388 protein-coding genes, 8 tRNA genes, 1 other RNA gene and 8 pseudogenes (1 of these 405 cut by a window edge) are annotated in these 461,373 nt (G+C 71.4%); 173 read left to right on the forward strand and 232 right to left on the reverse strand.

The features are described from left to right. Positions 1 to 206: the beginning of a GntR family transcriptional regulator gene (locus tag HNR16_RS11940; protein ID WP_158040014.1), read on the reverse strand. 499 nt of this gene lie to the left of the window's left edge; 206 of the gene's 705 nt are visible here — the first part of the coding sequence; it begins with the start codon at positions 204 to 206; its stop codon lies beyond the left edge, outside the window. 248 nt (positions 207 to 454) lie between these two features. Between HNR16_RS11940 and HNR16_RS11945 the strand changes: the two genes are divergently transcribed. Genes HNR16_RS11945 through HNR16_RS11965 form a run of 5 tightly spaced genes read left to right on the forward strand, consistent with a single transcriptional unit; the run spans position 455 to position 6,828 of the window. Then, positions 455 to 1,741 (forward strand): NRAMP family divalent metal transporter, encoded by a 1,287-nt coding sequence (locus HNR16_RS11945; protein ID WP_158040013.1) that lies wholly within the window; start codon positions 455 to 457, stop codon positions 1,739 to 1,741. 38 nt (positions 1,742 to 1,779) lie between these two features. Further along, complete coding sequence (locus HNR16_RS11950) at positions 1,780 to 2,553, forward strand: LamB/YcsF family protein (protein ID WP_158040012.1); 774 nt, start codon at positions 1,780 to 1,782, stop codon at positions 2,551 to 2,553. Next, complete coding sequence (locus HNR16_RS18860; RefSeq protein ID WP_225737807.1) at positions 2,550 to 4,235, forward strand: 5-oxoprolinase subunit B/C family protein; 1,686 nt, start codon at positions 2,550 to 2,552, stop codon at positions 4,233 to 4,235. Before HNR16_RS11950 ends, HNR16_RS18860 begins: the two co-directional genes overlap by 4 nt. After that, positions 4,232 to 5,983: an acetyl/propionyl/methylcrotonyl-CoA carboxylase subunit alpha gene (locus HNR16_RS11960; protein ID WP_218868441.1), complete on the forward strand. Its 1,752-nt coding sequence runs from the start codon at positions 4,232 to 4,234 to the stop codon at positions 5,981 to 5,983. Before HNR16_RS18860 ends, HNR16_RS11960 begins: the two co-directional genes overlap by 4 nt. After that, positions 5,980 to 6,828, forward strand: coding sequence for a putative hydro-lyase (locus tag HNR16_RS11965; protein WP_158040011.1), 849 nt, complete (start codon positions 5,980 to 5,982; stop codon positions 6,826 to 6,828). The genes HNR16_RS11960 and HNR16_RS11965 overlap by 4 nt, the downstream gene beginning before the upstream one ends. A gap of 102 nt (positions 6,829 to 6,930) precedes the next feature. On the opposite strand, the gene HNR16_RS11970 is transcribed toward HNR16_RS11965, so the two are convergent. Continuing rightward, a tRNA-Lys gene (locus tag HNR16_RS11970) sits at positions 6,931 to 7,006 on the reverse strand. 125 nt (positions 7,007 to 7,131) lie between these two features. On the opposite strand from HNR16_RS11970, the gene HNR16_RS11975 reads away from it, so the two are divergent. Continuing rightward, a complete protein-coding gene (locus HNR16_RS11975; protein WP_158040010.1) occupies positions 7,132 to 7,620 on the forward strand; it encodes a peroxiredoxin in 489 nt (162 codons plus the stop codon). Between the two features lie 102 nt (positions 7,621 to 7,722). On the opposite strand, the gene HNR16_RS11980 is transcribed toward HNR16_RS11975, so the two are convergent. Next, entirely contained in the window at positions 7,723 to 8,145 is a 423-nt protein-coding gene (locus HNR16_RS11980; RefSeq protein ID WP_158040009.1) for a hypothetical protein, read from the reverse strand. 203 nt (positions 8,146 to 8,348) lie between these two features. Between HNR16_RS11980 and HNR16_RS11985 the strand changes: the two genes are divergently transcribed. Beyond that, positions 8,349 to 8,597, forward strand: coding sequence for a WhiB family transcriptional regulator (locus HNR16_RS11985; protein WP_158040008.1), 249 nt, complete (start codon positions 8,349 to 8,351; stop codon positions 8,595 to 8,597). A gap of 182 nt (positions 8,598 to 8,779) precedes the next feature. Here HNR16_RS11985 and HNR16_RS11990 read toward each other — a convergent pair whose 3' ends face one another. Continuing rightward, positions 8,780 to 10,321, reverse strand: coding sequence for a sensor histidine kinase (locus HNR16_RS11990; RefSeq protein ID WP_158040007.1), 1,542 nt, complete (start codon positions 10,319 to 10,321; stop codon positions 8,780 to 8,782). Between the two features lie 105 nt (positions 10,322 to 10,426). Here HNR16_RS11990 and HNR16_RS11995 point away from each other — a divergent pair, with 105 nt between their 5' ends. Together HNR16_RS11995 and HNR16_RS12000 are read left to right on the forward strand one after the other, a co-directional pair. Then, positions 10,427 to 10,717 (forward strand): helix-turn-helix domain-containing protein, encoded by a 291-nt coding sequence (locus HNR16_RS11995; protein ID WP_158040006.1) that lies wholly within the window; start codon positions 10,427 to 10,429, stop codon positions 10,715 to 10,717. 118 nt (positions 10,718 to 10,835) lie between these two features. After that, on the forward strand, positions 10,836 to 11,378 hold the full coding sequence (locus HNR16_RS12000) for an Rv3235 family protein (RefSeq protein ID WP_225737806.1): 543 nt from the start codon (positions 10,836 to 10,838) through the stop codon (positions 11,376 to 11,378). A gap of 141 nt (positions 11,379 to 11,519) precedes the next feature. Here the strand turns inward: HNR16_RS12000 and HNR16_RS12005 are convergent, their stop codons facing one another. The 7 genes and pseudogenes from HNR16_RS12005 to mtrA form a co-directional block, all read right to left on the reverse strand. Then, a complete protein-coding gene (locus tag HNR16_RS12005; RefSeq protein ID WP_158040005.1) occupies positions 11,520 to 12,158 on the reverse strand; it encodes a hypothetical protein in 639 nt (212 codons plus the stop codon). 875 nt (positions 12,159 to 13,033) lie between these two features. Continuing rightward, a pseudogene (gene secA / locus HNR16_RS12010) lies at positions 13,034 to 15,547 on the reverse strand (preprotein translocase subunit SecA); the annotation flags it as partial. Between the two features lie 189 nt (positions 15,548 to 15,736). Continuing rightward, positions 15,737 to 16,426 (reverse strand): ribosome hibernation-promoting factor, HPF/YfiA family, encoded by a 690-nt coding sequence (gene hpf / locus HNR16_RS12015; RefSeq protein WP_158040004.1) that lies wholly within the window; start codon positions 16,424 to 16,426, stop codon positions 15,737 to 15,739. Between the two features lie 137 nt (positions 16,427 to 16,563). Then, the gene (locus HNR16_RS18645) at positions 16,564 to 17,271 is read right to left on the reverse strand and encodes a ComF family protein (RefSeq protein ID WP_158040003.1); all 708 of its coding nucleotides are present in this window, start codon (positions 17,269 to 17,271) and stop codon (positions 16,564 to 16,566) included. Positions 17,272 to 17,402: 131 nt separating this feature from the next. Continuing rightward, positions 17,403 to 19,112: an LpqB family beta-propeller domain-containing protein gene (locus tag HNR16_RS12025; protein WP_158040002.1), complete on the reverse strand. Its 1,710-nt coding sequence runs from the start codon at positions 19,110 to 19,112 to the stop codon at positions 17,403 to 17,405. Further along, positions 19,109 to 21,043 (reverse strand): MtrAB system histidine kinase MtrB, encoded by a 1,935-nt coding sequence (mtrB, locus tag HNR16_RS12030; protein WP_158040001.1) that lies wholly within the window; start codon positions 21,041 to 21,043, stop codon positions 19,109 to 19,111. The genes HNR16_RS12025 and mtrB overlap by 4 nt, the downstream gene beginning before the upstream one ends. Beyond that, positions 21,044 to 21,733, reverse strand: a complete 690-nt coding sequence (mtrA, locus tag HNR16_RS12035) for an MtrAB system response regulator MtrA (protein WP_158040000.1) — start codon at positions 21,731 to 21,733, stop codon at positions 21,044 to 21,046. It abuts the gene before it with no gap. 143 nt (positions 21,734 to 21,876) lie between these two features. On the opposite strand from mtrA, the gene HNR16_RS12040 reads away from it, so the two are divergent. The 5 genes from HNR16_RS12040 to HNR16_RS12060 are packed head-to-tail and all read left to right on the forward strand — an operon-like array spanning position 21,877 to position 27,983. After that, the gene (locus tag HNR16_RS12040) at positions 21,877 to 23,739 is read left to right on the forward strand and encodes a DUF7847 domain-containing protein (RefSeq protein WP_158039999.1); all 1,863 of its coding nucleotides are present in this window, start codon (positions 21,877 to 21,879) and stop codon (positions 23,737 to 23,739) included. Continuing rightward, positions 23,736 to 24,416, forward strand: a complete 681-nt coding sequence (locus tag HNR16_RS12045; protein ID WP_158039998.1) for a DUF4129 domain-containing protein — start codon at positions 23,736 to 23,738, stop codon at positions 24,414 to 24,416. The genes HNR16_RS12040 and HNR16_RS12045 overlap by 4 nt, the downstream gene beginning before the upstream one ends. Then, on the forward strand, positions 24,413 to 25,678 hold the full coding sequence (locus tag HNR16_RS12050) for a DUF4350 domain-containing protein (RefSeq protein WP_158039997.1): 1,266 nt from the start codon (positions 24,413 to 24,415) through the stop codon (positions 25,676 to 25,678). Before HNR16_RS12045 ends, HNR16_RS12050 begins: the two co-directional genes overlap by 4 nt. Further along, the gene (locus HNR16_RS12055; protein WP_158039996.1) at positions 25,675 to 26,628 is read left to right on the forward strand and encodes an AAA family ATPase; all 954 of its coding nucleotides are present in this window, start codon (positions 25,675 to 25,677) and stop codon (positions 26,626 to 26,628) included. The genes HNR16_RS12050 and HNR16_RS12055 overlap by 4 nt, the downstream gene beginning before the upstream one ends. A gap of 47 nt (positions 26,629 to 26,675) precedes the next feature. Continuing rightward, a complete protein-coding gene (locus HNR16_RS12060) occupies positions 26,676 to 27,983 on the forward strand; it encodes a DUF58 domain-containing protein (RefSeq protein WP_158039995.1) in 1,308 nt (435 codons plus the stop codon). A gap of 155 nt (positions 27,984 to 28,138) precedes the next feature. On the opposite strand, the gene HNR16_RS12065 is transcribed toward HNR16_RS12060, so the two are convergent. Next, positions 28,139 to 29,134, reverse strand: a complete 996-nt coding sequence (locus HNR16_RS12065) for a stage II sporulation protein M (protein ID WP_158040052.1) — start codon at positions 29,132 to 29,134, stop codon at positions 28,139 to 28,141. A gap of 16 nt (positions 29,135 to 29,150) precedes the next feature. On the opposite strand from HNR16_RS12065, the gene HNR16_RS12070 reads away from it, so the two are divergent. After that, positions 29,151 to 30,020 carry an RDD family protein gene (locus tag HNR16_RS12070; protein WP_158039994.1) on the forward strand — a complete coding sequence of 290 codons (870 nt, stop codon included), beginning with the start codon at positions 29,151 to 29,153 and terminating at the stop codon, positions 30,018 to 30,020. A 114-nt stretch (positions 30,021 to 30,134) separates the two neighbouring features. Here HNR16_RS12070 and ahcY read toward each other — a convergent pair whose 3' ends face one another. The 3 genes from ahcY to HNR16_RS12085 are packed head-to-tail and all read right to left on the reverse strand — an operon-like array spanning position 30,135 to position 33,260. After that, positions 30,135 to 31,601 carry an adenosylhomocysteinase gene (gene ahcY, locus HNR16_RS12075; protein ID WP_158039993.1) on the reverse strand — a complete coding sequence of 489 codons (1,467 nt, stop codon included), beginning with the start codon at positions 31,599 to 31,601 and terminating at the stop codon, positions 30,135 to 30,137. After that, the gene (locus HNR16_RS12080) at positions 31,598 to 33,058 is read right to left on the reverse strand and encodes a phosphomannomutase/phosphoglucomutase (RefSeq protein ID WP_158039992.1); all 1,461 of its coding nucleotides are present in this window, start codon (positions 33,056 to 33,058) and stop codon (positions 31,598 to 31,600) included. The genes ahcY and HNR16_RS12080 overlap by 4 nt, the downstream gene beginning before the upstream one ends. Further along, positions 33,048 to 33,260 (reverse strand): DUF3499 family protein, encoded by a 213-nt coding sequence (locus tag HNR16_RS12085; RefSeq protein WP_158039991.1) that lies wholly within the window; start codon positions 33,258 to 33,260, stop codon positions 33,048 to 33,050. Before HNR16_RS12085 ends, HNR16_RS12080 begins: the two co-directional genes overlap by 11 nt. A 79-nt stretch (positions 33,261 to 33,339) precedes the next feature. Here HNR16_RS12085 and HNR16_RS12090 point away from each other — a divergent pair, with 79 nt between their 5' ends. Then, on the forward strand, positions 33,340 to 33,792 hold the full coding sequence (locus HNR16_RS12090; protein ID WP_158039990.1) for a hypothetical protein: 453 nt from the start codon (positions 33,340 to 33,342) through the stop codon (positions 33,790 to 33,792). 25 nt (positions 33,793 to 33,817) lie between these two features. Here HNR16_RS12090 and HNR16_RS18865 read toward each other — a convergent pair whose 3' ends face one another. The 4 genes from HNR16_RS18865 to manA all read right to left on the reverse strand — a co-directional run bounded on the left by HNR16_RS18865 (position 33,818) and on the right by manA (position 40,546). Beyond that, entirely contained in the window at positions 33,818 to 35,671 is a 1,854-nt protein-coding gene (locus HNR16_RS18865; RefSeq protein ID WP_158039989.1) for a DUF5719 family protein, read from the reverse strand. Next, entirely contained in the window at positions 35,664 to 38,597 is a 2,934-nt protein-coding gene (locus HNR16_RS12100) for a glycosyltransferase family 2 protein (RefSeq protein WP_158039988.1), read from the reverse strand. The genes HNR16_RS18865 and HNR16_RS12100 overlap by 8 nt, the downstream gene beginning before the upstream one ends. A gap of 107 nt (positions 38,598 to 38,704) precedes the next feature. After that, positions 38,705 to 39,022 (reverse strand): WhiB family transcriptional regulator, encoded by a 318-nt coding sequence (locus tag HNR16_RS12105; protein ID WP_158039987.1) that lies wholly within the window; start codon positions 39,020 to 39,022, stop codon positions 38,705 to 38,707. Between the two features lie 216 nt (positions 39,023 to 39,238). After that, entirely contained in the window at positions 39,239 to 40,546 is a 1,308-nt protein-coding gene (gene manA, locus HNR16_RS12110; RefSeq protein ID WP_158039986.1) for a mannose-6-phosphate isomerase, class I, read from the reverse strand. Between the two features lie 205 nt (positions 40,547 to 40,751). Between manA and HNR16_RS12115 the strand changes: the two genes are divergently transcribed. The 4 genes from HNR16_RS12115 (at position 40,752) to galE (ending at position 46,265) form a co-directional block, all read left to right on the forward strand. Further along, positions 40,752 to 41,936, forward strand: coding sequence for an acyl-CoA dehydrogenase family protein (locus HNR16_RS12115; protein WP_158039985.1), 1,185 nt, complete (start codon positions 40,752 to 40,754; stop codon positions 41,934 to 41,936). 85 nt (positions 41,937 to 42,021) lie between these two features. Beyond that, positions 42,022 to 43,584 (forward strand): O-antigen ligase family protein, encoded by a 1,563-nt coding sequence (locus HNR16_RS12120; RefSeq protein ID WP_179558231.1) that lies wholly within the window; start codon positions 42,022 to 42,024, stop codon positions 43,582 to 43,584. A 69-nt stretch (positions 43,585 to 43,653) separates the two neighbouring features. Continuing rightward, entirely contained in the window at positions 43,654 to 45,297 is a 1,644-nt protein-coding gene (locus tag HNR16_RS12125; protein WP_158039983.1) for a DUF2142 domain-containing protein, read from the forward strand. After that, entirely contained in the window at positions 45,294 to 46,265 is a 972-nt protein-coding gene (gene galE / locus HNR16_RS12130; protein WP_158039982.1) for a UDP-glucose 4-epimerase GalE, read from the forward strand. Before HNR16_RS12125 ends, galE begins: the two co-directional genes overlap by 4 nt. A 6-nt stretch (positions 46,266 to 46,271) precedes the next feature. Here the strand turns inward: galE and HNR16_RS12135 are convergent, their stop codons facing one another. The 9 genes from HNR16_RS12135 to HNR16_RS12175 form a co-directional block, all read right to left on the reverse strand. Continuing rightward, a complete protein-coding gene (locus HNR16_RS12135) occupies positions 46,272 to 46,637 on the reverse strand; it encodes a DUF2304 domain-containing protein (protein WP_158039981.1) in 366 nt (121 codons plus the stop codon). A 16-nt stretch (positions 46,638 to 46,653) separates the two neighbouring features. Continuing rightward, the gene (locus HNR16_RS12140) at positions 46,654 to 47,358 is read right to left on the reverse strand and encodes a glycosyltransferase family 2 protein (protein ID WP_377700682.1); all 705 of its coding nucleotides are present in this window, start codon (positions 47,356 to 47,358) and stop codon (positions 46,654 to 46,656) included. After that, the gene (locus tag HNR16_RS12145; RefSeq protein WP_179558232.1) at positions 47,355 to 48,233 is read right to left on the reverse strand and encodes a glycosyltransferase; all 879 of its coding nucleotides are present in this window, start codon (positions 48,231 to 48,233) and stop codon (positions 47,355 to 47,357) included. The genes HNR16_RS12140 and HNR16_RS12145 overlap by 4 nt, the downstream gene beginning before the upstream one ends. A gap of 262 nt (positions 48,234 to 48,495) precedes the next feature. Beyond that, the gene (locus tag HNR16_RS12150) at positions 48,496 to 51,564 is read right to left on the reverse strand and encodes a hypothetical protein (RefSeq protein ID WP_158039979.1); all 3,069 of its coding nucleotides are present in this window, start codon (positions 51,562 to 51,564) and stop codon (positions 48,496 to 48,498) included. Between the two features lie 296 nt (positions 51,565 to 51,860). Beyond that, a complete protein-coding gene (locus HNR16_RS12155; protein WP_158039978.1) occupies positions 51,861 to 53,192 on the reverse strand; it encodes an ABC transporter ATP-binding protein in 1,332 nt (443 codons plus the stop codon). After that, on the reverse strand, positions 53,192 to 54,109 hold the full coding sequence (locus HNR16_RS12160) for an ABC transporter permease (RefSeq protein WP_179558010.1): 918 nt from the start codon (positions 54,107 to 54,109) through the stop codon (positions 53,192 to 53,194). The genes HNR16_RS12155 and HNR16_RS12160 overlap by 1 nt, the downstream gene beginning before the upstream one ends. A 59-nt stretch (positions 54,110 to 54,168) precedes the next feature. Next, positions 54,169 to 57,237, reverse strand: a complete 3,069-nt coding sequence (locus HNR16_RS12165) for a rhamnan synthesis F family protein (RefSeq protein WP_158039976.1) — start codon at positions 57,235 to 57,237, stop codon at positions 54,169 to 54,171. 107 nt (positions 57,238 to 57,344) lie between these two features. Further along, entirely contained in the window at positions 57,345 to 57,941 is a 597-nt protein-coding gene (locus tag HNR16_RS12170; protein WP_158039975.1) for a hypothetical protein, read from the reverse strand. Between the two features lie 51 nt (positions 57,942 to 57,992). Continuing rightward, positions 57,993 to 59,729, reverse strand: a complete 1,737-nt coding sequence (locus HNR16_RS12175) for a rhamnan synthesis F family protein (RefSeq protein WP_179558233.1) — start codon at positions 59,727 to 59,729, stop codon at positions 57,993 to 57,995. 143 nt (positions 59,730 to 59,872) lie between these two features. On the opposite strand from HNR16_RS12175, the gene HNR16_RS12180 reads away from it, so the two are divergent. After that, a complete protein-coding gene (locus HNR16_RS12180; protein ID WP_158039973.1) occupies positions 59,873 to 60,925 on the forward strand; it encodes a glycosyltransferase in 1,053 nt (350 codons plus the stop codon). A gap of 79 nt (positions 60,926 to 61,004) precedes the next feature. On the opposite strand, the gene rfbA is transcribed toward HNR16_RS12180, so the two are convergent. Further along, entirely contained in the window at positions 61,005 to 61,886 is an 882-nt protein-coding gene (gene rfbA / locus HNR16_RS12185; protein WP_158039972.1) for a glucose-1-phosphate thymidylyltransferase RfbA, read from the reverse strand. Next, complete coding sequence (locus tag HNR16_RS12190) at positions 61,883 to 62,503, reverse strand: dTDP-4-dehydrorhamnose 3,5-epimerase family protein (RefSeq protein WP_158039971.1); 621 nt, start codon at positions 62,501 to 62,503, stop codon at positions 61,883 to 61,885. The genes rfbA and HNR16_RS12190 overlap by 4 nt, the downstream gene beginning before the upstream one ends. A 146-nt stretch (positions 62,504 to 62,649) precedes the next feature. Here HNR16_RS12190 and HNR16_RS12195 point away from each other — a divergent pair, with 146 nt between their 5' ends. The 5 genes from HNR16_RS12195 (at position 62,650) to HNR16_RS12215 (ending at position 68,967) form a co-directional block, all read left to right on the forward strand. Then, the gene (locus HNR16_RS12195) at positions 62,650 to 64,779 is read left to right on the forward strand and encodes an acyltransferase family protein (RefSeq protein ID WP_158039970.1); all 2,130 of its coding nucleotides are present in this window, start codon (positions 62,650 to 62,652) and stop codon (positions 64,777 to 64,779) included. 58 nt (positions 64,780 to 64,837) lie between these two features. Continuing rightward, complete coding sequence (locus HNR16_RS12200; RefSeq protein WP_158039969.1) at positions 64,838 to 65,773, forward strand: glycosyltransferase; 936 nt, start codon at positions 64,838 to 64,840, stop codon at positions 65,771 to 65,773. A 205-nt stretch (positions 65,774 to 65,978) separates the two neighbouring features. After that, the gene (rfbB, locus tag HNR16_RS12205) at positions 65,979 to 66,962 is read left to right on the forward strand and encodes a dTDP-glucose 4,6-dehydratase (RefSeq protein WP_158039968.1); all 984 of its coding nucleotides are present in this window, start codon (positions 65,979 to 65,981) and stop codon (positions 66,960 to 66,962) included. Then, positions 66,959 to 67,819, forward strand: coding sequence for a dTDP-4-dehydrorhamnose reductase (gene rfbD, locus HNR16_RS12210; RefSeq protein WP_225737805.1), 861 nt, complete (start codon positions 66,959 to 66,961; stop codon positions 67,817 to 67,819). Before rfbB ends, rfbD begins: the two co-directional genes overlap by 4 nt. Further along, entirely contained in the window at positions 67,819 to 68,967 is a 1,149-nt protein-coding gene (locus HNR16_RS12215; RefSeq protein ID WP_158039967.1) for a glycosyltransferase family 4 protein, read from the forward strand. Before rfbD ends, HNR16_RS12215 begins: the two co-directional genes overlap by 1 nt. A gap of 166 nt (positions 68,968 to 69,133) precedes the next feature. Here HNR16_RS12215 and HNR16_RS12220 read toward each other — a convergent pair whose 3' ends face one another. The 4 genes from HNR16_RS12220 to HNR16_RS12235 form a co-directional block, all read right to left on the reverse strand. After that, complete coding sequence (locus HNR16_RS12220) at positions 69,134 to 69,577, reverse strand: MarR family transcriptional regulator (RefSeq protein WP_158039966.1); 444 nt, start codon at positions 69,575 to 69,577, stop codon at positions 69,134 to 69,136. A gap of 144 nt (positions 69,578 to 69,721) precedes the next feature. Beyond that, a complete protein-coding gene (locus HNR16_RS12225; protein ID WP_179558234.1) occupies positions 69,722 to 71,116 on the reverse strand; it encodes an LCP family protein in 1,395 nt (464 codons plus the stop codon). A gap of 58 nt (positions 71,117 to 71,174) precedes the next feature. Next, entirely contained in the window at positions 71,175 to 71,678 is a 504-nt protein-coding gene (purE, locus tag HNR16_RS12230; RefSeq protein WP_158039964.1) for a 5-(carboxyamino)imidazole ribonucleotide mutase, read from the reverse strand. Between the two features lie 104 nt (positions 71,679 to 71,782). Then, complete coding sequence (locus tag HNR16_RS12235; RefSeq protein WP_158039963.1) at positions 71,783 to 72,907, reverse strand: 5-(carboxyamino)imidazole ribonucleotide synthase; 1,125 nt, start codon at positions 72,905 to 72,907, stop codon at positions 71,783 to 71,785. Positions 72,908 to 73,044: 137 nt separating this feature from the next. Between HNR16_RS12235 and HNR16_RS12240 the strand changes: the two genes are divergently transcribed. Further along, entirely contained in the window at positions 73,045 to 73,635 is a 591-nt protein-coding gene (locus HNR16_RS12240) for a GtrA family protein (RefSeq protein ID WP_179558235.1), read from the forward strand. 10 nt (positions 73,636 to 73,645) lie between these two features. Here HNR16_RS12240 and HNR16_RS18870 read toward each other — a convergent pair whose 3' ends face one another. From HNR16_RS18870 to HNR16_RS12255, 3 genes are read right to left on the reverse strand one after another with little or no spacing between them, the layout of a single operon-like run. Further along, positions 73,646 to 74,107, reverse strand: a complete 462-nt coding sequence (locus HNR16_RS18870) for a PH domain-containing protein (protein ID WP_158039961.1) — start codon at positions 74,105 to 74,107, stop codon at positions 73,646 to 73,648. Further along, positions 74,104 to 74,889 (reverse strand): biotin--[acetyl-CoA-carboxylase] ligase, encoded by a 786-nt coding sequence (locus HNR16_RS12250; protein ID WP_179558236.1) that lies wholly within the window; start codon positions 74,887 to 74,889, stop codon positions 74,104 to 74,106. Before HNR16_RS12250 ends, HNR16_RS18870 begins: the two co-directional genes overlap by 4 nt. A 38-nt stretch (positions 74,890 to 74,927) precedes the next feature. Continuing rightward, on the reverse strand, positions 74,928 to 75,392 hold the full coding sequence (locus tag HNR16_RS12255; protein ID WP_179558237.1) for a hypothetical protein: 465 nt from the start codon (positions 75,390 to 75,392) through the stop codon (positions 74,928 to 74,930). Positions 75,393 to 75,621: 229 nt separating this feature from the next. Here HNR16_RS12255 and HNR16_RS12260 point away from each other — a divergent pair, with 229 nt between their 5' ends. Continuing rightward, positions 75,622 to 77,244 (forward strand): acyl-CoA carboxylase subunit beta, encoded by a 1,623-nt coding sequence (locus tag HNR16_RS12260; protein ID WP_225737804.1) that lies wholly within the window; start codon positions 75,622 to 75,624, stop codon positions 77,242 to 77,244. Further along, complete coding sequence (locus HNR16_RS12265) at positions 77,241 to 77,474, forward strand: acyl-CoA carboxylase epsilon subunit (protein ID WP_218868442.1); 234 nt, start codon at positions 77,241 to 77,243, stop codon at positions 77,472 to 77,474. The genes HNR16_RS12260 and HNR16_RS12265 overlap by 4 nt, the downstream gene beginning before the upstream one ends. A gap of 37 nt (positions 77,475 to 77,511) precedes the next feature. Here HNR16_RS12265 and HNR16_RS12270 read toward each other — a convergent pair whose 3' ends face one another. Then, positions 77,512 to 78,780, reverse strand: a complete 1,269-nt coding sequence (locus HNR16_RS12270) for a class I SAM-dependent RNA methyltransferase (protein ID WP_158039959.1) — start codon at positions 78,778 to 78,780, stop codon at positions 77,512 to 77,514. Between the two features lie 78 nt (positions 78,781 to 78,858). Between HNR16_RS12270 and HNR16_RS12275 the strand changes: the two genes are divergently transcribed. Then, on the forward strand, positions 78,859 to 79,539 hold the full coding sequence (locus HNR16_RS12275) for a Maf family protein (RefSeq protein ID WP_158039958.1): 681 nt from the start codon (positions 78,859 to 78,861) through the stop codon (positions 79,537 to 79,539). A 99-nt stretch (positions 79,540 to 79,638) separates the two neighbouring features. On the opposite strand, the gene HNR16_RS12280 is transcribed toward HNR16_RS12275, so the two are convergent. From HNR16_RS12280 to HNR16_RS12310, 7 genes are all read right to left on the reverse strand, one after another. After that, on the reverse strand, positions 79,639 to 80,472 hold the full coding sequence (locus HNR16_RS12280) for a CAP domain-containing protein (protein ID WP_179558238.1): 834 nt from the start codon (positions 80,470 to 80,472) through the stop codon (positions 79,639 to 79,641). A 473-nt stretch (positions 80,473 to 80,945) separates the two neighbouring features. Continuing rightward, positions 80,946 to 83,003: an ABC transporter ATP-binding protein gene (locus HNR16_RS12285; RefSeq protein ID WP_158039956.1), complete on the reverse strand. Its 2,058-nt coding sequence runs from the start codon at positions 83,001 to 83,003 to the stop codon at positions 80,946 to 80,948. After that, positions 83,003 to 84,733, reverse strand: coding sequence for an ABC transporter ATP-binding protein (locus HNR16_RS12290; RefSeq protein WP_158039955.1), 1,731 nt, complete (start codon positions 84,731 to 84,733; stop codon positions 83,003 to 83,005). The genes HNR16_RS12285 and HNR16_RS12290 overlap by 1 nt, the downstream gene beginning before the upstream one ends. Before the next feature lie 216 nt (positions 84,734 to 84,949). Next, entirely contained in the window at positions 84,950 to 85,567 is a 618-nt protein-coding gene (locus HNR16_RS12295; protein WP_158039954.1) for a TetR/AcrR family transcriptional regulator, read from the reverse strand. Positions 85,568 to 85,735: 168 nt separating this feature from the next. Beyond that, complete coding sequence (locus tag HNR16_RS12300) at positions 85,736 to 86,758, reverse strand: ribonuclease H family protein (protein WP_158039953.1); 1,023 nt, start codon at positions 86,756 to 86,758, stop codon at positions 85,736 to 85,738. Between the two features lie 223 nt (positions 86,759 to 86,981). After that, a complete protein-coding gene (hrpB, locus tag HNR16_RS12305) occupies positions 86,982 to 89,639 on the reverse strand; it encodes an ATP-dependent helicase HrpB (RefSeq protein ID WP_158039952.1) in 2,658 nt (885 codons plus the stop codon). 229 nt (positions 89,640 to 89,868) lie between these two features. Then, positions 89,869 to 91,098, reverse strand: a complete 1,230-nt coding sequence (locus tag HNR16_RS12310; protein ID WP_179558239.1) for a multidrug effflux MFS transporter — start codon at positions 91,096 to 91,098, stop codon at positions 89,869 to 89,871. A gap of 128 nt (positions 91,099 to 91,226) precedes the next feature. On the opposite strand from HNR16_RS12310, the gene HNR16_RS12315 reads away from it, so the two are divergent. Then, positions 91,227 to 93,008 (forward strand): acetyl/propionyl/methylcrotonyl-CoA carboxylase subunit alpha, encoded by a 1,782-nt coding sequence (locus tag HNR16_RS12315; protein WP_158039950.1) that lies wholly within the window; start codon positions 91,227 to 91,229, stop codon positions 93,006 to 93,008. 460 nt (positions 93,009 to 93,468) lie between these two features. Here the strand turns inward: HNR16_RS12315 and HNR16_RS12320 are convergent, their stop codons facing one another. Together HNR16_RS12320 and HNR16_RS12325 are read right to left on the reverse strand one after the other, a co-directional pair. Next, a complete protein-coding gene (locus HNR16_RS12320) occupies positions 93,469 to 93,732 on the reverse strand; it encodes a hypothetical protein (protein WP_158039949.1) in 264 nt (87 codons plus the stop codon). A gap of 200 nt (positions 93,733 to 93,932) precedes the next feature. Beyond that, positions 93,933 to 95,375, reverse strand: coding sequence for an NAD(P)H-quinone dehydrogenase (locus HNR16_RS12325; protein WP_158039948.1), 1,443 nt, complete (start codon positions 95,373 to 95,375; stop codon positions 93,933 to 93,935). A gap of 107 nt (positions 95,376 to 95,482) precedes the next feature. Here HNR16_RS12325 and HNR16_RS12330 point away from each other — a divergent pair, with 107 nt between their 5' ends. Both HNR16_RS12330 and HNR16_RS12335 read left to right on the forward strand, forming a co-directional pair. After that, positions 95,483 to 96,316: a purine-nucleoside phosphorylase gene (locus HNR16_RS12330; RefSeq protein WP_158039947.1), complete on the forward strand. Its 834-nt coding sequence runs from the start codon at positions 95,483 to 95,485 to the stop codon at positions 96,314 to 96,316. After that, entirely contained in the window at positions 96,313 to 98,052 is a 1,740-nt protein-coding gene (locus HNR16_RS12335) for a phospho-sugar mutase (protein ID WP_158039946.1), read from the forward strand. Before HNR16_RS12330 ends, HNR16_RS12335 begins: the two co-directional genes overlap by 4 nt. A gap of 310 nt (positions 98,053 to 98,362) precedes the next feature. Here the strand turns inward: HNR16_RS12335 and HNR16_RS12340 are convergent, their stop codons facing one another. Both HNR16_RS12340 and HNR16_RS12345 read right to left on the reverse strand, forming a co-directional pair. Beyond that, the gene (locus tag HNR16_RS12340; protein WP_158039945.1) at positions 98,363 to 98,869 is read right to left on the reverse strand and encodes a PTS sugar transporter subunit IIA; all 507 of its coding nucleotides are present in this window, start codon (positions 98,867 to 98,869) and stop codon (positions 98,363 to 98,365) included. Further along, complete coding sequence (locus tag HNR16_RS12345) at positions 98,866 to 99,999, reverse strand: adenosine deaminase (protein ID WP_158039944.1); 1,134 nt, start codon at positions 99,997 to 99,999, stop codon at positions 98,866 to 98,868. The genes HNR16_RS12340 and HNR16_RS12345 overlap by 4 nt, the downstream gene beginning before the upstream one ends. A 318-nt stretch (positions 100,000 to 100,317) precedes the next feature. Between HNR16_RS12345 and HNR16_RS12350 the strand changes: the two genes are divergently transcribed. Further along, positions 100,318 to 101,589, forward strand: coding sequence for an MFS transporter (locus HNR16_RS12350; protein WP_158039943.1), 1,272 nt, complete (start codon positions 100,318 to 100,320; stop codon positions 101,587 to 101,589). Between the two features lie 225 nt (positions 101,590 to 101,814). On the opposite strand, the gene HNR16_RS17895 is transcribed toward HNR16_RS12350, so the two are convergent. From HNR16_RS17895 to HNR16_RS12395, 9 genes are all read right to left on the reverse strand, one after another. Further along, positions 101,815 to 102,684 carry a helix-turn-helix transcriptional regulator gene (locus HNR16_RS17895; protein ID WP_218868443.1) on the reverse strand — a complete coding sequence of 290 codons (870 nt, stop codon included), beginning with the start codon at positions 102,682 to 102,684 and terminating at the stop codon, positions 101,815 to 101,817. Between the two features lie 191 nt (positions 102,685 to 102,875). Continuing rightward, complete coding sequence (locus tag HNR16_RS12360) at positions 102,876 to 104,183, reverse strand: thymidine phosphorylase (RefSeq protein ID WP_158039942.1); 1,308 nt, start codon at positions 104,181 to 104,183, stop codon at positions 102,876 to 102,878. A gap of 146 nt (positions 104,184 to 104,329) precedes the next feature. Then, a complete protein-coding gene (locus tag HNR16_RS12365) occupies positions 104,330 to 104,788 on the reverse strand; it encodes a cytidine deaminase (RefSeq protein ID WP_158039941.1) in 459 nt (152 codons plus the stop codon). After that, positions 104,785 to 106,086, reverse strand: coding sequence for an ABC transporter permease (locus HNR16_RS12370; protein ID WP_158039940.1), 1,302 nt, complete (start codon positions 106,084 to 106,086; stop codon positions 104,785 to 104,787). The genes HNR16_RS12365 and HNR16_RS12370 overlap by 4 nt, the downstream gene beginning before the upstream one ends. Then, the gene (locus HNR16_RS12375) at positions 106,083 to 107,420 is read right to left on the reverse strand and encodes an ABC transporter permease (protein ID WP_158039939.1); all 1,338 of its coding nucleotides are present in this window, start codon (positions 107,418 to 107,420) and stop codon (positions 106,083 to 106,085) included. Before HNR16_RS12375 ends, HNR16_RS12370 begins: the two co-directional genes overlap by 4 nt. Continuing rightward, positions 107,417 to 108,916 carry an ABC transporter ATP-binding protein gene (locus HNR16_RS12380; protein WP_158039938.1) on the reverse strand — a complete coding sequence of 500 codons (1,500 nt, stop codon included), beginning with the start codon at positions 108,914 to 108,916 and terminating at the stop codon, positions 107,417 to 107,419. The genes HNR16_RS12375 and HNR16_RS12380 overlap by 4 nt, the downstream gene beginning before the upstream one ends. 111 nt (positions 108,917 to 109,027) lie before the next feature. Next, entirely contained in the window at positions 109,028 to 110,119 is a 1,092-nt protein-coding gene (locus HNR16_RS12385; protein ID WP_225737803.1) for a BMP family lipoprotein, read from the reverse strand. Between the two features lie 346 nt (positions 110,120 to 110,465). Continuing rightward, positions 110,466 to 111,536: a BMP family lipoprotein gene (locus HNR16_RS12390; RefSeq protein WP_158039937.1), complete on the reverse strand. Its 1,071-nt coding sequence runs from the start codon at positions 111,534 to 111,536 to the stop codon at positions 110,466 to 110,468. 137 nt (positions 111,537 to 111,673) lie between these two features. Further along, a complete protein-coding gene (locus HNR16_RS12395; protein ID WP_158039936.1) occupies positions 111,674 to 112,792 on the reverse strand; it encodes a mannose-1-phosphate guanylyltransferase in 1,119 nt (372 codons plus the stop codon). A 185-nt stretch (positions 112,793 to 112,977) separates the two neighbouring features. Between HNR16_RS12395 and HNR16_RS12400 the strand changes: the two genes are divergently transcribed. The 6 genes from HNR16_RS12400 to HNR16_RS12425 all read left to right on the forward strand — a co-directional run bounded on the left by HNR16_RS12400 (position 112,978) and on the right by HNR16_RS12425 (position 118,641). Continuing rightward, positions 112,978 to 114,120: a glycosyltransferase family 4 protein gene (locus HNR16_RS12400; RefSeq protein WP_158039935.1), complete on the forward strand. Its 1,143-nt coding sequence runs from the start codon at positions 112,978 to 112,980 to the stop codon at positions 114,118 to 114,120. A gap of 250 nt (positions 114,121 to 114,370) precedes the next feature. After that, positions 114,371 to 114,802, forward strand: coding sequence for a succinate dehydrogenase, cytochrome b556 subunit (gene sdhC, locus HNR16_RS12405; protein WP_225737802.1), 432 nt, complete (start codon positions 114,371 to 114,373; stop codon positions 114,800 to 114,802). A gap of 15 nt (positions 114,803 to 114,817) precedes the next feature. After that, on the forward strand, positions 114,818 to 115,264 hold the full coding sequence (gene sdhD / locus HNR16_RS12410; protein WP_179558240.1) for a succinate dehydrogenase, hydrophobic membrane anchor protein: 447 nt from the start codon (positions 114,818 to 114,820) through the stop codon (positions 115,262 to 115,264). A 40-nt stretch (positions 115,265 to 115,304) separates the two neighbouring features. Further along, complete coding sequence (gene sdhA, locus HNR16_RS12415) at positions 115,305 to 117,107, forward strand: succinate dehydrogenase flavoprotein subunit (RefSeq protein WP_158039934.1); 1,803 nt, start codon at positions 115,305 to 115,307, stop codon at positions 117,105 to 117,107. A 5-nt stretch (positions 117,108 to 117,112) separates the two neighbouring features. Continuing rightward, positions 117,113 to 117,862, forward strand: a complete 750-nt coding sequence (locus HNR16_RS12420) for a succinate dehydrogenase iron-sulfur subunit (RefSeq protein WP_158040043.1) — start codon at positions 117,113 to 117,115, stop codon at positions 117,860 to 117,862. 125 nt (positions 117,863 to 117,987) lie between these two features. Further along, complete coding sequence (locus HNR16_RS12425; RefSeq protein WP_158039933.1) at positions 117,988 to 118,641, forward strand: alpha/beta fold hydrolase; 654 nt, start codon at positions 117,988 to 117,990, stop codon at positions 118,639 to 118,641. A gap of 137 nt (positions 118,642 to 118,778) precedes the next feature. On the opposite strand, the gene HNR16_RS12430 is transcribed toward HNR16_RS12425, so the two are convergent. Continuing rightward, entirely contained in the window at positions 118,779 to 120,191 is a 1,413-nt protein-coding gene (locus tag HNR16_RS12430) for a sugar porter family MFS transporter (protein WP_158039932.1), read from the reverse strand. A gap of 299 nt (positions 120,192 to 120,490) precedes the next feature. On the opposite strand from HNR16_RS12430, the gene HNR16_RS12435 reads away from it, so the two are divergent. Together HNR16_RS12435 and HNR16_RS12440 are read left to right on the forward strand one after the other, a co-directional pair. Next, positions 120,491 to 121,102: a TetR/AcrR family transcriptional regulator gene (locus HNR16_RS12435; RefSeq protein ID WP_179558241.1), complete on the forward strand. Its 612-nt coding sequence runs from the start codon at positions 120,491 to 120,493 to the stop codon at positions 121,100 to 121,102. Next, on the forward strand, positions 121,099 to 122,295 hold the full coding sequence (locus tag HNR16_RS12440) for an acyltransferase family protein (RefSeq protein ID WP_158039930.1): 1,197 nt from the start codon (positions 121,099 to 121,101) through the stop codon (positions 122,293 to 122,295). Before HNR16_RS12435 ends, HNR16_RS12440 begins: the two co-directional genes overlap by 4 nt. Before the next feature lie 89 nt (positions 122,296 to 122,384). On the opposite strand, the gene HNR16_RS12445 is transcribed toward HNR16_RS12440, so the two are convergent. From HNR16_RS12445 to HNR16_RS12515, 16 genes are all read right to left on the reverse strand, one after another. Next, a complete protein-coding gene (locus HNR16_RS12445) occupies positions 122,385 to 123,995 on the reverse strand; it encodes an ABC transporter substrate-binding protein (protein WP_158039929.1) in 1,611 nt (536 codons plus the stop codon). 97 nt (positions 123,996 to 124,092) lie between these two features. Next, positions 124,093 to 125,745, reverse strand: coding sequence for a dipeptide ABC transporter ATP-binding protein (locus HNR16_RS12450; protein ID WP_158039928.1), 1,653 nt, complete (start codon positions 125,743 to 125,745; stop codon positions 124,093 to 124,095). Beyond that, the gene (locus HNR16_RS12455; RefSeq protein WP_158039927.1) at positions 125,742 to 126,668 is read right to left on the reverse strand and encodes an ABC transporter permease; all 927 of its coding nucleotides are present in this window, start codon (positions 126,666 to 126,668) and stop codon (positions 125,742 to 125,744) included. Before HNR16_RS12455 ends, HNR16_RS12450 begins: the two co-directional genes overlap by 4 nt. Beyond that, positions 126,665 to 127,777, reverse strand: a complete 1,113-nt coding sequence (locus HNR16_RS12460) for an ABC transporter permease (RefSeq protein ID WP_158039926.1) — start codon at positions 127,775 to 127,777, stop codon at positions 126,665 to 126,667. The genes HNR16_RS12455 and HNR16_RS12460 overlap by 4 nt, the downstream gene beginning before the upstream one ends. Then, positions 127,774 to 128,793 (reverse strand): LLM class flavin-dependent oxidoreductase, encoded by a 1,020-nt coding sequence (locus tag HNR16_RS12465; RefSeq protein WP_218868444.1) that lies wholly within the window; start codon positions 128,791 to 128,793, stop codon positions 127,774 to 127,776. Before HNR16_RS12465 ends, HNR16_RS12460 begins: the two co-directional genes overlap by 4 nt. 168 nt (positions 128,794 to 128,961) lie before the next feature. Continuing rightward, entirely contained in the window at positions 128,962 to 129,090 is a 129-nt protein-coding gene (locus HNR16_RS18650; protein ID WP_276509190.1) for a hypothetical protein, read from the reverse strand. Between the two features lie 74 nt (positions 129,091 to 129,164). Beyond that, positions 129,165 to 129,323: a hypothetical protein gene (locus HNR16_RS18350; protein WP_225737801.1), complete on the reverse strand. Its 159-nt coding sequence runs from the start codon at positions 129,321 to 129,323 to the stop codon at positions 129,165 to 129,167. After that, complete coding sequence (locus HNR16_RS12470; RefSeq protein WP_225737800.1) at positions 129,293 to 130,492, reverse strand: LLM class flavin-dependent oxidoreductase; 1,200 nt, start codon at positions 130,490 to 130,492, stop codon at positions 129,293 to 129,295. The genes HNR16_RS18350 and HNR16_RS12470 overlap by 31 nt, the downstream gene beginning before the upstream one ends. 2 nt (positions 130,493 to 130,494) lie before the next feature. Continuing rightward, on the reverse strand, positions 130,495 to 131,577 hold the full coding sequence (locus HNR16_RS12475; RefSeq protein ID WP_158039925.1) for an LLM class flavin-dependent oxidoreductase: 1,083 nt from the start codon (positions 131,575 to 131,577) through the stop codon (positions 130,495 to 130,497). 282 nt (positions 131,578 to 131,859) lie between these two features. Then, positions 131,860 to 133,170, reverse strand: coding sequence for a GNAT family N-acetyltransferase (locus HNR16_RS18355; RefSeq protein WP_225737799.1), 1,311 nt, complete (start codon positions 133,168 to 133,170; stop codon positions 131,860 to 131,862). Further along, a complete protein-coding gene (locus HNR16_RS12490) occupies positions 133,167 to 134,372 on the reverse strand; it encodes an LLM class flavin-dependent oxidoreductase (RefSeq protein WP_158039924.1) in 1,206 nt (401 codons plus the stop codon). Before HNR16_RS12490 ends, HNR16_RS18355 begins: the two co-directional genes overlap by 4 nt. A 182-nt stretch (positions 134,373 to 134,554) precedes the next feature. Then, positions 134,555 to 136,240, reverse strand: a complete 1,686-nt coding sequence (locus tag HNR16_RS12495; RefSeq protein ID WP_158039923.1) for an ABC transporter substrate-binding protein — start codon at positions 136,238 to 136,240, stop codon at positions 134,555 to 134,557. A gap of 71 nt (positions 136,241 to 136,311) precedes the next feature. After that, complete coding sequence (locus tag HNR16_RS12500) at positions 136,312 to 137,994, reverse strand: dipeptide ABC transporter ATP-binding protein (protein ID WP_225737798.1); 1,683 nt, start codon at positions 137,992 to 137,994, stop codon at positions 136,312 to 136,314. After that, positions 137,991 to 138,953, reverse strand: coding sequence for an ABC transporter permease (locus tag HNR16_RS12505; RefSeq protein ID WP_158039922.1), 963 nt, complete (start codon positions 138,951 to 138,953; stop codon positions 137,991 to 137,993). The genes HNR16_RS12500 and HNR16_RS12505 overlap by 4 nt, the downstream gene beginning before the upstream one ends. A 4-nt stretch (positions 138,954 to 138,957) precedes the next feature. Then, the gene (locus HNR16_RS12510; RefSeq protein WP_158039921.1) at positions 138,958 to 139,881 is read right to left on the reverse strand and encodes an ABC transporter permease; all 924 of its coding nucleotides are present in this window, start codon (positions 139,879 to 139,881) and stop codon (positions 138,958 to 138,960) included. 404 nt (positions 139,882 to 140,285) lie between these two features. Next, complete coding sequence (locus tag HNR16_RS12515; RefSeq protein WP_158039920.1) at positions 140,286 to 141,104, reverse strand: HpcH/HpaI aldolase/citrate lyase family protein; 819 nt, start codon at positions 141,102 to 141,104, stop codon at positions 140,286 to 140,288. 66 nt (positions 141,105 to 141,170) lie between these two features. Here HNR16_RS12515 and HNR16_RS12520 point away from each other — a divergent pair, with 66 nt between their 5' ends. The 4 genes from HNR16_RS12520 to HNR16_RS12535 all read left to right on the forward strand — a co-directional run bounded on the left by HNR16_RS12520 (position 141,171) and on the right by HNR16_RS12535 (position 146,383). Beyond that, entirely contained in the window at positions 141,171 to 142,490 is a 1,320-nt protein-coding gene (locus HNR16_RS12520; RefSeq protein WP_158039919.1) for an LLM class flavin-dependent oxidoreductase, read from the forward strand. Between the two features lie 236 nt (positions 142,491 to 142,726). After that, positions 142,727 to 143,623, forward strand: coding sequence for a tetratricopeptide repeat protein (locus tag HNR16_RS12525; RefSeq protein ID WP_158039918.1), 897 nt, complete (start codon positions 142,727 to 142,729; stop codon positions 143,621 to 143,623). A gap of 485 nt (positions 143,624 to 144,108) precedes the next feature. After that, the gene (locus tag HNR16_RS12530; RefSeq protein ID WP_158039917.1) at positions 144,109 to 145,641 is read left to right on the forward strand and encodes an MFS transporter; all 1,533 of its coding nucleotides are present in this window, start codon (positions 144,109 to 144,111) and stop codon (positions 145,639 to 145,641) included. Between the two features lie 40 nt (positions 145,642 to 145,681). Continuing rightward, on the forward strand, positions 145,682 to 146,383 hold the full coding sequence (locus HNR16_RS12535; protein WP_158039916.1) for a TetR/AcrR family transcriptional regulator: 702 nt from the start codon (positions 145,682 to 145,684) through the stop codon (positions 146,381 to 146,383). A gap of 96 nt (positions 146,384 to 146,479) precedes the next feature. On the opposite strand, the gene ptsP is transcribed toward HNR16_RS12535, so the two are convergent. Beyond that, complete coding sequence (ptsP, locus tag HNR16_RS12540) at positions 146,480 to 148,123, reverse strand: phosphoenolpyruvate--protein phosphotransferase (protein WP_158039915.1); 1,644 nt, start codon at positions 148,121 to 148,123, stop codon at positions 146,480 to 146,482. Between the two features lie 91 nt (positions 148,124 to 148,214). On the opposite strand from ptsP, the gene HNR16_RS12545 reads away from it, so the two are divergent. The 7 genes and pseudogenes from HNR16_RS12545 (at position 148,215) to HNR16_RS12575 (ending at position 155,045) form a co-directional block, all read left to right on the forward strand. Continuing rightward, entirely contained in the window at positions 148,215 to 149,450 is a 1,236-nt protein-coding gene (locus HNR16_RS12545) for a YihY/virulence factor BrkB family protein (RefSeq protein WP_158039914.1), read from the forward strand. Positions 149,451 to 149,460: 10 nt separating this feature from the next. Continuing rightward, on the forward strand, positions 149,461 to 150,306 hold the full coding sequence (locus HNR16_RS12550) for an exodeoxyribonuclease III (RefSeq protein ID WP_158039913.1): 846 nt from the start codon (positions 149,461 to 149,463) through the stop codon (positions 150,304 to 150,306). 92 nt (positions 150,307 to 150,398) lie between these two features. After that, positions 150,399 to 151,406, forward strand: coding sequence for a tryptophan--tRNA ligase (gene trpS, locus HNR16_RS12555; RefSeq protein ID WP_158039912.1), 1,008 nt, complete (start codon positions 150,399 to 150,401; stop codon positions 151,404 to 151,406). Beyond that, entirely contained in the window at positions 151,403 to 151,990 is a 588-nt protein-coding gene (locus HNR16_RS12560) for a GNAT family N-acetyltransferase (protein WP_158039911.1), read from the forward strand. The genes trpS and HNR16_RS12560 overlap by 4 nt, the downstream gene beginning before the upstream one ends. Positions 151,991 to 151,994: 4 nt before the next feature. After that, on the forward strand, positions 151,995 to 152,738 hold the full coding sequence (locus HNR16_RS12565) for a polyprenol monophosphomannose synthase (protein WP_158039910.1): 744 nt from the start codon (positions 151,995 to 151,997) through the stop codon (positions 152,736 to 152,738). A 42-nt stretch (positions 152,739 to 152,780) separates the two neighbouring features. Next, positions 152,781 to 153,410 (forward strand): annotated as a pseudogene (gene ribA / locus HNR16_RS12570) (GTP cyclohydrolase II); the annotation flags it as partial. 231 nt (positions 153,411 to 153,641) lie between these two features. Next, positions 153,642 to 155,045: an MFS transporter gene (locus HNR16_RS12575; protein WP_158039908.1), complete on the forward strand. Its 1,404-nt coding sequence runs from the start codon at positions 153,642 to 153,644 to the stop codon at positions 155,043 to 155,045. 89 nt (positions 155,046 to 155,134) lie between these two features. On the opposite strand, the gene HNR16_RS12580 is transcribed toward HNR16_RS12575, so the two are convergent. Then, the gene (locus HNR16_RS12580; protein WP_158039907.1) at positions 155,135 to 155,809 is read right to left on the reverse strand and encodes a TetR/AcrR family transcriptional regulator; all 675 of its coding nucleotides are present in this window, start codon (positions 155,807 to 155,809) and stop codon (positions 155,135 to 155,137) included. 149 nt (positions 155,810 to 155,958) lie between these two features. On the opposite strand from HNR16_RS12580, the gene HNR16_RS12585 reads away from it, so the two are divergent. After that, the gene (locus HNR16_RS12585) at positions 155,959 to 157,905 is read left to right on the forward strand and encodes an ABC transporter ATP-binding protein (protein ID WP_158039906.1); all 1,947 of its coding nucleotides are present in this window, start codon (positions 155,959 to 155,961) and stop codon (positions 157,903 to 157,905) included. 56 nt (positions 157,906 to 157,961) lie between these two features. Here HNR16_RS12585 and HNR16_RS12590 read toward each other — a convergent pair whose 3' ends face one another. Continuing rightward, positions 157,962 to 158,549, reverse strand: a complete 588-nt coding sequence (locus tag HNR16_RS12590; RefSeq protein WP_158039905.1) for an isochorismatase family protein — start codon at positions 158,547 to 158,549, stop codon at positions 157,962 to 157,964. A 69-nt stretch (positions 158,550 to 158,618) separates the two neighbouring features. Then, complete coding sequence (dacB, locus tag HNR16_RS12595) at positions 158,619 to 160,004, reverse strand: D-alanyl-D-alanine carboxypeptidase/D-alanyl-D-alanine endopeptidase (RefSeq protein ID WP_179558242.1); 1,386 nt, start codon at positions 160,002 to 160,004, stop codon at positions 158,619 to 158,621. A 177-nt stretch (positions 160,005 to 160,181) separates the two neighbouring features. Between dacB and HNR16_RS19045 the strand changes: the two are divergent. Both HNR16_RS19045 and HNR16_RS12605 read left to right on the forward strand, forming a co-directional pair. Then, a pseudogene (locus HNR16_RS19045) lies at positions 160,182 to 160,661 on the forward strand (tyrosine-protein phosphatase); the annotation flags it as partial. A 65-nt stretch (positions 160,662 to 160,726) separates the two neighbouring features. Then, on the forward strand, positions 160,727 to 160,951 hold the full coding sequence (locus HNR16_RS12605; RefSeq protein WP_179558012.1) for a hypothetical protein: 225 nt from the start codon (positions 160,727 to 160,729) through the stop codon (positions 160,949 to 160,951). 48 nt (positions 160,952 to 160,999) lie between these two features. Here HNR16_RS12605 and HNR16_RS12610 read toward each other — a convergent pair whose 3' ends face one another. Together HNR16_RS12610 and HNR16_RS12615 are read right to left on the reverse strand one after the other, a co-directional pair. Beyond that, the gene (locus HNR16_RS12610) at positions 161,000 to 161,854 is read right to left on the reverse strand and encodes a Cof-type HAD-IIB family hydrolase (protein WP_158039902.1); all 855 of its coding nucleotides are present in this window, start codon (positions 161,852 to 161,854) and stop codon (positions 161,000 to 161,002) included. A 184-nt stretch (positions 161,855 to 162,038) separates the two neighbouring features. Further along, positions 162,039 to 163,091 carry a helix-turn-helix transcriptional regulator gene (locus HNR16_RS12615; protein WP_158039901.1) on the reverse strand — a complete coding sequence of 351 codons (1,053 nt, stop codon included), beginning with the start codon at positions 163,089 to 163,091 and terminating at the stop codon, positions 162,039 to 162,041. A gap of 88 nt (positions 163,092 to 163,179) precedes the next feature. Between HNR16_RS12615 and HNR16_RS12620 the strand changes: the two genes are divergently transcribed. Then, complete coding sequence (locus tag HNR16_RS12620; protein ID WP_158039900.1) at positions 163,180 to 163,545, forward strand: VOC family protein; 366 nt, start codon at positions 163,180 to 163,182, stop codon at positions 163,543 to 163,545. Positions 163,546 to 163,648: 103 nt separating this feature from the next. Here the strand turns inward: HNR16_RS12620 and HNR16_RS12625 are convergent. From HNR16_RS12625 to HNR16_RS12670, 10 genes and pseudogenes are all read right to left on the reverse strand, one after another. Continuing rightward, positions 163,649 to 163,724: transfer RNA gene (locus HNR16_RS12625), tRNA-Thr, on the reverse strand. A 110-nt stretch (positions 163,725 to 163,834) separates the two neighbouring features. Beyond that, positions 163,835 to 165,418, reverse strand: coding sequence for an alpha/beta hydrolase (locus tag HNR16_RS12630; RefSeq protein ID WP_158039899.1), 1,584 nt, complete (start codon positions 165,416 to 165,418; stop codon positions 163,835 to 163,837). Further along, entirely contained in the window at positions 165,415 to 166,590 is a 1,176-nt protein-coding gene (locus HNR16_RS12635; RefSeq protein ID WP_158039898.1) for a DNA polymerase III subunit delta', read from the reverse strand. Before HNR16_RS12635 ends, HNR16_RS12630 begins: the two co-directional genes overlap by 4 nt. Next, entirely contained in the window at positions 166,587 to 167,267 is a 681-nt protein-coding gene (tmk, locus tag HNR16_RS12640) for a dTMP kinase (protein ID WP_158039897.1), read from the reverse strand. Before tmk ends, HNR16_RS12635 begins: the two co-directional genes overlap by 4 nt. Then, positions 167,264 to 170,221: a type I DNA topoisomerase gene (gene topA / locus HNR16_RS12645; RefSeq protein WP_158039896.1), complete on the reverse strand. Its 2,958-nt coding sequence runs from the start codon at positions 170,219 to 170,221 to the stop codon at positions 167,264 to 167,266. The genes tmk and topA overlap by 4 nt, the downstream gene beginning before the upstream one ends. 278 nt (positions 170,222 to 170,499) lie before the next feature. Beyond that, positions 170,500 to 170,934, reverse strand: a pseudogene (locus HNR16_RS19050) (Rv3654c family TadE-like protein); the annotation flags it as partial. Continuing rightward, the gene (locus HNR16_RS12655) at positions 170,931 to 171,245 is read right to left on the reverse strand and encodes a TadE family type IV pilus minor pilin (protein WP_225737796.1); all 315 of its coding nucleotides are present in this window, start codon (positions 171,243 to 171,245) and stop codon (positions 170,931 to 170,933) included. The pseudogene HNR16_RS19050 and the gene HNR16_RS12655, both read right to left, overlap by 4 nt. A 124-nt stretch (positions 171,246 to 171,369) precedes the next feature. After that, entirely contained in the window at positions 171,370 to 171,558 is a 189-nt protein-coding gene (locus HNR16_RS18880) for a DUF4244 domain-containing protein (protein ID WP_225737809.1), read from the reverse strand. 424 nt (positions 171,559 to 171,982) lie between these two features. Beyond that, a complete protein-coding gene (locus HNR16_RS12665; RefSeq protein ID WP_158039895.1) occupies positions 171,983 to 173,023 on the reverse strand; it encodes a type II secretion system F family protein in 1,041 nt (346 codons plus the stop codon). After that, entirely contained in the window at positions 173,020 to 174,339 is a 1,320-nt protein-coding gene (locus HNR16_RS12670; RefSeq protein WP_158039894.1) for a TadA family conjugal transfer-associated ATPase, read from the reverse strand. Before HNR16_RS12670 ends, HNR16_RS12665 begins: the two co-directional genes overlap by 4 nt. Positions 174,340 to 174,546: 207 nt before the next feature. On the opposite strand from HNR16_RS12670, the gene HNR16_RS12675 reads away from it, so the two are divergent. From HNR16_RS12675 to acs, 4 genes are all read left to right on the forward strand, one after another. Continuing rightward, positions 174,547 to 175,587, forward strand: a complete 1,041-nt coding sequence (locus tag HNR16_RS12675) for a CbrC family protein (protein WP_158039893.1) — start codon at positions 174,547 to 174,549, stop codon at positions 175,585 to 175,587. A gap of 242 nt (positions 175,588 to 175,829) precedes the next feature. Then, a complete protein-coding gene (locus tag HNR16_RS12680) occupies positions 175,830 to 176,147 on the forward strand; it encodes a transposase (protein WP_179558243.1) in 318 nt (105 codons plus the stop codon). Further along, positions 176,144 to 177,094 (forward strand): integrase core domain-containing protein, encoded by a 951-nt coding sequence (locus HNR16_RS12685; protein ID WP_179558244.1) that lies wholly within the window; start codon positions 176,144 to 176,146, stop codon positions 177,092 to 177,094. Before HNR16_RS12680 ends, HNR16_RS12685 begins: the two co-directional genes overlap by 4 nt. 619 nt (positions 177,095 to 177,713) lie before the next feature. Continuing rightward, a complete protein-coding gene (gene acs / locus HNR16_RS12690; RefSeq protein ID WP_158040778.1) occupies positions 177,714 to 179,678 on the forward strand; it encodes an acetate--CoA ligase in 1,965 nt (654 codons plus the stop codon). 69 nt (positions 179,679 to 179,747) lie between these two features. On the opposite strand, the gene HNR16_RS12695 is transcribed toward acs, so the two are convergent. Genes HNR16_RS12695 through HNR16_RS12705 form a run of 3 tightly spaced genes read right to left on the reverse strand, consistent with a single transcriptional unit; the run spans position 179,748 to position 180,802 of the window. Continuing rightward, on the reverse strand, positions 179,748 to 180,149 hold the full coding sequence (locus HNR16_RS12695; RefSeq protein WP_158040777.1) for a DUF3592 domain-containing protein: 402 nt from the start codon (positions 180,147 to 180,149) through the stop codon (positions 179,748 to 179,750). 9 nt (positions 180,150 to 180,158) lie between these two features. Next, entirely contained in the window at positions 180,159 to 180,635 is a 477-nt protein-coding gene (locus HNR16_RS12700; protein ID WP_158040776.1) for a RidA family protein, read from the reverse strand. Then, complete coding sequence (locus HNR16_RS12705; RefSeq protein ID WP_179558245.1) at positions 180,632 to 180,802, reverse strand: hypothetical protein; 171 nt, start codon at positions 180,800 to 180,802, stop codon at positions 180,632 to 180,634. Before HNR16_RS12705 ends, HNR16_RS12700 begins: the two co-directional genes overlap by 4 nt. A gap of 98 nt (positions 180,803 to 180,900) precedes the next feature. On the opposite strand from HNR16_RS12705, the gene HNR16_RS12710 reads away from it, so the two are divergent. From HNR16_RS12710 to HNR16_RS12735, 6 genes are all read left to right on the forward strand, one after another. Continuing rightward, positions 180,901 to 183,432, forward strand: coding sequence for a transglycosylase domain-containing protein (locus tag HNR16_RS12710; RefSeq protein WP_158040775.1), 2,532 nt, complete (start codon positions 180,901 to 180,903; stop codon positions 183,430 to 183,432). Positions 183,433 to 183,515: 83 nt separating this feature from the next. Next, positions 183,516 to 186,026: a transglycosylase domain-containing protein gene (locus HNR16_RS12715; protein WP_158040774.1), complete on the forward strand. Its 2,511-nt coding sequence runs from the start codon at positions 183,516 to 183,518 to the stop codon at positions 186,024 to 186,026. A 49-nt stretch (positions 186,027 to 186,075) separates the two neighbouring features. Further along, positions 186,076 to 186,990: a metallophosphoesterase gene (locus HNR16_RS12720; RefSeq protein ID WP_338109167.1), complete on the forward strand. Its 915-nt coding sequence runs from the start codon at positions 186,076 to 186,078 to the stop codon at positions 186,988 to 186,990. Between the two features lie 56 nt (positions 186,991 to 187,046). Continuing rightward, a tRNA-Pro gene (locus HNR16_RS12725) sits at positions 187,047 to 187,120 on the forward strand. A 206-nt stretch (positions 187,121 to 187,326) separates the two neighbouring features. Beyond that, positions 187,327 to 187,623, forward strand: coding sequence for a hypothetical protein (locus HNR16_RS12730; RefSeq protein WP_158040772.1), 297 nt, complete (start codon positions 187,327 to 187,329; stop codon positions 187,621 to 187,623). A 191-nt stretch (positions 187,624 to 187,814) separates the two neighbouring features. After that, a complete protein-coding gene (locus HNR16_RS12735) occupies positions 187,815 to 188,492 on the forward strand; it encodes a DsbA family oxidoreductase (protein ID WP_158040771.1) in 678 nt (225 codons plus the stop codon). 58 nt (positions 188,493 to 188,550) lie between these two features. Here HNR16_RS12735 and HNR16_RS12740 read toward each other — a convergent pair whose 3' ends face one another. The 6 genes and pseudogenes from HNR16_RS12740 to HNR16_RS12765 form a co-directional block, all read right to left on the reverse strand. Further along, positions 188,551 to 189,171, reverse strand: a complete 621-nt coding sequence (locus HNR16_RS12740; protein WP_158040770.1) for a thymidine kinase — start codon at positions 189,169 to 189,171, stop codon at positions 188,551 to 188,553. 159 nt (positions 189,172 to 189,330) lie between these two features. Continuing rightward, positions 189,331 to 190,689: an allantoinase AllB gene (allB, locus tag HNR16_RS12745; RefSeq protein ID WP_158040792.1), complete on the reverse strand. Its 1,359-nt coding sequence runs from the start codon at positions 190,687 to 190,689 to the stop codon at positions 189,331 to 189,333. 145 nt (positions 190,690 to 190,834) lie between these two features. Beyond that, positions 190,835 to 192,019, reverse strand: a complete 1,185-nt coding sequence (locus tag HNR16_RS12750) for a glycerate kinase (RefSeq protein ID WP_158040769.1) — start codon at positions 192,017 to 192,019, stop codon at positions 190,835 to 190,837. Between the two features lie 28 nt (positions 192,020 to 192,047). Then, positions 192,048 to 193,856 carry a glyoxylate carboligase gene (gene gcl / locus HNR16_RS12755; protein ID WP_225737872.1) on the reverse strand — a complete coding sequence of 603 codons (1,809 nt, stop codon included), beginning with the start codon at positions 193,854 to 193,856 and terminating at the stop codon, positions 192,048 to 192,050. Positions 193,857 to 193,927: 71 nt separating this feature from the next. After that, positions 193,928 to 194,836: pseudogene (locus tag HNR16_RS12760) on the reverse strand (2-hydroxy-3-oxopropionate reductase); the annotation flags it as partial. Between the two features lie 16 nt (positions 194,837 to 194,852). Continuing rightward, positions 194,853 to 195,653, reverse strand: a complete 801-nt coding sequence (locus HNR16_RS12765; RefSeq protein WP_158040767.1) for a hydroxypyruvate isomerase family protein — start codon at positions 195,651 to 195,653, stop codon at positions 194,853 to 194,855. A 349-nt stretch (positions 195,654 to 196,002) separates the two neighbouring features. On the opposite strand from HNR16_RS12765, the gene HNR16_RS12770 reads away from it, so the two are divergent. Further along, the gene (locus tag HNR16_RS12770) at positions 196,003 to 197,577 is read left to right on the forward strand and encodes an NCS1 family nucleobase:cation symporter-1 (RefSeq protein WP_225737871.1); all 1,575 of its coding nucleotides are present in this window, start codon (positions 196,003 to 196,005) and stop codon (positions 197,575 to 197,577) included. A gap of 69 nt (positions 197,578 to 197,646) precedes the next feature. Further along, entirely contained in the window at positions 197,647 to 198,369 is a 723-nt protein-coding gene (locus tag HNR16_RS12775; RefSeq protein ID WP_158040765.1) for an aspartate/glutamate racemase family protein, read from the forward strand. Between the two features lie 78 nt (positions 198,370 to 198,447). On the opposite strand, the gene HNR16_RS12780 is transcribed toward HNR16_RS12775, so the two are convergent. The 4 genes from HNR16_RS12780 to HNR16_RS12795 all read right to left on the reverse strand — a co-directional run bounded on the left by HNR16_RS12780 (position 198,448) and on the right by HNR16_RS12795 (position 203,821). Continuing rightward, positions 198,448 to 199,269 (reverse strand): bifunctional allantoicase/(S)-ureidoglycine aminohydrolase, encoded by an 822-nt coding sequence (locus tag HNR16_RS12780; protein WP_158040764.1) that lies wholly within the window; start codon positions 199,267 to 199,269, stop codon positions 198,448 to 198,450. A gap of 226 nt (positions 199,270 to 199,495) precedes the next feature. Continuing rightward, a complete protein-coding gene (locus HNR16_RS12785; RefSeq protein WP_158040763.1) occupies positions 199,496 to 200,782 on the reverse strand; it encodes a DUF6986 family protein in 1,287 nt (428 codons plus the stop codon). Further along, positions 200,779 to 202,383 carry a malate synthase A gene (gene aceB, locus HNR16_RS12790; RefSeq protein ID WP_158040762.1) on the reverse strand — a complete coding sequence of 535 codons (1,605 nt, stop codon included), beginning with the start codon at positions 202,381 to 202,383 and terminating at the stop codon, positions 200,779 to 200,781. The genes HNR16_RS12785 and aceB overlap by 4 nt, the downstream gene beginning before the upstream one ends. Before the next feature lie 16 nt (positions 202,384 to 202,399). Further along, entirely contained in the window at positions 202,400 to 203,821 is a 1,422-nt protein-coding gene (locus HNR16_RS12795; protein WP_158040761.1) for an NAD-dependent malic enzyme, read from the reverse strand. A gap of 284 nt (positions 203,822 to 204,105) precedes the next feature. Between HNR16_RS12795 and HNR16_RS12800 the strand changes: the two genes are divergently transcribed. Both HNR16_RS12800 and HNR16_RS12805 read left to right on the forward strand, forming a co-directional pair. Further along, positions 204,106 to 204,864, forward strand: coding sequence for an IclR family transcriptional regulator (locus tag HNR16_RS12800; protein WP_158040760.1), 759 nt, complete (start codon positions 204,106 to 204,108; stop codon positions 204,862 to 204,864). A gap of 446 nt (positions 204,865 to 205,310) precedes the next feature. After that, the gene (locus HNR16_RS12805; protein WP_225737870.1) at positions 205,311 to 205,895 is read left to right on the forward strand and encodes a YdcF family protein; all 585 of its coding nucleotides are present in this window, start codon (positions 205,311 to 205,313) and stop codon (positions 205,893 to 205,895) included. Positions 205,896 to 206,231: 336 nt separating this feature from the next. Here the strand turns inward: HNR16_RS12805 and HNR16_RS12810 are convergent, their stop codons facing one another. From HNR16_RS12810 to uraD, 4 genes are all read right to left on the reverse strand, one after another. Then, positions 206,232 to 207,935, reverse strand: coding sequence for a nucleobase:cation symporter-2 family protein (locus HNR16_RS12810; RefSeq protein WP_218868445.1), 1,704 nt, complete (start codon positions 207,933 to 207,935; stop codon positions 206,232 to 206,234). A gap of 205 nt (positions 207,936 to 208,140) precedes the next feature. Beyond that, positions 208,141 to 209,079, reverse strand: a complete 939-nt coding sequence (pucL, locus tag HNR16_RS12815) for a factor-independent urate hydroxylase (protein WP_158040758.1) — start codon at positions 209,077 to 209,079, stop codon at positions 208,141 to 208,143. A 2-nt stretch (positions 209,080 to 209,081) separates the two neighbouring features. Next, positions 209,082 to 209,408 carry a hydroxyisourate hydrolase gene (gene uraH, locus HNR16_RS12820; RefSeq protein WP_158040757.1) on the reverse strand — a complete coding sequence of 109 codons (327 nt, stop codon included), beginning with the start codon at positions 209,406 to 209,408 and terminating at the stop codon, positions 209,082 to 209,084. After that, on the reverse strand, positions 209,405 to 209,902 hold the full coding sequence (gene uraD, locus HNR16_RS12825; protein WP_158040756.1) for a 2-oxo-4-hydroxy-4-carboxy-5-ureidoimidazoline decarboxylase: 498 nt from the start codon (positions 209,900 to 209,902) through the stop codon (positions 209,405 to 209,407). Before uraD ends, uraH begins: the two co-directional genes overlap by 4 nt. 334 nt (positions 209,903 to 210,236) lie before the next feature. Between uraD and HNR16_RS12830 the strand changes: the two genes are divergently transcribed. Then, positions 210,237 to 211,106: an SDR family oxidoreductase gene (locus HNR16_RS12830; protein ID WP_158040755.1), complete on the forward strand. Its 870-nt coding sequence runs from the start codon at positions 210,237 to 210,239 to the stop codon at positions 211,104 to 211,106. A gap of 109 nt (positions 211,107 to 211,215) precedes the next feature. Here the strand turns inward: HNR16_RS12830 and bcp are convergent, their stop codons facing one another. Both bcp and mqo read right to left on the reverse strand, forming a co-directional pair. Beyond that, positions 211,216 to 211,695 carry a thioredoxin-dependent thiol peroxidase gene (gene bcp / locus HNR16_RS12835; RefSeq protein ID WP_158040754.1) on the reverse strand — a complete coding sequence of 160 codons (480 nt, stop codon included), beginning with the start codon at positions 211,693 to 211,695 and terminating at the stop codon, positions 211,216 to 211,218. A gap of 193 nt (positions 211,696 to 211,888) precedes the next feature. Further along, the gene (gene mqo, locus HNR16_RS12840; RefSeq protein ID WP_225737869.1) at positions 211,889 to 213,382 is read right to left on the reverse strand and encodes a malate dehydrogenase (quinone); all 1,494 of its coding nucleotides are present in this window, start codon (positions 213,380 to 213,382) and stop codon (positions 211,889 to 211,891) included. Positions 213,383 to 213,562: 180 nt separating this feature from the next. On the opposite strand from mqo, the gene HNR16_RS12845 reads away from it, so the two are divergent. Beyond that, positions 213,563 to 213,814 (forward strand): VOC family protein, encoded by a 252-nt coding sequence (locus HNR16_RS12845; RefSeq protein WP_158040753.1) that lies wholly within the window; start codon positions 213,563 to 213,565, stop codon positions 213,812 to 213,814. Positions 213,815 to 213,846: 32 nt separating this feature from the next. On the opposite strand, the gene HNR16_RS12850 is transcribed toward HNR16_RS12845, so the two are convergent. From HNR16_RS12850 to HNR16_RS12865, 4 genes and pseudogenes are all read right to left on the reverse strand, one after another. Further along, positions 213,847 to 214,908, reverse strand: coding sequence for an aspartate-semialdehyde dehydrogenase (locus HNR16_RS12850; protein WP_158040752.1), 1,062 nt, complete (start codon positions 214,906 to 214,908; stop codon positions 213,847 to 213,849). 32 nt (positions 214,909 to 214,940) lie between these two features. Beyond that, positions 214,941 to 216,212, reverse strand: coding sequence for an aspartate kinase (locus HNR16_RS12855; RefSeq protein ID WP_158040751.1), 1,272 nt, complete (start codon positions 216,210 to 216,212; stop codon positions 214,941 to 214,943). 396 nt (positions 216,213 to 216,608) lie between these two features. Then, positions 216,609 to 217,199 (reverse strand): annotated as a pseudogene (gene recR / locus HNR16_RS12860) (recombination mediator RecR); the annotation flags it as partial. Positions 217,200 to 217,300: 101 nt separating this feature from the next. Further along, entirely contained in the window at positions 217,301 to 220,378 is a 3,078-nt protein-coding gene (locus HNR16_RS12865) for a DNA polymerase III subunit gamma and tau (RefSeq protein ID WP_158040750.1), read from the reverse strand. 673 nt (positions 220,379 to 221,051) lie between these two features. Here HNR16_RS12865 and HNR16_RS12870 point away from each other — a divergent pair. The 4 genes from HNR16_RS12870 to HNR16_RS12885 are packed head-to-tail and all read left to right on the forward strand — an operon-like array spanning position 221,052 to position 225,284. Further along, positions 221,052 to 221,948 carry a PIG-L deacetylase family protein gene (locus HNR16_RS12870; RefSeq protein WP_218868446.1) on the forward strand — a complete coding sequence of 299 codons (897 nt, stop codon included), beginning with the start codon at positions 221,052 to 221,054 and terminating at the stop codon, positions 221,946 to 221,948. Then, positions 221,948 to 222,838: an ATP-grasp domain-containing protein gene (locus HNR16_RS12875; RefSeq protein ID WP_158040749.1), complete on the forward strand. Its 891-nt coding sequence runs from the start codon at positions 221,948 to 221,950 to the stop codon at positions 222,836 to 222,838. The genes HNR16_RS12870 and HNR16_RS12875 overlap by 1 nt, the downstream gene beginning before the upstream one ends. After that, positions 222,835 to 224,118 carry a glycosyltransferase family 2 protein gene (locus HNR16_RS12880; RefSeq protein ID WP_158040748.1) on the forward strand — a complete coding sequence of 428 codons (1,284 nt, stop codon included), beginning with the start codon at positions 222,835 to 222,837 and terminating at the stop codon, positions 224,116 to 224,118. Before HNR16_RS12875 ends, HNR16_RS12880 begins: the two co-directional genes overlap by 4 nt. Then, a complete protein-coding gene (locus HNR16_RS12885; RefSeq protein WP_158040747.1) occupies positions 224,115 to 225,284 on the forward strand; it encodes a hypothetical protein in 1,170 nt (389 codons plus the stop codon). The genes HNR16_RS12880 and HNR16_RS12885 overlap by 4 nt, the downstream gene beginning before the upstream one ends. 57 nt (positions 225,285 to 225,341) lie before the next feature. Here HNR16_RS12885 and HNR16_RS12890 read toward each other — a convergent pair whose 3' ends face one another. Genes HNR16_RS12890 through pta form a run of 3 tightly spaced genes read right to left on the reverse strand, consistent with a single transcriptional unit; the run spans position 225,342 to position 229,467 of the window. After that, complete coding sequence (locus HNR16_RS12890; RefSeq protein WP_338109168.1) at positions 225,342 to 226,103, reverse strand: dienelactone hydrolase family protein; 762 nt, start codon at positions 226,101 to 226,103, stop codon at positions 225,342 to 225,344. 59 nt (positions 226,104 to 226,162) lie between these two features. Beyond that, positions 226,163 to 227,359, reverse strand: a complete 1,197-nt coding sequence (locus HNR16_RS12895) for an acetate/propionate family kinase (RefSeq protein ID WP_158040746.1) — start codon at positions 227,357 to 227,359, stop codon at positions 226,163 to 226,165. Next, the gene (gene pta, locus HNR16_RS12900; protein WP_158040745.1) at positions 227,356 to 229,467 is read right to left on the reverse strand and encodes a phosphate acetyltransferase; all 2,112 of its coding nucleotides are present in this window, start codon (positions 229,465 to 229,467) and stop codon (positions 227,356 to 227,358) included. Before pta ends, HNR16_RS12895 begins: the two co-directional genes overlap by 4 nt. 323 nt (positions 229,468 to 229,790) lie before the next feature. Between pta and ffs the strand changes: the two genes are divergently transcribed. Together ffs and HNR16_RS12910 are read left to right on the forward strand one after the other, a co-directional pair. After that, positions 229,791 to 229,887: signal recognition particle sRNA small type (gene ffs / locus HNR16_RS12905), an RNA gene on the forward strand. 77 nt (positions 229,888 to 229,964) lie between these two features. Further along, a tRNA-Ser gene (locus HNR16_RS12910) sits at positions 229,965 to 230,052 on the forward strand. Positions 230,053 to 230,619: 567 nt separating this feature from the next. Here the strand turns inward: HNR16_RS12910 and HNR16_RS12915 are convergent. Together HNR16_RS12915 and HNR16_RS12920 are read right to left on the reverse strand one after the other, a co-directional pair. Continuing rightward, positions 230,620 to 232,455, reverse strand: a complete 1,836-nt coding sequence (locus tag HNR16_RS12915; RefSeq protein ID WP_158040744.1) for an HNH endonuclease signature motif containing protein — start codon at positions 232,453 to 232,455, stop codon at positions 230,620 to 230,622. 193 nt (positions 232,456 to 232,648) lie between these two features. Then, complete coding sequence (locus HNR16_RS12920; RefSeq protein WP_179558246.1) at positions 232,649 to 232,849, reverse strand: hypothetical protein; 201 nt, start codon at positions 232,847 to 232,849, stop codon at positions 232,649 to 232,651. A gap of 293 nt (positions 232,850 to 233,142) precedes the next feature. Here HNR16_RS12920 and HNR16_RS12925 point away from each other — a divergent pair. The 3 genes from HNR16_RS12925 (at position 233,143) to HNR16_RS12935 (ending at position 236,059) form a co-directional block, all read left to right on the forward strand. Next, positions 233,143 to 234,260 (forward strand): IS3 family transposase gene (locus HNR16_RS12925; RefSeq protein ID WP_158040742.1). Its coding sequence is split into 2 segments (ribosomal slippage): positions 233,143 to 233,419 and positions 233,419 to 234,260, totalling 1,119 coding nucleotides; the frame shifts between segments, so codons are not numbered across the junction. 1,083 nt (positions 234,261 to 235,343) lie between these two features. Beyond that, complete coding sequence (locus HNR16_RS12930) at positions 235,344 to 235,658, forward strand: hypothetical protein (protein ID WP_158040741.1); 315 nt, start codon at positions 235,344 to 235,346, stop codon at positions 235,656 to 235,658. Positions 235,659 to 235,663: 5 nt separating this feature from the next. Beyond that, positions 235,664 to 236,059 (forward strand): hypothetical protein, encoded by a 396-nt coding sequence (locus tag HNR16_RS12935; RefSeq protein ID WP_158040740.1) that lies wholly within the window; start codon positions 235,664 to 235,666, stop codon positions 236,057 to 236,059. A gap of 447 nt (positions 236,060 to 236,506) precedes the next feature. Here the strand turns inward: HNR16_RS12935 and HNR16_RS12940 are convergent, their stop codons facing one another. From HNR16_RS12940 to rplJ, 8 genes are all read right to left on the reverse strand, one after another. After that, positions 236,507 to 237,262: a hypothetical protein gene (locus HNR16_RS12940; RefSeq protein WP_158040739.1), complete on the reverse strand. Its 756-nt coding sequence runs from the start codon at positions 237,260 to 237,262 to the stop codon at positions 236,507 to 236,509. Positions 237,263 to 237,544: 282 nt separating this feature from the next. Beyond that, on the reverse strand, positions 237,545 to 238,345 hold the full coding sequence (locus HNR16_RS12945; RefSeq protein ID WP_158040738.1) for a family 1 encapsulin nanocompartment shell protein: 801 nt from the start codon (positions 238,343 to 238,345) through the stop codon (positions 237,545 to 237,547). Further along, on the reverse strand, positions 238,345 to 239,451 hold the full coding sequence (locus HNR16_RS12950; protein WP_158040737.1) for a Dyp-type peroxidase: 1,107 nt from the start codon (positions 239,449 to 239,451) through the stop codon (positions 238,345 to 238,347). The genes HNR16_RS12945 and HNR16_RS12950 overlap by 1 nt, the downstream gene beginning before the upstream one ends. A 212-nt stretch (positions 239,452 to 239,663) precedes the next feature. Next, positions 239,664 to 240,392 carry a hypothetical protein gene (locus HNR16_RS12955; RefSeq protein ID WP_158040736.1) on the reverse strand — a complete coding sequence of 243 codons (729 nt, stop codon included), beginning with the start codon at positions 240,390 to 240,392 and terminating at the stop codon, positions 239,664 to 239,666. 151 nt (positions 240,393 to 240,543) lie between these two features. Continuing rightward, positions 240,544 to 241,308, reverse strand: coding sequence for a hypothetical protein (locus tag HNR16_RS12960; protein WP_158040735.1), 765 nt, complete (start codon positions 241,306 to 241,308; stop codon positions 240,544 to 240,546). 263 nt (positions 241,309 to 241,571) lie between these two features. After that, complete coding sequence (locus HNR16_RS12965; protein ID WP_179558247.1) at positions 241,572 to 242,876, reverse strand: hypothetical protein; 1,305 nt, start codon at positions 242,874 to 242,876, stop codon at positions 241,572 to 241,574. Positions 242,877 to 243,089: 213 nt separating this feature from the next. After that, entirely contained in the window at positions 243,090 to 243,479 is a 390-nt protein-coding gene (gene rplL, locus HNR16_RS12970; protein WP_158040731.1) for a 50S ribosomal protein L7/L12, read from the reverse strand. Positions 243,480 to 243,518: 39 nt separating this feature from the next. Further along, positions 243,519 to 244,034, reverse strand: a complete 516-nt coding sequence (rplJ, locus tag HNR16_RS12975) for a 50S ribosomal protein L10 (RefSeq protein ID WP_158040730.1) — start codon at positions 244,032 to 244,034, stop codon at positions 243,519 to 243,521. A 422-nt stretch (positions 244,035 to 244,456) separates the two neighbouring features. Between rplJ and HNR16_RS12980 the strand changes: the two genes are divergently transcribed. From HNR16_RS12980 to HNR16_RS12995, 4 genes are all read left to right on the forward strand, one after another. Continuing rightward, positions 244,457 to 245,488 (forward strand): 1-phosphofructokinase family hexose kinase, encoded by a 1,032-nt coding sequence (locus HNR16_RS12980; RefSeq protein WP_179558248.1) that lies wholly within the window; start codon positions 244,457 to 244,459, stop codon positions 245,486 to 245,488. A gap of 95 nt (positions 245,489 to 245,583) precedes the next feature. Further along, positions 245,584 to 246,357, forward strand: a complete 774-nt coding sequence (locus HNR16_RS12985) for a YqaJ viral recombinase family protein (protein WP_377700710.1) — start codon at positions 245,584 to 245,586, stop codon at positions 246,355 to 246,357. Between the two features lie 351 nt (positions 246,358 to 246,708). Next, complete coding sequence (locus HNR16_RS12990) at positions 246,709 to 246,915, forward strand: cold-shock protein (RefSeq protein ID WP_158040728.1); 207 nt, start codon at positions 246,709 to 246,711, stop codon at positions 246,913 to 246,915. A gap of 119 nt (positions 246,916 to 247,034) precedes the next feature. Then, the gene (locus HNR16_RS12995; protein WP_225737868.1) at positions 247,035 to 248,036 is read left to right on the forward strand and encodes an NADP-dependent oxidoreductase; all 1,002 of its coding nucleotides are present in this window, start codon (positions 247,035 to 247,037) and stop codon (positions 248,034 to 248,036) included. Between the two features lie 51 nt (positions 248,037 to 248,087). Here HNR16_RS12995 and HNR16_RS13000 read toward each other — a convergent pair whose 3' ends face one another. From HNR16_RS13000 to HNR16_RS13040, 9 genes are all read right to left on the reverse strand, one after another. Beyond that, a complete protein-coding gene (locus tag HNR16_RS13000; protein WP_158040727.1) occupies positions 248,088 to 248,810 on the reverse strand; it encodes a hypothetical protein in 723 nt (240 codons plus the stop codon). Further along, positions 248,807 to 249,718: an ABC transporter ATP-binding protein gene (locus HNR16_RS13005; RefSeq protein ID WP_158040726.1), complete on the reverse strand. Its 912-nt coding sequence runs from the start codon at positions 249,716 to 249,718 to the stop codon at positions 248,807 to 248,809. The genes HNR16_RS13000 and HNR16_RS13005 overlap by 4 nt, the downstream gene beginning before the upstream one ends. Further along, entirely contained in the window at positions 249,715 to 250,071 is a 357-nt protein-coding gene (locus HNR16_RS13010; protein WP_158040785.1) for a GntR family transcriptional regulator, read from the reverse strand. The genes HNR16_RS13005 and HNR16_RS13010 overlap by 4 nt, the downstream gene beginning before the upstream one ends. 200 nt (positions 250,072 to 250,271) lie before the next feature. After that, positions 250,272 to 251,459, reverse strand: a complete 1,188-nt coding sequence (locus tag HNR16_RS13015) for a hypothetical protein (protein ID WP_158040725.1) — start codon at positions 251,457 to 251,459, stop codon at positions 250,272 to 250,274. A 111-nt stretch (positions 251,460 to 251,570) separates the two neighbouring features. Next, positions 251,571 to 252,257 carry a 50S ribosomal protein L1 gene (gene rplA, locus HNR16_RS13020; RefSeq protein ID WP_158040724.1) on the reverse strand — a complete coding sequence of 229 codons (687 nt, stop codon included), beginning with the start codon at positions 252,255 to 252,257 and terminating at the stop codon, positions 251,571 to 251,573. Positions 252,258 to 252,339: 82 nt separating this feature from the next. After that, positions 252,340 to 252,771 carry a 50S ribosomal protein L11 gene (rplK, locus tag HNR16_RS13025; protein WP_158040723.1) on the reverse strand — a complete coding sequence of 144 codons (432 nt, stop codon included), beginning with the start codon at positions 252,769 to 252,771 and terminating at the stop codon, positions 252,340 to 252,342. A 111-nt stretch (positions 252,772 to 252,882) separates the two neighbouring features. After that, on the reverse strand, positions 252,883 to 253,842 hold the full coding sequence (nusG, locus tag HNR16_RS13030; protein ID WP_158040722.1) for a transcription termination/antitermination protein NusG: 960 nt from the start codon (positions 253,840 to 253,842) through the stop codon (positions 252,883 to 252,885). Positions 253,843 to 253,894: 52 nt separating this feature from the next. After that, entirely contained in the window at positions 253,895 to 254,257 is a 363-nt protein-coding gene (gene secE / locus HNR16_RS13035) for a preprotein translocase subunit SecE (protein WP_158040721.1), read from the reverse strand. Between the two features lie 99 nt (positions 254,258 to 254,356). Then, positions 254,357 to 254,429 (reverse strand) — tRNA-Trp (locus HNR16_RS13040). 229 nt (positions 254,430 to 254,658) lie between these two features. Here HNR16_RS13040 and HNR16_RS13045 point away from each other — a divergent pair. Continuing rightward, positions 254,659 to 255,861: a pyridoxal phosphate-dependent aminotransferase gene (locus tag HNR16_RS13045; RefSeq protein ID WP_158040720.1), complete on the forward strand. Its 1,203-nt coding sequence runs from the start codon at positions 254,659 to 254,661 to the stop codon at positions 255,859 to 255,861. Between the two features lie 84 nt (positions 255,862 to 255,945). Here the strand turns inward: HNR16_RS13045 and HNR16_RS13050 are convergent, their stop codons facing one another. Next, on the reverse strand, positions 255,946 to 256,836 hold the full coding sequence (locus tag HNR16_RS13050; RefSeq protein WP_158040719.1) for a hypothetical protein: 891 nt from the start codon (positions 256,834 to 256,836) through the stop codon (positions 255,946 to 255,948). A gap of 137 nt (positions 256,837 to 256,973) precedes the next feature. Between HNR16_RS13050 and HNR16_RS13055 the strand changes: the two genes are divergently transcribed. The 4 genes from HNR16_RS13055 to HNR16_RS13070 are packed head-to-tail and all read left to right on the forward strand — an operon-like array spanning position 256,974 to position 260,724. Then, positions 256,974 to 257,906 carry an ABC transporter ATP-binding protein gene (locus HNR16_RS13055; protein ID WP_158040718.1) on the forward strand — a complete coding sequence of 311 codons (933 nt, stop codon included), beginning with the start codon at positions 256,974 to 256,976 and terminating at the stop codon, positions 257,904 to 257,906. Beyond that, a complete protein-coding gene (locus HNR16_RS13060; RefSeq protein WP_158040717.1) occupies positions 257,903 to 258,709 on the forward strand; it encodes an ABC transporter permease in 807 nt (268 codons plus the stop codon). The genes HNR16_RS13055 and HNR16_RS13060 overlap by 4 nt, the downstream gene beginning before the upstream one ends. A 43-nt stretch (positions 258,710 to 258,752) precedes the next feature. Then, on the forward strand, positions 258,753 to 260,069 hold the full coding sequence (locus HNR16_RS13065; protein WP_158040716.1) for a sensor histidine kinase: 1,317 nt from the start codon (positions 258,753 to 258,755) through the stop codon (positions 260,067 to 260,069). A gap of 1 nt (position 260,070) precedes the next feature. After that, positions 260,071 to 260,724 (forward strand): response regulator, encoded by a 654-nt coding sequence (locus HNR16_RS13070; protein WP_158040715.1) that lies wholly within the window; start codon positions 260,071 to 260,073, stop codon positions 260,722 to 260,724. Between the two features lie 51 nt (positions 260,725 to 260,775). On the opposite strand, the gene HNR16_RS13075 is transcribed toward HNR16_RS13070, so the two are convergent. The 3 genes from HNR16_RS13075 to HNR16_RS13085 are packed head-to-tail and all read right to left on the reverse strand — an operon-like array spanning position 260,776 to position 262,777. Continuing rightward, positions 260,776 to 261,849 (reverse strand): UDP-N-acetylmuramate dehydrogenase, encoded by a 1,074-nt coding sequence (locus HNR16_RS13075; protein ID WP_158040714.1) that lies wholly within the window; start codon positions 261,847 to 261,849, stop codon positions 260,776 to 260,778. Further along, a complete protein-coding gene (locus tag HNR16_RS13080; RefSeq protein WP_158040713.1) occupies positions 261,846 to 262,310 on the reverse strand; it encodes a MaoC/PaaZ C-terminal domain-containing protein in 465 nt (154 codons plus the stop codon). The genes HNR16_RS13075 and HNR16_RS13080 overlap by 4 nt, the downstream gene beginning before the upstream one ends. A gap of 17 nt (positions 262,311 to 262,327) precedes the next feature. Next, the gene (locus tag HNR16_RS13085; protein WP_158040712.1) at positions 262,328 to 262,777 is read right to left on the reverse strand and encodes an FAS1-like dehydratase domain-containing protein; all 450 of its coding nucleotides are present in this window, start codon (positions 262,775 to 262,777) and stop codon (positions 262,328 to 262,330) included. Between the two features lie 221 nt (positions 262,778 to 262,998). On the opposite strand from HNR16_RS13085, the gene HNR16_RS13090 reads away from it, so the two are divergent. Then, positions 262,999 to 264,480, forward strand: coding sequence for an amino acid permease (locus HNR16_RS13090; RefSeq protein ID WP_158040711.1), 1,482 nt, complete (start codon positions 262,999 to 263,001; stop codon positions 264,478 to 264,480). A 27-nt stretch (positions 264,481 to 264,507) separates the two neighbouring features. Here the strand turns inward: HNR16_RS13090 and HNR16_RS13095 are convergent, their stop codons facing one another. The 3 genes from HNR16_RS13095 to HNR16_RS13105 form a co-directional block, all read right to left on the reverse strand. Continuing rightward, complete coding sequence (locus HNR16_RS13095) at positions 264,508 to 265,437, reverse strand: class II glutamine amidotransferase (protein ID WP_179558249.1); 930 nt, start codon at positions 265,435 to 265,437, stop codon at positions 264,508 to 264,510. 104 nt (positions 265,438 to 265,541) lie between these two features. Beyond that, positions 265,542 to 267,905 (reverse strand): chorismate-binding protein, encoded by a 2,364-nt coding sequence (locus tag HNR16_RS13100; protein ID WP_158040709.1) that lies wholly within the window; start codon positions 267,903 to 267,905, stop codon positions 265,542 to 265,544. Then, positions 267,902 to 268,672, reverse strand: a complete 771-nt coding sequence (locus HNR16_RS13105; protein WP_158040708.1) for an aminotransferase class IV — start codon at positions 268,670 to 268,672, stop codon at positions 267,902 to 267,904. The genes HNR16_RS13100 and HNR16_RS13105 overlap by 4 nt, the downstream gene beginning before the upstream one ends. Before the next feature lie 78 nt (positions 268,673 to 268,750). Between HNR16_RS13105 and HNR16_RS13110 the strand changes: the two genes are divergently transcribed. After that, on the forward strand, positions 268,751 to 269,557 hold the full coding sequence (locus tag HNR16_RS13110; protein ID WP_158040707.1) for an aspartate dehydrogenase domain-containing protein: 807 nt from the start codon (positions 268,751 to 268,753) through the stop codon (positions 269,555 to 269,557). 72 nt (positions 269,558 to 269,629) lie between these two features. On the opposite strand, the gene HNR16_RS13115 is transcribed toward HNR16_RS13110, so the two are convergent. Beyond that, positions 269,630 to 271,414 carry a DEAD/DEAH box helicase gene (locus HNR16_RS13115; protein ID WP_225737867.1) on the reverse strand — a complete coding sequence of 595 codons (1,785 nt, stop codon included), beginning with the start codon at positions 271,412 to 271,414 and terminating at the stop codon, positions 269,630 to 269,632. 198 nt (positions 271,415 to 271,612) lie between these two features. Here HNR16_RS13115 and HNR16_RS13120 point away from each other — a divergent pair, with 198 nt between their 5' ends. The 4 genes from HNR16_RS13120 to HNR16_RS13135 all read left to right on the forward strand — a co-directional run bounded on the left by HNR16_RS13120 (position 271,613) and on the right by HNR16_RS13135 (position 277,141). Then, a complete protein-coding gene (locus HNR16_RS13120; RefSeq protein ID WP_158040705.1) occupies positions 271,613 to 272,323 on the forward strand; it encodes a GOLPH3/VPS74 family protein in 711 nt (236 codons plus the stop codon). 264 nt (positions 272,324 to 272,587) lie between these two features. Continuing rightward, positions 272,588 to 275,320, forward strand: a complete 2,733-nt coding sequence (locus HNR16_RS13125; RefSeq protein ID WP_158040704.1) for a DUF5979 domain-containing protein — start codon at positions 272,588 to 272,590, stop codon at positions 275,318 to 275,320. A 333-nt stretch (positions 275,321 to 275,653) separates the two neighbouring features. Beyond that, a complete protein-coding gene (locus HNR16_RS13130) occupies positions 275,654 to 276,022 on the forward strand; it encodes a hypothetical protein (RefSeq protein ID WP_158040702.1) in 369 nt (122 codons plus the stop codon). Between the two features lie 129 nt (positions 276,023 to 276,151). Next, positions 276,152 to 277,141 carry a DUF1731 domain-containing protein gene (locus HNR16_RS13135; protein WP_158040701.1) on the forward strand — a complete coding sequence of 330 codons (990 nt, stop codon included), beginning with the start codon at positions 276,152 to 276,154 and terminating at the stop codon, positions 277,139 to 277,141. A 166-nt stretch (positions 277,142 to 277,307) separates the two neighbouring features. Here HNR16_RS13135 and HNR16_RS13140 read toward each other — a convergent pair whose 3' ends face one another. The 6 genes from HNR16_RS13140 to HNR16_RS13165 all read right to left on the reverse strand — a co-directional run bounded on the left by HNR16_RS13140 (position 277,308) and on the right by HNR16_RS13165 (position 281,659). Beyond that, on the reverse strand, positions 277,308 to 277,733 hold the full coding sequence (locus tag HNR16_RS13140; protein ID WP_158040700.1) for a hypothetical protein: 426 nt from the start codon (positions 277,731 to 277,733) through the stop codon (positions 277,308 to 277,310). A gap of 175 nt (positions 277,734 to 277,908) precedes the next feature. After that, positions 277,909 to 278,823, reverse strand: coding sequence for an ABC transporter substrate-binding protein (locus tag HNR16_RS13145; protein ID WP_158040699.1), 915 nt, complete (start codon positions 278,821 to 278,823; stop codon positions 277,909 to 277,911). Then, complete coding sequence (locus tag HNR16_RS13150; protein WP_158040698.1) at positions 278,820 to 279,617, reverse strand: ABC transporter permease; 798 nt, start codon at positions 279,615 to 279,617, stop codon at positions 278,820 to 278,822. The genes HNR16_RS13145 and HNR16_RS13150 overlap by 4 nt, the downstream gene beginning before the upstream one ends. Then, positions 279,614 to 280,276, reverse strand: coding sequence for an ABC transporter permease (locus tag HNR16_RS13155; protein ID WP_158040697.1), 663 nt, complete (start codon positions 280,274 to 280,276; stop codon positions 279,614 to 279,616). The genes HNR16_RS13150 and HNR16_RS13155 overlap by 4 nt, the downstream gene beginning before the upstream one ends. Further along, positions 280,273 to 281,100: an ABC transporter ATP-binding protein gene (locus HNR16_RS13160; RefSeq protein ID WP_158040784.1), complete on the reverse strand. Its 828-nt coding sequence runs from the start codon at positions 281,098 to 281,100 to the stop codon at positions 280,273 to 280,275. Before HNR16_RS13160 ends, HNR16_RS13155 begins: the two co-directional genes overlap by 4 nt. Positions 281,101 to 281,173: 73 nt before the next feature. Beyond that, on the reverse strand, positions 281,174 to 281,659 hold the full coding sequence (locus HNR16_RS13165) for a hypothetical protein (RefSeq protein ID WP_158040696.1): 486 nt from the start codon (positions 281,657 to 281,659) through the stop codon (positions 281,174 to 281,176). Between the two features lie 133 nt (positions 281,660 to 281,792). On the opposite strand from HNR16_RS13165, the gene HNR16_RS13170 reads away from it, so the two are divergent. Next, positions 281,793 to 282,269 (forward strand): hypothetical protein, encoded by a 477-nt coding sequence (locus HNR16_RS13170; RefSeq protein WP_158040695.1) that lies wholly within the window; start codon positions 281,793 to 281,795, stop codon positions 282,267 to 282,269. A 30-nt stretch (positions 282,270 to 282,299) separates the two neighbouring features. Here HNR16_RS13170 and HNR16_RS13175 read toward each other — a convergent pair whose 3' ends face one another. From HNR16_RS13175 to HNR16_RS19055, 3 genes are all read right to left on the reverse strand, one after another. Further along, positions 282,300 to 282,638 carry a tryptophan synthase subunit alpha gene (locus HNR16_RS13175; protein WP_179558250.1) on the reverse strand — a complete coding sequence of 113 codons (339 nt, stop codon included), beginning with the start codon at positions 282,636 to 282,638 and terminating at the stop codon, positions 282,300 to 282,302. Positions 282,639 to 282,833: 195 nt separating this feature from the next. Next, the gene (locus HNR16_RS13180) at positions 282,834 to 284,318 is read right to left on the reverse strand and encodes a sugar porter family MFS transporter (RefSeq protein WP_158040694.1); all 1,485 of its coding nucleotides are present in this window, start codon (positions 284,316 to 284,318) and stop codon (positions 282,834 to 282,836) included. 556 nt (positions 284,319 to 284,874) lie between these two features. Further along, positions 284,875 to 286,158: a sugar phosphate isomerase/epimerase family protein gene (locus tag HNR16_RS19055; protein ID WP_158040693.1), complete on the reverse strand. Its 1,284-nt coding sequence runs from the start codon at positions 286,156 to 286,158 to the stop codon at positions 284,875 to 284,877. On the opposite strand from HNR16_RS19055, the pseudogene HNR16_RS19060 reads away from it, so the two are divergent. Both HNR16_RS19060 and HNR16_RS13195 read left to right on the forward strand, forming a co-directional pair. Continuing rightward, positions 286,148 to 286,501: pseudogene (locus HNR16_RS19060) on the forward strand (Gfo/Idh/MocA family oxidoreductase); the annotation flags it as partial. The gene HNR16_RS19055 and the pseudogene HNR16_RS19060 sit on opposite strands and share 11 nt — an antisense overlap. Continuing rightward, entirely contained in the window at positions 286,496 to 287,206 is a 711-nt protein-coding gene (locus tag HNR16_RS13195; protein ID WP_377700715.1) for a Gfo/Idh/MocA family protein, read from the forward strand. The pseudogene HNR16_RS19060 and the gene HNR16_RS13195, both read left to right, overlap by 6 nt. A gap of 39 nt (positions 287,207 to 287,245) precedes the next feature. Here HNR16_RS13195 and HNR16_RS13200 read toward each other — a convergent pair. The 4 genes from HNR16_RS13200 to HNR16_RS13215 form a co-directional block, all read right to left on the reverse strand. Further along, positions 287,246 to 287,319: transfer RNA gene (locus HNR16_RS13200), tRNA-Met, on the reverse strand. A 28-nt stretch (positions 287,320 to 287,347) separates the two neighbouring features. Continuing rightward, positions 287,348 to 287,422: transfer RNA gene (locus tag HNR16_RS13205), tRNA-Thr, on the reverse strand. 74 nt (positions 287,423 to 287,496) lie between these two features. Then, the gene (locus HNR16_RS18885; protein ID WP_158040691.1) at positions 287,497 to 289,332 is read right to left on the reverse strand and encodes a M23 family metallopeptidase; all 1,836 of its coding nucleotides are present in this window, start codon (positions 289,330 to 289,332) and stop codon (positions 287,497 to 287,499) included. Positions 289,333 to 289,599: 267 nt separating this feature from the next. Continuing rightward, entirely contained in the window at positions 289,600 to 290,481 is an 882-nt protein-coding gene (locus HNR16_RS13215; protein ID WP_158040690.1) for an inositol monophosphatase family protein, read from the reverse strand. 145 nt (positions 290,482 to 290,626) lie between these two features. Between HNR16_RS13215 and HNR16_RS13220 the strand changes: the two genes are divergently transcribed. From HNR16_RS13220 to HNR16_RS13235, 4 genes are all read left to right on the forward strand, one after another. After that, entirely contained in the window at positions 290,627 to 291,412 is a 786-nt protein-coding gene (locus HNR16_RS13220; protein WP_158040689.1) for a DeoR/GlpR family DNA-binding transcription regulator, read from the forward strand. Next, positions 291,409 to 292,371, forward strand: a complete 963-nt coding sequence (locus HNR16_RS13225; protein ID WP_158040688.1) for a 1-phosphofructokinase family hexose kinase — start codon at positions 291,409 to 291,411, stop codon at positions 292,369 to 292,371. The genes HNR16_RS13220 and HNR16_RS13225 overlap by 4 nt, the downstream gene beginning before the upstream one ends. Positions 292,372 to 292,397: 26 nt before the next feature. After that, a complete protein-coding gene (locus HNR16_RS13230; protein ID WP_158040687.1) occupies positions 292,398 to 294,431 on the forward strand; it encodes a PTS fructose transporter subunit IIABC in 2,034 nt (677 codons plus the stop codon). A gap of 77 nt (positions 294,432 to 294,508) precedes the next feature. After that, complete coding sequence (locus tag HNR16_RS13235; protein ID WP_158040686.1) at positions 294,509 to 294,778, forward strand: HPr family phosphocarrier protein; 270 nt, start codon at positions 294,509 to 294,511, stop codon at positions 294,776 to 294,778. An 82-nt stretch (positions 294,779 to 294,860) separates the two neighbouring features. Here the strand turns inward: HNR16_RS13235 and HNR16_RS13240 are convergent, their stop codons facing one another. The 3 genes from HNR16_RS13240 to HNR16_RS13250 all read right to left on the reverse strand — a co-directional run bounded on the left by HNR16_RS13240 (position 294,861) and on the right by HNR16_RS13250 (position 296,805). Beyond that, on the reverse strand, positions 294,861 to 295,937 hold the full coding sequence (locus HNR16_RS13240) for a 2,3-butanediol dehydrogenase (RefSeq protein WP_158040685.1): 1,077 nt from the start codon (positions 295,935 to 295,937) through the stop codon (positions 294,861 to 294,863). 274 nt (positions 295,938 to 296,211) lie between these two features. Beyond that, the gene (locus HNR16_RS13245; protein WP_158040684.1) at positions 296,212 to 296,478 is read right to left on the reverse strand and encodes a GlsB/YeaQ/YmgE family stress response membrane protein; all 267 of its coding nucleotides are present in this window, start codon (positions 296,476 to 296,478) and stop codon (positions 296,212 to 296,214) included. 245 nt (positions 296,479 to 296,723) lie between these two features. Then, a tRNA-Tyr gene (locus HNR16_RS13250) sits at positions 296,724 to 296,805 on the reverse strand. Between the two features lie 163 nt (positions 296,806 to 296,968). On the opposite strand from HNR16_RS13250, the gene HNR16_RS13255 reads away from it, so the two are divergent. Both HNR16_RS13255 and cls read left to right on the forward strand, forming a co-directional pair. Continuing rightward, positions 296,969 to 297,457, forward strand: a complete 489-nt coding sequence (locus tag HNR16_RS13255) for a YajQ family cyclic di-GMP-binding protein (RefSeq protein WP_158040683.1) — start codon at positions 296,969 to 296,971, stop codon at positions 297,455 to 297,457. A 25-nt stretch (positions 297,458 to 297,482) separates the two neighbouring features. Next, positions 297,483 to 298,955 carry a cardiolipin synthase gene (cls, locus tag HNR16_RS13260; protein ID WP_420850450.1) on the forward strand — a complete coding sequence of 491 codons (1,473 nt, stop codon included), beginning with the start codon at positions 297,483 to 297,485 and terminating at the stop codon, positions 298,953 to 298,955. Positions 298,956 to 298,970: 15 nt separating this feature from the next. On the opposite strand, the gene HNR16_RS13265 is transcribed toward cls, so the two are convergent. From HNR16_RS13265 to HNR16_RS13280, 4 genes are all read right to left on the reverse strand, one after another. Next, positions 298,971 to 299,537: a hypothetical protein gene (locus HNR16_RS13265; protein ID WP_158040682.1), complete on the reverse strand. Its 567-nt coding sequence runs from the start codon at positions 299,535 to 299,537 to the stop codon at positions 298,971 to 298,973. A gap of 403 nt (positions 299,538 to 299,940) precedes the next feature. Next, positions 299,941 to 301,326: an FAD-dependent oxidoreductase gene (locus tag HNR16_RS13270; protein WP_158040681.1), complete on the reverse strand. Its 1,386-nt coding sequence runs from the start codon at positions 301,324 to 301,326 to the stop codon at positions 299,941 to 299,943. 42 nt (positions 301,327 to 301,368) lie between these two features. Then, positions 301,369 to 302,445: a polyprenyl synthetase family protein gene (locus tag HNR16_RS13275; RefSeq protein WP_158040680.1), complete on the reverse strand. Its 1,077-nt coding sequence runs from the start codon at positions 302,443 to 302,445 to the stop codon at positions 301,369 to 301,371. A 62-nt stretch (positions 302,446 to 302,507) separates the two neighbouring features. Continuing rightward, positions 302,508 to 303,227: a class I SAM-dependent methyltransferase gene (locus HNR16_RS13280; protein WP_218868695.1), complete on the reverse strand. Its 720-nt coding sequence runs from the start codon at positions 303,225 to 303,227 to the stop codon at positions 302,508 to 302,510. Positions 303,228 to 303,416: 189 nt separating this feature from the next. On the opposite strand from HNR16_RS13280, the gene HNR16_RS13285 reads away from it, so the two are divergent. Continuing rightward, positions 303,417 to 304,682 carry an isochorismate synthase gene (locus tag HNR16_RS13285; RefSeq protein ID WP_158040678.1) on the forward strand — a complete coding sequence of 422 codons (1,266 nt, stop codon included), beginning with the start codon at positions 303,417 to 303,419 and terminating at the stop codon, positions 304,680 to 304,682. 378 nt (positions 304,683 to 305,060) lie between these two features. Here the strand turns inward: HNR16_RS13285 and HNR16_RS13290 are convergent, their stop codons facing one another. From HNR16_RS13290 to HNR16_RS13300, 3 genes are all read right to left on the reverse strand, one after another. Then, the gene (locus HNR16_RS13290; protein ID WP_225737865.1) at positions 305,061 to 305,912 is read right to left on the reverse strand and encodes a polyphosphate kinase 2 family protein; all 852 of its coding nucleotides are present in this window, start codon (positions 305,910 to 305,912) and stop codon (positions 305,061 to 305,063) included. Positions 305,913 to 305,987: 75 nt separating this feature from the next. Continuing rightward, positions 305,988 to 307,760 carry a 2-succinyl-5-enolpyruvyl-6-hydroxy-3-cyclohexene-1-carboxylate synthase gene (locus tag HNR16_RS13295; RefSeq protein ID WP_158040677.1) on the reverse strand — a complete coding sequence of 591 codons (1,773 nt, stop codon included), beginning with the start codon at positions 307,758 to 307,760 and terminating at the stop codon, positions 305,988 to 305,990. Next, a complete protein-coding gene (locus HNR16_RS13300; RefSeq protein WP_158040676.1) occupies positions 307,753 to 308,268 on the reverse strand; it encodes a PLD nuclease N-terminal domain-containing protein in 516 nt (171 codons plus the stop codon). The genes HNR16_RS13295 and HNR16_RS13300 overlap by 8 nt, the downstream gene beginning before the upstream one ends. Positions 308,269 to 308,412: 144 nt before the next feature. On the opposite strand from HNR16_RS13300, the gene HNR16_RS13305 reads away from it, so the two are divergent. After that, a complete protein-coding gene (locus tag HNR16_RS13305; protein WP_158040675.1) occupies positions 308,413 to 308,925 on the forward strand; it encodes a DUF4229 domain-containing protein in 513 nt (170 codons plus the stop codon). 85 nt (positions 308,926 to 309,010) lie between these two features. On the opposite strand, the gene HNR16_RS13310 is transcribed toward HNR16_RS13305, so the two are convergent. The 4 genes from HNR16_RS13310 to HNR16_RS13325 are packed head-to-tail and all read right to left on the reverse strand — an operon-like array spanning position 309,011 to position 312,929. Beyond that, positions 309,011 to 310,087, reverse strand: a complete 1,077-nt coding sequence (locus tag HNR16_RS13310) for a 1,4-dihydroxy-2-naphthoate polyprenyltransferase (protein WP_158040674.1) — start codon at positions 310,085 to 310,087, stop codon at positions 309,011 to 309,013. Between the two features lie 51 nt (positions 310,088 to 310,138). Then, the gene (locus HNR16_RS13315; protein ID WP_225737864.1) at positions 310,139 to 311,461 is read right to left on the reverse strand and encodes an AMP-binding protein; all 1,323 of its coding nucleotides are present in this window, start codon (positions 311,459 to 311,461) and stop codon (positions 310,139 to 310,141) included. A 40-nt stretch (positions 311,462 to 311,501) separates the two neighbouring features. Continuing rightward, the gene (locus HNR16_RS13320; protein WP_158040673.1) at positions 311,502 to 312,416 is read right to left on the reverse strand and encodes a 1,4-dihydroxy-2-naphthoyl-CoA synthase; all 915 of its coding nucleotides are present in this window, start codon (positions 312,414 to 312,416) and stop codon (positions 311,502 to 311,504) included. Positions 312,417 to 312,458: 42 nt separating this feature from the next. Continuing rightward, positions 312,459 to 312,929 carry a hypothetical protein gene (locus tag HNR16_RS13325; RefSeq protein WP_158040672.1) on the reverse strand — a complete coding sequence of 157 codons (471 nt, stop codon included), beginning with the start codon at positions 312,927 to 312,929 and terminating at the stop codon, positions 312,459 to 312,461. Between the two features lie 120 nt (positions 312,930 to 313,049). Here HNR16_RS13325 and HNR16_RS13330 point away from each other — a divergent pair, with 120 nt between their 5' ends. The 14 genes from HNR16_RS13330 (at position 313,050) to HNR16_RS13395 (ending at position 331,351) form a co-directional block, all read left to right on the forward strand. Beyond that, positions 313,050 to 314,114 carry an o-succinylbenzoate synthase gene (locus HNR16_RS13330; protein WP_225737863.1) on the forward strand — a complete coding sequence of 355 codons (1,065 nt, stop codon included), beginning with the start codon at positions 313,050 to 313,052 and terminating at the stop codon, positions 314,112 to 314,114. A gap of 77 nt (positions 314,115 to 314,191) precedes the next feature. Next, entirely contained in the window at positions 314,192 to 314,965 is a 774-nt protein-coding gene (locus HNR16_RS13335) for an IclR family transcriptional regulator (RefSeq protein WP_158040671.1), read from the forward strand. Positions 314,966 to 315,216: 251 nt separating this feature from the next. Then, on the forward strand, positions 315,217 to 315,558 hold the full coding sequence (locus tag HNR16_RS13340; RefSeq protein ID WP_158040670.1) for a bifunctional 3-phenylpropionate/cinnamic acid dioxygenase ferredoxin subunit: 342 nt from the start codon (positions 315,217 to 315,219) through the stop codon (positions 315,556 to 315,558). Next, positions 315,558 to 316,745, forward strand: coding sequence for an NAD(P)/FAD-dependent oxidoreductase (locus HNR16_RS13345; RefSeq protein ID WP_158040669.1), 1,188 nt, complete (start codon positions 315,558 to 315,560; stop codon positions 316,743 to 316,745). Before HNR16_RS13340 ends, HNR16_RS13345 begins: the two co-directional genes overlap by 1 nt. A gap of 423 nt (positions 316,746 to 317,168) precedes the next feature. After that, positions 317,169 to 318,299, forward strand: coding sequence for an aromatic ring-hydroxylating oxygenase subunit alpha (locus HNR16_RS13350; protein ID WP_158040668.1), 1,131 nt, complete (start codon positions 317,169 to 317,171; stop codon positions 318,297 to 318,299). A gap of 136 nt (positions 318,300 to 318,435) precedes the next feature. Further along, on the forward strand, positions 318,436 to 320,331 hold the full coding sequence (locus HNR16_RS13355) for a BCCT family transporter (protein ID WP_158040667.1): 1,896 nt from the start codon (positions 318,436 to 318,438) through the stop codon (positions 320,329 to 320,331). Between the two features lie 212 nt (positions 320,332 to 320,543). Next, positions 320,544 to 321,179 carry a cytosine permease gene (locus tag HNR16_RS13360; RefSeq protein WP_158040666.1) on the forward strand — a complete coding sequence of 212 codons (636 nt, stop codon included), beginning with the start codon at positions 320,544 to 320,546 and terminating at the stop codon, positions 321,177 to 321,179. Positions 321,180 to 321,243: 64 nt separating this feature from the next. Further along, on the forward strand, positions 321,244 to 322,596 hold the full coding sequence (locus HNR16_RS13365; RefSeq protein ID WP_179558092.1) for an ISL3 family transposase: 1,353 nt from the start codon (positions 321,244 to 321,246) through the stop codon (positions 322,594 to 322,596). A gap of 66 nt (positions 322,597 to 322,662) precedes the next feature. After that, entirely contained in the window at positions 322,663 to 323,460 is a 798-nt protein-coding gene (locus HNR16_RS13370; RefSeq protein WP_179558252.1) for a purine-cytosine permease family protein, read from the forward strand. Next, positions 323,457 to 324,938 (forward strand): aldehyde dehydrogenase family protein, encoded by a 1,482-nt coding sequence (locus tag HNR16_RS13375; protein WP_158041071.1) that lies wholly within the window; start codon positions 323,457 to 323,459, stop codon positions 324,936 to 324,938. The genes HNR16_RS13370 and HNR16_RS13375 overlap by 4 nt, the downstream gene beginning before the upstream one ends. Before the next feature lie 24 nt (positions 324,939 to 324,962). Continuing rightward, positions 324,963 to 326,960 carry a primary-amine oxidase gene (locus HNR16_RS13380; protein ID WP_158041070.1) on the forward strand — a complete coding sequence of 666 codons (1,998 nt, stop codon included), beginning with the start codon at positions 324,963 to 324,965 and terminating at the stop codon, positions 326,958 to 326,960. A gap of 228 nt (positions 326,961 to 327,188) precedes the next feature. Then, positions 327,189 to 328,160 (forward strand): LysR family transcriptional regulator, encoded by a 972-nt coding sequence (locus tag HNR16_RS13385; RefSeq protein WP_179558253.1) that lies wholly within the window; start codon positions 327,189 to 327,191, stop codon positions 328,158 to 328,160. A gap of 327 nt (positions 328,161 to 328,487) precedes the next feature. Further along, positions 328,488 to 329,774 carry a flavin-containing monooxygenase gene (locus tag HNR16_RS13390; protein ID WP_158041068.1) on the forward strand — a complete coding sequence of 429 codons (1,287 nt, stop codon included), beginning with the start codon at positions 328,488 to 328,490 and terminating at the stop codon, positions 329,772 to 329,774. Positions 329,775 to 329,932: 158 nt separating this feature from the next. Further along, complete coding sequence (locus tag HNR16_RS13395; RefSeq protein WP_158041067.1) at positions 329,933 to 331,351, forward strand: HNH endonuclease signature motif containing protein; 1,419 nt, start codon at positions 329,933 to 329,935, stop codon at positions 331,349 to 331,351. Positions 331,352 to 331,406: 55 nt separating this feature from the next. Here HNR16_RS13395 and HNR16_RS13400 read toward each other — a convergent pair whose 3' ends face one another. From HNR16_RS13400 to HNR16_RS13410, 3 genes are all read right to left on the reverse strand, one after another. Next, entirely contained in the window at positions 331,407 to 332,501 is a 1,095-nt protein-coding gene (locus HNR16_RS13400) for a M20 family metallopeptidase (protein WP_218868448.1), read from the reverse strand. Between the two features lie 67 nt (positions 332,502 to 332,568). Continuing rightward, positions 332,569 to 333,243 (reverse strand): DUF1028 domain-containing protein, encoded by a 675-nt coding sequence (locus HNR16_RS13405; protein WP_158041065.1) that lies wholly within the window; start codon positions 333,241 to 333,243, stop codon positions 332,569 to 332,571. Next, entirely contained in the window at positions 333,240 to 333,689 is a 450-nt protein-coding gene (locus HNR16_RS13410) for a RidA family protein (RefSeq protein WP_158041064.1), read from the reverse strand. The genes HNR16_RS13405 and HNR16_RS13410 overlap by 4 nt, the downstream gene beginning before the upstream one ends. 181 nt (positions 333,690 to 333,870) lie before the next feature. Here HNR16_RS13410 and HNR16_RS13415 point away from each other — a divergent pair, with 181 nt between their 5' ends. Next, entirely contained in the window at positions 333,871 to 334,905 is a 1,035-nt protein-coding gene (locus tag HNR16_RS13415; RefSeq protein WP_158041063.1) for a LysR family transcriptional regulator, read from the forward strand. Positions 334,906 to 334,975: 70 nt separating this feature from the next. Here the strand turns inward: HNR16_RS13415 and HNR16_RS13420 are convergent, their stop codons facing one another. The 8 genes from HNR16_RS13420 to HNR16_RS13455 form a co-directional block, all read right to left on the reverse strand. Beyond that, positions 334,976 to 336,331, reverse strand: a complete 1,356-nt coding sequence (locus HNR16_RS13420) for an MFS transporter (RefSeq protein ID WP_225737909.1) — start codon at positions 336,329 to 336,331, stop codon at positions 334,976 to 334,978. Between the two features lie 180 nt (positions 336,332 to 336,511). After that, positions 336,512 to 337,942, reverse strand: coding sequence for a purine-cytosine permease family protein (locus HNR16_RS13425; protein WP_158041062.1), 1,431 nt, complete (start codon positions 337,940 to 337,942; stop codon positions 336,512 to 336,514). 204 nt (positions 337,943 to 338,146) lie between these two features. Then, entirely contained in the window at positions 338,147 to 339,700 is a 1,554-nt protein-coding gene (locus tag HNR16_RS13430; protein ID WP_158041061.1) for a GMC family oxidoreductase, read from the reverse strand. A 155-nt stretch (positions 339,701 to 339,855) separates the two neighbouring features. Next, entirely contained in the window at positions 339,856 to 340,887 is a 1,032-nt protein-coding gene (ccsB, locus tag HNR16_RS13435; protein WP_158041081.1) for a c-type cytochrome biogenesis protein CcsB, read from the reverse strand. A 62-nt stretch (positions 340,888 to 340,949) separates the two neighbouring features. Continuing rightward, positions 340,950 to 342,632, reverse strand: coding sequence for a cytochrome c biogenesis protein ResB (gene resB, locus HNR16_RS13440; protein ID WP_158041060.1), 1,683 nt, complete (start codon positions 342,630 to 342,632; stop codon positions 340,950 to 340,952). Then, entirely contained in the window at positions 342,616 to 343,416 is an 801-nt protein-coding gene (locus tag HNR16_RS13445; protein ID WP_158041059.1) for a cytochrome c biogenesis CcdA family protein, read from the reverse strand. Before HNR16_RS13445 ends, resB begins: the two co-directional genes overlap by 17 nt. Beyond that, on the reverse strand, positions 343,413 to 344,033 hold the full coding sequence (locus HNR16_RS13450; protein ID WP_218868763.1) for a TlpA family protein disulfide reductase: 621 nt from the start codon (positions 344,031 to 344,033) through the stop codon (positions 343,413 to 343,415). The genes HNR16_RS13445 and HNR16_RS13450 overlap by 4 nt, the downstream gene beginning before the upstream one ends. Beyond that, on the reverse strand, positions 344,030 to 344,677 hold the full coding sequence (locus HNR16_RS13455; RefSeq protein ID WP_158041058.1) for a histidine phosphatase family protein: 648 nt from the start codon (positions 344,675 to 344,677) through the stop codon (positions 344,030 to 344,032). Before HNR16_RS13455 ends, HNR16_RS13450 begins: the two co-directional genes overlap by 4 nt. A 130-nt stretch (positions 344,678 to 344,807) precedes the next feature. On the opposite strand from HNR16_RS13455, the gene aspS reads away from it, so the two are divergent. Then, on the forward strand, positions 344,808 to 346,118 hold the full coding sequence (aspS, locus tag HNR16_RS13460; protein WP_158041057.1) for an aspartate--tRNA(Asn) ligase: 1,311 nt from the start codon (positions 344,808 to 344,810) through the stop codon (positions 346,116 to 346,118). Positions 346,119 to 346,172: 54 nt separating this feature from the next. On the opposite strand, the gene HNR16_RS13465 is transcribed toward aspS, so the two are convergent. From HNR16_RS13465 to HNR16_RS13480, 4 genes are all read right to left on the reverse strand, one after another. After that, complete coding sequence (locus HNR16_RS13465; protein WP_158041056.1) at positions 346,173 to 346,544, reverse strand: glutaredoxin family protein; 372 nt, start codon at positions 346,542 to 346,544, stop codon at positions 346,173 to 346,175. Positions 346,545 to 346,546: 2 nt separating this feature from the next. Continuing rightward, entirely contained in the window at positions 346,547 to 347,809 is a 1,263-nt protein-coding gene (gene nhaA / locus HNR16_RS13470) for a Na+/H+ antiporter NhaA (RefSeq protein WP_158041055.1), read from the reverse strand. A gap of 160 nt (positions 347,810 to 347,969) precedes the next feature. After that, entirely contained in the window at positions 347,970 to 348,068 is a 99-nt protein-coding gene (locus HNR16_RS13475) for a 30S ribosomal protein bS22 (protein WP_082775156.1), read from the reverse strand. Between the two features lie 161 nt (positions 348,069 to 348,229). After that, positions 348,230 to 348,442, reverse strand: a complete 213-nt coding sequence (locus tag HNR16_RS13480) for a helix-turn-helix domain-containing protein (protein WP_158041079.1) — start codon at positions 348,440 to 348,442, stop codon at positions 348,230 to 348,232. 200 nt (positions 348,443 to 348,642) lie between these two features. Between HNR16_RS13480 and HNR16_RS13485 the strand changes: the two genes are divergently transcribed. The 3 genes from HNR16_RS13485 (at position 348,643) to HNR16_RS13495 (ending at position 351,382) form a co-directional block, all read left to right on the forward strand. Next, complete coding sequence (locus tag HNR16_RS13485) at positions 348,643 to 350,103, forward strand: TrkH family potassium uptake protein (protein WP_158041054.1); 1,461 nt, start codon at positions 348,643 to 348,645, stop codon at positions 350,101 to 350,103. Further along, positions 350,096 to 350,764 (forward strand): potassium channel family protein, encoded by a 669-nt coding sequence (locus HNR16_RS13490; RefSeq protein WP_158041053.1) that lies wholly within the window; start codon positions 350,096 to 350,098, stop codon positions 350,762 to 350,764. Before HNR16_RS13485 ends, HNR16_RS13490 begins: the two co-directional genes overlap by 8 nt. Before the next feature lie 249 nt (positions 350,765 to 351,013). Beyond that, positions 351,014 to 351,382: a hypothetical protein gene (locus HNR16_RS13495; RefSeq protein WP_158041052.1), complete on the forward strand. Its 369-nt coding sequence runs from the start codon at positions 351,014 to 351,016 to the stop codon at positions 351,380 to 351,382. A gap of 87 nt (positions 351,383 to 351,469) precedes the next feature. Here the strand turns inward: HNR16_RS13495 and HNR16_RS13500 are convergent, their stop codons facing one another. The 3 genes from HNR16_RS13500 to proC form a co-directional block, all read right to left on the reverse strand. Next, positions 351,470 to 352,987, reverse strand: a complete 1,518-nt coding sequence (locus HNR16_RS13500) for a sugar ABC transporter ATP-binding protein (RefSeq protein ID WP_158041051.1) — start codon at positions 352,985 to 352,987, stop codon at positions 351,470 to 351,472. 159 nt (positions 352,988 to 353,146) lie between these two features. Continuing rightward, positions 353,147 to 354,628 (reverse strand): J domain-containing protein, encoded by a 1,482-nt coding sequence (locus HNR16_RS13505; RefSeq protein WP_158041050.1) that lies wholly within the window; start codon positions 354,626 to 354,628, stop codon positions 353,147 to 353,149. Then, a complete protein-coding gene (proC, locus tag HNR16_RS13510; RefSeq protein WP_158041078.1) occupies positions 354,625 to 355,443 on the reverse strand; it encodes a pyrroline-5-carboxylate reductase in 819 nt (272 codons plus the stop codon). The genes HNR16_RS13505 and proC overlap by 4 nt, the downstream gene beginning before the upstream one ends. Before the next feature lie 176 nt (positions 355,444 to 355,619). On the opposite strand from proC, the gene HNR16_RS13515 reads away from it, so the two are divergent. After that, on the forward strand, positions 355,620 to 355,916 hold the full coding sequence (locus HNR16_RS13515; protein ID WP_158041049.1) for a hypothetical protein: 297 nt from the start codon (positions 355,620 to 355,622) through the stop codon (positions 355,914 to 355,916). A 212-nt stretch (positions 355,917 to 356,128) separates the two neighbouring features. Continuing rightward, positions 356,129 to 357,097, forward strand: a complete 969-nt coding sequence (locus HNR16_RS13520) for an AraC family transcriptional regulator (RefSeq protein ID WP_179558255.1) — start codon at positions 356,129 to 356,131, stop codon at positions 357,095 to 357,097. Here the strand turns inward: HNR16_RS13520 and HNR16_RS13525 are convergent. The 5 genes from HNR16_RS13525 to HNR16_RS13545 all read right to left on the reverse strand — a co-directional run bounded on the left by HNR16_RS13525 (position 357,037) and on the right by HNR16_RS13545 (position 361,535). Next, positions 357,037 to 357,477 (reverse strand): nuclear transport factor 2 family protein, encoded by a 441-nt coding sequence (locus tag HNR16_RS13525; protein WP_179558256.1) that lies wholly within the window; start codon positions 357,475 to 357,477, stop codon positions 357,037 to 357,039. The genes HNR16_RS13520 and HNR16_RS13525 overlap by 61 nt on opposite strands. Before the next feature lie 103 nt (positions 357,478 to 357,580). After that, entirely contained in the window at positions 357,581 to 358,327 is a 747-nt protein-coding gene (locus HNR16_RS13530) for a MoaF C-terminal domain-containing protein (protein ID WP_225737908.1), read from the reverse strand. 55 nt (positions 358,328 to 358,382) lie between these two features. After that, positions 358,383 to 359,489 (reverse strand): zinc-dependent alcohol dehydrogenase, encoded by a 1,107-nt coding sequence (locus tag HNR16_RS13535; RefSeq protein ID WP_158041046.1) that lies wholly within the window; start codon positions 359,487 to 359,489, stop codon positions 358,383 to 358,385. Further along, positions 359,486 to 360,811 (reverse strand): MFS transporter, encoded by a 1,326-nt coding sequence (locus HNR16_RS13540; RefSeq protein ID WP_158041045.1) that lies wholly within the window; start codon positions 360,809 to 360,811, stop codon positions 359,486 to 359,488. The genes HNR16_RS13535 and HNR16_RS13540 overlap by 4 nt, the downstream gene beginning before the upstream one ends. A 226-nt stretch (positions 360,812 to 361,037) precedes the next feature. Continuing rightward, positions 361,038 to 361,535, reverse strand: a complete 498-nt coding sequence (locus HNR16_RS13545; RefSeq protein WP_225737907.1) for a nucleoside deaminase — start codon at positions 361,533 to 361,535, stop codon at positions 361,038 to 361,040. Positions 361,536 to 361,656: 121 nt separating this feature from the next. On the opposite strand from HNR16_RS13545, the gene upp reads away from it, so the two are divergent. From upp to moaA, 7 genes are all read left to right on the forward strand, one after another. After that, a complete protein-coding gene (gene upp, locus HNR16_RS13550; protein WP_158041044.1) occupies positions 361,657 to 362,292 on the forward strand; it encodes a uracil phosphoribosyltransferase in 636 nt (211 codons plus the stop codon). 360 nt (positions 362,293 to 362,652) lie between these two features. After that, complete coding sequence (locus HNR16_RS13555) at positions 362,653 to 363,387, forward strand: winged helix-turn-helix domain-containing protein (RefSeq protein ID WP_158041043.1); 735 nt, start codon at positions 362,653 to 362,655, stop codon at positions 363,385 to 363,387. A gap of 115 nt (positions 363,388 to 363,502) precedes the next feature. Then, positions 363,503 to 364,000 (forward strand): MarR family winged helix-turn-helix transcriptional regulator, encoded by a 498-nt coding sequence (locus tag HNR16_RS13560; protein WP_158041042.1) that lies wholly within the window; start codon positions 363,503 to 363,505, stop codon positions 363,998 to 364,000. 2 nt (positions 364,001 to 364,002) lie between these two features. Next, the gene (locus HNR16_RS13565; RefSeq protein ID WP_218868449.1) at positions 364,003 to 364,374 is read left to right on the forward strand and encodes an ArsR/SmtB family transcription factor; all 372 of its coding nucleotides are present in this window, start codon (positions 364,003 to 364,005) and stop codon (positions 364,372 to 364,374) included. Between the two features lie 66 nt (positions 364,375 to 364,440). Further along, positions 364,441 to 364,968, forward strand: a complete 528-nt coding sequence (locus HNR16_RS13570) for a MogA/MoaB family molybdenum cofactor biosynthesis protein (protein ID WP_158041041.1) — start codon at positions 364,441 to 364,443, stop codon at positions 364,966 to 364,968. Next, positions 364,965 to 365,381, forward strand: a complete 417-nt coding sequence (locus HNR16_RS13575) for a molybdenum cofactor biosynthesis protein MoaE (RefSeq protein ID WP_158041040.1) — start codon at positions 364,965 to 364,967, stop codon at positions 365,379 to 365,381. Before HNR16_RS13570 ends, HNR16_RS13575 begins: the two co-directional genes overlap by 4 nt. A gap of 44 nt (positions 365,382 to 365,425) precedes the next feature. Further along, the gene (moaA, locus tag HNR16_RS13580; RefSeq protein ID WP_158041039.1) at positions 365,426 to 366,520 is read left to right on the forward strand and encodes a GTP 3',8-cyclase MoaA; all 1,095 of its coding nucleotides are present in this window, start codon (positions 365,426 to 365,428) and stop codon (positions 366,518 to 366,520) included. Between the two features lie 43 nt (positions 366,521 to 366,563). Here the strand turns inward: moaA and HNR16_RS13585 are convergent, their stop codons facing one another. Genes HNR16_RS13585 through HNR16_RS13605 form a run of 5 tightly spaced genes read right to left on the reverse strand, consistent with a single transcriptional unit; the run spans position 366,564 to position 371,127 of the window. After that, positions 366,564 to 366,806, reverse strand: a complete 243-nt coding sequence (locus HNR16_RS13585; RefSeq protein ID WP_158041038.1) for a MoaD/ThiS family protein — start codon at positions 366,804 to 366,806, stop codon at positions 366,564 to 366,566. Then, positions 366,803 to 367,816 carry a DUF6457 domain-containing protein gene (locus HNR16_RS18890; RefSeq protein WP_158041037.1) on the reverse strand — a complete coding sequence of 338 codons (1,014 nt, stop codon included), beginning with the start codon at positions 367,814 to 367,816 and terminating at the stop codon, positions 366,803 to 366,805. The genes HNR16_RS13585 and HNR16_RS18890 overlap by 4 nt, the downstream gene beginning before the upstream one ends. Further along, entirely contained in the window at positions 367,813 to 368,289 is a 477-nt protein-coding gene (gene moaC, locus HNR16_RS13595; protein WP_158041036.1) for a cyclic pyranopterin monophosphate synthase MoaC, read from the reverse strand. The genes HNR16_RS18890 and moaC overlap by 4 nt, the downstream gene beginning before the upstream one ends. Next, entirely contained in the window at positions 368,286 to 369,623 is a 1,338-nt protein-coding gene (locus HNR16_RS13600; protein ID WP_158041035.1) for a molybdopterin molybdotransferase MoeA, read from the reverse strand. The genes moaC and HNR16_RS13600 overlap by 4 nt, the downstream gene beginning before the upstream one ends. Further along, positions 369,616 to 371,127, reverse strand: coding sequence for a HesA/MoeB/ThiF family protein (locus tag HNR16_RS13605; RefSeq protein WP_158041034.1), 1,512 nt, complete (start codon positions 371,125 to 371,127; stop codon positions 369,616 to 369,618). The genes HNR16_RS13600 and HNR16_RS13605 overlap by 8 nt, the downstream gene beginning before the upstream one ends. A 339-nt stretch (positions 371,128 to 371,466) precedes the next feature. Between HNR16_RS13605 and HNR16_RS13610 the strand changes: the two genes are divergently transcribed. The 4 genes and pseudogenes from HNR16_RS13610 (at position 371,467) to HNR16_RS13625 (ending at position 377,232) form a co-directional block, all read left to right on the forward strand. Continuing rightward, entirely contained in the window at positions 371,467 to 373,098 is a 1,632-nt protein-coding gene (locus HNR16_RS13610) for an ABC transporter substrate-binding protein (protein WP_158041033.1), read from the forward strand. A 117-nt stretch (positions 373,099 to 373,215) separates the two neighbouring features. Next, a complete protein-coding gene (locus HNR16_RS13615; protein ID WP_158041032.1) occupies positions 373,216 to 374,301 on the forward strand; it encodes an ABC transporter permease in 1,086 nt (361 codons plus the stop codon). 1 nt (position 374,302) lies between these two features. Continuing rightward, positions 374,303 to 375,301 (forward strand): annotated as a pseudogene (locus tag HNR16_RS13620) (ABC transporter permease); the annotation flags it as partial. Between the two features lie 215 nt (positions 375,302 to 375,516). Next, positions 375,517 to 377,232 (forward strand): dipeptide ABC transporter ATP-binding protein, encoded by a 1,716-nt coding sequence (locus HNR16_RS13625; RefSeq protein WP_158041030.1) that lies wholly within the window; start codon positions 375,517 to 375,519, stop codon positions 377,230 to 377,232. A 111-nt stretch (positions 377,233 to 377,343) separates the two neighbouring features. Here HNR16_RS13625 and HNR16_RS13630 read toward each other — a convergent pair whose 3' ends face one another. The 3 genes from HNR16_RS13630 to HNR16_RS13640 form a co-directional block, all read right to left on the reverse strand. Continuing rightward, entirely contained in the window at positions 377,344 to 377,964 is a 621-nt protein-coding gene (locus HNR16_RS13630; RefSeq protein ID WP_158041029.1) for a mycothiol transferase, read from the reverse strand. Positions 377,965 to 378,309: 345 nt separating this feature from the next. Continuing rightward, positions 378,310 to 378,852, reverse strand: coding sequence for an SRPBCC family protein (locus HNR16_RS13635; protein ID WP_158041028.1), 543 nt, complete (start codon positions 378,850 to 378,852; stop codon positions 378,310 to 378,312). After that, positions 378,849 to 381,218: an FdhF/YdeP family oxidoreductase gene (locus HNR16_RS13640; RefSeq protein ID WP_158041027.1), complete on the reverse strand. Its 2,370-nt coding sequence runs from the start codon at positions 381,216 to 381,218 to the stop codon at positions 378,849 to 378,851. The genes HNR16_RS13635 and HNR16_RS13640 overlap by 4 nt, the downstream gene beginning before the upstream one ends. A 243-nt stretch (positions 381,219 to 381,461) precedes the next feature. On the opposite strand from HNR16_RS13640, the gene HNR16_RS13645 reads away from it, so the two are divergent. Next, on the forward strand, positions 381,462 to 384,938 hold the full coding sequence (locus HNR16_RS13645) for a hypothetical protein (protein WP_179558257.1): 3,477 nt from the start codon (positions 381,462 to 381,464) through the stop codon (positions 384,936 to 384,938). A gap of 53 nt (positions 384,939 to 384,991) precedes the next feature. Continuing rightward, entirely contained in the window at positions 384,992 to 386,110 is a 1,119-nt protein-coding gene (locus HNR16_RS13650; RefSeq protein WP_179558258.1) for a DNA glycosylase AlkZ-like family protein, read from the forward strand. 61 nt (positions 386,111 to 386,171) lie between these two features. Here HNR16_RS13650 and fdhD read toward each other — a convergent pair whose 3' ends face one another. After that, positions 386,172 to 387,035 (reverse strand): formate dehydrogenase accessory sulfurtransferase FdhD, encoded by an 864-nt coding sequence (gene fdhD, locus HNR16_RS13655; protein WP_158041025.1) that lies wholly within the window; start codon positions 387,033 to 387,035, stop codon positions 386,172 to 386,174. A 733-nt stretch (positions 387,036 to 387,768) separates the two neighbouring features. Here fdhD and HNR16_RS13660 point away from each other — a divergent pair. The 3 genes from HNR16_RS13660 to HNR16_RS13670 all read left to right on the forward strand — a co-directional run bounded on the left by HNR16_RS13660 (position 387,769) and on the right by HNR16_RS13670 (position 389,825). Next, positions 387,769 to 388,845, forward strand: coding sequence for a phosphatase PAP2 family protein (locus tag HNR16_RS13660; RefSeq protein WP_158041024.1), 1,077 nt, complete (start codon positions 387,769 to 387,771; stop codon positions 388,843 to 388,845). Between the two features lie 286 nt (positions 388,846 to 389,131). After that, positions 389,132 to 389,641 carry a hypothetical protein gene (locus tag HNR16_RS13665; protein WP_158041023.1) on the forward strand — a complete coding sequence of 170 codons (510 nt, stop codon included), beginning with the start codon at positions 389,132 to 389,134 and terminating at the stop codon, positions 389,639 to 389,641. A 4-nt stretch (positions 389,642 to 389,645) separates the two neighbouring features. Beyond that, positions 389,646 to 389,825, forward strand: coding sequence for a hypothetical protein (locus HNR16_RS13670; RefSeq protein WP_158041022.1), 180 nt, complete (start codon positions 389,646 to 389,648; stop codon positions 389,823 to 389,825). A 136-nt stretch (positions 389,826 to 389,961) separates the two neighbouring features. Here the strand turns inward: HNR16_RS13670 and HNR16_RS13675 are convergent, their stop codons facing one another. From HNR16_RS13675 to HNR16_RS13690, 4 genes are read right to left on the reverse strand one after another with little or no spacing between them, the layout of a single operon-like run. Then, positions 389,962 to 391,083, reverse strand: coding sequence for a bifunctional 2-methylcitrate synthase/citrate synthase (locus HNR16_RS13675; protein ID WP_158041021.1), 1,122 nt, complete (start codon positions 391,081 to 391,083; stop codon positions 389,962 to 389,964). A 36-nt stretch (positions 391,084 to 391,119) separates the two neighbouring features. Continuing rightward, entirely contained in the window at positions 391,120 to 392,019 is a 900-nt protein-coding gene (prpB, locus tag HNR16_RS13680) for a methylisocitrate lyase (protein WP_158041020.1), read from the reverse strand. A gap of 20 nt (positions 392,020 to 392,039) precedes the next feature. Then, positions 392,040 to 393,575 (reverse strand): MmgE/PrpD family protein, encoded by a 1,536-nt coding sequence (locus HNR16_RS13685; RefSeq protein ID WP_158041019.1) that lies wholly within the window; start codon positions 393,573 to 393,575, stop codon positions 392,040 to 392,042. A 38-nt stretch (positions 393,576 to 393,613) separates the two neighbouring features. Then, positions 393,614 to 394,273, reverse strand: coding sequence for a GntR family transcriptional regulator (locus tag HNR16_RS13690; RefSeq protein WP_158041018.1), 660 nt, complete (start codon positions 394,271 to 394,273; stop codon positions 393,614 to 393,616). Between the two features lie 299 nt (positions 394,274 to 394,572). On the opposite strand from HNR16_RS13690, the gene HNR16_RS13695 reads away from it, so the two are divergent. The 3 genes from HNR16_RS13695 to HNR16_RS13705 all read left to right on the forward strand — a co-directional run bounded on the left by HNR16_RS13695 (position 394,573) and on the right by HNR16_RS13705 (position 397,294). Beyond that, entirely contained in the window at positions 394,573 to 395,649 is a 1,077-nt protein-coding gene (locus HNR16_RS13695; protein WP_158041017.1) for a hypothetical protein, read from the forward strand. A 134-nt stretch (positions 395,650 to 395,783) separates the two neighbouring features. Next, positions 395,784 to 396,800 (forward strand): alpha/beta hydrolase, encoded by a 1,017-nt coding sequence (locus HNR16_RS13700; protein ID WP_158041016.1) that lies wholly within the window; start codon positions 395,784 to 395,786, stop codon positions 396,798 to 396,800. Positions 396,801 to 396,826: 26 nt separating this feature from the next. Then, complete coding sequence (locus HNR16_RS13705) at positions 396,827 to 397,294, forward strand: Lrp/AsnC family transcriptional regulator (protein ID WP_158041015.1); 468 nt, start codon at positions 396,827 to 396,829, stop codon at positions 397,292 to 397,294. Between the two features lie 16 nt (positions 397,295 to 397,310). Here HNR16_RS13705 and HNR16_RS13710 read toward each other — a convergent pair whose 3' ends face one another. Then, positions 397,311 to 397,907 carry a TIGR03086 family metal-binding protein gene (locus HNR16_RS13710; RefSeq protein WP_158041014.1) on the reverse strand — a complete coding sequence of 199 codons (597 nt, stop codon included), beginning with the start codon at positions 397,905 to 397,907 and terminating at the stop codon, positions 397,311 to 397,313. 178 nt (positions 397,908 to 398,085) lie between these two features. Between HNR16_RS13710 and secA2 the strand changes: the two genes are divergently transcribed. The 4 genes from secA2 (at position 398,086) to HNR16_RS13730 (ending at position 404,279) form a co-directional block, all read left to right on the forward strand. Further along, positions 398,086 to 400,419: an accessory Sec system translocase SecA2 gene (secA2, locus tag HNR16_RS13715; protein WP_158041013.1), complete on the forward strand. Its 2,334-nt coding sequence runs from the start codon at positions 398,086 to 398,088 to the stop codon at positions 400,417 to 400,419. 187 nt (positions 400,420 to 400,606) lie between these two features. Then, the gene (pdhA, locus tag HNR16_RS13720) at positions 400,607 to 401,719 is read left to right on the forward strand and encodes a pyruvate dehydrogenase (acetyl-transferring) E1 component subunit alpha (protein ID WP_158041012.1); all 1,113 of its coding nucleotides are present in this window, start codon (positions 400,607 to 400,609) and stop codon (positions 401,717 to 401,719) included. Then, positions 401,716 to 402,708, forward strand: a complete 993-nt coding sequence (locus HNR16_RS13725; RefSeq protein WP_218868450.1) for an alpha-ketoacid dehydrogenase subunit beta — start codon at positions 401,716 to 401,718, stop codon at positions 402,706 to 402,708. The genes pdhA and HNR16_RS13725 overlap by 4 nt, the downstream gene beginning before the upstream one ends. Positions 402,709 to 402,713: 5 nt before the next feature. Beyond that, positions 402,714 to 404,279, forward strand: coding sequence for a dihydrolipoamide acetyltransferase family protein (locus HNR16_RS13730; protein ID WP_158041011.1), 1,566 nt, complete (start codon positions 402,714 to 402,716; stop codon positions 404,277 to 404,279). 36 nt (positions 404,280 to 404,315) lie between these two features. Here the strand turns inward: HNR16_RS13730 and HNR16_RS13735 are convergent, their stop codons facing one another. Genes HNR16_RS13735 through HNR16_RS13765 form a run of 7 tightly spaced genes read right to left on the reverse strand, consistent with a single transcriptional unit; the run spans position 404,316 to position 412,960 of the window. Continuing rightward, on the reverse strand, positions 404,316 to 405,521 hold the full coding sequence (locus HNR16_RS13735) for a M23 family metallopeptidase (RefSeq protein WP_158041010.1): 1,206 nt from the start codon (positions 405,519 to 405,521) through the stop codon (positions 404,316 to 404,318). Continuing rightward, entirely contained in the window at positions 405,518 to 407,542 is a 2,025-nt protein-coding gene (locus tag HNR16_RS13740; RefSeq protein ID WP_158041009.1) for a hypothetical protein, read from the reverse strand. Before HNR16_RS13740 ends, HNR16_RS13735 begins: the two co-directional genes overlap by 4 nt. Next, positions 407,539 to 410,106: an ATP-binding protein gene (locus tag HNR16_RS18895; RefSeq protein WP_158041008.1), complete on the reverse strand. Its 2,568-nt coding sequence runs from the start codon at positions 410,104 to 410,106 to the stop codon at positions 407,539 to 407,541. Before HNR16_RS18895 ends, HNR16_RS13740 begins: the two co-directional genes overlap by 4 nt. 6 nt (positions 410,107 to 410,112) lie before the next feature. Beyond that, positions 410,113 to 410,796, reverse strand: coding sequence for a hypothetical protein (locus tag HNR16_RS13750; RefSeq protein ID WP_158041007.1), 684 nt, complete (start codon positions 410,794 to 410,796; stop codon positions 410,113 to 410,115). Beyond that, on the reverse strand, positions 410,793 to 411,104 hold the full coding sequence (locus tag HNR16_RS13755) for a hypothetical protein (RefSeq protein WP_158041006.1): 312 nt from the start codon (positions 411,102 to 411,104) through the stop codon (positions 410,793 to 410,795). Before HNR16_RS13755 ends, HNR16_RS13750 begins: the two co-directional genes overlap by 4 nt. A gap of 12 nt (positions 411,105 to 411,116) precedes the next feature. Further along, complete coding sequence (locus HNR16_RS13760; protein ID WP_179558259.1) at positions 411,117 to 412,733, reverse strand: conjugal transfer protein; 1,617 nt, start codon at positions 412,731 to 412,733, stop codon at positions 411,117 to 411,119. Continuing rightward, entirely contained in the window at positions 412,724 to 412,960 is a 237-nt protein-coding gene (locus HNR16_RS13765) for a hypothetical protein (RefSeq protein WP_179558260.1), read from the reverse strand. The genes HNR16_RS13760 and HNR16_RS13765 overlap by 10 nt, the downstream gene beginning before the upstream one ends. Positions 412,961 to 413,154: 194 nt before the next feature. Here HNR16_RS13765 and HNR16_RS13770 point away from each other — a divergent pair, with 194 nt between their 5' ends. From HNR16_RS13770 to HNR16_RS13800, 7 genes are all read left to right on the forward strand, one after another. Then, complete coding sequence (locus HNR16_RS13770; RefSeq protein ID WP_179558261.1) at positions 413,155 to 413,898, forward strand: hypothetical protein; 744 nt, start codon at positions 413,155 to 413,157, stop codon at positions 413,896 to 413,898. A 620-nt stretch (positions 413,899 to 414,518) separates the two neighbouring features. Then, on the forward strand, positions 414,519 to 415,367 hold the full coding sequence (locus tag HNR16_RS13775) for a MoeA family protein (RefSeq protein WP_158041004.1): 849 nt from the start codon (positions 414,519 to 414,521) through the stop codon (positions 415,365 to 415,367). After that, on the forward strand, positions 415,364 to 418,315 hold the full coding sequence (locus HNR16_RS13780) for a TadA family conjugal transfer-associated ATPase (protein ID WP_158041003.1): 2,952 nt from the start codon (positions 415,364 to 415,366) through the stop codon (positions 418,313 to 418,315). Before HNR16_RS13775 ends, HNR16_RS13780 begins: the two co-directional genes overlap by 4 nt. A 247-nt stretch (positions 418,316 to 418,562) precedes the next feature. Further along, the gene (locus HNR16_RS13785) at positions 418,563 to 422,318 is read left to right on the forward strand and encodes a LysM peptidoglycan-binding domain-containing protein (RefSeq protein ID WP_158041002.1); all 3,756 of its coding nucleotides are present in this window, start codon (positions 418,563 to 418,565) and stop codon (positions 422,316 to 422,318) included. Beyond that, positions 422,311 to 422,958, forward strand: coding sequence for a prepilin peptidase (locus tag HNR16_RS13790; protein ID WP_158041001.1), 648 nt, complete (start codon positions 422,311 to 422,313; stop codon positions 422,956 to 422,958). The genes HNR16_RS13785 and HNR16_RS13790 overlap by 8 nt, the downstream gene beginning before the upstream one ends. A gap of 227 nt (positions 422,959 to 423,185) precedes the next feature. Then, positions 423,186 to 423,875, forward strand: coding sequence for a hypothetical protein (locus HNR16_RS13795; RefSeq protein WP_158041000.1), 690 nt, complete (start codon positions 423,186 to 423,188; stop codon positions 423,873 to 423,875). Positions 423,876 to 423,999: 124 nt separating this feature from the next. Continuing rightward, positions 424,000 to 424,341 (forward strand): hypothetical protein, encoded by a 342-nt coding sequence (locus HNR16_RS13800; protein ID WP_158040999.1) that lies wholly within the window; start codon positions 424,000 to 424,002, stop codon positions 424,339 to 424,341. A 605-nt stretch (positions 424,342 to 424,946) separates the two neighbouring features. Here the strand turns inward: HNR16_RS13800 and HNR16_RS13805 are convergent. After that, positions 424,947 to 425,609 carry a hypothetical protein gene (locus HNR16_RS13805; RefSeq protein WP_158040998.1) on the reverse strand — a complete coding sequence of 221 codons (663 nt, stop codon included), beginning with the start codon at positions 425,607 to 425,609 and terminating at the stop codon, positions 424,947 to 424,949. Between the two features lie 387 nt (positions 425,610 to 425,996). Here HNR16_RS13805 and HNR16_RS13810 point away from each other — a divergent pair, with 387 nt between their 5' ends. From HNR16_RS13810 to HNR16_RS13825, 4 genes are all read left to right on the forward strand, one after another. Next, a complete protein-coding gene (locus HNR16_RS13810) occupies positions 425,997 to 426,971 on the forward strand; it encodes a helix-turn-helix domain-containing protein (RefSeq protein WP_218868451.1) in 975 nt (324 codons plus the stop codon). A gap of 418 nt (positions 426,972 to 427,389) precedes the next feature. Continuing rightward, complete coding sequence (locus HNR16_RS13815) at positions 427,390 to 428,244, forward strand: ABC transporter ATP-binding protein (RefSeq protein WP_158040997.1); 855 nt, start codon at positions 427,390 to 427,392, stop codon at positions 428,242 to 428,244. Further along, complete coding sequence (locus tag HNR16_RS13820; RefSeq protein ID WP_158040996.1) at positions 428,241 to 429,296, forward strand: iron-siderophore ABC transporter substrate-binding protein; 1,056 nt, start codon at positions 428,241 to 428,243, stop codon at positions 429,294 to 429,296. The genes HNR16_RS13815 and HNR16_RS13820 overlap by 4 nt, the downstream gene beginning before the upstream one ends. Beyond that, positions 429,293 to 431,398 carry an iron ABC transporter permease gene (locus HNR16_RS13825; protein WP_179558262.1) on the forward strand — a complete coding sequence of 702 codons (2,106 nt, stop codon included), beginning with the start codon at positions 429,293 to 429,295 and terminating at the stop codon, positions 431,396 to 431,398. The genes HNR16_RS13820 and HNR16_RS13825 overlap by 4 nt, the downstream gene beginning before the upstream one ends. Before the next feature lie 326 nt (positions 431,399 to 431,724). Here the strand turns inward: HNR16_RS13825 and HNR16_RS13830 are convergent, their stop codons facing one another. Then, the gene (locus HNR16_RS13830; protein ID WP_338109171.1) at positions 431,725 to 432,735 is read right to left on the reverse strand and encodes an alpha/beta fold hydrolase; all 1,011 of its coding nucleotides are present in this window, start codon (positions 432,733 to 432,735) and stop codon (positions 431,725 to 431,727) included. Positions 432,736 to 432,928: 193 nt separating this feature from the next. On the opposite strand from HNR16_RS13830, the gene HNR16_RS13835 reads away from it, so the two are divergent. Further along, entirely contained in the window at positions 432,929 to 435,103 is a 2,175-nt protein-coding gene (locus HNR16_RS13835; RefSeq protein WP_158041951.1) for a DUF6630 family protein, read from the forward strand. A gap of 155 nt (positions 435,104 to 435,258) precedes the next feature. On the opposite strand, the gene HNR16_RS13840 is transcribed toward HNR16_RS13835, so the two are convergent. After that, positions 435,259 to 436,239 (reverse strand): DMT family transporter, encoded by a 981-nt coding sequence (locus tag HNR16_RS13840; RefSeq protein WP_225737981.1) that lies wholly within the window; start codon positions 436,237 to 436,239, stop codon positions 435,259 to 435,261. Positions 436,240 to 436,384: 145 nt separating this feature from the next. Here HNR16_RS13840 and HNR16_RS18665 point away from each other — a divergent pair, with 145 nt between their 5' ends. Beyond that, a complete protein-coding gene (locus tag HNR16_RS18665; protein WP_158041953.1) occupies positions 436,385 to 436,831 on the forward strand; it encodes a (deoxy)nucleoside triphosphate pyrophosphohydrolase in 447 nt (148 codons plus the stop codon). Between the two features lie 313 nt (positions 436,832 to 437,144). On the opposite strand, the gene HNR16_RS13855 is transcribed toward HNR16_RS18665, so the two are convergent. Further along, complete coding sequence (locus tag HNR16_RS13855; protein ID WP_158041954.1) at positions 437,145 to 437,741, reverse strand: LppP/LprE family lipoprotein; 597 nt, start codon at positions 437,739 to 437,741, stop codon at positions 437,145 to 437,147. A gap of 176 nt (positions 437,742 to 437,917) precedes the next feature. On the opposite strand from HNR16_RS13855, the gene HNR16_RS13860 reads away from it, so the two are divergent. The 4 genes from HNR16_RS13860 (at position 437,918) to HNR16_RS13875 (ending at position 440,898) form a co-directional block, all read left to right on the forward strand. Beyond that, positions 437,918 to 438,535 carry a class I SAM-dependent methyltransferase gene (locus tag HNR16_RS13860; protein WP_225737982.1) on the forward strand — a complete coding sequence of 206 codons (618 nt, stop codon included), beginning with the start codon at positions 437,918 to 437,920 and terminating at the stop codon, positions 438,533 to 438,535. Positions 438,536 to 438,734: 199 nt separating this feature from the next. Next, complete coding sequence (locus HNR16_RS13865; protein WP_158041956.1) at positions 438,735 to 439,250, forward strand: DUF6630 family protein; 516 nt, start codon at positions 438,735 to 438,737, stop codon at positions 439,248 to 439,250. Positions 439,251 to 439,342: 92 nt separating this feature from the next. Beyond that, on the forward strand, positions 439,343 to 440,164 hold the full coding sequence (locus tag HNR16_RS13870) for a hypothetical protein (protein ID WP_158041957.1): 822 nt from the start codon (positions 439,343 to 439,345) through the stop codon (positions 440,162 to 440,164). 110 nt (positions 440,165 to 440,274) lie between these two features. Then, entirely contained in the window at positions 440,275 to 440,898 is a 624-nt protein-coding gene (locus tag HNR16_RS13875; protein WP_158041958.1) for a DUF6891 domain-containing protein, read from the forward strand. A 205-nt stretch (positions 440,899 to 441,103) separates the two neighbouring features. Here HNR16_RS13875 and HNR16_RS13880 read toward each other — a convergent pair whose 3' ends face one another. After that, positions 441,104 to 441,796 carry a cyclase family protein gene (locus HNR16_RS13880; RefSeq protein ID WP_158041959.1) on the reverse strand — a complete coding sequence of 231 codons (693 nt, stop codon included), beginning with the start codon at positions 441,794 to 441,796 and terminating at the stop codon, positions 441,104 to 441,106. Positions 441,797 to 442,051: 255 nt separating this feature from the next. Between HNR16_RS13880 and HNR16_RS13885 the strand changes: the two genes are divergently transcribed. Continuing rightward, the gene (locus HNR16_RS13885) at positions 442,052 to 443,029 is read left to right on the forward strand and encodes a CPBP family intramembrane glutamic endopeptidase (RefSeq protein ID WP_158041960.1); all 978 of its coding nucleotides are present in this window, start codon (positions 442,052 to 442,054) and stop codon (positions 443,027 to 443,029) included. 133 nt (positions 443,030 to 443,162) lie between these two features. Here HNR16_RS13885 and HNR16_RS13890 read toward each other — a convergent pair whose 3' ends face one another. Together HNR16_RS13890 and HNR16_RS13895 are read right to left on the reverse strand one after the other, a co-directional pair. Continuing rightward, positions 443,163 to 443,873 (reverse strand): response regulator, encoded by a 711-nt coding sequence (locus HNR16_RS13890; RefSeq protein WP_158041961.1) that lies wholly within the window; start codon positions 443,871 to 443,873, stop codon positions 443,163 to 443,165. Then, positions 443,870 to 445,174, reverse strand: a complete 1,305-nt coding sequence (locus tag HNR16_RS13895) for a sensor histidine kinase (RefSeq protein ID WP_179558263.1) — start codon at positions 445,172 to 445,174, stop codon at positions 443,870 to 443,872. Before HNR16_RS13895 ends, HNR16_RS13890 begins: the two co-directional genes overlap by 4 nt. Positions 445,175 to 445,304: 130 nt before the next feature. Between HNR16_RS13895 and HNR16_RS13900 the strand changes: the two genes are divergently transcribed. Then, on the forward strand, positions 445,305 to 446,297 hold the full coding sequence (locus tag HNR16_RS13900) for a GAP family protein (RefSeq protein ID WP_179558264.1): 993 nt from the start codon (positions 445,305 to 445,307) through the stop codon (positions 446,295 to 446,297). Positions 446,298 to 446,402: 105 nt separating this feature from the next. Here HNR16_RS13900 and HNR16_RS13905 read toward each other — a convergent pair whose 3' ends face one another. From HNR16_RS13905 to HNR16_RS18900, 8 genes are all read right to left on the reverse strand, one after another. Then, entirely contained in the window at positions 446,403 to 447,830 is a 1,428-nt protein-coding gene (locus HNR16_RS13905; RefSeq protein WP_158041963.1) for an MFS transporter, read from the reverse strand. Positions 447,831 to 447,889: 59 nt separating this feature from the next. Then, complete coding sequence (locus HNR16_RS13910) at positions 447,890 to 449,140, reverse strand: M20 family metallopeptidase (RefSeq protein WP_158041964.1); 1,251 nt, start codon at positions 449,138 to 449,140, stop codon at positions 447,890 to 447,892. Beyond that, the gene (locus HNR16_RS13915) at positions 449,137 to 450,357 is read right to left on the reverse strand and encodes a M24 family metallopeptidase (RefSeq protein ID WP_158041965.1); all 1,221 of its coding nucleotides are present in this window, start codon (positions 450,355 to 450,357) and stop codon (positions 449,137 to 449,139) included. The genes HNR16_RS13910 and HNR16_RS13915 overlap by 4 nt, the downstream gene beginning before the upstream one ends. A gap of 116 nt (positions 450,358 to 450,473) precedes the next feature. Further along, positions 450,474 to 450,800, reverse strand: coding sequence for an AzlD domain-containing protein (locus tag HNR16_RS13920; RefSeq protein WP_158041966.1), 327 nt, complete (start codon positions 450,798 to 450,800; stop codon positions 450,474 to 450,476). Beyond that, a complete protein-coding gene (locus HNR16_RS13925; protein ID WP_179558265.1) occupies positions 450,793 to 451,587 on the reverse strand; it encodes an AzlC family ABC transporter permease in 795 nt (264 codons plus the stop codon). Before HNR16_RS13925 ends, HNR16_RS13920 begins: the two co-directional genes overlap by 8 nt. A 58-nt stretch (positions 451,588 to 451,645) precedes the next feature. Next, on the reverse strand, positions 451,646 to 453,649 hold the full coding sequence (locus tag HNR16_RS13930; RefSeq protein ID WP_158041967.1) for an amino acid ABC transporter ATP-binding/permease protein: 2,004 nt from the start codon (positions 453,647 to 453,649) through the stop codon (positions 451,646 to 451,648). Further along, the gene (locus HNR16_RS13935) at positions 453,646 to 455,664 is read right to left on the reverse strand and encodes an ATP-binding cassette domain-containing protein (protein WP_179558266.1); all 2,019 of its coding nucleotides are present in this window, start codon (positions 455,662 to 455,664) and stop codon (positions 453,646 to 453,648) included. Before HNR16_RS13935 ends, HNR16_RS13930 begins: the two co-directional genes overlap by 4 nt. Before the next feature lie 422 nt (positions 455,665 to 456,086). Continuing rightward, complete coding sequence (locus HNR16_RS18900; protein WP_225737983.1) at positions 456,087 to 457,061, reverse strand: helix-turn-helix transcriptional regulator; 975 nt, start codon at positions 457,059 to 457,061, stop codon at positions 456,087 to 456,089. A gap of 393 nt (positions 457,062 to 457,454) precedes the next feature. On the opposite strand from HNR16_RS18900, the gene hxlB reads away from it, so the two are divergent. Together hxlB and hxlA are read left to right on the forward strand one after the other, a co-directional pair. After that, positions 457,455 to 458,078 (forward strand): 6-phospho-3-hexuloisomerase, encoded by a 624-nt coding sequence (hxlB, locus tag HNR16_RS13945; RefSeq protein ID WP_158041969.1) that lies wholly within the window; start codon positions 457,455 to 457,457, stop codon positions 458,076 to 458,078. 43 nt (positions 458,079 to 458,121) lie between these two features. Next, complete coding sequence (hxlA, locus tag HNR16_RS13950; RefSeq protein WP_158041970.1) at positions 458,122 to 458,754, forward strand: 3-hexulose-6-phosphate synthase; 633 nt, start codon at positions 458,122 to 458,124, stop codon at positions 458,752 to 458,754. 249 nt (positions 458,755 to 459,003) lie between these two features. Here the strand turns inward: hxlA and HNR16_RS13955 are convergent, their stop codons facing one another. Both HNR16_RS13955 and HNR16_RS13960 read right to left on the reverse strand, forming a co-directional pair. Beyond that, positions 459,004 to 459,588: a hypothetical protein gene (locus tag HNR16_RS13955; RefSeq protein ID WP_158041971.1), complete on the reverse strand. Its 585-nt coding sequence runs from the start codon at positions 459,586 to 459,588 to the stop codon at positions 459,004 to 459,006. Further along, the gene (locus tag HNR16_RS13960) at positions 459,588 to 460,883 is read right to left on the reverse strand and encodes an MFS transporter (RefSeq protein ID WP_225737984.1); all 1,296 of its coding nucleotides are present in this window, start codon (positions 460,881 to 460,883) and stop codon (positions 459,588 to 459,590) included. Before HNR16_RS13960 ends, HNR16_RS13955 begins: the two co-directional genes overlap by 1 nt. Positions 460,884 to 461,373: the final 490 nt, after the last annotated feature.

The raw sequence follows: 461,373 nt of genomic DNA on the forward strand, positions 1-461,373 counted from the left end.
CCCTCGCGACTGAGCGCCGTGAGGGCCTCACGGAGCGTGTTCCGCGAGATGCCGAGGGATTCGGCGAGCTTCGTCTCGGGCGCCCGCTCCCCCGGTTTCAGCTCACCGACGAGGATCCGGCGACGGATCTCGTCGGCCGCCTCCTCGGCGCGCGACACGCCCCCGCCGCCCGAGCGGCCGGGGGCGATGTTCGACCTGCCCGACATGCCGCGATCGTACCGGAGCACGCGTTCCGGGCATCGGAGGTGTTCGGCAGAGGGCGCGGGAACGTCCGACCCGGCCCCGTTACCCCGCCGGAACATGCTCGAAATAGTTGAACAGTAGCTTTTTGGTTGTAGAACAATTCTGTTGCTTTGTTCTATCCGGCGACGTACCCTGGGCGAATCGCGCGGAGCACGTCGCTCACGCCGCGAACGGCTCCCGGTACGCAATGAAGCGAGAGGACGACCACGGTATGAGCGATCGAACGTCACCCGGAAACGACAAGGGGGACGGCGTCTCCGTCCCCGGGCCCGCGACGACGACGAGCGGCGCGGTCGGCTTCGCCCGATCGAGGCGCGCCTCGCTCATCGGCGCGATCTTCATGATGGCGACGTCCGCGATCGGCCCGGGCTTCATCACGCAGACCGCGACGTTCACCGCGAGCCTCGGCGCCGCGTTCGCGTTCGGCATCCTCGCGTCGATCGTGATCGACTTCATCGTGCAGGCGAACATCTGGCAGATCATCACGGCATCGGGCAAGCGTGCCGCGGAGCTCGCGAACGAGGCCATCCCGTTCAGCGGGTACGTGCTCTCGGTGCTCGTGATCATCGGCGGGCTCGTGTTCAACATCGGGAACATCGCCGGCGCCGGCCTCGGGCTCAACGCGATGCTCGGCCTCGATCCGAAGATCGGCGGCGCGCTCAGCGCGCTCCTCGCGATCGGCATCTTCCTGTCCCGCAAGGCCGGGCTCCTGCTCGATCGCGCGATGATCGTGTTCGGTCTCATCATGATCGGCCTCACGGTCGCCGTCGCGATCATCGCGAACCCGCCCGTGGGCGACGCGCTGCGGCAGACCGTCCTCCCCGACACGATCGACTTCGCGGCCATCACGACCATCGTGGGCGGCACCGTCGGCGGCTACATCACCTACGCGGGCGCCCACAAGCTGCTCGACTCGGGGACCGCGGGCCCGGAGCACATCAAGCAGGTCACGAACTCGGCGTTCACCGGCATCGCGATCACCGGGATCATGCGCTACGTCCTCTTCCTCGGCTTCCTCGGCGTGACCGCGAGCGGCGTCGTCCTCGATCTGTCCGGCAATCCCGCGGGCCAGGCCTTCGAGGCAGCGGCAGGCGAGTGGGGCATGCGCGCGTTCGGTCTCGTGCTCTGGGCCGCGGGCATCTCGAGCGTCATCGGCGCGGCGTTCACCTCGGTCTCCTTCATGACCGTGTTCAGCGCGAAGCTCGACCAGCGGCGGCGTGGCTGGGTGACCGTCCTGTTCATCGTCATCGGACTCGTCGCATACCTCATCATGGGCACGACGCCGGTCGCCCTGCTCGTGTTCGCGGGCGGGTTCAACGGCCTCATCCTGCCGCTCGGGTTCACGGTCTTCATGTACATCGCCTGGTTCCGGCGCGACCTGCTCGGCGGCTACCGCGTGCAATGGTGGTTGCTCGCGCTCGGCACCGCGACGACCGTGCTGACGTGGTACATGGGCGTGGTCTCGTTCACCAAGATCTTCGAGTTCCTGGCCGCATAGACAGACGATTCCGTGACCGGACGAAGGAGTGCACAGCAATGACCTCGAACGTGGATCTCAACAGCGATCTCGGCGAACACTTCGGTTCGTGGCGCATGGGCGACGACGCGGCGATGCTCGAGATCGTGACGAGCGCGAACGTCGCCTGCGGATTCCACGCGGGCGACCCGAGATCGATCCTCGAGACCCTCCGCGGTGCGGCGGCGCACGGGGTCTCGGTCGGCGCGCACGTCGCCTACCCCGACCTCGTCGGCTTCGGGCGCCGCCCGATGTCGCTCTCGCGCGACGAGCTCTTCGCCGATGTCGTCTACCAGATCGGCGCCCTCCAGGGCCTCGCGCGGGTCGCGGGCACCGGGGTCGGCTACGTGAAGCCCCACGGCGCGCTCTACAACCGCATCGCGTTCGACGAGGCCGAGGCCGCCGTCGTGATCGACGCGATCCGGGCGGTCGACGCCGAGCTCGCGCTCGTGTGCCTCGCCGGTTCGCCGCTCGTCGAGCAGGCCGAGGCGGCGGGCCTGCGGGCCGTCCCGGAGGCGTTCGCGGATCGCGCCTACGAGCCCGACGGCGCGCTCGTCTCCCGTCGCGAGGAGGGGGCGGTGCTCCACGATCCCGAGGAGGTCGCGCGGCGCATGCTCGAGCTCGTGCGCACCGGCACGCTCACGGCACGCGACGGCAGCGTCGTGGCCGTCCGCGCCGAGTCGGTGTGCGTCCACGGCGACAGCCCCGCGGCGGTCGAGATGGCGCGGGCGGTGCGCTCGGCCCTCACCGTTGGCGGCATCGACGTGTCGAGCGTTGTCCCGGCGGGCCGGTGAGCGACGTGCAGGCGAGCTTCCGCCCCGCCGGCACGGCGGGCGTCCTCATCGATTGCGGCGATCTCGACGCCGCCCTCCGCGTGTTCACCGTGCTCCGGGCCGCGCGCGACGAGGGTGCGCTCGCGGTGGGTGAGATCGTGCCCGCCGCTCGCACGGTGCTCGTCGTGGGCGGCGAGGCGCGTGACCCCCGGCGGCTCGTGCCGAAGCTGCGGCGACTCATCGAGGCGGGGGCCGCGGCGGCCGAGATCGGCACCTCGGCCACCGAGACCGTGATCCCCGTGGCCTACGAGGGCCCCGACCTCGGCGAGGTCGCCGCACTCACCGGGATGAGCGCGCAGCAGGTCATCGAGCGGCACGCCGCGAGCGAGTACACCGTCGCCTTCACGGGCTTCGCACCGGGCTTCGCGTACCTCTCGGGCGGCGACCCCGCGCTCGAGGTGCCGCGCCGCTCGACGCCGCGCTCGCGGATCGAGGCGGGCGCTGTCGGCCTCGCGGGCCCCTTCTCGGGCGTCTACCCGCGCGCGAGTCCGGGTGGCTGGCAGATCATCGGCCGCACCGACCACGCCATGTGGGACACGCGGCGCGAGCAGCCCGCCGCGCTGCTCGCGGGCGGCACCGTGCGCTTCCGACCCGAGCGCGAGCACGTGTCGGCCCGCGCCGACCGGACGCCCGAGCGGACGACTCCCCCACCGCCCGGCGCCGGCCCGGATGCCGCCACCGGGACCCCGAGCCTGCGCGTCATCGATCCGGGGCTGCAATCGCTCGTCGAGGACGCGGGCCGCCGGGGCGTGTCGGGCATGGGCGTCGGCGCCTCGGGCACGGCCGTGCCGCGAGCCCTCGGGCGCGCGAACCGTCTCGTCGGCAACCGGCCCGGCGCGGCGGCCGTCGAGCTCGCACACGGTGGGTTCGCGGTCGAGGCCGTCGCGACGACCGTGCTCGCCCTCACGGGGGCCGAACGCCGCGGCCGCGTGACCGGCCCGTCCGGCACGCGCGCGGCGCCGCACGAGACGCCCTTCCGGCTCAGCACGGGCGAGCGCCTCGAGCTCGATGCGCCGCGGCGCGGGCTGCGGACGGTCCTCGCGGTGCGGGGCGGCGTCCTCGCCCCCGCGACCCTCGGCAGCCGCTCGCGGGACACGCTCGCGGGCCTCGGCCCCGAGCCGCTCGCGGCGGGGGACGTGATCGCCGCGGGCGACGACGCGGTCGCCGCGGTCGGTGCACCCGAGCCGCCGGTCCCGACCGAGCTCCCCGCCGCGGGTGAGGAGACGACGCTGCGCGTCGTCCTCGGCCCGCGCGACGACTGGTTCGACGCGCGCGCGCTCGCGACGTTCACGGGCGAGTCGTGGGAGGTGACCCCGCGCAGCGACCGCGTCGGCGTCCGCCTCGCCGGCACCCCGCTCACGCGCGCCGAGGGATACCGCGACCGCGAGCTCCCGAGCGAGGGGATGGTGCTCGGCGCCCTCCAGGTGCCCCCGGACGGGCAGCCCGTGCTCTTCCTCGCCGATCGGCCGCTGACCGGCGGCTACCCCGTGATCGCGGTCGTCCACGACGACGACCTCGAGACGGCCGCCCAGCTCGTGCCGGGCAGCCGCATCCGTTTCACCCCGAGCGACGAGGCCGGTCGGCCCTCGACGACCGAACACCCGGGCACCGACACCGACACCGAGCAGGAGATGCCGTCATGACCATCAGCAGGATCCTCATCGCCAATCGTGGCGAGATCGCCGTCCGCGTGATCCGCGCGGCGAAGGAGGCGGAGATCGCGACCGTCGCGATCTACGCCGACGAGGACGCCGACGCCGTGCACGTGCGCCTCGCCGACGAGGCCTACGCGCTCGGTGGGCGGCTCCCCGCCGACACCTACCTCGACGCCCGGAAGATCCTCGACATCGCCGCCCGCTCGGGTGCCGACGCGGTCCACCCCGGCTACGGCTTCCTCTCGGAGCGCGCCGATTTCGCACAGGCCGTGATCGACGCGGGGCTCATCTGGATCGGTCCCGACCCCGGCACGATCGAGCTCCTCGGCGACAAGGCGCGTGCGCGCTCCCTCGCGGCCGAGGTCGGCGCCCCGCTCGTGCCGGGCACGACGGGTGCCGTGTCGGACGTCGACGAGGTGCTCGCCTTCGCCGAGGAGTTCGGGCTGCCGATCGCGATCAAGGCGGTCTTCGGCGGTGGCGGGCGCGGCATGCGCGTCGTCCGCGAGGCCGGCGACATCCGCGAGGCGTACGACGCCGCGGTGCGCGAGGCCGTCGCGGCGTTCGGCCGCGGCGACTGCCTCGTCGAGCGGTTCCTCGACCGCCCCCGGCACATCGAGGCGCAGGTACTCGGCGATCGCACCGGCCGGGTCGCCGTGATCGGCACACGGGACTGCTCGCTGCAGCGGCGCAACCAGAAGCTCGTGGAGGAGGCGCCCGCGCCCTTCCTCGACGGCGAGCTGCGCGAACGCATCCACCGCTCTGCCGCCGACGTGTGTGCGGCGGCGGGCTACGTGGGTGCGGGCACCGTCGAGTTCCTGCTCGGCGAGGACGGCACGCTCTCGTTCCTCGAGGTCAACACGCGCCTGCAGGTCGAGCACCCCGTGACCGAGGAGGTGACGGGCGTCGACCTCGTGCAGGAGCAGTTCCGCATCGCGAACGGCCAGCCGATGTCGGTGCCCGAGACGATCCCCGCGTTCGGTCACGCGATCGAGTTCCGCATCAACGCCGAGGACCCGGCGCTCGGGTACCTCCCGACCCCGGGCCTCATCACGCGCTTCGACGCCCCCGGCGGACAGGGCGTGCGGCTCGACTCCGGCGTGCGCGAGGGGTACGTCGTGCCCGGCAGCTTCGACTCGATGCTCGCGAAGCTCATCGTGCACGGCGCCGATCGCGAGCAGGCGCTCGCGCGGGCGCGGCGCGCGCTCCGCGAGTTCGTGATCGAGGGCGTCGCGACCGTGCTGCCCTTTGATCGGCACGTCGTCACCGATCCCGCGTTCACGGCACCCGACGGACGGTTCGGGGTGCACACGAGGTGGATCGAGGAGGAGTGCGACGCGACGTTCGAACCGGCAGAGGCAGTTCCGACGCCCGGTGCGCCGCGACTCGTCCGCATGCCGATCGAGATCGACGGTCGACTCGCCGAGATCGGCCTCCCCGAGTCGCTGCTGTCGCGCCTCTCGACGGCCGAGGGAACCGGCTTCGCCGGGGCCGCGGACGACGGCGCCGACGCGGAACAGGCCGATCCCGGCGCACTTCTCGCGCCCTTCGACGGCACCCTGAGCGCGTGGAAGGTCGAGGACGGCGCCGAGGTCGAGGAGAACGAGACGGTTGCCGTCGTCGAGGCGATGAAGATGGAGGTGCCCATCAGGGCGCCCCGCGCGGGAACGCTCACGCAGCTCGTCGCCGCGGGCGACGCCGTCGCGGCCGGCGCCGAGCTCGGATCGGTCGACGCATGAGCGCGCACGAGGGTCGCGACCCGGACGGGCAGGCCACGACGGCGTCCCACACCACGGCGACGCCCGAACAACTCGCGGCGGCGCGAACCGCGCGCCTCGCGTACCGGGCGGGCACCGTCGAGCCGACGAGCGGCGTCGCCCACGGTCTCGTGCAGGCGAACCTCATCGCCGTGCCCGCCGACTGGGCGGACGACGTCCTGCTGTTCGCGCAGCGGAACCCGCGCCCGTGCCCCGTGCTCGACGTGCTCGACGCGGGGAGCATGAGGTCACGCCTCGCCCCCGACGCCGATCTCCGGACGGACATCCCGGCCTACCGCGTGTGGCGCGACGGGGTCCTGACCGACGAGCTCGACGACGCCTCGGCCGCGTGGGAGGAGCACCCCGACCTGGTGTCGTTCCTGATCGGCTGCAGCTTCACGTTCGAGGCCGGTCTCGTGGACGCCGGGATCGAGATCCGGCACCGCACGCTCGGCCGCAACGTGCCCATGTACCGGACGAGCCGGGCGTGCTCCCCCGCCGGGCGTCTGCGCGGCGACCTCGTCGTGTCGATGCGGCCGATCCCGGCCGAGCGGGTGGCGGACGCCGTCCGCATCTCGGGCCGCTACCCGGCCGTCCACGGCGCCCCGGTGCACGTCGGCGATCCCGCGAGCCTCGGGGTCCGGGACCTCGCGGCGCCCGAGTTCGGTGATGCGCCCGAGATCGAGCCCGGCGAGGTGCCCGTGTTCTGGGCGTGCGGGGTGACCCCGCAATCGGCGATCATGGCCTCGAAGCCACCGTTCGCCCTGACGCACGCGCCGGGCCACATGTTCATCACCGACGTGCCGAACGCCGCCTATCTCGCGTGAGTGACTCGGCTCGTCCCGAGCGGGGGGGGCTGGACGACACGCTCACGGAACGACGCGCTCACGAAACGACGAGGCCCCGCCGTCCGAAGACGGCGGGGCCGGTGGTACGCCCCCCGGGACTTGAACCCGGAACCCGCTGATTAAGAGTCAGCTGCTCTGCCAATTGAGCTAGAGGCGCAGGCGCTCACCTCGGTGAGCGACCGGACTACCGTAGCACCGCCCCGGACGAAACGCCAATTCGTCGACGCGTGCCACGATGGACGGTGCGCTCGACCGCACGACACGACGCCACGAAGGAGCACGATGACGACCGACACCCCGATCCGGCTCGAACCGGGCACGACCGCCCCCGACTTCGATCTGCCCGCCGCCGACGGGACGCGCGTCTCGCTCGCCGGCCTCCGCGGGAAGCGCGTCGTCCTCTACACCTATCCCGAGGCGGCGACGCCCGGCTGCACGACCGAGGCGTGCGACTTCCGCGACAGCTACCGCCCGCTCATCGACGCCGGCTACACGCTCATCGGCATCTCGTCCGACAGCCCCGAGAAGAACACCGCGTTCGCCGAGGCCGAGCATCTGCCGTTCCCACTCCTGAGCGACACCGATCACGCCGTACAGACCGCGTACGGGGCATACGGCGAACGCAACAAGTACGGTCGCATCGCCGTCGGCCCGATCCGCTCGACGTTCGTCATCGACGCGGACGGCCGCATCGAGCACGCGCTCTACAACGTCCGCGCGACGGGTCACGTCGCGCGTGTCCGCAAGGTCCTCGGGCTCGACGCGGCCTGACGGTCCGCGTCGCTCCGGCTGCGCCCGCCGGCGCGCGGCCGGAGCACCCCGACACCAGGCTCGTGGGACGGCGCGAGCGCCCGACCGACGAACGCGTGCGACTCAGCGCGCGTCGAGCTCGCGGCCGTCGCGATCACGCAGCGCGCCGCGCGTCGCCGGATGGAGGACGCACACGATCGCGATCACGGCCAGCACGACGAGCACCCAGCCGATCCACGCCGCCATGTCGCCCTGCAGGATCACCCATGCGGCGCCGATCTGCAGCACCTGCCATGTGATCGTCGCGCCGCGCACCCACGCGCGCCGCTGCCAGACGCCGATCACGAGGACGACGCCGAGAGCGAACGCGAGCACCGTGAGCGCGATGAGTGCGATCGACGCGACGAGCGAGTTCGGGACGTCGACGAGCACCTCGACGACGAGCAGCACGGCCGCGCCCAGCACGGCCAGTGCCTCGAGCGCGAGGACGCCCGCGAGAAGACGGAGAGGGGCGGGTCGGGTCGGCGTCGTCGCGGGCCCGTTCATGGCACTCCCAGCTCGATCAGGCAATTCTCTCTTGTCACGCGCCCACCCCTGTGGCAGGATTTTCCTTCAGGTAGAGAGAGCTTCCCCTGGGCGCAGTTCACGTTCAGTGTAGCGCCCCCAGAGCGCGGCGAAGCTCAACGCGATGCTCCCTCACGGGGGCATTTTCTCTGCGTCTGCCTCGCACATTAAGGAGCACCCATTCAATGGACTGGCGCGATAATGCCGCTTGCCTCACGGCCGACCCCGAGCTCTTCTTCCCCGTGGGGAACACGGGCCCGGCCGTCGATCAGATCGAAGAGGCCAAGTCGGTGTGCGCATCCTGCCGGGTGACGGAAACCTGCCTGCAGTACGCCCTCGAGACCGGTCAGGACTCGGGCGTCTGGGGTGGCCTCAGTGAGGACGAGCGTCGCGCGCTCAAGCGTCGCGCCGCCCGGGCCCGTCGCGCGTCCTAGATCGCACGCCGCGAACGGCGCCCCGGTCGAGCCCAGCTCGACCGGGGCGCCGTCGTTTCGGCACACGTTGCGCGCACGACCGTTGTTCGCCGGACCGCGTTCGCCGGACCGCGGTTCACCCGACCGCGGTTCACCCGATCACGGGACGAGCCGCCGCTCGACGGTGCGGCACGGCGCACCCGTCAGTAGACGACGGTGGACTCGTCGCCGTCGAAGCCGCCCTCGGCCGGTTCGGCGCGGTTCCAGCGATTCGGGATGTCGATGCTCACGACCGTCCCGCCCTCGTCGCCCCTCCCCCACGCGATCGTCCCACCGAGCTCGCCCTCGACGAGCGTGCGCACGATCTGCGTGCCAAGGCCGGCGCCGATGCGCTCGGGCTCGACGCCCACGCCCGTGTCGCTCACGTTCACGTGCAGCCCCTCGTCGTCGCGCTCCGCGGTGACGAGCACCTCGCCCTCGCGACCGTCGAGCCCGTGCTCGACGGCGTTCGTGACGATCTCGGTGAGCGCGAGCGCGAGCGGCGTCGCATACTCGCTCGGCAGTTGCCCGAAGCTGCCGCGGAACTCGGGCCGCACGTGCGCGTCCGACGACGACACCTCGGTGATGAGCCGCATGACGCGCGTGAATACGTCGTCGAAGTCGACCTGCTGGTTGAAGCCGCCCGCGAGCGTGTCGTGCACGACCGCGATCGACGAGACGCGCCGCATCGCCTGCGTGAGCGAATCGCGTGCCTCGTCCGTGCGCGAACGGCGCGCCTGGATGCGCAGGAGCGCCGCGACCGTCTGCAGGTTGTTCTTGACGCGGTGGTGGATCTCGCGGATCGTCGCGTCCTTCGTGATGAGCTCTTGCTGCTGATGGCGCACATCCGTCGTGTCGCGGCAGAGCACGATCGCCCCGACCCGCTCACCGTCGGCACGCAGCGGGATCGCCCGCAGCGTCACCGTCACCTCGCGCGCCTCGACGTCCGTCATCCACGGCGCGCGACCCGCGACGACGAGCGGTAGCGCCTCGTCGACCGTCACGCGACCGCGCCCCTCGACGAGCGACGCGGCGACCTCGGTGAGTGACTCGCCCTCGAGCTCGCCCCCGAACCCGAGCTTGTTCATGGCGCTCAGGGCGTTCGCACTCGCGAACGTCACGATGCCCTCCGTGTCGAGACGGATGAGCCCGTCGCTCGCGCGCGGCGCGCCCCGTCGGGAGATCTGCGGAGCCTCCGGATCGGGGAAGTCACCGACCTCGATCATGCCGAACAGATCGTCGCTGCACTCGCGGAACGTCATCTCCTGGCGCGTCACCGATCGGCCGCTCGCGAGGTTCGTGTGCCGGGTGATCATGGCGATCGGCCGCTCGTCGCGCTCCTGGTGCCGCCCCCGATCCCGCATCGTGACGGGGGTCACGGTGAGCTGTGTCGGGATCTCGTCGAACCAGTCCGGCTCCGTCGAGCGCACCGCGACACCCTCCTGGTAGCCGCGCTCGAGTTCCTCGGCCCACTGCTCCCGAACGCGCTGCCCGAGCAGGTTCCGATAGAAGAGGGTGGGCGCGGACGACGGACGTCCCTGCGCGACGGCGACGAAGTCGTCGTCGGTCGTGCGCACCCAGAGCACGAGATCGGCGCACGCGAGGTCGGTGAGGAGCTGCCAATCCTTCGCGAGTTCCACGATCCATGCACGCTCGTCGTCACCGAGGGTGCTGTGGCGCTGGATCAGGGAGCTCAGACTTGACACCGTCACAGCCTACGTCGCGGTGAGAACACCACGTGCACGCGACGATCCGGCGACGTTCTCCACAGGGCCATGACACGCCGAGGGGAACGCGCGACAATGGACGCCATGCCCGACGAATCCGATGCACCGTTCGATCGCTTCCTCACGCTCGACGAGGTCGCGACGGTGCTGCGCGTCGAGGTCGAGGACGCGCTCGCGCTCGTCGAGCGCGGCGAGCTCGCGGCCATCCGGGTGGGCCGTTCGGGCCCGTGGCGCGTGGAAACGCGGGTCCTCGAGGCGTTCATCGACGATCAGTACGAATTGCAGCGACGCCTGTCCAGATTCGACGAGGACGGCATCGACGATCTGCCGGAATTGTGGGGCGGAAGCATCGTCCGGGGCGACGATCGCACCTGACCGTTCGATCATGTTCGATTTTTTCCACATGATGCTGTTTCAACGCCACGCCCAGGCGAGTTTGCCCCTAGTGTGGTAACAGGCGAGCGAAGTCGCGCGCTGGAACCGGGGGGTTTCAATGAGTTTTTCGGCGAGCAATGACGCCGCGACCGCGAAGGAGACCGTTCGCGGTTTCGCGGCGCCGGCGAGTGAGAGCGTTCCTCGAGAACGCGAGACGGCGAAGCCCGTCGGACGGCCCGTCCTGCGGATCGTTCCGCCGCACGCGCCCGAGCCGCAGGACTCCGTCGACTGGTTCGATCCGCAGCCCGCCTCGACGGCGAGCCTTCCCGACCCCGAGCCGCTCGTGTCGAACCTCGCGCTGTGCGTCATCGAGGCGATGGCGGGGGTGCGGGACATCGAGCAGCTCGCTCGCTGGGTCTCGGCCGACGTCTACCGGGCGCTGCTCGTCCGCGTGCAGCACGCGGCCCGGGCCCGCACGGCACGCCGGCAGAGCGCGAAGCGCCCGAACGTGCACGTGCAGTTGACGACGTTGCAGTCACCGACGGACGGCGTCATCGAGGCGGTCGTCGTCATGGACGTCGGGCCGCGCGTCCGGGCCATCGCGATGCGGCTCGACGGCATGGACCGTCGCTGGCGAGCGACGAGCCTCAACGTCCTCTGACCCGACGGGTCACCCGACGCGGCCCGACGGGCCGGGTCGATCCCGGGGGACGCCGCACGAGCCCGGAGTCCCGTGGCGCCGACCGGCACCGGCGCCGGTCCGCTCGGCCGTGCCGCCGAGCATCTGACGCGACGACGCGTCTCAGGCGGCCTCGGTGATCTCGCCGACCGTGACGATCCCGTCGACGACCGCGAGCGACACGCGATATGCCGTCGCTCCCGCCTTCGGCTGCCCCGACTGATCGGCCGCCACGAACGTCACGAGTGCGGCGTCCCCGTCGAGCTCGATCGACGTCGCGTACACGGCACCGGGGCCGCGGAGCCCCGCGATGTTGATCGCACCGAGCGGATTCAGGGCACCGTCCCACAGCACGACCCGATCGCGCTGCACCGCGTCCTCGACGACACAGTCGACGATCGCCGCCGCACCGAGCGTCGCGTCCGGCGACGTGGCGAGGGCCACGTGCGGCTTGCCCGTCCCGGGATCGCGCGCCACGACCGCCTCCGACGCCACGGGCCCACCGGCCGAGTCGATCGGGAGCGACGTCGACGACGCGACGAGCGTCCCGCCGGCCAGTTTCCCCTTCGCGATGCCGCACAGGGACGGCACGTCGGCCTCGAGCACATCGGCCATGATCGGCCCGCCGGGTGCGACGCTCGCCTCGCTCTGCGCATTGCCCCAGCCCGGGGCGTCCACGATCGTCACGAGCTGTGCCTGACACCCCGTCAGGACGAGCGCGGCGGACAGCGCGACGACGACGGCACGGGCGAGCGATCTCATGCCCCCATTCTCGCCGATCGAGGGGCCGTCGTGCGTGCTCGACCCGCGCACCGCAGCGGCATCCGTCATCGCTGGCACCGGTTCCGGCGGGCCCGCCCCGCTCGGCCGCGCGGGACCGACCGACGCAGCGAGCGGGGCCGGTGTCGTCGACACCGGCCCCGCTCGTCAGCGCTCGCGCGCGCTCAGGACTTCTTCTCGGCCGCGCGGCGCTGGCGTCGGTTCTGCGCCGGCTTCTGCGCCGACGCGGCGTCCTCGCCGCCGGCGGCCGCACCGAACGCACTGCCGCGCGACTCGCCGCGGGGCGCGTCCGCGGGCGTCGGGGCCGCGCGGCGTCCCGTCGGCTTCGCGCCCGTCCGCGACGAACCACCGGCCGCGGGGCGCTGGCCGCCCGACTGCTGCTTCGGTGCACCCTGCTGACGCGTCGAGCTCGATCCCGCCGCCGGACGTCCCGCCGCGGCGGGCTTCTGCGCCGAACCGCCCTGCCCGCCCGCAGGGGTGCGGGCGGCCGGATTGCCGGACCGCTTCGCAGGATTCCCCGACTTCGACCCGGCCGTCTGCCGATTCGCGGGGTTGCCCGAACGGCCACCCTTCGCGCTCGGCTTCGTGCCGCCCTGGGCCGCGCGCGCGGCCGCCGGGCGGGCGGGCGCCGAGGCGTTCTGGTCCTCCTGCGCCTCCTCCCGGGCCTGCTGCAGCGCCGAGGAGGTGCCGAGCTTCATCTCGCGCCGCTGCGCCTCGCGGGTCGCACGCGAATTGACCTGCCCGGCCTCGTTACGCACTTCGACCTCGCCCTGGTCGCTCGCGGCGGAGTAGCTGAGGCCCTTCGCCTTCTCGCCGTCCAGGCCCTTCGCCTGTACCTGCACGGCGTTGCCGTCGACCTTCGCGTCACCCGAGTTGACCGTGACCTCGAGGTTGAAGAGGAATCCGATCGACTCCTCGCGGATCGCGCCCAGCATCTGCTGGAACATCGCGAACCCCTCGCGCGTGTACTCGACGAGCGGGTCGCGCTGCGCCATGCGGCGCAGGCCGATACCGTCCTTGAGGTTGTCCATCTCGTAGAGGTGCTCGCGCCACTTCCGGTCGATGACGCTCATCACGACGCGTCGCTCGAGCTCGCGCATCGCCTCCGGCCCGATCTTGTCCTCACGCTGCTCGTAGGCGATCTTCGCGTCCGAGAGGATCTCCCGTTCCAGGAACGAGCGCGTGATCCCACTGGGGTCGCCGGCCTCCTCGGCGAGCTCGTCGATCGTGATGCCCACCGGGTACAGCTGTCCGAGATCCACCCACAGCGCGTCGAAGTCCCAGTCGTCGGTCGTGCCGCCGGAGAGGTGCTCGACGAGGATGTCGGTCACGGCGTCGGTGAGGAAGTTCTGCACCTTGTCGGCGATGTCGTCGCCCTCGAGGATGTGCTTGCGGTCGCCGTAGATGGCCGTGCGCTGCTCGTTCAGGACGTTGTCGTACTTGAGCACGTCCTTGCGGATCTCCGCGTTGCGCGACTCCACCTGTGCCTGCGCCTGCGCGATCGCGCGCGAGACGATGCGCGACTCGAGCGCGAGGTCGTCCGGCGTGTTGTCGTTCGCCATGAGCGCGCGCGTCGCGCCCGTGTTGAACAGGCGCATGAGGTCGTCGGTCATCGACAGGTAGAACCGGCTCTCGCCGGGGTCGCCCTGACGACCCGAGCGGCCGCGCAACTGGTTGTCGATTCGGCGCGACTCGTGCCGCTCCGTGCCGAGCACGTAGAGGCCACCGAGCTTGGCGACCTCCTCCGCCTCACCGCGCACCGTCTTCTTGACCGACTTCAGCACATCGGCCCACGCGGCCTCGTACTCGTCGGGCGTCTCCTGCGGGTCGAGCCCGCGGGCCGCCATCTCGGCGACGGCGAGGAACTCGGCGTTGCCGCCGAGCATGATGTCGGTGCCTCGACCGGCCATGTTCGTCGCGACAGTGACGGCGCCCCGGCGACCGGCCTGCGCGACGATCGCGGCCTCACGCGCGTGGTTCTTCGCGTTCAGCACCTCGTGCTTCACCCCGCGCTTGGCGAGGAGCTTCGAGAGGTACTCGCTCTTCTCGACCGAGGTGGTGCCGACGAGCACGGGTTGCCCCTCGTCGTGACGCTCGACGATGTCCTCGACGACCTGGTCGAACTTCACCTTCTCGTTCTTGTAGACGAGGTCGGGCTGGTCGATGCGCTGCATCGGCTTGTTCGTCCGGATCGGGATGACCCCGAGCTTGTAGGTGCTGAGGAACTCGGACGCCTCGGTGACGGCCGTACCCGTCATGCCCGAGAGCTTGTCGTACATGAGGAAGTAGTTCTGCAGCGTGACGGTGGCCATCGTCTGGTTCTCGGCCTTGATCGTCACGCCCTCCTTCGCCTCGATGGCCTGGTGGAGGCCCTCGTTGTAGCGGCGGCCCTTGAGGATGCGGCCCGTGTGCTCGTCGACGATGTTGACCTCGCCGTTCTGCACCACGTACTCCTTGTCGCGCTTGAACAGCGCCTTCGCCTTGATGGCGTTGTTGAGGAAGGAGATGAGCGGCGTGTTCGCGGACTCGTAGAGGTTGTCGATGCCGAGCGCGTCCTCGACCCGGTCGATGCCCGGCTCGAGCACACCGATCGTGCGCTTCTTCTCGTCGACCTCGTAGTCGCGGCCCTCCTTGAGCTTGCGCGCGATCGTCGCGAACTCGGTGTACCAGCGATTCACGTCGCCCTGCGCGGGGCCGGAGATGATGAGCGGCGTGCGCGCCTCGTCGATGAGGATCGAGTCGACCTCGTCGACGATCGCGAAGAAGTGGCCGCGCTGGACGAGGTCCTCCTTGCGCCAGGCCATGTTGTCGCGCAGGTAGTCGAAGCCGAACTCGTTGTTCGTGCCGTACGTGATGTCGGCGGCGTACTGCTCGCGACGCTCGGCGGGCGTGAGGCCCGAGAGGATGCAGCCCGTCGTCATGCCGAGCGCGCGGAACACGCGGCCCATGAGGTCCGACTGGTAGCTCGCGAGGAAGTCGTTGACGGTGACGACGTGGACGCCCTTGCCGGCGATCGCATTGAGGTACGCCGGCAGGGTCGCGACGAGCGTCTTGCCCTCACCGGTCTTCATCTCGGCGATGTTGCCGTAGTGGAGGGCAACGCCACCCATGATCTGCACGTCGTAGTGCCGCTGGCCGAGAATACGGTCGGCGGCCTCGCGCACGGCACCGAACGCCTCGGGCAACAGATCGTCGAGCGTCTCGCCGTCCTCGTACCGCTCGCGCAGCGTCGCGGTCATCTCGCGCAGCTCGTCGTCACTGAACTCGCGGAAGTCGTCTTCGAGACGGTTCACCTGCTTCGAGAGGCGTTCGAGGCGACGCGCGGCGCGCCCCTCGCCCATACGAAGGATCTTCTCGAGAACAGAGGCCAAGGGGTTCCTCCCGGAATCGGATGCGTGACGCAGGGCACGGTGACTCGACCGCGCGACGCGATCCTCCCATCGTAACCGCCTCGTTATGTGCTTCGGTGCGTGCGTCGTGGGCGACGCGCCCGGTCCCGGGCCGAACGGGGTCCGCCCCCACCGAGGCGACGGTGGGGGCGGACGATCGGGGCGCGGGACTCAGTCGACGAGCGCGGCGGCGACCGCGGCCTCCTCGAGCGAGATGACGCCGTAGTCCCAGCCGGTGCGGCGGTAGACGACGCTCGGTCGTCCCGTCTCCGAGTCGAGGAAGAGGAAGAAGTCGTGGCCGAGCAGCTCCATGTGGTCGACGGCCTCGTCCTGCGTGAGGGACTTCGCCTCGAACACCTTCGAACGGATCACGACGGGCGAGTACTCCTCCGCGCTGTACTGCTCGTCGTCGCTCACCTCGGCCTCGGGGGCGGGGTGCACGACGCCGTCGCGCACGAGCTTGATCGTCTCGGTCGTCACGGGCACGACATCGTGCCCGCTGAAACCGTCCGCGGCGGCCTCGCGCAGGGCCGTGGGACGGTGGTTCCCCCGGTGGACCTTGCGCTTGTCCTTCACCCGACGCAGTCGCTCGACGAGCTTGTCGAGGGCCAGATCGAACGCAGCGTACTTGTCGCCCGCCTCCGCTTCGGCGCGGATCACGGGCCCCGGTCCGAAGAGCGTGATCTCGACCTTGCCGCGGTCGAGGATGTTGCCCTGTCGGTCGGTCCGTCGGGTGAGCTTGAGTTCGGCGAGCTGTGCACGTTCCGTGTACTGCGTCACCTTCGCGAGCGTCTTCTCCTCCGCGTAGCTGCGGAAGCGGTCCGGAATCTCGGTGTTGCGTCCGGTGATGGTGATGTCCATGAAACACCCTCCTCATGCTCGACGCGAACCACGCGTGGGCGGGGTCCGCGGTGTGGTTCACCAAATGATAGGGGTCCGTTCACACACCGATCCGGGCGACCATGACAACTGACTGGGAGTCGCCTGAACGCCCGGTGTCAGGGGGTCGCGTCATGCCGTCGCGGTGTAAGCGCGAGCGCGACGACGCCGATCGGACGCCCCTCCGCCGCCGCGACCGCGCGCGCCGCCTCCCGGGCCGTCGCGCCCGTCGTGACGACGTCGTCGACGAGGAGCACCGCCCGTCCCGCGACCTCGGCGGACGCGCGCATCGCACCGGCGACGTTGCGGGCGCGCGCCGCCCGCCCGAGCCCGGCCTGGTCGTCGACCCTGCGGCCGAACCGGAGCGCCCCCGAGACCCGCACGCCCGGGACCGCACGTCCGCAGAGCAGTTCGAGCGGCACGTACCCGCGACGACGTCCCGCACTCCGTCGGGACGGAGCCGCGACGAGGAGCGGCGGCTCCGGCGTCCTCGTGAGTGCGGCACGGAGCGCGCATCGCAGGGGTCCGGCCAGGACGCCGGTCAGCTCGGTCCGCCCGTCGTCCTTGAACGCGCCGAGCACGGGACGAACGACGCCCGCGTACGGCAGCGCCGCGACGAGCGGCAGCGCACCGAGCCGCGTCCGGTGCACCCGCACGGCACGGCGGATCGCCGCCCGGCAGGGCACGCACAGGGCCCGGTCGGGGCGTCCGCACCCCGCGCACGCCACGGGAACGAGCACCGCGAGGGCCTCCGCGAGCGCGCCCCGCACCGCGCGACCGAGCACCCTCCCGGCCGCCGACGCGGCATCGCCTCCGGTCGTCGACACGTCGCCATGGTCCCGCGGCCGGCGCACGCCGACGCGTCCGCGCCCCGTTCCCGTGGACGAACGCGATTCCACAGGCCCGTGGACGCGATCGCACGGGCCCTCAGACGCGGTCAACGGACCGCGCGTGCCCGTCAGGCCTGCGTCACGAGGAACGAGACCTTGGCGCCCGTCGACTGCCAGCGATTGCTCTTCGGGACGAACAGATTGCCCTGGTTGTCGACCGTCCGCAGACCGACGAGCGTGTTGCTCCCCACGATCTGCACACCGTTCTCGATCGCTCCGAAGTCGTCGGTCCCGCCACCGATCTGGTGCACGCGCACGGTCGAGGCTCCCCGTCCGTCCTCCACGAGGATCGCGACGTCGGTCCGGTCGACCCACGTCAGGTCGATCGCCGTCCCCACACCGACGGCGACGACCTCGGGGGTCCCGAGACCGATCGGCGCACCGACGTCGTCGCGCTCGATCGCCATGATCGCGAGGCTCACGACACCCGCATCCCGGACGAGCATCGCGACGCGAGCACCGTCGCGGCTCACCTCGATCGCGACGGTACCGCCCCCCGCGAGCCCCGGCACCTGCAGCTCCTGCTCGGTGCGTTCGGTCACGTTCTGGGCCATGACCGCGGGCCCGGTCGTCGCGGCCGTCCAGACGTACCCGTGCCGGTCGATGCTCGGCACGACCGAATCGAATCGTCCGTGCAGCGGAACGGGTTGCCCCGTGTCGAACGGGATCGCGACGACCCCGTCGGCCGTCAGGAACGCGCCGAGCCCCTCGTCGGTGGCCAGCACGCCCCGGCTCGGTTCGAGGTTCGGGAGCACGGACGCGAGCTTCTCGGCGCCCTCGACCTGGGTCACGGAGTTGCCGCCCGAGAGGTACCCGAGGACGCCGTCCTGGTACACGAGCGGCGTCGAGCTCACGGGGTAGTCGGTGTTGACCTGATCGGACGTGAGCGCCTCGATGTCGAGCTTCTTGCCGTTGACGGCGATCTCGACCTCCTCGATCTTGCCCACGCCGACGAGGCTCTGCTGGAGCTGCAACAGCATGTACGGGAACCGCTCGTACGGGGCCGCGGAGAAGCTCGTCGTGAAGTTCACCGTCGCGATGCCCTGGTCCGTCACGACGGGACCGTTGCGGATCGCGTCGGCCGGGAACGCGCTCACGACGGACCCCTCGCGCAGCCACCCCGCCGGCCCGCCGAGCAGGGCGTCCACGATGCGCGTCGGCGCGTTCGTGTAGTCGGGGAACCAGCGCACGTCGGGCACGAGGTCCCGCATGCCGCGGTCGAAGAAGTTGAGGGTGTACGGCTCGAACACATCGCTGAACTGCTGCTCGAGCAGCACGAGACCGTCCTCGGCGTCGCCGATGCGCCACTCCCCGTCGACGGACTGCACGTCGAGGTCGATCGTGCGGGTCTCGGGGGACGGCAGGTCCCGGTACACGGCATCCGGCCCGACGACCGCGACGACGTCGAGGGTCGCCGTCACGCGACTCACGCCGTCGAACTCGAACACGGGTTCGCTGCGCACGACGAGCACGCGCAGCGTCGGATTCCAGGAGGCCGCGTAGTCGCTCGTGAGGAAGCTGCGGGCGGTCTGGTAATCGCTCGACGTCCCCGTGCCCGCCTCGAGGAATCCGCTCGCGATCTGCTCGGGCGTCGCACCGGCGATCGGGCCGGCCGGGAGGAAGCGGACGCCGGGCTCCTCGACACCCTCGATCGGATCCCCCTCCATGACGGGGCCCGAGAGCGGCAGTCGCGCGCAGCCGACGAGGACGAGCACGCACAGCGCGAGGGCCGTGAGCGCCCGGACGCCGCGCCCGACGCGAGTCGTTCCGCCGTTCATGACCGCCCGTCCCCGTCCTGATCCGTCGTGCCCGGTTCGTCGCCGAGCGGCCCCGCATCATCGACCACGGGATCCCGCGGCGTGCGGGCGCTCCGCGACTCGGTGTCCGCCGGGACGGTCGCCATCGAGTCGACGTCGCCGACGATCTCGATCGACTCGGTGCGCGCCGCCTGCAGACCGTCGAGGGTGGGGAGGATGATCGGCTGCGTGTCGACGTCCTCCGCCGCGAACGCCTCGCTATCCGAGGGCACCTCGAACGTCGTCGCCCCCGCGTCAGGTGGTTCGAGCGGCAGCGGCGAGGTCACGACGGGCTCGCCCACGTGCCGGGGCAGCGTGAGCAGGAAGTTGGATCCGCGCCCCAGCCGGCTCCACACCTCCAGCCTGCCGTCGTGCAGCGCGACGTCCTCGGCCGAGATCGCGAGCCCGAGACCCGAGCCGCCCATCGTCCGTTTGCGCGACGGGTCGGCGCGCCAGAACCGATCGAAGGCGCGTTCGACCTGCTGCTCGCTCATGCCGACGCCGTAGTCGCGCACCGACACCGCGACGGCCGTCTCGTTCGAATCCACGCGGATCACGATCGGTCGCCCCTCGCCGTGCTCGATCGCGTTGCCGAGCAGGTTTCGGACGACCCGCGCGACACGTCGCCGGTCGAACTCGGAATCGCCGTAGCCGCCCGGCGCGAGGAGCACGAGCTCGGAACCGTGGTCGAGCGCGACGGGCGTCATCGAGCCGATTACCTCGTCGCACAGTTCGACGAGGTTGTTCTCCTCCCGGAGGAGCTCGACGGCACCCGCGTCGAAGCGGGAGATCTCGAGCAGATCGGACAGCAGCAGCTCGAAGCGCTCGATCTGGTCGTGCAGCAGTTCGACGGAGCGGGCCGTGATCGGATCGAAGTCGTCGCGGCTGTCGAACAGCATCGTGCCCGCGAGGCGAATCGTGGTGAGCGGCGTGCGCAGCTCGTGCGACACGTCGGACACGAAGCGCTGCTGCACCTTCGAGAGGTGCGCGAGCTGTTCGATCTGCTCCTGCAGGCTGTCGGCCATGTCGTTGAACGATCTGCCGAGCGTCGCGATGTCGTCCTCGCCCTGTTCGGGGATGCGCTCCTCGAGATGCCCCGCGGCGAGCTTGCGGCTCGTCTGCGCGGCGAGACGGATCGGCTGGATCACGGCGCGCATGACGAACCCCGTGATCACCGCGATGATGAGCACGAGCACGATCATCGACCCGACGAGCGTGCGCTGGACGAAGTCGAGCGAACGCTGCGTCTCCTGCAGCGAGTAGACGTAGTACAGCTGGTAGGGCGCACCGCCACCCTGCACCGTGATGCGCGTCCCCACGACGATCGCCGGGACGACCTCACCGTCGGCGTCCACGAGCGCGCGCGACTGGTAGTGCTGCACGCCGCTCTCGGCCGTCGAGACCTCCTGGCGGAGCTCGGGCGTGATGAGGTCCTGGTCCGCGACCGACGGCGAGATCTGGTCCTGCAGCACCTGGTCGGGCGAATCGGTCGAGGCGTAGAAGGCGTAGCCGATCGCGTTCGGCGCCGCCTGGTTCGCGTCCTCGAGCGCTTGCTTGAGGAGCGTGTTGAGCGCGACCGCGTCGGTCTCGACCCCGGAGTCCATGGCCTCCTGCGCCTGCGTCGTCGCACGGTGGCTCTCCGCGAGCGTCTGCGCGAGCTGCGCCTCGAAGAGGTTGCTCGCGATCGTGTTCGACATGACGAGCCCGACCGACAGCACGGTGGCCGTCGTGAGCGCGACGGAGAGCGTGATGGTGCGGAACGGGAGAGAGGTACGCCAGAAGAAGAGGACGTTCGTCCAGAACCCGCGGAACGTCCACCAGGACGCCGGCGTGGACCAGGCGATCGCGTCGTTCCCGTCGCCGTGGTCGCGCGTCCGCGTCCGCGTCGTACCGGCGGCAGCGCCGTCGACCACCTATCCCCCGTTCGCGGTCTGTCCGGCCCGGTATCCGACACCGCGGACGGTCGTGACGATCTTCGGGTTGTCGGGATCGATCTCGACCTTCGCGCGCAGTCGCTGCACGTGCACGTTCACGAGTCGCGTGTCCGCCTTGTACTGATAGCCCCACACCTGCTCGAGCAGTTCCTCGCGCGTGAAGACCTTCTGCGGCTTCGCGGCGAGGGTCAGGAGCAGATCGAACTCGAGCGGCGTGAGGCTGATGACCTCGTCGCCGCGCAGGACCTCGTGCGCAGCGACGTTCATGGTGAGATCGCCGACCCGGATGACGTCGTGCGTCTCGGGCGTCGATGCGCGCAGACGCGTCTTGATGCGCGCCACGAGCTCCTTCGGGTTGAACGGCTTCACGATGTAGTCGTCCGCGCCCGCCTCGAGGCCCTTCACGACATCGGTCGTGTCGGACTTCGCGGTGAGCATGATGATCGGGGTGCCCGACTCCGCGCGGATGAGGCGACAGATCTGGATCCCGTCGAGCCCCGGGAGCATGACGTCGAGCAGCACGAGATCGGGGCGGACGCGACGGAACTCGGCGAACGCCGTGGCACCGTCCGAACAGAACTCCGGCTCGTAGCCGCCCGCCTTGAGGACGATGCCGATCATCTCGGCGAGCGCTTGGTCGTCGTCCACGACGAGCACTCGTTCGGTCATCGTCACATCCCTTCCCTCACGCCGCCGGGGATGCGGCACTCGTGAACCGAGTCTACCGGCCCGCGTGCGCCTCACGGATGATCCTGCCCTCCGCGCGCCGGAGATCCCGGAACCCGTTCGCCGCACTGTGTCACGATGGAGCGATGACGTACGGCACCGAGGGATCCCACACGCCGGGTGGTTCCGCGAGCTGGCTACGCGCCGATGCACCCGCCTCGATCTCGGCGGGCGCCTCGGGGGGCACGCCGGGGTGGGTCCCCCCGTCGAAGCCGGGTCTCATCCCGCTCCGACCGCTCACCCTCGGCGATCTGCTCGGGGCGACGTTCCGGCTCCTGCGCACGAGTCCGAAGGTCTCGATCGGGAGCGCGAGCGTCGTCATCTTCGTCACGTCGATCCTCGGCGTCCTCATTCCCGGGCTCGTCGCGTGGGGGCTGTTCGGGCGCGCGGGGAACGCGGTCGGCGCCGAGCAGGAGCAGCTCGAGGTCACGGCCGTGACGCTCACGGGGCTCTCGGCCCTCGTCCCGCTCGGGATCTCGTTCCTCGGCACCGTGCTCGTCCAGGGCATCCTCGTGCTCGTCGTGACGCGGGGTGCCGTCGGCGAGCGCACGACCCTCGGCGACGCGCTGCGCCGAGCATGGCGGCGTGTGCTGCCGTTGCTGGGCTTCGCGGCGCTCACGGGACTCGTCCCCATCGTCCTCGTGCTGGGGATCATCGCGATCATCGTCGTGCCCGCCGCGCTCGGCGCCGACGGCATGCTCGTCCTGGGGCTCGGCGTCCTCGCACTGCTCCTCGGTCTCACGCTCGCCGTCGGACTGCTCGCGCTCTACGTCAAGCTGCTGTTCACCCCGAGCGCGATCGTCGCGGAGGGGCTCGGTCTCCGCGACGCGCTCGTGCGCAGCTGGCAGCTCACGAACGGCCAGTTCTGGCGCATACTCGGGATCACGTTGCTCGTGAACCTCATCGTGAGCACCGCGGCGAGCACGGTCGCGACCGTCGTCCAGTTCGCGTACCTCATGTTCGTGGGTGTCTTCGCGCCGCTCGGTACCGACGAGAACCAGACGGTCGTCCTCGTCATCGTCGCGATCGCGTTCAACCTCCTGCTGCTCCTGCTCCAGACCGTCGTCTCGGCGGTGACGCTCGTGCTGCTCGCGGGCAACGCGACGCTGCTCTACCTCGACGTGCGGATGCGCAAGGAGGGCCTCAATCTCCAGCTGCAGGCGTACCGGGACGCGACGGATCGAGGGGCCGCGCCCGACGAGGATCCGTTCCGCCGTAGCGATCTCGGGCCGCAGCCGGCACCCGGTGCCGTGCCCGCGGGCGCGGGGTACCCGCCCGGCGCCCCGCTCGTCGGCGGACCGCAGCAGTTCGCGTCACCGCAGCAGTTCGCGTCACCGCAGCAGTTCGCGTCACCCCAGCAGTTCGCGTCACCCCAGCAGCCGTTCGCGCCGCCACAGCCGTACGGCGCCCCACAGCCGTCCGGTGCGACCTCGCCGTACGGCCCGACCCGACCGACCCCGCCCTCCGGCGCAGCGCAGCCGTACGGGACGACCCCGCCCTCCGGCGCAGCGCAGCCGTACGGGGCGACCCAGCCCTCCGGCGCAGCGCAGCCGTACGTGCCCGCCCAACCGTACGGCGGACCGGCCCGACCGTCCGGCGCGGCCCAGCCCCCCGGCGCGGCCCAGCCGTCCGGGGCGGCGCAGCCGTACGGGGTGCCCCGGCCGTTCGGTGCCACCGGCCCGTCCGACCCCGTCCCGCCGGGCACCTCGCCGCAGACGTCCGGAGCCGGCGCCACATCGGCCGCACCCGACGACGTCCTGCGCCCGACCACCACCGGACTCGCACCGGCCACCGGGCCCTCGCCGGACGACGCGCCGTCCCCGCCGACGGACCTCGCCGCCGCGACGGGCACCCCGACGTCGTCCACCGCGGCCGATCCCGCCCCGACGGCAGCGGACTCGACACCGGACGACGCGGCGGCGTCCGCCGACGACGGGCCGCGTGCATGATCGTCACGACCCTCGCGGGCGCGGCCCTCGCCGGAGCACCCGTGGAGCACGACGAGGAGACCGCACGCGAACTCCTGCGACAGGAGCTCTCGAAGGCGGAATACGTCCAGGCCCGGCCCACGCTCATCGACCAACTCATCAACGACTTCTGGAACTGGGTCAACGGTCTCAGCGTCCCGAACGCGTCGCTCCCGTTCGACCTGTCACCGCTCGCCGTCATCGTCGTCGCGATCGTCGTGGTCGCCATCGTCGCGCTCCTCGTCGGCCGCCCCGCGCTACTGCGTCGACGGCTCGCCGCGGGCCGACAGAACGTGTTCCTCGACGACGACACCCGGACCGCGACGGAGCTCCGCGCCGCGTCCGAACGCGCAGCGGCTGCCGGCGACTGGACACTCGCGGTCCTCGAACGCTTCCGCGCCGTCGCGCGCGACCTGTCCGACCGCACCATCATCTCGCTGCGCCCGGGTTCGACCGCCCACGCCGTCACGAGCCAGGCGTCCCGGGCGTTCCCGAACGACGCCGGCGACCTCGACCGCGCGGCGACCGACTTCGACGCGGTGCGCTACCTCGGTCGCTCCGGCTCGGAGGCGGCGTGGCTCCGCACGCGCGACCTCGACGAGCGCATCCGCCGAGCCCGCCCGGCGGAGCTCCGTCCGACCGTCGGGGCCGACGCGTGACCGACACCGCCCGGGGCCCCGCGACGACGGGCTCCCCCGAGGCGGCCGAAGCCCTCACGCCCACATTCGGCGAACGCGTGCGCCGCGGGCGCGGGTGGATCTGGATCGCGGCAGGCACGGTGCTCACGGCCGTCGCCGTCGTCCTGCTGTCCGGCCAACTGTCGTCGATGAACACGCGACCCTACGACCCGCGCTCACCCCACCCGACCGGGACGAAGGCGCTCGTCGAGGTGCTCCGTCAGGAGGGCATCGACGTCCACCTCACGAGCGACCCGGCGACACCGGAATCCGCCGCCCCCGCGACGACGACCCTCGTCGTCGACGAACTCGATCGTCCACTCGGCCCCGACGAGATCGACCGGATCACCGATGCCGGCTACGCCCGCGTCGTGTTCCTGGCACCGACGGTCATGACCCTCGACGCCCTCCCCGTCGAGCTCTCGCCGGCGGGCACGTTCGGCACCGGCGACGGGACGGCGCTCGAGGCCGGCGACCGGTGCCCGACACCGTTGCGCGACAACGCGCCCGAGCTCTCCCGGACGGGCGGCGCCGTGTACGACGTCGGCGACGACCCGGACGCGTGGGGATGCTACGCGGCCGGCGGTCGGGACGTCCTCGTCGGTGCGAGTGCCGGCGGCACCGAGTTCGTCGCCTTCGGTGCCCCCGACGCGCTCACGAACGGGATCGTCCTCGAACACGCGAACGCCGCGCTCGGGCTCGCGCTGCTCGGATCGCAGCCGACCCTCGACTGGTACACGGTCGGCCCCCTCGCGCCGGGCGAGGAGCCCGTCGCCTACATCCCGCCGTGGCTCACCCCCGCCATCCTCGTGCTCATCGCCGCCGGCGTCGCCACGATGGTGTGGCGCGGGCGGCGCTTCGGAGCGCTCGTGTTCGAGAACCTCCCGGTCGTCGTCCCCGCCTCGGAGACGATGGACGGACGCGCACGGCTCTACGCGAAGTCGCGCGTGCAGTTGCGTGCGCTCGACAGCATCCGCATGGGCGCGATCGGCCGCCTCGCGAACGTGCTCGGGCTGCCTGCGAGCACCGATCCGGTCGAGATCGCCGACGCCGTCGCGGCCCAGACGAGGCGGCCCCGCGACGAGGTCCGCTTCGTGCTGCTCGGCGCCCACCCCGTGACCGACGCCCAGCTCGTCGACCTCTCCACCCGCATCCGGGACCTCGAGCGCGACTGCCGCGGCTCCCTGCTGCCCGACGACCACCCGACCGCCGAACGACCGCAGAGGGACACGAAACGCACATGACCGAGCACATCATCGAGAAGTTCCGCGCCGTCCGCGGCGAGGTCGGCAAGGCGATCGTCGGGCAGCCCGAGGCCGTCGACGGCATGCTCGTCACGCTCCTCGCCCGCGGTCACGTCCTCCTCGAGGGGGTGCCGGGCGTCGCGAAGACCCTCCTCGTCCGCACGCTCAGCCGTGCCCTCGATCTCGACACGAAGCGCGTGCAGTTCACCCCCGACCTCATGCCCGGCGACGTGACCGGCTCCCTCGTCTACGACAACGCCGCGGGCGAGTTCGAGTTCCGCCCCGGTCCGGTCGTCACGAACCTGCTGCTCGCCGACGAGATCAACCGGACGCCGCCGAAGACGCAGTCGTCACTGCTCGAGGCGATGGAGGAGCGGCAGGTCTCCGCCGACGGCGTGACGCGACCGCTGCCGGATCCGTTCATGGTCGCGGCGACCATGAACCCCATCGAGTACGAGGGCACCTATACGCTCCCCGAGGCACAGCTCGACCGCTTCCTCATGAAGCTCGTGCTCGACCTCCCGCCTCGCGACGCCGAGATCGAGGTGCTGCGCCGTCACGCCCAGGGCTTCGACCCGCGCGACCTCGACGCGGCGGGCGTGCGCCCCGTCCTCACCGTCAACGAACTGCACCGGGCCCAGGCCGAGGTGCGCCAGGTCGGCGTGCGGCCCGATGTGCTCGCCTATCTCGTCGACCTCGCACGCGCGACGCGACAGTCGCCGTCCGTGCGCATGGGCGTCTCGCCGCGAGGCGCGACGGCCCTGCTCGGCGCCTCGAAGGCGTGGGCCTACCTCAGCGGCTTCGGCGCCGTGACGCCCGACCACGTGCAGCGGATGGCGCTGCCCGTCCTGCGGCACCGCCTCCAGTTGCAGCCGGAGGCCGAGCTCGAGGGCGTCTCGGCCGACTCGATCCTGCGCTCGATCATGCAGCAGGTGCAGGTCCCGATCTAGATGCGTGCCCGAGCGAACCCGATTCCCGCGACCCCGGAGGTGACCGCGTGCCCGTGAGCGGTCGCTTCGTCGTCCTCGTCCTGCTCGGGGTCGTGCCCGTCGTGGCGCTCGGCTCGACGAATGCCCGCGCGTTCCTCGCGGCGTTCGGCTGGCTCGTGTTCTGCGTCCTGCTCGGGGCGCTCGACGCCCTGCTCGCCGCGTCGCCGCGTCGCGTCGCGCTCGAACGCGAGGGCCCCGAGCGTGTGCGCCTCGGTGAACGCGCCGACACCGCGCTCCTCGTCACGAACCAGGGCACGCGGACGCTCCGGGCCGGGCTCCGTGACGCGTGGGATCCCTCGGCGGGCGCCCCGCGGGACCGTCCACGCATCACGGTGCCGGCCGGCGAACGGCGTCGCGTCGCACGCGTGCTGCTGCCGACGAGGCGCGGCACGCGGCGGGCGCACCACGTGACCATCCGTTCGTGGGGCCCGCTCGGCCTGTGGGCCAGGCAGGCGACACTGCGGTCGACCGGGACGCTCAAGGTGCTGCCGCCCTTCAACAGCCGACGTCACCTCCCCTCCCGCCTCATGCGCCTGCGCGAGCTGGACGGCCGGACGCTCCTCATGGTGCGGGGCCAGGGCACCGAGTTCGACTCGCTGCGCGAGTACGTTCGCGGCGACGACGTCCGCTCGATCGACTGGCGGGCGACCGCGCGTCGACGCGATCTCGTCGTGCGCACGTGGCGTCCCGAGCGCGACCGACGCGTCGTCGTCCTCGTCGACACCGGCCGCATCTCGGCCGCCCGCGTCGACGACGAGTCACGGCTCGACACGGCCATCGAGGCGTCGCTCCTGCTCGCCGCGCTCGCGACCCGCGCGGGCGACCGCGTCGACCTCGTCGCGTTCGACCGCCCCGTCCGGGCACGCGTGCAGGGCGCCTCGGGCCAGACCCTGCTGAGCCGCATCGTCGAGTCCATGGCGGATGTCGACCCGCAGCTCTACGAGACCGACTGGTCGCAGCTCGGTCGGCTCGTCCGCGAGATCACCACGCACCGCGCGCTCGTCGTCATCGTGACGACGCTCGAATCCGCGGGCTCGGCCCGCGAACTGCTCGACGTCCTGCCGCAATTGACCCGGCACCACGTCGTGCAGATCGCGAGCGTCGTCGACCCGGACGTCGCGCGCGCCGCGCAGGACCGCTCCGATCGCGACGCCGTCTATCGCGCCGCCGCCGCCGAGCACGCGATGCTCGACCGGGAACGCGTGCACCTCGCCCTCGCACGCGTCGGCGCGGGCGTCGTCCAGGCGACCCCGGCGGAGCTGCCGCCCGCGCTCGCGGACCGCTACCTCGACCTGAAGCGCGCCGGGCGGCTCTGAGGGCATCGGCCGACGGTCACTGGACGTTCGGCGGCCGCCGCGACCCCCGCGTCGACGTGCCAGGGGCCGTGCTCCCGCAGGCGACGAACGGCGCCCCCGTGTGCGGACCGCCGTGCGTCGGCCACGCGGTGACCCGCTGTGAGGATCGCCCGGGGTCAGTCCACGGCGATACGCGTCGAGCCGGCCTCGAACCGCACGAGATCGCCCGTCTCCCCCGCGAGCCAGGCACGACGGCCGAGCCAGTACGCGTAGGCGCAGAAGAGCCCGAACGCGATCACGCCGATGCCGATCTTCACGGCCCACGGCCAGTCCTGCCGCGTCACGAAACCTTCGATGAAGCCCGACACGAACAGGAAGATCGTCGTGCCGATCGCGACGACGAACAGCCGTCGCCCCTCCTCGGCGAGCGCCTGCAGGCGCGTCCTCGCGCCCGGCACGACCCAGGCCCAGAAGATCCGGAACCCGGCGGCCGCCGCGACGAAGATCATGGTGAGCTCGAGCAGGCCGTGCGGCGCGATCCACAGGAAGAACGTGTCGAGATGGTCGAACGCGGCGAGGACCGCGGCGGCTTGACCGAGGCCGACGGCGTTCTGGAGCAACACCATCGGCACCCACAGGCCCGACACGCCGAAGGCGATGCACTGTGCCGCGATCCAGGCGTTGTTCGTGAAGACGCGGGCACCGAAGCTCGTCTCCGAGAACTCCGAGTAGTAGTTCACGAAGTCGTCCTCGGCGTACTGCTGCAATTGCGCCTCGGTGCCCATCTGGGCGAGGAGCCCGGGCGTCTGCAGCACCCACGCGTACGTGAGCACGGCGACGACGATCGTGAAGCCCGCGGCACCGAGGGTCCACCAGCGGATGCGGTAGAGCGAGGCGGGCAGCTGTCGACCGAAGAAGCGGAGCATGACGGCGAGCGTGTTGGCCCCCGTGCCCGTGAGCCGACGACGTGCGGCCGAGAGGTCGACGCTCAGTCGATCGGTCTCGTTCGTCTCACCGAACGTCGTGCGCAGGTCGCTCAGATCGGTCGCGCCGGCCTGATAGCGCGTGACGAGTTCGTCGGACTCGGCGCCCGACAGCGAGCGGCTGCGCGCGAGCTCGCTCAGCCGCTTCCATTCCGGCCACCTGGCGGCGGCGAACGCGTCGAGATCCATCTGCTTCAATACTGGCATGAGCACGGTGAGGACGCGCCCGGATGCGCTCGATGTGTCGGACGAGCGCGTCGTCATCGGCGAGGGGGTCGCGCTCGACGTACGCCCGGCGGGCATCGTCACGAGGATCGCGTCGGCCGCGATCGACGTCGTCGCCACGTGGATCGTCGCGATCGCGGCGATCGTGTTCATGGCCTGGGTCCTCGACGGCCCGGCGGGACGCGTGCTCGCGAGCGACATGGCCATCCTGTCGGCGACGATGCTCACGACGGTCGTGGTCCTGTTCGTCCTGCTCCCCGCGCTCGTGGAGATCTTCACGAACGGGCGCTCGCTCGGTCGGCTCGTCATGGGCATCCGCATCGTCCGCGACGACGGCGGCGCCTCGGGCCCGCGCCAGGCGTTCATCCGCTCCCTCGTCGGATTCTTCGAGATCTACATGACGAGCGGTGGCATCGCGGTGCTCGTCGGGCTCTTCAACGGACGCTCCAAGCGCATCGGCGACATCCTCGCCGGCACCTACGCCCAGAACGAGCGGGTTCCGCGCGCACGGCCGTCGGACGTCGTGCTGCCCGCGGGTCTCGAGGGCTGGGCGTCGATCGCGGACGTCGCGCGGCTGCCGGATCCGGTGGCGCGCCGTGTACGCGACTACCTCGTGCAGGCCCCGAAGCTCGAGGGCGCGACGCGGCCGGCGCTCGCGGGCCGCGTCGCGCGCGACGTCGCACCGTTCGTGCACCCGATCCCGGACGTCGACGCCGACACCTTCCTGCGGGCGGTCGCGGCGGTCCGCCGCGACCGCGAGTACCGCGCGCTGCAGCTCTCGTCGCAGCGTCTCGAACGTCTCGCACCGGTCCTGAACGCCCGCCCGCACGGCTTCCCCGACCGCGGCTGACCCGAGCACGACTCGCCGCCGAACGCGTTCCGGGCGGTTTTCGGGGTTCCGGGTGACCCGGAACCCCGAAAACCGCCCGGAATTCGGCGGTGAGTCGCGGGGCGCGGGGGCGGGTTAGTAGCGGTAGTGGTTGACCTTGTAGGGGCCGTCGACCTCGACGCCGATGTATGCGGCCTGGCCCGGGCTCAGCGTCGTGAGGTGCACGCCGAGCGCGTCGAGGTGCAGGCGCGCGACCTGCTCGTCGAGGCGCTTCGGGAGCACGCGCACGCCGAGCGGGTACGCGTCGAGGTTCGTCCACAGCTCGAGCTGCGCGAGCACCTGGTTCGTGAACGAGTTGCTCATGACGAACGAGGGGTGCCCCGTCGCGTTCCCGAGGTTGAGCAGACGCCCCTCCGAGAGCACGAGGATCGAGCGCCCCGTCGGCAGCTCCCACTCGTGCACCTGCGGTTTGATCTCGATGCTGCGGGCACCGTCCAGCGCCTCGAGCCCGGCGATGTCGATCTCGTTGTCGAAGTGCCCGACGTTGCCGACGATCGCGAGGTGCTTCATGCCGAGCATGTGGTCGACCGTGATGACGTCCCTGTTGCCCGTGCACGTGATCCAGATGTCGACCTGGTCCAGCACGTCCTCGACGCGCGCGACCTGGAAGCCGTCCATCGCGGCCTGGAGCGCGCAGATCGGGTCGATCTCGCTCACGATGACGCGCGCGCCCTGGCCCCGCAGCGCCTCGGCCGCGCCCTTGCCGACGTCGCCGTAGCCGACGACGAACGCGACCTTGCCGCCGATGAGCACGTCGGTCGCACGGTTGAGGCCGTCGGGCAGCGAGTGGCGGATGCCGTAGCGGTTGTCGAACTTCGACTTCGTGACCGAGTCGTTGACGTTGATGGCGGGGAACCGCAGGCGTCCCTCGTCGAAGAGCTCGTGCAGGCGGTGCACGCCCGTCGTCGTCTCCTCCGTGACGCCGCGGACCTGTTCGGCGATGCGCGTCCACCGGTGCGGATCCTCGGCGAGCGAGGCGCGGATCGTCTCGAACACGATCGCCTGCTCGCGGGACTCCGCGGTCGCGGCGTCGGGCGCCGCGCCGGCCGCCTCGGCCTCGGCACCGAGGTGCACGAGGAGCGTCGCGTCGCCACCGTCGTCGAGGATGAGGTTCGGCCCGTCGGCCCCCTCGTCGCTCCAGTCGAAGATGCGCGAGGCGCACCACCAGTACTCCTCGAGGCTCTCGCCCTTCCACGCGAACACGGGAACACCGGCGGGCTCCTCGACGGTGCCCGACGGGCCGACAGCGACGGCCGCCGCGGCCTCGTCCTGCGTGGAGAAGATGTTGCAGCTCGCCCAGCGCACCTGGGCACCGAGCGCCGTGAGCGTCTCGATGAGCACGGCCGTCTGCACGGTCATGTGCAGCGAACCCGCGATGCGCGCGCCCGCGAGCGGGGCCTCGCCCGCGTAGCGCTCCCGCAGGGCCATGAGTCCCGGCATCTCGAGCTCGGCGAGACGGATCTGGTGGCGGCCCTGCTCGGCGAGCGCAAGGTCGCGGACGGCGAACGGTGCCCGCACGTCGAGGGAGGGGGCGGTGGTCATCGGTGGTGCTCCTGTCTGATGATGCCGAGCGCCTCGTCGCGGATCGCGCCCATGAGGTGCGCGTCCGAGGCCTCGACGTTGAGCCGCAAGAGCGGCTCCGTGTTGCTCGCGCGCACGTTGAACCACCACCAGCCGTCGGATCCGGAGGTGTGGCTGCGGAACGTGAGGCCGTCGAACTCCTCGTAGTCGCCGCGGTGGTCGAAGGCGTCGAAGAGCCGGGCGTACGCACCCGGGACGTCGTCGACGGCCGAGTTGATCTCGCCCGACGCCGCGTAGGGCGTCTCGCGTCGGCTGAGCGCCGAGACCCGGACCCCGTCGGCACCCGCCTCGGCGAGGACGTGCATGGCCGCGAGCAGGCCGTTGTCGGCACCCCAGAACTCGCGGAAGTAGTAGTGGGCGGAGTGCTCGCCGCCGAAGACGGCGTTCGTGCGCGCCATGACGGCCTTGATGAGCGAGTGCCCCACCCGGGTGCGAACGGGCTTCGCGCCCACCGCCTCGATCGCCTCCGGCACGTGGCGCGAAGTGATGAGGTTGTGGAGCACCGTTGGGTGCTCCTCCCCCGCGGCACGCGCGCGGACGATCTCGCGCCGCGCGACGATCGCGGTGACGGCACTCGGGGAGACCGGCTCGCCGCGCTCGTCGACGACGAAGCAGCGGTCGGCGTCACCGTCGAACGCGAGCCCCAGGTCGGCGTCGTGCTCGACGACCGCGCGCTGCAGGTCGACGAGGTTCGCGGGATCGAGCGGATTCGCCTCGTGGTTGGGGAACGTCCCGTCGAGTCGGAAGTAGAGGGGGACGATCTCGAGCGGCAGGGGGCCGAGCCCCGCGGCGTCGCCGAGCACGGCGGGAACCGTGAGACCCGCCATGCCGTTGCCCGCGTCGACGACGACGCGCAGCGGCCGGATGCCGCGCAGGTCGACGAGCGAGCGGAGGAACGCGGCGTAGTCGGGCAGCAGGTCGACGCGACGCTCCGCGCCGACGCCGGACCGGACTGCCGGGATACCCGCGTCGAGATAGGCCGCGGCACGATCGCGGATTGCCCCGAGACCGGTGTCGAGGCTCAAGGCCTTCGCGCCCGCCCGGCACAGCTTGAGACCGTTGTACTCGGCCGGATTGTGGCTCGCCGTGAACATGACGGTCGCGACGTCGCGCGATCCGGAGGCGTAGTAGCTCTCGTCGGTCGAGCACAGGCCGAGGTGCACGGCCTCGGCGCCGCGCTGACGCGCACCGCGGGCGAACGCGGCCGCGAACGCGGGACTCGACGGGCGCATGTCGTGGCCGATCGCGATGCTGCCGCCCTCGAGGTCGAGTTCGTCGACGACGGCGGCCCCGATTGCGGTGACGAGTGGTTCGGTGAGCTGCGAGCCGACGAGCCCTCGGACGTCGTAGGTCTTGACGACCTCGGCGAGTGCACCGCGTTCGGCCGCGTTCGCGGCGGGAATGACCTCAGACGTCATGCCCCAAGGCTACCGGTCGCATGATGGTCCAGCCGTTCGGCACCCCGAGGCGCTCGGCGTGCGTCGCGCACAGATCGTAGCTGTGCGGCTCCGCCGCGTAGGAGAGCGGGCCGATGACCGCGAGCTGGTCCTCGTAGTCGAAGGTCAGCGTGAAGCTCGCCTGGCGGGAGCAGGTGATGCGGCAGCACGGACGATTCATCATGGCGTCGCCAGTGTAGGTCGCCGGGCACGCGACGCGCCCTACGGCGCGCGGACTCGGTTCGCGACCTATGCTTGGCGACATGGTTGGACGTCGACGCACGCAGCGGGCCACGGCCTCCGCGCGCTCGCCGCGCGGGCTGGCGCGATCGCGGCACGGCCGCGGGAACCGTTCGAGCGTCGCGGGCCCCCTGCTGCCCATGCTGTCCGGTCGCGTCCTGCGCTTCGAGCGCATCGTCGCCGAGACGATGGCCTATCTGCGGGCGAACGATCCCGAGCGCGTCAGTCCCGTCAAGGTGGACGTCGCGACGCTCCCCTCGCAATTGCAGCACGACGACGGCATCGACCGCTGGCACGTCGTGGAGCCGGATCGCATCATCCTCTACCGCATCTCGATCGACCGGCTCGCGCACCTGCACTGCTCGGATCCGCACCACTACCGCGTGCACGTCGAGCGGTGCGTCATCGATGCGGTGGCCGAGCTGCTGGGCGTCGACCCGTGGGAGCTCGCGCAGGACCGCCTCGGCTTCGAGTGACGCGAGCGCCCCGAGCGGGGCGAGCTCACCGGTAGACGCGCAGGTCCTCCGCGAGCGGATTCCCGGGCTGGACGGGCATGCCCGCGAGCTGTCCAGGACCGTCGTAGGTGACGCTCGCGACGGCCCCCTCGAGCCCGTCGAGCTCGACCGTCGACCCGGCCGGCACCTCGCTCTGCCAGGTCGCGCCGGGCGCGATCTCGATCGTGCGCTCGTCGCCGCCCGCGAGCCGCACGCGGATCGCGGTCGTGGTCGTCCCCGGGTTCGCGACGGCGACGCGCGGTGTCGGGCCCGCGGGCACGGCCGCGACCTGTGCGCCGGAGAGCGCGGGTGACGGTGCGTACCAGGCCATGTCGACCTGCGTCCCCGCCGTCGAGCTGCGGACGGCGCCGACGACGGGCGCGCTGGATTCGAGGGTCACCGTGTAGCGGCCGACGGGAAAACTCGACAGCGGGATGTCGGTGACGGCGCCGGGCTGGAGGGTCGCGGTGATCGGTTCGAGCGGTGTGCCGTCGAGTTCACGAACGGTCACGACGACGTCGGCCGCCTCGTCGCCCGTGACGAGGGCGCGGAAGACGGCGCTGCGATCCGTGAACAGCGATTCGTCCGACTCGGACGCGGTGGACGTGAACGGGACGCCGACGACGTCGAGGCGCGTCGAGGGCGATGCCGTGGCGCCGACGATGTCGATACCGAGCGGCGTGAGGCCCTGCGCGGCAACGAGATGCATGGATGCGGCCACGGGCGCTCCCGATGCGGCGACGTGGACCGCGAACCCCGGGGAGTCGGGGACGACACCCTCGAGGCTCACGACGCGCTGCGCACCGGCCGGCACCTCGAGCTCGACGAGCGAGGGGGTCGTCGCGAGGCCCGCCTCCGTGTAGACGTCGGCGCGGACCACGGCCGCCGTGTCGGTGGGGTTGACGAGCGAGAGGAGCGCGGATCGTCCGGATGTCGTCGACCCGCCGACGACCCACTGGTCCGCCGACGGCGCGGTGCACGCCGTCGCGGCGAGACCCGAGCGGGCGCCACCCGAGAGGGCGACGCTCTGGGCGACCGAGACCGTGGTCGGCGTGTCGCCGATCGTGCCGGGCGCCGTGAAGTCCGCCGGTCCCGCGGCGCTCGTCGTCGTCGGTGCCGCGACCGCGGACGTGCCGACGTGTGCGATGCCGGTGACGTCGACGACGTCGGCGTCGCCGGCGACCTGGATCGCCGCGGTCCCCGTGAGTGCCGGGTCGGTCGGGGTGCTCGCGTCGAGACCGAGCACGGCGAGGGGCCCCGCGCACACGCGCTGCTGGTCGCCGGGCACCGGCGCGAAGACCTCGACGGGCGGGTTGACGGCACGGGACGGGAGGGGGAACGCGGTGACGGCCCAGACGGTGGTCGCGGCGAGCGCGAGGCCCACGAGCCCCGCGAGGCCCCGCGCGGTGAAGCGGCCCGCCGAGCCGGGGCGTCGCCGCGCGGGCGGTTCGTGATCGGTCGGCCACGTGGAGGCAGCGGGCGCGACGGGCGCGACGGCCTCGTCCGCATCCGAATCCGCATTCGCCGCCTCGTCCCCGTGGACGGCGTCGGCGTCGGCGTCGGCGTCCGAGTCGGCCGCACCGTCACCGTCCGCGGTGACGCCCGTCTCCTCGTCCGCGCGCGCCTCGTCGGAGAAGGCGTGGGGCTCCTCGGGGTTCTCGGTGTCGACGGCGTCCTCGGTGTCGGGCGCGACGGCGTCGGACGTCCCCTCGATGGCGGGGATCCCGTCCACCTCGTGGATGGAGTCGTCGCGCGCCTCGTCGGTGTTCGTCCCGTCCGGGCCCGAGAGGGTGGACGAGTCGGCCGAGGTTTCCTCGACGTCGTCGCGCCCGACCGGCCCGCGGTCGTCGCGTTCAGCCACGTTCGTCCCCGCCCCTCGCGTCGTCGACCGATGTCTCGTCCTCGTCGGGCTCGTAGCTGGGCACGTGCTCGTCGGCGACGTCGACGGCCCTGAACGCGCGGCGGCCGAGATCCTGCTCGTCGTCGAGCGATTCGCGCCGCCTGCGCGGCATACCCGCGACGAGCGCGGCCCGCGCGTCGAGCCCGCCCGTCGGGACGGCGAGCAGCACCGCCGCGACGAGGACGAGCACCTGCACGGCGAGCACCCCGCGGCCGAGCCACGTGTCGACGTTCCCCGTCGCGAGCGGCTCCGCGACGTCCGGGTCGGCCGGCCCGATCGTCGAGTTCTCGACCTGCCACAGGTCGCCGAACTCGGACTCGCCGGCGGCGGAGAAGAGCCCGTTCGCGTCGATCGTCGAGGTCAGGCGAGCAGCCACCTGCTCACTGTCGTCGCTCGGTCGCTCGATGAGGACGAAACCGACGCCGAGCGCGTGCAGCTCGCTCGTCGGCGCGAACGTCGGGTCCGAGGCGAGCCCGACCGCGAGCTCGGCCAGGCGCGTGTCGGTGGGCGAGAACGAGTCCGCGGTCGCCCGGAGCGTCGACTGTCCGTCGAGGGTCTCACCCGTTCCGCGCACGAGGTGGACGCGCATCGCCCCGTCGGGCATGGGCGTGATGACGAGCGTGCCCACCTCGGGCTCCGCCCGACCGACCGCCTCGACGATCGCGGGCAGGGAGCGCCCGTCGCCCCCGGTGGCCGTCGCCGTCCCGGCGAGGTGCGCGCCCGCGGCGGGCGCCACGAGCACGGCGAGTCCCGCGAGCGCGACGATCGAGACGACGGGAGCAATGCGTCGGAGCGCGGCCGCCCCGGCGATCACGGCACCGAGCACGCCGCACGCGAGGAGGGACTGCGCCGGACCGAGGTCGAGGGGCACGGCGCGGTCACCGATCGACGTCGCCGCGAATCCGCCCATGAGGGCCGACGACGCGAAGCCGAGCAGGCCGATCACGAGCGCCGCGAGACCGACGTGCTGTGTCCGGGCGAAGAGCCCGACGAGCACGAGCATCGCGAGCGGCAGCAGGAGACCGCCGAGCAGGACGGCGGGTTCGACGGCGCCGTCCCCGAGGAGGCTCGTCCAGCCCCCGAGTGTCGTGTCGGGGAATCCCAGCGCCACCGCCCAGCCGCGAACCGGATCGACCGGGTTCGGGAGGCCGGGATCGGCGAACACGGCGAGCGGGCGACCCCGGTTCCACTGCGCGACGACGAGCGGCAGGAACAGCGCCACCACGGGGACGGCGATGAACAGCTGCCGGTACCAGAGCCGCCCGGCGGCGACGACCGCGACGATCCAGAGCACCACGAGGGCGGGCGTGAGCGAGGGGGCACACGCGAGCACGGCGGCGACGACGAGCGACGCGGCCGCGACGCCGGACCAGGCGCGCTGCGCGTGGAGTCCCGCGAACACGAGCCACGGCAGGAGCAGATGCACGAGCACGACCGACAACCGACCGTCGGCGAGCGCGGCCTGGAGCGGCGGCACGAGCATCCAGGTGAAGGCCGCGACGGCCCGGAGCCAGCCGCGGTTCGTGAAGCGTGCCGTCAGGAACCAGGCGCCGAACGCGGAGAGGGGCATCGCGAGGAACCACAGCACGACGATCACGAGGCTCGGATGCCAGAACGTGAGGGTGCCGAGGATCGCGAGCACGAGGGCGAACGGGTCGGCGACACCGAGTGCCCCGGCGCCGGAGTCGCGCACGCCGTAGCCCGTGTTCCCCCACAGCTCGGTGAGGCTGCTCGAGAGCGGCAGGAGCGCGCCGCCCGTGAGCGTCGCGTCGCCCAGGAGGGGGAAGAGGAGGAGGACCGACACGATGACCGAGGCGATCAGGACCCAGACGCCACCCGTGCCGAACAGCGCGTACCGTTCGCGCTCCTCGCGCGTCTGCGCACGCAGCTGGTCCCTTCGGAGCGCTCGGGTTCGTCGGAGGTCGTCGGGGGCGATCTGGAGTCGCTCGATGACGCGCAGCGGCTGGGTGCTCGTGCGGGCGAACCGGGCACGTGCGCCCCACGCGTCGGTCCTGCCGAACGCGACGACGAACGCGGCGACGACGTCCGGCCCGATCCGCCCGGGCCGTTTGCGCAACAGGTGCCAGAAGGCGCGGAGGAACGCGATCGGCACGAGGCCGATCCAGCGCAGCGCGTACTCGACGGGCCCCGAGGCGACGAGTCCGCGGTGGAGCTGCGCCGTGCGGACCGTCCGTTCCCGGTCGAAGCCGCGCGGCGTGACCGCGGCGACCTCGACACGGGCACCGGGTGTGAGCAGCACACGACCGTCGGCGAGCCAAACGCGGGTGCAGAAGTCGAGGGCGTCGTCGACGTCGGGCAGTCCGGGATCGAAGCCACCGAGCTCCGCCCACGTGCTCGCGCGCACGAGCATGCCGACGCGATCGACGGCGTAGACGTCGCTCACGCCCTCGAACTGACCCTGATCGAGCTCGTCGCGACGCAGTTCGATGCGGCGGCCGCCGCGCGTGACGCTCTGCCCGAATCCGGCGAGCACGGCGCGGTCGTCCGCGCGGAGGAGCTTGGGCCCCGTGACCTCGAGCGACGGGTTCCGCTCGGCCGTCGCGAGGAGGGCGGACAGCGCGTCCGGATCGGCCACCGCGTCGTCGCGGAGGAGCCAGTACCAGCCGTCGTCGAGCGGCGGCAGGTGCGCCTCGATCTCGTCGACGGCCGCCTGGACGGCGAGTCCGAAACTCAGGTCGGCGGGGAGGGCGACGATGAGATCGGGACCGGTACCGCGTGCGAGATCGAGTGTGGCGTCGTCGAGGCCGATGGCCGCGACGACGATGCGATCGCTGTGTCGCGTCTGGGCCGCGACGGCGTCGAGCGTTCGCCCGAGACGTCGCGCGGCGCCGCGCGCGACCACGATGGTGGTGACTCCGAATGGCATTGGTTCGATGCTAGGTGGCGCGCGAGCGTGGGACGAGATGACGCGCGGCACTCCGAACTCCGGACGAACGCCTCGAGGCGCTGACGGGGTGCGGCCCGAGGTTCGGGCTAAGCGCCCTTCCGCAGCTTGCGGCGCTCGCGTTCGGACAGTCCGCCCCAGATCCCGAAGCGCTCGTCGTTCCCGAGTGCGAACTCGAGGCACTCGGCACGCACCTCGCACGAACCGCACACGGTCTTCGCGTCGCGCGTCGATCCGCCCTTCTCTGGGAAGAACGCCTCGGGGTCGGTCTGCGCGCACAGCGCATCGGCCTGCCAGGCGAGCGGATTGTCGTCGCCGACCCCTTGACGGACGCCCGGCACCCCGAGCTGTACGGGGTCGACGAACCAGTCTTCGGGTACCTTGCGATTCAGCTCTGGGTTTGCCATATCACGTTCTCCCACGCTCGTCGCGGACTCGGTGACCGCAACGTGATCAATTACACCCGTGTAATTTGGCCGGGTCAAGTGGAAGATCGTAAACCCTGGACCCTCCCAGGACAATGCGCGTAGGCGGACGCACAACCGATAGGCGTGTCGGCGCCCCGGTGCCTACCCACTCGCACAACCCGGTCCGCCCGGAACGGGCCTCGTACGGGTGGATCCTCAGCGACGTTCGGCGTCGATGGGCGGCGTGTCGTCGCGATCGATCCCCGGCATCGCGATGACGAGGTCCACGTCCCCCGCGACCGTGAGATCCCCCTCGTCGGGCGTCACGAAGACGCTCCTCCCCGCCTGCAGCACGACCTCGCATTCTGCGCCCACGAGCCGGGCCGTGCCCTCGAGGCACAGGACGATCGCGGGGCCGTCCACCCGCACGGTGCGGGTGCCCCCGCCCGTCACCTCGACGAGCCGGAAGTCGGCGACGTCCGGGCGGAACTCACGGACGCCGTGCGTCACCTCGACGGGGGCCAGGAAAGGGGGCGGAACGGGTGTGTCGTCGAGCGCCGCGAGGAGTTCGGCACGATCGACGTGCTTCGTGGTCAGTCCGCCGCGGAGCACGTTGTCGCTCGCGGCCATGATCTCGATACCCGTCCCACGAAGGTACGCGTGGAGGTTCCCGGCCGGCACGAACACCGCCTCCCCCCGCCGCAGTGTGACGCGGTTCAGGAGGAGGGCGAGGACGATCCCGGGGTCCCCGGGGAAGCGCTCGGCGAGTTCGGCGATCGTCGCCGCTTCGCGCGGATACCGCGTCCCGAGCACCGTCCCGGCGGGATCCGCCACCGCGGTGGCGGCGGTGGCGGAGACGACGGACACGAGGTCGTCCAATCCGAGCGACGGCGTCAGGATCCAGGTGACGACCTCACGCAGCCCGCCCCGCGCGTCGGCTCGGGCGAGCGCGTCCACGAGGGGCGCCAGTGCGGCCGAGCCGGGCCCGGCGTCGCGGACGAACGCCTCGACGAGGGCGCGAGACCCCGCGACGGCACGGAAGCCGACGAGAGCCTCCATCGTGTCGGAGAGGGCGAGGAGGAGTTCGGGCTTGTGCGACGCGTCGCGGTAGTTGCGGTCCGGCGCGTCTCGCGGCACGCCCGCCGCGTCCTCGGCCGCGTACCCGGCACGGGCACGGGCGAGGGAGGGGTGCGCCTGGAGCGAGAGCGGACCGCCCGCGGCGAGCACCTTGAGCAGGAACGGGAGCCTCGGGCCGTCCCCCTCGCGCAGACCGTCCGCGAAGCGACCGAGCGTCGTCGTCGGATCCGCGGCGATCCAGGTCGCGAGATCCCCGGCGTCGTGCGTCGCGGCGGGGTCGACGATCCGACTCGGAGAGCCGTGGTGCGCCCCCATCCACAGCTCGGCCTCCGTCGCGGGCGCACCCGGCGCGGGCGCGCACACGCCGTCGCGCCCGAGCAGATCCGAGATCGCTCGATCGGCCCCCCATGCGTAGGCGAGCGGCTCGTTGCGGATCTCCACGAACATCGGGCCGAGCGTATCGAAGGAATGCGTCGCCGTCATGTCGCGCCGTCGGCGGGTCCCGACGGCGGCGGGATCGGACAACTCGGACGGGATGCGCGGCACGGAATTTGGCGGTCGTCTGCAATGCCACCCGACGCCGGGCCGCCCGTTCGTACACTTGTCCGACCGCGTGCGAACGCGGTCCCCGACGGCGAGGAGCAGGAGCACGATGACGACCCCGTTCACCACCATCCCCGGCGACTTCTACGGTTTCGAGAACGAGCTCGACGAGCGCGAGCGCGGCCTCGTGGCCGGGCTGCGCGAGTACCTCGACCGCGAGGTCCGACCGACCGTGAACGAGTACTGGAACGCGGGAACCTTCCCCGACTGGCTCCCGGCCGGCATCGCCGCGACGGGTGCCATCGGCCTCGGCTATCCGGAGACGCGTCCATTCGAGAACTCGGCCGTTTTCCGCGGCTGGACCGCGCTCGAGCTCGCGCGCGTCGACGCGTCGACGGCGACGTTCGTCGGCGTGCAGAACGGCCTCGTCATCGGCTCGATCGGCACGTGCGGCTCACCCGAGCAGCGCGCCGAGTGGCTCCCGCGGCTCGCATCGGGCGAGATCATCGGCGCGTTCGGCCTCACCGAGCCGCTCTCGGGCAGCGACAGCGCCCAGGGGCTGCGCACGACCGCGCGCCTCGAGGGCGACGAGTGGGTGCTCAACGGCTCGAAGCGATGGATCGGCAACGCGACCTTCGCCGACATCACGGTGATCTGGGCGAAGGACGAGGCGGACGGCCAGGTCAAGGGCTTCGTCGTCCCGAACGACACCCCCGGGTTCGTCGCGACGAAGATCGAGAACAAGATCTCGCTGCGCATCGTGCAGAACGCCGACATCACCCTCACGGACGTGCGCGTTCCCGCGGCGAGCAAGCTCGTGGACGCGAACTCCTTCAAGGACACCGCCCGCGTCCTGCGCCAGACGCGCGCCGAGGTCGCCTGGCTCGCGGCGGGCGTAGCGCTCGGCGCGTACGAGGCGGCGCTCGCCTACACGACCGAGCGCGTGCAGTTCGGCAAGCCGATCGCCGGTCACCAGCTCGTGCAGGACCACCTCGCGACGTGCCTCGGGAACATCACCGCATCGATCGCCGTGTGCGTGCGCGTCTCGCAGATGCTCGACGACGGCACGCAGCGCGACGAGCACTCCGCGCTCGCGAAGTCGTTCGTCACCGCTCGCATGCGCGAGACCGTCGCGCTGGCGCGCGAGGTCTGCGGCGGCAACGGCATCGTCACCGACTACCAGGTCGCCCGCTTCTTCGCCGACGCGGAGGCGATCTACTCGTACGAGGGGACCCGCGAGATGAACCAGCTCATCGTCGGTCGCGCCGTCACGGGGCAGGCGGCGTTCGTCTGACGCGCCGCCCGCCCGCGGGCGCATCCGCGCCGTCCGAGGTCGGCCTCGGTTCGCCTTCGCCTTCGAGATGACGCAGAATGAACCGATGAGTCGTCCCGAGCCAGGCCGACGAACGACCCCGTCCGGTGTCGCTCGTCGCTGGGGTGACCGCATGGAGGAGGGCCACGAGCCGTTCGATCTCGCGACGGCGTTCGCGGCGTTCGCGATCTTCACGGGCTTCGCGGGTGACTTCTGGCGCAATCTGCTCACGTGGTGGGGCTTCGGCGTGATCGTCGTGCTCGTCTTCGTGGCGGCCGTCATCCTGTTCGTCCGGCGACGACCGCCACTCCGGTTCTCGCACCTGCCGGCTCCGCTCGTCCTGTTCGTCGCCTGGTGCACGATCTCCGTCGCCTGGTCGGCCTACCGACCGGAGACGCTCCTGGGCTCGGCCGCACAGCTCATCACGGCGTTCGTCGGGTTGACGATCGCGGTCACCGTGTCGAAGGTCAGGGTGCTGCGCGCACTGAGCATCGCGATGCGCGCGATCGTCGGCCTCTCCCTCGTGTTCGAGCTCATCGTCGCCCTGTTCTTCCCGAAGGGCGTCCTCCCCCTCTACATGCTGCTGCCGGGCGCACTCGACAGCCTTTCCGGCATCCCGGGTGCCACGATCGACACCGTGCCCGGTGGCTTCAAGTGGAGCCAGGGCCACCTGTTCTCGAACGCCGCCATCCAGGGCATCGTGGGCAACCGCAACCTGCTCGCGATGGTCGCGCTGCTGTGCATCATCGCCGTCGCCGTGCAGCTCGGCGCCGGACAGCTCAAGCGGTGGCAGGGCATCGCTTGGCTCGCGACGGCCGTCGTCACGCTCGCGCTGTGCCGCTCCATGACCGCGTTCGCGGCGTTCGGGATCGTCGCGTTCGCCTATCTCCTCGTGCGCATCGCGCGCCCCCTCCCCAACTCGCTGCGCTGGATCATGTACGGCATCGTCGGCACGCTCATGGTGATCGGTGTGTCCTTCGTCGTGCTGTTCAACAACGAACTGTTCGCGCTCATCAACCGCTCGAGCGACATGTCGGGCCGCGGCGACATCTGGTGGGCGGTGAGCCAGATCGCACGCGACCACTGGGTGGTCGGGCTCGGGTGGGTCAGCTACTGGGCGCCGTGGGTGGAGCCGTTCTCGGACCTCCAGGTCGTCGACGGCATCACCTATCTGCAGGCCCACAACGCCTACATCGACGCGTGGATGCAGGTCGGCGTCATCGGCGCCGGCCTCCTCGTCGCGCTCATGCTGTCGACGCTCGTGCGCAGCTGGTGGCTCGCGATCGACCGTCCGCAGTACGGTGCGGACGACGGGTTCCGGATTCCCCCCACCGCGGTGCTCGCGTTCCTCGTCACCGTGGCGCTCGCCGTCCAGTCGCTCACGGAGTCGCGTCTGCTCATCGAGGGCAATTGGCTCCTCATGTGCTACTTCGCCATCTACTCCAAGCTGCGGATCCAGGACCTCCCCGCCCTGCCCCGCCGGACGCTGCCCGACCACACGGGCCCCATCATGACGATCGGTCAGCGCCCCCTCCTGCCCGCGACGCTCGAGCTCCCCGTGCCCGAACACCCCAACGCGGCGCCGGGGAAGCCGGGAGGCCGGGCTCCGCAGGCGCCGTCCGGAGGCTGAAACCGCCCGTGGATTCCTGTGAGTTGGTTCCACAAGTACAGTGAATGCGCCCCCTCGCGAAAGGTCCACATGACTGCCTCCGATCCGACGCCCGCCCGACCCGGCACGCGCACCCTGCTCCGCTTCTTCCTCGGGGCCTTCGCCGTGCTGTTCGCGCTCTCGGGCATGTGGTCGATCGCGACCCCCCTCGGCTCGGGCCCCGATGAGGTGGCACACATGGTCAAGGCCGGCGGCGTCGCCTACGGCGACCCGACGGGCCGTGCGAGCTCCTCGGGTGTGCGGGACTTCGACGTGCCCGACTACCTGCAGGAGATCAACAACACCGCCTGCTTCAACCTGCAGCCGAACATGCCTGCGGGCTGCATGGGCGACATCGACGGCTCGCGCGACAACCTCGTCCCGGTCGAGTCCTCGGCGGGCATGTACAACCCCCTCTACTACGCGTTCGTGGGGTGGCCGACCCTCCTGCTCGAGGACGAGCAGGCGATGTACGCGATGCGCCTCGCGAGCGCCGTCCTGATCAGCGTGCTCCTCGCCGCCGGCTGGACGGCGCTCTTCGCGCGGAGCCGCCGCGGCTGGGGGCTCACCGCGATCGCGGTGGCGATGACGCCGATGGTGATCTACCTCGGCGGCGTCGTGAACCCGAACTCCGCCGAGATCGCCGCGGCGTTCGCGCTCGCCGCCTGGCTCGCCCTCCTCGTCGACCCGCAACGTCCGGGACTCGTGCGTCTCTCGATCATCGGCAGCGTGGTCGCAACGGTGGTGCTCGTGAACACGCGCAGCGTGGGTCCGCTGTGGGCACTCATCATTCTCGGCGTCGCCTTCCTCGACCCCCGGTTCTGGCGCGTGTGCGGGCGGCGCGTGGACTTCTGGATCGCGGCGGGCGTGATGGCGCTCGGTGCCGGCTTCGCGGCCTGGTGGATGCTCTCGCAGGGTGCCAGTGAGGCGCGCAGCGGTTTCGCCGGCCAGGGCGAGGTCACCTTCGCCGAGGGCTTCGAGTTCATGTTCTCGAAGACGCTCGAGTTCGGTCAGGGATACATCGGCAGCTTCGGCTGGCTCGATGCACTGCTGCCCAAGGGCTTCGTCTCCCTGTGGACGGGGGTCATGTTCGTGATCGTGATCGCGGGACTCCTGCTCGGTCGCGGCTGGAGTCGACTTCGCCTGTTCGTCATGGCGATCGTGTTCGTCCTCATCCCGCCGCTCCTGCAGGGATCGCAGTGGTACACCCTCGGTTACATCTGGCAGGAGCGCTACGTCCTCGCGATCCTCGTCGCGCTCCTCATCGCGGCCGGCGTCGCACTCGACGACGGCACGATCCAGCCGAAGCTCGTCCAGCGGGCCCCCACGGTGTTCACGACGCTGCTCGTGACGCTCGTCGCCATCCACTCGTTCGGGTTCATCATGGTCGTCAAGCGATACGCCGTGGGGACGTTCGACGGCGACGGCTGGTCGCTGCTCCTGCAGCCCACGCAGTGGAACCCACCCGGCGGCACGTTCACCATCTGGATCATCTACACCCTCACCGCCTCGCTCGCCGCGGCGCTCGTCTACCGACTCGTTCTCGAGCGGCCGCTGCTCCCCGCGCGCCTCGAGCGCCTCGTGCAACGCGGCACCCCGCCCGCGGTCACCGCCGCGGCCCGGAACGACGACGCCCCGGGCGCCACGGCCACCGCGCCGCACGTCGATCGCCAGCACACCAAGGAGCACTCATGACCGTCCTCGTCATCGGTGGAGCCGGCTACATCGGCTCGCACGTCGTCACGCAATTGCTCGACGAGGGCTCGGCCCTCGCGGCGGTCGACGACCTCTCCACGGGAGTCGCCGAACGGATCGCGGGGATCCCGACGCTCGGGATCGACGTCGCTTCGGATCGCGCGCCCGCCGAGATGGCCCGGTTCATGCGTGCGCACGACGTCGACGCCGTGATCCACTTCGCGGCGCTCAAGCGCGTCCCGGAGTCGGTGGCGGAGCCCGCCCGCTACTACCGGCAGAACGTCGGCGGCCTCGCGAACGTCATCGAGGCGATGACGGAGGCCGGCGTCCGACGCCTCGTCTTCTCGTCCTCCGCCGCCGTCTACGGCCAGGGCACGGGCGCACCGGCGCGGGAGGACGACGCGCTGCGCCCCATCAACCCCTACGGCGAGACGAAGCTCGTCGGCGAGTGGCTCGTGGCCGACGCGGTGCGGGCGGGCGTCCTCGACGCCGTGTGCCTGCGGTACTTCAACGTCGCGGGCGCACGCGATGCGCTCCGGGCCGACCGCTTCGCCCAGAACCTCGTCCCGATGATCATCGAGCGGCTCCGCCGCGGTGAGGGTGCGCGCATCTTCGGCGACGACTACGCGACGTCGGACGGCACGTGTGTGCGCGACTACATCCACGTGGTCGACCTCGCGGACGCCCACCTCCGTGTCCTCGACGCGCTCGCCGACGGACGGACCGTTCCCGCGGCCCTCAACGTCGGGACGGGTCGCGGCTACTCGGTCCGAGAGGTCATCGACGCGGTCGCCCGCGTCAGCGGGATCGCGATCGAGCCCGTCGTCGAACCGCGCCGCGCGGGCGACCCCGCCGATCTCATCGCCGACGCGCGCCTCATCACCGAGTCGCTCGGTTGGCACGCCCGCCACGACCTCGACGACATGGTCGAGTCGGCGTGGCGGTTCGCTGGCGAGCTGACCGCCTGAGGCGCGCTACTCGGAGCGATCCTCGAGCTCGAGCTCGCGCTCGGCCTCGAGGATGGCCATGCGGCGCGCGAGCATCGTGACGGAGCGCTCCGTCCGGTGCATGCGCAGGTTCGTGGTGATCGCGAAGCCGATCCCGATGACGACGGCGCCGTAGAGGACGAGGTCGACCCCTCGCCCGATGCCGAGGAGGTTCGCGACGCTCGTCGACCAGTCGGGGAACACGATGAAGGCGACGCCGAGGACGCCCGCGGCGAGGATGACGAGCTTCCGCACGGCCTGGCCGCGCGCGCCGCGACCCGGGCGGATGATCACGAACGTCGCGATCACGAGGACGGCGATGAGGACGATTTGGACGAGGAGTTGGGCTTCCATGCGGTGATCGCCTTCGTTACTTGAAAATGAGGTCGCTCAGGATGTTGACGGAGTTCCAGATCGACTGCCCCTTGGACCGCGAGTAGTCGGTGTACTCGATGAGCACGGGCTCCTCCGCGTACCGCAGCTTGGCGCGCCCGATCTCGGTGATGATCTCCGAGGCGTGCGCCATCCGGTTCTGGGTGATGTCGATCTCCTCCGCGGCGCGTCGGTTGAGGGCGCGCAACCCGTTGTGGGCGTCCGTGAGGCGCACCCCCGTGGTGAGGTTCTGGAACAGGACGGCGGTCCGCAGCACGATGACCTTGACGAGGCCCGGCTTCGTGCGCCCGTCGAGGAAGCGCGACCCGACGACGACGTCGAGCGGCTCGGCGGCGAGTCGCCGGACCATGTGCACGGCATCGACGACGCGGTGCTGCCCGTCGGAGTCGAACGTGACGAAGTACTCGGCGCCGGGGCGCCGGAGGGCGTAGTCGAGTCCCGTCCGCAGCGCGGCCCCCTGGCCGAGATTGAACGGGTGTCGCACGACGTGCGCGCCCGCTGCGCGTGCCTCCGCGGCCGAGTCGTCCGACGAGCCGTCGTCCACGCAGACGACGTTCGGGAACGTCTCCCGCGCGTGCGTGACGACCTCGCGGATGACCTGCCCCTCGTTGAACAGGGGAACGACGAGCCACGTGGCTCGCGCGAGCTCGGGTGAGAGTTCGGTGTCCGAGTCGTCCATCATCGTGTAGCGCCTCCGTCGGGCGTCTCGCCCCGTTCCTGTGTCGTCGCGGCGGGGGGTGCGGTGACCCCTCGACGGAAGACTCGCTTGTACAACCACTCGAACACGCCGCTCGGGAGCCGCCGGGCCGCCGTCCGCACGGCGATGTTGAGGAGCATGCGGGGGCGGGACACGAGTCCGAGCTCGTGGAGGGTCGACTGCATCTGTCGCTCCGCCTGCGCGACACGTGCCCCGCGACGACGGGTGAACATCCCGTCAGTGCGGAAGAGCACGAGCGGCTCCTGCAGGTTGATGGCACCGGACCCTGCCGCCAGCATGCGGGCGACGAGGTCGTAGTCCTCCATGAGGTAGACCTCGCGGATCCCACCGACGGCATCGATCGCCGAGCGCCGCAACATGATGGTGGGGTTGTTGATCGGATTGTTCGATCGCACGGCCCGTCGGATCGCGTCGAGGTCCTCGGGCATCCGGCGGATGCCGAGGACGTTGTCGGGGGTGCCCTCGAACTCGTACATCGCTCCGCCGATGAGGTCGTAGCGATCTGACGCCGTGTACGGCGCGCAGATCTCGAATCGACGCGGGAGCGACAGGTCGTCGGCGTCCTGCCTGGCGATCCACGGCTGCGTGACGGCGTCGACGCCGGCCTGCATGGCGACGGCCGTCCCGCCGTTCTCGGCGAGCCGCACGACGTCGAGCCGTGTGGGCGACGGATCGAAGGCCTCGATCACCGCGTCGAGCCCGGGTGTGAGCGGCCCGTCCGCGACGATGACGATCTCCGTGGCCGGCTGCGTCTGCGTCCGCAGGGACTCGAGTGCGGCACCGAACTGCTCCGGATCGATCCGGTGGTACACCGGTAGCACAACACTGATGGGAAGCACGCATCTCCTCGTCGATCCCGGACGCCGACCGTCCGTGCGGTTCCACGCACACGAACAATCAGCAATCGTACAGCTTCCGGCGTTCCGCGTTCGAGGACGTCCAGAGCCCGTGGCGTGCCCACCCGTGTGGCGAGGAGCGGGCGCAGTCGCGAGCGCGAGCCACGAGCCGGGAACGGGACGACCCCCGCCGGTGATCGGAACCGTGCTGGTTCCGATCACCGACGGGGGTCGTCCTGACTCGATCGCGTCGAGCTCGATCCGCCTAGATGGCCACGGGCTCGCCGCGCCCCATCGCCGAGACGATCTCGATCGGCAGGATCACGGTGCCGTCCGCCGTGGGTACGGGCTCGGTCGTCGCGGTCGGTTCGCTCGTCGCGGTGGGCTCGGTCGTCGCCGTGGGCTCCGGCGTCTCGCTCGCCGTCGGGGCGGGGGTGTCCGTCGACGTCGGCTCCGGCGTCGGGGTGCTCGTCGGCGACTCACTCGCGTCCGGCGTCGCCTCCTCGGTCGCGTCCTGCGTGGGCGTCCCGGTCTCCTGCGTCGACTCCATGAGTCGCAGGGCACCGTTCTCGACGATGTAGTTGCTGCCGTCGGCCGTCTGCACGTGGAGCCCGATCTTCTCGGTGGCCGAGATCGTGAGCGTCGAGCAGATCGCCTCGTCGAGGGCCACGTGGTCGAGTGCGTAGGCCGCCTCGACCGCGCCGGACTCGTACGGGACGAGCTCGCCGCCGATGCCGATGTAGCTCGTCGAGCCACAGCGGACCGCCGTGTTGTAGAGCGGCGCCGTCCGGCCCGCGAACTCCTCGAAGTTCGCCTTGGGGGCGACGATCGGGGCGGACACGTCGAGACCGAGGTCGGCGGCCACCTGCGCGGAGCCGATCTGCAGGAGTCGATCGCCGTTCACGAGCCAGATGCCGGTTCCGGCGCGGTTCGTGATGACGTCACCGGTCGCCACGGGGATCGCGGGTTCATCGGTCGCCGTCGGGGTGGGCTCCGGCGTCGCCGTCGCGGTGTCCGTCGGCGTCGGCGCGGGCGTCTCGGTCGGCTCCGGTGCGGGAGTCGTCGAGGTCGGGGGCTCGTAGCCGGCCGGCATCTCGGCGAGGTCGGGGCCGTCCTTGAACTGTGCGAGCACGGCGTCGGACGTGTCGATCAGTCGCCCGGTGCCACCCATCGCCTCGACCGTCCCCGGTCCGAGGATGTGGTGCTTGAGTCCGCCGTCGATCCAGTAGACCGCACCGCCCGAGGTCTTCACGAGGTCACCCATCGGCGTCGAGGACGCGGGGATGAGCCCGCACAGTTCCGGCGAGATCGTCTGGGACTCGAGGCCGAACGACGTGCGGAGCGCCTCGGAGGTGAACGCGTAGCGCTTGCCGCCCGTCCCGAACCAGGTCGTCCCGTCGCACTCGAACTGCGTGCCGGTGATCGTCGTCGAGCGCTGTTCGAGGTTGTCGAACGACGCCGTCGTGATCGTCACCGCCTTCGTCCCGAATCCGAGCGCCTCGGCGAGCTCCGGGCTCGCGATGGGCTGCAGGTACGAGCCGTCGAGGATGTAGAGGTCGCTCGACCCCTGGGGCTTGATGAGCGTCCCGGTCGTGATGCCGTTGCCCACGGGGACCGAGTCGAGCGCGGTGCTCGTGGTCGTGTAGACGGTGGTCGGGACGCCACGCGACGACGCCTCGGCCTCGGCCTTCTCCTGGTCGTCGAACTCGACGCGCTCACCACCGTAGACGAGCGAGATCTTGCCGTCCGCGCCGGCACGGACGAGCGTGCCGCCGAGCGAGGACCCGGCCGACGTGAGCGCCGCGGGGACGCCGTCGGGCACCGTGGCGAACTCCGCACCGGCTCCGAAGTGCGCGCGGCTCACGGCGAGCGCGCCGGCATCGGTCAGGAGGTACGCGCCCGTGGCGTCGGCGACGAGTGCCGTGGCGGGCAGCGCGGAGCCGACCGGGATGGACTCGTAGACCGGGGTCGACAGGGAGCTCATGGCCGTGAACGCGGCGAACTCGCTCAGCTCGGCGGGAATCGCGTGTCCGGTTCCGGACGCGTCCAGCACGAGGGCGGGCTGCCCGTCATCGCCCTTCACGACACCGGCACCGATGATCGGGTCGCCGGTCGCGAGGTAGGCGAGGCGCCGGTCCGCGACGATCGTGGGCTCGATGCCGTCGAGGTCGAGCTGCGCGAGGGCCGCGCGTCCGGTGATCTCGCGCTTCGTGCCGTCCTCGATCAGGAGGAGCTTCCCGTCGAGCGTCGAGACGACGGGCTGGAGGGTCCAGCCACCGTTGAAGGACTCGAGCTGCTGGGGTGTGATCCGGGCGGCGCCGTCGCAGTCCCCGCCGAAGTCGGCGAACACCTCGCAGTCGGCGACGTTCCAGTACTTCCCGTCGTCGCCGAGGAAGACCGGCTGTCCGGCGGTCGTGACCATGAGGGGCGACACGTGGGCACCCTCGGGCATCGCGGCGACGACGTCCGGCGCGACGTCACGGACGTCGCCGACACGGGAGATCGTGTCGAAGTACTCGGCGGGAACGTAGTAGCGGGTGTTGTCGGCGACGAGGTAGACCTCGGACGTGCCCTGGGCCCGGACGAGCTGCGGCTGCGAGACCTCGGCCTGCGTCGAACCGAACCAGTCCGTGTACATCCACCAGAAGTTGCGGTTGCCGTATGCCGAGCAGCCGTCACCCTCGCCGTAGAGGTTGTTGAGCGCCGCCTGGTTGGGCTGGTACGGCGTGTAGTTGTAGAGACCGGCCGTCGCGTAGTTCTCGATGTAGACGGGTGAGGAGCCACAGGACGCGTTCGGGTTGTACAGCACGTTGTTCGTCTGGAACGGCACGTGGTTGTAGCTGTAGGGATTCGCCTTGTAGACCTGGAACTGCCGGGCCGCGTAGTAGATCTGGTAGAAGAATCCACCCACGCTCGAGTCGCAGGGCGCCGTGTCGGGGCAACCGAAGCCCGTCGCCGCAGCGAGTCGGCCGGGCGTCGGGTTCGACATCGAGACGAGGCTCTGTTCCTTCTCGAGGAGGACGAGCATCGCCTTCTGGCTGAAGTTGCAGGCCGCGCCGACCTTCGCGATGATCGCCGCCGCCGAGTCGCGCGCTGATCCCGTGTAGGCCTGGCAGTACTGATCGGCCGGCATGTCCGGGGTCACCTGCGTGTAGTTGCGCAGCGCGTACTCGTTGCCGCCGGACACGCGTGCGAGCAGGAAGTCGTAGACCTCCTGCTCGGTCATCGCGCCACCGTCGTAGAAGTTCTCGTCGCTGATGATGTTGCCGGCGGCGAAGTCTCCCCCGTTCGCGGCCTGGGCGGCGGAGATCGACTCCTCGGGCTCCGGCGCCACGGACTGTATGGCGATCAGTCCAGCGGCCACCGTCGCTGCAGACGCGATCAGGACGAGGGTTCTACGGAACATGGTTTCCCAAACTTCGCTCTCGGTGGTGCGCCGATCACGTCGTGACAGCGCTCAGCAATTACCAAGTATGCCTACATCTGCAACACTTCGCTACTCCTGACTCAAAAATCTCTCTAATCACATGAGTCACATCAGCCCCGTCGGTCGCCGAACGGGTGGCCGAAACGACGGTGCCCGTGACGACCAGGGGTCGTCACGGGCACCGTCGCGCAGGGCGTTCGGGATCAGGCGTCGTCGCCGGGAACCACCACCGGTTCGGGCTCCGCGTGCCCGGCGCCGGCCGCCGCGGCGCGGGCCGCGGCGTCCTCGTCGGTCTCGTCGGACCTCGGCACGTAGTCGTTCGTCGACAGCATCGGGCGCGACGGTTCGAGCCCGCCGAAGCGGGAGCCGAGCGTGACGTACCCGCCCGACTCGAACGGCGTGCCGGGGCCGACCCGGAACGTGACGGCGCGCTGCCACACGTCGATGTTCTTGATGCTGTCCCAGTCCTGGATCGACGCACTCAGTGTCGCGGAGACCGGCCGGAAGGTGATGGCGGGGATCCTGATGTCGATCTGTCCCACCCCGGGCTCGATCGACTCGGGCACGTAGCCGGAGTCGCGACCCGTGTGTCCCCACAGGAACGGTCCACCGACGGCGTCGATGGACGCGCCGAACACGGGTCGCTCGATGCGCTCGTCGGCGCGGTAGTGCAGTCGGATCGTCGCCGGCTCGCCCGTCTTGAACAGGCGCGTGTCGCCCCGCTCGGGGTGCAGCAGCTCGATCTTCGTGATGCGCGCCTCGCCGGACCCGAACCGGGTCCCGCCCGCGTCGTCGGCCTCGGCGCCGTGCTCGGTGTTGGAGTACCCGTCGACGATCTCGGTCGCGGGACCGACCGCCTGCAGCTCGCCGTGACTCAGCCAGGCCGCTTCGTCGCAGAAGGTGCGCATCTGCTCGAGACCGTGCGACACGACGACGACGGTGCGACCCTGGTGCTTGAACTCGGCGAACTTCTCCATGCACTTCTCCTGGAACTGCATGTCACCGACCGCGAGCACCTCGTCGACGAGGAGGATGTCGGGCTCGACGTGGATCGCGACCGAGAACCCCAGGCGCACGTACATGCCCGAGGAGTAGTTCTTCACCGGCTGGTCGATGAAGTGGCCCACGCCGGAGAAGTCGACGATCGCGTCGAACTTCCGATCGATCTCGGCCTTCGACATGCCGAGGATCGCGCCGTTCAGGTACACGTTCTCGCGTCCGGACAGCTCGGGGTGGAACCCCGAACCGACCTCGAGCATCGCGGCCATGCGCCCACGCCGCGTGATGCGGCCGGCGTTCGGCTCGAGGATCCTCGCGATGCACTTGAGCAGCGTCGACTTCCCTGAGCCGTTGTTGCCGAGCAGGCCGAAGGTCTTGCCCTCCGGGATGTCGAACGTGACGTCCCGTAGCGCCCAGAACTCCTCGTACTTGGCGCGGCTGCCGGACAGGATGGTCGCCTTGAGCGACTGGTTCCGGTCACGGTACACACGGAAGGTCTTCGAGATGCCGTCGATCGAGATGGCGGGCTGCGACATCAGAGTTCCTCCACGATTCGGCCGGAGAAGCGACGGAACACGAGGATGCCGAGCAGGATCATGACGGCCGCCCATCCGATGATGATGAGCCACGTCTGCGGCCCCGGCATCGCGAAGTCGTAGATGATGCTGCGGAACGCCTCGAGGTAGTGATAGGCCGGGTTCAGCTTGAAGACGGCGATGAGCGGGACGTCGAAGCCGCTCGCGCGGAGGTGCTCCTCGGCGGTGCCGACGACGCTGATCGGGAAGACGATGCCGCTCGCGTAGAACCACGCCTGCGTCACGATGCCCCAGATGTGCTGGATGTCGCGGAAGTACACGACCGCGACGGAGAGCATGAGGCCGATCCCGATGACGAACCCGACCGTGATCGCGACGACGAGCAGGAGCACCGGCAGGTACGCGAGCAGCATGAGGCCCGCGACGCCCTGCACGAGGACGGACGCGATCATCATGACGATCGAGAGCACCCCGAGTTCGATCGCGAACGTCGTCGCGAGCGACAGCACCGTCGAGGTCACGAGTACGTGGCGCGGGAACCACACCTTCGTGAGGAGCCCGGCGTTGGTCGTGAGCGAGCCCATCGCCGATGTGATGCCGCCGGAGATGAACGTCCAGGGGATCAGGCCGGCCGCGAGCCACAGCGCGAACAGGTGGATGCCGGAGTTCGTGCCGACGTGCACCTGCGTCTGGAAGAGCACGCCGAAGATGACGCCGTAGATGGCGATCGTCGCGATGGGGTTGAGCAGCGACCACAGACGACCGAGTGCGGTCCGCTTGTACTGGGCACGCACCTCGCGCAGGGTGAGGTTCGCGACGAGGTTGAGGGTGGGGCGCCTCGAGAGCCAACTGCCCCTGGCCCTCGGCTCGTCGAGTTCGGTCGTGGTGATGTCCGGTCCCCCCTGTTCGATCCTCACGGCGTGCCGGGGCCGCCCGTGGCGGGCCCCGACACTCCAGAATACCAATCGCGCGCGGCTCAGCGTCCCCGCAGGCGTCGGTAGAGGTTGCGTGCCACGAAGTACGCGGGACGGATCTTCTCGGCGACCCCCGGCTGCTGCACGGCGATGTACGCCTTCGCGGCCGCGAGCGGCGACGAGGGCCACACCGACTTCTTGATGTTGCGGAGGTGGTGCAGTTGGGCGTTCGCCTGGCCCGGCAGCTCCGAACCGATCATCGCGAGCTTGTACTCGAGGAAGGTGTGGCTGATGGCGGCCAACCGGACGTTCATCGCGGTCCGCACGTGATAGCCCTCGTTGAGCACGATGTAGCTGAGCATGCGCTCGATCACGTGCGCGAGGCCACCGTCCTTGTACCCGTCGGCCTCGGGGAAGTCGTTCCACGTCCATCCCGCATCGACGATGGGCGCGAGCGCCCGGCGCCGCGCGACGAACATCGATCCGAACGGCGAGAGCGGCGTGTTGTCGTCGAACGGCACCGTGATGCCGAAGCGCGCCGCGAACTCGCGGGCGGGCGCGAGGTTCGCGAACCACGCGTGCCCGAGTGTCGGGTACCCCATGTGCACGACGGGCGGGAACACCATGCCGAGTCCCGGTTCGCGGCGGAACAGATCGATGAGGTTGGCCGTGTAGCCCCGGTTCGGGAGGAGGTTCTCGAGCAGGTGCCGCTTGAACCACTGTCCCGCGTTGAAGCCGTCCTGGACGGACTTCTTGCCGTGGATCTTGACGATGAGTTCGTACCGCTCGTCCGTCAGGACGTCGTGGCAGCCGACGAGGAACGCGGAGATGTCGCGGCCGCGGTTCGACTCGATGACGCGGACGTCGACGTTGCCGGTGTAGCCGTGGCGCGCGATGCCCTCGAGGATGCGGGCGCGGCGTCCCTCGTCCGTCGTCGTGATGAAGACGTCGGGTGCGCCCGGGACGTTGTCGACGTGCGCCATGATCTCGTCGATCAGGTCGTCGTAGTAGAGGTGGCAGATGACGGCGACGCTCGGTGCGGGCACATCGGGGTCGGTCAGGTCCTGATCCGGCAGGATCTCCATCATCGAGGCGTTCGTGTGGAAGTTCCGCGGTTGCGACGTGCGCGCGAGGTTCGCGTAGACGAGCTCGACGGGGTAGTCGCTCGTACGCTCGACCGTCTCGAGCGCGTCGCGGGCGATGATCGGCACCTTGTCGTTGTGCAGCGGGTCGTGGAAGAACACGCGGCGCTTCATGATCGGGACGCGATCCTTGAGCATCTCGGTGATGTTCTCGAAGTGGGGATTCGCCGCCGCGTAGTTCTCCGCAGGGAAGGCCGCCCGACTCGTGAACCCGAGCCGGTTGAAGTGCGGCGTGAAGTTCGTCTCGTAGCGGTCGACCGACTGGTGGTAGGTCGTGATCATGGGCATCTCGTCCCAGTACTGCCGGTACTCGGGCGTCGAGAACATGCTCTTGCGCACGACGAGCCACGGGGACTGCAGGTGCGCCGGCATGGTGCCGACACCGCGGAGGGGGTGCGGCGTGACCTCCTTGTGCTCGGTCATGCCCCAGAAGTCGACGTCCAGGTCGTCCATGCGGTCGAGGACCTCGGCGAGCGGGTAGAGGGGCCCGAAGTTCGTGTAGTTGATCAGGTGGAGTTCGTCGAACTCCTCGAGCGCGTCCCAGCCGAATTCCGCCTGCGCCTCCTTGAAGCCCCACACGTCGAACCCGACGTTCTCGCGCTGCCAGACGGTGTCCGCGACGGACTCCAGGCGAGCCCGGCCCTCGTCGTCGAGCCCGCCGTTGACGACGACGAAGATCGTGTCGAAATCGCGACGGAACTCCCGCAACTGGTGCACGACGTAGTCGTCGACGACCCCGAGCGGGTCGTAGAACAGGTAGAACGCGATGCGTTTCGCCGACTGGTCGCGCAGGCTCGCGTCGCTCCGCGTGCGCGTCCGCTGCGCCGGCAGGGCCGCGCTCTCGGCGTCGATGCCGGGCACGAGCGAGACGCCCTGGCTCGCGGCGGGGGCGGGCGCCGCGGGCGCGGCCCGGCGCGGCCGCCGCGTCGTCGCGGCCTTCCCGACGCGACCGAGCGAGCGCGCCGCGCTGACCGCCGGCTTGGCGGCCGTCCGCAGCGCGTTGACCGCGGGACGCGTGAGCTCCATGAGGCCGCGGATGTCGTCCACCGTCCGCGCGGTGCGCTCGAAGCGCTCCTCGATCCGGTCGAGCGTGTCCTCCATGCGCCTGCGGTGCTCGCCGGCCCCCTCGGCGTGGGACTGCACGAGACCCGCGAGCGCGTCGTGCTGCCGAGCGCCGCTCGACTGGACCTCGTCGATGAGCTGGGCGAGGAAGAGATTGTCGCCCATGCGGTCACCGCCCTCGAGCGAACGACGGAGGTAGGCGTCACGGATCTGCAGGTTGAAGTCGCGATGTTCGTCGGCGGCGACGACGACGCTGTTCCCCTCGTCGCCCGTCGAGGCGAGACGCTGGTGCCAGAACGCGAGCGGCTGTCCGTCGACGAAGCCGACGGGGTAGCGACGCAGGAACCGCAGGAGGAACTCCCAGTCGCCGAGCACGGGCAGCGCACCGTCGATGGGCCCCACCTCGAGGAACACCGAACGGCGGAAGAGGAAGCCGATCGTGGTCACGTAGTTGCGCTTCAGGATCTCGACGAGCGACACCTGGTGGAGGTCCGCGGCGAGCACATCGCGCCCCTCCTCGATGATCTCCTCACCCTCGACGCGCTCGAAGACGACCTCGGTGCGTGCGTTGACGCCACCCTCCTCCGGGTGCTCGTCGAGGCGCCCGACCGTCCGCTCGAGGAACTCGGGGTGCCACGAGTCGTCGTCGTCGTGGATGACGATGAACTCGCTGTCGACCGCGTCGATCCCGACGTTCATCGCACCCTCGCGGCCCGCCGAGGTGTCGTTGTGGATCACGACCGTGCGTTCGCGGAACGCCGCGTCGAGCCCTCCCAGCAACTCGTCCACGGGCTCGCGGGCCCCGGCGTCGTTGACGACCACCAGCGTGTAGTCCGAGAACGTCTGTGCCTCGACACTTGCCAGTGCACGCCGAAGCAGGAGCGGTCGGTCCTTGGTGCGCATGATGACGGCGACCCGTGCGGTCATGTTCTCCTCCTCGCGGGGCGGCGTCGGAGCCCCGCTACGAGAGCGTACTTGCCCGATCGCACGCACGAACAATCCGGGTGCGATCGCGTGGCGTCAGCCGTGTGGCGTCAGGGGACGACGACCTCGACGGCCTCGCTCTCGCCGTGTCCGCTCGGACCGTCGTAGCTCAGCGTGAGCTGGTACGAGCCGGACGGTGCGTTCTCGGCGAGGAGGTTGATGACGCACACCGTCGTCGTGACGTCGCGCGTGGCGGGTGCGCTCGCCTGGTAGGTACCGTTCGGCCCGACCGCGGTGAGCGTGCACGTGCCGCCCTCCTCGACGACGTCGGCGAACCCGCCGACCGCGAAGGCCTGCTGCGCGGCGACCCAGGTCCACCGGTTGATCGCGACCGTGACGGTCGATTCCTGTGGCGTCGTCTCCTCCGCGGGAGGCGTCGGTGTCGTGACGGGAAGCGTCTGGGCAGGCGGAACAGCCTCGGGCGGGAGGCTCGTGACGGCGACGGTGTTGTCCGGCGTGGGCTGTGGCGAGCGGAACGTGCCCGCCAGGAAGATGCCCGCGCCGATGAGCGCGATCGCCACGACGACCACGCCGATCCCGATCAGGACGCCGCGGCGGGTCCCCCGTCGTTCGGCGCGTTGCTCGCCCTCGCCCGCCTCGCGGCCCTCGTCCTGCAGTGACTCGTGGTCGTAGTCGTCGTTCGACATGTCTCTCCCCAGCGCGTCGCGATCGGTCCCCGGCGGTCCGTCTCCCGCACGTTACCGGTCCTCCGTCGAGGTGTGCGCAGCGGCACGCGGTCGCGCGTTCCGAAGCCACGCCCGCGCGTTCCGGAGCCACGCCCGCACGATGCGGAACGCCCGCCCGGCACCGGGATACCGACGCACGAGGGCATCGGCGAGCGCGGGGCCCGAGAACCTGCCGTTCCGATTCGCCTGCAGGAACTGGTAGGGCGCCGAGGTCCCGTGCGGCAGCATCGCCATCGCCGTCTGGAGACGTTCGTCGATCCGGGCGTAGGCGGCCGCGATCTGCGTCGCCGTTCCCACCTCGACGGTCGTGTACCCCGCCTGCGCGACGATCCGCGAGGCGAGCAGATCGAGCCGACGCTCGAGCTCCTCACCGCCCCCCTCGATGCGTTCCGCGAGCGCGTCCCAGCCGCCGTTCGCCCGGAAGACGTCGACGATGGGTCGCAGCGCCTCGACGCGGTAGGCGGCCACGGCGGCGTACGGGGCCATCGGGCCGGGCCGGTCGAGCGGCCCCTCGAGCCCGAGGATCGCCGCGAGATCGGCCTCGCGCCCGTAGCGCCCCTGCCAGCCGTTCCCCGCGAGCTCCGTCCCGAGCTGCGGCTGGAGCGGGAAGGCCGCCCCGATGAGCGGGTGGTCGGCGAACTCCCACGCGATCGGCTGTGCGTCCTCCCACAGCGCCTGCTCGGCGTCACGCCGGGCGCGCGTCGTGAGTCGGGACGACGTGATCATCGCGGGGTGGCGGCCGCGCTGCACGACGAGATCGACACCGTGGAGCAGCCCCTCCGGGTCGCGGGCGAGCCACGGCCACACCGAGCCCTCGACCCGCCGGACCCGGAACGCGCCGGCGACGATGACGTCGCCGTCGGGGTCCCGCGAGGGCTCCTGCGCGAGCGAGCGGATCGGCGGACGCAGGACGAGTGCCGGCCGCGTCGCGAGACTCAGGGTGCGCGGTGGCACGCGCGGCGCGAGCGACTCGACGACGACCTCGGCGGGGAACTCGCGCTCGACCATCTCGTCGAACACCTCGGAGACCGCGACGCCGCGGTGATCCAGCTCGATGGGCGCATGGAAGAACACGCGCCGCTTGACGGCCGGACACCCGTCACGGAGCAGCTCGAGCGGCGCCTCCATCGTCGGGTTCGCCACCCCGTAGGGTGCCGCCGGGTAGGCGGCCTCGTGCACGAAGCCCTCCGCCGTGAAGTGCGAGGTGAACGGCACCTCGAAGCACCGGACGGCGTCCGCGTAGCTGTCGGTCGCGGGGAGCCGGGACCAGAAGTCGGCCCACGCCTGCGATGCGAGCATGCGACGGCGGATCGCGAGCCAGTACGACTGCAGGTGGGCCGGCATGGTGCCCCGGTGCCGGTACGGATCCGGGGTGAGTTCGGCGTGCTCCGTGAGGCCCCAGAAGTCGAGCCGCCGCGCGTCCATGCGGGCGAAGAGCTCGTCGAAGCCGTCCCGGAACGGACCGAACACGGTGCCGTTGACGAGCAGCAGCTCGTCGCAGTAGCCGACGTCCGCCCCGAGGAGCTCGAGGGCCGCCCCGTACCCGCCGATGTCGTAGCCCGTGTTCTCGCGCTCGTGCACCTGGTCGGCGACCCCCTCGAGCACGGCCCTCGCCGCCTGCGTGAGTTCACCGTTGGACACGACGAGCAGACGCGACGCGAACGGTCGGAGCCCCCCGAGCAGTCGACGGACACCGGAGTCGACCCGGCCGTCCGGATCGTAGTGGAGGAACACGATGATGCGTTGCACGCTCTTCCCCAATCGCCCCCTGGATCACGGTCCGTCGCGACGCATCAACCTACCAGAGTTGCACTCCCGGCGACCGCGTCGCGCTGCCCGTCACCGAGCGCGAGCCGAGCCGCCGCGCGGCGCCGCGTGCCAGGCTAGGGCGCATGAGCGAGTCACGTCTCGTCGCCGAACGCGCGACCGAACCGCACACCGACGCCCTCGCGGGCGAGCGCGTCACCGCCGTCGTGTGCACCTACCGCGGCACCGCGTTCCTCGAGGAACAGGTGCGTTCCATCCAGGAGCAGACGCGCCCGCCCGCCGAGATCCTCGTGACCGACGACGGCTCCGGGGACGGGACGGTCCCGCTCGCCGTCGAGGTCCTGGCGGCCGGGACGGTCCCCTACCGCGTGTACACGAGGGACTCGCCACTCGGCATCGCGGGCAACGCGTTCTTCGGACTGCAGCACGCCCGGACGCCGCTCGTCGCGTTCGCCGACCAGGACGATCGTTGGCACCCGGACAAGCTCGAGCGGCTCGTCCCACTGCTCGCCGACGACGCGAGCGCCTGGCTCGCCCACTCCGACGCGGCCCTCGTCGACGAGCACGGTTCGCCGCTCGGTGAGGGCCTGTTCGACTCGCTCGAACCGAGTGCGCGCGAGTGGCGGGACTACACGGGGCCGGAACCGTGGCGTCAGCTGCTGCGCCGCAACTTCGTGACCGGCGCGACGATGCTCGTCCGCCGCGAGCCGGCGCTCGCCGCCGGCCGCGCCCCGGCGCCGTGGATCCACGACGAGTGGCTCGCCGTGGCCGCCGCGCTGCACGGCGCGATCCGCGTGACCCGTGCGCCGCTCATCGACTACCGGCAGCACGGCGCGAACCAGATCGGCCAGCGCCGACTCGGACTCGGCGAGAAGATCGCGCGCATCACGGGGCCGGGTGCGGCACGTCAGCAGCGCAAGACGCAGCGGGCGGCGGCGCTCGCCGGACGCGTGCGCGCGCTCGGCGCGAGCGCCGAACAGGAGACGTTCGTCCGCCGCAAGGCCGCATTCGAGCGGGCGCGAGCGGCGCTCCCGGCCGCCCGCCCGCTGCGCGTCGCACACGTCGCGCGGCGGGCCCTCGCGGGGCAGTACGAGACCTTCGCGCGCGGCCTCGGGGACGTCGCGCGCGACCTCCTCCAATCACACACCGATGCCGCGACGGAGCCGGCCACGGACTGAGCCGCGCGGAGCGGCGCCGGACCGCGCCGCCGACGGACGGCACGCGCTCCGCGGAGCGCGTGCCGTCCGTCGTCGCGGGCTAGCGGAGTCCCGCGGCCTTCCGGTCGAGCAGCAGCTGCAGGTACTGCCCGTACCCCGACTTCTTGAGCGGCGCAGCGAGCTCGGCCAGTCGGGCGTCGTCGATCCAGCCGGCGCGCCAGGCGATCTCCTCGACACAGCCGATCTTGAAGCCCTGCCGGTCCTCGATCACCTTGACGTACTCGCTCGCCTGCATCATCGACTCGAACGTCCCCGTGTCGAGCCAGGCCGTTCCGCGGTCGAGCACCTGCACCTGCAGCCGCCCCCGCTCGAGGTACACGGAGTTGATCGACGAGATCTCGAGCTCACCGCGCGCGGACGGCGTGACGTTCTTCGCGATCTCGATGACGTCGTTGTCGTAGAAGTAGAGACCGGGCACGGCGAAGTTGCTCTTCGGCTGTGCCGGCTTCTCCTCGATGGACAGGGCGCGCATGTTGTCGTCGAACTCGACGACGCCGTAGGCCTCCGGGTTCGAGACGGGATACGCGAAGACGAGCCCGCCGTCGATCTCCCCGTGCTGCCGCAGCGAGGAGCCGAGGCCCGTGCCGTGGAAGATGTTGTCGCCGAGCACGAGCGCGACCGAGTCGTCGCCGACGAACTCCTCACCGATGATGAACGCCTGCGCGAGACCGTCGGGCGACGGCTGCTCCGCATACTCGATCGACACGCCGAAGTCGGAGCCGTCCCCGAACAGGCCACGGAACTGCGAGTTGTACTCGGGCGTCGTGATGATGAGGATCTCGTTGATGTCCGCCATCATGAGCGTCGACAGCGGGTAGTAGATCATCGGTTTGTCGTGGATGGGCATGAGCTGCTTCGAGATGCCCTTGGTGATGGGCCACAGGCGGGTGCCCGACCCGCCCGCGAGGATGATGCCCTTCATCGGGATCCTCCCGCCCGCGCCGTGAGTTCGTCGTAGTACGCACGCGCCTCGTCGTACCGGGGCAGGATCCCCAGCTTCTCGGCCTCGAGGAGCCCGGGTGCGTCGGTGTCCTTCGGCGAAAGGAGCAGCTCCTCCTCCGGCAGCCCGAACTCGAGCCCGACCGTCGTGCACAGCGGGTTGACACCGTGCTCGCGCTCCGGCGCGTACCCCTCGCTCACGAGATAGGTGACGACCGAGTCGTCCTCGAGTGCGAGGAAGGCGTGCCCGAGCCCCTCGGCGATGTAGATCGCCCGCCGGTCGAGGTCGTCGAGCCGGACGCTGTCCCAGGCACCGAACGTCGGCGAGCCGACGCGCACGTCGATCACGAAGTCGATCACCGCCCCCTTCGGGCACGTGACGTACTTCGCCTGGCTCGGCGGGACGTCGGCGAAGTGGATCCCCCGCACCACGCCGCGCTGCGACACCGACATGTTCGCCTGCTTGAGGTCGAGCGGATGGCCGATGGCCTCGGCGAGCCGATCCGACCGGTACCACTCGAGGAACATCCCCCGCGAGTCGCCGATGAGTTTCGGCGTGATCTCGTAGCTGTCGGGGACGCTGAGTTCGCGTATCTCCATGGTGCGAGTCTACGCACGGGGAACGGCGCGCCGACCGGTCCCACGGCGAGGCCCCACCCCGCCGCTCGAACGCCCGACGGTTCGTCCTCAGCCAACTACCAGACTAGGCTTTCGGGACGCCCACAGCCGCCGTCTCCATCGAGGTCATGTTTCTCCACGCCACAAACCGGCCCGTTCGCGCGCCCGAACAGCGTCCCGTCTCCGGCTACGTCGCCGAGATCCAGGGGCTGCGGACGGTCGCACTGCTCCTCGTCGCGACGTTCCACATCTGGTCGGGCGGCATCTCGGGTGGCGTCGACATCTTCCTCCTCGTCTCCGCCTATCTCATGACGCGTTCGCTGACGAACGCCGCCGAGCAGGGGCGGACCACGCGGGCGCTCCGGGTGACCGTCCGCAAGTTCGCCCGGATCGTCCCCGCCGCGGGCGCGACCATCCTCCTGACACTCGTCGCCGTCTGGCTCGTCGTGCCGCAGCGCAACTGGGAGGGCTTCAACACCGACGCCATCGCCGCGGCGACGTACACGATGAACTTCCATCTGCAGAGCGTCTCCGCCGACTACTACGACATGAACCGCCTCTGGACCTCGCCGTTCCAGCAGTTCTGGTCGCTCGCGATCCAGGGGCAGGTCTTCATCCTCTGGCCACTCCTCCACCTCCTCACGGAGTTCGTCTCGCGCACGCTGCGGCTGCCGCTGCGTCCCGCCCTGACCGTCCTGTTCGGCCTCATCGGGATCGCGTCCTTCGTCCACGCGCGCGAACTCATCGCGCTCGATTTCGCCTCCGCCTACTTCGACACGCTCGGGCGACTGTGGGAGTTCGCCGCGGGCTCCCTGCTCGCACTCGTCCAGCCCTGGTTGCGCGTCACCGACCGCGCGCGCGACGCACTCACGTGGCTCGGCCTCGCCGGGGTCGTCTCGTGCGGTTTCGTCATCCCCGACGACGCGATGTTCCCCGGCACGTGGGCCCTGTGGCCCGTCCTCTCGGCCGCGTGCATCATCGTCGGCGCCGGCGCGACGACCCCCGGGCTCGCCGCGCGGTTCCTGTCGAGTCGGCCGCTCGCCGTCATGGGCGGCTACTCGTACGCCCTCTACCTCGTCCACTGGCCGATCCTCGTCATCTCCCTCCAGGCGAACCATCGCTCGACCGTCGACTGGCTCTCCGGCTCGGTCATCCTCATCGCGAGCGTCCTCGCGAGCATCGCGCTCACGCGCTTCGTGGAGCGTCCCTGCGCCCGTCTCGTCGCGGTGCCGCGCGTGTCGGCACCGCACCCCGACCCGGCGGACGACCGTCGTCCCCGCTGGGGCTTCTGGCCGCGGTCGATCGCGATGATCGCGGCCTCGATCCTGCCCGCCGTGCTCGCCTCCTCCACGGCCCTCGGCGTGACCGAGCAGAGCCGCCAGGCCGCCGAGGAGGCGATCCACACCGCCGACTACGCGACGCTCGGGGCGCAGGACCCGGGCGGACGCATCGACCCGCCGCTCCTGCCGGACGACCTCATCGTGCGCACGATCTGGACCGAGTCGGGCGAGGACTGCCACGACGACGATCCGTACCGCACCGAGATGTGCTACGAGTACGGCGACGTGGAGAACGCGAGCCGGACGATCCTCGTGCTCGGCAACTCGCACTCCATGCAGTACAACGGCATGCTGCTCGAGACGGTGCAGCGTCATCCGGACTGGGCGCTCCGTACCCAGGTCTCACCGGGCTGCTACTTCACCCCGCCGTCCGTCTTCGACGACGACGGCTCCCTCCTCGACACCTTCCTGGGAGAGAGCGACTGCGAGCGCGTGTGGGAACAGGCGACGCGCTACGTGTTCGAACAGTCGCCCGACCTCGTCGTCGTGCTCGGGAGCAACTCCGCGACCGAGGACGTCGACAACATCCCCGAGGGGCTGCCCGAGTGGATCGACCACATCGCGGGCAACGAGGGCACCGACGTCGTCGCCGTCCGGGACAACCCGCGATTCCCGATGCAGCCCTACGACTGCGCCATGGCGAACGGATTCGGGGCGCCCGAGTGCGCGGGTTCGCCCCCGCCGCCGGACCCCGCCCTCGACGACCACGCAGACCGGATCCGCGCGGCGGGCGGCATCTGGGTCGACCTCACACCGACGATCTGCCCCGACGGCAGTTGCCCGCCGTCGATGGGCGGGGTCGTCACCTACATCGACGACAACCACCTGAGCGAGCCGTTCGCGCGGAGCATGGCGGGCGTGTTCACCTCCGAGGTGACCACGGCCATCGACTGGTGGCCGCTGCACACCTTCGAGTGACGCCCACCGGGCGCTCGCTACCATGAGCGCGCAACGACGATCGCGGCGGAAGGAAACCATGCCACAGGGACGGACACCGTCACCCCGAATCGCGGTTCTCCTCGCGACCCACGACGGTGAGCGGTTCCTGGCCGAGCAGCTCGCATCGATCCTCGACCAGCGCGGTGCCGAGCTGACGGTGTTCGTGTCCGACGACGCGTCCCGGGACGGGACCCTCGCGATCCTGGAACGCTTCGCCGCGGACGACCCGCGGGTTCGGATCCTTCCGCCCGGGACGTTCGGCGCGGCGGCACCGAACTTCTATCGGCTGCTTCGTGACGTCGACCTCACGCCCTTCGACTACGTCGGCTTCGCCGATCAGGACGACCTGTGGGCGCCGACGAAGCTCAGCCGCCACATCGAGCTGCTGCGCGAACACCGGGCGGACGGTGTCTCGTCCAACGTCACCGCGTTCCACGCCGACGGCACGCGTGTCCTCGTCCGCAAGGACTATCCGCAGCGCCTCGCCGACTACGCGTTCGAGACCCCCGGCCCCGGTTCGACGTATCTCGTGACGCGGCGACTCGCCGAGATGACGAAGCGTCAACTCACCGATCCGAACTCGCCGGCCGACCGCGCCGAGGCCCATGACTGGCTCGTCTACGCGCTCGCGCGCGCGGCCGGCCTGACGTGGGTCATCGACCCGGAATCGACCGTGGAGTACCGCCAGCACGACGCGAACGCGGTCGGCGCGAACACGGGCGTCTCGCAGGCGCTCAAGCGCGTGCGACTCATGGCTCGGGGGTGGCACCGGGGGCAGGTGCTCCTCACGGTCGACGCCTGCATCCGCGTGGCCTCACCCGAGGAACTCCCCCGGCTCCAGTGGCTGCACGAGATGCTCGAGCCCCGCACGCCGCTGAGTTCGGTGCGGCTGGCCCGGCGGGCGGGCCAGTACCGCCGACGGCCGCGTGACCGGGCCGTGATCGGCGCGTTCATGCTTCTCGGCCTCTGGTGACCCGGCAGATTCCGACACACACCGAGCGCGTCCCCACCGGGGACACCCCCGCGGGGCTCGCGAGCCGTCCCGTCGCGGGCCCGGTTTCGCGGCTCGAGCGAGCGCCGTGCACGGCCCACCGGATCGAGTCGCCCCGCGCAGCGCGATAGCATGGCCCGAACCGCGGGCTGCGCTCCGCCACTCGACCACGCCTCAAGGACTGTGAATGAAACTTCTCGTGACCGGCGGTGCCGGCTTCATCGGCTCCAACTTCGTCCGACGCACGCTGCAGGACGCCTTCCCCGGTCTCGAGGAGGCCGAGGTCGTCGTCCTCGACGCGCTCACGTACGCCGGGAACCGGGCGAACCTCGAGCCCGTCGCCGACTCGCCGCGCCTGACGTTCGTCGAGGGCGACATCCGCGACAACGCGCTGCTCGACGAGTGGTTCCCGAAGGTCGACGCGGTCGTGCACTTCGCGGCCGAGTCGCACGTCGACCGCTCCGTGCGCGACTCCTCGATCTTCGTCGAGACGAACGTCGTCGGCACGCAGCGGCTGCTCGACGCGGCCCTCCGCCACGACCTCGAGCGCTTCGTGCACGTCTCGACCGACGAGGTCTACGGCTCGATCGACGAGGGCGAGTGGACGGAGGAGTTCCCGCTCGAACCGAACTCCCCGTACGCCGCGTCGAAGGCGTCGAGCGACCTCATCGCACGCTCCTACGTCAAGACGCACGGCCTCAACCTCTCGATCACGCGCTGCTCGAACAACTACGGGCCGTACCACTTCCCCGAGAAGCTCATCCCCCTGTTCGTGACGAACCTCATGGACGGCAAGCACGTGCCGCTCTACGGCACGGGCGAGAACGTGCGCGACTGGCTGCACGTCGACGACCACTGCCGCGGCATCGCGATGGTCCTCACGCGCGGCCGCGCGGGCGAGGTCTACAACATCGGCGGCGGCACGCAGCTCACGAACGTCGAGATCACGAAGAAGATCCTCGAGCTCATGGGCGAGGACTGGTCGAAGGTCGACCACGTCGAGGACCGCCTCGGCCACGACCTGCGCTACTGCGTCGACATCTCCAAGATCCAGAACGAACTCGGCTACGCACCCCAGGTGCCGTTCGAGCAGGGCCTCGCCGACGTCGTGCAGTGGTACCGCGACAACCGCGCCTGGTGGGAGCCCCTGAAGGAGCGGGCGGCACTGTGAGCGCCGCCACGCGGTACCTCGTCGTCGGCGCGGGCGGCATGCTCGGGCACGACCTGCAGCGCGCCCTCGCCGGACGCGACGTCACCGCCCTCGGGCGCGCGGAGCTCGACGTGACCGATGCCGACGCGGTCGACGCGGCCGTCGCGAACGCGGACGTCGTGCTCAACGCGTCCGCCTACACGAAGGTCGACGACGCCGAGACGAACGAGGACCTCGCGTACGCGGTCAACGCGACGGGCACCGCGAACCTTGCGCGCGCGGCCGCGCGGCACGGCGCGAAGCTCGTGACGGTGTCGACCGACTACGTGTTCCACGGCGACGCGACCGAGCCGTACGCGGAGGACGCGCCGCGCGACCCGCTCAACGCCTACGGCCGGACGAAGGCGGCGGGCGAGGAGCAGGCACTCGCCGCGCACCCGGACGGCACCTACGTCGTCCGCACGGCGTGGCTGTACGGCGCGGACGGCCCGAACTTCGCGAAGACGATGGCGAAGCTCGCCGCGACGAAGCCCGAGGTGTCGGTCGTGAGCGACCAGGTCGGTCAGCCGACCTCGACCGCGGACCTCGCGGCGCAGATCGTCGCGCTCGTCGACGCCGACGCCCCCGCCGGGATCTATCACGGCACGAACTCGGGCGTCGCGAGCTGGTACGACTTCGCGCGCGAGATCTTCCGCCTCGCGGGCTTCGACCCCGAGAACGTGAAGAAGACCGACTCGACCGCCTTCGTGCGCCCCGCACCGCGTCCCGCCTACTCGGTGCTCGGCCACGACGCGTGGGAGCGCGCGGGGCTCGCACCCATGCGACCGTGGCTCGAGGCGCTCGAGGACGCCGCGGCCCAGGGGGTGCTGCGGGACTGATGGTCACGCTCCGTCTCGTCCTCGACCGCCTCCTCGATCCGAGGCCCGGCGGCTCGCGCCGCTATGCCTCGAACCTGGCGCGGGAGATCATCGCGCGCGCCCCGGCGGGCTGCGACGTCCAGGCGATCCTCCCGAAGGTCCCGGCCGAGGAGCTCGAGCGCTTCGAGACGGAGGTCCCGGGTCTCACGGGGGTCACGCAGGGGCCGCTCAAGCACGAGACGCTCGCGACGTCGTGGCGGCGGGGGCTCCTGACGGGCTCCGTCGGTGGCGGCTTCATCCACGCGATGGGCCTGTTCGCGCCCGTCCGCGACATCTCGCTCTCGTACGGCATCGACCAGACGGTCGTCACGGTCGGCCACACGACCGCGTTCCGGCGCCCCGAGCTCCTGCCGCCCGCCGAGGTCAAGTTCCAGACGGCCATGCTGCGTCGTGTCCACAAGTACGCGAGCGCCGTCGTGGCGCCGACGAACGCGGTCGCCGACGAACTCATGGACGTGTACGACTTCGGTGACCGACTGCGCGTCATCGGCGGGGCGGCGGACCCGGCGATCCGGCTGCCGGACGACGAGGCCGAGGGCGACCGCCTGGCCAGGGCGATGGGCCTCCCCGACGAGTACGTCATCACGTCGGCCTCGGTCGATCCGCGCAAGGGCCTCGAACACCTCCTGCGGGCGATGACCCTGCCGGAGATGCGGGACCTCCGGCTCGTGGTCGTGGGTCGGAGCGAACGCGGCGACGTCACGCTCGAGCAACTGCTCGTGCACGCCGGGCTCGGGCCCGACCGGGTCGTCGCGGTCGGGCAGATCTCCGACCAGCAGCTCGCCGTCGCCCTGCAGCGCGCCTCGGCGCTCGTCGTCCCGTCGCTCGAGGCGGGCTTCGGGCTGCCGATCGTGGAGGCGTTCCGCTTCGGGACCCCCGTCATCCACTCCGATGTGCCGGCCCTCATGGAGGTCGGCATGGACGCGACGATCGTCGTCGAGCGCGGCGACCTCGCGGGCTACCCGGAACGGATCGCGCACGCCGTCACGAGCGTCGTGACGGACACGGGCGTGGAGCGCGCGCTGCGGATCGCGGGCCGCGATCGTTCGGGCGTGTACCACTGGGAGTTCTCGGCCGACCAGGTCTGGACGCTGCACGCGGACCTCTGATCGCGCCACCCGCCGCCGGCCGAAAAAGCCGGGTTGTTGCTACCGGGCCTGCGGCCCGGTAGCAACAACCCGGCTTTTTCCGCGCGTGGGCACGCGGGCACGGGGGTGGGCACGGGGGTGGGCACGGGGGTGGGCACACGGGTGCGCGCGTGGGGGGGCGGGGTGCTCAGCCGTCCCAGCCGAGGTTCCGGGCGAAGTGTGCGAGCGTCGCGATCGTCGCGTCGTACTCCGCCTGCGCCACCCCGTCCGCGAGCCCGTTCTGCAGCTCGGTCACGCGCTTCGCGAGGTTCTCCGCGGCCCCCACGCCGCGCTCCGTCAACGCGTACGGCTCGCCCGCGCCGCCGACGACCCACCCGCTCTCCACGAGCTCGGCGAGGTGCGCGGCGGAGCCGACGAGGCCGTCCTCGCGTACCTCGGCCCCCGCATCGCGCAGGAACGGTGCGATGCGCTCGTCGAGCACCTCGACCGTCGCGGGCCCGTGTACGAGCACACTCATGAGCTGCCACTGACGTCTCGTGACGCCGTGCTCCTCGATGACCTCCGCGAAGCGGTCCTCGATGAGGCCGTCCACGAGCTTCAGCCAGAATCCGATCGGTCGCTCGTCTGCCATGCCCCGGACGTTACACGCCCGTCCTCGGCGTCACGTGCGGATCCGGGACGACGGCTCGGCGCGGCGCGCGGCGCAGGCGTCGGCGTCGGCCGGCGCGCACCGGGCCGCGTGCGCCCGACGCGCACGCCGGGCCGGGCACGCGCGTCACCCGCCCGAGTCGCTCGACCCGTCGTCGGTCGTCGCGGTCGGCTCGGGGTCCGCCGTGAACGAGTCCTGGATCGCCTGCTGGACGACGTCGATGTCCGGGTTCGCGGGGTCGACGAGCGGTGGAACGAGCTCGAGCGTCGTCTGCGGCTGGCTGCGTGATCGAAGCAGGAGGTCGGCCACCATGCCGGCCTCGCCCTCGGGCATGTCCGTCTCGACGAGCTTCTCGACCGCGTCCGTGACGGGCCCGATCCGCGACGCGAGGTTCGCGGGCGTCATCTCCGCGATGATCGCGGCCTGCAGCTCGCGCTGCCGCTCCATGCGGGCGTAGTCGGTCGTGTTGTAGCGCGACCGCGCGTACCAGAGCGCCGTCGCGCCGTCCATCTTCTGCACGCCGACGTCGATGTACTCCGTCGGCTCCGTCCATCCCTCGGAACCGTCGTCGTTGATGCCGAGCCAGACCTTCTCCGTGACGTCGATCGTGACACCGCCGAGCGCGTCGATGAGTTCGGCGAACCCGGCCATGTCGATGAGCGCGAAGTAGTGGATCTGCAGCCCCGTGATGCCTTCGACGGCCTCCTTCGTCGCCTCGATACCGGGCTCGCTGCCCTTCGCGGCGGCATCCGGGTAGAGGTCCGTGTGGTAGAGCTGCACCTCCGTGTAGACGGAGTTGATGTAGCACACGTCGACGTCGCAGTCGTTGTAGCCGTCCGGGTAGCGCTCCTTCATGGGACCGTCCGCGAACGGGAACGACTCGGTGTTCCGCGGGATGCCGATCGTCGTCGATCGTCCGGTCAGCACGTCGAAACTCATGACGCTGATCGAGTCAGGGCGCAGGCCCTCGCGATCGGCGCCGCGGTCGCCTCCGAGGAGCAGGATGTTGATCCGGCCGTCGGTCGGCCACTTGATACCGGCCGAATCGCCACCGAACAGCGTGTGCACGGTCGAGGCCACCTGGTTCGCGACGTTGCCCGCCGTGAGTCCGACGATCGAGGGGACGATCGCGAGCACGACCGCGATGATCGCAATGAGGGGCCGCGCGAGCGCATCGAGCTTGATGAGTCGCGTGAGGCGCAGGGCGTCGATCTGCGACAGGAACCAACAGGCGATGAAGATCCACATGACGAGCACGACGGCGCGGATGCCGAGCTCGCTCGTCGCGGTCACGAGGATCGGTGCGCGGAACACGAGCGCGCAGACGCCGACGACGACGAGCAGCACGATCCCGGTGAGCCACAGCCCGAGCATGAACCGCCCGAAGCGCCGGTTGCCCGCCACGACCTGCGCGGTCCCGGGCAGCACGAAGTTGCCGAGCACGAGCCACCACGCACGACGCGTCATGAGCCGCGCGTCGCCGGTGTCCGGCGTGCGGAGGGAGGGGGTGGCTGTCATCATGTCGCGAGCATCTCGTCCGGTCGGTGCTGGGGGCGTTCGGGGCCGGCGGCGGTCCACCTCAGAGCGTGCGCTGCAGCGCGTCGTTCTTCTCGTCGACGAGCAGCCGCAGGGACTCGGCATGCTCGGCGAGCGCTTCGGCGATGCGCGGATCGCTCGCGCCGAGGATGCGGGCCGCGAGCAGGCCGGCGTTCGTCGCGCCCCCGATGGACACGGTCGCGACGGGGATACCCGCGGGCATCTGGACGATCGACAGGAGCGAGTCCATGCCGTCGAGGTACTTGAGCGGGACGGGCACGCCGACGACGGGGAGCGTCGTCATCGAGGCGACCATGCCCGGCAGGTGCGCCGCGCCGCCGGCACCCGCGATGATGACGCGGAGTCCGCGCCCGGCCGCACCGCGCGCGTAGTCGACGAGCTTGTCGGGCGTCCGGTGCGCCGAGACGACCTCGACCTCGACGGGAACGTCGAAGCCGGCGAGGGCGTCGCGGGCGCCCTGCATGACGGGCCAATCACTGTCGGAGCCCATGATGATGCCGACGAGCGGTGCCGTGTTCGTGCTCATTCGGCAGAGCATATCCGGCGCAGGTCCCGGCGACGTGCACGACTCGGCGGTGAACGCCGAGCGCCCGCGACGGCGCGCTCGCCGCCGCGGGTCCCCGTCGCCCGTCAGTCGTCGAACGCCTGCGCGGCCGCCCGCGCCTGGTAGACGACGTCGTCGAGGTCCTCCCCCGAAACCGTCACGTGCCCGACCTTGCGGCCGGGGCGCGCCGACTTGCCGTAGGTGTGCAGTTTCGCGGCCGGGTGCGACGCCCAGGCGCGCTCGAATCGCGCGTCGATCGGCTCGTCCTGCGGCCCGCCGAGGATGTTGACCATGACGCTCCACGGCGCGCTCGGCGTCGGGTCGCCGAGCGGCAGGTCGAGGACGGCGCGCAGGTGCTGTTCGAACTGGCTCGTGACGGCGCCGTCGATCGTCCAGTGGCCCGAGTTGTGGGGCCGCATCGCGAGCTCGTTGACGAGCACCCGCTCGTCGGTCGTCTCGAAGAGCTCCACGGCGAGCGCGCCCGTCACGCCGAGGCCCTCGGCGATCCCGACGGCGATCTCAGCGCACACGGCCCGCACGCGGTCGTCGGGCGCCGTCCCGGGGGCCGGAGCGAGCACCTCGGCGCACACGCCGTCGCGCTGAACGGTCTCGACGACGGGCCAGAGCGCGACCTGGCCGGACGGGCGCCGGGCGATCTGCTGCGCGAGCTCGCGCCGGAAGTCGACGAGCTCCTCGACGAGCAGCGCGTCGAAGTCGGCGAACCAGTCGGCGCCCTCGACGCCGGCGGACACGATGCGCACGCCCTTGCCGTCGTACCCGCCGCGCGGGGTCTTGAGCACGGCGCGGCCGCCGTGCGCGTCGACGAACGCCTGGAGTGCCGCCTCGTCCTCGACGGCGGCCCACTCGGGTACGGGCACGCCGAGCTCCGAGAGCCGTCGTCGCATCTCCAGCTTGTCCTGCGCGAAGCGCAGGGCGTCGGGGCCCGGTTGCACCGAGACGCCCGCGTCGACGAGCACACGCAGGACGTCCTGCGGAACGTGTTCGTGGTCGAAGGTGACGACGTCGACGTCGCGCGCGAACGCGAGCACCGCGTCGACGTCGTCCGCGGCGCCGATCGCCGTCGCGGCGAGCGCGGCACTCGAGCCGGGCTGTTCGGCGAGCACGCGCAGTTCCACGCCGAGCTCCACCGCGGGCGGGATCATCATCCGGGCAAGCTGTCCGCCGCCGATCACTCCGACTCGCTGCACCATTCGATCGCCTCTCCGTCAACGTCCCGCGGGGTCGCACTCGATCATTCCAGACGCCCGGGGCTACACTGAACCGGCCGACGGGGCCGGGTGACCGCAACGTGGATGCCGGCAGACCATCGGGAGAGGACCGAGCGCGCGTGACCGAAGACCCCGAGCCGCGGCGGCCCGTTCCCGCGGACCTCGTCGAGTTCGTCGCCGCCGAGCGCGCGAGCGACCCCGTCACGACGGACACGCCCCTCCCCGAGCGCCTCGGCCTGTTCCTGCGGCTGCGTCAGCTCGCGACGCAATTGCTCCGCTTCGGGCTCGTGGGCGGCGTCGGGTTCTTCATCGACATCGGCGTGTTCAATCTGCTCAGCATCACGTTCTTCACCGACGATCGCTTCGTCGGCGCCACGCTCGTCGCGAAGACCCTGTCGACGCTCGTCGCGATCGCGTGGAACTGGGTCGGCAACCGCTACTGGACGTTCCGTCGGCACCGCCGCGAGAACTCGACGCGCGAGGCCGTGGAGTTCTTCGCCGTGAGTCTCGCGGGCCTCGTCGTCGGACTCCTGCCGCTCTGGATCATCCACTACGGCTTCGGGTTCGACTCGCTCGCCGCCGACAACGTGTCGAACCTCATCGGACTCGCGATCGGCTCGGTGTTCCGCTTCGTGCTCTACCGCTGGTGGGTCTTCTCGCCCGCCCGCGCGACGCGCGACGCGCGCAGCGGGCCGCTCCCCGCGCGCTGAGGACGAACCGTCACCCGGCGCGTTCGCGGTGCCGCATCGTGCTGAGTTCCCGCAGCGACTCGCCAACGACACGCGCGTCGGGCACGTCGTTCAACCGCACGCGGCGCCCCGTCACCGCCGTCAGTTCGATCGTCGCCGACCCGAAGGCTGACTGCAGCGGGCCGCGCCGCGTCGTCACGTCGATCACGTCGCCGAGATCGATCTCCCGCTCCCTGCGGCCGACGAGCCCGTCGACCGCGATGACCCGGTGCGTGGTGATGATGTAGTGGGTGCGGAGCCACACGACGATCGGCAGGAGCCCGACGACGGCGACGAGGAGGACGAGGCCGGTGATGCCGAGTCCCGTCGCGAGCGGGGAGCCGAACCCGGCCGTCGCGACACCGAGGCCGCCCGCGCCCACGACGAGCGCGAGGCACGGGATCACGAGCCGGCGTCCGTGGGGTCGGAGCCGGACGACGCGGGCCTCGTTCACGCCTGCCCGTCGGGACGGACGCGCTGGACGTCGCCCGCGACGACCGTCCGGCGCGCGCCGTCGTCGGTGCGCACGACGAGGTGGCCGGCGGGCGTGATCTCGACGGCGTCGCCGACGAGGGCGCCGTGGTCGGGCAGCGTCACGCGCACGCGCGTGCCGAGCGTCGCGCTCGTGCGCTGGAGCTCGCTCACGACGCCCGCGTCGACGGCGTTCCAGTTCGCGGCGACGAGCCCGTCGACCCGGCGGGTGAGTTCGGCGAGGTAGCGATCGAGCACGCGGTTCGCATCGACGGGCCGCCCGGCGGCGATCCCGAGCGACGTCGCGGTGGGGACGGGCAGCTCCGCCTCGGTGAGCGACACGTTCACGCCGGTCCCGATCGCGCACGCAAGTTCGCCGTCACGCGCGCCGAGCACCTCACCCAGGATGCCCGCGACCTTGCGTCCGTCGACGAGCACGTCGTTCGGCCACTTGACGAGCACGCGCGCCGCGTCGTCGTCGAGCTCCGCGACCGCCGCCTCGCGCAGCGCGAGCGCGGCGAGGAGCGGGAGGAGTCCGAGGGATTCACGCACGGTCGGCGCGTCGCGGAACCGCAGCACGGTGGCGATCGCGAGCCCCGTGTCCGGCGGGCTCGACCACACCCGCCCGAGCCGGCCCCGGCCGCCCGTCTGATCGCTCGTGACGACGCTTGACAGGTGCGGCAGCACCCGGCCCGTGACGTCGGCCCGCCAGCGTTCCCGGGCCGCGTCGAGCGTGGACGGTGACGAGTCGAGTCGGATCAGCACGCGACCACCGTCCTCGCCCCTCGCACGCCCCTTCGCCGTCACGGGTGGGCCCCGCCGACGGGTGCGGCGACGAGCGCCGCGTCGAACCCGCCGAGGTACACGAAAGTGAGGAAGATCGCGACGACGACCGACAGCACGGCGATACCGATCCCGAGCACCGCGAATCCCCACGGGCGGCCACGGAGGCACAGCGCGATGATGCCGAGCACGACGGCGACGAGGGCGGGCGTGAACGAGAGCAGGATGCTGAAGTTCGGCATCGGGATGAGCGCGATGACCGCCGCGAGGATCGAGACGATGAACGACCAGCGTCCCACCGGGTTGACCGCGGCGTGCGCCGCGTCGCCGTCGGGTGACGCCGGGACGCTCGCCTCCGCGTCCTCCTGTGCCGCCTCCCCGTTCGTCCCGCTCGCGTCGTCGCGAGCACTGTGCGATCCGAAGACACCGCTCAGGTCGTCGTCCGGTCCGATCCGGCGCATGGGGGCGTCGTCCTGGCTCGTCACGTCCCGCGCCCCCCTTGTCGTCACCGTCTCCTGAACGTCCGCTCGACTCACACGGTACTCCCGTCGGATTCGACGTCGCTCACCCCCCGGCGAGCCGATGGACCGTCGTCCGCTCACACGGTACCGCGCGGTCGGCGGGCTCGCACCCCGTCGGCGGGCCGGAGCCCGTCGTGGTGCCCCGGCTCCGGCCCGCCGACGCCGGAGGGCCCCGAAAAGGTAGGGTGCAGATGTGATTGGTGCAGCAGACGACGCAGACGCCGTGGCGCGGGCCCGGGCCGAGGCCCTCACGACGCAGGGACGGCTCGCCGACCTCCGTTCGCGGTACGCGGAGGCCGTGACCGATGCCGAGGCCGCTTCCGCCGCGAAGCAGCACGCGAAGGGCAAGAAGACGGCGCGCGAGCGCATCGAGGGGCTGCTCGACCCTGGCAGCTTCGTCGAGATCGACGAGTTCGTGCGCCACCGCACGACGGCGTTCGGCATGGACGCGAAGCGGCCCTACGGCGATGCCGTCATCATCGGCACGGGCACGATCCACGGCCGGAACGTCGCGGTCTACTCGCAGAACTTCACGGTGTTCGGCGGCTCGCTCGGCGAGGTCGCGGGCGAGAAGATCATCAAGATCATGGACCTCGCGATCAAGACCGGGGTGCCCTGCATCGGCATCCTCGATTCGGGCGGCGCGCGGATCCAGGAGGGCGTGGTCGCGCTCGGCAAGTACGGCGAGATCTTCAAGCGCAACACCGCCGCATCCGGCGTCATCCCGCAGATCTCGATCATCATGGGCCCCGCAGCGGGCGGCGCCGTCTACTCCCCCGCGCTCACCGACTTCGTCATCATGGTCGACAAGACGAGCCACATGTTCGTCACCGGCCCCGACGTCATCAAGACCGTGACGGGCGAGGAGGTCGGCTTCGAGGAGCTCGGCGGTGCGCTCGCGCACAACCGCACCTCGGGCGTCTCGCACTACCTCGCCTCCGACGAGGACGACGCGCTCGACTACGCGCGGGCGCTCCTCAGCTACCTGCCCGACAACAACCTCGCCGAACTGCCCCGCTACGACGCGGAGCCGCAACTCGAGGTCACCGACTCGGACCGCGTGCTGAACCGCCTCGTGCCCGACTCCCCGAACCAGCCGTACGACGTGACGACCGTCATCGAGCACATCGTCGACGACGGCGAGTTCCTCGAGGTGCAACCGCTGTTCGCGCCGAACATCGTCATCGGCTTCGCCCGCGTCGAGGGCAACCCCGTCGGCATCATCGCGAACCAGCCGAACGCGATGGCCGGCACGCTCAACATCGAGGCGGGCGAGAAGGCCGCCCGGTTCGTGCGGTTCTGCGACTCGTTCTCGATCCCGATCCTCACGCTCGTCGACGTGCCGGGTTATCTGCCCGGCACCGACCAGGAGTGGTCGGGTGTCATCCGCCGCGGCGCGAAGCTCCTGTACGCGTACGCCGAGGCGACCGTGCCGCTCGTCACCGTGATCCTGCGCAAGGCCTACGGCGGTGCCTACATCGTCATGGGCTCGAAGCAGCTCGGCGCCGATCTGAACTTCGCCTGGCCGACGGCCGAGATCGCCGTCATGGGCGGGCAGGGTGCCGTCAACATCCTCTTCCGCGGCGAGATCAAGAAGGCCGAGGAGGACGGTGAGGACGTCGCCGAGGTCCGCACGCGCCTCGCGAACGAGTACACGTACAACGTCGCCTCGCCGTTCCTCGCGGCCGAGCGCGGCGAGCTCGACTCGGTCATCGAGCCCGCGGCGACGCGTGTCATGATCACGAAGGCGCTGCGGACGCTCCGGACGAAGCGGGCGTCGATGCCGCCGAAGAAGCACGGGAACATCCCGCTGTGAGCGACACGGACGAGATCGACCACGGCGCACCGCGCATCCTGCGGGGAAATCCGACCGCGGAGGAGATCGCGGCCGTCTCGGCCGTGCTCGCGGCGCTCGTCGAGGCCGGTCTCACGGCGGACCGGCCGCGGGACGTCCCGCGCCCCGCGTCCGCGTGGACGCGCTCGCAGCGCTTCCTGCAGGGCGGCGGCAGTGCCTCCGACCCGTTCGGCGGTCGCTTCGGCCACTGAGCGTCGGCACGGCCGCGGGGCGCCGCAGCGCGTCGTCTCAGCGCACGGGCCGGAGTGTCGCGACGCACTCGACGTGGTGCGTCGACGGGAACAGATCGAATGCCAGGATCCCGCCCGGCTCGTAGCCGAGTTCGCGGAACGTGCCGACGTCGCGCGCGAACGCGACGGGGTCGCACGCGACGTAGACGATCTGGGCCGGGCCGAGTTCCACGAGTGAGCGCACGACCGCGCCGCCCGCACCGGAACGTGGCGGGTCGAGCACGATCGTCGCGCGCCCGAACGCGTCGCGCGCCGCGGCACCGGAGTCTCGTCCGAGGTGCTCGAGATACCGGTCGACGCGCGCCGTGACCGCGCTCGCACCCGGCAGTCCGGCGAGGTTGCGGCGCGCGTGCTCGGTCGCGGCACGCGCCGATTCGACGGTCTCGACGCGGACGTCGGCGCCGCCGACGTCCGCGAACGACGTCGCGAGGAGCCCAACGCCGCCGTAGAGATCGAGGTTGGGTGCGCGCGGATCGAGCAGTTCGGGGTCGATCGCCGCCCCCACCGCGCCGACGAGTGTCGCGGCGGCGTCGCGGTGCACCTGCCAGAAGCCGTCCTGATCGACGTCGAATTCGCGTGCACCGACGCGTTCCCGGACGACACCGGCGCGCGTGGCGCGTCCCCTGTCCGGAACGGGCCGCACGAGCGCCTCGCCCTCGCTCGCGGCCGTGAACTCCAACCGTCCGGGCCCTCGGGCCGTCCGGTGCCGGTCGGCGAGTGCGTCGATCGCGTCCACCGCGAGCGGGAGGCGTTCGACGGGGATCACGCGGTGCGAGCGGGCCGCGTACGGACCGACCGTGCCGTGCTCGTCGACGTGGAGCGTCACGCGCGTGCGCCAGCCGGTGCCGTCGCCGTCCGCGTCGCCGGCCGTCGATGCCACCTCGACGTCACGCGTCACGCCGCCGAACCGTGCGAGCGCGTCGGTCACGACACGGCGCTTCAGCTCACGCTGCGCATCGGGACGGAGGTGCCCGAACTCGGCCCCACCGGGTCGAAGCTCGGGGTCCCGCGTGATGTCCGCCTCGGGCCACACGTGCGCCCGGCGCGCCTCGTGCGCGCGGTCCACGACGTCGAGCGCGACAGCACGCGCGAACGACCGCTTCACCTGCGTGATGCGCGCGCGGACGACCTCGCCCGGTGCCGCATCGGACACGAACACGACGCGCTCGTCGGCGCGCGCGACGAAGACACCACCGTGGGCGACGTCGCCGACCTCCAGCTCGAGTTCGTCGCCGACCTCGGGGCGCGCCCCGCTGCTCTCTGGCATCCTCACTCCGATCCCGCCTCGCGGCGTCGGCACCACGCTACCGGCCCGGACGGAGCGGGCCGTCGCTACGCTGCCGCCATGCGTCTCTACCTCGCCTCCACCTCCCCCGCCCGGCTCGCGCTCCTGCGCGCGGCGGGTGTCGATCCGGTCGTCCTCCCCTCGCACGTGGACGAGGACGCCGTGCTCGCGCGCGAGGCGGCCTCGCGCGGCGTCGACGTCGATGCCCTCGAGCCGCAGGAGGTCGTGCAGTTGCTCGCACGCGCCAAGGCGATCGCGGTCGCCGACGACCCCGATGCCCTCGACCCCGATACGGGCGGGCCGCTCGACGGGTTCGTGCTCGGCGGCGACTCGATGTTCGAGTTCGCGGGTCGCGTGCTGGGCAAGCCGCACGAACCGGCGGTCGCGCGCGCGAGGTGGCTCGAGCAGCGCGGCGGGACGGGCACGCTGTGGTCCGGCCACTGGCTCGTCGATCGCCGCGCGGGTGCCGGCGGCCCCGGCATCGGACGCCCGGCGCACGCACGCGTGACGTTCGTCGCGGATCTCGACGATGCCGAGATCGACGCGTACATCGCATCGCGCGAGCCACTCGAGGTCGCCGGTGCGTTCACGATCGATTCGCTCGGTGGTCCGTTCATCGAACGCATCGAGGGTGACCCGTCGACCGTCGTCGGTCTGTCGCTCCCGACCGTCCGGCGACTCGTCCGCGAGTCGGGCGGTGAATGGTTCCACCTGTGGCGTGGGGCGGCGACGCTGCCCTGAGCCCGCGGTCGCTCGCGCCCGCACGCGAACGGCGGTCGGCCGGACACCGTGGTGTCCGGCCGACCGCCGTTCGGCTCGGTCGCTCGGTCGCTCAGGCGCTCAGGCGCTCCGGCGGCGGCGTTGCACGACGAACAGCGCACCGGCTCCGAGGAGCAGCGCGAGCGACGCGCCCACGGCCAGGAGGGTGAAGTTGCTCGTGCCCGTGTCGGCGAGCCCGCCCGAGCTACCGGGGGGCGTCGCGGCCTCGGTCGTCGTCGCGGTGGGCGTGACCGCCTCCGCGACGGCCTCGGACGTGGCGGTCGGCGTCTCGGCGCTCGGCGTGGCCGTCGTCTCGGCGGTCTCCGCGTCGGTGGTCGCGGTGTCCGGCGTCGTGGCCTCGGTCTCGGCGGGCGTCGACTCGGCCGACGTGGACGCCGTGTCCTCGGTCGGCGTGGCGTCGACCGGTGTCGCGCCGAGGGCATCGGTGATCTCGTCGTACTTCGCGAAGACCTCGACGGCGTAGACGGTCCCGGCGGCCGACGTGGCCCAGCCCACGCCCATGACGTTGAAGTCCGGGTTCATGAGGTTCCGGTAGTGCCCCTCGGACCGCACCCACATGTCGTGGAAGACCTGCGGCGAAGTACCGCCGGACGCGACGTTCTCGGCGACGCCGGACCAGCCCGCCGGAACCTGCTCGGCGTAGCTCGGGTTGTGGGAGATGCCGCCGCCCTCGGCGGCGAGGTGCTCCGCCCAGTCCTGCGCGACGGCCTGCAACGCGTCGCTGTGCTGCACGGGGCCCGCTCCCGCACCGGCACGCTCGGTGTTCGTGAGTTCGATGATCTCGCGGGCCTCGTCCGTCGGCGCCGCGTGTGCGATCGTGGCGGGCGCGAGCACGACGGCCACCACACCCAGCACGAGGGCGACGAGCGCTCCCCAGACGATCTTGGCCGGCATCGGGCGGTTTCCGTTCGACGGACGCGCTCCGGTGGCGAATGCGAGTGGCATACGGTTCCTCTGCGTGTTGCGGGGGCACTGCGTCGGTGATGGTTCCGTGGTCCCTCGCCCGGCCCCCGCCGGCGACGTCGCACCCACCGATCACACCTGCGGATCGCCACCCCCCGTGTCGCCCGGGCGTGATCGGTCCGTCCACACTAGGTCACGATTCGGCATCAACGCACCCCTTTCGTGACCACTCTGTGATGTTTTCGTGACCTGAATCACGGACCACGCTCACCAGGAACTGCTGATCGAGGCGCGCTTCCGCGCACATCCGGCATTCCGCGGATCACGACGAACGTCCCGGCCGTCACACGTCACCCCGATCCCGTCCCGGGCGTGTCGACGACGGACGCGGCGCCGGCTCGCTCGACCGATCGGTCGAGCGAGCCGGCGCCGCGTCCAGGACACCGATGCGACGCGGCGCGCGATCACATTCCCATACCGCCCGCAGGCGCCCCCTGGCCCGCGGCGGTGTCGGCCGCGTGCGGCTGCTCGTCCGAGATCTCGACGGCCGCGTCCTCGAACTGCGAGTTGTACAGGCGCGCGTACGCGCCGCCACGAGCGAGCAGCTCGTCGTGCGTCCCCTGCTCCACGATCGACCCGGCCTCCATCACGAGGATCAGGTCGGCATCCCGGATGGTCGACAGACGGTGCGCGATGACGAAACTCGTCCGCCCCTCGCGCAGCGCGTTCATCGCCTGCTGCAGGAGCAGCTCGGTCCGCGTGTCCACCGAGCTCGTCGCCTCGTCGAGGATGAGGACGGCGGGGTCGGACACGAACGCGCGAGCGATCGTGATGAGCTGCTTCTCGCCGGCCGACACGTTCGAGGCGTCCTCGTCGAGCACGGTGTCGTACCCGTCGGGCAGCGAGTGCACGAAGCGATCCACATACGTGGCGCGCGCCGCCTCGAGGATCTCCTCCTCCGTCGCGTCGTCCCGCCCGTAGCGGATGTTGTCGCGGATCGTGCCCTGGAACAGCCACGGGTCCTGCAGGACCATGCCCGTGCGAGCGCGCACGTCCCGCCGACGCAGGTCGGCGATGCGCTGCCCGTCGAGCAGGATGGCACCGCCGTCCAGCTCGTAGAACCGCATGATGAGATTGACGAGCGTCGTCTTCCCCGCGCCCGTCGGTCCGACGATCGCGACGGTCTGCCCCGGCGCGACCTCGAAGTTCAGGCCCGAGATGAGCGGCGTCTCCGGATCGTACGAGAACGTGACGTCTCGGAACGCGATCGTGCCGTCACCGTCGACCGGTGCGGGAGCGTCCGGCGAGTCGGGCTCCTCCTCGTCGGCCTCGAGCAACTCGAACACGCGCTCCGCCGACGCGGTCGCGGACTGCACGACCGTCGCCATGCCACCGAGCTGCGCGAGCGGCTGGGTGAACTGCTGCGTGTACTGGATGAACGCCTGCACGTCACCGAGTCGCAGATTGCCGCTCGCGACCATGAGGCCACCGACGACCGCGACACCGACGTACTGGATGTTCCCGATGAACATCATCGCGGGCATCATGATGCCCGACAGGAACTGGGCCTTGAAGCTCGCCCGGTACAGCTCCTCGTTCTCCTCGCCGAACTTCTCGCGCGACTCCTGCTCCTTGCCGAACACGCGAACGAGCGCGTGGCCGGAGAACGACTCCTCGACGCGGGCGTTGAGCTTGCCCGTCTGCTTCCACTGATTCGCGAAGCTGCGCTGCGAACGAGGCCCGATGACCCCGAAGATGACACCCATGAGCGGGAGCGAGACGAGCGCGACGAGCGCGAGCTGCCACGAGATCGAGAACATCATGACGAGCACGCCGATGACCGTGAGCAGGCTCGTGACGGCACTCGAGAGCGATTGCTGCAGCGCCTGGTTGATGTTGTCGATGTCGTTCGTCACGCGACTGAGCAGTTCGCCGCGCTGCACGCGATCGAAGTAGCTGAGCGGCAGCCGGTGGATCTTCTCCTCGACGCGCTTGCGGAGCGTGTAGAGCGCCTTCACCATGATGTCGTTCATGAGGTAGCCCTGGAGCCACATGAGGAACTCGGCACCGACGTAGAGGCCGAGGACGATGAGCAGGATCGCGCCGAGACGCTCGAAGTCGACGCCCTGGCCGGGCGTGATCTGCATCGCCTCGACCATGTTCGCGAAGTCCGTCTGGCCCTGCTGTTGCAGGCCCTGGACGACCTGCTCCTTCGAGACACCCGCGGGGAGCTGGCTCGACACGACGCCCTCGAACAGGACGTTCGTCCCCTCACCGAGCACCTTCGGGGTCGCGACCTGCAGCACGACGCCGATCGCGCCGAGGATCGTCACGATGATGAGCGTGATCTTGTAGGGCGCGAGGATGAGCAGGAGCTTCTTGAAGCTCGGCCAGAACTGCTTGGGCTTGCCCTGCTGTTCGGAGCCCATCATGCCCGCATCGAGGCGGGCGCGTTCGGCCCGCTCGTACTCCTCGGCCTCCTCGGCCGTCATGCCTGCGGTGGCACTCGTCGACTCGGTCATCAGTTCGCCTCCACACCGAGCTGGGACTCCACGATCTCGCGGTAGGTCTCGCAGCTCTCGAGCAGTTCGTCGTGGGTTCCGATGCCGACCGCGATGCCGTCCTCCAGGACGACGATGCGGTCGGCGTCGATGATCGTCGAGATGCGCTGGGCGACGACGATCTTGGTGACCTCCGGCAGCTGCGCCCACAGGGCGTGGCGGAGCGCCTGGTCGGTCGTGAGGTCGAGCGCCGAGAACGAGTCGTCGAACACGAGGATCTCGGGCTCGCGGATGATCGCTCGCGCGATCGCGAGGCGCTGTCGCTGCCCGCCCGAGACGTTCGTGCCGCCCTGGGCGATGCGCGAGCCGAGCCCGCCCTCGCGTGCCTCGACGAAGTCCTTCGCCTGCGCGATCTCGAGCGCACGCCACATCTGGTCCTCGGTGGCGTCCTCGTTGCCGAATCGGAGGTTCGACTCGACGGTGCCCGAGAAGAGGAAGGGACGCTGCGGCACGAGCCCGATGCGCTGCCAGAGGAGCTCGGGGTCGGCCTGGTCGACCTCGACGCCGTCGACGAGCACGCTGCCCGTCGTGGCGTCGAACAGGCGCGGGATGAGGCCGACGAGCGTCGTCTTGCCCGCGCCGGTCGAGCCGACGATCGCGACGGTCTCGCCGCGCTCGGCGCGGAAGCTCACGTCGCGCAGCACGGGGTGCTCGGCGCCGGGGTACGTGAAGCCGGCCTCGCGCAGCTCGACGGTGCCGCGCTCGGGGAATTCCGTGACGGGCTTCGCCGGGCGCGTGAGCGACGTGTCGGTCGCGAGGACCTCCGAGATGCGCTCGGCACAGACCGCGGCGCGCGGGATCATGATCGTCATGAAGCTCGCCATGACGACGCCCATGAGGATCTGCATGACGTAGGTCATGAAGGCGAACAGCGTGCCGATCTGCACCGATCCCTCGCTCACCTGGATGCCGCCGAACCAGACGACCCCGACGACGGTTACGTTGAGGATGAGCATCGCGAGCGGGAACATGAGCACGAACAGCTCACCGACCTTGCGGCCCACGAGCGTAAGGTCGGCGTTCGCCGTCTCGAAGCGCGCGCGCTCGATGTCCTCCCGCACGAATGCACGCACGACGCGGATGCCCGTCAGCTGCTCGCGCAGCACGCGGTTCACGTTGTCGAGCTTGAGCTGGTAGCTGCGGAACAGCGGCAGCATGCGGGCCACGATGAAGCCGACGACGACGAGCATGAGCGGCGCCGAGACGAGGATGAGCCAGCTCAGGCCGACGTCCTGCTGGAGCGCCATGATGATGCCGCCGATCGCGAGCATGGGCGCCGAGACGAGCATCGTGCAGCCCATCATGATGAGCATCTGCACCTGTTGCACGTCGTTCGTGTTGCGGGTGATGAGCGAGCCGGGGCCGAACTGCGAGACCTCGCGCTCCGAGAACTCGCTGACGCGCGCGAACACGCCCGCACGGATGTCGCGTCCGGCCTGCATCGCCGCGCGTCCCGCGAAGTACGTCGCGATGACGGAGCCCGCGATCTGTCCGAACGAGACGAGCAGCATGATGCCGCCGTGCGTCCAGATATAGGGGATGTCGGCGTTCTGCACGCCCTTGTCGATGATGTCGGCGTTGAGGCGCGGCAGGGTGAGCGCCGCGAGCGCCTGCAGGAACTGGAAGACGAGCACGCCCACGAGCTGCGGCCAGTACGGGCGCAGATAGCGGACGAGGAGTCGCACGAGCATGAGCTCTCCTTGCTGAGGACGGGATACGAGGTCGACGGAGCGTCGATCGGACCGGTGGGCGTCGGTCCGGCGCGCTCGGCGTCGGGATCGGTTCGGGACGGCGGAATTCGGGCGCGACGACGGGCGACGCGGACGGGGCGGACCCCGACGGGTGGGATGGACCGGTCGATCGAATGGTCGGGTCGAACGATGCGGGCAGGATGATCGGGACGGCGGCTAGGGAAGCGTAGTCGGCACCGCGGACAGCAACTGTCCGGGATCGGTTGCCGGGTTGGGCTGACCGACGATGCCGTGGAGCAGCAGCGGTGCGATGTCGTCGGGCTTGATGAACGCCTCACCGCGCCCCCAGTTCGAGGACGCCGCGAACGCGAGCGTCCGCAGCGCCTCGGCCGCGGACGACGGCGGCACCCGGAGCTCCTCGCGGAACGGCTCGAACTGGGTCTCGAGCGCGGCGTGGAGGGCGACGAGCTTCTCCTCCATGTCGTTCTGCGGCGCGCGGGCCGCGAGCGGCCCGAGCACGACGAAGAGCCGGAAGACCCGCACGAAGCGATCGACGAGGAGTGCCGACGCGATCGTGACGAGATCCTCGAGCGAGCTCGGCCGGATGGCCGTGATGTCGTCGCTCGAGAGCCGCTCGCCCGTCTCGCGTTCGAGGAGCGCGATGAGCAGCGAGTCCTTGTCGCCGAAGGCGCGGAACACCGTGCCCTCCGCGACACCGGCAGCCTCGGCGAGTTGCTTGGACGTGACGTCGCTGCCGCATTCGAGCACGACGGGCAGCACCGCGTCGAGGATCTGGCTGCGACGTTCGTCACCGCTGAGCCGTGCTCTGGTCATACCGGAACGCTAACTGAGTGAGCACTCACTCCGCAACTGAGGACGACCTCACCCAGCGAACACCCACCGACCCGGCCGCGACACTGCCCAGCACCGCATTCCGGGTGGTTTTCGGGGTTCCGGGGCACCCGGAACCCCGAAAACCACCCGGAACTCGCGGGACCACGGTCAGCGGATCGGCGTGAGTTGGCGGAACCGGAGCCGCCACGCGCCGTCGCCCGGGCCGAGCGTGTCGAAGGTCCACAGCGAGCTCGTCGCGACACGGCCCGCGCGCCACTCGGCCTCACCGACGACGAGCACGGTCGACGGGCCGATCTCGTGCGCCGTCACGCCATCGGGACGCAGGCGCACCGCCGCGGCGACCGCGTCGTCGCGCGTCCGCGTCGCGCCGTCGGCACCGATGAACGCGAAATCGGGGTGCGCGAGCTCCTCGAGCGCGGCGCGGCCGACCTCGAGGCTCCGGCGCTCGTGGTCGACGACCTCGTGGTCACCTCCGGCCGCCTCGTCACCGTCGTCGCCGAGTTCGAAGAGCGCGGCGACGTCGTCGTCGACCTCGTCCACGACGAGCCGCGGCGCGCCCCGCTGCTCGGACCGGCCTGGGGCCGACGCGCTCGTCGCGGCCACGGGGTCGCTCCGGTCCGCGCGTCCCCGGTCCGCGACACCGCCCGCCGACCCGACGGCGCGTCCCGAGGACGACGCGCGTCCGGCGTCGGCCGCGTCGCCGACACGCCGACCGAAGCCGGGGCCCGTATCGGGCGCCCGCTTCTCGGCGAAGGCCGTCGCCGCGGCCCGCGCGCGATCGTCCGCGGCCTCGTTCTCCGCATGGCCGGCGTGTCCCTTGACCCACTCGAACGTCACGTCACGGCCGTCGAGCGCCGCGTCGAGGCGCTTCATGAGCTCGAGATTCAGCACGGGCTTGCCGTCGCGCTTCTTCCACCCGTTGCGCTTCCACCCCCGGATCCACTTCGTGCACGAGTCGATGACGTACTTGGAATCGCACAGGATGCGCAGCGGCTCCTCGAATCCCGCGGTCGCGTCGAGCAGCTCGGCGACGGCCGTCAGCTCGCCGATGTTGTTCGTGCCCGTCGGGAACCCGCCGGCGCGCCACGTCTCATCGTCCACGTACCAGGCCCATCCGGTGGGCCCTGGGTTTCCGAGCGAGGAGCCGTCTGCGGCCGCGGTGATCGTCATGCTCCCATCCAATCAGCCCGGTCCGAGCGTGCCGGGCGCGGCGGCGTCCTCGGCGATTCGCGGTGGCACGGCCACCTGGACCGTCGACCGTCGACCGTCCCCGACCCTCGTGGCCCGGCGCCCGCCGGACGTCGCCGGCCACCCGTCATCCGTCGTCCGGCGCCGGCTGCCCTTCCCTTCGACTGTGCGACGGGCGCACTCGGGTCACCGAGCGACGACGCACTCAGGCGTCCCGGTTCGCGCCCCTCGTCGTCCGCCGCGTCGGCGTCGCCGCCCACGGGTCCTCGGGCCAGGGGTGCTTCGGGTACCGCCCACGCATCTCGGCACGGACCTGCGCGTAGGGCCCCGACCAGAACGAGGCGAGATCGTCCGTCACCGCGACGGGACGGCCCGCGGGCGAGAGGAGGTGGAACAGGACGGGGACGCGGCCCGCGACGAGCCTGGGCGTCTGCGCCCAGCCGAAGCACTCCTGGAGCTTGACGGCGACGACCGGGCGGCCGTCCGGATCGTCGACGGACGGGTAGTCGATGCGCACGTGTGAGCCGCTCGGCACCGCGAGGCGCTCGGGAACGAGCTCGTCGAGTCGGGCGGCCGCGGGCCACGGAAGCAGGCGCCGGAGCGGGTCGGCGAGGTCGATGCGGGATGCCGGGACGCCGCTCGTGAGGCGGCCGATCTCGGGGGCGAGCCACCCGTCGAGACGCGCGCGGAGCGCCTCCTCCCCCACATCCGGCCACGGGTCGCCGAGTTCGCGGTGCAGGAGGCCGAGCCGGCGGCGGAGCGCGTCGGCCGCGGCCGACCACCCGATGACGTCGAGTCCGCTCGACGCGAGTGCGGCCTCGACCGCCGCCCGTTCGTCGGCGCCCCCGCTCGCGGTGACCGGGGTCGACGAGCGCAGGATCGCCCCGATGCGCTCCTCGCGCCGCACCGTGACGCGGCCGCCCTCGAAGGACGCCGCGACGACCGTCGCACGGAGGGGCTCGGCGGCGCGCACCGCGGTCGCCTCGTCGAGCCACGCCGCACTCCGGACGACCGCCCCCGTTCCCGACGCCACCCGCCCCTGCGCCCGGGCCGCCTCGGCGACCGCGAGCCACGGGGCGCCGTCCAGCGGCCCGCCGGGCGGGAGTGCCGCCCGCGTGCCCGAGGCGAGGAGGTACACCGACGCGTCGCGGTCGACGAGCCGGGCGACGCGGTCCGGGTACGCGAGCGCGACGACGAGGCCGACGTCGGTGCGCTCGGCGGTCGTCGCCGTGCGACGGTCGGCCGAGGGCCCGGGTGGTTCCGGCGCGGTCCCGGTACGGTCAGCCGTGTGCCAGCGCGCGATGCGTTCGAGTCGCTCGACGTCGGCCCGCCAGCGCGCCTCGTCGGGATGGCGCCCCGCGCGCAGTGCACGGAGGGTCGTCGTCAGGTCGCCACCGTCGGCGCGCACGTCGCCGCCGACGAGCGCCGTGACCTCGGCGGCCTCGCGCGCCCCGACCGGCCCTGCCCCGACGACGAGGGCACGACCGAGCCGCGGGTCGGCGGGGATGCGGGCGAGTTCATGCCCTGTGCCGGTCGCCCGTCCCGCGTCGTCGACGGCCCCGAGTGCTTGCAGTACCGCGAGCGCGTCCGACATCGCGAGCGCCGGCGGCGCATCCGGGAGTGACAGGCCGACGCCCCCGGGCGCGCCCCAGCAGGCGAGCAGGAGCGCCGCCTCGACGAGATCCGCCGACGCGATCTCCGGTGTCGGGTGCGCCGGTGCCGCCGCGAACGTGCGCTCGTCGAAGCAGCGCACGACGACGCCCGGACCCTGGCGAGCCGCACGGCCCGCGCGTTGCTCGCTCGAGGCCCGCGAGGCGGAGCGCGACACGAGCCCCGTCATGCCCCGCACGGAATCGCGCCGGGGGACGCGCGCGAGCCCCGAGTCGACGACGAGCCGCACGCCGGGCACCGTGAGCGAGGACTCGGCGACCGCCGTGCTCACGACGATGCGCGGCGGATCGTGCTCGGAACGACCGGCGATCGCGCGATCCTGTTGCGCGGTGGGCGCGCGACCGTGGAGTTCGAGCACCTCGGCGCCACGCACGGTGCGACGGAGCCGTTCCGCGACGAGTCGGACCTCGCGGGCCCCGGGCACGAACACGAGCGCATCGGCATCGGGATGCCGCCGCCGCAGCTCGGTGAACGTGCTCGCGGTCTCGTCGGCGACGTGGTCGAGGAAGCCGCGGACGACGCCGCGTTCGTCGAGCCGCGGGCCGTCCCCCGGTCGCCACCGCACCTCGAGCGGGAAGGGCTGCGCGGGCGAGTCGACGAGCGGCGCGGGCGTTCCGTCGGCCGCGGGGAGCAGCTCCGCGAACCGCTGCGCGTCGACCGTCGCGGACATCGCGACGACGACGAGGTCGTCGCGCAATTGCCGGACCTCGCCCAGGAGACCGACGAGCAGATCCGTGTCGAGCGAGCGCTCGTGCACCTCGTCGAGCACGACGGCGGCGACGCCGTCGAGGCCCGGGTCGTCGAGCACGCGGCGCAGGAGGACGCCGGGCGTGACGAACTCGATCTGCGCGCCGCGGTCGATCCGGCGGTCGCCGCGCACCGTGTAGCCCGCCCGGGCGCCGAGCGGTGAGCCGTCGAGCGACGCGAGGCGGCGGGCGGCGGCACGCACAGCGACCCGGCGCGGCTGGGTGACGACGACGCGCCCCGTGCTGCCGCGTCCGGCGACGAGGTTCGTGACGAGCGGCGGCACGAGGGTCGTCTTCCCCGACCCCGGCGGCGCCTGGACGACCGCCGCCGGCGCGCCGCTCGAGTGTTCGATCGCGTCGCGCAGCGCGTCGAGCGCACCCGCGAACGGCAACCCCGAGCCGATGCGCCCGAGCTCGAAGGGTGCGCGCGCTCGCTCGTGGACCATGCGCCGAGTCTTCCAGGTCGGCGCACGGAGAGCCCGGACGCGACGCGATCGGCGTCCCCGTTCGGGCCGGGCGCGGTACCCGGCAGCGGACGACGTCCGCGAGCCCGGGCGACACGAGCGGCCGACGAGCGCGTCGGGCGCGACGTGCCGCGGGTAGCACGAGCGACCGGTGACCAGCGGCCGCGTGAGGCGCGACGTCCCCCGGGCGACGCTCGCGATCGACGGCGGCTCAGGCGCGACGCGGCGTGCTCGGTCCCTCCCGGACGAGGAGTGCGACGAGCGCGAACGCGAGGACGCCGCACGCGAGCATCGTCGTGGCCATGACCGCCGCGTTTGCGCCGCCGAGCGCGGCGAGCGGGGGCACGATCGCGCCGACGAGGAACTGCGACGTCCCGATGAGCGCCGCCGCGGTACCTGCCCCGGACGCGTGGTCCTGGAGCGCGAGCGACGGCAGGTTCGGCGCGAGGAACCCCTGCATCCCCACGACGCCGAGGAGCGGCACGAGCACGGCGACGAGTCCGAGGCCGAACCACGTGCCGACGAGCATCGCGCACGAGCCGACGCCCCCCACCGCGAGCGCGCCGAGCACGATGCGCTTGAGCGTCGTGCGCCCCACGAAGAACACGTTCACCTGGCTGCAGGCGACGATCATGACCGAGTTCACGGCGAACAGCGCGGCGAACGCCACCTCGGAGAGGCCGAACTGGTTCTGCAGCACGAGCGCGCTCATGGAGATGTAGGAGAAAAGGACGCACTGCGCGAGTCCCGCGGCGAGCACCATGCCCATGAAGCGCACGTCGCCGAGGAGCCCGCCGATGCGGCGTGCGAGCGCGCGGAGTCCGCCGGCCGAACGCCGCTCGGGCGCGAGCGTGTCGGGAACCGTCGACCACGCGAGCACGAACAGCGCGGCGCCGATGCCGGAGAGCGTGACGAACAGGCCACGCCAATCCGTCCACACGAGCAGTGCGCCACCGAGCAGCGGCGCGAGGACGGGCGCGAGGCCCGTGACGATCATGAGGCGCGAGAAGATCCGCGCCATGCCGGCACCGTCGGCGAGGTCGCGCACGATCGCACGCGAGACCACGATCCCCGCGGCACCCGCGAACCCCTGCACGGCGCGGGCGACGAGCAGCACGACGACGTCGCCCGCGAACGCACACACGAGGGAGGCGATCGTGAAGCCCGCGACCCCGACGAGGATCGGAACGCGCCTGCCGATGCGGTCGCTCATGGGCCCCGCGACGAGCTGCCCGATCGCGAGACCGACCATGCAGGCCGACATGGTGAGCTGCGCGAGCGTGTCCCCGATCGCGAGATCGGCGGCGAGGACGGGGAGCCCCGGGAGGTAGAGGTCCATCGAGAGGGGCCCGAACGCCCCGAGTGCCCCGAGGGCGACGAGCAGGAGAGCGCTCGGCCCGCCGTCCGCGCGTCGCCCGTCGGCGTCCGTGCGATCGGTCATCCTGTCAGCGTATCCCTGCGTCCGGCCACAACCGAACGCCGTCATCCGCGGTTCCGACAAGTGAAGCCCCACAACATTGTGCACCCCCGCTAATTGGATGACGTACAAGTCCCATAGGCTGATGGACTATGGCCCGAATCCAGAAGCTGCTGATCGCCAACAGGGGCGAGATCGCCGTCCGAATCGTCCGAGCCGCTCGGGACGCGGGCATCGCCTCCGTCGCCGTGTACGCCGATCAGGACCGTGACGCCTCCCACGTCCGCCTCGCCGACGAGGCATACGCGCTGCGCGGCACGACGAGCGCCGACACCTACCTCGTCGTCGACAAGCTCCTCTCCGTCGCCCGCCGGGCCGGCGCGGACGCCGTGCACCCCGGGTACGGCTTCCTCGCCGAGAACGCCGACTTCGCCCGAGCCGTCATCGCCGCCGGCCTCACGTGGATCGGCCCCTCGCCGGAGGCCATCGAGGCGCTCGGCGACAAGGTCACCGCGCGCCACGTCGCCGAGAAGGTCGGTGCTCCCCTCGCGCCCGGGACGCTCGAGCCCGTCTCCGGTCCCGACGAGGTGCTCGCGTTCGCCGACGAGTTCGGCCTGCCCGTCGCGATCAAGGCCGCGTTCGGCGGCGGCGGGCGCGGCCTCAAGGTCGCGCGCACGCGCGACGAGATCCCCGAACTGTTCGAGTCGGCGACCCGCGAGGCCGTCACGGCGTTCGGTCGCGGCGAGTGCTTCGTCGAGAAGTACCTCAACCGCCCGCGCCACGTCGAGACCCAGTGCCTCGCCGACGCGCACGGCAACGTCGTCGTCGTCTCGACGCGCGACTGCTCGCTGCAGCGCCGCCACCAGAAGCTCGTCGAGGAGGCGCCCGCGCCGTACCTCACGCCCGAGCAGAACGCGGAGCTCTACCGGGCCTCGAAGGCGATCCTGCGCGAGGTCGGGTACGTCGGCGCCGGGACGTGCGAGTTCCTGCTCGCGTCCGACGGCACGGTCGCGTTCCTCGAGGTCAACACGCGCCTCCAGGTCGAGCACCCCGTCTCGGAGGAGGTCACGGGCCTCGACCTCGTGCGCGAGCAGTTCCGCATCGCCGAGGGCGAGGTGCTCGGCTACGACGACCCCGAGCCGCGCGGCCACTCGTTCGAGTTCCGCATCAACGGTGAGGACCCGGGCCGGGGCTTCGTCCCCTCCCCCGGCACGATCACGCTCTTCAAGCCGTGCGGCGGCCCCGGTGTGCGCATCGACTCCGGCGTGCGCACGGGCGACGTCGTCTCTGGCGCGTTCGACTCGCTCCTCGCGAAGGTCATCGTGACGGGCACGACGCGCGAGGAGGCGCTCGAGCGTGCCCGCCGCGCGCTCGACGACTTCGAGGTCGCGGGCATCCCGACGGTCCTCCCCTTCCACCGCGACGTCGTGCGACAGCCGGCGTTCACGGCCGAGGACGGTCACTTCGGCGTGTTCACGCGCTGGATCGAGACCGACTACGTCAACACGCTCGAGCCCTGGAACGGCGAGTCCGAGGACGCACCGCAGCCGGGCGGTCGACGCAGCGTCGTCGTCGAGGTGAACGACAAGCGCATCGAGGTGTCGCTGCCCGAGCGCATGCTCGTCGGCGCGGGCATCCAGCACGGCGGCCTCGGTCGCACGATGGCGGGGCACGCGCCGCGTCGTCGCACGCCCGGTTCGGTCGAGACGGCGGGTGCGGGCACGGTGACCGCCCCCATGCAGGCGACGATCGTGAAGTTCGCCGTCGAGGAGGGGCAGAAGGTCGTCAAGGGCGATCTGCTCGTCGTGCTCGAGGCGATGAAGATGGAGCAGCCGATCGCGTCACAGCGCGACGGCGTCGTGCGCAGCATCCACGGTGCACCGGGTGAGACGGTTCCGAGCGGGACGCCGCTGCTCGAGATCGCCGACGAGTAGACCCGACCGCACACGAGCGAGGCCCCTCCGCGGAGGGGCCTCGCTCGTGTGCGCCGCGTTCGCGCGCACCTCGTTCGGGCACGTGGCGTCGTCCGATCACGCCGCGTGCGCGCACACGCGATCATGCACACCCGAACACGCGCGCCGCGCGCCCCGTTCGTATGCGCCGCTCTCGCGAGTACCGTTCGCGCCCCAGCGCCCCGTTGGTACGCGCCGCCTCAACGTGCGCCCCGTTCGCGTGCGCCACACGCCCCATTCGTACGCGCCGTTTTCGTGCGCGCCATTTTATGCGTCCGCGTTTCGTGCGCCCACGTTTCGTACGCGCCACGTTCGACCCACCGCGCGGCGCGCCGGCCGATGGAGCAGGTGCGGCCGAGTCGAGCTCCCTGCCGATGACGCGCGAGCCGCACACCGGCAGACGGCGACGCGAGGTCACTCGACGCCGACGCGACCCCGTGCGTCAGTGCGCGCTGGTGGCGTCCGTCGCGGTTCGCGTCGCTGCCGGGTCGGGCGCGTCGTCCCACGGGACGGGCGTCGACGCGTAGGCCGCGAACTCGGCCGGCTCGCGACCGATCCAGCTCGCCTGCCGCCCGCACCACGCGAGCGCCCTCGCGAGGTGCACGCCGATCGTGCGCTGCGGACGCAGTTCGTGCCGGCGCGATCCGCCGACCCGCCGGGCGGACCAGGACACCGCGTTCTGTCGGGGTGACGCCTGTGCGGTCATCGTTCGTCTCGCTTCCGTCGTGGTTGGCTCGACGATACGAAGCTCACCCGAGGACGAACAGACCCGATCGAAACACGTCGTCACAGAGTGACGTCACACGACGCGAACGCCCGCGTTCCGGGTGGTTTTCGGGCTTCCGGGTGCCCCGGAACCCCGAAAACCGCCCGGAACTCGCTCGCGTTCGCGAGCGCTCGGGGTGGTCAGTCGTTCGTGACGTCCGGGCGGTGCATCGCGCGCGCCGCGTCCGTGATCGAGCTCGACAGGCTCGGGTACACGGCCCACGCGCGCGCGAACTGATCGACCGTGAGTCGCTGCTCGATCGCGATCGAGAGCGGCAGGATGAGCTCCGACGCCTTCGGCGACACGATGACGCCGCCGATGATGATGCCCTGGTCCTTGCCCGCGATGAGCTTCACGAACCCGTCACGCACGTTCTGCATCTTCGCTCGCGGGTTCTGCGAGAGCGGCAGCTTGTGGATGCGCCCGTCGCGCTCGCCGTCCTCGATCGAGTGCGCCTGCCAGCCGACCGTCGCGATCTCGGGGTACGTGAAGATATTCGACGCGACGTTGCGCAGATTGATCGGCCGCACCTCGTCGCCGAGCGCGTGGAACACGGCCGTGCGCCCCTGCACCGACGCGACCGATGCGAGCGGCAGGAACGCCGTGCAGTCGCCCGCCGCATAGATGTTCGGTACCGAGGTGCGCGCGACCTTGTTCACGCGGATGTGCCCCGAATCGGTCAGCTCGACGCCGACGCTGTCGAGTCCGATGTTCTGCGTATTCGGGATCGAACCGACCGCGATGAGCACGTGCGAGCCACGCACCTCGCGACCGTCCGAGAGCGTCACGACGACCTCGTCCCCCTCGCGCACGGCCGACTCGGCGCGCGATTTCGAGAGCACGGTCATGCCGTTGCGCTTGAACACCTTCTCGATCACGTCGGCCGCGTCCGCGTCCTCGCCGGGCAGCACGCGGTCGCGGCTCGAGACGAGCGTCACCTTCGTGCCGAGCGCCGTGTAGGCCGACGCGAACTCGGCACCCGTGACACCCGATCCGACGACGATGAGGTGGCTCGGCATCTCGGTCAGGTTGTAGAGCTGCGTCCACGTCAGGATGCGCTCGCCGTCGGGCTTCGCGGTCTCGAGCGTGCGCGGCCGCGCCCCGACCGCGACGACGGCGGTGTCGTACTCGACCCGGTCGAAGTCCTGCCCCTTCGGGCCCGTGCGCACACCGACCGCACCGGGACCGTCGAAGTAGCCCTCGCCCTGCACGACCTTGACGCCCGCGTCGACGAGCGCGTTGCGCATGTCGTCGGACTGGTTGCCCGCGAGCCGCAGCAGACGCTGGTTGAGCTTCGTGAGGTTGACGGCGACCTCGGGCCGCAGCGCCTTGCCGTCCTTGCCGCGGGCGAAGAACTGCACGCCGAGTTCGCCGGACTCGCGGATGGCGGTCGCGGCCTCGGCGGTCGCGATGAGGGTCTTGGAGGGGACGACGTCGGTGAGGACGGCGGCCCCACCGACACCCGTGCGCTCGATGAGCGTGACGTCGGCGCCGAGCTGCGCACCGGCGAGGGCGGACTCGTATCCGCCCGGACCGCCGCCCAGGACGACGATGCGGTGCTTTCGATCGAAGGTGGTGACCATGGCGAACAGTTTGCCAGCCTCGGGCGACCGGTTCGTGCGGCCCCGCCCACGCGGGATCAGACCGGGGCGTGAAGCGCCCGGGATGCCCGCTCGCCTACAGTGGCCACATGACCACGAAGTCCATCAATCCACTGGACGACCCGGGGATCGACCCGGTCGCCGTCGCCCGCGAAGCAGCGGATGCGATCGCCACCGCGACGGGCGTCGAGCGCCACGACATCGCGCTCACGCTCGGCTCCGGCTGGGGCCGGGCAGCCGATCTGATCGGCGAGACCGTCGCGACGGTCCCCGCGAGCGACATCCCCGGATTCTCGAAGCCCGCGCTCGCCGGGCACACGGGCACGATCCGCTCGATCCGCCTGCCGAGCGGTGCGCACGCGCTCGTCATCGGCGCCCGTACCCACTACTACGAGGGGCACGGCGTGCGCCGCGTCGTGCACTCCGTCCGTACGGCCGCGGCGACGGGCGCGACGACGATGATCCTCACGAACGGGGCGGGCGGCGTGCGCCCCGAGTGGGCTCCGGGCACGCCCGTGCTCATCTCGGACCACATCAACCTGACGGCCGACTCCCCGCTCGAGGGCGCGACGTTCATCGATCTCACCGATCTGTACTCGGCGCGGCTCCGCGGCATCGCGCGCGAGGTGCGCGAGCTCGACGAGGGCGTGTACGTGCAGTTCCGCGGCCCGAACTACGAGACGCCCGCCGAGGTGCGCATGGCGCGGACGATCGGCGGCGACATCGTCGGCATGTCGACCGCGCTCGAGGCGATCGCCGCCCGCGAGGCGGGCATGGAGGTGCTCGGCCTCTCGCTCATCACGAACGCTGCGGCCGGCGTCTCGGACCAGCCGCTCAGCCACGAAGAGGTCATCGAGGCGGGTCGGGCGGCCGAGGCCGAACTCGGCGCGCTCCTCGGTGAGATCGTGACGAGGATCCGATGAGCGGCGAGGAGCGCATCACGCGACCTCTGCAGATCGCGCTGCGCTACGGGGCCGAATCGTGGATGGACCAGGACCCGGACGCCGCGACGCGCGCCGAGATGGGCGACCTCCTCCGCCGTGCCGGTGAGCTGTGCGAGGCGAGCGAGTGGATCGGCACCGAGGACACGAGCGACCGGGCGGACGCGTGGCGGGCCCTCGAGGACCGCTTCCGCGCCCGACTCGCGTTCGGAACGGCGGGCCTGCGGGGCGAGCTCGGCGCGGGACCGAACCGCATGAACCGGGTCCTCGTCGCACAGGCGGCGCGCGGCTTCGCCGACTACCTGCTCGCACGCGAGGCCGAGCCGACGATCGTCGTCGGCTACGACGCACGCATCAACTCGGACGTGTTCGCGCGCGACACGGCCGAGATCATGCAGGCGGCGGGCGTGCGCGCGACGCTCCTGCCTCGACGGCTCCCCACGCCCGTCCTCGCGTTCGCGGTCCGACACCTCGGCGCGTCGGCCGGCGTCATGGTCACCGCATCCCACAACCCGAAGCGCGACAACGGGTACAAGGTGTATCTCGGGGGCGAGGACGGCGGCTCGCAGATCGTCGCGCCCGCCGATGCCGAGATCGCGCAGGCGATCCTCGACGTCGCGAACGGGCGCAAACTCCACGACATCCCCCGTGCCCAGGACTACGAGATCGGTGACGAGTCGATCGTCGACGCCTACGTCGACGCGACGGCCGCCGCGTTCCGGGGACGCCCCGGCCCGCTGAACTGGGTGTACACGCCCATGCACGGCGTCGGCCTCGAGACCTTCGAGCGCGTCCTCGATCGCATCGGGGTACCGAAGCCAGCGGTCGTCCGTGCACAGGCCGACCCCGACGGAGCGTTCCCGACGCTCGACTTCCCGAACCCGGAGGAGCCCGGCGCGCTCGACCTCGCGTTCGCGGCCGCCGACACCGCGTCGGCCGAACTGATCATCGCGCACGACCCCGACGCAGACCGGCTCGCGGTCGCGATCCCGACGGCCGGCGGCTGGCGCGCGTTCGGCGGCAACGACATCGGCAAGCTCCTCGGCTGGCGCGCCGCGCAGCACGTGCAGGAGGCGGGGACGACGGGCACGCTCGCGACGTCGCTCGTGTCCTCCCCCGCGCTGGAGGCGGTCGCGACGGCGTACGGCCTCGACTACGCCGAGACCCCGACGGGGTTCAAGTGGATCTCGCGTGCGCCGGGCATCGTGTTCGGCTACGAGGAGGCGCTCGGCTATCTCGTCGACCCCGACAAGGTGCACGACAAGGACGGCCTGTCGGCGGCCGTCGCGATCCTCGAACTCGCGATCGGACTCGCCGCAGAGAACCGCACGCTCGCCGACCTCGACGCCGATTTCGCGGACCGCTTCGGGACGTTCGCCTCGCGTCAGGTGTCGAACCGCTTCGCGGAGGTGAGCGAGATCCCCCGCATCATGGCCGCGCTGCGCGCCGCGCTCCCGACCGAGATCGGCGGGGTCCGGGTCGCGGGTGTCGACGACTTCGCGGACGGCTTCGGGGACATCCCGCCGAGCGACATCCTGCGGCTGCGACTCGAGGACGGGACGCGCATCATGGTGCGCCCGAGCGGCACGGAGCCGAAGATCAAGGTCTACATCGACGCGCAGGCCGGCGGCGACGACGCGGCCGCACGCGAGCGAACGGCGAACCGGGCGGCGGACGGCGCGGCGGACGCGATGCGGGAGCTGCTCGCCGGCATCTGAGCCGGGCGCGCGTCGACGGGCGGTGTGCCGATCGGGCACGCCGCCCGTCGCACGTCGCGCGTCGCGGGGGCGCGCACGCGCACGCGCGCACCGGACGATGCACGACACGTCCGAGGCATCGGTCCCGTGCACGCGTGTGCACACGTCGGCCAGGCATCGCGCGGATGATCGTTCGCACCCGCGCGCCTCGGTCCCCGCCCCAGGATCCGGATCCGGGTCGAGCCTCCAGCGGTCCGCGTCGTCGGTCGCACCGGTCCCGCCCGGCCGCGCGCACCGCACCGCCCGCGAGGCGGACGCGCGTCCGCGCGAGCTACGCGGTGTGGGGCGCGTCGGGTGCGTCGACGGCGATGCCCGCCTCGGCGAGCCGCTCGGCGACACCGCGCGCGAGCGCGTCCGCGTCCGTCGCCGACAGCAGGGCGTCGATCGTGCCGTCGCTGTCGAGCAGGCGCGCGATCGCCGCGATGATCGTCACGTGCTCGTCGGGACGGCGCACCGCGATGCCGACGACCGCGCGCACGGGGTCGAAGCGCCGGTGACCGAAGTCGACGCCGTCCGGGAACGTCAGGATGACGGCACCGTTGTGACGGACGTCGGAGCCCGGCTTCGCGTGCACGAGCGCCACGCCGGGCGCGACGACCATGTACGGCCCGTACGTCTCGATGACCTCGAGCATGCGGCGCGTGTACCCCGCCGTCGTCGCCCCGCGTGAGACGAGCAGCGCGCCCGCCTGATCGACCGCGTCGCGCCAGCTCCGCGCCTCGAGCCCGAGACGGACGTCCCCCGGCCCGAACGCGAGTTCGACCGACGACGCGTTCATCGACCCGCCTCGTCGAACCCGTCGATGACGAGGTCGGTCAGCTCCTCTCGATCCTCGACCGGGAGGAACGCGGCCTCGGCCGCGTTCAACTGGAAGGTCTCGAGGTCCTCGAGGTCGTAGTCGAACGCGTCGGCGAGGCGTGCGAGTTCGCGCGTGATGGTCGTCGCGCTCATGAGCCGATTGTCCGTGTTGACCGTGACCGTGAACCCGAGCTGGTAGAGCAGGTCGAAGGGGTGGTCCTCGATCTCGTCGCCCCACGCCTCGATCGCACCGGTCTGCAGGTTCGACGACGGACTCAGCTCGAGCGCGATCCGGCGGTCCTTCACCCACTGCGCGAGCGCGCCGAGCACGACCTCGGTGCCGTCCTCACCGCGCTCACCGATCTCGATGTCCTCGGCGATACGCACGCCGTGCCCGAGACGGAGCGCCCGTGCGTCGAGCAGCGCGCCTCGGATCGAGTCGAGGCCGTCCGCCTCGCCCGCGTGCACGGTCGCGGGGAACCACGCACCGGCGAGCAGATCGAACGCCGGCTGCAGGAGCGACGGCGGGAATCCCGCCTCGGGGCCCGCGATGTCGAAGCCCACGACGCCACGGTCGCGGTGCCGGAGCGCGAGCTCGGCGATCTCGCGCCCGTCGCCGGCGTGACGCATCGCGCTCACGAGCTGTCCGACGCGGACGGGGCGACGGCCCGCGTGACGCACGTCGTCGATGCCCTGCTCGATGCCCTCCTGCACGGCCTCGACGGCCTCGTCGAGCGAGAGCCCGCGCGCGAGGTGCTGCTCGGGCGCCCAGCGCACCTCGCCGTACACGACGCCGTCAGCGCCGAGATCGTTGACGAAGTCCCGCGCGACGCGACGCAGGCCCTGCCTCGTCTGCATGACGGCGGTCGTCACGTCGAAGGTCTTGAGGTACTCGACGAGCGAGCCCGAGTCGGACTGGTCCGCGAACCAGGCCGCGAGTTCGGGCGCGTCGGTGCTCGGCAGTTCGATGCCGATCTCGTCGGCGAGTTCGATGATCGTCTGGGGGCGCAGGCCGCCGTCCAGGTGGTCGTGCAACGACACCTTGGGCAGCGACGCGATGTCGGTGCCGTCGGGCAGGACGTGCTCGTCCCCGACATCGTGGTTGGACATGCATACTCCCTCGGACGCTCACGGACACGGCGCCGCCGCGCGGCGCCGTCGACAAGCGTAGCGAATCCCCGTCACACGAGCCCGGGCCACACCGCCCCGCCCGGCGATGCATCGGCGCCAGGTCGTGGCGAGGGCTGCGGGGTCCGGGCTGCGAGCTGCGGATGCGGGGACAGCTCGCGCACGAGCGCCGCGCGTTCCGTCGTGGCCGGCCGGCGCTGTCGCTCGGCCGGGGGGCGCCCGCGAGGCGCGCGACGATCGGTCGCCACGTCCGGACGCACGGTCGTGTTCCCTGAACGGCCGCGGATCATGCTGTGGAGCATGTCCTCGAAAACCGATTCCGTGCCCGTCGTCCACGCCGCATCGCACGACGCACCGACCGCTCGCTCGCACCGCGCGGGCGGCCTCGCCTGGCCGGGCCTCATCGTCATGATGGCGACGAGCTTCGCGCTCGTGACCGCCGAATTCCTCCCGAGCGGCATCCTCACCCCCATGGCCGAGAGTCTCGGCGTCACCCCGGGTCAGGCCGGGCAGACGGTGACGGTCACCGCGATCGTCGGGTTCGTCGTCGCCCCGACGATCGCGTCGCTCGTGCCGCGCCTCGACCGACGGACCCTGCTCGTGTGGCTCGCCGTGATCGCGGCGATCTCGAACCTCGGCGTCGCGCTCGCCCCGAACCTCCCCGTCATGCTCGCCTCGCGGGTCCTGCTCGGGGCCGCGCTGAGCGGCTTCTGGGCGATGACCCTCACGATCGCCGCGACCCTGGCGTCGCCCGAGCGGCTCGGTCGTGCCATGTCGATCGTGACCCTCGGGACGTCGGTCGCGACCGTCGCGGGCGTCCCGATCGCCGTCGTGATCTCGACGTTCGCCGATTGGCGCGTCGTGTTCTTCGGCGCGGCCGCCGTCACGCTCGTCGTCGCGGTCGCCCTCCGATTCGTGCTCCCGCCGGTGCCCGCCGCGGCGGGCACCGGCATGCGGCAACTGTTCGAGACGCTCCGCCGACCGGGCATCGGTCTCGGGCTGACGGGGCACGTCCTCACGGTGCTCGGGCAGCTCGCCGCGTACACGTTCCTCCGCGTCGCCCTCGAGCGCGTCGACGGGCTCGACGCCGCGGGGGTGGCCGTCCTCCTCGTCGTATACGGCGTCGGCGGGTTCGCGGGGAACCTCCTCATCGGGGCGCTCGTCGACCGGCACCTGCGGGTCCTGGCGTTCGGCGTCCCGGCGGCCCTCGCGCTCGCCATCCTCGCGGTCGGGCTGCTCGCCGGGACGCTCCCGGCCGTCATCGCGGGCGTGCTCGTGTGGGGCATGGGCTTCGGCGGCTGGCTCGTCGTCGTGAACACGTGGCTCGGCCACGTCGTGCCGGATCGCCTGGAAGCGGGCGGCGGGCTCGTCGTCGCGGGGTTCCAGCTCGCGATCACGCTCGGCGCGGCGGTCGGCGGCATCCTCATCGACATCGCCGGCGTGCCGGTGACGTTCACGATCGCGGCGATCGTGCTCGCGCTCGGCTCGGTGCTGTTCGGACTCGCGAATCGTCGGGTCGGCCTCACGGACGACGCGAAGCCCCTCGACGCCCCCGGGACGCGCGCGGCCTGACGGGGACTCCGGGGATCGGGGCGGGAATACGGCGCGGCGGCGCTCGCGTCCCCGCCCTCGTCCTCGTCCGGACGGTCCCCCACGCCGCCCGACTGCGACGAGCGACTCGACCTCGCATCGACCGACCGCCCGACGGGCGAGCCGGCAACGGAAGCCGACGGACGGGCGCCCCGGGGCACGCAGGCGGGCACCGCGCGCTCCGGCACGACGCCGTCGACGGTCGGATCAGACGGACGCCACGGTCGTGCGCTCACGCCGCCATGCGGAGGGCGCTAAGCCGACGTGTCGCCGGAAGGCGCGGCTGAACCCGGCCTCGGACTCGTAGCCGAGCAGTGCCGCGGTCTCCGCGACGCTCAGTTCGCCGCGTTCGAGGTGTCCCATGGCGGCCGCCATGCGCACCTCGGCGAGGTAGTTCGCGGGTGATCGACCGACGGTGGCGCGGAATCGCTCGGCGAACACGGAGCGGGACATCGTCGCGACCGTGGCGAGCGCCCCGACCGTCCAGGCGCGGCCTGGTTCGTCGTGGATCGCGTCGAGCGCGAGTGCCACGTACGGATCGTGTGTGCGGACGAGCCAGTCGTCGGGCGCGCAGCCGCGCTGCACCCAGGCGCGCAGTGCCACCGCGACGATCGTCGTCGCGATGTGCGCGCAGACGCTCGAGTCCCCGACGCGAGCGCGGCCCGATCCGTCCTCGACCGCGCCCATCGACGCGGCGAGCCCGGCGATCGCGGGTTCCTCGCTCGCGAAGTCGCGCAGGACGAGCAGGTCGGGGAACGTGCGCACGTGCGGTTCCGCGCCGGGCGTCGGCGTGAGCGAGGTCACGATGACCTCCGCCGGCCCGTCACCGATCGCGCGCAGCGCGCCGAGGCGGCAACTGCTCGCGACCGCGAGGTCGCCCGCATCGAGTCGCTCGCTGCACGTCGTGCCCGAGAGCGACGTCCCGATGCTCCCCGCGGCGACGTACACGACGAGCGTCTCACCCACGCGGAGGAGCAGCCGCCGTCCGGCGTCGAGGCGGTGACGGGTCGAGGTCTCGACGCGCCAGTCGAGCGAGCCGAGCAGTCGCTCGAGCGCAGCGCGATCGTTCGCTTCCATGTGGAACACAACCGAGGAACACGGCCACACATTCCACCGCCGCCCGGTCGCCGCGCGCCGACCCACGCCGGCGCCCGGGCGGCCCCCGAGTTCCGGGCGAAAATCGGGGTTCCGGGGCACCCGGAACCCCGAAAACCACCCGGAACTCGTCTGGAGTGAGACGCGGCGCGGGGCGGGGGCGGGGCTGGGCGTCAGGGGTTGACGGTGCCTGCGATGAGGGGACCGCCCGTTCGGGGCTCGGTGCCCGCGTCGGCGATCTCGTACGCGCCGTCGAGCGCGTCGAGAGCGCGCGCGAAGCGCGCCGCGTCCTCGGCGTGCAGCGTGAACAGCGGCTGCCCGGCACGCACCGCGTCGCCCGGCTTCGCGTGCAGGTCGATCCCCGCCGAGTGGATCACGGGATCCTGCTTGCGCGCACGACCCGCGCCGAGTCGCCACGCCGCGACGCCGAACGGCAGCGCACGCTGCTCGACGAGCACCCCGTCGCGCTCGGCCGTCACCGTGTGCGTCTCGGGTGCGACGGGCAGCGGCGCGTCGGGGTCACCACCCTGCGCGCGGATCGCGGCACGCCACGTGTCCATGGCCCGGCCCGAGGCGAGCGCGCCCTCGACGTCGGCGTCCGGCTGACCCGCGAGGCGCAGCATCTCGCGCGCCAGCTCGACCGTCAGCTCGACGACGTCGGCCGGGCCACCGCCCGCGAGCACCTCGACCGACTCGCGAACCTCGTTCGCATTGCCGATCGTGAAGCCGAGCGGCACGTTCATGTTCGTGAGCAGCGCGCTCGTCCGCACCCCGGCGTCCTCGCCGAGCCGCACCATCGTCTCGGCCAGTGCGCGGGATCGATCGATGTCGCCCATGAACGAACCGTCGCCGAACTTCACGTCGAGCACGAGCGAGTCGGTCCCCTCCGCGATCTTCTTCGACATGATGCTCGACGCGATGAGCGGGATGCACTCGACCGTGCCCGTCACGTCACGCAGCGCGTAGAGCTTCTTGTCGGCGGGCGCGAGCTCGGCACCCGCGGCGCACACGACGCCGCCGACCGTGCGCAACTGCTCGCGCAGCTCCGCGTTCGTCAGCTCCGCACGCCAACCGGGGATCGACTCGAGCTTGTCGAGCGTGCCGCCGGTGTGCCCGAGGCCACGCCCCGAGAGCTGCGGAACGGCGACGCCGAACGACGCGACGAGCGGCATGAGCGGGAGTGTGATCTTGTCGCCCACGCCACCCGTCGAATGCTTGTCGACCGTGGGCTTGCCGAGCCCCTCGAACGACATGCGCTCCCCCGACGCGATCATCGCGAGCGTCAGATCGGCGATCTCGCGCGGCGCCATACCGTTGAGGAAGATCGCCATCGCGAGTGCGGCCATCTGTTCGTCGCCGACGAAGCCCGTCGCGTAGCGCGACACGAGCCAGTCGATCTCGGGTGTCGAGAGCTCACCGCCGTCGCGCTTGGTTCGGATGAGGTCGACGACGTCGAACGCCTCGGGTGCGGTGTCGGTCATGTCGCGTCCTTTCGTGGCCGCGGACGGTTCGTGCGCCCGGGCCGGTCGGTTCGGCGGATGGTGGGAACGGGTGCGGTCGGCCGCGCGGCGTGCGGCGTGTCCCCGGCCGGTCCGGCCGGCCGACGTGCTCGCCGCGCGACCACGATTCAGGATCCCGCGGCGGCGACGTGGTCGAGGTCGCGCGGCCCGAACGCGTCGGGCAGGACCTCGTCGATCGTGCGGATGCCGGAGACGGTCTCGAGGAGCATGCCGGGTGCCGACTGTTCGTAGAGCAATTGGCGACACCGCCCGCACGGCATGATCGTCTCGCCGAGCCCGTTGACGCACGTGAATGCGACGAGGCGTCCACCGCCCGACGCGTGGAGCGCCGACACGAGCCCGCACTCGGCGCACAGGCCGACCCCGTAGCTCGCGTTCTCGACGTTGCAGCCGACGACCGTGCGGCCGTCGTCGACGAGGGCCGCGGCGCCGACGCGGTAGCCCGAGTACGGCGCGTACGCCCGAGTGGCGACCTCGTCGGCGGCCGCGCGCAGCGCCGCCCAGTCCACGTCCTGCGCGAGCGAACGGCCCTGCACGGCGCCGTCGCCCGCTTCCTCGACCGTCACGACTTGAAGTACGGCTTGCCGCTCGCGGCGGGCGCGCGGGACTGCCCGACGAAGCCAGCGACCGCGAGGATCGTGACGACGTACGGGATCATGGCGAGCAGCTCCGGCGGGATCTGTGCCCCGACCTGCGACGCGAGCGTCTTGAGGTTCGAGGCGAATCCGAACAGGAGCGCCGCGAGCGCCGCGTAGAGCGGGTGCCAGCGTCCGAAGATGAGCGCCGCGAGGGCGATGTAGCCCTGTCCGGAGGTCATCTCGCGGCCGAACGCGCCGACCGCGCCGAGCGTGAAGAACGATCCGCCCGCGCCGGCGATCGCACCGGAGAGCAGCACGTTCCAGAAGCGCGTGGGATTGACCTTGATGCCGACCGTGTCGGCGGCCTTCGGGTGCTCACCCACGGCGCGCAGCCTCAGGCCCCACTTCGTGTGGAACAGCGCGATGTAGAGCGCCGGCACGAGCAGGAACATGAGGTAGATGATGAGCGTGTTCTGGAACAGCAGCGGCCCGATGATCGGGATGTCGTTCAGCAGCGGGATCGACCACACGGCGTACTTCGGCGGCGAGTTGAACGTCGCCGCATCGGGCACCATGACGGCCGAGTAGAGGAAGTTCGTGAGGCCGATGACGAGCATGTTGATGACGACACCGACGACGACCTGCTCGACCCAGTAGACGATCGAGAACACCGCGAGGATCACCGACACGAGCACGCCCGCGACGATCGCCCCGAGGAGCCCGACGAACGGGCTGCCGGTCGCGCTCGCGATGAGTGCCGACGCGAACGCACCCGCGAGCAACTGCCCCTCGATCGCGATGTTGACGACGCCGACGCGCTCGGAGACGAGGCCCGCCATGGAACCGAAGATGAGCGGTGTCGACAGTGCGAGCGTCCCCGTGAGGAGCCACGTGAGCGGCACGTTCGCGCCCGCGCCGACGAACACGATGAGCGCGAACACCCACAGTGCGCCGAACACGACGACGAGCCAGATCGGCGTCGTGGCGCCGCGGGCGGCGAGCCGGAACGACCAGCCCGCGATCGCGAGCAGGAGCACGCCGATCACGATGTTCGTGAGCATCGCGGGCAGCTCGAGCGGCGGGATGCTGAACGGTACCGTCGGATCGTTCAGGTCGATCCGGCTCGTCTTGTCGGGCGCCGCGAGGAAGCCGAACACGACGAGGACGACGAGCGCGAAGAACGTGAACGCGATCGGCGACTTCCAACTGCGCGTCGTCCGCACCTCGGCCTTCGTCGAGGCCTCCGGCAGCTCGACCGGATCGCTCGATGGGATGGTCGTGGTCATGCCTTCACCTCCGGCGTCGACTCGCCGCGTTTCCCGTCGAGCGCGCGCTGTGCGCGGACGCGGTCGAGCAGCGAGATGCCGGACGGCTTCGGGAGGAAGAAGATCCGGCGGATGAGCGGCGGCGCCGCGATGAACAGCACGATGAGGCCCTGGATGACGCTCACGATGTCGATCGGGATGCCCTCGACGATCTGCATGGGGAACGACCCGGCCTTGAGTGCGCCGAACAGGAGCCCGGCGAGCACGATGCCGACGGGATGGTTCGCACCGAGGAGCGCGACCGTGATCGCGTCGAAGCCGATGCCGGCGTCGACGCCCGGGTCGTAGCCGCTCGTCGCCCGACCGAGCACCTGGGTCGCGCCAGCGAGCCCCATGAACGCGCCCGAGAGGGCCATCGTGAGGAACGTGATGCCCTCGACGTTGATGCCCGCCGTCCGTGCGGCGTGCGGGTTCTGACCGACGGCGCGGATCTTGAAGCCGATCGTCGAGCGGTCCATGATCCACCAGTAGACGACGGCGGCGAGGATGGCGAGCACGAACCCGAGATCCATGCTGCCGACGAGGTCGGGGAGCTGCGCGGATTCGAGGATCGGCTTCGCCTTCGGGTTGCCGCTCGCCCCGTCCGCCTGGAAGGGCTGGATCTTCAGGAGGTAGGTGACGAGATTGAGCGCCACGTAGTTGAGCATGATCGTGACGATCACCTCGTGCGCGCCCGTGCGCGCCTTGAGGAACCCGGCGATGCCGGCCCAGATGGAGCCGCCGACGAGGCCCGCGAAGACGGCGACGAGGAGGTGCACGACGACCGGCATCGGCGTCGACGCGCCGATGAACCCGACGAACAGGGCGGCGATGAGGATCTGCCCGCGGCCACCGATGTTGAACAGGCCGGCGCGGAAGCCGATCGCGACGCCGAGACCGGCCGAGATGAGGGGGGTGGCCCACATGAGCGTCGAGGTGAGCGGCGCGAAGCCCGTGCGCGGGCTGTAGACCGCGCCCTCCCACACGGCGCGGAACGCACCGCCGACGACCGCGCCGATCGCGGCGAACGTGTCGCCGGGCCGCGCGAAGAAGTAGCCGGAGGCCTCGCGCACGTCCTCGCTCGTGAGGACGACGAGGAGCGAGCCGATGAACAGGGCGAGCACGATCGCGACGAACGAGCGAAGCGGGCCGCCGCCGAGGATGTCGCGCCACACGCCCGACCACGGGTGGTCGGCGGGGGCGCGGCCGAGGAGGCTGGGATTCGGTGGCGGCGGCGGGGTGCCGCCACCCGTCTTCGCGGGCGAGGCGGCGTTCGTGGGTGCCGCGTCGCCGGAGGTGCCGTTCGTGTCGGTCATGCCGGGATCCCCGCCATCATCTGTCCAAGTGCCTCTCGTGACGTGGTCGGATCGACGATGCCGACGCTGCGGCCCTGGTACATCACCATGATGCGGTCGGCGAGCTCGACGACCTCGTCGAGCTCGGTCGACACGATGATGACCGGGATGCCCGTGTCGCGGACGCGCACGATCTGCTCGTGCACGAACTCGATCGAGCCGACGTCGAGCCCTCGGGTCGGTTGCGACGCGATGAACATGCGCAGCTCGCGGCCGAGCTCGCGCGCGAGCACGACCTTCTGCTGGTTACCGCCCGAAAGACGCCCGGCGGGCGTGTCGATCGAGGGCGTGCGCACGTCGTAGTCCTCGATGCCCTTCAGCGCGAAGTCGCGCATCGCCCCGAGGTCGAGGGCGATGCCCTTCGCGAACGGCGGCCGGTCGGCACGGTCGAGCACCATGTTCTCGGTGATCGTGAACTCCGCGACGATGCCGTCGACCGTGCGGTCCTCGGGCACGAAGCCGAGGCCCGCGTCGAGGGTCTTCTTGACGGAGCGGCCGAGGAGTTCCTCGCCGTCGAGCGTGATCGAGCCGAGCGCCTTCTTCTGCAGGCCGAGGATCGCCTCCGTGAGCTCGGTCTGCCCGTTGCCCTGCACGCCCGCGATGACGAGGATCTCGCCCTCGGCGACCTCGAAGCTCAGGTCGTCGACCTGCTTGTGCCCCGTCTCGTCGAACACGGTGAGGTTCGCGACGCGGAACGTCGTCTCGCCGAGCGTCGGCGGGTCCTTCTCGACCGAGAGGTCGACCGCGCGGCCGACCATCTTCGCCGCGAGTTCCTCGTTCGACTCGCTCGGGAGCGCCGTGCCGACGACCTTCCCACGGCGGATGACGGTGATGCGGTCGGCGACCTTGCGCACCTCGCGGAGCTTGTGGCTGATGAAGACGATGGACTTCCCGCTGGCGCGGAGCTGGTCCATGATCTCCATGAGCTCGTCCGTCTCCTGCGGCGTGAGCACGGCCGTGGGTTCGTCGAGGACGAGCACCTCGGCGTTGAGCGCGAGGGCCTTGATGATCTCGACCCGCTGCTGCGCGCCCACGGGGAGGTGCTCGACGAGTGCATCGGGATCGACGTTGAAGCCGAAGCGCTCGGAGATCTCGCGCACGCGCGAGCGGGCCGTGTCGAGGTCGAGGAGGACGCCGCCGCGCGTGGGTTCGTGCCCGAGCATGACGTTCTCGGCGACCGTGAAGACGGGGATGAGCATGAAGTGCTGGTGGACCATGCCGATACCGGCGGCCATGGCGTCGCCGGGGCCGGCGAAGTGCTGTTCGACGTCGTCGAGGAGGATCGTGCCCTCGTCGGCCTGATAGAGGCCGTAGAGCACGTTCATGAGGGTCGACTTGCCGGCGCCGTTCTCGCCGAGGAGCGCATGGATCTCGCCCGGTTCGACGACGAGGTCGATGTGATCGTTGGCCGTGAACGATCCGAATCGCTTGGTGATGCCCCTGAGTTCGAGTTTCACTGCGTCCTTGCCTGTCCGTCGGCGGCCGTGCGGACGCGCGGCCGGGAGTCGGGGTGACGACACGGGGCGGGGGTGGTGCGAACCGCCCCCGCCCGTGTCACCGGTGCCGGGTCAGTCCTGCTGGACCTTGGGCGAGAACTGCGAGATGTCGGGGTACGTGCCCGCGATGATGTCGGCCTTGAGCGTGTCGAGCTCGCCGGTCATGCCCTCGGGGAGCTTGTCCTCGAACGCGCCGAAGCCCGACAGGCCGACGCCCTCGTTCTCGAGCGTGCCCGTGTAGGTACCCGCCGTGAACGTGCCGTCGACGCCCTGCTTGATCGCGTCGAACACGGTCGTGTCGAGGCCCTTCATGATCGACACGAGGATGATGTCGGCGTACTGCTCGTCGGCCTTGGCGAGGTCGGAGTCGACACCGAGGATGACGGCGTCCGAGCCACCGGCCTTGATGGCCTCGGCGGCGCCCTGGTAGAGCGGGCCGCCGACGGGGAGGATCACGTCGGCGCCCTGGCTCAGGAAGCCCTGCGTGATCTGGTTCGCGCGGACGTTGTCGGTGAAGTTCCCGACGAACTCACCCGTCGCCGACGCGGGGTCCCAGCCGAGCACCTTGACCTGCGTGCCCTTGGCCTCGTTGTAGTGCTCGACACCCTTCGCGAAGCCGTCCATGAAGATCTGGACGGACGGGATCGCGCTGCCGCCGTAGGTCGCGACGGTGCCCGACTTCGAGTAGCCCGCGGCGGCGTAGCCCGCGAGGAACGCGGCCTGCGCCGTGTCGTAGTTGAGGCCGAGGATGTTGTCGCCCTGGAGGTAGTCGACGTCGACTATCGCGAAGTCCACGTTCGCGTTCGCGTCGGCGGCGGCCTGCGTCGCGTCGGCGAGCTTGAAGCCGACGGGGATGATGAGGTTGCAGCCCTGGTTGATCATCTCGGTGAGGGCCGGCTCGTAGTCGTCGGCGCTCTGCGACTCGGACTCGAGCGTCTTCACGCCGAGCTCCTCGGCGGCCTTCGTGAGGCCGTTGTGGGCGAGTTCGTTGAACGACTTGTCGTCGAAGCCGCCCTCGTCCGACACCATGCAGGCCGTGTAATCGGTGGCGCCGTTGCCACCGTTCGCGGGCTCTTCGGGTGCCTGGCCGCAGGCCGTGAGTGCGAGGGAAGCGACGCCGAGGGCGGCGATCGCTGCCGTGCGGGTTCTGTTGGAGAGTGCCACGGAAATTCCTTCGATCAGGTGTTGACCGTCACGCGTCACGCGCGACGGTGGCTATAGACCCTAGCCACGAGTGGGCCCGGTGCCCGGTCGCGCCTCGCAATCGAAACGCGACCGTTGCATTGCCGCTTCGGCGCGACGGGCGGGTCGACGGCGTCGGGGGTCACCGCTGCACACAAGCCTGCCATGCCCGTCGGACGTCCGCGCGTCGTTTGTCGCTCTCCGCCAGCGCACCCGCGGCGGTGCGGTGCGCCCGCTGGTGTGCGCGCACAGCACCGCCGCGTGTCGCCGCCCCGTCGTGCGATGCCGGGGAACCCGTCGCCCACCGCGGCTCGGAGCGGCGGCGGGCTCACTCGGTCGGCGAGGAGGGCGACTCGACGACGAGTTCGCCGGACTCGATCCGCTGCGTGATCGCGTCGAGTTCGGCCTGCATCTCGGGCGTCACGCGATCTGCCCAGTCGTGGTAGTCGGCGAGTCCGACGCCGTCGTTCGCGAGCGTCCCGACGTAGTTGCCCGCCTGGAACGTGCCGTCGAGGTCGGAGCCGATGACCTCGAGGATCGCACCCTGCATGTGCTTCTCGACGGTCGTGACGAGCAGCGGCTTGTAGGCGTCGCCGAGCACCTCGTAGCCGTCGGAGTCGACCCACACGATGCCGACACCGCCGCCCGCCTCGAGCGAGGCCGCCGCAGCGCCCTCCCCGGCCTGCGCGGCAACCGGCATGATGATGTCGGCCCCCTGCGCGATGAGGCCCGCCGCGACGGTCTTGGCCGTGTTCGAGTTCGTGAAGTCGTCGGTGAACGAGCCCTGTTGCGCCTGTCGGTCCCAGCCGACGACGCGCACCTCGGCGCTCTTCTGTTCATTGAAGTACGCGACCCCGTCGGCGAACCCGTCCATGAACACGGTGACGGGCGGCTGGTTGCCACCACCGAAGGTGCCGACGACGCCCGTCTTCGACAGCCCGGCGGAGAGGTAGCCGGCGAGGAACGACGCCTGCGCCGTGTCGTGCACGATCGAGCGCACGTTGTCGCCCTCGACCTGCTCGTCGACGATGGAGTAGGTGATGTCGGTGTTCGCCGCGGCGGACGCGGCCGTCGCCTCCGCGAGCTCCCATCCGACGGTCACGATGTAGTCGCATCCCTCGGTGACCATCGCCGCGAGATTCGTCTCGTAGTCGGCGCTCGACTGCGAGACCGTCTCGCGCGTGTCGATGCCGTACTCGGCCTTCGCGGCCTGGAGCGACTCGTAGACCGCCTGGTTGAAGGAGCGGTCCTGGATGTTGCCGCTGTTCGCGACCATGCACGCGAGGTAGTCGCTCGCCGCCGCGTCGGTCGGGGCCGGGTCGGGCGCGGACTGGCAGCCGGCGAGCAGGAGGACGGTGGTGGACACGGCGGCCACCGCGGCGGTGCGGGTACGGATCATTCGCTCAGCGTAGGGTCGCGCCTCACGCCCGATCCATACTCGTCAATGTGACGATATGAGATCGTGATCCGCGGTGCCAGCCGACCCGACACCACGCGCTCGCGGCCGCGCGAGCGCCGCCGTGACGCGTCGCGGGGTCAGAGGACGTCGACGAGCCCCTGGGCGCGCAGTTCCTCCACGATCTGCTTGACCTCCTGCGCCTTCGCGCGCGTCGTCACGAGCAGCGCATCGGGCGTGTCGACCACGACGACGTCGTCGAGGCCGGCGACCGCCACGACGCGCCCCCCACCCGTGATGACGAGGCCCCGCGCGTCGACACTCACGACCCTGGACGCATCACCGGAGACGACGACGTCGGTCCCCGCCTCCGCCTCCGCCTGTCGCAGGCGCGAGACCGACGCGAAGTCACCCACGTCGTCCCACTGGAAGTAGCCGGGGATGACCGCGAGCACGCCGCGCTTCGCGGCCGGTTCGGCGACCGTGTAGTCGATCGCGATCTTCTCGAGGCCGGGCCACACCCGGGCGCACACCTCGTCGCGCGCATCCGTCGTCCACGCGTCGGCGATCTCGCCGAGGCCGCGAGCGAGCTCCGGTCGGTTCGCGGCGATCTCCTCGAGCAGACGATCGGCGCGGGCGATGAACATGCCCGCGTTCCAGAGGTACTCGCCCGAGGCGAGATACCGGCGCGCCCGCGCGAGGCTCGGCTTCTCGACGAACGCGTCGACGGCGCGCGCGCTCGGCGCACCGGCGATCACGAGCGGTGCCCCCGCGCGGATGTAGCCGAACCCCGTCGCGGGTTCGTAGGGCTGGATGCCGATCGTGACGATCTGCCCCGTGTCGGCGACCGCGACGGCCTCCCGCACCGCCGCGAGGAATCGCTCGTCGGAGCCGATGAGGTGATCCGCCGCGAACGATCCCACGATCGCATCGGGGTCCCGCCGCACGAGGATCGCGGCGGCCAGGCCGATCGCGGCCGTCGACTCACGCCCCTCCGACTCGAGGACGATGTTGTCGCAGCGCAGCTCCGGCAGCTGCTCCCGCACCTCGGCCTCGTGCGCGCGCCCCGTGACGACGAGCGTGCGCTCGACGCCCGAGAGCGGCACGAGCCGCTCCCACGTCCCCCGCAGGAGCGTCACCCCGGATCCCGTGACGTCGTGCAGGAACTTCGGGGCCGCCGCGCGCGAGAGCGGCCACAGCCTCGAGCCGACACCTCCGGCGGGGATCACACTGTGGAAGCGGTCGAGCGCGCTGAGCATGCGGGCCAGCCTACGTGCGATCGGCCGCTGCGGGATCGGCCACGCGACCGGTCCTCGCGGCCGGACACACCGCCCCGCTCCCCCGGGCGGCGACGAACGTCATCCCACCGAGGGACACCGCGGGACGGACGGCGCGTTCACCCGCACGCCACCGGCCGGTCGCACGCCCGGCCTACGCTGCCCGCATGCGCGTCGCCGTGGTCACCGAGAGTTTCCTTCCCACCACCAACGGGGTCACGAACAGCGTGTGCAAGGTGCTCGATCACCTCGCCGCGCAGGGCCACCACGCGATGGTGATCGCCCCGGACGCGGGGGCGCCGCCGTCCTACGCGGGCTTCCCCGTCAAGCGGGTTCCCGCCATCGCGTACCGGCAGTTCCCCGTCGGCCTCCCGAACCGCCAGGTGCAGCGGCTCCTCGACGACTTCGCACCCGACGTGGTCCACGCGGCGAGCCCGTTCCTGCTCGGCGCACAGGCACTGCAGGCCGCCAGACGCAGCGGCGTGCCGTCGGTCGCGGTGTTCCAGACCGACATCGCGGGCTACACGCGCCGCAACCACCTGTCCGCGATGGAGTCCTTCGCCTGGTGGGCGATCCGTCGCATCCACCTCGCCGCCGACCTCACGCTCGTCCCCTCGGACGCGTCCATGGCCGACCTCACGGCCGCACGCATCGGCCCGCTCGCGCGCTGGGGGCGCGGCGTCGACATCGAGACCTACCACCCGCGCAACCGGCAGGACCCCGTGACGGCGAAACTCGCCGAGCGGCTGCGCTCGGGCGGACGCGTCGTCGTCGGCTACGTGGGGCGTGTGGCACCGGAGAAGCAGGTCGAGCGACTCGCGGCGCTCCGCGGCCTCGACCGCATGCGCCTCGTCGTCGTCGGCGACGGCCCCTCGATGCCGAGCCTGCGACGTGCACTGCGCGGCATGCCCGTCGAGTACGCGGGACGCCTCTCCGGCACGGCGCTCGCGCGCGCCTACGCGAGCTTCGACGTCTTCGTGCACGCGGGCACCGAGGAGACGTTCGGGCAGACGGTGCAGGAGGCGCACGCGAGCGGACTCCCCGTCGTCGCCCCCCGCGCGGGCGGCCCCATCGACCTCATCGACGACGGCGTCGACGGCTTCCTCTTCGATCCCGACTCGCCCGGCGACGCGTCGATGCGGGGCGCCGTCGCGCGCCTCGTGGCCGATCCCGAACTCCGCTCGCGCTTCGGCGAGGCGGGCCGCCGACGCGTGCTCACGCGCACCTGGTCGTCGATCTGCGACGAACTCCTCGAGCACTACGAGGCCGCCGCAGAGCGCCGTGCCGCCCGAGCGGCCACCTCGCGCTGATCGAGTGCCGCACGACGCCCCGCCCGACGATGCCGGGCGGGCCACTCGCGTGCAGCCGCGCGCGGGCGACGCCAACATAGGTTAGGCACGCCTAACTACACCATCCGGGCCGAGTGGTCAAGCATCCTTCAAAAATGGGACTACCCTGGGAGCGTGCAGCCCTGCCCCTCCCTCGCACGAGGTGGGCAGCGTGAGGACCCGGCCGCCGACGCACGGGTCGAACTCCGACGAACCGACGTGAGGGGAAATCGTGTCAGCTGTTGAGGCCAGGCAAGGGGCTCCGGGCACTCCCGGCAACCCTGCGAAGAAGGACCGCTTCGGCGGCACCCTCTACCGCGGCACCGAAGGCATGTGGTCCTGGGTGCTGCACCGCATCACGGGCATCTCCATCTTCTTCTTCCTGCTCGTGCACGTGCTCGACACGGCCCTCGTCCGCGTCAGCCCCGAGGCCTACAACGCGGCCATGCACGCCTACAAGACGCCCATCATGGGCCTCGGCGAGGTCGTCCTCGTGGGCGCGATCGCGTACCACGCGTTCAACGGCCTGCGCATCATCCTCATCGACTTCCTGCCCGGTGGCGCGAAGCACCAGCGCCTCATGTTCTGGATCGTCATGGCGATCTGGTTCGTGACCATGGCCGGCTTCGCGCCCCGCCACCTCATGAACGTCTTCAGCCACTAGGAACGGGGAATCGACATGACCATCGAATCGATCGAATACCCCCGCACCCCGTTCGCGGAGCGACGCCGGGGCATCAACTGGGAACGCGCGGGCTGGGTCTACATGCGCGCGTCGGGCGTCGTCCTCGTCGTCCTCATCTTCGGCCACCTCTTCGCCAACCTCATGGTCGGCGACGGCATCAAGGCCATCGACTTCGCGTTCGTCGGCGGCAAGCTCTCGAACCCGTTCTGGCAGGTCTGGGACGGCCTCATGCTCGTGCTCGGCCTCGTGCACGGCGCGAACGGCATGCGCACCGTCATCAACGACTACGTCGCCCGCGAGACCACCCGCAAGGCACTCGTGTGGATCGTCGGCCTCGCGTCGTTCGCCCTCATCGTGCTCGGCCTGCTCGTCATCATCACGTTCGACCCGTGTCCCGCGGGCTCGCCGGCCGACCTCCTCCCGAGCTTCTGCGCCGCCTGAGTCGTCGCCACACGGAACGTTAGAGAGAACACCACCTCACATGGCAGAGAACCCCGCTCCCGTCCGCACCATCGACGGTGTCCACTACCACCAGCACGAGATCGTGATCATCGGTGCCGGTGGCGCCGGCATGCGCGCCGCGATCGAGGCCGCGCAGGGAGCCGACACGGCCGTCATCACGAAGCTCTACCCCACTCGCTCGCACACGGGCGCGGCGCAGGGCGGCATGGCCGCGGCGCTCGCGAACGTCGAGGAGGACAACTGGGAGTGGCACACGTACGACACCGTCAAGGGCGGTGACTACATCGTCGACCAGGACTCGGCCGAGATCCTCGCGAAGGAAGCCATCGACGCGGTCCTCGACCTCGAGAACATGGGCCTCCCCTTCAACCGCACGCCCGAGGGTCGCATCGACCAGCGCCGCTTCGGTGGGCACACGCGCGACCACGGCAAGAGCCCCGTGCGCCGCGCCTGCTACGCGGCCGACCGCACGGGCCACATGATCCTCCAGACGCTGTACCAGAACTGCGTCAAGCACGACGTGAAGTTCTTCAACGAGTTCTACGCGCTCGACATGGTCATGACCGAGGTCGACGGCGTCCGCCGTCCCTCCGCGATCGTCGCGCTCGAGCTCAAGACGGGCGAGCTGCACGTCTTCCAGGGCAAGGCGTTCATCTACGCGACGGGCGGCTTCGGCAAGGTCTTCAAGACCACCTCGAACGCCCACACGCTCACGGGCGACGGCATGGGCATCGTGTGGCGCCAGGGCCTGCCGCTCGAGGACATGGAGTTCTTCCAGTTCCACCCGACGGGCCTCGCGGGCCTCGGCATCCTCCTCACCGAGGGCGCGCGCGGTGAGGGCGCGATCCTCCGCAACGCATCCGGCGAGCGCTTCATGGAGCGCTACGCGCCGACGATCAAGGACCTCGCCCCCCGCGACATCGTCGCTCGCTCGATGGTGCAGGAGGTGCTCGACGGACGCGGTGCCGGTCCGCACAAGGACTACGTCTACCTCGACTGCACCCACCTCGGTGCCGAGGTGCTCGAGACGAAGCTCCCCGACATCACCGAGTTCGCGCGCACGTACCTCGGCGTCGACCCCGTCACCGAGCCCGTGCCCGTCTACCCCACCGCGCACTACGCGATGGGCGGCATCCCCACGAACAACGACGCCGAGGTCCTCTCCGACAACGACACCGTCGTCCCCGGCCTCTACGCCGCGGGCGAGTGCGCGTGCGTCTCCGTGCACGGCTCGAACCGCCTCGGCACGAACTCGCTGCTCGACATCAACGTGTTCGGCAAGCGCTCGGGCCGCAGGGCGGTCGAGTACGTGAAGACCGCCGACTACGTTCCCCTGCCCGACGACCCGGCCGCGGGCGTGCGCGGCATGGTCGACCTCCTGCAGCAGGCCACCGGCACCGAGTCGGTCGCCGGCATCCGCCGCGAGCTGCAGGAGACGATGGACGTCAACGCGCAGGTGTTCCGCACGGCGGACACACTCAACGAGGCCTCGCGCGTCATCCACTCGCTGCGCGAGCGCTACCGCAACATCTCGGTGCACGACAAGGGCAAGCGCTTCAACACCGAGCTGCTCGAGGGCATCGAGCTCGGATTCCTGCTCGACCTCGCCGAGGTGCTCGTGTACTGCGCGCTCACCCGCGAGGAATCGCGCGGCGGGCACATGCGCGACGACTTCCCCAAGCGCGACGACGTGAACTGGATGCACCACACCATGGCGTACCTGACGGGCGACCGGAAGTCGGCCGACCCGTCCGACCACATCCGCCTCGACAAGAAGCCCGTGCGCGTGACGCGCTACGAGCCGACCGAGCGCAAGTACTGAGGAGGATCGACGTGTCAGAGACCGCAGAGCAGCCCATTGAGGCCCCCAAGCCCTTCGTCGTCACGCTCAACATCCGTCGCTACGACCCCGAGCGCGACCAGGAGCCGTACTGGGAGGCGTTCGACGTCGAGATGTACTCGACCGACCGCATCCTCGACGCACTGCACCGCATCAAGTGGGACCAGGACGGCTCGCTGACGTTCCGCCGCTCGTGCGCGCACGGCGTCTGCGGATCCGACGCGATGCGCATCAACGGCCGCAACCGGCTCGCGTGCAAGACCCTCGTCAAGGACCTCGACATCTCGAAGCCCGTCTACGTGGAGGCCATCAAGGGCCTGCCGCTGGAGAAGGACCTCGTCGTCGACATGGAGCCCTTCTTCGAGGCGTACAAGGAGGTCAAGCCCTTCCTCGTCGCGACCGACAAGCCCGAGAAGGAGCGCATCCAGTCGATCGCGCAGCGCGAGCGCTTCGACGACACGACCAAGTGCATCCTGTGCGCGGCGTGCACGACCTCGTGCCCCGTGTTCTGGACCGACGGCCAGTACTTCGGCCCCGCCGCGATCGTGAACGCGCACCGCTTCATCTTCGACTCGCGCGACGAGGACGCGAAGGTCCGCCTCGACATCCTCAACGACAAGGAGGGCGTGTGGCGCTGCCGCACGACCTTCAACTGCACCGAGGCGTGCCCCCGCGGTATCCAGATCACGCAGGCGATCGCCGAGGTCAAGCAGGCCGCGCTCCGCGGCCGCCCCTGACGAGCACCGCCCAACGCCACACCGGTGAACCGGGTGGTTTTCGGGGTTCCGGGTCACCCCGAACCCCGAAAACCACCCGGTTTCCTGCATGGTCGTGCCGCCGTGACGATCGCTAGCATTCGGCCATGACGCCCCGACCCCAGACCGTCCTGTTCCTGCACGGCCTCGGTGCCAGGCCGTCGTCGTGGTCGCACCAGATCGCGAACCTGCTCGAGGGATTCACCGGCGTCGCGCCGACGATCGCCGGGCTCGCACCGGGCGGTGACGACACCCCGACGTTCACGCTCGAGGCGGCGAGCGACGCCGTCCGGGACGAACTCGATCGGCTCGGCGTCGAGCGGGCGCACGTGTGCGGGCTCTCGCTCGGCGCGATGGTCGCGACACGATTCGCGATCGACCACCCGGCACGCGTCGCCTCGCTCGTCCTCTCGGCGGGACAGGTCCACCCGAACCGGGCCCTCATGCGCGTCCAGCGCCTCGTCATGGGCGTCCTCCCCGAGCGGGTCGTCGCGCAGCCGGGCCTCGATCGAGCACGGGTCCTCGCCGTCGTGGATGCGGCCGCCGCCGCCGACTTCCGCACCGAACTCGGCGACATCACCGCGCGCACGCTCGTCGTGTGCGGCGAACGCGATCGACCCAACCTGCCCGCGGCGCGCGAACTCGCGGCGGGCATCGCGAACGCATCGCTCGAGATCCTGTCGGGCGGACGACACGAACTCAACACGGCGTCGCCGACCGAGTTCTCGAACCTTCTCAACCGGTTCCTCCTCGGCCACTGAGCTGCGTGCCGGACCACGGGCGCACCCAGGGCGCCCCCACGCCGTGTTCCGGGCGAAAACCGGGGTTCGGGGCCAGCCGGAAGCCCGGTTCTCGCCCGGAACACGCCGGAGCTACCCCGTCGCGGCCCGCGGACCCGTCAATCGTCCATGTCCTCCAGCGCCTTGCCCTTCGTCTCGGTGATGAACCGCCACACGAACAGCACCGCGACGAACGCGAAGAGCGTGTAGACGCCGTAGGCGACCCCGAGTCCGATCGACGAGAGCACGGGGAACGTCGTCGAGATGACGAAGTTCGCGATCCACTGCGCCGCCGCCGCGACGGAGAGCGCGATCGCTCGGATGCGGTTGCTGAACATCTCCCCCAGCAGCACCCACACGACGGGCCCCCACGAGCATCCGAAGAACACGACGAACAGATTCGCCGCGACGAGGGCGATCGGCCCCGCCGCCCCCTCGAGCATCGGCTGACCGCCGACGATCGGTGCCGTCGCGAACACGACCGCGAGCGTCCCGAGACTCACGAACTGCCCGATCGCCCCGACGAAAAGGAGCGGCTTGCGCCCGACCCGGTCGACGAGCATGATCGCGACGATCGTCGTCACGATGTTCGTGACCGACGTGATGACGGTGATGACGAGCGAGTCCTGCTCGCTGAAACCGACCGCCTGCCACAGCACCGACGAGTAGTAGAAGATCACGTTGATGCCCGTGAACTGCTGCAGGATCGACAGCGCGATCCCGATCCACACGATCGGCAGCAGCCCGCCCGACGGGGCACGCAGCACGTCGAGCTTCGGGCGCTCGAGCTGCCCACGGTAGGTGACCTGGATCGACGCGGTCGTGACCTCGATGTCACCACCGACGAATCGGCGCAGCACCTCCTTCGCCTCGTCGGTCCGTCCCTTCGACACGAGGAAGCGCGGGGATTCGGGGATCGTGAGCGCGAGCACGCCGTACAGCACGGCCGGCACGACCTCGGACACGAACATCCACCGCCAGGCCTCGAGGCCGAGGAGCCACGGCGCCGACGCGCTGCCCGCGAGCGCGACGATGCCGAAGTCGACGAGCAGCGCGACGAAGATGCCCGACACGATCGCGAGCTGCTGCAGCGACCCGAGGCGACCGCGCAGGTGCGGTGGCGACACCTCGGCGATGTAGGCCGGGGCGATGACGGATGCTGCGCCGACGCCGAGGCCCCCGACGATGCGCCAGACCGAGAGGTCCCAGACGGAGAACGCGAGCCCGCAGCCGATGGAGCTGACGACGAACAGGACGGCAGCGATGAGCATGACGCGGATGCGCCCGTACCGGTCGGCGACCCGCCCCGCGTACCAGGCGCCGACGGCGCAGCCGAGCAGGGCGGACGCCACCGTGAATCCGAGCACGACGCCATCGACGCCGAACCGGCTGCCGATGGCGCCCACGGCTCCGTTGATGACGGCCGTGTCGTAGCCGAACAGGAAGCCGCCGAGCGCGGCCGTCGCGGCGACGAGGACGATGCGGCCCGTCGGGACGTCCGAGGTCGGCGCGGGTGTTGCGTGCAAGTTCATGGGGTCTCCTTCGCCCTCATTCACCGGGCATCACGCGGTCCGACATTATGGGCCGCCCGCACACCGCGAAGCAACGGCGAGCGCGTCGACCCGACGACTTCTCAGGCACTCCCCCGCACGAATACCGGGTGCTTCTCGGGGTTCCGGGTGCCCCGGAACCCCGAGAACCACCCGGAACTCCGCCTGCGTCCGGGGCGACGGGTGGGGGTGGGTGCCGCGGGCGGCGGGGCTTGGGGGCTTGTGGGCGGCTCGACCGTCGCGGTTATAATGCAAGTGCATTATTAAGGACGGAGCGCATCGTGCCGAAGGTCATCGATCACGAACAACGCAAACGGGAGCTCGCCCACGCGGTCGTCGCCGTCGCGAGCGAGCACGGCCTCCATGCCGCGACGCTGCGGGCGGTGGCGGAGCGGAGCGGGCACTCGATGGGCAGCGTCCAGCACTCCTTCCCCACCCGTGACGACATGCTGCATTTCGTGCTGCGCTACGTGCAGGAGCGTCGCGGGGAGCGCATCCGCGACGCCGTCTCCGCCCTGCGGAACCCGACGCCGTTCCGGGTGATCGAGGAGATCGTCGACGCCGTCATGAGCGACGATGCCACCAACCTCAGGTTCGAACGCGTCCGCGGGATGTTTCTCGCCGCGGCCCTGCACGACCCGGCCACTGCCGAACTCCTCCGCGGCGGCCCGGGGCTCGTCGTCTCGATGCTGACCGGCCTCCTCGACGGGGCGCGCGCCCAGGGCGTCGTTCGGCCGGACGTTGACCCGCGGATCGCGGCCGAGACCCTGTGGACGCTGCTCGACGCCGTGCCGAGCACGGTGCTCCTGGGGCAGCGCACACACGCCGATGCCCGTCGCCTGCTGGCCGGGGCGCTCGATGCCCTTCGAGTGGACGGGACGACGCCCGCATGAGCGAACACCCGGTCCCTCCCGGGGCGACCGCGCCGAGCACGGTCCGAACGTCGCGGATCCACGGACTCGACGCCGTGCGCGCTGGAGCGCTGCTCCTCGGTATCCTGCTGCACGCCCTCATGCCGTTCACGATCGGCATGCCCTGGCTCGTCTCCGACACGACGCAGGCGACGTGGCCGCTCGCCGTGATCTCGATCATCCACCTGTTCCGCATGTCGCTGTTCCTCGTCATCGCGGGCTACTTCGCGAACCGCTCGCGTGCCAGGCACGGGACCCGTGCCTTCCTGCGCGATCGCGGGCTCCGTGTGACGCTGCCGCCGTTCGTGTTCTGGCCGGTCGCCGTGCTCCCGCTCGGGCTCATCGCACAGGCGCACGCGGATGCGACCGGGGCGTCACTCGTCCGGCCCGCGCACGACGGCGGGCTCCTCGCGGCCTTCGACCTCGGCCATCTCTGGTTCCTGTGGGTGTTGACGCAGTGCATCCTCGTCGCCGTCGTCGCGCGCGCGATCCTCGTGCGCGTCGCTCCGCGGTGGAGCGCACGCGCCGCGGCACGGTGTACTCGAGTGCTGACGTCACCCTGGGGTGTGCTCGTCGCCGCGCTCCCGTCCGTCGCGACGCTGCTCGTCCAGGGGGATCCCTCGGGCGTCGTCGCCCCGTCGACGCTCGTTCCCGATCCGGTGGCGCTGTGCAGCTACCTCGGCGCGTTCGTGGTCGGCTGGCTGCTCGCGAGTGACGGCCGTGCGCTGGAACGGCTCGCGACGTACACATGGCAGAACGTCGCCGTGGCCCTCGTCGCACTGCCCACGGCGCTCGTCGTGACGGGTGTCGTCGGTGACGTCGGAGTCCTGCCCGTGTACGTCTGGGCCCCGGTCTGCGCGATCGCGGCATGGGCGACGGTGTACGCGCTCATCGGTGGCGCCGTCCGGTTCCTGCGACGCGAGCGTCGGTGGATCCGTCTGCTCGCGGACGCGTCCTACTGGATGTACCTCATGCACCTCGTCGTGCTCGTCGGTCTCGAGGCGTTCGTCGCCGATCTGCCGCTCCCCCTCGGCGTGAAGCTGCTCGGCACGCTCACCGTCACGACGGTCGTGCTCCTCGCGACGTACCGGTGGCTCGTCCGCCCGACGTGGATCGGCCGATGGCTGAACGGAACGGGCGCCCGGTCACGACATCGCGACCGAGCGCACAGATGAATACCGGGTGGTTTTCGGGGTTCCGGGGCAACCGGAACCCCGAAAACCACCCGGTATTCATGGGCTGATTCGGGAGAGGTGAGGCGCGCTCAGCCCTTCTTCACGTTCACGAGCAGGTCGAGGCGCGAGTCGGCACCGAGCTGGATGCCCGTCACGCCCGAGCCGACGCCCACGACGGTCGTGAGCTCGTGCACCGGCACGAAGTGGTGCCCCGCGATGAGCTCCTCCTGGATCGTCTTCAGCTCGGCCGTGCGCGCGGCCGGGTCACCGATCGTGGCCTGGTCGATGAGCTGTTGGTTGAGGGCGGGGTCGCTCACGGGCCAGTTCGTCGTGCCGACGTCACTGAAGTCGAGACGGAGCACATCGGCGTCGACCGAGGAGAGGTTGCGCCACGCGATCTCGTACTCGCCCGAGGTGATCGACTCCTGGAACTCCGGCACCGTGCCGCTGATCTGCTCCGAACCGATGCCGACGGCCTGGAGCTGCTGCTGGAGCAGCGCGATGCTGTCGGCGTTCGGGCCAAAGTTGTTGATGTACGTGATGCGGAAGGTGAGCTTCTGCCCGTCCTTCTCGCGGATCCCGTCCGCGCCCTTCGTCCAGCCCGCGGCGTCGAGGAGCGACTCGGCCTTGGCGGTGTCGGTCTTCGGGAGCGTCGCGCTCAGGTCGGCGTAGTCGGAGGTCGACTGCGAGAGCACGCCCGTGGCGACCGCGAAGTGGTCGTTGAGCGCACCGTCGCGGATCTGCTGCGGGTCGACCGCGTACGCGACGGCCTCGCGCACGGCCTCGTCCGCGATGATCGGGTTCTTCTCGTTGAAGTAGACGCCGAACACGGTGCCGGGGTTCGGCCGCTCGACGATCTCGGCGCTCGCCTGCACGGTCTCGATGTCGTTCGGGGCGATGCCGCCGGCGACGTCGATCTGTCCGCTCGTGAGCCCACCCGTGCGGTTGCCCGCCTCGGGGATCACGTTGAACTCGACGGCGTCGAGCGATGCGGCCCCCGTGTTGCCGAACGCGGCGGGCGCCCAGGCGTACTCGGCGCGCTTCGTGAGCTTCGTCGACTGGTCCTTCGTGTACGACTCGAGCACGAACGGGCCGGAGCCCGAGATGTTCGTGCCGCCGCTGCGCTCGCCGAACGGCACCTCGATCGAGGCGTCGGAGACGAGCCCGAGCGTCGCGGTCGAGGCCTGCGCGAGGAATGCCGCGTTGGGCGTGGAGAACGTGACGACGGCCGTCCGGTCGTCCCTCACCTCGGTGCCCTCGTAGGTGGCGAGGTAGGCGACCGCCGACGACTCGGCACCGGCCGCCTTGATGTCGTCGAAGTTCAGCTTGACGGTGTTGGCGGTGAGCTTGGTGCCGTCCGAGAAGGTGACGTCGTCGCGGAGCGTGAACGTGTACTGCGTCGCGTCCTCGTTCACCTCGAACGACTCGGCGAGCCAGGGCTCGGCCTCCTTCGTCTCGGGGTTGTAGTAGACGAGGGAGTCGTAGAGCTGGCGCGTCACGTACCACGTGTCGTTGCCGTTGCCGCCCTTCGCGCTCGGGCTGAAGTTGAGGGGGTCGTTGCCGATCGCGAACGTCAGCGTGCCGCCCCCCGCACCCTCACCGCCGGCGTCGCCGCCGCTCGCGCAGCCCGTGAGGGCGAGCACGAGGGCGAGGGCGCCCGCCGCGAGGGCGGCGCCGCGGGATCGATGTACTCGAGCCATCGGTGTCTCATTTCTCTTGTTGCTTGGATGCGACCGCGGCGCGAGCCGGGTGCCGGGGCGAGTGGATGTGGTCGGGGAGGGGATGACGACCGGGTGGTCAGCCGACGGCCTCGCGCTCCCGCCCGCCGCCGGGAATGGCGTCGAGCAGTTCGCGCGTGTACGCGGCGCTCGGGTGTTCGAAGAGCGCCTCGGTCGGCCCCTGCTCGACGACGCGACCGTTCCGCATGACGGTCACCTCGTGGGCGAGGTCGCGGACGACGGCCAGGTCGTGGGAGATGAAGAGGTAGCTGATGCCCGTCTCGTGCTGGAGTTCGATGAGCAGGTCGAGGATCTGCGCCTGCACCGTCACGTCGAGTGCCGAGACGGGCTCGTCGAGGAGCAGGAACTCGGGTTCGAGCGACAGGGCGCGTGCGATCGCGACGCGCTGTCGCTGTCCGCCGCTCAGCTCGCCGGGCGATCGGCGCAGGACCGTGGCCGGGAGCGCGACGCGGTCGATGAGCTCGGCGGCCTTCCGGGCGCGTCGGCGTCGGTCGTCGAGACCGAACGACGCGAGCGGCTCGGCGACGATCTGCGCGATCGACATGCGCGGGTTGAGCGCCGCATAGGGGTTCTGTTGGACGATCTGCACGCGGCGGCGCAGGTGCCGGAGTCGTTCGCCGCGCCACTCGGTGATGTCCTCGCCGCCGAGCAGCACACGGCCGGCGGTCGCCGCCTCAAGCCGCAGCGCGATGCGGCCCGTCGTGGTCTTCCCCGACCCGCTCTCCCCCACGAGCCCGGTCGTGTGCCCGCGGCGGACGGTGAGCGAGAGGTCGTCGACCGCCCGGAACGCGCCGCCGCCCGCACCGCGCGGGAGCGGGAACTCCTTCACGATGCCCTCGAGACGGAGCACCTCCGGCGCCTCGTCGACCTTCTCGAGTTCGACACCGTCGCGCGGTGCCGTGTGGGTCCGCCGAACGGCGTGGAGGCTCGGCGCGTCGTCGACGAGCTGCTGCGTGTAGGGGTGCTTCGGGGCACCGAGGACCTCGTCGGGGGTGCCCTGTTCGACGAGTTCGCCGTGCCGCAGCACGAGGATCCGGTCGGTGCGATCGGCGGCGACGCCGAGGTCGTGCGTGATGAACAGTTGCGCGAGGCCACCGGCCGCGACCTGCTCGTCGAGTCGGTCGAGGATGCGCTTCTGCACCGTCACGTCGAGCGCGCTCGTGGGCTCGTCGGCGATGAGCAGCGCGGGTGACGCGATGAGTGCGATCGCGATGAGCACGCGCTGGCGCAGCCCGCCGGACAGCTCGTGCGGGTACTGCCCCGCGCGGAGCTCGGGGTCGTCGATGCCCGCATCGCGCAGCGCCTCGAGCACGCAGTCGTGGACGAGCCGCCGGTGCTCGAGACGGTGGAGCAGGAGGACCTCCGCGACCTGCTCACCGATGCGCTTGACAGGATTGAGCGACACGGTCGGGTCCTGCGGCACGTAGCCGATCTCGCGGCCGCGGACGTGTCGCAGCGCACGTGGCTTCGCGTCGAGGAGTTCGCGCCCCTGGAAGCGGATGCTGCCCGCGGTCGTCTCGAGCGAGCGGGCCTGGAGCCCGATGATGCGCGACGCGATCGTCGACTTGCCGGAGCCGGACTCGCCGACGAGCGCGACCCGCTCGCCCGGCGCGATCTGGAACGCGACGCCGCGTACGGCCTCGACGGTGCCGGAGCGTCCGCGGTAGGCGAGGCGGAGGTCCTCGACCTCGAGCAGCGGTGTCGTGGTCATCGCTCGCTCCGATCGTCGAGGGCGTTCGCGATGCGGTTCGCGGAGAGGACGGAGGCGGCGACGACGAGGCCCGGGAGGGTCGCGATCCAGCCCTGTCCGGCGAGGAAGTCGCGCCCCTGGGCGACGAGCGCGCCCCACTCGGGGGCCGGCGGCGTCGCGCCGTAGCCGAGGAAGCTGAGGGCGGAGATCGCGAGGATCGCGGAGCCGAACTCGAGCACGCCGAGCACGATGACGGGGCCGAGCGAGTTCGGGAGCACGTGACGGAACAGGATCCGTCCCGTGCGCGCGCCACCCGCGCGGGCCGCCTCGATGTAGGGCGATTGCTTGACCTTGAGCACCTCGGCGCGCATGACGCGCGAGATCGACGCGACGCTCGTGATCCCGACCGCGACGGCGACGTTGAGCGTCCCGAAGCCGAGCGCGACGATGACGGCGAGCGAGAGCAGCAGGGTCGGGATCGCGAGGAGGATGTCGGCGATGCGCATGAGCACGGCGTCGACGACACCGCCCGCGAAGCCAGACACGAGGCCGAGCACGGAGCCGACCGTGAGCCCGAGCGCGAGTGCGACGAGCACGGCCTGCACGGTGAGGCCCGCGCCGTAGACGGTGCGCGTGTAGATGTCGCGACCGAGCTGATCGGTGCCGAACCAGTGGTCGCCGCTCGGCGGCAGGAGCTTCTGCGCGATGTCCCCCGCGAGCGGGTCGCCCGCGGTGAGGAGGAACGGCGCGACGGCCGCGACGAGCACGAGCGCGAGCCAGAGCACGGCGAGTGCGACCGTGGGCGTGCCGAGCCACGAGGTGCGGAACCGGCGCCACGGCCCGATCCGCTGCTCGCCCTCGCCCGTGGGGCCCGTCGAGTGCGTCCCCCGGTCGTCGGTGGGGGTCTCGGTGACCGTTTCCGCCGCGGCGTCGATGACCGTCATCGCAGCGCCTCCTTCGTCTCGGACGTCGTCTCGGTGCGTTCGTCGGTCGCGGGGTCGGCCTCACCGTCGGTGGCCTCGTCGTCGACGCCGGTGAGCGCCGCGGCCGTCGCCTCACCCGCCGGGAACGGTGCCTCGGGGGCCGTCGCCGCGCGGCGCCCGTTCCGTCCGTCGCCGCGGGCGATCGAGGCGCGCAGGCGCGGGTCGATGAGGGGGTAGACGAGGTCGACGACGAGGTTCGCGATCGTGTAGAGCGCGGCACCGATGATGACGGCGCCGAGCACGACGGGGATGTCCTGGCTCGTGACGGAGGTCGCGATGACGCGCCCGAGCCCCGGCCTGGAGAACACCGTCTCGGTGACGACGGTCCCGCTGAACAGCTGACCGACGACGAGGCCCGTGATCGTGAGGACGGGGAAGAGCGCGTTGCGCGTGACGTGGCGGAACAGGACGTGGCCGGGGCCCGCCCCCTTCGCCCACGCGGTCGTCACGAACGCCTGCCGCTGGGTCGTGATGAGGCTGCGCGCGAACACCTGCGCGATCATCGCGCCCGTGGGCAGCGCGAGCGTGATGGCGGGCAGGACGAGCCCCCACAGGCCCTCCGCGTTGAAGGCGGGGAACAGGCGCCACTTGAACGAGAACAGCTGGATGAGCACGAGTCCGAACCAGAACGCGGGGATCGAGACGCCGAGGCTCGGGAGCCCGAGGAGCACCTGCGACCACCAGCGGTCGCGCCCGGCGGCGGCCGCGAGGCCGATGCCGAGACCGAACACGAGCGCGACGAGGAACCCGAGCGAGGCGAGCTGCAGGGTCGGTGGGATCGCCGCGGCGAGGATCTCGGTGACGGGGCGGCTCTGCTGGAAGGAGTAGCCGAGGTCGCCCGTGAACAGCGCCCCGAGCCGGCCGAGGTACTGCACGATGACGGGCTGGTCGAAGCCGTACTGGCGGGCGAGCTGCGCGCGCTGCTCCTCGGTCACGCCCGCCGCATCGGTGCCGAGCATGAGCGAGACGGGGTCGCTCGGCAGCACGTAGAGGAGGAAGAACGCGATCGTGTAGGCGGCGAAGACGACGAGCAGCGCCTGCCCGAGTCTGGTGAGGATGTAGCGGGTCATGCGGCCTCCCAGCCGAGGGCGGGCAGGACGTGCTCGCGCACGTCGCGGAGGATCTGCTCGTACTCCGTGCGTGCGAAGCCGTACGGCAGGGCGACGCGCAGCTCGACGCGGCCGTCGAACACGGGGTCGGCCGTGAGCGCCTCCGCGATCCGTGCACCGGGACCGACGAGGTCGGGCGCGATGACCGTGCGACGCGTGCCGTGCGTCTGGAACGTCCGTGCGGTGCGCGCCTCGACGTACGCGGCGTAGTGCTCGCGCGTCGCGTCGTCGGCACCGTCGGTCGGGAGCAGGACGCGTTCGACCGCGACGCGTCCCTCGCCGTGGGGTGCGAGTCGGTCGCGGTAGCGCTGCACGCGCAGGCGCTGCGACTCGGCGAATCCCGCGTCGCCCTCGGCGTCCGTCAGGTTGCCGAGCAGGAGGTTGAGGCCGCGCTGCGCGGCCCAGTCGACCGAGCGGTTCGAGCCGCCGCCGAGCCAGACGGTGCGCAGGGCGTCCGGGATGCGCGGCTGGAGGCGCGGGACGGGCTCGGGCCCGTACGGCGTGTGGAGGGGCTCGTCGGCGAGCGGCTCGCTGCGGAGGGCATCGAGGAAGCGGGCCATGAGCTCGTACGGGTCGGTGCGCGGATCGGTGTCGGGGCGGCCGAGCGGTGCGAGCAGCTCGGCGTGCGGCGCGGAGGAGCTGATGCCGACGTGGACCCGGCCCCTCGCGAGCGCCCACACGGTCGCGAAGTCCTCGGCGAGCCGGAACGGGTTCTCGAACCCGAGCGGCACGACGTTCGTCTCGAGCGTGATGCGCTCGGTGCGCTGCGAGGCGGCGGCGAGCACCGTGAGGGCCGACGAGACGCCGCGCTCGAGGTGCCGCTGGCGCACGCCGACGGTGTCGTACCCGAGGCGCTCGGCGAGGACGAGCAGCTCGAGGCCCTCCTCGAGACCGCCCGCCGGATCGGCGTCGGGGTAGTTCCCCGCGTAGGTGAGCCCGGCACGCGGGATCACGACGGCCTGTCGCTCGGTGGTCACGTCGGCGCTCCTGTCGCTCGGCTCGGAACGGCCCTGGCGGGGGCCGCGGACGCCAAGATAGGCGCGCCGATGCGCCCGCCTCGAACTCGCGTGAAGCCCGGCGTAACGGCGTGACGTATGACGTAACGCGACGTCCGGAGCGTGGCGATCCGGAGCTCGAGGTGGGTGTCAGCCCGCCGTCGCGGTCGATCCGGCGTCGACGTGCCGGTGTGCGTCGGTGCCGTGGCGGGTCCCGCCGCGGTCGAGCGCGACGACGCCCGCCGCCTGCGCGACGCGGCGGGCGGCCGCACCGCCCACGCCATCGGCCGCGCCGCCGACGCCGTCGGCCGCACCCGCGATACACGCGGCGCGACCGACGGCTCGTCGGGTCGTCAGGGCAGCTCGGGGTCGAGCCCGAGGTGTTCGAGCAGCGTCGTCCCCGCGTACTCGCTCGGGTACACGCCGCGGTTCTGCAGCTCGGGCACGAGCCGGTCGACGATGTCGTCGAGCCCCGTGGGCGTCAGGTACGGCGAGATGTTGAATCCGCCCACGTTGCCCGCGTCGGCGTAGCGCTCGAGCGTGTCGGCGACGGTCTGCACGCTGCCGACGAACCGTTGCCCTCGCCGCGGCTCGCGGCCTTGCGGATGACGAACTCGCGGATCGACCACCCGTTCTCCGCCGCCTGCGCGCGCCACTCGTCCGCCGTCCGCTTGGCGTCGGCGTTCTGGAAGCCCGCGCCGCGCGTGACGTCCGAGACGCGCACGACGGGATCGATGTCGGGCAGCGGCCCGTCGGGGTCGTAGGCGTCGAGCCGCGTGCCCCAGAACTGTTCGAGGTACGCGAGCGCGGTCTGCGGCGTCACCTGGGCGACCTGGATCTCGCGCCACTTCTCCTGCGCCTCCGCGTCGGTGTCGCCGATCACGAAGTTCGCGCCGGGGAACGGGAGGACCGAGCCGGGCCGACGGCCCGCGAGGAGCGCCCGCCGCTCGATGTCGGCGGCGAACTCGCTCGCTGCCTCGAATCCGGCGTGGCCCGTGAAGATGAGATCGGCGTGCTTCGCCCCGAAGTCGCGCCCCTCCCCCGAGTCGCCCGCCTGGATGAGCACGGGCCGACCGTCGGGGACGAGCGGCACGGTGCGCGCGACCTCGAGGTCGTAGACGTCGTCGCGGTAGCGCAGCGGCAGCTCGCTCGCGCGGGCGGGGTCGCCGGCCCGCCAGATCGCCTTGACCGCGCTCACGAACGCGTCGGCGTGACGGTAGCGGTCGGCGTCGGCGACGTAGCCGCCGCGACGGAAGTTCTCGCCCGTCCACGCGTTGTGCGTCGTGACGATGTTCCAGCCGTTGCGGCCCCCGCTCAGGCGGTTCAGGCTCGCGAGCCGGTACGCGAGGTCGGCGGGGTCGTTGTAGGTCGTGTTCTGCGTCGCGACGAGCCCGAGCCGTTCGGTGATCGCGGCGACGGCGGCCTCCTGCGTCTGTGCGTCGGGCCGCCCGACGATGTCGAGGTCGTGGATCTCGCCGAGGTGCTCGCGCAGCCGGAGCCCCTCCCCGAGGAAGAGCGCGGCGAAGATGCCGCGTTCGGCGGTCTGCGCGATGCGGCGGAACGACTCGAACGCGATCTGGTCACCCGACTCCGGCCAGTGCCAGATGGTCGAGAAGTTGACACCCTGGAAGAAGACGCCGAAGTGGATCCGGTTCCTCGTTGCGGGAGCGGTCGTGGTCACGGTCAGTTCCTTCCGGCGGCGGCGAACGCGTTCTCGGCGCGCGGCAGGCCGAGGGCGCCGCGCAGTGTGGGGTGGGGGTCGGTCGCGAGGAGTCCCGCGTCCGCGAGGGCGGGGAGGACCGCGAAGCGGAGCTCGTCGAGGTCCTGTGCGAGGCTCGCGGGCACGAGGCGGACGCCGTCGACGTGGGTGGCGAGCTCGTGGATCACGTCGACGAGTTCGGCGGCCGTTCCGACGAGGCGGCGCGTGGCACCGGGCTCCCACGGCGCGAGCTCGTCGAGTCGGGCGGCTCGCGCGACGGCTCGCTCGCCTCGCCCGTCGAGCAGGATCTCGAGGTCGGCGACGACGACGGACGCGCCCGTCGCCCGCGCCGCCTCGGCGCGCTCGGCGAGGCCCTCGCCAGCGGGCACGAGGACGACGTCCACGTCGACGCCCGAGGCGGCGTCGGCGTGCGCGAACACGGGCACCTGGCCCTGCGGCGGACGCGGCGTGATGGCCGGCCCCTTGACCGTGAACTCGCGGCCAGTGAAGTCGACGTAGTGGAGCTTCGTCCGGTCGATGTAGCGTCCCGTCGGCAGGTCGCGGATGACCGCGTCGTCCTCCCACGAGTCGAGGAGGCGTCGGACGACGCGGACGACGTCGGCCGTCTCCTCCGCGAGCGCGGCCGCGTCCAGTGCCTCGCGCCCGTACTGACGTGCCGCCTCGGGCGAGTTCTCGGTCGAGACGAGCCACCCGGAGCGTCCAGTCGCGGCGTGGTCGACGCTCGCGAGCTGCGTGGCGGTGTGGAACGGCTCGACGTACGTCACGGGCACCTCGGGGACGAGTCCGAGGCGTCCCGTCGCGGGCCCGCCGAACGCGGCGAACTGCACGGCGTCGATGCGCGCGGGCAGCCCCGGCGCGGTCGCGGGCGGGAGGTGGGAGCCGGCGAGCGTCGCGTACGCGAGGCCGGCCTGCTCGGTGCGCGCGAGCACGCTGCGGGCGTGCGCGGCGCCGAGGAACTGGAGCGGGTCACCGCCCGCGTCGCGCCAGGCCGCCGGATGCGATCCGGCGCCGTCGATGTGGATGCCCACGGTGAACGGACGGCTCATGGGGTGATTCCTTCCTGCTGACGGTCACGGCGCCCGCCACGATCGGCGGACGGCGAGGTTCGGGCACGAGGTGTGCGGGTGATGTGCGCCGCGCCCCGGGAGGCGGGTGCGGCGGCCGCGCGCGGTCGGTCCGCGCCGCGGGCCGTGCCCGCCGGGAGCCCGGTGGGTGCGGCTCGTCGCCACGGTATCGACGGGGTCCGGGACGAGCGCCGTTTGTTACCCACGCTGACGGTCGAGGTGACGGCATGCTCGGCGCTCCGCCGGAGCGGCCCGGGGCCCCGGTCACGGGCGACGCTCGTCGGTCGCGAGTCGCTTCTCGAAGCAGTGCGAGCCCGGAATGCGTTCGTACGGTTCGTACACGGGGATCGGCGTGTAGCCGGCCCGCCGGTAGAGCGCGATCGCGTCCTGCTGCCGCTCGCCCGTCTGGAGCACGAGTCGCTCGGCACCGCGCGCGGTCGCGAGTCGTTCGAGCTCGGCGAGCAGGGCCCGACTCGCGCCGGTGCCGCGTGCGCGATCCCGCACGAACAGTCGCTTGACCTCGTCGTCGCGGGTGCCGTCGCGCCGGTGATCGCGCAGCGCGACGTGGCCGACGGCCTCGCCGTGCTCGTCGATCGCGAGCACGACGGCGACGATCGTGGCCGGGTCGATCGCGAGCGCGTCGGTGTTCGCGTGGGCGGCCCGCTCGGCGAACAGCGCGACGAGATCGGCGTAGCGGGCGCCGAGCTCCTCGTCCATCTCGGCCCGCAGGCCGACCGCGCGCGGGTCGTCCCACGTCGTCGCCTCGAGGTGCCACACGCCGGGTTCGCGCACCGCGACCGGCTCGCCGCCGGCCGGACCACCCGCCGACGTGCGGGCCCGGTCGGGCGCGACGTCGTAGCCGAACGCGAGCAGCTCGAGGATGCGGCCGGGCTCGACCTCGATGCGGCCCTCGCGCTCGGAGAGCCTGCGGAAGCCGAGCTTCGCGTAGAGCGCGTGCGCGCCGGTCATCTGCGGGCCGCTGTTCATGACCACGCGGTGCGAACCGCGCCTGCGCGCGAGCTCGATGACGTGTCGCGTGAGTGCGGCACGGACGCCACGACCGCGCGCCGCGGAGGCGACGGCGAGCTGCCGGAAGTCGGTCTCGCCCGGCTGCGCGACCGCCGCGAGCGGCCGGTTCGCGCGTGCGACCCACACCGTGCCGAGGATGGTGCCGTCCGCGTCGGCGGCCACCCACACGTCGCCACCGCGCACGCGGCCGGCGACGTCGCGCAGGGACGCGGCGTACTCGTCGCGCAGCGGTCCGTAGCTCGTCTCGTACGCCTCCGCGGTCACCTCGCCGGCCCGCTCGTACTCCTCCGGCCGGACGAGCCGGATCGTGTACCCCGGATCGTCCGACGTCGCCACGGGCGCGGGGTCGGGTGCCGCCGACGGCGCGGACGTGGTGCCGGCGGTGCCGCGTGCGGTCGTGGGCGCCGAGCCACGCGCGGCGGCGGCGTGGGCGAGGTCGTTCCGCTCGTCGGTGCCCGGCACGATGTCGTTCCGCTCGTCGGCGCTCGGCACGTCGGCGCTGGGCTCGGTCACCGACGTGTGGCCGGCCCCGTGCGTCGCGGTCATGCGTGCACCGTCGCGCTCGCGCCCACGGTGTCGTTCGTTTCCGCGGCGTCCTTCGCGTCCCGGTCGCCGACGGCACCAGCCTCGAGTCCCCACGCCTCGGCGAGGAGCGCGAACGAGCGCAGCCGGTCGGCGGGGTCGTGCGTGATCGTCGTGACGAGCAGCTCGTCGGCGCCAGTCACGCGCTGGAGCGTCTCGAGCGAGTCGCGCACCGTCTCGGGCGAGCCCACGAAACGCGTGTCGAGCCGGTCGCGCACGAGCACCTCCTCCTCGGGCGTGAGCGGGTTCGCGAGCGCCTCCTCGGGCGTCGGGAACGGGATCGCGCCGCGTCCCGTCCGGATGCTGTGCACCCATGCGGCGTAGCCGGCACCGAGTCGCCGCGCCTCGGCGTCCGTCTCGGCCACGACGACGTCGACGGACACCGCGACGTACGGCCGCTCGAGATCCCCGGGCACGAACGACTCCCGGTAGCGGGCGACGGCATCGAGCACGGCGCTCGGCGCGACGTGGTAGTTCGCCCCGAACGGCAGCCCGAGTGCACCCGCGAGCGCCGCGCTCGGCCCGGCCGTGGACCCGTGGATCCACACCTGCACGTCCTGTCCCTCGGCCGGCGTCGCGTGGATCGGCGAGCCGTCGGGCAGTTCGAGCGTGCCCTCGAACGCGGCGATGATGTCGCGCACGTGCGCCTCGAAGCGATCGCCATCGTCGTCGGATCGGCGCAGCAGCTCGGCCTGCGCCCGGAACCGGGCCAGATCGAACGAGAACGGTGGCGGTGTCGGGATGACGAGGCCGTCGACGACCCGCGTCGGTACCGGCTCCGTCGCCGTCCGTTTCTCGGCCCGCTCGGCCCGAGCCGCGAGCGAGGGGGTGCGGCCGATGCCGAGGTCGACGCGGCCGGGATTGAGCGCGGCGACGAGGCCGAGCTGCTCGGCGACCTGCAGCGGCGTCGAGTTGCCGAGGATCGTCGCGGCCGTCCCGACGCGCAGCCGCGACGTCGCCGCCGCGAGCAGCGGCAGCAGGACGTGCGGCGCCGAGCCCGAGATGCCCGGGTTGAGGTGGTGCTCCGCGAGCCAGAGACGGCGGTAGCCGAGCTGTTCGGCGCGGGCGGCGAGTTCGATCGTCGCGCGCAGGCCGTCGGCCGGCGTCTGGCCGCTGCCGAAGGCGGACAGCTCGAGGATCGAGAGGGGGACGCGCGGGGTGGACATGCGGGGTGGCTCCCTGTGGATGGTCGGTCGGTTGATGGGTCGAGCTCGTGCGTGGCCGAGGACGCCCGCGTCGGCCGTGGGTGTGCCGCGCGGGCCGGTGCGCCGGGCGGGTTCGCGATCCCGCCCGGCGCACCGGGTTCAGCCGCGCGGGCCCGCGTCGGCGGACGACGCCGCGGGGCGGGTCACTGCTGCTTCCAGGCGTCGTAGAGCACGAGCTCGGAGAGCGAGTTGTTCCGCAGTCCGTGGACCTTGTCGCTCGATGCGAAGAAGCCGGACTCGCTGTTGATGTTCGTGAAGATCGGGATGCGGATCGCGTCCCCCACGATGATCGCCTGGGCCTCGGCGAGCAGCTCGTTTCGCGTGTCGAGGTCGGGCTCCGTGATCTGCTGTGTCACGATCTCGCTCAGCTTGCCGCTCTCGGTGAACGAGTCGAGCGTGCCCGGGAAGGTCACGTCCGTGATGAGGCTCGCGGCCTCGAAGTTCTCGTTCGTGTACTGCGAGTAGAGGGCGAGACCGCCGTCCGCGCGGGTGGCGTTGTTGAGGTGCAGATCGGCCTTGCCGCTCTGCCACGTGTCGCCGTTCGCGCCGATCTCCTCGATGATGTTGATCTCGATGCCGGCCTTCGCGGTCTGCTCCTTCAGGAGCTGGAGCGAGTCGCGGATCTCCTGCGGCTCCCACCACAGCACGAGGTCGAGGCTGAGACGCTCGCCGTCCTTCGCGCGGATCCCGTCGGACCCGGCGACCCAGCCCGCCTCGTCGAGGAGGCGGTTGGACTTGTCGAGGTCGTACCCGAGGAGCGCCGACTGGTCGGCGAAGCCGCTCGTGCTCGGCGTGAGCACGCTCTGGGCGACGGGCTGGCGAGGGCCCGTGATGCCGTCGACGATCGCCGTGCGGTCGATCGCCGAGCTCAGGGCGCGACGGACGTTGATGTCCTGCAGCGCGGGCGTCGTGAAGTTCAGCACGAGGCTGTACGGGATGCCCGACTGCGCGCGGTAGTTGAGGCCGTAGCCCTGTGCCTCGAGCTGGTCGGCGCCCTCGTTCGTGGGGTTCTGCGCGATGTCGGCCTCGCCGGATTGCAGCGCGCTCTCGCGCACGCTCTGCTCGTCGACGAACGTGATGTTGATGGTCTCGATGCTCGCGGCACCGCTGTGCGTCGCGACGCCCGAGGGCCAGTCGTAGTCGGCACGGCGCGTGAGCGTCACGCTCTCGTTGGGCGTGTAGTTCTCGAGCACGTACGGCCCCGAGCCGATGAAATCACCGTTCTTGCGCTCGTCGTAGCTCTTCTCGAAGCTCGCCGGCGCCTCGATCGCGAGCTGCACGGTCGCGAGCGTCGGGAGGAATGCGTGGTTCGGCTCCGAGAACGTCACGGTCGCCTCGTGCTCACCCGTCGCCTCGGTCCCGACGTAGTGGTCGAACAGGCCCTGGAAGTACCAGCCCTTGCCGTCGCCGATCTGCTTCGCGGACTCGTCGAGGTTCGTCTTCACGACCTCCCCCGTGAGCGGCGTCCCGTCGGAGAACGTGACCCCGTCGCGGAGCTGGAACGTGAACGTCGTCGCGTCGTCGCTCACCGTCCACGACTCCGCGAGCCAGGGCGTGAACTCGCCCGTGTCGGGGTCGACGTCGATGAGCGAGTCGGCGAGCGCGCGGCCCACGATGCCGTGGTTCTGGCGCGGATCGAGCGTCTTGATGTTGGCGTTGTAGATCGTGAGCTCGCCGCCGTCGACGCGGTCCTCCTCGCTCACGGCCGCGTCGGCGCCGCTCGTCGCGCAGCCCGTCAGCGCGAGGACGGCGCTGATCGCGAGGCCCGTCGCGGCGACGAACCCCTTCCGGAAGCCGCGCGTGCCCGCGCGGGCGGAGGTGTTGGTCATGGGTGTTCCTTTCGAGTGGTCCGCCCGGGTGCGGGAGTCCGGAGGTGTCGTGGAGGTCGGTTCGGCCGGGGTCAGGCCGGCAGCGGATCCGGGATGGAGTCGAGCAGCGTGCGCGTGTACTCGCTCGTGGGGTTGCCGAGCACGTCGGCCGCGCTCCCCTCGTCGACGAGTTCGCCCGCGTGGAGCACGCCGATGCGGTCGGACAGTTCGCTCACGACGGCGAGATCGTGCGAGATGAAGAGGTAGCTCGTGCCGAACTCGTGCTGCAGGTCGATGAGCAGTTGCAGGATCTGCGCCTGCACCGACACGTCGAGGGCCGAGACGGGCTCGTCGAGCACGAGCAGCTCCGGGCGGGTGACGATGCCGCGCGCGATCGCGACGCGCTGGCGCTGCCCGCCCGACAGCTCGGTGGGTCGCCGGCCGACCGTGTCGGCCGGCAGCCCGACGGCGTCGACGACCTCACGGATCCGCGCATCCGCGGTCGCGCCGCGCACCGGTTCCCCGCGGCCCTCGATCGGTTCGGCGATGATCTCGCGGATCGTCTGTCGCGGATCGAGCGAGCCGTAGGGGTTCTGGAACACGTACTGCACGCGCCTGGCCACCGTCCGGCGCTCGGACCGCCGACCCGCCGTGAGCGACCCGCCGCTGATCGTGACGGCGCCCGCATCGGGCCGGTCGATGCCCGCGACGATGCGCGCGATCGTCGACTTGCCCGAGCCCGATTCGCCGACGAGCCCGTAGGTCGTGCCGCGGTCGATCGTGAGGCTCACACCGCGCGTCGCGTGCGTCACGGTCTTGCCGCGGCGGCCGTCGCGCGTCACGTACGTCTTGTGCAGGTCGTCGACCACCACGAGCGGCGAACCGTCGTCGCGGGCGACCGTCGCGGCCGGCAGTCCGGGCGTCGGCGCGAGCTTCTCGGTGCGCAGGACGGGCACGGAGTCGAGCAGCCGGCGCGTGTACGCCGCCTCGGGTGCCGTGACGATCTCGTCCGACGGCCCCTGTTCGACGATGCGACCGCCCTCGAGCACGAGGATCCGGTCCGAGCGGCCGGCGGCGACCGCGAGGTCGTGCGTGATGAGGACGATCGCGACGCGTGAACGCTCGACGATCTCGTCCAGCAGATCGAGGACGCGCTTCTGCACGGCCACGTCGAGCCCGCTCGTGGGCTCGTCGGCGACGATCACCTCAGGGTCGCCGACGAGCGCGATCGCGATGAGCACGCGCTGACGCTGCCCGCCGCTCACCTGGTGCGGGTACGCGCGGGCGACGCGGTCGACATCGTCGATCCCGACCGCATCGAGCAGTTCGGCGGCACGGGCCGCGCGAGCGAGCGTCTCGACGTGCGGCTCGTTCCAGCGGATCGCCTCCTCGATCTGGGCGCCGATGCGCACGACGGGATCGAGGGCGACGTTCGGGTCCTGCGGCACGTAGGCGATCCGACCGCGGCGCAGCTCGTTCCACTGCCGTTCCGTGAGATCCCCGAAGATCCCGACGCCGTCGAGTTCGCCGCCGTCGGCGCGCAGCACGGCATTGTTCGGTAGGACGCCGAGGAGCGCCTGCGTGATCGTCGACTTGCCCGAACCGGACTCGCCGATGATCGCGAGTCGTTCGCCGCGGCCGAGCTCGAAGCTCACGTCGTCGACGGCGTGGATCTGCGTGCCGCCCTTCAGGTACGTGACCGAGAGGCCCTGGACCGAGAGGATCGGATCCGTCCCGGACGCGCGCTCGGCGCCCGCGCGATCGAGTGCGGTCACGGCCGGATCACCCGCTCGACGTAGGTGCTCACGCGGTTCGCGGAGAGCACGACGAGTGCGATGACGAGACCGGGCACGATCGCGAGCCACCAGGCGGTCGACAGGTACGTGCGGCCGTCGGAGACGAGCACGCCCCACTCCGGCTCGGGCGGTTGCACGCCGAAGCCGAGGAAGCTGAGCGAGGAGATGAGCAGCACCGCGATCCCGAACTGGAGCGGGATGAGCGCGATGATCGGGCCGATCGCGTGCGGGAAGACGTGGCGCGTGAGGATCTTGTACCAGGGCAGGCCGTTGACGCGCGCCGCCGTGACGTAGTCGCTCTCGCGCACCCGGAACACCTCGCCGCGCAGGATGCGCGTGAACGTCGCGATCGAGCCGACGCCGACCGCGATCGCGATCTCGACCGTCCCGAAGCCGAGCGACGTGACGATGAGGAGCGACACGAGCAGCGACGGGACCGCGAGGAACACGTCGACGAAGCGCGAGACGCCCTCGTCGATCCAGCCGCGGAAGTAGCCGGCGAGGACGCCGAGCACGGAGCTGACGACGAAGCCGATGAGCACGGCGATGAGCGACGCGACGAGCGTGTTCGCGGTGCCGAACACGAAGCGCGTGAACTGGTCGCGGCCGAGGCTGTCGGTGCCCCACCAGTGCTCGAGCGAGGGCGCCGCGAACTTGTTCACGACGTTCGTCACGTACGGGTCGAACGGCGTGAACAGGGACGGCGCGAACGAGGCCGTCACGACGGCGACGAGCAGCAGCACGCTCGCGATGAACGTCGGTTGCACGGCCTCGCGCAGGGCGGGCCGGTGACGCCACGAGATCTTCGGGGGCCGCGCGGCGGCGCGGGCAGCACCGGTGGCGTTCGCCGCGGCGGCGCCTGCGGCGGGAGCGTCCGTGGCCGGGAGTCCGGTCGCCGGGACGGCGACGGGTCTCGTGAGGAGCGACTTGAGCGTCATGGTGCTAGGCCTTCCTGATGCGCGGGTCGAGCCAGGGGTAGACGAGGTCGACGACGAGGTTGCTGATGACGAACAGCACGGCGGAGAAGAGGACGACGCCCATCACGACGGGGATGTCCTGGCTGAGGACGCCCGCTTGGAGGACGCGGCCGAGCCCCTGCCGCGAGAAGACGGTCTCGGTGATGACCGCTCCCGCGAGGATGCCGCCGAACTCCATGCCGAGGATCGTCACGGCGGGGATGATCGCGTTGCGCAGGGCGTGGCCGACGAGGATGCGGCCCGGGCCGAGGCCGCGCGCCCGGAGGTAGGCGGCCTGCGGCGAGCGCAGGTACTCGGAGAGCGCCTTGGACGTGACCTGCGCGACCGCCGCGCTCGCGGGGACACCGGCCGTCACGGCCGGCAGCACGATGCTCGCGAGGCCCTCGTTGCCGACGGCGGGCAGCAGGTGCAGTTGGAACGCGAAGATCTGGATGAGCAGGAGGCCCGTGAGGAAGATCGGGAACGAGAGGAACGCCGGCGGGAGCGTGAACAGGACGTTCCGCAGCCACGGCGAGCGGACGGTGTTCGCGAGGATCGCGATCGAGAAGCCGACGACGACCGTCACGACGAGCGCGGCGAGGCCCAGCAGGACCGTGTGCGGGAGGGCCCCGAAGAGCACGTCGACGACGGGGCGGCCGTACTGGATCGACGTACCGAAGTCGCCCGTGACGAGGCTGAACAGAAGCGTGAAGTACTGCAGGATCGGCGGCTTGTCGAGGCCGTACTCCGCCTCGAGGGCGGCGCGCGTCTCGGGGGTCGTGTCGTTCGAGGCCGCGAGCATGATGCCGATCGGGTCGCCCGGGAGCGCGTAGAGCAGCAGCCACGTGATCGTGTACGCCGCCCAGATGACGAAGACGGCGTACAGCAGCCGTCGTCCTATGTATCTCACTGGTCCGCTCGCTTCCCGTTCGGCCGCGGGCCGCGGGCGGCTCGGGTCGGTGATCGTGGTCCGCCACCCGCCGTCGGGGTTCCGTCGGCGTGGTGGCGGATCCCGATCGTAGGAAGGGTCGGGCCGCGGCCGCGCGGGCGCCCGTCACCCGGCGCACGGGAAGGTCTTCCGAGGTCCGCTCACGAAACACGCCGACGCGCCCCGCAACGCGACGTCACACACTGCTCCGCCCCGCTCCGCCCCGCTCCGCCCCGCTCCGCCCCGCTACGCCCCGCTAACGGCCCGGACGGCCCGGACGGCGTCGCGCAACACGGCAAAAAGCCGGGTTGTTGCTACCGGGCCCGCGGCCCGGTAGCAACAACCCGGCTGGAACGGCTGGATCGGCTGCTGGATCGGCTGCCGGGTCAGGCGGGGACGGGCAGGCCGTAGGCCGTTGCTCGCGCGAGCAGCGTGCGTGCGCGCTCGAGCCGGGGCAGTGCGTCGCCGTCCGCGAGCTCGTCCGGTGCTGCTGCCACTGCGCGCACGAGCTCGGACGCCGCCGCGATCTGCGCCTCGTCCGGCGCGAATGCCGCGTTGAGCGGCGCGAGCTGGCTGTCGAGCAGGGCGAACTTCCCCGTGAAGCCGACATCGAGCGCGACCTCCGCCTGCGCCCGCAACGAGTCGGCCGCGACGCCCTGCGCGCCGCCGTCGATCGGGCCGGCGAGCCCCGCCGCGGTCGACGCGACCGCGATGCGCCCCCGCGGATACGCGAGCGCGACGGCACTCGCGCCGACGCCCGTGTCGCGCCGGAAGTCACCGATCCCGAAGCCGATGCGGAGCACACCCGGGACCGCCGCGATCTCGTCGACGCGCTGGAGGCCGCGCGCCGATTCGACGAGCCGTACGACCGGTAGGCCCGCGAGCTCGCCCGCCGTCGCCGACACGTCGGCCGCCGATTCCGTCTTCGCGAGGACCACGCCGCGCAGTCCGCGCACACCGCGCAGCGCGTCGACGGCACCCGCCCAGTGCCGCGAACCGAACGCGTCGATCCGCACCCACGCGGCACCGCCCGCCCCCAGCCAGTCGCGGAGCTCGCCGAGCGCGGCCCGCTTCTCGCCACCGGGAACCGCGTCCTCGACATCGATCACGAACGCGTCCGCGTCGTGCGGCACGGCCCACTCCTCGCGGCGCGAGGGCCGGCCGGACCGCATGAGCCAGGTGCGCGCGAACGCCGGATCGATCATGACTGCTGCCTTCCGAGCGATCGGGGACTACGTTGTTTAGGTAAACCTTACTTTCCCGGAGACCCGATGCCCAGCGCCGCACGCCAGATCCACCTCGCCCTGTTCGCCCTGCCCCACGGCCAGCTCGCGTCCTCGTGGAGACTCCCCGAGATCCCCGAGCACAGCACGAACGACTTCGACGAGTACCGACAGGCCGCCGACATCATCGAGCGCGCGAAGTTCGACGCGTTCTTCATCGCCGACAAGCTCACGATCGGCTCGGAGGACAGCTGGCGCTACGGACCGCCCGTCGACGCGTTCGAGCCGTTCACACTCGGCGGCGCGCTCGCGGCGGTCACCGAGCGGCTCGGTGTCGTCGCGACGGCGTCGACGACGTTCCAGCACCCGTACCTCATCGCCCGCAGCATGCTCGCACTCGACCACCTCTCGCGCGGCCGCGCCGGGTGGAACATCGTCACGAGCTACTCGCCCGACACGGTCCGGAACTTCGGGCTGGACGAGCACCTCCCCCACGACGAGCGCTACGAGATCGCCGAGGAGGCCGTCGACGTCGTGCGGCGACTGTGGTGCAGCTGGGACGAGGACGCGGTCGTCTGGGACCGTGAGGCCGGGCTCTACACGCGCCCCGGCTCGGTGCACGCGATCGATCACGTGGGCGCGCACTTCCGCGTCTCGGGGCCCGGCGAGTTCCGCCGCTCGGTGCAGGGCGAACCGGTCCGCGTGCAGGCCGGCTCCTCGGGTCGCGGTATGACGTTCGCCGCGACGCGCGCGGAAATGGTGTTCACGGCGCAGACGACGCTCGAATCCGGTGTCGCGTTCGCCGAAGAGCTGCGTGAACGGGCCCGACAGGTGGGTCGTCGCGACGACGAACTCGTCATCATGCCGGGCTTCTCGTACGCCGTCGGTTCGAGCGACGATGAGGCGCGCCGCATCGCGGACGAACTGGTCGAGACGGTTCAGCCGGAACACATCCTGGGCAGTATCCGGGACGTCGTACAGCTCGACCTGCGGGAGTACCCGCTCGACGGCCCCGTGCCCGAGCTGCCGGATCCGGCGACCGTGCAGGGGCACCGCTCGCGCCTCGAGGTCTACAAGCGCATCGCCGAGACGGAGTCCCTCACGCTGCGCGACTTCGCCCGCCGCGTCGCAGCGCAACGCGGGCATCACCAGATCGTCGGCTCGCCGGAGCGCATCGCCGACGATCTGCAGCGCTGGTTCGAGTCGGGGGCAGCCGACGGGTTCAACGTCATGCCGCACACGATTCCCGGACAGTTGCGCGCATTCGCGGAGCATGTCGTCCCGATCCTGCAGGAGCGCGGCCTGTTCCGTCGCGAGTACGAGGGGACGACGCTGCGCGAGCACCTCGGGGTTCCCTATCGGGGCTGATCGAGCCACGATTCCCCGATCCGCGGCACGGCCGTCCAGATGGTGCGACCATGACCCTCGGAGCGCTAGATTGGCCCTTCGAGGGCGGTGGTTCCAGGCCGCCCGGGGATCGGGGGAACAGGCATGATCGGGGAGCATGCGAGGGGCCGGGAACGCGTACCGGGCGCGGCCGGGCATCGAGCCGGAACGCCGACGGGCGTGACGCCACGACACTGCGGGCGCGGGCGCGGGCGCGCATGACCGGCCAGGCGGATCCCGTCGAGGAGGCGCTCGCCGCGCTCGCCCGCTCGGAGCGGGAGCTCGGTCCGGACCACCCAGCGACGCTCGACGCCCTGGAGGACCTCGCGGACGCCTCGGGAGACTCGGGCGACCTCGACGCGGTCGTGCAGATCACGCGGCAACTGCTCGCGGAGCGCGAACGCGTCCTCGGCGCGACCGATCACGCGACGCTCCGCACGGGTGAGGACCTCGCGCGCGCCCTGCTGGATCTCGGCAACATCGACGACGCCGTCGAGGTGCTCGAGACGACGCTCGCACGCCTCGAGGGCATGGCGGACACGGGCCCGGAGGACACGCTCGAGGCACGGTTCATCCTCGCCGACGCGGCGGCGCGCTCGGGCGAGGCGGCCGCGGCGATCGAGCTCCACCGCAGCGTGCTCGCGGATCGGGATCACCTGCTCGGCCCGGACGACGGCGACACGATCCGTTCGCGGGACGCGCTCGCGGCGGCGTACACGACGACGGGTGAGACGGAGCGGGCGCTCTCGCTGCTCGGCCAGAACGTCGCGAGCCTCGAACGCGCGCTCGGCGACGACCACCCCGAGACGATCGCCGCGCGCGACGTGCTCGCGCGGGCGAGCGAGCGATCCGGGAACGCCGACTACGCGGCGGCGCTCCGGCGGCGCACCCACGAGTCGCTCGCGCAGGTGCTCGATCCGACCGACCCCGAAGTGCTCGACGCGCTCACGGAGCTCGCACTGGTCGCGGCCCGCGCGGGTCGGTTCGACGACGCCACGGGGTACGTCGCGAAGACCCTCCAGATCCGCTGGCGCACGCTGGGCCCCGATCACCCCGCGACGATCGCGACGCAGGACCAGTTGGCCGCGATCCGGGAGGCCGCCGAGGGCCGCTGAGCGACGCGTCGACCGGGCTGGTCGGCGGGCGCGGAACCGAGCGCGCGGGCCCGATCTGCCGAGCCGGGCCGAGGAATCGCGGCAGCGCTCCCCCGGGAGGTGCGTTGCCGCTCAGGCCGACACGACGATGGGCGGCTGGCCGGGCGCGACAGACGGGTGCCGGATGCGATGAGCATCAGGTCCGCCGAGCGCCGTCTCCGGCGAGGCCGGGTGCGCTGAGGTCCGGGTGCGCCGAGTGACGGACGAGCCGGTCGGCACGTCGCTGAACACGCTGCAGGGGAACCTCGAGCTGCTCGCGGCACGCAGAAAGCCGGGTTGTTGCTACCGGGCCGCGGGCCCGGTAGCAACAACCCGGCTTTTTTCGGCGGGGTTCGCCGCAGCGCGCGACCGCGGTGCTCGCGCACGCCGTCCACACACCGCCCACACGCCATCGGGTGGCGTCCGCGCCTTCCGCCAGTAACCATACGTTTGGTACAGTAATCCCCATGTCGACCCGATCCATCGCCGTTCCGCGCTCTCCGCTCTCGGCCGGACGACGCTGGGCCCTGCTCGCGACCGTCGGCTCCGGCCTCCTGCTGATCGCGCTCGACAACTCGATCCTCTACACGGCCCTCCCCACGCTGACGGCCGAGCTGCACGCGACCGGTTCGACCGCACTGTGGATCATCAACGCGTACCCCGTCGTCATGGCCGGGCTCCTGCTCGGCTCGGGCACGCTCGGCGACCGGATCGGGCACCGCCGCATGTTCCTCGTCGGGCTCGGCCTGTTCGGTGTCGCATCGCTCGGGGCGGCGTTCTCGCCGACCGCCGAGGTGCTCATCGCCGCCCGCGCCCTGCTCGCCGTCGGGGCCGCCGCCATGATGCCCGCGACGCTCGCGCTCATCCGCGTCACGTTCGAGATCGAGCGCGAACGCAATCTCGCGATCGCCGTCTGGGGCAGCATCGCGGTCGTCGGGGCGGCGCTCGGCCCGATCGTCGGCGGCGTGCTCATCGAACGGTTCCACTGGGGCTCGGTGTTCCTCATCAACGTCCCCGTCGTGCTCGTCGCGATCGTCGCGACGCTGTGCATCGCACCGAGTGACGCACCGGATCGCTCGAAGCACTGGGACGCGATCTCGTCGGCGCAGGCCATGCTCGCGCTCGTCGGGGCCGTGTTCTTCATCAAGGAGCTCGCCCACACGCCACCGAACTGGCCGCTCGTCGCGGTCGCGGCACTCGCCTCGGTCGTCGGCGGCGTCCTGTTCGTCCGCCGCCAGCGTCGCCTCGACGACCCGCTGCTCGACTTCGTCGTGTTCCGCAACGCGGCCTTCGCGTCGGGGGTCGTCGCCGCCGCGGCGACGATGTTCGCGATCGGTGGCGCGCAGCTCGTGACGACGCAGCGCTACCAGCTCGTCGCGGGCTTCACCCCGCTCGAGGCGGGCCTGCTCGTGTCGACCGTCGCGATCGGCTCGCTGCCGACGGCGCTCCTCGGCGGGGCCCTGCTGCACCGGATCGGCCTGCGCGTCCTCATCGCGGGCGGTCTCGCGCTCGCCGCCGTCGGGGTGCTCCTCGTGCTCGTCGCGATGCCTGCCGACGGACTGTGGCTGCTCGTCGGCGCGCTGCTCGTCATGGGCGCGGGCCTCGGTGCGACGATGTCGGTCGCCTCCACGGCGATCGTCACGAACGTGAGCGCGAAGCGCGCCGGCATGGCCTCCTCGGTCGAGGAGGTCTCGTACGAGTTCGGCTCGCTCACCGCCGTCACGCTGCTCGGCAGCCTGTTGACGCTCGTGTACGCGATGACGGTGCGGCTGCCCGACGGCGCACCCGACGCGGCGCGCGAGGGCCTGCCGGACGCGATCGCCGCGGCCGCCGGCGATCCGGGGATCCTGGCGGCGGCGGGCAGTGCGTACGATACGGCGTTCACCGTCTCGATGGTCGTGCTCGCGGTCGTCCTCGTCGCGGGGGCCGCGATCACCGGGCGGGCGTTGCGCGACTACGGTCCCGGCATCGCGACCTCGAACGAGCACCGAGCGGGATGAGCGGAACGAGCGACATGAGCGCGGACGAAAGGCGGAGGCGATGAGACCGAGCAAGCGCAGCGAGATCCTCGACGCGGCACTCGAGGTCGTCGAGACGGGCGGCGTGACGGCCGTCACGTTCGAGTCGGTCGCGGCCGCGGCCGGTGTCACGAAGGGCGGCCTGCTCTACCACTTCCCCTCGCGGGACGCGCTCGTCCACGCGATGCACGTGCACCTCGCCGAACGGTGGGAGGCGCAGCTCGAGGCCGCGGCGGGCACGCCGTGGGAGTCGACGGACGCCGACGACCGCTGCCGCGCGTACACGACCGTCGCGATCGAGAGCGCGACGCGGGCCGAGCTGTTGCTCATGCTCGACGCGAGCGCGGACGCACACGCCGACGCCGATGCCGTGTGCAGCGGCGTGATCCGCCGGTGGGCGGCACCGGCACCCGACGGTTCGGCGCCGGCACCGGAGGCCCTCGACCGCTTCGTCGCGAGGCTCGCGGCCGACGGTCTGTGGTTGCACGACGCACTGGGCGGTCCGCCGCTCGACCCCGAGGTGCGACGGCTCGTGGCGGCGCGGCTCGCGGACCCGAGGGTCGCGCCCGAGACCGGGACACCCCCGGCGGGTGCGACGGGCACGATCGAAGCCGAACCCGCCACCGCGACCGTGACCGTGACCGAGTCGAAAACAGAAACCGGGACCGAGACCGGGACCTCGGACACGACGGACGAGCTCAGCGCGGGCGCCGAGACACCCTGAGCGCCTCGGCCGCAGCCGTCCCCTCGGCCTCGCTCGGCGCCCCGAACCACCTCCGGCACGCGCGCACGCGGCCCGCGCACCGGAGGCGGTGACGGATCAGGCGTTCGCGGCGGCCTCGCGTGCCTCGTGCGCGCTCGATGCCGCGACGGCGGCCTTCGCCTTCGCGCGGGCCTGTTCGAGCGTCACGCCCTTGAGTGCGGCGCGCACCTCGGCGAACGCGGGCGGCGCCATCGAGAGCGAGTGCATGCCGAGCCCCACGAGCACGACCGCGAGCGCCGGGTCGGCGGCGGCCTCACCGCACACGCCGACGCGCTTGCCGGTCGCGGCGCCCGCCGCGCCGACCGATTGCACGAGCCGCAGCACGGCGGGGTGCCACGGGTCCTGGAACGCGGCGACCGAGCCGAGCAGGCGGTCGGCGGCCATCGTGTACTGCGTGAGGTCGTTCGTGCCGATCGACACGAAGTCGCTCGTCTCGAGGATCTGCTCGCACAGGATCGCGGCCGACGGGACCTCGACCATCGAACCCGCGACCCTGACGCCGAGCTCGCGCGCGAGTGCCGTGAAGTACGCGCTCTCCCCCGCGTCCGAGACCATGGGCGCCATGACCCAGACCTCGGCGCCCGACGCCTCACCGGCGGCGACGAGCGCCTGCAACTGGTCACGCAGGATCTGCTCGTTCTCGCGCAGGACGCGCAGGCCCCGCAGGCCGAGGGCCGGGTTCGGCTCGTGGACGTCGGTGAGGAACGCGAGCGGCTTGTCGGCGCCCGCGTCGAGCACGCGTGCGACGACCTTCTTGCCGGCGAAGTGGGTGAACAGCTCGGTGTAGACCTTCGTCTGTTCCTCGACGGACGGGGCCGTGTCGGTGTCGAGGAAGAGGAACTCGGTGCGGAACAGCCCGACGCCCTCGGCGCCGAGCTCGATCGCGCGCTCGCCGTCGGCGGGCTTGCCGACGTTCGCGAGGATCTGCACGGGTGTGCCGTCCGCGAGCGCGCCCGGCTCGAGCGGCGCGGCGGCGATCGCGGCGGCGCGCTCGATCTCGGCCCGGGCCTCTGCGACCTGCTCGTGGCTCGGGTCGGCGACGACGACGCCGCGTCCCGCGTCGACGATCACGCGCTGTCCGTCGTGCAGCTCGTCGGCGCCCTTGACGGCGACGACCGCGGGCAGGCCCTTCTCGGCGGCGAGGATGCCCGTGTGCGCCTTCGGGCTGCCGTCGCGCGTGACGAGCGCGAGGATCTTGGAGAGGTCGAGCTTCGCCGTGTCGGCGGGGGCGAGGTCGTGGGCGACGAGCACGAACGGCTCGTCGCGGACGGGCACCTCGGGCGTCGGCACGCCGAGCAGGCGGGCGATGACGCGCTGCGAGACGTCGCTGAGGTCGGTCGCGCGCTCGGCCATGTAGCCGCCCATGCCGCGCAGCGTCTCCGCGAACGCGTCGAGGGCCTCGTACACGGCGCGCTCGGCGGTCTTGCCCTGCGCGGTGCGCTCCGAGACGGCGTCGGCGAGGCTCGGGTCGCCCGCCATCATGGCCGCCGCCTCGACGACCTCTCGCGCCGAGCCCTCGAGGTCGCCCGCTCGCACCTGCAGGTCGCGTGCGGTCGCGGACAGCGCCGCGAGCGCGCGCTCGCGCTCCGCGTCGGCGTCGCCCTTCGCCCGCTCGTCGGCCGGTACCGGCAGCGGATCGGGCATGCGCACGACCTCACCGACGGCGACCCTCGTGCCGACCCCGAATCCCTGCAGCTCCATGTGCGCTCTCCTCTTCGACGACGCATGTTCGTGTTCCGGACACACGACGTCGTTGCCGACCCCGTGTGCCCGGTCGTCTTAGGGTAGTCGCGTGAAGCGACCGAACGACAGGACAGGCAGGGGCCGCGGCGCCCCGCACTCGTTCGTGCCGCCGTACCCGAAGCGCAACGGGGACGAGCCGGTCACGAAGCGCGCGATGACGCTCGCCCAGTGGATCCAGGGCACGCGGCCGGTGCGCGTCATGATGCACTTCACCGAGCGCGGCGGTTCGGTCATGGCGGGCGGCATGGCGTACTCGGCGCTCTTCTCCGGGTTCGCGGCCCTCTGGGTGTTCTTCTCGGTCGTCGCGCTCGTGTTCGCGAACTCGCCCGAGCTCATGGACTCGGTCATCGAGGCCCTCGACGTCGTCCCGGGCCTCATCGGCGACGACGGGGTCATCAAGCCGGACCAGCTCACCCAGCTCACCGTCTTCGGCTGGACCGGTGCGATCGCCCTCGTCGGTGCGCTGTGGACCGCCATCGGCTGGATCGGCGGCACGCGCACCGCGATCCGCAACATCTTCGACGTGCCGACCGCGACGAGCCGTTCGTTCGTGCTCGACAAGCTCCTCGACCTCGTGTTCGTCCTCGCGATCGCGGTCGGGCTCGTCGTGTCGGTGACGGTGTCCGTCGCCTCCACGAGCCTCCTGCGGTGGCTGCTCTCGCTCATCGAGGTCGACAGTTCGGTCGTCTCGTTCTTCCTCGGCCTCGCGGGTCTCGTGCTGTCGTTCCTCGTGAACCTCGTGATCGTCGCGTGCATCCTCACGCTCCTGAGCGGCCTGCGCATCCCCCGGCGGATCCTCCTCGGGGGTGCGGGGCTCGGCGCGCTCGGGATCCTCGTCATCACGCAGCTCGGTTCGTTGCTCATCGGCGGCGCGTCGCGCAACCCGTTCCTCGCCTCGTTCGCCGTCCTCATCGGTGTGCTCATCTTCGCGAACCTCGTCTGCACGATCATCCTCATCAGCGCGTCGTGGGTGAAGGTGTGGATGGACGACGCGGGCGCCTCGCCGCGGCTCCTGACGGCCGCACAGGCCGAGAAGGAGGCGACGACGGCCGAGCTGCGCGCGCGCCGCGACCGGCTCGCCGCCGACCGGATCGAGCTGCGCGACCAGCTCAATCGCACGCCCCGCTTCCGTCGTTCCCGCATCCGACGTCGGCTCGAGGAGGTCGATCGCGAGCAGCGACGGCTCGAGCGCGAGGACCTCGCGCGACGCATCGGTCTCGACGACGAGGGCGGCGATCCGCGCGCCGACGCGTCGGGCACGAGGTCGCGGGAGTCCGGTGCCTAGACTGGAGGCCATGGCCCGAACGATCCGCATCGCTTCCGTCAACGTCAACGGCGTCCGCGCCGCGTACCGGAAGGGTATGGGCGATTGGCTCGACGGCCGAGGCGTCGACGTGCTCGCCCTGCAGGAGGTGCGCGCGGCGCGCAGCGACCTCGAACCCCTGCTCGGTGACGAGTGGCACCTCGTCAACGACGAGGCGAACGCGAAGGGCCGCGCGGGCGTCGCGATCGCCTCGCGCCTTCGCCTCGGCGAGACGCGCACGGCCCTCGGCCCCGACGACTTCGACTCCTCGGGCCGCTGGATCGAGCAGGACCTCGACGTCGACGGCACGCCGTTCACGCTCGTGAGCGTCTACACGAACTCCGGCGAGGCCGAGACGCCGAAGCAGGAGGAGAAGTGGCGCTTCCTCGACGCCATGACCGAGCGCCTGGCGGAGCTCCGCGCGGCGAGCGAACGCGTCCTCCTCGTCGGCGACTTCAACGTCGGCCACACGACGCTCGACATCAAGAACTGGAAGGGCAACGTCAAGCGGGCCGGGTTCCTGCCCCGCGAGCGCGCCTACTTCGACCGGTTCTTCGGCGAGCGCGGCGCGCAGGTCGACTGTGCCGACGGGACGACGGGCGAGGGCCAGGGCTGGGTCGACGTCGGTCGCATGCTCTCGGGGCCCGTCGAGGGCCCGTACACGTGGTGGTCGCAGCGCGGCAAGGCGTTCGACAACGACACGGGCTGGCGCATCGACTACCACATGGCCTCCCCCGCACTCGCGGCGGTCGCGAGCGGCTACACGGTCGACCGCGCGAGCGCCTACGACACGCGCTGGTCCGACCACGCACCCGTCGTCGTCGACTACGCCCTCTAGTCCCCCATCACTTCCGCGGGTCACCCGGGGCATGGCCCGTGACCCCGTCCGTCGCGCGGGCGCGATCCCGCCGCCATCGAATCGAGCAGCACATGACCAAGCCCATCCTCTTCTCCGGCATGCAGCCGTCCGCGGACTCGCTGCACCTCGGCAACTACGTCGGCGCGCTGACCAACTGGGTCGCGATGCAGGACGACTTCGACCCGATCTACTGCGTCGTCAACCAGCACGCGATCACGGTGCCCTACGACCCCGCGGAGCTCCTCACGCGCACGCGCACGACGGCGGCCCAGTTCCTCGCGGCGGGCATCGACGTCGAGCGCTCGGCGCTGTTCGTGCAGTCCGACGTCGCCGCTCACGCGGAGCTCAACTGGGTCCTCGGCTCCATCACGGGCTACGGCGAGGCGGCGCGCATGACGCAGTTCAAGGACAAGTCGCAGCGCCACGGCACCGAGGCGACGAACGTCGGCCTGTTCACCTACCCGATCCTCATGGCCGCCGACATCCTGCTCTACCGCACACAGGTCGTTCCCGTCGGCGAGGACCAGCGGCAGCACATCGAGCTCGCCCGGACGCTCGCCGAGCGGTTCAACTCCCGGTTCGGTGAGACGTTCGTCGTGCCCGAGGCGCACATCGTGGCCGAGTCGGCGAAGGTCTACGACCTGCAGAACCCCGGTGCGAAGATGTCGAAGTCGGCCGAGTCCGATGCCGGCCTGCTCAGGGTGCTCGACGATCCGAAGGTGACCGCGAAGAAGATCATGCGCGCCGTGACCGACGCCGACGGTGAGATCCGCTTCGACCGGGCCGCGAAGCCCGGTGTCTCGAACCTCCTCACGATCTACTCGGTCCTCGCGAACCGGCCGATCGCCGACCTCGAGGCGGAGTACGCGGGACGCGGCTACGGCGAGCTCAAGAAGGGCCTCGCGGAGGTCGTGACCGAGGTGTTCACGCCCATCCGCGAGCGCACGAACGAACTGCTCGGCGACCCGGCCGAGCTCGATCGCCTGCTCGCGCGCGGCGCCGACCGGGCGCGGGAGCGGGCCGAGCCGACGATCACGGCGGTGTACGAGCGCGTCGGTTTCCCCTGTCCCGCTCGATGACCGCGGGCGGGGCCCCGGGCGCGCGGACGCTCGTCGACGGGAGCGAGGGTGTCGTGCTCGACGCGCTCGGGGACCGCGACGTGGACGCGCTGACGGCGCTCTGGCGCGACCCGGACGCGGTCCGGTTCCTGAACGTCGCCCAGCCGGCGAGCCGTGCCGATGCCGAGCGGTCCGTCGAGCGCGCGCGGGCCGGTGACGGGGGCGTCACGTTCGCCGTCCGCAGCCGAACCGGCGGGCCACTGCTCGGCACCGTCGCGCTCCACGGTCCGGCACCCCGTGGTTCGTTGAGCGTCGCCACCGCACCGGCCGCGCGTGGGCGCGGTCTCACGACCGCGGCCGTCCGGCTCCTCCTCGATCGGGCCGGCCGGCTCGGTTACCGGGTGCTCGACTGGGAGTGCCTGACGGACAACGTGGCGTCGATCGCGCTCGCCGAGCGCCTCGGTTTCGAGTTCGAGCGCAGCGGCCCGTCCACGTCCGTGCTGCACCACCGGGGCAAACCCGCCCGGTTCGCCACGCTCGACCTGTCGCGCGACGCGGACCGCGCCCCCGTACACCCGTGCGCCCCGACCCCGGAAGTAGGATGATCCGATGTCCCGAGCCCTCGTCATCGTGCCGACGTACAACGAGCGCGAGAACGTCGAGTCGATCGTGCACCGCGTCCTCGACGCCGACCGTCGCGTCGACGTGCTCGTCGTCGACGACGGATCACCCGACGGGACCGGAGCGATCGCGGACCGCATCGCGTCGAGCGATCCCCGCGTGCGGGTGCTCCATCGCGAGGGGAAGCTCGGGCTGGGATCGGCGTACGTCGCGGGATTCCGCGACGCGATCACGGGTGGCTACGACTGGGCGTTCGAGTTCGACGCCGACGGGTCGCACCCGCCCGAGCGGCTGCCCGAAATGCTCGATGCCCTCGAGGGTGGCGCCGCGCTCGTCATCGGGACGCGCTGGATGCCGGGCGGTCGCACCGAGAACTGGCCGCTCAGGCGTCGGATCCTGAGCCGCGGCGCCTCGATCTACGCGCGCACCCTGCTGCGCAGCCGGCTCCGCGACATCACCGCCGGCTACCGCGGCTATCGCGTCGCGCTGCTCGAATCGGTCGACCTCGACGCGATCCGCTCGAACGGCTACTGCTTCCAGATCGAGACCGCGTGGCTCGTCGAGCGACTCGGCCACCGCATCGTCGAGGTGCCCATTACGTTCGTCGAGCGAGCGGAGGGTGCGTCGAAGATGTCGATCGGTATCGTGGTCGAGGCGATCTGGCGCGTCCTCGCATGGGGTATCGGCTCCCGACTGCGCGACCTGCACCGCCCACCCGCCGCGACGCACTGACCGCGGCCCCACGAACCCCCGAGGAACGCACGCATGAACGATCGGATCCGATTCGAGGTCGAGACGACGATCCCGACCGTCCACGGATCCCTCCGGTTCCGCGCCTACACCGACCTCGTGACGGGTGATCTGCACCTCGCGATCATCTCCGGCAAGCCCGCCGACGGCACGCTCGTGCGCGTCCACTCGGAGTGCCTCACGGGCGAGACGTTCGGCTCGCTCAAGTGCGAGTGCGGGCCACAGCTCGACGCGGCGCTCGACACGATCGTGCGCGAGAACGGCATCGTGCTGTACCTGCGCGGACACGAGGGGCGCGGGATCGGGCTCCTCAACAAGCTGCGCGCGTACGCGCTGCAGGAGGAGGGGCTCGACACGGTCGACGCCAACACGGCGCTCGGACTGCCCGCCGACGCGCGCGACTACACGGCCGCGGCGGCGATGCTCGACGAGCTCGGCGTGCACAGCGTCCGGCTCCTGACGAACAACCCCGCGAAGCAGCAGGCACTCATCGCGCACGGCATCGACGTCACGGAGCGCGTGCCGCTCGAGGTCGGCCGGACGGCCGAGAACGCCGCCTACCTCGACACGAAGGCCGCCCGCATGGGGCACCTCCTGCACGTCCCGTCGCCTCGCGCGGACGATGCGGGCGACCGCGCCCCGTCGTCCGACTGATCGCGCTCGCGCCGATCGTGACCGCCCCTCCCGCGCGGCGCGTCGCGGGTGTACGCTTTCTGTGCCGATCGGAACGATCCTCTGTCCGTCGGCCGCGGTCCCGCCCACCCGGCGCTCGCACCGCCTCGCCACCGTCGCTCCGCGACGGTCCGCGCACCGGATCCTCCGGCGTCGTCGACGCCCGCCAACCGCAGAGTCCCGCGCGCGTCCACCCGTGATCATGGAGCCACAGTGACGTCCACCCCACCGAAGACCGGCGCGAACGCGCCGGTCGAGCACTTCGAGAACCCGAACGCGCGCTGGCGCGTCATCACCGCGAGCCTCGCGGGCACCTCGATCGAGTTCTACGACTTCTACATCTACGCGACCGCCGCGAGCCTCGTGTTCCCGCACCTCTTCTTCCCCTCGGACGACCCGACGACCGCGCTGCTCGCCTCGTTCGCGGTCTTCGGCGTCGCGTTCATCGCGCGCCCCGTGGGCTCGGTCCTGTTCGGCCACTTCGGTGACCGCATCGGCCGCAAGGGAACGCTCGTCGCGACGCTCCTCACGATGGGTATCGCGACGTTCCTCGTGGGCCTCCTCCCGACCGCGACGACACCGGGGTGGGAGTTCTGGGCACCGTTCCTGCTCGTCGTCATGCGCTTCTGCCAGGGCCTCGGCCTCGGCGGCGAGTGGTCGGGCGCCGCGCTCCTCGCGACGGAGAACGCGCCCGCGAACAAGCGCGCGATCTACGGCACGTTCCCGCAGCTCGGTGCCCCCATCGGCTTCATCCTCGGTAACACCCTGTTCGTCGTGCTCTCGGCGACGATGTCGGACGAGACGTTCATGGCGTGGGGCTGGCGGATCCCGTTCCTCATCTCGGCCGTGCTCGTGATCCTCGGCCTGTGGGTGCGGTTCAGCCTGCTCGAGACGCCCGCGTTCCAGAAGGTGATGGACGAGAAGAAGGTCGTCACCGTCCCCCTCGTCCAGGTGTTCAAGACGAACTGGCTCGAGATCATCCTCGGCACCTTCATCATGCTCGCGACGTACGTGCTGTTCTACCTCATGACGGCCTTCACGCTCACGTTCGGGACGAAGCAGACGACGGAGCAGGCGGCCGCTGCGGGGAAGCTCGGTGACGACCCAGCGGCGTACGTGCCGGGGCTCGGCTACCACCGCGAGGAGTTCCTCATCATGCTCATCGTCGCGGTCGTGTTCTTCGGCATCTTCACGCTCGTCTCCGGTCCGCTCGCGGAACGCTTCGGACGACGCAAGATGCTCCTGTGGACGACGGGCGCGATCCTCGTGTTCGGCTTCGTCATGACGCCGCTGCTCGGTGCCGGGTTCATCGGCGTGCAGTCGATGCTCATCCTCGGCATGTCGCTCATGGGCCTCACCTTCGGCCCGATGGCCGTCATCCTGCCGGAGCTGTTCCCCGCGAACGTGCGCTACACGGGGTCGGCGATCGCCTACAACCTGTCGAGTGTGCTCGGCGCCGCGATCGCACCGAGCATCTTCATCGCCCTGTGGGCGATGGCCGACGGCAGCCCGATCTACGTGGGGCTCTACCTCGCTGGCTCGGCCGTGCTGACGTTCGTCGCGCTCCTGTTCACGCGCGAGACCCGGGACGACACGTACGTCACGAACGTGTCCTGACCGGGCGCGGATGCGTCCGCTGCATGCCACGAGGGGCGGTGCCGATGGCACCGCCCCTCGTCATTCCCCCCGGAATGTCCGCTCCGCGCTCAGGACGCGGGAGCGGAGGTCGTCGTCCGAATGTTGCTCATGTACTCGGACAGATCGATGTCCGGCCGCACCCACCCGCGCAGGATCGCGCCCTGGTGCAGCCGGTAGATCTCCTCACGGGCCTCCGCCAATTCCGGCAGACCCGACCACGGCGCGATCTCGAGGCTCACGAGACCGTGCACGTTCCCCCAGACCGACGCGACGATGACGGGCACCGGGACGGGGAGGAGCAGCCCTTCCTCGCTCGCCCGTGTGAGCAGCTCGATGAGCGGACCCTGGCTGCCGTCCGGCGTCTCGCTCGAGACCCCATCGCGATGCTCGTCGGCGACGTTCTCGTAGTCGATGCTGCCGAACATGACCGTGTAGAGGGCACGATTCTCGATCGCCCACCGTCGGTACGCGAGGCCGAGCTCGAAGAGGTCGACCACGACGTCGTCGCCCTTCAACGCAGCCGCCTGTGTGCGACCGAAGCTCTGCGCGGCCTTCTGGACGACCGTGCGGATGAGTTCGGTCTTGCCCCCGAACATCGCGTAGATCGCGTTGGTCGACGTCCCGTGCTCGGCGGCGAGCGTGCGGAGGCTCAGACCGTCGAGTCCGCGCGCCGCGACGATCTCCGCCGCCCCGTCGATGAGGGCGTTGCGGAGTTCCTCGGTGTACGTCTTCGGCCGGACCACTCACACATCCTAACAAAACGTTGTTCTGGAACCCTCTGGGAACCGCTCCCGATTCCGGGAGCCGCCCCGACGCGCGCTACCCTGGTGGGCGTCGGTCGGCCGCACCCCGCCGTGCCGTGACCGACGCCCACCCTACCGGAAGCGATCGGATGCCAACCTCCAACCGCAAGCGCGCGGCGTCGCGCGAGCGACCCGACGCGGAGCCGCGCGCGACCTTCGCCCAATTGCTGCCGCACCTGTTCGCAGACGTGCCGCGCATGATCGGCATCATCGTGGTCTCGATCGTGGCCGCGGCATTCTCGCTCGCGCAGCCCGCCATCGTGAGCGTGCTCATCACCCGCGTGCAGTCCGGCGAGGCGCTCTCGTGGCTGCTCTGGTCGCTCGTCGCGGTCGTCGTCGTCGGGGCCGTGCTCCAGGGGTACCAGCACTTCCTGTTGCAGCTCACGGGCGAGTCGATCGTGCTCAACACGCGCCGCCTGCTGATCGCGAAGCTCCTCCGTCTCCCCGTCGCCGAGTTCGACGCGCGGCGGACGGGGGACCTCGTCTCGCGGGTCGGGAGCGATACGACGCTGTTGCGCGCCGTGCTCACGCAGGGCCTCATCGAGGCGGTCGGGGGCACGCTCACGTTCGTCGGCGCGGTCGTCGCGATGATCATCATCGATCCCGTGCTGTTCGCCGTGACGATGAGCGTCGTCGTGTTCGCGGGCGTCGCCGTCGCGCTGCTCGGTCCGCGAATCCGCCGGGCGAGCGCCGCGGCCCAGGAGCGGGTCGGGGATCTGACGTCCGCCGTGGAGCGGGCCGTGACGGCCGTGCGCACCGTCCGGGCGACCGGTTCCACGGAACGTGAAGAGGCGCTCGTCGATGCCGAGGCGGTCGGCGCGTACCGCCGCGGGGTCGACGTCGCCCGCGTGTCGGCCCTCGTCGTGCCCGTGTCCGGATTCGCGCTCCAGGCGGCACTCATCGCGGTGCTCGGTGTCGGCGGTATGCGCGTGGCGGCCGGGCTGCTCGACATCGCGGGGCTCGTCGCGTTCGTCATGTTCCTGTTCATGCTCGTCATGCCGCTCGCGCTCTTCTTCGGTGCCGTGACGGCCGTCAACACGGCGCTCGGCGCGCTCGGCCGCATCCAGGAGATCATCGATCTCCCGGCGGAGGACGCACACGATCGCGAGGAGGCGCCGCTCGTGCGCCTCCGAGGGCCCGCGAACGTCGAGGACGAGCCCGATGCGCCCGCGCTCGCGTTCGACGACGTGTCGTTCCGCTACCCGAACCACGTCGTCCGTGCCCGGGTCGCGCACGAGCGCGCCGTGGCGCGCCTCGACCGCGCGCAGCGCGCGTCGGGGCGCGGCCGCCGCGGTGAGGTCGACGCCCTGTACGAACTCGACGCCGCACGGACGGACGACCCGTCGCCGCTCGTCCTCGACGGCGTCGAGTTCGAGGTACCGCGAGGTTCGCGGATCGCGCTCGTCGGCCCGTCCGGGGCAGGCAAGTCGACCTCGCTCGCGCTCATCGAACGGTTCTACGACGTCACGTCGGGCGCGATCCGTCTCGGGGGTGTCGACGTGCGTTCCATCGAGCGCGACGAGCTGCGTCGGCAGATCGGCTACGTCCAGCAGGACGCGCCCGTCCTCGCGGGGACGCTGCGCGACAACCTGCAGCTCGGCAGGAACGACGCGGACGACGACGAGTGTGCCGCCGTGCTGCGCGAGGTCAACCTCGGTGGCGTCCTCGATCGCACCCGAGAGGGCCTCGACGCGCAGATCGGCGAAGGCGGTGTCCGCCTCTCGGGCGGCGAGCGCCAACGGCTCGCGATCGCCAGAACGCTGCTCGCGGCTCCTCCCATCCTGCTGCTCGACGAGTCGACGTCCTCGCTCGACGGCGCGAACGAGCGTGCGATGCGCGACGCCATCGATCGGGTCTCGGACGGCCGCTCGCTCGTCGTCATCGCCCACCGCCTCTCGACGGTCGTCGACAGCGACGAGATCGTCGTCCTCGACCGAGGCCGCGTCATCGGTCGCGGCCGCCACGAGGCCCTCGTCGAGACGACGCCGCTCTACCGCGACCTCGCGAAGCACCAACTCCTCGTTCCGGGCGGGTGAGATCGCGCGCCGATCGTGCGCGCGCTCACCGTTCCCGTCCCTCTCCGGGTAACGGCTCAGTTCGGCCGGATCGGCTCGCCGTCGACCTCGACGCCCGCTCGAGCGAGCGCGGCGAGTGCGGCCGCCGTCGTGTCCGGCGCGACGCCGGCCGTGAGCCCCGCGAGGACGCGCACCTCGAAGCCGTCGCGGGCGGCGTCGAGTGCCGAGGCGCGAACGCAGTGGTCGGTCGCGATGCCGACGACGTCGAGTCGTGTGATGCCCGCCGCACGCAGTACCTCGGTGAGCGTCCGACCGTCATCGGTCGTGCCCTCGAACGCCGAGTAGGAGGGCCGGCCCTGCCCCTTCCGCACGTGCACGGCGACCCGGGACACGTCGAGACCCGGCGCGTACTCGGCACCCGTGGTGCCGGCGATGCAGTGCACCGGCCACGTGTCGACGAAGTCGGGCACGGCCGCGAAGTGCCCGCCGTTGTCGCCCTCGGCGTCGTGCCAGTCGCGTGATGCGGCGACGAGCGCGTAGTCGTCCGCGTGTTCGTCGAGGAACCTCGTGATGCGGTCGGCGACGGCGAGGCCGCCGTCCACGCCGAGCGCGCCGCCCTCGACGAAGTCGTTCTGCACGTCGACGATCAACAGACCCGTAGCCATGCCCCCATGCTGCCAGAGGGTGACGCCCGGCCGCGAGGGGTCACGGTGTCCGGACGGCAATGCGCGGCGTCACCAGTCGGCGAGCTCCTCGCCACAGCCGTACGCCTGCGAGGCAATCGAATCGAGGACGTCGCGGTTCGCGAGCGACACCGGTCCGACGACGTAGAACGCGAACGTGAGCGTGCGTCCGGATTCGAGGGTCATGTAGCCCGCGAGGCCGTAGACCTCCTCGATCCAGCCCGTCTTCGCATCGATCGCGCCGGGCGGTACGACGGTCGTGCCCGGCAGGAATCGGTCGTCGAGCGTCCCCGTCTCGCCCGATGCGGGGAGATACGGGAGCATGATCGCGAGGCCGTCGACGTCGGCCCGGACGAGCTCCAGGAGCGCGACCATGAACGAGGACGGGACGCGGTTGTCACGGCTGAGCCCCGAGCCGTCGGCGAGCACGAGCCCGGTCGTGTCGAGCCCGAGCTCGCCGAGCGCCTGCGTCGTCCCGGCCTGGATCGACTCGAACGCGCCACCCGCCCCGCGCTCGATCGCGACGAGGCGGGCGAGGTTCTCGGCCGTCGTGTTGTCGCTGTCGGTGAGCGCATAGCGGATGAGCTCCGAGACCGGCTGGGACTGCACCTCGGCGAGGACCGCGGCGCCCTCCGGCGCCGTCCCGCCGATCGTGACGGCCGACACGGGCACGCCGAGCGCGGTCGCGAGCGCGCTCGCCGCCCGCTCGCTCGGCTGCTGAGACCGGGGCGACACGAGCGATTGCGGTGTCGCACGGTCACCGTCGATCGTGAAGGGGGAGATCCAGCTGATGTAGCCGTCGGTCCGGTCGGCGTCGTTCCAGGACGGCTGCCACTCCGGGCCGCTGTAGAGGCTCGTGTCGACGACGACGCGGGTGATCGTCCCGCCGCCGAGTGCCTGCTTCGCCTGCGCCGCGAGGTCCGCGACGTGGGCGGTCGCCCCGTCGTAGTAGGTGGGCGAGCCGGCGGGCAGCGAGGAGAGCGTGAAGTCGCCGCCGGGGACGACCACGATCTCGCCCGGTTCCGCGCCCTGCACGATCCGGGTCGTGAGCCGCGTGTCCGGCCCCAGGGTCGTGAGCGCGGCCGCGCTCGTGAGGAGCTTCATGGTCGATGCGGTCGGGTTCGCGACGTCGGCCTGCCGATCGAAGAGCACCTCACCGGACTCCGAGTCCACGACGAGTCCGTGGAAGTCGAGCGCACCGGGCTGCGATGCGGCGGCCGCGATCGAGCAACTACGGAAGGTCTGCGCGCCCGCTGCGTCCGCCGGTTCCGCTCGGACGGGCCGGATCGGCTTGGCGGCCGTGCCGTCCGTCGCGCCGGCGCCGTCGAGAACCGCTGCCGCCGCGCCGCCCGCGCCGATGCCGAACACACCGGCGAGGAGGATCGAGAGGATCGCAACGACGGTGAAGGTGCGCGGGCCCACTCGTCCTCGACTCACGCGTCCTCCGGTCCCACGGTCCACCCGTCGGCCCGTCCGCGGGGTGCGGGCACATCGTACTCGGCGGGCGCCCGCCTTCTCGAATCGCCGTAGCATGAGGCCGGACCGGTCGCTCGCCGAGGCACGGGGCAGCGCCCGTCCCGCGACCCGGAACCGTGGAGAGGGTGGTCACAGGGCATGACTCGAGCAGCGGACGAGGTTCCCATCGCGATCGCCGGGACGCACAACCTGCGCGATCTCGGCGGTCTGCCCGCGAGCGGCGGCGTCGTCGCCCCGGGACGCCTGTACCGCTCGGACGCCCTGTCGGGACTCGACGACTCCGGACTCGTCGCCTTCGCCGCGCTCGGGATCGACCGGATCGTGGACCTCCGCGATGCCGTCGAGATCGAGCGGCAGCCGACGCGTCTCGGGCCGGCCGGTCCGGAGATCGTGCACGTGCCGGTCTTCCGCGCGGCCGACCCCGCCGAGATGCTCCGTTCCATGGGCGGATCGGGTCCGGACCTCGACGGGCTCTACGCGGCGATGCTCACCGCCGAGGGCGCGCACCTGGCCGAGGCCGTGACCGCCGTCGCGGACGCTCCGACGGGAGCCGTGCTCGTCCACTGCACGGCGGGGAAGGATCGTACGGGCGTCGTCGTCTCGCTCGTGCTCGCGCTCCTCGGGGTGCCCGAGGAGCGCATCGTCGACGACTACGCGGCGACCGAGCACAATCTCAGCGGTGAATGGCTGCGGGCATGCTCGCGCGGGCCGGTGCGCTCGCCACCGCGCACGGCGTGCCGCTGTCCCCGGGGCTCAGACAGCTCGTCGTCGCGAGCCCACCCGAGGCCATGCGCACCGTGCTTCGGCGGCTGCACGACGCGGGCGGGGCCGAATGCTACCTGCTCGACCGCGGACTCGACGCGGCCGTTCCGGCCCTGCTGCGCGAGCGCCTCCTCACGGAGGGGTGAGGGCCGCGCGCCCGCGTCGCTCGCCGCCGGAGCGGCCGGGAGCGGCCCTCAGTCGAGCAATCGGCGAACGGTGCGGACGACGCCGTCCTCGGCGTTCGACGGCGCGACGTACCGCGCCCGCTCGATCACCGCGGGGTGGGCGTTCGCCATCGCGAACGACAGCCCCGCCTCGTCGAGCATCCCGAGATCGTTGAGGTAGTCGCCGAACACGGCGGTCTGCTCGACCGTGACACCGAGCTGTCCGCGCAGCGCCGCGAGCGCGGCGCCCTTGTCGGCGTCTGGGTGCATGACGTCGATCCAGTTGTGGCTCGACACGATCGTGCGGTGCGTGCCGGGGAGCTCGGCGAGTGCGGGGTAGGCGCCCCGCTCGGCACCGGCGAAGTCGAAGACCGCGAGCTTGAGCACGTCGTCGTCGACCTCGTCGAGGTCGTCGACGATCGCGAGCGCCTCGTAGTAGGTGCGCACCTGTTCGAGGAACGGCGCGTCGCCGCGTTCGATCCAGGCCGAGCGCTTGCCGCACACGACGAGGCCGAGGTCGCCGCCGGCCCGCGCGAGTTCGCGGATCCGCGCGACGACGCGGGCGACGAGCTCCGGGGGCAGCGTGAGGCACGACACCTCGAGCCCGTCGCGGACGACGTAGGAGCCGTTCTCGGCGATGAACGTGAGCCCCGCGCCGAGCGGTCCGAACAGTTCGGCGAGCGTCGCGTACTGACGCCCGCTCGCGGGGGCGAACACGATTCCTCGTTCGGTGAGCTCGGCGAGCAGTGCGGGCAGCCCCGGGGGTGGCGCGCCGTTCGGGTCGAGGAGCGTGCCGTCCATGTCGACCGCGACGAGCCGCAGGTCGACCGGACCCTCCGGGAGCCGCGGCGTCGGGCCCTGTGTGGTCTCGGCTCGTTCGGTCATGCCTGCCTCTCGTGTCGTGGTGCGGTCCGGCGCACGTGGTCGCCAGGACGTCGGGGGGTCGCGACCCGCTCCCACCGGATGGGGCACGGTCGCGCGGGACCCCCGCGCGTCGCGACCCTGTGGTCGCTCGTGGTCTGCCGGTGGCGAGACGACCGTTCCGAGCGGATCGGCCGCCCCGGCAAGACTAGGCGCTCGGCTCGGCCGAGCGCGTCACCGGTGCCCCGGTCCGCGCGGGCCCGGCCCCGGACCGCGGGAGGTCCCGTCCCGCCGTGCCCTCCCCCGATGCCGCGTGGCGCGCGGCGAGGTCGTGCGCGAGGTCGACGACGCGTCGGCGTGCGGATTCGGGTGCGAGCACCTCGATGTGGTCGCCGAACTGCAGGAGCTGGCGCACGGCCTCGGGGTGATCCGCACGGACCGTCGCGAGGCTCCACTCGTCGTCGTCGTCGCGCACGTCGACGAGTCTCGTCCCGAGGATGCGGCGGGCGAGGTCGAGGCGGGTGCGACGCAGGCGGACCTCGAACGCGACGGTGCCCGGTCGCTCGACGCGGTCGCGGAGCTCGGCCCAGACGCCGTCGAGCGTGACGCCGTCGCGGTGCGCGGCGGGCGTCGGGAGCGCGGCGAAGGCGGCGAGCCTCGTGAGTGCGAACAGCCGCGGAGTGCCGTCGTGGTCGGCGACGAGATACCAGCGCCCGGCCTTGCTCGCGATGCCGTAGGGGTCGACGACGGACGTCGGCGTTGCCCGCTCCCCGCTCCGCCGGTACTCGATCCGCAGTCGCGATCCGGCACGGAGCGCGTCGACGAGTGCCGCCGGCTCGGTGCCACCGGGCTCCTCCCCCGTCCACGGCCGGTTGTCGGTCACGACGACGGATCGCAGCGGGACGACGCCCCCGGTCTCGGGCGCGTTCCGTCGTCGCGCGTCGAGCTTCCGTTCGGTCAGGGTGGTGATGTCGGCCAGACCGAGGCTCGCGCGTTGGCGGTCGTCGAGGCCCGTGAGCGCGAGGACGTCGAGTTCGAGGGGATCGAGGTGCGAGGCATTCAGTCTCGCGCCGGGCAGGAGGACGACGCCGCCGTGACGCCCGCGCTCCGCGTAGACGGGGACGCCGGATGCCTGGAGCGCCTCGACGTCGCGCAGGATCGTGCGTCTCGAGACCTCGAGGCGCTCGGCGAGTTCGGCGGTGGTCACGCGCTGCCGTGTCTGGAGCAGGAGGAGCAGCGAGAGGAGTCTCGACGCCTTCATGCGAACTCGTTCCGAAAAGGTGACAGGTTCTGTCGTGATTCTCGAGTGTAGTCGTGGATGTCCGATCCGATCCGATGAAGGAGACACCATGACCGCACCCAACCTGTTCCTCGTCTACGTGCGCGACGTGGAACGCTCGACCGCGTTCTACCGCGAGCTGCTCGGCATCGAGCCGGTCTTCACGAGCCCCCGCTACGTGGCGTTCGAGGCGGCACCGGGCATGCTGTTCGCCCTGTGGTCCGGCCGTCCCGAGGCGGCGGTCCCGGGAACCCCTCGAACGAGCGAGGTGGGACTCATGGTCACCGGCGGCCCCGCCGAGGTCGACGCGATCCACGCCGCCTGGGCCGCGAAGGGCGTCGAGGTCCTCGAACCCCCGCACGACGAGGTCTTCGGCCGGACGTTCGTGATCGCCGACCCCGACGGCAATCTCGTCCGCGTCTCCCCCGTCGACTGAGGCGTCCGGTCGGCGGCCGAGGTGCACTGCCGACGGCCGAGGCGCACGACCGGGCGCACGACGAAGCCCCGGCCGGTTCCGTGGAACCGACCGGGGCTTCTCGTGGGGCCGCCTGTGGGAATCGAACCCACGACCTATTCATTACGAGTGAATCGCTCTGCCGACTGAGCTAAGGCGGCCTGCCTGCTGCACACGAGGCGCAACGACACTCGAATATAGCGCACTGCGCGGCCGGAGCGAAATCCGGTGGCCCCGGCGCGCCGCGCCACGATCACACGCGAGCACCGACTCAGCAGTCGAGGCCGCCCTCGGGCACCGTGCCGTCGACGAAGTAGTCGTCGACGGCATCGTTCACGCACACATCGCCCTGCCGGTACGCGGTGTGCCCCTCGCCCTCGAATCGGATGAGCACGGCGGATTCGAGTTGCTCGGTCACGGCTTCGGCCCATTGGATCGGCGTGGCGGGATCACCCGTCGTACCGATCACGAGCACGGGCGCCGCACCGGCACCGACGACCGGCTCGAGCGTGCTCGCCGACCGGTACGGCCATACCTCGCACTGCACGTCGCCGAGCGTCTTCGGCCCGGGCGTCCCGAGAACGGTCACCTCGGCGAGCTTCTCGTTGAACTCGACGATCTTCGCGGGGTCGGTCTCGACGGGATAGTCGAGGCAGTTGATCGCCGTGAACGCCTCCATCGAATTGCTCGTGTAGTGCCCGTCGGCACCGCGATCGTTGTAGCTGTCCGCGAACGCGAAGAGTCCCGAGGGATCCATCCGCGTCGTGTACATCGAGATCGCCTCCGTCAGTTGTGGCCACAACCAATCGGCGTACATGGCGCTCGAGATCGCCGTGCCGTAGACACCGCTCGTGAGCACGCGGCCGTCGACGTTCGTCGGCCGGGTCTCGTCCGCCTTCACGAGCTGGTCGTTGAGTTGGCCGAGCGCGTCGTCGACACTGCCCGTGAACGGACACGCCGGGCCGGTCAGGCAGTCCGCGAGGTATGCGCGCACCGCATCCGCGAAGCCGGCCTGCTGTTGCAGGATGACGTCGAACATCGGAAGCGTCGGGTCGGTCGCGCCGTCGAGGGCGACCCGCCCGACGTTCGCGGGATACGTGTCGATGTAGTGCGCACCGATGTCGGTGCCGTACGAGAACCCGAAGTAGTTGAGCTTCGCGTCACCGACGTTCGCACGCAGCATGTCGAGATCGTTCACCGTGCTCATCGTGTCCACGTAACCGAGCAGATCGCCCGTGTTCGCGGCACACTGATCGGCGAACCACTGTGCCTCGGCCGTCGCCGCGGCGATGACCTCCTCGTCGCTCGCGCCCGTGTCGGCCTGCGCATCCGGCGCTCCGTAGAGCCACTCGTCCATGTCGGCGTCGTCGAGGCACTCGACGTCGCTCGAGCGGCCGACGCCGCGCGGGTCCCACCCGATGATGTCGAAGTGCTGACGCAGTGGCTTGTCGAAGAAGGTCGATCCGCCGCTCTCGACGAAGTCGACACCCGACGCCCCCGGGCCGCCGGGGTTCGTGAACAGCGAGCCCAGCCTGGTCCCGGTGGCGGGCATCTTGACGAGTGCGAGTTCGATGTCGCCCTTCGCGGGGTCGCTCCAGTCCATCGGCGCGGTCGCGGTCGCGCACTCCAGTCCGCCACCGCACGACGACCAGTCGAGCTCCTGCTCGTAGTACGGGCGCGAGGCCGCGGGAACGTCGGGGCCGATGACCTCCTGCGAGCTCTCGTTCGTCCCCTGACCGACGGCCTGGAGCTCGGTGATGAGCGTGCAGCCACTCAGGAGCATCGGGGCGAGGGCCGCGAGCGTGAGTGCGATCCCACGCCGGTGCCTCGTCGCGCGCGGCGTGGTGCTGGTCATGTCGACTCCTGGTGCCTCGTGGTCAACTGGATGAGGAACGCCTCGAGTGCGAGCACCGGTGGGACGTTCGCCGCGAGCCGCACACGCGCGGTCGCGACACCGTCCAGGCTAGCGAGCGTCGCCTCACGCGGACTCCGCTGCGCGGCCGATTCGATCTCGTCCCGCCGGCGCTCGTTGACGAGGGCCACTCCCGCCTCGAGTTGCACGAGCAGGAGATCACGCAGGAGCGATTGGATGTCGGTGAGGATCCGGTCGATGCCGTCGATCTGCCCCCGCTTGGCCCGTCGCTTCTGGTGTTCCTCGAGATCGCGGATGATGCCGCGCATCTGCCGCGGAACCGCCTGGCCCGGTTCGAGCCCGAGCGACCGGAACGCCTCGGCACGCTCGACCTCGTCGCGGTCCGCCGCCTGCGCCTGCCCGTCCTCCTCGGCGATCGCCACGAGTTGCGCCGCCTTCCGGACGGCCTCGCCGGTCGTGCGCAGGCCGAGGAGGTGATCGAGCGATGCGTCGCGGCGCGCCCACGCCTCGGGACTCGTCGCGAGCCGACGTGCCATACCGACGTGCCCCTGCGCCTCGCGGGCCGCTCGCCGTGCCGGTTCGGGTGCCACACCGTCGCGGCGGACGAGGAGGTCGGCGACGTCGTCGGTCGACGGAACGCGCAGCTGGACGGTGCGCACACGAGACCGGATCGTGGGCAGCAGATCGGCCTCGCTCGGCGCGCACAGCAGCCAGACGGTCGACGCGGGCGGCTCCTCGATCGCCTTGAGGAGCGTGTTCGAGGTGCGCGCGACCATGCGGTCCGCGTCCTCGACGACGATCACGCGATAGCGCGAGATCATGGGCGACAGGCTCGCCCGCTCGACGAGCTCGCGAGCCGTCCCGATGTCGAGCTGCACGGTCTCGGTGACGACCGCCGTCAGATCGGGGTGTGAGCGGGCACGGACCTGGACGCAGGACGCACACGTCCCGCAGCCACCCCGCTCGCACAACAGCGCGGCGGCGAACGCGTAGGCGGTCGTACTGCGGCCCGATCCCGGGGGCCCGGTGATGAGCCACGAGTTCGTCATGGCGCTCGCCCCCTCGTCCCCCGCAGGAATCCGGGACGCCTCGGCGGCACGTCGGAAGATCTCGATGGCGTGCGGCTGCCCGCCGAGCTCGTCCCAGACGCTCACCGCTCGCCCTCCGGCGGGGCGAGGGCGGCCGCGTCATCGCGTTCGGCATCGGCACGCGACGCGAGCGCGACGTCGACGCGGGCACGGATCAGCTCGGCGATCGCGTCCCGCTCGAGCGTCGCGTCGACGACGAGGAACCGGTCGGGCTCGGACGCCGCGAGCTCGAGGTACGTCCGCCGAACACGCTCGTGGAAGGCCGCGGCCTCCGCCTCGAGGCGGTCGAATCGGCCACGGGCGGCGTCGAGTCGGCGGCGCCCCTCGGCGACGTCGAGATCGAGCAGCACCGTGAGGTCGGGGACGAGATCGCGTGTCGCCCAGCGTGACAGCTCGCGGATCTCGTCGCCGCCGAGCTCGCGCCCGGCCCCCTGGTAGGCGATCGAGGAGTCGACGTAGCGGTCCTGCAGCACGACCGTCCCGGCGTGCAGCGCGGGCCTCACGACCGTCGCGATGTGCTGCGCGCGGTCGGCGGCGTAGAGCAGCGCCTCGGCGCGGGCATCGATGTGGCCGCGGCCGTGGAGGACGAGCTCACGGATACTCGCCCCGAGCGGGGTGCCGCCGGGTTCGCGCGTGCGCAGCGTCGAACGTCCCCGCTCGTGCAGCCACTGCTCGAGCAGTTCCGCCTGCGTCGACTTGCCCGCACCGTCACCGCCCTCGAGCGTGACGAAGAGACCCGTCATCCGTCGGTCGGCGTCGCGTCGGGAGCGTCCGATGCCGGCTTCGCCGCCGCCCGTGACCGGCTCGTGGTCGACTTGGCGGTGGTGCTCTTCGCCGTCGTGCTCCTGGCCGTCGTGCTCGACGCCGATGCGGCCCGGGTGGATGAGCGAGCGGCGGTCGTGCCCGACGTCGCCTTGCTCGCCGTGGTCTTCTTTGCCGGGGCCTTCTTCGCGGTAGCTTTCTTCGCGGGGGCCTTCTTCGCGGGGGCCTTCTTGGCCGCGGTCTTCCGCGTCGTCGGCCCCTTGGCGCGCTTGTCGGCGAGCATCTGGACCGCCCGCGCGAAGTCGATGTCCTCCGGGTTCTCGCCGCGCGGTACCGTCACGTTCGTCTCGCCGTCGGTCACGTACGGCCCGAACCGGCCGTCCTTGATCCGGACGGCCTTGCCCGAGACCGGGTCGGCGTCGAACTCCTTGATGTTCGTCTTGGACTGGCGGTTCGCGTACTTGGGCTGGGCGAAGATCTCGAGTGCAGCGGGGAGGTCGATCGAGAAGATCGCGTCCTCGCTCGGGAGCGTGCGGGAGTCCGTGCCCTTGCGGAGGTAGGGGCCGTAGCGTCCGTTCTGGGCCGTGATGTCGTCACCGGACTCGGGGTCCTGACCGACGACGCGAGGCAGCGAGAGCAATTGCAGCGCCTGTTCGAACGTGACCTGCTCGGGGATCATCGACTTGAACAGCGAGGCGGTGCGCGGCTTCGGCGCCGCCGTCTTCTTGGCGCGCGCGGGCTTCTTCTCCTCGGCCGCCGCTCCGTCGGCCGCGGCTCCGTCGGCGGGGGCCTCGGGCTCCGGGTCGGCCTCGGTCACGTACGGGCCGAATCGCCCGTCCTTGAGCAGGATGCGCTTGCCCGTCTCGGGGTCGACCCCGAGCTCGCGATCGGTCTGGACGGGTGCCTCGATGAGCTCGCGCACCTTCTCGCCGGTGAGTTCGTCGGGTGCGAGGTCCTCGGGGACGTTGACGCGGCGCGGCGTCTCCCCCTCGGCCGCCTCGAGCTCGAGGTACGGGCCGTAGCGGCCGATCCGCAGCACGGCGTCGTCGGCGACGCGGGTCGAGTTGATCGCCCGCGCGTCGATGTCGCCGAGGTTGTCGATGACGCCGCGCAGGCCGACGTGGTCGTCGGTGCCGAAGTAGAAGCCGCGCAGCCAGTGCTCGCGGTCCTCCTCGCCCGAGGCGATGCGGTCGAGGTCGCCCTCCATCTGGGCGGTGAAGTCGTACTCGACGAGATCCCCGAAGTGCGCCTCGAGCAGTCGCACGACGCTGAAGGCCGTCCAGCTGGGGACGAGCGCCGAGCCGCGGGTGGCGACGTAGCCGCGGTCCATGATCGTCGCGATGATCGAGGCGTAGGTCGACGGGCGGCCGATGCCGAGCTCGTCGAGCGTCTTCACGAGGCTCGCCTCGGTGTAGCGCGGCGGGGGGCTCGTCTCGTGGCTCTTCGCCTCGGTGCCACGCGGCGCGAGCCGCTGGCCCGCGGCGAGCGGCGGGAGTTTCGCCTGCGCGTCGTCGCGGTCGCCGCCGCGCGTCTCGTCGGTGCCCTCCTCGTACGCCGAGAGGAACCCGCGGAACGTGATGACGGTACCCGAGGCCTGGAACTCGGTCGTCACCGGGGTGATCTCGCCCGCCGCGTCGACCGCGTCGACGGGGCCGGCGGCGATCGTGACGGTCGCGGTCTGCCCCTTCGCGTCGGCCATCTGCGACGCGATCGTGCGCTTCCAGATGAGGTCGTAGAGCTTGAAGTCGTTCGGGCTGAGCTTCGAGCGGAGCTCGCTCGGGAGCTGGAACGTCGAGCCCGCGGGACGGACGGCCTCGTGCGCCTCCTGCGCATTCTTCGACTTGGCGCCGTAGGTGCGCGGCTTGTCCGGCACCGTCTCGGCGCCGTACAGCTTGGCGGCCTGCGAGCGCGCCGCCGTCAGCGCCTGCTGCGACAGCGCGGTCGAGTCGGTACGCATATAGGTGATGTAGCCGTTCTCGTAGAGCGACTGCGCGACCGACATCGTCTGGCGTGCCGTGAAGCGGAGCTTGCGAGCGGCCTCCTGCTGCAGCGTCGACGTCGTGAACGGGGCGGCGGGGCGGCGCGTGTACGGCTTCGACTCGACGCCCGACACCTCGATCGGCACCTCGCCGGAGCGCAGGTGCTCCGCGATGGAGGTCGCGGCGTGCTCGCCGAGCACGGCGACGTCGTTCTTGAGCTGCCCGCGGTCGTCGAAGTCGCGGCCGGTCGCGATGCGGCGGCCGTCGACGCGCGTGAGGCGCGAGGTGAACGCGCCCTCGTCGCCCTCGGCGTCGGCCGGTGCGCTCGTGAGGTCGATGCCCCAGTAGGTCGCGGTGACGAACGCCATGCGTTCGCGCTCGCGATCCACGACGAGTCGCGTCGCGGCCGACTGGACGCGTCCGGCGCTGAGCTTGGGGCCGACCTTGCGCCACAGGACGGGCGAGACCTCGTAGCCGTAGAGGCGGTCGAGGATGCGGCGGGTCTCCTGCGCGTCGACGAGATTGGAGTCGATGTCGCGGGTCGCGTCCTTCGCGGCCTGGATCGCCTCCTCCGTGATCTCGTGGAAGACCATGCGCTTCACGGGCACCTTGGGCTTGAGCTCTTCGAGGAGGTGCCACGCGATGGCCTCGCCCTCGCGGTCCTCATCCGTAGCGAGGATGAGTTCGTCCGCGTTCTTGAGCGCGCGCTTGAGTTCCGTGACCGTCTTCTTCTTCGCGTCGGCGACGACGTAGTAGGGGATGAAGCCGCCCTCGACGTCGACCGAGAACTTGCCGAGCGAGCCCTTCTTCAGGTCCGCCGGGAGGTTCTTGGGCTCGATGAGGTCGCGAATGTGCCCGACCGAGGCCATGACGGTGTAGTCGTCACCGAGGTACTGCGAGATGCTCTTGACCTTGGTGGGCGACTCGACGATGACCAGTTTGTTGGTGCCTGACACGGATGCGTTTCCTCGCGAGCTGGAGAGTTGAGTGGTCCGCGCGACGGTGTCGCACGGCCGGTGGAGCGCGCCGCCTGGGTCGGCGGCTGACCGTCCGCGCCATTATAAGGATGCGCGCCCCTCGTGCAAGGTGGTGATCGCACAGTGCCGCCGGACTCGCGCGGCCCCATGATCGGGGCACCCGCGGGCGACGCGCCGGAGCGGGAGGTGGTCGACGAACGGTGTCGACGGCGAGCGGGCTCGGCGCGCCGACGGGTGCCGAGCGCGGGGCCGGCTCGCGCGTGGGCCACGACGACGGCCCAACCGAGGTCGACGGAGGTCTCGACCCTCGCCGTCGCGCCGTCGAGGGTGCACGAGCGCATCGTGGCGCCCGCCGTCACGATCACCTCCGCGGCACGCTCGCACGGGTCGCCCGAGACGCGTCCGCTCAACGCGTCGGCCGCCGCGAGCGCACCGGCGTCCGCCGCGGAGCGGGCGCGGGCCTGCGCGGCGAACCCGCCCAGGAGCGGGACGAGCACGAGCGTGAGCACCACGAGCGCCCCGCATACGCCGACGACGAGCACGGCTCCGGCCCCGCGCTCGTCGTGCACGACGCGCCGGGCACGAGCGGCGACTCCGAGCCGGGTCGCGGGGTCTCGTCGCGCCACGGGATCGCGTCCGCCCGCCCCCTCGGCGCGGCAGCCCACCGGTCGCGCGCATCCGACACCCCTCATCGACCCGCCGTGGGCGCGCACGCCCTCGCCCCGATCTCGATCGGCGTCGGCGCACCGACGAGACGCACGTTCGCCGATGCCGTCGCGCACACGAGCTCCACGGATCGATCGGTTTCGAGCGTCGCACCGGGCACGGTCGCGGCAACGAGCGCGCGGGCGGACGACTCCGCCTCGCCTCGGCCGAGTGCGCGAGCCGCGACGGAGGCGGCGTCCTGCAGTCGAACCTGTTGCCCGACGGCGTGCACACCCCCGAGACACAGTGCGAGCACGAGCGCGACGGCGGGCATCGCGATCGCGACCTCCGCGGTCACCGACCCGCGCTCCCCGATCGTCGGCCCGCACCACCGCCACCGCCACCGCACGCGGCTCGCGACGCGGCGCACACGCCCGAGCCCACGCCGGGCGCGACCGTCCCCTCGGCGCTCGGAGGACACCTCAGACGTCGATCGTGAGCGCACGGCGGACGAGGTCCGTGAGCAGTTCCCGCACCTCGTCGCTGCGCATGATCGCGACGAGGAGCCCCGCGAACGCGACCGCCGCCATCGTCGCGATGGCGTACTCCGCCGTGGCCGCGCCGCCCTCGTCGTGGAGCGGACGGAGCGCGGAGCGCGCGTGGCGAGCGATTCGGCCGACGAACCGGGATCTGTTCCGCAGCCCCGTCCCGAATGCATCCGGGCGCGCTCGGGGCTCGTCGGATGCCGGTGGGTGATGAGGCCGGGCACGCCGGCGCATCGGGTGCCCGGTCGCCGGGACGGTGATGTCGTCCCGACGGTGTGGTTCCGCACGCGCCGCACTCGACGCGGCAGCGTCCTCGACTCGTGCGGGCGCCGATCCACTCGTCTCGATGAGCGGCTGATTCATGGGTGTTCCTCCTCGGTCTCGGTCGCGACGGGCGTCGCATCCTCGTGGTCCGGCACGGACCGGCACCGCTCGGTGCCGCGGGTTCAGGGATCGGATTCACGGGGCGGGTTCAGGGGCCGTGAACGGGGCCGGGATCGGGCAGCGATCGGGGCGGGGTGGCGCCGTCACGGGCGAGTGACCGGTGGCATCACGGAACGAACACCGTCCCGCCGATGATCGAGGCGATGAGCGGCACGACGCCGACGGCGACGAACGCGGGCAGCACACACACGCCGAGCGGGAGCACGAGCAGCACCGACAGCGTCGCCGCACGTCGTTCCGCTTCGGCGCGCGCGCGGCGACGGGCCAATGCCGCCTCACCCCGGAGGAGCCGCGCGGCCGGCACCCCGGCCGCGGCCGCGAGCCCGAGCACGTCGTCACAGGCCTCGAGGTCCGACACGAGACGGAACCGCTCAAGGGCCCGCGCGACGCGCGAACGGGCGTCCTCGGGCGCACCGCCGCCGCGCAGGACGAGCGCGACGAGGTCGAGCGCGAGGCCGGGCCGTTCCGCACCGGGTGTCGCCCGGGCGATGAGGGCCCGATTCCACACGCGGGCGAGGAGGAGCAGGGCGACGGCAGCGCCGAGCAGTGCCCCTCCGAGGGGTGTCGTGACGAGCAACAGCAGGCCGTCGGGACCGATCGCGGCGCACAGCAGCAGCCCGACGAGCGGGAGCGCCATGACGAGGCCCGCCGTGGCGCGCGGTGCCGCGAGCGCGGTCTCGATGTCGCGGCGGGCCGCCGCGTCGTCGCGGAAGCCGGACGCGAGTGCGGTCAGGCTCGCGGCGAGCGGCCCACCGCCGCGTTCGGCGAGCTCCCACGCGCAGCCGAGCGTCCGCCAGGTCTCGCACTGCTCGTCCCGAAGGACCTCGGCGACCCCGCGCCCGTCGCGCAGCGCACGGGCGACGGCCGTCTCGACCCGGCTCGGTCCGGTCGGTCGACGTGACCGGTTCGCCTCCGGCACACGCCACCGGCCCCCGCGCGAGCCACCGACCTCCTGCACGTCGTCGCCCGCGGGCGTTCCGCGGAGTCGGGCGAGGAGCCGGGGGCGAGGACGCTCTCGCGAATCACGCGCGGCGTAGCTCGCGACGACCGCCCACGCGAGGGCGGGCGGCGAGCCGGCGGTGAGGAGGGTCGCGAGCCGGTCGACGGTCACGGCCACGCGTTCGGCCTGCGATGTCGAGTTCGTCATCCGCCGGCCGCTCGTCGGCCGCGCTCGTCGCGTGCGCCCGCGGGCGACTCCCGCTGCGCTCCGTGGCACGTGCCCGTTCCTGGCGTCGACGCCGGTCCCGACTCGACCTGCCCCGCCTCCTGCGGGGCGGCGGGGCTCCGCAGGCCGTCCGCCCCAGGTACGCCGTTCCCCTTCTTCGTGCCCCGTTCCTTCGTGTCCCGTCCCTTCGTGCCCTGTCCGTCGCCGACGAGCGTCTTCCCGGGCACCGCGTCCACCTCGCGGACGACGAGTCGGCCGTCGCCGCCGACCGAGAACCGTCCGATCGCCGCAACGCGACGCCGCGTCGCCACGCGCTCGACGTGGACGACCAGGTCGATCGCGGCCGCCGCCTGTCGAGCGAGCGCGGGCGGCTCGAGACCCGCGAGCGCCCCGAGTGCCTCGAGCCTGGCGGGGACGTCGGCGAGCGAGTTCGCGTGCAGGGTCCCCGCGCCGCCGTCGTGGCCCGTGTTGAGTGCCGAGAGCAGTTCGCGGACCTCGGCCCCGCGGCACTCGCCGAGCACGAGTCGGTCCGGACGCATCCGGAGGGCCTCGCGGACGAGTCGCTCGAGCGCCACGGCACCGGCACCCTCGATGTTCGCCTGTCGCGCCTCGAGTGCGACGACGTGGGGGTGTCGTGGCCGCAACTCGGCGACGTCCTCGATCGTGACGATGCGTTCGCTCGGCGCGGCCGCCTCCATGAGCGCGCCGAGCAGCGCGGTCTTCCCGGCGCCGGCCGCGCCCGTGACGAGCACGTTCTCGCGGCGGTCCACCGCGTCGCGCAGGCGTGCCTCGATGCCGGGCGGGAACATGCCGCGCGCCGCGAGCGCCCGCAGGTCGAGCGACTCGGCGCGCGGGAGCCGAACCGACACGAGCGTGCCCGACGTCGAGACCGGCGGCAGGACGACGTGCACCCGAAATCCTGCGCCGAGTCGCACGTCCACGCACGGCGAGCTCTCGTCGACGTGCCGCCCGCCCGCCGCGACGATCGACACGGCGAGCGCACGCAATGCGGCCTCGTCGGCGACCCGCCAGTGGCGCGCACGGACGGGCCCGGCCCCGCGATCGACGAGCAGCGCGTCGGGCCCGTTGACGAACAGATCGGTCACGTCACCGTCGGCGACGTAGGGCGCGAGCGGGCCGAACGCGGACGCGAGTGCACGAGTGAGCGGACGCACCGGTCGCTCGCCGCGCACGCGCGTCCCCGGTTCACGCTCGGGCAATGCGAGGTGGACGACGCGCTCCCCCGGTCGCCGTGGAACGTAGGGGACGATGTCTGCGTCGGCTCGATTCGGGATCATGCGGTGACGCTACGAACCGGCTCGGCGGGAACGCCGACCACCTCCCGCCGCCTGTGGACGGTCCGGATTCCCCGGGCCACTCGCGGCACGGCCCGGCCGTTGCCCGTCCTGCCGAGCGGGACGAGGCGCCCGATCGGGAACCGGCGCGGTGCGAGCCGAGGGCCGGGCCCCCTGTTCGACGACCGTGCGCCTGCCTAAGCTCGCTCCATGGCAGTCCACGACGGTCCGTCGTCCGCGCCGTCGACCTCGTCCGGGTCCGCAGGCGACGTCGAGCCCACCCGCACCGCGGGCGCCACGCCCGCCGACGGCGACGTCGGTGGCGCTTACGAGGCGGAGCTGCGCCGCTGCGAGATCGCGATCGGGATCCGCCTCCCCGAGGCCCTGCGCGCTCGGCTGGGCCGCGAGAACGGCTTCACGATCGACGACGAGGCGGGCCCCACGGGAACCCGCTGGCGGATCCTGCCGGTGCACGACACCTCCACGCCGGCCCGGGACCGCGCGACCACCGACGACGTGACGCGGCGCACCGCGCTCGCGCGTGCGTCCCTCGCGGTCACGCCACCGGGGAGCGGCCCCGCGGCAACGGCCTTCCCGAGCGACGGGGTCGTGATCGGACTCGGCGTCTCACCCCTCGACCTGCTCGTGGTGCGCCCCGACCCGGTCACGCCCGGCGTGCTCGGTCAGGCGCTGCACCGGCGGAACGGCTCCCGCCCCCTCGAGGATCTCGGTGCGCGGTTCGTCGATCTCGCGCCCGACCCCGGGCCGTTCGACTCGGGGGCGCCGCTCCCCCGGTTCCGCTACCACGAGCGGCCCGACCTGACGGGAGCGATCCGACGGTCCGTGCGGGCCTGCAGCGTCTGCGGGCGACGCCGCGGCTGGATCGATCCGCTGGGCCCGGACGCGGTGTGCCCGTGGTGCATCGCCGCCGGGCACGATGCGGGGACCTGCCCCGAGTTCTTCGATGCACCGGTTCCGGCCGAGGTGGAACGCGAGGTGCGGCACGCGACCCCCGGCTTCCTCGGATGGCAGGTGGAACGGTGGCTCACCCACTGCGGCGACGCGGCCGTCTATCTCGGCACGGCGACCCACGAGCAACTCGTGCACCTCCCGGACGCACGCGCCGCGCTCCGAGCGGAGGGCATCGACGAGGGGACGATCGCCACGATCGAGCCCGAGGGCGAACTGCTCGCGCACCTCTTCCGCTGCCGACACTGTGGCGTGCACACGGCCTACGCCGACCCGGCATGAGCGCCACCGACCGGGCGGACCCCGTATCCGGGACCGAGCGCACGAGTCGCATCGAACCGGGTGCTCCCACCGCGCGATCCGTCGTGGCTTATAGGCCAAAAAGAGTGGATGGGTGTTTGATCTTGCCGCGCCGTTGCTGGCGAGGGGCACGATGGTCATGGTCGGTGAGGCTTGGTCGTGGATGTCGCGCGTCAGACTTTGTGGCAGGACCATTGATTGCGTCCTGAACGGAGTGTTTGACCATGGGTAGACCACCAGTGATTCCGGTGGAGAAGAAGACGAGGATCGTGCTCAGCGTCCTCGCCGGCGAGATGACGATCGCCGAGGCAGCGAGGCGTGAGAAGGTCAGCGAGCAGTCGATCGGCCGATGGAAGGCGGACTTCCTCGAGGCCGGGAAGACTGGTCTGGCCGCGGGCAAGTCCGGTCCGTCGTCGCGGGAGCAGCAGCTCGAGGCGGAGGTCGAGGAGTTGACACAGGCACTCGGCGAGGCGGCGGTCGAGATCCGGGTGTGGAAGAAGTCTGCGGAGGGCCGGTTGGGCCCTTCGAGGACCTCGAGGTGATCCGCGTCGAGGCGGGCATGTCGACTTCGAGGTTCGTGAAGCTGATCGACATGCCCGAACGCACCTGGCGGCGCTGGCAGGCCAAGGCGAAGCAGGAGCAGCCACCGAAGGGGCCGTGGCCGCAGCCCGCGCGGGACGCCGCCCGGGATCTGGTGACCAAGCACGCGCTGGCGAAGCCGGCGGGGGGACACCGGAAGATCTGGGCGCTGACCCGCCACGACGGGCACAAGGTGTCGCAGGCGACCGTGCTGCGGCTGCTGCGCGACGGCGGGCTGATCCTGCCGTCGGAGTATCAGAAGCAGCGCCGGCAGCTGGCGAAGGATCGCAAGGCGGCGTTCGCGAAGAACCCGACCGGCCCGAACCAGGTCTGGCAGCTGGACTTCAGCGAGTTCGAGACCACCCAGGGCGGGATCTGGCGGATCGCGGGGTGTCGGGACTGGTTCTCGAAGCTGGAGCACCCGTTCCACGTGTCGCCGACCGCGAACCAGCACGACGCGATCGCCGCGATCGAGCTCGCTCTCGCCGACTACGAGGCGATGTTCGGTCACCCGCTCGTCGACGAATGTCACATCGATGAGGAGACCGGTGAAGTGCTGCCGGTGCTGACGATTGTGACAGACAACGGCGGTCCGTTCCGGTCGCTGAACTTCGAACTGTTCATCATGCGTCATCCGGAGCTACGGCACGTCCGCACCCGGGTGCGCACACCCGGCCAGAACGGGTCACGCGAACGCGGGTTCGGGACGCTGACGTACGAGCGGCTGTTCCTCGATGAGATCCCCGACGCCTTGACGCTCGTCGAGCGCGCCGAGGACTACCGAATCGAGCACAACACCGAGCGCCCTCACGAGGCGATCTCCTGGAACCGGCCACTGGAGGTGCACCTGGGCCTGGCCGATCCCGCCATCCCCACCTTTGAAACCGAAGAAATCCTGCCAACTACTTGACGCGGGACAGAGTGGTTCCTGCTACTCCACGAGATCACCATCGATGACGCGCACCATCACGCGCACCGCCCCGAACCAGCACCCCCCCCACCAACACCGACGAACCCATCGGCCCAGCCCTCTACGACACCGCACTCAGCGCAGACGAAGGCCTCCGGCACCGCACCGGATGGGCAGGACGCGGATGACACGCCCAACACCATCCACTCTTTTTGGCCTATAAGCCTCCGTCGTCGACGAACGAGACGTTCGGCAGAAATGAATGGAGGCGCTCGAACAGGGGGTGTTCGAGCGCCTCCGCCTCACGCGATATAGGGGGGGGGGAATCGCGGGGCAATGACAGCCACAGCAGAGAGCGAACTGTCTGCGCATCAGCATACGACACTCGTTGCGTTTTCAATAGTCCGATCGCACACTCGGGCGTGTCGTCACCCCCGGCCCGATCGAAGGTCACCGCGATCACCCGCGCGACGATCTGCTGATTCCGACGCGACACGGCCCCACCCCCGCCATCCGGGGGGATCGACCCCGAAGCCCGCTGGATAGACTGTGGCCGCTCCCGGGCCTCGTCGACGCGGCCGTGGAGTCCAGACGCAACGACGCGAAGGGAAGTTCACGAGTGAGCGACAAGATCGACTATCTGCTGGAAGACATCGAGACGATCACGCCGTCACCGGAGTTCGTGGCCGCCTCGCCCGTCCCGACGGATCTCGACGAGCGCGCGAAGGCCGATCGGCTCGGGTTCTGGGCCGAGCAGGCCCGAGACCTGCACTGGCACACGCCCTTCACGCAGGTGCTCGACTGGTCCGACGCCCCGATCGCGAAGTGGTTCGACGACGGCGAACTCAATGCGTCGTACAACTGCCTCGACCGCCACGTGCTCGCGGGCAACGGGGATCGCGTCGCGATCCACTGGGAGGGCGAGCCGGGCGACACGCGCACGATCACGTACGCCGAACTGCTCGGCGAGGTGAAGCGGGCGGCGAACCTCTACGAGAGCCTCGGCGTCACCGCCGGCGACGTCGTCGCGATCTACATGCCGATGCTCCCGGAGACGATCGTCGCGATCCTCGCCGCCGCCCGCATCGGTGCCGTGCACTCCGTCATCTTCGGCGGCTTCTCGGCCGACTCCATCCGCCAGCGCGTCGAGGACGCGAACGCGAAGCTCGTCGTGACGACCGACGGGTCGTTCCGCCGCGGCAAGGTGCTCCCGCTCAAGGACACGGTCGACGCGGCCCTCGACGGGGGCGGCGCATCGGTCGAACACGTCCTCGTCGTGCAGCGCGCGAAGAACGACGTCTCGATCACCGAGGGCCGCGACCTGTGGTGGCACGACGAGATCGCCCAGGTGAGCGACGAGCACGTCGCGAAGGCGTTCCCCGCCGAGCAGCCGCTGTTCATCCTCTACACCTCCGGCACGACGGGGAAGCCGAAGGGCCTCCTCCACACGACGGGCGGCTACCTCACCCAGGCGTCGTTCACCCACCGGACCCTGTTCGACCTCCAGCCCGAGACCGACGTGTACTGGTGCACGGCCGACGTCGGTTGGGTGACGGGCCACAGCTATCTCGTCTACGGCCCGCTCGCGAACGGCGCGACGCAACTCATGTACGAGGGCGCGCACGACTTCCCCGACCTCGGCCGCTGGTTCGAGCTCATCCAGAAGTACGGCGTGACGATCCTCTACACGGCTCCCACCGCGATCCGCTCGTACATGAAGACGGGCCGGAAGATCCCGGAGGCGTACGACCTCACCTCGATCCGGCTGCTCGGCTCGGTGGGCGAGCCGATCAACCCCGAGGCGTGGGAGTGGTACCGCGAGGTCATCGGCGGCAACCGCGTGCCCGTCGTCGACACGTGGTGGCAGACGGAGACGGGCGCGGTCATGATCTCCGCGATCCCGTCGCAGACCTCCCTCAAGCCGGGTGCCGCGCAGAAGCCCGTCCCGGGCATCGTCGTCTCGGTCGTCGACGAGCAGGGCAACCGCGTCGATCCGGGCGAGATGGGCCTGCTGACGATCACCGAGCCCTGGCCCGCGATGGCCCGCGGCATCTACGGCGACCGCGAGCGCTACGTCGAGACGTACTGGTCGCAGTTCCCCGGCCGGTACTTCGCGGGTGACGGTGCCGGCGTCGACAAGGACGGCGACCTGTGGCTGCTCGGCCGTGTCGACGACGTCATGAACGTCTCGGGCCACCGGCTCTCGACGATGGAGATCGAGTCCTCCCTCGTCGACCACCCGTTCGTCGCGGAGGCCGCCGTGGTCGGCGCGACCGACGAGACGACCGGCCAGGCCGTCGTCGCGTTCGTCGTGCTGAAGCAGAGCCAGGCGGACAAGATCGCGGCGACCGACCCCGTATCTGACCTGCGCAGCCACGTCGCGAAGGACATCGGCTCGTTCGCTCGTCCGCGCGAGGTGCACATCGTCGACGAGCTGCCGAAGACCCGCTCGGGCAAGATCATGCGCCGCCTGCTGCGCGACGTGGCCGACGGCAAGGCCGTGGGCGACACGACGACACTGACCGACTCGGCCGTCATGTCCGCCATCTCGTCGGGCATGGCACAGGGATCCGCCGACGACTGACCCGCCGGCCGCAGATGCGTGTGGGCCGCACCGGTCGGGGCGGCCCACACGCATCTGCAGGGAATCGGATCAACCGAGACCGCCGGTGATTCCGACGACGAACAGCCCGACGCCCCCGGCCCCCGTCGCGACCGCCGCGAGGACGGTCCCGATGTTCGCCGCACGCGACACGATCTCGTGCTCGCTCGGCTCATCCGGGTTGTACACGACGGGCATCGTGCTCCCCGGCCTCGGCGCCCGGACGAGCACGAGGCTCGTCCGCAAGTGGCGGTTCCCGTCCGCGTCCTCGAAGCGGTAGACCACGGTCGTCCTCGTACCGTCGCTGTCGGATCGCTCTCGCAGTCGCCGGACGGTCGCGACGGCACGAGGCCAGTGCCTACGACGCCGCGCGACCGTCCCGAGCCGCATCAACAGCAGGACACAGGCGAGGCAGAGGACGGCGCCCAGCAGGAACGGGCCCGCGCCCGCCACGGATCCGGCCTAGCCTCGTGGACCGTCCTCGACGGCGACGACGATCTCCAGCTCGACGGGCGAGTCGAGCGGCAGCACCGCGACGCCGACGGCGCTGCGCACGTGCACGCCCGCCTCGCCGAACGCCTCGCCGAGCAGTTCGCTCGCGCCGTTCGCGACGGCCGGCTGCCCCGTGAAATCGGGAGCGGAGGCCACGAAGACGGTCACCTTGACGACGCGCGTGACGCGGTCGAGATCACCGACCACGGACTTCACCGCGGCGAGCGCGTTGAGGGTCGCGATCGCGGCGTACTCGGTCGCCGCGTCGTCCGAGACCTCGGCGCCGACCTTGCCGGTCTCCGGGAGCGCACCCTCGATGAACGGGAGCTGCCCCGAGGTGTAGACGAGTCCCGCGTGCTCGACCGCGGGGATGTAGGCCGCGACGGGTGCCGCGACGGGCGGGAGTCCGAGACCGAGCTGCCCGAGGCGCTCCTCGACCGCGCTCATGCGTCGGCCCCCTCGGCGGCGATCGGACGCTTGAGGTACGCGACCGAACCGCCCTCGGCGTTCACCGTCACCTGCACGAGCTCCCACCCCTGCGTGCCGAGATTCCCGAGGATCACCCCGGGCGTGTGAAGCGGCAAGGGGGTGATGTAGTACTCCCAGGTTTGCACGTTCTCCTCCGACTCGGGCTCGCACCCGCATAGGGCGGGCGGCTCGATCCGGGACGGCGGTCCGACGGCGAGGCCCGCGGTGACTTACCGTAGAGTCTATGGCTGCAGATTCGACCGCGATCGCCCGGGGTTCCCGCGTGAGCGGGATCCTCGGATGGGTGGGGTCCGGCGGGATCGCCGCACTCCTCGTCGGGGTCCTCATCACCCCGCTCCTCTCGATCGGCGGGCTCAACACGAGCAACACCGTCGCCCTGTTCGAGACGCTCCCCGACCACCTCGAGATCGGGCCCCTGCAGCAGAAGACCGAGCTCTACGCCATGAAGGGCGGCGAGCAGGTCAAGTTCGCGGAGTTCTACGCCCAGAACCGCGAAGAGGTCGCGCTCGACCAGATCTCGCCGTACCTGCAGGACGCGGCCGTCGCGACGGAGGACCCACGCTTCCGCGACCACGGTGGCGTCGACGTCATCTCGACCGCGCGCGCCGTGGCCGGGGTCCTCCTCGGCTCGTCGAGCGCCGGCGCGTCGACGATCACGATGCAGTACGTCCGCAACGTCCTCATCCAGAACGCCCTTTCACTCCCCGACGAGACGGAACGGGACGAGGCGTACCGCGCCGCCGTCGAGACCTCGGCCGGACGCAAGCTGCAGGAGATGCGACTCGCGATCGGCGTCGAGAAGCAGTACTCGAAGGACGAGATCCTGCAGGGCTACCTCAACATCGCCCTCTTCGGCGACACGGTCTACGGGGTCGAATCCGCCGCGTACCGCTACTTCGGTAAGTCGGCGGCCGATGTGACGCTCGCCGAGGCCGCGAGCCTCATCGCGATGGTGCAGGAGCCGAACGCGTACCGGCTCGACATCGAGGACAACATCCCCGGCAACCAGGAACGCCGCGACTACGTCCTCATGCGCATGCTCGACGAGGGCAAGATCACGCAGGAGGAGCACGACGAGGCCGTCGCGACCCCCGTCACCCCGAACATCCAGGCGAACACGCACGGCTGCCAGAACGCGACCGACGACGCACAGTACTTCTGCGACTACGTGCGTCGCGTCCTGCTCAACGATCAGGCGTTCGGCTCCACGTTCGAGGAACGGCAGTTCAGTTTCGAGACGAAGGGGTACCAGATCTTCACGACCCTCGACCTCGACCTCCAGGCGTCGGCGCGCGCGACGATGGCGAGCGCCGTGCCGTCGTCGATGGAGGGCGTCGACATCGGCGCGGCCGCCTCGATGGTCGAGAACGGCACGGGGAAGATCCTCGCGATGGTGCAGAACACGACCTTCGACGAGACCGAGGCGGCGGCGGCGACGCCCGGCGCGACCTCGATCAACTACAACACCGACTACGAGTACGGCGGCTCGACGGGCTTCCAGGTCGGATCGACGTACAAGATCTTCACGCTCGCGGAGTGGATCGCGGAGGGACACTCACTGTACGAGAGCGTCCCCGCCCAGAACCGCTCGTTCAACCAGGCGAACTTCCGGGACACGTGCGGCCCCGACAACGGCGGCCCGTGGGCGCCGACGAACGACGGCGGCGCGCGGTTCGGCAGCGTCTCCGCCCTCACCGCGACGACGGGCTCCATCAACACGGCGTACGTCGCGATGGCCGAGCAGCTCGACCAGTGCCGCATCCGCGACACCGCGATCGCGCTCGGCGCACACCGCGCGGACCACCAGATGAACCTGTCGCTCCCCTCGGCCGTCCTCGGGACGAACGAGATCGCGCCGCTCGCCATGGCACAGTCCATCTCGGGCCTCGCGGCCGGCGGCTCGTCGTGCTCGCCGATCGCGATCGACCGCATCGAGCTGCGCGACGGGACCCCCGTGACCGCACCGCCGTCGAACTGCATCCAGGCGGTGACGCCGGAGGTCGCGGCGACCGTCAACGAGGCGCTCGAAGCCACCGCGTCCGGCGGGACCGCGGCACCGTCGAACCCGGGCATCGTGCCGATGACCGGAAAGACCGGGACGACGGACGACGCGATCCACACGTGGATCGTCGGCGCGACGAGCAAGGTGGGCCTCGCGGTCTGGGTCGGCAACGCCTCGGGCCAGGCCTCGATGTACAACCTCGATCTCCCGCTCGCCTCCGGTTCGCAGACGCGGCACGTGATCTTCAAGGACATCATGTCGGTCGCCATGCAGAAGTACGGCGGCGACGCCTTCCCGACCGTGCCCGAGAGCACGACGGAGGAGGAGGCCGCGACTTCGGCGACGATCCCCGACCTCACGGGGCGCACGACGGACGAGGCGAGGACCCTGCTCGAGAGCCTCGGCTACTCCGTCGCGATCGGCTCCCCCGTCGTGTCGGCCCAGCGGACGGGGACGGTCGACCACACGATCCCGTCACCGAACACGCGCGTCAACACGAAGACGACCGTCGTGATCTCCCCCTCGGTCGGCGACTCGCTCGACGGGGCGGTGATCATGCCGGATGTCTCGGGCATGAGCTTCGACGATGCGCTCGGGAATCTGGCTGCCTCCGGTCTGACCGGCGGGACGCGATACGAGATGCAGGAGGCCAATTCCCAGGTGCCCGCGGGAACCGTCATCCGCTCGAATCCCGTGCCCGGGACACCGGTCGATCCATCGATCCCCGTGGAGCTGTTCGTCTCGACGGGGTGAGTTCGCCGTCGGCGTCCGGCCCCGGCCGTGGTCATTCAGGAACGGTGCTCGGTCCGCCCTCGAAGTGACTTACTCTAGAAGACATGTCTGCACCGAACACCACGCCAGCAACCGGCAGTGTGCTGGCGAACCTGCTCGGCGTCCTCGGCATGAGCGGCATCGCCGGCGTGCTCGTCGCCGCGATGGTCACGCCGCTCATCGCGGTGCTCGGCGTCACCGCCAACAGCTCCATCAAGCTCTTCGAGGACCTGCCCAGCTATCTCGAGATCGGCGCGCTCCAGCAGAAGACGGAGCTGTACGCCAATCAGGGTGGCCAGCCCGTCAAGTTCGCGGAGTTCTACGCGCAGAACCGCGAGTCGGTCTCGTACGACCAGATCTCGCCGAACCTCGTCAACGCGGCCGTCGCGACGGAGGACCCCCGCTTCTACGAGCACGGTGGCGTCGACGTCATCTCGGCCGCACGCGCCATGCTCATGTCGGTCATGAGCGACAGCGGCGCGGGTGCGTCGACGATCACGATGCAGTACGTCCGCAACGTCCGCGTGCAGACCGCGGAGAACATCCCCGACCCGACCGAGCGGGAGATCGCCTACGAACAGGCGACCGAGGTCAACACGGGACGCAAGCTGCAGGAGATGCGGCTCGCGATCGGCGTCGACAAGGAGTACTCGAAGGAGGAGATCCTCCAGGGATACCTGAACATCGCCCTCTTCGGTGGCACGATCTACGGCGTCGAGTCCGCCGCGCAGTACTACTTCGGCAAGTCGGCCGCGGACGTGACGCTTCCCGAGGCGGCGAGTCTCATCGCGATGGTGCAGGAGCCGAACGCGTACCGGCTCGACATCGAGGAGAACATCCCCAACAACCAGGTCCGTCGTGACTACGTCCTCATGCGCATGCTCGACGAGGGCAAGATCACGCAGGAGGAGCACGACGAGGCGGTCGCCACGCCCGTCACCCCGAACATCACGCCGTCCAATCACGGCTGTCAGAACGCGGGCGGGAACGCCCAGTACTTCTGCGACTACGTGCGCAACGTCGTGCTCAACAACGCCGCCTTCGGTGAGACGCAGCAGGAGCGATCGTTCAATCTGCAGACCAAGGGCTACCAGATCTACACGACCCTCGACCTCGACCTGCAGGACTCGGCGCAGGCCACGATGAACGCGAACGTCCCGGCCACGTCGGACGCGCTCCAGCTCGGCTCCGGCGCCACGATGGTGGAGGCCGGAACGGGCAAGATCAAGGCGATGGTGCAGAACACCACGTTCAACGAGACCGATCAGACCGCGCCCGGTGAGACGTCGGTGAACTACAACACCGACTACGACTACGGCGGTTCCACGGGGTTCCAGGTGGGATCGACCTACAAGATCTTCACGCTCGCGGAATGGCTCGCGACGGGCCACTCGCTCAACTCGGCGGTCAACGGCGCGAACCGCGCGTTCAACCTGATCGACTTCAAGGACTCCTGCAACGGCTCGGACGGTGGCACGTGGTCGCCCGGCAACGACGGCGGCCAGAAGGTCGGGAACATCACGGCCCTCCAGGCCACGGTCCAGTCGGTCAACACGGCCTACGTCGCAATGGCCCAGCAGCTCGATCAGTGCCGGATCCGCGACACCGCGATGGCGCTCGGTGCGCACCGCGCGGACGGGCAGATGAACGAGTCGAACCCGGCCGCCATCCTCGGCACGAACCAGATCGCGCCGCTCAGCATGGCGACCGCGGTCGCGGGTCTCGCGAACAACGGCATCTCCTGCTCACCCATCGCGATCGAGAGCATCACGCTCTCGGACGAGGCGAAGACCGCGGTCGACGTGCCGCCGTCGACGTGCCAGCAGGCCGTCTCCTCCGACACCGCGGCGGGCGTCAACTCGGCCATGCAGGCCGTCGTGAGCGGCGGCACGGCGTCGGCGTCGAACACGGGCACGGGCATCCCCATGACCGGCAAGACGGGATCCACCGACGACTACATCCAGACCTGGATGGTCGGCGCCACGACGAAGGTCGGCCTCGCGGTCTGGGTCGGCAACGTCGAGGGCAACGTCTCGCTCATGAGCCTCGGCATGAACACCATCCGACACACGCTGTTCCGCAACATCATGACGACGGCCATGGGCATGTACGGCGGTGACGCGTTCACGCCGCCCGGTGCGAGCGCGACGAAGCCCGACATGGCGACGATCCCGGATCTCGCAGGGCAGACGACGGAGCAGGCGCAGGCCACGCTCGAGGGCCTCGGGTTCTCGGTCGCGATCGGCAATCCGGTCTCGTCGGCACACCCGGCGGGGACGGTCGCGAGCACGCTGCCGTCGGCGAACACCTCGGTGCAGACCGGCACGACCGTGACCATCAACCCGTCGTCGGGTGTCCCGGAGGCGAACAACATCGCGATGCCCGATCTCGCGGGCATGACGAGCGCCGAGGCGCAGAGTGCGCTCTCGGCCGCCGGATTCTCCTCCGGAACGATCCTCGAGCACCCCGAGGCGAGCTCCACGGTGCCTGCGGGGCAGATCATCAGGTCGGATCCACCCGCGGGCTCGCAGGTCTCCTCGAGCAGCGACGTGCGCATCTATGTCTCGACCGGCTGACCGGCACGTGCACACCGGACGGCCCGCGACACGCTCGCGGGCCGTCCGTGTGGTGCGCGCGAGTGGGCTCGGGCTCGCGGCGGTCGCCGCGACCGGGCTGGCGACCCTCCTCTATGGGGTCTTCGTCGAGCGACTCCGATTCCGGCTCCGACGCGTCGAGGCCCCCGTCCTGCCGTCGGGTTCGGTACCCATCCGCATCCTGCATCTGAGCGATTTCCACCTCGCGCCGTGGCAGACGATCAAGCAGGACTTCGTTCGCGAGCTCGCGACACTCGAGCCCGACCTGATCGTCGACACGGGCGACAACCTCGGCCACTCCGACGTGCTCCCCGCGCTCCGGGACATGCTCGAGCCGTTCCGCGGCGTACCGGGCGTCTTCGTGTACGGCTCGAACGACTACTACGGCCCCGTGCTGAAGAACCCGTTCACGTACTTCGCTCGGACCCGCAAGGTGAAGGTCCGTGCACCGAAACTCGACATCACGGGGCTCGAGGCACTGCTCACGGAGGAGATGGGCTGGCACTCGTTGAACAACGACGCCACGACGATCGAGGTGTCGGGACGTCCCATCCACTTCGTCGGGGTCGACGATCCGCACATCAAATACGATCGGCCGGCCGAGGCACGCGCCGCGTTCGAGAACCTCCACCGTGCCCCTGGCGAGACCGTCGTCGCGCTCGCACACGCGCCGTACCAGCGCGTCCTCACCGAGCTCACGGAGCTCGGTGCCGACGCGATCTTCGCCGGGCACACGCACGGCGGTCAGGTGTGTGTGCCGCTGTACGGCGCCCTCGTCACGAACTGCGACATCCCACGCCGTCAGGTGTCAGGAGCGAGCTCGTGGCGATCCGCGACACGACGCGCGTTCCTGCACGTCTCGCGGGGTCTCGGGACGTCCATCTACGCACCGATCCGCTTCGCCTGCCCTCCCGAGGCGACACTCGTTACCCTCACGCCACGCTGATTCGCGAGCGCCCTCCCGTTCGGCTACACTGATCGAGTTCGCGCCCGCGCGGACACCGGGGTGTGGCGCAGTTTGGTAGCGCGCCTCGTTCGGGACGAGGAGGTCGTGGGTTCAAATCCCGCTACCCCGACCGGTTGTCATGTCGGCCCGCTGACGTGACGACGACACGGCCCTCCGATCATCTGATCGGAGGGCCGTGTCGATTCCACCCGGCCCGCGTGCGACGCGCGCGGGGGCGGTGAGATCGTGGGCTGATCAATGGCGAAATCCTCGGAACGAGGAGCGCGGCGCAACCGACCGAGGGGGTGTGCGTTCGGTTCCCTCGTCTCGGCGGCCATGATCTCCACACTCGCCACGCTGTACACCGTGGGGCTCCTCGTCGTGGACGCGATCAACGTCCTCGGCGGTGAGCCGCTCGCCGATGTCGTCGCGCGCGACGGTCTCATGCCGATCGTCCTCCACTTCGGCATCACGCTCGCCTCGGTCGGGCCGACGTTCAGGGCGCTCAGCGCACGGCGCCGCGAGCCCGATCAGCCCGGATACGCACTGGCCGCGCTCGCGCTCATCGGTGGATCGCTCGTCCTGCTCGTGATCGCGGCGGCTGCCGGGCTCGTCCTCCGCTCGATCGTGTGAGCGGGTGGGAGTCGCCCACGCGGCGGCTCCTCGATCCGACGCCGCCCGTCGCAAAGTACTCACCGAGCCGCGACATCCGTCAGGACGCGATGCCGCGCGTCCCCGGGGCACGTGCGTCACCAGGACCCGCGCGGCCCGCTTCCGTCGTCGGAGCGGGAATACGCCCGGCGCCCCGGCCGGTTGCACCCCGTATGAGCGAACCCATCAGGATCGACATCTGGAGCGACATCGCGTGCCCGTGGTGCTACATCGGCAAGCGGCATCTCGAGCAGGCCCTCGAGCGCACGGCCGACGACGAGAACGCCGGCCCCGTGGACATCGTGTTCCACTCCTACGAGCTCTCACCCGACACCCCCGTCGACTTCCGGGGTGACGAAGTCGACTTCCTCGTCGCCCACAAGGGACTCCCCCGCGAGCGCGCGGCGCAGATGCTGGAACACGTCGCGGACGCGGCAGCGGCCGCAGGACTCGAGTACCGCTTCGATCTGCTCCGTCACGCGAACACCGTCCGAGCCCACGAACTCCTGCACCTCGCGCGCACGGAAGGCGTCCAGCTCGAGCTGGAGGAGCGCCTCATGCGCGCCTACTTCACGGAGGGGCGCGACCTCGGCGACCTCGAGGTGCTCCTCGAACTCGGCGCCGATGTCGGCATCGACCGCGCCCTCGCACGCGAGGCGCTCGAATCGAACCGCTATCTCGACGACGTGCGGGCCGACGAGGCCCAGGCCCGATCGATCGGCGTCACGGGCGTCCCGTTCTTCGTGTTCGACCGCGCGTACGCGTTCGCCGGTGCCCAGCCCGTCGACACGTTCGTCGAGGTCCTGCGGCGGTTGCGCAGCGGTACGGTCGAGACGCAGCCGACGCACTGACGACCCGACCGCTGCGGCCCGACCGGTCGTGCCGGTCGGGCCGCCCGCCGATCGGGTCTCAGCGGTCCCAGGCGTCGCTCGCGAGTCGACCGCCCGATGCGGCCAGGTAGTCGGCACCGCACAGCGCCTCGTACGTCACGTCGCCCTCATCGATCGCGATCTGGCCGCCGTCGAAGACGTACTCGCCGTCCACGAGTCGCGCGTTGAAGATCGCCTTGCGACCGCACCGGCAGATGGTCTTGAGCTCCTCGAGCGAATGGGCGATCTGCAGGAGGCGCGCGCTGCCGGGGAACGCGACGGTGCGGAAGTCGGTGCGGATGCCGTAGGCCATGACGGGCACCTCGTCGAGGACGGCGAGCCGCAGCAGGTCGTCCACCTGGTGCTCCGTGAGGAACTGAGCCTCGTCGACGAGCACGCACGCGACCGTGCGGCCGTCGCCGGGGCCCGGGCGCATCGCGTCGCGTAGCAGGTCCCGCACGCCGTCGTCGGGCGCGATGAGGACGTCCGCACGCCTCGTCATCCCGAGTCGCGACGCGATGTCCGCGTCGGCCTTCGTGTCGAGCGCGGGCTTCGCGAGGAGTACGCGCTGCTCACGCTCCTCGTAGTTGAACGCGGCCTGCAGCAGCGCCGTCGACTTGCCGGAGTTCATGGCGCCGTAGCGGAAGTAGAGCTTGGCCAAGGCGGCGTCCTCCGGGTCTCGGGTCTCGCGCATCCGCCTCACGCGGGCCGGACGACCCGTCGATCGTAGCCCGGACGGCCCGACCCCCGGACGCCGAGCGTCGGTGCGCCGCCCGCCGCACGCCCCATGGGGCGGTGGGCGGCACGTCCGACGGGTCCGTCAGTCGACCATGCCGCGACGCAGCAGACGCCCCTGCGGCGTGCGCCCGTCGACGAGCTGTCCGCGCAGGTAGGTGCGACGGACGACGCCCGCGAGCGCGCGGCCCGCGTACGGCGTGATCGGGTTCTTGTGGTGCAGCTTCGTCACGTCGACGAGGTACGCGTCGTCGGCCGCGAACACCGAGAAGTCGGCGTCGAAGCCGAGCGAGATGCGTCCCTTGCGCGTCAGCCCGGCGAAGCGCGCGGGCCGGTCGCTCATCCACGACACGACGGTCTCGAGGTCGATGCCGCGGTGACGCGCCTCGGTCCAGATGAGCGAGAGGCCGAGCTGGAGGGAGGACACCCCACCCCAGGCGACCGCGAAGTCGCCGTTGTCAAGGTCCTTCAGGTCGAGCGTCGAAGGCGAGTGGTCCGAGACGATGAAGTCGATCGTGCCGTCCTCGAGCCCCTGCCAGAGGAGCTCGCGGTTGCCGGCCTCGCGGATCGGCGGGCAGCACTTGTACTGCGTGCCGCCCACGGGGATCTCCTCGGCCGTGAGTGTGAGGTAGTGCGGGCACGTCTCGACCGTGAGGTGCACGCCGTCGCGCTTCGCGCTGCGGATCATCGCGAGCGCGTCGGACGAGGACAGGTGCAGCACGTGCGCGCGCGCCCCCGTCCAGCGGGCCCGCTCGATCACCTCGGCGATCGCGATGTTCTCCGCACCACGGGGTCGCGATGCGAGGAACTTGCCGTAGTCGTCGCCCTCGGGCGACGGGGCACGGTCGATCGCGCGCGAGTCCTCGGCGTGCACGAGCATGACGGAGTCGAACGACGCGAGCTCGCGCATGTCCGTCTCCATCTCGTCGGCGTCGAGCGGCGGGAACTCGTCGACGCCCGAGTGCAGCAGGAAGCACTTGAACCCGAACACGCCGTCGTCGTGCAGGGCGCGCAGTTCGCCCGTGTTGCCGGGCACCGCACCGCCCCAGAAACCGATGTCGACGTGGGCCTGGTCGCACGCGACGTCGCGCTTCACCTCGAGTGCGGCGACGTCGATCGTCGGCGGGATGCTGTTGAGCGGCATGTCGACGATCGTCGTCACGCCACCGGCCGCGGCGGCGCGCGTCGCGGACGCGAAGCCCTCCCACTCCGTGCGGCCGGGTTCGTTGACGTGCACGTGCGTGTCGACGAGGCCGGGGATGAGCGTCTCGTCGTCGGCGAGCTCGACGATCTCGTCACCCTCCAGCCCGTTGCCGAGCGGTTGGAGTGCGACGACGACACCGTCGCGCACCCCGACCTCGCGCGGACGGATGCCGGAGGTGGTGAGGACCCGTGCACCGCGGATCACGAGGTCGTAGCGCTCCGAGCCGTCGACGGCACGCACGTCGCCGTCGACGTCCGTCCGCGCGGCGTCCCGGTCGGGAGCCGGTGCACCGTTCTCGGTGTTCTCGTTGGTCACGGTCGTTCCTTCCGGTTGTGTTGGTCGCGGCGGACGCCGGATCGTTCCGATCCGGCTCCGTCGCCCGGGATCAGACCCCGGCGCGGTCCTCGCGCACGGTGTCGTCGGCCGCGGCGTTCGCCGATTCGGCCTGGAAGTGTTCGGCCGCGATGTCGCGACCGATCGAGCGGAGGAGCGTCGCGGCCTCGCGGATGCTCGTCTCGGCGTCCGGGGCGCGGTCGCTCGTGGCGTAGCAGGCCGCGAAGCCCGCGTCGCGCCACTGCGACTCATCGAGGAGCGAGCGGCCGCACACGGCGACCGTCGGGACGCCGTGCACGTTCGCGACGGCGACGACGCCCATCGGGGTCTTGCCGCCGAGGCTCTGCTCGTCGAACGAGCCCTCACCCGTGATCGCGAGGTCCGCGCCGCGCATGCGGTCGTCGAGGTCGGTGAAGCCGACGACGACCTCGACACCCGGGCGTCGTTCGGCACCGAGCGCGGCGAGCGCACCGTAGCCGACCCCGCCCGCGGCACCGGCACCGGGGTGCACCCGCGCCGAGGTCCCGTCGCCGCCCACGGCTGCGTCGAGCGCGTCGGCGAACGCCGCGAGTCCGGCGTCGAGCGCGGCGACGTCGTCGGCCGACGCGCCCTTCTGGGGTCCGAAGACCGCGGCCGCGCCGGCGTCGCCGAGCAGCACGTGATCGACGTCGCTCGCGAGCACGACGGTCGCGTCGGCCAGGCGCGGGTCGAGCCCCTCGAGACCGACGGTCGCGACGTCGACGAGTGCACCGCCGCCGTCCGCGACCTCGTTCCCCTCGGCGTCGAGGAGCGTCGCCCCGAGCGCCGCGAGCATCCCCGCGCCGCCGTCCGTCGATGCGCTACCGCCGATCGCGAGGACGAGTTCCCGCGCGCCCGCGTCGAGCGCCGCGCGCACGAGCTCGCCCGTGCCGCGCGAGCTCGCACGCAGTGCATCGCGCTCCTCGCGCGGGAGGAGTTCGAGCCCGGACGCCGCGGCCATCTCGATGACCGCGACGCCGTCGCGCAGTGCCCACACCGCCTCGACGGGCGCCCCGAGCGGGCCCGACACGGTCGTCGTGCGCCGCTCGAAGCCACCACCGAGCGCGGCATCGACCGTGCCCTCGCCGCCGTCGGCGACGGGCACGACGTCGATACCGAGCGTCGGCAACGACTCGCGGAGCCCCTCCCCGACCGCCTGCGCGACCTCGGTCGCGGTCAGCGACCCCTTGAACTTGTCGGGTGCGATGACGATGCGCACGGTGCTCCCCTCGTCGGGCGGTGTGTCGTCACGCGCCTGCTGGTGCGGTGACGGGCGTCATCGGGATCGTAGCGGTCGGAGCGTCGTCGGGTCCGGACGCGAGGTCCTCGAACTCGTTGATCGCGTCGATCCCCGCGCCGCCCATCGAGATGTTCGTGACGCGTTCGAGGATGACCTCGACGACGACCGGCACCTGGTGCTCGGCCATGAGCGCCTTCGCCTCCGCGAACGCCCCGGCGAGATCGCCCGCCTCACGCACGCGGATCGCCTTGCAGCCGAGCCCCTCGGCGACCTTGACGTGGTCGACGCCGTAGCCCTCGGTCTCGGGGCTGTTGACGTTGTCGAAGCCGAGCTGCACGTGGAAGTCCATCTCGAAGCCGCGCTGGGCCTGTCGGATGAGGCCGAGGTACGAGTTGTTGACGAGCACGTGCACGTAGGGCAGCTTGAACTGCGCACCGACGGCGAGCTCCTCGATGAGGAACTGGAAGTCGTAGTCGCCCGAGAGCGCGACGACGGGCGCCGTGGGGTCGGCGACGACGACGCCGAGTGCGGCCGGCATCGTCCAGCCGAGGGGGCCGGCCTGGCCGGCGTTGATCCAGTGGCGCGGCTTGTAGACGTGCAGGAGCTGCGCGCCCGCGATCTGCGACAGGCCGATCGTCGTGACGTAGCGGGTGTCCTCGCCGAACGCGCGGTTCATCTCCTGGTACACGCGCTGCGGCTTGATCGGCACGTTGTCGAAGTTCGTCTTGCGCTGCAGGGCGCCCTTGCGCTCCTGCGTCTCGGCGACCCAGTCGCTGCGATCCGCGAGGGATCCGGCGGCGGCGCGCTCGCGGGCGAGTTCGAGCAGGCCGCGGACCGCGGCACCCGCGTCGGACACGATGCCGAGATCGGGCGTGAAGACGCGGCCGATCTGGGTCGGCTCGATGTCGATGTGCACGAAGCGGCGACCGCGCGTGTACACGTCGAGCGCACCCGTGTGGCGGTTCGCCCAGCGGTTGCCGATCCCGATGACGGCGTCCGAGGCGAGCAGGTTCTCGTTGCCGTAGCGGTGCGAGGTCTGCAGCCCCACCATGCCGGCGTGCAGCGGGTGGTCGTCGGGGATGATGCCCCAGCCCATGAGCGTGGGCACGACGGGCAGGTTGAGCGTCTCGGCCAGGCGCTGGAAGTCCTCCGCGGCGTCGGCGTTGATGATGCCGCCGCCCGCGACGAGCACGGGCTTCTCGGCGCTCTGGATGAGGTCGAGCACCGCCTCGAGCTGCTCACGGGTCGCCTCGGGACGGGCGACGGGGAGGGGCTCGTAGAGGTCGATGTCGAACTCGATCTCGGTCTGCTGCACGTCGATCGGGAGGTCGATGAGCACGGGGCCCGGGCGGCCCGAGCGCATGAGCCGGAACGCCTCCTGGAACACGCCGGGCACCTGCCCCGCCTCGAGCACGGTCTTCGCCATCTTCGTGACGGGCGCGGCGATCGAGGCGATGTCGACCGCCTGGAAGTCCTCCTTGTCGAGCTTCGCGACGGGTGCCTGGCCCGTGATGCAGAGGATCGGGATCGAGTCGGCCGATGCCGAGTACAGGCCCGTGATCATGTCGGTGCCGGCCGGACCGGAGGTGCCGATGCAGATGCCGATGTTCCCCGCGGCGGCACGCGTGTACCCCTCGGCCATGTGCGAGGCGGCCTCGACGTGGCGGGCGAGGACGTGGCGGATGCCGCCGTGGGCGCGCATCGCGGAGTAGAACGGGTTGATCGCGGCGCCCGGCAGGCCGAACGCCTGCGTCGCGCCCTCCTTCTCGAGGATGAGCACGGCGGCGTCGACGGCTCGCATGGTGGTCGTGGTCATGGTGGTCTCCCTGTGGGTACGGCGGGTGCGGGGCGCCATCGCCCCGCACCCGCTCGATCGATCTGGTTGGCCTAGGCGTCGCTGCCGCGGCCGGAGAGCTCCTCGACGAGAAGCAGGAGCGCCGAGTGGTCGAGCGATCCGTAGCCCTTCTGGCGGGCGGCGCCCATGATCTGGGCGGTGAGTGCGCCGAGCGGGATGACGACGCCGGCCTCGCGGGCGGCGCTCGTGACGATGCCCAGGTCCTTGTGGTGGAGGTCGATGCGGAATCCGGGCTCGAACTCGTGCTTCACCATCGACGCGGCCTTGCGGTCGAGGATGCGGTTGCCGGCGAGGCCGCCCGCGAGCACCTCGATCGCGGCAGTGGTGTCGACGCCGTACGCCTCGAGAAACACGAGCGACTCGGCGACGAGCTGGATGGTACCGGCCACGATGAGCTGGTTCGCCGCCTTGACGGTCTGGCCGGACCCTGCCGGTCCGACGCGCACGATCGTCTTGCCGACGGCCTCGAGAACGGGGCGGACCTGCTCGACGACGTCCTCGTCGCCGCCGATCATGATCGAGAGCGCGCCCTCGATCGCGCCGGCCTCGCCGCCCGAGACGGGCGCGTCGAGCGCCCGCAGGCCGGCGGCGTTCGCGGCCTCGGCGAGCCGGACCGACACGTCGGGCCGGATCGTCGAGAAGTCGACCCACACGGCGCCGTCGCGGGCGTTCGCGAACACGCCGTCCTCCCCCGAGACGACGGCCTCGACGTCGGGCGAGTCGGGCACCATCGTGAAGACGAGGTCCGCCTCGGCGACGGCCTGCGCGACGGAGTCGGCGCCGCGGCCACCCGCCTCCACGAAGCGGTCGACGGCGGGGCGGCTGCGGTTGAAGCCGATGACGTCGTGGCCCGCCTGGACGAGGTTCTTCGCCATGGGCAGGCCCATGATGCCGAGGCCGATGAATGCGATGCTGGTCATGATTGCCTTCCGGGTTCGTTGGTCGTGCGGTCGGGCCTCAGCGCCCGCTGCCGCTCTCGTCGAGCCACGCGAACGGCGTGGCGCTCGTGGCCTTGTACTCGAGGCCGATCTGGCCGGTGTAGCCGAGCTCGCGGCTGCGCTCGAGCCACTCGGCGAGCGGCAGGTCGCCCGTGCCGGGCTCGCCTCGGCCGGGGGCGTCGGCGATCTGGATGTGACCGAAGTCCGGCGCGTGCGCCTCGATGACGGCGGCCACGTCGTCGCCGTTGACGGACAGGTGGTAGAAATCGGCGAGGAGCTTGACCGTCCCCGGGCCGCCGGCGGACTCGACGCGTGCGATGACGTCGAGCGCGTCACGGGCCGTGAGGATCGGGAACCCCTCGGCACCCGAGACGGGCTCGAGCAGGACGGTACCGCCGATGCGGTCGACCGCCGCCGCCGCGAGCGCGAGGTTCTCGGCGCCGAGTGCGTCCTGCTCCTCGGCCGGGACCCCGTCGACGCGGCGGCCGTAGAGCGCGTTGAACGCGCGGGTGCCGAGGCGCTCGCCGATGCCCGTGACGACGTCGAGGTTGTCGCGGAACTCCTGCGAGCGCGCTGGGTCGGAGAGCACACCACGGTCGCCCGCGGGCATGTCGCCCGCGAAGAAGTTGAGGCCCGTGAGCTGCACTCCCGCATCCTCGATGGCGGCGACGAACGCGTCGATCTCGTCCTGAGCGGGCGTCGGGCTCGCGAACGGCCACCAGAACTCGACGGCGTCGAAGCCTGCGGCCTTCGCCGCGGCGGGCCGCTCGAGCAGCGGCAGATCCGTGAGGAGGATCGAGCAGTTCACCGTGTACGTCATCGGACCGGCCCTTCATTTTCACTATGTGGAAGAAAAGTTCTGATGTACGAAATGGTAGCTCCGCCGTGCGCCGGGTGTCAACCGCCGGACGCCCTGCCCCGAGTTTCCCCGACGCGCCCGCTCACCCGCCGGACACCCCTTGCGCCGCCGAGCGGGCGCGGATTATGTTGAGGCCCGTTTCACGAGCTCGGCACCTTCCGTCGGCTCCCCTCGCGCGCCACCGCTCCACGGCGCGATGCGCCATCCGCACCATCGCGTGTCGCACGCAACCGGGCACGCAATTCGATCGACGGTGATCGTCTCGGCGCCACGGCGTCATCCCAGACCGAACGACCCCTGCGAGGTTCCCGTGTCCATCGACGACCGCGACGTCCCGCCGCCCCCGTTCTCACCCGCCCCGGGGCAGCCCGCCGACGCGAGCGATCCGCGCGCGGTCGCCCCAGACCTCGCCCACGATGCGACGACACCACCCACGCCGAGCGGCACGAGCGCCCGGCTCTACAACCGCGATCTCGCCCCCTCGAAGCGCGAGGGCCGCACGTGGAGTGCGTACAGCATCTTCACCCTCTGGGCGAACGACGTGCACAGCCTCGGCAACTACGCGTTCGCGATCGGTCTGTTCGCCCTCGGGCTCGGCGGCTGGCAGGTACTGACCGCGCTCGGCGCGGGAGCGGTGCTGCTCTTCGCCCTCCTCACGCTCTCGGGCTTCATCGGCGAGAAGGTCGGCGTCCCGTTCCCCGTCATGAGCCGTATCTCGTTCGGCGTGCACGGTGCGCAGATCCCCGCGCTCATCCGCGGCATCGTCGCGATCGCGTGGTTCGGGATCCAGACCTACCTCGCCTCCATCGTGCTGAACGTACTCCTCGTCGCGGTGTTCCCCGGCGTCGCCGGGCTCGACGAGATCGAGTTCCTCGGACTGTCCGTGCTCGGCTGGATCACGTTCGTCGCGCTCTGGATCGTGCAGGTCCTGATCGTGAGCTACGGCATGGAGATGATCCGACGCTACGAGGCGTTCGCGGGCCCGATCATCCTCGTGACGTTCGTCGCACTCGCGGTGTGGATGCTCTGGCGCGCCGACTTCGACATCGCGTGGTCGACGCCGGACAGCCTCACGGGCTGGCCGATGTGGTCGAAGATCCTCGGCGGCGGCATGCTGTGGGTGTCGATCTACGCGACCTTCCTGCTCAACTTCTCGGACTTCACGCGCGGCGCGAAGTCACGCGCGTCGATCGTGCAGGGCAACCTGTGGGGCATCCCGATCAACATGCTGCTGTTCGGGGCCGTCGTCGTGATCCTCGCGGGTGCGCAGTTCAAGATCGACGGCACGATCATCGAATCGCCCGCCGACATCGTCGCCGCGATCCCGAACACCCTGCTGCTCGCGCTCGCCTCGCTCGCGCTCGTCGTCCTGACGATCGCGGTCAATCTCATGGCGAACTTCGTCGCCCCGACGTACGCGCTCATGAACCTCTTCCCGAAGCGGCTCGACTTCCGCCGCGCCGCGATCGTCTCGGCCGTCATCGGTCTCGTGATCCTGCCGTGGAACCTCTACGACTCGCCAGTCGTCATCAACTACTTCCTCGGCGGGCTCGGCGCGCTCCTCGGCCCGCTGTTCGGCATCATCATGGCCGACTACTGGCTCGTCCGCCGCGCCCGCATCAACGTGCCGGACCTGTACTCCGAGGCCGCCTCGGGCGACTACCACTACCGGGACGGCGTCAACCCGCGCGCGGTCGTCGCCCTCACGGTCTCGGGCGTCGTCGCGCTCCTGTGCGTGTTCGTGCCCGTGCTGCACCCGCTCACCGACTTCGCGTGGCTCATCGGGGCTGGGCTCGGCGCGGTCATCACGCTCCTCATCGCGAACCACAAGCACCCGTTCACCGACCGGGACGGCGAGACGATCGCGATCGCGGTCGTGCACTGACGTGTGGTCACCCCACGCGCCGAGCCACCCCATGCCACCCACCGATCGCGTCACCACCGGAGGAACCCGATGAAGATCCTCGTCGCCAACGTCAACACGACCGCATCGATGACCCGCTCGATCGTCGAGCAGGCCGAACGCGCGGCATCGCCAGGGACCGAGATCGTGGGCATCACGCCCGCGTTCGGCGCGGAGTCGTGCGAGGGCAACTTCGAGAGCTATCTCGCCGCCGTCGCGGTCATGGACGCCGTCACGCGCTACGAGGGGCCGTTCGACGCGGTCGTGCAGGCCGGCTACGGCGAGCACGGCCGTGAGGGACTGCAGGAGCTGCTCGACGTGCCCGTCGTGGACATCACCGAGGCGGCCGCGTCGACCGCGATGTACCTCGGGCACCGCTACTCGGTCGTGACGACACTCGACCGCACCGTGCCGCTCATCGAGGACCGCCTGTTGCTCGCGGGACTCCGGGCGCGCTGCGCCTCGGTGCGCTCGTCGGGGCTCGGGGTGCTCGAGCTCGAGGAGGATCCGGCCCGCGCGGTCGAGGCGATCGTCGAGGAGGCGGCGATCGCCGTGCGCGAGGACCACGCGGAGGTGATCGTGCTCGGCTGCGGCGGCATGGCCGATCTCGAGGCGGCGATCACGGCTCGGCTCGGGGTACCGGTCGTCGACGGGGTCGCGGCCGCGGTCACGGTGGCCGAGTCGCTCGTCCGCCTCGGCCTGTCGACCTCGAAGGTGCGCACCTACGCGCCGCCGCGGCGCAAGCGCGTCACCGGCTGGCCGATCACGTCGTGACCGGACGGGTGACCGACGACGAACGGGCCCGCGCGTCGTGCGCGGGCCCGTCACGGAACCACCCGGACGGACGAGCCGTCAGAGCGTGATCTGGCGGTTCACGTCCTTGTAGAGCAGGTAGCGGAAGCGGCCAGGGCCACCCGCGTAGCAGGCCTGCGGGCAGAACGCGCGCAGCGAGAAGTAGTCGCCGGGCTGCAGCTCGACCCAGTCGTCGTTGAGCCGGTACACCGCGTTCCCCTCCAGGACGTAGATGCCGTGCTCCATGACGTGCGTCTCGAGGAACGGGATCTTCGCGCCCGGCTCGAACGTGACGACCGTGACGTGCATGTCGTAGGCGAGATCGGTCGGGTCGATGGGCCTGGACGTCGACCACTTCCCGTCGGTCCCCGCCATCGGGATCGGTTCGAGGTCGTGGTCGTTGCCGACGATGGCGGCGGGCGTGAGGCCCGCCACGAACTCGTGGCGCTTGCGGAACCAGTGGAACTGCCCCGCCTCGGCGCCCGTGTTGTGCAGCGACCACGTCGCGGCGGGCGGCACGAACGCGAAACCGCCGGCCGTGAGCACGTGCGTCTCGCCGTCGAGGACGAGCGTGAACTCACCGCTCAGGACGAACAGGAAGCCCTCGACCTCCGGCTGCGGTTCCGGCGCGTCGGAGCCGCCGCCGGGCTGCACCTCGAGCACGAGCTGCGCGAAGGTCGTCGCGCCCGACGCGATGGGGCGGTTGAGGATCCAGGCACGCGTGCCGGTCCACTCGGGCAGGAAACTCGCGACGATGTCGCGCATGACGCTGTGCGGGATGACCGTGTACGCCTCGGTCACGATCGCCGCGGATCCGAGCGAGTCGGTCTGCGGCGGCAGGGTCGGGTCGATGGTCGCGTAGGTGTAGTCGGGTGCCGTCATCGTCGGGCCTTCCTCGGTCGTGTCGTGGGAATCGGTGCGTACCCCGAGCGGGACGGGGAACGGTTCGACGGGCGTGGGGCGATCGGGCCCTTGGGTGGCGCACCGTCCGAGGCGTGCGGCTCGGTCGGGTGCGGTGGGTGCGCGTGCTGGTGCGGGTGCACGTGCGCCCACGGGCGCCCGGACGGTGGTCCGGACGCCCGCGGGCCGAGTGCTGCGCGAGGGTCCGTCAGGGCTCCCGACGCGGGTGGGCGAGGGCGACGAGCGCGGACTCGTCGATGCCGACGAGCTCGTGCAGTTCGGCCGACGTGACGGCGCCCGACTGGACGCCGCGCACGAGGAACCCCGCGAGGGCCCGCGCGGTCGCGGGCTCGTCGAGGAATCCGTCGGTGTTGTGCTCGACGTAGTTCCGCAGCCGGGTGGCGGTCTGCCCGAGCCCGTCGCGGAAGAACGCGTAGCTCGCCGCGAACCGGCTCGGCAGGTGCCCCGGGTGGAGGTCCCAGCCCTGGTAGTAGGCGCGTTCGAGCGATCGCCGGACAAGTCGCCCGTGCAGCTGCCAGGCCGCGCGGACGCGCTCGTGGTCCCCCGTCGGGACGACGTTCGTCGATCCGTCGCTCAGCCGGACACCGGTGCCCGCGACGGCCACCTGCATGACGGCCTTCGCGTGATCGGCGGCGGGGTGCTCCATCGACTGGTACGCGGCGGCGACCCCGAGCGAGGCGGAGTAGTCGTACGTGCCGTAGTGGAGGCCGGTGATGCGCCGGTCGCCGTGATGGAGGAGCGTCGCGACGGGCGCGGTGCCGTCGGCGGCGACGATGAGCTGCGGCGTCTCGACCTGCACCTCGAAACCGAGCCGGCGGGCGGGGAGCCCGAGGCGCTGTTCGAGCTGTTCGAGGAGCGTCACCATCGTGCGCACCTGATCGACGGTCGTGACCTTCGGCAGGGTCAGGACGAGCCCCTCGGGGAGCGCGCCGTGCGCGGCGAGCGCCGTGACGAACAGGTCGAGCGAGCGGATCCCGCGGCGCCGCGTGGGCGCCTCGAAGCACTTGAAACGGATGCCCGTGAACGGCGGCGCGGTGCCGGCCGCGTGGTCCGCGGCGAGCGCGTCGGCCGCCGCGACGACGGCGGCGTCCTCCGCCTCGTCGCCGCGGTCGCCGAAACCGTCCTCGACATCGATCCGGAGGTCCTCGATCGGTTCGCGCGCGAGCTTCTCGAGCACCCGCTCGGCGACGACCGCCCGGTCGGCCTCGGCGACGCCGAGGTCGGCGACGAGGCGTTCGACGCCGCCCGCCGCGTCGAGCGCGGCACGCGCCTGCGCGCCCCACTCCCCCGCGAGCCCCGGCCGATACCGGTCGGCCGGGACATACACGGTGTGGATCGGCTGGCGCGTGCCCGCGTCGCCCGGGTACTGCTCGTCGAGCAGCCGGTCCGTCGCGGCGAGCGCGGCGTCGGCGTGCGCGTAGTCGGCCTCGTCGAGCGTCGACGCGGGCGCCGGGCCGGCGAGGCCCGCACTCATCGCTTCGAGACCTCGGCGTACGCGCCGGTCGTGAGGAAGTCGGCGTAGTCGTCGGACAGCACGTTGTCGCGCACGAGCGCCGCGGCCGGCACGTAGTTGCGCTCGAACAGCTCGGGGTCGACCTCGCCCTTGAGTCGCTCGAGCTCCTCGTCGAGGACCTTCGCGACGAGCTCACGCGTGACGATGTCGCCCGAGTCGTCGAGCGTCACGCCGTTGTGGATCTGCTGCCACACCTGCGAGCGCGAGATCTCGGCCGTCGCGGCGTCCTCCATGAGGTTGTGGATCGCGACCGCGCCGTTCCCGCCGAGCCAGACGGCCGTGTAGGCGATCGCGACGTAGAGGTTGAGGCGCAGGCCCTCGAGCGTCGCGGTGCCGCCCGCCGACTGCACGTCGAGCAGGTCGGCCGGGCCGACGGACACGTCGGGGCGGAGCTTGTCGATCTGGTTCGGCTTGCTGCCGAGGACCTCGTCGAAGACCTCCATCGCGATCGGCACGAGGTCGGGGTGCGCGACCCACGAGCCGTCGAAGCCGTCGGTCGCCTCGCGCAGCTTGTCGGCACGCACCTTGGCGATCGCCTGCTCGGTGACCTCGGGCTCGCGGCGGTTCGGGATGAACGCGGCCATACCGCCCATCGCGAACGCGCCGCGCTTGTGGCACGTCTGCACGAGCAGTTCGGTGTACGCACGCATGAACGGCGCCGTCATCTGCACCTGGGCGCGGTCCGGCAGCGAGAACTCGGGGCCCGCGTCGCGGAAGTTCTTGATGATGCTGAACAGGTAGTCCCAGCGACCGGCGTTGAGGCCGGAGGCGTGCGGGCGGAGCTCGTAGAGGATCTCGTCCATCTCGAACGCCGCGGTGATCGTCTCGATGAGGACGGTCGCGCGGACCGTGCCGGGTGCGATGCCGAGGCGCTCCTCGGCGAACGTGAACACGTCGTTCCAGAGCCGCGCCTCGAGGTGGCTCTCCATCTTCGGCAGGTAGTAGAACGGACCCTTGCCCTGCTGCGTGAGGAGCGTCGCGTTGTGGAAGAAGTGCAGACCGAAGTCGACGAGTGCACCCACGGCGTCGTTCCCGTCGATGCGCACGTTCACCTCGGGCAGGTGCCAGCCGCGGGGACGCACGATCGGCACGGCGAGCGGTGCGTCGGTGCGCAGCGCGTACGTCTTGCCGTCGGCCTGCGTGAACGAGAGCGTGTCGCGTGCCGCGTCCGCGAGGTTCACCTGTGAGTCGACGACGTTGAACCACGTCGGCGACGAGGCGTCCTCGAGGTCGGCGAGCCACACCTTCGCGCCCGAGTTGAGGGCGTTGATCGCCATCTTCGCGGGGCTCGCGGGCCCCGTGATCTCGACGCGGCGGTCGATGATCGACGCGGGCTGCTCGGGGACCGTCCAGTCGCCCGAACGGACGTCGGCCGTCTCGGCGAGGAAGTCGATCGTCTTCGCGGCGGCGATCTCGGCGCGGCGCTCGGAGCGGCGCTGCAGGAGACCGGGGACGCGGTCGGCGAAGTGCGTGTGGAGTTCCTCGACGAAGGCGAGCGCCTCCGGCGTGAGGATCTCCCCGGCGCGCGGGGTGGGTGTTGCGTCGGTGAGCTCGATGGTCATGTTCGGTTCCTCTCGGTCAGACGGCGGCAGGGGCGGGCTCGGCGTCGCGCTGGGCGTCGCGCTCGGCGACGGCGACGATCGCGTCAGCGACGTCGCGTGCGACGTCCCGGTCGAAGACGCTCGGGATGATGTAGCTCGGGTTGAGTTCCTCGTCGCTCACGTTCTTGCTGATCGCGTCGGCGGCGGCGACGAGCATCTCGGTCGACACGTCGTTGACGCCCGCGTCGAGCAGGCCGCGGAAGACGCCGGGGAACGCGAGGACGTTGTTGATCTGGTTCGGGTAGTCGCTGCGTCCGGTCGCGACGACCGCCGCGTGGCGGCCCGCGAGCACGGGGTCGATCTCGGGGTCGGGGTTCGCGAGGGCGAAGACGATCGCGCGATCGGCCATCGAGGCGACGGCGTCCTCGGTGAGGACGTCGGGCGCGCTGACGCCGACGAACACGTCGGCCCCCGCGACCGCGTCGACGAGCGATCCCGTGAAGCCTGCCTCGTTCGTGTGCTCCGCGATCCAGCGGCGGTGCTCGTCGCTGTGCTCCTCGCCACGCGAGATGACGCCGGAGCGTCCCGCGGCGACGATGTTGAGGACGCCCGCCTCGAGCAGGAGCTGGATGATCGCGTGGCCGGCGGCGCCGACGCCCGAGATGACGACCGAGATGTCCTCGATCCTCTTGTCGACGACCCGCAGCGCGTTGTTGAGGGCCGCGAGGACGACGATCGCGGTGCCGTGCTGGTCGTCGTGGAAGACGGGGATGTCGAGCTCCTCGCGCAGCCGCGCCTCGACCTCGAAGCAGCGCGGCGCGGCAATGTCCTCGAGGTTCACGCCGCCGTAGACGGGGGCGATGGCCTTGACGATCTTGACGATCTCGTCGGTGTCCTGCGTGTCGATGCAGACGGGCCAGGCGTCGACGTCGGCGAACTGCTTGAAGAGGGCGGCCTTGCCCTCCATGACGGGCAGCGCCGCCGAGGGGCCGATGTTGCCGAGACCGAGCACGGCCGAGCCGTCGGTGACGACGGCGATCGTGTTGCGCTTGACGGTGAGGTTGCGGGCGAGCCGCTCGTCCTCGGCGATCGCCGTGCAGACGCGGGCGACGCCGGGCGTGTAGGCGCGCGAGAGGTCGTCGCGGTTGCGGAGCTCGACCTTGGGCACGACCTCCAGTTTGCCACCCAGGTGGATGAGGAAGGTGCGGTCGCTCACATGTTCGACGACGAGTCCGTCGATCGCGCGGATCGCGTCGGCGACCTCGTCGGCGTGGGCGGGCGAGGAGGTGTTGGCCGTGACGTCGACGACCATGCGGTCGTGGTGCGACTCGACGACGTCGAGGGCCGTCACCTGGGCGCCGGCGGCGCCGACGGCAGCGGCGAGTTCGCTCGTCACCTGGTAGTTCGAGGGGGCCTCGACGCGGACGGTGATCGAATACCCGGGGCTGGGATTGGCCATAGGATCCTCCTTGATCGGTAGGGCCGGCACGCTGACCGTGCGCATCGGAAGTGAACCAACAAATTCCACCTAGTGGATTTTCACTTCTATCTTGTGGAATCATCGTACGGCGGGGCGACGTGTCCCGCAAGAGCACCGATCGCGGGTCCACCGTGGACGGACGAACGCACGACGAGCGTGCACGTCTCCGGCGGGCACGAGATGAGGCACCACCGCGAGCGTGGCGCCGGCCCACGAATCCGGGCCGCCGCGGACGGCGGTGCGCGACGAGCAGGAGGTACCCCATGGCCGAACGCGCAGCAGGTGGCGTGCAGTCCGTCGAACGCGTCTTCGACATCCTCGACCTCATGGCCGATGCGGGTGGCGCCCTCACCCTGTCGGAGCTCGCGAGCCGGACGGAGTTGCCACCGCCGACGATCCACCGTCTCCTGCGCACGCTCGTCGGCAAGGGCTACGTGCGGCAGCTCGCGAACCGGCGCTATTCGCTCGGCCCGCGGCTGATCCGGCTCGGCGACGGCGCGAACAAGCAGCTCGGGCAGATCGCGGGGCCGTACCTCGCGGGGCTCGTCGCGGAGCTGCAGGAGTCGGCGAACATGGCCGTCCTCGAAGGCGACATGGTGCTCTACGTGGCGCAGACGCCGTCACCGCACTCGATGCGGATGTTCACCGAGATCGGACGGCGCGCGCACACGCACGACACGGGCGTCGGGAAGGCGATGCTCGCGCAGCTCGACGAGAGCACGGTGCGGGGCATCGTCGGGCGGGCCGGTATGCCGCCGCACACGGAGTTCAGCATCGACACCCCGGAGAAGCTCGTCGAGCACCTCGCGACGATCCGGAAACAGGGGTACTCGATCGACGACAACGAGCAGGAGGTCGGAGTGCGCTGCTTCGCGGTCGCGGTGCCGGATGCGCCGACGCCGACGGCGATCTCGGTGTCGGGGCCCACGACGCGGGTCGACGCGGCGTTCGGCGAGCGCGCGGTGCCGCTGCTGCAGGCGGCGGCGCGGGCGATCGGCGAGGAGATGAACCGGGTCGCCTGACGGGCGCACGGCTCGCGAACAATCGCATCCCGGATGCTCGACCACCGCACCCGCGCGCCCCACTCCCCCGCACCCGGCTCCCCCGAACCCGGCTCCCCCGTACCCGGCTCCCGCGTGCGGGACTCCCGCGCGAGTGGTCCATCGCAGGGAGCTCGACGACGGAGCACGCCGGGCCCCTCACCCGACCGGGCAGCTCACCCGACGGGACCGAGACCGGGCACGACCGTTCGTGCCGCAGAATTCGCACCGGACGGAACGAGGCATCGATTCGCCGCGATCGACCGGACTCGATCGGCCTGCACGCGCGACGGCGGGCCACCTCCCGGCGAGATGTCCGGAGCATGTTCGACCGGGACGCCTACGCTCTCGATATGCGGCATTCGCGTTCGAGGCGTGTGAGGGTTACTGCGACGCGTGCCCTGCTCGCGATCACCATCGTCGGATCGGTGAGCGTCTGGCTCGCGAGCGACCGGGCACATCGTCTGGCGAGTCGTCGTGGGTTCTCGAGCACGGTGCTCGAGACCCGGGAGCCCTATCGGCAGGCGGTCGTGGTCCTCGGCTACCGGAACCGCGGATCGCGCGCGAACCTCGTGAACCGCATCCGGGTCCGCTCGGCGCTGCGCGCGCTCGACGCGGCTGCCGCGGAGCGCGTCCTCGTCTGCTGCGGCGGAGCGGTCGGTGGCCCCGTGCCGGAGGCCGAGCTCCTGGCGGCCTACGCGCGCGAACGCGGTGTGCGGGATCCGATCCGGCTCGATCGAACGAGTCGGACGACGGTCGAGAACGTGCGCAACGCGATCCCGCTCGTCGAGGACACGGACCGCATCGCGTTCGTCTCGGATCCGCTCCACGCCGAACGGGCACGCCTGATCCTGCGTCGACTGCGACCGGATCTCGCGTGGCGACTCGAATCGGGTCGCGAGTACCGCTTCGGATGGCATCCGATCATCACGATCGTGACGGCCCTGCGCGCACCGGAAGCGATGCGCCGAACGGGCGCGATGCTCGGAACGACGCCGCACCGCGACCGCTGACGCCTCCGGCACCTGAATCGGCGCCTGCACCTGTGCTTGTGCCCGCACCAGCGCCAAGCCACCGAGCGCAGAAAAAGCCGGGTTGTTGCTACCGGGCCCGCGGCCCGGTAGCAACAACCCGGCTTTTTCTGCGGCGGACTCACGGACCGGAGTCCGCAGGACCGGGCGCGCACCACGTGGGGGCTGCCGCGCGGAGGGCTCGGCGCGGAGTCTCCTCCACGCCGAGCCCGTCGTCCGGCCGTCGTCACCTCGCGGCTCTCGTCACCTCACGGCTCTCGTCACCTCACGACCGTCGAACGGCCCGGAGCCGAGAGAGCACCCGCCCGAGCGGCGCGATCAGTGCTGCGGATCCGTCTCGGGCCGCCGCGACCCGTTCTCCTCGCCGTCGGCCGATGCTGATCCGGCACCCGTCCCCGCGCCCGAGCCGGTCGTCACGTCCTCGGCGTCGGCTCCCGCGGCACCTGCCGCCTCGGCCTTCGCCCGCGTGCCGCCTGCCGGCGTGTCCGGTGTCACCCGGTCGGCCGAGCTGATGTGCAGCGAGGTCGTCGGTGCCCCGCTCGCGTTGTAGCGGACGATCGGCACCTCCTTGCCATCGGCCGAGAACAGCCGCCCGCCGACGAAGGTGTCGCCGTCCTCGAGCGCCTCGATCTCGTCCTCACGCACCATCCGCGGTGGCGCCGCCACGAACACCGACGAGTTCTTCGACTGACCGAACTTCAGCTCGTTGAAGATCAGGTTCAGCAGCACCGCCATGATCGCCGCCGACGAGATGCCCGAGTGGAAGATGATCTCGAACCAGTCCGGGAACTGGTCGTAGATGTCGCCCTTCACGACCGGCAGCATGCCGAACGCGAGCGAGGTCGCCACGATCACGAGGTTCATGTTGTTCTTGTACTCGATCTTCGCGAGGGTCCTGATACCCGACGCCGCCACGGTCCCGAACAGCACGATCCCCGCGCCACCGAGCACCGGCATCGGGATCGCGCCCGCCACCCTGCCGAGCACCGGCAGCACACCGAGCACCACGAGGATCACGCCACCAGCCGCCACCACGAACCGGCTCTTCACCCCCGTGATCGCAACCAGTCCGACGTTCTGCGCGAACGCGCTCTGCGTGAACGAGTTGAAGAACGGCGACACGATGCTCGCGCCCATGTCGGCCCGCAGACCGTTCGCGATGCGCTTGCGGTCCACCTTCGAGTTCGCGATCTCGCCCACCGCGAGGATGTCGGCCGTCGTCTCCGTCAGGATCACGAGCACCACGATGAACATCGAGATGATCGCCGCGGGGTCGAACGTGGGTGCCCCGAACGCGAGCGGCGTCGGGATCGCGAAGATCGGACCGTCCAGCACCTTCGAGAAGTCCGCCATGCCGAGGGGGATCGCGATCAACGTCCCGAGGAACAGCGCCAACAGGATCGACAGCCGCGAGATCGTCGCGTTCCCGACCTTCGAGAGCACGATCACGATCAGCAGCGTCAGCCCCGCGAGCCCGACGTTCGCGACCGAGCCGTAGCCGTCCGCGGTCGCGTTCCCGCCCATGATCCAGTTCCCCGCGACGGGAATGAGCGAGAGCCCGATCGACGTGATCACGACACCCGTCACGACGGGTGGGAAGAAGCGGATGATCATCGCGAAGAACGGCGTGATCAGGAACCCGATCGCCGATGCGACGAGCACCGCGCCGAAGACGCCCGGCAGCCCCGCGCCCGAGTTGACGATCGCGAGCATCGTCGCGACCGCCGCGAACGACGTGCCCTGCACGAGCGGCAGCTTCGAGCCGAAGAAGGGGATGCCGACGCTCTGCAGGATCGTCGCGAGTCCACCGATGAACAGACACGACGCGATCAGCAGACCGCGCTCGGCGTCCGACACCCCCGCGGCCCCGCCGATGATGATCGGCGGCGCGATGATGCCGCCGTACATCGTGAGGACGTGCTGCAGGCCGTACGCGAACGTGCGCCCCACCGGGAGCCGTTCGTCCTCCGGCTCACCCTTCACGTCGATACTGCCCGGGAACGACCTGTTCTTCTTGCTCATGCATGCCTCCTTGGTGGCGGGCGCCGCCCGACGGGCGACGCGGATCACCGGCACGCGGCACGAGTCGCGTCACCGGAGCCCGCGCACGCGCGGGCGATGAGAAGGGACCGGTCCCGGTCGCCGCCCGACTCCGCTGTCGGACGGCGACCACCGGTCGCTGGAGGTCGTACGGTGCCGCCACGGTGCGGCCTCGCACGATCGAGGATCAGACGAAGGCCGGAACGCCCTGCCAGATCGCCGACGTGTCGCCGAGCCCCTCGCGGCGGAGGGTGCCCTCGATCAGGCCGTACGGGCTGTGCGCCGCGTAGAACACCTCGTTGGGGTTCTCGAGCCCGTACGGCGAGAGGTCGACGACGAAGTGGTGGAGGTTCGGCATCGAGAACTTGATCTCGTCGATCTCCGGGTGGGCCTCGAGCACGGCCTTCCCCATGAGGTACTGCGTCTCCTGCAGCGCCTTCGAGTAGTGGTTCGTGAACGTCTCGAGCAGGATCGTGCGCACCGAGTCGAACACGGCGTTGAAGTCGATGTCCGTCGAGTTGTAGAGCCACCGGGCCGTCACGTTCGTCGCGAGGATGCGGTCCGTCGTCTCGGGCAGGGTCGTGTACCGGTCGACCGGGTAGCCGACGAAGCCGGACTCGGTCGTCTTGAGCACAGCGAGGTCCTCGAGGCCCGAGATGACGTGCGTCGTCGTCTCGTCGACGATCTTCACGACGGCCGTGCGTGTCTCGGCACCCGTGCCACCGCGGAAGAACGCGTGGTCGTGGCCCTCGCCCTGCACGGGGATCCGGTCCCACGTGACCTGGCGGGCGGCCCAGCGGCCCCCGGTGACCCACTCGAAGTCGTCCACGAAGTGCCGGCCGAGCCGGATCAGGAACGCCTCGGGCGAGCCGACGCCGTCCTTCGCGAACGCGAAGACCGTGTTCTTCTGGGTGTCGGTGGGGACGCAGTGCGCGTTGTCCCCTTCGTAGTACACGGCGTCGAAGTCGCCGTGGAGCTGCGAGACGACCGTCAGGTCCTCGATCTCGTGACGGTCGCTGTCGCGCGTGACGCGGACGAGGTGGACCTCGGCCTTGCCGTACTGGTTGTCCCCGAGGACGACGTTGTTCTCGACGGTGACGGCGCTGCTGGTGTCGGCGTTTGTCATGTTTAGCTACCCCTGTAGGTTGAGAAGGCGAACGGGCTGATGAGTAGCGGTACGTGATAGTGCTGCTCGACGTCGGCGATCGTGAAGTCGATCGTGACGACGGGATAGAAGGTGTCCGTCCCCGTGCGGGCGAAGTACTCGGCCACCTCGAAGCGGAGGCGGTAGTCGCCGGCCTCGAGCCGATCGGGCCCGAGGTCCTTGACACGGCCGTCCGCGTCGGTGCGAGCCGACACGATGCGCTCACCGGACGACGTCTCCAACACGATCGCGACGTCGGCGGCCGGTCGGCCGAGTGCGGCGTCGAGGATGTGGGTGGTGACGTGGCTCATGAGCGGAGGATCCCTTCCAGTCGGAGGAGCGCGATCTCGCGAAGTTGCCGGGCAACCTCGCGGGCCTCGTCCTCGTCGGTGTTGCGGAGGCGGCGACGCAGTTCGTCGAGGATCTCCCGACCGGTGCGACCCGCCGCGCGGATGAGGAAGATGCGTCCGAACCGTTCCTCGTATTCGCGGTTGCCCGCGAGGAGTTCCGATTCCAACCCATCGTCGCTCGCATCGACCCCCGCCTGCTCCGCTCGCGACATGCCGGCCTCGGCCGAGCTACCGCTCGCCCGTTCACCGATCCGCGGGTGGTGCCCGAGGGCTCCGTCGACCTCGTCCGGCGTCCAGTCGACCGCCCGGGTTCCGGCGACCGACAGCACCTCCTCCACGTTGGAGTACGGACGGGACGTGACGACGGCTTCAATCCAGCGCGGGATGTCGGCGCACGGGCGGACGTACTCGACCGCCTCGGCCGTCTCGAGCTGGTTGAACGCTGCAAGCGTCATTGCTTACCCTTCATTTGATTTCACATTGCGGAAATACATTTCCGTTATGTAACAGACTGTGAAACACTGGACGATGATCCACGTCAAGCCCTCGCGCATCGCGCGTGTTCGGCGCGAGGGCGCTGACGTGGGCTCGACTGTATCCGGACCCGCATTCGATACGCGCACACGACAACCGAACTTCGAACACGCGAACACTCCGGCGCGGCGGAATCACGCGCCAAGATGTCCGAGAACAGGCACCGGGCACCCCACGTTCGGCACACACCCAGCCACGACCACGACCCAGCACAGACCGATCCGACGCGAGGAACGCGTCCCGAGGAGGCCGACGATGACCACCGACGAGCACGACACCGGCGAGCACGGCACCACCACTGCATGCGACCCGGACGGACGCACCACACCGGGACCCCCTCGAGACCATCGCACCCGCGTCGCCGTCGTCACCGGTGCGGGCAGTGGCATCGGACGCGCAACGGCACTCGAACTCACCCGTCGCGGGTGGCACGTCGCTCTGCTCGGCCGCCGCGAGTCGGCGCTCCGCGCGGTCGCCGAGCAGGCCCGTGACCTCGCGCCGGACGGCGTGGATCACCTCGTCGTCCCGACCGACGTCACCGACCCGGGTGCCGTCGAGCACGCCTTCGCGCTCGTGCGGGAGCGGCACGCGCGGCTCGACCTGCTGTTCAACAACGCGGGCGCCTTCGGCCCGTCCGCACGCGTCGACGAACTCACGCTCGAGGACTGGAGCGCGAACTGGGCCGTGAACGTCACCGGCACGTTCCTGTGCGCCGCCGCCGCGTTCCGCACCATGCGTGCGCAGGATCCGCAGGGCGGCCGCATCCTCAACAACGGCTCGGTCTCGGCCCGACGCCCACGGCCGTCGGCCGTCGCCTACACGACGACGAAGCACGCCGTCACCGGACTCACGCGCTCGATCGCACTCGACGGCCGCCCCTTCGGCATCACGTGCGGTCAGATCGATCTCGGCAACGCCGCGACCGACATGCTCACGGGTGCGGGAACCGGGGCGAGTTCGGACACCGGCGCACTGCAGGCCGACGGCACGCGCCGCCCGGAACCGACCTTCGACGCGCACGAGGCGGCCCGCCTCGTCGTCGACATCGCCGAGCTCCCCGCGAACGTCGCCGTGCACGAACTCGTCGTGACCGCCGCCGGCATGCCCTACGACGGGCGCGGCTGAGCGCGGCCCACCCGCGCACTGCGCACACTCGGCCCGCACCGGCCCGGGCGCGCACGGGTCGACCGGGCACCGGCCCGGACCGAGCCGGGGCGCGGGCGAGGCGGGGTGCTCAGACGCCGAGTGACTCCCGCAGCGCGCGGACGTGCCCGTCGGCGTTCACGCGGTACTCGGCGAGCTCGATCCGCCCGTCCTCGCCGATCGCGAACGTCGAGCGCAGCACGCCCGCGAGCGTGCGGTCACCGATCTGCTTCTCGCCCCACGCGCCGTACGCCTTCGCCGTCACGTGATCGGGGTCCGAGAGGAGCGGGAAGTCGAGCCGGTCCTCGGCCGCGAAGCGCGCGAGCGTCTCGACGTCGTCGCCCGAGATCCCCACGACCGCGTAGCCCGCGCCCTGCAGCGACGCGAGGTTGTCACGGAAGTCGCACGCCTCCGTCGTGCACCCGGGCGTGAACGCGGCGGGGTAGAAGTACACGATCACCCTGCGGCCCGCGAAGTCGGACAGCGACACCGTCGCGCCCGTCGCGTCACGCAGCGCGAAGTCCGGCGCCGGGTCCCCGGCCGAAAGGTGCTCGAAGCGTTCGTCGCTCATGGCGCTCCCATCCGCGATGCGCGCGCGGAGCGCCACCACCCTCGTCGCCCGCACGAGCACGTGACGGTCGGTCACCCGAACCGCACGCGATTCCATCATGCGGACTGACAATTCTGTCTGATGGAAGCATCGTGTGCGGTGATGTCGGGACCCGCAATGCGCCGGGCACGAGCTCACCCGCAGCGCCCGGGCGTCAGCGCTGCGGGTGCAGCCCGAGGCGCTCGTTCGTCGCCGTCAGCACGTGCTCCGCCTCCTCGGCCGAGTCGTTGACACGCTTCCCGAAGTCGGGCATGAGCTCCCCCAGCCGGGCCGACCAGTCGTCGTAGCGCGTGGGGAAGCACCGCTTCAGGACGTCGAGCATGACCGGCACCGCGACCGTCGCTCCGGGCGAGGCGCCGAGCAACCCGGCGATCGTGCCGTCGGCCTTCGAGATGACCTCCGTGCCCATCTGCAGCACGCCACCGCGCTTCGCGTCGCGCTTCATGACCTGCACGCGCTGGCCGGCGGTGATGAGCTCCCAGTCCTTCGACTCGGCCTCGGGGAAGAACTTCGTGAGCTCGGCGAACTTCTTCCGCCGCGGTGCGAGCACCTGACCCACGAGATACGTCACGAGGTCGAAGTTGTCGCGGGCCACCGCGAGCATCGGCAGGATGTTGTGCAGTCGCAGCGACGAGAACAGGTCGAGGTACGAACCGTGCTTCAGGTACTTGGGCGAGAAACCCGCGTAGGGCCCGAACATGAGCCACTTCTTACCGTTCACGACGCGCGTGTCGAGGTGCGGCACCGACATCGGGGGCGCCCCGACCGACGCCTTGCCGTAGACCTTCGCCTGGTGCTTCGCGACGACCTCGGGATTGTCGGTGCGGAGGAACTGGCCCGAGATCGGGAAGCCGCCGTAGCCGCGGATCTCGGGAATCTTGGCCTTCTGGAGGAGCGTCAGCGCGCGGCCACCGGCCCCGACGAACACGAAGCGCGCCCGCGTCACCGACTTACGACCACGGTCCTCGCCCGAGCGCTTGCGGCTCAGGATCTGCCAGACACCGTCGCGCTGCTGGCGCAGGTCGATCACCTCGGTGCCGAGCGTGACCTCGGCACCGTTCCCGCGCAGTCCGTCGACGAGCAGGTTCGTGAGCGCACCGAAGTCGACGTCGGTGCCGATCGGCATGTAGGTCGCCGCGATCTTCTCGTCGACGTCGCGCCCGACGACGAGCGCCGGGGCCCACTCGGCGATGATCGCCGGGTCGTCCGAGAACTGCATGTCCGCGAACGCCGGCTCTGCCTTGAGCAGCTCCCAGCGGCGCTTGAGGAATGCGACGTTGTCGGCACCCTGTACGAACGTCAGGTGCGGCACCGTGTTGATGAAGCGCTCCGGCTCGGGCAGCTCGCCCGCGCCGACGAGCAGCGACCAGAACTCGCGTGACGTGAAGTACTGCTGGTTGATCGTGACGGCCTTCTCGCTCGTCATCGTGCCGTTCTTCTCGGGCGTGTAGTTCAGCTCGCAGTACGCGGCGTGGCCCGTTCCGGCGTTGTTCCAGGGATTCGAACTCTCGAGCGCGAGCTCGTCGAGCCGCTCGATGATCTTGATGCTCCAGTCGGGCTCGAGCTTGCTGATGATGGAGCCGAGCGTGGCGCTCATGATGCCGCCACCGATCAGAACGACGTCGTAGATCCCATGCGCTTTCGTCACCGCACCAGTCTATGCCGCCCGCGCCGTCGTCTCGCTCGCGTCCGCACGCCGCTGTGCACCCGGCGTGCTAGCCTCACGCCCCGCCGCGTCGCCCAGGATTCCGGCGGGGATCCGGCGGGCCGGGCCACGCGACGTCGCGGGGCGCGCCGCACGGACCACGGCGCAGGACGGAGACGCCCGGTGGCATGCAGGATCGGCGAACTCGTGCTCGGCTGTCGCGACCCCGACACCCTCGCGACGTTCTGGTGCGCGGTGCTCGACGTCGTCGAACTCGATCGCGACGAGGACATGATCGAGATCGGCCCGCGCTCGGGATTCGGCGGCGCACAGCCGACGATCATCCTCTCCCGCGGCGACGAGCCGTGGCACGTGCTCGCCGACCCCGAGGGGAACGTGTTCTGCCTGCTGCGCGGGCGGCTCGATCCAGTGTGATCCGGCGCACGGAGCGCCGCGGATCACGTGGGTCAGGCGGGCACCTTCGCGGCCGCGACGACCTCGGCGACCTGCACCGCGTTGAGCGCAGCGCCCTTGCGCAGATTGTCATTCGCGACGAACAGCACGAGCCCGCGCTTGCCGGGCGCCGACGCGTCCTGCCGGATGCGTCCCACGTAGCTCGGGTCGTTGCCGGCCGCGTCGAGCGGGTTCGGCACGTCCGCGAGCTCGACGCCAGGCGCCTGCGAGAGCAGCTCGCGCGCCCGGTCGGGCGTGATGTCGTTCGCGAACTCCGCGTTGATCGAGAGCGAGTGGCCCGTGAACACCGGTACGCGCACGCACGTCCCCGAGACGAGCAACTCGGGCAGGCCGAGGATCTTGCGCGACTCGTTGCGGAGCTTCTGCTCCTCGTCGGTCTCCTCCGAGCCGTCGTCGACGAGGTTGCCCGCGAGCGCGACGACGTTGAACGCGATGTCCTTGACGTACTTCTGCGGCTCCGGCAGCGCGATCGCGTGCCCGTCGTGCACGAGCCCGAGCAGTTCGTCGTGGCCCGCCTCGACGCCGGCGATCGCCTGGCCCGCGAGTTCCTCGGCGCCCGCGAGGCCCGAGCCCGAAACGGCCTGGTAGGTCGAGACGATGAGCCGCTGCAGGCCCGCCTCCGCGTCGAGCACCTTCAGCACGGGCATCGCCGCCATCGTCGTGCAGTTCGGGTTCGCGATGATGCCCTTGCGCGCATCGGCGATCGCCTCCGGGTTCACCTCGCTCACGACGAGCGGCACGTCCGGGTCCATCCGCCATGCGCTCGAGTTGTCGATGACGATCGCACCCGCGTTCGCGAACCGCTCCGCCTGTGCCTTCGAGGTCGCCCCGCCGGCCGAGAACAGCGCGATGTCGAGCCCCGTCGGGTCGGCCGTCGCGGCGTCCTCGACGACGATCTGCTCGCCGCGGAACTCGAGCGTCGTACCCGCCGACCGCGCCGAGGCGAAGAAGCGGATCGATGCGATCGGGAAGTCGCGCTCGACGAGGAGACGGCGCATGACCGCCCCGACCTGACCGGTGGCGCCGACGACGCCGACGTGGAACTGCTGTGCCATTGGTGGCTCCCTGCGGATCGAGTTGCTGAAGTCTACCGACCGGTGCCCGCGTACACGACCGCTTCGTGGTCGGCGTCGAGCCCGAACGCGGAGTGGATGACGCGCGTGGCCTCGGTCACGAGCTCCGCGCGGACCGTGATCGAGATGCGGATCTCGGAGGTCGAGATCATGTCGATGTTGATGCCCGCGTCGCGCAGCGCCTCGAAGAGCCGCGCCGAGACACCGATGTTCGTTCGCATGCCCGAGCCCACGAGCGAGATCTTGCCGATGCCCTCGGTGAAGGTGAGCTGCTCGTAGCCGATCTCGTCCTTCGCCTCCTCGAGCGCGCGCTTGACCTTCTCGGCGCCCGCCTTCGGCAGCGTGAACGAGATGTCGGTGATGCCCGTGCCGCGACCCGACACGTTCTGGACGATCATGTCGATGTTCGCGCCCTGCTCGGCGACGATCGCGAAGATCTGCGCGGCCTTGCCCGGCACGTCCGGCACGCCCGAGACGGTGATCTTCGCCTGGGTGAGGTCGTGGGCGACGCCCGCGATCATCGGTTCTTCCACTTCGAACTCCTCTGCCCGCTCGGGGTTGTAGACGATGGTGCCCGGCAGGTCGGAGAACGACGAGCGGACATGGAGGGTGACGCCCTGGCGGCGCGCGTACTCGACGGCGCGGATGTGGAGCACCTTCGCGCCGTTCGCGGCGAGCTCCAGCATCTCTTCGCTCGTGATGTGATCGAGCTTGTGGGCGAGCGGCACGATGCGCGGATCGGCCGTGAACACGCCGTCGACGTCGCTGTAGATCTCGCACACGTCGGCATCGAGCGCCGCCGCGAGCGCGACGGCCGTCGTGTCGGAGCCGCCGCGGCCGAGGGTCGTGATGTCGCGCGAGTCGCGGTTGAAGCCCTGGAAGCCCGCGACGATCGCGATCGCTCCCTGGTCGAGCGCCTCGCGGACGCGCACGGGCGTGACGTCGACGATGCGTGCATCGCCGTGCTTCGAGTCGGTGATCATGCCTGCCTGGCTACCGGTGTAGCTGCGCGCGTCGAAGCCCAGGTCCTTGATCGCCATCGCGAGCAGCGCCATCGAGACGCGCTCGCCCGTCGTGACGAGCATGTCGAACTCGCGCGCATCGGGCCGCTCGGCGACCGAGTGCGCGAGGTCGATGAGGTCGTCCGTCGTGTCGCCCATCGCGGAGACGGCGACGACGACGTCGTTGCCCGCGCTGCGGGTGTCGACGATGCGCTTCGCCACGCGCTTGATGCTCTCGGCATCGGCGACTGACGAGCCGCCGTATTTCTGGACGATCAGGCTCACGTGATGGACTCTCTCGAAGGTCGTGGGTCGGGAGCCGCCGGCGCGCGGCGGGCACGATCACCCATTCTACGGTGCGGGCCGTTCGCGTGCCGGATCGGTGTGCGCTCAGCCCGCACGCTGCGCGGAGGGACCGTCCGAGGCGGGGTCCGACGCCGCGTCGCCCGCAGTCTCGTCGGTCGGCCCCGTCGTGTCGGTCGGAGCCGTCGCGTCCGTCTCGCCGCTCCGCGCGGTCTCGCCCGTCCGCTCCGTTCCGCCGCTCGAGGTGGGAGACGGGTCACGCGGCCCCTCCGCGACGATCCACCCCGGCTCCTCGGCGGCGCGTTCCGCCCACCCCTCACCGGGTGCGGCGAGCGGGGGCCGGCGGGGCGGCGGTGCCGCGGCGCCCCGCGATGCGCCGAGGGTCTGCCTGCCGGAGAAGGCCCGCCCGAGCGTCACCTCGTCCGCGTACTCGAGGTCGCCACCGACCGGCAGCCCCGACGCGAGGCGGGACACCCGCACCCCGATCGACGACAGGAGCCGCGAGAGATAGCTCGCCGTCGCGTCGCCCTCGAGGTTCGGGTCGGTCGCGATGATGACCTCCTGCACCTCGCCCGAGTCGAGCCGCGACAGGAGCGAGCGGATGTTGAGCTCCTCCGGCCCGATGCCGTCGATCGGGCTGATCGCGCCACCGAGCACGTGATAGCGGCCGTCGAACTCGCGGGTCCGCTCGATCGCCGCGACGTCCTTCGGCTCCTCGACGACGCAGATGACCGTCGGGTCGCGTCGCTGGTCGCGGCACACGACGCACTCGTCGCCGTCCGCGACGTTCCCGCAGATACGGCAGAACCGCACGCGCTCGCGCACGTCGAGCAGGATCTGCGCGAGCCGCGACACGTCGAACGACCGCGTCTGCACGATGTGGAACGCGATGCGCTGCGCGGACTTCGGCCCGACGCCGGGCAGGCGCCCCAGTTCGTCGATGAGGTCCTGAACGATCCCCTCGTACATCTAGACCTCCCTCTCCCGGCCCCGCCCGGCCACGCCGGGGGCACCGACGATGCTGCGCGCCCCGATCCCGTGCACGCCGCGACCCGCCCGCGGTCGCCGGATCATCCGGCGCCCGGTACGTTCATCGGGTCGTCGTCGGGCGCCTCGAACCCCGGCCCCGAGACCGGTGCGGGCGGCGGCAGTTCCTCCTCGCCCACGAATCGCGCGCCGAGCTTCTCGCGAATGACCGACTCGCCGTATCGCTCGATCGGCGGCAGTCCCCCGGGGCGTGGGCCCACCGTGGTCGTCGTCGCGGCGTGCGTCGCCGGTCGGGCCGTTCGCGGTTCGTCTGCGGGGCGCGTCCCGGTCGGCGCCGTCACCGATCCCTGCGGTGCGCGGGATCGCGCGGGCGCGTCGCGGGGCGCCTCGTCCCGTGGGTCCTCGGGCGGCGGTTCGTCGTCGTAGGCGTCGGGTGGCAGCGGCTCGTCCGCCCCCGACGCACGCCCTCCGCCGCCGGACGCGTCGGGGCGTCGAACCGGGATGACGGGATCGTCCTCGACGATCGGCTCCTCCGCAGCCGCCCGCGCCGTCGCCTCGCGGAGCGCGACGACCTCGGGAGCGCGGTTGTAGTCGACGGCCGAGCGCCGCTCGGGACGCGGTGCCGCCGGTTCGGGGTCGGCGTCCTCCGCCGCCTCGCCCCATGCCGAGCCCGGGCCGTCGGCGGGCGGCACGTCGCCACCGGGGATCGCGACGACGTTCCACGTCGTCGTCGATCCCGATCCACCGCTCGCCCTCGACTGTGTGCCCCCGGGCGGGGGCGACGACCGTGTCGGCCCGCGGCCGCCACGATCCTGCGGGCCACTCGCGGAGGGGCCGCGGCCGCCGTCGGCGGCCGGCCCGTGCGGTGCGGCGCCGCCCGTCGGTGCCGGCCCGTCGGGCCCCGGCACGTCGCCGGAACGACCCGCGTCGCCGTCCTCGGGCCGTTGCACGATCTTCGGCTGGAACTTCACGGAGACACCGAGGAGGCTCCGCATCGCCTCGCGGACGAGCTCGCTCGGGGCGGCCGCGTCGCCGTTCGGCGTCTTGAACCGGTCGAGCGCCGCGCGCGAATCGATCTCGAACCGCAGCACGCCGTCGACGAAGTCGCGCGGTTGCGCGGCGTACACCGCCGTCCAGGCGACGATGCCGCCCGCCTGCTTGACGTGTTCGAGCACGCTCGGCCACGCGTCGCGCACCTGGCCGAACGAGACACTCCGCGGATCGACCTCGCCGACCGCACGCGACGCCGACTGCCCGGCGTCCGTCGGTGCACCCGGCTCGCCGTCGCGGTCCCGAACACGGCCCTGCCGATCGTCGGCGGTGCCCCGATTCCCGGGAGCATGGTCGCCGCTCACGTCGTGGTCGCCGGAAGCGGTCCCGCCGGTAGCGTGTTCCGCCTCGGTTCGCGGCGGGCCCTCCGGTGTCGATTCCGACGCCACCGTCGTTCCTGCCTCCGTCCCAGGCTCGGACGCCACGGCCGGTTCGCGGACCGGGGCCGCCTCGGCCGATGCCGGTTCGGACGGGGTCGCCGGTTCGGGCGCTGCCGCGGGCTCGGGCGCTGCCGCGGGCTCGGGCGCTGCCGCGGGCTCGGGTGTCTTCGCGGGCTCCGCGCGGGGTTCCTCGCCCACGCCCACGACGGGTGCGCGGCCCGGTTCCCCCTCCGCCGGGGAGGCCGACGCCCATGCCGAACGTGCCGCATCCGCGACGCCCCGCGCCGCGGCAGCCGTCGCCTCGCGTCCGGCCCCCCGCGTCTCACGCGTGCCGTCATCGGGCGTGCCTGCACCGGGCGTGCCTGCACCGGGCGCACCGACGTCGCCCGTCCCGGCACCGGCGGCTCGAGCGTCATCGGAGCGCGACTCGACGGCTGCCGTCCCTGCCGTGTCCGCCTCCCGCGTGACCGCGGTCGACGCGTCCCGGCCTCCGCGTCGCTCGGTGAGCTCGTCCGACCCCGCCTCGGCCTTCTCGTCACGCACGCCGGCCGCACCGGGCACCTCACGCACGGGAGCCGTCGATGCCGCCGGCACGACCTCGATCGCCGCCGAGTCACCCGCCCAGGCCGCTCGCGACGCGACGAGCACCCGCGCGACCATGAGCTCGAGGTGCAGCCGCGGCGAGGTCACGCCCGACATCTCCGTGAGCGTCGTGTTCACGAGATCCGCCATCGTCGTGAGCGCCGCGGGCGTGAAGCGATCGGACTGCGCCCGCAGCCGCTCGAGCTCCTCGGGCGACAGCCCGCGCAGCACCGCGCCGACGCCGTCACCCGTCGCCTTCGCGAGGATCAGATCGCGCACGCGCTCGAGCAGGTCCTCCACGAAACGTCGCGGGTCCTGCCCGGACTGCACGACGCGGTCGAGCACCCCGTAGGCCGCCCTGGCCTCCTGGCCCGCGAACGACTCGATCGTCTCGTCGAGCAGCTCCGTCGCGGTGAAACCGAGCAGCGCGACCGCTCGCCCGTAGTCGACGTGCTCACCCTCGGACCCGGCGATCACCTGGTCGAGCAGCGACAGGGTGTCGCGCGCCGAGCCGCCACCCGCCCGCACCACGAGCGGCAGTACGCCACCGTCGGCGGTCACGCCCTCGGAGCGGCACAGTTGCTCGACGTAGGCGAGCATGGGCGCAGGCGGGATCAGCCGGAACGGGAAGTGGTGCGTTCGCGAGCGGATCGTCCCGATGACCTTCTCGGGCTCGGTCGTCGCGAACACGAAGCGCACGTGCTCCGGCGGCTCCTCCACGACCTTCAGCAGGGCGTTGAAGCCCGCCGCCGTCACCATGTGCGCCTCGTCGATGATGAAGATCTTGTAGCGGTCGCGACTCGGTGCGAGCACCGCCCGCTCCCGCAGATCACGCGCGTCGTCGACGCCGCCGTGGCTCGCCGCGTCGATCTCGATGACGTCGAGCGAGCCGCCCCCGTCGCGCGCGAGTTCGATGCAGCTGTCGCACGTCCCGCACGGCGTGTCCGTCGGGCCCTGCGCACAGTTCAGGCAGCGGGCCAGGATGCGCGCCGACGAGGTCTTGCCGCAGCCGCGCGGCCCCGAGAAGAGGTAGGCGTGGTTGACCCGGCCCGTTCGCAGTGCCGTCATGAGCGGCTCCGTCACCTGCGACTGCCCAATCATGTCAGCGAAGGAGTCGGGCCGATAACGGCGGTAGAGGGCGGCGACCATCCGTCAATCGTAGCCGGGCCCACCCCCAGGAGACCGCTTCGCCGCCGACGCCGACGGCGCCCGTGGCGAACACCCGCCTGCCACGTCACCGACGCGCGATTTCCCCCTCGCCCGACCGACCGTTCAATCGCACATGAATGTTGGGGCATTCCTGAACGAGCCGTTCCGAAACACGACGCGAACAACTGCACGAATGGACCGAGTCACCCCGCACGCATCGCCGAACGACCCCGAGGCACGACGCCGCCGACGCTCGAAGCGCGTCAACTCGGGCGAGGGCCGTCGAAACGCGAACACCCGCGACGCCGCCCATCGGGATACGGATCGAGTCACTCCGCGGCCCGCCAACGAATGATTCGTGCACGCAATCACGTTGAGGCGGTACCCGCCCCATTCCAGGAAATGATAGAACCGACTCTCAGGGGGTTCGATCGGCGACGTCCGACGACGCCCCGGGAATGTGGTCGCTCAGGCCATCACGCTCGGGACGACGATGGGGACGGCGTCCACGCACGGTGCATGCGCCGTGCGCCCGCCGCGACGGAAGCAGAGACCATTCGCGGCGAGCACCGACACCGGCAGGTCCCGCGTGCGGGACGCCGATCGACCACGGGGAACGAGGGGCCGTGTCCGACTCCCGGCGGACACGGGGAACAGGGGAATTGTCCATGCAGTGGCTCGGTCTGCTTCTCGCGAGCATCGCTCTCGTCGGCCTCGTCGTCGTGATCATCAGGCTCCGATCGATCCGCAGACGATTCCGCAGCGCCGTCGCACTCACCGGGGCCCCACCCTCGCGGTCTCGATCCTGTTCGTCCCGACGCTCGTCCTCGGCGCCCTGACCGATGCCACGTGGGCGCCGTACGTCGCGGGCGCCGCCGTCGTGGCGGGCCTGTTCCTCATCGGCGCCTTCGCGCTCCTGCATCGTCCGGTGGCGTCACCGCAGCAGCCGAAGCGCATCCTCGTCGTCGCGGCCCACCCGGACGACCTCGAGCTCGCGTGCGGCGCGAGCCTCGCGAGATTCGTCGACCTCGGCCATCACGTCGAGGCGCTCGTCATGAGCCGCGGCGCCCGCGGTGGGAGCGAGGTGATCCGCGCGGGCGAGGCCGTCGCGGCCGCGAGCTTCCTCGAGCTGAGCGACATCACGGTCCGCGATTTCACGGACACCCGGATGGCGACCGAGATCGGCGAGATGATCGCCGCGACCGAGGCGATGATCGGCCTCGTGCAGCCCGACGTCATCCTCACGCACTCGAAGCACGACCAGCACCAGGACCACCACGCCGTCCACCTCGCCGTGTTGCGCGCCGCGCGCCGCTGCTCGACGATCCTGTGCTTCGAGAGCCCGTCGGTGACGAGCGAGTTCACCCCGCGCTTCTTCGTCGACGTGGGGGACTACATGGACGTCAAGGCCGCGGCCGTGCGCGCGCACGCGAACCAGGCCGACAAGCCGTACATCGACGACCACAAGCTCGCGGGCAAGGCACTCCACCGCGGCGAGCAGGCCAGGATCGACCACGCCGAGGGCTACGAGGTCGTGCGCGCCCTCTCCCACCAGCTCGGGAGCCTGTGATGCCGCTCCGCGTCCTCGTCACGGGAGCCGGCGGACCAGCCGGTCGCGCGCCACTGAGGCAGTGCGCCGCTCGTGGCGTCGACGCGGCCGGCGTCGACATGGTCGAGGTCCCCGACTCGCCGCTGCCCGTCAGGATCGTGCCGCCGGCCCGGGACGACGACTACCTCGACGCCATGCGCGCCGCCGTCCGTGCCGTCGGCGCGGACGTCGTCGTGCCCACCGTGAGCGAGGAGCTCCCCCGCATCGCCGATGCACGGGACGCGTTCGGTGCCGACGTGTTCGTCGCGGTGTCGCCGCCCGAGGCCGTCCGGCTCGCGGACGACAAGCTCGTCACGGAGCGCCGACTCGCCGACCGCGGCGTCCCCGTGCCGCGCACCGCAACACCCCACGACCTCACGGCGCCGGGTGATGCCGAGCGCCGCGTCGGCCTACCGCTCGTCGTCAAGCCGCGCGTCTCGCGCGGCGCACGAGGCGTGCGCGTCGTCCGCGACGCGTCGGCGCTCGGCCCGCTCGACGAGCACCTCCTCCTCCAGTCGTTCGCACCCGGTACCGAGTACGCGCCGGTCGTCCACGCGCCGCTCGACGGCGGCGCGCCCTTCTTCGTGCGCGTCCTCGACAAGACGGGTCTGAGCGCCGGCGAGGTCGGCAACGCGACCGGCGTCCGTCCCGCGGACGGCCCCGACACGGCCGACGTCGCGCGCGCCGCACTCGACGCGGTCTCGGCGCTCGGGCTCGTCGGCCCCGTCGACGTCGACGTCCGGCGTGACGACACCGGTCGACCGGTCGTCCTCGAGCTCAACGCGCGCTTCGGCGCGAACAGCGAGGCCGTCCCGGGCCTGTTCGACCATCTCCTCGACGACCTGCGCCGCATCCGAGGTCTCGTGCCGTGATCGATTTCCTCGCGGTCGCCCGGGTCATCGGCGAGATCGGATTCTGGCTCGGCATGATCGCGCTCGTGTTCGGTTTCGTGAAGCTCGTGTACCTGCCGCTCGCGGTGGTCTTCGAGATCGTCGAGCGTCGCCACCGCGCCAAGGGCATCCACACGATGGCCGACGAACTCCCCCTCGTCTCGGTCATCGTGCCGGCGTACAACGAGGGCGTCGTCCTCGCGAACTGCGTCAACTCGGTGCTCGCATCGAACTACGACCGCGTCGAGGTCGTCATCGTGGACGACGGCTCGACCGACAACACCCCACAGGTCATGGCCTGGCTCGCGAGCCGCGATGCGCGGGTGCGCGTGTTCCGTCAACGCAACGGCGGCAAGGGCGCCGCCCTCAACCACGGCATCCGCGAGTCGCACGGGCACGTCCTGATGTTCGTCGACGCCGACGGCATCTTCAGCGCGAACACGATCACCGAGATGCTGCGCGGCATGGATCACGAACGCGTCGGCGCGGTGTGCGGTGACGACCGGCCCGTCAACCTCGACCGGCCCCTCACGCAAATGCTCGCCCTGTTCAGTCACGCGGGCTGCAGTCTCGTGCGCCGTGCACTCGACGTCATGCGCGTGCTCCCCATCGTGTCGGGCAACATCGGCGCGTTCCCGCGGAGCGTCATCGAGGAGATCGGCGGCTTCAACGAGGACACGCTCGGCGAGGACCTCGAACTCACGTGGCGCATCTACCGTGCCGGCTACCACGTGCGCTTCCGTCCGCAGGCGATCGTGCACGCCGAGTCACCGTCCACGATGCGCGCACTGTGGCGACAGCGCGTGCGCTGGGCGCGGGGCCTGTTGCAGACGATGCACATCCAGCGCGACATGGTCGGGAATCCGCGCTACGGAGCGTTCGGCCTGTTCCTCGTGTTCAACACGATCAACATGGTCATCATGCCGGTCCTGCTGCTCACCGTCCTCGTGTGCCTGCCGTTCGGCTTCATCTCAGGCGATCCGCCGTTCGAGCCGAGCCTGCTGTCGATCCTCGCGTGGCTCGGCATCTTCGTGTCGGCCGGGACGATCGTGTTCGCCGTCGCGATGAACGGGGCGTGGGCCGACCTTCGGTTCCTCTACACGATTCCCCTCTGGCCCATCCTCACGACGATCATCGCGGGCGTCATGGTCGAGGCGCTCTGGAAACAGGCGACGCGCAGCGAGTCGAACTGGAACAAGCTGGACCGCACGGGGATCGTCACCGATCGTTCGCTCCGGCGTGCCGCGGGGCTCCAGGCATGAGCGGCTCGCGCGGCGCAGACGCGGGTGGCGCGAGCGACGGAGATCCGGGGGACTCCCGGCCCGGCGTCTCCCGGCGCAGCATCCTGCTCGCCGTGCCCGGCGCCGCCGCCCTCGGCCTCCTCGCGGCGTGCGTCCCGTCGACGCCGGCCGTCGCGCCGCGCCGCATGCTCCGGATCGGCTTCGAGGACCTGACACAGGGCGACGAACACCTCGCCGCCCTCGCGGCGCACCTCGACGACGTCGGGGCCACGGACGTGAGCGTCGTGGGCGGACGGGTCGACTGGACGGCGTTCCCGTGGGCGGCGAACACCGATGCGTGGTCGTCGGCCGTCCGTGACGGCGGCGGCGACCTCGTCGCGGACGCACTCGACCTCGTCGGAACCACTTCGGACGGTTCCTCGCGCTCCATCACGATCGTCCTGGACGTGCTCGCGCCGGGCCTTCTCGCCGACCGACCGGAGCTCGCGGGCGTCGGCGTCGACGGGGAACGCTCCGAGGACTTCCCGAGCCTCGCCGTGCTCACGAAGGGTCTCGTCGCGGACGAGCTCGTGGCGCTCGTCGGTGCCGTCGCCGAGCGCTATCGACCCGCCGCCGTGAGCCTCACGGAGCTCTTCCTCGACGACACCACGTACGGCGACGACGATCTCGACGACTTCCGTCGCGTCGCGGGCACGGACGACTGGCCGCGCACGTCCGACGGGGCGATCGACGTCGCCGACGAGCGCGTCGTGTCGTGGCGCTGCGACGCGGTGGCCGGGCTCGTCGGCCGCACGCGCGAGGCGGCCGCGGCCCACGGGGTCGAGCTGTGGATGGAGGTGCGGGCTCCGACCGAGGACGCGGCCGGTGACCGCCGCGACAGCGGGCAGGACTATGCGCTGCTCGAGGGGGCGTGCGACCGGCTCGTCGTGTGGGACTACTTCGGCATCGCCGACGAGGGGAGCCCGACGACGTCGCAGCTCGCCGACGCGTTGGTGGATCGCTCGGGGACACGCGATGTCCTGTCGGTCGGCCTGTGGGACTCGGAGGCCGAGGCGATCTCGCCGGACGCGCTCCGCGACGCGGTCGAGGCGGCCGCCGACGCGGGCGTCGAGACGGTCTGGGTGACGCCCACCTCGCTCATGGACGACGACCACTGGAGCGCGCTCGCGGACGCATGGCGTCACTGACGCGAAGCCACCCGGGTGGCCGAGTGCGGCATGTGCCGTCGACCGTTCACATGTCGTTCAATCGGCGGCCTGGGCGAGGTGGCGATCGAAGAATCGCGCCACCTCCTCACCGGCGAACGCCGGCACGCCCGTGTGGCCGCCCATGTTGGCGTGCAGGGTCTTCTCCGCCGAGGCGAAGGCGTCGAAGAGGGCGAGCGACGCGTCCCGGTCGTTCCCGTCGTCGTCCCACTGCAGCAGGACGTGCAGCGGCATCGTCACGGCGGTCGCCTCCGACATCGTCGCACGTGGGATGTAGCTGCCCGCGAAAAGGCACGCGGCCAGGATTCGCGGTTCGACGACCGCCAGTCGCACACCGATCGCGATGACCCCACCCGAGTACACCGCACGGCCGTCGAGTTCGGGCAGCGCGAAGCACGCGTCGAGTGTCGCCTGCCACTCGGGGACCGCGCGTTCGACGAGTGGGAGGATCAACCGGTCGACGAGCTCCGGGCCGGGGCGTTCCCCTGCCGACAGCACCCGCCGGAGCTCCGCACGGACCGACTCCGCACCGGGGAGCGTGGGGCGTCCCCCGTTTCCCGGCAACTCGATCGCCACCGCGGCGAGGCCGTGCGCCGAGGCACTCCGGGCCCGCCCCTCCAGCGCGGGGCGCATGCGATGCATCCCCAGTCCGCCAGGTTGCCCCAGCATGACGAGCGGGACCGGCGACGTCTCGGACGCGTCGACCGGGGTCCAGAGGATCCCGGGCACGTCACCGAGCAGGAACTCGCGTTCCAGGACGCCGCCGTCGAGCCGACGTCGGGAAACGACGTGCAGGTTCACCTCGATCGGCTCGACAGGGTGGCGTCGTGTCGGTGGGTGCCGCGGTGGCGAACGATCACCTAGGCCTCGACGCCGATCGCCTCGAACGACTGGCGGGCGATCTCGAGCTCCTCGTTCGTCGGGATCACGAGCACCTCGATCTTCGACGAGTCCGTCGAGATGCGTCGCTCCTCGTCCGACCGTTCGGCGTTGCGTTCGGGATCGATCTCGATGCCGAGCCACTCCATGCCCTCGAGCGATTCGGCGCGCACGAGCTGCGAGTTCTCACCGACGCCCGCCGTGAAGATGATCGCGTCGGCGCCGCCGAGCAGCGCGAGGTACGCGCCGATGTAGTGACGCAGGCGGTGGATGTAGATGTCGAGGGCGCCGCGCGCGACCTGGTCGCCGTCCTCGGCGCGGCTCTCGACGTCACGCATGTCGTTCGATCCGGTGAGGCCGAGCAGGCCCGAGCGGCGGTTCAGGAACGTGTCGAGCTCGTCGATGCCGAGCCCCGCCTGACGGCTCAGGTGGAACAGCACGGCGGGGTCGAGGTCGCCCGAGCGGGTGCCCATCACGAGGCCCTCGAGCGGGGTCATGCCCATGCTCGTCTCGATCGATCGTCCGCCCTCGACGGCGCACAGCGAGGCGCCGTTGCCGATGTGGAGGACGAGCAGCTTGAGGTCCTCGATCGGCCGGTGCAGGTACTCGGCCGCGCGCGCCGCGACGTACTTGTGGCTCGTGCCGTGGGCGCCGTACTTGCGCACGCGGTGCTTGCGGGCCGTCTCGGCGTCGATCGCGTAGAGCGACGAGGCATCGCTCAAGCTCGTGTGGAAGGCCGTGTCGAACACGGCGACGTGCGGAACGTCCGCGAACACGGCTCGCGCCACACGGATGCCGGCGAGGTTGGCCGGGTTGTGCAGCGGCGCGAGCGGCACGAGGTCGTCGATGTCGCGCTCGACCTGGTCGTCGATGCGGGTCGGGCCGACGAAGCGACGTCCGCCGTGCACGACGCGGTGGCCGACGACCTTCGGGGAGTGCGCGTTGATGTCGGGGCCGTGGGTGAGGAACGAGCCCATCATGACGGCGAACGCCGCACCGTGGTCGAGGATGGGCTGCTCGCTGCGGAACTTCTCGTCACCGACGCGGTGCGTCGTGACCGCGCGCTCCTCGCCGATGCGCTCGACGAGGCCGGAGGCGAGCATCTGGCCGGTCGATGCGTCGAGCAACTGGTACTTGAGTGACGACGAACCACTGTTGACGACGAGGGCGATGCTCATTCCGGTGCTCCCTGTGCTTGGATCGCCGTGATGGCGACCGTATTGACGATGTCGGCGACGAGTGCGCCGCGCGACAGGTCGTTGATGGGCTTGTTGAGCCCCTGCAGCACGGGGCCGATCGCGACCGCCCCCGCCGAGCGTTGTACCGCCTTGTACGTGTTGTTGCCCGTGTTGAGGTCAGGGAAGATGAACACCGTCGCGCGCCCCGCGACATCGCTGCCGGGGAGCTTCTTGCTCGCGACCGCGAGGTCGGTTGCCGCGTCGTACTGGATCGGGCCCTCGACGAGCAGGTCCGGCCGGCGCGTGCGCACGAGGTCGGTCGCCTCGCGCACCTTGTCGACGTCGGCGCCCGAGCCCGAATCGCCCGTGGAGTACGACAGCATCGCGATGCGCGGTGCGACGCCGAACTGTGCGGCCGTCGCGGCCGAGGAGATCGCGATGTCGGCGAGCTGCTCGGCGTTCGGGTCGGGGTTCACGGCGCAGTCGCCGTAGACGAGGACGCGGTCGGCGAGGGACATGAGGAACACGCTCGACACGATCGACGTACCGGGCTTCGTCTTCACGATCTCGAACGACGGGCGGATCGTGTGCGCGGTCGTGTGCGCGGCACCCGACACCATGCCGTCGGCGAGCCCGAGGTGGACCATCATCGTGCCGAAGTAGCTCACGTCCTGCACGCGCTCGGCGGCCTGCTCGACCGAGACGCCCTTGTGTGCGCGGAGTCGCGCGTACTCCTCGGCGAAGCGGCCAACGAGTTCGGGGTCGTGGGGGCTCAGCACCTGTGCGGCGCCGAGTTCGACGCCGAGCCCGGCGGCACGCGCGCGCACCTCGGACTCGTCGCCGAGGATCGTGAGGTCGGCGACACGGCGGTCGAGGAGCGTGCCGGCGGCGAGCAGGATGCGGTCGTCGTCGCCCTCGGGGAGCACGATGCGCTTGCGGTCCGCACGTGCGCGGTCGAGCAGGCCGTACTCGAACATGGCGGGCGTGACGACGGTCGGCGCGGGCGCGTCGACGAGCTCGAACACGGCCTCGGCGGGCACGCGACCCTCGAAGCTCGCGAGGGCGACGTCGCGCTTGCGGCGCGAGCCGGTCGCGAGGCTGCCGCGGGTCTGGAGGATGCGCTGCGCCGTCTCGAACGTGCCGCCGTCGGTGCGGACGATGGGCAGGCTCGGGCCGATGCCGGCGATGAGCCGCTCGATGACGGGCGAGAACTCGAACGGGCCGTTCACGATGACGCCCGAGAGGAACGGGAACGTGTCGGCCTCCTGCGCAAGCAGGACGGCGAGCAGCGTCTCGGTGCGGTCGGCGGCGACGATGAGCAGGCCGCCCTCGATGAGTCGGTCGAGGACGTTCTCCATCGCCATGCCGGCGATCGTCACGCCGAGCACCTCGCGTCCGAGGAGAGCTTCGTCGCCGGCGACGAGGCGGCCACCGAGCGCGGTGAGCAGCTGCGCGACCGAGGGGGCGGCGAGGAGCGGCTCCTCGGGCAGTACCCACACGGGCACGGGCACGTCGGAGTCCGCGACGAGGGTCGCCTCGACCGCCGAGCGGATCTGGTCGAGTTGCGCCTCGTCGCCGCGGTTGACGACGACGCCGCCGAGCACGGTGTGTGCCTCGCGCAGCTCGCCGACCGTCGAGTCGACGGCGCGTGCGACCTGCTCGGGGGTGCGTGCCGTGAGGTCGTGGGGGTCGCGGCCGGTGACGACGAGGACGACGCGGGCACCGAGGTTCGCTGCGATGCGCGCGTTGTCGCCGAGTTCGGCCGGGTTGCCGACGTCGGTGAAGTCGCTGCCGACGATCACGACCGCGTCGGACGCCTGCTCGACGCGCTTGAACCGTTCGACGATCGTGGGGATCGCCTCGTCCGGGTCGGCGTGGAGCTGCTCGTACGTGATGCCGTACGAGTCGTCGTAGCCGAGGCCCGTGCCGGGGTCCTCGCGGTCGAGGAGGAGTTGGAGCACGGCGTCGCGCTCGTCACCCCCCTGGATGAGTGGGCGGAACACCCCCACCCTCCCGACCCTGCGGCTGAACGCCTCGATGAACCCGAGAGCGACGGCGGACTTCCCCGAGTGTCCCTCGGACGACGTGAGGTAGATGTTCGACGACACATCTCCATCGTAGAGCCGCGAGGGACGGCACGCCCGGGGCGGCGGGTTGCCGAAGGGATCGGGTGGCGGTGCTCGCGGGCCACGATCGGCGGCGACGCACGCGCGGGCAGACCGAGGCCGGCCGGGGGCCGGCTTCCTGACCTGACCGAAGCCCCGCTCGGTCTCCGCTCCTTCCGAGGCGCGGCTCGCCCCGTCCGCCCGCTCGCCCCGGTTCGCCCCGAGTTCGGCCCCGGTTCGCCCCACCTCGCGAGCCGTGGCGGACACGAGGGGCACGCCATTCCGGTGCCGCGTCGTCGGGACCCCGACCGAGCGGCTACACTGGGGGCGGCTCCTCGCGTGGCGCCATCCAGGCCAACTCCCCCAGGGCAGAAATGCAGCAAGGGTAACCGGGCTCTGGCGGGTGCGCGAGGGGTCCTTTTCGTTGCGGCGGACGCGCCGCGTTCGGGGGCGACCCTGGGAGCCGCTATGATCGTTCGAGCCTGTGCACGCACGGGCCTGGAGGATTCGCCTAGTGGCCTATGGCGCACGCTTGGAAAGCGTGTTGGGTGCAAGCCCTCAGGGGTTCGAATCCCCTATCCTCCGCCACGTTCACCGCGTCACCCGCCGCGTTCGCCGGGACCCGCCGCGTCACTCGCCGTGTTCGCCGGGGCCCGCCACGTTCACCGGGACCCGCCGGCTCCACCGGGGCCCGCCCACCGTGTTCACCGGGGCACGTCGCGTTCACCGGGGCACGTCGCGCTCACCGGGGCACGTCGCGTTCACCGGTGCCCGCCGCGTTCTCGGTCGATCACGCCGACACCGTGAGCACTCGACCTGCGCGGTCGCGGTTCCCCACGTCGAGGCGTTTCCACCCCACGGACGAGGCGAGCGGGCGGCGAGGCGAGCGGTCACACGAGTTCGCATGCGGCTTCACTTGGTTGGTGCGGGTCCGCAAGGCCGGAACGGTCCCGCAGTACTATCCCCCCCCCATCGGTTTCTCCTCCCCCGCCGTTTCCTCCTACGGCTCTCTCCCTACAGCTGTCTCCATCTACGGCTGTCTCCTCCTACGGCTGTCTCCCCCTACGGCACAGTGGCTCCTATCCCACCGCCGCCCCGGCAGGTGCCGTGGGATCTTCGCTATCCGGCTCGTGCTCGCACCTACCGTCGCCGAGCTCAGAATGGTGGCGGGTCGTACCCGGCGCCGGCGTCGGGCCCGGTTCGTCGGGGACGGATGCCGCGGTGTCCGGTATGGTGTGGCCCGTTCGGCAGCGTGTCGGTGGAGGCCTGGAGTGCGGGGTCGAACTCGAACTCCGCTTCCATTCTCGTGCGTGGCCGTTCGGTGACCGGTCGAATCGTGGGCGCGATCGAGTGTTCCGAGGTGGCGAGCGCGCGAACCAACCCCGCAGGCTGTGCCGGGCGGGCGTCTCCGCCTAGTGGGTGGTCGCCGCCGTGAGGTGAGTGGGCGTCTCCGCTTGGCGGGTGGCCGCCTCCTGGCGGATGGCCGCCTTCGTCTGGTGGGTGGCCGCGGCCTGGTGCGTGCCCGCCGCCAGGTGGTTGGCCGCCTCCGGCTGGTGGATGGTCGTGTTCGTCGTCGTGGTGGTATGCCCAGGACGGGCGGAACCGTGGCCCGATGGGGCTGGGCCGGTCGGAGTAGCGATCACCGTTCGGTGAGAACCACACCAACCGCCCCGGCTCCCGCTGTTCCACGCGCCAGCGGGTGGCGTGCTTGAACGTGTGGTGTCGGCGGCACAGGTGGGCCATGTTCCCGAGCGAGGACGTGCCGCCGTCGGTGACCGCGATGGTGTGGTCGATATCGCAACGCCGTGCGGGGCGGGTGCAGCCCGGGAAGCGGCAGTGCCCGTCACGGACCCGGAGGAACTCGCGCTGCGCCGTGGTCGGGAAGCGCGTGTCGCTCTCGCGAGCGACGCCCGTGATCGGATCGGTCAGTACGCGCAGGAACGAGGGTGCACGCGAGGCGAGTTCCCGCGCCTGTTCCACCGGCACCGGCACCACCCCGTCGAGCAGCGCGGGATCGTCGCCACCATCGAGGAGCGACAGCACGGGCACCGTGATCGCGACGCGCGCGTTGATGCCGCCAGCCGCGCCGTGCGGCGACCCGCACCCCTCGGCGGGGTCGCTGGTGAGGACGAGTTCGCACAGCAGGTCCGCGCGGATCTGATCATGCGTGCGAGGTTCGTCCGGCCCCGCGAGGGCTTTCGCCTGCTCGGTGAGGCGGTCGAGCATCGCCGCGCCGAGGAGGGTCGGGACGAGTGCTTCGAGCCGGCTCATGCCGTCGTCTTCGTGCACGACCCGCACCCCACGCTGCTCGCGAGCGACCTTGTGCCGCTCGTCGAGACTCTCCCGCATCAGCGTCTGCGCTGCCCGCCGCGCGAGAGCCCGCAACCTGGCGGGCGTCTCCCGCGAGGCCCCGTCGACCACGGCCCGCTCGTACGCTTTGCGGGCGTCGTCGTCGGGGAGGCGTCGTCCTTCGGCGAGGATCACGCGCACGTGCGCGAGCGAGAGGTGCCCATCGCGGAGCATTCCTTCCGTGGCGGGGAACGCGTCGCGCAGCATGAGGCTCTCACCGAGTTCCCGCGACACGACCGGCTCGGACCGCGCGGTCGCGAGCGCGAGCTGGGCGGTGCGTTCACGCATCGCCGTCACCACCGCATCATCACTCCCGGGATGCTCCTCCCGAGCGTTGATGAGCGTGGTTTCGTGGATGAACGCGAGCAGCTCCGCGCGGCGCGCTTCGGCCTTCGCGATGAGCTTGTCCTCGGCACGGACCGCGTCGAGCGCCAAATCGAAGGCTTCGTCGTGGGCACCAATGCCGTCGAGGTGTTGCAGGTGCATCATGAACGCAACGTGCGGCGCGAGCGTCTCCTGACCACGCGGCCGAGCAGGCGAGTCACCACCAGCCGACGGGCGCGCGTCACCACCGACCGCCGGACGCGAGGCCGCGTCCGGGGCCGGTGCGGCAGCGGTGCCGCCGGGCTCGTGATCGTTCATACCCACACCCCATCACCACCCTCGGACAACCCGACCCGGACCAGGAACCGGGTCGGAATCGAGAACGGCGACACCGTCGAACCGGGCAGGCGCGACCACGAAAGCCCGCGACAGCGCGCGTCACCACCAGCCGCGAGACGCACGGCGGCGTCCAGTGCCGGTGCGGCAGCGGTGCCGTCGGGCTCGTGATCGTTCATACCCACACCCCACCACCACCCACGGACAACCCGACCCGGACCAGGAACCGGGTCGGAATCGAGAACGGCGACACCGTCGAACCGGGCAGGCGCGACCACGAAAGCCCGCGACAGCGCGCGTCACCACCAGCCGCGAGACGCACGGCGGCGTCCAGTGCCGGGGCGGCGGCGGTGCCGTCGGGCTCGTGATCGTTCATACCCACACTCCATCACCACCCTCGGACAATCCGACCCGGCCCAGGAACCGCGTCGGAATCGAGAACGGCGACACCGTCGAACCGGGCAGGCGCAACCACGAGCGCGAGCGACAGCGCGCGTCACCACCGGCCGCGCGACGCACGGCGGCGTCCAGGGCCGGTGCGGCAGTGCCGTCGGGCTCGTGATCGTTCATACCCACACCCCATCACCACCCTCGGAGGGTCTGCTGACGGTTTGGTTGAGTCCTTGACCGCATGATCCTGGGAGGGGTCGTGCTGGAAGGATGGCGATCATGCCAGTGAAGTTCACGGACGAGTTCAAGCGGGATGCTGTCGCGCTTGTCGAGTCGGGCATCACGCAGAAGACGGTGTGCAAGGACCTCGGGATCTCGAAGTCCGCGTTGCAGGCGTGGGTGCGGGATGCGAAGTTTCAGTCCCATGGGATGACCCCGTCGAGAGATCCTGACGAGCTGCGGCAGATGGCTGCGGCAGTGAAGCGGATCCGGGAGCTCGAGATGGAGAACGAGGTGCTCCGGCGGGCCGCGGCGTATCTGTCGCAGGTGCATATCACGCCCCCGAAATGATCTACCCGCTCGTCCGCGAGATGGCCGCGGCCGGCGCCCCCGTCAGGGTGCCGGCCGCGGTGGCGTGCAGGGTGCTTGGGTTCAGCGAGCAGGCGTACTACCAGTGGCTCAAACACCCGGTCTCGGCCCGGGAAGCAGAGGAGCAGCACCTCATCGAGGTGCTGCGGCAGCTGCACGAGGAGGACCCCGAGGGTGGGTATCGGGTGCTCGCCGATGACCTCGCCGATCTCGGCTACCTGGTCTCGGAACGGCGGGTGTGGCGGCCGTGTCGCCTCGCGGGGATCCGCTCGGCGATCACGACCCGGAAGCGGCGTTACAAGAAGGCGGGACCGCCCGTGCACGACGATCTCGTGCAACGCGACTTCACCGCCGATCGCCCGAACCAGCTGTGGCTGACCGACATCACCGAGCACTGGACCGGCGAGGGCAAGCTCTATCTGTGCGCGATCAAAGACGTGGCGGTGAACGCGCTCGAGATGGCCGTCGCGCATCGCGGCAGCCCGACCGGTGTCATCGTGCATTCGGATCGAGGCAGCCAATTTCGGGCCCGCCGATTCCTGAAGGCTCTCAAGCGCCACAACCTGCGCGGATCGATGGGACGCGTGGGGGCATGCGGAGACAATGCCGCCATGGAGAGCTGGTTCTCGCTGTTGCAGAAGAACGTCCTCGACCGGCACCCCTGGACTACACGACAGGAGCTGCGGCTGGCGATCGTGAGATGGATCGAAGGGGTCTACCACCGCAAGCGCCGTCAGCGTCGCCTCGGGAAACTGACCCCGGTCGAGTTCGAGACCATAATGATGGAAGCCGTCACCCTGGCGGCATAACCCCTGACTCAATCAAACCGTCAGCAGACCCAACGGCAGCACGCTCGACCACGAAGGCGCCCGACGGCACGCATCCGCGTCGGCCCCCGGACGCGCGGTCGCGTCCGGGGCCGGTGCGGCAGTGCCGTCGGGCTCGTGATCGTTCATACCCGCACCCCATCACCGCCCTCGGACAATCCGACCCGGCCCAGGAACCGGGTCGGAATCGAGAACGGTGACACCGTCGAACCGGGCAGGGGCGACCGCGAGAGCCCGCGACAGCGCGCGTCACCACCGGCCGCGAGACGCGCAGCCTCGTCACAGGCCGGTGCGGCAGCGGTGCCGTCGGGCTCGTGATCGTTCATACCCGCACCCCATCACCACCCACGGACAATCCGACCGGGCCCGAGAACGCGAATGACCATGTCGTCGGGGCCTCCACCGAACGTCGACACCCTCGACTGCGAACCGCGCGACGGCGCGACGGCGCGACGGCGCGCATCACCGCCGTCCGCCTGATGCACCCGACCTGCGGGGCCTGGGCGGCGATGTCGTCGGGCTCGTGCTCGTTCGTCGTCTCACTCGAGGTCCCCCACGGACGATCCGATCGGTCGCGGTACACGACCCGAAGCCGGAAGCGACGCCACCGGACCGGAGCGGCCCATCGGAACCGGAACGGCTCGCCACCACTCGCCGGTCTCACTCCCCGCGCACCGCCGCCACGCCATCGCGCACCGCACCAAGCCCCGTGCACCGCACACACACAACCGCGCACCCGCAGTCGCTCAGTCACTCGGTCACTCGGTCACTCGGTCGCGCACCCTCGCACCGACTCCCCCAGCGCACCGCGACACCTGAACCGCCATACACCGGAGATGCCACACGCTGCGACCCACGAACCACCTGACCCGGTTCCGTCGCCGGGCCCCGTCATTCGCTGGTCGGTCCCGATGTGCGACCGGTGCGCGATGCCACACGCCGTCGAGGTCCCGTAGCCTCGTGGCGATGTCGATGCACCATCCGCACATGCCGCCCGCTCCCGTCCCGGATCGCCCGGTCCCGCTGGTGCCGCCAGCATCCGACGGCCGCGATGTGGTGAGGGCGGTGTTCATCACGCTGGGCGTGCTCCTGACACCCCTCGCGCTGCTCCCCGGCGTCGCGGTGCTCGTCTGGGGCCTCATGCTGCAGATGTCGCCGATCCTCCTGCTCCTCCTCGCGGGCGGCGGCGACATCGAGGGCAACACGCCCTACGTCGAGTCCGTTCAGGCGGGCGCCCCCGCAACGTTCGAGCTCGGATGGATCATCCTGCTCGTCGGTCTCGGAATCGCAGCGATCTACTGGGCCGTCGTCTTCGTGACGCTCCTCCGACCCGCGCGTCGCCGTCGGACCGGACCGCGATCCCTTGACCCGAGTCGATAGGCGCCATGCATTCCCCCACACTCACCCACTCGCTGCCACTCGTCCCCCGACGCCCCTGGTGGACGCGCGCGTGGTGGCTCCTCGCGCTGATGCCCGGCGCTCTGACCCTTGCCTGCGGCCTGTTCGTTCTCGCAACCCCCTGGGGCCTGTTCCTCCTCGGCGGCGGCGGCTCGGTCGACGCGTTCTACGAGTTCGCGAACCCGGTGTGGGCGACCGGCCGCACGGTCACCGCGATCGGCGCGATCCTGCTCGCCCCCGGTGTCGCGCTCACCATCACCACGGTCGTCCGGCGGCGACGCGCGGCCCGCGACATCCCGCCGTCCGCGCTCACCCTGCCGCACGCCGGGGCCCCAGCGAACGAGGCGGACGGGTCGAGCGCCACCGCGACCCCGACGAACTGAACGTCTCCCCAGCGCACCGACCGCTCCCCCGACGCACCGACCGCCGCCCCACGCGCTGACCGTCGCCCGCCCCACCGACCGACACACCGACCGACGACGAGACGCACTGACCGCCGCCCCCACGCGCTGACCGTCGCTCAACGCACCGACCGCCGCCCCGACACACAGCCCGGCGACGCGACGAACCGACCGCCGCCCCACAGGCTGTCCGTCGCCCAACGCACCGACCGCCGACCCGATCGGCTCGTCGAACGACGGGTACCGACCGCCCGGCCGTGACCGCGACCGGCCTCGGCCCGCGCGGCGTGCGACACCCCATCGTGGGACCGACCGCCCCAGCGGCCGCGGAACTCGTCGGGACGCCGTCCGCGGACACGTTCGGGACGCGCCCTCGTGTCGCACCGTGCTCGCCACACGAGGCCCACCGAGGCCCCTCGTTCGAGTGGCTCAGCGGTGACCAAAGCGACTGCGTGCGATGAGCACGACGACCGCCCCCAGGACGAACACGAGCGCCGCGACTCCCGCGACGATCGCGAACTCCCCCGCACCCGTCGCCGCGAGTTCGGAACTCGGCTTCGGCGACGCCGACGTCGTCGCGCCGGGCACGGGCTCGACGGTGAAGTTCACCTGGACACTGACGACCTCGCGCGACTCACCGATCGAACGCGACTCGTCGTCGCTCGAGGTCGGCGACGTGCTCGGTGACGCGCTCTCCTCGACCGGGTGGCTCGGGGCCGGCGACGGGTCGTCGGACGGGGCCGTCTCGCCCGGTCCGCCCGCGCGCTCCTGCGAGAGCGTCAGCGTGTAGTCACCGACCGGGAACTGCGCATCGGGCCGGGGCGTTCCGCTCGCGTCCGGCGCGACGATCTCGATGCTCCGAACGAATCCACCGTCGGCGTCGGGAAGCACCTCGTCGACGAGTTCGGCCGGCCCCGAGATGTGCACCGAAACGGGCACGTCGGGCGCCCACCCCGAGGTGGAGAACACGAGTCCCGCATTCGCGGGGATGACCGACGAGTCGAGCGTCACGGTGGGCGCCGCATCGGATTCGGCGGACGCCGCCACGATCTGCGCGGAGTGCTCGCGCGACGCCGCAGAAGCCGGTGCCGCGGCCGCGCCGGAGGCGCCGAGCAGTATCGCTGCGGCTGCGACGACGGCGGCGGTGCGGCCCCGGAGGCCCGCCCACCCGAAAACGGTGGACATGAACCAATTCTCCGCTACTTCGCAGCGGGAAGCCAGGATTCCGGGCGCGCCGTCCCCGGATCGCTCGCCACGACTTTCGTGGGCAGCCGTCGACCGGGAACCGCCGCCCGGCAGCCCGCAGCCCTCAACCGGCACCCGCCGCCGGACAGCCCGCAGCCGCCGCCCGGCAGCCCTCAACCGCCGCCCGACAGTCCACGACCAGCGCCCGTCGGCCCGGCAGCAGACAGCCATCAACCCTCAGCCATCAACCGTCGGCCGTCAGCCGTCAGCCGTCGTCGTCGGTCAGCGGATCGCGACCGCCGCCTCGGGCGTCGCGACACGGAACGTGAACGACTCGATGAGGTACAGGTGCACGGTGTCGGCCGTGTGGGAGTCGTATCCGAGTGACAGGTCGCGGCCCGACTCGAACAGGAAGTCGCCGCCGCGCTGGCTCAGCACGACCGCGCCCTGGACGCCGGGCGCCCACACGATGTCGCCGCCGAGGATGTTCCTGAGATGCGAGAGCATCTGCGAGCCACCCTCGTCGCTGCCGCCCAGCACCTCGCTCCAGGTCGGCGAATCGACGGCGAGCGCGTACGGGCCGTCGATCCCGGCACGCGCGAGCTCGTCCACGGCGCGGGCCACGTAGTGCGCGAGCCGCCGACTGTTGTCGTCACGCGTGATCGTCGCGTTCGTCGACCCCGTTCCGACGCCGCGGAACTCGACCGCGTCCCAGCCCATGAGGACGGCCGCGTTCTCGGCGGTCGCGATGCGCGCGGCCGCCTCGTCCAGGGCGGACAGGTCGGTGTCGACCGCGCCGCGCGCGATGTCGTCGATCTCCTCGCGCGAGAGCGTGAAGTCGGCCCGGAGCTCCGCCATCGGGAGCACGCGACGACGGCGGGCGAACACGCCGTCCTGTGGTGCGTCGATGCGATCACCGACGCGTCCGAGGTTCGTCGACGACGCCTGCCAACCGAGCGGACCGGAGAAGTCGACCACCTTGCGCGCGCCGAGCGCGCGCGACAACCGCGTCTTCGCCTCGTCATCGAGTTGCGCCCACCCCTCGTCCGAGATCGGTGCGAGTTCGCGGTAGAGGGAATCCATCAGCTGTTCCTTTCGGTGGGGGTCGATCGCAGTGCGCCGAGGCCGAGCGAACCGTCGCTCGGCGCGGCAGGGGTGGCGACGGGCTCGTCGCCCGAGACGGGTGGGGAGGATTCCGTTCCGGTAGTGTCCGGCACGGCGTCGTCGTCCGCGAGCGAATCGAGGAACGACGCCGACGGGACGAAGAACACGCTTCCGGTCACCGCGGTCGAGAAGTCGAGGATGCGATCGTGCTTCCCCGGCGGATCACCGATGAACATGCGTTCGAGCATCTGCTCGACGACCCACAGGCGCCGCGAATACGCGATGAAGTAGGTGCCGAACTCCCCCGCCCCGGGGCGCCCGAAGGGCATGTTGTCGCGCAGCACGTCGAGCTCGGTGCCGTCGGCGTCCACGATCGTCGTGAGCGTCTTGTGGGACTTCTGCGCGTCCCCCGTGGCGTCGTCGAGCTCGATGTTGTCGGGCTTCGTGCGCCCGATGATCGCCTCCTGCATCTCGGTCGGGAGGGCCTGCCACTGGTCGAGCGGATGCAGGTACTTCTGCACGACCAGGTAGCTGCCGCCCGCGAACGCCGGATCCTCGGCACCGACGATCGTGGCCTCCGGCAGTTCCGCGCCGACGGGGTTGGCGGTTCCGTCGACGAATCCGAGCAGGTCGCGCGCATCGAAGTAGCGGAACCCGACCGTCTCGTCCTCGACGTGCACCGCGCCGTCGAGCGCGGCGAGGATGATCCGCTCCAGCTCGAACACGTAGTCGGGCCGGTCCGCGCGGATGTGGAAGAACAGATCACCCGGCGTCGAGACGGCCGTGTGCACCTGTCCCTCGACGACCCGGAACGGGTGCAGTTCGGCGGGTGCCGGGCCTCGCACGAGTGCCGGCCAGATCCGGGCGCCGATCCCGACCGTGCACGACACCGAGCGGGTCAGGTCCCGCAGGGCGACGTCCTTCACGAGGTCGCCGATGCCCGCGACGGTGGCGCGGGCCGTGTCGACGGAGGACGCGTCGTCGTGCACGGTGAGCACGAGGAACACGCTCGATCGCGTGAGCGGGTAGTCGACGGCCTGGGGCTCCGTCTGAGGTTGTGATCTGGCCGAGTCACCGAGCGTCATCGAGCCTCCCGTCCATCGGCTCCCGTCGTCCTCCGTGCATCCGCGGCCTCCCGCACTCCTGCTCGCTCGGGGCGATGACCCCGGCAACGGCACCAGCGTAGCCCCGTCGCCTGCGTCGGAACCCGGCGTGTGTCGCACCGCCACCGGATGCGGAGAACGCGACGACGGGTCGCGCTCGGTGAGCGCGACCCGTCTTTCGGTGTCGGGGTCGACTACGCCTTGCGGGCGACCATGCGGCGGCCGATGAGCGCTGCGGCGCCGGCACCCGCGACGAGCAGGCCGAGGCCCGCGATGCCGAAGACGTCGTCGGCACCCGTCTCTGCGAGCTGGCGCGGCGTCGCGGCGGTGCCGGTCGTGCCGACGGCTCCGCCACCGACGGTGAACGTCGCCGACGCGCTCACGAGCTCGTTGTCGCCGCCGTCATTGGAGTTGGGGTCCTCGGTCGGTGTCGACGACGCCGTGGTGGTCGTTTCGGGCGTGGTCGTCTCGGGCGTCGACGTTTCCGTCGTGGGCTCGTCGGTGGCGTCAGGCTGATCCTGCGTCACGGTGAGCGTGTACGAGCCGTTGGGCCACGTTCCCGCGTTGCCGGTCTCGTTGCCGTTCTGGTCGGTCTCGACGATGACGACCTCGCCGGTCGCGGCGCCGTTCTCGTCCGTCTTGGCCTCGAAGGTACCGCCGAGCGGGCCCTCGACGAGGACCACGACGGTCGAGTTCGGGAGCCAGCCGGTAGCCACGTAGACGACGGTGTCGGACGGCGCGTAGTCGGACTTGTCGGTGACGACCGCGGGGGCGGCGGTCGAGGCGGTCGACGTGGCAGGGGTCTCCGACGTCTCGGCGAAGGCCGGGCCGGCCGTGAGTGCGAAGCCGCCGGCGACGACGCCGAAGGCGAGGGCGAGCGCACCGATGTGCTTGGTGCTGCGGAATGCATTGCGGGGGGTCATGGGCACATCGTGCCGGAACACTCATTGCTTGTCCAGCGAACTTTCAGAAACAGAATGAAACACCCCTCGGCCCACGCGGCCGGAGCGCACCGGTGGAACGCGGAACGGGGCCGTGCTCGTTCGAGCACGGCCCCGTTCGGACGCGTGGGTGTTACGCCTTCTTCGCGATGAGGCGACGGCCGATGAGCGCCGCAGCACCCGCACCGGCGACGAGCAGGCCGAGGCCCGCGATGCCGAAGACGTCGTCCGCACCGGTCTCGGCGAGCTGACGCGGGGTCTGGCTCGGAGCCGGCGTGCTCGGCGCCGCGGCGGCGTCACCGACGGTGAACGTCGTCGTCGCGCTCACGAGCTCGTTGCTCGTGCCCTCGTCGCCACCGGGCGTCTCCTCGTCGGGCTGCTCCTGCGTGGCCGTCACGGTGTAGCTGCCCTCGGGCCAGACACCGCTGCCGCCGGTCTCGTTGCCGTCCTGGTCGACCTCGACGACGACGATCTGGTCCGCGATCGTGCCGTCCTCGGCGGGGATCACCTCGAGGGTGCCCGAGAGGGGGCCCTCGACGAGGATCGTAACCTTCTCGCCGGGGAGCCAGCCGGTGCCGGCGTAGAGCACCGTGTCGGTCGGCGCGTAGTTGGCCTTGTCGGTGGAGATCGTCGCCTCGACCGGAGCCTCCGACGTCGTGGGCGTGGAGGCGGCCGGGTCGCTCGAGGTGGGCGTCGAGGCGGCCGGGTCGTCGCTCGAGCTGGGCGTCGAGGCAGCCGGGTCGCTCGAGCTGGGCGTCGAGGCGGCCGGGTCGGTCGGCACGGTCGTGTCGGCGAACGCGGGGGCGGCAGTCAGCGCGAACGCGCCCGAGACGACACCGAAGGCGAGAGCGAGGGCGCCGATGCGGGCGCCGGGACGGAAGCTGTGCTGAGAAGTCATAGTCAACATGCTGAACGAAAGCTGACAAAAAGTCCACCCCGCCCGAAGGCGCGTTCATGCGCATCACTCGGGCGGACCCGAGCTCACCTCATCGGTGGGCACGACGTCATCCTCCAGGATGAGACTCCTGTCGTGATGCGCCGGGCGGGCCGTCCCGAACCGGGATGGCCGGGGCTCAGCACCCGCGACGCCCGGTGAGGGGAGCCCCGGGAACCGGGACCCCCCTCGTGAACATGACGGCGCGTGTCGTCGGCGGGCTCAGCTCACACGTCGCGGCGTCGGCCGAGGAAGCGGGCACCGACGACCACGCCGGCCCCGGCGAGGGCGACGAGCAGTCCGAGACCGGCGATGCCGAAAACATCATCGGCGCCCGTCTGGGCGAGCGAGCCCTTGTCGGTCTTGCCGCCACCGGTCGAGGTACCGCCGTTCGAGCCGGAGCCCGCCGGGGTCGCGTCGATCGTGAAGCCGAATTCGGCGGACTGGATCGGAGCCGGATCCCCCGGGGTGACCTCACGGGACTCGTTCGAGCCGTCCGAGGAACCGTCGTCGGCGGTGCCGTCCTCCGCGGGCGCCTCCCCGTTCGTCCCCTCGTCGCTCCCCGTGGCGCCGTCGGTCTCGGTCGGCGCGGGGTCCTCGGCGGGCGGCGTGGCGACCTCGACCGGGATCGTCTGACCGTCCTTCGTGCGGACCGTCACCGAGTAGGCACCGGTCGGCCAGTCGCCGGAGTAGGTGATGACACCCGCGTACGTTCCGTCGGCACCGGGAACGATCGGTTCGAGCGACGAGAACTCCGCGACCGTGCCGTCGGGGAGGGTGAGCACGAGCTCCACCTCGACGCCGGGCGTGAAGCCCGAGAGCTGGTAGCCGACACCGTTCGCGGCCGCCTCAGCCGCCGAGTAGTTCGTGGAGTCGGCCCACGCGGTCGGAGGACCGAAGTCGACGGAGGGAGCGGGCTCGCTCGGCGGCGTCGTGTCGACGGGTGCCGGGGTGCCCGTCTCGGTCGTCGTGGGCTCGGGCGTGGCCGTCTCGGTCTCCGTCGGGGTCGGCGTGGCCGTCTCGGTCTCCGTCGCCGTCGGGGTCGGCGTGGCCGTCTCGGTCTCGGTCGCCGTCGGCGTGGCCGTCTCGGTCTCCGTCTCCGTGGGCTCCGGCGTCGCGTCCGCGACGTCGAGACTGAACGAGGCCTTGATGTCGTCGGATTCGAAGACGGTGATCGAGTAGGTGCCGGGAACGAGGGCGTCCGCCACGTCGAGATCGGCCGCCACGGAGCCGTCGTCACCGACCGTCACCGACTCGGTCTTCCACGACCAGTTCGTGTCACCCGACGGGTCCTCGACCTGGACGTAGACGACGTTCCCGGGCGTGAACCCCGACGCCTCGACGGGGATGACCTCCGTGTCGGTCGTGACATCGCTCGCCGAGGTCGATGCCGACGCGCCACCCTCGTCGACGGTGGCGGGGGAGGCGAACGACGGGGCTGCCGCGATCGCGACACCACCGGCGACGACACTGAACGCGACCGCGATCGCGGCCGCTCGGGCGCGGGCTGAGGAGAAACGATCAGGAAGCATGCAGGCACGCTAACACGATTTTCACTTGAGTCACAGAAGTAACATCAATTTACTTGTGTTTCGTTTTGGCAACAGACGCCCCTTCTTTCCCTCGCGCACCAGCTGCGGACGCCGCCGCGCGCCCCGGACGCACGAAACGGGGCGCCACCTCCCGGAAAGGGAGGTGGCGCCCCGCGTGGCAGGAGTCGACGGATCGACCCGGACCGGACGAACCTACTTGAGGGTCACCGTGGCGCCGGCGGCCTCGAGGGCCTCCTTGGCCTTCTCGGCCGCTTCCTTGTTGACGCCCTCGAGAACGGGCTTCGGGGCACCGTCGACGAGCGCCTTCGCCTCGCCGAGACCGAGCGAGGTGAGGGTGCGCACCTCCTTGATGACCTGGATCTTCTTGTCGCCGGCCGACTCGAGGATGACGTCGAACTCGTCCTTCTCCTCCTCGGCGGCGGGGGCGTCGCCACCCGCGGCGGGGGCGGCCCCGGCGACCGCGACGGGCGCGGCGGCGGTGACCTCGAAGACCTCTTCGAACTTCTTCACGAACTCGCTGAGCTCGATGAGCGTGAGCTCCTTGAACTGCTCGATGAGCTCGTCAGCGGTGAGCTTTGCCATGGGGATTCTCCTTGTGTGTTGGTTCCGAGCCGCCGAACGCTAGTTCGCGGACTCCTGCTTCTCGCGCAGCGCGTCGACCGTGCGAACGGCCTTCGACGCCGGGGCGGTGAACATGTATGCGGCGCCGTACAGCGAGGCCTTGAACGCGCCGGCGAGCTTGCCGAGCAGCGTTTCGCGGGACTCGAGGTCGGCGAGCTTGTTGACCTCTTCCGGGGTGAGCGGCTTCCCATCGAAGAAACCGCCCTTGACCACCAGGAGAGGGTTGTCCTTGGTGAAGTTGCGCAGCGCCTTGGCCACGGCGACGGCGTCGCCGTGCACGAACGCGATCGCGCTCGGGCCGACGAGTTCGTCGTCGAAGGCCGTGATCCCGGCGTTGTTCGCCGCGATCTTGGTCAGCGTATTCTTCACCACGGCGTACGTGGCGTCCTCACGGATCGAATCGCGCAGCTGCTTGAGCTGCGCGACCGTGAGGCCGCGGTACTCGGTCAGCAGAACGGCGCTCGAGTCACGGAACTTGTCCGTGAGCTCGGCGATCGTCGCCTCCTTGGTCGCCATGGCTCTCCTCATCTCAGTGTGTGCACGCCAGGGGCATCCGCCCCCGGCGCACCGCGGCCGAGCTCGCGCTCGCCCGGAAACGAGAAACGCTCCGGCGCAGACGGCCGGAGCGTTGGAGCGCGACCTCGGAAGGAGGACGCGACGAAGCTACGATCACCTGCGCGGGACGTTCACTCGGAACCTTCGCCCGATGCGCGCACGCGCGCACCAGGAACCAGCGGTCTAGGGCTGCGTCGATGCTACGCCGCCCGCCCCGCGAATGCAAGCGGCCACGACGCGCCGCCCCGTCGGGGCCGGACACCGGACGACGGACCCCGGACGTTCGACGGGCGACTACCGGCGGGCCACCCCGCCACGGTAGCGTCGGACTCCCGTTGGAGCGGGTGTCCACCGCGGACCGCCCGCACGTCGAAAGGATCGCGATGACCGCTGTCGTGTCGCTCACCGCCGCCCCCGTCATCGACCGGACCTACTTCGTCGACACCTTCGACGAGGGCAAGGTGAACCGTGCGACCGACCAGCAGGAGTTCCTGAGCGGGAAGGGCCTGAACGTCTCGCGCACGCTCCGCCTCGGCGGCGTCCCGACCTCCGCGGTCCTCCCCATCGGACGCGACGACGAGCACCTCCTCTTCCGCACGCCGCACCCCCACATCCTGCGCATCCTGCGCATCCCGGGACGCATGCGCGTCAACACCGCCATCCTCGAGCCCGGTGGCCGCACGACGAACGTGAACCAGAACCCCGTTCCGATCCCCGAGGCGGACTGGCAGGAGACGATCGACATGACTGTCCGCGAGATCGAAGCGCTCGGTGCCGACTGGCTCGTCGTGTCGGGCGCGGTCCCCAAGGTGGCCGAGACGGGCGAGGCACTCGACTTCACGCGACTTTTCCGCGAGGCCCGACGCCTCGGCACCCGCATCGCGCTCGACTCGTCGGGCACCTCGCTCGACGTCCTCGTCCGCAGCGGCTACATCAACCTCGTGAAGCCGAACGCCGACGAGCTCGCGACCATGGTCGGTCGGCACCTGACGACGTTCGGCGAGGTGCTCGACGCGGCCAGGCACCTCATCGACGAGTGCGGTCTCGAGGTCGCTCTCGTCTCGCTCGGCGGCGACGGTGCACTCGCGATCACGCGCGACGTCGCCTGGCACGGTTACGCGGTCGCACCACGCATCGTCAACACGACGGGCGCCGGCGACGCGACGCTCGCGGGCTTTGTCGGCAACTCGATCCAGGGTGCCGGCCGGACCGGCGGGCGAGCGGACTTCGGCCAACTCCCGCAGTTGCTCGTCAAGCGCGGCCTCGCCGCGGCGGTCGAGTACGGCGCGCTCGCCGTCTCGGTGCCGACGACGATCATCGACTCGTTCGACGAACTCCCCGAGGCCGTCATCGAGACCCCGGACCCCGAGCGTCTCCTGTCGGAGCCGACGAAGTTCCTGACGCCCCGTCCCTGACGACACGCCACCCGGCACCGCCGCGGTGGCGTGGAACGCGTTGCGCCACGGCCTGTCCGACGGGCGGCGTCCGTGGGCTGCGCCACAATGGTCGGGTGGTCGCCTTCCTTCCCTCGTCGGACGCGCTCGCCGGCGTCGCGCCGGTCGGGCACGTCGATCGTCGCGACCCCGAGCTGTTCCGCCCCGCCGCGCTCACCGCGTTCGCCCGGCCCGAGACGAGCCCGCACCCCGGTCCCGTCGCGCCCGCCGCACCGAGCGTCTGGAACCCGGCCGCGTGCGTCACCGACGTGGCCCCACCACCGCACCTGCGTCGCGTGCTCGCCGATTCCAACGACCGGGCGGCCTGGCTGCGGGCGCGGACGATCGGCGTCACGGCGAGTGACGCGGCTCGGCTCGCCACGCCGAACTCGGTCAAGCAGGTCGCTCGCGACAAGCTCGCCGGCTCGGGATTCAGTGGCAACGCCTACACGGAGTTCGGTCGGCAGCGCGAGCCCGAGATCGCGGCCTGGGTGCTCGAACGGCACGGGATCGAGGCGTGCGGGCTTCTCTTCCACGCGGAGCGGTCCAACCTGCACCTCGCGACGCCCGACGGTCTGCACTGCGACGAGGACGGGCACGTGCTGCTCGCCGAGATCAAGACGACCAACAAGCCGTGGTCGCGCATCCCGCGTCACTACCTGCGCCAGGTGTGGTGGCAGCAGTACGTGCTCGGCGCCGAGCGCACGCTGTTCGTGTGGGAGCGTCACGAGAACTTCGTCGTGAAGGACGCCGAGCCCCGCTGCGTCTGGATCGATCGCGACGAGCACGAGATCGGGCGCCTCGTCACGCTCGCCGATCAGGTGCTCGAGCTCATGTCGATGTACGAGTGACTCGCGCGCCGACGCTCGCGACGAGCCCCGCCACCGACCGACACGCGGGACGCGTCGCGCGACGTCACGGCGCGACACGGCGCTCGCCCGCACGCGAGTCTTGGGATACGCTGGACGGCGTTCGGCGCCAATTCGGGCGCCGTGTCGGAACCTCTGTTCGAGTCCTCGGTTCCGTCTCGCACGACCGCCGCTCCACGCCGTTCCAGGCGTCGAGCGCACCCCGACTTCTGCGCCGGTCGGCGAAACCAGTCGACCGGCATCCCGGCAGCTTCGCCGGGCCGTGCCGGGCACCCGTCCGGGACGGATCTTCACCCCGACGCACGACGTCGGGAGCTTGACTGAGGGAGACCCATGACCACCGGAATCGTGAAGTGGTTCAACGCCGAAAAGGGATACGGCTTCATCGCCCCCGAGGACGGCTCGGACGACGTGTTCGCGCACTTCCGCGCGATCGCCGGCAACGGCTACCGCTCGCTCGAGGAGAACCAGCGCGTCGAGTTCGACATCGCCCAGGGCCCCAAGGGCCTGCAGGCGGAGAACATCACCGTCATCTCCTAGCGATTCGCTAGAACCACTTCGGCCCCGCACGGCAACGTGCGGGGCCGAAGCCGTTTCGTCGCACCCTCGGCCGACCGTGCACTCCGGCGCGGAACAGCGTGGCGCGGAACAATGGGGTCATGACCGATCCGTCGACGCTCCCTCCCCTGCCCGAGACCATGCGTGCCGCCGTCGTGACCTCCGCAGGCGGTCCCGAGGTGATCGAGTTGCAGGACCTCGCGCTTCCTGCGCAGATCAACTCCGACACGCTCGTGCGCGTGCACGCCGCGGGGGTCAATCCGATCGACTGGAAGACGCGGGAGGGTCGCGGCGCCGCGCTGCCGGCGTACCCCTGGGTGCTCGGCGGCGAGTTCTCGGGAACCGTCGTGCGGGCCTCGTACGAACTCGCCCCCTTCCAACCGGGCGACGAGGTCTTCGGGATGCTGCTCGTCCCCCGCTACCTCGGAGCGGACGCCGAGTACGTGTCCTGCCCGTTCATGAGCCTCGCGCGCAAGCCCGCGTCGCTCACGCATCTCGAGGCTGGTGCCGTGCCGCTCGCCGCACTCACGGCGTGGGCCGGCATCGTCGAGGCGGGACGCGTCCACACGGGTCAGCGCGTTCTCGTCCACGCCGGGGCGGGAGGCGTCGGTCACTTCGCCGTCCAGCTCGCACACCACTACGGCGCCCACGTCGTCGCGACCGCATCGGCCCGCAACCACGACTGGGTGCGCGAACTCGGCGCGGACCAGGTGATCGACTACACCGCCGACCGCTTCGAGGAAGCGATCGACGCACCCGTCGATCTCGTGCTCGATCTCATCGGCGACGTGCAGGCCGAGACCGGGACGCGCTCGCTCGATCCACGCGTGCTGCGCGACGGCGGTACCTACATCTGCGTCCCGACGGGCGCCTTCCCCGGCATGCACGCGGCGATCGCCGCGCAGGACCGCGATCTCGTGGGATCGACGCTCAAGCTCTCCCCCGACGGACGAGCGCTCGAGACGATCGCGATCCTCATCGATCAGGGCGATCTGCGCGTGCACGTCGATCGCGTGTTCCCGCTCGCCGCCACGGCCGAGGCACAGGTGCTCGTCGCGGACGGCCACGTCCGCGGCAAGGTCGTCCTCGACCTCGACGCGTGACGAACGGCGTGGGCCCACCCGATGACGGGTGGGCCCACGCCGTTGCGACCCTCAGCGCACGGGGGCGCGCCGGACGAGCAGCACCCAGGCCGCCGCACCCACGAGTGCGAGCAGCGCGAGCAGCGACATCCAGAGGCCCCACTGGGCGTCGACGACCCACGCGGCGACCTCGGGCCAGCTCCCGGCCAACGTCACGGCGCTGCTCCCGATGACGACGGCGAGCACCCCGACGCCGATCACGAGCCACAGCACGAGCTGCCCGAAACGCTTCACGACGGTCGCCGAGGCCGCGCCGAGGAAGAGGAACGCACAGAGGAGCAGGAACGTCTGGACGAGCGTCCGCCACGGCGAGTCCATCCCCACCCACACGACGTCGAACATCCGCACGTGCAGCCCGTAGCCGTTCGTCGCGACCTCGAGCCAGTTGAGCAGCGTGATCACGATCGCGTACAGGGCGGCCGTCGCGAGGAAGACGACGCTCGTCCCGACGAGGAACTCGCGTCGCGTGAGGCCCAGGCCGAGCGAGAGCGGGAAGTACTGCGTCATGGCGCCCACGCCGACACCGATGAGGGGGCCCAGGATCGCCCACACGGCGCCGTTCCAACGCATTCCCTCGTTCATGGCGGCGAGGTCCTCGGCATCGTTCGTACTGATCGCGGCGATGAGGCCGACGATGAGGATGACGGCGAACGCGATCCCGCCGATCGCGAACGGGAACAGATACGTGCCGAACGGATTGCGCGTGTGCAGGCGGACGACGGCGCGGATTCTCATCGCCGGGCTCCCTTCGTGGTGGCCTCGCGAGCGGACTCGAGGTCGGTTGTGAGGTGGACGATGAGCGATTGGAGCGAGACGCGCCCCAGCTCGAGGCCGGCGGACTCCGCCTCGGCCCGCGAGGCGGGATCGAGCGGACCGAGGAGGGTCGCGCTCGCGAGACTCCCGAGTCGCTGCGTGTGGAGCAGCTCGCGGCCGACCGCGAACGCTTCGACGGCGTCGGAGCGCCCCGACACCTCGAAGGCGCGCTGTCCGAGCTCGTCGGCGTCGGCGTCGACGATGACTCGCCCCTCGTCGATGACGACGACGTGTTCGAGGAGGGCGGCGACCTCGTCGATCAGGTGCGTCGAGAGCAGCACCGTGCGCGGGTGCTCACCGAAGTCGGCCAACAGGTGGTCGTAGAAGCGCTGCCGGGCGACGGCGTCGAGGCCCAGGTACGGCTCGTCGAAGAAGGTCAGCTCCGCCCTGGAGGCCAATCCGACGATGATGCCGATCGCACTGAGCTGACCGCGCGAGAGCTTGCGGATGTTGCGGTCGAGGGGCAGTCGGAAGTCGTCGACGAGGCGCTCCTCGAACGCCGCGTCCCAGCTCGCGTGCAGTTCGCGCGCGACGGCGAGGACGTCCTTCGCCCGGTAGCCGTCGGGGTACTTCCGGCTCTCCTGGATGAAGCAGGTGCGCGAGAGGACCGCGGCGTCCTCGAACGGGTCGGCGCCGAAGACACGGGCGTCGCCGCCCGTCCGAACCAGCTGACCCGTGAGCACCTGCATGAGCGTGGTCTTGCCCGCGCCGTTGCGGCCGAGCAGTCCGTGGATGCGGTTCGCGTCGAGGCGCAGGTCGACGCCGTCGAGCGCGTGGACACCGCCGCGGTAGTGCTTCGTGAGGCCGACGGCCTCGATGACGGTGGTCATTTCGACTCCCTTTCGATGAGTGCGGTGAGCGCGGCGCGATCGATGCCGAGCTTCTGGGCCTCGCGCAGCATGGGGGCGACGAATTCGCTCGCGAACGTCTCGGTGCGGTCCACGACGAGCCGTTCGCGCGCGCCGTCGCTCACGAACATGCCGATCCCCCGTCGCTTGTGGAGGACCCCGCGGTCGACGAGGAGGTTGAGCCCCTTGCCCGCCGTCGCCGGATTGACGCGCAGGAACTGTGCGAGTTCGTTCGTCGAGGGCACGCCGTCGCCCTCCGGGTAGGTGCCGTCGAGCACCCCGTTCTCGATCTGCTCGGCGATCTGCACGAACAGCGGTTTCGTCTCGTCGAGCATCGCTCCCCCGTCGTGACTCTCGGGTCGTCGACCGCCGGGCAGGATGCTCGTCACGGTCGATCGACCTCAGTGGTTCATTACCTGACTAATGAACCATGTAACCCGTCGATTGTCAACAACGAACCGACGGGGCCGTCCGGTCGCCCCGGACGGCCCCGCCGTCATCGATCACGCCGGGGTGACCCCCGACGCGGACGCGTTCACACCGGCGACGCGTACCTGACCTGCACGGTGGAGCCCGTCCAGCCGAGTTCGGCCCGCCACGGTGAGAGGTCGTCGATACTGCCGTTCCCCGCGTTCACGAGCACGACGACACCGTCGCTCGCCGCGACGAAGCCGTCGAAGTACGCCCTCGCCGTGGACGTCACCGACACGAGCCCGATCCCGTCGAGCAGCCGCACCGCACCGTCCTGCTGCACCTCGTAGAACACGATGTAGTCGAACCACGCGTCACCGCCGGTGTTGCACTGCTCGACGACCGCGACGTCGTCGATACCGTCACCCGTGACGTCCACGAACGCGGTCGACTGCTGCACCGAGAGTCCGTCGCCACCCGGGAGCCGCCAGGCGAGCCACGCCTGTCCGCCGCTCCCGCCAGCCACACCGTCCGAGAACCGCCCCGGCGCCATCCCGCACAACCGCGGCGCCTGCGCCTCGAGCAGGTTCGCCCAGACGGTCTCGGCGCTCGGCTGGACGACGCGCGTCGGCGTCGGCGAGGCCGTCGGCGACGACGACGCGACGCCCGTCGCGCCGGGGTCGGCGTTCGCGTCGGTGCCGACGTCCGACGACTCGGCGACACTCGCGGGATCGTCGCCGGGTCCACCCGTCGCGAGCCACCAGATCCCACCGACCGCGGCGAGCAGGAGACACGCGATGACGACGGCCACGACGACGAGCACGGGACTCCGCCGTGGCGGGACGCCGCCCTGGACGGCCGGATAGTGCATGGGCCCGGGCTGGAGCGGGACGGTGCCGGCCGCCGCCGAGCCGAGACCGGTCGCGCCACGTCCGCGTGGCGGCACCGGACCGGTGACGTAGGACGGCGCAGCCCCGTAGGCGGTGGCACCCGGCCCCACCGGCGGCGGAACGGGGGCACCGTGATCGGACCAGCCGGGAGCCGCGAAGGCGTCGTCGACCGACGACGGCTGCGTGCCGGCCGCCCCGGGAGCCCAGCCCGACGTGGGCCCCGCGACGGGCCCCGACACCCGCGCGTCCGTGCCCGACTTCTCGAGGCGGACACCGCCGGACGCGGCGGCCGGATCGGTCTTCACGAGCCGGACCGTGTCGGCGCCCTCGGGCGTTCCGGAGCCGACACCCGTCGCGTCGGCCGCCACGATTCCCGTCTCCGGAGGCTGGGCGTCGTCGATCGGCTCGTCGGGCTCGGTCACGGGGTCCTCCTGGGGGCGGGAAGTCGTCGGCATCCGGATCCTACTGTGCGCGGGCACCGCACGACGAAGGCCCCGCTCGAACGAGCGGGGCCTTCGTGTGGTCCGTGTGCGCTACAGGACGCTCACGTCGAGCGGGATGCCCGGGCCGAAGGTCGTCGAGACGACGGCCTTCTGCACGTAGCGGCCCTTCGACGACGACGGCTTGAGACGGAGGACCTCGTCGAGCGCGGCGCGCAGGTTGTCCTGCAGCTGATCCTGCGTGAAGCCGGCCTTGCCGACGATGAAGTGCACGTTCGCGTGCTTGTCGACGCGGAACTCGATCTTGCCGCCCTTGATGTCGGTCACGGCCTTCGCCGGGTCCGTCGTGACGGTACCGGTCTTCGGGTTCGGCATGAGGCCACGGGGACCGAGGACCTTTCCGAGTCGACCGACCTTGCCCATCATGTCGGGCGTCGCGACGGCCGAGTCGAACGCGGTCCAACCGTCGGCGACGCGCGCGATGAGCTCGTCGCTGCCGACCTCGTCGGCGCCGGCCGCGATCGCGGCCTCGGCGTTCGCGCCCGTCGCGAAGACGATGACGCGAGCGGTCTTGCCCGTGCCGTGCGGGAGGTTGACCGTGCCGCGGACCATCTGATCGGCCTTGCGGGGGTCGACGCCGAGGCGCAGTGCGACCTCGACGGTGCTGTTGAACTTCGACGACCCGGTCTCCCGAGCCAGCGCGACGGCCTCGTCGATCGAGTAGGCCTTGCCCTCCTCGATCTTCTCGGCCGCGGCGCGGTATGCCTTGGACTTCGCCATGTTGATTCTCCTTCGAGAGAGTGCGGTTACGAGCCTGGCCGGCTCTCCCGCGAATGCAGGTGTGTGGTGTGCGGACCGGGGACTAGCCCTCGACCGTGATGCCCATCGAACGGGCGGTGCCGGCGATGATCTTCGCGGCCTGCTCGACGTCGTTCGCGTTGAGGTCCGACTTCTTCTGCTCGGCGATCTCGCGCACCTGCGCCTGCGTGAGCTTGCCGACCTTGTCGGTGTGGGGCGTCGAGGACCCCTTCTTCACGCCCGCCGCCTTCTTGATGAGCTCGGCGGCCGGGGGCGTCTTGAGGACGAACGTGAACGAACGGTCCTCGTAGACGGTGATCTCGACGGGGATGACGTTGCCGCGCTGCGACTCCGTCGCGGCGTTGTACGCCTTGCAGAACTCCATGATGTTCACGCCGTGCTGACCGAGCGCGGGGCCGATCGGCGGCGCCGGGTTGGCGGCACCGGCCTGGATCTGGAGCTTGATGAGGCCCGAGACCTTCTTCTTGGGAGCCATGTGTCTTCCTTCTCTGTGTTCGAACCGCGGGCGCACCCGCAGGCTCTCCCGGTTGCCCGGCCGTTCCGGACCCCGGTGGTTTCGTCGGCGTCGGGGATACTCCCCCGTGCGCTACAGCTTGGTGACCTGGTCGAACGAGAGTTCGACCGGCGTCTCGCGCTCGAAGAGCGAGACGAGGACCGTGAGCTTGCCGCTCTCCGGCTTGATCTCGTTGATCGTGCCCGTGAGGCCCGCGAACGAGCCCTCCTTGATCGTGATCGTCTCGCCGACCTCGAAGTCGACCTCGGCGATCGGAGCGCGCTTCGCGCCACCCGTCTCGGCACCGCCGGCGGCCTTGGCTGCGGGTGCCTGCGCGACGTCGACGAGGCTCTTCAGCATCTCGAACGCCTCGTTGAACCGGAGGGGCGTGGGGTTGTGGGCGTTGCCGACGAAGCCCGTGACCCCCGGCGTGTGGCGCACGACGGCCCAGCTGTCCTCGTTGAGCATCATGCGCACGAGCACGTAGCCGGGGATGCGCACGCGCGTCACCATCTTGCGCTGCCCGTTCTTGATCTCGACGAAGTCCTCCATGGGCACCTCCACCTGGTAGATGAAGTCGCTCATGTTCATGGACTCGGTGCGCTGGTGCAGGTTCTGCTTCACGCGCCGCTCGAAGCCGGCGTAGGTGTGGATGACGTACCACTTGCCGGGCTTGAGGCGCAGCTCGCGCTTGAACGCCTCGTACGGGTCGGCCTCGGGGTCGTCCGCCTCGGCCTCGGCCTCCTCGTCGGCGGTCGCGGCGGCCGATGCGGCCGCCTCCTCGCTCGTGTCGACGTCGAGGACGTCCGTCACGATCGCGTCGGCCTCGGGGTCGGCGACCTCCGGGTCGTCGGCCTCGGTGCGGTCCTCGTCCGACTCCTCGTCGGGCTCGTCCTCGCCGTCGACGATCTGCGAGTCGTCGAGCACTCGCTCCAGCTCGAGGTCGGTCTCGTCAACGTCGACGCCGCCCTCCTGGGCCTCGGCGACCTCGGAGTCCTGCTCGAGGGCGGTCTCGAACAGCCCGTTCGGGTCGTTCACGTTCGGGTCGGACACGATTCCTCTTCTCACTTCTCGATTGCGCTGGGGACGGTGGTGGCCCCCGGCGTCACGGGGCGGGCGTCTCCGCCGGGGTCGGCGCCGGGGTTCCGCCGAAGATGCTGCCGAAGTCGGGCCAGGTCACCTCGGTACCCGTTCCGAACACCCACGAGGCGCCCCAGCCGAACAGCAGGTCGAGCGCGGTGACGAGCACCATCATGAACACGACGAACACGAGGACGACGCCCGTGAAGCTGAACAGCTCGCGCCGCGTCGGCGTGACCACCTTGCGGAGTTCGGAACCGACCTCCTTGAAGAATCGGCCGATCGCGCGGAACGGCCCACTCTTCGCGGGAGCCTTGTCTGCCGCGTCCCGCTTCGTGGAGGCGACAGCCTTCTTCTCGCTCGACGCTTCGGACCTGGATGGCGACACGCGGGTTCCCTTCGGCAGCTTGGCGTGACCGGTGTGCACGCCGTGTTTCGACCGGTCGGGCACCTGACCCACGCGGCGCTGCGGCGCAACACCGATTCGCAGGGCGGACAGGACTCGAACCTGCAACCTGCGGTTTTGGAGACCGCTGCTCTACCAATTGAGCCACCGCCCTGTGCACGAAACCTGAGTGCACGCACTCACACACGCTCGTCGCCGCGGCTCGCGATCCGGGGATTACGGGCGCGCTTCAACATTGCGCATTCGGCAACTGGACCAGTGTACGGGATCGATCGCGGTGAAGTCCAGCCGGGCGCCGTCCACGGTCGCGCGACCGCCGGGCGCCGGTATCGACGCGCCGGAACGACACCATGCCGCGAGGCCGCGGAAACTATGCTCGGGGCATGGGTTCCTTCTCCTCTCCCCTGTCACCGCGCATCTCCGCCATCGCCGAATCCGCGACGCTCAAGGTCGATGCCAAGGCCAAGGCGCTCAAGGCCGAAGGCCGGCCCGTCATCAGCTACGCCGCGGGCGAGCCCGACTTCCCGACGCCCCAGCACGTCGTGGACGCCGCGATTGCCGCCGCCGCGGACCCGAAGAACCACCGCTACACGCCCGCGGCGGGCCTCGCCGAGCTGCGCGATGCGATCACGAGCAAGACCGCGCGCGACTCGGGCCTCGACGTGCCCGCCGCGCGCATCCTCGTGACGAACGGCGGCAAGCAGGCCGTCTACCAGTCGATCCTCACGGTCATCGGTGACGGCGACGAGCTCATCCTCCCGACGCCCGCCTGGACCACCTACCCCGAGGTCGTCAAGCTCGCCGGCGGCGTCACCGTCCCGGTCTTCGCGGGAGCCGACCAGGGCTACAAGGTGACCGTCGACCAGCTCGAGGCCGCCCGCACGCCTCGCTCGCGCGCGCTCCTGTTCTGCTCCCCCTCGAACCCGACCGGTGCCGTGTACACCCCCGAGGAAACGCGCGCGATCGGTGAGTGGGCCGAGGCGCACGGGCTCTGGGTGATCTCGGACGAGATCTACCAGAACCTCACCTACGACGGCGTCAAGGCGACCTCGATCGTCGAAGCGGTCCCGACCCTCCACGACCAGACCATTCTCGTCAACGGCGTCGCGAAGTCCTTCGCCATGACGGGCTGGCGCGTCGGCTGGATGGTCGGCCCCGAGCGCGCGATCAAGGCCGCCACGAACCTCCAGACGCACCTGACCGGCAACGTCAACAACATCGCGCAGCGGGCGGCCCTCGCAGCGCTCACGGGCCCGACGGAGCCCGTCGAGGAGATGCGGCAGGCGTTCGAGCGCCGCCGCGGCCTCATCGTCGAACAGCTCTCGGCGGTACCCGGTTTCGAGGTGCCGACACCCGAGGGTGCCTTCTACGTGTACGCCGACGTCCGCGCACTCCTCGGCCGCGAGTTCGGCGGTCGCCGGATCGAGACCTCGCTCGAACTCGCGGATTACGTCCTCGACGCGGCCGAGGTCGCCGTCGTCCCCGGTGAAGCGTTCGGCCCGTCCGGCTACGTGCGCATGAGCTACGCGCTCGGTGACGACGAACTCGTCGAGGGCGTGCAGCGCCTGCAGCGCCTGTTCGCCTGATCGCACCCGTACGCGAACGGCCCTCGGTCTCCCGGGGGCCGTTCGCGTTCGGGTGCGGTCATGCGCGACCGCCCCGCAGCGGGATCACGGCACGGAGAAACTCACCTCGCGGAGTTTCTGCATGATGCGCGACTCGGGGTCGTTTAGATCGGACGTGCGGGCGATCACGATGATCTGGATGCGAATACCGGCGCTCGGCATGATCCGCGAGATGACGAGGGCCTGCTGGTTCGACGAGTGTTCGAACGTGACACGCTGCGCGAGGAACTCGAGCGTGTAGCCGCTGCCCGAGATGTTGAACGGCATCGGCTCACCCGAGAGCTTTCCGCCCGTGAACATCGCGTCGGCGCCGTTGAGGCTCGCGCGCGTCAGGTCCTCGTCCCGGTACGTGCTCGGCAGTTGCGGGAGCGCGAGGACCGAGAGATAGGCGTCGCTCTTCGTGTCCTCGAGGACGACGGCCTCCGGCTGCCGATCCTGCGTCGACTGCATCCAGTCGCCCGCGACCGGCCGCACGATGGTCATGCCCTCCGGGAACGACACGTCCACCGAGATCGGGACGACGGCGCCCGGTGACGGGACGGTCGGATCGGCGGTCGCGAGCGTGCTCGTCGGCGGGATGGACGGGTCACCGGCCGTCGACGTCGGGGCGACCTCCGCGACGGGTGCATCCGATCCGCCGGACGAGACGAGGACGCCGACGACGAGTGCGAGCACCACGACGAGGACCGTCCCCGTGAGCGCCCACACGAGCCAGGGCCGCGAGCGCCGTCGCTCGGACGGGTCCTGCCCGGGATCCCGACGCTTCGGCGACGGACCCGACGGCGCACTCCCCGGCGTCCCGTAGCGCGGCGGCGGCACACCGGGCCCGCCCCCGGGCGGGCCGCCGATCGGTGTGCGATCCGTCGACGGTCGGTGTCCCCGAGCGGACGGTCCGGGCTGTGGCACGCCGTAGTGATCGGAGGGTGGCGTCGTCATGACACCGAGCGTACTTGGCGACACCCCGGCGCTCCGGAATCGCCAACCGGTGGGGACCCGGCATCCCCCGATCGTCGGATGCCGGGTCCGCCGGATCCCGGTGCCACGGCAGCGGTGCGCGACGATTCACTGGTGGCATGAATCACACGAGCGATCCCGTGGTCGAGGTCGTCGACCTGCGGAAGTCCTATGGCGCGAAACACGCGCTCGACGGCCTCGACTTCGACATCCGCACGGGCGAGATCTTCGCACTGCTCGGACCGAACGGTGCCGGGAAGAGCACGACGATCGAGATCCTCGAGGGATTCCGCACGCCGACGTCCGGTCACGTGCGCGTGCTCGGGGCGTCCCCGTGGAACGCCGATGCCGCTTGGCGGGCGCGCGTCGGCGTCGTCGGGCAGTCGACCGCGGACATCGACCGGTTCTCCGCGCGCGAACTGCTGCGCCACTTCGCCGGGTTCTACCCGGATCCACGCGATCCGGACGAGGTGCTCGAAGCGGTCGGGCTGGCGCCCCACGCCGGTGCGAGGGTCCGCACCCTCTCGGGTGGCCAGAAACGCCGCGTCGACGTCGCCCTCGGCATCATCGGTCGACCCGAGCTGCTCTTCCTCGACGAGCCCACGACGGGTTTCGACCCGGAGGCGCGACGTCGGTTCTGGACGCTCGTCGAATCACTGCGCACCGACGGGACCACGATCCTGCTCACGACGCACTACCTCGACGAGGCCGAGCACCTCGCCGATCGCGTCGGGGTGATCGCCGGCGGACGACTCGTCGAGATCGGGACGCTGCGCGAACTCGGCGGTCCCGAGGCCCGGACACCCGTCGTCTCGTGGCGCGACGCCGACGGGCACCACCGATCCGAACGCACGCACACGCCCGCTGCGCTCGTGAGTGAGCTCGCCGCCGCGCTCGGCGGTGAGCCACCCGAGCTGTCCGTGCACCGACCCACGCTCGAGGACATCTACCTCGACCTGCTCGAGGCACACGCGGCGACCGCGGGATCCTCGGCGACGGTCGACGAGCACGGCGGACGACCGACGACGAACGCGGGGACGGCGACGCGATGAACATCCTCCGCAACGGCGTCTCACGCATCGGCTACGAGCTGCGCTCGTACTTCCGAGCACCCGACCAGGTGTTCTTCACCTTCCTGTTCCCCATCCTCATGTTCGGCCTGTTCGCGTCGATCTTCGCGGGGGACGAACTCGGCCCCGGCCCGGACGGGACGACCGTCAGCATGTCCCGGTACTACCTGACGGGCATGCTCGCGATGGCCATCCTGCTCACGGGCACCCAGAACCTCGCGATCGATATCGCGATCGAGAAGCACGAGGGCGGTCTCAAGCGCCTCGGCGCGACGCCGCTCAGCCCGGTCTCGTTCTTCATCGGGAAGTTCGGTGTCACCGTCATCACGTGCGCGGTGCAGATGGTGCTCCTCATCGTCTTCGCGCGCCTCGCCTTCGACGTGGAGCTGCCGAGCGACCCCGAGCGGTGGCTCACGTTCGCGTGGGTCTCGCTCCTCGGACTCGCGTGCTTCTCGGCGCTCGGCACCGCGCTCTCGGCCGTGCCCCGTTCCGGCCGCAGCGCGACCGCGATCGTCATCCCGGTCGTCCTGCTGCCGCAGTTCTTCTCGGGCATCTTCATCTCGTTCTCGATGCTTCCCGAGTGGCTGCAGAACGTCTCGAGCGCGCTGCCCCTCGCGTGGCTCGCCCGTGGGATGCGCTCCGTGTTCATGCCCGAATGGTTCGAGGCGTCCGAACCCGGTGGCGAATGGCGGCTCCCCGTCGCCGCGCTCGTCATCGGGATCTGGTTCGTCGCGGGCCTCCTCGTCTCGTGGTTCACGTTCCGCTGGACACGGGGACGATCATGAGCTCCGGCAGGCGAATCCGGGCGGGTTTGCGAGACTCGACGGCATGACGCACGAACCGCACGGTGCCACGTCGCTCGAACGGCGGCTCTGGCTGCTCGCGTTCGGCGTCGTCCCGCTCCTGATCGCGACGACCCTCGTCCTCATGGCCGGGACGGAGCGTCTCAGACCGGACGGCGGGTGGGGACCAGCCAGGCTCCTGTTCGGTGCGGCGTGCATCGCCGTCGTCGCCGTCGTCTGGTTCGTCGTCGGCGAGCGAGCGTTCGATCACCGCCGCACGGGCATCGTCTGCTTCGTCATCGTCTCGACCTCGCTCATCGTCGGTATGGCCGTCGTACCGCTGCTCGGCATCACGCAGGCGCTCCTGTTCCCCTACCTGTGGTACACACTCGACGACACCCGCCGCAGCATCCTCGGGAGCGCGATCGTGTGTCTGCTCATGGCCTTCGCCCTCGCCGCGCAGGACTGGCCCGGCTCGTTCCTGTTCCAGCTCCTGATCGAGATCGTGAGCTTCACCATCAGTCTCGTCCTCGGGCTCACGATCACGCGAAGCTACGAGACCTCGGCGCGACACGAACACCTCATCGAGCAGCTCCGGTCGACGCGCGCCGACCTCGCCGAGCTCTCGCGGGTCGCGGGGGCGACGGCCGAGCGCGAACGACTCTCGCGCGAACTGCACGACACGCTCGCACAGTCCCTCGCGGGCCTGTCGATGCTCGCCGAGAAGTCCGCCCGCGAACTCCGGCGCACGAGCGGCCTCCTCGGGCCCGGTCGCCCGGACGTCCGCGACGCGATCGACGCGGAGGCGGCCCGCGTGGAGCGGATCACCGACCTGTCCCGCGATTCGCTCGCCGAGATCCGCGCCATCATCGCCGAATCGGCCCCCGTGACCGACCACCTCGCGACCTTCGAGGCGGCACTCGACCGTCTCGTCGACCGGTTCCGTCTCGAAACCGGCATCGAGTCACGCGTGGTCGTCGACCTCGGCGACCAGGGCCTCTCGCGCGAGACGGAGGTCGTCCTCCTGCGGTGCGTCCAGGAGGGCCTCGCGAACGTCCGTCGCCACTCCGGCGCCTCCGCCGCGCGACTCCACGTGAGCACGGTCGCCGGCCACGCGGTCCTTCGCCTCGAGGACGACGGTCGCGGATTCGATCCCGCGACGGCACCGACGACGGGTTTCGGACTCCCGGGCCTCCGCGAGCGCGCGCGAACGGTCGGCGGTTCGGTCGACATCGTGAGCGCCCCCGGAACGGGCACGCGGGTCGTCGTGCGGCTCCCGCTCGAGGAGCTGGGCGACGAGCCCGGACCGAGCGCCGTTCCACCACCCATCACGTTCCACCACCCATCGACGGACGGGAAATGACATGAACACCGGCACGATCCGCGTCGTCGTCGTCGACGACCACCCCGTCGTCAGGCAGGGCATCATCGGCGTCCTCGCGGACGAGCCCGACTTCGACGTCGTCGGCGAGGCGGCCGACGGCAGCGCGGCCGAGTCCGTCACCCGTGCGACGCGACCCGACGTGGTCCTCATGGACCTCCGCATGCCCGGTGTCGGTGGTGCCGCGGCGACGCGGCACATCGTGGAGGCGCTTCCCGCGACGCGCGTCCTCGTGCTCACGAGCTACGAGTCCGACGACGAGATCCTGAGCGCGATCGAGGCGGGCGCGTCGGGGTACCTGCTCAAGGCGGCACCCGCGGAGGAGATCTTCGAGGCGATCCGACGCGTGCATGCGGGCGAGGTCGCGCTCGCCCCGCGTGTCGCGGCGCGTCTCGTGCAGCAGACCCGCGACGCCGGGCGGCGGGCCGACGCCGACGGCGGGGGGATCCGCCTGAGCCCCCGCGAGACCGAGGTGCTGCGGCTCGTCGCCGAGGGCAGGTCGAACGCGGTGATCGGGCGCACGCTCTTCATCGGCGAGGCGACCGTCAAGACACACCTCGCGCACGTGTTCGAGAAACTCGGTGTCCGCGATCGCACGCGCGCCGTGACGCGCGCGATGGAACTCGGCCTCATCTGAGCCGGTCGTCCTCCCGCCACCCTCGGCACCGCGCCGAACCGGGCGGCGGGCCTACAGCTCCGCGTCGACGAACACCGGCTCCGGTTGGAGCACCACCCCGTACTCGGCGAGGACGCGCGCCTGCACGAAGCGCGCGAGCTCCGTCACCTCCACCGCCGTCGCACCGCCCCGGTTCGTGATGGCGAGCGTGTGCTTGGACGAGATCGCCGCTCGGGAGCCGGGCAGCGAGAACCCCTTGCGCACGCCGGCGTGCTCGATGAGCCACGCGGCGGAGAGCTTCACGAGCGGCGTGCCGTCGGGCGCGGCGGCCTGCCGGAAGCGTGGTGCGTCCGCGGGAAGTCCCGAGGCGAACGATTGCGAGACGACGGGGTTCATGAAGAACGAGCCCGCCGAGCACGAGTCCGCATCCGTCGGATCGAGCACCATGCCCTTCGAGGCACGCAGGGCGACGACGGCGTCCCGCACCTCGGCGATCGGCCGCCGCTCCCCGAGTTCGGCGCCGAGCGCGCCCGCGAGCTGTGCGTAGGCGATCGGGGCGCCGAGCCCGTCACCCGGGGCCTGCAGCTCGATCTCAACGCGGAGGACGACACCCGTCCGTTCGCCGCGCTTCAGCACCGAGCTGCGGTAGCCGAGCCCGAGGTCCGCCGCATCGATCCACACGACCTCGTCGAGATCGGCGTCGTAGAACTCGACGCGCCGGAGCACGCTCGAGACCTCCTGGCCGTATGCGCCGATGTTCTGCACGGGCGCGGCCCCGACACTTCCGGGGATACCGGCGAGGGCCTCGATCCCCGCGAAGCCGCGGGCGACCGCGAGGTCGACGAGTGCGCCCCAGCGCTCCCCCGCGTCGACGCGGAGCCCGACCCGACCCTCGGCGACGTCGTCGAGGAGTTCGACGCCGCGCGTGACGACGTGCAGCACGGAATTCGTGACGGGCTCGTCACCGACGATCGTGTTCGATCCGCCCGCGAGCAGCACGACCGCCGTCGACGGGTCGAACGGATCGACCTCCGCGAACAGTTCCCGGGCCGTCCCGACGAGTTCGTCGCGGGTCGGTGGCTCGAACAGCCGCTCGGCGGGACCGCCCACGCGCATCGTCGTGAGGTCGGCGAGCCGAACCGTCATCCGGCGGCCTCCGCGACGTCGGCGTCGCCACGGAAGTCCGCGAGCACCTGGGCCTTGCCGAGCACGGTCTGCCCCTCGAACACGACCGTGAGGTCGATCCGGCCGATGCCGTCCGCACCGGCCGTCCTGCCGATCTTCGCCTCGATCGTGACCGTCGCACCGGCGACGGGATCGACGACGACGGGCCGCGTGAACCGCACACCGTACTCCCGGACGCGACCCGGGTCACCGAGGGCGTCGACGACGGGCTGCACCGCGACGCCCATCGTGAGCATGCCGTGAGCGAGGACGCCGGGCAGCCCGACCTCGGCCGCGACGTCGTCGCGGTAGTGGATCGGGTTGAAGTCCCCCGAGGCCCCCGCGTAGCGGACGAGTCGATCGCGCGTGAGCGTGACCGTGCGCTCGGCGACGAGGTCGCCGAGCTCGGCGTCGAGCAGGCTGGGGCGGGTCGGCGTGGTCATGATCTCCTCCGGTCCGGTCACGCGACGTCCCCGCGGACGACGAGCGTCGCGGTCGCCGTCACGACGTGGGCACCGTCGGCGTCGGTGATCTCCGTCGCCGCCGTGATCATGCCGTTGCCGCCGAGCGACTTGACGCTTCGCACCTCGAGCGCGGCGCGCAACTCGTCGCCCGCGACGATGGGGCGCGAGTACGTGAACTTCTCGTCGCCGTGCACGATGTGCGACAGCTCGATGCCCGTCTCCGGATCGGCCAGCAAGAGCTGGAGCCCCGCGTCCTGCAGCACCGCGGGGAACGTCGACGGTGCGACGAGGTCGGGGTAGCCTGCCGCACGCGCCGCCTCGACGTCGAGGTGCGTCGGGTTGTCGGCGAGCACGGCCCGGGCGAACGCACGAACGTGCTCCCGCCCCACGAGGTACGGCTCCGGCAGCTCGAACCGGCGTCCGGCGAGATCTGGGTTCACGGTCACCGGGACAGTCTACGAGCCGCGGGGCACGTGCCGCACGGTTGCGGCCCGCCCGCCCGACCGACGCGACGGCGCCCCGAGTTCCGGGGGCACGGGCCCGTGCATCCGGGACGGTCGCGCCGCCCGCACGGGGAGAGGTCCCCACCCCTCTTCCCGCGGGTCCCGAACGCGAGCAGAATGCCGTTCCACCGACCGCGACCGGTCGGGAGAGGGCGAGGGCCACCATGAGCGAACCGAACGACCGAGCGGACCGGACCACCGCAGCCGCCGCGCCGAAGAAGCTGCGCACGCGACACGTGACGATGATCACACTCGGGGGGATCATCGGCGCGAGCCTGTTCGTGGGTTCCGGCAACGTCGTGCGCGCGGTCGGGCCCGCCGCGGTGCTCTCGTACCTCATCGGCGGCTTGCTCGTGTATCTCGCGATGCGCATGCTCGGCGAGATGGCCGCGTCCCGACCCGCGGTCGGCTCCTTCATGGAGTACGCCAGGCAGGGGCTCGGCAACTGGGCGGCCTACTTCGTCGGCTGGCTGTACTGGTACTTCTGGGTCGGCGTGATCGCCTTCGAGGCCGTCGTGAGCGGCACGATCCTGAGCGGCTGGATGCCGGGCGTGCCCGAGTGGGTGTTCTCGCTCATCATGATGTTCGTCTTCACTGCGACGAACCTCGTGTCGCTGCGCTCGTTCGGCGAGGTCGAGTTCTGGCTCGCGAGCGTGAAGGTCGCGGCCATCGCCGTGTTCCTCGTCGTCGGCGTCCTGTTCGCCCTCGGCCTCTGGCCGCACGCGACCTTCTCGCTGCCGAACCTCTGGGTGCACGGTGGCTTCGCGCCGAACGGGCTGTGGCCCGTCGTGTCCGGCGTCGCGATCGTCATCTTCTCGTACTTCGGGACGGAGATCGCGGTCATGGCGGCATCCGAGTCGGAGAACCCGGCGAAGGGTGTCCGGCAGACGACGAGCACCGTCATCTGGCGCATCCTGCTCTTCTTCGTCGGTTCGATCCTGCTCGTCGTGACGATCGTGCCCTGGAACGAGTTGCCCGACCCGAGCGACATCGCACCGTTCGCGTACATCTTCGGGCTCTTCGGGCTGCCCGGCGCCGAGCTCGTGATGAGCGCCGTCATCCTCACCGCCGTCTGCTCGGTGCTCAACTCGGGGCTCTACTCGGCCGCCCGCATGTTCGCCGCGCTCGCCGATCAGGGGCTCGCACCGAGCGTGGTCGCGAAGCGGTCGCGCTCGGGCGTCCCGTACGTCGCCGTCCTCGCCTCGACCCTCGGCGGCTACGCCGCCGTCATCGTCAACTTCGTGGCACCCGAGTCGGGGATCTTCGACTTCATCATGAACTCAGCCGGCCTCGTCGCCCTGTTCGTGTACGTGCTCATCGCGATCACACAGATGCGTCTGCGCTCCCGTATGACGCCCGAGGAGCGCGACGCGCTGCCACTGCGCATGTGGCTCCACCCCTGGCTCGGCGTGCTCGTGATCGTCGCGATCGTCGGCATCGTCGTCGTCATGCTCGTGACGGCGGACTCGACCCGGGCGCAGGTGTGGACGAGCCTCGTCTCGGTGGCACTGCTCGCGGTGTTCTGGCCGCTCGTGCGCCGGACTCTCGCGAGGCGTCGCGCGCTCGGGCAACCGACGCCGACGACCGCGGTCCGCTCGGTGCACGATCCCGGGCTCGACGAGGCCGAGCACGGGACGCACCAGTAGGAGGCGCAGCCTCGCGCCGACCGACGGTCAGACCGCGCGACGCTCGCGGCGTTCGTCGAGGGAGACGGGCTCCGCGAGCCGCGCGCTCGCCTTCGAGACCCGGCCCGTGACCGAGCCCTCGTCGGTCGGGCCGACGATCGCCGCCCGGCCCGCGAAGATCGCGCGCTGCGTCAGGTCGAGCGTGCGGAGGTCGATGTGCGTGACGGTGTCGTCGGGCACCTCGGTCCAGCCGTCGAGGTCGATGCCCGTCGACGAGAAGACGGTCGTCCCGTCCGCGTGTCGCCGCATCGAGAGCCGGTAGTAGTCGTCGGTGTGGTCGTCGGGGAGGTCCGCCGGGTCGATCCCGAGGTCGGCGAACGTCTGCTCGGTCACGTGCGTCGTCGAGGAGGCCCGCACCGCGATGAGGTCGTCGGGACCGATGATCACGGCGTTGAGGCTCGCATCCGGGAACTCGCGGCGAAGCGTGCGCACCGTCTCGAACACCGCGGGGCGCAGCGAGCCGAGGCGAGCCGCGTTCTGCCGGACGAGTGCGAAGTACAGCTCGCTGTCGGTGTCGCCCTCGACCGTCGCCGCGAACGCCGGTTCGAGCAGGGCGCGGATGCGGTCGACGGGGATGATCGTGCCGTTGTGCGCGAACGCGATGCCGTCGGCGAGGAAGGGGTGGGTGTTGCGCTGCGAGCGCTTGAACGTGCCCGTCGCGAGGCGGAGGTGCGCGAGTCGCGCGATCGCGGGCGACTCCTCGAGCACCGCGGTCAGCAGCGGATCGGTGCGGCCGGGCGTCGACAACCGCAGCGACTCGACCTCGCGTTCGCCCTCGGGTGCCTCGCCGACCCACGCCGTGCCCCAGCCGTCGCGATGGACGCGCGACATGTGCTGGAACGTTCCGGTGTTCATCTCGCCGATCACCCGGGAGATGGTCGTCTCGTGCGGGGCTGCGTAGGCGAGCAGACGGCACATGCGTGGACTCCTTCCGGTACGGCTGGTTCGAACGGGCCATCTCATCATGCCCCGAGGCGTCGGTGCGTGCGAGTTCGTGACCGAGCGTGACGGCGCGTCGCGCGTCAGCCGCCCGCGACGGCCGTGAAGGCACGTCGGATCGCGTCCGCCTTCAGCTCGACCTCGTCGAACTCCGCGTCGGGGTCGCTGTCGAGCACGACGGCGCCACCCGCCCCGATCGACCATCGCCCGCCCGCTCGCACCGCGGTGCGGATGACGATGCTCTGCTCGAGGCGCCCGTCGGCACCGACGATGCCGAGCGCGCCTGCGTAGAAGCCGCGCGGTGCGCCCTCGAGCGTTTCGAGGATGCGGACGGTGCGCTCCTTCGGTGCGCCCGTCATCGATCCGCCGGGGTGCAGGGCGCGCAGCACGTCACACGGCGAGTGGCCACGCTCGAGGGTGCCCCGGACGGTCGACACGAGCTGGTGGACGCTCGGGTACGTCTCGACGTGCATGAGGGCGGGCACCGTCACGGAGCCGGGCACGCACACCCGGCCGAGGTCGTTGCGGAGGAGGTCGACGATCATGAGGTTCTCCGCGAACGCCTTGGGATCGCTCGCGAGTGTCGCCGCCGCGCGGGCGTCCGCCGCGGGGTCGGTGCAGCGCGCGGCCGTCCCCTTGATCGGCTTCGTCTCGAGGGCGTCGCCGACGAGGCGGACGAACCGTTCCGGTGACGCGCTGACGATCGCGATCGGATCGCCGTCGTCGTCGAACTCGAGGAGTGCCGCGAACGGTGCGGCCTGCGTGCGGCGGAGTTCGCGGAACAGCTCGAGCGCGTCGGGGTCGACGGCCGCGTCGACGTCGAAGCGATTGGTGAGGCACAGCTCGTAGGAGTCGCCCGCCTCGAGCGCCAGGCGGCACGCGGCGATGCGCTCGAGATACGCCGCCCGGTCGTGTCGCCAGCGGCCTGCGACGGGCGACGTGCGACGCGGACGCGTGGCCGCCACCCGATCGGTGCCGTCGGCGTGCGCCGCGCCCGCCGTCGCCGACCGCGCGCCGAGCGCGGTCCGTGACCCGGCGATGCGTCCCGCCTCCTCGCGGCAGGTCGCTTCGGCGAGCGCGGCGTCCGCGTCGTGCACGACGAGCGTGACCAGGCGTCGGGCGGGCTCGACGACGACGTAGCGCACGGGCCGCACGAACACGGCCTCGGGCTGTGTCCCCCGCGCGGGGTCGAGCCCCATCGCCCGGACGCCGGCCTCGTAGCCCAGTGCCCCGATGTAGCCGCCGCGGAACGGGAGTTCGACGGGCTCCTCCCCCGCCGAGGGGGACGACACGGCGACGTGATCGTGCGGCGTCCCACGCGGCTCGGCGTCCGGCGATCGCGAACCCACGGGCGGATCGGACACCTCGGCGGGCACCGCACCCACGTCGCACCGCCCGAGTCGGTGTTCGAGGTCGGTCAGGGGATCCGCGCACCCCTCCTCGCGCCGACGGACCTCGACCTCCCTGTCGGTGCCGGTCGGTGTGTACGTATCGATCGAGACACGGTCGGGCCGGTACCGGAGCACGTGTGCCTCGCCGCGCTCCAGGAGGTCGACGGCGTCGCCGAGCACGGTCCAACGCGGTGTGCGGCCGTCCGCGTCCGGCACGTCGAACCGGAACGACCCCGCGCCGCGGTGGAGCACGTGCGATTCGATGAACGCCACGGTGCGATCCGGGTCGGCGTGCCACGAGATCGCGTACGAACCGGCCTCGGCCGCGACACGGGGAGCACCCGGCACGAGCCGCGTCGCCCCGGTGTTCCCGCCCACCCCTGCCGACGATGTCCGCACACCACCGGGATCGAGCGACGAACGCGCCGACCCCGCGGCGTCCTCGACGATGCGGAGGAAGTTCTGCAGCAGGAGCGGCCCGTGCTCGCTCGCGATCGACTCGGGGTGGAACTGTACGCCGAACCACGGGTGTCCCGGCACGTCGAAGCCCTGCACGACGTCGTCCTCGCTCACGGCCGTGACACGGATCGGCCCGATGCGCTCGCCCGGGACGGCGACCGTTCCGCCCCCGGGCCTCATCGCGAGGGAGTGATAGCGGGTCGCGAGCGTGCCCTGCGGGATACCGGCGAAGATCGCGTCGGCCGTGTGACGGACGGGGCTGCGCCAGCCGTGCCGCGGACGCGGCGCGGCCTCGACGACGAACCCGAGACGGCGCGCGAGCCCCTGGTGCCCGAGGCACACGCCGAGGATCGGCAGCTCACCCCGCTCCATCGCGGCCGCGAGCACCGCGTCGGCACCCGCGAAGTCCGCCGGCTTCGCCGGGTGTCCGGGGCCCGGTGACACGACGAGCGCGACCGCGGCACCGGAGCGGACGAGTGCGACGGCCTCGTCGGCGTCGCTCGAGGAGACGACGCGCACCTCGTGTGCGGTGTGCGCGCGGAGGGCCTGGACGAGGTTGTAGGTGTACGAGTCGTGGTTGTCGAGGACGAGGATCACAGCGGTTGCCGCTGTGCCTCGAGCGTCGCCTGCCAGCGCGCCGCCCGCGCCTCGTCCACGGGCCGCTCCTCACCGTCGACGCTCCGGACGGGCGAGATGCCGTGCAGGGCGTTGACGTACCAGAGCTCGTCGGCGTCCTCGAGCCGGATGCGCACGCGACGGAGGTCCTCGCCTCGGCGACGCAGGAGCCCCGTGAGCACGACGACCGTGACGCTCGGCAGCAGCCGTTCGCTCGCCGGGCGGACGAGCTGTCCGTCGCGCCACGCGAGGATCGCGCCGTTCGCGGCCTCCACGATGTTCCCCCGGTCGTCGACGAGCAACGCGTCGTCGTCGCCGAGCTCGACCGCGACCTCGCGCAGCGACGCGAGCGTCTCGAGGTCGGCGCCCTTGACGGTCGGGTGGGTGCGGGTGTCGGGAGCGACGGCGAGGCTCGTCGTCGGCCGGCGCTCCGGGGCGCGGCGCAACTCGTGCTCGATCTTCAGCCGGTCGCCGTCCTCGCCGAGCGCGGCGGTCATGCGCGGGAAGAACTCGCCCTCCGCGGGTGTCGCGGCCGCGACCGACGCCCAGATGTCCTCCCACGGCGGGTCGGCGGGGATCGCCATCCGCGACACGAACACGTCCTCGACCGCGTCCTCGAACCGTGCGGCGTGCGCGCGCATGCCGATCACGGTGCCGTCGTGCACGCGCCACGAGTCGATGACCCGGTCGATCGACCACAGCGAGGAGAGCGCGTCGTCGGGACGCTCGGGCTGCTCGGACGGAGGCATTCATCCATTGTGCCCCCGCTCGCCGGGAAACGGAGGTTCATCCGGCCACCTCGGACGGACACGGCCGACAATGGCCGTATGCCCTCCCTCGCGCTCATCGGTCACGGCGCGGTCGGTGCCGCGCTCCATCGGCACCTCCGACGCGAACTCGACGACGGGCGCGTCGTCTTCCGCGGGGCGCTCGTGCGGCACCCCGACGCGCATCCCGAGTTGCCGGCCAAGGAGCGTCTCGACCTCGACGGGCTCCTCGCGGCCGACCTCGTCGTCGAGTGCGCCGGCGTCGCCGCGTTGCGGCACCTCGGCCCGCTCGTCGTCGCGGGCGGTCCCGATCTGCTCGTCGCGAGCGTCGGCGCGTTCGCCGACCCCGACACGGCCGCGGCGCTCGAGGCGGGTCCGGGACGCGTGCGGGCATCCTCGGGTGCGATCGGCGGGCTCGACCTGCTGCGCGCCGCCGCACAGGCCGGCGGCATCGACCGCGCGACGATCACGACCACCAAGCTCGCGTCGTCGCTCGTGCAGCCGTGGATGGACGACGAGGAGCGTGAACGGTTGCGGACGCTGCGCACGCCCGAACCCCTCTTCGAGGGCACACCCGGCGAGGCGATCGACCGCTTCCCGGGCAACGTGAACGTCGCCGTCGCGGTCGGCCTCGCGTGCCGCGGCCTCGGCCCGATCGCGGCGGGGCTCGGACGCGTCCGCGTGCGGATCGTCGCCGATCCCGACACGGACGCGTCGACCCACCGCATCGAGGCCGAGGGCGCATCGGGCCGCTATCGCTTCGAGATCGCGAACCGCCCCGACCCCACGAACCCCCGCTCGAGCGCGCTCACGGCGCAGGCGCTCGCGGCCGAGGTGCGCGAGTGGCTCGCGGCCCGGCCGACCTGACGCGAACGGCGGGCCGGACGACGGAGCGGGGCCCGCCGACTCCGGCGCGCCCCGCTCCGTGACCGCGAGCGATCAGTCGTCGTCGCGGCGACGCCGCGGCGGACCGTCACGACGTTCGCGACGGTCGTTGCCGCCCGATCGCTTCGGTCCCCGGTCGGGCCGGATGTCGATGAGCTGCCCGGAGATGCGCGTGTTCCGGAGTCGGTCGAGCACCGAGGGGTCGAGGTTCGCGGGCAGTTCCACGACCGAGAAGTTCGGCTTGATGCTGATCGCCCCGAAGTCGTCGCGTCCGAGGCCGCCCTCGTTCGCGAGGGCACCCACGATCTGACGCGGCTCGACACGGTGTCGACGTCCGACCTCGATGCGGTACGGCGAGAAGTCGCTGCGTCCGCGCCGACCGCCGCGCGGCGCGCGCTCGCTGCGTGCACCGTCACGCTCACCCCGGCGCGCACCACCGTGGGCGTCGGCCTCGAGCGAGCGAGCGAGCGGATCGTCGTCGGGGTCGAGGAGCAGCGGCGTGTCGCCCTGCGCGACGACCGCGAGCGCCGCCGCGACGTCGGCCTCCGGCACGTCGTGGTGGCGCACGTAGTGGTCGATGATGTCGCGGAAGCGCTCGATGCGCTCCGACTCCGCGAGCGCCTGCGTGATCGCGTCGTCGAATCGCGCCAGGCGCGTCGTGTTGACGTCCTCCGTGCTCGGCAGCCGCATGAGCTCGGGCTGCTGGCGCGTGGCCTTCTCGATGTGCCGCAGCAGGTAGCGCTCGCGCGGCGTGATGAAGCTGATGGCGTCGCCCGTGCGCCCCGCACGTCCCGTGCGACCGATGCGGTGCACGTACGACTCGGTGTCCGTGGGGATGTCGAAGTTGACGACGTGGCTGATGCGCTCGACGTCGAGTCCGCGCGCCGCGACGTCCGTCGCGACGAGGATGTCGAGCTTGCCCTCGCGCAACTGGTTGACGGTGCGTTCGCGCTGCACCTGCGGCACGTCGCCGTTGATCGCCGCGGCCGAGTAGCCGCGGGCACGCAGCTTCTCGGCGAGCGTCTCCGTCTCGTTCTTCGTCCGGACGAACACGATCATGCCCTCGAAGTTCTCGACCTCGAGGATGCGCGTGAGCGCGTCGACCTTCTGCGCGTACGACACCACGAGGTAGCGCTGCGTGATGTTCGTGTTCGTCGCGGTCTTCGACTTGACCGTGATCTCCTCCGGGTCGCGCAGGTACTGCTGCGCGATGCGACGGATCGCGGGCGGCATGGTCGCCGAGAACAGGGCGACCTGCTTGTCGCTCGGTGTCTGCGCGAGGATCTGCTCGACGTCCTCGGCGAAGCCCATCTTGAGCATCTCGTCCGCCTCGTCGAGCACGAGGTACTTGAGCTCGGACAGGTCGAGCGTGCCCTTCGAGAGGTGGTCCATGATGCGGCCGGGCGTTCCGACGACGACGTGCACGCCGCGGCGCAGGGCGGACAGCTGGACGCCGTAGCCCTGCCCGCCGTAGACGGGTAGCACGTGGACGCCGCGCATGCGGGCGGCGTACGACTCGAACGCCTCGCACACCTGGAGCGCGAGTTCGCGCGTGGGGGCGAGCACGAGCGCCTGCGGGGTCTTCTGCGAGACGTCGAGCCGTTCGAGGACGGGGAGCGCGAACGCGGCCGTCTTGCCCGTTCCGGTCTGTGCCATGCCGACGACGTCGTGGCCGGCGAGGAGGGGTGGGATCGTCGCGGCCTGGATGAGCGACGGCTGCTCGTAGCCGAGATCGCGGATCGCCGCGAGCACGGGGCCGGTCAGGCCGAGCTCGTCGAATCCGGGGACGTCGGGCGTGTCGTCTGCGGCGTCGCTCGCCGTGGCGTCTGGAGGGGTCACCTCCCCAAGGTAGTGCCCCGGGCCGTCCGGCGCACGGCGACGGCCCGGCGCGGCCCGGGAGTCGGCCGGGAGAATCCGGCGCACGGCCCGGCACCGGCGGTCCGCGCGGGGCGCGCCGGTCATCCCGCGCGAAGCGCTCAGGCGCGACGTGTTGGATGACGGGCGACCCGTTCGCTCCCCGGCCCCACAGGAGGCAACGTGACCCCGGAGTCCCCCGACCCGACACGGACCGACGGGTCCGCACCGCTCCTCGCCGAGGACCTCCTGCTCGTCCTCGTCGACCCGCGGAGCGGCGCGATCGCCTCCGAGGGCACACTGTTCTATCTGCTCGGCGGTGCCGTGCTCACCGAACTCGCGCTCGACGGCCACGTCACGACCGAGGAACGCGACGCGCTGCGCGGCCCCCTCGTGACGGCGGCCCCCGACGTACCGCCGCCGGGCGATCCGCTCCTCGTGCAGATCCTCGCCGAGCACCTCGCGAAACCGTCCGGCGCGCAGACGTTCGTCGCCGCCGCCGGCCCGGTGCTCCGGAGGACGCTCCTCGACCGGCTCGTCGCTCGCGGGGACGTCGAGCGGGAACAGCGCCGCGTGCTCGGGCTCATCCCGTCGACGACCCTCGTCGTCCAGTCACCCGGCAGACGGGACGACCTCGTCTCGCAGATCCGTGCGGCACTCGTGGACGGCGCCACGCCCAACGTCCGGACGACGGCACTGATCGCCCTGCTCTCGGGGAGCGGCACGCTCGTCTCGCTGCACCGGGAGGTGCCGTGGACGAGCCCCGTCATCGCCCGGGCCGCCGAACTGGCGCGCGGCGACCTCGGAGCACAGGCGGCGGGCGAGGCCGTCTCACGCACGACGAACGCGATCATCACGGCGGTGACGGTCGCGGCGACGCTGCCCGGCCGCTGACGGCGGCCCGCGGAGGACGCGGAGCGGGGTCGACCGCGCCCACCGGACACGCGGACGGTCAGGCTCTTCCCGCGGGCTCCGTCGGTGCGCCCGAGGGCACCACCTCGATGCCCGCCGACGAGTTTCACAACACTGTGATTGAATGGCGTGAGGACGTTTCACGTCCCTCGGCCGTACCCCCGCCGGCCGGCCTCCCCCACTGCACGCCCCGTCGACCCGCCGTTCCCCCGACGGCGACGCCGACGCCCCCGGAAGGATCTTCCCGTGGTCGCAACGACCACGGTGCGCCGTCTCCTGCGCATCGCGGCAGCTGTCGGGATCGGTGGTCTCATCGCGACAGCCGCCGCCCAACCTGCAGCAGCACCCCCGTACACGACCGACGCATCGATCGACTCGCTCCACTTCGTTCAGGAGACCGCCGAGGCCGGGCAGTTCGCCGAACTCGCCGGTACGTGGTCGCTCCCGGACGATCCCGCGACCCCCGCCGGATTCGCCGTCACGCTGCCCGCCGCGCTCCAGGGGAAGACGGACTCGTTCCCGATGCTCGATGACGCGGAACAGCCCATGGGGCAGTCCGTCGTGACGGAGACGACGCTCGAGTGCGACGTCGACCCCGCCTACATCAGCGAGAACCCGCGCAAGCTGCACGGCTCGTTCAACTTCTGGGTCAAGCTCGTCGACGCCGTCTCGGAGCGCACGGAGAAGGTCTTCACGATCGACGACATCGACGTGAGCGTCGCCGTCGTCCCGCCGAACGGCTATTGCCCGACGACGTGCGAGTACACGGGGCAGGAAACGAGGAAGTTCGGTACCTACCTCACGGGGACGTCACCCGAGCGGATCGAGTGGATCATCGATCTGGGCTCCGGCCCCGACGGCATGGTCGACGGCGAGGAGGTGACGATCACCGAGAATCTCGGCGCGAACCAGCAGTTCACCGCCGTCTCGATGGTGCGCTCCGACACGAAGGGCCTCGACCCCTACACGAACACCCAGATCTGGACCGACTGGGACGACTACACGGGCTTCTCCCGCTCGCCCGACTTCTCGACCCTCGAGTTCACCGCCGAAGCGGGCTATGTCTACGGCATCCACTACGTCGCGAACGTCCTCGACGGTGGCGCGGCGACGACCTACTTCAACTCGGCGACCGTGCGGGTCGGCACCGAGGTCACGACGATGGAGAACGTGCCGATCACGCGCCAGGGCGGCGGTGCCACCGGCATCGGCGAGAACGTCGGGCGCTTCGCCATCACGAAGGAGGTGCTCGGCGACGTGACGGGCCTGCCGGCGCAGGACTTCTCGGGATCGTTCACCGTGACGGCACCCGACGGCACGGAGACGCCGGGCACCTTCACCGTGCAGGGCGGCGCGACGTGGACGAGCACCGACTTCCCGCGCGGCTCGACCGTGCACCTCAGCGAGGTCACCCCGACGACCCCGACGAACATCGCGTGGGGGCAGCCGTCGTTCTCGCAGAACGACTTCGCGCTCGTCGGCGGCACGCTCACGAGCGTCACCCTCACGAACGAGGCGACCGTCAGGACCGGCGTCTTCCAGGCCTCGAAGCAGCTCACGGGCACCGACGAGGCGATCGGCCTCGTTCCGGACTCCGCGACGTTCTCGCTCGACTACGCGTCCGACGCGGGCGTCGGGTTCCCCGCAGGTTCCGGCGCACTCACGCTCGACCGCGACGGCACCGTCGCGACGAGCGACCCACTCCCGGTCGGCGCGGTGTTGCGACTCTCGGAGGCCGCTCCGGCGGCGGTCGACGGTGCCGCCTGGGGTGACGCCACGATCACCCCGTCCACCGTGACGATCTCGGAGGGCTCGCCCGCCGCGAGCGTCGTCGTGACGAATGCGGTCCGCGAGACGACGGGCGGCTTCAGCGTCGTCAAGCGCGTCACCGGCGCCGGCGCCGGACACGTCGCCGGTGGGACGCCGTTCACCGTCGCCTACGAGTGGGCGACGCCGGACGGCGCGCGTTCCGACGCGGGCGAACTGAACCTCACGGTCGGGGGCGACCCCGTCTCGGTCGAGGGGCTCCCCGAGGGCGCCGTCGTGCACCTGTCCGAGGTGACGCCGTCACCCGTCGAGGGCATGACGTGGCTCGACCCGGTCTTCTCGACGAACGGCTTCACGATCCAGGGGGGCACGCGCGTCGAGGTCGACCTCGACAACGCGACCGCGCTGACGACGGGCACCTTCGAGGTCCAGAAGGTCGTCGCGGGCTCCGGGGCGGCGCTCGTCGCGGACACGACCCCGTTCACCGTGGACTACTCGTACGAGGCGGGGACCGGCTTCGAGGCCGGCTCCGGGCAGCTCACCGTGCTGGCGGACGGCGAGACCGTGACGAGTGAGCCGCTTCCGTACGGCGCGGTCGTCACGCTGAGCGAGATCGATCCCGCTGCCGTGGAGGGCACCATCTGGACCGGCGCATCGTTCTCGACGCCGTCCTTCACCATCGGTTCGGGCACGACCGTTTCGATCACGCTCATCAACACGATCGAGCTCCGGACGGGCGCGTTCTCGATCGTGAAGGCACTGGCGGGTTCGGGCGCCGACCTCGTGCTTCCGGAGACCGGTTTCACGGTGCATTACGCGTACGAAGCCGGCCCCGGTTTCGACGCGGGGGCCGGCGAGCTGACGGTCCGAGCGGACGGTGAGGTCGTCACGAGCGAACCGCTGCCGTACGGCGCCGTCGTGACGTTCGTCGAGTCGGAACCCGGCGCGATCGACGGAGCGGTGTGGACCGAAGCGGCGTTCAGCGCGTCGACGGTCACGATCGGCGCGGACACCGTCGTCGCCGTGACCCTGACGAACACGATCGAGACCGTGCCGCCGGGCGAGACAACGCCTCCGGGCGGCACCACGCCACCGGGGCTCGCCCAGACCGGCGGTGACGTGAACGGTACCCTCATCGCCATCACCCTGAGCGTCCTGGCGGGCGGCGCGCTCGTCCTGGCGCTCGGCAGGCGCCGCCACGGCGGCCGTTGACCGGCCGTCGAGCGGGCCGGGATCGCCCCGCTCGCAGCGCCCGCAGGTGAAGCGGACGCGAAACGCCCGGCCGGTGTTCCGGTCGGGCGTTTCGCGTGCTCCGGGACGGCCCGCACGCGTCTTCCTGTGCAATTGGACAGTTTGGGAATAGGAATAACATTTTGTCCACATGGGCAGTAGATAGAGAGATACCACCCTCTGACTATCCATTTGGGCAGTTTGAATTGGGTCGAAGAATAGGTATTCTCGTCCCTGGTCGATTCCGGAACGGCATGCCCGATCGACCGAGTCACCACTGTCTCCGCACTGCCGTCCCGTCATGAAAGGACCCCTGTGTCCCAGCTCGACCAACAGGCCCAGCAGCTTCTCTCGATCGAAGGCGCCACGGGTGCCGCTGTCGTCGACATCGCCAGCGGAATGGCGCTCGCCACCGCCGGCACCCCCGGCTTCGACCTGACCGTCGCCGCCGCCGGCAACGCGAACGTCATCCGCGCGAAGCTCAAGACCATGAGCGAGCTCGGCCTCCAGTCGACGCTCGAGGACATCATGATCACGATCGACGGCCAGTACCACCTCATCAACGCGCTCTCGGGCGACGGGAAGAACGGCCTGTTCATCTACCTCGTGCTCGACCAGCGCATCGCGAACCTCGCACTCGCCCGTCACAAGGTGAAGGGCATCGCCGCGTCCATCACCGTCTGACGCGCGCGACGAAACGGCGGGGGCCCACGGGTCCCCGCCGTTTCGCGTCCCACGAACGGTTCGGGCGGTCCGCTCCCACGACGACCGCCGGTGGACGCACGGACCCACCGCGTACGGCACGATGGACCCATGACCGACGTCGTCATCGCCGGGGGCACCGACTCCGTCGGCGTCCGCCTGTTGGGGCACTTCACCGCCCGCGGGCGTTCGGTCGTCTCCCTCGGCGACCACGTCGGCGCGGACGTCCCCTGGGCCGATCGATCCGGAGTACGGCGCGCCATCGACGGGGCACGAATCGTCGTCGCGGTCGGCGGCAGCAGCTACGTCACCCGATTCACCGACCCACAACGCGACGAGATCCTCCGCACTCGCGTCCGGACCACCCGCATGGTTCGTGATGCGATCCGCCAGGCGACGAGACCGCCGTCGCTCTGGATCAACCTGTCGTCCGCGAGGATCTACCCGGCCGTCCTCGATCACCCTCGCACGGAACGTGACGAGATCACGCGGGGGAGTTTCACGGAGGACGTCGCGGCCCATGTCGAACGCACCCTGTTCGAGTACGACGTTCCGCACACCCGCCGCGTGGCGCTCCGGACGGCCGTGCTGATCGGCGACACACCGGCCGCGTCGCTCCTGTTCCGCCTCACGCGGCTCGGTCTCGGGGGAACGCTCCGTGACGGCTGGTGGCCCGCGCACTCGCGCTATCGGAACCTCGAGACGGCCGTCGGGACGATGGCGGCCCGCGCACCGAGCCGGCGCGCCCCGACCCACGGTCGACAGAAGTTCAGCTGGGTGCACGTCGACGACGTCGTCCGGGCGATCGAGTTCGTCGAGAAGGATCCGCAGCTCGTCGGCCCCGTCAACGTGGTCGCTCCGGTCGCGGTCGCCAACGCCGAACTCATGCGGACGCTCCGACGGGTCACGGGCACCCGGATCGGCGTGCCGCTCCCCCGACTCGTGCTCGAACCCGTCATGCGGGCCGTCGACGCGGAGTCGGAACTCGTCCTCCGGAGTCGTTGGGTGGCGCCGAGCCGCCTGCTCGACCGTGGTTTCGAGTTCGCGTATCCGATGATCGAGCCGGCGCTCCGCGACGCCTGGCACCGTCTGCGCTCCTGACGCCCGCCGGGACCACGGCGCGACATCACACCTGCTCGGGAGGGGTCCGACCCGCGACGGAGGGGGTCCGCCGTCGCGGGCCGGGGTCGGTCGATCGCCGTGGCGATCGTGGCGCAGCACCGTGCTCGGTGCCGCGCGGGCTCGTGCTCCACGCGGTCCGCGTGGGCTAGTGGAACAGCAGGGGCAGCTCGACGCCCTCGGGCGGGGCGAGGTCCCCTGTGCGAACCATCTCGTAGTTCAGGCGGAACGCGATCTCGCGTTCCGGATCGCGGGCGACGTCGAGCATCCAGCGCATGGGCTGGTTCGCGAACCGGCCGCTCGGATCGACGACCGAGAACACCGTGTCGTCCCCGTAGTCGAGGACGGCCCAGCGCCAGTCGAGACCTCGCACGTACTGCTCGCCGAGGAGGGCACCGAGCGCGACGACCGCGTCATCGGACACGTCGCGATCGCGCGACACGTGTGCCTCGATCGCATCGACGATGACGGCCGGCTCCGCCTCGAGCGGCACGCCGAGCAACGCGGCGGCGTCGGTGCAGACGTCGGCCACCTCGGCCCGCACGTCCGCGGGCAGCGTCTCGATCGTGGGCATGCGGACAGCCTAGACACGTGGCCGTGCGGTGCCGACGGGGACCGCTCCCCTCCCCACGGGCGGGGCTCACCCGCCCGCGTGTGCGCGGTCCGTGATACGGTCCGCGACCGCCCGAACCGCGGACGGCGCCGGGCCCGCGGTCGTCCGCGGGCCCGGCGCCGTCCGTCGGCGTGCGCTACACGAGTCCGTTCGTCGTCAACCACTCCGACGCGATGTCGGCCGGCGAGCGCTGATCGACCGTGCTCTGGACGTTGAGCGCCACGAGGCCCTCGGGCGTGAGCTTCGCGCTCACGGGATCGATGACGGGTGAGAGCTCGGCGGCTCGGTCCGCGTTCGCGATCGGAACGACCTGCGAGGCGAGGAAGAGCGATTCCGGATCCTTGAGCACGACGAGGTCATCGGTCTGGATGCGCGGATCCGCCGTGTAGACGTTCGCGACGTTCACCGTCCCCGCCACGAGTTCGTCGACCGTCGTGTCACCCGTCGCCGAGAAGGCGACGTCGACACCGTAGGTCTCCTTCAGCCCCGTCGGCCCGTACGGACGTTCCGCGAGCTCCGGCGGCCCGCCGAGCGTGAGCGGCACGCCGACGTTCGCGAGGTCGGCGATCGAGGTCAGGTTGTGCTCGGCCGCGAACGCCGCCGTCACGGTGTACGAGTCCTGGTCGGTCGCGGTCGCCGGCTGCAGTGCCGTGAGCGAGGACGGCAGCGCGGCGGCGAGCGCCGTCGTGACGTCGTCGGGCGTGCGGGCGGTCGTCTCGGGGTCCAGCCACTGCAGCAGGTTTCCCGTGTACTCGGGGAACAGCGTCAGTTCGCCGCTCTCGAGCGACGGCATGTACGCGTCACGCTGCCCGATCGTGAAGCGTCGTTCGACGGTGAATCCCGCGTGCTCGAGCGCCTGCGCGTAGATCTCGGCGATGATCTCGTTCGAGTAGTACTGCTGGGAGCCGATGACGATCGTGTCGCCGTCGGCCGTCGCGCCCTCGGTCTGCTGGGCGAGCGGATCGCTCGTCCCGCAGCCCGTGAGGACGAGTGCCGCCGCGGCGGCCACCGCAGCGAGCACCGTCAGACGCCTCGTCTTCGTCCTGGTCATGGTGTGTCCTTCCGTGGAGGGTCGGCTGGAGGTGTGTGGACCGCATCGGGCGCGGGCCGTGAGTCGGACCGGGCCGCGACGCGTGCGGCGCTCCTGCGCCGTTCCCGCACCGAATCCCCGTCGCCCCGCTCGCGTGCGCCGCGGGGCACGGCGGCCCACTGGACGAGTGCGAGCAGGCCGTCGAGCACGAGCGCGAACGCGGCGACGAGCACGGCACCGCCGAGGATGATGTCGTAGCGATTGAGCGGGAGCCCCTCGAAGATGTACCGCCCGAGGCCACCCACGTTCACGTACGCCGCGAGGGTGACGGTCGCGACGAGCTGGAGCGTCGCCTGCCGGATCCCGCCCACGAGCAGCGGGAGCCCGAGCGGGATCTCGATCTTCCAGAGGATCTGCCGCTCGGTCATGCCGCACGCCCGGCCACCGTCGACGACGTCGTGCCCGACCGACTCCACGCCCGTGATCGCCCCCGCGAGGAGGGACGGGATCGCGAGCAGCACGAACGCGGTGACGGCCGCCTCGGGCTTGTGCAGCACGCCGAAGACGAGCACGAGCACGAGGATGAGGCCGAACGAGGGCAGCGCGCGTGCCGCCCCGGCGACCGCGAGGGCCGCTTCGCGTCCGCGCCCCGTGTGCGCGACGAACCACCCCGTCGGGATCGCGATGATCGAGGCGATCGCGAGCGAGACGGCCGTCAGCCCCAGGTGCTGCAAGGCGGCGAGCGGCACGGCCGCATCGCCCGTGAGTCGATCGGGCGAGAACAGCCACGCGAGCGCCTCCGCGATGACGTTCACGACGCCGCCTCCGCCCTGGTCCGGGCGGCGACCGCGGTCCAGGGCATCGCGAGCCTGCCCGCGAGGCGGAGGGCGAGGTCGATGAGGAGCGCGAGCAGGACGACCGCGACGATCCCGATCGCGATCTCCCCGATGATGCGTCGCTCGTAGCCGTCGGTGAACAGATAGCCGAGGTTGCGCACGCCGATGAGCACGCCGACGGTCGCGAGCGAGATCGTGCTGACGGCGGCCACACGCAGGCCCGCGAGGATGACGGGGAACGCGAGCGGTAGCTCGACGGTCCAGAACCGGCGCGCGTCCCCGAACCCCACGGCCGTCGCGGACAGCCGGACGTCGGCGGGCACCGCGTCGAGGCCGTCGACGACCGAGCGGACGAGCAGCGAGACCGCGTAGACGGTGAGCGCGATCGTGAGGTTGAGCTCGCTCAGGTAGCTGATCCCGAGGAGCGGCGGGAGGAGTGCGAACAGGGCGACCGACGGGATCGTGTAGAGCAGGCTCGTGACGACGAGGACGACCCCCCGGGTCCACGGCAGACGCTGCGCGAGCCAGCCGAGCGGCACGGAGATGACGAGACCGAGCACGATCGGCACGATGCACTGCCGGAGGTGCTCGACGGCGAGTTCACCGACGAGCCCGAGATTCGCGAGGATCCAGGTCACCGACCGGCGCCCGTCCCGTCGAGACGACCGAGCGGACGACCGCGCCCGTCGACCACGAGCGTCCCGTCCGGGGTCTCCTCGAGTCGCAGCTCGCGATCCGCCCGGTCGGCGCCGATGAACGAGGCGACGAAGTCGTTCGCGGGATCCCCCATGATCTCGTCCGGTGTGCCGAGCTGCGCGACGCGGCCGCCGCGTTCGAGGATGACCACGCGGTGTCCGAGCGCGAACGCCTCGTCGACGTCGTGCGTCACGAACACGATCGTCGTCCCGAACCGCTCACGCAGACGGATGACCTCGCGCTGCAGTTCGCGGCGGACGATCGGGTCGACGGCACCGAAGGGTTCGTCCATGAGGAGGATGTTCGGGTTCGGTGCGAGTGCGCGCGCGACGCCCACGCGCTGCTGCTGGCCGCCCGAGAGCTGCGAGGGGTAGCGGTCCGCCATCGAGCGGTCGAGGCCGACGACGTCCATCAGCTCGAGCGCGCGCTCGCGCGCCTCGGCCTTCGACGCGCCGGTCAGCAGCGGCACCGTCGCGATGTTGCGGGCGACCGTGCGGTGCGGGAGCAGGCCCGCGTTCTGCATGACGTAGCCGATGCGGCGACGGAGCTCGACGGGCGCCGACTTCGCGACGTCCTCGTCGTCGATGAGGACGCTGCCCGCCGTCGGATCGACCATCCGATTGACCATGCGCAGCAGGGTCGTCTTGCCGCAGCCGGAGGAACCGAGGAACACCGTCGTCTCGTGCGACGGCAGGATCAGACTGAAGTCGTCGACGGCACGGGTCCCGTCCGGGAACTCCTTCGACACCGAGCGGTACTCGATCACGGTCACGCTCCTTCCGGCCGGCGTGGGCGTTGGGCAGTCTACGGACGGCCCCGCCCGGCGCCGCCGCCCTCGGTCACGGACGGACATCTCCCGTCACGTACCGACATCCTCCCCCGTTGTCGACCCTCGCGGATTCACCGACCGTGGATGCGGGCGTGCGATCATGCCCGCGCTCCGCGCGGACGGCACCCGCCTCACCGTCGGTCGGTACGCCGGAGCGGGGCGGCGTCGCGCCCTCGGCACCCGCGAGCGGGCGCACGCGGGACGGGCCGAGGAGCCGGGTGTGGCCGACGATCTCCGCCGCGTGCTGCACGGCCCAGGCGGCGGCCGCATCGAGCGTCTCGAAGTTGCGGCACCAGGCCTGTCGTCCGTCGACGTCGATCCCGTCGTAGTACAGCGCGTAGCTTCGACGCGCCTCCCCGAGGTATCGCACCCACCCGAGCACCCGCTGCCCCGTGTGGACGCGCCAGACGCCCGTCGAGTGCTTCGTCGCGTTCGGGTGCGTCTGCACGGAGCGTTCGTCGATGCGGCGGAGGATCGACCCTCTGACCTTGACCATGCGGGCAGCGTACGGAGGGGTCCGGACATCGGCCGCCCCGGGCGCCCCCGGGCTCGCGGCCCCCGGCCTTCCCGCCCCGGAACCCCCGGATACCCGGGTCGAGATCGTCGTCGCCGGCGCGCAGGCTGAGGACATGCACACGACCGCGAGCGACCCCGACACGAACGTCCCCGCGACGGACACCGGTGCATCCGATGCCGGAACCGCGCGCTCCGACATGGCGGGCACCACCGGCGCGAGCGCCACGACGGGGCGCTCGAGCGGCTCCCCGCGTCTCGGTCGGATCGCGCTCGTCGTGGCCGTCGTGGCGGCCGCGGGCTCCGTCGCCTGCGCGGCGATCGTCGGCGCGTCCGTCGGCCCGGCCGAGGTCGCGCTCGGCCCGAGGCTCGTCGACCTGCCCGGGGCCCTCTTCTGGACCATCGCGGGCCTGCTCGCGTCGCAGCTGTTCTGGCTCGGGCTCGGGCTGGCGTCGATCGTCATGGGCGTCGTCTCGCTCGTGCGCGGTCACAGCTCGCGTGCCGCGGTCGGGGGCATCGTGCTCGCCGTGGCGTTCCCGTTGCTCTCGCTGTTCGTCCTCGTGTTGCTGATGCTCGCGACGAGCCCGCTCTGAGCCGCGCCGCGACGGGTGCCGGAGCGACGGCTAGGCGACGCCGCGATTCAGCCAGCGGGCGCCCGTGCGGCCGAGGCCGGCGGCGAGCGCGTCGACCGTCGGGCCGAGCGCCGGGTAGGCGGTCACGATCGCGCGGAGCAACTCCTCGTCCTGCCCGGGCGTCCGCCGGACGCCACCGTCGTCCTCGATGATCTCGTCGCGGAGGAGCAGCACGACGAGCTCGTCGACGCCCGGCAGCTCCTGCATGAACTCCCACGGGTCCTCACCGGCGCGGACGCGTCCCTCGACCATCGTGGCCCGCTCGTCCTCGGCCTCGGCGCGCAGCACCTCGAGGCTCGCACGACGGGTGACCTCGTATCTCGTGTCCACCGACGTCCACCCCCTCGTCCTCTCGCGGCCTCCCGAACGCGGAGCGCTGCGCGCACCCGCTCGGGAGGCCGAGTGTAGCGCGCCCGTCGAACCGATCGGGAACGCGCCGCCCGGACGACACGATTCGGCCCCCGCGCACCGTGGTGCGCGGGGGCCGGATCGAACGGGTGGTCGCGGCTGCGATCCCGGGCCCGATCAGCTCAGGTGGATCGCCCCGGTCGTGACGTCCTCCTCGAGCTCCTCGAGCGTGCGGCCGCGCGTCTCGGGCACGAACTTGAGCACGAACAGGAACGCGATGGCGTTGACGATCGCGAACACGACGAACAGGCCCATGCCGATGGCACCGACGATCGAGGGCACGAGCAGCGCGAGGACACCGTTCGCGACCCACAGCACGAAGACGGAGACACCCATGCCGACCCCACGCATGTGTAGCGGGAAGATCTCGGACAGGTACACCCAGGTCGCGATGTTCAGGAACAGCTGGATCGAGCCGATCATGATCACGATGAGGACGAGGAACGCCCACGGACGGATCGGGTTGCCCTCGGGGAAGAGCAGGATCATGCTGACCGCGATGAGCACGTGCGAGACGGCGGTCAGTCCGTAGCCCCACAGGAAGTTCGTGCGGCGGTTGACCCGGTCCATCATGAAGAGCGCGATCGTCCCGCCGATCACCGCGATGACGCCGGGGGCGATGTTCACCCAGCCGATCATGTCCTCGCTGAAGCCCGACTCGGCGAGCATGCGCTGGCCGTAGTACATGATCGCGTTCACACCGGTGAACTGTTGCGCGATGCCGAGTCCGCACGCGATGACGAGGATGAGCAGGAGGTGCTTGTTCGAGAGCACGGCCCGGATCCCGAGCGCGCGGCTGTCGTTACGCTTCTCCTCGACGGCGACCTGCTCGATCTCGCCGAACTCCGCTTCCGCGCGCTCGTTCGAGCGGACGGTCTTCAGCACGCGAAGCGCCTCCTCACCGCGACCCTTCTCGATGAGCCAGCGGGGTGACTCCGGCATCCGCAGCATGCCGATGAAGAGGAAGATCGCGGGGATGGCGCAGATCGAGAACATGATGCGCCACACGCCGTCGTGGTGGCCCCAGAGGGCTGCGATGATCGCGTTCACCACGAACGCGGCGAGCTGACCGATGACGATCGCGAGCTCGTTGCGCCCCGAGAGCGAGCCGCGGATCTCGTACGGTGCGAGCTCCGCGAGGTAGATCGGCACGACCGTCGACGCGCCGCCCACGGCCAGGCCGAGGACGATGCGCCCGAGGACGAGCAGCGAGAAGCCGAGCGTCGTGTGCGTTCCGTGCTCGGGGCCGCCCGGCGACGTGATGACGAGCAGCGTTCCCGCGAAGAACATCACGGAGAGCGCGATGATCGTACGACGACGACCGATCTGGTCAGCGAGACGTCCGCCGATCATGGCGCCGATGGCCGCCGCGAAGATGAGCGAACTGATCACGATCCCGATCTGGATCGTGTCGAATCCCATCTCCGCCTGCAGCGGCCGCTCGGCCCCGTTGGCGACTCCCGTGTCGTACCCGAAGAGCAACCCACCGAAGGTCGCAATGAGTGCGACGACCCCCAGGCGCTTGCGGTGCGGACCGTCAGTGAGTGGGGGAAGCGACGCACCCCCACTCGACGTATGCGCCCCAGCCGGACTTCCGGACATATTCGACTCCTTCGTCTACTTTCGCACTCTTCACCAGTACGTGAAGAGTCGAGCTGATCGTATCAATGTCACGACAATACGACAATAGATCGACAGGGATCCGGGCCGTGCCGTCCGACACCGGTGTCGGGCCGGTGGTCCGCCCCGTATCCGGGCGCGTCGAACGCCGGACGACCACCCGGGAGCCGCCGGCTCACCGCCCAGGTGCTCGAGCCGGAGTTGTGCGGCGGTCCGGCCGAGCTCGCGTGTCCGGTGACTCACGGACACCAGCTCGATGAGCGGGGAGCACGATCTCGATCGCGTCGAATCCGACGACCGACACCTCGTCGGGCACGCGGATGCCGCGCTCACGAAGCGCCTAGAGTCCGTCGAGGGCCGCGAGGTCGTTGTGGGTGAAGACCGCCGTGAAGCGCGAGCCGCTCTCGAGGCGTTCGCGGACCGCGGCTCGGCCGCCCGCGATGGACATGTCGGTCTCGACGAGCTGCGCCCGGTGCCCAGCATCGCCTCGCGATGGCCGTGGTGGGGCGGTGTCAATGCTGTCGGGACGTGCAGGATGTCACGATGCCCGAGGCCGATGCAGTATTCCGTCACGCCGAATCGCTCGTCCGCGAGGACGCAGTCCACGATCCCAGCATCGACCCTCCTCCTCGCGAGCGCCCTCGGCATCGTGCTCGCGAAGCGTTCCGCCGTCCGCTGTAGCCATCGAGGACGACACCGTCGACGCGCAACGACCACAAGCGCCGCATGAGCGCGAGCTCCGTCTCGCCGTCGATCGACCCGACTGTGAGAACGGGCTGGATCGGCGTCTTCGCCGTTCCGTCGACGATCCCGCCGTGGATGTCGGCGAACACCGTGTTGCCGACGTCAGGCAGCATGATGTCGATCGCCTTCGTCCGACGGTAACGGAGTTCCGAGCCCGCTCCGGTGCATGATCGACCGTGAGGCTCTCGAGACCGCTGCGCACGTCGACGGCCGCCTCGATCCGCGTGTCCTTCGCGTGCACGTGCACGATCGCCTCCCCGAACTCGGCGATCGCGACCAACGGATCGGCGCCCATCCGGATCAGGTGATTGTGGTCGACGTAGAGCCGACGATCCCCGATCTCATCACGGGGCGGGAGCGTGGACGGCACGTCGTACACGAGCTGATCCGCGTGCATCTCGACGGCGAGGTGCGCGACGCCGACAGCACGAGCGAACCGCGAGAACGCCGACCAGTACGGGAGCACGACGTCGTTCCACTGGCACTCGGGCATCGCGTTGGTCTCTGGTGGCCACGAGGTCGTGATCCCGTTCGACATCGCGTCACCGTGCGTACCCGCTGGCAGACCGGACATGAGAACGACCCGCTCGACCCCGAGCTCGCCCGCGAGCCGGATCGCGTCGCTCGCGCTCGCGTCCGCATCGTCCTCGCTCGGGTACAGATGGTTACCGCTCGCGTTCATCGCCGAGAACTCGAGGCCCACGTCGGCGGCCTTCGCACGCAGCTCCTCGCCTCGCGTCGACAAGGCCTGCAGACCGGGCACGTCGCAGTGGGGGCGCGGTGAGCAGCTGCCCGCGCCGAACGCGATCGTTTCGGCCCCGACGTGCTGCGCGTGTTCGGGCGCCCGCTCGGGAGTCAGCTCGGGACGGGTTTCCGTGAGGACGCCGATTCGCACGGCGTGACCCTTTCGTTTCCAGCACCGCGCGAATTCGGATCCATGAAAGACCTCGTGCTCGACACCCCGGTCCGGCGCGCGCTCATGCCTAACCACCAGATCGACGACAACGGCGCGAGAGCGCGGAAACGGCAGCGCGACGTGCAGAACCAACTGGGAGGTCGCGCTCGTCGATACCGGCATGGCCGGACTGGCCCACGCGTGCGGCTATCGCAACGCGACGAGGCCCGGCGAGCTCGCCGACCTCATGGTCGAGTCGGCGGTCGTGATGGATGCGTCGGCCACGCCGGCCGAGGACGTCCGACGTCGCTACGGCTTCGCCGAGGCCACGAGCGACCTCGCCCGTGTGCTCGACGGCCCGACGATCGACGTCGTGAGCGTCGCGCTCCCGAACGTCGCACACCGCGAGGTGCTCGATGCGATCATCTGCAGCGGGCAACGCGTCCTCACAGAGAAGCCGCTCGGCCTCGACCACGCCGAGGCCGAGCTGCTCGCGCGTCTCGCGGCCGAGCAGGACGCGGTGCACGCGGTCGGCTTCTCGTACCGGCGCATCCCGGCACTCGCCGAACTCGCTCGCGTCGTCGCGGCAGGCCGGCTCGGCGGGACCCACCACTTCGAGTCGAGCTGTGACGCCGACCACGCGGCCTCCCCCGAGTGCCCCTTCGCGTGGCGCTTCGACCGGGCCACGTCGGGCGGTGTCCCGCTCATCGACCTCGGGGTGCACGCGATCGATGCGATCGACTTCGCGGTCTCGCCCATCAACGAGGTGCTCGGCGCCGACCTCCGGACGCACATCGCCGTCAGGCGTGACCGCGAGGGGCGGGAGCGGGAGGGCACGAACGACGACGTCGCGACGGCGATCCCGCGGACGGCCTCCGCCGCACCGTTCTCCGCGCCCGCCGAGCTGACGCTCGCGTCGAACGACGGGACCGCCGAGAACCGTCGAACGCTTGATCCCGTCTCCCGGGCGTCCGGGCTCTGCTACGAGGCGGCCGCCGCCACGCGCGATCACCGACGGGTCGACCGAGTCGCCGCTCATGCCGCTCGCCGAGAGCATCGAGTCGCTGCGCATCCTGGACGAGGTCGAGCGCCTCGTGCCGCGGCTGCGGCCGTCGCCCGACGATCCACCAACGTGGCACGCATGAAACGCGCGCACGGCCGGATTCCGATCGGGATCCGGCCGTGCGCGCGTCGTCCGCCACGTCGCCATCACCGGTGCGGGGCCTCGTGAACGCGAGAACCCCCGGCGATCCGCCGGGGGTTCCGTCTGTAGCTGGAGCGGGGCTTGAACCCGCGACCTCACGATTATGAGTCGTGCGCTCTCACCAACTGAGCTACCCAGCCGTATCACGCCGCCGGTAGAGCGGTGCGATGGAGCCCCGAGTCAGGATTGAACTGACGACCCCTTCCTTACCATGGAAGTGCTCTACCACTGAGCTATCGGGGCGAGATGCCGTTCGGGCTTGTGGCTCGAAATGGCACCGGTCGAGCATAGCACCTCGCGGGTGCCACGCTCACCACCTACGCCTGCACGGGCGCATCCGGCCGCACGACGGTCGTCTGCGGAACGTTCTTGGCCTTGAGGAAGGCGAACGGGTCGATCTTCACGTCGCCCTGGTGCACCTCGAGGTGCAGGTGGGCACCCGTCGACGAGCCCGTGTTCCCGACCTTGCCGAGCTCGTCACCGACGTTGACGACCTGGCCGACCTGGACGGCGACCGAACCCTCGAGCATGTGACCGTAGACCGACTGGTACGTGACGCCGTCGATGACGTGCTCGACGATGACGTGGACTCCGAGCCCACCGCCGTCGGTCGGGAACACGGCGACGACGCGACCGGCCGCGATCGAACCGATGGGCGTGCCCTCGCCGGGCGTGAAGTCGACGCCCTTGTGGTCGCTCGAGCAGCCCGAGCACGGAGCCGTCCGCGAACCGAAGTAGTCGGAGATGATGACGCCGACCGGGAACGGCCACTGCACCGCCGAGGTGAGGTCGTTCGAGTACGCGTTGGCGTCGGGCCGCTTGATACCCGTCGCCATGTTGAAGGCCGTCGCCGTGCCCATCGTCGCGACGGCGTAGCCCTCGTCGCGGTCGACGCTCTCGTCCGCGAGATCCGCCCCGACCGTGAGGGTCTGACCGTCGATGTTCGCACCGTCGGCGACGCTGTCGCCGATACCGGGCACCTCGCTCACGGCATTGGCGGGGAGCGTGGTGGAGACCGCGACGCTCGCCGCGAATCCGAGCGCGGCGACGCCGGCCGCACCGCGGACGACCGCGCCCCGACGCTTCGCCGGGCTGCCGCGCTTGACACGCACGAACGCGCGGGACGAGCCGCGACCCCGCGCGACCGGCTGCAGGGCGGCCGCGTTGCGTCGGAAGCTCAGTGGGATCTCGATGTCGGCATCGACGTCCGACTCGAGCGGCTCGATGACGGGAGCGATGTGCTCGACACGGCTCGGAACGACCGCGGCCGGAACAGTGCGCCGCGTGGACGAACGCCGTCCGTCGTTCCGCGTGGCGGGGACGAGCGCCACCGCCACGGGCTGGACGTCGTCGGCGACGACCGGTGCACCCGCACCCCGGGCGGCGGACTCGACGACGGACAACTCCGCGGTCGGCGCGTACGACGGCTCGGGCGTGGGCTCCTGGGCGGACCGTGCACGGGTCGAACGCTCACGGGGCGACGACTCGATGTTCACGACGGGCGCCGGGGCCGCGACGAGGGCGGGCTTCCGGTCGGCGTCGGCGGGAGCGGCGGGACGCTCGACGGCGGGTGCGCGCCGGGCCGCTTCGCGCTCGGCGAGCGGGCGGCCGGGCTCGCTCGGCGCCTGGGCGACCGGGCGGGGACCACGGTGCGCGACGAGACGAGCGGGCGCCTCCGAACGGGGAGCCGCGGTCGACGCGACATCGGGCCGCTCGGTCGGACGAGCCTGTGCGACGCCCGGCCGAGGGGTGGCGTCGGGCGCCGTGAAGGGTGCCGAGCCGGACTCCTGCCGGAGCGCGCGGCGCCCCGAGGCGCGCGTCGGCTCGGTGGGCGCGACGGACTCCGACGCGCGACGACGCACACGCGCGGCGGGCGGGTCGACGGGCAGCGTGTCGTGGACCTCGGGCGCGGGTGCCGGACGGTCGGCGTTCTCCGCGGCACGACGCGCTCGACGCGAGAGCCGCGTCACCTCGCCCGTCTCGGTCGACTCGGTCGACACCGGGGCCACCGGAGCGACGGCGGGTGCCTCAGGAGCGATACGTGAGCTGGTCACGGGCGCGGGAGCCGCCTGCGAGGCCGAGGCGGCCTCGACCGCCGCCGCGTTCGGCGTCACGCTCTCGGCCGCGTCACGGCGGGCCCGCCGGGTCGCCACTGCCGGCTCCGAGGACTTCGCAGCACGCTCGGCCTCACGGATCGCTCGTCGTGAAAGCGTGGCGTCTGCGGCCTTCGGCGAGCAGTCAGGCGATGAAGTCACAGGGTGCGGTCCTCGGCGGTCGGGTAACGGACTCGTAAATGGTAACGGTACGATCACGGAAAGATCAAGACGAGTTGGACGATGGCGCAGATTCGACTGTACAAGCCCCCGATTTTCGGGGCATGACTCGGCTGCCGGCTCGTGCGGTTTCGACTGAGCGTCCGCCTAGCCGAGCTCGAGCGCGACCTCGGCCGGCGCGATGCGTTCGAACGCCTCGACGAGCACCTCGGGCCCCGCGATCACGAGCCGACGCGACTCACGCAACCCCTCGCCGCCGGTGACACGGGCACCGGCCTCGCGCGCGATGAGCGCGCCGGCCGCGTGATCCCACGCATTGGTCCCCGCCTCGTAGTAGAGGTCGTATCGACCGGCCGCGACGTTGCACAGATCGAGCGCGGCCGCCCCCATCCGGCGGAGGTCCCGCACGCGCGGGGCGAGCGCGGCCCAGGCGACGGCCTGACGTCCGCGACGATCTGCCTCGTACCCGAATCCGGTTCCGACGAGGGCGAGCGAAAGGTCGGTCTGCGTGCTGCACGCGAGGGGCGCGCCGCCGAGTTCGGCCCCGCCACCCCGAACGGCGGTGAAGCACTCGCCGAGCGCGGGGTTGACCACGACACCAACGAGCGTCGCGTACGCATCCGACGCAGGATCGCCCGCGACGAGTGCGATCGAGACCGCGTACGCCGGGATCCCGTACAGGTAGTTGACGGTGCCGTCGATCGGATCGACGATCCACGTGAAATCCCCCGCGGATTCCGTGGGCGAGGACTCCTCGCCGAAGAATCCGTCGTCGGGCCGGGCTGCGGCGAGGCGCGCACGGACGACGGCCTCCACCTCACGATCGACCTCCGTCACGACATCGACGGGCGACGATTTCGTGTCGGCGACCTCCACGCCGTGCAGACGTCGATCACGCGCGAGCGCGCCGGCCTCGAGCGCGACGTCGACCGCGAGCGCGCGCAGCCGCTCGAGTTCCGACTCGGACACCGCATCGGCGATCCGGCGGGCGTCGGGATCCTCGGACGGGACCGTGCTGGAGGTCGTCATACCCCGAGCGTAGCGATCCAGCGGGTGGGCGCCATGGTGAGGCGAGCGGGAAGCGATCTGTGCATCTGTGGTTTTTTCTTTGTTTATCTTGTTTTACCTGTGTTTGGGGCGTACGCTCGTCACACGACGACCAACGGAGGACGGGATGTACGCAACGGAGCGGCAGGCGCAGATCGAGCGCCTCGTGACAACGGCCGGGCGGGCCTCGGTGGCCGAACTCGCCGAGCGACTGCAGGTCACCACCGAGACGATCCGCCGTGATCTCGATCGGCTCGAGAGCATCGGTGACGTCCGCCGTGTCCACGGCGGTGCCGTGGCCGCGGACCGTGGGAGCACGACGGAGCGCGACCTGTCCGAGCGCTCCGCGCAGGACCTCGATGCGAAGCGCGCGATCGCCGTGGCCGCCGCCGCGATGGTGCCGCCGCGATTCGCGGGCACGCTCCTGCTCGACGCCGGCAGCACGACCGAACTCGTCGCCGAGAAGCTCGCCGCTCGACCCGCCGCCGAGGTCGCGGCACTGACCGTCATCAGCAACTCGGTCCCCGTCATCGCACGACTCGCGGGCAATCCGGCGATCGGGCTCGTCGCCCTCGGCGGTCGGGTCCGTGGCCTCACGGCCGCCGCCGTCGGCCCCACGACGATCGAGCAGCTGCAGGACATGCGCACCGACCTCGCCTTCATCGGTACGAACGGCGTCGCATCGGCCTTCGGCCTGTCGACCCCCGACCCGGACGAGGCCGCCGTGAAGCGGCAGATGGTGCGTTCCTCCCGCCGCACCATCGCCGTCGCGGACGCCAGCAAGTTCGGCGCGGAAGCGCTCACGCGATTCGCGACGCTCGACGAACTCGACGGGCTCGTGACCGACAGCGCCCCGGACGCGTCGCTCGCCGACGCGCTCGAGGGCGCCGGCGTCGAGGTGGTGCTCGCATGATCGTCACCCTGACCGCGAACCCCGCGATCGACCGGACCATCGAACTCACCGGCGCGCTGCGCCGCGGCGACGTGCAGCGTGCCGCGCGGAGCGACGTGCAGGCGGGCGGCAAGGGCGTCAACGTCTCGCGGGCCCTCGCGGCCTCGGGCGTCGAGACGCTCGCCGTCTTCCCCGCTGCGGCCGACGACGCGTTCACGCGCCTCGTCGCGGCCTCGGGGCTCCCGCACCTCGCCGTCCCAGTGACGGGCACGGTGCGAACGAACATCGCGGTCACCGAGCCCGACGGCACGACGACGAAGCTCAACGAGCCCGGGCCGCGCCTCGACGAGGCCGAACTCGACGCGCTCGGCGCCGCCGTCGTCGCGGCCTGCCGAGGGGCCGCCTGGCTCGTGATCGCCGGCTCGCTGCCGGCAGGCCTCCCCGCGAACACCTATACGACCCTCGTGTCGCGCGTCCGCTCGGAACTCGGTGCCGCGGCACCGCGCATCGCCGTCGACAGCTCGGGCGCTCCGCTCCGCCACCTCGTGCACGGCGACGAGCCCATCGACCTCATCAAGCCGAACGCCGAGGAACTCGCCGAACTCGCGGGACACGGCGACCCGGAGGCACTCGAGGCCTCCCCCGAACTCGCGGCCCGCATCGCCACCGAGTCGCTCGGGGCCGCCCGAGCCGCACTCGTCACGCTGGGCGCGACGGGTGCCCTGCTCGTCGAGTCCGGTGGCGCACGGTTCGCCGCATCGCCACGCATCCGGGCCGTTTCCACGGTCGGGGCGGGCGACTCGTCGCTCGCGGGATTCCTGCTCGCGTCCGCCGAGGGGCAGGGCACCGACGGCGCCCTCGCCCAGGCCGTCGCGCAGGGTGCCGCGGCGGCCGCACTCCCGGGCTCGACCCTGCCCGCCCGCGCCGACACCCGGCCCGAGAACATCACGATCACCGACGTGTCCACGCGGACACGCTGACACCGAGGAAGAAAGAGGAGACACCGATGTCCGAACTGATCACCCCCGAGCTCGTCGAGCTCGACCGGGATCTGGGGCCCGATGCGGAGCACGTGATCCGCGCGCTCGCCGCACTCGTGGTGTCACAGGGACGCGCGACCGATGCCGACGAGCTCGCCGCCGATGCCCTCGCCCGCGAGGCCAAGGACGCCACCGGCATCCCCGGCGGCATCGCGATCCCCCACTGCCGCTCCGCGTCCGTCACGGCGCCGACGCTCGCCATGGCGCGCCTTCGACCCGGCGTCGACTTCGGCGCGCCCGACGGTCCCGCCGACCTCGTGTTCTGCATCGCGGCACCCGAGGGGGCCGACGACGCGCACCTGTCGATGCTCTCGAAGCTCGCGCGGTCGCTCATCAAGCCCGAGTTCACGCAGGCGCTCCGCGACGCGGCGACGCGCGACGACATCGTCGCGCTCGTCGACGGGGCCCTGAGCGACGCGCCCGCGCCGGCCGCCGCACCGACCCCCGCGCCGGCCGGCACCGATGCGGACGCGGCCGTCGACACCGCGCCGGACGGCAGCCGCACGCCGCGCATCGTGGCCGTCACGGCCTGCGCCACCGGCATCGCCCACACGTTCATGGCCGCCGACGCGCTCACCGCCGCCGCGAAGAAGGCGGGCGTCGAGTTCCACGTCGAGCCACAGGGTGCGACGGCCGTCACGCCGCTCGACCCGGCGATCGTCCGGGACGCCGACGCCGTGATCTTCGCGACCGACGTCGACGTGCGCAACCGCGCCCGGTTCGCGGGCAAGCCCGTCATCCAGGTGCCGGTCAAGCGCGGCATCGACCAGGCCGACGATCTCATCGCCCGTGCGGTGACCGCGGCGGCCGACCCCTCCGCGAAGCGTGTCGCGGGTGCGGGCAACGCAGAGGCGGCCGAGGAGTCGACCGATCGCGAGCGCGTCGGCGCACGCATCCAGCGCTGGCTCATGACGGGCGTCAGCTACATGATCCCGTTCGTCGCGGGTGGCGGTCTGCTCATCGCGATCGGCTTCCTGCTCGGCGGGTACTCGATCAGCGAGAACGCGGGCGACATCATCCTCCAGAACTCGCTCTGGAACCTTCCCGAGGGCGGACTCGGCACCTACCTCGGTGCCGTCGCCTTCGCGATCGGTGGCGCGAGCATGGGCTTCCTCGTGCCCGTCCTGGCCGGGTACATCGCGTTCGCGATCGCCGACCGCCCGGGTATCGCACCCGGCTTCGTCGCCGGTGCCGTGGCCGTGCTCATGAACGCGGGCTTCCTCGGCGGTCTCGTCGGCGGCCTCCTCGGCGGACTCGCCGCGTGGTGGCTCACGACGCTCAAGCCGCCGCGCTGGCTCGCGGGCCTCATGCCCGTCGTCATCATCCCGCTGCTCGCGTCGATCTTCGCCTCCGGCCTCATGGTGCTCTTCCTCGGCGGTCCCATCGCGCTGCTCATGAGCGGCCTCACGGATTGGCTCTCGAGCCTCACGGGCACGGGCGCGGTCGTGCTCGGCCTGCTGCTCGGCGCGATGATGTGCTTCGACCTCGGCGGACCGATCAACAAGGTCGCCTACTCGTTCGCCGTCGCGGGGCTCGGCCTCGGCTCCGTGAACGACCAGACGCCGTGGCTCATCATGGCCGCCGTCATGGGCGCCGGCATGGTGCCGCCCATCGGCCTCGCACTCGCGACCCTCGTCGCCCCGAAGCTCTTCTCCCCGGTCGAGCGGGAGAACGGCAAGGCCGGCTGGCTGCTCGGTGCCGCCTTCATTAGCGAGGGCGCGATCCCGTTCGCCGCGGCCGACCCGCTGCGCATCATCCCCGCGACGATCGTCGGCGGTGCGGTCACGGGCGCGATCTCGATGGGCATGGGCGTCACGTCGCAGGCCCCGCACGGCGGCATCTTCGTGTTCTTCGCGATCGGCAACCTGCTCTGGTTCATCATCGCGATCGTCATCGGCTCGATCGTGACGGCCGGGCTCGTGCTGCTCCTCAAGCGATTCACGCGTCGCCGCCCGCAGCCGGTCGAGGCCGGCGCGGACGCCGTCGCCGTCGCCGCCTGAGCCGAACTGTGCGCGACCCGAACACGGCGGCGCACGAATCAGACAGAATCGATCAACGCCACCGAAAGGAACAGACCATGGCAGAAGTCCAGGCAACCGTCGCGAGCGCCTCGGGGCTCCACGCACGTCCCGCGAAGCTCTTCGTCGAGGCCGTGCAGAAGCAGTCCGTGCCCGTCACGATCCAGGTGGGTGACGGCCCGGCGCTCAACGCGGGCAGCATCCTCTCGCTCATGGGCCTCGGCGCCGCACACGGCACGGTCGTGACGCTCAAGGCCGAGGGTGACGGCGCCGACGCCGCCCTCGCCGAGCTGAAGACGCTCCTCGAGACCGACCTCGACGCGGAGTAGTCCGCGACGAACGACGGCGCCCTCCCCGCGATCGCGGGGAGGGCGCCGTCGTGCTGTCGGTCGCGCCGACGGGGTCGGACCGTCAGAGACCCTCGCCCGACGGGGACACGAGGATCTTCACGGCCGTCTCGTTGCGGTTGATGAGGGTGTCGAAACCCTCCTCGACGAGTCCGTCGAGACCGATCTTGCCCGTGATGAACGGCTTCAGATCGATCTTGCCCGACTCGACGAGTTCGATCGTCGCGGGGTGCGAGTTCACGTAGGCGATCGTGCCGCCCACATCGAGCTCCTTCATGACGACCTTGTGCAGGTCGATCTCGGCGCGCTTGCCCCAGATCGACACGATCACGAGCACGCCCGTCGGACGCAGCGCCTCGACGAGCGTGTCGAGGACCGGCTGCACGCTCGTGCACTCGAACGCGACGTCCGCACCGCGACCATCGGTCAGACGGCGCACCTCCTCGACGACATCGACCTTGCTCGGGTCGATCGCGTGGGCCGCGACACCCGCATCGAGCACGCGCTGGCGGCGCAACTCGCTGAGCTCGGAGACGATGACCGTCACGTCGAGCGCCGTGAGGACGGCGGCCGTGAGGGCGCCGATCGGCCCCGCACCGCCGACGAGCGCGACCTGACCGGCCGAGACGCCCGAGCGCTCGACCGCGTGGTACGCGACCGAGAGCGGCTCGATGAGTGCGGCCTCGTCGAGCGGCACGTCCTTCGAGACGGGGTGCACCCAGCGACGCTTCACGACGATGCGCTCCGCGAGCCCGCCGCCCCGCCCACCGAGGCCGATGAAGTTCATGTCGGGCGACAGGTGGTAGTCGTGGCTCTCGGGCCCCGTGTCGACGTCGTCCCGGATGATGTAGGGCTCGACGACGACGTGGTCGCCCACCTGCAGGTCGTCGACCCCCTCGCCGAGCTCCGCGACGACACCAGAGAACTCGTGCCCGAGCGTGATGGGCGCCGACTCCCCCGAGATGGGGTGCGGGTGACCGTGCTCGGGCACGAAGATCGGCCCGTCGAGGTACTCGTGGAGGTCCGTCCCGCAGATGCCGCACCACGCGACGTCGATCGCGACCGTGCCCGGCTCGACCGCGGGTGCATCGATGTCCTCGATGCGGATGTCGCGGTTGCCGTAGTAGCGAGCTGCCTTCATGAGGTTCCTCTCGTCGTGCCCCGTGGTGCGACCGCGCCACGACCAGGGCGTTCCCCTCGATGATATCGCCGAGCGGTGCTCCCGAGACGGCGCGTCGCCCGGAATTCCGGGCGGGCGAGGCGTGTGGCGATGATCCGTCGGACGGTGACCGTGGTGCGTGCCTCAGCCCCGGTCCTCGCCCCGACGGGAGCAGCGTCCCGTCGATGTCGTCGCCGCACCGAGCACGAGGCCCGGACCGCGTTCGCGGTCCGGGCCTCGTCGTGTCGAGCGGGTGTCAGCTCCTCGACTTGCGTCCGGTGATGAGTCCCCAGATCAGCAGGACGATGAGCGAGCCACCGATCGCGAGCAACCACGTGGAGATGCTGAAGAACTCGTTGATGTCGACGCCGAACAGCAGTCCGCCGAGCCATCCACCGAGCAGTGCACCGACCACCCCGAGCAGGAGCGTCGCGATCCAGCCGCCACCCTGCTTGCCGGGCAGGATCGCCTTCGCGATGGCGCCTGCGATGAGTCCGAGGAGCAAAAACGCGATGAAGCCCATGAGACCTCTCCTTCCATCCAGAAAACCTTCGAGCGGGATATCCATTGACCGTAGCAGCGGCGCGCGGACGAATTCGGAGGATTATCAGGGAATTCTCACACTCGTCGCCGACACGCCGCAGAGACGGGGCACGAGTTGCGCATGTGCACAGGACTGATCCCGCGGGCCACGGACACCATTGGTCACGAACGCGTTCGAGGGCCCCGGCGATCCGTGATCGGATCGTGCCGGGGCCCTCGTGGCGGTGGCGAGTGAGGGATTCGAACCCCCGAAGGCTGAGCCGTCTGATTTACAGTCAGATCCCTTTGGCCGCTAGGGTAACTCGCCGCATGCAGGCGCCAGGGCGCGAACGTGCAGCGACGAGCCTACCGGGCCGGACGCGGAATCGCGAAATCGGATGCGCACGGCCTGTCGCGGGCGGTACGCGTTCCGACTCCGGCACCGCGCGAGCCACCACACCCCCGACACGCCGCCCCGGTACGATCGGGCCATGGCAGATGCAACGTTCGATGTCGTGAGCAAGGTCGACCACATGGAAGCGGAGAACGCCGTCAACCAGACCCGGAAGGAGATCGACCAGCGATACGACTTCAAGGGCACGGGCGCCTCGGTCGAGTGGTCCGGCGAGAAGATCCTCCTCAAGGCCTCGTCCGAGGAACGCGTCAAGGCCGTCCTCGACGTCCTGCAGACCAAGCTCATCAAGCGCGGCTTCTCGCTCAAGACCCTCGACTCGGGTGAGCCGTTCGCGTCCGGCAAGGAGTACCGCATCGAGTCGTCGCTCAAGGAGGGCATCGACCAGGCGAACGCGAAGAAGCTCTCGAAGCTCATCCGGGACGAGGCCCCGAAGTCGGTCAAGAGCCAGATCCAGGGTGACGAGCTGCGTGTCCAGTCGAAGAGCCGCGACGACCTCCAGGAGACCATGCGCCTCCTGAAGTCGGCCGACGTCGACATCGACCTCCAGTTCGTCAACTTCCGCTGACCCGGCTCCGACCCCCACGGCCGTGATCGACCCCGTCTCGTGGTTCTTCGACGCCCAGGGATGGGTGTCGATCGCCGTCTACGGGATCGGCGCCGCGATCATCCTCATCGCGATCGTCACGGTCCCGAACAACCGCCGTCCGACGACCGCGCTCGCATGGCTGTTCGCGGTCTATCTCATGCCCGGGCTCGGGCTCGTCCTCTTCTATCTGTTCGGCACCAACCAGCTGCCGACGCGCCGGCGACGCATGCAGGCCCAGGTCGACGATATCGTGCGCGAAGCGACCGCGGAGATCGACGAGTCGCACATGTCGCTCGACGACCCCGCGTGGTTCGGACAGCTCGTGCGCCTCAACCGCAACCTGACCGCGATCCCGCTCGCCGAGGACAACCGCCTCGAACTGCACTCGAGCTACAACCGCACGATCCGCACGATCGCCGACGAGCTCGACACCGCGACCGAGACGATCCACGTCCTCTTCTACGCGATGTCGTACGACGAGATCACCGCCCCGTTCTTCGATGCCCTCGAACGTGCCGCCCGCCGCGGCGTCACCGTCCGGGTGCTCTACGACCACATCGGCTCCTTCCGCTACCGCGGCTACCGCCGCATGAAGCAACGCCTGCGTGAGATCGGCTGCGAGTGGCACCCGACACTCTCCATCTGGCCCTGGCAGGGTGGCATCCAACGCATCGACCTCCGCAACCACCGGAAGATCGTCGCGATCGACGGACGCGTCGCATACATGGGCTCGCAGAACCTCATCGCCCGCGACTACCACAAACGCGGATCGAAACTGCAGTGGAAGGACCTGTCGCTTCGCATCGAGGGGCCCATGGCCGCCGGGGCGAACGCCGTCTTCATCTCCGACTGGTTCGGTGAGACGGGCGAACTCCTCGAACCGTCGGCACCCGAATGGGTACGGGCCGCCGGCGACCGCAGCGAGGGCTACGCGTGCCAGCTCGTCCCCTCCGGTCCCGGCTACGAGAACGAGAACAACCTCCGCCTCTTCAACCAGGCGTTCTACTCCGCCGAGAAGCGCATCGTCATCGCGAGCCCCTACTTCGTGCCCGACGACTCGCTGCTCTACGCGATCACGACGGCCGTGCAGCGCGGCGTCGAGGTCGAACTGTTCGTCGGCGAGATCGGCGACCAGTTCTTCGTCTACCACGCGCAGCGCTCGTATTACGAGGCCCTCCTGCGCGCGGGCGTGCGCATCTGGCTGTATCGGGCGCCCTACATCCTCCACTCGAAGCACTGCACGATCGACGACGCCGTCACCCTCATCGGTTCGAGCAACATGGACATGCGGTCGTTCACCCTCAATGCGGAGCTCATGCTCCTCGTGCACGGTTCCACGTTCGTCGACCGTGTGCGCGAGATCGAGAACGGCTACCGGCAGCGCTCGCGCGAACTCACGCTCGCGGAATGGCTCGATCGGCCACTGCTCGGCCGGGCCGTCGACAACGTCGCTCGCCTCACGAGCGTGATCCAGTGAGCGCCTGAGACGACGTCAGCGACGAACCGTGCCGCGCCCGAAGCGCAACACGTAGCCGTAGTCCGGGCCGAGCACCTCGTCCTCGTCGTCGAGGGCGCGCACGCGCGCATCCTCCCGCGGGTCGCCCTCCCCCGAACCACCGCAGCGCTCGGGTGGCGCCCCGAGCGTCTCCTCCACGAGTTCATCCGACGGCGCGAGTGCGCCGCTGAAGCTCGTGATCTGCAACACCCTGCCCCCGTGCAGCAGCGTGACGGAGTGCAGTGCGCACGATGGGAGCCGCACATCGACGCGCAGGCCGCCGTCCGACTTCGCGCGACGATCGATCGACACGTCGTCCTCGAACACCGCAACGACCGCCGCGTCGACCTCGTTGGGGTCGAACTGCCCCGCTCGGGGCGGCAGCTCCACGACGAGCCGCTGGACGGCGTGATCCTCACCCTCGGGATCAACGAACCACCCGACGCGGGACGTCGGGGCAGCACCGGTCGACGCGAAGTCACCGAGCAATGCCGACACGACCGACGACTGACGCTTGCGCAGCCGAAGGATCGCACGCGCCCTGCGCGACTCCACATCGCCCACCGGAGACCTCCCCCTCGTCGCACGGCGAACGGCCCGAAACCCGCCTCGGAAGCGATCGCTGCGCAAACGCACTAGCCAAAGACGGGGCAGTACCCCACCACACCTTATGGTATGGCCGCGCTGACGCCGGAATCCGATTGTCCACAGCCCACGAACGCACGAGCGGGGCCGGAATCCACACGTGGAATCAGGCCCCGAGAATGGTTCAGCCGGCGGCGGAGCTCCCCCAGAAACACGCCAAGGTCGCGACAGACCTTTGAATTGGCGCGGCCCCTGCCGCCGGCTGAAGCGAGTGGAGTGTGAAGTCCTGAGCTTCGCACTCGGTTACGCTCTCTGCGCGTGAGTTGAGCCTATGACACCCGTGCCGTCACTGCGTATGGGGAGAACTCCCCACGCCATAACATCATCCCTGAAACCCCGAGTCGCCCGAGTTCGCGCGGGAGACGCGGACCATCTCGCTCCGATCGACGACCTTGATCCGCTCCCGCCCCTCGGGCTGCCCGAGACCGATCTCGTGCGCATCGAGGCGGTGCCACCCGTCGAGATCGGTCCACTCGACCCCGCGGGCGCGCAGCAGCTCGACGACGGACGCCTCGTCGGGCTCCTCGGGAGTCCACCACGTCGACTCGTCGGCGACCAGATGCTGCACCGTCTCCATCGCATCCGACTTCGTGTGCCCGATGAGCCCGACCGGCCCACGCTTGATCCACCCCGTCGCGTACAACCCGTGCACCTGCTCACCGTGCTCGTCGACGACACGTCCGCCCTCGTTGCGGATGACGCCCCGAAGCTCGTCGAACGGCACGCCCGCGAGCGGCGAACCGAAGTACCCGACCGCGCGGTACACGGCCTGCACCGGGACGTCACGGAACTCCCCCGTCCCCTCGACGCCACCCGAACCGACCGGCTCGGTGCGCTCGATGCGCAATGCGCTCACGCGACCGTCCTCCGTCAGCACCTCGTCGGGTCGCGAGTAGAAGTGCAGGTGGATGCGCCGGGACGCGGTGTTCTCCCCTGCCTCGGCACGCTTTCGCCACGTGCCGAAGATGCGGTCGATGACCATGAGCTGCTTGTTGGCCTTCGCCTCGTCCGCCGCCGACGGATCGCGATCGAAGTCGGCCTCGTCGACGAGCACGTCGACGTCCGGCACCTCGCCCAGCTCGCGCAGCTCGAGCGGCGTGAACTTCACCTGGTGCGGCCCCCGACGACCGAACACGTGCACGTCGGTCACGGGGTTCGCCTTCAACCCCTCGTACACGTTCGCGGGGATCTCGGTCGGCAACATGTTGTCCGCATGCTTGGCGAGCACGCGCGCGATGTCGAGGGCGACGTTCCCGTTCCCGACGACCGCGATCGACTCGGCCTCGAGCGGCCAGGTCCGCGGCGCGTCGGGGTGCCCGTCGTACCAGTTCACGAAGTCCGCCGCACCGTAGCTGCCCGCCGCCTCGATCCCCGGGATGTCGAGCGGAGCGTCACGGATGGCGCCCGTCGCGAAGATGACGGCGTGGTAGTGCCGACGCAGATCGTCGAGCGTGAGATCGGTGCCGATGTCGACGTTGCCGAACACCCGGATGTCGCCCGAGTCGAGCACCTCGCGCAGCGCGCGGATGATGCCCTTGATACGGGGGTGATCGGGGGCGACACCGTATCGGACGAGTCCGTACGGGGCGGGCAGCCGATCGAACAGATCGATCGACACGTCGAACGAGCGCTCCGCCTTCAACAGGATGTCGGCGGCGTACGTGCCCGCCGGGCCTGCTCCGATGATGGCAAGGCGCAGCTTCGTCATGGGTCCTCCTGGATCGTGTTCGCGCGGCGGGGTGCCGGCGGCTCAGCGGTCGCGGGCGACGACGTCGCCCGCGAAACGGATGAGCGCATCGGTCACTGCGCCGTCGGGAAGCGGGGCGAGCGCGGCGATCGCGCGATCCACCCATGCGGAGGCCTCGTCGGTCGTGGCCCTGGTCACGTCGTGCGCCCGGAGTTCCGCGACGATCGCCGCGACCTGCGGGTCCTCCGCGTCCGCTCCCGCGACACGGGTCCGGATGCGCTCCAGCAGCTCGGCCGCGGCGGGATCCTCGTCGGCGCGACGCTCGAGCAACAGCACGGGGAGGGTCTCGACACCCGCCCGGAGGTCCGTCCCGGCGACCTTGCCCGTCGCCTCGCGGTCGGCCGAGAGGTCGATCACGTCGTCCGCGATCTGGAACGCCACGCCGATCGCCTCGCCGTACGCGGCGAGCGCCGCGACGACCTCGTCGTCCGCGCCGGAGGCCATGCCGCCGAACTGCGCGGCGGCCGCGATGAGCGAGCCGGTCTTGTCGGCGAGCACCTGGACGTAGTGCTCGACGCGGTCCTCCCCCTCGCGCGGCCCGACCGTCTCACGCATCTGCCCGAGCACGAGGCGCTCGAACGTGCGGGACTGGAGCCGGATGTAGACGGGACCGAGCTCGGTGAAGATGAGGCTCGAGCGGGCGAACAGCAGATCGCCCGCGAGGATCGCGATGGAGTTGCCCCAATTGAGGTGGGCCGCCGTGACGCCGCGGCGCAGATCCGCCTCGTCCATGACGTCGTCGTGGTAGAGCGACGCGAGGTGCGTGATCTCCACCGCCGCGGCCGCCGTGATCGCGTCGTCGGAGACGGGGTTCGGCCCCGTGTGCGAGGTCAGCAGCGTGAGCATGGGGCGCATGCGCTTGCCGCCCGCGATCATGAGGTGCGAGGTCACGACGTCGGCGACCTCGTCCGCGAAGTGCACCTCGCGGTGCAGCAGCTCCTCGACCCGTTCGAGCCCGTGTTCGATGGACTCCCGCAGCTCGGTCTCGTCGGGCCCCTGGAACAGGGAACCGGCCACCCCGGATCGAACGATGCCGCGTGACGGGCGGCGCTGTTCGGTGCTGGGCTGCTTCACGCGCATCGTCTCCTGATGTGGCTGTGGGTGTCCCGGCACCGCGCCGGGATCTGAACCGTCGACCGGGGTCATGCCCCAGTGGGCACGAAGCCCTTGTGCAGCGCCGCGATCCCCGACGAGAGGTTCCGGTACTTCACGCGCTCGAACCCGGCACCGCGGAGCCAGGCGGCGAGCGTCGGCTGATCGGGCCATGCCTGGATGGTCTCGTGGAGGTACTCGTAGGCCTCGGGGTCGGACGACACGAGCCGCACCACGAGCGGCATGAGCGTGGCCATGTAGACGTCGTAGCCCACACGCACAACCGGGTTCGTGACGGTCGAGAACTCGCTCACGACGATGCGACCACCCGGCTTCGTCACGCGCCGCATCTCGGCGAGCGCGAGCTTCGGCTGCTGCACGTTGCGCAGCCCGAAGCTGATCGTCGTCGCGTCGAAGGTGCCGTCCTCGAAGGGCAGCTGCGTCGCGTCACCGTGCACGAACGTGATCCCGGCGTCGCCGCCGTGACGACGCACGCCCTCCTCGAGCATGCCGTGTGAGAAGTCGAGCGCGGTGACCTTCGCGCCGTCCTCCGCGAACAGGGCCGACATCGTGCCCGTCCCCGCAGCGACGTCGAGCACGCGCTCGCCCGGCCGCGCCTTGACCGCGAGCCGCGTCTGTCGACGCCAGAGGGGGGCGGCACCGAGGCTCAGGACGTCGTTCGTGCGGTCGTAGTGGGTCGACACGCGGTCAAACATCGCGGACACCTGGCTCGGGCGCTTCTCAAGGTCGGCTTTCGTCACATCGCACATCCTACGCGGGCGGGCGGCCGCGGGGTCTGTCGCCCGGCCGATCAGCGGCTGTCCCACGGGTGACCGTCCCGACGCCGCCGCCACGGTCACCGCACACGCACGTGGGACGCGTCGTGACGGTCACGTACGCGCCACACGCCCACCGTCCGTCCGGACGGCTGCGGCCCGGCCGGGCGATACCCTCGGAGCATGTCGCGCCCCGATCCGATCCGCCTGCGCGCGCGAACCGTCGAGATCGACGACCCAGGAGCGCTGCTCACCCGCGCCGATCCCGCATCGCCGACCGTCTGGTCGCGGCGCGGCGAAGGGCTCGTCGGTCTCGGTACCGCGTGGCGGGGCGAATCCCACGGCCCCGAGCGCATCGCCACCGCGACGCGCGCGTGGAACGCGCTCACCGCGCGCGCCGAGGTCGACGACGAGGCCGGCCTCATCGGCTCGGGTCTCGTCGCGCTCGGCGCCATCGCCTTCTCCGGCAGATCGCGGGCGCCGAGCGTGCTCGAGGTGCCCGCGACCGTCGTCGGACGTCGCGGCGGACGCGGATTCCTCACGGCCGTGACGGCGGACGGTTCGGAGCCCGTTCCGCAGCTCCCGCAGCGCACCGCGACGGGCACGGACGCGTCGACCGCGTTCGTCGACGGCCGCATGACCCCGGACGCGCACCGCCGCGCCGTCGAGGAGGCGATCGCGCTCATCCGGTCCGGTGAGCTGTCGAAGATCGTCCTCGCCCGTGACCTCGTGGGCAGGATCCCCGTGGACGCCGACCGGCGCACCGCGATCGCCCGACTCGAGGCCGCCTACCCCGAGTGCTGGACCTTCGCGATCGACGGCATGACGGGCGCGAGCCCCGAGACGCTCGTCCGATCCCTCGGTCGGCAGGTCGCCGCGCGCGTCCTCGCGGGCACGTCACCGCGAGGGGCCGACGCGGACGAGGACGCGCACCTCGAGCACGCACTCCTCGACAGCGCGAAGAACCGACGCGAGCACCGCTACGCGGTCGACAGTGCGCTCGCGTCGCTCGCGCGCCTCGACGCCCAGGACGACCCCGGCTCCGGACTGACCTCGAGCCGGGAGCCGTTCACCCTCGCGCTCCCCAACGTGTGGCACCTCGCGAGCGACATCCGCGGCACCCTGCCACCCGGTCTGGGCGTGCTCGATCTCGTCGGCGCCCTGCACCCGACGGCCGCCGTCGGCGGCACGCCGACCCCGCTCGCGGTCGACGCGATCGATCGGCTCGAACCGTTCGACCGACGACGCTATGCGGGACCCGTCGGTTGGGTCGGCGCGAACGGCGACGGCGAGTGGGCGATCGCGCTCCGCTCGGCGGAGGTGCGTCCCGACGGGACCGTGACGGCGTTCGCGGGGGGCGGCATCGTGGGGGAATCCGACGCGTCCGACGAGTACGACGAGACGGAACTGAAATTCCGTCCGATCGTCGAGGCGTTCGCTCCGCGCTGACACCCCAGGCTGACGCGCCAGGCTGACGCGCCAGGCTGACGCGCCAGGCTGACGCGCCAGGCTGACGCCCCGCCGCGCTGCGCAAAAAGCCGGGTTGTTGCTACCGGGCCCGGGGCCCGGTAGCAACAACCCGGCTTCTTGCGTCGCGGATCAGGCTCCGGCTCCGGCACGACCTCGGTCCGCTCGCGCGGCGGGGATGCGCAGCACCGTGACCGCAGCACCGGCACCGCACGTGACCGCAGCAACGGCACCGCAGTACCGGCACCGCACGTGATCGCAGCAGCGGCACCGCGGCGCGGTGACCGCCGCACGCCGATCCGGGCGTGGTGACCGCAGCGGGGTCTGCTGTCGGCTCGGCCGGGGTCGGGCCCGGAGCAGTCAGCTCGCCGCCAGGCGGCGACGCTCCTCCTCCACGTCGAACTTCGCCGGGGGCCAGCCCAGGTCGAGCGAGCGCAGCGTGTCGAGCAGGAGCCCCTTCACGACGAGGCGCGCGTACCACTTGCGGTTCGCCGGCACGCAGTACCAGGGCGCGGACGTCGTGGACGTGCGCCGCAGCGCGATGTCGTACGCCTCCTGGTAGGCCGGCCACAGCTCACGCTCGTCGACGTCGCCCGGGTTGTACTTCCAGTACTTGTCGGGCCGGTCGAGCCGCTCCGCGAGGCGCTCGCCCTGCTCCTCCTTCGAGATGTGCAGCATGACCTTGACGACGTGGGTCCCAGCCGACGCGAGCTGCTCCTCGAACTCGGTGATGGCCCCGTACCTGCGCTCGATCTCCTCCGGCGGAGCGAACGAACGGACGCGCTGGATCAGCACGTCCTCGTAGTGGGACCGGTCGAACACCCCGATGATGCCGCGCGGCGGCACCTGCTTCTCGATGCGCCACAGGAAGTCGTGCGCGCGCTCCTCGTCCGTCGGCGCCTTGAACGACGCGATGCGCACGCCCTGCGGGTCGACGCCACCGACGACGTGGCGGATGATGCCGCCCTTGCCCGAGGTGTCCATCCCCTGCAGCACGAGCAGGATCGACGGCGTCCCGGGCTCGTCGGCGCGCGCGTTCGCGTACATTCGCTCCTGCAGCTCGGCGATCTCGGCGTCGTGATCGTCGAAGATCTTCGCGGCGTCCTTCTTCGTGCCGTCGAACCCGGGGGTCGAGGAGGGGTCGATGTCCGAGAGGCGGAACGTCTCGCCGACGCGCAGAACCTCCGCCATGTCCTTCGTGAAGTGCGGCATGCGCCGAGCGTAGCCCCGCGCTCCCCCGCGACGACACACCACGCGCGCCCGGCGCGTCGCGGCGCGCCCTCCCGATCAGTCGCGCGGCAGCGGCACGTGCACGATCACCCGATCGGCCTCGTGCGACGTGAGCGCACCCTCGAGCGCGGAGCGCGTCTCCGCCCGCACGTACGCCCACCCGTAGGCGGCAGCGAGCGACGCGAGATCGACCTCCTGCGGCGTCCGCTGCACGCGCTCGAAGGCGTCCGGCGGTGCGATCCCGGCGACCTCGAGCCCCTCGAAGATCGAACCGCCGCGATCGTCCCCCACGATGACCTGCACACGCGGCGGGACCTCGCCGCCCTGACCGACGAGGAGTGACGAGGCGTCGTGCAGGAGCGTGAGATCGCCGAGCAGGATGCGCGTGACGCCCGCCGCGCTCGCCGCCTCGTCCGACCGCTGACTCGCCGTCGCGACCCCGAGCCCCGTCGCGATCGTGCCGTCGATGCCCGCGAGCCCGCGATTCGCGAACACCCTGATGGGCTTGCCCGGCGCCCGCCCGTCGAGCACCCGGATGAGGCTGGAGGCGCCGAGCACGAGACGATCGTGCGGCCACATCGCACGCCAGACGGCGTCGACGAGCACGTCTCGATCGACACGCCCCCGCGCCACCGCGAGCTCCTGGCGCGCGAACCTGCTGCGGACCGCGTGCTCGGTCGAGCCGCGCGCCGCGAGATCGGGCGCTGCCGGATCGGACGAATGCTCCGCGAGCAGGCGTCGACTCGCGACGACCCACCCGCGCAATCGCCCGCGGACGTCGAGCCCGTCCGCACCGATCACGGGATCGGCGTCCCGCGACCGCTCCGGGGGCACGATCTCGATGCGGTCGACCCGCTCGACGATCGAGTGACCCGGCGAGTAGTCCTCACCACCCGACGAACCCACCCCGATCGCCTCGACCCCGTCACGCTGCAGGAGCGCGGGGACGACGCGCGTGAGCGTCGGATGGCCGAACACGAGCACGCGCGCGATCGCGTCGCGCAGGGGCGCGATCGGGGAGGCGTCGCCGAGCAACTCGTCGACGCCGACGACGAGGTTGCGCCCGAAGCGCGCGCCGCTCGACGGCTCGGCGACGAGCGGCCAGCCGCCCTCGAACGCGATCCGCTCCGCATCGGCCCCCGCACCCGCCCCCGCGACGACGAGCGTCGGGACGCCGTCCGCGGGGTCGATGCGCCGCACGCTCGGCGTCCGCGCGGCGGCCGCCGGCTCGGGGACCGCTCGCCGTTCCTCGTCGAGGACCGGGAGGAGCCCGCCGAGCTCCGGCACGGCCGACCCGAGCGGATCGCGGAAGGCGATGTTGACGTGGAGGGGTTCCGACGCGCGGGCGACGCGGAGCCCGAGCTCGCGCGCGGAGGCACCCTCAGCCGGCTCCCCCGAGGGCGGTGCGACGTCGACGCACGCGATGCGCGAACCGAAGACACCCGGCTGCACGGTCGCCTGGTTCGCACCGACACCGAGCAGCTCGGGCGGCCGATCGGCCGTCACCGCGACGAGCGGCACGCCCGCGTGGAAGGCCTCGAGCATCGCCGGGTGCAGGTTCGCGACGGCCGTCCCGGACGTCGTCACGACCGCGGTCGCACGCCCTGTCTCGAGCGCGAGCCCGAGCGCGAAGAATCCCGCCGAGCGCTCGTCGATGCGGACGTGGAGCCGGATCGCCCCCACCCGCTCGAGCTCGGCGGCGACGAGCGCGAGCGCCTGCGAGCGGGACCCCGGGCACACCACGATGTCGGTCAGCCCACCGCGGACGGCGGCCGTCAGGAACTCGACGGTGAACGCGGTCGCGGGAACGGGCCGTGCCCGCTCAGGCACGCGTCGCGCCGCCGGCGCCACCCGTCCCGTCGTCGTGATCGGGGCGTTGCCCCGGCGTGTGGTGGCCACCCGCGGGCGGGCCGTGCGGGTCGTCGTCGTCCTCGGCGTCGTCACCGTCCGAACGCGCCGCCTCGTCGGCCGCCTTCGGCGCCACGTCGTCACCCGGACGACGGCCGTCGCGCGCCGCCTCGTCGTCGAGGGCACGCAGCTCCTCCTCGAGGCGGCGGATGGTCTCGTCGTGTCCGTCGTCGATCCCGATCGAACGCAGGAACGTCTCGTCGTCGTCCGGCGCGGCCGGCGCCGCCTCCGGCTCGGCCTTGAGGACGCGCCCCTGACCGACGAGGATCCACAGCACCGGCCCCACGATCGGGACGAGCAGGATCACGAACAGCCACGTCGACTTCTTGAGCACACGTGCACGGGACGCGTCGGACATGGCGCAGTCGATCACCGCATACACCGTCACGACGACGGCGATGACGACTGCGGCGATGATGATGCGGCTCATGGTGTCCCGTTTCGGTAGTCAGGCCCTTCGTGTCTGCTGGGGTGCGACGAAGTCCACCAATGGTAGGGGAGCCAGGCGTGTGGCACCTGCACTTCGTCTCCGCAGCAACCGAATCGTGAGGTGACCCGCTCGTAGACTGGTGGGATGGAGCACAAGCGGGCCTGGTTGCTGTACGTCGTCGTCCGGGTCCTCGCGTTCGCGATTCCCTTCGTCGCCGTCGTCGTCGCCCTGCCGTCGTGGCCGTACGCCTGGGTCGTGGGCGCGCTCGCGGGCACCGTCATCGGCCTCTGCGTCTCGTACATCTTCCTGAAGCCGCAACGCGATCGCATCGCGGACGACATCGCCGAGATGCGCGGACGGCGCGACACGCGCAGTGACGACGAGCGCGACGAGGACCGCACGCTCGACGAGGCCGAAACGCCTGACGACGCCGCGACGGGCGACGAGAACCAAACGCCCGACGACGACGCGACCGACGACGCGGCGACCCCGGCCGGCGACCACACGACCGCCGAGGTGGCCACCACACCCGACGACGAGACGATCGGCGACGAGAACGGATCGATCGACGACGTGGCCGAACCGATCGACGACCACACGTCGGACGAACCGAGTCCGTCCGACGCCCGGACGCGCGGCGACGACGCGACGCGCTGACGACTACATCCGCCGATCACCGCCGGCTCGGCCGCTGCGCGTGACCGGGTCCGGCCGGATGTCGGTCGATTCGATGCCGGAACGGTCAGTAGGTCGTCGGGGTCACGGGCGCGTACGGCGAGAATGCGATCGCGAGGCCGAGCAGCACCGCGAACGCGAGCGCGCCGAGGCTCGTGAGCAGGAGCGCGAGCACGAGGTCCTTGGGCTTGTACGACGTCGACGTGATGAGCACGGCCGGCCCGACGAGCATGAGCGAGAAGAACGCGTAGATCGCGTTGCGATAGAGCAGCACGAACATGAACACGGCGACGTAGGGCGCGAGCGCGAAGATCGCGAACAGCACGCGCGAGGCGACCGGCCCGATGAGCGCCGCGAGCGTGCGCTTGCCGGCGCGGCGGTCCTGGTCGATGTCGCGGATGTTGTTGACCATGAGCACGGCGCACGCGAACAGCCCCGCGGCGACCGAGAGCACCCAGCCGTTGTTCGAGACCTGGAGGACCTGCACGTACATCGTGCCCGCCGTCGCGACGAGGCCGAAGAAGACGAAGACGAAGACCTCACCGAGCCCGTAGTACCCGTACGGTCGCTTCCCGCCCGTGTAGAACCACGCCGCGAGCACGGCGGCGGCACCGACCGCGAGCAGCCACCACTGCTCGGTCCGCCACGCGAGGAACACGCCCGCGGCGGCGGCGAGGAAGAAGAAGAGGAACGCGACGTTCCGCACGACCTTCGGCTCGACGAGCCCCGAGGCCGTGAGACGCGCGGGACCGACCCGGTACCGGTCGGTGCCGCGGATGCCGTCCGAGTAGTCGTTCGCGAAGTTCACGCCGATCTGCAGGCACAGCGCGACGGCGAGGCACGCGAGCGCACGCGCCCAGTGGTACTCGCCCTGCAGGCTCTCGGACATGGCACCCGCCGTGCCGAGCACGACGGGAGCGATCGCGAGCGGGAGGGTGCGCAGCCGGGCGCCACCGATCCAGTCCCGGAGTCCGAGACGGGCGCGATCCTCGTCGGCCCGCCGCGGACGCTGCGTCGGATTGTTGCGACGCGCCCGCTCGCTCGACGAAGAGGACTGCCGCGACGGCGTGGGGCGCCCCTTGGGGGCGGTGCCGCTGCGCTTGGCGGCGCCGGAACGGTTCGCGGTCTTCTGCTTCTTGGCCACGGACCGATTGTAGGTGGCCGGGTGCCCGTCGCCGCACGCGAGTCGACGAGCTCAGCGCCGGAGGGCCCGCTCCACGAGCCGTTCGAGCTCGAGCCGGTCGGGCTTCGAGCTGCGCAGGGCGGGCAGGCCGTCACCCACGAAGAGGTGGACTGGCCTCGCGGCGCGGCCGATCTCACCGCACACGGTGCGCAGCTCCTGCCACACCGGCCACTCGCGGAGCGCATCGGCGGCGACCTCGTCGAGCGTGTGCCCCGTCGACACGGGCTCGGGGCAGCCCGCATCGCCGAGCGCGTCGCGTTCCGCGACCACGACCGGAACGGCACCCCACTCGACCGACGGCGCGGCGACGACGACGGCCTGCTCGAATCCGCGGACGCCGCGCACCGCCCGTTCGACGCGATCGAGCAGTACCTTCTCGCCGCCCGAGACGATGACGTTGTCGAGCCGCCCCGTCACGCGGACCCGCGCGGCCGCCCACGCCGGATCGTCGACGTCGCGCGAAAGCACCTCGCCCGCGTCGCCCGTCCGGTACCAGCGGCGGCCTGCCGGATCGACGACGAACGCGCGGTCGCTCCGCTCCCGGTCGCCGAGGTAGCCGGCCGCGAGCACACGCCCCGCGAGCAGGACCTCGCCGTCCTCGGCACGCGCGTCGATCCCGTCGAGGGGGACCCCGTCGTAGACGCAGCCGCCGCTCGTCTCGCTCGCGCCGTAGGTCGCGACGACACGCCAACCGAGCGCACGGGCCCGCTCCCGAACGGCGGGTGGTGTCGCCTGGCCGCCGACGAGGATCCCGTCGAATCGCTCCACGTGTGCGGCGACCTCACCACCCGCATCGTCCTCGGCCTCGGCGGCGTCGAGCAGCCGGATGAGCTGGGCGGGGACGAGCGAGGTGTAGCGACGCTCGCCCTCGAGCCGCGCGGCGTCGGCGGCGAAACGGTGCGCATCGAATCCGCCCACCGCGCTCACGACCGGCTCCGTGCCCGCGATGAGCGAACGGACGAGCACCTGCGTGCCCGCGACGTACTCGGCCGGGAGCGCGAGCAACCACTGTCGATCGACGTCGTCGCCGGGGCGCCGCCCGAACAGCTCGTCGAGGCGCCGCTCGGTCGCGCGCGCCGAGGCACGGAGGGCCGAGGCCTCGAGCACGACGCGCTTGGGCGTCGCGGTCGATCCGCTCGTCTCGATGACGAGGCACGCATCGGCGGACCATTCGCGGTCGAGCACGTCCGGCAGGGGCGGCCCGCCGCCGGGGGCGTGCGGGCCGCGAGGGAGGACGGCCGGGCCGGTTCCGTCGAGCGCACGTGACAGCGCTCGCAGGAGCGCCGCGGGGTCGTCGGCCGGCACCTCGACGAGCGGGCGGTCCGCGCCGCTCACGACCGGCTCCCCCGTTCGGCCGTCGTCCTCGGTGTCGGGATCAGTAGTGCCACGGGAACGGCGCCCAATCCGGTTCGCGCTTCTCGAGGAACGAATCGCGCCCCTCGACCGCCTCGTCGGTGCCGTACGCGAGCCGTGTCGCCTCACCCGCGAACACCTGCTGTCCGACGAGGCCGTCGTCGACCGCGTTGAACGCGAACTTGAGCATGCGGATCGCGGTCGGCGACTTCGTGAGGACGGTCCGCGCCATGCGCAGCGCCTCGGCCTCGAGCTCCTCGTGCGGCACGACGCGATTCACGGTGCCCATCTCGTAGGCGCGCTGCGCCGAGTACTCCTCGGCGAGGAAGAACACCTCGCGGGCGAACTTCTGCCCGACCTGCTTCGCGAAGTACGCCGACCCGTACCCGGCGTCGAACGAGCCGACGTCGGCATCGGTCTGCTTGAAGCGCGCGTGCTCGCGCGAGGCGATCGACAGATCGCACACGACGTGCAGCGAGTGGCCGCCGCCCGCCGCCCAGCCGTTCACGACCGCGATGACGACCTTCGGCATGAACCGGATGAGCCGCTGCACCTCGAGGATGTGGAGTCGGCCCGAACGGGCTCGGTCGACCGTGTCGCCCGTCTCACCGTCCGCGTAGCGGTAGCCGTCACGGCCGCGGATGCGTTGATCGCCACCCGAGCAGAACGCGCGGCCGCCGTCCTTCGGGCTCGGCCCGTTGCCCGTCAGGAGCACCACGCCGATGCGTGGGTTCGTGCGCGCGTCGTCGAGCGCACGTGCGAGCTCGTCGACCGTGTGCGGCCGGAACGCGTTGCGCACCTCGGGACGATCGAACGCGACGCGGGCGATGCGCCCGGACACGTCGTGGTGGTAGGTGATGTCGTCGAGCGCCTCGAACCCCGGCACGGGCCGCCATTCGGCGGGGTCGAACAGTTCGGACACGCGCTCGTCGCTCATACCGACCACGCTATCGCGGCTCCCGGCGCGTCGGCCGCAGCGCTACCAGGCGGGCGCGGAGGGCGGCAGCGTCCCGCCGTGCACGATGAGCTGCAGGATGGTGTTGCCCACGAGCCACGCGGGCACGGCGCCGAACCCGAAACCGAGGACGAGCGCGAAGACCGCGATGCGACGAGCCGATCGCCGCCAGATCGCCCAGATGGCGGTCATGATCGTCGCGAAACCGAGGATGCCCGCGATGAGGATCCAGAGCTCCATCTCGACCTTGACGTCGAGGCCGAAGAGATTGGCGATGTAGAACACCGCGATGAGGTCGGCGAGCGCTGTGAGGAACGCGCCGAACAGTGCCCAGTGCCCGACCCGCCACTGCGCCGGATTGAAGAGGACCGCGAACCACTGCAGCGGGAGCACCGTGCCGTGCCGGAACTCGGGTCGCCGCGAGCGCCCCTCGGGCGTTCCGTCGTCGGAGAGGAAGCGTCGGAGGGGTTCCGGGAGGGAGTCGATGAGCGTCATAGGCGTGTTCGCACCGACGGACGCGGCGCCCGCTCAGCTTAGCGCGCGCACGACCGCAGCTCGACGCGCGCGCTCCCGGGCGCCCGCCTCGAGCGCGACGCGCGGTGGGATGATCGACGCGTGACGCCTCCCCACGAGAACGCTCCCACCCGTGCCCCGCTGCCACCGATCGAGGATCTCCTGGAGCGCGTCCACGTGGTCTCCCTCCCCCTCAACACGCGGTTCCGCGGCGTCGAGCACCGGGAGGTCGCGCTCGTCGACGGCCGCGCGGGGTGGGCGGAGTTCTCGCCCTTCACGGAGTACGGCGACGAGGAGGCCGCGACGTGGCTCGCCGCCGCGATCGAGGCCGCCGAGCTGCCGTCGCCCGTGCCGACCACGGGAACCGTCCGGGTCAACGCGACCGTGCCCGCCGTCGACCGCGACGAGGTCCCGGCCGTGCTCGCACGCTACGACGGCTGCCGCACCGTGAAGGTCAAGGTCGCCGAGCGCGGGCAGTCCCTCGCGGACGACGTCGCGCGCGTCGGCGCGGTCCGCGACGTGCTCGGCCCCGACGCGCGCCTCCGGGTGGACGCGAACGGCGGCTGGTCGCTCACCGACGCCGAACGGGCGATCGACGCCCTCGCTCCGTTCGGACTCGAGTACGCCGAACAGCCCGTCGCGACACTCGACGACCTCGCCGCGCTCCGACGACGGTTGCAGCGATCGGGGACGCCCGTGCGCATCGCCGCCGACGAATCGGTCCGCAAGGCCGCCGACCCGCTCGCGGTCGTGCGGGCCGAGGCGGCCGACCTGCTCGTCGTCAAGGCGCAACCACTCGGCGGCGTGCGACGCGCCGCCGAACTCGTGCGGGAGGCAGGCCTTCCGGCGACCGTCTCGAGCGCGCTCGACTCGTCCGTCGGTATCGTCCAGGGCGCCCGACTCGCGGCGCTCATCGCACCCGACACGGAACGGGCCGGTGCCCCGCGCGGCGGCTTCGACGCCGGCCTCGGGACGGTCTCGCTGTTCGCCGCCGAGGTCGTGCCGCGACCGCTCGTGCCCCGCGCCGGGAGCATCGCCCTCAGGGCCGTGGCACCCGACCCGGAGCTGCTCGCACGCCACGCGGTACCCCGCGAGCGCGACACGTGGTGGCGCGAGCGGATCCGCCGGTGCCACGCGGTCCTCACCGGGCGGGACCGACCGGCCTGAGCCGCGGCCGCTCGGCGCGTCCTGCGGTGGGCCGCTGCTGACGGGAAACGGCCGATGACCGCCCGTATGATGGTCGGATGGCGGATCAGGGCGGGCAGGACGGGACGGTCCAGTCGGTCGATCGGGCACTCCGCATCCTCGCCCTCCTGTCGACCTCCGACTCGCTCGGCGTCTCGGAGATCTCGCGCGAGCTCGACGTCCATCGTTCGACCGCGTTCCGGCTGCTCGCCACCCTCGAGGCACACGACTACGTCGAGCAGGAATCGCACCGCGGCACCTACCGGCTCGCCTTCGGCGTGCTGCGGCTCTCCCAACAGGTCGCGAGCCGCACCGACCTCGCGAAGGAGGCCCAGGCGACGTGCGACGCCGCGACGGCCGAGGTGAACGAGACGAGCAACGTCGCGATCCTCACACAGGGCATCGCCGTGAACGTCACCCAGACGACGGGCAATCGCTTCGTGTCGGTCTCGCAGCAGTACGTCGGGCAGCAGTCGCCGCTGCATGCGACGTCGACGGGCAAGGTGCTGCTCGCCCACGACCCCGCCGAACTCCGGACGGTGCTCGCGGGCGAACTGACGTCGTTCACGGCGAACACGATCACGGACGCCGACGCACTCGTCGCGCAACTCGACGCGGTGCGCGAACGCGGCTGGTCCTCGGCGGTGCAGGAGTGGGAGCTCGAGATGAACGCCGTCGCGGTGCCCGTGCGCGATCTCTCGGGGCGCGTCGTCGCCGCCCTCGCGGTCACGGCACCGAGCTTCCGCATGCCCGAGAGCGAGTTCCCGGCATTCGCGGACGTGCTCGTGCGGCACGCCCAGCGCCTCAGCGCACGCCTCGGCGCGACGCGCTGACCCCGCGGCGCCCGACGCGTCGCGATCGATCCGGTGCCGAGGGTGGCCCCTGCCGGTTCCGACACGGACGCCCGGCACCAGCTCGAACGACGGTCTGCACGTTCCGTCAGAGGACTCGTGTTTCGGGGACGAAAATTCCTCGCTCGATGTGCGCGCGAACGCTTGACGGAATCTCGCCGAGATCGCATGCTGTTGTTTATTACGACCATAGGTGCGTAATACGCAACAAATCTCGAACAAGGGACAGCCGGATGCTGCGTATCTGCTCACTGAGCGACCTGACCGAGGACGAGGGATTCAGGGTCGAATCCGTCACCCCGCCCGTCGCCGTCTTCCTCACCGCCGACCACGACGTCCACGTCATCGACGACACCTGCACACACCAGAACGCCTCCCTCGCCGAGGGCTGGGTCGAAGACGGCTGCGTCGAGTGTCCGCTCCACACGAGTCGCTTCTCGCTCACGACGGGCGAGGCCGACTCACCACCCGCGAAACTCCCCGTCCGCGTGCACCGCAGCGAGGTCGTCGACGGCGAGGTCTTCGTCGAACTCTCCACCGCGACGCCGAACCTCCCTCCCGGGGCGGTGTTCTGATGGACACCGTCGCGATCGTCGGCGGCGGTCTCGCCGGCTACACCGTCGCGCGCACCCTGCGGGACCGCGGACACACGGGCCGCATCGTCGTGATCGGCTCGGAACACCACCGCCCCTACGACCGGACCCCGCTCAGCAAGGGATACCTCGCGGGCGAACAGGACCACGCGAGCCTCATGTTCGACGCCGACGACGACCCGCTCGACGCCGAGTGGGTGCTCGGCCGCGCGGCCGTCGGACTCGACATCGGTTCCCGCACGCTCTCGCTCGACGACGGTACGTCGCTCGACGCCGACGAGATCGTGATCGCGACGGGCAGCACGCCCGTCCCACTCGCCGGACCGTGCGGCGCCGCATCGGTCTCGGCCGCACACGTGCTCGGCACGATCGAACACGCCGACGGTCTGCGCGGTGCGCTCGTGCCCGGTGCGACGGTCGTCGTCGCGGGCGGCGGGTTCGTCGGCCTCGAAGTGGCCGCCACCGCGCTCACGCTCGGCGCGGCGGCCGTGACCGTCATCACCTCGGACCCCGAACCACTCGCCAGATTCGGGCCCGAGGCGAGCCGGGCGATCCGCCTCCTCCACGAGCGACGCGGCATCCGATTCGTCACGGGCGGCCGCGTCGCGCGCGTCGAGGAGGACGCGGCGGGCACACCGCTCGGCGTGCGACTCACCGACGACACGCTCGTGCCCGGCACCGTCGTCGTCGCCGGTATCGGTTCGTTCCCCAACACCGGCTGGCTCGACGGCAGCGGCCTCGAACTGAGCCCCCGCCGCGCGATCGTGTGCGACACGTCCGGCCGCGCCGCCCCCGGCATCCGCGCCGCGGGCGACTGCGCCGCATGGGCCGGTGACCCGTGCGCGCACTGGACGCTCGCGCAGCAGCAGGCGCAACACATCGCCCTCGACCTCCTCGCGCCGGGCCACACGCCCGCCCACACCGAACAGCCCTATCTGTGGAGCGACCAGCACGGGACGCGCCTGCAGTTCGCCGGCCGACTCCGCGGCGACGAGATCGCGACGCTCGAGGCCGGATCCGTCGAGGGGGGCGACCCGCTCCTCGTTTACCGCGACCGCCTCGGGGCGGAGGTCGCCGTGCTCGGCATCGGCCAGGCGCGAGCGATCACCCGCTGGCGCAAGCTCAACCGCCTCCCCCCGCTCGTCGCGGGCAGCCCGGAACCGGTCTGACCATGGCCCGGCCGACGACGACGTCGGCCGGGCGACGGCTGCCCCGGCGGGCCAGCCCCACATACACACACTGCACTGCACCGCACCGGCCCGCGGTGCCGGGGCCGCCCCGGACACGGCGATCCACCCCACCGGGACACCCACGACCACGCGAACACCTCGCAGGTCCCCGGCGATCTCCTCCCTCGACCCGGCTCACGGGCCGCGGACGACGCCACCAGCGGCGCGGACCACCGGGCACACGCCGACCCGCCGTCCGCCGACCGACATCCACCCACCGATCCCCACCGATCCGAGCCGAGCACGCCGGCCCCGGAACCACGACGACCGCTCCATCCCGTCGAACGACCGCTCCATCCCGTCGAACGACCGCTCCATCCCGTCGAACGACCCGCTCCACGAACCGCACGGAAAGGCCCAGCCATGATCATCGAGCAGCTCGACCAGCCACTCCCCGGCTCCCTCATGCCCACGCTCTCGGGCAACTACTACACCGACCCCGCGATCTTCCACGCCGAGCAGGTCCGCATCTTCGAACGCTCCTGGTTCTGCGTGCTCCACGAGAGCGACATCCCGACGCCCGGCGCCTACAAGCTCGTCCAGGTCGGCCGCGAACAGCTCATCGTCTCGCGCAACCGACGGAAGGAGGTGAGCGCGTTCTTCAACGTCTGTCGCCACCGCGGCATGCGCGTGTGCACGGAGGACGAGGGGACGCGCCGCAACTTCCAGTGCGGCTACCACGCCTGGACCTACGACCTCGACGGCAAGCTCATCGCGGCCCCGAACCTCACGCGCATGCCCGACATCGACCGCGAGGACTACGGCCTGCGCAAGGTGCACGTGCGCGAGTGGCTCGGCTACGTCTGGGTGTGCACGGCCGAGGAGCCGCCGTCGTTCGAAGAGACCGTGCTCGCCGAGGTCGTCGACCGCCTCGGCAACGTCGAGAGCCTCGACAAGTACCGCGTCGAGGACCTCAAGATCGCCAAGCGCATCGCCTACGAGGTGAAGGCGAACTGGAAGCTCATCATCGAGAACTTCATGGAGTGCTACCACTGCGCCACGATCCACCCCGAGCTGACCGAGGTGATCCCCGAGTTCGCCGAGGGGTGGGCGGCGCAGACGAACGTCGGCGAGGGCGCCCACTTCGGGGACGAGATCGAGGGATTCACGGTCGACGGATCGGCGGGCGTCACCGAGCTGCCGCTCATCGACCCGAACCAGGACCGACGCTACTTCGCGATCACGGTGCGCCCGAACGTGTTCATCAACATGGTGCCCGACCACGTCATCATCCACCGGATGTTCCCCACGACCGAACACTCGACCTACGTCGAATGCGACTGGCTGTTCCTGCCGGAGGTCGTCGACGCCGGGATCGACGTGTCGAAGTCGGTCGAGCTGTTCGACCGGGTCAACCTGCAGGACTTCGACGCGTGCGAGAAGACGCAGCCCGCCATGAGCTCCCGCATCTACGACCACGGCGGCGCACTCGTGCCGGCCGAACACCACATCTCGCTGTTCCACGAGTGGCTCGTGACACAGCTCGCCGACTGACCGACCGACGCCCCGATCCCCGTGCCCGCGGACCGACCACCCGCGGACCGGACCGACACGCGACACCACACCCCCTCCCCGCAGCATCCGACCGACCGACACCAGACCGACCCTCCCGAAGGAGATGCGTGCCGCCATGCATGCAGCCGACACCACGAAGAGCCTCTTATCCAAGCTCACGAGCCCCGCCGCGCGGGACCGCGAGGCCCCCGGACGACCGAAGATCGACTGGATCGTCTTCGGCGCCGCCGGCGTCATCGCGATCGCGTTCGTCGTGTGGGGGTTCGTGAGCCCTGCAGGCCTCGGCGAGGTCGCCTCCGGCGCCCTCGGCTGGACCATGGACACGCTCGGGTGGCTGTTCGTCATCGCCGCGACCGTGTTCACCGTGTTCGTCATCGTCGTCGCACTCGGCCGCTTCGGACGCATCCCGCTCGGTCGTGACGACGAGGGCCCGCAGTACCGCACGGTCTCGTGGATCTCGATGATGTTCGCCACGGGAATGGGCATCGGCCTCGTCTTCTACGGCGTCGCCGAACCCCTCTTCTTCTACATCTCGCCGCCGCCCGGCACGGTCGAGGCGCAGAGCCCGGCCGCGATCGGCGTCGCGATGGGACAGACACTGTTCCACTGGACCCTGTTCCCGTGGGCCATGTACGCGATCGTCGGGCTCGGCATGGCGTACGGCACCTACCGGCTCGGCCGCACGCAACTGTTCTCCTCCATGTTCACGTCGCTCTTCGGTGCACGCGTCGTGAACGGCGCCGGCGGGCGCGTCATCAACGTCCTCGCGATCCTCGCGACCCTCTTCGGCTCCGCGTGCTCGCTCGGCCTCGGCGCGCTGCAGATCGGCGGGAGCATCACGTCGACCGGCCTCGCCGCCGTGACGACGCCCGTGCTCATCATCATCATCGCCGTCCTCACGGCCGCGTTCGTCGCCTCCGCCGTCTCCGGCATCGAGCGCGGCATCCAGTGGCTCTCCAACATCAACATGGTGCTCGCCGTCGTGCTCGCCGTCATCGTGTTCCTCGGCGGCCCGACCCTGTTCATCCTCAACGTGCTCCCCGACGCGATCGGGTCGTTCGTGGGCCAGCTGCCGACGATGGCGTCGCGCACGGCCGTCGCGGGCGGCGACGCCATGGCCGAGTGGATGTCGAGCTGGACCGTCTTCTATTGGGCGTGGTGGATCTCGTGGACGCCCTTCGTCGGCCTCTTCATCGCCCGCATCTCCCGCGGACGCACGATCCGGCAGTTCGTGACCGGCGTGCTGTTCGTCCCCTCGATCGTCTCGACGCTCTGGTTCACGATCTTCGGCGGGGGCGCGATCGGGATCCAGCAGCGCGCGGCGGCCGCCGCCGACACGACCTCGCAGCTCACCTCGATCGTCGACGGCGAGCCGACACTCGACTTCGACTCCGTGCTGTTCACGCTGCTCGGCGAGCTGTCGTTCCCGGACTGGTTCGTGTTCGCCCTGACCGTCCTCACGGCGATCCTCATCGCGATCTTCTTCGTGACGGGCGCCGACTCGGCCTCGATCGTCATGGGCGCGCTCAGCGAGGGCGGCTCCGAGGAGCCGAAACGCGGCCTCATCGTCTTCTGGGGCGTCGCGACGGGAGCGGTCGCCGCGGTCATGCTGCTCGCGGGCGGCGACGATCCCTCCGAGGCGCTCAACGGCCTCAAGAACATCACGATCGTGTCCGCCGTCCCGTTCGTCGTCATCATGCTGCTCCTGTGCGTCGCCCTGTGGCGCGACCTGTCGAAGGACCCGCTCGTGATCCGCCGCGACCTCGCACAGCACCTGCTCGACGAGAGCGTCGCGAAGGGCGTCGACGAGCACGGCGGCGAACCGTTCACCCTCAGCACGGTAGAGATCCAGATCATCGACGCCGAGACGGCTGCCGCCGCGAAAGCCTCGCAGGCCCCACCCGAACGGCGACTCGAGACGAAGCCCGCGACGGCGAGTGGTACGGGCCACACCGCCGAGCGACGGGACGCGCCCGCCACCGACGGCGAGGGCCCGCCGACGACGCGCTGAACCGCCCTCTCGTGACGCGGACCGGCCCACGATTCGGGCCGGTCCGCGTCACACGAACGAAACACCCAGTCGCTTCTGTATTCCCCCAGCAGATGCGGCCCATCGACTTCCAGAATTTCCTTCTGCTCCGCCGCTGCCTAACGTCGAAGCAACTCGTTTCGCCGCATCGCCGCCATCGGTGTCGTCGTCCGGCGAAGATCTCTGGAGGCGACATGTCCGACATCACCTCGGCGGCGACGAAACCGGCCGTCCAATTCGAACACCACCACATCCTGCCCATCCCCGAACACGCCAGGAACGGGACGACGAAGTCGCTGTTCGGCATCTGGGTCGGCATCAACATGCTGCCGCTCACCGTCGTGACCGGCGCGATCGCGTCGAGCGCGTTCGGACTCTCGATCGGCTGGAGCATCGTCGCGATCCTCACCGGCAACCTCATCGGCGCGCTCGGCTCGGCCCTGCACGCGTCGCAGGGGCCGCACCTCGGGATCCCCCAGATGCTGCAGGCACGCGCCCAGTTCGGCTACTACGGCGGCTCGATCCTCGCCGTGATCGCCCTGCTCATGTTCCTCGGCTTCTTCGCGAGCATCCTCGTCGTCGCGAAGGACAGCCTGCTCGCCGTGTTCCCCGAGCTGAACCCGACGCTCGTGATCGTCGTGTTCGCGGCCGTCGGCATCGTCATCGCGATCGTCGGCTACGACCTGCTGCAGAAGGCGATGGCGATCCTCTCGACGATCATCGCGATCTCCGTCGCGGTCGCGATGGTCGGCATGCTGCTCAACACCGACTTCACGGGCTCTGCGCATTCTGGGTGGGGTGAGGCGCTCGGGCGTGGCGTGACGGGGTGAGGTGGGTCGAGGCCCGGAGGATCGGTAGCGACCAAGCAACCTGTTCGTCCGGAGACCTCGACCCGTGCCTGATGCTACGCGCTGCGCCGCCGCGCGCCCATGTTCTGCTGTCTACTGTGATCGCTGCGACCTGCTCGTCGGACTCGACGGGCTCCGGGTGGCCGGGGTCGAGCGTCGCGGCGATGGCGTGCTCGTGATCGATGCCGAGTCGCCGCCGGGTCCGGTCGGCTGCCCTGAGTGCGGAGTGGTCGCGGAGTCGGCGGGACGGAAGGTGCTCGTTCTGACGGACGCCCCGATGGGCGGGACTCCGGTTCGGGTCCGGTGGCGCAAGCGCCGCTGGCGGTGTCGCCAGGACGGGTGCGGGGTGCGCTCATTCACGGAGCAGAACCCGACCGTCGCGGCGGCCAACAAAGCGCTGACGGCTCGCGCGGTGGCGTGGGCGGTGGCGCAGATGCGCCGCGAGAACGCGTCAGTGCGCGGTGTCGCTCGGCAGCTGCGCGTCGCGTGGCGCACGGTCTGGACGCACGTGGAGGCCGAGTTGCAGCGCCGCGAGCAGGACCCTGGCCGGTTCGATGGCGTAGAAGTGCTCGGCGTGGACGAGCACCTGTGGCATCACGTGTCCACGAAGCCCGTCGCCGACGGCGGGCGCGGTCCGAAGGAGCTGACCGGGATGGTCGACCTGACCCGAGACGCCACGGGACGCGTGCGGGCGCGACTGCTGGACCTGGTGCCAGGTCGATCCTCGAAGGCGTACGCAGACTGGATCAAGGAGCGGGACGAACAGTTCCGTGCCGGGGTGAAGATCGCAGCTCTTGACCCGTTCGCCGGCTACAAGAAGGCCCTCGACGACGAACTCGACGACGCGACCGCGGTGCTGGACGCGTTCCACGTCGTCAAGCTCGGCACCGCCGCGGTTGATGACGTCCGTCGCCGCGTCCAGCAAGACACCCTCGGCCATCGCGGCTGCAAGGGAGATCCGCTCTACGGGATCCGCAACATCCTCCGCGCCGGACGGGAGCGCCTCACCGACAGGCAGCGGTCCCGGCTCGACGCGGCGTTCGCGACGAGGGAGGAGCACGTTGAAGTTGAAGTCGCCTGGCACGCCGCCCAGCAGCTCCGCGACGCCTACCGGCACCCCAACCTGGTCGAAGGGCACAAGATCGCCGAGAAGGTTCTCGAATCGTTCCCGTCCTGCCCGATCCCCGAAATCGCCCGCCTCGGCCGCACCCTCACCCAGTGGCGAGCCGCGTTCCTGGCCTACTGGGCGACAGGACGCTCATCCAACGGCGGCACCGAGGCCGTGAATGGGCTCATCGAACTCGCCCGCCGGATCGCCCGCGGCTTCACCAACTACGACAACTACCGGCTCCGCATGCTCCTGATCGCCGGCGGACTTGACCCCCTCACCCCCACCTAGAATGCGCAGAGCCACTTCACGGCGACCTCGGCCGAGCGCGGCTTCACCGTCGAAGGCTTCTTCGGCATGCTCGCGATCGGCATCGTGTGGCAGCTCGCCTACGCGCCCTACGTGTCGGACTACTCGCGCTACCTGCCGAGCTCGACCGGCCCGCGCAGCGCGTTCGTCGCCACCTACGGCGGGCTCGTGCTCTCGAGCGTCGTCGTCATGATCCTCGGCGTGCTCCTCGGCGCAGCCGACCCCACCGACCCGCTCGGCGCCCTCCAATCGCACCTCGGCGCCGTCGGGATCGTGATCCTGCTCGCCTTCGCGTTCAGCGCCGCGATGATCAACGCCGCCGAGCTGTACTCCGGCGTCATGTGCGCGCTCACGGCCGTCCAGTCGTCGGCCCCGAAACGCCCCATGACGACCCGCACCCGCATCGTGACGACCGTCGTGTGCGGCATCATCGCGACCGCGGGCGCGCTGTTCGGCGAGAGCGACTTCATGAGCATGTTCCAGGCGTTCGTGACGCTCCTGCTCTACGTGCTCATCCCGTGGTCCGCGATCAACCTCGTCGACTACTTCATCATCCGCAAGGGCAGCTACGACCTCGAGGCGCTCTACGACCCGAAGGGCGTCTACGGCGGCTGGAACGCCGTCGGCCTCGCCACCTACGCCGTGGGCCTCGTCGTGCAGGTGCCGTTCATGGTCGCGCCCATCCAGGGCGTGTTCGCGGAGTCGCTCGGCATGGTCGACATCGCCTGGGTCGTCGGATTCGTCGTCTCGGCCGGCCTCTACCTCCTCCTCACCCGACTGTTCCCCGGCGCGCGCCGGGCCGACGAGACCACGACGACCGCCTCGACGACGGAGCCCACCCGATGACCGACACCACCTGGACCGAGCGCGCCGCGCTCCTGCACCCCGACGGACGTCTGCTGATCGACGGCCACCGCCGCGACGCCGCCGACGGTGGCACCACGGCGAGCGTGAACCCCGCGACCGCGAGCGAGTTCGCCCGCATCGCGACCGGCACGACCGCCGACGTCGACGAGGCGGTCACGATCGCGCGCGCCTCGTTCGAGCGCGGCGAGTGGTCTCGCATCGGTGCCGCCGAGCGCGGTGCCGTGCTCACCGCGTGGGCCGCCCTCGTGGACGCCCACGCGGAGGAACTCGCCCTCCTCGAGACGCTCGACATGGGCAAGCCGATCCGCGAGTCCCGCACGATCGACGCCCCCGGTGCCGCGGCGACGATCCGTTGGTACGGCGAGCTGTGCGACAAGCTCGCCGACGAGGTGCCCGCGACGCCCGCGGGCTCGACCGCGATCGTCTCCCGCGCACCGCTCGGCGTCGTCGCCGCGATCGTGCCGTGGAACTATCCCATGGAGATCGCGACGTGGAAGATCGCCCCCGCGCTCGCGGCCGGGAACAGCGTCGTCCTCAAGCCCGCGATGGAATCCTCCCTCAGCGCCCTCCGGCTCGCCGAGCTCGCGTTCGAGGCCGGACTCCCGACCGGGGCCCTGCAGGTCGTGACCGGCTCCGGCCGCGTCGTCGGCGACCGGCTCGCACGGCACGCCGACGTCGACTGCCTCACCTTCACGGGCTCGACCGCCGTCGCGAAGGGCCTGCTCGTCGCGGCAGGCGAATCGAACATGAAGCGGCTGAGCCTCGAGGCGGGCGGCAAGAGCGCGAACCTCGTGTTCGCCGACGTCGACGACCTCGAGCTCGCGGCGCGAAAGGCCGCGTTCGGCGCCTACTACAACCAGGGCGAGGTGTGCTCGGCGAACTCGCGCATCTACGTCGAGCGCGCCGTGTTCGACGACTTCCTCGCCGCGTTCGAGTCGGCCGCGCGGGACTACCTGCCCGGCGACCCGCTCGACGAGACGAGCGGGACGGGCGCGCTCGTGAACGCGGCACACGCCGACGCGATCGAGCGTGCCGTGACGACGCGCGGTGCGGGCCGGATCGCGTTCGGCGGCGAACGGCCGAGCATCGGCGGATCCGACGCGTTCTACACGCCGACCGCGGTCACGGGCATCGACGACGACCACCCGCTCGTCGTCGAGGAACTGTTCGGCCCCGTCGCCGTCGTGCTGCCGTTCGACGGCGAGGACGAGGCGATCGCACGCGCGAACGACACCCGCTACGGGCTCGCCGCGTCCGTCTGGACCGGCAGCCTCGCCCGCGCGCACCGCGTCTCGTCACGCCTCGTGGCCGGCACCGTGTCGGTCAACACGGTCGACGCCCTCGGCCTCACGACGCCGTTCGGCGGATTCCGCGAGTCGGGCTTCGGCCGCGACCTCTCGGCGCACGCGCTCGACAACTACGTCGGACTCAAGACCACCTGGTTCCAGCACGGCTGACCGGACGACTCGAAGGAGCAGTCGATGACCACCACCACACCACACACCACCGGCAAGCGCGTCACGCACCTCGACGAGGCCGACCACCCGCTCGCACCGCTCACGGCCGACGAGATCGCGCGCGGACGGGCCGTGATCGCCGACGCCGGCCTGCTGAGCGAGCACAGCCGGTTCCCGTCGGTCATGCCGATCGAACCGCCCAAGGACGTCGTGCGCGCCTGGACACCGGGCGCCCCCATGCATCGTGTCGCCGAATTCGTCGTGCTCGACGTCTCGACGGGACGCTCCGTCGAGATCGACGTCGACCTCGACGCGCGACGCGTCGCGGCGACCCGCGAGCTCGCGACGACGACCGCACCCTACGGGCAGCCAGCCTACCTCCAGGAGGAGTACGAGCTCGCGCAGGAGATCGCGACCGCCGACCCGCGCTGGATCGCCGCGATGGAGCGCCGCGGACTCGGCGACCGCATCGACCAGGTCTTCTGCTCGCCGCTCGCGCCCGGCAACTTCGGCTACGAGGACGAGGTCGGGCGACGCATCATCCGCTCGCTCACCTTCCTCCGCGACCACCCCGACGACGTCGCATGGGCCCACCCGGTCGAGGGCCTGCTCGTCACGATCGACCTCACGGAACGGCGCGTCATCAGCGTGCGCGACGAGGGCGACGTGCCCGTCGCCGCCGGATCCGGACGCTACGACACCGACGCGGTCGGCCCCGCCCGGACGACGCTCAAGCCCATCGAGATCACCCAGCCCGAAGGCCCCAGCTTCACGGTCGAGGACGGCGCCGTGTCGTGGGAGAACTGGCGCTTCCGCGTCGGCTTCAACGCGCGCGAAGGTCTCGTCATCCACGAGCTCGGTTGGGACGACGGTGAACGCGTGCGCCCCATCATGTACCGCGGCTCGATCGCCGAGATGCTCGTCCCCTACGGCGACACGTCCGCGAACCGGTACTGGATCAGCTACTTCGACGCCGGCGAGTACTACCTCGGCCGCAGCGCGAACACGCTCGCCCTCGGCTGCGACTGCCTCGGCGTCATCCACTACTTCGACGGCATGAGCCACGACGACAACGGCAACCCGCTGCGCATCCCGCAGGCGATCTGCATGCACGAGGAGGACGCCTCGATCCTCTGGAAGCACACCGAGTTCGGCTACGGCACCGACGTGCGCCGCCAGCGGCGCCTCGTGATCTCGTTCATCGCGACGATCGGCAACTACGACTATGGCTTCTACTGGCACCTCTACCTCGACGGCACGATCGAGGTCGAGGCCAAGGCGACCGGACTCGTCTTCAACGGCTCCGGCATCCCCGGAACCGACGAGCCGCACCGACTCGAGATCGCGCCCGGACTGTTCGCACCCGTGCACCAGCACCTGTTCTGCGCCCGCATGGACCTCGAGATCGACGGCGAACGCAACGCGGTCGACCAGATCGACGTGCAGCGCATCCCGATGGGCGAACGCAACCCCTACGGCAACGCGTTCACGTGGGAACGCACGCGCGTCGAGACCGAGGGCGGCCTCGACGCCGCCCCCGAGCTGCGCCGCACGTGGCAGATCGTGTCCACCGACCGCACGAACGCCCTCGGGCGCCCGACCGGCTACGAACTCATCGGCGAAGGCTGGCCGACGATGCTCGCCGACCCCGCCTCGGCCGTGTGGGCACGCGCGAGCTTCACCCACCACCACACGTGGGTGACGCGCTTCCACGACGAGGAACGCTGGCCCGCGGGCAAGTACCCGAACCAGCACGCCGGCGGGGCGGGTCTCTCCGCCTACGTCGCCGACGGCGAATCCGTCGACGGCGAGGACCTCGTCGTCTGGCACACCTTCGGGCCGACGCACCTGCCGCGCCCCGAGGACTTCCCGATCATGCCCGTCGACCAGTACCGGTTCCAGCTCAAGCCCAACGGATTCTTCGACCGGAACCCGACGCTCGACGTCCCCGAGTGGAGCTCCTCCGAGGGGCACTGCTGCGCGAGCGAGCGGCCCCGCCGCTACGGGGTCGAGCAGGGTTGAGGCACGAGGCACCGACGCCCGCGACGCGCGAGGGGGCGGGATCCGATGATCCCGCCCCTCGTTCGGTTCCGTCGTGTCCGACGACGTGCCGTTCAGTCGCATCCCGTTCGATCGCATCCCGTTGGGTCGCATCCCGTTCGGTCGCGATCCGTTCGATCGACACACGCCGGTTCACGTGGACGAAACACGATTCACATCGGTGAAACAGATACCGTCGATGATCTGCATATGCCAATGCAGATCACCGACATCTCGCTGAACCAGCTCCGCTACTTCGTGCGCACCGCCGAACTGCAGAGCATGAGCCGCGCGGCGGAATCCCTCTTCGTCGCCCAGTCGGCGATCTCGACCTCCGTCGGCAACCTCGAACGGTCCCTCGGCGTGCAACTGCTCGTCCGGCACCGCTCGAAGGGCACGACCCTCACGCGCGAGGGTGCCGAATTCTTCCGCCGAGCCCGCGCGATCCTCCTCGATCTCGAGGACGCGACCGACGTGATCCGCCCCGACGCCCTTCGCGGACAATACGTCGTCGGCTGCTTCCCGACCCTCGTGCCGTTCTGGATGCCGAGCGTGTGCGACGGCCTCACGATCCGGCACCCCCAGCTGCAGGCACGCGTCGTCGAAGTGCGTCCCCACGACATCGACGCCGTACTGCACGACCGCGAACTCGAGTTCGTGCTCACCTACGACTACGCCGTCCCGGCCGGCGTCGACTTCACGCCCGTCGCGACGGCACCGCTGCACGCGATCGTCGCGGAACACCACCCGCTCGCGAACGCCGACGCCGTCTCGCTCGCCGAACTCAGCCGCGATCCGTTCATCCTGCTCGACCTCCCGAGTACCGGCGAGTACTTCCTCGAGACGCTCGCGAGCGTCGGGGCCGCCCCCGCCGTCACACACCGGTTCGGGAACTACGAGGCCGTGCGCGCCATGGTCGCGCGCGGCCACGGCTTCTCGCTGCTCAACCAGGCACCGCAGCACGACCTCGCCTACAACGGACTCGGCGTGCGGAGCCTCGAGCTCACCGACGATCTCCCCGACCTGTGCATCGGCATCGCGCACCTCGGCGACCGCGGCCTCAGCCGCAAGGCGCGCGCCGTCATCGACGAGTGCCGCCGCTACGCGCTCGAATCCCGCGCGACGCCGATCACGCGGCCGAGCCACTCGCAGGCCGCGCCCGTGCCCGTCAGGGCCGCCTGAGTCGCGCGGCGGGGCCCGGCCCCGAGCGTCGCCGCGCGCGTGCCGGTCGTGGCGCGACGAGACGTGTCACGCGCGTGCTTCCACGCACGGGATCGGAGCGTGGGGACCGTCCCGAGTCCCATGACGACATGCGATGCGCCCGCATCGAGCGCATCCAACGAGATGATCCAGCGCTCCGCGAACGTGTATTGGCATGATGCTACGCACCTGAGGTTTGCTTGAGGACAACCCGGACGGTGACGGCCCCGACGACGTGGCGTCGTCCCAGCCGCCCGGGCCCGAAGAGCATCGAACGCAGGCACACGGCCTGGCGGAGTGGAGGTCGACATGCCCATTCAGGAAACCGAGGTCCTCGTCGTCGGCGCGGGCCAGGCGGGCATCGCGATGAGCGAGCACCTGACCCGCGCCGGAATCGCCCACCTGGTACTGGAACGCGACCGCGTCGCCGAGCGGTGGCGCTCCTGGCGCTGGGACTCGCTCGTCGCCAACGGGCCGGCCTGGCACGACCGGTTCCCCAACCGCGAGTTCGGCGACACCGCGCCCGACGCCTTCGCGACCAAGGACCAGGTCGCCGACTACCTCGCCGCCTACGCCGAACAGTTCGACGCCCCCATCCGCACGGGCGTCGAGGTCACCGGGGTGCGCCGTTCCGAGGGACGCCCCGGATTCGACGTGACGACCTCGGACGGGCCCGGCCACGCGCGCTTCGTCGTCGCCGCCACCGGACCGTTCCAACGTCCCATCATTCCCGCACTCGTCCCCGAGAGCGCCGGCATCCCGCAGATCCACTCGGTCGACTACCACAACCCGCAACAACTGCCCGAGGGCGGCGTGCTCGTCGTCGGCGCCGGATCGTCCGGCGTGCAGATCGCCGACGAGATCCAGAAGTCGGGCCGACAGGTGCACCTCGCAGTCGGACCGCACGACCGACCGCCACGGGCCTACCGTGGGCGCGACTTCTGCTGGTGGCTCGGTGTGCTCGGCAAGTGGGACATGACGACCCCCGCCGCGGGCGCCGAACACGTCACGATTGCCGTCAGCGGCGCGAACGGCGGCCACACGGTCGACTTCCGCGAACTCGCAGCGGGGGGCATCCAACTCGTCGGGCGAGCGAACGCCTTCCAGGACGGCGTCATGCGCTTCGGCACCGACCTCGCCACGAACATCCGGAACGGCGACGCCAACCTCTTCGCCCTCCTCGACGAAGCAGACGCCCACATCGAACGAAACGGCCTCGACCTCCCCGAAGAGCCGAGCGCGCGGGATCTGCTGCCCGACCCCGAGTGCATGACCGACCCCGTCCTCGAACTCGACCTCCGCGACGCCGGGATCCGCTCGATCGTGTGGGCGACCGGTTTCGCCGTCGACTTCGGCTGGCTCCCCGAGGGCGCGGTCGACGCGCAGGGCAAGCCGCGCCACCAGCGCGGCGTCGCCGCCGAACCCGGCGTCTACTTCCTCGGCCTCCCCTGGCAGTCGCGTCGCGGCTCGAGCTTCATCTGGGGCGTCTGGCACGACGCGAAGTACGTGGCCGACCAGATCTCGATCCAACGCGGCTACGATGCCTACCGATCGCCCGCCGACACCGCGACGGAAGCGGCACCCACGCGCGTCTGAACGGCATGACGACGCCCCGGATCCCCACGAGTTCGGAGGATCCGGGGCGTCGTCATGCGCATCGCGCACGATGCGTCCACAGGCGGCCGCGGTGTCGTTCCTCCACAGCCCCGCGCGCGGACGAGCACACATCGTCGAGCACCCGCTGAACTCGTGTCATGTCCCACGACGACCGCGAGGCCTCCGCGGACCCGGCCACGGCCCTCGCGCTCGCCTGCCGGGCCCTCACCGACGAGGTGCGGTCGTGCTCGACGGCACTCGCGGGTCGAACCGAGCATGTCGCCGAGGCCTCAGAGGCCGCCACGTACCTCGACGCCCTCGAGCTGCTCACGGATCTCGCCCGCACCCTCCAGGATCTCCAGTCCGCCGGCGCGGCAGCGAGCGCGCGCATCGAGAACGTCCTGCGCGAGCGAGCGATGAGCGAGGCCCGAATCGTTCACCCGGAGGAACCACGCGCCGTCGAGTGGCTCCTCCGCGAAGCAGCGGCCGAACTCGCCGCCAGCCTCGTGCAGACCGACCGCGGCATGGTCCATCGGCTTGACGCCTCGCACGAACTCGTCACCGACTACGCCGCCACCCACACGGCGCTCGCCACAGGACGCGTCTCACAACAACACGCCGATGAACTGCGCCGAGCAGGCACGCCCGTCACCGACCCGGACGCGCGGGCCGAATACGAACGCGTCGTGCTCGAGTACGCCGAGACCGCCTCCCCCGCCCGCACCCGAGCGTTCGCGAAGCGAGAGGCAGAGCGGCACGCGACCGTGCCGTTCGCGGAACGCCACGAACACGCCCGCGACGAGCGGCGGATCCGCATCTGCGAGCTCACCGACGGCATGTGCCAGCTCTCCGCGACGCTGCCCGCCGTCGAGGGATACGCGATCTACGACCGACTCGGGCGACTCGCGCACGCCTCGCGGGGCGACGACGAGTCACGCACGATCCCCCAACGCGAGGCGGACCTGCTCACCGATCTGCTGCTCGGCGCCTCGCTGACCGGAAGCGACGTGCAGGTTGGGCAGCACGGTACTGCGCCGCGAATCGTCGGCCACGTCTACGTCACCGTGCCCGCTCGCCCCCTCCTCGACGGCACCGACCCCGGCAGCACGACGGACTCGACACCTGAAGAACGCGTCGCACTCATCGACGGGCGCATCCCGATCGCCGTAAGCGATGCAGCGACCCTCCTGGCCGGGGCCCGCTCCTTCACTCGAGTGCTCACGGACCCGACAAGCGGTGTGGCATGGGCCACCGACACCTATCGCCCGACGAAGGCCATTCGCGAGCACCTGACCGTCCGAGACGCGCACTGCCGGTTCCCCGGCTGCCGCACACCCGTCAGGAACTGCGACATCGATCACACGACCGACTGGCAACACGGCGGCGACACCACGTCGACCAATCTCGCGGCACTCTGCCGTCGACACCACACGCTCAAGCACCGAACCCGCTGGACACCGCGGCACGACTCGAACCAACCAGGCGTCCTGCACTGGACGAGCCCGACGGGACGAGTCCTCACGGATATCCCCGAGCCGCCGGGCCCACGCCCCCGACGCATCGCGGCGTCGGACTGACAGGCGTCCGGTAGAGAACGCCCGGAGGCAGGAGGCTCCGCCTCGTCGAGTCGACCTAGCGCTCTGTGACGAGTGCGTCGACCGCCGTCTGCGCGAGGAGCGTGGCACCGTCGATGACAGTCCGATCGGCGCGCGGCGTAGCGCTCGCATCCGCGAATGCGGCCTGGTGGTTGACGGCCGGCAACGAATCGATCGACAGATAGGGGTGAATCGCCCGCACGATCTGCGAGACGTTCCCCATGTCGGTCGATGCCGTGTTCATCCCCCCGGCACGCGCCTCCTCCAGGTCGAGGTCGATGCCCCGCGCGGCGGCGTTCGCCGCAAAGGCCCGGACGAGTGCGTCGTCGTTGCGGAACTCGGAGTACCGGGGCGAGGTCTCCGTGATCGTCAATTCGCAGTCCGCCGCGAGCGCGCCGGCCTCGAAGCAGCGGCGAACCTTCTGGAACACCGTCTCGAGTTCCTCGAGTGACGAGGCTCGCACGTACCACGAGCCGTGCGATGTCTCGGGGATGGCGTTCGGCGCGGTTCCCGCCTCGCGGACGATGCCGTGCACGCGCACACTCGACGGAAGCTGTTGACGAAGGAGTCCGATCGCAACCTGTGCGATCGTGAATGCGTCCGCGGCATTGCGTCCGAGGGACGGATAGGCCGCTGCGTGCGCGGCGAAACCCTCATACGACACATCGAAGTGGGCAACGGCGAACGGTCGCGCGTACGCCGCATCTGCGGGACCGGGATGGATCATCATCGCGATCTCCACCCCGTCGAAGACGCCTGCGTCGATCATGTGGATCTTGCCGCCACCGCCCTCCTCGGCGGGAGTGCCAATGACCTGCACGGTGGCGTCGAGGTCATCGGCGATGCTCGCGAGCGCGATACCGGCGCCGACGCCGCTCGCTGCGATGATGTTGTGGCCGCACGCGTGCCCGAGCCCCTCGAGCGCATCGTATTCAGCGATGAACGCAACCCGACGTGAACCGGATCCGGCGCCGGCCACGAAGGCGGTGTCGAGCCCACCGGCTCCGCGCTCCACGCGAAAGCCGGAGGCCTCCAAGGCTCCCGTCAACAGCTCCGCGGAGTGGTGCTCCTGCCATCGGATTTCCGGGTCGGCGTGCAGCGCATGACTGATTCCTACGAGCTCGTCGGCCATTTCGTCCACCCGGGTGACGATCTGCCTCTTCAGTTCGGCTGCGTCGTGCGCACCGGCAGTCCGCCGGTCACTCATCGCCGGGCACTCCGTAGGAGGGTGCCGCCGTCGGATCGATCCCACGTGTCCGGTAGTCGGCCTTCTGCGGCAACCAGAGGGCGACGAGTCGCGCCAGCTCCGCGCCCGGGTCGTCGTGGTCGTCGACGCGCAGATCGGTCACGCGCCATGGCACGTCTTCCACGACAGCGATGCCTGCTGAGCGGACGGGGCCCGCTTCACCACCTGCGGCAAGCGCAGCGGCGAAGCCTTCGAGCAGTCGTTCCTCGAACGTGGCGGCGGTGCTCGCGAGGTAGCCGTCGAGGTATGCGTCGATCACGGCTTCCGAGGCGAGCATGTTGCCGGCCGCGACGGCGTTCTCCACGGCACGTGCCGCCACGATGCCGAGTGCGCGATCACCGGAGAACACGCGTGTCCTTCCGTCGGCGTCGACGGCGGTCAACTGCCTGAACTCGGGGTGGGATTCCGTCTCGATCACGGCATCGATCGCTTCGTGTGCCGTCCGCCCGGCCGCGAGCCGGTCGAGGACGGCCGGCCCGAGCGCGGGGTTCGTCACGTTCTGCGATGCGGCCGCGCCGACACCGGGGCGGAGGTTCACGCACCGCGAGGCGACAGCCGGGCTCGACGAGGAGATGATCATGCCGAACGCGCCGGTCTGCGGATCGCGTGCGGCGAGCGAGAAGGTCATACCGTCGCCTCGCTCAGTCCGGCGGCGCGCGACGCATCGCTGATGACGGCCGTGACGTCGATCTCGACGAGCCACTCGGGGCGGGCGAGTGCCTCGACGACGAGGCCTGTGGAAACGGGGTAGACGCCCTTGAGCCAGGTCCCCATCGTCCGGTAGACCGTCTCGCGGTACCGGATGTCGGTGAGATAGACGACGACCTTCACGATGTCCTCGAGCTTCGAACCGGCCTCGCGCAGCAACATGTCGACGTTCGCCATCGCTCGCTCGGTCTGCGCCTCGACGTCACCGATGCCGACGCTCTCGCGCGTGTCGAGGTCCTGTCCGATCTGGCCACGAACGTAGACGACGCCGCCTGCGACGACGGCCTGGCAGAGGTCGTTGTCGAGGTTCTGTTCCGGGTAGGTCTCCTTGGTGTTGAACGGTCGGATACGCGTGTGCTCCGTCATCGGATGCCCCCGTCGGTGAAGTTCGTCGTCCGGTGTTCGTCCACCGGTGCACGTCGGTGCTGGATCGGACCCGTTGCGGGTCCCTTCGAGTCTCAGTGATCCCCGCGCATGAGGCAAATAGAGTCGTGGCACGACTCGCATCACGAGAAGCGATACGCCTCGACTCCGTAGACTCCACGGCATGCTCCGAATCGACTCGGGTGATGCGGGCGACGATGCCGTCGCGCCGGGCGGCTCGCGCACGCCCGAGATCACGTTCACCCAGCTGCGCTACTTCGTCCGTTCCGCCGAGCTACGTTCCATGAGCAAGGCGGCGGTGAGCCTGTTCGTCGCGCAGTCGGCGATCTCGACGTCGATCGGCAACCTCGAGCGCACGCTCGGGACCGCGCTCTTCGTCCGGCATCGGGCGAAGGGCCTGTCGTTGACGGCCGAGGGCGTCACGTATCTCGCGGAGGTTCGCGGCGTCCTGCAGGCGCTCGAGGAGGCGAATCTCGCGATCGACCCGAGCCGGATGGCGGGGTCGTACGAGGTCGGCTGCTTCCCCACCCTCGTCCCGTTCTGGATGCCCTCGGCCATGAACGACCTGCGCGAGCGCTACCCCGATCTGCACACCAAGATCCGTGAGGTCCGCGATGACGAGATCGCGCGTCGCCTGCTCGACCGTGAGCTCGAGGTCGTCCTGGCCTACGACCTGACGACCCACCCGCAACTCGATTTCGTGCCCATCGCCACGGCCCCGCCCTACGCGGTCGTGTCGGTCGATCACCCGCTCGCGGCGCGCGGGCGCGTCCGTCTGGGCGAGCTGTCGGAGTCGACTCCGCTCATCCTGCTCGACATGGCGGGCAGCGCCCAGTACTTCCGCCGCACACTCGAAGCTGCCGGGGCCTCCACCGAGCCCGTCCACCGCCTCGAGAACTACGAGGCCGTGCGCGCCATGGTCGCCCGAGGCCACGGTTACACACTGTTGAACCAGCGCCCTCGGCACGACTTCACGTACGACGGCTACGAGACCCGCACGCTCGCCCTCGAACCGGACCTCCCCTCGCTGCACGTCGGGTTCATGATCCGCTCGAGCGAACCGCTCACGCGCAAGGGTGCCGCGTTCATCCGCTCGTGTCACACCTTGGCCGTCGAGCTGGGCCAGGCCGTCGGCACCGTTCCCAACCTCGTGCGGGCCGCGCGGCTGGACGATCTCGACACGCCGGCCTCGGACTGACACCCGGGACAGGCCGCACGACGAACGTGCCCGCACGGATCGCCGTGCGGGCACGTTCGTCGCAACGGGGTCAGCCGCGTACGGGCGCTCCCGTGCGGTCTTCCTCCTTGAACAGATCGATGCCACGCGTCTCGGGGAGCGATGCGACGGTCACGATGCCGACGACGCCGACGACCATCAGGAACCAGCCCGGGACCAGGTCGTGACCCGTCGCGTCGATGAGCCACGTGATGACGTAGGGCGCCGTGCCCGCGAACAGCGCGGCGGTGACGGCGTACGCGATCGACAGGCCCGATTGGCGCGTGCGCGTCGGGAACAGCTCGGCGACCGTGACGGCGTGCGTGCCGAGGATGATCGCGAGGATGAGGGCGAGCCCGAGCGTCGACACGAACGTCGCCGAGGGGGCTCCGGACTGCATGATCATGAAGAGCGGCACGGACAGCACCGTCAGTGCGATCGCGGCCGTCATGAGGACGGGCTTGCGGCCCCAGCGGTCGGACGCGATGCCCGCGAGCGGGACGATCACGAGCCCGAGTGCCGATGCGAGCGTCGAGAGGAGAGCCGCCTGGTCCGCACTGATCCCCACGACCGTCTCCTGGTAGGTCAGGAGGTAGACGAGCACGACGTAGAACGTGACGTTCATGAAGATCTCCATGCCGCACGTCTGGAGCAGCTGTCGCCAGTTGTCGCGGAAGACCTCGCGGAGCGGGCTCTGCGGGACGTTCTCGAGCTCCTGCAGCTCCTCGAACTCGGGGGTGTCCTCGATCTTGGAGCGGATGTAGAGGCCGATGAGGCCCATGGGCACCGTGATGAGGAACGGTATGCGCCAACCCCAGTCGGCGATCTGCTCGGCGGGCATCGAAACGTTCAGCAGGAAGACGGCGAACGACGCGAGGAGGAAGCCGAGGAGGCTGCCGAACTCGAGCCACGACACCCCGAAGCCGCGGCGCTTGGGCGGCGAGTACTCGGCGAGGAAGGCCGCGGCCGAGCCGAACTCACCACCCGCTGCGAGGCCCTGCACGATGCGCGCGATGACGAGCAGGATCGGGGCGAGGATCCCGATGGTTCCGTAGCCGGGCAGGAGGCCGAGCATCAGAGTCGAGGCGGCCATCGCGAGGATGACGATCGAGAGGGTCTTCTTGCGCCCCATGCGGTCGCCGAGGTGGCCGAATATGACGGCGCCGAGCGGGCGGACGAAGAACGAGATTGCGAAGACGCCGAAGACGGACAGCAGGCTGGCGGTCGCGTCTTCCTGCGGGAAGAACACGTGGGCGATCGTGCCGGCCATGTAGGCGTAGACGGCCCAGTCGAACCAGTGGACGAGCACGCCGATCGAGCCCGCGACGACGCTCTTGCGGAGTGTCTTGCGGTCCGGGGCGTGTGGGACGCGGGGCTCGGTGGCCATCTCGTCGTCACGATCGGACATGGGTCCTCCTCTCGGTGCCTCGACGTCGAGGCGGAACGACTTCCACCATGCGCGAACCGGCCCCATCAGGCGAATAGTCGTTGCACATGAAGCGCATCTGGCCGGCTGATGCAGGGTGCTCGACGCGCACGCCGGACGCCCGCACGGCGCGTGAGCGTGCGGGCGTCCGGGGCGGCGGCGTCAGGCGGTTGTGACGGGCTGCGCCGGTGTCAGGTCGGTCGTGCCACGGCCGCGCCGTGAGAAGGCGCGGGCGAGCACGAAGTAGAGCGGCGAGATCACGGCGAGCCCGACGATCCACGAGATGTCGATACCGAGCGCGGCACCGATGGGCCCCTCGTAGAGCGTCGTCACCATGAACGGCACCTGGATGACCGCGCCGAGCAGATAGCAGGCGATCGCGATCCAATTGAAGCGGCCGTACACGCCACCGTCGCGGCGGAAGAAGTCGTCGACGCGGTAGTCGCCCTTGTGCAGCAGGTAGTAGTCGACGAGGTTGATCGCCGTCCACGGCACGAGCACGTACAAGAGCAGCGCGAGGAAGTTCGAGTAGTGGGCGAGGAAGTCGTCGCGCCCGACGAGCGCCAGGACGAGCGACAGCCCGAAGATGATCGCCGCGACGACGGCGCGCGTGATCGCTCGCGGATTCCATGACGGGACGAACGTCTGCCCGATCGTCAGGACCGACAGGACACCGCAATAGAGGTTCATCGAGTTGGTGCCCGCGACGCCGATCGAGAACACGGCGATGATCGGCACGGCCATCGGCCCGAGGAGCTGCCCCAGACCACCGACGATGTCGTCCCCGGACTGGCCGAGTGCCACGAGGATGCCGCCGACGAGCGTGCCCAGGACCATGGGCAGGTACGAGCCGAGGATGCATCCCGCGTACGACACCCAGAAGGCCGTGCGGGGGCCCGTGTCCTCGGGCAGGTAGCGCGAGTAGTCCGACACGTAGGGCGCGTAGGCGATCTGCCACAGCGCGGCGACCGAGACGGCCCCCATGAAGCCGGCCAGGTTGAACGAACCCGTCGACAGCAGGTTCGCGGGAAGTCCGGCGGCGATGATCGTGATGAACGCGACCGCGAGGGCGATGCCGGAGACGATCGACATGATGCGCGTGTAGGCGTGGATGAGGCGGTACCCGAATGCCGCGGCGGCGACACTGACGATGCCGACGAGCACGATGCCCCAGTCGACGGGCACGACGGGTGCGACGACGTTGACGGCCTGGCCGCCCAGGACGAGGTTGGCGGCGAAGAAGCCGATGTACATGATGACGACGACGGCGACGACGAGGAGCGCGCCGAACGACCCGAACTGGCCGCGGGTCTGCACCATCTGCGGGACGCCCAGCTTGGGCCCCTGAGCCGAGTGCAGCGCCATGAAGACGCCGCCGAGCAGATTGCCGACGAGGAGCGCGATGACGCCCGTCACGACGTCGAGGCCGAAGACGGTCGACGACAGCGCGCCCGTCACGACCGTCAGCACCATGATGTTCGAGCCGAACCAGATGGTGAACAGGTCGCGCGCTTTGCCGTGCCGCTCGTTGAGCGGGATCGGTTGGATGGTCTTGTCCTCGATGCGAGGCACCTGGGCGACAGGTACGTTCATGCGGAGCTCCTCGTGGTCCTGGGGGACCGCCACGTCGCGGCCACCCCGTCAGCGTCCTGGATCCGGAGCCGATCGGTCCAACAGTCGTTCGCGATGCGCTGCATCACGTCCCGTGATGCAGCCGATTCGGCCGCCGCCCGGTGCGGGAACGCGCCCGTGCGGCCGTCCCCCGCTCGAGGACGGCCGCGGGTAAGGTGATGAAGCTCAATCGCTCGCGTCCACCGAGCGCGTCGCCGCGGCGTCCTCGAGGACGAGCTCGGCCGCGCGCTCGGCGAGCACCATGATCGTGATGACGGGGTTGAGTGCCGTCAGGGTCGGGAACGCCGAGGCGTCGGCGACGCGCAGCCCGGCGACCCCGCGGACCCGCAGACGTTCGTCGAGGACGGCCTCCGGGTCACCGTCCGCGCCCATCCGGGCGGTGCAGGACACGTGGTAGACGGTGTTGTGGACGGCCCGTTCGGCGGCGGACACGTCCTCGTCGCTCGTGACGCCCGGCCCGGGGAACACCTCGCGCACGACACGGGCGGCGAGGGGTGGTGCCGCGGCGACGCGGCGGGCCAGCCGGACGCCTTCCACGAGCATGCGCTCGTCGTGCCCGTCGGGGTCGGTGAACGAGCCGTAGTCGATCGAGGGCGCGACGTCGGGATCGGCCGAGGTGATCCACACGCGGCCGCGGCTCGCGGGCTTCGCGACGTTCGGCGCGAGCGCGAAGAGCCGCTCGGGCAACTCGATGCCTGCGGCCTCGAGTTGCGCGGTCCACGCTTCGACGGGGGCGTGAGTCGACACGTCGGGGCCGCGCCCCTCCTCGACGCGGACGACGTAGCCACCGTCCCAACCGCTCGCGCACACCGTCGGGTCGATGTCGTCGGCGATCTCGAACACGACCATGCCCTCGGCGTGGTCCTGCAGGTTCCGACCGACCCCCGGTGAGTCGACGACGACGGGAACACCCGCCGCCTCGAGGACGTCGCGGGGGCCGATGCCCGAGAGCTGCAGCAGTCGCGGCGTGTCGATCGCGCCGCACGCCACGATCACCTCGGCGCGCGCCCGGTCCAGGTGCGCTGCACCACCGGCGTCGACCGTCCGGACACCCGTGCATCGGCCGTTTTCGACGACGAGCCCGACCGCGCGCCGCTCCGTGCGGACGACGAGGTTCGGCCGGTCCTCGACGGGGTGCAGGTAGCTGTGCGACGCGCTCGAGCGCTGGTTCGTGGCCGGGTCGTAGCCCACGTCGAAGAAACCGGCGCCCTCGCTGATCCCCCGGCGGTTCCAGTCGTCGACGACGGGCAGGCCGAGTGCCTTCGACGCCGCCTCGACGACGTCGACGACGTGCGGGTTGCGGTCGCCGGCACCGACGGGTGCGATGGGCGCCGACAGCCGCTCCCATGCGGGTTCGAGCGCTTCGGGGGTCCAGCCCACGGCGCCGAGCGCGACCCACTCGTCGAGATCGCTGCGCAGCGGCTTCCACGCGATCATCGTGTTGCACGTCGAGCAGCCGCCGATGATGCGCGCGCGGGACTGCCTGATGCCCGAGTTGCCGCGCACGTTCTCGACGCTGCGATAGTCGAGGTCGTATTCGCCCTCGAGCATGTCCGCCCAGCGGCGCAGTGATTGCGCGCGCGGTTCGTCGGCGTCGTCCGGCCCCCACTCGAGGAGGAGGACGCGCACCGCGGGGTCCGCGCTCAATCGGTTCGCGAGGACGCACCCCGCGGTCCCGCCGCCCACGACGACGTAGTCGAACTCGTCCGTTCCCGTCATGCCCGCTCCTCCGCAGTCCGCGGCCGACGTGTCCCGCGGCCGGTGCTCCGAGTCAAGGGGCACCCGGTCATCGACGCAAATGTCGGAACACGAAACGGTGCATCACCGTGGGTGATGCACCGTCGCGTGCGTGACGGCGCGTCCGCCGAAGGACCTCAGAGCCCGGAGTACGCGTGCAGCCCCTTGAAGAAGACGTTGACGATGCCGAAGTTGAACAGCACGGTCAGGAAGCCGACGATCGAGAGCCATGCGGAGGGCGTCCCGCGCCAGCCGCGCGTCGCACGCGCGTGGATGTACCCGGCGTAGACGACCCAGATGATGAACGTCCAAACCTCCTTCGTGTCCCAACCCCAGTAGCGTCCCCACGCCTGCTCGGCCCAGATCGCGCCGCAGATGAGCGTGAAGGTCCACAGGATGAAGCCGACGACGTTGATCCGGTACGCGAGGTTCTCGAGCCGATCGGTGTCGGGGAGCGCCTGCAGGAAGCGGATCTTCGAGACGCGCCCGGCTCGCGCGTTCGCGGCGCGTCGCGTCTGGAGCAGCTGGAAGACGCTGAGACCGAATCCGAGGGCGAGGCATCCGGTCGCGAGCGAGGCGATGAAGACGTGGATGACGAGCCACGCCGATTGGAGGGCGGGCGCGAGCGGGACGACGTCGACGTAGAACCCGAGCGTCGTGAGGTTGAGCCAAAGCACCGCGAAGCCCGTGATGAAGGTTCCGAGGAAGCGCACGTCGGTCCAGAACTGGACGGCGAAGAACACGAGCACGATGAGCAGCGTGAACGTCATCGAGAACTCGTACATGTTCGACCAGGGCACGCGTCCGGCCGCGATGCCGCGCAGGATCGCCGCGGCGAGGTGGACGGCGAAGCCGAGGCCCATGATCCACATCGCGATGCGGAGCGACGGCGTCGCACGTGTGTCGCGCCAGCCGTCCTCGACGGTCGCGCGCGTCGATGCGAGTTTTCGTCCGGTGGCGGTCGTCGCGTCGGCGTCCGCGGTCGGGTCCGGGATGTCGGCGCCGGTCGCGTGGCCGTCGCTCGCCGTTCCCGCGGTGGCCCGGGCCCCGACGAGCGTGCGCTTCGTCGCGCCGACCGCGGATCCGGCCGCTCGTGGTGCGCCGATCCGGGCCGAGCGGCCCGCGAGGTCCATCGCGAAGAAGATGAAGGAGATCGCGTACGCGGCCATCGCGACGTACAGGAGCGTGTTCGACCACGTCGACAGGGTCTCGGTCAGACTGGTTGGGTCGCTCACGTCGTGCCTTCGTTCGTCTGCGGGGGTGGTGGGTCTTCGAGGTAGCCTACGAGGCCTTCCGAATGTGCGTCGAGCAGTTCGTTCACGGCGACCGCGAGTTGCGGGTCCTCGCCGCGGTTGAGGCCGGCGTATTCGACGAGCAGGGTGCCGTCGGGCTGTGGGATCGCCTTGACCCACATGCGTCGGCGCGGCACGAGCAGTGCAACGAGGAGCCCCGCCACGATGAGGATCGCGCAGGTGAGCACGGGCAGCTGCGTCGGATCGTGGTGGACGTCGAACGAGGCGAATCGGGGGATGTCGCCGAGGGTCACGGTGCCGCGGCCGCCGGGGAGCTCGACGGTCTCGCCGGGCCGGAGCTGGAGTGCGCGGGTGCCCGTGTCGCCGCCCGCGAGTTGCGTGAGCGTCTCCGTCTCGAGCGAGTAGACGCTCCTGGGCACACCGTCGTCGATGCCGAGGTCGCCCTCGTAGACGTTGAGCGTGAGGAGCGGATCGCGCAGGTCCGGGTGGTCGGACGAGTAGGCGCCCGAGTCGAGTTCGACCGCGCTCGGGTAGAAGAAGCCGATCATGCCGAGCTGCTGTTGGAGCCCGTCGGGCACCTTCACGACACCGAGGCTCGTGAGGTTGTTGTCCTGCGGGAGGAACGGCACGTTGTCCTCGAACACGACCGCGCCGTTCGGGTCCCGCACCGTGATCTGCGGGGCGTAGCCGTTTCCGAGCAGGTACACGTTCGTGTCGTCGTACCGCAGGGGCGCGTTGACGCGCACGGTGTCGTTCGCGGTCGTCCCGTCGGGGTCGATGACGGTGACGTTCGCCGCGAAGTCGGTCGGCTGCCCGATCGCGTTGGGGTTGGTCGACTCGTAGGTGATGTCGAACGAGTCGAGTCGCATCGCGTAGGGCGTCAGCTGCTCGGGCGAGAAGAAGCGGCCGGGCGTGAAGGACGAGTAGCTGACGAGATCGTTGACGAAGGTCTGCCCTTCGACGACGACGCGTTGCGCCTGCCACGAGAAGCCGCCGCCGATGCCGACGGCGATGATGATGCCGAGCATCGCGATATGGAACACGAGGTTGCCGGTCTCGCGCAGGTAGCCGCGTTCGGCGGAGACGGACAGTCCGCGTGTGCCCTTGTCGACGAGCACGGTGCGGTAGCCGCGTTTGTCGAGGAGGGCCTTGGCCTGCGCGATCACCTCGCCGCGGTGCTCGGCGGCGATGTGGTCGAGTCGGAGGGTGGAGTACGCGTCGAGCCGCTCGAGGCGAGCCGGTGTCGTCGGTGGCGGGGTGCGCAGTGCCTTCCAGTGGTGGGAGATGCGCGGGATGATGCAGCCGACGAGGGACACGAACAGCAGCAGGTAGATCGCGGTGAACCAGACCGAGCCGTAGACGTCGAACATCTGCAGCTTGTCGAGCACGGGCGCGAGTTCGGGTTCGGTCGCGAAGTACTGGGTGACGCCGTTGGGGTCGCTCGAGCGCTGCGGGACGAGCGAGCCCGGCACTGCGGCGACGGCGAGCAGCAGAAGCAGCAGGAGCGCGACGCGCATGCTCGTGAGCTGTCGCCACATGGCGCGCAGGAACCCGACGATGCGGCCGAGCGGCCCCACGGGCCCGGAGGTGCGCGCGGGTTTGCGATCGCGCTGCTCGAACCCGATCCGCCCCGCGTCGACGTGATCAGATGGGCGCGACATAGCCGGGGAGGATCGATCCGACGACGGACACGAACTGCTGCCACACGCCGAACACCATGAGCAGGCCGATGAGCATGAGGAGGGCCCCACCGGCCAGGTTGATCGCGCGGATGTGCCGGCGGAGCCAGTCGGCGCCGGTCGTCGCGGCGCCGAAGCCGAGTGCGAGCAGGATGAACGGGATGCCGAGTCCGATGCAGTACGCGAAGCCGAGGAGCGCGCCGCGACCGGGTGAGGCGGATTGGAAGCTGAGCGCCTGGATCGCGATGAGCGTCGGGCCGATGCACGGCACCCACCCGACGCCGAAGGCGACACCGAGGAGCGGGGCCGCGAGCAGGCCGGCCTGTGATCGCAGGGGCTTCCACTGTCGCTGCATGAAGCTCACCTGCCCGACGAACACGAGCCCCATGAGGAACACGACGACGCCGAGCACGCGCATGATGGTGCCCTGCGACGCGAGCAGCCACTGGCCCATCTGTCCGAACGCCGCACCCGCGACGACGTAGACGACCGAGAAGCCGATGACGAACAGCGTCGCGCCGAGGGCGACGCGGGTCTTCGGCCCGAGCCGCGTCGTCGTGGTGCCCGCGTCGGCCTGCGCGGTCTCGAGCCGACCGGATTCGGTGCGCGACCGCGAGGTCGCGCCGACGAGCCCGAGGTAGCCCGGCACGACGGGCAGCACGCAGGGTGACGCGAACGAGACGAGGCCCGCGAGCACGGCGAGCGGGAGGGCGAGCAGCAACTGCCCGCTCATGATGACGTCCCCCGCGTCGAGCGCGAGCGTCATGCGTCTTCCTCCGCCACGACGCGGTCGATCATCGGCCCGAGGATCGACGGATCGATCGGGCCGAGCACGACCGCGGCGACCCGCCCGCTGCGGTCGAGCACGAGCGTCGAGGGGATGGCCTGCGGTGGCACGTTGTCGGCGAACGCGAGGCGGACGCTCGCGTCCTCGACGTCGAGGATCGACGGGTAGGTGATGCCGAACGACTGGTTGAACGATTCGATCGTCGGCGCCTGGTCGTAGATGTTGACGCCGAGGAACTGCACGCCCTGCGGCTCGTACTCCTGCCACATCGTCTCGAGGCCCGGCGCTTCGAGACGGCAGGGCGGGCAGGCGGCGTACCAGAAGTTGACGACCGTGACGGTGCCGGCGAGCGACTCGGACGACACGGTCGTGCCGTCCTCGACCTCACCGGTGAAGACGACGGGGGCCTTGCGGGATTCGACGGGGAACTCGCTCCACGAGCCGTCCTCGGCCGTGACGCCCTGCCCCGGGTCGCTGCCGACCTGTTCCGCCCACGTGTCGCCCGCGCAACCGGTGAGGCCGATCGTGGCGATCGCGAGGATCGCCGCGACTCGCGCGGCGCGGCGGCCCCCTCGCGCTGGCCCTGCTGTCGTCACACGGCTCCCTGGTCTGTCGCGTCGGACGCCTCCTCGGCGGCCGGCTCGCGGTAGTCGATCTCCCTGAACCCGACGGCCGGGTCGTAGGCGAGCGTCGTGATGCTCGAGAGCGTGCAGCGACGCTGATCGGGCCGGTGCGCGAGCGGCTTGTGCACGACCGCCAGGTGGGTGACCCAGATGGGCAGTTGGTGCGACACAACGATAACATCGCCGCCCGGCGCGGCCTCGACGGCGTCGACCATCGCGGCGCGCACGCGGTCGCGCACGTGCGTGTACGGCTCGCCCCAGCTCGGCCTGAGCGGGTTCCAGAGGAACCGCCAGTTGGTGGGCTGCCGGAGCGCCGAATAGCGACCGTGCATGCGTCGCCCCTCGAAGCGGTTCCACGGCTCGATGACGCGATCGTCGGTCACGGGCTCGATGCCGAACGCGTCGGCGATCGGTTGTGCGGACTGTCGCGTGCGCACGAGCGGCGAGACGACGAGGCGGCTCGCAGGCACGTTGCGGGCGTGGAGGTCGTCGGCCGCGAGTTTCGCCATGCGGTGCCCGCGGTCGGACAGCTCGAACCCGGGGAGCCGCCCGTAGAGCAGCCCGTTCGGGTTGTCGACCTCACCGTGTCGGACGAGGTGCACGCGCTCTGCCACCATGGGCGTGATTCTACGGAGCATCGAAGTCGATGGCGAACCGGCCCGCTCGCCGCGCGCACCGTCGTCGTCGCGCGGCGCCACGGCGTCCGCCTGTCGGGCGTCCGTGCCGCGGGAGCGTTACCCTGGGGCCGTGACCGAACGTTCCCTCGTCTCCGCCCTGCCCGCCCTCGCCGATGGTCCCGTGACCGTGCAGGGGTGGGTCGATACCGTCCGCGACCAGAAGAAGGTCCAGTTCGTCGTGTTGCGCGACGAGTCGGGTGCGGTTCAGCTCGTGAATCCGCGCTCGGAGGGCCGGGAGGGCATCTCGGACGCGATCTCGGGCCTCGCGCAGGGTTCGTTCCTGACCGTGCACGGTCAGCTCAAGCACGACGAGCGCGTGAAGCTCGGCGGCCTCGAGGTGCGTATCGACGAGCTCGTCGTCGAGACGGAGGCGATCGCCGAGACGCCGATCGCCGACGACACCTCGATCGACAAGCGCCTCGACTGGCGCTTCCTCGACCTGCGTCAGCCGCGCAACAACCTCCTCTTCCGCGTCCAGACGACGTTCCTGCACGCGCTGCGCACGTACTGGGTGGAGCGCGACTACATCGAGATCTTCACGCCGAAGCTCATGGCCTCGGCGTCGGAGTCGAAGGCGGAGCTCTTCAAGGTCGACTACTTCGACCGTCCCGCGTATCTCGCGCAGTCGCCGCAGTTCTTCAAGCAGATGGCGCAGACGGCCGGCTTCGGCAAGGTCTTCGAGGTCGGCCCCGTCTTCCGCGCCGACCCGTCGTTCACGTCGCGGCACGCGACCGAGTTCACGGGCGTCGACGCCGAGATCTCGTGGATCGACTCGCACGAGGACGTCATGCGCATGCAGGAGGAGCTCCTCCGCGCGGGGCTGCAGGCCGTCAAGGACAAGCACGGTGACGAGATCCGCGAGCTGTTCGACGTCGAGATCACGGTTCCGGAGCTCCCGTTCCCCCGCATCCCGCTGCTCGAGGCACGCCGCATCGTGGAGGAGCGCGGCCACCACATCGATCGCGCCGACCTCGATCTCGACCCGGAGGGCGAGCGGCAGATCGCTGCGTACGTGAAGGAGACGTACGGGCACGAGTTCGTGTTCGTCACCGACTACCCGGCGTCGATCCGGCCGTTCTACCACATGCGCCACGACGACGACCCGACCCTCACGAAGTCGTACGACCTCATCTGGAACGGTGTCGAGATCACGACCGGCGCGCAGCGCGAGCACCGCGTCGAGCGGATCGAGGCGCAGGCACTCGAGAAGGGCATGGATCTCGAGGAGCTCGAGTTCTACCTCGACTTCTTCCGCTACGGCGCCCCGCCGCACGGTGGCTTCGGCATGGGTCTCGCACGCGTGCTCATGCTCATGCTGCACCAGTCGACGCTGCGCGAGGTGACGTTCCTGTTCCGTGGCCCGAACCGGCTCACGCCGTAGCGCCGACGCCTCGTCGAACGACGTGCCCCGCGACCTCGGTCGTGGGGCACGTCGTCATTCGTGGTCGCGGTCGCGTCGCCGCGGGGATCGCGCACGTTCGATGTCGGCCTCGAGCTTCGCCCCGTCGACGAACCATTTCGCGTGCGGCCTGCCGTCGACGAACACGACGGGCACGTCCTCGCCGAATCTGCGCACGAGGCCCTCGTCGCTCGTGATGTCGATCTCGACGACGCGTGCCCCCGTGCGCTCGGTCGTCGCCGTGACCGTCGCACGCGCGTCGTCGCACAGGTGGCAGCCGGGTCGCGTGTAGAACTCGACGAGCACCTCGCCGCGTGCTCGCGCGAGCCGCACCGCGTCGGACGGGCCACCGATGCCACGCGGGTCGCGACCGCCGCGGGGTGCTCCCGGTCGGAATGGTCCTCGCATCGTCATCGCTCCTCGTCGTGGGTGTCGCCGCCCTCCCGGGCGGCGCGCTGCTCGATCGCGTGACGGGTCGAGCGCAGGCGCAAGAGCACGATACCGATGACCGCCGACACGAGCGATCCGGCGATCACGCCGAGGTGGGCGACCTCGAGATGCGCGGGGTCGTCGCGGAACGCGAGTTCCCCGATGAGCAGCGAGACCGTGAACCCGATCCCCGCGAGCGCGCCGAGTGCCACGACGTCGCCGAAGCGCAGGCCGGGGTCGAGCCGGAACGCCGGCAGCCGCCGCAGCAGTGCGACGACCGTGACGATCCCGAGCGGCTTGCCCACCACGAGCGCGAGCGCGACCGCGACGAACACGGGATCGCTCACCGTGGCCGTGAACGAGCCGCCGGCCGTGAGCGGCACCCCGGCGGCGAAGAACGCGAACACGGGAAGGGCGATCGCCTGCGAGACGACCGTCCAGCCGCGTTCCATGTGTTCCGCCATCGACACCTCGTCGCGTCCGATGGGCTTCGCCGGCACGCACAGGCCGAGGAGGACGCCGGAGATCGTCGCGTGCACGCCCGAGCGGTACATGCCGTACCACGCGACGAGCCCGAGCGGGACGAGGATCCACCACGCCCCGATGCCACGGTGCATGACGAACCACGCGGCGGCGACGGCGACGAGGCTCACGACGAGCCACACGAGGTCGACGCCGTCGGTGTAGCCGATCGCGATCACGAGGATGCCGAGGAGGTCGTCGACGATCGCGAGGGTCAGGAGGAAGACGCGGAACGCCGACGGCAGCCCGCGCCCGGCGACGGCCACGAGCCCCAGCGCGAACGCGATGTCGGTCGCGACGGGGATCGCGACGCCGCGCAGGGCGTCGACCCCCGCGATGACGACGACGAGCGCGTACACCCCGGCCGGGACGAGCATGCCCCCGACCGCCGCGGCGATCGGCAGCGCCGCGGCGCGCGGATCGCGCAGGCTCCCCGTCACGAACTCGCGCTTCAGCTCCATCCCGACGACGACGAAGAAGATCGCGAGCACGCCGTCCGCGGCCCAGTGACCGATCGAGAGGTCGAGCCCGAGCGCCGGGATCCCGAGATGCGTGTCACGCAGCGCCGTGTAGCCGCCCGCGAGCGGTGAGTTCGCGAGGACGAGCGCGACGACCGCGGCGGCGAGCAGGATCGTGCCGCCGAGCGATTGCGACGCGAGGCGGTCGAGCAGGCGGCCCCAGCGTGTCGTGGGTGCGGGTCGGGCGGTGCGGATGGGCGACATACGGGGATCCCTCGTGATGGGTGGACTGATCGGCGCCGACCAGACTTCCCGGCTCACCCGCGATCGATCGTATCCGACGTGTCGGCGCGCTCGCACGTGCCGGCCCCGGAGACGCCAAAAGCGCCGAGCCAGGGGCCCGGCGCTCCAGCGACGTCGCAGACTACTTCTTGTTGCGACGCTGGTGGCGAGTCTTGCGAAGCAGCTTGCGGTGCTTCTTCTTCGCCATGCGCTTGCGGCGCTTCTTGACAACAGAACCCATTGGGACTTCCTTCGTTACGCGGTGCGCTCCGGTCGCGGTGGACGACCCGGAGAAATCGCTCGCCCAAGCCTACACGTCCGGTGGCGCACGATTCACCTGACAGCCGCCCCACGGTCGCACGCGGTTCCGACTGGGGTCACGGACGCGTGCGGTCGCGAGGACTACGCGGTGTGCTTGCCGACCTCGTCCTCGGTGCCCGTGCGACGCAGCGCCTCGGCGACGGCCGACTCGGGAACGCGGAACGAGCGGCCGAACCGTACGGCGGGCAGTTCGCCCGAGTGCACGAGTCGGTACACGGTCATCTTCGACACCCGCATGAGTTCCGCAACCTCGGCCACGGTGAGGAACCGCACGTCGGAGAGCTCGTTCGCCATGTTCATTGACCCCCAGGTTCGTCGAAGCTATACCAGTGTGACACGAGTGCAACACTGCGTCTGCTGGTAACCATACGGGGCAGTGATGTCTGTGAACAAGGTGAGTTCTCCCCATCCCCCCGGCGCGCCTCGAACAACGTGCGTCCGGAGTAGCATTGCGTGGCCGAACCGAGCCCCGTCGTCACTCACGTGAGGCAAGCATGCGAAATCGCCGGCACCCGCCGGAACAACCGCGGATCAACCGTCGCGGACACGTCTCCCGGACCCTCGCGGGCAGACTCCGCGACTTCGTCGACGACTTCGCGCACAGCTCGCCCTCGCGGTTCGCCGTCCTCGTCTTCACGTCCATCATCATGCTGTGGACACTGCTCCTGACCCTGCCCATCTCGTCCGCGAGCGGGCACGGGACGCCCTTCCACGAGGCCCTCTTCACGGCCGTCTCCACGATCTGCGTCACGGGACTGTCGATCGTCGACATGTCGACCCACTGGTCGCCGTTCGGGCACGCCGTCGTGTTCGTGGGACTCGAGGTCGGTGCCGTCGGCGTCCTCACGCTCGCGAGCATCATGGGCGCGATCGTCGCGCGGCGACTGGGGCTCCGCCAGAAGCTCATGGCCGCCTCCGACAGCAATCCGATGCGCATCCATGCGGGCCCCGTCTCGGAATCGCAGGCCATCCGTCTCGGTGAGATCGGCGGCATGCTCGTCACGGTCGCCGTCTCCCTGCTCATCATCGAGACCGTCATCGCGCTGCTCATCATCCCGCGGCTCCTGTTCGCCGGGTTCGACCTCGGCACCGCGATCATCGACGGCTTCTACTACTCGGCGTCCGCCTTCACGAACACGGGGTTCACGCCGAACCCCGACGGACTCGAGCCCTTCAAGAACGATCTGTGGATGCTCGGCTGCCTCGCCGCCGCGGTGTTCGCAGGGAGCCTCGGGTTCCCCGTCATCTTCGCGCTCGTGCGGTGGGTGCGTCACCGTCAGCGCTTCTCGGTGCACGTGAAGATGACCCTCGTCACGACCGTCGCGCTCTTCCTCGTCGGCTGGCTCGTGCTGTATCTTCTGGAGGCCGACAACCCCGAGACGATCGGTGCCTTCCACCCGCTCATGCGCCCGTTCCAGGCGGGCTTCCTGTCGGCGATGACCCGCTCGGGCGGCTTCTCGACCATCCCCATCGACGAGACCGAGGGCGCGACCATGCTCGTGCTCGACATGCTCATGTTCGTGGGCGGCGGCTCGGCCTCGACGGCGGGCGGCATCAAGGTGACGACGCTCGCGATCCTGTTCCTCGCGGCGTTCGCGGAGGCGAAGGGCGTCAACGACATGCAGGCGTTCGGTCGCCGGATCCCGGGCGACGTGCTGCGCCTCGCCGTGAGCGTGTCGCTCTGGGGTGCCACGATCGTCTCGGTTTCCGCGATCCTGCTCATGCACTTCGCCGATGCCCCGTTCTCACACGCCCTGTTCGAGAGCATCAGCGCGTTCGCGACGTGCGGGCTCAGTTCCGGCCTCACCCAGCAGCTCCCGGTCGAGGGGACGTACATCCTCACCGCCACGATGTGGCTCGGTCGAGTGGGTACAGTCACGATGGCGGCGGCGCTCGCGTCGAGCGAGCACAAGCAGCTCTACCGCCTCCCCGAAGAAAGGATCATCGTTGGGTGAACCGATCCCCCACAACGCGCCCGTCCTCGTGATCGGCCTCGGTCGCTTCGGTGCGGCCACCGCGGGGCAGCTCCAGCGCCAGGGCCGCGAGGTGCTCGCGGTCGACACCGACGAGGCGCTCGTGCAGAAGTGGGCCGAGCGCGTCACGCACGCCGTGCAGCTCGACGCGAAGAACATGGAGGCGCTCCGGCAGATCGGTGCGCAGGAGTTCCAGGTCGCGGTCGTCGCGGTGGGCAACTCGATCGAGGGCAGCGTGCTCGTGACCTCGAACCTCGCCGAGCTCGGTGTCCCCCAGATCTGGGCGAAGGCGATGTCGGCGACGCACGGCAAGATCCTGGCCCGCATCGGTGCGCACCACGTCATCTACCCCGAGGCGGAGGCCGGCGAGCGGATCGCCCACCTGCTCACGGGCCGCATGCTCGACTTCATCCAGTTCGACGACGACTTCGTCCTCGTGAAGCTGTACCCGCCGAAGCAGATCCGCGGCAAGAAGCTGCTCGAGTCGGGCGTGCGCACGAAGTACAACGTGACCGTCGTCGGAGTCAAGTCCCCCGGCAAGCCGTTCACCTATGCAGCGAACGACACGGTCGTCTCCGACCACGACCTCGTCATCGTCGCGGGCTCCTCCGACGACGTGGAACGCTTCGCCGCGCTGAGCTGATTCGAGCGGTCCGGCCCACACGACGGCGGCGATGTCATCGCCCGATCGAACCAGTGGGGTCGGAGGTTTCGCACACGACGTGTCGCGGAATTGTCACGTTATGCACATCCCGCTCGCCGGGACACGGCGTATGGCATACTATCCGAGACGGCATGTGAATTCATGTCGATTTCGTGGACGCCCGATTCATCGGACGTCCTGTTCACCGCGTCACTGCATGGGCGTCACGCATCCCCGGAAGGTACTCCTTTGTCTCAGCTCGACACCTTCGTCCAAGAACTCCTCGCCATCGAGGGCGCCACCGGCGCCGCGATCGTCGACATCTCGAGCGGCATGGCGCTCGCGTCCGGGGGCAACCCCGGATTCGACCTGTCGGTCGCCGCCGCCGGTAACTCCAACGTCGTCCGCGCCAAGCTCAAGACGATGGCCGAGATCGGCCTGTCGGGCAAGATCGAGGACATCATGATCACCCTCGACGGTCAGTACCACCTCATCAACGTGCTGAACGGCTCCGACTCGACCGGCCTGTTCGTGTACCTCGTGCTCGACCGCAACACTGCGAACCTCGCGCTCGCCCGCCACAAGCTCAAGAGCGTCTCGGGCCGCATCACCATCTGATCGCCTCGCACGACGAAGCGGCCGCACGGTTCCTGGTCCGTGCGGCCGCTTCCTCGTTCGGTGACGCGTGAACGTCGCCTGACGACCTCAGACCGCGGCGCGCTCCCCGCGGCGCGACTGGCGCGGCTCCGACGGTTCGTCCATGACGCCGAGGGCCTCTCGCATGAGGGTGTCCTCGGTCGACTCGGCGTTGTCCTGCACCGAGACCACGACGCCATCACGCATGACGGCCGTCCGGTTGCAGAGTTCGAGCAGCTCCGACATGTCGGAGGAGATGAGCACGATCGTCGTGCCGCGCTGCGCGAGCTCCTTGAGCATCTCGCCGATGTCCTGCCGCGCACCGACGTCGATACCGCGCGTCGGGTGGTTCAGGATGAGGATCTCGCACCCGGAGCCCATCCACCGTGCGAGTGCGATCTTCTGCTGGTTCCCACCCGACAGCTTGCCGACGTCACTCTGGATGTCGGTCGTGCGGATACGGAGCTTCTGCACCTGCGCGACCACCTCGCGGAGCGCGGCCACCTCCTCGCGGAAGCCCATCGCGACACGACCGTCGAGCAGGTTCTTCGCGATCGACTCCTCCGTCGTGATGCCGAGCTCGTCGTCGCGGTCGGAGAGGTACCCGATGCCGTGCGACAGCGCGTCGGCGGGCGAGGTGACCTCGACGTCGGCGCCGTCGATGCGATAGGCGCTCCAGGTGGCCGGCGTCACGCCGACGAGCGCGCTCGCCAGTTCGGTCATGCCGGCCCGTCGCAGGCCGGTGAGCCCGAAGATCTCGCCCCGCCGGAGCGCGAGCGTGACGTCGCGCACGTGACCGTCCGGCGTCGAGAGGTGCTCGACATAGAGGCGGGTGTGCTCGTCCTCGAACTCGTCCGGCCGACGCCCGAACACGAGCTCCCGTTGGGTGATCTCGTACGCGATCTCCGTGGCCGGCATCGCGCGGGGGTGGAACTCGCGCGCGATGAGACCCTCACGGAGCACGATGACACGGCCGACGAGCGACGAGATCTCGTCGATGCGGTGCGTGATGTAGATGACGGACCGGCCCTCACGTACGAGACGACGCGTGATCTGGTGGAACTGCGCGATCTCGAAGTCGTTGAACGTGGCCGCGACCTCGTCCATGAGCACGAGCTGCGTCTCCTCGGCGATGAGGCGAACGACCTCCACGAGGGCCTGCTCGGCGCGCACCAGGTCGCCCATTCGGGCGTCGGGGTCGAAGTCGAGACCCGACGACTCGAGGAGCTCACGAGCCCGCTCACGCTGTTCCTCGGGGCTCTTGTCGGCGTGGAACGAGGCGCGGAAGATGTTCTGCGCGACCGTGTGGTCGGGGTCCACGACGAACTTCTGCTGGATCGAGCCGACTCCGCAGGCGAGCGCTTCCTCGGGGCTCTGCGGCGCGTAGGGCTCGCCGTCGAGCTCCATGGAGCCGCTCGTCGGGGCGGTCCAGCCGCCGAGAATGCTCAACAGGGTCGATTTGCCCGCCCCGTTCTCACCGACGAGTCCGACGACTTCTCCGCGTGCGATCTCGAAGCTCACACCCTTCAACGCACGCGTCATGTCGTGGTTCTTGGTGACGTTCGTGACGGTCAGCAACGTTTCCAACGGCGCCCCATCCTCCCGGTAGTACAAGTGGCCGCGCGCAGAAGCGCGCCGCAGACGATCCCCACCATCTTAGGCGGATGCGTCGCCCGACCGCGCACCCCGTGCAGCGGGGCGTCCGAATGCCCCGTCCGTGCAGGGTGGCCTCGGCGCGACGAGGATTCAGGCGCGGTGCCGCAGCAGGTCGCGCAGCAGGAGCCGGTCGACCCGTTCGCCGTCCTGGGCGAGCCAGTCGCCCACCTCGCGCAGCATCGACTCGAGCGTCGCGAGCCGTGCCCGTTCCCACGTGAGTCCCCCGTCGACGTCGAGCGGGCCGTCGCGTTCGGGCACGATCGTGATCCACCCGCGCACGAGGGCGACCTCACCGAACAGGCGGTGATACGCCTCGACGGCGTGCGGGAACTCGGTCGCGGCCGTGCGGATCGCTTCACCGTCGCGGCGGATCCCGCCGTCCTGGCCGATCGAGTAGGTCCCCGGCAGCCACAGTTCGTCGTCGATGAACGCGATGCGGCGTCCCGCGACGACCGCGTGCGCGACGACACCGGGGGCGCCACCGGGCGCGCGCAGTCCGTGGACGATGCGGACGCCGGGAATGCGCAGCAGTTCCGCGAGGGCCGGCCCGACGATGCGCTGGGCCATGACGGCGCGCATCGGGTTGACGCTCGGCGAGATGCCCGTGGTGCCGCCCATCGTCGACTGCGCGGGTGCACCGAACACGCGGGTCGGATCGTCCACACGGGGCGCCGACGCGTTCGCGAGGCGCACGAGAAGCACCTCCTGCAGGAAGGCTCGCGCGCGACCGGCGAGCCCCGTCCAGACGAGCACGGACAGGAGTGCCGTCAGGAGGCACACGACGAAGCCGAGGAACGCGGCGAGCGCGGGGCCACCCTGCCCGACCGTGACGGCGATGAGGGCGATCACCCCGTAGACGACGGCGACGAAGCCCGCCACGACGACCGAGACGATGTTCAGCACCCTCGAGAGGGCGCGAGCGCGCACGAGGACACACGGTACGGCCCAGCCGAGGGAGAGCAGGAGGAAGCAGACGACACCCACGTACAGCACCCCGGTGCGGCCGTCGGCCGGCGGTCCGACGAGCGCGCTCGGGAGCACGAAGAGCAGGGTGCCGATGACGAGGACGAGGGCGTAGCCGACGACGAGCGCGAGCTCGCGCGGGGCGAGCGGCGGCAGTGCTGCGGTCGCGGGTGGCCACTGCGTCGGTCGTGGCGCCCACGCGGTGCGCGCCCACGCCATGCGATCGAGGTCGATGCGGGGTTTGGGGATCCGATCGGGGGGCGGCGGTTCGGCCGTGTACTGCGGCGTCGCGGTGGGCGTGCGTGCGCCGGCGGGCGTCCGGGGCGCGGGTCGGCGCGGCGTGCGCTGCTGGGCGCGCAGTCGCGACCCGCTTCGCCGGGCGGTCCGGGAACCGGCGAGCCACTCGTCGTGCTGGGCCCGCAGCTGCGGGTCGGTCAGGACCTCGAGGGCGAGCCGCACCTTGACGAAGTCGGCCGCGTCGCCGCCGTAGTCGGGGTGTGTCTCGCGTTGGCGGCTCCGCCCCGCGCGCCGGAGTTCGTCCTCGCTCGCTCCCTGCGGCACACCGAGGACGGCGTAGAGATCCTCCGTGAAGACCTGCGGTCGACTCATGCGTTGTCGGCGGCGAGTTCGTCGGAGCGATCGATGTTGGCCTGCACGGCACGGTCGACGATCTCGGCGAGCCCGGCCTCCTGGAACACTCCGATGGCGCGTTCCGTGGTGCCGTTCGGGCTCGTGACGTGGCGGCGCAGCTCGGCGGGGTCCGTGTCGCTCGCCCGCGTGGCGAGCTCGCTCGCACCGCGGAACGTCGCGACGACCATCGTGCGAGCCTGCTCGGGCGTGAAGCCGCGCGCCTCGGCGGCACGGATGAGGTCCTCCATGAAGAGGTACACGTAGGCGGGACCGGAGCCCGAGATTCCGGCGACCGCGGCGATGCGCGACTCGGGCACCTCGACGACGTCGCCGACCGACTCGAAGATGCGCGTCGCGATCGCCATGGCCTCGTCGTCCGCGGCCGCGCCGGGAGCGATCCCGGTGACGCCGAGACCGAGCGTGGCGGGCGTGTTGGGCATCGCCCGCACGACGCGGGCGCCCGCCGGGAGCCGGCGTTCCATGGCCGCCGCGGTGACCCCCGCCGCGACCGAGACGACGATCGTGCCGAGGCCGACCTCCGGGGCGATCTCATCGAGGAGGTCCGCCACCATGTGCGGCTTCACGCCGAGGACGACGACGTCCGCACCGCGCACCGCATGACGGTTCGCGTCGGGGTCACGTTCCGTCGACATCGCCTCGACGTCGCTCGCGTCCGCGTACGTGGCCGCCGATGCGGCGCTGCGCGTCGTCACCCGGATCGGTGGCTCGTCGGCGCCGCGGCGCGCCCTGAGGCCCTCGAGGATGGCGCCCGACATGTTGCCGACGCCGAGCATCGCGAGCACGAGCCCCCCGTCGGACGCGGCGGTCACGGGCTGCGGCGAGGAGTCGGCGTTCACACCGGAAGTGTACGGCGGTCGGGTCCCGTCGTCCTCCCGGCGCCACGCTGGCCGGGTGTTCCCCGAGCACGATGGCTATGCTGAGTCCCCAGCACAACGCAGGAGGTTCACCAGTGACGACCGACCTTGCCGCTCGCGTTCGCGATGCGCTGTTCGAGAGCCGATACGTCGACGGGGTGCTGCAGGTGCGCACGATCGAGAGCGATGGCATCATCCAGTTGGTCGGAGTTCGCGTCGCGCTCGTGCCGCTGCAGGCGCTCACGGATCTGCCGCCCGTGCTCGGAGAGTTGCGCGGGCTCGTGCGCGAGGTCGTCGGTGACGAGACGGCGATCTTCATCGAGCCGGATGTGCTCGGTCAGCCGACGTCGCACGTCTCGACCGAGGCGATCGTCATCCGCGGCGCCGACTGACGCGACGGCGCCCCGCGTGGCCGCCCCGCCCGGCGGCACCGCCCCGCGCGGTCCGTGCGCCCGGTGCCAAGGCCCGTGCGCGATCCGGCAAGTGACCGCTCACGTGCCTCGGTAGGGTCGTGGCCGATCCCTTCGGGGGTCGCAGCGGGCCCGGACGGTCGACGTGGACCGGACGACGTCGGCCCGCGCGCATCCTGGCGAGGAGGCCACGCGTGCTCACGACGACGACCGAGTTGGTGGACCGGCCCGAGCGCCTCGAGTTCTGGGAGTCCTGGAACCGCCGCGCGCTCGTCGGACTGCACTGTTCGAGCCCCGTGCCCGACGCGTTCCTCGCGAGCTCGACCCAGTTGTCCGTGGACGGGACGACGGTCACCCGCATCCAGGCGTCGCCGCACGCCGTCGACCGGAACCAGCAGAGCATCGCCGCGACGCCGAAGCACTCGGTGTTCGTCTCGGTCCTCGCGGCGGGCACGGGCTTCGTCTTCCACGCGGGCGGACTGCGGTCGGTCCGGGCGGGCGACGTCCTCATGTACTCGACCATGCAGCCGTACCTGCTCGGGTTCGAGCAGGACATGGATCTGCTCATCGTCGACGTCGATCTCGTCACGGTGTGCGACGAGTGGGGTGTGGATCCGCGGTCGACGGCGCCTCGCGTCGTCCCCGCGAGCGCCACGACGAGTGCGTTCGCCTCGGCGCTGCTGTCGCGCTTCACGGCCGCACCGCCGACCGACGCGGCCCCCGGCGGAGGGGACGAGCGCGACGTGTCCGGGCACGACCGCGGCGTGCGCGGCGAGATGCTCCGCCGCGCCTGTCGCGGTTTCCTCGCGGGCCGCACGCCGGCCGACGAGCTCTACGATCGCGCGTGCGAGCGCATCGCCGCGACGGCCTGCGATCCGGATGTGACGGCGTCCTCGCTCGCCGTCTCGCTGCACGTCTCCGAGCGCCACCTGCGGCGCGTGTTCGCCGAGCACGGGGATCGTCCGTCGACGCGGCTCCTGGACGAGCGCCTCGGACGCGCGTTCGGGCTCGTGGTCGACTCCCCGGCGCTCACGATCGCCGATGTCGCGACGCGGACGGGCTTCGGCTCGCCGTCGTCGTTCACGCGCGCGTTCGGCGCGCGCTACGGCCGGAGTCCGAGCGACGTCCGGGGCGCGGCCCGCCTGACGTCACCCGGGCCGTGAGGCGTCCGGTCGGAGTCGTGCCGTGTCGGCGAACTGCTCGAAGCGCACGATCGTGCCGCCCTCGAGGCCCCACACGTGGACGGCGCGCGCCGACACCTCTCACCCGTGATGCGGCGCCCGAGGTACGTGCCGACGGCCGCGACCGTGTCGCCGTCGGCGAGCAGACGGTCGGGGACGAACGCGAACGTCTCGTGCTCGGCCTCGATCCGGGCGAAGACGTTGGCGACGATCGCGTCGACACCGACGAAGGTTCCGGCGTACGGCGATCCGGCCATCTCGATCCACGTGATGTCGGGCGCGAAGTCGGCGAGGGCGTCGGCGGTCCGCCCCTCGGACGTCGCCGTGTAGTGGCGGGCGACGATGTCCCTGTTGTCGGGCACGGGTGCTCCTTGCAACGGGAATCAGACGGGTTGCACGTCGGGGTATCGGACCGAGCCGAGCGGGTAGATGTGACCGCCCGCCCTGCTGTGTTCGGCGATCCCGTCACCGTTGATGCCGAGGAAGATCCCGGTCGTCACGAGACCGTAGCCGAGGTCGTGCAGCCAGACGCTCGCGACGGGGATGGAACTCCCGGAAGCAGAACAGGTACAGGCCGTCGTCCAGTTTCCAGACCGTCGAGAGGTCCATGTCGCCGTGCCCCCGCTGCACGCCCTGGAGGTTCTGCCACGCGTACCGCTCGGTCGACATGTACACGTGTTCGTAGAGGTGTTGCGGACTGTACCGGTACAGGTTCCGCATGCCGATGAGGTCGCGCGACTCGCCCGGGGCCGCGCCGGTGGGCTCGCCGCCGTCGAGGACGGCCGCGACGAACTCCTGCGTCACCTGCGGTTCGCCCTCGCGAGGCTCCTGCCCGATCCGAGAGTGCGTCACGATGGCACGCCGCGTGTGCTCGGACCACACGATCGTGAGCGCCGTCCGCTCGCGTGATTCGAGGGGGAGGTTGAGGAAGTGGACGCCCGGCCGGACGGCGATCGCGTCGTACGGGTCGGCGGCGTCGTCGACATCGTCGACCGTCCGGGACCCGCTCGTGCTCCAGCGCACACGGGCGTCGTCGAGGACGTCGACGGTGATCGTGCCACCGCCCTCGAGTTCGAAGCTGAGCCGCCGGCCCGCGAGGGACTCCTGCGGGAGTCGATAGGTGTCGATTCCCGCCGCGAACTCGTCGTACGTGGCCCACTCGTCGGCGTCGCGCCGCGTCGCCGCGAGGTCTCCGATCTCCGCTGCCGTCATGGTCGTGCTCCTGTCTGTCGGGAGGTCGGCCCGCGCCGTGCGGGCCCTGGGTGGTTCATCCCGCTCGCTGCGGGACGAGCAGCGCCTTGATGACGCCGTCGCGCTTGTGCCGGACGAGCTCGAGCGCCTCGGCCGCGCGTTCGAGCGGGAACCGGTGGCTGACGAGCCGGGCGAACGGGAAGTCGCCGCGCGCGAGGAGCGCGAGGGCTGGTTCGTAGCCACCGGCGGAGAGGAACGAGGCGACGATCTCGACCTCGCGCACGAGGATGTCCTCGTCCTGCCGGAACGTCACGGGGCGTCCGCTGCCGAGTGCGCCCGCGAGGACCGTCCGTCCGCCCCGGCGCGTCAGACGGACGGCCTGCACCTGTGCCTCGGCGGAGCCGGCGGTCTCGATGACGACGTCCGCGGTGCGCCCACCGAGCGTGCTGCGCAGCGCCGCGACGACATCCGTCTCCGCGCTCGTGTCGATGGTGTCGTCGGCGCCGAAGCTGAGGCCGAGCTCGAGCCGGCTCGCGCGGGTGCCGAGCAGGACGACCTCGTCGGCTCCGGCCGCACGTGCCGCGGCGGCCGCGAGCAGGCCGATCGGGCCCGGGCCGATGATCGCGACGCGGTCCCCCGGACCGACGCGGCCGCGTCGGACGCACCGGGACGCGACGGCGAGCGGCTCGACGAGGGCGGCGGCGTCCCAGTCGACGTGGGACGGGATGCGGTGCACGATCGCCTCGCCGGGCACGAACAGCGTCTCGGCGTAGCCGCCCCAGAACCCGGGCGCACGGTCCCCGCCCATGTTCACGCCGTACTGGCGGCCCCGTCCGCCGGCCGCCCGGTCGTCGTCCTCGCACACGTTGTACCGCCCCTGTCGGCACCGGTCGCAGCGCCCGCACGGGACGAGCATCTCGACGGCGATCCGGTCGCCCGGTCGCAGCCCGCGCGCGAGCGCCGCGTCGGCACCGATCCGGTCGACCTCGCCGACGAACTCGTGGCCGGGGACGACCGGGAACGGATCGCCGAGGTGCCCGTCGAGCAGGTGCACGTCGGTCGCGCAGATGCCGACGCGGCGAACGCGCATCGTGAGATCGTCAGGGCCGATCGACGGCACGGGGTGTTCCTGCACCTCCATGCGGCCCGGTGCGACGAACACGACCTGATGGGCCGTCGTCACGAGCGGGGCGCCCCGTCGACCGCGACGCCGTGGCGTCGCGCCGCGATCGGTGACGTCTCACGCAGGAAGAGCGCGAGGACCACGACGACGAGCGCGGCTCCCGTGCACATCCAGAACGTCGCGTCGAGCCCGAACGCGTCGGCGATCATGCCGCCGATCCACGGTGCGACGAAACCGCCGCCGATCTCGCCGACCCCCATGATGAGGCCGAGGCACGAGGCCATGACGTGCGGTGCGACCGTCTCGGCGGGGATCGTCGCCATGAACAGCGTGAAGCACCCCATGCCCGTGTAGCTCAGGGCCATCGCCACGAACAGCAGGCCCGGCGAGGTGATCCGCATGATGAGGACGGGCGCGAGGGCCGCGACGAGCGCGAAGACGATGATCGCGAGCTTACGGCCGAATCGATCGGAGAAGGCCGGCACGACGGCCCCCCACAGCACCCATCCGACGCCGATGCCGGTGAGCGCGAACGCGACCTCCCCGCCGCTCCAGTCCGGCCGGGTCTCCGCGAGGTACGAGGGGGTGAACGTCTGCGTCGTCACGAACCAGGTGATGAAGAACACGGCGATGAACATGCACAGGAGGATGTTGCGGGAGCGGAGCGCCTGCGCGAACGTGACGGGACGCTCGGCGACGGGGATCGCGCTCGTCGGCGGGAGCATGCCCGCCGCTCCGGCCCCCGCGCCGCCACCGCGCAGGCGCAGCTCCCGCACGAACAGCAGGACGAGCAACGACATGAGGAGGCCGGGAACGATCGTGAAGAAGAACGCGCTGCGCCACCCCCACGCCTCAGCCATCGCGACCGTCACGATCGGGCCCGCGATCCCGCCGATGAGTCCCGCCGAGGAGCCCTGCAGGAGTCCCATGTTGAGCCCCCGCCGCTTCTCCGACGAGGAGAACATCATGAGCGTCTGCGACAGCGGCAGCACGCCACCCTCGAACATGCCCATGATGCCGCGCAGCAGCAGGAGGGACGCGAGCCCGCCGACGAAGCCCGACAGTGCCGAGAACACCGAGAACCCGATCGTGCAGACGATGATGAGCGGCTTCCGGCGATCGATGCGGTCGGAGACGACCCCGAGCAGCAGTCCGGAGATCGCCCACGTGAGCGACGGGATCCCACCGAGCAGTCCGAGGGCGGTGTGGTCGAGTCCGAGCTCGGGCATCCAGTACGGGGCGAGGTAGTTCAGCGCGAGGCGGTCGAAGAAGACGAACCCGAAGGTCGCGAACAGGACCGCGAGCAGCACGTACTGGTAGTGCCCGCCCTGTGGTGGCGCCGTGTACGGCCGTCGCGGGGCGATGCGTTCGGTGCGCGTCATGGTGGTCTCCTCATCGAGATCTGGGTCGCGCCGACGAGGGCGCCCAGTCATGGTGCGCGCGTCACGCGACGGCCCGCATGCCGATTGCGGCCACGTCACCCGCCGATCTCGGCCACCTTCCGCGCCGCCCGATGCTCGTCCCGCGCCGTGCAGCGTCCACGGCGCGACGGCGCGACGCGGTCCGGCGCGGCGGCGCGGCGCGGCGCGGCGGACCGTGTCGCGCGACTCAGGCGGTCGGTTCGGGCGCCTCGTCCGAGGCGCGCCCCGGCACCGAGCGGAAGAAGCGTCTGATCGGGTCGGCGCACTCGTCGGCGAGGACACCCGCGACGACCTCGGTCGTCGCGGGGAGCCGACCGTCGCGCAGCAGGTCGTAGACGGATCCCGCCGCACCGGCCTTCTCGTCCCACGCGCCGTAGACGACGGTCGAGATGCGCGCCTGCAGGATCGCTCCCGCGCACATCGCGCAGGGTTCGAGCGTCGTGATGAGCGTGCAGCCGTCGAGGCGCGAGCGATCGAGCGCGCGCGCCGCCGCGCGGATCGCGACGATCTCGGCGTGTGCGGTCGGGTCGCCGTGGGCCTCGCGCTCGTTGCGACCACGGCTGAGGATCTCGCCGTCCGCGGCGACCACGATCGCGCCGACGGGCACGTCGTCCGTGAACGCCGCGACGCGGCCGAGGGCGATCGCCTCACGCATGAGTTGCGTGTGCTCGGGTCGAATTCGCATGCACGGACCGTCCGTTCGGCTCGAGGTGGGCCGCCCCGCGGGTGATCCGTGGGCGGCGTCGCGGCCCCGACATCCTTGCACGCGAGGGCGGACGCGCACCGTGCGAAGTACGCTTGATCCCATGCGATTGCACGTTGCGGACCACCCGCTCATCACGCACAAGCTCACGGTGCTCCGCGACCGTGCGACCCCGTCGCCCGTGTTCCGCTCGCTCGTCGAGGAGCTCGTCACGCTGTTGAGCTACGAGGCGACCCGCGAGGTCCGCACCGAGCGCGTCGACATCGAGACGCCCGTCTCCCCCACGACCGGGCTCCGTATCGGCGATCCGAAGCCGCTCGTCGTGCCCATCATCCGCGCGGGTCTGGGCATGCTCGACGGGTTCGTCAAGCTCGTGCCCTCGGTCGAGGTCGGGTTCGTCGGCATCCGCCGGGACGAGTCGACGCTGCAGCCCGAGACGTATGCGAAGCGGCTGCCCGAGGACCTCTCGAACCGCCAGTGCTTCGTGCTCGACCCCATGCTCGCGACGGGTGGCTCGCTCGCCGCGACCGTGCAGTTCCTCTTCGACGCGGGCGCGCAGGACGTGACCGCGATCTGTCTCGTCGCCGCCCCCGAGGGCGTGCACCACATGGAGGAGCAGTTCGAGGGGCGCGACGTGAAGGTCGTCCTGGGCGCGCTCGACAGCGGCCTGAACGAGCACGGCTACATCGTGCCCGGCCTCGGGGATGCGGGCGATCGACTGTACGGCGTCGCCGAGTAGACGCTCGAGGCCGGTACCGCCGGAGTGCGGTACCGCCGGACGTCGGGTTGACACCCGGCGTCACGCGCGAACATAATGACCGACATGACGACGTTCACGCGATCCCTCACCGCCGGTTCGGCGACGGGAACGACCGGCATGATGATGCCCGGTCACGCGGCGTGCTGTCGAATGTGTCGCTGAGCACGGACCCGACACCGGTTCCGTTCCTCGCCCCGAGCGAAGCCCGCCCGACGACACCTCGGTGAGCGACGTCCGCGCCACCGCCCCGTCGCCCAGACGCGACACCACGCCTCACGGCATCCGTTCCGCCCCGATCGGCGGAGCCACAAGCATCATCATCACGAAAGCGATCCCGCCATGTCGACCGCCTCCGCTCTCCGAACCTCCGTTCCCACCACCGCCCCCGCTCCGGCCGCCTCGCGCCGCCCCGCCCCGCAGGCCGGCCCCGCAGCAGCCGCTCCCGAGCGTTCCGCGCCGCACGTCCAGCCCGTGCCGTCCGCGCCCGAGGCACGCGGCTTCGTCCTCTACGTCGGCCTCGACGAGGTGAAGGCCGCCCTCGACGGCACGTCCCTCACCGAGCTCGTCGAAGCGCTCAAGCGCGTCACCGGCGAGGTCGCCCCGCACGCCGAGACCTACGCCGCCGTCGCGCTCGCCCCGAAGGGCGCCGGCGGCCGCGACGTCGACGTCGTCCGTCTCGCGCTCCACGAGCCGCAGGCGCTCGCCGAGCAGCAGGACGACGACGAGGAGACCTCGGTCGAGCAGGGCGTCGTCATCGACACGACGCGGCGCCGCGTCGTCGTCTCGGGTGACAACGCCGGCCTCACCTACAAGGAGTTCGAGCTGCTGCAGGCGCTCGTGCTGCGTGAGGGCCGCACGGTCGACCGTCTCGAGATCATCGACATCCTCTGGCGGGACTCGGAGGAGGAGCGCCCGAACGAGCGGACCATCGACGTGCACGTGCGCCGCCTTCGCGCAAAGCTCGGCACGTACGGCGACATCGTCCGCACGGTCCGCGGCACGGGATACCGCTTCGACCGGCACGCCGACGTCGAGGTCGTGTACCCGATGGCACAGTCGCCCGACCGGTTCTGACCGGTTCGGCACGGGCCACGCACCGCCCGGACGGCGTGAGGCCGCGACCGGCCGATACACGACCCGGAACGTGATTCTTCATCATTCTCCGGGTCGGCAACCATAGAGTACGCGCATGTCCAGCCCCGATTCCGCCGTCGACGCCTGGGAGGCGCTGTTCCGTGCACAGGTCTCGATCATGCGGGACCTTCGGAGTGCGTTCGCCGACGCCGATCTCTCGCTCAACGAGTACGACGTCCTGTTCAACATCGCCCGCGAGCCCTCGCACCGCAGCAGGCTGCGCGATCTGAACCGGAACGTCCTGCTCACGCAGTCGTCCGTCTCGCGACTCGTCGACCGGCTCGTGGAGCGCGGTCTCATCGAGAAGACGGGCGACGAGCTCGACGCGCGCGGGACGGTCGTCGCGCTCTCCTCGGCGGGGCGTGCCGAGTTCGGCCGGGTCGCGAAGATCCACATGGGAAACATCCGCGAACGGGTCGGTGGCGTGCTGACCGAGGAGGAACTCGTGACCCTCGAAACCCTGTGCAACAAGCTCCGCACGAGTTCGTCCGATTCGCAGTGCGACGACGTCGAGTCCGTCGGCGGTGCGGGTACGCAGCGGTCCGGAGGGTGAGCGTGCCGACGCCGATCGTGCGGGACTACGCGTGGCCGGGCGATGCGTGCGAGGTGGCCGTCGACCCCGACGTCGCCATGGCGCTCGCCCACGATCTGCAGGTGATCGCCGATCCGGCACGCCTCCGCATCCTCTCGCTCATCGCCTCGCACTCCCCTCGTCCGTCGAGCGTGACCGAGCTCGTCGACCGGCTCGGCCTGTCGCAGTCGACCGTGTCGCACCATCTGCGCACACTCGTGGACGCCGGGCTCCTCGTCCGGGAGCAGAGCGGCACGTGGGGGCTCTACCGTGCGCGCGGCGCACGGTTGCGCGAACTCGCGCGACTCATCGCCCCGGGCGACCTCGCCGACCCGGGCGATCCGATCCACGGCTGAGCGCACCCGCGCACCGCTCGTCGGCCCTCGGAGCACGCTCTCTCCCGCAGCGCATACAGTGGAGCGATGACCGCCACCCCGAGCACCGATCGAGCAGCGACGCGCGACGGACGTCCCTGGGCCGTCGTCGTCACCGTCTCGGATCGCGCATCGATCGGCGAGCGGATCGACCGGACCGGTCCCGTCCTCGTCGAGGCGATCGCGTCGTGGGGTTTCCGCGTCGAGTCGGCCGTCGTCGTCCCGGACGACGTCGAGACGATCAGCGAGATCATCCGCGGCGCGCACGCCCAGGGCGCCCGGCTCGTCGTCACGACCGGTGGAACGGGTGTGGGGCCGCGGGACCGCACTCCCGAGGCGACGGCACCGCTCGTCGATCTGGAGCTCCCCGGTGTGCTCGAGGCGGTCCGCCGACGCGGTGCGCAGGCGCCCGCCGCCGCGCTCACGCGCGGGGTCGCCGGGATCGTGCTCGGCTCCCCCTCGACCTTCGTCGTCAACCTGCCGGGGTCGATCGGCGGTGTCCGTGACGGCATCGCCGTGCTCGAACCGCTCGCGCGCCACACGGTCGACCAGCTCGACGGGGCGGACCACGCATGACCGTCGTCCTCACCGCCATCGGCGCCGAGCCGCTCGACGTCGGCGCGCACTACGCCGCCGTCGCGGATCCGGCGGCGGGTGCGACGGCCGCGTTCGTGGGCACCGTCCGGGATCACGATCCGGGCGCCGCGGGCGAGGTGCAGCGGCTTTCGTACTCGGCGCACCCCGACGCGGATGCCGCCCTGCGCCGCATCGCCGAGGGCGTCGACGCCGACGGCCTGCGCATCGCGGTCAGTCATCGCATCGGCGACCTCGCGGTCGGTGACGTCGCGATCGTCGCGACGTGCTCGTCGGCGCACCGTGCCGAGGCGTTCGACGCGTGCCGCGCGCTCGTCGAGCGCGTCAAGGCGGAGCTGCCCGTCTGGAAGAAGCAGTTCGCGGTCGACGGCACGAGCAATTGGGTGGGACTGTGAGCGGGTGCGCGACCGACCGGCGCGACGGGCGCACGACGCTCGGCATGCCCGCCCTCCGGCGCCCCACCCCCGAACCGCTCGCACCGGATCCCGTCGCGACCGCGCGCGCGGCGGCGGCGTCCGAGGCGGCGGGCGTGCCCGACCGGGGTCCGCTCGTGGATCGCTACGGCCGCGTGCACCGCGACCTGCGCATCTCGCTCACCGACCGCTGCTCGCTGCGCTGCACCTACTGCATGCCCGCCGAGGGCGTGCCGTGGCTGGAGCGCGACTCGATCCTCACGACCCCGGAGCTCGAACGCATGGCCCGCATCGCGGCCTCGCTCGGCATCGTCGAGGTGCGCCTCACGGGCGGCGAGCCGCTCCTGCGCCCCGACGTCGTCGACGTCGTGCGGCGCATCACCGCGATCCGCGGGGTCGACGGTCCGCTGCGCGTCTCGGTCACGACGAACGGGCTGCGGCTCCCGAAGCTCATGGACGAGCTCGTCGACGCCGGGCTCGAGCGCCTCAACATCAGTCTCGACACGCTGCGGCGCGATCGCTTCGCCGAGCTCACGCGACGCGACCGGCTCGACGACGTGCTCGAGGCGATCGACATCGCGTCGCGGAGCGGGCTTCGACCGCTCAAGATCAACACGGTCGCGATGCGCGGCGTGAACGACGACGAGTGCGCCGATCTGCTCCGCTACGCGGTCTCGGTCGGCGCGGAGCTGCGCTTCATCGAGCAGATGCCGCTCGACGCGGGCCACACGTGGACGCGCGCCGAGATGGTCACGCGCGAGGAGCTGCTCGATGCGCTCGGCGCCGAGTTCTCATTGACGCCCGTCGGCGAGCGCGGCGCGGCACCCGCGGAGCTGTTCGAGGTGGACGGCGGCCCCACGACCGTCGGCGTCATCGCCTCGGTCACGGCCCCGTTCTGCGGCGCGTGCGACCGGGTGCGCCTCACGGCCGACGGACAGTTGCGCAACTGCCTGTTCTCGCGCGAGGAGTCCGACGTCACGTCGCTCCTGCGCGCGGGCGCCGACGACGACACCGTCGCCGCACGCGTGCGCGCGTGCATCGAGGCGAAGCTGCCGGGGCACGGCATCAACGAGCCGGGTTTCCTGCAGCCCGACCGGCCGATGAGCGCGATCGGCGGCTGATACCCGGCGAGCGTCCACCACCGAACGGTCGGCGCGTGTCCCGCTATCCGCCCGCGAACGGCGGCAGCACGTCGACGGTCGCGTGCGGCGCGAGCGCGACGTTGTCGCCCCGCTCGACGCGCACCCCGTCGACGAGGAACGTCGACCGGTCGAGCACGCGGGCGAACTCCGTCCCGAAGCGGGCGCGCAACGCCGCGTCGACGGCGTCCGTGTCGATCGCGTCGACGCGCTCCTCCTCCGTGCCGGCCGCTTCCGCCGCGGCCGCGAACAGGCGCACCAGGATCATTCGCCCGTCGCGTCCTCGGGGTCGGCCGAGCGGACCTCGTGCGTCCGCCGGTCGGCCTCGGCCCAGCCGTCGGCGAGTTCGGTGATCGATTCCGCGGCCGCCTCGAGATCGGTCACGCGCCCCGTGCCGATCGCGAGGCCGAGCATGAACGCGCTCACGGGCGCACCGGGGCGCACCGCCCCGTGCGCGACGTCCCGCGCGAGATCGAGGAGCAGCGGGACGGGCACATCGTCCGGTTCGAGGCCCAGGCGCGGAGCGAGCTCGGCGACCCAGCGCTCGAGGTTCGGTGGGACGGACACGGTGGCCTCCTTCACGACGTCGTCGTTCGTCGCCGCCATCCTGCCCGATACGACTGTGACCGGCACGGACGCGCCCACGCGGGAGAGGTCCTCGGGCGTGTCGATGTCGGCGACGGCGTCGCCCGCTGGCACGAGCGCGAGATCCAGGCCGCCGAGGGCCCGGCGCACCGATGTGTCGGGTTCGACCTCCTCGAGCGCCTCGCGCAGTGCCGGGAGACGGTAGCGGGCCGTCAACCACTGGGCACGGCCGTCGGCGTCCTCGAGCACCACGCCGTCGTCGTCGATGCCGGCACCGCGCGCGTCGAGCACGTCGAGCGCGCGCTCGGGCGCCGAGAGGTCGCACGCGAGCACCGTGACCCACGTGTCGCGGTCGTCCGGCGACGCGCCACCGTCCGCGCGCTGCCACTCGGCGAGTGCGGTGACGCCCGCCGCGAGGGCGAGCGCGGGGCCGCCGAAGCGCGGCTCCTCGACGACCGCGCGCCACGCGATGGCGTGCTCGTCGGCGGGCGCCTCGGGCGGCTCGTGCGGCCCGACGAGGACGACGCGGAGGGCGCCGCCGCGCGCGAGCGCACGCAGCGTCGATTCGAGGAGCGTCGTCCCGGCGTGCTGCACGAGCGCCTTCTCGACCCCGCCGAGCCGCGAGCCGCGGCCGCCCGTGAGGACGATCGCGAGCGTCGGGCGATCCGGTGCGGTCGTCGTCGGCCCCGTCACCCCTCACGCCGCCATTCGCCGCTGCGCCCGCCCGTCTTGGCGACGAGTTCGACGCGCTCGATCGCGACGTCCTTGTCGAGCCCCTTGACCATGTCGATGATCGCGAGTGCCGCGACGGTGACAGCCGTGAGCGCCTCCATCTCGACGCCCGTGCGGTCGGCCGTGCGGACGGTCGCCTCGATCGCGACGCCGCGCTCCTCGATCGCGACGTCGACGACCGCGCCGTGCACGCCGATGACGTGGGCGAGCGGCAGCAGCTCGGCGCACCGCTTCACGCCCTGGATGCCCGCGATGCGCGCGAGGGCGAGGACGTCGCCCTTCGGCACGGTGTCGTCGCGAAGGGCCGCGACGACGTGCGCCGGGCACGTCACGAAGCCGCGCGCGGTCGCGCTGCGCACCGTCGGCTGTTTCTCCGTGACGTCGACCATGCGGACGAGGCCGGCGTCGTCGAGGTGGGTGAAGGGCGTGGTCATGTCAGCTCCCAGCAGGTGACGAGGTCGCCCACCCGCACCTCGTCGGTGTCGGCGGGCACGTGGGCGAGCGCTTCGGCGGCGGCGAGGCGTGCGACGAGGTGGGAGCCGGAGCCCCGGTCGGTCGCGGGCTCGACGCCGCCGGGCACGAATCGGACGGGCATGAGCTGGGCGCGCCCCGGCGGGCAGCGCCAGCCGGACACGGCGACGTGCTCACTCGTGCGTCGCACGGGCCAGCGCTCGCCCCGCAGGCGTCGGAGCGCCGGTCGGACGAACGCCTCGAACGACGCGAACACGCTCACGGGGTTCCCGGGCAGGCTGAACACGAGCACGCCGGACGGCGCGACACCGAATCCCTGCGGTTTGCCGGGCTGCATCGCGACGCCACGGAAGCCGATACCCGCGGGTTCGAGGACGAGCCGCGCGACGTCGAAGGCGCCGACGCTCGCACCTCCCGTCACGACGACGACGTCGACGGGGCGGTTCGGCGCGTTCGTCGTGACCTCGTCCGAGGATCGGCCGGGTCGCTCGGGCTCACCGCTCGTGCGTGAGCGCTCGGGGTCCGCGTCGAGGACGCCGAGCTCGCGCACGAGCGCGGTGAACGCGTCGCGGTCGTCCGCGACGCGCGTCCGCACCACGACCTCCGCCCCGGCCTCGGCCACGAGTCCGGCGAGCAGGATCCCGTTCGAGTCGACGATGCGCCCCCGGCCGACTCCGTGCGCGCTCGCACCGCCCACGGCTGCCTCCTCGACGGACACGAGTTCGGCGCCCGTCGAGACGATCGCGACGCGCGGCGGCGCGACGACCTCCACCCGCGCGACGCCCGCGGAGGCGCACGCCGAGAGCTCGCGCGGGCCGAGCACGCGTCCCGCCGCGAGCACGAGGTCCCCCGCGGCGGCGTCCTCACCTCGGCGACGGATGTGCGCGCCCGGGTTCGGTGGCGTGAGGATCGTCACGTGCTCGTCGAGTCGCTCCGTGCGCCCCGTGCCGAGGTCGGTCGCCTCGAGCGGGACGATCGCGTCGGCGTCGCTCGGCACCGGCGCACCCGTCATGATGCGCGCGCACTCGCCCGGGCCGATGGGCGGATCGAGGGCCGAGCCCGCGGGGACGTCGGCGACGACGCGCAGCCGCACGGGCGCGCCCGACACGTCATCGCGACGCACGGCGTAGCCGTCCATCGCCGAGTTGTCGTCGGGCGGCAGCGACCACGCGGTGCGCACGTCGCGCGCGAGGACGCTCCCGCGTGCCGCGTCGAGCGACACCGACCGCGCGGGCAGCGGCGTCGCGGCGGCGAGGACCTCGGCGAGATGCGTCTCGAGGGGAACGAGATCAGCCACGGTGTCCTCCTTCTCCGTCCGGGGACGGTTCGACGGCGGCCGGCGATTCGTGGTCCGTCACGCGGGCGGCTCGTCCGCCGGGAGCGGTGCGTCCCCCGGCGGTGGCGGCCGTGGCCGCTGCCGGGAGGAGCGCGGTGGCGCCGCCGTCGAACACGGCCACGTCCCGATAGCCGACGGTGAGCAGCGTGCGCGCCGCGAACCGGGCGCGCGGCCCGCGCTCGCACACGATGACGACGCGCTCCGTGCGCGGTACGAGCTCACCGATGCGCCCGTCCTCGACGGCCGCCGTGAGGGTGTGCAACGGAATCGGCTGCGAGGGGATCGCGAGCTCCGGCACGGGGTCCTCCCGGAGATCGACGACGAACGCGCCCGGCAGCGCGGTCTCGTCGACGCGGCGCACCGCGAGCGGCATCGGTTGCGCGGCGCCAGGCGCGGGATCGACCGGCTCCTCACGGCCGGGCCCCCGGGCGGTCTTCGCCCCCTGTCCGGCCGAACCCCCACGGCCCGTTCCGCGGGCGGTCGAGCGGTCGGCAGCCGTCTCGGGACCGGCAGCGGCAACCGGCGCGGCCGGATCCGCCGTGGGCACGCCCGACGTCGACCCGCGCTCCCCCTGCCGCGACGGCGTGGTGGGCACGGCACCGGCCGCGAGGCCCGCGCGCGACGCGGGGTCGACACCGTCGGAACCGGCTCGGGCAGTGGCCGTCCGCGTCACGGTGACGGCAGGATCTGCCGCGCTCCCCCGCGGCCGCAGCGGCATCTCGCGAACGCGGGCGGTGCGGACGTCGACGATCGCGACCCGACCGACGAGCGGCTCACCGAGCCCGGTCACGAGCGAGATCGTCTGCGCCGCGAGCATCGATCCGAGCTGCCCGCACAGCGGGCCGAGGATGCCCGTCTCGGCGCACGACACGGTCGAAGCGGCGGCCTGCTCGCGGTCGAGGAAGTCGTCGATACCCGTGCCGCCGTCGACGGTCGGCCAGAACACCGTCGCCCAGCCGTCGGTGCCGACGACGCTGCCCGCGACGAGCGGCAGGCCACGCGCGGCGCACGCGTCGGCGATCGTGAAGCGCGTGCACCAGTCGTCGGTCGTGTCGATCACGATGTGCGGGGACGCCGCCGCGAACAGCTCGTCGACCGACTCCGGTGACACGCGTCGGTCGATCCCGACGACGGCGCCCGCCGGGTCGAGGCGCGCGCCGGCGCGAGCGAGCGCGGTGGCCTTGGGCCGCCCGAAGTCGTCGATCGTGAAGAGGAGTTGTCGCGCGAGGTTGTGGTCCTCGACGACGTCGTCGTCGACGATGTCGATGCGGCCGATGCCGGCACCCGCGAGGTACTGCACGACGGGCGCACCGAGCCCGCCCGCACCGACGACGAGCACGCGTGCCGCCGCGATCCGTCGCTGCCCGAGCTCCCCGATGCCGAGCACGGCCGATTGCCGCGCGGTGCGACGGACCTCGGCGTCCCCGAGTTCCGCGCCGGGCGGCACGAGCGGCGGGAACGGCATACCCCCCACGCTACGCGAGTGCGCCCGTCGCCACGATTCCGGGTGGTTTTCGGGGTTCCGGGGCGCCCGGAACCCCGGTTTTCGCCCGGAACGCGGCCATCGCACACCCGGTGTGCGTCGAGCCCGAACGGTTTCGTTCTGGCGCGCGACACGCCTGAAACGTACGATTCATCTCAAACATCCGATGACCTACATCGTTTTGGCATCGGAATCGACGATTCGGTGACATCCGTCGCCGGACCCTTCATATACTCGGGTCCTCGCGTCCCACGCCGACGTGCAACCGCCGACGTGTCGAACGTCCGCGACGCGATCCACCCTTCTCGAAGGAGACATGCAATGTTGCGACCCCACAGTTTCACCCGCCGACGCGGCGCCGCGATCGCCGCGGGTCTCGCCACCTCGGCACTCGTCCTCACCGGCTGCGCGGGTGGCGGCAGCGGCGATGGCGGCGGAAGCGGTGACACGATCACGATCGGCACGTCCGACAAGGTCACGAGCATCGACCCGGCCGGTTCGTACGACAACGGCTCGTACGCCGTCATGAGCCAGGTCTACCTGAGCCTGTTCAGCGTTCCCCCTGGCGGCAACGCCGTCGAGCCGAACGCCGCGGAGTCGGGCGAGTTCACGTCGCCGAACGTCTTCACCGTCAAGCTCAAGCCCGATCTGACGTTCGCGAACGGCCACGCCCTGACGAGCTCGGACGTGAAGTTCTCGTTCGACCGCCAGCTGAAGATCAACGACCCGAACGGCCCCGCCTCGCTCCTCGGCGACCTCGAGAGCGTCGAGACGCCGGACGACCTGACCGTCGAGTTCCACCTGAAGTCGGACAACAACGTCATCTTCGAGCAGATCCTCACGAGCCCCGCGGGCCCGATCGTCGACGAAGAGGTCTTCTCGCCCGACGCCGTCACGCCCGATGCCGACATCGTCGCCGGCCAGGCGTTCGCGGGCCAGTACAAGATCGACACCTTCGAACTCAACTCGCTCATCGAGTACTCGGCGTTCGACGGCTACAAGGGCTCGCTCGGTCCGGCCGTCACCCCCACCGTCCTCGTGTCGTACTACACCGACACGACGAACCTGAAGCTCGACATCCAGCAGGGCAACATCGACGTCGCCTACCGGAGCCTGTCGTCGACCGACATCGCAGACCTTCGCACGAACGAGAACGTCACGGTCCACGACGGCCCCGGTGGCGAACTGCGTTACCTCGTCTTCAACTTCGACACGATGCCCTTCGGCGCGAAGACGCCCGAGGCCGACCCCGCGAAGGCACTCGCCGTGCGCCAGGCCATGGCCGACCTCATCGACCGTGAGGCGATCGCCGACAGCGTCTACGCCGGCACCTACGAGCCCGTGTACTCGCACGTCCCGTCCGGCCTGCCCGGCGCGACCGAGCCCCTCAAGGGCCTCTACGGCGACAAGGAGGGCGGCGCGAGCGTCGACGCCGCCAAGGCACGACTCGCGGCAGCCGGCATCACGGAGCCCATCACGCTCAACATCCAGTACTCGAACGACCACTACGGGCCGAGCTCGGCCGACGAGTACGCGCAGGTGAAGGACCAGCTCGAGTCGTCGGGCCTGTTCACCGTCAACCTGCAGACGACCGAGTGGACGCAGTACTCGGACGATCGCGTCAGCGACGTGTACCCGATCTACCAGCTCGGCTGGTTCCCGGACTACTCGGACGCGGACAACTACCTGACGCCGTTCTTCGTCAAGGACAACTTCCTCGGCAACCACTACGACAACCCCGAGGTCGCGTCCCTCATCGAGGCCCAGTCCTCGGAGCAGGACGAGGCGAAGCGGCTCGAGATGCTCGGCCAGATCCAGGACCTCGAGGCGAACGACCTGTCCACGCTGCCGATCCTGCAGGGCTCGCAGATCGCCGTCTCGAAGACCGACATCACGGGCGTCACGCTCGACGCGTCGTTCATCTTCCGCTACGGCTCGCTCGGCCGCGGCTGATCGCGAGGGCGTCGACGGGCCCGGGACGGACCACCTCCGTCCCGGGCCCGTCGGGGGCCCGACCGCACGACCAGCACCGCCGACACACATCCTGTTCCACGATCGAGAGGAACCGAGTTGACCACGACCGCCGAGCCGTCGCTCGAGGCGAAACCGGACGCCGCACCGACGCAGCGATCGGGGGGCGGCCTGTGGCGCTACCTCCTCGTCCGCGCGCTCCTCATCATCCCCACGGTCTTCATCCTCGTATCGCTCGTGTTCGTGCTGATGCGCCTGACGGGCGACCCGATCACGGCGGCGCTCGGTGACCGACTCCCACCCGACCAGCTCGCGCAGCGCATCACCGAGGCGGGCTACGACCGCCCGATCCTCGTGCAGTACGTCGAGTACCTCGGCAATCTGCTGCGGGGTGACTTCGGGACGACGATCTCGACGCGTCAGCCCGTCCTCGATGTCCTCTTCCAGTACGGCCCCGCGACCCTCGAACTCGCGATCTACGCGCTCGTCGTCGCGTTCGCGGTCGGCATCCCGCTCGGCCGCATCGCCGCGTACCGTCGCGACCTTTGGCAGGACGCCGCGCTGCGCATCAGCGCGATCCTCTTCTACGCGACGCCCGTGTTCTTCGCGGGCCTCATGCTCAAGCTCGTCTTCGGCGTCTGGCTGCAGTGGCTCCCCATCGCGGGGCGCCTCACGACCTCGTCCGAGCTGCAGCTCAAGCGGCTCGACACGGGTACGGGCATCTTCCTCATCGACGCGATCCAGACCGGCCGCGGCGACGTCGTCGTCGACGTCCTGCTGCACGCCGTGCTGCCGGCCGTCGCGCTCGGACTGCTCACGGCCGGCGTGTTCCTGCGCCTCGTGCGGACGAACATGATCGGCACCCTCCAGCAGGACTACGTGACGGCCGCCCGCTCACGCGGCGTGCGGGAGCGGCGCCTCGTGAACACGCATGCGTGGCGTCCCGCGCTCGTCCCGATCATCACGGTCATCGGCCTGCAGATCGCGCTCCTCCTCGGCGGCGCCGTGCTGACGGAGACGACGTTCGAGTGGCGCGGCCTCGGGTTCATGCTCGTCGAGTTCATCAAGGCCCGGGACTTCGTCGCGGTGCAGGGAATCGTCGCGCTGCTCGCCGTGATCGTCGCCGTCACGAACTTCGTCGTCGACGTCGTCGCCGCCCTCGTCGACCCCCGAGTGAGGTTCTGACATGACCACGATCGAAACCGCACCCGCCGCCGCCGCGGCCGTCCGCCGCGAGCCGTGGTTCCGTCGGCTGCCCGTCGTGCGCGAACTCGGGCAGAGCGTCGGCATCCAGCGCGGCATGCTCGTCACGGGGCTCGTCATCACGCTCGTCTTCGTGCTCACGGCACTGCTCGCGCCCGTCCTCGCGCCGTACAGTTTCGCGCAATTGCGAGACGGTGACGTCGCGTTCCCGGCGCAGGCCGCGCCGAGCCCGGAGCACCTGCTCGGAACCACCGTGGGCGGCTACGACGTGCTCAGTCGCGTCATCTGGGGTTCCCAGACCGCCCTGTTCGTCATCGTCGTCGCGGTCGCGCTCTCGATGGTGATCGGCGTGCTGCTCGGGCTCGTGTCGGGCTACTTCGGTGGCTGGCTCGATCGTGTGCTCGTCGTCGTGGCCGACGCGATCTACGCGTTCCCGTCGCTGCTGCTCGCGATCGTCATGTCGATCGTCATCTCGGGTGGTCGTTCGGATCTCGTGGGCGGTGTGCTGGCGGCCGCGTTCTCGATCACGGTCGTGTTCATCCCGCAGTACTTCCGTGTGATTCGTGCCGAGGTCGTGCGGGTTCGCCAGGAGGCGTTCGTCGAGGCGGCGCGCGTGATCGGGACGCCGACGCACCGGATCCTGTTCCGGCACGTGCTGCGCAACGCGACGCGCACGCTGCCGCTCATCCTCACCCTCAACGCGTCCGAGGCGATCCTGACGCTCGCGGGCCTCGGCTTCATCGGCTTCGGGATCGAGCCGACGAGCGCAGCCGAGTGGGGCTACGACCTGAACCGCTCGATCGCCGACGTGTCGAGCGGCGTGTGGTGGACGGCCGTGTTCCCGGGGCTCGCGATCGTGCTCGTCGTGCTCGGACTGACGTTGCTCGGGGAGAGCCTCAACGACCTCGCCGATCCGCGTCTGCGCACGCGCCGACGTCCCGTCGCCGCGAAGGTCGCAACGGTCGAGGCCGCCGCTGCCGAGCCCGGGAGCGCCGATCTGACGCTCGCCGAGATGGAGGAGAGCGTCGAGTCGGATGCCGAGGAGGCGGCGGACGCCTCCGACCCCGACCCGGCAACGGCCTCGGTGCCCGGCGAGGGGGACGCCACGACATCGACCGGCTCGCTCGCCGACGGTGACGGTACTCCGAACGACGCCGCACCCGACGACGAACGACCCCGGCCCGAAGGAGGCGCAGCATGAGCCGCGCGACGACGAACGAGTCTCGCCCGCACGAGCGTGCGGGTGAGGTCGCGGCCGAAGTCCGCGACCTGCGCATCACGTTCGCGACGGACGGCGGCGAGGTCACCGGCGTCGACGACGTGACGCTCGTGATCAGGCGCGGCGAGACGCTCGCGATCGTGGGCGAGTCGGGCTCGGGCAAGACCGTCACGGCGCGTGCCCTGCTCGGCCTCGTCGCCGAGACGGCGACCGTCCGGGGCGGTGCGTTCCTCGAGACCGCCGACGGTGAGATCGACGTGACCCGCGCGCACGGTGAGCGGTTGCGCGAGCTGCGCGGCCCGGAGGTCGCGATGGTGTTCCAGGAGCCCTCGACGGCCCTGAATCCGGTGTTCACGGTCGGTTGGCAGATCGCGGAGGGACTGCGCGCCCACCGCGATCTGTCGCGTGCCGAGGCGAAGCGCGAGGCCGTCGCGATCCTCGATCGGGTGGGGATCCCCGACGCCGAGCAGCGGGTGAACGCGTACCCGCACCAGTTCTCGGGCGGCCAGAAGCAGCGCATCGTGATCGCGATGGCGCTCGCGCTCGGGTCGCGCGTGCTCGTGGCCGACGAGCCGACGACGGCGCTCGACGTGACGGTGCAGGCCGAGATCCTCGACCTGCTGCGCGGCATCCGCGACGAGTTCGGGACGGCGATCGTCATCATCACGCACAACATGGGTGTGGTCGCGGATCTCGCCGATCGCGTCGCGGTCATGTATCGCGGCCGGATCGTGGAGCACGCGCCCGTGCGCGAGCTGTTCGAGCATCCGAAGGATCCGTACACGCAGAAGCTGCTCGCGGCCGTGCCGAGCATCGCGGCCGATGTGACGCCGCGCGAGCTCGTCGCGCCCGAGGGGCGGACGGAGCCGGTCGTCGTCGCGCGTGGTCTCGAGATCACGTATCCGGGGACGCTCGGCCGCGGTGCGTTCCGTGCCGTGAAGGGCGTCGACTTCGAGATCGCGCCGGGCGAGGTGCTCGGACTCGTGGGCGAGTCGGGCTCGGGCAAGACGACGATCGGGCGTTCCCTCGTGGGGCTCACGAAGGTGACCGGCGGCTCGGTGAACGTGCTCGGCACCGAGATGAACGGGGTGCGTGAGCGGGCGCTGCACGCGATCCGGCCCGACATCGGCTTCGTGTTCCAGGACCCGGCGACGAGCTTCAATCCGCTGCTCACGATCGCGGAGTGCGTGGCGGAGCCGCTCGTGGTGCACGGGCGGGCGCGCGATGCACGTGCGGCGCGCGAGCGCGTCGACGAGCTGCTCGAGTCGGTGCAGCTCCCCCACGTGCTCGGCGATCGGTACCCGCACGAGCTCTCGGGCGGGCAGCGTCAGCGCGCGTCGCTCGCGCGGGCGCTCGCGCTCGATCCGACACTGCTCATCGCCGACGAGCCGACCTCGGCGCTCGACGTGAGCGTGCAGGCGCGCGTGCTCGAGCTGTTCGCCGAACTGCAGGCACGGCATGGCTTCTCGGCCGTGTTCATCTCGCACGACCTCGCGGTCGTCCACAAGCTCGCGCACCGCGTCGCCGTGCTCTATCACGGCGAACTCGTCGAGCAGGGCGAGGTGAACCAGGTGCTCACCGCCCCGGAGCACCCGTACACGCAGCGCCTCGTCGCCTCGCTCCCCGTCCCCGACCCGGTGCTGCAAGCGCGCCGCCGCGAGGAGCTGCGAGCCCTCGCGGAAGACCCCGCCTGACCCGCTCCCCCGCCGTCGCCACCGACGCCGACCGGATTCCGGGTGGTTTTCGGGGTTCCGGGGCACCCGGAACCCCGAAAACCACCCGGAACGCGGTCGTTGCTTCGGGCGTCAGAAGCCCAGATCGAGGTCGAGCTGGGGGTGGGGGCGCTGGCCGCTCTCCTGCTGGTCCTCCACACCCGGTGGGACGAACTCGTACCGGCCCGTCGCCGGGATCGGCTTCGCCGAGAGCGTCGTGAACCCGAGGAACGACGAGTAGTCGTCGATCGCGGTGAGCATGAGCCACCGCAGCGAGACGGGCGCCATGTCCTCGCTCGCGCGCGTGCCGCAATCGTCCATCGCGCCGACGAGCGCGCGGCTGTTGTCGACCGCCTCACGCCACCGCTCGATGAACACGAGCGGATCGCGTCCCGCGATGAACGTGTCGTACCACTCCTTGTCGTGCGGCCCGAGCGGCTCGGGCGGCAGGCGCGGATCGGGATCGAGCCCCGCCCACATCTCGCAGAACAGCCGGTGCTCGAGCTGCGTGAAGCGCACCGCGAGCGCCGAGAGCGACAGCGAGACGCGCGGGAAGCGCTGCCCGAGGTGGCGCGGGTCGCAGTAGCGGATCTGCAGGTCGAACGTCTCGCGCTTCGACTCGAGGAACGCGCGCAGCAGATCGGCCTCACTCGCGTCTCCCGGCGGGGGACGCCGCTCGGGCCACTGATCCGCGGGCTGCATGAACTCGATCACCGCTCCGTGCCCAGGTGCGCGGCTGCCGCCGCGCCCGTCACGCCATGCTCGCGCACACGACCACCTCGCCGTCACCGGCACGAACCCGGCCGGTCGTGCCACGCCCCCACGGTATCGCGTCGCGGCCCGTCACCGCACGGCCGAGCGGCCCCGCTTCGCCGCAGCGACGATCCGCGGCGACGCTCCCGAGCCGCATCCGCGCGACCGCCCCGACGCCCGCCCTCGCGGGCGGGTCGGCGGAAGATCCGCTCACGGTGGGCACGGCCACGATCCTGGTGCAGCAGACCGCTCACGCGGACCGCCCGCTCGATCGCGGCGAGCGCGATCACGGCTCGGCAGGACCGCTCACGCGGGCGGCAGATCCCCCTCGGCGATGACCTTGATGCGGCGCAGCGTCGCGGGGATGCCGGCGACCGCGTTCCGTCGCCGCAGCTCGCGCCGTTCGGGGCCGTCGCCGTCCTCGTACCTCGCGTCGTAGCGCTCGCGCGCGTCGCGGGGGAACACCCACTCCTCGGTGAGCAGCGAGCCGCCCTCGGCGTGCTCGATGCGATACGCCCAGTGCACGCCGCCCCCGCCGGGAAGGACGTCAACGAGCGGGACCCACTCGAAGCGCGTCGGCCGATCGGCGACGACGACCTCGCTCGTCGTCGTCCACTGCCGGTTGCCGTCGTCGTTGTGGCCGAGGAACCGGTCGCCGACGCGGCCACCGGGCAGCGATTCGGCGACCCACTCCGCGGCGCGGCACTCGGGCGACCACTCGCCCGTTCGCGTGACATCGCTCACGAGGTCGTACACGACGTCGGGTGATGCCGCGACGCGGATGGAATCCGAGACGCTCCAGTGGGCGTCGTCGTCCTCGTGGTCGTCGTTCAGCGGGCTCTGGGTCATGCCGTCACTCCGTCCTCTCGAACCGTGTCCTCACGGACCTTCGCGCCGCGCACCTCGTCGTCGTTTCCCCCGTAGGCCTGGTGGGGGACGAAGCGCACGGTCATGGCCTTGTAACCGGGGGTGTTCGACTCCCGGGCGACGAGCCCGCGGTGCACGAGCGCGTTCGCCTCGGGGAAGTACGCGGCCGCGCAGCCACGCGCCGTCGGGTACGACACGAGCCGGAAGCGGTCGGCGCGCCGTTCGGTGCCGTCGAAACTCGAGATGACGTCGGCGAGGTCGCGGTCCTGGAACCCGAGGGCGGCGAGGTCGGCGGGGTGCACGAGGATCACGCGTCGCGCGTCCTTGATGCCGCGGTAGCGGTCGTCGAGCCCGTAGAAGGTGGTGTTGTACTGGTCGTGGCTGCGCATCGTCTGCAGGATGAGGTGCCCCTCGGGCGCATCGAGGTACTCGAGCGGGCTGACCGTGAACACACCCTTCCCGATCTCGGTCTTGAACGACCGCGTGTCGCGCGGCGGGTTCGGCAGCACGAAGCCGTTGCGCTGCCGCACGCGGCGGTTGAAGTCCTCGAAGCCCGGCAGGGTGCGCGAGATGTGGTCGCGGACGACGTCGTAGTCCTCGGCCATCGCGTGCCAGTCGATCGGGTGGTCGTCGCCGAGCGTCGCCTGCGCCATGCGCGCGATGATGACGGGCTCGGCGAGGAGGTGCTCCGAGACGGGGCGGAGGCGCCCCTGCGTCGAGTGGACGACCGACATGGAGTCCTCGACCGACAGGAACTGCGCCCCCGCGGCGTGCTTGTCGTCGATGTCGGTGCGCCCGAGGGTGGGGAGGATGAGCGAGGTCCGCCCGTGCACGACGTGCGAGCGATTCGGTTTCGTCGACACGTGCACCGTGAGTCCGGCGCGCGACATGCCGGCCTCGAGCGCGTCGGTGTCGGAGCACGCGAGCGCGAAGTTGCCGCCCATCGAGACGAACACGTCGACCTCGTCGTGCTCGAAGCGTTCGACCGTCTCGGTCGAATCGACGCCCCATTCGCGCGGCGAGACGATGCCGAACTCGGCGTCGAGCGCCGCGAGCAGCGGCTCCTTCGGCTTCTCCCAGATGCCCATCGTGCGGTCGCCCTGGACGTTCGAGTGGCCGCGCACGGGGCACGCGCCTGCACCGGGCTTCCCGAAGTTCCCCTGCACGAGCAGCAGGTTGATGATCTCCTTGATCGTGTCGACCGAGTGCGGCTGCTGCGTGATGCCGAGTGCCCAGCAGAAGATCGTCGCGTCCGATTCGATGAGGTACCGGCTGATGCGTTCGATCTGCACGCGAGCGAGACCCGTGGCGCGTTCGGTGACGTCCCAGTCGAGCTCGGCGCGCGCCTCGGCCCACGCCTCGAAGCCCTCGGTGTTCTCGTCCACGAACGCACGGTCGACGACCGAGCCGGGGTTGCGGGCCTCCTCGGCGAGCAGCAGGTGCCCGAGGGCCTGGAAGAGCGCGAGGTCGCCACCCACCTTGATCTGCGCGAACTCGTCCGCGATCTGCGTCCCGTCGCCGACGACGCCCTCGACGGTCTGGGGGTCCTTGAAGCCGAGCAGGCCGGCCTCGGGCAGCGGGTTGACGGCGATGACCCTGCCGCCGTTCTTGCGGCAGTCGGCGAGCGCGGAGAGCATGCGCGGGTGGTTCGTGCCGGGGTTCTGGCCGACCGTGAGGATGAGCTTCGCGGTCGTGATGTCCTCGAGCGAGACGGTGCCCTTGCCGATCCCGATCGTCGGGTTGAGCGCGGTGCCGCTCGACTCGTGGCACATGTTGGAGCAGTCGGGCAGGTTGTTCGTGCCGATCGCGCGCGCGAACAGCTGGTACATGTACGCGGTCTCGTTCGCCGTGCGGCCGGAGGTGTAGAACACGCAGCGATCGGGCGTCGTCGCGCGGATGCGCTCGCCGATGAGGTCGAACGCCTCCTGCCACGTGATCGGCGAGTAGTGGGTGTCGCCGGGGCGGATCACGACGGGCTGCGTGATGCGGCCCTGGTTGCCGAGCCAGTACTCGGTCTTGTCGGCGAGGTCGTTGATCGAGTGCGCCGCCCAGAATTCCGGCCCCACCGTGCGGAGCGTGTTCTCCTCCGCGACCGCCTTCGCGCCGTTCTCGCAGAACTCGGCCGTCTTGCGGTGTCCCTCGGGCTCGGGCCATGCGCAGCCGGGGCAGTCGAAGCCGCCGCGCTGGTTGATGCGCAGGAGCGACGAGGCGGTGCGGGCGACGCCGCCCTGGGCGATGCCGCGGTCGAGCGCGACCATGACGGCCTTCATGCCCGCTGCGTGGCGCTCGGGCTTCGAAACCTTGAGGGCGTCCTCGTCGATGTCCTTGACCGGTGGTCGCTGTGCCATGTCCGCCTCCTCGTCGAGCGTTCGGGGCTCTCGTGAGGGTAGCGCGAACGGCCGGGCGATGACCGAGTCCGGGGGCCCGGCGAACACGAGCGGATGTCGCATCCGGCAGTGTTCCGGAACGGCGGCCTCGACCGCACGGAACCGTACGGCCGCCCGCCGCGTCGCCCGGCCGCGAGCGCCCACCGCACGACCCGGGCCTCGATTCGCGGGCTCCGGACGGCGCCCTCGCGACATACTGTCGGCATGCTCGCCGACGCCTCGCCGCTGCTGCCCGACGATCTCCGAGCGGAGCTCGATGCGATCCCCCATGCGGCGCGGATGCGGCGCGTCGCCCTCCTGGGGCGCGATCTCGCGAGCCGTACGGAACTCGCGGCGCTGCTCGACGACCTCGAACGCGCGTCACCGGCGCACCGACGGCTCGTCGTGGAGGCGGCCCGTGCGAGCGGCGACGGGGCGCGCCTGCGACGACTCGCCGACGACGGCAACGAGCGCGTCCGTCGCGCGGCGTTCGAGGCGCTCCCCCTCGACGACGATCCCTCGCCGCGGGTGCTCGCCGCGGGCGTGCTCGAGCGTGCCCGCATCCTCCGCCGCGTGGCGCGGGCGCGGGACGACGGCGCCCGTGCTCGCGCGGAGCGCGTCTTCGCGGCGGTGCGGGCCACGCTCGGCGCGCAGTCCGGCATCGTGCTGTTGCCTGCGTGCGCTCCCGACACGGTCGCCGCGACGGTCGACGAGATCGTCGTGACACCCGAACTCCTCGGTCGCTTCGCGGCGGCGCACCCCGGTTTCGTCGCGCGACAAATCGATGCCGATCTGGCCTCGGGCATGCGGGGCTGGGCGCCGTTCGTCGACGCGCTCGGCGCGCTCGCGCTCTCGGCGCCGCTCGCCGTGCTCGACCTCGTCGAACGTCGTGCCGACGGGCGCCTGCCGTGGGAGCTGGACGCGTCGCTCGGCGTCCTCGCCCACGCGGATCCCGAACGGACGACCCGACTGCTCGAGCGCCCGGCGGCGTGGCACGGCAGGCGGCACGTGCCCGGCCCCCTCCGGCGTGCCCGCGGGCCGCTCGACGACGGGCGACGGGCACGCATCGCCGTCGGCATCGCGTTCGGTGCGCCGCACCTGCTCGGCGCGTGGCTGCACACCATGGCGTCGGGCCGGCGGGCATCGACCCTCGACGCGGTCCTCGAGTCGGGCGCCCTCCTGACCCCCGAGTGGGTCGGCGACGTGCTCGATGCGCTCCCGCCGCGGGCCCGGCACGAGCGTGCCCACCGGCAGCGATCGGCGTTCGGGGCGTTCGCCGGTGGCGTGCCGGTCCAGATCACGGCGCGGCTGCCCTGGTCGGAGGCTCGTGCGACGCTCGACCCGCGGACGCGCAGCAGTGACGCCGACGAGCGTGCACAGGCGTGGTGGGGGCTCGCGACGGCCGCCGTGCTCGAGACGGCCGCGCACGCGGAGGCGACGACCGTCGCCGCGCACCCGGGAGGCGTCGTGACGCCGCTCGACGAGGTCCTCGACGGGACCGGCCGCACGGCGCGCGAGCGCGACCTCGTTCGCGCCCGGTTGCTCGACGCCCTCGTGGCGGTGCCCGCGTCGATGTGGACTCCGGCGCGGATCGGCACCCTCGTGTCGATCGCGGAGCACGCGGCCGCCGCGCTCGACACGGGTGCGGGGGTCCGCTGCGATCTCGTCCGGATCCTCGCTCGCGTCGCGGCGGACACGACCGCATGGGACGGGCGTCCCGGGCCCGCCGCCGAGCGTGACGCGCGCTCGACCGTCGAGACCGGTGATCGTCACGCGGCGGCGACCGCAGCGACCGCGGCACTCGGCCGGGTCGTCGAACTCCTCGGCGCCCCCTCGGTCCACGAGGCCGCCGCCTGGGCCCCGGCCGCCGCGGACCGGGCCGTGTGGACCGCACTCGAGCCCGCGGCCTCGGCGGGAACGCGCGATGGCACGCCCGAACTCACGATCGACTACGCGCGTGCACTCGGCCCGCGTGCGAGCGCGCTCGACACCCTGCAGGCGGCGCTCGCGTCGATCGCCCTCGACGGCGACGCCGGCCCGGCACGGCGCGCGATCCCGCTCTGGCTCGCCGATCCCGCGACGCGGCGCGAGCGGTTGCGGCGCCTCCTCGCCGCCGACCCGTCGTCGTTCGTCCTGCCCGCCGTCGCGGCGCTCGTCGGTCGCACGCAATGGGGCCTCGACGAGTCGCTCGCGCACCTGGGCCGCCCCGGGCGCTTCGTGCGGACCGACCGATCCGCGCCGGTCGTCCGACCGGCCCGGCCCGAACGGTGGTTGCCCCGGCAGTGCCGGGTGTTCGCCGATCACCTGATCGCGACGATCCGCGAGCTGCCGGACGCGAACGCGGACCCGCGCGCGGCGGCACTCGCACTGGCCGCCCTCCCCGCGGTCGGCGGGCCCGCGCTCGCCGGGCTCTGCCTCGAGCGCACGGCCCCCGCGGTTCGTGCTCGTCTCGCGCTCGCGCGGTCGCGGGCCGACGATCCGGTGACCGCGCTGCCCGAACTGCTCGACGCGTGCGTCGCCGACGCGCCCTCCCCCGCCGCCGTGCTCGACCGTTGTGCTCGCGCGGTGCCCCGCGCCGTCGCGGGTGCCGCATTCGATGTGGCGTCGCCCGCATGGACCGGCCCCGTCCGCGTGCGCCGTGCGGCGGTCCGCCTGCTCGCGGCGACGAAACCGCCCGGCTGGTCGGTGCTGCTCGCGCACGCGGCTCGGTCGTCCGAGACGCACCCCGATGTGCGGATCGAGGCGGCACGTGCGCTGTCGGGGGCGCTCGACACGGCGGCCGCCGTGGGCGCCCTCCGCGCGCTCGCCGACACCGTGGTCGGGGCGGGTGACCCCGTCGCGCGCGTGGACGCGGCGCGCGGGATCGCCACGATCCGACCCGACGGGGTCGCCCCGGCCCACCGGACGCTGCTCGCCGAGATCATCGACGGTCTCGTCGAGCGGGGCGACGACCTGGTCCGTGACGAGGTGGGGGCGCGTCTCGCCCCCTGGGTCGCCGTGGCACCCGCCGCCGCGCGCGCCGCGGCCGCCCTCGTCGTCCGCCTCGACGACACGGGGGAACGCTGGCGCAGCGCCGCCCACGCGCTCGCGGCGGCCGCCGCGGTGCCCCACGTTCAGTCGGTCCTCCTCGACCTCACGACGGTGCTCGTCGACGGCGCCCGTGCCGAGGACGGGGTCGATCGACCGGCTGCCGACCGGCTCCGCGACGTCGTGGACGCGCTCGTCGGGGGCGGCGTCGCGTCGGCGTCGCTCGCGCTCACGGGTCGACTCGCCGACCTCGTCGCGACGGTACAACCACACACCGCGGCGACGCTCCGGCTCGCCGTCGTGCAGCTCGCCCCCGACGACGCGGCGGGCCTCGACGGGCTGGTCCGCGATCTCACCCCGCTCCCGCTCGTGGCGGCCGCGGTCGCGAACCGCTTGTCGCCCGGCGGGCGCCACCCCTGGTCCCCGGGGCCGATTCCGGGCGCGGGACGCATCGCGCGCAGGATCGTCGAGTCGCACGGCCCGACGCCGGTCGCCTGCGTATTCGCGCTCGCACTGCTCGCCGCCGAGTTCACGGTGTCCGCCCCCGAGGACGTCGAGCTCGTCCGCCGCCTGCGAGACCACCCCGATCCGTCGATCGCGGAGTTCGCGCGCGGCGTGCGCGTCGCGGCGCACGGCGGCCGGGGCGTCACGACCGTTGTCGGTACGTGGTTCTAGGCTGCGATCGCGACGGGCCGGCGGTTCGTGCGTATCGATGGGAGGGGTCGACGGTGAGCGACGAACGGCTGAGTGCGGCGGAGGTGCGTGCGCTCGTGATCGGTGCGCAGTTCGCGCCGAGCTTCGGTGATGCGGCCGAGGTGCTCACGCACACGGGCATCCTGCAGCTCGATCCGCTCGCGCGGGTCGAGAAGGCCCATCGACTCACGGCCCTCACGCGGCTCGGGCCGCGCGCCCGCGCGAAACGGATCGATGCGCAGCTGTGGCGCGACGACGTGGCGGTCGCGTTCGAGACGGTGTCGCGCATCGCGTGCCTCGTGCCCGTCGGGGACTGGCCGCTGCACCGGCTCGAGCGGGAGCGTGCGGCGGGCACGGTCGAGCCCGAACTGCGCGACCGCATTCTCGCGATCGTGTCGTCGTTGCCCGACGGTGCGACGATCGGCGACATCGAGACGGGCACGGCATCGCAGCGGACGACGGGCTGGGAGTGGTCGCCCGTCAAGATCGCGACCGAGCACCTGTTGCGACAGGGCGAACTCGTCGTGACGACGCGTCGCGGCGTCGCGCGCGTGTTCGATCTGCCGGAGCGGCGCCTGCCCGCGGCGGCAGCGCGCGTGCGGCTCGACGATGCCGAGGTGCTCGCGGGCCTCGCCCATCGGGCGCTGCGCTCGCTCGGTGTCGTGACGGTGGGCGATCTGACGCGCGTCTTCCGCCTCACGCGGGCACAGGCCGAGGCGGGGCTCGAGTCGGCCGGTGCCGTGAGAGCGAGCGTCGAGGGGTGGCGCGAGACGGCCTACGTCGACCGGGACGCGGCCGTCCTCTCGACGTCACCACACGAGGTCGCGCCGCTCGACGGCCCGCGGCTCGTCGGCCCGTTCGACCAGCTCCTGCGCGATCGCGCACGAGCCCAGCGGGTGTTCGGCTTCGACTACACCTTCGAGGCCTACAAGCCCGTCGCCGACCGCGTCCACGGGCACTACGTGCTCGGCGTGCTCGCGGGCGACCGCTTCGTCGGGCGCGTGGACGCACGACGCGACGGCCCGGCGCTCCTCCTCGGCGAGGTCGTCCCCGAGCGGGGCATGCGTCGGCGCAGCGCAGCGGCCGCGGCGCGGCGCGCGGGTCGACGCCTCGCACGCCAGCTCGAACTCGAGCTCACCGAACCGACCCCGTGACCTTCCGCACCACGACGCACCGATCGGCTCGGGCCTCCGACGCGAGGGGCGCGAACGCGCGTCAGTTCACGCCGGCCTCCGCGTGTTCCCGCTGCGGGACCCGCACGCGGAGCGCTCCCGCATAGACGTTGACGCTGCGGCCGCGCGAGAAGCCGGCGAGCGTGAGCCCCACCTCGCGCGCCAGGTCGACGGCGAGCGACGACGGGGCGCTCACGGCCGACATGATGGGGATGCCCGCCATGTGGCACTTCTGCACGAGCTCGAACGAGGCGCGCCCGGAGACCTGCAGAACGGTATCGCGCAGCGGAAGGCGGTCCTCGCGCAGCGCCCAGCCGACGACCTTGTCGACCGCGTTGTGGCGCCCGACGTCCTCGCGCAGGCACAGCAGCTCGCCGTCGAGCGAGAACAGGCCCGCCGCGTGCACACCACCCGTCCGCTCGAACGCGGCCTGTTCGGCCCGCAGCCGGTCCGGCAGTGCGAGCAGCGTCGCGAGTTCGATGGACGGTGACGACGGATCGTCCGAGGACGGGAAGTGCGACGACTTCGTGACCGCCTCGATCGATGCCGTCCCGCAGATGCCGCACGAGCTCGTCGTGTACACGTGACGTTCGAGCGAGAGGTCGGGCAGGGGCACACCGGGGGCGAGGTGCGCGTCGATCACGTTGTAGGTCGAGTCACCGGGGCGTTCGCCCGCGCACACGATCATGCTCGGCAGGTGCTCGGCCCGGGACACGATGCCCTCCGACACGAGGAAGCCCGCGACGAGGTCGAAATCGTCGCCCGGCGTGCGCATCGTCACCGAGAACGGCCGATCGACGACACGGATCTCGAGCGGCTCCTCGGCCGCGAGGACGTCGTCGCGGCGGCGGCTCGAGCCGTCCTCGCGCAGCGTGAGCACACGCGCGGTCTTCGTGATCCTCGACACGTCCGCCTCCACTCTCCCCGTCGCCGGCAGCGAGCGTCGGCGGCGTCGCCCCAGTATCCGCCACTCGGCCGAATGACGCCCGCGTCCGCCGGCCCACCGGGTGGCCGTCTCGTCGCCTCGGGGCCCACCGCATCGGCGAGCACGAACCGGTGCTCGCCACTGCGCCCACGCCGAACCTCGACGGCCCCGGCCCTCTCGTCGCGGCCGGACACCGTATGATTCCTCTGCCCCCAGCGACACGATCCCCCAGCGCCGCGATCCCCCGCGGCCGCCGGCGACCGCGCCCGCGTGGACGCCGTTCGCGCACCGTCGTCGGCGGAACACGGGCCGGACACCGCCGTTCCGAGGCGTGGAATCAGGCGCCACGTGTTTTAGGGGCTCCCGCTCAGCCCACTTCCTTCATAGTCTTTCCAACGCATCGAGTCACACGGATGCAGATCGACATTGTCGTGGAGACACGGGCGCGGACGGCCAGGACCGTTCGTGAACGGCGGCAGTCGACCGATGACCCGGTGCGCGAGTCCTGTCGGCCCCGTAGTCCCCCTTGTGGATTGCGGGGCCCAGGCAATGTCGCCCCGCTACCCCCCGGAGCGCATCAGCGGGGCGGCTCGGAACGATCCGAGCCGCCTCGCGACTCGTCCGGCGACGAGCCGGACGCTTTCTCGTCCGCCGGGCGGTATCGTCCCGAGGCGATCCACCCGCGGTCGCCGGGCGGGCTCGGGGAGGACTGCGCATGACGAATCACACGACCGAACGGGGCATCCGACGGTTCCGTGCCGTCGTCGGTGCGCCCGACAGCCGCCGTCGCCGCGCGATCGCCGCACTCGCGATCGCCACGGTGCTGCTCTTCGTCCTCGCGGGCTTCGCCGACGAGATCTGGGACCACGTGGTCGAGGACGCCTCGAGCCTCGCCGTCGACCTGCCGGTGCAGAACTGGATGGTCGCACATCGCGTGCCAGGGTTCACGGAGGTCATCTCGGCGTTCAGCATCTCGGGCGGGCCGCTGTGGATGCCGATCATCGTCGGCATCACGGCGATCGTGCTGGCCGTCGTTCGACGATCCTGGACGCCGCTCGTGCTCACAGTGCTCGCCGCGGTGGGCTCGCTGCTCATGACGATCGTGGGCAAGAGCGCCGTTGGACGCGAACGGCCGCCGATCGCCGAGTCGGTCCCGCCATACGAGACCTCGTTCAGCTTCCCGAGCGGCCACAGCCTCAACTCGCTCGTCCTGGCAGGCATCATCGGCTATCTCCTGGTGATCGGCATCCGTTCGCGAACCGGTCGGGTGCTCGTGGTCGTCGGGGTCGTGACGTACGTCCTCGCGATGGGGACGAGTCGCCTCTACCTCGGCCACCACTGGGTGAGCGACGTCCTCATGGCGTGGGTGCTCGGCGCCGCCTGGATCACGATCCTCATCACCGCCCACCGACTGTGGCTCACGGCCCGCGTGGGCGACGGACGACGGCGGACCGCCGCCACCGGAACGTTCACGGGCGCGGTCACCCCGGACGAGCCGGCAAACGCCGCAGGATCGACCACCACCGACCGCCCCGCGATCGTCCAGGGCCCCGCGTCCACCGATGAACCGGCAGCGGCACCGGGACCGACCGACTCCGAGCCACGTCCGCAGCGCACGGTCCGACGACCGCCGACGAACGGTCGACACCGACGGAACCGGCGCCCGCCGCCGCGGAGGTGCCGCCACCCGAGGACACGCCGGACGGACGATCGGGAGCGGGCGAGCGTTGACGGACGACACCGCGAGGTCGCGCAGCGAATGGCGAACGGCGAACGGCGAACGGCGAACTGAAGGCTTCGCGTGTACCGACCGTCGGAGCCGCGGCGTGTCGGAACGAGCCGCGCTGCACTGATCGGGGAGCGCGACGCGGGCACGAGCCCCGGGGCGCGTTGCGCGCGCACGGTGGCCGACGTGGCGCGCAGGCGCGCGGCGGTGTTAGAACTGTTGCAGTGACGACCCGCCCGATCGACGAGCGAGCGGGACATCCGAACGGATCCGTGACGATCCGAGGACCCGTGACCGCGCACCGATGCGCCGACCGTTCCACGATGCCGAGCCCCGACGACGAGGAGACCGCGTGACCGCGACGATGCTCGACGCGCCCCCGGAGGCAACTGCGGCACCGGAAGCCACGACGACGCGACGCACCGATCGACGGGTCACGGCGGTGTTCGCACTCGTCGCCGCCGCCACGTTGCTCGGCGTCGCGACCCACGCCCTCGCGGCGGCGCACAGCGACGACGCCGTCATGGCCGTCTCGATGGGTCTGATGGCGCTCGCCTGCCTGACCTGCCTCGCACACGCACCGTTCGGTCGTCACGAACCGCGCGCCCGCGATCGCGCCGCGCACGCCGCGGGGCATCTCATGTGCATGACCGTCGTGATGCTCGGCATCCACGGCGCCTGGCTCCTCGCGCCGTCGGGTGGCCACGTGCACGGCGGTGCGACGTCCACCGGGACGGTCGGTGCCACGCACGCGGAATGGATGTGGGTCGTGATCGGCGTGGAATTCGCGGTGCTCTGCGTCTCGAGCGTGGCACTCCGCGTCCTCGCCGGAGAGCGCCGTCGCGCGGGTCGGTACGCTTGAGCGCATGCCGACCGTCCCGCCGGAGCTCGACCACTACCCCGAGTTCGACGACGGCGACGACGACCGTCCCGTGGGCCTGCTCGGCGTCCTGCGCCGCGCGAAGGTCCTGACGTGGCTCACGATCGCGGGACTGGTCGCCCTCTCGGTCGGCGCCCTGTCGTACCTGATCGTCGTGATGCGCTGACCGCCGCACCGCACCGACGAATCCAGCCGGGTTGTTGCTACCGGGCCCGGGGCCCGGTAGCAACAACCCGGCTGGATTCGCGTCGGCTCGCGAGCGCTCTCGCGCCCGCTCACGCGCCGGGCACGTGCCCGCCCGCTCAGGCGCCCGGCACGTGCCGCTCGTCGGGGCCGTTGTAGACCGAGAGCGGGCGGATGAGCGCGTTCGACGCGTTCTGTTCCAGGATGTGCGCCGTCCAGCCCGTGATGCGGCTCGCGACGAAGATCGGCGTGAACGTCGGGGTGTCGAAGCCCATCAGGTGGTACGTCGGCCCCGCCGGGTAGTCGAGGTTCGGCTTGATGCCCTTCCGGCCGCCGAACGCCTCCTCGAGCGCGACGTACAGGTCGAGCACGTCCTGCCGCCCGTAGTGGTCGATCATGCGCTCCATCGCGGCGCGCATCGTCGGCACGCGCGAATCGCCGTTCTTGTAGACGCGGTGCCCGAAGCCCATGACCTTCTTCTTCGACGCGAGTGCCTCGTCGAGCCACGCCTCGACCTGCCCAGCCTCGCCGATCTCCTCGAACGTGTGCATGACCGCCTCGTTCGCGCCGCCGTGCAGCGGTCCCTTGAGCGCACCGATCGCGCCCGTCACGGCCGAGTACAGATCGGCGAGCGTCGAGGTGATGACGCGCGCCGTGAACGTCGACGCGTTGAACGAGTGCTCGGCGTACAGCACCATCGAGACGCGGAACGCATCGACGACCTCGGGCGCCTGCTCCTCGCCGAACGCGAGCCACAGGAAGTTCTGCGAGTAGTCGAGATCGTCGCGGGCCTCGACCGGCTCGAGCCCGTGCCTGCGCCGCTGGTCGTACGCGACGATCGCGGGCAGGCCCGCGAACAGCCGCTTCGCCTTGCGCAGGTTCGCCTCCGGCGAGTCGTCCGCCGTCTCGGGGTCGCTCGCGCCGATGACCGACACGGCCGTCCGCACGACATCCATCGGGTGGCTCGTCGTCGGCAGCGCGTCGATGACCGTCCGCACCTCGGGCGCGAGCGCGCGGTTCGCCCGCTCGAACGCCTCGAACTCGGCGAGTTCCTCCTTGCTCGGCAGTTCCCCGTTCCACAGGAGCAGCGCCACCTGCTCGAAGCTGCAGTTCGCGGCGAGCTCCTGCACGGGGTAGCCGCGGTACAGCAGCGAATTGGTCTCGGGATTCACCTTCGACACGGCGGTGTAGTCCACCGGCACGCCGGCGAGGCCCTTGTAGATCTCGATGGTCTCGGTCATGGAGGCTCCTTTGCGCTGTCCCTGCGAGTCCGGTCGTCAGCGTTCGACGCGGAAGTTGAAAACGGAGGTGTCGAAGCGGTTGTACGCCTCGTAGTCGAGAAGGTCGTACAGATCGGCACGATGCTGCATCTCGTCGAGCTTGCCGGTGAGGTGGCCGACCTCGTTCAGCTCGTCGAGCGCGCGCCCCGTCGCGCCCATCGAGATGCGCAGCATCGAGACGGGCCAGATGACGATGTTCATGCCGACGTCGGCGAGCTGCTGCACCGAGAACAGTTCGGACTTGCCGAACTCGGTCATGTTCGCGAGCAGGGGGACGTCGACGGCCGCACGCATCGCGGCGAACTCGTCGAGGGTGCGCATCGCCTCCGGGAAGATCGCGTCGGCGCCCGCGTCGACGAGTGCCTTCGCGCGGTCCGTCGCGGCGTCGAGCCCCTCGGCGGCGCGGATGTCGGTGCGCGCCATGACGAGCAGGTTCGGGTCACGGCGTGCGTCGACGGCGGCGCGGATGCGCTTGGTCGCCGTCTCGGCGTCGACGACCTGCTTGCCGTCGAGGTGTCCGCACCGCTTCGGGTTCACCTGGTCCTCGATGTGGAGCCCCGCGAGCCCCGCGTCCTCGATCTCCTGCACGGTGCGGGCGACGTTCATCGGCTCACCGAAGCCCGTGTCGGCGTCGATGATCGCGGGCAACTCGGTCACGCGCGCGATCTGTCGGCCGCGGCCGGCGACCTCGCTGAGCGTCGTGAGCCCGATATCGGGCAGCCCGAGGTCGGCCGCGAGCACGGCACCCGAGATGTAGACACCGTCGAACCCCTTGCGCTCGATGAGTCTCGCGCTCAGCGGATTGAAGGCGCCGGGCAGGCGCAACAGCTCGCCCGAGTCGAGCCGCTCGCGGAACGCGGCGCGCTTCTCGGCGGGAGTGGTCCGGGCGTACAGCACGGTCGGTCTCCGTTCCGGTCTCAGAACAGGCCCGTGTCGGGCGAGGGGACGAGGATGCCGGGCGCGGCGACGATCGTGAGCCCGCCGAGCTCGGCGCTCGTGAGCTCGGGCAGGCGCTGCGCGACGTCGAGGAAGCGTTCGATCTCGGCCGTGTCGAGCACGTCGGCGGCGAGGGTGCGGAACTTCTCGATGTACTGCTCGCGGGCGAACGGCCGGGCACCGAGCGGGTGGGCGTCGGCGACCGCGATGTCGTCGCGGATCTCGGTGCCGTCGACGAGGCGGATGACGACCTCGCCGCCGAACGCCTTCTCGGCGATGTCGAGCGAGTGGTAGCGACGCGTCCACTCGGGTTCCTCGACGGTCGTGACCTTGCGCCACAGCTCGACCGTGTCGGGCCGCCCCGCACGCTCGGGCGAGTACGAGTCGACGTGGTGCCACGCGCCGTCCTGGAACGCGACGGCGAAGATGTAGGGGATCGAGTGGTCGAGCGTCTCGCGCGAGGCGGTCGGGTCGTACTTCTGCGGGTCGTTCGCGCCCGAGCCGATGACGTAGTGGGTGTGGTGCGAGGTGCGGATGACGATCGACGCGATGCGGGACGGATCGGCGACGAGCTCGGGGTGCTCGCGGTGCAGCTTGCGGGCGAGGTCGATCCACGCCTGCGCCTGGTACTCGGCCGAGTGCTCCTTCGTGTACGTGTCGAGGATCGCGCGCTTCGCCTCGCCGCGCATCGGTAGCGGCACCTCGTAGTGCGCGTCGGGCCCGTCGAGCAGCCACGCGACGACGCCGTCCTCGCCCTCGTAGATGGGGGTGGGGCTCGTCTGTCCGCGCATCGCGCGGTCGACCGCCTCGACGGCCATCTTGCCCGCGAAGGCGGGCGCGTGGGCCTTCCATGTCGAGATCTCGCCCTTGCGCGACTGGCGCGTGGCGGTCGTCGTGTGGAGGCCCTGCCCGATGGCCTGGAAGATCGTCTCCGTGTCGAGGCCGAGGAGCGTGCCGATGCCGGCCGATGCGGAGGGCCCGATGTGGGCGACGTGGTCGATCTTGTGCTTGTGCAGTGAGATGGCCTTCACGAGGTCGACCTGGATCTCGTAGCCCGTCGCGATGCCGCGCACGACGTCGCCGCCCGTGAGCCCGCGACGCTCGCCGAGGTGCTGCGCGACCGCGACGATCGCGGGGATGTTGTCGCCGGGGTGCGAGTACTCGGCCGCGAGGAAGGTGTCGTGGAAGTCGAGCTCCCGGACGGCGACACCGTTCGCCCATGCGGCCCACTCGGGCGAGGTGCGCTCCTCGGGTGCGAGGCCGAACACGGTCGAGCCGTCGCCGTGGCGCGAGGCGGGGTGCGAGGTCGCCTGGCCGCGGGCCGAGACGATGGGTGCGCGGCCCAGCGAGGCGGCCGCGACCGCGGCGTTGTCGATCACGCGGTTGACGACCATGTCGACGACGTCGGCGTCGACCTCGACGGGATCGGTCGCGACCTCGGCGAGTTTCCAGGCGAGTTGGTCCTCGCGGGCGAGCTGGTCGGCGGAGGGGTGGACGCGAACGTCGTGCAGCTGCATGGTCGTCCTTTCGACGGGGTCGTGGGTCGTGGTCGTGGTCAGGCGCTCGTGCGTTCGTCGACGCGCGGCGTGGTCGCGAGTGCACGCCGGAGGGAGCGGTGGAGGTGGACGCGGGTGGCGTCGGCGGCGAGCTCGGCGTCGCCCGCGATGATCGCGTCGACGATGAGCCGGTGCTCGTCGGCCGCCGCGCGGAGGCGCGCGTGATCGTGCTCGGCGAGGCGGCGGACGCGCGCCGAGTGGAGGCGGGCACTGCGCAGGGCCGTCTGCAGGTAGGGGTTCGCGACGGCCGTGTCGATCGCCGCGTCGAGGTCGTCGATGAGCGCGAAGTACCGTTCGACGCCGTCCCCGCCGAGCTCGAGGAGTGCGGGGGCCGCCACGAGCCGCTCGCGGAGCGCCACGAACGGGGCGGGGTCCCTCCTGCGCGCCGCCGAGGCGGCGGCGCGCGCCTCGAGCGCCTGGCGGAGTTCGTAGAGCCACTCGATGCGCTCGGCGCTCACCTCGGTGACGACGAGCACGCGCGGCGACTGCGCGTGCACGAGTCCGTCGGCGACGAGTCGCGAGAGCGCTTCGCGGACCGGCGTGCGCGAGACACCGAGGCGGGTGGCCTCGGCGACCTCCGCGAGCACGGTGCCCGGCGCGAGGTCGCCGTCGAGGATCTCGTCGCGCAGGAGCGCGTAGACCCGATCACTCGCTCGCATACCGCCCCTCCTCACGACTCATCGCGAGTGTATACATAAATGCCCGAGCAGTGGAAGATCACCAGGAAATGCCCTGGAATGCATACACAGAGCGTCGTTTTCGTGGCTGCGCCACACGCGACGCCCGGGGCGGTGTCCTCCCCTGGGAGGACGGATCGAATACCGGATGTCCGACGCGCGGCGGTTCGCGCGGGGTGTCGGGCCGCGTAGCGTTGGGGGTGCAGGCGCGCGACGGAGCTGACCGTCCCGGTGCGCCGGTCGAGCAGACGGTCGAACCTTCCCCCGAAGGAGCAGTCCGCATGAGCGTTCGGGCCGATCGAGTCCCACCCTCGCTCGCGCGTGGGAACCCCGCACCGGGTCGCCCCCGCCCGGCGCCGGTCGCCCGTCGCCGGATCCCGCCCGCCGAGCGGGCGCTGTCCCTCCTCGTGTTCGCGGCCGCCATGACGGGCCTCCTCGCGATCGCGATCGCGATCGTCACACGCCTGGACCCCGTCGTGACCTACTCGGCGTCGAGCGCGACCGCCGAGACGTCGGTCGGCGAACTCCTCATCACGGCACAGGTCTCGCTCAGCGGCCCGAGCAGCGACCGACGGACGGAGGCGCGCCTCGTCGCGACCGACCTTGAGTCCGGATCCCGCGTGTGGACGGCGGACCCGAACGGGCGTGACCTCCCGCTGACCGTGCTCGTCGCGTCGGGCGGCCTCGTGTACGCCGCCTCGGGCGACGGTCCCGTCCTCGTCGACGCGGACACAGGCGTCGTCCGCCCGCTCGAGCCACCACCCGGTTCCACCGCCGCCCCCGCGCTCGACGTGACCGGCTCGGCACACGACGTGGCCACCGGCCGCCTGCTCGTGCTCGCCGACGACGGCGAGGTGTGGCAGGTGCCGCTCGGGGGACGCGCCGCCGAGGCCACGGACACCGCGACCGCCGCGGCCTGGCGGGCGACCCTCGCGCATCCGCTCGACGGCACCCCGGTTCCCGGCGCCGGCCCCGCGACCGACGCGCGGGGACGGCTCGTCGCATCGGCAGGCTGCGATGCGCCCCTCACGGTCCCCACACCGCCTGCGGCGCCCGTCGTCGGCGCGGCGCCCGCCGACGACCTGTCCGGGACGGACGGGTCGCCGGTCTGCCCGGGCGGGCACGCCGTCGTCGTCGGCGCAGCCCACGGCATCGAGCTCAGTCCGACGACCGACACGACACCCCCGACCGTCGACATCGCCCGGACGGGCGACGGCACCGTCACGCGCATCACGCTCCCGGGACGAATCCTCGCGGCCTTCGACACCGACGACGGCCCCGGCCTCCTGCTCGAGAACGGTGCCGTCGTCGTCATCGAGGCGGGCTCCGGCACGGTCCGCGAACTCGCGATCGACTGACCGTCACGTCCCTGTCGGTGCGGTCGGGCGGCGCGTCGCAGCGCGCGTCCACCGCGTGCGGCTAGCGTGCCCTGGACGACGTGCACGACCCGCCGCCCCGTCGTCCGACGGGCCCGACGACGGAACGGATCCGAATGCGACGACGAGACACCCGGCTGCCGCTTCTCGCCGCCCTCATGGCGCTCACGCTCGTGCTCGGTGGCTGCGCGGGCGAGTCCCCGATCCACATCGGCCCCGACTCGGCGGGCGACCGATCGCTCGAATCGGCCGTGCCCGCCTCACCCGAGTCGACGGAGGGCACGACGATCACCGAGATCGACTACACGGGTGCCGGGACCCACGCGCAGACCCTCGATCTCTATCTGCCGTCCGGCGCCGGGGCGAACGGTGGCGTCCCACTCGTCCTGTTCGTCCACGGCGGCGGCTGGGCGACGGGCGACAAGGCCTCGTCGCGTCCCGGCGCGAACGACACGCTCGCCGCGTTCACCGAGATGATGCTCGACGCGGGCTACGCGGTCGCGAGCGTCAACTACCGTCTCAGCGCCGAGGCGATCTGGCCCGCCCCCCTCCACGACGTGCACGCGGCGACGCGGTTCCTCCGCACCGATGCCGACCGCTTCGGCATCGACCCGGACCGGTTCGCGATCGCCGGTGACTCGGCCGGCGGCCAACTCGCCCTCATGCTCGCCCTCACCGCCGACCGTCCCGCACTGACGGGTGCGGGCGACGATCCCGTCTCGAGCGAGGTCGACGCGGTCATCAGCTACTACGGCGTGACCGATGTGCGCACCCTCGTCGCGGAGCGGAAGGCGCAGGGCTGCAATCCGCAGACCCCGCCCGGTGATCCGACGAAGGAGGGGCTCCTCCTCGGCGTCGAACCGTCGACGCCGGCCGGCGCCGCACTCGGGGCCGAGGCGAGCCCCGTCACCTACGCCCGCGCGGACGCGCCGCCCATCCTCCTGTTCCACGGCACATCCGATTGCGTCGTCCCCTTCTCGCAATCGGAGGCGATGCACGAGGCCGTCGTGCGCGCGCACGGGTCGAGCGAGATCCGTCTCGGTTCGGGCGGACACTCCGCGCCGGCCTTCTTCCACGACCAGACGATGCGCGCCGACGCCCTCACGTTCCTCGACGACGCGTTCACCGGCTGATCCGGTCGCCCCGATACGCTCTCGGCATGGAGCCGGACCGCGTCGATCGAGCGATCATCGCGGAGCTCCGACGCGATGCGCGGCTGTCGATCCGCGCGCTCGCGGAGCGTGTGCACCTGTCGCGCACCTCGACGCACGCGCGCGTCCAGCGGCTCATCGAGACGGGCGTCATCACGGGCTTCGCCGCGCTCGTCGATCCGGAGGCGCTCGGCCTGCGCGTCATGGCGCTCGTCGTCGTGACCGTCACGAACGAGCCCTGGACCGACATCGAGCGTCGGCTCGCCGAGATCCCGTACGTCGAGCGGGTGCTCGCGGTCTCGGGCGACATCGACTTCGTCCTGACGGTGCGCGCGCCCGATCACGCGACGCTCAGCGAGATCATCATGCGTCGTGTCCACGACGTCCGCGGTGTCGCGTCGACCCGCTCCCACGTCGTGCTCGACGACGTCCCGGGGAGCTGGATCGACGATCGCTCGGCCCCGACCGACGGCTGAACCCCTCCGGCGACCGTCAGTCGACGGCCGGCCTGCGTCCCGTCGCGGCGAGCAGTCGCGTGAACGCGTCCGCGTGCGGGCCGGGTTCGATCGCGGGGCCGAAGAGCCCCGGCGTGCCCTCGGGTGAGGCGACCGCCTCGGCGAACGCCGCGCAGACCGTGACGTCCTCGTTGCGGGGAGCGTACGGTCGACCGAGCGCGGTCGCGAGATCCCAGCCGTGCACGACGAGTTCGTCGAGGGCGACGACCGCGAGGCTCGCGCGGGACTGCTCCGTCTCTCCCACGCGAGCCCGCCCGCGCCAGGCGGCCGGTGAACGATAGGCGACCGCGAGCGCGTCGAGCGAGGCGGGGATGCGCTCGCGCCAGCCCGCGTGGAGTCGCGCACCGGGATCGGGGCCGTCGATGTCGCCGCCCCAGGCGACGACACGGAACCCGGGACCGATCTCATCGAGGTGCGCGAGCAGCCGTCGCACGCTCCACGCCTCGCACGGCGTCGGCTCGTCGAGCGCGTCGTCGGGGACGCCGGCCACGAGATCCGCGAGCGCGCTCGCCGCCGGGCCGAGATCGAACGCGGGCTCCTGGACGGGTTCGACGGCGTCCGGTCCTGCGGTCATGGGGGGTCCTCCCTCGTGGCTGCGCGGCGTGTCCGCGTCCCCTGCCCAGACTGGCAGCTCCGTCTGGACGGCGGCCCCCGACACCGCCCCGGTCACGACCGCGGCCTCCGTCACGACCTAGGATCGAGCGCATGGACGCCGCCCGCGCAACCGCCTGCTCCGAGCCGGGAGTGCCACGATGAGCCCGCGTCCGCGGTGGCTCGCGCGATTGTTGGGATCGCCCGGCTCGACCTCGTTCGATCGCTTCGCGCCGGCCGTGCGCGACGCCTCGGCGACCGCCGACGACGTCGCCGAACTGAGCGACGAGGGGCTCCGCGAGGCCGCACGCCGCGCGGCACCGGCGGCGGTCGACGCGTCCTCGTCGGCGAAGCTCGCGTGGTACCTCGCGACGGCTCGGGAGGCGGCGTCGCGCACCCTCGGGCTGCGTGCGTTCGACGAGCAACTCCTCGCGTGCGCCGCGCTCCTGACGGGCAGCGCCGTCGAGCTCGACACGGGCGAGGGCAAGTCGCTCGTCGGCGCGCTCGCGGCCGGTGGGTACGCGCTCGCCGGGCGACGCGTGCACCTCCTCACCGTCAACGACTACCTCGCCGGTCGCGACGCGGCCCTGTTCGCACCGTTCTTCGAACTCCTCGGGGTCTCGGTCGCCGCGGTCCGCGAATCGTCGACGCCCGAGGAGCGACGGAGCGCCTACCGCGCCGACGTCGTCCTCGCCGCGGTGAGCGAGGTCGGCTACGACGTCCTGCGCGATCGCTTCGCGCTCACCGGCGCCGACCGGGTCTCCCCCGCCTTCGACGTGGCGATCGTCGACGAGGCCGATGCCGTCATGATCGACGAGGCCCTCTCGCCGCTCGTCCTCGCCGGCAGCTCGCCCGACGAGGCGGACGACTTCGTGCGCGCGACCGAACTCGTCCGACGCCTGCGCGAGGGCCGCGACTACGAGATCGACGCCGAGCGACGGAACGCGACGCTCACGGACGCGGGACTCGAACGCGTCGAGCGTGCCCTCGGCGGCGTCGATCTCTACGAGGCCGAGCACACCCACACGCTCACGCTCGTCACCCTCGCCCTGCACGCGCGCACGCTCGTCCGGCGCGACGTCGACTACGTCGTGACCGACGGGCGGGTGCGACTCGTGAACGCGGGCCGCGGCCGCATCGCCGAACGGCAGCGCTGGCCCGACGGGCTGCACGCGGCCGTCGAGGCGAAGGAGGGCCTCGAGCCCACGGCGCCCGGCATCGTGCTCGACTCGATGACGCTGCAGGAGCTGCTCGGCAGGTACGAGCGACTGAGCGGCATGAGCGGCACCGTGCTCGACGTCGCGGAGGAGTTCACGGAGTTCTACGAGCTGGGCTCGGGTCGCATCGAACGCCACGAGCCGAACGCACGCGTCGACGCTCCCGACCGTGTGCTCGTCGACGAGGCGGAGAAGACGGCGGCGATCGTCGACGAGATCGAGATCCGGCACGAGACGGGCCAGCCCGTCCTCGTCGGCACCCAGAGCGTCGCCGAGTCGGAGGACCTCGCCGAGCGGCTGCGTGAGGCGGGCCTCGAACCACGCGTCCTGAACGCGAAGAACGACGCCGACGAGGCGGCCATCATCGCGCGCGCGGGCGAGCGGGGCGCGATCACGATCTCGACCCAGATGTCGGGCCGCGGCACCGACATCCGACTCGGCGGGCCGGACGAGCACGACCGCGACGAGGTCGTCGAGGCGGGCGGCCTCGCGGTCGTCTCGACCTCGCGCTACCCCTCGCAGCGGCTCGACGCGCAGCTCCGCGGCCGTTCCGGCCGACAGGGCGACCCCGGCGACAGCATCGCGTTCGCGAGCCTCGAGGACGAGATCGTCACGGCACACGCCCCCTCGTTCGACCTCGCACGCATCCGCCGCGACGCCCCGGGCCTCGACGACGAGCGACGACGGCACCTCGTCGCGGGCGCCCAGACGATCGCCGAGGGCGCCCGACGCGACCGCCACCGCGCGACGTGGCGGTACGCACGGGCCATCTCCCTCCAGCGGGCCGCGCTCATGAGGCACCGCGACGCCGCGCTCGACGACGCGGACACCGCGCTCGACGCGCTCCGCCCGCACGCGAGCGACGCGATCGACGCACTCGTCGAGTCGGCCGGGCGTGATCGCGTCGCGGAGCGCGCGCGGGAGATCCTCCTGCACGTGCTCGACGAGCAGTGGACGAACCACCTCGCGCTCCTCGGCGAGATCCGCGACGGCATCCACCTGCGCGCGCTCGGCGGCCAGGACCCCGCGGACGAGTTCCACACGATCGCGCTGCGCGAGTTCAACGGTCTGCCCGACCGGGCGCGCGCCGCCGCCGCCGAGGTGCTCGCCGAGCTCACGGTCGAGGACCTCGATCGCTCGCTCGCCGATCTCGGGCTCGTCCGCCCCTCGGCGACCTGGACGTACATGGTCTCCGACGACCCGCTCGGCTCGTCCGGCGACCGCGCCGTGCGCGCCCTCGGCGGCTTCTGGCGCAGTCGCGTGCTCGGGATCGACTGACCCTGCCGTCGGCCGTCCGTCGCGTCGCGCGCCGCCCGTCCCGCACGCCCGTCGGAGCTCCGGACGCACGACCGGTCGGCCCGGCCGATGTGAGCCGTTCGTCCCGTCGCCACCGCACATCCGGCCGAAACGACGGTCTTGCGCCGGACCCGTTCCCGCCGCGCCCACGGCGCGCGACCATGGGGACATGCCACACGACGACGTGCGACACGACGCCCTCGACCGCCCGGGCGACGCGCCCGTCCAGCTCATCGACGAGCACGGCGCGGCGGCGCCCGCCGAACGCGCCGAGGGATTCGACCGACCCGACGACGCGACGCTCCTCGAGCTGTACCGGAAGATGGTCGTCGCCCGACGCTTCGACGTGCAGGTCACGGCCCTCACGCGGCAGGGTCGCCTCGCGACGTACCCCTCCGCGCAGGGCCAGGAGGCGAGCGAGATCGCCGCCGTGCTCGCGCTGCGCGACGAGGACTGGCTGTTCCCCACCTACCGCGACACGATCGCACTCCTCACGCGCGGCGTCCCCCCGAACGAGCTGCTCACGTTCTTCCGCGGCGAATGGCACATGGGCTTCGACCCGCACGCGTACCGCATCTCGCCCCAGGCGACGCCGCTCGCGACGCAGACCCTGCACGCCGCGGGCCTCGCGACGGCCGTCAAGCTCCGACGCGATCCCGTCGTCGCGCTCACGCTCCTCGGCGACGGCGCCACGAGCGAGGGCGACACGCACGAGGCCTGCAACTTCGCCGCCGTCTGGCACGCCCCGTGCGTCTTCGTGATCCAGAACAACCAGTACGCGATCAGCGTGCCCGCCGACAAGCAGTTCAAGGCCCGCAGCCTCGCCGATCGCGCGATCGGCTACGGCATGCCCGGCTACTGGGTCGACGGCAACGACGCCGCGGCGATGTCCGCCGTCATCACGGGGGCCGTCGAGCGTGCCCGCACGGGTGGCGGGCCGAGCCTCATCGAGGCCGTCACCTACCGCCTCGAGGCGCACACGAACTCCGACGACCCGACCCGCTACCGCGAGCGCACCGAGGAGGACGAGTGGCGGCACCGCGACCCGATCGCGCGCCTCGGCACGTTCCTGCGTGACGCGGGCGCACTCGACGACGCACGCGAGGCCGAGATCACCACCGAGGCGGAGGCACTCGCGGCGACGACGCGCGAGGCCATGAACGCCGAGCTCGACATCGACCCGCTCGAACTGTTCGACCACGTGTACGCACACGAGCGGCCCGCTCTGCGCGCGCAGCGCGACGCCCTCGCCGCCGAGCTCACCGAGGAGGCGAACGCATGACCGCCCCGACCCCGAGCGGCGAGACGCTCACGATGGCCGGCGCCCTCAACCGTGCCCTGCGCGACGCCCTCACCGAGGACGACCGCGTGGTCGTGTTCGGCGAGGACGTCGGCCCGCTCGGCGGCGTGTTCCGCGTCACCGACAAGCTGTACGGCGAGTTCGGTGACGCGCGAGTGAGCGACTCACCGCTCGCCGAGTCGGGCATCGTCGGCACCGCGATCGGCATGGCGATCTACGGCATGCGGCCGATCGTCGAGATGCAGTTCGACGCGTTCGCCTACCCGGCCTTCGAGCAGATCACCTCCCACCTCGCGAAGATGCGCAACCGCACGCGCGGCCGCGTCCGCCTCCCGATCGTCGTGCGCATCCCCTACGCGGGCGCGATCGGTGGCGTCGAGCACCACTCCGACTCCTCGGAGGCCTACTACGTCCACACGCCCGGTCTCACGGTCGTCACGCCGTCGAACCCCGAGGACGCGTACGACATGCTGCGCGCCGCGATCGCGAGCGACGACCCCGTCGTGTTCCTCGAACCGAAGAGCCGGTACTGGATGAAGGGCGTCGTCGATCCGGACGCCGAGACGCTGCCGCTGCACCGCGCGCGCGTGCTGCGCGAGGGGAACGACGTGACGATCCTCGCGTACGGCCCGACCGTCGCGACGGCGCTCGCCACCGCCGAGCAGGGCGCCGAGGAGGGCCTCGACGCCGAGGTCGTCGACCTGCGCTCGCTCTCGCCGTTCGACGACGCCACGGTCGACGCGTCGGTGCGGAAGACGTCGCGCGCCGTCGTGATCCACGAGGCCGCCGGATTCGGTGGCTTCGGCGCCGAGGTCGCCGCGCGCGTGACGGAGCGGAACTTCTTCCACCTCGCCGCGCCCGTCGCGCGCATCACGGGCGCCGACATCCCATACCCGTCCCCCAAGCTCGAGCGCCACTACCTGCCAACCCCCGATCGTGTGCTCGCGGCGATCGACACGTGGGAGTGGTGAACCGCATGACGAACAACGACTTCCTCCTGCCGGACCTCGGTGAGGGACTCACCGAGGCCGCGATCGTGAACTGGCTCGTCGCCGAGGGCGACCACGTCGACACCGACCAGCCCGTCGTCGAACTCGAGTCGGCGAAGTCGGTCGTCGAGCTCCCGACCCCGTACGCGGGCGTCGTGACGCGCCTGTACGGCGCCGTGGGGGAGGTGCTCCTCGCCGGGAGCCCGCTGCTCACGATCGCGTCGGCCGACGACGCCGGACCACCGACCGGACCCGGCACGCCCGCGACGCGACGACCGGACGGCACGGCCGCGCAGACCACCCCGGGCGACACCACGACAGTCACCGCGCCCGACGACGCCCAGCTCGCCGACCCCGTCGCGGGTGCCGCCGTCGACGCGGGCTCGGGCGCGGTCCTCGTCGGGTACGGGACGACCGAGCCGACGCGGCGACGCGCGGCCGCGGGCGCCGCACGCTTCGGCCCGGCGCGCCGCACGCCGGGTGCCGCGAGCGCCGCCACGGCCCGGGCCGAGCCGACATCGGGCGCCGGCTCGGCATCGGGAACCGGCTCGACATCGCTGACCGACTCGAGCGTGGCCGGGACACCCGCCGGCCGCTCCCCCGTCGTGTCACCGATCGTGCGCCGCCTCGCGCGGGAGCACGGCTTCGACGCGGCGTCGCTGCGTGGCAGCGGCCCCAACGGCCTCGTCCGCCGCGAGGACGTCGAAGCCGAGATCGCGGCACGCGACGCGGTCCGGTCGACCGCCGTGGCGAACACCTCGCTCGAATCGTCGTCGCCCCGCACCGCAGGGTCCGTCGGCGCGACGGGTTCGGCGGCTCCGGGCCGGGCCGGCCGGGACGCGGTCGGGACCGGCGGCACCGTGGGCGACCGTTTCGTGCCGTTCTCGGCGGTGCAGGCCGCGGCGGCCGCGCACTTCGTCCGCTCCCGCACGACGATCCCGGAGGTGACGATCTGGCTCGATGTCGATGCGACGCCGCTCCTCGACGCGCGCGCTCGGCTCGCGGAGGCCACCGGTGAACGCTTCGGGCTCACGGCCCTCGTGTCGCGGTTCGCGCTCGCGGGCCTGCGACGGTTCCCCGCGCTCGGTGCCTCGCTCGACGAGGCGCGCGGCGGCATCGTCCAGCACGACGAGGTCAACCTCGGCATCGCGGCGCAGACGGCCCGTGGCCTCATGGTGCCCGTCGTGCACGGCGCGTCCCGCATGACGACGCGCGAACTGCGCGACGCGATCGGTGAGCTCGTGGTCGCGGCCGGCGAAGGCGTCTTCCCGCCGGAGCGGCTCCGTGGTGGCACGTTCACCGTCAACAACTACGGCGGGTTCGGGGTCGACGGGTCGACACCGATCATCAATCACCCCGAGGTCGCGATGCTCGGCATCGGCCGCCTCGTCGAGCGGCCGTGGGTCGTCGCGGGCGAGCTCGCCGTACGGCGCGTGCTGACGCTCACGCTCACGTTCGATCACCGGGTGTGCGACGGCCAGGTCGCCTCGGCGTTCCTCACCTCCGTCGCCGCGAACATCGGGGAGCCCCTCTCGCTGCTCGCCGACGTCTGACCCCGCCGTCCGGGCCTGCTCCGTCGACGTCGGGTGTCAGGCGAGCAGCTCGATGCCGTAGAGCCGCATGTACGCCTCGGGATCCACGTAACCGGGCGGGACGTACCCCACCCCGATGTGCGGGAGCGCGAGCACGGCGGGGTCGGTGGTCGCGGTCGTGTTGACGCGGAAGTCGAGGTGGCAGCCGCTCGACTGTCCCGAGTTGCCGACGACCCCGATCGGCTGACCGGGTACGACCGTGTCGCCGGTCCGCACGAGCACGTCGGACTCGAACATGTGCAGGTAGCTGACGACGGTCCCGTCGGGGGTCGTGATCCCGACCCATGCGTCCGACACCTGGGTGACCGTGCCGGGTCTCGCGGCGACGACGGGCGTGCCGCAGGGCATGTCGAAGTCGATCGCGGGGTGCCACGTGCTCGCGGCGCACTCGCCGTTCGGACCGTAGACGGGACACTCGCGTGGACCGACGCCGTCGCTCACGGGCATCGGTGCGCCCATCGGGTGCACGGCGTCACCGCACTCCCCGAGGTAGGAGAGCAGCTTCGCCGCAGCCTCCACCCACGCCTCGTAGCGTTCGGGGAACGCCGACACCTGCACGGCCTGCGCGGCTGCGGCGGGGGCCATCCGCTCCCAGCCGTCGATGTCGAGCAGTCCCGCCGGCGAGCCACCGTTCGGGCCGGCCGGTCCGCCGAGGAACGCCGCGGTCGCCCCGGCCGGGTCCATGAGCGACGCCACATCACCCCAGCCCATCGACGGGCGTTGCTGCAGGATGCCGATCGAGTCGTGGTCGGAGCCCGTTCCGTCGTGCGGGAAGTTCGCGGAATCCGGCACGTTCGTGGGGTTCGCGAGGTTCCGGAACGCGGTCTCGGGCATGGCGGTGATGACGAGCACGATCTCGGCCGCGGGCGACGTCACGATGCCGCGCAGCGCACCGATCATGGTCCGCGCGTTCCCCAGTCGCACGTCGTCGAGCACGAACGTCTCGCCCGTCGCCGACACCATCTCGTGCGTCTCGTCCGGCCCCGGATCGCGCAGTCCGCAGGAGACGGCGGACCCCGCGGTCGCGTCCCCGCCCGAGCCGCCGAGGAGCAGCAGGTTCACGGCGAGTCCGATCCCGCCGAGTCCCGCGAGGGATCCGCCGCCGACGAGCAGGGCCACGAGCAGCACCGTCCAGAACACGCCGCGACCGCCCGCATCGGCCGCATCGGCGAGCGCGCCCCCACCGCGCCGGGACGCGCTCATCGCCCTGCGCTCCGAAGGAGTTCCTTCGCCTGCTCGACGCGTCGGTTGCGCACGCTGCTCGTCATGGGCAGATCGAATCGGTGACGCAGTGACGCCGCGGCATCGACCGGGACGCCCCCGGCCCCGCCGTCGGTGGGGAGGGGAACCCCCGCCGCCGCCGCGCCCATCGCGGCCGCACCGGTCGTCGCCGCGGGACCGAGCGCGGTGCCGCCCGCCCGCCCGACCTCGAGCCGCTCCTCCTCGATCGTGTCGGCGAGATCGCCGAGCGCGTCACGCAGCTCGCGCAACCGCCCGTTGCTCGGTGCCGCACCGCGTTCGCCGTTCCGGTCGACGGTGGGGCGGACGACGACTGTGACGCGCGGCTCGCGACGCTCCCGATCGGCGCGCTCCGTGTCCGTCCCGCCGCCCGTGGGCTGTTGCGGCGGAGCCTGCGCCGCATCGCGCGGCGCGGGTGCCTTCTCCGTCGATGCGCCGCCCTGACCGGAGACGGGCGGCGGGGCCTGTTTGGCGTTCGACTGGGCCGCGTCCGTGACCGATTTCAGCGCCGTGGCGACGGGGGCGGCGGGCGTCATCTGGGCGACGTTCATCGCGAGGTTCGCGACGGCCTTGGCGTGGGCGCCCGAGCGTTCCTCGCCGGATCTGCCGACAGACGCGAGTGCTTCGAGGAGCGTTCGGCCCTGCCTGCGCAGACGCCGCGTGATGACGAGTGTCGTGACGGTCGCCGCGATAAGGAGGATCGACAGGAACCCCATCTGGTTGACGAGCGAGATGCCGACCGAGGTGATGGTCTCGATGACCTTGAGCACCATCCCGAGCCCCGTCGACAGCAGCACGAGGATCAGGACGAACGCGAGCACGGAGGTCGCGAGATCGGCGAGCGCCTTGACGAGTTGCCGTCGGCCCAGGCTCGGGAGCATCGCGACGTGGAGCCACACGATCGTCCGGATGCCCGCGAAGGCCGCCCCGAGGACGGTCATCGCGAGCATCGCGAAGAGTCCCCACGCGAACAGCGAAAGCGATCCCGTGCCGGCGAGCGTGATGAGCGCGACCATCGTCTGCCAGAAGTCGGGGCGCTCGACGTACGCCTTCGCGACCGCGTCGCACCCGCTCACGCCGTCACGCACCTGGTTGCCGAGGATAGGCGGCTCGGAGGTCATGCGCTCCACGAAGACGGCCTCGCACTCGGCGTCGGCGATGCGGTGTCCGAAGGCCACCTCCTGCGCCGGGATCGACACGAACACCGTGATGAGCTGCGCGGTGATGCCCTTCGTCAGGACCTCGTCCTCGGCGATCACGTCGGCATCGAGGACGTCGAGGTCGGTGAAGACCGCCTGTGCGAGCTCCTCGCCGTAGTCCTGTGCGGCGCCGATCGCACCACCGTCGCCGTCGCCCGCGAGCCCCGCGACCGGGTTCGTGAGGATCGTCGTCGCGAGTGCGAAGCACAGCGCCGAGACGAACAGGTCGGTGAGGCCCGCCGCGGTCCGACCGATGAAGACGAGGACGCCACCGACGGCGCCCGCGACGAGCAGCGCGAACGGGGCCCAGTCGACGCGTCCGAGGTTCGTGTCGACGCTCTCGGCGATCGCCTCGAACGGCGTCAGCAGCCAGTCGACCCACGTGAACTCGAGCACCCACGAGAGCACCTGCACGGTCGCCGCGACCATGGCGACGTGCCCCGTCCACACCCAATCGGTCGGGAGCGTCTTGACGGTCTTCTCGGCGGTCCAGATGTCGCCGCGATCGAGCGGCAGCACCGCGTAGTTCACGAGCGGTACACCGTGGGTGTCGACGAGCTCCCCACCGGGCACGAGCGGGTTGGCCGGTGCGTCGGCGAACGCCACGAGCACGTTCCCGCACGTGACCCACGCGAGCGCGAGCAGGACCGAGACGAGCAGGAGGAACGTGCCCGGGTGGCGGCGCCGGAATGCCGCGATGTGTCGCAGCGCGTGGCGCGCACGCCGCAGACGCGCACCGAGCCGTGCGCGAGCGGCACAGGCGAGATCATGGAGGACGACGCTCACGCGAGGGCCTCCCCGTCGGGTCCGACCGGCGTCGTGCTGATCATCTCGCGTCGTTCCGATCGCTTCGGCGCGACGATCCGCACCTTGCCGATGCGCTGTCGGGCGTCGCGCAGCAGGGCTTCACCCTGACGGTCGGGCGCGACGCGCCCGTCCGTCCCCGCCGGCGAGACGTTCTCGGTCAGTTCCGTGAGGATGCGCGCATCGCTCGCGATCCCCCGCTCGAGCCAGTCGAGCGCGCGCTCCGCGAGCTCGGGGTCGGTGTGACGCATGACGATGCGGATCGGGATGAGACCGCGGGCCCGCACGTCCCCGAAGTCGTGTGGGTCGTGCGAGGCGAGCACGGCGACCGCGTTGTGTTTGCGTCCGTCCCGCAGGAAGTCGAGGACGTGTGCCTGTCCCTCCGGTGAGGTCGTGATGTGGTGACACTCGTCGGCGCAGAACATCGTGAACTGCGCTGTCGAGAAGCAGATCTGCCGGGCGAGTCCCGTGAGGAACGCGTACATCGCGCGCCCGAAGATCTTCTCGAGCGAGAGCTCGTCGAACAGGTGCTTGTTGTCGAGCTCGTGCTCGCTCGGCAGCGGGAGCCCGGCGGTCAGCGGGATGATCGCCCGTGCACGGAGGTCGAGCGGCGGGAGCGAATCGTCGAACAGCACGCGGCCGAGGTCCTTCTCCGCGACCATGCTCATGAGCCCGTGGAGCCGTGCACCGTTGGAGCCGGGCTCGGACCCGGCGAGCACGGCGCGCAGCGATCCGAGGCTCGTGACGCCGAGCGTGGCCACGTTCTCGGGGCTCAGGAGGCGCGCGAGTTCGACGCCGAGCTCGTCACGAGGCCGCACCCCGAGCATCGCCGAGAAGAGGGACTGCACGTGCCGCGCGCCCTCGCGGACCCCGAAGATGCGGAGCGGATCGAGCGAGGCCGTGGGATGCATGAGATCGACGAGCGCGGTCTGATCGGGCAGGAGCGAACCCGCGAACTTCGCGTACTCCCGCGCCTCGGTGCGGTCGATGATGAAGACGCGGCCGCCGCGGTCGATGAGGTCGCCCGCGATCTTCTTCATCGTGTAGGACTTCCCCGCGCCGAGTTCGGCGACGAGCCCGATCGAGGCGCTGCGGTTCGCCTGGATCGTGCCCTCGAGGTCGAGGAAGACGGGCCCGTGGCGGCCGGAGGTGATGTTGTCGGCGAGGTGCAGTCCCGCACCGTCGCCGAGGTCGGTCGAGACGAGCGGCACGGCCGACGCGAACTCACGGCCCGTCGTGATCTGGGCGAGCTCCCGCACGAGCCGCTCCGTCGGCGCGCCGGGGTGCATCGCCCACCAGAGCTGCTCCTGACCGCCGAGCGGCGCGTCGAACACGAACTCCGCGAGCTGGTAGGTCTGCTGCACGTGCTTCGCGAGGGTGCGCGCGTCGTCGGGGTTGGAGGCACCGATCGCGAGGATCGTGGTCGCCTGCACCTCGACCTCCTTGTCGGAGCGGCCGAGCGCGTCCGCGTACGACTGGAGCGATTCCGCGACGTCACCGAGGTGGCCGCCGTTGTCGATGATGCTCGTCTCGCCGTCGACGCTCTGCTGCGTGATCTGGTCGCGCAGCGTGTTCTCGGCCGATTTGTTGCGGCGTTTGACCGCCTGACCGGACGTGACCTGCAGGCGCACGGCCCAGTCGACGGGGAAGTCGAACTCGTCGACCTTCGCGATCCACTCCACCCCCGGCACGACCCACCCGCCGCGCGGTGAACCGGTCAGGGCGAGGAGCACCTGGTAGGAGGCCTCGTCGGAGCACGGGCTGTGCACCTTGAGGAACCGCCGCCGGAACGGTGTGAACCGGTCGAGTGAGCGCGGTGCGAGGTCGCTCTGTCCGCCCTCGTCGAGGAGCGGCTCGGCGAACGCCGCTCCCGCGACGATCCGATCGCGCTCGTCGGTCCCCCGGGCGTGGCCCGCCGACACGTCGAGGGCACGACGACCGTCGGATCCGGGCAGCGGCGCCTCGGAGTCGAGTGCGAGTCCCCGCAGCTGCGCGTGCTGCGCCATCCAGACGAGTTCCGCCGGGGTGGCGCGGACCGGCGCGAACGCGCCGGGGATGGCCTCCTCGACGCGACGCGCGATGATGCCCGCCTCGGCGACCTCGTCGGCGCTCGGCACCCGGCGCGGGAGCGCCAGGATGTCGCGCAGTTCGGACTCGACGGCGTGTGCCGCGGCGCGCGCACGGTGTTTCGCGTGTGTCCCCGCGAGCGGCGCCGTGAGCCAGAACGTGCGCTCGCCGACCGGGACGTCCGCGAGACCGTCGAGCGTGAGCGCGACCTCCTGGGCCCACTCGGGGCGTCCCCCGATCTCGACACCGGCGAGCATGCGCTCGGCGACCTGGACGGGATCGAGCGACGCACACAGCCCGAGGAGCACCGCCTCGCCGCGCAGCCCCTGGAAGAGCGCCTGGTGCTGGAGCCGCGCGAGCTGTTTCGTGGCGTCCGCGGCGAATCCGTATGGCATGCCCTGCAGCCGCCAGGTCGCCCACACGACGCCCGATCTGGTCCACATGAGATTGCCGGTCATCGACAGCACGGGATTCTGCACGGGAGATCACCTTCCGTTCGGGGTGCGCGTCGTGCCTGCTTGTGCGAGCAGGCGATCGAGTCCGGTGACGACGCGGCCGCCGTCCACCGTGTGGGGCCGCACCGCGTCCGGTGCGGGGCTCGGCCCGGCAGGACGCGACGTGGTCCGTCCTCGAGCTGCGGTCGTCGGTGCCCGCTCCGGGCCGCGAGGCACGTCGCGTGGGCGGGCGGGTGCCGCGTCGGGGACGGGTGCTGCGTCCCCGCGAGCGGGCCGTGCGTCGAGTCGCCCGGCACCGTCGTCCGGCGCCGACTCGATCACCGCCCGGCCGTGCACGACGTGCGGGCGCGTCACGACGACGGATCGGCCGCGGTAGGTTCCCGCCACGGGCGCCGAGAAGGCACCGAGTGCGGTCGAAACCACGACGAGCGGGTTGAGATTCGTCATGGGGATGAAGCGCCCGACGTAGGCGACGCCCCACCCCACCCCCATGACGACCACGAGGTCGATGAGCACGCTGCCCCACGACCAGACCCCCCGGGTCGCGAGGGCGACGAAGATCGCGACGAGCCCGAGCCCGAGTTGCGTGAAGGTGTACGGACCGCCCCAGATGCGCGTGCCCTCCGGCAATCGACCGACCATTCGCGGGAACTTCCGCGAGCGGGTGTAGAAGCGCGCGACCTCACGCTCGACGGGCCCGGACTCGTCGCTCATCGACGTTCGCCCGCGGCGTCGGGGCTCGAGGGGACGCCGGTCCCGGCGGCCTCACCGAACTCCTGGCCGAGGAGGCCCGCGAACCATTCGAGGCCGCCGCCGCTCGCGAGCCAGACGACGGCTCCCGCACCGAGGAGTGCGAGCAGGGTGGGAGCGAGCTGGAGCTTGCTCTTCGCGGCCACGACGATGAAGAGGACGACGGCGACGACGCTCACCGCGAGCCCGATCGTCGTCTGCATCGACGTGAGCTTCTCGTCGACGTAGTCGAAGACGCCGGCGGTGTGGATCGTGGCGAGAACGTTGTTCATGGTGTGCTGCTCCTAGGGTTCGGTTTCGGTGGTGGTTTCCGGCTCGGCCGGCCGGTCGGTGTCGTCCCCCGCGCCGGAAGGTGCGGGGGCGGTCGTGTCCTCGGGCTCGGCGGTGCCGTGGGGCCCGTCCGTGCCGTCGGCCGGTGCCGATGCGGTCGGTTGGCTCGTGGACGCGACGGGCTCGACGGGGCCCGGCGCGAGGTCGATCGACGCGACCTCCCATCGCCCGTCCCGCGCCGAGAGGGTGAGCCAGTACTGCAGGCTCCTCGTCGACTCGGTCGCGGTCACCGCCGTGAGCTCGGCCGACACCTGGACGCTCGCGCCGTCCGCGGGTGCGGGCGACGGGCTCGCACCGCTCCGGACCTCCGCGAGTTGGACGGTGACGTACGGTGCGGGCACGACGGGGGCGATCGGTGCGCCCGGTGCGATGAAGCGGTCGAGATCCGAACCGCCCGTGAGGAGGGAGGTCAGGAACAGCCCGGTCGCCTGGACGACGGGGTCCGAGGACGCGAGTTCGACGCCCCAGGGCCGCGCCGCGGTATCGGTCTCGGGCGCGGGGACGAGTGCCGGGGCAGCCAGGACCGTCATCGGACCGGTCTCGCTCGCTTCGACGGCCACGAGGTAGTAGCGCCGGTGCCACGCGGATGCACCGTCGGTGCCGCCTTCCAGCACCGTCGCGGCCACGGTCACGCTCACGACGTCGCGGCCGCCGACCGTCTCGACCGCTGCGAGCGCGAGATCCCGGGACGGGGTCGCGACGGTCGTCGTCACGTCCAGGCCGGGCATGAAGGCATCGAGGCCCGCCCGGTCGTCCCGCGTCGCCGCGAGCCACGCGCCCACGAATCCCGTCGCGACGGCGCCCGCCCGCACTTCGACGGGACTCGGACCGACCGGTTCCTGCACGACCGCGGGCGGTGCGACGGTCGGCTCCGGTGCGAGCAGCGAGCCCACGAGCGCGATGGGGCCGCAGGCGATCGCGAGCCAGAGGACGACCGCCTGTGCCGTCGTCGCACGCGCACGCCCGGCGGTCCATGCGCTCGTGCGCGCCGGCCCCGTCTCGTGTCGCGGCGCGTCGGTCGTGTCGCCGCGGCCCGTCGCTCGCCGGTGCCACGCGCGACGACGCGGGACGGCCCGGACAGCCCCGTCGTCATCACCGCGGTCGGAACGGCGATCTCGCGGGGGAGCTTCGCGCGGGGCGCGTTGCACGCGGGTCCCACGAGCACCGCCGGCTCGCTGTCCGGGCCGGCGCCGGCCACCGACGGACCGCCCGCGCCGACCGCCGTCGCGCGAGCCGGGCCGCTCCCGATCCCCCGAACCATCGTCGACGGGCCCGTCGCCCCACCCCTCGTCCCACTCCTCGTCCCACCCGTCGCCCGGGCGCTCGTCACCGGTGCGCTCGTCGCCCCGCCGCTCGTCGGTCCACTGCTCGTCGCCCCACTGCTCGTCCGCCCACTGCTCGTCGCCCCACTGCTCGTCGCCCCACTGCTCGTCATCGGGGTACTCGTCGTCGCGCTCCCCCCGCCGAGGTCGCTCACCGCCGGCTCGCGACGTCCCGAGGTCGCTGTTCCACCCGCGTCCGCCCGTGCCGTCCCCGCGACCTCGCAGTCGGCCCGGGAGCCTCACACCCACGGTGCACCCGCCAGGAGGCGGTCCGCCGCCGACATGGCCGACTCGATGTCGCGCGAGGTGAGCGAATCGGCGGGTCGCGTCCTCGCGGTGTGCTCGAGCGGCCCGGCGACGCGCTCGCGCACCTCGCCGCGCAACCGTTCCCGCACGGTCAGGAGCATCGCCGCGTCGTGCAGGAACGCGTTCCATGCAGACGCCTCGATCGTGTGCTCCTCGTGCCTCGCGATCATTCGTGCTCCCTGTGCTCGTGTTGCCGTTGTCCGAACTACGGCCCGCGAGGTGCTCGACATCGGACGAGCGATTCCACGTCAGCTCCGGCACGTCGCTCATCAGGGGTTTCCCGGTGGACGGCGAATCGTTCAAGAATCCGACCAAGGGGTCGTGGGGATCGTCGTCGGTCCGACGAGCTTCGAAGGAGCACTCCATGTGGACGACCGACACGACCCAGCGCTGCGTCACCGACTTCTCCGACCACTGGCACCGCCGGTGCGCCGACCGCCCGATCGACCTCGGCACGTTCGGGGTCGTCACCCCGCGGAGCGTCGTCACCCGCATCCGCCGCACCCGGGACCTCGACGAGCGTGATCTGCTCGTCCTGGACCTCGTCCGCCTCGCGCGGGCGGGTCACGACGGCGCCGAGCAGATCCTGCTGCTGCTCGTCCTGCCGCGGGTCGTGCATCTCACGCGCACGTGTCGGGGCCTCCGGGTACTCCCGGTGCGCGACGCCCAGGCGATCGCGTTCGGCGCGGTCTGGGAGGCGATCCGCGAGCTCCCGGACGCGGCGACGACAGCCGTGCTGCACCGCATCGGCCTCGACGCGCTGCGCATCATCACACGCACCGCGACCGCCGCCGTCGACGTGCCCGAGACGCCCGTCGACGACGAGGCGCTCGCCCGTCTCGTCGAGGGTGGCTCCGGGCGCGCACCGGTCGACGACGCGCTGCGAGACCTCGCGACCGTCCTCCGATGGGCGATCGACGAGGGCGTGATGACCTCGGACGAGGTGCGCGAACTCGCGGTCGTCGACCTCGGCGAACCCGACGACCGCGAACGCCTCGCCCGCGAGCTCGGCATCGCGCCCGCATCGCTCACGCGCCGTGTGCACCGGCTCCGGGTCCGGCTGCGCGAGGCGGTGCGGGCCGAGATCGTGCGGGCCGGCACATGGTGACCGGACGTGTCGTCGGCCGACGCCCGACCCGTTGACACCCGACGGTGCGCCGTGCGGCCGGACGCGCATGGACGCGTCGATGCGCGGTGGCGCAGCGACGAGCGCTCGGCACCGGGCGGCGCGGTCGTCGGTGCTCGGGCCGTTCACACGTACACGACATCGCCGGGAAACATGAGGCATCGTCGAAGCGGTCGACGCGGTACGGTGACGGTACGCGTCGTTCGCCGGGGGGGGCTTTCGATGTGGGCCGTCATTCCATCCGGGGGGGGAGTCGATGATGAGCTGCGATCCGCGGTCGCCGAAACCGCCCGCTGTCGACCGCGCCGATCGGAGGCGCCCGTGACCGGACGCCGGCCGCGGCACGTCCGTGCGCGTCGGACGGCCGTTCGGCACCCGTCGGGCGTCCACCGGCGCCCGAGCGGAGCGTCGTCGCGCCGGTCGGGCTCCACGGTCGTGGCGGTCACGACGTCCGTGCCCGCTAAAGGCCAGGATGGTCATCGCGGCACGACACGGAACCGACCGGACGCCCGCCCGTGCGACGCCCGCTCGCCGCGGACGGCGGCACGACTGTCCCGTCGCGCGCTCGCGATTCGGATCACGACGGAGGGAATGGCTGAGCCATGGCAATGATCGTCCTCGGAAGCCTGGGACACGGGCCCGGCGTCACCACGACCGCGGTCGCGCTGACGCTCGGCTGGCACCGCCGGGTACTGCTCGTCGAAGCCGACACGGCCACGACGAGTTCGGTGCTCGCGGGACGGTTCCGTGGACAGGTCCACCACACCGTGGGGCTGACGAACCTCTCGGCCGCCGCGGCGCGGGGTGACCTCACCGCCGATGAAGTGCTCGAACAATCGCTCGAGCTGGGGCCGGACCGGCACGTCCTTCCCGGGTTCGCCGGACTCGGTGCGGCACGGGGTGCGGACGCGTTCTGGCAGCCGTTCACCGAGACGATCGCTCCGCTCGAGGAGCAGAGCATCGACGTGCTCGTCGACGTCGGCCGGATCCACGCCGGCTCGAGGCGCAACGTCCTGCTCACCCACGCCGACCTCGTCGTCGTCGCGACCGGCGCGACGCTGCCCGACATCGCGGCGCTCATCGCACCCGTGGATCCGACGACGACGGCCCTCGACGAGGTCCGGGCGATCCAGCGCGACGCGGAGGGCGACGGGCAGCTCGCACTCGTGGTCATCGATCGGGCCCGCGAGAACTACGCGCCTCGCGAGATCGAGCAGGTCGCGAAGGCACCCGTCATCGGCCACCTGCCGTGGTCGCCCGAGGCCGCGGCCGTGTTCTCGCTCGGCGCGCCCGAGACGCGCAAGGGTCGCGACGGGCTGACACGTCCGATCGCGAGCCTCGCGCGCTCGATGCAGGAGCACCTCGACGCGGGTGGGCCCCCGACGGCCGAGGCCGCCGATCCGCTCGCGGCCGCGGCGGAGGCCGAACTCCGGGAGGTCGACCGACCATGAGCCAGTTGCCACCCCTGCCGCAGCGCCGCGGCGAGTCGCCGCAGGGCGACCACGAGCGCACCGCCGCATGGGTGGTGACCGGCGGCGACGCGATCGCACCGCCCGCCGTCGGCGAACAGGGTGGCCGAGCACACGGCCTCCGGCCTGCCCCGGGCCCCGTTTCGGCACGACCGGCCGAGGACGGAACCGAAGGCGGGCGACCCGGTGACGGGCGCACGCACGCCACCACGCCGCAACGACGGATCCAAAACACACCCGCCGCACTCGCGGCCAGAACCGCCGCCCGCATCGCAGCGGTGCACGCCGCACCGAGCTCGAGCTGGCCGAGTTGGGGCGAGTCGACGGTCGGCGCGCCGCAGCCCGCGGGCTCCGCGCCGTCGCCCGACGCGCGTGCGCACGACGGGGCGACACCCGTCGGTGTCCGTCCGGGGACGCACGGGTCCGGTGCCACACGCCGGACGGTCGGCGATGCCACGTCCGGACGCGAGATCCCCGCGTCCCCGCGCGCCGAGGCCGGTGCCGACGCCGAGACGGCCACGCCCCGTCCGCCCGCGACGACCGGGCCCCACGCGTCGTCCCGACCCGGCGACGATCTCGCGCCGAATCGCCCGATCGCGGTCGTCGCCCCGGAGCCGACACATGCCGCGCCGCCGCGACGCCGATGGGTCGCCCCGCGACCCACACCGACGACGGACGCACCGAACGACGGGCCCGCGGACCACGTCGACCCGACGACCGCGCGGGCCTGGCCGTCGTCGGGCGCGGACCTCGCGGCACCGCTCGCCACCGCGGCAGAGCCCGACGCCGGGCGGCCGGATGTCGCCGCGGCCGACGAGCCCGGTCGAACTCGCGATGCGGCGGCCACCGCGGCCTCGACCGTCCACGCGACGCACGTCGGCCACGAACGCACGGCGCGCCGATCGGACCCCGGCCCGCGATACCTGGAGCCGATGCCCGCCGCGGCCGGCCCGATTCCGGACGCCACGCCCGTCCCCGAGACGACGGCACCCACGGTCGATGCCGTCCACCTCGACGCGATCATCGTCCCGCCCGCGAGCGCGATCCCCGAACCGCTCACGCACACCGACCCGGCGACGCCCTCCTCCCAGCTTCCGGCCGCCGCTCGCGCGGAGGACGCGGACGACGCGACCGCCGCCGGCACGCCCCGCCCTGCGACGCCACCCGCCGTCTCGCTCCGGGACGGGACGGCGCCCGAACGCACCGCCGATCCGCCGGACGTCACGAGGATCACGTCCACCGATGCTCCCGGTCCCTCGGAGGGTCACCCGCCCGACCCGATCGCGCTCCTCCTCGGGCGCGGCGCGCCGACCCCGCAGGCCGGCCCGACGGCGGCGAACGGACCGGCCGCAGCGGACCGCCCGACGCAGCGACCGGGTACCGCCCACGAGCCCTCGACCGCGACGCCCGGCCGAGGGCTGTCGACGCTTCCCCTGTTCAGCATCCCGCCCGGCACGGAGGCGGTCCCCGCCGGCCACGGCGAACACGACCTCGCCGTACACGCCGACGATGCCGCACCGATCGACATCGAACGCCTCGCCCCCGTCCCTGCCTCGGCCGAGCCACCTCGACATGCGGCCGGGACGATCGACTGGGGCGCCGTGCACGAGCTGCGCGACGAGCTCGGCGCACGGCTCGACGCGGCACGGGGAACGCACGCCGCGAACGAGCCGACCGCGGCGCGCGACGTCATCGCGGAGGCCGTCGACGCCCACGTCGCGAAACGCTTCGCCGCCGACCGCGAACCCGCGGCCTGGAGCCCCGTCGCCCGCGAGCGCACCGCGAACGCCGTCCACGATGCGCTGTTCGGCCTCGGCCGCCTCCAATCGCTCGTCGAGGACGTCGACGTCGAACGCATCGACGTCTGCGGACACGACGAGGTCTGGGTCACCCGCGTTGACGGCCGACGCGCGCACGCGACCGCGGTCGCCCGTTCCGACGACGAGCTCGCGGACGACATCGCGTTCCTCGCGCGACGCCGGGGCGCGGGCGACGACGCGTTCACGGCGGCGTCCCCGATCCTCGAGCTCGACCTCCCCGGCGGCACGCGCCTGTCCGCCGTCCGCCCACCCGTCGCAGCGCGCCCGAGTCTGGTCGTCCGTGCGAACCGCCCCGTCCACCTCGGGCTCGACGACCTCGTCGGTGGCGAGCAGTCCCTGTCGCGGCGCGCCGGGGACGTCCTCCGCGCCGCGCTCGCCGCCGGTGTGAACATCGTCGTCGCGGGGACGCCCGGTGCCGGGAAGACGACGCTCCTCCGGGCGCTCGCTGGGGCCATCCCGCTCGAGCAGCGCATCGTCACCATCGAGTCGGAGCGTGAGCTCGACCTCGACCGGTTCGCGGCCGGCCACCGCATCGTCACCGCGCTGCAGTCCCGCCGCGGCACCGGCACGCCCGGCACAGGCGACGCTCCGGCCGGCGAGATCACGCTCACCGACCTGCTCCACGAGGCGCTGCGCCTCGACGCCGAGCGGATCGTCCTCGGCGCGGTGGGTGTGCACGAGATCGACGCCCTGTTGCAGGTGATGCGGGCGGGTGTCGGCGTCCTCACCAGCGTCGACGCGAATTCGCCCGCCGACGCGATCGAGCGACTCGTCGCGCTCGCCATGACCGCCGGGGACGTGGGCGACGGCTACGCGTACCGGCAGATCGGGCTCCATATCGGGCTCGTCGTCCAGGTGCGTCGCGTCCGCGACGGCGACGGACGGCAGCGGCGGATCGTGACCCACATCGCCGAGGTGCGTCCCGGTGACGAGCTGGACGGGGGCGTGCGCCACCCCGTCGCGGTCGACGTGTTCACCCGCCGCGCGCACGGTGGGCAGCTCCTGCCGGCCGCGCTCCCGAGCGGCAGACTGCTCGACCTGCTCGCCGGGCACGGGCTCGACGCCGAGCGTCTGCGCGCCGTCGGTTCGCCCGAGCGGGCGACGAGGTGACCACCGTGATGCTCCCGGCGCGGCCACCGAATCCGCCCGATCCCGTCCGATCCGACGCTCCACGCCGACCGTAGTTCCACGAGACCACGTTCCGAGGAGTCCGAATGCACGCGCCCCTTCACCGTCGAAGCGTCCCGGCATGCCACTCCGCTGCGGTCGAACGTGCCGGGCGACACGGCCGCTCCCCCACCGATCGGACGGCGGCTCACGTCGCGGCCGGCGGGCGCCGCCCGGTCGCGGGAGCATCGTGCTGAGCCGCACGCTGCGCGGCGTCGCAGCGATCGTCGTCCTGGCGGGGCTCCTCGTCGGCGTCCCCGTCGCGCTCACCCTGCTCGCCGGGAACCCACTGGCGATCGGGCCCGGCGGACTCCTCGGAGGGTTCGTCCGCCCCGATCTCGACGGCTCGTTCCTCATGGGCACCGTGCTGCCCTCGCTCGGCTGGCTCGCCTGGGCCTACTTCACCGTGTCCGTCGTCGTCGAAGGGGTGCGGCTGCGGACGCCGCGGCGTTCGCCCGCGCATCGACGGGGCCCCGGCCCGGCGCTCGCGGCACTGCTCCTGGGTGCGATCGTCCTGCTCGGCACCGCGCCGGTGGGGGCGGGTGCAGAGCTCCACGTGGCGACGGCCGCCCGCGCGGGCACGACGCTGTCGTCGCCCGAATCCGTTGCGCCGCCGCCGTCAGGCGACGCATCGCCCCACCGCGCCGAACGGACCGGTGCGTCCGAGAGGCGTGACGTCCCGTCCGACGGCGGCGACGCGTCCGACGGCACGCCGACGCGCGCCACCTCGGCGCGCATCACCGTCGCCGCGGGTGACTCCCTCTGGAATCTCGCCGCCCGACACCTCGGTGCGGGCGAGCGCTACGTGGAGCTCCTCGAACTGAACGAGGGGGTCCCACAGGCCGACAGCGGACGACTCGGCTCCGATCTGTGGCTCGAGGCGGGGTGGGTGTTACTGCTCCCCGACGACGCCGTCATGGGTGCGGACGGCGAGGGAACGCAGGGGGCCGGAGCCGACCTCGCCGGGCCGGACGAATCCGGGCCGCGGGGCGCCGAGGCGGATGCGCGAGACGTTCCCGGTGGTGCGGACGACCGCCGCGTCGCGGCATCGACCGGGGCGCCGCAACGCACCATCACGGTGGACGAGGGCGACACGCTGTGGGATCTCGCCGAGGAGCACTATGCCGACGGCACCCGGTACCCCGAGATCGCCGCCGCCAACGACATCCCCGATCCCGATCGCATCGAGGCCGGGACGCGGCTCGTCGTCCCCGGCCTCGCGCCGTCCGAGACCGGACCGCCCGCCGACGACGGGACGCCGGACACGACACCCACGGACGACGAGGACACCGAGGACGACGAGGACGACGATGACGAGGTAGCGGACGGGACGGAGGACGCCGACGCGGACGACGCCGCGAGCCCACCACCGGCGAATCCTTCCGCCACGTCACCCGCCGCCCCGACCGAGGACGCCCCGACGGAGGACGACGCCGCGGACGGGACGCAGGACGCCGACGCGGAGCCGACGACGACCGCCCCCGCCGCGAGCGCCGGAAACGACGCTGCCGATGCGAGCACATCCGCCTCGGCCCCCGAGGCACCCGCGGACGACGAGGAGCCCCAGCTCCTCGACGTGCGGACGGCGGGCGGCATCGGTGGCGTCCTCGCGGCGGGTATCCTCGGTTGGCTCGCCGTCCGTCGGCAGTTGCAGCGCCGACGCCGTCGCCCCGGCGAACGCATTCCCTCGCCCGACGCCGAGGCGCTCGCGGTCGAACAGGAGCTGCACGCGGTCGACGACGGCGTCGGCATGGAGGTCGTCGACCTCGCGACGCGGACGATCGCGGTGTGGGCACAGGACACGGGCGCCGACCTGCCCGCGATCTACGCCGTCCGGCTCGCGCCCGACGAGCTCTCCGTCTACCTGGAGCTGCCCGCGCGATTGCCCGCGCCGTTCGTCCCGGTCGCCGAGGACGGTGCGGCCTGGGCCGTCGACCCGCGGGCGCTCGTCCCCCTCGAACGCATCCCCTCGGCGCCGTATCCCGCCCTCGTGACGCTCGGACAGGACGCCGGCGGCGCGCACCTGCTCGTCGACCTCGAACAGCTCGGAGCACTGGACGTCCACGGTTCGCCCGCGCTCGTCGACGGCGCGCTCGCCGCGATCGCGATCGAGCTCGTCACATCCGCATGGTGTGAGGACCTGCAGGTCACCCTCGTCGGCATCGACCCGGGCCTGCCGCGGGCGCTCGACACGGGCCGCCTCCGACACGTGGACGACGTCGGCGCGCTCCTGCGCAATCTGCGCGGGCAGGCCGCGGACACGAGCGCGGCACTGGACGAGATCGGCGCCGAGCGCCTCGGCGCGGCCCGGGGCGCCGGCCCCGACGCGCAGCCGTGGATGCCGGAGATCGTGCTCATCGGCACGGACCTCGACGAACCGTCCCGCGCCGAGCTCGCCGAACTCGCGACGGCCATGCCGAGGCTCGGCATCGCGGCCGTCGCGCGCGGCCGGCTCGCCGACACGTGGGTGCTCGACCTGGCGCGACGAGCCGACGCCGCGCTCGTGCTGCCCGGCGGTGCGGGACGCATCCCACTCGATCCGCAACTCGTGAGCACACGCGACCGCGACCGCCTCGCCCGACTCGCGGCGAGTACGACCCTCGATCCCCTGCCCGCACCGCCCTACTCGGCACCCATCGACGGCCTGGAATCGCTCGGAACGAGCACGGAACCGGTCACATCGGCCCCCGTGCCCACCGCCTCGGACGCACCGGTGCGAGTGGTCGACGCATCCGACACGCGGGATGCGCCGATGCCCGACGCACTCCCCGGATGGCCGGACGATCCCTTCGGCTTCGACACCGTGCCGGCGGTCGCCGGTGCGTCCGACGAGCCTGCCGCGTTCGACCTCGACGAGCCTGGCGCGTTCGGCCCCGCGGATGCCGCCGACCGGCCACTCGACACCGCCGGTACCGCCGCAACCGAGCGAGACGACCGACCCGGCGTCCACGGCGTGGGGACGGACGCGGACCGGGATGCGCGCCGCCCGGCCCGCGGCGACGACGCGACGGGCGAGGACGCGCACGGCGCACCGGTCCCCGGCTCGGCCCGCCCGGCCGTGCACTCGGAACGCCGCGCCGCCCGGGCGGCCGCGTCCCGGGAACACGCCGACGACGTACCCGTCGACGAGCCGCTCGACGCGGAGGCCGGCGCGCTGCTCGCGGGTCTCGCGCGCGTGCCCTGGGTGCGGCTGCTCGGTCCCGTCGCCCTCCACGGCGCCGCGGGCGAACCGCCGCGCACGCCGAAGACGAGCACGGTCAACAACAGCAGCGTCAATCGGGCGACCGAACTCATCGCCTTCATGACGGTCAACCCGGGAGCGAGCGCGGTCCAGGTGCATGCCGCGTTCTGGCCGGGCCGCGACCCGCAGGGCAAGACCGCGGCCTCGAACCGCAACGGGCTCGCCACCCGGACGCGTCGCTGGCTCGGCAACGACCCGGACGGCAGCCCGTACTTCCCCCACGTCGGATCGGGTGGCTATCGCCTGCACCCCGACGTCACGACGGATTGGCACGTGTTCCGGGCACTCGTCGGCGAGGACGTCCGGAACGCGTCGACGAGCCGGCTCCGGGCCGCCCTCGAACTCGTGGATGGCCAGCCCATCGGCGGTGTGAAGGACCGTTACTACGGCTGGGCCGAGGTGACGAGGAGCGAGATGCTCGCCGCGATCGGCGACGCGTGCCACGAACTGTCCGAGCGTCTCCTCGAACGCGGCGATCCGCATGCCGCGCGCGTCCCCGCCGCGCTCGGGCGCGAGGTCGACCCCGTGAACGAGACCTGCTGGCGCGACGCGCTCCTCGCCGAGCTCGGCGCGGGCGACCGCGACGGATTCGAACGCATCGTCGCGCAGCTTACACGCCGCCTCGACGAGTTCGAGGACGGCTACGAACCGGAGGACGAGACGCAGGTCATCATCGACCGGGCGCGAACCGCCCAACATGTCTGAGGGGCACGCCGACGACCGAACGGACGCCGGGCGGGCGGTGCGGCCGAAACGACTCGCGCCCGCCGTCGCCGCCGCGACGGTGCTCGCGCTCCTCGTGGGCACGGTCGGCACGGCGGCGATCGGGCCCGAGGGCATCGCGATCGTGCGTGTCACGGCACTCGCGGTGGTCGGTGCCGGCCTCGCGCTCGTCGACGCCCGCACGAGGCGCTTGCCTGATCTGTGCACGCTCCCCACCATCGCGGCCCTCCTCGCGCTCGACACCGCGAGCGCCTGGATCGCCGCGCCCGACGGCGGCTCGGCGACACCCACCTCGGCAGCCGGATCGGCGTTGCTGTTGGGCTGCGCCGCCGCGGCGGCGGCCGGCGGGGGCTTCTTCGTCCTCGCGGTCCTCGGCACGATGGGTGGCGGCGACGTGAAGCTCGCGGCCCTCGTCGGCGTCGCGCTCGTTCCTGCGACCGGCTGGGGCTCGCTCGCGACCGCGGTCGTCGCCGCCTATCTGCTCGCGCTGCCCCACGCCGTCGTCTCGTCGGTCCGTCGACGGCGCGGCGCCCGCGCGGCGGAGCACCTCCCGTTCGGCCCGTACCTCATCGCGGGAGCCGCCGTCGCGTGGCTCGGGCACACGGCGGGACTCGTCGCCTGAACGCACGGGACACGCCGATCCGCGCCACGCCGCGCGCCGTCGTGCTCGACGCACCCGGTGCCCGGCTCCGGCGGCCGCCGGCCGCGCCGTGCCCGGTCTCGTCACAGCAACGGTTCGGCGCGCCGGACTTGTCGAACGGGAGCGGAACGGCCAGAGTTGAACGGGACGCCGCGATGGTGCAGATGCGTACTCATGAGACGCTCGCCCACGCATGCGATCCTCGAGGGATGGGAGCACGATCCGTGATGCCGGTGGATGTCCGCGACGACGACTTCGTTGTGCTGGCGTTCGGTGAGCGCGAACTCGTCTTCGACGTGAAGGTCGGCCGTGCATCGGCCGTCACCTCGGACGAAGTGCGCCTCGCCCGCAGCGACGACGAGATCGTGCTCGACGACAACTGGTACGCGCGACGTTCGGTCGTCAAGACGTTCACGCTCTACGACCTCTTCCCCGAGGTCGATGCCGAGATCCTCTACCGACACTTCGCTCGGCTGCTCGGCGCGACGTTCTCGCGCGCCTACGCATCGCCGCGTCGCGGTCGCCGGGCCGCGTTCTCGACCGAGGTGCCCGATCCGACCTCCGTCAACTGGATCCGCTTCAACTACTCCGAGACCGACGACGGGTTCCTGACCCTGCACGAGTCCGGCGTGCTGCGGGCGATCACGGTCCTGAGCGACTTCGGTCTCGCCGCCTCGATCGATCCCGCGCTCGACGGACTCCCGACCGGCTGGGTCACGCTCCGCCTCTCGCATCGGCGCAACGAGGACGGTTCGTTCGTCGTCGAACGCCGACGCCGGGACGCGCGCGTCCGCTACGCCCTCTACCGGGCGGGGTTCTACGAGGGCGAGCCGGAGCGCGAGCCCGAGGACCCGTGGGTGCTCGGCGACAGCGACCTCGGGGCGCCCGGCGCCGCCTGAGCGCACCGATCCCGGGTGCCGTCGGCGCGCACCAGCGCCCGCCGTCGCCGCCGAACCCGCCGGCCGGGCCCCGTCCCACCGCGTCCCGCACCTGCTACGCAGCTTCGAGGCGCATGCTCGACACATGGTCTCCTACGTCGTGAATCAGGCAGGCGTCGATCAGGCGCGTCGACTCGTCGCGGCGGGCCGTGTCGATCGGGAGCGTCCCTGGCACGAGCTCGAACCGAGTACGTCCGACGAGAACGCGTTCCTCGACGCGAACGGCTGGGACGCCTACGGTGCGTGGCACCTCGCGCTCCGCGAGGGGGCATCGGCCGAGACGAAGGAACGGTACGGGTTCGTGTACGGCGATTTCGCGGTCGTGAGCCGCGAGGCCCTCGTCGCGATCGCGCAGCGCGCGGGCGAGTGGCACCACCAGGACATCGAGGACGCCGCCCACGCGCTGCTCGAGCTGTTGGACTCCTAGCCGGCGTCCGTTCGCCCCGGCGTCCCGAGGCACCTGCCCGGCGGCGACCGAGCGACGTCAACCGCGACCGTCGACACCGCGGTCACCGCGACGAGGTGGCCGTCGCCCGGGACGATCGGGCCGTGCACCCCGTCGCGTCGGATCGGACGGATCGCTCCTGCCCGTCCGCCCGTTCGGTCGGCCCGATCGCGTCGACCGCCCGCGCTCGGGGGACGTCCGTCCCCGCGTGCCCGGCGACGTCCCGGTGGACGGGGGCGACTCGCGGCCGGGCGATTCACGTGCCGGGGGTTCGCGGAGCGGCGGCACGTCCTCCGCACCCCAGCCGCGGGGTGCATCGCTCACGAGGTGGGTGTCCGTCCCCGGCCGCTCCGGCTCGGCGTCGGAGCCGCGATCCCTCGAACCGCGCGTGGCGTCCTGGGACTCGTCGCGCTTCTCCTCGTCCTCCTCGCGGCGACGTCGCGGCCGGATCCCCTGTGCCATCACCTTCTGCGCGTGCTCCGAGACCTGGTGGACGGTCGGCATGTGGGTACCCCCGCCGAGGGCCGAGGTCACGACGACCCCGAGGGTCAGGGCCGTGTGGGCGAGGCGTCCCCGTGCGGACGCCATCACGGCACCCGCTCGAAGTGAGCCGCACTGACCGCGAGCAGCGTTTCGGCGAACTGCAGCATCTCGTCGACCATGAGCGCCTCGAACGTCGTGCCCGTCGCCGCGGTCCAGTCGTCCACGGCTGCGGCATCGTGCGGATCGGCGAGCGTCCGCCGCACGACCGCGCGGATCGCGTCCGCGACGGTGATCCGCTCCGCGAGTTCCTGCAGGAGGCGAACGCCGGGCTCGGACAGGACGAACGTCGAGTCGTCCGCTGTCGAGAACCGGAGCCCGTCGTCGAGGTGTTCGATCGGCTTCACGGGCCTGTCGAACACCATGCCGAAATCGAGCGCGCTCGGGCCCGCACCGGGCCCGACGACCGAGACGAGGCCGCGCTCGTCCATCCACCGCAGCCCGGCGCGCGACGCCTCGGGGAGCGCCCGCAGCTCCTCGGTGGGGCGGGCGTCGTCCCACAGCTCGCGGCACCTCGCATCGTCGAGGATCCAGTGCCGCGGTCGCCCCGCGGTGCCGTCGGGGAGCACGTAGCTCCCGATGATCACACCGTCGTCGACGCGCGTCCCGAGCGGCACGACTCGGATCGGCCCCGGCCACCCCACCCCGTCGCGCCAACCGTCACTGCCGTCCACCCGTTCCCGCTGCATAGCGCCCACGATTCCCTCCACGGTTCTTCCTCGGTTCTTCCGTCCTCGTCCGCATGCGCGACATCGCCCGCATACGCGACATCGCCCGCATGCCCGCCGTCGCCGCATGCCCGCGCCACGGACGGCCCGCGGCGTCGTGCTCGTCCCCACCCGCACCGGCCCCGCTACCCGTCCCACGTGACGGGCAGCGACGCGAACGCTCGGCCCCCGCACGGCGTGCACCCCCGGCGCCCGGGCAGCCCCTCCCGCCGCGGGACTCGGATTCTGCCACGTCGCCGTCCGAGCGCGGGAGGCACCTGTGGACAACCTCGCCGACCACCGCCCGCCACCGTCGCGCGACGTGGAGCGGGACCAAGACGTCCCCTCCGGCGTCCGCCGTCCACTCGTGCGCGACCTACACTCGTGCGCTTGAGCAGCGCGGAGGGTCCGCCGTCCGATCGTCCCCGCCGGGAGCGGCCGGACGGGACCGGCGTCGGCTCCTGGTCCCGCGAGCCCCACACGGTGATCCGCCGGGCGAGCTCCGTGCCGCCGGCCGGATCGTCCGCCATCGTCGCCGCATCGGAGATCACCACCACGCCGCTCGAGTGGGAGCCCCACGCGCACGACCACCACGAGCTCGTGTGGGTGCGCGGTGGCACGCTCACGACGAGGGCGGGCGGGCGCGTGTTCACGGTGTCGACGGGCTACGGCCTCTGGCTGCCCGCCGGCACGGTCCACTCCGGCAGGCTCACCATCGGCGTCGAGTTCTCCGACGCGCGCTTCGAACCGAGCCGGACACCCCACGTGTTCGCGGAGCCGACCACGATCGTGATGACCCCGCTCCTCGAGGCGCTGCTCGACCACCTCGCGCGGGACGATCTCGACGGGGCGGCGAGGGCGCGTGCGGAACGCGTCGTGTTCGACGTCATCGCTCCGGCGGAGCACGAGCTCGTGCTCCGTGTGCCCGGCGACGCGCGGATCGATCCCGTCGCGCAGGCGCTGCTCGCCGATCCGGCGGACCAGCGGAGTCTCGAGGAGTGGGCCGCCGCGCTCGACGTGAGCGAACGCACCCTGGCGCGCGCGTTCCGGCGTTCCACGGGGCTCTCGTTCACGCGCTGGCGTCAGGTGCTTCGCGTGCACGAGGCGCTCCGGCTGCTCGCGGACGGTCACGGCGTCCACGAGACGTCGCGTCTGCTCGGCTACGCCCAACCGTCCACGTTCATCGCCGCGTTCCGTCGCGTGCTCGGCACGACGCCCGGACTCTTCCACGCGGCGGCGCCGGGCGCGACGGCGCACGGCGACGACGTGGCGCGCGCCGTTCGACCGTCCCGGGCCCGGTCGGGCGACACCGGGCGCGAACCCGTCGACGGGCGTGCTCCGGGCGAGCGGACTCGGCCGTCCTGAACGGCCGACGCGCCGGAGCAGGCGGACCGACGCACGCGACGCGAGCGGCGCGGCGCCCCGTTCGACGCGCGTCCGCCGGGGCGGGACACGACGGGGGTGTCCGGATCGCCGTATGCCCTGTCCCGTTCTCCTGATTGCGGACACCCGACCGGCTTCGTACCCTGTTGAGGCAAGGTAACCCTTACCAACCAACGTGCTGTCGCGTCGGACACCGGCCCGCAGCACCGTGGACCGTGACCGATGCCGTCGCCGCCGTCCGTCCACACCAGGTTCGTCACATGCCCCAGTCCTCGCCGTCCCTGCCCGGACCGCCCCGGCCGCACCCCCACGTCGGGCGACCGTCCGGCCGTCGTGCCGCACACGGCCCGCAGCACGTCCGCCCGCCGCGCCCGACAGCGCCCGGAACCGTGCCGACCGCATGACCCCGGACACCGCACTCGACGGCGATGCGCTGACCCTCGGCTTCGGTCGCCAGGTCGTCGTCGACGGCATCTCGGTCTCGCTCCGCCCCCACCTCGTCACCGCACTCATCGGGCCCAACGGCAGCGGCAAGTCGACCCTGCTGCGCTCGCTCGCACGCCTGCACCGACCCCGCTCGGGCACGATCACGCTCACGGGAACGGACGGTGCAGCGCCCCGGCCGATCGACTCCTTCCACGCTCGCGACTTCGCGCGCGAGGTGACGCTGTTCTCGCAGAGCCGTCCCGCCCCGCAGGGCCTCACGGTGCGCGAGGTCGTCGCGTTCGGGCGTCACCCCTACCGTCGACGCTTCGCCGGGCTCGACGACGAGGACCGCGCAGCGATCGCGCACGCCCTCGACGTGACGGGACTCGTCGCATCGGCCGAGCGGGCCGCGAGCGAACTCTCGGGCGGCGAGGTGCAGCGCGTGTGGATCGCCGCCTGCCTCGCGCAGGACACGGGCATCGTCCTCCTCGACGAACCCACGAACCACCTCGACCTGCGCTACCAGGTCGAGATCCTCGACCTGGTGCGCGATCTCGCCCACGGCCACGGCGCCGCGGTCGGCATCGTGCTGCACGACCTCGACCACGCGGCGCTCGTCGCCGACGAACTCCTGCTGCTGTCGAACGGCACCGTCCACGCCGCGGGCGCACCGCTCGACGTGCTCACGAGCGAACACCTGAGCGAGGTGTACGGCATCCGCGTCGACGTCGACGTCGACCCGCGCACCGGACGGCTCCGCATCGACCCCGTCGGCCGACACACCGGTCCACCCCGCTCCCCCGATTCCACGAGAGAGGATCACCAATGACCCGCGTTCACCGGCTCGCAGCGATCGGCATGTCCGTCGCCGCGGCGCTCACCCTGTCCGGCTGCGGCACCACGGACGTCGACACCGCCGGGGGCGACGTCGCGCCGCCCACCTCGGAGGCCTGCACGCAAGACACGACGACGACCTCGACCGGCCCCGTGTCGATCACCGACGGCGTCGGGCGGCAGGTCGAGCTCGACGAGCCCGCCGAGCGCATCGCCGTGCTCGAGTGGCAGCAGATCGAGGACGCGCTCACGCTGTGCGTCACGCCCGTCGCCGTCTCGGACGCCGAGGGATACGGTACGTACGTGAGCGCCGAGACGATCCCCGACGGGGTCACGGACGTCGGCACGCGCGGCGAGCCCGACCTCGACGCGCTCTACGCGACGAACCCCGACCTCATCGTGATCGAGGCGTTCACGCCCGACGACGAACTCATCGCACAGCTCGAGAGCCGCGGCGTGCCCGTACTCGCGACGCTCGGCGCGAACGGTGCCGACCCGATCGGCAACATGAAGAGTGTGTTCACGATGATCGCCGAGGCGACGGGGCGCACCGAGCGTGCGCAGCAGGTCCTCGACGACTTCGACACGCATCTCGCGGACGCGAAGGCGCAGGTCGCCGACGTGCAGCTCCCGACGACCGACTTCCTGTTCTTCGACGGCTGGATCGAGGGCGGCAACGTGACGATCCGCCCGTACGGCAAGGGTGCGCTGTTCACGGCGCTCGGTGAACAGCTCGGCCTCACGTCCGCGTGGACCGACGAGATCGACGCGGCGTACGGCAGCGGCGGCGTCGACCCCGCGTACGGTCTCGCGCAGACCGACATCGAGGGGCTCACGGCGGTGGGGAACGCGAACCTCTTCTACTCGAACGACGGTGAGGCGGACGGCTACGTCTCGGAGCTCGAGAAGAGCCCCATCTGGACGTCCCTGCCTGCCGTGCAGCAGGGTCGCGCGCACGCGTTCCCGCCCGGTGTGTGGGGCGCGGGTGGCCCGATCTCGTGCGAGCAGGCGGTCGACGCGTACGTCGCGGCGATCACCGCGGGGTGAGTCGCCCGCTCGCGACACGGGACGGCCTCGCCCGCACCGCTGCCCCGCTCGCGCCCGGTCAGGGCGTGGGCGGGGTGGCGGTGCTCGTGCTGCTCGCACTCGCGGTCGTGGTCGTGGGGACGTGGCACCTCACGCAGGGCACGTCCGGCGTCGGCGCGTGGGACCTCGTTCGTGCCCTCGCGGGCGGGGACGAGACCGTCGGCGGCGTGCCGGTCGCCGACGTCTTCACGGGATCGCGCCTGCCGCGGCTCCTCGCGGGCGTCGCGGTCGGCATCGCGCTCGGTGCGGCCGGCGCGCTCCTGCAATCGGTGACGCGCAACGCGCTCGCCGCGCCCGACACGCTCGCCGTCACGGCCGGCTCGTATCTCGCGCTCACGGCCGTCGCGGCGTTCGGCCTCGCGGTACCGCTGTGGGCGTCCGGCGGCGTCGCGTTCCTCGGTGGGCTCGCCGCCGCGGCACTCGTGCTCGGGCTCACGGGTGGCGGCGCGGGGACGGCGACGACGCGGCTCGTCCTCGCGGGATCGGCGACCGCGATGGCGCTCGACGCGGCGACCGCGATGCTGCTCGTCCTGTTCCGCGAGAACACGACGGGCCTGTTCGCGTGGGGCAGTGGCTCGCTCGCACAGCTCAACCTCGACGCGTCGGCACGCGTGGCGCCCGTGATCGGGGCCGTGCTCGTCGTCGTGCTCCTCCGCTCGCGCCGCCTCGACGTGCTGCGACTCGGCGACGACACGGCCGCCTCGCTCGGCGTCCCGGTCGGCTCGACCCGGGTCGTCGCCGTCGTGAGCGCCGTCCTGCTCACGAGCCTGTCGGTCACGCTCGCGGGGCCCATCGGGTTCGTCGGCCTCGGCGCGCCCGTGCTCGCGCGGCTCCTCGCCGCGCGCGTCCCGGCGGTCGGTCGCCATGTCCTCCTCGTGCCCGTCTCGGGCCTCCTCGGCGCCCTGCTGATCCTGCTCGCCGATGCGACCCTGCGCGCCGTGCTCGGCGCGGAGGGGGCGACCTCGATCCCGACGGGCGTCCCGACGGCGCTCCTCGGCGGCGTGCTCGTCGTCGTGCTCGCGATGCAGTTGCGCGACTCGGGCGGCGTCCGGCTCCCCCCGAACGTGCGCGTGGGGCTCCGCTCGCGGACGCGCTTCCTCGTCTCGCTCGGGCTCGCGCTCGCGCTGCTCGCCGGGGCGGTCGTCGTCGCCGTGCTGGCCGGCAGCCTGTGGCTCCGGACGGGCGACATCGCACTCTGGTTGCAGGGCACGGCGCCCGCGCTCGTGGCCCAATCGCTCGACGAGCGCGTCCCGCGCGTGCTCGCCGCGACGCTCGCCGGCGCCGCGCTCGCGCTCGCCGGCTGCGTCGTGCAGGGCACGGTGCGCAATCCGCTCGCCGAGCCCGGCGTGCTCGGCATCACGACGGGCGCGGGGCTCGGCGCCGTCATCGTCGTCACGGGCGGCGTACCGGGTGGTCGACCGGCGCTCGTCGCGATGGCCGTCGCGCTCGGGCTCGGGACGTTCGCCGTCATCGCGCTGCTCGCGTGGCGGGGCGGGCTCCTGCCCGATCGCTTCGTGCTCATCGGCATCGGCTGCGGCTACGCGCTCGGCGCGCTCACGACGTTCCTGCTGCTGCGCGCCGACCCGTGGAACACGCCGCGCATCCTCACGTGGCTCTCGGGCACGACCTACGGGCGCACGTTCGCCGACGTCGTCCCGGTCGCCGTGGGCCTGGCCGTCGCGGTGCCCGTGCTCGTCGCGCTGCGGCGGCAGCTCGACGTCCTCGCGATCGACGAGGACACGCCGCGCATCCTCGGCGTGCGGACGGGGCCCGCTCGGCTCGGCCTGCTCGCGATCGCGGCGGTGCTCGCCGCGGTGAGCGTCGTCGCGGTGGGCGTCGTCGGGTTCGTGGGGCTCGTCGCGCCGCACCTCGCGAGATCGCTCGTGGGGGCGCGGCACGGGCGCATCATCCCCGTCTCGATGGTGCTCGGCGCGCTGCTCGTGTGCGTCGCGGACACGCTCGGCCGCACGATCGTGCTGCCCGCCCAGGTGCCAGCCGGCCTCGTGATCGCGCTCATCGGGGCGCCGTACTTCGTGTGGCTGCTGCGCCGCTCCCGCACCTGACACTCCGCACCACACAAACCGCACCAGACACACCGCACCAGACACACCGCACCGGACACTCCGCACCGGACACTCCGCACGCGCCGCCCCACACCCGCCGCGTCCCCGCCCGCCGTATCCGCCCGCCGTATCCGCCCGCCGTATCCGCCCGCCGTATCCGCCCGCCGTATCCGCCCGCCGTATCCGCCCGCCGTATCCGCCCGCCGTATCCGCCCGCCGTATCCGCCCGCCGTATCCGCCCGCCGTATCCGCCCGCCGTATCCAGCCGGGTTGTTGCTACCGGGGCGCGGGCCCGGTAGCAACAACCCGGCTGGATGTGGCTCGGTTCAGGGGCGGGTGTCGGCTTCTCGCGCCGCGTCGGGCTCGGCCGCTCGCTGGCGCTCGACCGCCACCTCGTGGGGAGTCGCCTCGTCTCGCTCGACCACCGCCCCGCCGACCGTCGCCTCATCTCGCTCGACCGCCGCGTCGTGGGGAGTCGCCTCGTCTCGCTCGACCACCGCCCCGCCGACCGTCGCCTCATCTCGCTCGACCGCCGCGACGAAGTCGCGCACGAGTGCGCCCACGAGCCGCGGCCGCTCCGCGACGAGCGCATGGGTCGTCCCCGGCACGATGCACAGTTGCGCGCCGGGGATCGCGGCCGCGATCCGCAGGCTGTGTCCCGGCCGGATCGCGTCGCGGTCGCCCGATACGACGAGCGTGGGGGCGCCGATGACCGCGAGCTCGGCCGGATCGATGTGCGGCTCCGACGTCCACATGCGCACGAGCTTCTCGAGCACGACGTCGGCGTGCCCGGCACCGTCCGGCGAGAGCCGATCGTAGTGGGCGCGCTCGTCGTCCGCCCCACTCCGGTCCGCCGCACCCGTCCCGCATTCGATGTGCCGAGCCCTCGGTTCCCCGGTCAGCACGGGCTCACCCGCCGCCTCGGCCCCGTCCGTGAAGGCGCTCGGGTCGAGGTTCGCGCTGATCGCCACGAGCGAGCGGACCCGTTCCGGGTGGCGCATCGCGAGCAGCAGACCGATGATGCCGCCGTCGCTGTACCCCACGACGTGCACGGACCCGAGGCCCACGGCATCGAGGTAGCCGACCGTCTCGGCGAGGCTCCGCTCGTACGTGAACAGCTCGTCGTGATCGGCCGAGCGACCGTGCCCCGGTCGCTCGAAGGCGTGGACGCGATGATCCACCGCGAGCGCCTCCCCCGGGATCCGCAGCGATTCGAGCGAACAGAAGCCGCCGTGCAGCAACAGCACGGGCTCACCCGCACCCTCGACCTCCTCGTACAGCTCGTCGTCGCCGACGCGCACGTGTCCCATCCGGTACGGCCCCGTCCCACCACTCACGCACGTCCTCCTGTCGATACGCCACGGCGCGCCCGTCCGGCCCGCACGTCGCACCGCGCGGCCGCCCGACACGCGCCGTCCGGGCAAGCCTACGTTCACCCCCGTCGGGAGGGGCGCGGGGGCGACGGCGGCGGCACCCCAGGGGATGCGGGGCAGCCGTGTGCGCGGCCGACTTGAGAGGATGATCGGCATGATGACCGATGGCGCTGTCGCGTGGAGCCAATTGGCACTCGTGCTCGGGCTCGACGAAACCGCCGCGATCGACATCGCGAATGCCGCGGATGCGCGCCCGTCCGATGTGTCGGCGTTCGACGACGGCGACCCCGAGGTGCCGCGACTGGTCGCAGCCGATCGCGCCGAACGCACGCCCGCGGCGATCCTGACCGAGCGGCTCGGTGCGGCCGGGTTCCTCGTCCGGATCGCGCACGACGCGCAGCCGTCGCACATCGCCCGCGCGTTCGAGTCGACCGCGCCGATGCGGGAGTGGAGCGCCGAGCTCGTGCTGCGGGATGGCCTCGGGTGCGACGAGAACCTCCTGTTCGCGGCACGTCAGCTGACACACCTCGGCCTCGACGTCCTCGTCGACGAGAGCGACGACGAGACCCACGCACTCGTCGTCGTCCCACGGAAACGCCTCGCGATGATCGCCGCGGCGACGACCGCACTGCGATCTGCGCTCGGCGCGCCGCCGCCCGTCACCCACGCGCCGCCGGCGGGCGCGGGCCCCTCCCCGGGCGTCGTCCCGACGCTGCCTCGCCTCATCGACGCGACCGCGGCGAGGACGGGTGAGGCGCATCCCGTGATCCACGGCAGGACGCGGCCCGTGATGGCCGACGAGTTCTTGGAACGGACGCGGGACGGCCGGGGTTTCGCCGTGTGCGACGAGGGAACCGACGCATGGATCGCGCTCGCCCTCGAACTCGGCCTCGACGACGCGGCCGCTCGCGACGTGGGGATCGCCTACGCCGATCCGGAGGTGTACCTCGACACCCACCGTGGCCGGCTCGCATCGGCGTTCCCGCGCATCACGAGCCCGGCGGGCGTGACGCCGCTCCTTGCGCTCTTCGACCGCCTGCACGTCGCCGGCCTCGCCGCCGGGATCACGTCCGCGATGCCACCCGCCCACGTCGCGGCCACGATCGGCGCGCTCCGTCCGGTCTACGGCGGGGGTACGGTGCTCCGGCTCGACGGTGCGCGCTCGATCGAGGCCGCCCTGCGCGCGGCCGGTGACCAACTCGCTCGCGCCGGACTCGAGCTCGTGTCCATCACACTCGATTCCGGCGCGTACCAGCTCGCCGTCATCCCGGCCGATCGGCTCCGGGGAGTCCTGTCGGCGGCGCTCGACGCGCACCCGTTCGTCGCCCCGATCCTGCCCGGCGTCGTGCTCGACACGACCGTGCCCGTCGTCCGGTACCTCGATTTCTCGGCGGAGGACGGGGTGCACGACGGTGGACCGACCGGGCCGGGCACGGGCGGAAGGTTCTCGGGCGCATGGACGCGCTTCCGCGGCCCGAGCCCGCAGCCGACACCGCCACGGCAGCCGCCCGACGCCTCCCTCCGGACGGGCGTGCACCCCCACACCGGCGGACCCCTCCCGACAGGCACGCACACCCACATCAGCGGTCCGCTCCCGACAGGCACCCACGTCCGGGCCGGCAACGCCGTGCGGGACGACGGGGCTCGGGGCGGGCCCGTCGATCCGTCCGACCGTTCACGCGAGGAACGTACGCCGGCGCCGACAGCGCGGGCGGAACCCGTCCGTCAGAGCCCACCGCCCGCGCCTCGAGCGACCGATGCCCGCGGCGCCTGGACCGCGCTCGCGCTCGCGCTCGGTCTGCCGCGCGGCGTGGCCGAGGAGGTCGGGTCGAGCGTCGACCAGCCCGGAGCGTACTTCGATGCGCATCGGGACGGACTCATGTGGCAGTTCGGGTCGATCGACGAGGTCTCGAAACTGACGCCCGTGCTCGCCCTCTGCGATGCGCTGCAGCGGAACGGCCTGCACGCCGGGGTGGACGCACGATTCGCCGCCGCCGACGTCGCCGCCGCACTCGAGCACGCCGGCCCGCTCCGGGACGCGGGCGCGCGGCTGCGGCTGCGGCTGCCCGACGGTTGGACGAACGACGACGCACTGCTGCTCGCGGCCGCCCGCCTCACGCGCTGGGGGCTCGAGTTGCTGCTCGTGACGGTCACGCCGGACGGCTTCGAGTTCGCGATCGTTCCCCGCGCACGTCTCGATGCGGCGCTCGAGGCGGCGGCGGTCGTGCGTTCGTTCACACCGGATGCCTCGCACCCGCAACTCCCCGTCGTCCGCTACGTCGACTTCGACCCCGACGCGACGTCGGATGCGACCGCTCGACCGCCCGCCTGACTCGCACCGCCCCGCCGATCCGCCCCGCCGCATCCGCCCCCGCGCAGCCGCCCCGGCCGGTGCCGCGGAAAAAGCCGGGTTGTTGCTACCGGGCCCGGGGCCCGGTAGCAACAACCCGGCTTGATACGTGCAGCTCTCGCGGGCGCGTGGTTCGCCTACTCGTCCCTGTGCGGCCCGAGGCCGTGCACGGGGCGGGCGATCGTCCCGTCGCCGCCCCGACGCGGGAGCGGCAGCGACGTGAACGCGACCGCGAGCAGCGCGACACCGAGGCCGACGAACGTCCACACCGTCACGACGGTGTTCGCGCCGGGCAGCAGGAGATCGAGCAGGACGGAACCGATGAGCTGACCCGTCACGAGCGAGAGCGCGAGCCGCAGCACCCCGAGCGGAGCGACCGCGACGACCGAGATCCCGATGAACACGATGCCGAACGGTCCACCGAGGAACAGGTACCACGGCGTGCCGGACAGTTCGGCCGTGAATCCGCCGACGAGGCCGTGAATGAGGAACGCGACGAGGAGCACGCCCGTCCCGACGGCGAAGTTGAGGAGCGTCGACGTGTACGCGTCGGTCGCATTGCGCACCCGCCCGTTGACGGCCTGCTGGAACGCGTTCGCGAGCCCGGAGCAGAACGGGAACAGGAGCAGTGCGTACGGGAAGCCACCCTCGATACGACCGCCGACGGTGACGGCGACGGCCGCGATCACGAGCAGGGCGCCGATGAGTCGGCGTGCCGTGACGGACTGGACACCGGCCGGGCCGAGCCCCGCACGGTCGACGAGCAGGCCACCCGCGGTCTGTCCCGCCACGACCGCGATCGTGAACAGCGCGACGCCGAGCAGCGGCGTCGTGAGCGACTGGGAGAACACGAGCAGCGCGCCGCCCGCGCCACCGAGCACCTGCCACCAGGCGAGCCGCCCCTCGCGCACGGCACGCACGACGGACGGGAGCGCGCCGCCGCGCGATCGTGAGCCGACGGCCGCGAACATGAGCAGCACGAATCCGAGGCCGAACGAGATCAGGGCGGCCGCGTACGGATCCCCGATCCGGCTCCCGAGCTCACCGTTGACGCGCGACTGCGCGGCGATGAACCCACCGCCCACGACCGTCAGCGCGATCCAGAGCAGGGTCTGCACCCGTCCACCTCCCGCACATCGACATCCGTCCGCCCGCGCACACGGACCACCGGGCAAGGCTAGTCGTACGCCGACCGCCCCGTCGCACCGGTCGACTCGGCGCGTCACCGCTCGCACACGCGACGTCGTCACGGACGATGGGAACATGAGCGAGTCCGTCCGGGTCGTGGCAGCCGTGATCGTCGACGGGGATCGCGTGCTCGCGTGTCGTCGCGCCGCGCACGTGCGCGACGGCGGCGCGTGGGAGTTCCCGGGCGGCAAGGTCGAGCCGGGCGAGTCACCGCGCGAGGCACTCGTGCGGGAGATCCGGGAGGAACTCGGCGTCGACATCGAGGTGGCCGAGCTCCTCGATCGTTCCGACACGGCGCTCGGCGAGCGCACCATCGACCTGGCCTGCTATCTCGCGACGCTCACCGGTGCCGCGCCACGGGCGAGCACGGACCACGATCGACTCGAGTGGGTGACGCGTGGCGCCCTCCTGCCCCGTGCGTGGGCGGCACCCGATCTGCCTGTCGTCGAGCTGCTCCGCGCACGGCCGACGTTCCGTCCGCCCGACGCCGGTGGCGCGACGGGACCCGGACCGCGGGCGTGAGCCGGGCCAGGGCGAGGCGGGGCGAGGCCGGGCGGGGCGAGGCCGGGCGAGGCGAGGCCGGGCGAGGCGAGGCCGGGCGAGGCGAGGCCGGGCGAGGCGAGGCCGGGCGAGGCGAGGCGGGACCAGGCGGGGCCGGATCGGGTCAGTCATAGCGACAGGTCCCACCCCGGCTTCGAGGTGCGCACCGGGCCCGGGTCGGGCCGGCCCCTGGGCCGGTCCCGCCCGCGCGTCGCCCGGACGGAGCGATGACGCCCACCCGTGGGCCACGCCCGCCTCGGGCTCACGCCTGCCGCGGGTCACGCCTGCTCGCCGGTCAGTCCTGCTCATCGAGCGGCACGTCGCCGCTCATGTCCACCGATCCGCTCTTCTCGTCCAACGTGAACGTGGCCGTCGCGCGGACGCTCGGGTCCGCGTTGGCGTCGCCCGGCTCGAGGTAGGTGTAGGTGACCGAGATCTCGTTGTCCTCGACGCGCGTCACCTCGGGCGTGAAGCCGTAGGCGATCTTCGTCGCCGTCCCGATGTACTCGCCGTCGTGGAACAGCATGATCTGGTGCGGTGACGACCCCGTCGCACCGACCGGCCCGACGACGAGCCACGACAGTGCCGAGCACGCGTTGTACGAGGTCAGGTCGACCGATTCCATGTCCCACTCCAGATCGCTCAGGTTGCTGGGCTTCGGGACCTCGTCGATCGACTCCCGGAGTGCCGTCTCCGCGTCGAGCTCGGTGCAGTCCGGCTCCGCGGGCTGCGTCGTCGCATCGCTCGCGGGCGCCGCCTGCGTCGTCGCGGGCGCGCTCTCGGTGGGGCCTGGCGTCCCCGTTCCGGCGCAGCCCGCGAGACCGGCGGCGGCGAACAGGAGCGCCGTCGCTCCTGCGATCGAGGTGATGGGGCGTTTCGTGTGATACATCATCGTCGTCCTTCGCGTGGTCGAACGGATCCTGCGCCGCGGCGGCGATGCTCCCGCACGCGAGCCCGGCGAGGCGGTCGGTCGATGGGTCTCCGGAACCGCGAGTTCGAGCGTGCCAGGCGATGCTCCGAGCGACGCAGCCCGCGCACACGCACCACGGATGCGGGTACGGTACCCCGGTGATCGAGGACGACATCCGAGCGGCGTACACCGGGCGAGCGGACGAGTACACGGACCTGCTCGGCTCGATCGAGGACATGGAGGCCCCGGACGTGTCGCGCATCGCAGCGTGGGCGGACGAGCGCACGGGCGCGGTGCTCGATGCCGGTTGTGGTCCCGGGCACTGGACCGCGTTCCTCGCCGACCGTGGCCTCGACGCCCGCGGCGTCGATCTCGTCCCGGCGTTCGTGTCGGGCGCACGCGCGCGCTTCCCGCGTTGCCGGTTCGAGGTCGGCGACCTCGAGCGACTCCCGTTCGAGGACGCGTGTTTCGACGGCGTGCTCGCCTGGTACTCGCTCATCCACCGCGAGCCCGCCCGGATGCCGTCCGCGCTCGCGGAACTCCGCCGCGTCATGCGCCCCGGCGCATCGCTGCTCGTCGGTTTCTTCACCGGCGACGTGCTCGAACCGTTCGCGCACGCCGTGACGCCCGCGTACCGCTGGCCCGTCGATGCGCTCGTCCGCGTCGTCGAGGAGAACGGGTTCCGCGTGGACGACACCGAGACGCGACGTCGACCGGGCGCGCGCACGCACGCGTCGATCTCGGCGCACCGGGCGGTTTCGTCGGCGATCGAGTGAGGTTCGACGCGACGCCGATGCCCGCCGGCGTGTGGCCCGTTCGTACGTCCGGCCGGTCCCGAGAGGCCCGCAGCACCGGCCGTCCCCGCCGCCGGCCGGCCGGTCGAGGCGCGCACACGGGCCGATCGGGCGGCCCGAGGAGCGGAGTGGGGACCTCTCCGCGTTGACCCGCGGCATCCGCTCCACGAAGCTAGTCGATATGACGAGCGAACCGACCCGGCACTGGGCCCGGCTCTCGCGGGCACTCGGGCTCGACGAGGCCGGTGCGGACGCCGTGGCGCTCGCCGCCGACGACCCCGCGGGTTACTTCTCGGCCCATGCCGAGGAACTCGCGGCCGCCTGGATCCACGAGGCCGACGAGGTGTCCGCCGAACTCGTGCTCACCATGCGGCTCATCGACGCCGGCCGCGCGATCCCGATCGACAGCAAGTGCACCCCCGACGAGGTCGCAGCCGATCTGCAGGAGACGGGTCCCGTGCAGGACGCGGGCATCGAGGTTCCCGTGCCCGACGCGCAGGACTCCGCCGGGGCGCTCGCCGCGGCCTTCCGTGCGGGGCTCGAACCGTTGGGGATCGGCCTCGCGGTCGTCGCGGTCGACTCGAGCGACGTCCCGCTCGTCGTCTTTCCCGCGGAACGCAGCTCCGACATCGCCGAGGCGGCCCACGCCGTCGCACGGTCGAGCGGATCGGACGAGGGCCCCATCACCTGGATCTGACCGGCCCCTTCGCATCCGGGCCGGCCGGGGCGCCCCGAGTGGGATGCTCCACCCATCGCGTCGCACGGGACGTCGGGGTACTCTCGGCCACCATGCGCAGCGTCTCATACGACGAACGACCCGCACCGGTCCTCGGGGACGGCCGACCGCACGGTGTCGAGGCGGCCTCGACGGCACCGCGCCCGCCGATCTCGATGCCCGACGCCGCTGCCCCCACCTCGTCCGACACGCTCGAGCGCACGACCGGCCACGCGGACGATGCGGCGGGACGGGCCGGGCGGACCGCCGAACTGCGCGCCGCGCTCGCGACGATGTTCCGTGCGCTGGGCTACCGAGTGGTGCCCGACGGACAGCACCTCGCGGCCGTCCACGACATCGGTCACTTCGGCGTCACGCCGCGCGGTGAGGCGCCGACGGGCGAGGAGCGGTTCACGTTCCTCGTCGGGCTCGACGAGGCGGCGCGTCGGCTCACCGTCCGCACGCACGTGCGACGGATGGCCCGCCCCGGCCCGGTGAGCGCGCTCGCGTTCGACGAGTTCGGGAACGAGGTCCCGCGCGAGGCGAGGTTCGGGCCGAAACGGCTCGTGACGCTCGAGGGGCAGGTGCGCGCCGAGCTCGTCCTCGAGGACCACGTGCCGCTCCCGGATGGGTCGGTCCGGATCGACTACTCCCGCTTCGACAGCGAGGAGGCACGGCTCGATCTGCTCGACATCGTCCGCGAGTTCGGCTGGACCGTCGTCACGGATCCGCAGCGAGACGGTCACCGACACGTCGTCCGGGCCCGTCGCGTGCGTCGCGACCCGCTGCTCGTCCGCCTCGCCGCCGCCGTCCGTCGCCATCGGGCGGCGCGCGCGGAACGGCGCGACGAAGCGACCGCCGCCGGTCGTGATGCCCCGGAGGCGCCCTCGATCTGACGGTCGCGGACGGCTCGACCGGCACCGACGGTACCGGCGGTTCAGCACACGGACGCCGAGGGGTTCCCCGGGTTCAGCTGCGGTTCATCGCCCGCACCGAGACTGACCGCATGACGCTACGCCACCCGGTCGTCGACAGTGCGTTCCCGCCCGGCGACGGGACCCTCTCGGGACGGCTCATGCTCGATGTGGCGCTCGGTCTGGACGACACCGACGACATCCTCGACGACCTCGAGGAGTTGCTCGAGGACGGCGAGTTCCACGAGTTCTACCCGGACGACAAGGTCCCGACGGTCCGGGAGGTGCGCACCCTGCTCGCCGACGTCGTGGCCGAGCACAATCGGCTCGTCACGGAGACCTCGCCGCAGCGGGACGCGTTCTTCGCCGCGCTTCGCGCACTCACGGAGCGCGACGTGCTCGCCTCGTTCTCCGGCACCACGCTGAGCGACGCGGTCGGCGACGCGTTCCAGCTCGCGACGGAGTTGCAGGACGCGGGCGAGGAGGTGCGCGGCTTCGTGTTCAGCCACCGGCAGGACCTCGAACGGCTCATCACCGACGACCACCTGACCGTGGGCTTCGGCTCGGTCGCGGACGACGACGCCGAGGCGGCGGCCATCGGCGCGCTCGCGCTCGACGCGTTCACGCGGGCGGGGCTCGACGCGACGTGGGACGGCGATGTGGATCACCGGATCGAGATCCGCGGTCTGCGTTGGGCGGCACCCTTCGACGGCTGAGCCGACGCCGGTCCGTCGGTCGACCCGACGACACCCGGCCGACGACGCCGGTCCGCGGTGACCGAGGGGCCGCTTCGCTCATGTGCCGCGTGGCCGGGGGCGAGCGCCACGCGGCTCCGGTGCCGACTGGCTCCGGGCCGCCGGGCCTCAGGAGCCGCCGGCCGCGAAGCACGGATCGCGGCGCGGTCACGTTGCCGTGCCCCGTTCAGACGAACGCCACCGCCCTGACCGGCGCCCCGTCCGCGTCGATCGGTAGCGGGAAGAATCCGACCCGTACTCGCTCCGGGAGCCCCGCGACGTTCGTGAGGTTCTCCACGATGAGTCCGTCGGCGCCGAGCACGATCTCGTGGACGGCGAGCGACCCCGCCGTGTCGGGGCTCTCGGCATCGAGCGCGAGGACGTGCATCCCGCGCCGCAGGAGTTCCGTCGCGGCCGCCGGGCCGAGTCCGCGGTGCTCCGGGCCGCGATCGTCGGACGAGCGATCATCCGCTGAGCGTTCGACGGACGAGCGATCGTCGGGTGAGCGATCGACGGACGAGCGATCGTGTCGGCCGGTGTCGATCAACACGATCGGGGGAAGTCGCTCGGGCAGGCCGCCCGTGATCGCACGGTCGAGTTCAGCGAGACCGTACCGATCGCCGGACGGGAGGCTCGAGCGCGGGAGGTGCACGACGATCGCGTCGCCGAGGAGCTCGTCCAGCGCGATCCGCCCCGACGTGCGTCCGCCGGGGACGACGTGGGCCGGGGCATCGAGGTGCGTGCCGGTGTGGCTCCCGAGGGCCAGGGCCGTGACGGCGACGCCGTCGGCGACGAGGTCGAGCGCGGGACCGGACGTCACGTCCGGATCACCGGGGTAGACGGCCATTCCCGCGACGATGGGCAGGCTGAGATCGAGCATGCCTCGATCCTGCCCCGCCGCACCCCCGATCGCGGTCGGAGACACCCGGCGGTACCCGGAAACACCTGCACGCGACACCGACGCCGGCCCGATTCCGAAACCGGCTCCGCACGAGCCCGCGGAGAAAGCCGGGTTGTTGCTACCGGGCCCGCGGCCCGGTAGCAACAACCCGGCTTTTTCTGGCGCAGGTCTCGGTGCTCGGTCGTGCATCCTTCGGGTGACGCGCACATCGGCGTGCGCCCGCACACTGCACTCATGCCACGTGCACACGAGGATCCCGCGACGTCGCGCGGTGCGAACGGCTCGCCGTCGAGCCGAGCGGGGGACGCCGCGCCGCCGGGCCCGGCCCGTGCCCGCGACGGCGCGACGGTGACCGTGCTCGCTCCGCGCGCCGGACTCGCCGTCGCCGTCATCGTGCTCGGACTGTGGCTCGCGGCCCTCGTGACCGTCCTCGTCACCACGCCCGGTGGCCGACCCGTCTCGAGCGACCCCGGGGCGCCGGCCGTCCCGTACTGGGTCGTGCTGCTCCCGGCCGCGGTCGCGATCGCCATGACGTGCTGGCTTCCGCCGCGATCCCCCGCACGTCCTGCTGGTGTCGGACGTCGCGGACGACTCCTCGTGACCACGGCCGCCCTCGTCGTGCTCGCCGTCCTCTTCCCGGTGCTCACGATCGTCGGCCGTCTCTCGGGCGAGGCCTACATGCTGTGGAAGTTCGTGCTCTTCATCGTCGTTCCGCTCCTCCTCGTCGTGAGCATCCGCAACGCCGTGCGCATCGAGCGACGCGGCGGATGGGACCGGTGGCTCCAGCCCCTGTTCCTCGTCCTCGTCTGGCTCGTGCTCGTGCTCGCGCTCGCGAAGATCGCACCATGGACTCCCACGTACGACCTCGGCGGTGTCGACCGGCTCACGCTCGTCGTCGCGGCGAGCGCGACGGCCGTGACCACCGGCTTCGGGGAGGAGCTCTTCTACCGTCGTCTGCTCCAGACGCGCCTCGAGGCGATGCTGGGTGCGCCGGGCGGCATCGCACTCGCGTCGCTCGCGTTCGCGCTCACGCACCTCGGGTCACACGGCTCCGGCACGCCGCTGCTCGATGCTGCGCAGGTCGTCGTCGTCCAGGGATCATTCGGTGCACTCGCCGGTGTGTTGTGGTGGCGGTATCGGAACGTCACCGCGATCGTCGCCCTGCACGTCCTCGTGAACGGCTGGGACCCCCTCGTCGCCCTGCTCGCCTGACGCGTCCACCCGGCGTCGGCACCAGCACCGGGATAGGGACCGGCACCAGCACCAGCTTCGGCCTCGGCCTCAGCCGCGGCCTCGGCCTCGGCCTCGGCCTCGGCGAGCGTGGGCCTGTTCGTCACCGCACGTCCTACCGGTCGAGTCCGAGCTCCCTCGCGGCGATCGCGGCCTGCATGCGCGATACGAGACCGAGCTTCGTGAGGATCCGTGAGACGTGCGTCTTCGCGGTCGCCTCAGTGACGCCGAGCGTCCGCGCGATCCCGGCGTTCGACAGTCCCCGACCGAGCACCCCGAGCACCTCCCGCTCCCGCGGTGTGAGGCCCGCGACCGAGCTGTCGTCGAGCCGGAACGACGGCGCCCGATCGGCATCCGCCCGGGCCTCGGCCTCGGCGGGGTCGACGATGCCGCCGGATCGCCCACCCGGCGCCACGACGAAGTGCTCGAGCACCCGCCGCGTCACCTCCGGGGCCATGACGCCGTCGCCCGCAGCCACGCGCCGGACCGCGTCGATGAGCACGTCCGGTTCGACGGTCTTGAGCAGGATGCCGGCCGCGCCCGCGCGGAGCACGCCGAAGACGACCTCGTCGAGGTCGTAGGTCGTGAGGACGAGCACGGCCGCGAGCCGCCTGGCCGTGATCGCCGCGGTCGCCTCGATGCCGTCGATGCCCGGCATCCGCGCATCCATGAGCACGACATCGGGACGCAGTGCGCGCGCGTCGCCGATCGCGGCGGCACCGTCAGCCGCCTCGCCGACGACCTCGATGTCCCCGGCCCGCTCGAGCAGGAGACGGACGCCGCTGCGAACCGTCGCGTGGTCGTCCGCGAGCAGGACGCGGATCATCGTTCCGCCGCCGCTCGGATCGGGACACGCACGTCGACGCGCCACGTCCGCACCACCGCGGCTTCGGGCGACGCGGCCCCGGGGCCGTCGCCCGTGGTCCCCGACGAGGCGTCCGTCTCGTCGTCGTCGACGGGCACCGGCCCCGACGCGATCGAACCGCCGATCGCCGACACCCGTTCACGCATCGACGCGAGCCCCGCACCACCGGTCGGCAACCGTGCCGCGTCGGCGTCGATCGGGTTCTCGATGCACAACCGCACCGCGTCCGATGAACCGTCGAATGCGATGCGCACGCGATCGGTCCCGTACTTGAGGGCGTTCACGAGCGCTTCGCGGGCGACGGGCGCGAGTTCGCGGGCGAATGGGGCGGGCAGGGAGCCGAGCGCGGACTCGTCGACCCGAAGATCCACCGTGAGCCCCGCGCCGACCGCCCACGCCGCGAGCTCGCCCGGATCCAACAGCGGTCCGTCGCGGCCCTCGCGCATTCCGTTCGTCGCGTCGAGACGATCTTCCCCTGAGCGCAGGACCTCGATGAGTTCGCGCATCTCACTGATCGACGCGACGCTCGCCGCCCGCACGTCCTCGAGCGCGCGCCGGTCGCGTTCGGTGTCCGGTGCTTCGGCGAGCGCCGCGGCCGAGTGGAGCGCGATGGCGGAGAGCCTGGCGGAGACGACGTCGTGCAGATCCCGGGCGACTGCCGCACGCTCCCGCGCGACGGCCTCGGCACGCTCGGCGGCCGAATCGCGCACGGCCCGCTCCGCGAGCGCCGTGCTGAGCGTCGCCCGCTCGTCGGCGAGGTTCGCGATCGCCCGCTCCTGCTGCACCGAGACGCCCCACCAGAACGGCACGACGAGCGCCGCGAAGAGTGCGAGCATGCCGCCGATCGCGTTCTCGAGATCGCCCGTCACGGCGAGCGTGAAGATGCCGAACCCCATGATCACGACGCAGCAGACGACGGTTCCGACGACGCGTCCGCGGCGGCTCGAACGTTCGCCGACGAGGTAGAGCACGTCGCACAGCGCGATCCAGCTCACGAGCATCACGCCGACCATGGTGTTGAGGAGGGCCGTCACGGATGCGATCACGAGTGCCGCGTACATCCACCGTCGTTTGAGCAGGACGGCCGCGAGCGATGCGACGACGAGCAGCACCGGCACCCACGCCGGGACGAGCGGTGCCGGGTCTTCGAGCGGGAACTGCCATCGTGGTGGGTCGCCGCTCAGGATCGAGACGGCGCCGACGACGACGAGCGCGACGGCGAGCGCGACGTCGGTGCGGGTCGGTCGGGGGGACGGGCGCATGGTCCAGTATCGGCACGGCGCCCGAGGATTCGCGTCGCTCGGGCGGCCTGCGGCGTACATCGAACGGTGTACAGGCGGCCTGCCGCGTTCGCCGGACGCGCCGACGTCCGCCGCACGCGACGCTGAAGGCATGTTCGCTCTCGCCATCGACCCCGCCGCGCTCGACGGGACGCCGCTGTTCGGCGCGCTCGCGCTCCTCGCGCTCCTCGACTCCCTGAGCTTCGGGACGCTGCTCATCCCGCTCTGGCTGCTCCTCGTGCCCGGCCGCGTGCGGCTCGGCCGCATGCTGCTCTATCTGGGCACGATCGTCGTCTTCTACGCGGCGGTCGGGGTGGTGCTCATGCTCGGCGCCTCGGTCGCGTTCGACGCGCTGCGCGACGCGCTCGAGACCCCGGTCGCGTACGGCGTACAGCTCGTGCTCGGCGTCGGCCTGTTCGCGCTGAGTTTCGCACTCGACTCCCCGCGAGCGAAGCGGGAGGGACCGGCGCGTGCGGCGCGATGGCGGGCGCGGGCGATGGGCGGCGAGGTCGGCGCCGAGCGGGAGGCCACGACGGCCACGGCGCACGCGGTGAGCCCAGCCGACGCGCACGTGATCACGGGACCCGAACCGTCCACGAGGACGAGCACGCACGTGGGTCCGGGCGCGGGGCAGGACCCGGACCCGAGCGCGATCGCGCACCCGGGCCGCGGTGGTCGTGGGCGTCCGGCCGCCGATCACGCCGACGCCGCGGGCGCCGGCACGGCCGGGCGGCAGGGGCGCCCGAACCGCGCCGTGCGGGGCTCCGTCGCGGCGCTCATGGGGCTCGCGCTCACGGCGGCCGCGCTCGAGGTGGCGACGATGCTGCCGTATCTCGCGGGCATCGGAATGATCACGGCGGCCGAGCCGGCCTGGGACGCGCGCACGGCGTTGCTGCTCGGCTACTGCCTCGTGATGGTGCTGCCGGCGATCGTCCTGACGGTGTTGCGCATCGTCGCGGCACCGCTCGTGGCGGCCCCGCTGGCCCGGCTGGAGGCGTGGCTCTCGAAGTCGGCGGCGAGCACGACGGCGTGGATCGTCGGCATCGTCGGCGTCCTGCTCGCGCTCGACGCCCTGCGCACGCTCGGCCCCCTGATCGGCACGTGACCCCACGAAAAAGCCGGGTTGTTGCTACCGGGCCGCGGGCCCGGTAGCAACAACCCGGCTTTCTGTGCGGCGGTGGGTTTCTGCCACGTTGGTGGAGAGGTGGGGTCAGGGCTTGTTGGGTTTGCCGATCAGCGTCTCGCCGTTCGCGATGCGCAGGTGGTCGTCGCTGCCCGGGATCACGTTGCCGCGCAACGAACGGCCCGCCGTCTCCTTGAACGTGAGCACCGAGACGAGCCCGATCACACCGGCGACCGTGAGGTAGATGCCCGGGATGAGCACGTTGCCCGTCGCGTCGATGAGCGCCTCGTTCACCGAACCGGCCGTGCCGCCGAACAGCGCGGTCGAGATGTTGTAGCCGATCGCGAAGCCCGAGTAGCGCACGGCCGTCGGGAACAGTGCGGGGAGCGTGGCCGAGATCGTCGAGATGATCATGACGAGGAACAGCCCGAGGATGCCGATACCGAGCACCTGCGTCCACAGCGAGTCGATCTGGATGAGCATGACCGCGGGAATCGACAGCACGATGAACCCGATGCTCGCGACGATGAGCTGCGGCTTCCGGCCGATCCGGTCGCTCAACACGCCGAACGGCACGATGACCAGCATCATGAGCAACTGGATGATGACGAGCGAGAAGTTCGCCTCGGCGGCCCCGTGCCCGAGCGTCGACGAGAGGTACGTCGGCATGTACGTGAGCACGAGGTAGAAGGCGACGTTGATCAGGATCACGAAGCCGAACAGCTTCAGCACCTGGAACGGGTACGTGACGATGAGTGTGCCGAGCGCCTTCAGCGCCAACTCGTTCGTGGTCGTCTGCGCCGAGTCCTCGGTGAACGTCTCCGACTCGGTCAGGTGACGGCGCATCCACAGTGCGACGAGACCGAGCACGAGCGTCACGAGGAACGGCACGCGCCACCACCCCGCGAGCATGCCGTCCTCGCCGACGACGAGCGTGAGTGCGGTGCACAGGATCGCGGCGGCGCTGAACCCGGCGAGCGTCCCGAACTCGAGGAACGAGCCGTACTGGCCGCGCTTGTTGTCGGGTGCGTGCTCCGACATGAACACCGCGGCGCCCGCGTACTCGCCGCCCGCCGAGAAACCCTGCACCATACGCAGGAACACGAGCAGGATCGGCGCGAGGTAGCCGACCTGTTCGGACGTCGGGAGCACGCCGATGAGCGCCGTCGAGAGGCTGATGACGACGATCGTGAACACGAGCACCTTGCGGCGCCCGATGCGGTCACCGAGCGGCCCGAGGATCATGCCGCCGAACGGCCGCACGAGGAACGAGATCGCGAAGGCAGCGAGCGCGAGGATCGTGGGCAGCGCGCCCGACTCGTCGCCGAACGTGAAGAACAGTTGCGCGATGTAGACGACGAGGTAGCCGTAGATGCCGTAGTCGAACCACTCGATGGCATTGCCGATCGCGGCACCGGCGACCGACTTCCGCGCGTCCTTGCGCTCGGCCGGCGTGAAGTCGATCTCTCTCGTGATGGGCGGTAACTCGTGGGGCGTCGCGGGCTTCTCGGTCATGAAGTGCTCCTGGTTGCGTCGTGTTCGTCTGGATCTCGAATCGGCACTGGGCAAGCGGTCTACAGGGTCGTCGTGGTCTCCTCCAGCCGTTCCACGCGCTGTGCACTGCGCAGCGCGATGAGCGCGTAGGCGCGGGCCGCGGTGTGCAGCTCGGTGACCGACACCCGTTCGTCGGGCTGGTGCGCCTGGGTCGTGATGTCGCCCGCGCCGAGGACGACCGTCGGCACGCCGTGGTGCTCGGCGAGGAATCCGCCCTCGCACGCGGCCGTCCAGATGCCCTGGTCGCCCGCACCGCCCGCATCGGCGACGGCATCGCGGACGCCGTGGACGAGTGGCGAGTCGGGGTCGGTGACGAAGCCGGGCATGATCATCTCGACGGTGCCGGTCACGGTGATGCGGTCGGTGCCGGGCCGGTTGGCGAACGAGATCCGGCGCCTCGTCTCGGCGACGAGGTCGTCGAGGATGGCGTGCGGGTCCTCGCCCGGAAGGGTGCGGCGATCGATGGACAGCGTGCAGCGATCGGGAACGATCGACGTGCCGTGCCCGCCCTCGACGGTGCCGACGTTCCAGGTCGCCGCGCCGAGCACGGCGTGCGGCTCGCCCGCGAGCCGGGCGCGATCGGCCTCGACGGCCGCGATGACCTCGCTCGCGGCGACGATCGCACTCGCCCCCTCGTCGGGTTTGCCGGCGTGCGCGCTCGCCCCCTCGACGTCGATGCGGAGGTTCGCGGCGCCGCGGCAGCCGGTGATCGTGACGAGCCCGGTCGGCTCGGCGACGATGCACGCCGCGAACCGTTCGCGCTCCGCGGTCTCGCAGTAGCGGCGTGCGCCGGTCGCGTCGGCCTCCTCGTCGACGGTGCAGACGAGGGTCATGGCGATGTCGGGGGCCTCGGCGTGGACGGCGGCCATCGCGGCGACGACGGCCGCGAGGCCGCCCTTCATGTCGGTCGAGCCGCGCCCGACGAGCGCGTCGCCGTCGCGTCGCGGTTCGAACGGATCGCTCGTCCATCCCTCGCCCGCGGGGACGACGTCGCTGTGGCCGAGGAAGAGCACGCCGCCCTCCGTCCGCCCGTCGCCGCCGAGTCGGGCGACGAGGTTGGGGCGCCCCGGCGCGACGTCGTCGAGCGTCACCTCGGCGCCGATCGCGCGCAGCGCGAACGCGAGCTGTGTGGCCGTGGCCTCCTCCGTCCCGCCGGGGTTCTCGCCCGCGGCGCGGATGAGGTCGGCCGCGAGCACGGCGACCGCCTCGGCGTCGATCCGGTCGAGCACGCTCGCCTCGAGCGGCCCGTCGGTCGTGCCGCCGAGCGTCACAGCGTCCGCCCGGCGTCGATCGTGATGAGTTCGCGCGCCACATCGGTCAGCGTCTCGACGCCGTCCGCCGTGACGTGTACCGATTCGGACACCTCGAAGCCGTAGCCGGTCATCCACATGCCCGCGATGAGGTGGAACGTCATGTGCTCGGCGAGCACGGTCGGGTCGTCGGCCCGGATGCTGACCGTGCGCTCGCCCCAGTCGGGCGGGTAGCCGATGCCGATCGAGTAGCCGAGTCGCGAGTTCTTCGAGAATCCCGCGGCCTCGATGACGCGCGTGAACGCGGCCGTCACGTCGTGTGCCGTGACGCCGGGCCGGACGGCGGCGAGAGCCGCGTCGAGCCCCTCGACGGTCGCGCCCGCGAGGCGGTCGAGCTCGCTCGACGGCGTGCCGATGATCGCGGTGCGTGCGAGCGGCGCGTGGTAGCGGCGGTGCACGCCCGCGAGCTCGATCGACACGGGCTCGTCGGCGCGCAGGGGCGCGTTCGTCCACGTGAGGTGCGGGGTGTCGGCCCCCTCGCCGACCGGCAGCATGGGCACGATCGCCGGGTAGTCGCCGTCGGCGCCCGGCACCCCGCGCGCCTGGGCGGCGAGGATCTCGGCGGCGACCTCGTTCTGGGCCCGCCCGGGGGCGATCGCCTCGAGGCCCGCGCGCATGGCGGCGCTCGCGACGAGACCGGCGGCGCGCATGAGCTCGATCTCGCCGGGCGTCTTCACGAGCCGCACCCAGTTGACGACGTCGTTGCTCTCGACGAACGTCCACTCGGGCAGGCCCACGCCGATCGCGAGGAACGTGCGGACCGAGAAGAAGTGCGCCTCGCCCTCGTAGCCGACGCGCGCGGCCGTCGCGTGCCCGCGTTCGCGCAGTCGCTGCGCGATCCAGTCGCCCGGGTGGACGTCGGTGTGGTGCACGAGCGTCTCGGGGTAGCCGAGCACGTCCTCGGCCGGGATCCCGGCGGCGGTGCGGTGGGCGCCGTTCGCGTCCATCTCGCGCATGAGCAGGGTGGGTCGTCCCTCGACGGGGAGGTGCAGGACCTGTGGCATGTAGAACGACCAGGCGTTGTAGCCGGTCAGGTAGTAGAGGTTCGCGGGATCGGCGATGAGCAGAGCGTCGAAGCCCCGTTCCCGGGCGGCCTCGCGCACCCGCTGCTGCCGCGCCGCGTACTCCTCCGCCGTGAACGGCGCGACGGCACCGCCGTCCTCCACCTGCTGTCCCATGTCGGCCTCCCCGCCCCCCGGAACACCCGACGGCGCGCTTCCAGCCTATGACCCCTCCTGTTCCGGCACGGTTACGGCGTCGTTCACCGGGCCCCGCCGCGCGCCGGTCGCCCGCGTCAGGAGAGGTTGACGAGCAGCACGAAGACGATCGTCCCGATCCCGACGCTCAGGAGCGTTCGCCTCCCGAACAGCAGGTGCACGGCGACCGTGACGGCGGCGGCCGGCACGGCCGCGGCGGCATGACCGGTACCCGTCGTGACGGTGTCCGTGAACGTCGCGGCGGCGAGAATCGCGAGGATGCCGACGGGCATCCACGTCGCCATCGTGGTGACGAACCTCGATTCGCGCAGCGGTTTCAGGATCGCGAACGGCACGGCGCGCAGGGCGAGCGTGATGACGAAACCGACCGTGAGGACGCCCGCCACGTACCACGGGTCAAGCATGGTCCTCCCTCTCGGTGCTCGCCACCCCGCGGGTCGCGCCCCCGTCGCCGTCCGCACCGTCACCGGGCACCATCACGGCAGCCGTTCGGCGCCCCGTGGCGACGAAGCGCACGACGAGCGCGGCGACGAAGCCGAGCAGCCCCACGAGGAGGGCCGCGTCCGGTGCAACGAGGGTCGCGACGGCGAACGAGAGGCCCGCGAGCACGAGCGACGGGATCTGCGCCCGCGTGCGGCACGCATCGAGCGTGAGGGTGATGAACAGCGCGCACAGCGCGAACTCGAGCCCCTCGATGCGTTCCGGGAGCAGCGAACCGGCTGCGACCCCGACGAGACCGCCGCCGAGCCAGTAGAGCTGGAACGCGAGCTGCACCGTGATGAGACGCACACCGGTCCAGTCGCGCGGCGAGGCGGCGGTCACGGCGAAGGACTCGTCCGTGAGCGCGTACACCGAATAGGCACGTGCGATCCGGCTCCGCACGACGCGCAGCGGGAACGAGAAGGCGTAGAACACGTGTCGGAAGTTCACGAGGAACGTCGTGAGCGCGATGGTCGCGAGTGGTGTGCCCGCGCTCATCATGCCGACGATCATGAGCTCGAGCGAGCCCGCGTAGGTGGTCACGGAGAGCGCGGGGGCGATCCACCAGGGCAGACCGGCCTGGACGACGAGCAGGCCGAACGCGATGCCGAGCGGGAACATGCCGAGTCCCGCGGCGGTCGAGCGCCGCAGCCCCTCGGCGACCTCGTGTCGCCACCCGTGCCGCATCGGGTTCGGAGCACGCGTCGACATGACCACCATGATCGCGGAGCGTGCCGACGCGCGCACGTTCGTCTCACCGCGTGTCGGGTCAGGTGCCGGCGCGTGCTTCCAGGTGCCGGAACGCGCCGGCCCGTTCGCGCAGTTCGCCCGCCGTGCCCGTCTCGACGACGCGGCCCGCGTCGATCACGACGACGCGGCCGTCGTCGGGCACGAGGTCGGCGCGGTGCGTGATCTCGACGACGGTGAGCTCGGGCCGGTGCTCGCGGAGCCTCGCCCGCACGCTCGCCGCGGTCTCCGCGTCGAGCTGGCTGAGGGCCTCGTCGAGCACGAGGACCGTGGGGTGTGCGACGAGCGCCCGCGCGAGGGCGAGCCGCTGCAACTGCCCGCCGGACACGGCCGCGCCGCGTTCGCCCGTGGCGGTCTCGAGACCGTCGGGGAGCGCATCGATCCACTCGTCGAGCGCGGCGATCCGCAGCGCCGCGTGCAGCCCCTCGTCGCTCGCGTCGGGTGCCGCGAGACGGAGGTTGTCGGCGAGCGTGCCCCGTAGCAGCGTCGGGCGCTGCGAGACGAGCGCGACACGGCCGCGCAGCTCGTCGAGCGCGAGGTCCCGGACGTCGGTGCCCCCGAGCGTCACCGTGCCGGTATCGGCGTCGCGGCCGCGCGGAAGGAGCGCGCCGAGCGTGGACTTCCCGGATCCGGACACGCCGACGACGGCCGTCCAGCTGCCTGCGGGGAACGTCGCGTCGACGTCGTCGAGTGCGGGCCGCGCGTCACCCGGGTAGCGCACCGTGACGCCGCGGAGCGTGGCGCTCGCCTCGGCGCCCGCGGTGCGCGGCACCACGGGGTCGCGGACGGGGGCCTCGGCGTCGACGACCCGACGCACGCGCGCGGTCGCGGCGAACGCCCCGTCGAGGCCGGCGAGGAACTCGTCCACCCCGCGCGTCGGCGCCCACAGTCCGACGCCGACGGCGAGGGCGGTCGCGATCGTCGGGGCATCGGCACCGATCGAGGTGCCGACGATCACGACCGCGACGAGCGCGCCGGTCTGCAGCAGGACGACGAGCCCGGCCCGCACGCCGCGCACGCACCCCTCGCCCGAGCGTGCGCGGGTGAGGGCCGCGTCGGCCGCGTCGAGGCGTCGCAACCGTTGCCGCTCGGCACCGAACGCGAGGATCTCCCGCACGCCCTGCACGTCGTCGCCGACCTCGGTCGCGATCGCGCCGCGTGCCCGGCCGACGCGTTCGGCGCTGCGCCAGGTCGAGCGCGCCGCGAGGAGCGGGAGCAGGACGACGATCACGGCCACGAAGGGGGCGATCGCGAGCGCGAGGCGCGCATCGGTGACGGCCGCGAGCCACGAGAGCGCGACCGCGGGCACGACGACCGCGCTCACGGCGGGCGGCAAGGTGTGCGCGAAGAACACCTCGATCCGGTCGATGTCGCGCGTCGCGCGCTCGGTGAGCTCGGCACCCGCGCGACCCGCTGTCGCGGCGGGCGCCTGCGGCGCGAGGCGCGAGAAGAAGAGCTCGCGCAGGCGCTGCAGCGCCGTGAACGCGACCCAGTGCCCGAGGTAGTGCTCGAGGTAGCGCAGGAGCGCCTTGACGAGCGCAAGGCCGACGAGCGTGCCCGCGAGCGGCAGGAGTGCCACGGCGCCCGTCGATGCCGCGCGCGCGATCGAGCCGGCCGCGACGACGAACAGGGCGACGCCGAGGAGCTGGTTGACGATGCGCGCGGCGACGGACCCCACGAGCGGTGCGAGCAAGTTCTTCGTATGGCCCACGAGCCAGCGGGTGAGCTTGAGACGACCCGCTGACGGCTGTCGTGCGGCATCCGTCGCGGCGGTGGCGGACGTCTGCCGAGCGGAACCCGCCGCGGTCGCCGGCGCATCGCTCGCCGTCGCGTCGCTCGCCATCCCGTCGACTGTGGTCCCGTCGATGGCCGTCCCGTCGCTCGCCGTCCCGTCGCTCGCCGTCCCGGGAGCGGCCGATCCGACCGTCGCCGTTCCGGGACTCACCGTCGTCGGAGCGGGCGTCACCGGAGTGCTCGTCCCGTCGGGCGTCGGACGCCGCGTGGAGCGCTCGTCGTCGCCGGTCATCGTGCGGCCTCCCGGGGTCGGAGTTCCACGACGCGGTCCGCCGTGAGGATCGCGCCGGGTCGGTGCGCGATCATGAGCACCGCGCGTCCCGCCGCGAGGCGATCGAGCGCGGCGAGGATCGCGCCCTCGGCCGCGAGGTCGACCTGCGAGGTCGGTTCGTCGAGGACGAGGACGGGTGCGTCGCGCAGGGCGACGCGTGCGATCGCGAGTCGCTGGGCCTGGCCGCCGCTGAGGAGCGAGCCGCGCTCCCCGACCGGCGCGTCGAGGCCGCCGGGCATCGCCTCGACCTCGGCGCGCAGTCCCGCGAGTTCGAGTGCGGCGAGCAGCCGCTCGTCGTCGGCCTCGGGAGCGGCGAGCCGGAGGTTCTCGGCGACGGACCCGACGAAGAGGTACGGCCGCTGTTCGACGACGCCGAGGCGCTCGCGCAGCTCCGCGGGCCGCGCCGTGGTGGCGTCGAGACCGTCGACGAGCACGCGCCCCGAGCGCGCGCGGAGATGTCCCTGCAGGACGGCGCTCGTCGTGGATTTGCCGACGCCGCTGGGGCCGACGAGCGCGACGCGCTCCCCCGGCGCGACCCGCAGCGACAGCCCGTCGAGGACGGGCGGCCCGCCCGGCCAGCCCGCGACGAGGTGCTTGATGTCGATGCCGCGTTCGTCCGGACCGGCGCCGGTGCTGTCGCCCGCATCGCCGTCCGGCGCGGGGTCCGCGCCGGGAACACGTCCGTCGGGGGCCGGCCCGGTGCCGGGGGTGGCGGCCGCGCGTGCCGTCACCGCTGCGGCCTCTCGTCCCTCGCCCACGGGCGTGCGTCCCGCGCCCTGCTGTGCGCCGCCCGCGGCCTCGCGTCCGCCGTGCGCGGGCCCGTGTTCGCCACCGTCACCGAGGTGGGCGCCGATCGCGCGCTCCGCCGCACGCCCGCCGATGCCGATGTAGAAGAACTGGCCCACGACGTCGACCGGGCCGATGACGAGCGTCGTCATGAGCACGATCGCGACGCCCGCGCCGAGCGTCAGCTCGCCGTGGGCGACCCGGACGCTCGCGACGAGCGCCGCGACGACGACGACCGTGAGCGAGAAGGCGGCGTCGACGACGAGGATCAGCAGCTGATTGCCCGCGAGCACCCGCATGAGCCCGCGCCGGTACTCCTCGCCCCGGCGTGCGAGCTCCGCACCCTGTCGTCCGGCGGCGCGCGCGTAGACGAGCGTGTCGAGCGCCTGGATGGCTTCGAGGAACGCGGCGGTCAGGCGACCCTGTGTGCGGCGGTACGCAATACCGACGGGACGCACGACGCGGCGGAACAGACCGATGACGACGGGAACGAGGAGGACGAGCACCGCGATCCAGGCGGCCGTGACGGCATCGACGCCGAGCGCCATGACCGCGAGCACCACGAACGGTGTCGTGAGCGCGCCGACGATCGGGCCGAGGAACGAGCCGCGGAAGGTGCCCGCCCGCTCGACCGAGTCGGTCGCGAGCGCGAGCAGTTCGCCCGTCCGATCGCTCGTGCCGACGGGCCCGAGCTCCAGCACGCGGCTCACGACGAGCGAACGCAGCGCGCGCTCCGTCGCGGACGCGGACCGCGCGGCGGCCCACGCCCCGACTCCGGTGCAGGCGGCGGCGAGGATCGCGAGGGCGACGAGCGCGGCGATCTCGGCCGCGCTCGGCGCGCGCGCCGAATCGATGACCGTGCCGAGCCTCGCGAGGAGCAGCGCGGTGGCGGCCGAGCCGAGCCAGGCCGTGAGCAGCAGGAGGACGATGCGGCGACGCGGCGTGGCCCGCCGGACCGCGGCCGGAACCGGCGCGGATGCGGACGCGGCGGCCCCGTGCGGGTGCCCCGCGCCGCCCGGATGTCCTTTTCCGTGCGGATGCCCGGCGCCGTGCGGGCGGCCCGCCCGACTCGGATTCCCCGCGCCGCTCGGATGTCCGGCACCGCTCGGGCGTCCGGCACCGCTCGGGCGTCCGGCACCGCTCGGGCGTCCGGCACCGCTCGGACTCCCCGCGCCACTCGGATGCCCCACGCCGCTCGGATGTCCAGCACCGTCTGCGCGCCCGACACCGTCTGAGCCACTCGTACCGGCACCGGGTGGGTGCCCCGCACCGATGGACGAGCCCGCAGCACTCGGCCGCGCCGTGCCGCGGGGCAGCACTCCACCCTCGTGACGCGCCGACCCAGCGGGCGATCCCGGCACCGACGGCCCCTCGTGTGCACCGGCCTCGTCCGGTGCTACTGCGTCGTCCCGTGCCGACATCGGCATGCTCGTCCTCCTGCGCTCCGCCGCGTCGTCCGCGTCCCGACTCGACGGTACGCCCTCCCGGCGACACCGGGGGAACGGTGCGGGACGAGCGGCCCGGGCGGGTGAACGCACGGCGCACGGGCCGACACCGACGTTCACCGGGGCCGCCCGACACATCGAGCGCCGCGGCGCCGCCCGCGGCCCCGTCAGGAGTAACCCGCGCCGACCGCGACCGCGGCGGCGGCCGCTCGCGTGGAGACCCCGAGCTTGCGGTAGATCGCCGCCACATGGAATTTCACCGTGTTCTCGCTGATCCCGAGTTCGAGCGCCACCTGCCGATTGCGCAGCCCACGGGCGATGAGACGCAGCACCTCGTGCTCCCGCGGGGCGAGGTCGAGTTCCGGTTCCGCGGCCGCCCGCGGCGCATCGAGCGGCAACCGCACGGCCAGTTCCGCACCCCATCCCTCGACGCCCGTCAGCGTCAACGTGCCGCCGAGCGCGTCGACCCGCGACCTCGCCTGCCGGACACCGGGTGCGTCGGCATCGACGTCGCCGGGCCCGTCGTCGCGCATGTTGATGAGCAGGTTGGTGCCGTCGCAGTCCCACTGCACGCGCACGCGCCCGACGCCGGCCTGATCGTTCATCGCGAGGACGAGCCCCCGCACGATCGCCCGCGCCGCATGGGCGACCTCGCCCGGGAGCGCGCGGCCGTCGACGGGTGGCTCGACGAACTGCACGTCGAGTCTTCCGTAGCGGGTCAGCGGACGGAGGTCGGCCCGGAGCCGCGCGAAGGCACCGACCACGGGTTCCTCCTCGATCGACACCCACAGGTCGCCGGCGGTCCGTCCGCGCACGAGCGCGGCGGTCGCGATTTCGGCGGCCGAGGCGCGGGCCCGCCGGTCGTCGAGCGCACGGCTGCGGAGCACGGCGAGCATCGACTCCAGGGCCGTCGCGTGCTGCTCCGTGAGCTCCGCGGTCACGCGCATCCGTTCGCTCGACACGGCGCGCGAATCCTGCAGGTAGGCGGGCCCGGCATCGGTGACGAGCTCACGGATGCGCGCTGCCGCGATATGCCACAGCGACGCCGTGAACGCATCGATCTCGCCCGCCGCGATCCGGCCCGTGGGCCGCGGATCGCACAGCACGAGCGCACGGCGCCGGTCTCGGCCGTCCGCGCCCACACGGGGCGCTCCACGTCCCCGATCGTCGCCCGTTCGATGCTCGCGCCGGCGGCGAGCGCACGGCGGACGGCATCCATCTCGACGATCGTCACGCGCTCGGTGATGCGCTCGTCGCCGGCCTTCTTCTGCGGACGCCCCGTGCAGTCCTCCGTGAACACGACGAGGGCGGCGTGTGAGACACCGATCCCGATCGCATCGCGCAGACGCGGAGCGATCGCCGACAGCGGTGCCGTGCCGAGCGCACCGGTCGCCGTGACGAGCTGCGAGGGCGCGGTGGGCGGAGCGTCGCTCGGGGTCATGCGGGCAGCCTAGACGAGGCCCTACCCGTTCGGGTGGTGACGACGGTCCGAAGCGACGATTCCCCACCCGTTCCGGTTGTCGGATGCTGAACGCATGACCGTCACCGGAACGCCCCGACCGACGCCGTCGGACAGCACCGCGGCAGCGGACGCCACCGACGCACCCACCGCCTCGGCCGCCCTCGCGCTCGTGACGGCGGAGATCGATACCGCCCTCGCGCGCGTCGCACCGGAGGCGATCGCCTCCGCCGCCGACGCGATCACCGCGGGGCGGCGCGTGTCCCTCCTCGGCCTCGGCCGCTCGGGGCTCGCCCTGCAGGGCCTCGCGATGCGACTCATGCACCTCGGCCTGGAGGTCCACGTCGTCGGCGAGGTGACCGCGCCGGCCGTCGCGGACGGCGACGTACTCGTCGTCGCCTCGGGCTCGGGGACGACCGAGACGGTCGTCCGCCACGCCACGAGGGCCGCGAGCCTCGGCGTCGACGTCGTCGCGCTCACCGCCGCACCGGACTCGCCGCTCGCGACCCTCGCCCGGACGATCGTCCACATCCCCGCCGCGGTGAAGACCGACCACGGATCGACCGCGTCACAGCAGTACGCGGGGAGCCTGTTCGAGCAGGCGACCCTGCTCGTCGGCGACGCGATCTTCCACACCCTCTGGCAGCGCGGCGGTGCACCTGCCGAGTCGCTCTGGCCGCGTCACGCGAACCTCGAATGACGTCGCCGTCACTCCGCCATCACCCCGATCAGAAAGGCATCCCATGACCAAGCTCCAGGTCGCCATCGACCTCCTCGACACCGACGCCGCGCTGCGGCTCGCGGAACTCGTCGCGCCCTCCGTCGACATCATCGAACTCGGCACGCCCCTCATCAAGCACGAGGGAATCCAGGTCGTCCGCGCCGTGAAGGACGAGTTCCCGGACAAGATCGTCTTCGCCGATCTCAAGACGGCCGACGCGGGTGCCCTCGAGGCGCGCATCGCGTTCGAGGCCGGTGCCGACCTCGTGAGCGTGCTCGGCACCGCGGACGACTCGACGATCGCGGGCGCCGTGCAGGTCGCGAACGAGCTCGGCAAGGGCGTCGTCGTCGACCTCATCGGCGTCGCCGACAAGGCGGCGCGGGCCCGCGAGGCCCACGCACTCGGCGTGGCCTTCGTCGAGTTCCACGCCGGACTCGACGAGCAGGCGCAGCCCGGCTTCAGCCTCGACACGCTCCTCCGGGCGGGCGCGGCGGCGGGTGTCCCGTTCTCCGTCGCGGGTGGCGTGAACGTCACGACGATCGACGCGGTCCGGGCAGCCGGCGCGGAGGTCGCCGTCGTCGGCGCCGCGATCTACGGCGCCGACGACCCCGCGGCCGCCGCCGCCGCACTGCGCGAGGCCGCCGTCGTCGCCTGAGTCACGGCAGCCCGGGGCGCCGCTCCGCCTCCCAGGGGCGGAGCGGCGCCCGTCGCGGCGAGGGGTACTCCCGCGAGGCGGGGTGCCACGAACGGGGCACTCCGAGGAAAGTGGGGTCCGACGTAACGGTCGACCTCGATCGCGTCCGAGCCCGCCGCTCAGTCGGCCCCGCCGACGTCTTGGACCCTGCCGATCTCTCGGACCCCGCCGACGTGCTGGATCCTGCCGCCCTCGGTCCCCGCCGCCCGCTCAGAGTTCGCCGACCGCTCGGTCCCTGCCGCGGTCGTCCGCTCCGACCCCGCGCCACCGCCGAGCGAGCGGCCAACCGTGCACCGCCCCGTAGGCACACGCGACGGTCGTCCCCGCCCCGAGCACGAGCGCGAGCCAGGCCGGGATCCCGCGCCGCTCACCGCCGACGGTCGTGTCGAGCGCGAGGCGTCCCTCGAGGACGGGCGCCGCGAGCCACACCGTGAGCGCGGCTGCCAGCAGGAATGCGCCCACGAGCATGCACCACACCGTCCACGTGCCCCGCGCGCGGAGTGCGAGCGCCTCCGCACTCGCCTTCGCCGTCCCCGTCGCGATGTCCTCGGGCAGGTCCCGCCGGGGGAACATGAGTTTCAGGAACGCGACCGTGAGCGCGGCCCATCCCCCGACGAGCGGTACCGCGAGGAGCACGTGCATCGGCTCCCGGCGCCCGCCGAGCTCGACCTCCCCCACGACGACGAACACGACGCCGGCGCCGAACAGGACGACGAACACGAGCGCGAGCCCGATCCAGCGCAGCCACGCCGAAGCGCGTGCCCGTCGCGATGCGTTCAGCCCCGGATCGGACATCAGATCACGCCACCGCGCGCCGTGCGAGCCGTGCGGCGTTCGAGCCAGGCCGAGGCACCGAGCAGCACGATGCCGAGGATCGCGAGTCCGAACGCGACGAGCGCGGGAGCCCGGTACCCGTACCCGGCGGCGATGACGAGGCCGCCGAGCCACGCGCCGAGCGCGTTCGCCGTGTTGAGCGACGCGTGGTTCATCGCGGCCCCGAGCGTGACGGCCTCGCCCGCGACATCCATGAGCCTGATCTGGAGGTTCGTGACGAGCACCGAGCCGGTCATCGTGATGCAGAAGAGCACCGGCAGCGACCACCAGCCCGCGGGCGCGGCGAGCCAGAACGCGAGCATGAGCAGCGCGGACGCGATGGATGCCCCCACGAGCGTCCGCATGACCGAGACGCCCGCGAGCTCGCCCCCGATCCACGTGCCCGCGACCATGCCGAGGCCGAACGCGGGCAGGAAGAGGGGGACGACGGTCTGCGGCAGGCCGCCCACGTCGGTGACCGTCGTCGCGATATAGGAGTAGACGGCGAACAGGCCGCCGAAGCCGAAGGCACCGGCCGCGAGCGTGAGCCACACCTGCGGCCGGGCGAAGAACGACCGCACCTCGCCCGCGCCGCTCGGCCCGTCGCTGCCCGGCGTCCTCGGCACGAACAGCGCGATGCCGGCGATCGCGACGGCCCCGACGACGACGCACGCGAGATAGGCCTCGCGCCAGCCGAGCGTCTGGCCGATCCACGTCGTCGCGGGCACGCCCACGACGTTCGCGATCGAGAGCCCCATGAGCACGGCCGCGACGGCGCGTCCGCGGAGGGCACGGGACACGAGCCCCGCCGCCACGAGCGACGCGACGCCGAAGAACGCACCGTGCGGGACGCCGTCGAGGAAGCGCGCGAGCACGAACATGCCGAGCGAGGCGGCCGCCGCGCTCAGCGCGTTGAACGCCGCGTAGCCCGTCATGAGCGCGATGAGCAGGCCCTTTCGCGGCAGGCGTGTGCCGAGGATCGAGAGGACCGGCACGCCCACGACGACGCCGAGCGCGTACGCGGAGATGCCGTACGCGGCCTGCGGTTCGGTGACTCCGAGGCCCTCGGCGATCTGCGGCAGCACCCCCATCGTCACGAACTCGGTCGTCCCGATCGTGAAGCCACCGACCGCGAGCGCCGTGATCGCGAGCCACGCGCGGCGCGGGCCGACCGCGGGCGCGTGCTCGGCGGGGGCCGACGGCGGCTGCTCCGGCTCGCTGGGCCGCTCCGGCTCGCTGGGCCGCTTCGGCTCGCTGGGCTGCGGGGAATCGCTCACGGAAACTCCGAACGGTTCGGTGCGCGACGGACGAAGCCGAGGTGCGAGATGGGAGTTGGACGAACGGTCACTCGCGGCGGGTTCCCGTCGCAGCGCGAAGCCGCCCGGCAATGATCCCACCCCCGCACGACGCTCGGGTGCCCGCCGTGAAGCCGTTGCCGCGGCTCGCCGCACGAGGCCGCGGGCGAGCTCGCGGCCTCGCATCGAAGGCCGCTCCCCGGACGTGTCGCGTGTGCACGACATCGCACGAGGAGCGTCGTCGCCCGAACGCCCGCCTCCGCTCGGAGTCTCCCCTCGCACCGCAAGGGCCCCGTGTCCTCCGCGCTCCCGGGGAGTGATGCCGCTGCGCCCGGAGCCCCTCGACGCCGCGTCCGCGCGGCCGCCCTCGCGCTCGCCGCGGCCGTCCCGCTCCCCGCGGTCGCTTTCGGCGCCGCCCCCGCGCAGGCCGTCCACACGCAGGACTACGCCCGTGCATCCCGGGTCCTGACGG

Origin of the sequence: Pseudoclavibacter chungangensis (assembly GCF_013410545.1) — a bacterium.
Lineage (GTDB): Bacteria > Actinomycetota > Actinomycetes > Actinomycetales > Microbacteriaceae > Pseudoclavibacter > Pseudoclavibacter chungangensis.

Coding starts and splice junctions, on each gene's coding strand:
- HNR16_RS11945 (WP_158040013.1), top strand. CDS start 455: ATGAGCGATCGAACGTCACCCGGAAACGACAAGGGGGACGGCGTCTCC.
- HNR16_RS11950 (WP_158040012.1), top strand. CDS start 1,780: ATGACCTCGAACGTGGATCTCAACAGCGATCTCGGCGAACACTTCGGT.
- HNR16_RS11960 (WP_218868441.1), top strand. CDS start 4,232: ATGACCATCAGCAGGATCCTCATCGCCAATCGTGGCGAGATCGCCGTC.
- HNR16_RS11965 (WP_158040011.1), top strand. CDS start 5,980: ATGAGCGCGCACGAGGGTCGCGACCCGGACGGGCAGGCCACGACGGCG.
- HNR16_RS11975 (WP_158040010.1), top strand. CDS start 7,132: ATGACGACCGACACCCCGATCCGGCTCGAACCGGGCACGACCGCCCCC.
- HNR16_RS11980 (WP_158040009.1), bottom strand. CDS start 8,145: ATGAACGGGCCCGCGACGACGCCGACCCGACCCGCCCCTCTCCGTCTT.
- HNR16_RS11985 (WP_158040008.1), top strand. CDS start 8,349: ATGGACTGGCGCGATAATGCCGCTTGCCTCACGGCCGACCCCGAGCTC.
- HNR16_RS11995 (WP_158040006.1), top strand. CDS start 10,427: ATGCCCGACGAATCCGATGCACCGTTCGATCGCTTCCTCACGCTCGAC.
- HNR16_RS12000 (WP_225737806.1), top strand. CDS start 10,836: ATGAGTTTTTCGGCGAGCAATGACGCCGCGACCGCGAAGGAGACCGTT.
- HNR16_RS12005 (WP_158040005.1), bottom strand. CDS start 12,158: ATGAGATCGCTCGCCCGTGCCGTCGTCGTCGCGCTGTCCGCCGCGCTC.
- hpf (WP_158040004.1), bottom strand. CDS start 16,426: ATGGACATCACCATCACCGGACGCAACACCGAGATTCCGGACCGCTTC.
- HNR16_RS12025 (WP_158040002.1), bottom strand. CDS start 19,112: ATGAACGGCGGAACGACTCGCGTCGGGCGCGGCGTCCGGGCGCTCACG.
- mtrA (WP_158040000.1), bottom strand. CDS start 21,733: ATGACCGAACGAGTGCTCGTCGTGGACGACGACCAAGCGCTCGCCGAG.
- HNR16_RS12040 (WP_158039999.1), top strand. CDS start 21,877: ATGACGTACGGCACCGAGGGATCCCACACGCCGGGTGGTTCCGCGAGC.
- HNR16_RS12045 (WP_158039998.1), top strand. CDS start 23,736: ATGATCGTCACGACCCTCGCGGGCGCGGCCCTCGCCGGAGCACCCGTG.
- HNR16_RS12055 (WP_158039996.1), top strand. CDS start 25,675: ATGACCGAGCACATCATCGAGAAGTTCCGCGCCGTCCGCGGCGAGGTC.
- HNR16_RS12065 (WP_158040052.1), bottom strand. CDS start 29,134: ATGGATCTCGACGCGTTCGCCGCCGCCAGGTGGCCGGAATGGAAGCGG.
- HNR16_RS12070 (WP_158039994.1), top strand. CDS start 29,151: ATGAGCACGGTGAGGACGCGCCCGGATGCGCTCGATGTGTCGGACGAG.
- ahcY (WP_158039993.1), bottom strand. CDS start 31,601: ATGACCACCGCCCCCTCCCTCGACGTGCGGGCACCGTTCGCCGTCCGC.
- HNR16_RS12080 (WP_158039992.1), bottom strand. CDS start 33,058: ATGACGTCTGAGGTCATTCCCGCCGCGAACGCGGCCGAACGCGGTGCA.
- HNR16_RS12085 (WP_158039991.1), bottom strand. CDS start 33,260: ATGATGAATCGTCCGTGCTGCCGCATCACCTGCTCCCGCCAGGCGAGC.
- HNR16_RS12090 (WP_158039990.1), top strand. CDS start 33,340: ATGGTTGGACGTCGACGCACGCAGCGGGCCACGGCCTCCGCGCGCTCG.
- HNR16_RS12100 (WP_158039988.1), bottom strand. CDS start 38,597: ATGCCATTCGGAGTCACCACCATCGTGGTCGCGCGCGGCGCCGCGCGA.
- HNR16_RS12105 (WP_158039987.1), bottom strand. CDS start 39,022: ATGGCAAACCCAGAGCTGAATCGCAAGGTACCCGAAGACTGGTTCGTC.
- manA (WP_158039986.1), bottom strand. CDS start 40,546: ATGTTCGTGGAGATCCGCAACGAGCCGCTCGCCTACGCATGGGGGGCC.
- HNR16_RS12115 (WP_158039985.1), top strand. CDS start 40,752: ATGACGACCCCGTTCACCACCATCCCCGGCGACTTCTACGGTTTCGAG.
- HNR16_RS12120 (WP_179558231.1), top strand. CDS start 42,022: ATGAGTCGTCCCGAGCCAGGCCGACGAACGACCCCGTCCGGTGTCGCT.
- HNR16_RS12125 (WP_158039983.1), top strand. CDS start 43,654: ATGACTGCCTCCGATCCGACGCCCGCCCGACCCGGCACGCGCACCCTG.
- galE (WP_158039982.1), top strand. CDS start 45,294: ATGACCGTCCTCGTCATCGGTGGAGCCGGCTACATCGGCTCGCACGTC.
- HNR16_RS12135 (WP_158039981.1), bottom strand. CDS start 46,637: ATGGAAGCCCAACTCCTCGTCCAAATCGTCCTCATCGCCGTCCTCGTG.
- HNR16_RS12140 (WP_377700682.1), bottom strand. CDS start 47,358: ATGATGGACGACTCGGACACCGAACTCTCACCCGAGCTCGCGCGAGCC.
- HNR16_RS12155 (WP_158039978.1), bottom strand. CDS start 53,192: ATGTCGCAGCCCGCCATCTCGATCGACGGCATCTCGAAGACCTTCCGT.
- HNR16_RS12165 (WP_158039976.1), bottom strand. CDS start 57,237: ATGACCGCACGGGTCGCCGTCATCATGCGCACCAAGGACCGACCGCTC.
- HNR16_RS12170 (WP_158039975.1), bottom strand. CDS start 57,941: ATGTCGAACGACGACTACGACCACGAGTCACTGCAGGACGAGGGCCGC.
- HNR16_RS12180 (WP_158039973.1), top strand. CDS start 59,873: ATGAGCGAGTCACGTCTCGTCGCCGAACGCGCGACCGAACCGCACACC.
- rfbA (WP_158039972.1), bottom strand. CDS start 61,886: ATGAAGGGCATCATCCTCGCGGGCGGGTCGGGCACCCGCCTGTGGCCC.
- HNR16_RS12190 (WP_158039971.1), bottom strand. CDS start 62,503: ATGGAGATACGCGAACTCAGCGTCCCCGACAGCTACGAGATCACGCCG.
- HNR16_RS12195 (WP_158039970.1), top strand. CDS start 62,650: ATGTTTCTCCACGCCACAAACCGGCCCGTTCGCGCGCCCGAACAGCGT.
- HNR16_RS12200 (WP_158039969.1), top strand. CDS start 64,838: ATGCCACAGGGACGGACACCGTCACCCCGAATCGCGGTTCTCCTCGCG.
- rfbB (WP_158039968.1), top strand. CDS start 65,979: ATGAAACTTCTCGTGACCGGCGGTGCCGGCTTCATCGGCTCCAACTTC.
- HNR16_RS12215 (WP_158039967.1), top strand. CDS start 67,819: ATGGTCACGCTCCGTCTCGTCCTCGACCGCCTCCTCGATCCGAGGCCC.
- HNR16_RS12220 (WP_158039966.1), bottom strand. CDS start 69,577: ATGGCAGACGAGCGACCGATCGGATTCTGGCTGAAGCTCGTGGACGGC.
- HNR16_RS12225 (WP_179558234.1), bottom strand. CDS start 71,116: ATGATGACAGCCACCCCCTCCCTCCGCACGCCGGACACCGGCGACGCG.
- purE (WP_158039964.1), bottom strand. CDS start 71,678: ATGAGCACGAACACGGCACCGCTCGTCGGCATCATCATGGGCTCCGAC.
- HNR16_RS12235 (WP_158039963.1), bottom strand. CDS start 72,907: ATGGTGCAGCGAGTCGGAGTGATCGGCGGCGGACAGCTTGCCCGGATG.
- HNR16_RS12270 (WP_158039959.1), bottom strand. CDS start 78,780: ATGCCAGAGAGCAGCGGGGCGCGCCCCGAGGTCGGCGACGAACTCGAG.
- HNR16_RS12275 (WP_158039958.1), top strand. CDS start 78,859: ATGCGTCTCTACCTCGCCTCCACCTCCCCCGCCCGGCTCGCGCTCCTG.
- HNR16_RS12280 (WP_179558238.1), bottom strand. CDS start 80,472: ATGCCGGCCAAGATCGTCTGGGGAGCGCTCGTCGCCCTCGTGCTGGGT.
- HNR16_RS12285 (WP_158039956.1), bottom strand. CDS start 83,003: ATGACCGAGTCGACGAGTGCCACCGCAGGCATGACGGCCGAGGAGGCC.
- HNR16_RS12290 (WP_158039955.1), bottom strand. CDS start 84,733: ATGCTCGTGCGACTCCTCGTCCGCTATCTGCGCCCGTACTGGCCGCAG.
- HNR16_RS12295 (WP_158039954.1), bottom strand. CDS start 85,567: ATGACCAGAGCACGGCTCAGCGGTGACGAACGTCGCAGCCAGATCCTC.
- HNR16_RS12300 (WP_158039953.1), bottom strand. CDS start 86,758: ATGACGATCACCGCGGCCGCAGACGGCTCCTCGCTCGGAAACCCAGGG.
- hrpB (WP_158039952.1), bottom strand. CDS start 89,639: ATGGTCCACGAGCGAGCGCGCGCACCCTTCGAGCTCGGGCGCATCGGC.
- HNR16_RS12310 (WP_179558239.1), bottom strand. CDS start 91,098: ATGACCGATCGCACGGACGCCGACGGGCGACGCGCGGACGGCGGGCCG.
- HNR16_RS12315 (WP_158039950.1), top strand. CDS start 91,227: ATGGCCCGAATCCAGAAGCTGCTGATCGCCAACAGGGGCGAGATCGCC.
- HNR16_RS12320 (WP_158039949.1), bottom strand. CDS start 93,732: ATGACCGCACAGGCGTCACCCCGACAGAACGCGGTGTCCTGGTCCGCC.
- HNR16_RS12325 (WP_158039948.1), bottom strand. CDS start 95,375: ATGGTCACCACCTTCGATCGAAAGCACCGCATCGTCGTCCTGGGCGGC.
- HNR16_RS12330 (WP_158039947.1), top strand. CDS start 95,483: ATGACCACGAAGTCCATCAATCCACTGGACGACCCGGGGATCGACCCG.
- HNR16_RS12335 (WP_158039946.1), top strand. CDS start 96,313: ATGAGCGGCGAGGAGCGCATCACGCGACCTCTGCAGATCGCGCTGCGC.
- HNR16_RS12340 (WP_158039945.1), bottom strand. CDS start 98,869: ATGAACGCGTCGTCGGTCGAACTCGCGTTCGGGCCGGGGGACGTCCGT.
- HNR16_RS12345 (WP_158039944.1), bottom strand. CDS start 99,999: ATGTCCAACCACGATGTCGGGGACGAGCACGTCCTGCCCGACGGCACC.
- HNR16_RS12350 (WP_158039943.1), top strand. CDS start 100,318: ATGTCCTCGAAAACCGATTCCGTGCCCGTCGTCCACGCCGCATCGCAC.
- HNR16_RS17895 (WP_218868443.1), bottom strand. CDS start 102,684: ATGGAAGCGAACGATCGCGCTGCGCTCGAGCGACTGCTCGGCTCGCTC.
- HNR16_RS12360 (WP_158039942.1), bottom strand. CDS start 104,183: ATGACCGACACCGCACCCGAGGCGTTCGACGTCGTCGACCTCATCCGA.
- HNR16_RS12370 (WP_158039940.1), bottom strand. CDS start 106,086: ATGACCACGACCATCCCATCGAGCGATCCGGTCGAGCTGCCGGAGGCC.
- HNR16_RS12375 (WP_158039939.1), bottom strand. CDS start 107,420: ATGACCGACACGAACGGCACCTCCGGCGACGCGGCACCCACGAACGCC.
- HNR16_RS12390 (WP_158039937.1), bottom strand. CDS start 111,536: ATGATCCGTACCCGCACCGCCGCGGTGGCCGCCGTGTCCACCACCGTC.
- HNR16_RS12395 (WP_158039936.1), bottom strand. CDS start 112,792: ATGCTCAGCGCGCTCGACCGCTTCCACAGTGTGATCCCCGCCGGAGGT.
- HNR16_RS12400 (WP_158039935.1), top strand. CDS start 112,978: ATGCGCGTCGCCGTGGTCACCGAGAGTTTCCTTCCCACCACCAACGGG.
- sdhD (WP_179558240.1), top strand. CDS start 114,818: ATGACCATCGAATCGATCGAATACCCCCGCACCCCGTTCGCGGAGCGA.
- sdhA (WP_158039934.1), top strand. CDS start 115,305: ATGGCAGAGAACCCCGCTCCCGTCCGCACCATCGACGGTGTCCACTAC.
- HNR16_RS12425 (WP_158039933.1), top strand. CDS start 117,988: ATGACGCCCCGACCCCAGACCGTCCTGTTCCTGCACGGCCTCGGTGCC.
- HNR16_RS12430 (WP_158039932.1), bottom strand. CDS start 120,191: ATGAACTTGCACGCAACACCCGCGCCGACCTCGGACGTCCCGACGGGC.
- HNR16_RS12440 (WP_158039930.1), top strand. CDS start 121,099: ATGAGCGAACACCCGGTCCCTCCCGGGGCGACCGCGCCGAGCACGGTC.
- HNR16_RS12445 (WP_158039929.1), bottom strand. CDS start 123,995: ATGGCTCGAGTACATCGATCCCGCGGCGCCGCCCTCGCGGCGGGCGCC.
- HNR16_RS12450 (WP_158039928.1), bottom strand. CDS start 125,745: ATGACCACGACACCGCTGCTCGAGGTCGAGGACCTCCGCCTCGCCTAC.
- HNR16_RS12455 (WP_158039927.1), bottom strand. CDS start 126,668: ATGACGGTCATCGACGCCGCGGCGGAAACGGTCACCGAGACCCCCACC.
- HNR16_RS12460 (WP_158039926.1), bottom strand. CDS start 127,777: ATGACCCGCTACATCCTCACCAGACTCGGGCAGGCGCTGCTCGTCGTC.
- HNR16_RS12475 (WP_158039925.1), bottom strand. CDS start 131,577: ATGAGCCGTCCGTTCACCGTGGGCATCCACATCGACGGCGCCGGATCG.
- HNR16_RS18355 (WP_225737799.1), bottom strand. CDS start 133,170: ATGACCGCGACGCACGGGGCCGGCCACACGTCGGTGACCGAGCCCAGC.
- HNR16_RS12490 (WP_158039924.1), bottom strand. CDS start 134,372: ATGTCCACCCCGCGCGTCCCCCTCTCGATCCTCGAGCTGTCCGCCTTC.
- HNR16_RS12495 (WP_158039923.1), bottom strand. CDS start 136,240: ATGACCAACACCTCCGCCCGCGCGGGCACGCGCGGCTTCCGGAAGGGG.
- HNR16_RS12505 (WP_158039922.1), bottom strand. CDS start 138,953: ATGACGCTCAAGTCGCTCCTCACGAGACCCGTCGCCGTCCCGGCGACC.
- HNR16_RS12515 (WP_158039920.1), bottom strand. CDS start 141,104: ATGATCGATCCGGCGTTCGCGCGCACCTGGCTCATGCGGTCCGGCCGG.
- HNR16_RS12520 (WP_158039919.1), top strand. CDS start 141,171: ATGCCCAGCGCCGCACGCCAGATCCACCTCGCCCTGTTCGCCCTGCCC.
- HNR16_RS12525 (WP_158039918.1), top strand. CDS start 142,727: ATGACCGGCCAGGCGGATCCCGTCGAGGAGGCGCTCGCCGCGCTCGCC.
- HNR16_RS12530 (WP_158039917.1), top strand. CDS start 144,109: ATGTCGACCCGATCCATCGCCGTTCCGCGCTCTCCGCTCTCGGCCGGA.
- HNR16_RS12535 (WP_158039916.1), top strand. CDS start 145,682: ATGAGACCGAGCAAGCGCAGCGAGATCCTCGACGCGGCACTCGAGGTC.
- ptsP (WP_158039915.1), bottom strand. CDS start 148,123: ATGGAGCTGCAGGGATTCGGGGTCGGCACGAGGGTCGCCGTCGGTGAG.
- HNR16_RS12550 (WP_158039913.1), top strand. CDS start 149,461: ATGGCCCGAACGATCCGCATCGCTTCCGTCAACGTCAACGGCGTCCGC.
- trpS (WP_158039912.1), top strand. CDS start 150,399: ATGACCAAGCCCATCCTCTTCTCCGGCATGCAGCCGTCCGCGGACTCG.
- HNR16_RS12560 (WP_158039911.1), top strand. CDS start 151,403: ATGACCGCGGGCGGGGCCCCGGGCGCGCGGACGCTCGTCGACGGGAGC.
- HNR16_RS12565 (WP_158039910.1), top strand. CDS start 151,995: ATGTCCCGAGCCCTCGTCATCGTGCCGACGTACAACGAGCGCGAGAAC.
- HNR16_RS12585 (WP_158039906.1), top strand. CDS start 155,959: ATGCCAACCTCCAACCGCAAGCGCGCGGCGTCGCGCGAGCGACCCGAC.
- HNR16_RS12590 (WP_158039905.1), bottom strand. CDS start 158,549: ATGGCTACGGGTCTGTTGATCGTCGACGTGCAGAACGACTTCGTCGAG.
- HNR16_RS12605 (WP_179558012.1), top strand. CDS start 160,727: ATGGCTGCGGGCATGCTCGCGCGGGCCGGTGCGCTCGCCACCGCGCAC.
- HNR16_RS12610 (WP_158039902.1), bottom strand. CDS start 161,854: ATGACCGAACGAGCCGAGACCACACAGGGCCCGACGCCGCGGCTCCCG.
- HNR16_RS12615 (WP_158039901.1), bottom strand. CDS start 163,091: ATGAAGGCGTCGAGACTCCTCTCGCTGCTCCTCCTGCTCCAGACACGG.
- HNR16_RS12620 (WP_158039900.1), top strand. CDS start 163,180: ATGACCGCACCCAACCTGTTCCTCGTCTACGTGCGCGACGTGGAACGC.
- HNR16_RS12630 (WP_158039899.1), bottom strand. CDS start 165,418: ATGACCAGCACCACGCCGCGCGCGACGAGGCACCGGCGTGGGATCGCA.
- tmk (WP_158039897.1), bottom strand. CDS start 167,267: ATGACGGGTCTCTTCGTCACGCTCGAGGGCGGTGACGGTGCGGGCAAG.
- HNR16_RS12665 (WP_158039895.1), bottom strand. CDS start 173,023: ATGACGAACTCGACATCGCAGGCCGAACGCGTGGCCGTGACCGTCGAC.
- HNR16_RS12670 (WP_158039894.1), bottom strand. CDS start 174,339: ATGATCCCGAATCGAGCCGACGCAGACATCGTCCCCTACGTTCCACGG.
- HNR16_RS12675 (WP_158039893.1), top strand. CDS start 174,547: ATGGCAGTCCACGACGGTCCGTCGTCCGCGCCGTCGACCTCGTCCGGG.
- HNR16_RS12680 (WP_179558243.1), top strand. CDS start 175,830: ATGGGTAGACCACCAGTGATTCCGGTGGAGAAGAAGACGAGGATCGTG.
- HNR16_RS12700 (WP_158040776.1), bottom strand. CDS start 180,635: ATGAGCGCGGTCGAGGAGCGCCTCGGGCAGCTCGGTCTCGGACTCCCG.
- HNR16_RS12710 (WP_158040775.1), top strand. CDS start 180,901: ATGGCTGCAGATTCGACCGCGATCGCCCGGGGTTCCCGCGTGAGCGGG.
- HNR16_RS12715 (WP_158040774.1), top strand. CDS start 183,516: ATGTCTGCACCGAACACCACGCCAGCAACCGGCAGTGTGCTGGCGAAC.
- HNR16_RS12730 (WP_158040772.1), top strand. CDS start 187,327: ATGATCTCCACACTCGCCACGCTGTACACCGTGGGGCTCCTCGTCGTG.
- HNR16_RS12735 (WP_158040771.1), top strand. CDS start 187,815: ATGAGCGAACCCATCAGGATCGACATCTGGAGCGACATCGCGTGCCCG.
- gcl (WP_225737872.1), bottom strand. CDS start 193,856: ATGACCACGACCACCATGCGAGCCGTCGACGCCGCCGTGCTCATCCTC.
- HNR16_RS12765 (WP_158040767.1), bottom strand. CDS start 195,653: ATGACGTACACGGTGAACTGCTCGATCCTCCTCACGGATCTGCCGCTG.
- HNR16_RS12775 (WP_158040765.1), top strand. CDS start 197,647: ATGAAGATCCTCGTCGCCAACGTCAACACGACCGCATCGATGACCCGC.
- HNR16_RS12780 (WP_158040764.1), bottom strand. CDS start 199,269: ATGACGGCACCCGACTACACCTACGCGACCATCGACCCGACCCTGCCG.
- HNR16_RS12785 (WP_158040763.1), bottom strand. CDS start 200,782: ATGAGTGCGGGCCTCGCCGGCCCGGCGCCCGCGTCGACGCTCGACGAG.
- aceB (WP_158040762.1), bottom strand. CDS start 202,383: ATGACCATCGAGCTCACCGACGCAACACCCACCCCGCGCGCCGGGGAG.
- HNR16_RS12795 (WP_158040761.1), bottom strand. CDS start 203,821: ATGGCCAATCCCAGCCCCGGGTATTCGATCACCGTCCGCGTCGAGGCC.
- HNR16_RS12800 (WP_158040760.1), top strand. CDS start 204,106: ATGGCCGAACGCGCAGCAGGTGGCGTGCAGTCCGTCGAACGCGTCTTC.
- HNR16_RS12810 (WP_218868445.1), bottom strand. CDS start 207,935: ATGAGCAAGAAGAACAGGTCGTTCCCGGGCAGTATCGACGTGAAGGGT.
- pucL (WP_158040758.1), bottom strand. CDS start 209,079: ATGACAAACGCCGACACCAGCAGCGCCGTCACCGTCGAGAACAACGTC.
- uraH (WP_158040757.1), bottom strand. CDS start 209,408: ATGAGCCACGTCACCACCCACATCCTCGACGCCGCACTCGGCCGACCG.
- uraD (WP_158040756.1), bottom strand. CDS start 209,902: ATGACGCTTGCAGCGTTCAACCAGCTCGAGACGGCCGAGGCGGTCGAG.
- HNR16_RS12830 (WP_158040755.1), top strand. CDS start 210,237: ATGACCACCGACGAGCACGACACCGGCGAGCACGGCACCACCACTGCA.
- bcp (WP_158040754.1), bottom strand. CDS start 211,695: ATGAGCGACGAACGCTTCGAGCACCTTTCGGCCGGGGACCCGGCGCCG.
- HNR16_RS12850 (WP_158040752.1), bottom strand. CDS start 214,908: ATGGCACAGCAGTTCCACGTCGGCGTCGTCGGCGCCACCGGTCAGGTC.
- HNR16_RS12865 (WP_158040750.1), bottom strand. CDS start 220,378: ATGGTCGCCGCCCTCTACCGCCGTTATCGGCCCGACTCCTTCGCTGAC.
- HNR16_RS12875 (WP_158040749.1), top strand. CDS start 221,948: ATGCCGCTCCGCGTCCTCGTCACGGGAGCCGGCGGACCAGCCGGTCGC.
- HNR16_RS12885 (WP_158040747.1), top strand. CDS start 224,115: ATGAGCGGCTCGCGCGGCGCAGACGCGGGTGGCGCGAGCGACGGAGAT.
- HNR16_RS12895 (WP_158040746.1), bottom strand. CDS start 227,359: ATGAGCATCGCCCTCGTCGTCAACAGTGGTTCGTCGTCACTCAAGTAC.
- HNR16_RS12915 (WP_158040744.1), bottom strand. CDS start 232,455: ATGAACGATCACGAGCCCGGCGGCACCGCTGCCGCACCGGCCCCGGAC.
- HNR16_RS12920 (WP_179558246.1), bottom strand. CDS start 232,849: ATGAACGATCACGAGCCCGACGGCACCGCCGCCGCCCCGGCACTGGAC.
- HNR16_RS12935 (WP_158040740.1), top strand. CDS start 235,664: ATGCATTCCCCCACACTCACCCACTCGCTGCCACTCGTCCCCCGACGC.
- HNR16_RS12940 (WP_158040739.1), bottom strand. CDS start 237,262: ATGTCCACCGTTTTCGGGTGGGCGGGCCTCCGGGGCCGCACCGCCGCC.
- HNR16_RS12945 (WP_158040738.1), bottom strand. CDS start 238,345: ATGGATTCCCTCTACCGCGAACTCGCACCGATCTCGGACGAGGGGTGG.
- HNR16_RS12950 (WP_158040737.1), bottom strand. CDS start 239,451: ATGACGCTCGGTGACTCGGCCAGATCACAACCTCAGACGGAGCCCCAG.
- HNR16_RS12955 (WP_158040736.1), bottom strand. CDS start 240,392: ATGACCCCCCGCAATGCATTCCGCAGCACCAAGCACATCGGTGCGCTC.
- HNR16_RS12960 (WP_158040735.1), bottom strand. CDS start 241,308: ATGACTTCTCAGCACAGCTTCCGTCCCGGCGCCCGCATCGGCGCCCTC.
- HNR16_RS12965 (WP_179558247.1), bottom strand. CDS start 242,876: ATGCTTCCTGATCGTTTCTCCTCAGCCCGCGCCCGAGCGGCCGCGATC.
- rplL (WP_158040731.1), bottom strand. CDS start 243,479: ATGGCAAAGCTCACCGCTGACGAGCTCATCGAGCAGTTCAAGGAGCTC.
- rplJ (WP_158040730.1), bottom strand. CDS start 244,034: ATGGCGACCAAGGAGGCGACGATCGCCGAGCTCACGGACAAGTTCCGT.
- HNR16_RS12980 (WP_179558248.1), top strand. CDS start 244,457: ATGACCGCTGTCGTGTCGCTCACCGCCGCCCCCGTCATCGACCGGACC.
- HNR16_RS12990 (WP_158040728.1), top strand. CDS start 246,709: ATGACCACCGGAATCGTGAAGTGGTTCAACGCCGAAAAGGGATACGGC.
- HNR16_RS12995 (WP_225737868.1), top strand. CDS start 247,035: ATGACCGATCCGTCGACGCTCCCTCCCCTGCCCGAGACCATGCGTGCC.
- HNR16_RS13000 (WP_158040727.1), bottom strand. CDS start 248,810: ATGAGAATCCGCGCCGTCGTCCGCCTGCACACGCGCAATCCGTTCGGC.
- HNR16_RS13005 (WP_158040726.1), bottom strand. CDS start 249,718: ATGACCACCGTCATCGAGGCCGTCGGCCTCACGAAGCACTACCGCGGC.
- HNR16_RS13010 (WP_158040785.1), bottom strand. CDS start 250,071: ATGCTCGACGAGACGAAACCGCTGTTCGTGCAGATCGCCGAGCAGATC.
- rplA (WP_158040724.1), bottom strand. CDS start 252,257: ATGGCGAAGTCCAAGGCATACCGCGCCGCGGCCGAGAAGATCGAGGAG.
- rplK (WP_158040723.1), bottom strand. CDS start 252,771: ATGGCTCCCAAGAAGAAGGTCTCGGGCCTCATCAAGCTCCAGATCCAG.
- HNR16_RS13045 (WP_158040720.1), top strand. CDS start 254,659: ATGGGTTCCTTCTCCTCTCCCCTGTCACCGCGCATCTCCGCCATCGCC.
- HNR16_RS13050 (WP_158040719.1), bottom strand. CDS start 256,836: ATGACGACGCCACCCTCCGATCACTACGGCGTGCCACAGCCCGGACCG.
- HNR16_RS13055 (WP_158040718.1), top strand. CDS start 256,974: ATGAATCACACGAGCGATCCCGTGGTCGAGGTCGTCGACCTGCGGAAG.
- HNR16_RS13060 (WP_158040717.1), top strand. CDS start 257,903: ATGAACATCCTCCGCAACGGCGTCTCACGCATCGGCTACGAGCTGCGC.
- HNR16_RS13065 (WP_158040716.1), top strand. CDS start 258,753: ATGACGCACGAACCGCACGGTGCCACGTCGCTCGAACGGCGGCTCTGG.
- HNR16_RS13070 (WP_158040715.1), top strand. CDS start 260,071: ATGAACACCGGCACGATCCGCGTCGTCGTCGTCGACGACCACCCCGTC.
- HNR16_RS13075 (WP_158040714.1), bottom strand. CDS start 261,849: ATGACGGTTCGGCTCGCCGACCTCACGACGATGCGCGTGGGCGGTCCC.
- HNR16_RS13080 (WP_158040713.1), bottom strand. CDS start 262,310: ATGACCACGCCGACCCGCCCCAGCCTGCTCGACGCCGAGCTCGGCGAC.
- HNR16_RS13090 (WP_158040711.1), top strand. CDS start 262,999: ATGAGCGAACCGAACGACCGAGCGGACCGGACCACCGCAGCCGCCGCG.
- HNR16_RS13095 (WP_179558249.1), bottom strand. CDS start 265,437: ATGTGCCGTCTGCTCGCCTACGCAGCCCCGCACGAGACGACCATCTCC.
- HNR16_RS13105 (WP_158040708.1), bottom strand. CDS start 268,672: ATGCCTCCGTCCGAGCAGCCCGAGCGTCCCGACGACGCGCTCTCCTCG.
- HNR16_RS13110 (WP_158040707.1), top strand. CDS start 268,751: ATGCCCTCCCTCGCGCTCATCGGTCACGGCGCGGTCGGTGCCGCGCTC.
- HNR16_RS13135 (WP_158040701.1), top strand. CDS start 276,152: ATGACCGACGTCGTCATCGCCGGGGGCACCGACTCCGTCGGCGTCCGC.
- HNR16_RS13140 (WP_158040700.1), bottom strand. CDS start 277,733: ATGCCCACGATCGAGACGCTGCCCGCGGACGTGCGGGCCGAGGTGGCC.
- HNR16_RS13145 (WP_158040699.1), bottom strand. CDS start 278,823: ATGACCAGGACGAAGACGAGGCGTCTGACGGTGCTCGCTGCGGTGGCC.
- HNR16_RS13165 (WP_158040696.1), bottom strand. CDS start 281,659: ATGGTCAAGGTCAGAGGGTCGATCCTCCGCCGCATCGACGAACGCTCC.
- HNR16_RS13170 (WP_158040695.1), top strand. CDS start 281,793: ATGCACACGACCGCGAGCGACCCCGACACGAACGTCCCCGCGACGGAC.
- HNR16_RS13180 (WP_158040694.1), bottom strand. CDS start 284,318: ATGTCCGGAAGTCCGGCTGGGGCGCATACGTCGAGTGGGGGTGCGTCG.
- HNR16_RS19055 (WP_158040693.1), bottom strand. CDS start 286,158: ATGCCGGTATCGACGAGCGCGACCTCCCAGTTGGTTCTGCACGTCGCG.
- HNR16_RS13215 (WP_158040690.1), bottom strand. CDS start 290,481: ATGACGACCTCCAGCACGGTCCCGTCCGAGGATCCCGACGCCCGCCGG.
- HNR16_RS13220 (WP_158040689.1), top strand. CDS start 290,627: ATGTACGCAACGGAGCGGCAGGCGCAGATCGAGCGCCTCGTGACAACG.
- HNR16_RS13225 (WP_158040688.1), top strand. CDS start 291,409: ATGATCGTCACCCTGACCGCGAACCCCGCGATCGACCGGACCATCGAA.
- HNR16_RS13230 (WP_158040687.1), top strand. CDS start 292,398: ATGTCCGAACTGATCACCCCCGAGCTCGTCGAGCTCGACCGGGATCTG.
- HNR16_RS13235 (WP_158040686.1), top strand. CDS start 294,509: ATGGCAGAAGTCCAGGCAACCGTCGCGAGCGCCTCGGGGCTCCACGCA.
- HNR16_RS13240 (WP_158040685.1), bottom strand. CDS start 295,937: ATGAAGGCAGCTCGCTACTACGGCAACCGCGACATCCGCATCGAGGAC.
- HNR16_RS13245 (WP_158040684.1), bottom strand. CDS start 296,478: ATGGGCTTCATCGCGTTTTTGCTCCTCGGACTCATCGCAGGCGCCATC.
- HNR16_RS13255 (WP_158040683.1), top strand. CDS start 296,969: ATGGCAGATGCAACGTTCGATGTCGTGAGCAAGGTCGACCACATGGAA.
- HNR16_RS13270 (WP_158040681.1), bottom strand. CDS start 301,326: ATGACGAAGCTGCGCCTTGCCATCATCGGAGCAGGCCCGGCGGGCACG.
- HNR16_RS13275 (WP_158040680.1), bottom strand. CDS start 302,445: ATGCGCGTGAAGCAGCCCAGCACCGAACAGCGCCGCCCGTCACGCGGC.
- HNR16_RS13280 (WP_218868695.1), bottom strand. CDS start 303,227: ATGTGCGATGTGACGAAAGCCGACCTTGAGAAGCGCCCGAGCCAGGTG.
- HNR16_RS13285 (WP_158040678.1), top strand. CDS start 303,417: ATGTCGCGCCCCGATCCGATCCGCCTGCGCGCGCGAACCGTCGAGATC.
- HNR16_RS13290 (WP_225737865.1), bottom strand. CDS start 305,912: ATGCCGCACTTCACGAAGGACATGGCGGAGGTTCTGCGCGTCGGCGAG.
- HNR16_RS13300 (WP_158040676.1), bottom strand. CDS start 308,268: ATGAGCCGCATCATCATCGCCGCAGTCGTCATCGCCGTCGTCGTGACG.
- HNR16_RS13305 (WP_158040675.1), top strand. CDS start 308,413: ATGGAGCACAAGCGGGCCTGGTTGCTGTACGTCGTCGTCCGGGTCCTC.
- HNR16_RS13320 (WP_158040673.1), bottom strand. CDS start 312,416: ATGAGCGACGAGCGCGTGTCCGAACTGTTCGACCCCGCCGAATGGCGG.
- HNR16_RS13325 (WP_158040672.1), bottom strand. CDS start 312,929: ATGACGCTCATCGACTCCCTCCCGGAACCCCTCCGACGCTTCCTCTCC.
- HNR16_RS13335 (WP_158040671.1), top strand. CDS start 314,192: ATGGCGGATCAGGGCGGGCAGGACGGGACGGTCCAGTCGGTCGATCGG.
- HNR16_RS13340 (WP_158040670.1), top strand. CDS start 315,217: ATGCTGCGTATCTGCTCACTGAGCGACCTGACCGAGGACGAGGGATTC.
- HNR16_RS13345 (WP_158040669.1), top strand. CDS start 315,558: ATGGACACCGTCGCGATCGTCGGCGGCGGTCTCGCCGGCTACACCGTC.
- HNR16_RS13350 (WP_158040668.1), top strand. CDS start 317,169: ATGATCATCGAGCAGCTCGACCAGCCACTCCCCGGCTCCCTCATGCCC.
- HNR16_RS13355 (WP_158040667.1), top strand. CDS start 318,436: ATGCATGCAGCCGACACCACGAAGAGCCTCTTATCCAAGCTCACGAGC.
- HNR16_RS13360 (WP_158040666.1), top strand. CDS start 320,544: ATGTCCGACATCACCTCGGCGGCGACGAAACCGGCCGTCCAATTCGAA.
- HNR16_RS13370 (WP_179558252.1), top strand. CDS start 322,663: ATGCTCGCGATCGGCATCGTGTGGCAGCTCGCCTACGCGCCCTACGTG.
- HNR16_RS13375 (WP_158041071.1), top strand. CDS start 323,457: ATGACCGACACCACCTGGACCGAGCGCGCCGCGCTCCTGCACCCCGAC.
- HNR16_RS13380 (WP_158041070.1), top strand. CDS start 324,963: ATGACCACCACCACACCACACACCACCGGCAAGCGCGTCACGCACCTC.
- HNR16_RS13385 (WP_179558253.1), top strand. CDS start 327,189: ATGCCAATGCAGATCACCGACATCTCGCTGAACCAGCTCCGCTACTTC.
- HNR16_RS13390 (WP_158041068.1), top strand. CDS start 328,488: ATGCCCATTCAGGAAACCGAGGTCCTCGTCGTCGGCGCGGGCCAGGCG.
- HNR16_RS13395 (WP_158041067.1), top strand. CDS start 329,933: ATGTCCCACGACGACCGCGAGGCCTCCGCGGACCCGGCCACGGCCCTC.
- HNR16_RS13400 (WP_218868448.1), bottom strand. CDS start 332,501: ATGGCCGACGAGCTCGTAGGAATCAGTCATGCGCTGCACGCCGACCCG.
- HNR16_RS13405 (WP_158041065.1), bottom strand. CDS start 333,243: ATGACCTTCTCGCTCGCCGCACGCGATCCGCAGACCGGCGCGTTCGGC.
- HNR16_RS13410 (WP_158041064.1), bottom strand. CDS start 333,689: ATGACGGAGCACACGCGTATCCGACCGTTCAACACCAAGGAGACCTAC.
- HNR16_RS13415 (WP_158041063.1), top strand. CDS start 333,871: ATGCTCCGAATCGACTCGGGTGATGCGGGCGACGATGCCGTCGCGCCG.
- HNR16_RS13420 (WP_225737909.1), bottom strand. CDS start 336,331: ATGTCCGATCGTGACGACGAGATGGCCACCGAGCCCCGCGTCCCACAC.
- HNR16_RS13425 (WP_158041062.1), bottom strand. CDS start 337,942: ATGAACGTACCTGTCGCCCAGGTGCCTCGCATCGAGGACAAGACCATC.
- HNR16_RS13430 (WP_158041061.1), bottom strand. CDS start 339,700: ATGACGGGAACGGACGAGTTCGACTACGTCGTCGTGGGCGGCGGGACC.
- ccsB (WP_158041081.1), bottom strand. CDS start 340,887: ATGGCCGCGTACGCGATCTCCTTCATCTTCTTCGCGATGGACCTCGCG.
- resB (WP_158041060.1), bottom strand. CDS start 342,632: ATGTCGCGCCCATCTGATCACGTCGACGCGGGGCGGATCGGGTTCGAG.
- HNR16_RS13445 (WP_158041059.1), bottom strand. CDS start 343,416: ATGACGCTCGCGCTCGACGCGGGGGACGTCATCATGAGCGGGCAGTTG.
- HNR16_RS13455 (WP_158041058.1), bottom strand. CDS start 344,677: ATGGTGGCAGAGCGCGTGCACCTCGTCCGACACGGTGAGGTCGACAAC.
- HNR16_RS13465 (WP_158041056.1), bottom strand. CDS start 346,544: ATGCGAGGACCATTCCGACCGGGAGCACCCCGCGGCGGTCGCGACCCG.
- nhaA (WP_158041055.1), bottom strand. CDS start 347,809: ATGTCGCCCATCCGCACCGCCCGACCCGCACCCACGACACGCTGGGGC.
- HNR16_RS13475 (WP_082775156.1), bottom strand. CDS start 348,068: ATGGGTTCTGTTGTCAAGAAGCGCCGCAAGCGCATGGCGAAGAAGAAG.
- HNR16_RS13480 (WP_158041079.1), bottom strand. CDS start 348,442: ATGGCGAACGAGCTCTCCGACGTGCGGTTCCTCACCGTGGCCGAGGTT.
- HNR16_RS13485 (WP_158041054.1), top strand. CDS start 348,643: ATGCGAAATCGCCGGCACCCGCCGGAACAACCGCGGATCAACCGTCGC.
- HNR16_RS13505 (WP_158041050.1), bottom strand. CDS start 354,628: ATGAGTCGACCGCAGGTCTTCACGGAGGATCTCTACGCCGTCCTCGGT.
- proC (WP_158041078.1), bottom strand. CDS start 355,443: ATGCTCGGCGTCGGCAACATGTCGGGCGCCATCCTCGAGGGCCTCAGG.
- HNR16_RS13530 (WP_225737908.1), bottom strand. CDS start 358,327: ATGACGGCAGCGGAGATCGGAGACCTCGCGGCGACGCGGCGCGACGCC.
- HNR16_RS13540 (WP_158041045.1), bottom strand. CDS start 360,811: ATGACGCGCACCGAACGCATCGCCCCGCGACGGCCGTACACGGCGCCA.
- HNR16_RS13545 (WP_225737907.1), bottom strand. CDS start 361,535: ATGCGAATTCGACCCGAGCACACGCAACTCATGCGTGAGGCGATCGCC.
- upp (WP_158041044.1), top strand. CDS start 361,657: ATGCGATTGCACGTTGCGGACCACCCGCTCATCACGCACAAGCTCACG.
- HNR16_RS13555 (WP_158041043.1), top strand. CDS start 362,653: ATGTCGACCGCCTCCGCTCTCCGAACCTCCGTTCCCACCACCGCCCCC.
- HNR16_RS13560 (WP_158041042.1), top strand. CDS start 363,503: ATGTCCAGCCCCGATTCCGCCGTCGACGCCTGGGAGGCGCTGTTCCGT.
- HNR16_RS13570 (WP_158041041.1), top strand. CDS start 364,441: ATGACCGCCACCCCGAGCACCGATCGAGCAGCGACGCGCGACGGACGT.
- HNR16_RS13575 (WP_158041040.1), top strand. CDS start 364,965: ATGACCGTCGTCCTCACCGCCATCGGCGCCGAGCCGCTCGACGTCGGC.
- moaA (WP_158041039.1), top strand. CDS start 365,426: ATGCCCGCCCTCCGGCGCCCCACCCCCGAACCGCTCGCACCGGATCCC.
- HNR16_RS13585 (WP_158041038.1), bottom strand. CDS start 366,806: ATGATCCTGGTGCGCCTGTTCGCGGCCGCGGCGGAAGCGGCCGGCACG.
- moaC (WP_158041036.1), bottom strand. CDS start 368,289: ATGACCACGCCCTTCACCCACCTCGACGACGCCGGCCTCGTCCGCATG.
- HNR16_RS13605 (WP_158041034.1), bottom strand. CDS start 371,127: ATGCCGTTCCCGCCGCTCGTGCCGCCCGGCGCGGAACTCGGGGACGCC.
- HNR16_RS13610 (WP_158041033.1), top strand. CDS start 371,467: ATGTTGCGACCCCACAGTTTCACCCGCCGACGCGGCGCCGCGATCGCC.
- HNR16_RS13625 (WP_158041030.1), top strand. CDS start 375,517: ATGAGCCGCGCGACGACGAACGAGTCTCGCCCGCACGAGCGTGCGGGT.
- HNR16_RS13635 (WP_158041028.1), bottom strand. CDS start 378,852: ATGACCCAGAGCCCGCTGAACGACGACCACGAGGACGACGACGCCCAC.
- HNR16_RS13640 (WP_158041027.1), bottom strand. CDS start 381,218: ATGGCACAGCGACCACCGGTCAAGGACATCGACGAGGACGCCCTCAAG.
- HNR16_RS13645 (WP_179558257.1), top strand. CDS start 381,462: ATGCTCGCCGACGCCTCGCCGCTGCTGCCCGACGATCTCCGAGCGGAG.
- HNR16_RS13660 (WP_158041024.1), top strand. CDS start 387,769: ATGACGAATCACACGACCGAACGGGGCATCCGACGGTTCCGTGCCGTC.
- HNR16_RS13670 (WP_158041022.1), top strand. CDS start 389,646: ATGCCGACCGTCCCGCCGGAGCTCGACCACTACCCCGAGTTCGACGAC.
- HNR16_RS13675 (WP_158041021.1), bottom strand. CDS start 391,083: ATGACCGAGACCATCGAGATCTACAAGGGCCTCGCCGGCGTGCCGGTG.
- HNR16_RS13685 (WP_158041019.1), bottom strand. CDS start 393,575: ATGCAGCTGCACGACGTTCGCGTCCACCCCTCCGCCGACCAGCTCGCC.
- HNR16_RS13690 (WP_158041018.1), bottom strand. CDS start 394,273: ATGCGAGCGAGTGATCGGGTCTACGCGCTCCTGCGCGACGAGATCCTC.
- HNR16_RS13695 (WP_158041017.1), top strand. CDS start 394,573: ATGAGCGTTCGGGCCGATCGAGTCCCACCCTCGCTCGCGCGTGGGAAC.
- HNR16_RS13700 (WP_158041016.1), top strand. CDS start 395,784: ATGCGACGACGAGACACCCGGCTGCCGCTTCTCGCCGCCCTCATGGCG.
- HNR16_RS13705 (WP_158041015.1), top strand. CDS start 396,827: ATGGAGCCGGACCGCGTCGATCGAGCGATCATCGCGGAGCTCCGACGC.
- HNR16_RS13710 (WP_158041014.1), bottom strand. CDS start 397,907: ATGACCGCAGGACCGGACGCCGTCGAACCCGTCCAGGAGCCCGCGTTC.
- secA2 (WP_158041013.1), top strand. CDS start 398,086: ATGAGCCCGCGTCCGCGGTGGCTCGCGCGATTGTTGGGATCGCCCGGC.
- pdhA (WP_158041012.1), top strand. CDS start 400,607: ATGCCACACGACGACGTGCGACACGACGCCCTCGACCGCCCGGGCGAC.
- HNR16_RS13725 (WP_218868450.1), top strand. CDS start 401,716: ATGACCGCCCCGACCCCGAGCGGCGAGACGCTCACGATGGCCGGCGCC.
- HNR16_RS13730 (WP_158041011.1), top strand. CDS start 402,714: ATGACGAACAACGACTTCCTCCTGCCGGACCTCGGTGAGGGACTCACC.
- HNR16_RS13735 (WP_158041010.1), bottom strand. CDS start 405,521: ATGAGCGCGTCCCGGCGCGGTGGGGGCGCGCTCGCCGATGCGGCCGAT.
- HNR16_RS13750 (WP_158041007.1), bottom strand. CDS start 410,796: ATGAGCGACGAGTCCGGGCCCGTCGAGCGTGAGGTCGCGCGCTTCTAC.
- HNR16_RS13755 (WP_158041006.1), bottom strand. CDS start 411,104: ATGAACAACGTTCTCGCCACGATCCACACCGCCGGCGTCTTCGACTAC.
- HNR16_RS13765 (WP_179558260.1), bottom strand. CDS start 412,960: ATGATCGCGAGGCACGAGGAGCACACGATCGAGGCGTCTGCATGGAAC.
- HNR16_RS13770 (WP_179558261.1), top strand. CDS start 413,155: ATGTGGACGACCGACACGACCCAGCGCTGCGTCACCGACTTCTCCGAC.
- HNR16_RS13775 (WP_158041004.1), top strand. CDS start 414,519: ATGGCAATGATCGTCCTCGGAAGCCTGGGACACGGGCCCGGCGTCACC.
- HNR16_RS13780 (WP_158041003.1), top strand. CDS start 415,364: ATGAGCCAGTTGCCACCCCTGCCGCAGCGCCGCGGCGAGTCGCCGCAG.
- HNR16_RS13790 (WP_158041001.1), top strand. CDS start 422,311: ATGTCTGAGGGGCACGCCGACGACCGAACGGACGCCGGGCGGGCGGTG.
- HNR16_RS13795 (WP_158041000.1), top strand. CDS start 423,186: ATGGGAGCACGATCCGTGATGCCGGTGGATGTCCGCGACGACGACTTC.
- HNR16_RS13800 (WP_158040999.1), top strand. CDS start 424,000: ATGGTCTCCTACGTCGTGAATCAGGCAGGCGTCGATCAGGCGCGTCGA.
- HNR16_RS13815 (WP_158040997.1), top strand. CDS start 427,390: ATGACCCCGGACACCGCACTCGACGGCGATGCGCTGACCCTCGGCTTC.
- HNR16_RS13820 (WP_158040996.1), top strand. CDS start 428,241: ATGACCCGCGTTCACCGGCTCGCAGCGATCGGCATGTCCGTCGCCGCG.
- HNR16_RS13835 (WP_158041951.1), top strand. CDS start 432,929: ATGACCGATGGCGCTGTCGCGTGGAGCCAATTGGCACTCGTGCTCGGG.
- HNR16_RS18665 (WP_158041953.1), top strand. CDS start 436,385: ATGAGCGAGTCCGTCCGGGTCGTGGCAGCCGTGATCGTCGACGGGGAT.
- HNR16_RS13855 (WP_158041954.1), bottom strand. CDS start 437,741: ATGATGTATCACACGAAACGCCCCATCACCTCGATCGCAGGAGCGACG.
- HNR16_RS13865 (WP_158041956.1), top strand. CDS start 438,735: ATGACGAGCGAACCGACCCGGCACTGGGCCCGGCTCTCGCGGGCACTC.
- HNR16_RS13870 (WP_158041957.1), top strand. CDS start 439,343: ATGCGCAGCGTCTCATACGACGAACGACCCGCACCGGTCCTCGGGGAC.
- HNR16_RS13875 (WP_158041958.1), top strand. CDS start 440,275: ATGACGCTACGCCACCCGGTCGTCGACAGTGCGTTCCCGCCCGGCGAC.
- HNR16_RS13880 (WP_158041959.1), bottom strand. CDS start 441,796: ATGCTCGATCTCAGCCTGCCCATCGTCGCGGGAATGGCCGTCTACCCC.
- HNR16_RS13885 (WP_158041960.1), top strand. CDS start 442,052: ATGCCACGTGCACACGAGGATCCCGCGACGTCGCGCGGTGCGAACGGC.
- HNR16_RS13890 (WP_158041961.1), bottom strand. CDS start 443,873: ATGATCCGCGTCCTGCTCGCGGACGACCACGCGACGGTTCGCAGCGGC.
- HNR16_RS13895 (WP_179558263.1), bottom strand. CDS start 445,174: ATGCGCCCGTCCCCCCGACCGACCCGCACCGACGTCGCGCTCGCCGTC.
- HNR16_RS13900 (WP_179558264.1), top strand. CDS start 445,305: ATGTTCGCTCTCGCCATCGACCCCGCCGCGCTCGACGGGACGCCGCTG.
- HNR16_RS13905 (WP_158041963.1), bottom strand. CDS start 447,830: ATGACCGAGAAGCCCGCGACGCCCCACGAGTTACCGCCCATCACGAGA.
- HNR16_RS13915 (WP_158041965.1), bottom strand. CDS start 450,357: ATGGGACAGCAGGTGGAGGACGGCGGTGCCGTCGCGCCGTTCACGGCG.
- HNR16_RS13920 (WP_158041966.1), bottom strand. CDS start 450,800: ATGCTTGACCCGTGGTACGTGGCGGGCGTCCTCACGGTCGGTTTCGTC.
- HNR16_RS13925 (WP_179558265.1), bottom strand. CDS start 451,587: ATGTCGACGCGTGCTCCGAACCCGATGCGGCACGGGTGGCGACACGAG.
- HNR16_RS13930 (WP_158041967.1), bottom strand. CDS start 453,649: ATGACCGGCGACGACGAGCGCTCCACGCGGCGTCCGACGCCCGACGGG.
- hxlB (WP_158041969.1), top strand. CDS start 457,455: ATGACCGTCACCGGAACGCCCCGACCGACGCCGTCGGACAGCACCGCG.
- hxlA (WP_158041970.1), top strand. CDS start 458,122: ATGACCAAGCTCCAGGTCGCCATCGACCTCCTCGACACCGACGCCGCG.
- HNR16_RS13955 (WP_158041971.1), bottom strand. CDS start 459,588: ATGTCCGATCCGGGGCTGAACGCATCGCGACGGGCACGCGCTTCGGCG.